Genomic DNA, 461373 nt, shown 5'->3' with positions numbered 1-461373 from the left:
TCGCCGTTCAGCCTGTTCTGCGGAATCGGCGTGCTCGTCACGTATGCGACGCTCGGCTGCGGCTGGCTCATCCTCAAGACGGATGGCGAATTGCAGCGCAAGTTGCGCGAGGTGATGCGGCCGCTCGTGAGCGTCCTGCTCGGGGCGATGATCATTGTGAGTCTCTGGACCGTGATCGGATTGGCGGCGGTTGCGCATCGCTGGTTCGGAAGCGGCAATCTCGGCTGGTTCCTGCCGGTGCCGATTCTGGTTATCGCCTGTGTGTGGGGCGTCTTCCGTTCGCTTCGGCTGAAGCACGAAGCGACCCCCTTCCTTCTCACACTCGCGCTGTGTTTTCTGGGCTACAGCGGCTTGCTGATCAGCATCTGGCCGAACATCGTTCCGCCGTCCCTGACGATCTGGCAGGCTTCGTCGAGTCACTCGAGCCAGCTGTTTACGCTGGTTGGCACGGTGATCGTGCTGCCGGTCATCCTCGTCTACAACTTCATGCAGTACCGCGTATTCCGGGGCAAGGTGCGGGAAGGGGACGCCGGCTACCACTGAAGGTGACGGCGCAGTTAGACCATTACAAGAGCACACCATGATTGTGAGGCCAGGGCAAAACTGGTTCCGGCTGCTGTTTGTCTGGAACGGTTCCGTGTTGCAGTCGATTATTCCCCAGCTGGTTTTCATGGCGGCTGTCAGCAGTCTCGCGGATCCAGGCGCAACGTCCGGTGCCGCCACGGGTGCGGATGATGGTGACGATGTTAAGAAAGTGCACGTCGGAAATCCTGGAAAGAGTGCATGTCGACTGCGGCGAAGTGACAAGTCGCATTGACGTGCTTCCCGACGAAGATGTGTCAGCACTTCTAAAACCGTCGTTGCAAGCTTGAACCCGCGCTCATTCTGCTTGCGTCAACGACACCGATGCTTCGCTCGTCAGCATCAGGAAGGTCAGCGTCTCGCGCAGATAGAGGCGCACCACCGCGTCGGTATGGCTCACATAACCGATCGACAGTTCTTCGCCAAGGTGTAACTCGAAGTCGCCGCCGCGCATGGATACCACACTGCCGCCCGCGAGCGCGGGCGCCCAGATGATGTCGCCATTCACGATCCGCTTGATGTGCTCGAGAACCGGATAACCCTGGTCGCGTGCCTCGCCGAGCGCCGTGTACGTATCGGCGCCGAGCAGCACGGAGTAGGGCCCGTCGACGCCGGCAAGCCGCAGCTGTTCGAGCGCGTTGCTAATCGTGTTCGGATAATCGGCGATGTCGGCCGGCAGCGCGAGCGGCGGATTCGACGAGCCTTCGCGAAGGCCGCCTATGCCTGCGGCCTCGTATCCATCGAAGATCGCGCGATCTTCGGCATAGGCGAGCTGTTTTGCTGCATCCTTCGCGGGCTGCCAGTCGGCATCCTTCGCGCCGCGCAAGACGCTGTCGATGGCTTCGCGTTGCAGTTCGAACGGCACGGTCAACTCGACGAGGCTCTTTACCTCGGACAGTTTTGCCACGACGCCTTGCTGCGGCGCGGTGATCGCAATCTGGTGCCCTGTGCCGACGCCGGACAGCTCAGTTCCGCCAGGACCCTTGACGTCAACTACACGACGGCCCGCGACGCTGCGCTTGAACGTGCGAGCCACTTCGTCTTCGATCTGCGACCAGGCGGCGCGGGAGATTGGGGCAAGCTCGCGATGCAGGTTATTCATGTTGAGAGATTCCCTTGAGAGAGCCAATATTCAGCGAGCCGTCGTGGCGCGGCTCGGCGGACGAAGACGGTTCGGCCTGCTGCTCGACAGCTGCGGCAGCCGCTTGCGGATCGCGATCTGCGAGCGCATCGAGCAAGGTGGCCGACGGGACGAAGAAGAGGCCGCCCGTGACCGCACGGCTGAAATCGAGCAGCCGGTCGTAGTTGCCCGGCGGCCGCCCGACGAACATGTTTTCCATCATCAGCTCGATAGGCTCGGGCGAACGGGCATAACCGATGAAGTAGGTGCCGAACTCGCCCATGCCGGGGCGGCCGAACGGCATGTTGTCGCGGAGGATTTTCACTTCCTCGCCGTTCTCGGTGATCGTTGTGAGCGAGCTGTGCGAACACGACGGCTTGACCGCTGCGTCGAGCTCGATGTCGGACAATTTCGTGCGACCGATAATGCGCTCCTGAGTCTCGACGGACAGCGCGTTCCAGCCGGTCATGTCGTGCAGGTACTTCTGCACGATCACATAACTGCCGGCCTCGAACTCCGGATCTTCGCTGCCGATGAGGGTGGAAGCGACGGCCTTGCGACCGGCCGGATTCTCGGTGCCGTCGACGAAGCCCACCATGCTGCGCAGATCGAAGTTGCGAAAACCGTGCACTTCGTCGACCACCGAGACCGCATCGCCGAGCCGTCCTGTCAGCTGCGTGGCGAGCTCGAAGCAGAGATCCATCTGGTCCGCGCGGATGTGCAGCAGGATATCCCCCGGCGTGCTCACGGCGCGGCGTACGCCTTCGCCGAATTCGCGAAACGGGTGCAGGCACGCCGGGCGCGGGGCGCCGAACAGCGTGTCCCACACCTCGGAGCCGAAGCCGACAACGCACGACAGGTTGGCGGACGGGACGCGCTTGCCGACCGAGCGCACCAGGGCGGCAACGTCCCCGCACCACGCGCGCACCTGTTCAGCGGGGTCCTGGCCAGCCGCGACGGTCGCGACAATGAAGATCGCGCTACGCGTGATGTCATTACAAACGGCTTGCGATTCTGGGATGCCTTTGGGCATCGGATTGAATAGGGATAAACCGTTAGTGATTTCGGGAATGGAGCGAATGTTTTCCGCCTTCGTGATCACCACCGTGATTACTTGCCTTAGGCGCGCGTCAATTTTTCGTCCGGATGACTGAAGCACATTTGCTGTTGCAGCCGCCGCAGGCACTCGTGAAGCGTTGCCTCGCCATCAAGAGATGCGCGGATATACGTGACATGGTTGATGTTCGACTATACGTCCGGAGATGTTATACCGCACGGGCATTTTATGGAAACAGTGCCTCTCTTTCGATACTTCATATCGGGCCTGGCAGCCTTTAATCCTCCTGTCATATCGTTACCATCCGTTTATCCAGCGGCGATAATCCGATTTCCCTCACTTCCCGATTTTTTCACACGACGTCGTACTCAGCGGCTGATCGCAGCCGGTAGACCAAAAGTCCTTCCGTTCAGGCCTCGCTATCGCAGCAACACAAGCGATGTCAGATAATTCGCATTACGAATGGAGGTTGAGTACTGTGAATCAGCTCGAAGCCATGCGCACCTACGTCAGGGTGCTTGAGCGTGGGGTCGCGCCGCTGATCGAATCGATCAATCGATATATCGGCCGCACGCAGTTGATGCAGTTGTCGCGCTGGCGATTTTTTTAACGACGCCGCGCATCAGTTGAAGACGCCGTGTCGCTGCCCCACACCTTACCGTCGATTAGCACTTGAGAACGCTCGTCGCCCGGCACTGCTACGCCGACGCGTGCGGCCGCCTCGCGATACAACTGCGTCTGATTGATTCGCGCCGCGATTTCCGCGTAATCCGCGCGTGCGTCGATCATGCCCCAGCGTTCGAACTGCGTGAGGAACCAGGCACCCTCGGCGGTGCGCGGGTAGTTCACCGCGCCGTTATCGAAGAACCGCACGGGCAGGCCGCGCGGCGCCGAGGCAGCGATTTCATTGCCGAACCGCGCCGCGATCAAGGCTTCGTCGATACCGATGAATTCGGGCCGCGCGAGCCAGCGTGCAATCTCCTCGCGATGCCCCGCGCCGTCAAGCCAGCGGCACGCTTCGAGCATCGTCCGTACGAGGGCTCGCGCGGTATTCGGATTCGCGCCGACAAAATCGCGCCGGCATGCCAGCACTTTCTCGGGATGATCGGGCCACACCTCGCTTGTATAAGCGACCGTTCTGCCGACGCCGTTCGCCTCAGCCATCGCATTCCACGGCTCGCCGACGCACAGGCCATCGAGTTCGTCTTCGGAGAGCGCGGCGACCATTTGCGGCGGCGGAATCACGACGCTTTCGATATCGCGCAGCGGATGCACGCCTTGCGACGCCAGCCAGTAGGACAGCCACATCGCGTGCGTGCCGGTGGGGAAGGTCTGCGCGAACACCGGCTTGCGGCCGAGCGTCGCCAACGCCTTGGGCAAGCTGCCGTGTTCGGCCAACGCGTCGGCGAGACGATTTGACAGCGTGATCGCCTGGCCGTTGCGATTGAGCACCATCAGCACGGCCATATCCGTTTGCGGACCACCGAGGCCGAGTTGTACGCCATAGACGAGACCGTAGAGCACATGCGCCGCATCGAGATCGCCCGACAGCAGTTTGTCGCGCACGGCGGCCCATGACGGCTGGCGGCACAACTCCAGCGTCAATCCATGGGCGTGGCCGAATTCGAGCAGCTTCGCGGCGACGAGCGGCGCGGCATCGGACAGTGCGACGAAACCGAGCCGCAGATGGGTTTTCTCGAGCGGCGCAGGCGTGGACGTTGGGGAGAAGGAGGCGGGAGAGTTCATAAGCGGCGCTTCATTTGAGCGATTCTGCCGACGCGATGACGGCACGCGCGACTTCGGCGAGTTTGACGCCCTGGTTCATTGCGCGCTTGCGCAGGGTGGCGTACGCGGCGTGTTCGGTGATCTTCTGTTGATCCATCAGCAGGCGCTTGGCGCGATCGATCAGCTTACGTTCGGTGAGTTCGTTCTCGACCTGCGCGAGGCGTTCGCGTAATTGTGACTCCTGCGCAAACCGTGCGAGCGCAACTTCGAGAATCGGCGCGAGCCGTTCCGTGGCAAGACCTTCGACGAGGTAGGCCGTGACGCCCGCACCGACCGCGTCGCGGATCAATTGCTGGTTCGCATCGTGACTGAACATCAACACCGGACGTGGCGCGGTGGCGTTCATGACCGCGAGCTGTTCGAGCGTGTCGCGCGACGGCGATTCCGTATCGATGATGATAACGTCCGGCCGTTCGCTCTGAACCACGCTATGCAGCGCTTGCGGCGTCGCCGTGCCGGCCAGCATCTCATAGCCAAGGCGTGCGAGGGCGTCGCGCAGATCGCCTATCGGCTTGTCGGTATCGGTGACGAGGAGAACGCGCAGCATAGGGTTGGGTTTGTCGACGGCTGACTACTGATTAAGCAACCTGTATGCCAGTCAGAGACAATTGCGATGAAGGTAACGCAATCATGGGCTTACAAACAGTGTAGCAACCGGGGCTGCACTCGCACGGGGCATGCGCGAGGCATGCCCCGAAGCGGCGCATGAGGTATGAACATTGTCTCAATGAGCGCAAAGCCGGGTCGCGGGGGCGTCACGCCACAGTTGCAGCGCGGCCTGCACTTCCTTGACAACGGGATCCCACTCAGCCAGTTCCCGCTGCCGGAACAGACGCATTGACGGATACCATGGGCTATCGGTTCTGTTGGTCAACCATCGCCACTCGGAATAGGCGGGCACGAGCACCCAGACAGGCAATCCCGCCGCACCAGCCAGATGAGCGACCGACGTGTCGACGGTAATCAGAAGATCGAGCGTCTGCAGTATCGCCAGGGTGTCCGTGAAATCGTTGACCGCGGGGCCCAGTGTGTGCAAGTCATATTCATGCGCCAGGCTTTCGCTTTCACGCTCGTGGTTGCCTTTTTGCACAGAATACCAGGTCACCCCGGCAAGCCCAAACAGGGGCTTTAGCGCATCGAGCCGGATCGACCGGTAACGGTCGAGAACGTGGTTCGGACTGCCTGCCCAAACGATGCCGACGCGTTTGCCATTGGCATGCCTTCTGCCCGATGAAATAGCTTCGATACGTGAGCGCCATTGGCGCGACTTGTCGGGCGTCGCCGTCAGATACGGCATGGCGACGGGGAGCATCGATATATCGAGTTTAATATGCTCCGGCATCCTTATCATGTAGCACCAGTAGTCGTAAGGTCCAGGCGGCACAGTGGTGAATGCGGTTTGCACGCCCGTCATGCTGGTCGCCAGTTCCGCTATCGGCTTGCTTACCAGCACGTCAACCGTTGCCTCTTGCCGATGCAACCATTCGGCGAATCGGATGAACTGTATTTCATCGCCGAGCCCCTGTTCACCAACGAGCAGGAACCGGCAGCCCACGACGGATTCCCCGTTCCACTCGCGGAAGATGGGCCGGACTGTTTCCTTTTGCCTGTCCGGCAGATCGTAGAACCATTTGTACCGCTTCCAGCCTTCTGCGAATTCACCCAGTCCAAGCAGCACGCTCGCAAGATGGAATTGCATGTGAGGGTTGTCCGGCAGAAGCTGTGCCGCCTCCATGCTGTGCGGCCGACTTTCGGCGATTTTTCCGCATATGCTGAGTGCGCGTGCCGCGTTGTGATGCAGGAGTGGATGGTGCGGATCGATGGCGAGACCTTGTCTCGCGACACTGAGCGCATCGTTGAAACGATCGTTTGTGTTCAGTACGAAGGCCAGCGCTTTCAGGGCGGCGGCATCGCCGGCAAAGCGGGTTCTTATCTGCGTGATCGTATTGCCAAGCTGATGCGTACGGCCGGCTTTTGCGAGTACGGCAATCAGGCCGAGTCCGTCGTTCAGGCTGGCCGGCTCGAGTGTCCATGCGCTGCGCCAGTAGTGTGCCGCGCTATCGAGTTGCCCGAGTTGCGCATGGATGCGAGCCAGGGCACGAATCGCGTGATGCAGCCTCGGATCGATTCCAATCGATGTCTCATAGTGGATCATCGCCTCCGTGAGGCGGCCGGTTTGACGCAGGCAGTCTCCGAGGTTTCTATGGAGACTGGCCGTACTGCCCGCCAGGCTGATTGCGCGGCGATAGAACGCTTCGGCCGGTTCGTGGTCGCCCATCAACGCCGCAAGCAGGCCCGCATGCTCCCATAATTCAGGGCGATCAGGGGCCGCTTGTCGTGCCTGCTCCATGTAGCCGCGAGCTCGTTCCATGTCGTCCGTATGAACGCAGGCGAGTCCCATGCGGTGCAGCGCGTGAGCGTCGCGTGGACGCACGCTTAGCACCTGCCGGTAAGCGACGATCGCGTCTGTCATCCGCCGCGCGGAAAAAAACGCGTCCGCGCGCGCGACGAGCGCGTCGACGTCTGTGTCGTCGTTGTTGAAACGGGGGATTCTGAACATCAACCGGGAGGTCCTGGTACAAGCTTATCGTGCGCGGGAAGCCACCCCTGCGAACCGCAGCAGGGGCGGAGGTGTTATTCCGTTGGGAGGGGCTTATTGCGTATAAGTTGCCAGAATGGAAGCGCCCCTGACCGTTGCGCCAGGGACGCTCACTATGCCGTAGTAAGTCCCGGACGCGGGCTTGGCGAGGGTGCAGATCGCGTTCGCACCTTTGGTCCAGGCGTTCCCGCAATCAGGATGGAGCACGGACGGCGTGCCGGCCCTGAGATACAGCGTTCCGGTTTCGCCGTTGGCGCCAGGTGACAGGCTGAAAGTGAGGCTTTTTACGCCGGCTGGAACGTCCAGTGCGAAATACCGCATATCTCCCGGGTTAGCCGAAAACGTCGCCGGAACATTGGGGCTGATATCCGTAATAGTCGGTGGTATGACCCGAAAAGGGCGTGTCAGGCGGCTAACGGCCCCAGTGTTATCCGTGACCGTGAGTGTGATTTCGTAAATGCCGGGATAGTCATAGTTCACGGTCGGATTGACTGATTGCGTACGCGTGAAATCAGGCGCGCCAGCGCCGAAATTCCAGGCCCACGACTTGATGGGCATACCCCTCGCAGTAGAGAGGTCGGTACACGACACCTGCATCACCGTCGTACTCTCAGAGCACTTGAAATCCGCCGCAGCCGGAATCTTTCCAGACCTGGCGGCAACGACAGTTGCGTTTGCATCCAGAATGCCCTGCCCGAGCGCACGATCTGGCTGACCGGTGGGAAAGGGCTGTGCATTCTGCGCGAGCAGGGTTCGCATTTCAGCGGCGCTCAGGGGCGTGGGAGCGACTGACTGGGCGAGCGCGATCACAGCGCTTACCATTGGTGTCGCCATCGATGTGCCGTTCATGAAGGCATACGCTTCGGCCCCCGGCGCAGTTGTTCCGCTGTTGTAGGTGGACCAGATCGAGTCGGCCGGCGCAGCGATATCGACCCCTGCGCCGAAGTTCGAACCGATCCACCTCGCGCCATAGCGATTGCTACCGCCGACATTGATGAGGTTGCGGCAATTAGCCGGCTCGAAATTCGTTGCGCTGGCCTGGTCATTGCCCGCTGCTGCTGCGACTATGGCGCCCTGACTGACTGCATAGTCGATTGCGTTCTGAAATGTCGTTTCGCAGAATCCGCTACCGCCGAGGCTCACGTTGATGATCCTGGCCGGGTGGGCGTTGGCGGGGACGCCCGGAACACTCCCGCCAGCGGACCATACGATGCCGTCGGCAATATCGGACGTATAGCCTTTGCCGCACCCGTTCAGCACCCGGACCGGGATCAGCTTTGCCGCAGAAGCAATGCCGGCTATACCCAGGCCGTTATTGGCCGGCGCGGCCATGATGCCCGCGACATGCGTGCCGTGCCACTGGACCGGGCACGTCTCTGTTGTGATTCCCGGATTGCTGCCATTGCCGCCCCGGTTATATGCGGTGAAATCGTACCCGGGCAGGATATTGGCATCCAGGTCGCTATGACTCGTTACGCCGTTGTCCACCACCGCGATCACGGCCCTGGAACCGTTAGCAATATCCCACGCACCTTCGGCGCGTATTCCCGGGTATGGGGTAGCGGGTTTCAGGTTCGAGGCCAAACTCCATTGCCTGAAATACTCCGGATCGTTCGGAACCATGGTTGTCGACATTTCCGTATCGGGTTCGACATATTCGACGTTAGGGTCCGATGCGATAGCGCGCATGAATGTCTTGGCCTCCTTCGCCGTCAGCTTGCGCTCCGTTGTCACCACGTCGGCGCCGATGCCCATGCGGCGCATGTGGTGCGCCTTCGACGGGAACGCGTTCGCCAGCCGGTTAAGTTTTGACTGCACCGCCGACGCTGCTCCGCGCTCGGCGGTGCCGGTTTTGTACTTGACAATAAAGCGGTCGCTGGACGCATCTGGCGACAGGCTGGTCATATTCATCTTCAGCGCCGTTTGCAGTGAAACGGCACTTGAACTGGCGGTGTTTGCCGCCGCCGCGAATGCCTCTGTAGCTTCCGAAGCCGTATCGCTGGCGCTGTTCGCACCACACGCCGCGAGTGCCAGCGCAAGCGAAATACAGGCTGCACCCGCTAACACGCAGCGCGCGCCTGCTGTTGACCACAGCGCGCCAATGTAGGCCGTTGTTCTGCGAGAGCCGTTTCGCACGCTCTCATCTTTCTTTTGTTTCACGGTTTTATTCCTGGTACGACGTACAGAAATGATTGCCCCTGTTTTTATGAAGTAGTCGTACTTCAGTCATCAGCGGTGCCACAACCATTGGCCGTCATTTGGCCAGCCGGCGCAGGCTAACTTTCATGACGAGTTAAGATTCCTAACTAATGAATGTCGGTGACGGCTGCGTGGTACGTGACCTTCTGCGGCTGTTAGTCAGCCAGTCAGGTTCTTATGTTTGGACGCAAGAAATAGCTTGAACAAGAGAATAAATAGCCTGATTAATATAAACAATCAGGGGTTTCTATTTTTCTGTCAGATAATTTACCAGCCGTGTAAGGTTATCGACGTGTGTGTACGCATGGCGACGAATCAAAGCCATTTCGCGTAACTGCGAGGCGAAAAGAAGAGGCTCACGACGATCATGGCGGCAACGCTGCCGGCCAGCATGATCTAGGTCCCGAACCCGCCGGACATGTGGATCATCGGAGCGTTTGGCGCGGGCGACCTGCATGCGGCGCCGGCGACAATGCGCGAGCATTTGTCGGAGCTGGAAGAGAGGGGGCGAACAGGTGCGCAAAAGCGCCGCCGGAGAGGATCTCGGTGCGGTGTTCGGGGTGTAGAAAAGGAGGGGCGCGCATGCGACGCCGCAACGCGCCGCTCAGGCTCGAGTCAACGAATCAAGCCGGAGGGGGCGCGCGAAAGGCTTCGCGAACAACTAAACAGCAACAATTGACCACGCCCGGACCGATCACGGAGCAACTCGATGAGCGGTCAGCGTGCCGCCAGCCTTAACGGCGACGGAATTGCGTATTGCGTGCGCCGCCGCCACCGGTGGCGCGCTCGTCTTTGTGACGGAAATTGATCCGGCCTTTGGTCAGATCGTAAACCGACAGTTCCAGCGTTACGCGGTCGCCCGCGAGAATACGGATGTGGTTCTTGCGCATGCGTCCGGACGCGTAAGCGCCAACCACGACGCCGTTGTCGAGCGTCACACGGTAACGGCTATCCGGAAGTACTTCGTCGACGATACCGTCAAGTTCAAGCAGTTCTTCTTTCGCCATGCATAACTCCTGGTCGATGGGATAAGTGGGCGTTGGCCGCACGGCTGAGCCGCCTGGCGCAACATCTGATACGGTTGACAGTTGGCTTTCAGGCCAACTGTGTTGCGGTCACAGCGGATTCGCTGATAGTACCGCTCAAAGATCGGCGACGGACTGGCCGTCTACACGGCCGTCGATCAATTGTTCGGCGTGGGCCATGCACGCAATGCGCGCCTTGCCCGTGCCGTCGAACGGAAACAGATACTGCAGACGGAACACACGCCCGTCGGCTGCCGGATTGGCGCCCACGCGGCAGATGCGCACCGACGCGTCGTAGCCTGCGTCCGGATTGCGGCCCGTCTGACCGTCCGCCGGGCGGCGCGGATAGACGAGCGGGTGAATTTCGTAACCCTTGTACGTCTTGACAGCTGAATTCATGAGGCACGTGTCCTGTATTACGTGGCCCCCGTGTCACGCGTGTTACGCGCGCCACAACAGGCCCGGCAGCGCAGCACCTTGGGGCGCGCCGCCATGGAAAAAGGTTGGCACAGGCCCAATGTCAAGGGCATGAGCGCGGCCGCGCAAAGTCGCGGATTCGATGGAGAAGAAACACGCTGATGTCGCGCAGACATCGGGCGCGTAAATGAACTACTCAGCTGCACAACTCGCGACGGCGAATGCAGGCGGCGCATTGCCGGAGTGACGGGATCGCCGACAGGCAGCGGTCGAACAGTCGGGGGTGGTGCGGAGACGCCGATTGATACTGTGCTTGGTACTGCCGCTTGCATTACAGATAGTGCGGACGCGCAATACAGCTATTCCAATATGATGCACTAAATGGGGCTAATTGGATAGCAAAAAGTTCCGCGCGCGGGCAAACCGCCCAGCCGGCGGGGTGTTGGGCAAGAAAAGGCTGCCGCGAACGGCGCGCCGGGGTATGGCCGGCACGCCGTGTATGAGGGAGCGCCACGCCGTCGCGGTCGCGGCCGCCGATTGGGGTCGTTACAATGGCGCGTTGCCCCGCCTGGCTGCCCGGCATCGTTTGCTTGCCCTGCCTGCCGGCGATGACCTTGGCGCCCCGATTGGCTCATTTGGGCGAAGGCAGCGCCGCATCCCTCGAACCCTGCGACTTCTCAATGCGCAAGACAACCGTCTCTCCCGTGAAAGACCTGCTGCTGGACCGCTACGCACCCATTGCAGACGGCATCGCGGCGCTGTTCTATCCGTGTGCCGAAGTCGTGATTCACGACCTGCGCGATCAGACCATCGCCTATCTCGTGAACAATCTGTCGAAGCTCGAAGTCGGCGGCCCCTCGGTGCTCGATGAAGTCCACTACGCGGCGCGCGGCCGGACGATCGGGCCGTACGAGAAGCTCAATTGGGACGGCCGTCGCATGCGCTGCGTGAGCAACATCCTGTTCGACGACGAGGGCAAGCCGGCCGGCATGCTGTGCGTCAACTTCAACATCGCCGTGTTCGAAGATGTGCGCTCCACGCTCGATCTGTTCATCAAGGGCGGCAATCTGACCGACGCGCCTGCCGAGGAACTGTTCCGCGACGACTGGCAGGACCGCATCAACACCTTTCTGCACACCTGGCTGCGCGAGCGGCAAATCGGCGTCAATGCGCTCACGCGCGAGCACAAGCGGGAAATTGTCGAGGCGCTGCATGCGCAGGGCGCGTTTCGCGGCCGCAGTTCCGCGAACTATGTGGCCGCTGTGCTGACGATGGGGCGCGCCACCGTCTACAAGATTCTTAAGCAGATGAAAGAGGGCGGCTGACCGTGCTCAAATCGCAGCGGGATGGCGCGGTGGTTTTCACGGCTTGGCTGACCGCGAGCGGCGTTCGATACCGGCGTAACGAGGCGCGCCGTGTCACCACTGCATTGCCGTATCGATCCGTGTTCCTCGTTTGATGAACAGGGTGACCGGTGTCTTCTCGCAAATTTCGGCAAGGCGGGTCCGCTGGCTATCGTCGAGGGGCCCATCGACGGATACGGTACGCCGAATGAATTGACCGCCGTCGCGCTCGACGTGCAATTCCGTGTCGACTTTGATCCGGCCGCCCGGCCATGCTTTCTTCTGCATATACATCCTGAGCGTGGCAGCGGTGCACGCCGCGAGACCCGAGAGCACGAATTCAAAGGGGGCGGGGCCGCTATCCTGCCCCCCTTCGCGCGGCCCTTCATCGCCGAGCAGGCTGTGCGTGCCCGCATCGACTTTGACAAGATAGTTGGGTGCATCTGCGTCCGAGATGGCGCTTGCGATCGCGAGAGTCATTATTGTCCTCACTGGTGTCACGAAGGCGTGACGTTGCTTGACCGGGGCCTAGGTGGCTGGATTGCGCGCCTGTTGCCTGTGCTCCTGATGGCGAGTGCCAAAGTGAATGACACGGGAGCGATCGCCCTGTGCGGCGCCACCGCGCCCCCGGCATCAACGCGGCTTGTTCGCGCTGCCTTCGGCCTGAGCCCGCAAGCGCTCTTCCTGAGCCCGCAGTTCGGGTGTCAATTCTGCGCCGAAATCGTCGGCTTCGAATAGCTGGCGAATTTCGATTTCGGAATCGCCTTCCATTGGATTGGGGCAGCGCTTGACCCATTCGATGGCTTCTTCCATCGACTTGACTTGCCACATCAAGGGGCTCATAGCTGCTGCTTGCCTCATTGAAAAATTGATGTTATTTTTTCATGAAATTAATGATTGAATTTTTCACGAAAAAACGCCGATGTTCCATCAGTCCGCCGAGCACGTCGCGAGCTACTACGCCCGCACCTATCCAGGCCCGATTCCACTGCGCCCGACTCTGGAAGAGCGTTTGGACACGGAGGTGTTAATCGTCGGCGCAGGTTTCAGCGGCTTGCACACGGCGCTGCGCCTTGCTCTCGCAGGCAAGCGCGTCACCTTGCTCGAGGCCAGCCGTGTGGCCTGGGCGGCGTCCGGGCGCAATGGGGGCCAGGCACTGCTCGGGTGGTCATGCGATATGCCGCCGCTGGAGGCTGCGCTGGGGCTGGAACGTGCCCGCCAACTGTGGGACAGCATGCGCTGGGCCGCAGGGGAGATCCGCGAGCTGCCAGAGCGGCATGGCTTTGATGCTGACTACCGCATCGGCAGTCTATGGGCGGCGGTGTTGCCGCGCCGCGTTGCCCTTCTGCGGGAAGCCCAGCGGGAGGCGGAGGAGAAGTGGGGCTACGGCCGGATGCGCTTCATTCCTCGCGCGGAGATGCCGGAGTGGATTGCGAGCGAGCGTTACCATGCGGCACTCTACGATCCCGAGGCGGGCCACCTGAATCCATTGAAGCTAGCCCAAGGCCTGGCAGCGGCGATCGAACAGGCAGGTGGACGCATCTTCGAGCAGAGCCACGTGCTGGACTACCGCGAAACGCCTGCCGGTTATGTCGTGCGCACCGACAAGGGGGAGGTGCGCGCGGACGCGCTGGTGCTCGCCTGCAATGCGTATATCGACCGCCTCGATCGAAAACTCTCCAGGCGAATGCTGCCGGTCGGAACGTATCAGGTGGCCACGTCGCCGCTGCGGCCGGACGTGGCGCGTTCGCTGCTGCCGCGCAACAGTTGCGTGATCGACAACCAGTTCGTTCCCGACTACTTCCGCTTAAGTCCTGATAACCGCCTGCTATTCGGCGGCGGCTGCACGTATGCGGGCGGCATCCCAAAGGATATTGCAGCGGCCACCCGGCCCTACCTGGAGCAGGCGTTCCCGCAGCTGCGCGGGGTCGACCTGGAGTTTGCCTGGGGCGGGCATATCGATATCAGCATGAAACGCACACCGGATATTGGCCGACAAGGGGAGCGCTACTGGCTGCAAGGCTTTTCGGGGCACGGCGTGCTCCCCACGCTCGCCGCTGCCCGGGCAGTCGCCGACGCCATCCTCGGTGACGACGAACTGCTGGGCCTGTATCAGTCCATCGACAATCCGCGTTTTCCCGGCGGAGCGCTGCTGGCGGCGCCGTTGGAGGTCATGGGCAAGACCTGGTATCGTCTGCGCGATAGAGTCTGAAAGAAGAGGCAGAAGATGAACAAGCAGGAAGAAATTGAAGGTCTCGCGATACTGATCCGGGACCTGCGCAAGCATAAGAAGGTGACCTTGGGCGCATTGGCGGAAAAGATCGGCCGCTCGGTGGGTTTCCTCTCCCAGATCGAGCGCGGCCTGTCGCGTCCGACCGTGGGCGACCTGACCGCCATCGGTGAGGCGCTCGGCGTACCCACCACCTATTTTTATAGCCTGAGCAAGCCGCGCGCGCTGCCTTGGGTGACCCGGCCGGATGAACGCCGCACGCTCTATTACGCCGAGGGCGTGACCGACGTGCTGGTGTCGCCGAACATGTCCGCGGGCTTTTCGATGCTGGAAAGCCATCTGGCCCCCGGCGCCAGCAGCGGTGATAGACCTTTGAACGACAGCGACGAGCAAGGTGGCTTCGTTCTCGAAGGCGAGTTGACTATCTGGCTGGAAGACGAGGTGCAGCCGGTGACCCTCGGCCCGAACGACGGCTTCCAGGTGCCGGCGCACGCCCGGTTCCGCTATGCCAATCTCTCCGACGAACCCACGCGGGTACTTTGGGTGTTCACCTAGAATTCAGGCCGAACCTGGACGTAGCGGGGGACGCTACGCTGATTTGAAATTCGGATGACTAATCAATAATTTTGTGAATGCTACATCCCGTTATGCTGTCGACGTGCGCGCCGCGGTCTACGGCAACTTTGAACCGAATCTGGATCATCACCTTTTGCGTGAGAAGGACAACACCATGACTTCCCCCGGCGCCGACCTGCTTAGCGAAGTGCGGGCCTTCCGCGCGGCCTATCCCGAGGTGCGTTACGTCGACCTCATTTGCCTGGATATCCCCGGGCACTTCTACGGCAAGCGATACCCCGTGGACATGCTCGAGAAGGTCGCAGCCGGCAGTCTCCTGAAGCTGCCGCAGAACTGCATCCTGCTGGGTGCGCAGGGCGGCTTGTACCCGATCGGCGACTATTGCTTCAACGACGGCGACCCGGATGCGGTGCGTCGCCTGATTGCCGGCACCCTCAAGCCTGTGCGATGGGAAAGTCAGCCGTTGGGGCAGATGCTGATCAGCTCGGACGGCACCGCGGCGCCCATCGAGTTCGAGCCGCGCGAGGTCCTGGCGCGCGTGCTGAAACGCTTTGAGCGGCGCGGTATCCGCCCGGTCGTAGCCTTCGAGCTGGAGTTTTACCTGTTCGACGCCAGGCTCGCGGACGGTCTGCCGCAGTTCCCGCGCGACCCGTTCTGCGACGACAGGGACGACCAGCCGAACATGCATATCGAGCGGCTGTCGCGGTTCTCCGGCGTGCTCAATCAGATGGTCGAAGCTACGCGCGAGCAGGGTGTGGACGCTACCGTGATCACCGCCGAACTCGGACCGGGGCAGTTCGAGATCAACTTTGGACACAACGACGATGGCCTGTGCGCGGCGGACTGGGCCGCCTTGTTCTGCCGCAGCACGCGCGGCGTGGCGATGAAGCACGGCTATCGCGCCAGCTTCATGAGCAAGCCCTATCTGCATGCGCCGGGCAGCGGCATGCATGTGCATGTGAGTCTCTACGACGAGGCGGGCCACAACCTGCTGGCCGTAGACGGCCAGCGCCCGCTGCGCCACGCGGTGGCCGGGTGCCTCGCACTGCTGCCGCATTGCATGCCGGTCTTCGCTGCCAATCACAACGCTTTTCGCCGCTATGGCTGGAAAGCGAATGCTGCCAGCCGTGGCAACTGGGGCTTCGAAGACCGCGACGCCTGCATTCGCATTCCCGAATCGGATGACCGTAACCTGCGCATCGAACACCGCCTGGCGGGTGCCGATGCGAACCCTTACCTTGTACTGGCTGCCATTCTCACAGGCATGGAACACGGGCTGGATGCTGGCCGCGAACCCATCGCGCCGCTCAACGAAGACCGCAGGAGCGGGATCGACTTTCCGCAAGACATGCTCGCGGCTGTTGCCGCGATGCAGAATCATCCGGTGGTGCGCGAGGGAATGGGTGAAGAGTTCGTGATGGTCTACTGCGAGAACAAACGCCAGGACCATCTGGATTTCATGAACGAGGTGAGCGCGCGGGAATACCGCTGGTTCCTCTAAACGCTGGCGTCTGCCACTGTTCGGGCAGCCACGCATCGCGGCTGTCGATGGCGGCCGCATTAGCCTGCATCCGTGATCGTTCGCGCGGCGGCGCGGGTTTAAAATGACGGTCGCAACACAACCACGTGCTCTGTTTCGGAGGACGTCGGCCCGTTTATAAAAATTCCGTTGATCCGGACAGGAGTAGTTGAATGGTGCGTTATCGACACTACAAAGGCGGCCTTTACGAGCTGGTTTGCGAGGCCACGCTGGAGTCCGATCCGACGGTCACAATGATCGTCTACAAAGCCAGCAATGGTACGATCTGGACGCGTCCGGCTTCGGTGTTTTTCGAGCTGGTCGAAATCGACGGCACCAAGGTGCCGCGCTTCGCGCCGATCAATTAGGCCGGCTCGTTCAAACGATCGCCAGCGCGATCGCACCCGAAGAACGCTTACTGCCAGGTCAATACAAACAGGAAATCTGAATGCGTCTATTGCTTGCCATCATTCTGCCGTGGTTTCAGTTCTTCACGATCGGCCGGCCGTTTGCCGGGATCATCTGCCTGATCTTGCAGGTCACGCTGATAGGCTGGATTCCGGCAGCGATCTGGTCGGTGTATGCGTTGAGCCAGTACAACACCGACAAAAAAATCGCCCGCGCGATGGGCAACGGCCGTTAAGGCCGAAGGCGATGCTGCCCGCTGGGCTGCTGTAATTCAACCGCATCCGGCGCTTCGATCACCACGTCGGTTTCCGCGATCGCCACGCACGGCAGAATGTAGCCCTCCGCTTTCTCTTCGCGACTCAAACCCGGCCATTCGATCGTGTAGCGCACGCGTCCCGCCGTCATTTTGCATAGGCACGTCCGGCACGTACCGTTGCGGCACGAGCGCGGCAGACGCAGATTCGCGAAGGCGGCGGCTTCGAGGATCGTGAGCGAATCGGGCGCTTCGAAACTTTGGCCAAGGGGTTCGACGCGAACGAGAAAAAGGCTTTGGGTGTCAGGCATGGATGAATGGATGCGACAAGGCTGAGCGAGAGGTCAAACACCGACTGTACACGGCAACCGGTTAGCAGGATGGTAACCGGAGCCCTGTGAAGGTAAGGCTTGTGTAATTTTTTGTTGGCGATGATAGCGTTCGATCTCCTTCCATGGAGTCAAGTCGCGCTGCTCTGGCGCAAGTACCGGTATACCGTGTTACGTGCCAGTCCCAACTCGCGTGCTGCCGCGGACACATTGCCGTTGTGCCTGGCGAGCGCCTGAGTGATCAGCGTGATTTGCCACTCGTCCATACGGGCGGGCGAGCTCGACGCATCGGCTGTGAAGGGGATATGGCCATAGGCGCGGGTCGCCTCGAGGGAGGGTGCGCTGGCGCTGACTTGCAACTCGCCGCTAGTCTTGTCATCACTCACGCAATCCTGCAGAAAATCCTCTGGCAAATCCTCGAGTTCGATCTGCTCCGCGCCTTCGGCCATGATGCTTGCGGTACGCAGCACGTTGGCCAGTTGCCGCAGATTACCGGGCCAGCGGCATTGCGCAAACCGCTCCAGCACCTCAGTGGAGACGCAGCGCGGCAAACGCTCGCCATCCGGCTGCAATGCCAGCATGCGCTCGACCAGCGCAGCCAGATCGCTACGCTCGCGCAGCGCCGGCAAGGTGACCGCGAGGCCGTTGATCCGGTAATACAGGTCTTCGCGGAAGCTGCCTTCTTCGATCATCGCGCGCAGATTGCGGTGGGTCGCACAGACGATGCGCAGATCGACCGGAATCGCCCGTGTGCCGCCGAGCGGCACGACGGTACGCTCCTGCAGCACGCGCATCAGGCGCACTTGCTGGGCGAGCGGCATGTCGCCGATTTCGTCGAGAAAAAGCGTACCGCCGTCGGCCTGCACGATCTTGCCGACGCTGCCGCGTTTTTTTGCGCCGGTGAACGCGCCGTCCTCGTAGCCGAACAATTCTGCCTCGATCAGCGTATCGGGCAACGATGCGCAATTCAGCGCGATGAAGGGCGCGGCCCGCCGCGGCGAATCGTGATGGATCGCGCGAGCGAGCCATTCCTTGCCGGTGCCGGTTTTGCCGAGTACGAGAATGGGAATATCGCGTCCGCGCAGCTTGGCGACTCTGCGCAGGATTGCAGACACTTGCGCGTCGCCTGTATCGAGCGTTTCGAGTGTGGCGAGCGGCGCGGGTGGCGCCCCTTCGCCGGGGCGAGCCGCAGCACGCGTGCCGCTGGAAGTGGCCGCACGCGCCGCGTCAGGCAGCGTTTTTGCCGAAGCCACATAGCGCGGCACCGCAAATTCGCCGCGTGCGATCACACGCACGCCGCTCGGCAACGTCAGCTCGATGCTTTCGCCTGGTGCTCGGGCGATCTGTTGCAGCAGCCGGGCGAATGCGATCCCGAATAATGCGTCGAAGGTTTGTCTTTGCAGGTCGGCGAGCGGCTGCCCGAATTGAAACAGCGCGCTGCGATTCGCGGAGAGGAACGTGCCGTCCGGCGCGAACGCGGCAAGCCCTTCGTATAGCGTGCCGATGAATTCCGCGCGCGCGTGAAAGTGGACACGAATGGCGTCGACGAATTGATTGGAGAACAGATGATTTTCGATCATCTGTGCCGACATCCGCACGAGCGCGAGCGTGTGTTTGTGGAAGCCGCGCGTGTCGCCGCTGACATCGAGCGCGCCGATGGTGCGCCCGAATGGATCCGCGATCGGCGCGCACGAACAGGTGAGGATCCGGTTCGCGTGCAGGAAATGCTCGCCGGCGTGCACGACGGTTGGCTGCCCGTCGACCAGCGCGGTGCCGATCGCGTTCGTGCCGCGATCCGCTTCGGCCCATGAGACGCCCGGACACAACGCGACGCGGTTGGCTTTTTCTACGAAGTCGCTGTCACCGAGACTGTGGAGAATCACGCCGTGATTGTCGGTGAGCAGCACCATGCTTTGCGTGTCGACGATCTGCGCGTGCAAGGTCTCCATCACCGGGAGTGCGTGGGTATAGAGCGACTGATTGCGATCGACAAGCTCACGCAGCGCGGGGCGGCACAGTGGATGAAAGTCCGGCGTTTCCGACGCACGCAGACCGACTTCGAGCGAGCGGGCATGAGCTTGCGCGATGACATCTGGCCGACCGAGGGTGGGCGGCGTGGCAGGACGTTGGATCAAAGCATGTCTCCGGTTATCGGCCCCGGCGGGTGCATTGCCCACCGTTGCGTTGCGCAGTGCAACATACGCGTCTGCTGCCGAACACCGATATTACAGGACGAATCAGGACCCAGGCGAAAGCCGCGCGGCAGGGAAAAACCGAGTCGCGCGGTGGAGAAGCGGTGCCTCAAATCACCCTGTCAGGCACCAGAATTGAGTAAATAAAAAGGAAAACTTGCGCAGCGCCTGAACTCGTCTACAGTGAATCAAATCACCTCCGCGGGGCGCGAAGTACGGCGCCCTCGAAAACGTGGGGTGACGGACCCGCGCCATCAGCATTCGACAAGGAGGAAAAGCGCTGCAGGTGCGACCAGACTCAACCAGCGTGCGCAGTACCAATCGACCCATGCGCAGCACCACCCCTTTAGGTGAACTCCCATGCAGATACTATTCCCGAACGAAACTCCTGAATATTCAGGTCGCGAACTTACCTTGGCGTTCCCGGCGATGGTTGATGGGCAAAGGGTGGAGTGCATGATCACGGCTGAGGCGCTGGAAGATCACTTCGGCGCCGCATCGCCGCGTCTGGAAGACATGGTCGGCGCATTCGACGCGCACCGGGCCCGGATCGAAGCCGCCACGAGGCGTCTGCTATCGGAAACGCGGGCGCAATGTCTGGTGCTGAGGAGCGGCTACGTGCGCTTCTATGAAGCGAACTGGCGCAACTGAACGGATCCGTACCGCGGCGCTTATTCGCTGCCGAGGTAGAAATACCGGAACAGAAAAATCGCCGCGATGATCCACACCACCAGGTTCACTTTGCGCGCCTGCCCGGTCAGCAGTTTCAGGCCGGCATACGAAATGAAACCGAACGCGACGCCATTGGCGATCGAGTAGGTGAACGGCATCAGCAGGGCGGTGAGCGCGGCCGGCACGACTTCGGTGGCGTCGTCCCACGGCAGGTCGAGCATTTCGCGCAGCATCAGGCACGACACGTACAGCAGGGCTGGCGCCGTCGCGTAGCCGGGCACTACGCCCGCCAGCGGCGCGAAAAACAGCGCCGCGAGGAACAGCACGGCGACGGTGATCGCCGTCACGCCCGTGCGGCCGCCGGCCTGCACGCCCGACGCGCTTTCGATATACGCCGTGGTCGACGAGGTGCCCAGCATCGAGCCGGCCAGAATCGCCGTGCTGTCGGCGAGCAGCGCGCGGTTCAGCCGAAACATCTTGCCTTCGACCAGCAGCCCTGCGCGATTGGCCACGCCCATCAGCGTGCCGGTCGCATCGAACAATTCGACGAGGAAGAACACCAGGATCACGTTCAGTACGCCGCTGGAGAGCGCGCCGCGAATGTCGAGCTGGAACAGCGTCGGGGTAATCGACGGCGGCGCGGAAACGATGCCGTGGAACTGATTGCCGCCGAAGAAAAAGCTCAGCACCGTCACGCCGACAATACCGATCAGGATCGCACCGCGCACCCGCAGATAGTCGAGCGTGACGATCGCGAAGAAGCCGATCACCGCGAGGACCACATGCGCGTTGTGCAGGTCGCCGAGCGTGACGAGCGTGGCCGGATTGCCGACCACCACGCCGGCCGACTTCAGCGAAATGATTGCGAGAAACAGGCCGATGCCGCCGGTGATGGCGATACGTATCGAATGCGGAATGCCGTTGACGATCACCTCGCGCACGCGAAACAGCGTGACGATCAGGAACAGGCAGCCGGAGATGAACACCGCGCCGAGCGCGGCTTGCCACGTGAAACCCATGCCCTTCACGACGGTGTACGCGAAGTACGCGTTCAGGCCCATGCCGGGCGCGAGCGCGATCGGATAGTTCGCGTAGAGGCCCATGATCAGCGAGGCGAGTGCGGCCACGATGCAGGTCGCGACGAACACCGCGTCCTTCGGCATGCCGGCGTCGCCGAGAATCGCCGGGTTGACGAAGATGATGTAGGCCATCGTCAGGAACGTGGTCAGCCCAGCGAGCACTTCGGTGCGCAGGTTGGTGCCTGCGGCGTCGAAGCCGAAGTATCGTTTTATGGAGTCCATGAGGCGGGTCTCTCGTTGTTCAAAATTGACGGCGGTAACCCGAATCGCGTGACTGCGGGCCTTGCCGAAGGGGCGAGATGATACCTTGCCAGCGCGCGGGGCGGAGCGGCAAGCGAATTCACGATGGTGCGGCGGGGGGCTTGCGGGGGGAGTGTACGGCATGCAAGACCAACGTCGCCTGCGACCCTTGCAGTCGCGGGCGGCCCGGCATGCCGCTTCAAGGCCTGGATGAGACTGCTTACTGCGGCATGCTCCCACCCATCTGCTGCGCCCGCCGTGCGGCGACGATGCGGCCAGCGCTTAGCGCGTTGTCCGGATAGTCGATCCAGTCGAGCGGATCGTAGCCGGCGGCGCGCCATTCGGCCAGATCGGCCTTCACCTGGGCACGCGTTAGCGGCGCCGATGGATCGTAAGGCCGCGCGGGCTGCGCAACCGCGGTGCTCATACTCACGGCGGCTAACAGTGCGCCGAGTCCAGCTAGAGAAGCGATTTTCATGATTAGCTCCTATGGAGAGGTTAAAAACGACCCCTAGATTTCAATTTTCATAGGCATTCCGAGTAAGTCGATTGAAGACAATGCGCCATTTCACCCTGTGATCCAGAACGGGCCACAGTGGACTGGCGCGCCTCCCCCCGGTTCAGGAGGCCGACGGCTTGCTGAAGCGGTCCAGCACCGCGCTCAGCAAATCGATCGGCAGCGGAAATACGATCGTCGAATTCTTGTCGGCGGCGATCGTCGTGAGGGTTTGCAGATAGCGCAGCTGCATGGCTTGCGGCTGCCGTGCGAGCGTCTGCGCCGCTTCCAGCAGATGCTGGGAGGCCTGCAATTCACCTTCCGCATGAATGACCTTGGCGCGCCGTTCGCGCTCGGCTTCGGCCTGACGGGCGATCGCGCGGATCATCGTTTCGTTGATGTCCACATGCTTGATCTCGACGATCGACACCTTGATGCCCCACGCGTCGGTCTGCGCATCGAGCACTTTCTGGATATCGGCGTTCAGCTGCTCGCGATCCGCCAGCAGTTCATCGAGCTCGTGCTTGCCGAGCACCGCGCGCAGCGTGGTTTGCGATAGCTGGCTGGTCGCCTCGAAATAGCGTGCCACCTGTATCACCGCTTTTTCCGGATCGACGACGCGGAAATACACCACGGCGTTGACCTTCACCGAAACGTTGTCGCGCGTAATCACATCTTGCGGCGGCACGTCGAACACGACGGTGCGCAAATCCATCCGCACCGCCTGCTGCACGATCGGAATGATCAGGACCAGCCCCGGCCCCTTGACCTTCCAGAAACGCCCGAGCATGAACACCACGCCGCGTTCGTATTCGCGAAAAATCCGTATCGATGAAGCAATCAGTACGGCCGCCAGCAGAATCAGAATGCTGCTGAAGCCGAATGTGAAACCGATCATGAGCGTTCTCCTTGTTGTTGTGTTTCCGCGGGCACCACGGTCAGCGTCAGTCCGCGCCGCGCGGTGACGCGCACCGCGTGACCGGCTGCGACCGGGGCCGTGCTGGACACCCGCCAGCGTTCACCGTGCACCTGAGCCCAGCCGGCCAGCGTGCCGCCCGCTGCTGCGTCTGCCGTTGCGTCCCCCGGCAGCAGGCCGCCGTCGAGCACGACGCCGAGACTGCCGATCAACCCTTCCGAACCCGTCACCACGGGCCGGCGCCGCGCGCGCAAGGCGAGCCTCGACACGCCGAACACAAAAGCGACGCTGAACACGGCCACGGCGGCAATCAGGGGCAGCGGAATGCCGTAGCCGGGCACGTCGGTATCGATCAGCATCAACGAGCCGATCACGAACGCGACCACACCGCCGAAGCCGAGCGAGCCGAAGGTCGGCAGAAACGCCTCGCCGATCAGGAATGCGATGCCGAGAAAGATCAGGCCGAGCCCGACGTAATTGACCGGCAGCATCTGCATCGCGAAGAGCCCCATCAGCAGACTGATGGCGCCGACCACGCCCGGCAGCACGAAGCCCGGATTGGCGAACTCGAAGAAGAGGCCGTACATGCCGATCATCAGCAGGACCAGCGCGACGTTCGGATCGGTGATGACCGCGAGGAACTGGCTGCGCCAGTCGGCTTCGAGCGTGACGACCGGCGCGTTGGCCGTGCTGAGCTTGACGTCGCCGCGGCTTGTACCGATCGTGCGCCCGTCCACCTGGCGCAGCAGGTCGGGAATGTCGCGCGCATTCAGATCGACCACGTGCTGCGCGAGCGCTTCGCTGGCCGACAGGCTGACAGCCTCGCGCACGGCGCGCTCGGCCCAGTCGGCGTTGCGTCCGCGCATTTGCGCGAGGCCGCGGATGTAGGCGGCGGCGTCGTGGACCTGCTTGCGCAGTTCGGTGGATTGGCTGTCGAGCGGAAGGGCGGCGCTGGCAGAGTTGGCAGCGCTTGCCGAATCGGCTGAGGCAGGTGCTCCGGGGCCGTTCTTTTGCGCGCCAGCACCGGCACCGGCACCGGCACCACCGCCACCGCCACCGCCACCGCCACCGCCACCGCCACCGCCACCGCCTGGCAGACCCGGCATACCGCCGCCGCCCGCGGGCGGCTCCGCACCGCCGATGCCCATCTGGATCGGCGTCGCCGCGCCGAGATTGGTGCCCGGGGCCATCGCCGCAATATGGCTGGCATAGACGATATAGGTGCCGGCGCTTGCCGCGCGCGCGCCGCTCGGGGCGATATAGGTGGCGACCGGCACCGGCGAGCCGAGAATCGCCTTGATGATCTGCCGCATCGACGTATCCAGTCCACCGGGCGTATCGAGTTGCAGGACGGCGAGCTGCGCGCGGTCGTCGGCGGCGCGCTGCAGGCTGCGCACGATGAAGTCAGCGCTGGCCGGATCGATCGCGCCGCTCACCGGGATCACGACAACGCTATTCGGCGCGACGGCGGCCTCGGCGACCCAAGCCCGCGGCGCGTTTTCGCACAATGCGAATCCCACGGCCAAAAGCATGCCGAACGCGGTCATGCCGCGCATCAACCGGCCCACGACTCCGCCACGAATAGGCGCAGGGTGCGGACCAGACTGCCGGAACGGGAGACGCGGAGACGTGCTCATCGCTGATGGCTGCCGCGCCATGCCGACAGGTATCGGCCGGCGCGGGCCGATACCCCAAAAAGGCTGGCCTGCTCCTTACAGCTTAGTCCGATTCAATGCGGTGCGTGAAATCCGCATGTGCCGGCCGGTAATCGCTCGGCCGCATGCCGGTCCACTTGCGAAACGCGCGATGAAACGCGCTCGGCTCGGCAAAACCCACGGCGGTAGCGATGTCGGCGATCGTGCGATCGGTGTCCTGCAGTTCGCCGATTGCGACGTCGCGCCGCAAGTCGTCCTTGATCGACTGATACGTATAGCCTTCCTGCTTCAGACGCCGCCGCATCGTCGCTTCAGCGACGTTGAGGCGCAGCGCCATCTGGTCGGCGGCGGGCCAGCCGGCCATCGGCAGCGCGCGCAGCATCTTGCGCACTCGCGCGGCGAGCGAGCCGGGATTGCGGTATTTGACGATGAAACTGCCGGGCGCATCGCGCAGGAACGGCTTCACCGACTTGGTGGTCTGGATCACCGGCAGCTCGAGAAACGCCGGCGACAGGTCGACGTACGACTCGGCCTGATCGAACGCCATGTCGTCGCAGAACATCAGGCGGTATTCATGCGCGGCAGGCGGCGCGGCGCAGCGAAAGCGCGCCTCGATGAGCGGAATGCGCCGCCCGACCAGCCAGCACAGCAGACCGTAGACGACGATAAAGTAGGTCGCGTAAGCGAACATGGCGGGCGGCTTCGCGCCTTCGCGTTCGATATACCGCAAGCGCACGCGCTGCGCATCCGTCTCGATCTGTGCGCCAAGATCGTCCAGCACGAGCCGCATGAAGCCGACCGCCCGCGCGAGCGCTTGTGCGCCGTTACCCGCGCTCAGCGCCATCTGGGTCATCGCAATGAAGCTGCCGCTTTTCATGCGGTGCGAATCCTGGCCGAAGAACTCGTCGTCGAGCGCGCGGGCGATGCCGGCCCACAGCGCGCCGTACTGCGCCGACGAGACCCGGCTTTTCGGCGACGCCAGCATCGTGGCTGCGATGCCGGCGGCTTCGGCGAGCGGCAGCGCCTCGAAACCGCGTGCCCGCGCCAACGCCAGGGCCTCTTCGACCAGCGTGACGGAAATCGTGCCTCTGTCGTTCCTGAGGTTCTTGAAGTTCTTCATGTTTTTCATGGCTGTCTGGCAAACGCGCTCAGGATTTTCCTTGTGGAGATCCGCTAAGCCTTTGAAAACGTAGCCTGAATCGGCTTTGCATGATACCGGTATGGCAAATGCGCTCAGTCAGAATGATCGGGCCGAGCATCGAACCTGTCCAGCAGCTTCCCTACACTTGGCCTCAACCGATCGCGGGACGCATCGCCCGTAGACACCACGGCGAGACCGGCCACCCCCCGCGACGAGCCGCAGATGACGAGGCCGCGCCTCGCCGCCGCGACTCGATGCACCTGACAGGATCGAGCCATGGACAGCTTCTACACCGACGAACAGCGAATGATCCGCGACGCCGCCCGCGACTTCGCCACTGAGCGCCTCGCACCGCATGCCGGGGAATGGGATCGCGACGCGAAGCTGCCGACGGAAGTCGTGACGCAAATGGGCGAGCTGGGTTTTCTCGGCATGATCGTGCCGTCCGAGTGGGGTGGCGCCTATACCGACTATGTGGCGTATGCGCTCGCCATCGAAGAGATCGCTGCGGGCTGCGCCGCCTGCGCCACGCTGATGAGCGTGCACAACTCGGTCGGCTGCGGGCCGATCCTGAACTTCGGCACGGACGCGCAAAAGGACCGCTATCTGCAAGACCTCGCCACGGGCCGCCGCATCGGCGCGTTTTGCCTGACCGAGCCGCAAGCCGGCTCCGAGGCGAACAATCTGCGCACCCGCGCCGTGCTGCGCGACGGCAAATGGATTCTGAACGGCAACAAGCAGTTCGTGACCAACGGGGCGCGCGCCAACATTGCAATCGTGTTTGCCGTCACCGATCCGGACCGGGGCAAGCGTGGCCTGTCAGCCTTCATCGTGCCGACCGATACGCCGGGCTTCAACGTCGGCAAACCCGAGCATAAGCTCGGTATTCGCGCATCGGATACCTGTCCCATCTCGCTCGACGATTGCGCAGTGCCCGAAGGCAACCTGCTCGGCGAACCGGGCGAAGGCCTGCGCATCGCGTTGTCGAATCTCGAGGGTGGCCGCATTGGTATTGCGGCGCAGGCGGTCGGCATCGCGCGAGCCGCATTCGATGCCGCCCGTCTCTACGCGAACGAACGCATCCAGTTTGGCAAGGCGTTGAAGGATCACCAGACCATCGCCAATATGCTCGCTGACATGGCGACCCGCCTGAACGCCGCGCGTCTGCTCGTGCATCACGCGGCGCGGTTGCGCACGGCGGGCAAGCCGTGTTTGTCCGAGGCATCGCAGGCCAAGCTGTTTGCGTCGGAACTCGCAGAGGAAATCTGCTCGAATGCGATCCAGATTCACGGCGGCTATGGCTATCTTGAGGACTACGCGGTGGAACGCCATTATCGCGACGCCCGCATCACGCAGATTTACGAAGGAACCAGTGAAGTGCAGCGGATGGTTATCGCACGCCATGTTTAGACGCAAGATAGGTGGCGTTTGAGTGCAAAATAGTCTGTCAGCAGGGCAAAAACCAGAGCGCATACCGCGCCACCAGCATGGGATCGGGGTAAGTGCTAAAGCGCTAACTCAGGTCGACAGCTTTGCATGGGATCGGAGTAAGCGCTAAAGCGCTAACTCCGATCGACAGCGATGCATGGGACCTGAGTAAGCGCTAAAGCGCTAACTCAGGTCGACACAGGAGACGACGATGACTGCAGCGAAGGGCTTTCTCGAAGCGCGCGACCTGTTATTGCGCCACCGAACCGACTACGAGCGCGCCTACGGCGAATTCGTGTGGCCGACGCCAGGCAAGTTCAACTGGGCGCTCGATTACTTCGATGTGATCGCCCGAGATAACGATAAGCCGGCGCTGTGGATCGTCGACGATCCGGCAAGCGACGGCCTGCGCCTCTCCTACGCGCAAATGTCGGAGCGCTCGTCGCGCATGGCGAACTTCCTGCGCGGCCTCGGCGTGGGGCGCGGCCACCGCTTGCTGCTAATGCTGCCGAACCGCGTCGAACTCTGGGACGTGATGCTCGCAGCCATGAAGCTCGGCGCGATCGTTCTGCCCGCCACCACCCAGCTTTCCGCCGACGACGTGCGCGATCGGGTGCAGATCGGCGGCGCGCAGTTCGTGGTGGTCGATAGCGCGGAACTGGCCAAGTTCGACGCGCTAGAGGTGCCGCTCACGCGCATCTCGGTCGGCACGCCGCGCGAAGGCTGGATCGATCTTGCTGCAGCCTATGACGCATCGCCGCAATTCACGCCGGAAGGCGTCACGCATGCCACCGATCCGCTGCTGCTGTACTTCACGTCAGGCACGACCTCGAAGCCGAAGCTGGTCGAGCACACGCACCTGAGTTACCCGATCGGCCATCTGTCGACCATGTACTGGATCGGCTTGCAACCGAACGACATCCATTGGAATATCAGCTCGCCGGGCTGGGCCAAGCACGCATGGAGCTGTTTCTACGCGCCGTGGAATGCGCAGGCCTGTGTGTTTGTTTTCAACTTTGCGCGCTTCGTGCCGAAAGAAACGCTCGACGTGCTGGTGCGTTTCAACGTCACCACGCTGTGCGCCCCACCGACCGTCTGGCGCATGCTGGTGCAGGAGCATCTCGCCGACTATCCGGTGAAGCTGCGCGAGATCGTCGGCGCGGGCGAGCCGTTGAATCCGGAGATCATCGAACGCGTCAAGCATGCCTGGGGTATCACGATTCGCGACGGTTTCGGCCAGACCGAAACGACCTGCCAGATCGGCAACTCGCCGGGGCAACCGGTGGTGCCGGGGTCGATGGGCCGTCCGTTGCCGGGCTACAAAGTCGAGCTCCTCGATGCCGACGATCAAGCCGTCACCGAAGGCGAAATCTCGCTGCCGTTGGCCGAACGTCCGCTCGGTTTGATGACGGGCTACGCGAACAATGCCAATGCCACCGCGCAAGCCATGCGCAACGGTTTCTACCATACCTCCGACGTCGCGCTACGCCGCGACGATGGCTACTACGTCTACGTCGGCCGCGCCGACGACGTGTTCAAATCGTCCGATTACCGGCTAAGCCCGTTCGAACTCGAAAGCGTGCTGATCGAACACGAAGCGATCGGCGAAGCAGCCGTGGTGCCGAGTGCCGACGCGCTGCGCCTGTCGGTGCCCAAAGCGTTCGTCACCGTGCGTCAGGGCTATGAAGCCGGTCCCGAACTTGCACGCGCGGTCTTCGCGTTCTCGCGCGAAAAACTCGCACCGTACAAGCGGATTCGCCGCCTGCAATTCAGTGAATTGCCGAAAACCATCTCCGGCAAGATCCGCCGCGTCGAATTGCGGCGCCGCGAAATGGAGCGCGAGGCCGAGCCGGCGCGCCTGCCGGACGAGTATTGGGAAGAGGATTTCCCGGATCTGCGTTGATTATTTTTATTCCCGGTCACTGCCCGGCCGATACACGGCCACTGCACAGGAGTTCCAGCATGAGCGCAATTGCTTCGAACCATCCCGCCACCGTCAAGCTGCTGATCAACGGCGAGTTCGTCGAATCCAAAACCACCGAATGGCGCGACATCGTCAACCCGGCGACGCAAGAGGTGCTCGCACGCGTACCGTTCGCCACCGCCGATGAAGTGAGCGAAGCGATCCGCTCGGCGCACGCCGCATTCAAGACGTGGAAGGACACACCGATCGGCGCGCGCATGCGCATCATGCTGAAGTTCCAGGCACTGATTCGCGAGCATTCGCCGCGCATCGCCAAGACCTTGAGCGCCGAGCAGGGCAAGACGATTCCCGACGCGGAAGGCGATATTTTCCGCGGACTCGAAGTGGTCGAACACGCCTGCTCGATCGGTACCTTGCAGCAGGGTGAATTCGCCGAGAACGTGGCGGGTGGCGTCGATACCTACACGCTGCGTCAGCCGATCGGCGTATGCGCCGGCATCACGCCATTCAATTTTCCCGCGATGATTCCGTTGTGGATGTTCCCGATGGCGATCGTCTGCGGCAATACGTTCGTGCTGAAGCCTTCCGAGCAGGATCCGTTGTCGACCATGCAACTGGTCGAACTGGCGCTCGAAGCCGGTGTGCCGAAGGGTGTGCTGAATGTCGTGCACGGCGGCAAGGACGTGGTCGATGCGCTCTGCACGCACGATCTGGTGAAAGCGATTTCCTTCGTCGGTTCGACGGCGGTCGGCACGCATGTTTATCGCCTCGGCAGCGAACACGGCAAGCGCGTGCAATCGATGATGGGTGCAAAGAATCATGCTGTGGTGCTGCCCGATGCGAATCGCGAGCAGACCTTGAATGCGCTGGCTGGCGCAGGTTTCGGCGCGGCGGGACAGCGTTGCATGGCGACTTCGGTGGTCGTGCTGGTCGGCGCGGCGCAGCAATGGCTGCCCGATCTGGTCGCGAAGGCGAAGACGCTGAAGGTCAACGCGGGCAATGAGCCGAATACGGACATTGGCCCGGTAGTCTCACGTGCCGCGAAGCAGCGCATTCTCGGCCTGATCGAAACGGGCGTGAAAGAGGGCGCCACGCTGGCGCTCGACGGCCGCGACGTGACGGTGCCGGGTTACGAGCAAGGCAATTTCATCGGCCCGACGGTGTTCACCGATGTCACCACCGAAATGGAGATCTACCGTCAGGAAATCTTCGGCCCGGTGCTGGTGGTGCTGAATGCCGCGACGCTCGATGACGCGATCGCGCTCGTCAACCGCAATCCGTTCGGCAACGGCGTGGGCCTCTTCACGCAAAGCGGCGCGGCGGCACGCAAATTCCAGAGCGAGATCGATATCGGCCAGGTCGGCATCAACATTCCGATTCCCGTGCCGGTGCCGTTTTTCAGCTTTACCGGCTCGCGCGGCTCGAAACTCGGCGACCTCGGGCCGTACGGCAAACAGGTCGTGCAGTTCTACACGCAGACCAAAACCGTCACCGCCCGCTGGTTCGACGACGACACCGTCAACGACGGCGTCAACACGACCATCAGCCTGCGCTGAGCCCTCGAGTCTATTGCTTTGCATGGGAAATGACATCATGAAAATAGGCTTTATCGGACTCGGCAACATGGGCGCGCCGATGGCGCTCAACCTGCTCAAGGCGGGCCACGCGGTCAACGTATTCGACCTCAGCGCGCAAGTTGTGCAAGCGCTGGTCGATGCAGGCGCCAAAGCGGCAGGTTCCCCGAAAGCGGCGGTGACCGACGTCGAATGTGTGATCACGATGCTGCCGGCAGCCGCACACGTGCGCAGCGTGCTGAGCGCGGATGACGGCGTATTCGCCGGCATCGCGAAAGGCGTGACGATCATCGATTCGAGCACCATCGATCCGGCAAGCGTGAAGGCGTTTGCTGAACTGGCCGTGCAACACGGCAACACCTTCGTCGACGCACCCGTCTCGGGCGGCACCGGCGGCGCGGCGGCGGGCACGCTGACCTTCATGGTCGGCGGCAGCGCGGATGCGTATGAGCAGGTCAAGCCGGTGTTGTCGGCGATGGGCAAGAACATCGTGCATTGCGGCGACACCGGCACCGGTCAGGTCGCCAAGATCTGCAATAACCTGGTGCTCGGCATCACGATGGCAGGCGTGGCCGAGGCAATGTCATTGGGCGAGGCGCTTGGCATCGACTCGAAAGTGCTGGGCGGCATCATCAATACCTCGACGGGCCGCTGCTGGAGTTCGGACACGTATAACCCGATGCCTGGCGTGATCGAGACCGCGCCGTCGACGCGCGGCTATACCGGTGGCTTTGGCACCGATCTGATGTTAAAGGACCTGGGCCTCGCCACCGACGCCGCGAAATTCGCGCGTCAACCGGTGTATCTCGGCGCGCTGGCGCAGCAGCTCTATCAAACGATGAGCACGAAGGGCGCGGGACGTCTGGACTTCTCGGCGGTGATCAAGCTCTATCGCAAGGACGGCAAGGACGGCAAGGACGGCAAGGACGGCAAGGACGGCAAGGACGGAGACGCGTCATGATCGAACGGAGGTAGTGGTGCATCCGGAATCTGTGTTCTCGCACATTTAACTCGTCCAACGTACGCTGTTCATTACGCGCATGCTGTGGACAGTCAGTCGTCGAGCGTTTCGTGTACCGCCTCGGCACCCTGTCTCCAGTAGCTGGCCGCGCGAATGCGCGACTTGTCGACGCCACGTTCCGTGCACAGGTGGTAGCGCACCGCACGCATCGTCGCGGATTCGCCGGCAGCCCACACGTAGCCTTCACCGTTTCCGGCAAGTAGATTTCGCGTACCGCTTGCAGCAAGGCCTCGCCGCGGTAGCCCGATTCGCTGCGATGACGCCAGATGATATGCAGTTCGGCCCGCGTCGCGAACTCGATCTGTGCGGACGGATCGGCCACTTCGATCACCGCCGCGACGCGTGTGCCGGCAGGCAACTCTTCAAGGCGGCGGGCAATGGCCGGCAACGCGGTATCGTCGCCGATCAGCAGATGCCAGTCGAAGCCGGTCGGTATCACCAGCGAGCCGCGCGGGCCGCCAATGCCGAGATACTGGCCCACTTTGGCTTGCGCCGCCCACGTTGCAGCCGGGCCGGCCTCGTGCATGGCGAACTCGATGTCCAGTTCGCGCGCGTCAGCGTCGAAGCGGCGCGGGGTGAAGTCTCGGGCGGTCGGCCGCGGCAGGCCGGCGGGAAACACGGGACCGTCAGAGCCGGCTTCCGGCAGCACGGGTTGGTCGGCGCCGGGTTCGGGGAAGAACACTTTGATGTGATCGTCGAACGAAGCGGAGACGAAGTCCTGCAGATCGTCACCCGTGAAGGTGACGCGAATCAGATGCGGGGTCAGCGCGTGCACCGCTTTGACCTGCAACAGACGGAACTTCAGCGGATGCCGCACGCGATGGACCGCCAGATCGGCCCGGTTGTCTTTTGTCAGCATAAGGGTGCCACTCCTGTTGGTTTGATCGGCGCGCGAAGGCGCACATGGGCACCTTCGAACGCAAGTGTCGAATGGCGCGATCTCAAGCGGTTGGTTCGCTGCTGCCTTCGTCGCTGCCGGGATTGCCTTCGCCTTCGATTTCATGTGCCGCGCGCATCAGGATCGCGGCGATGCGGCGCTGTTCGGCGGCCGGCGCGTTGTCGCGGCGCAGGAGCGCATGTTTCAGCGTGCGGCGCGCTTCGTTCAGTTCCGGCAGCCAGCCGCCTTCGCTGATGTCGGCCGGCTCCTCGCCGGCAAACGCGCGGCGCACGGAATCCATCTTGCGGGCGATATGCGCCAGTTTGGCGAGCATCAATTCGACGCGGTCGCGGTTGGCGGCCAGGTACTCGCGGCCCGCTTCCGATAGTTCGTAACGCTTACGGTTGCCTTGGAGCTGCACGGTCACGTAGCCGAGTTCTTCCAGATACGTGAGCGCCGGATAGACCATGCCGGGGCTCGGGCTATAGAAACCGTTTGAGCGCGTTTCGAGCGCCTTGATCAGCTCGTAGCCGTGGCTCGGCTGCGCGTCGATCATCGAGAGCAGCAGCAATTGCAGATCGTCGGAGCTGAATTTGCGGCCGCGCGGAAAACCGTCGCCGTCGCCCCCGAAGCCGCCGGGGCCGCCGCCACCGAAGTGCCCGCCACGGCCGCCGCCGCGATGCTCCTGATGGCGGCCGATCGCGTGCCAAAGTGCATGCAAAGACGGGCGGCCATGTCCTGCGAAGAAACCTTCGTCCGCGCCCCGCGAACGGGAGAAACGATGTTGATGTCGCATCTTGGGTGCTCGTATTGTGTCTTAAGATGTATCGTAAGATATATATCTAAAGATAGTTTGTCAAACTTATTTTTGCACTGTTCCAGTCACAAGGGACCGCATGGCCTGCGCCGCGCATCGAGATGATCGATGGCTTGAATTCAGGGTGGATCGATTTCAAAGACGGCGTGAACGAGCGGGTGGTCGGCGGCACCGCTTATCGGACGGTGTTGGCGGAGTGGGGCGAGCGTGCGGGCTGAGACGCAGCGCGGTGGAGACGAGGACATGGCACGCGGAAGCTTCCCGGGCGAACTGGAAAACGCCGCAGGACATCAAGGATCAGTGTGCGTTAGCGAGTTTCATTGTTCATCCCCTCAGGATCGGGTTGCCGTGATGAGGCGAGCGCAACACGGGACGAGACAGAGCAAGACAGCCAATAACCAGAACGCACCTTGCAGACCGACACCCTTGGCGACGAAACCCACGCCCGCCGGGCCGACAAGATTCCCCGCATAACCGGTAGTCGTGATGGCTGCCACAGCGAGTGCGGATGGCATGGCTTTTTGTGAACCCGCGCGGCGAAACAGTATGGGCACGATATTCGATGCGCCGAGGCCAATCAGCAGGAAGCCGGCCATCGCAATCGCGCTCATCGGCGCAGTCAGCAGAATCACAAAGCCGGCGGTCGCGAGCAGCCCGCCCCAGAACATCGTGGGCCGATCTCCGACGCGTGCCGTAATCGCGTCCCCTCCTAATCGTCCGGCAGTCATTGCAATGGAGAAAAGCATATAGCCCAGTCCACCCTGGGTGGCGACGACCAGTCCCTTGTCCGTGATGAGCAGCGCGCTCCAGTCAAGTAGCGCACCTTCGGTAAGAAATGTGATCGCGGCGAGACCGGCGAGCAGCAGCACAATGCCTCGTGGTGTGACGAACAGGGGGCCGTCATTCGTCTGGAGCGTCTTGAGCAGCCGCGGCTGTGCAATGGCGATTGCGGTGAGCATCAGTGCGGCACATATCGATGTGCTCGCGAGCGTCCCGATGCGCATCGAAAGCAAAAAGGTCATCAAAGTGGATCCGGCGAATCCACCGACACTGAATAGCGCATGAAACCCCGACATCAAAGGTCGGGCCGCCGCGCATTCAACTTCGACCGCGTGGACATTCATCGCGACATCGAGCGAACCGAGCGAGGCGCCAAAAGCGAACAAGGCGAGTCCCAGTGCGAACGGTGTGCTGACAATTGTCAGCAGCGGCAGGATCGCGGCTAGCCCGAGTCCTCCGGCGACAATGATCGGCTTGCTGCCGTATCGCGCGCTGAGTGCGCCTGTCACCGCCATCGCGACGACCGAACCCAGGCCAATGCAAAGTAGCAGCATGCCGAGCGCGCCGTCATCAACGCCAAGTCGTTGCTTGGCAAACGGCACGAGCGGCGCCCAGCATGCGACACCCAATCCCGCCACGAGAAAGGCAAGGCGGGTTGCGAGCCGGGTTGCCGGCTGGTCAGAAGACATCTCGCTTTACTCCAGGATGAATCGGGCGCGCGCTCACTGGCTCGCGGGAGGCTCGGCCTTCAAAACCGAACGGCCGGCTTTTGACAAGGCCGCATGCTCTGCGCGTGGCATGTCGTGTTCGACGATGAGGTAGTCGATCACCTTGATCATTGCCACCCGGTGAGGCGCGCGGGCGGTGAGCTTGTCTGTCGTTGCAAGCACGACACTTTGCGCGCTTGCATCGAGGACGGCGCGTTTGAATGCCGCGTCGGCGATACCGAATGCGCTGATGCCGCCCTTTGGCGATATTGCGCAGGTACCGATGAAGCATCGGTCGACATTCAATTGCGCGACGTTCTGAACAGCGTTCGCATCGACACATCCGCCCACTGCGGGGTCGACCGCCCCGCCGATCATGATGAGGTGCAGATCGGATCGCCGAAGCACGGCAGCAGCGATATCAATGGAATTGGTCGCCACGGTGAGTTCGTAGTCTTCGGGCAACAGCCCGACGAGTGCAAGATTGGTGCTGCCGCTATCAAGGAACAGGAGTTCGCCGCGCTGAATCAGGACCACGGCTGCGCGAGCCAATGCCGCCTTTCGCTCGCGCGCTTCGTCCATTCGGGCCGCCATTGGTGCCGACGCGGGCGTAATGGGCAGCGCGCCCCCGTAGACCCGGCGGCAGCGGCCTTCGGCCGCCAGCGCCCGGAGGTCGCGACGTATCGCGTCTTCGGAAACCTTGAATTCGACAGCGAGCGTAGCCGCCACTACCGGCTGGCCTTGCGCGAGCCGGTTCGCGATCTCGTCGCGTCGAGCGAGGGGGATTTCGTCATTCATGTTCGCACCTTATCATGCACAAACAAGAATGTAAACGTGCATAAACGTGCAAAGTGGGCGGCGATAAGCTACGCGCGATCTCTGTGTTACGGACGTGGAAATTTTCTAATCTTGATTCATGCCTGGTTCGGGTACCGGCGGCAGGCTGAAAAGGCCGACTCCAACCCTGGCTGTCTGCCCGGTGGACGCCGATTTTCGTGACCGGTTTAACTTGCAGTCGTGCTGGCGTGTCGATTCGCCGTCCCGTTCAATCACCTGCGCCCGCTCGCCATTCCGGGTGCAACCTCAAGGGGTTAAGCCAATGAAAGCCTATATCTTCTCCCTGCTCGCCGGCGTGCTGGTCGGTGTGATCTACAGCCTGATTCATGTGCGCTCGCCAGCACCGCCGCTCGTCGCGCTCGTAGGGCTGCTCGGCATTCTCGCGGGTGAACAGATCATTCCAGTAGGCAAACAGATGCTCTCCGGAAGCGGCTTTCACGCGGCATGGCAACAGTCGAAGTGCACTCAGCATATGTTTGGCTCGCTGCCAGGTCGCAATGCAGGCGATACGGCGCGTGTCACCGCGGCGAACTTACCGGAGAAGCGCTCATGAACAGCTCCACGACGACTGCTCCTGATCCGATTCTTCATCATGGCCGCTTCACGACGCTCGACAGAGGTAAGCCGCAAGCGAGCGCGGTTGCGATCCGGGGCGGTGTCTTCGCCGCGGTCTAGCCGCCGTCCGGCGGTCAATGTGTTTCGTCAGGTATCGTCGCCTGTCTGCATCTGGCGGTGGGCGTTTCTGGCGAGGCAGGCATTAATCGTCGTCCTCCTCATGCTGACGATGTTTCCAGCCTTTGTGCCAGCTATTGTCGTGCCATTGACGGCGGTCCCTGTAGTCGCCCTCATATCCGTGGCTGTAGGCGACGGGCGCTTGCGCGTACACGACGGGAGGCTCCTGATATACGACTGGGGGTCCCTCGTATACGACGGGAGCCGCTTCAAAGACGACGGTTGGCGGCGCTTCATACACGGGAACGTGCCGCGCCGAACGAAGGCGATCCCGCGTGGCGAAATCGCCCGCACGACCAGGCCGCCCCGTAGCAAACTGCGGTGCAGCGAAATCCCGGGAAGGCGCAGCGCCGTGATCGAACGGAGCAGAAGGTGCGTGCCGGGCGATCTCGGCATGGGAAACCGCAGTTCCGCGCGAAGAAGCCGACGATGATGGCGCGCCACGACCGGGCGAAGACGTCCGTCGCTTTGGCGGTGCCGATCGGGTGATGCCGAGTGCCTGCCGCACGTTCGTCATAAAGTGCGACGCCCAATTCCCGCGATTCTGGGGCGCGCCGTTGCCCGCTTTGTCCGGCCGCCCTGTAGCTGGCCGCGGTGCGGCAGAAGCCCGGGAAGGTGCCGCGCGGCGTTCGAACGAAGTGGAAACCGTAGGCGGGGCGAGTTCGGTACGGGCGATTGCGGTTGCGCGAGCAGGAGGTGCGGTTGATGGCGCGACCGGACCGGACGAAGACACTTGTTGCGTCGGCGATGCCGGTCCGGTTATCCCGGGCACCGGCTGTGTGCTCGCCTTCGATTCGAGGTAGGCGTTACGATCATGGTTGGGCCAGGCATCATACGTGACGGCACCCACGACTCCGAAGGCCAATGCGCTTGCCGACGCAACCCAAAGCTCGGGGCGTCCGAACCGCGTAGGCGGTGCACCCGCTACTGGATCAACCGCAAGATCGGCGCCCACAGCCAGGCTACCCGCGCCCAGATGCAGCAACCCCGGCTGTCCGGACACGGCGCCAGCCCTCGACTCATTTCGTCTGATCTTTCGATAGACTTTGCTCACGCTTGTGTGCAGCCAAGGGAACCGCCTGAAGAGAATGATGAGCGAAACGATCGCGCACATCAGCGTGTTGGCCAGATTCATCCAGAACATCCCATTCGGAATTCCCCGGCTCATTTCGAGGAGCATGAGTGCGAACGTGCCATTGCTGAGAGCCCAGCTTCCCCAACTGAGCAGACTGTGGCTGCGCACGTCTGCTTCCCTCGCGAGGAGTTTGCCGATGGTCGGAAGGTACGTCAGGATGCGCACCCCATTCCAGAACAGGAACATCGCGCTAAGTGCCCTGATGTAGAGTTCGTGAGACATCTCGACTCCCTTGCCATGCATGGCGGGCGGGCTCCGGTCACTACGATCATCCGCATCGGCTCGTCGCCAGCATGGAGTTAGGCATGAAATGCATGCCGACACCGCGTCCGGCCGCCCGTCCGGTGGTCCGATTTGTCGGCTGCGTGGGTGGCAACGTTTTCATAGCCCACTGGCTCATGATAGAAAACGTATCGCAACATCGCTGCTCTCCGTCTTCTATCGCCTATGGAAGTGCTGAACAAGCCGGTGAATCCGGGACGTCGCGGTGAGTGCGGCCCAGATACCTTCACGAGTTCATGCGCCGACAACGGACGGGCATCGTGATCGACAACGCGATTCGCGAGGCGGCCGGTGGGATCTCCGACTTCCTCAGACTGGAATCGGCGGGCAGACTGCTGCTCATGGCCACCGAAGTACTCGCGTTGGTCTGCAGCAACTCGCCGCTTCGACACGCGTACGATGATCTCCTGAAGATCCCAGTGGAGGTGCGCTTTGGATCGTTAGCCGTCGCGAAGCCGCTGCTGTACAGCGCGTCGTCGTAGTCGTAGCGCGCCACCCTCGTTCCGCTGAACGCGTCTGGGGTGTGCACACGATCGACGCGGATTAGCGCGCCTTTTACTGCCCAATTGAATCCCGCGTTGGGTGACGGGAAAAAATAGTCCAACGTGTCTCGGAATCCTGTGCCCACACCCACGGAAACCCAAGCGGTTTTCGCGTCAAAACAAGTGAAAATCCGGGCATCAACCAGCCACTTCCAGCCGCTCGCTCGAATGCCGAGATTGACGCTAAGCGTCAGGTTTAATCGGAATCCAGACCCTCACTGCAGGCCATCTGAACGCCTCAACCGGCGCTCGAAATTTCTCGCCGCACAGAAATCGCTTGGGCGGCAATTCTGGTTCTTGTCTTCCTTGCCGTCAGTGGTTTGTATTCAGGGACGACAACACCTCATTTGTGGTCGTGGTTTCACCGAGACGCGGGAAGATTTTCTCGACGCTGTGCTGATGCGAAACGGGGTCCAGGTCCGTCATGGCGTCCGTCACAAGAGCGACGTGGTATCCGTGTTCATGCGCATAACGGGCTGTCGATTCGACGCCGATGCTGGTTGCGATCCCGCACACGAATACCTGCGTGACGTTCAGATTCTTGAGATGCTCGTCAAGGCCCGTGCCGTGGAATGCTCCCCACCGCATCTTCGTAACTTTGTGATCGCGCGGGTGTTCCTTGAGTTCCGGGACGAGATCGGCCCAATCGGCGGGAGGATCGAAATGATGAGACTGGTCGGTTCGCCCAGGTGCGCCCCCTGCGACATTCACGAGCACGACCGGGAAACCGCGATCACGAAAGGCGTCAGCAAGTTGAGCTGCCTTGCTGGTAATTTCATTGGTCGGATGCGCGAGTGGGAGGCTGACGATTCCCTTTTGCAGATCGATCACGATAAGCGCCGGTTGCTTGTCCAACTGAGAAAGCGGCATGGGGAACTCCCTGGTTAAAGTCAAACGGTGAGATGGATCATTCCAACGATCCCTTGGGAAGGGTCCAGTCGAAAAATGTAAAGATCAGCAGGAAGGCGGAGACGCAGCCCATCACGATAGCCAATGCATGAATGCCGCTGTCACTCGGTTTGTGCCCGAAGACGATTCCGAGCAGGCTGGCAGCAAAAATGGCGCCGACATACGCAAAGGTTCGCTGTAATCCGGCTGCCGTTCCAATCTTTGCAGCGGGTGCCTGAACATAGATCGCTGTCTGCGTAGCTGTCGATGTCATGCCCATGGGTATGCCGAAGAACATCGCAGCCGCCGCCACGAACCAGATGGGGCTATCGCCGTGAATGAAGGTTAGGCAGGCACATCCGATAAGACCACCGACTGCACTAGTAACGAACGGCAACTTGAGACCCTTGGTTCGCGCGGCCAGCAGCGAACAAATGCCCGCGAGTATCGACATCGGCAATGTGATCAGGCCAGCCGCGCTCGCAGAATAATGAGCACTGCTTTCCAGCCATTGAGCGAAACCATACAGAACGCAGTAGGAAATCATGAGGAACAGCATGATTCGCAGATACGTGATGGTCAGCGGCAGGTTCTTTGCCAGCATGCGCACATCGACAAAGGGCTGGCTGCGTTTCAGGGAGTGAATGACGACGCCGATCCAGAATGCAGCGGATGCTGGTAGCGTCCACCACAGTGGATGGTCAAGATTCATCAAGAAGGTCATCAGCAATATCAACGCTACGCTGAATAGCGCGACACCCGGCAGATCGACCTCCTGAACAAGACGCGAGAAGCTTGCCGTGCGAGGATCGTCTTTGGGCACCCAGAGCGTCACCAGGCAGGCCGTCAGGAAAGCCAGCGGAACATTGATTGTGAAGATCGCATGCCAACCGAACGAGCCTGTCAGGAGACCACCCAGCAGCGGTCCGAAGGCGGTGGTCGCTATGCCAGCGAAAGACAACGCCCCCATCGCCACACGAGGTGGCGCCATCCCGTGGCGATCGCCCTGGGATCGGAAGATGCGCATGGCCGACGGATAGGCGCCCGAAGTTCCCACGCCAAGCAAAACGCGAGAGAGCACCAATACCGCTAGTGAAGGAGCGAGCGCACCGACGATACCCGCAATGGCGACCAGTGCGAGGGAGATCAGGTAAACGCGGCGCGGACCGAACAGGTCGGCTAGCCGTCCCATCGTCGGCTGCGCAATCGCGCTCGTCAGATAAAGTCCGGCGATCAACCATCCCTTCTGTGCCACGCTCGCACTGAACGCCACGGCGATGGGCGCAAGCGCAGTGGAGATCATCGTCGAGTTAACCGGATTGAGCGTCGATCCGAGCGCAAGCGGCGTCACGAAACGAAAGCCAAAATGCGATGATCGTTGTGTTTCGGGCAAGGGGGCGTCCATAGCCTACAGATCCCCGAGGTGCCGAATGATGTCCACCGCTTCGACGAGCGTTTTTTGCTCGGCAGGAGAAAGCTGCGAGATCGCGGCCAACAGCCAATCGCGTTTGGCCAGACTCACTTTCTTTCGCGCATCCCTCCCTTCGTCAGTCAAGGCATACAGAATCTGGCGGCCGTCTGTCGGATGCGGCTGACGCTCGACTAATCCTTCTGCTTCCATCGCTGCAAGCGTTCCGCCCATTGTTTGCGGCTTCACTGCTTCGGCGCGCGCGAGGTCTGCTGTCGTCATCGAGCCGACTTCCTCCAGCCGGGCCATGATTGCGACCTGGGACCACGTAAGTTCGCGTGTATTGGATACCGCTCGCAGCCGGCGAGTCAGTTGGCCCGTGACGGACAACAGTTCCGTAACGGCACTTTCGAGGGCTTTTTGGTTCGTGTCCATGAGGCACTAGCCTACATATTGGAAGAATAACTTGCAAGTTATTCTTCTATATTTTGCCTCTATGCCGGATGCTTTGGATGTGTTCCTTGCTTACTATGGGACGATTTCCGCGATTGAGTGGCCGCTTTCGAGCAAGCCGGAAGACCGCTTCGGGTGGGTGAATTACTTCGCCGTTGGACATTCGAGCGAGTGCTTCAGCTTCCTCAAAGACTGGGTAGAAAAGAAAATCAGGCGCCACATGGGACGCTCCCGGAATCGACGCGGCTTCGGCTGGAAGCGGTGGAGTAGGCGTTGGCTGTATGAGGAACTGAAGCTGTTCAACGGCTATCGTGTTCGTCGTGCTGCCGCACCGAAAGCGCGCCCAGCATGATAGGTCCCATAAATCTTGACATGAAGCAGACAGGAGAGCGTAGTGCCGGAAACCGGCCCGCTGCGTTCGACGTGGCGGGAGCTGGAAACGTGACCATGGTTGCCGGATTGCGGGCCATCGCGAAAGCGGTGGAATCACCACCGGCGCCTATCGGTGCGCGCGCCAGTTCTCGACCCTACCGATGAGCGGGGTGTGGAAACGGAGTTAGGGCGAGGTTACTCGGGCACCGCCAGACGAAAGGGGCGGCAACAGACAAACCGAACCTACTGCAACCGCGAGAGGGTAGCCCCACTGCCTCTCGACAGCAGGGCCCCCGAAGAACCGTGCATGCGACTTTCGCCGCACACGGCTCGCGCACAGCATGAAACGTCACACTGACGCCGGTCTTGTCAATCTGCACAAGCCCTTCGCACGCGTCACCTCGTCGATTCATCTCATTGCTGAGACGAGGGCGCTGAACCGCAAACAGCCGGTCTCTCTCAAGCTGCCCCACGGCGAATCTAAAAAGTGGACCTGCGACAGCTGCACCACACGGAAGTCTGCACCCTTTCAGGTCGAGGCAAATCTTGAACCTCTATGCAGCCCGTTACAGGCCGCCATTCGCTTTCTCCGCGTTCTCACACCCGCTTCGTCAACAGCGCTCCTCACGGTTTGCCTGCCTTGATGGCTGTGTTCCGGAATCAAGGCGATGAATCGGGCTTACCACGTTCCCAGTCTTGCCGATTCGATTGTTCCCGAATCTATCCGTTTAGCGCCCGCCTCTTCCTCGGTAGCGATGATGACGACGTGCACCCAATGTGGAAGGGAGCAACCTGCTACGCACCGTTTGGTCAGGGCCTGACAGCAGCTTTGGCCCATCAGTCGTGACGAGGTTTATCGGCAGTTCACTTAAGTTGCGCATGCGGAACTTGCCTCGTCCCTATACCGCGTCGCTGCTCGCAGTGTCGGTTCCTTGTCACCAAGGTGGACCGTCCGTCGGAAGGGTACTTTGTCCCCGGAGCTTCACACCCGACGGTCTCCCGTCGCGCATGTCCAGGTAGGCAACTGTTGGTCGTACAACAGGTCACGGCTTCAACCTCCAAACTTCGACTGCTGAATGTGACAAGGCAAAACAGAGCTTTACCATCTACAGCATGCCGCATAACGCGCGGCTGACGGCGACACGTGTCGCACCCACATCTCGACTCTACCAGAGGCGGTTCACAGCACAGGCAGCCAGCCTTCCCGTTCTTATGAATCGCGTTCTCCGGGCTTTGGCGTGATAAGCGCTACGCTCGCCATGAACAGGATTTTCATTTTGGGTCCCCTGTTTGCTGATGATCCAGGGTGTAGCCTCTGACCTGTTTCGGGGAGGCGGCCCCTGCGGCTGGGCGCAATCGCCCGACGATCACTGGATTGGCGGCACCACGCCCAGTTTCTCGGCCAGCATGCGCTCATACACGCCGAAGTGCAGGTCGACTTCCTCCTGACTTACTGTCGTCACGGTGATGTTCACCTGATCCGGCTGCAGGCCGAGTACCAGCGCAATCGCCGCTTCCAGTTGCGGCGCACAAACGCGGTCTTCGATAAGTGTCGTGCCCACGGCGATATCGTAGGTCTGTTCGTGCTGGAAGACGATCTCGACCAGCCGCGCGCGGGCGCTCATGTTGTTGTCGATCGTGAGGCGCACAACCTCCGTCACGCTACGCATCAACTCCGTCGGAAAGCCTCTGGCCGAGCGCAGCCGCACGCGGTGTCTGCCAAGCGTGAGCCAGTCCGAATCGAATTCCATGGTGTCCTCCGGTTCCGTTGCCATGCACCGCGATAATAGGATTTGGCAGGCGATTTTCAAGACCGGAATTTCACCACCGCCCCTTGAATTTTTCTCCGTAGGTCCTATCTTTTATTTCGCTCAGGCAGATGCGCCGGTCATGACCGGTGCACTGCGTGTTTCGATTTGTTTGCCAGCGGCCTGGCAGGCGGACTGGAGCGCGTAGGCCCGTTCGCCTCCTCGCTGCATCGAAGGAGGATACGATGAGTGATCTCTTTTCCGGAACCGACCTGTTCAGTGAGTTTGACCGTCTGCAGCGGCAGATGGACAACCTGTTTGGCGGCTTCCCGTCCAGCATCCGTTCGGGCCGCTTCGGGGCCTTTCCACAACTCAACATCGGTACCACCGAGGACTCGATCGAAATCGTCGCGTTCGCGCCCGGTCTGAAGCTGGCCGAGCTCGACGTGTCGATCGACAAGGGCCTGCTGACCATCAGCGGTGAGCGCAGGCCGGCCCAGACCGGGAACGATGACAAAACCCGCGACGACACCCGCACCTATGCACAGGAGCGCTTCACCGGCAGTTTCCGGCGCGTGATCGAGCTGCCGCAGAATGCTGACCCCGACAAGGTGCAGGCGCGCTACACCAACGGCTGTCTGTCGATCACCGTCGGCAAGCGCGAAGCGTCGAAGCCACGGGCCATTACCGTCCAGTAACGCCAGTTATTCGAGGAGCAAGCCATGAACGACAGGACACAGGTTGCTGAACGCGACCAGAAAGCAGTAGCGCGACGCGAGGGCGACCAGCCGGCACGACGGATGACGCTTACACCGGCCGTCGACGTGTTCGAGGACAGCCAGGGCATCACGCTGTGGGCTGACCTGCCAGGCGTCACGAAGGACAAACTCGACGTGAAGGTGCACGACGGCAATCTCTATATCGAGGCCGAAGCGGTCGTGCCAACGCCGGCCGGTCTGCGGCTGCAGCACGCCGAGATCCGGGAACCGCATTTCGCGCGCGCGTTCTCACTGAGCCCTGACTTCGACACATCGAAGATCGATGCGAACCTGCAGGACGGCGTGCTGAAACTGACGATTCCGCGTCGCGACGAAGCACGCCCGCGCCGGATCGAAGTGCAGACGAACTGAGCCCGGCAGAGCCGCAACGACGAGAGGAGAAAAACCGATGGCGGCCGCGAGGTCCGCCATCGTCCGTTCGTGGAGGTGTGGATACAGAACGTCACGGAAGAAGGGTGATGCGGATAAACGATCAGCATATGGGCCGTGCCGGTGCGTCAGTTCGCAAGCGGCCCGGCCCTCGCTGATGGTGGCTATATCGGCTTGGTCACGAGCAGGAGCGATGCCCGTCTGCTTGCCGACTGGCATCTGCCGCGTCACACCCGGGCGGTAGACGCAGCGCGACGTCCCGCCGCACGCCGTCAGTCTGACTGCAGACGGCGTGTCCACGGACGTCGGCAGAAAGGTGGCAGTGTGAACGCAATGATGCACATCCGGTTCTCCCGTCAGACCATCGAGGAGCATACCATCGAGGAGCATACGATGAACACCGACCTGAAAAAGTGGAACCCTTTCAAATTTCTCCGCGGTTCAGGACGCAAGCCCGAGGCGGACAGTGCGCAAAGCCCGCCCGACAGCGAACCGTCACGTGTTCCGTGGCCTGACATTCGCGACTTTTCCCCCGTGATTCGCGGCGTGCGATGGAGGATTTCTTTCATGATCCGTTCGCGGCGCGCGGCGCGCTCGAACGATGGTTTGGCGACTTCACTTCATCGCGTTTCCAGCCGCGCATCGACGTGGTTGACGAGGGAAAGATACTGCGCGTGACCGTCGAACTGCCCGGCATGGAGCGCCGAGCCAAACATCGGGATTCGCCATAGCCAGACACGAGGGAGGCGCGGTCGCTGGTGTCCATCGGATCGCGCGGTTTCGGAACCACCGGGAGGAGCGGCTGTGAAGAAAGAGCAACAGGTTGCACTTGTGACGAATGCGTCGGACTATGCCGGCCCGCCTGCCGTAGCAGCACTGCTGGATGCGGGATTTCGCGTGCTTGCCCACGATGATTCCTTCGTGGACGACATCGCGTGGGAGCACTTTTCGAACGCGAATGGCAGTGTCGAGCGGGTGAGCGGCAAAAATGTTGAGCTGCTGGTCGAAGCCGCATGGGCCGTCACGGGGCGGGTTGATGCCATTGTCAGTAACGACCACTTTCCCGCTATCCATCGGCCCACTGTGGATGCATCATTGGACGACCTGCGGCAGACGCTAGAAAAGCTGGTAGTCCGCCCTTTCGCTTTGGTAAAGGCGGCCATCCCGCGCATGAGACAGCAGGGCGGCGGAAACCTTGTATTAGTGACATCGTGCAGGACGAAACTGCCGATGCATGGAGGCGCCATCCCTGATGCTGCGAGGGATGCCGCGAATGCATTGGCTCGATCGTTTTCCGTCGAACTTGCGCCACTTAACATTGCCGTCAACGCGGTGGCACCGAACTTCCTGTATAGCGAGGCTTATTATCCACGCGCTGTCTTCGTAGACGAGCCGGAAGGCCGTGACTACGTCAGGACTTCGGTACCAGTGGGCCGGCTAGGCCGGCCGGAAGAGATCGGCGAACTGATCTGCTTTCTCGCATCGACACAGTCCCGGTTTCTGACTGGCGCTGTAATTGACTTTTCCGGCGGGTGGCCTGCTGCTGCGACGAGGCCCGGAACGACCGACGATTGAGTGCGGTTCGCGCAACGTGGCGCCGATCAATGACAGGCAGCGACCGGCCATGACCTGCCAGTCACCGCGCGGGAAAACTTGCCACTGGAACGTCTGCATTACTCCCGACTCCTGCCGGAGGAAATATTCGGCCTCAGTCACGCTAGCACACAGTCAATATCAACCGATGTCCTTCGTCCTGCGCGCTTAAAAAATCGACTGCCCGGTAAGCGTGGTCAACTGTTCCAATGCCCGGGCGCCGGCAAGGGAGTTTCCGTTTGCGTCGAGTCCAGGCGACCACACGCAGACCGCCATTTCCCCAGGCAACACCGCGACGATGCCGCCGCCGACGCCGCTCTTGGCTGGCAAGCCGACGCGAAAGACGAAGTCGCCCGCGGCGTCGTAGGTGCCGCAGGTCAGCATCAAGGCCGATAGACGCTTGGTCGAACTGCTGTCGAGGATGCGCTCCCCGGTTGACGGCACCACGCCGCCATTACTCAGAAATAGCGCCGCCTTCGCCAGCTCGACGCAACTCATCGAGATCGCGCATTGCCGGCAATACGCATCGACCACCGCGTGGACGGGCATTTCCATGTTGCCGAAGCTCGCCATGAAGTGCGCCATCGCCTGGTTGCGATCGGCGTGTTGCAGTTCTGACTGCGCGACCCGCGAATCGTAGTCGATCGTGACCTCGCCGGTCAGCCGCCGCATAAACTCCACCAGCGCGGTCTCGGCCCGCACGAAGCGGCGGCACAGCACGTCGGTGACGACCAGCGCCCCAGCATTGATAAACGGGTTGCGCGGCTTGCCATGCTCGCTTTCGAGTTGGACGAGCGAATTGAATGCGGTGCCCGACGGCTCTCGGCCGACGCGCTCCCACAATGCGTCACCGAGCAATTGGAATGCGAGCGTGCACGCGAATAGCTTCGAGATGCTCTGGATCGAGAAGCGCATTTGCGCGTCGCCGACCGAGAATACGCGGCCGTCGAGCATGACGACCGCCATGCCGAAGCGCTCGGCGGGCACCTTCGCGAGTTCGGGAATGTAATCGGCGACGCGGCCCGCGGTGCGCCACGGTTCGATGTCGCGATGAATCTGTTCGAGGATGGATGCGTAGTTCATTGGGCTCGGACCGTTGAAGCCGCGATTCTACTGGCAAGCCAGCAGACCGGACAGCACTTCGCCGACACGCCCGCACGCTATTGCCGCTGACGCAGCGCCGGGCAACACCGCAATCAGTGCGCGCCCGCCGCATCCGCTCCGCCGCCGCCCTTGGCCGGCTTCGTAATCCAGATCAGAGGAATGATCAGAACGAAAATGATCGCCGACACATAGAAGATGTCGTTCAGGCCCATCATCGCGGCTTGGGTGTTCACCGTAAAATCGAACAGTGCGTGCGCCGATTGCGGATTCAGCTGCAGCAGTGACTGGGTCGAATCGATCTGCTGGTTGAACACTGGGTTGTTCAGGCTAGCCTGCTCGGTGAGCCGTTCATGGTGCAGCACCGTGCGGTTATTCCATTCGTTGCCGGCGATCGACGTGCCCACCGCGCCGCAAAACACCCGCACGAAATTCGACAGACCAGCCGCCGCGGGAATTCTGTTGGGCGGCTGTCCGGACAGAATGATCGCCGTCAGCGGCACGAAGAACAGCGCCATCGGAATGCCTTGCAGCAGCGTGGGTAGCACGAGATGCCACGTGTCGATTTCGATCACGTAGTTCGAGCGCATATAAAACACGATCGCAAAGCCGATAAACGCGAGGGTCGCAATGATGCGTGCGTCCGAACGCGGCAGCACGCGGCCCATCACCGGCGCGAGCAGCACCGCAAAGACGCCGAGCGGCGCAGTAACGAGACCGGCGTCCACGGAGCGGTAGTTCAGATATTCCTGCATCCATTGCGGCAGCAGCACCAGGTTGCCGAAGAACACGCCGTACGCCACCGAAATCGCGATCGTGCCGCCGAGAAAATTGCGCTGCTGGAAGAGCCGCAAATCGACGATCGGATTCTCCTCGGTCAGCTCCCACACGAGGAAGAACGCGAAACCGATCAACGCGGTAACGCCGAGAATCACGATGACCGGCGACGAGAACCAGTCGAGGTCCTTACCCTTGTCGAGCATGATCTGCAGCGAAGCGACCCAGGTAACCAGCAGGCCTAGCCCGACCACGTCGATGGGGGGCTTGCGGGTGGCCGACTCGCGGGTGCGATAGATCATCCACGTGACGCCGGCCGCGAAAATGCCGACGGGGATGTTGATGTAGAAGATCCACGACCAACTGTAGCTATCCGTGATCCAGCCGCCGAGCGCAGGGCCCGCAATCGGGCCGACGGTGGCCGTCATGGCCCATAGCGAGAGCGCGGTCGACGATTTCTCCTTGGGATACGAGCCGAGCAGAATCGCTTGCGAGAGCGGAATCAGCGGGCCGGCCACCGCACCCTGGAACACCCGCGCGACCAGCAGGATCGGCAGCGTGGGCGCAACCCCGCATAACCACGAAGCCAGCACGAACATCAGAATCGCGCCGACGAACAGCTTGACCTGGCCGATGCGCTGCGTGAGCCAGCCGGTCAGCGGAATCGAGACGGCGTTGGCCGCGGCGAACACCGTGATGACCCACGTGCCTTCATCGACCGAGACCCCGAGGTTGCCCGAAATGGTTGGAATTGCAACGTTCGCGATTGACGTGTCGAGCACGTTCATGAAAGTGGCGAGCGCGACGGCGATCGTCGCCAGAACCAGTTTCCCGCCTTGTAACGGCGGCGGTGGTGCGGGCGGCGTGGCACCGGGAGCGGAAGAGGGCTGGCTCAAACGATTCTCCGGATTGCGATGCTACGGACGTTCCCTACGGTGGTTTATGCACTGCCCGGGCAATGAGCCGGGCGGTCGAGTGCTCGCAAAAGCATACCTGTATTCACGTTTTGGCGCCGTCGAGCCATGCAGGTCGGGCGGCGGAAACCAGTCCGGCAGCGTATGCTCCCGGCTGAGGCTGCATGGAGCTTCGCGAAGCGACGTGACGCCACGCAAGGCCACGCAGGCCACGCAGGCCACGCAAGGCCACGCAAGGCCACGCAAGGCCACGCAAGGCCACGCGGGGTATCGCGAGGCATCGCGACGGCTGCGCGAGCGAAGCTAAGTCAGGCGCCACGGAGGGCAGGGCGCTGCCGCGTGGTTGGCCGCGCGTGCGGAAACACGAACCGAGAGTAAAGAGAGGAGTGGAATATGGCTTGGGAGCAATTCGAACACGGCTGGCGGCGCGCGCCGGCAACAACGCCAGCCAAAGCATTGGTGGTGCTGATGCATGGCGTAGGCAGCAATGCGCGCGATCTGATGCCGCTCGCGGACATCTGGAGCGAGAGCTTGCCGGACGTGGCGTTCGCCTCGCTCGACGGCACTGAGGCCTTCGACGGCGGCTTCGGCGGGCGCCAGTGGTTCAGCCTGCGTGATGTCAACGAGGGCAATCGCGAGGCGCGTGTTGTTGCCGCCTATCCGGCGTTGCGACGCATGCTCGAGGCGGAACTGGCGTACCGGCAGCTTTCTTTCGATTGCCTTGCATTGGTCGGCTTCTCGCAAGGCTCGATCATGGCGATGCATCACGTGGCGACGAGCGCGGAAGGCGCTGCTGCCGTCGTCGCGTATTCGGGGCGGCTCGCGTCGGTGATCGTCGCGCGGAACGGTACACCGCTCACGCTAGTGCACGGCGAAGAAGACGGAGTGATCCCGGTGCAGGAACTGGAATACGCCGCGGATGCATTCAGCAACGCCGGCTATACGGTCGATGCCTACGCTTTGCCCGGCATCGGTCACACGATTAACGCGGACGGTGTCGAGCTCGGCAAGCAAGCCCTGGAGCGCGCGCTTGGGGCTTTGTCGCGCGGCTGACACGGCCCTGATTGAAAAGTGGCTCTAAAGATCCTGATCTGCTTGCCGTTAATCGCTCATAAGCATGAAAATCACCCTCGCCGCGCGGACCGCGCAACGCCCATCCGGGCGTGCCAAGCGGCTCGGGTGACCGGGGGCGCATTTTCCAGACTGCCCGGCAAGGGCGGATAACGATACATCAGAGCCTTCCTATGGCCAGACCGACGCCGCATTACCCGCTTTTCGATCGACTGTTCCGCCATTCCGTGGCGGTGGACCTCGGCACGGCCAATACCCTCATCTATACCGACAACGGCGGCATCGTGCTGAACGAGCCGTCCGTCGTGGCTTTCCAGAAAGAATCCGCCGCCGGGCAAAAACGCGTGGCGGCAGTGGGCACCGAAGCGCGCCAGCTGCTCGGCCGCGCGCCGGTCAACGTCGAAGCCGTGCGGCCGATGCGGCACGGCGTGATCGCCAATTTTCCAGCTGCCGAGCAGATGATCCGGCAATTCGTCGACATGGCCCGCCCGCGGCCGCTGTTCAGCCGGCGCGCCGCGTTCACCGTGTGCGTGCCGGCGGGCGCCACCCAGGTCGAGCGTCGCGCGATCAAGGAAGCCGCGGTGGCGGCCGGCGCGTGGAAGGTCAGTCTGATCGGCGAATCGCTGGCGTCGGCGGTCGGTGCGGGCCTGCCGGTATCTGAGGCGATCGGCTCAATGGTGGTCGACATCGGCGGCGGCGCGACCGAAGTCGGCGTGATCTCGCTCGGCGGCCTCGCCTATAGCGGCTCGATTCGCGTGGGCGGCGACAGTTTCGACATGGCGATCGTCAGTTACGTGCGCAACCTGTATGGCGTGCTGCTCGGCGAGCAAACCGCCGAACATGTCAAGAAGGGCATCGGTTCGGCCCTGCGCGACGTGCCGGTCGAGCATATGAACGCGACCGGGCGCAGCGTCGACGACGGCTTGCCGCGCACGGTTCAGTTGAGCAACCACGATATTGCCGATGCGATCGAGGGCCCGCTGCGTCAGGTGATCGGCGCCGTGAAGCGCGCGCTTGAAACGGCGCCGGCCGAACTGGTGACCGATATCGCGCACAGCGGCATCGTGCTGACCGGCGGCGGCGCGCTGCTCGGCAATCTGGGCCGCCGCCTGACCAATGAACTCGGCCTCGAGGTCCACGTCGCGGACGAACCGCTCACATGCGCCGTGCGTGGCGCGGGCGCGGCGGCTGCCGCCGGTTTGTTCGACGACGGCGTCTACGAATGATCTGATGCGGGACGTTTTCGCATCCCCGTCCTTTATCGCGCGGCGCTATCCGCGGTACGTGCGCACGGCATGAATCTCGCGCATCCGGCAGCGTTCAATCGCCAGGTCGACGAGTTCATTCGCTCACTGGACGGTTGAGTCACCCGCGTGGTTCAAGCCTTGCGATGCGCGGCTTTATCGAGCGCACGTTCCGCGGCTTCGCCGACGAGGCCGTGGTAATACAGATGCACGCCGATCGCGAGCGAGTCGTTGCGAATTTCGTGGAAGGTTTTCCATGCCTTCACGGGGTCTTTGAACAGCAGATAGTGCGCTTCCTGCGCGATCAGATCTGCGACTTCATGCAGGCCATGGCCGTGCAGGATATCCACGAGGGAATCGAGACTGCGATGGGTGCGCGCGTCGGTACGCGGGTAGAGCATATGCAGCACCGCGACGTCTTGAGTCTTCAGCGCCGCCGACAATGCTACGACGATGTCCTGATGATTCAGCGCGGTGACGATTTTATCTTCGTCGTGGACGTGATCCGGAAACAGCGTTTCGAGAGAGGCGTTCATCTGGTCCTTCCTGTTCTTCTGGCTGATAAAAAAAGGCCCGCCGCAGGACGGCGGGCCAAAGACAGCGATGTGTTCGCAGGGGAAGCAAAACACGCATTCAGTATCGCAGAGCGGCGCCGCTTGTGCAGCTTGAGTGCCGCAAAACATTGTTGCACCAAGCGTACCAACTTCCATTTGTCTGGCAATGCCGCTTCGCGAGCATGGTGCCCTTCCATGCGGCGTACTTCCTCGTGTTTCGGGAGATTTGGCCGATCTTTCAGGCAACGAATGTTGCGTCACTCGAGATGGATTGTTGCTGTCAATCGCCGCAATCAAAGCCCCTTCCGACCGTAGAATGCGAAGCGGAGCCTGAGCATGCCACGCGGTAATCCGACGATCGAGCATGCCGGCATGTGTGCGATGTGAAAGTAATAGGAACGTGTAAATGAACTCGAAGACACACGCAACGCTGAGCTTTTCCGACAGCGATCAGACGATTGATTTGCCCATTTATCAGGGCACGCTCGGGCCGGATGTCATCGACATTCGCAAGCTGTACGGCCAGACCGGCAAGTTCACGTACGACCCGGGTTTCATGTCCACTGCGGCATGCAATTCCGAAATCACGTATATCGACGGCGACAAAGGCGAGCTGCTGTACCGCGGTTATCCGATCGACAATCTGGCGCAAAACGCCGACTTCCTCGAAACGTGTTACCTGCTGCTGAAGGGCGAGCTGCCGAATGCGCAGCAGAAGGAAGAGTTTGTCACCACGGTTACGCAGCACACGATGGTGCACGAGCAGATGCATTTCTTTTTCCGCGGTTTCCGCCGTGACGCTCATCCGATGGCGATTCTGGTCGCGGCCGTCGGCGCGCTGTCGGCGTTCTATCACGACTCGCTCGACATCAACAATCAACAGCACCGCGACGTATCCGCGATTCGCATGATTGCGAAGCTGCCGACCCTGGTCGCGATGGCGTACAAGTACACCGTTGGCCAGCCGTTTGTTTATCCGCAGAACGACCTGTCGTACAGCGCGAATTTCATGCGGATGATGTTCGCCAATCCGGCGGAAGAGTACGAGGTCAATGACGTGCTGGTGCGCGCGCTGGACCGCATTCTGATTTTGCATGCAGATCACGAGCAGAATGCGTCGACGTCGACGGTGCGTCTGGCGGGTTCGTCGGGGGCCAATCCGTTCGCGTGTATCGCAGCGGGTATTGCTTGCTTGTGGGGTCCGGCTCACGGCGGCGCGAATGAAGCCGCACTGAACATGCTGGAAGAGATTGGCTCGGTGGACAATATTCCTGAGTTCATTGCGAAGGTGAAGGATAAGGACTCCGGCGTGAAGCTGATGGGTTTCGGTCACCGCGTGTACAAGAACTACGATCCGCGTGCCAAGCTGATGCGTGAGACCTGCCATGAAGTGCTGGAAGAGCTGGGGCTGCATGATGACCCGCTGTTCAAGCTCGCGATGGCGCTCGAGAAGATCGCGCTTGAGGATGAATACTTCGTTTCGCGCAAGCTGTATCCGAATGTCGATTTCTATTCGGGGATCGTGCAGCGGGCGCTGGGCATTCCGACGGCGATGTTCACGTGTATCTTCGCAATGGCGCGTACGGTCGGCTGGATTGCGCAGTGGAACGAAATGATCGCCGATCCGGAGCAGAAGATTGGGCGGCCGCGGCAGTTGTTTGTCGGGGAGACTCAGCGCGAGGCTCGGCCGCTTGCCAAGCGGTAAAGATTTTGGTTGTTTGCCTGCTCGGCGCTAGAGGTGGTTTTGTGCCTTGCAGGCAGGCCTTTTCTTGGGTTGGTTGCCTGCCCCGCACAGGGAAACAAAAAAACGCGCCTGCATGTCCCATGCCAAAACAAAAAATCGAAACTCGCATGTGATAAGTTCGTCTGACGCGAACAGACCCTCTACAATCGGAAACGATCAGCCGGCACCCAGCGGCAACCGAAAGCGAAAGTCAACGCGAAAGCAAACGCCATCGCGAAAGCGAACACGAACACGAACCCCATAGGAGCGACCCTGATGCAGCAGCCAGAAGCCCTTGGCGGCCTGTCCCACTCGGGCGGAATCGACCACCGCGAACCCGAGCCGGACGGCGCATTCATCCCGACGGAAAACCTCAACGTCGCAAGCGTCACCCAGCACGTGCTGAAGTCTGGCGACACCTTCATCGTCAACGACCCCCTCGGCGATATCACCGGCCACGACGACGGCCTGTTCGTCAACGACACCCGTGTCCTCTCGAGCCTGCGCCTCACCTTCGGCGGCCGCGCGCCCTCGTTGTTGTCGGGCAGCGTCAGCAGCGACAACACCTCGTTCACCGCGCATCTGACCAACCGCCCGCTGCCGCCGCTCGGCGGAGACAGTACACCGGAGGGCGTGATCCACGTCGAACGTGTGCGCGTGCTCTCGGGCACCGTGCTCAACGAAGCCATTGAACTCACCAACTACGGCACGAGCGACGCGGTCGTGCCGCTATCCATCTCCTTTGCCAGCGACTTCCGCGACATGTTCGAAGTGCGCGGCCTCAGGCGCGACAAACAGGGTCGAGTCGAGCCGGCGCGCGTCGAGAACCGCGAGGTGCTGCTCGGCTATATCGGTCTCGATGACGTGGCGCGCAATGTGCAGATCGCCTTCTCGCCGGAGCCGGACAAGCTCTTCGCCGATCGCGCGGACTACACCGTCAAGCTGCCGGCGCAAGCGTGCGTGTCGATCTATCTGTCTGTCTCGGTGCAAGTGGTCGCGCAAGCCAACAAGCCGGCCGCGGGCGTCGCACAACCCACGCATGCGGTGAGCGAAGCCCATCTGTCGCAAATCGACGCGGAGCGCCCGCGCGTCGGCCGCGCTGCCGTGCGCGCCGCACTAGTTGACGCCCACCTGGTGATGCGTGAACGGCGCCGCGTCACCGCGCGCGTGCGTTCGAGCAATCCGCTCTTTAATGCGTGGATCGACCGTTCGCTGGCCGACCTGGGTCTGCTGACTACCGATCTCGCCACGGGTCCGTATCCCTACGCCGGCATCCCATGGTTTTCAACGCCGTTCGGCCGCGATGCGATCATCACGTCGTTGCAGACGCTGTGGCTACAACCGAATCTGGCCGCGGGCGTGCTGCGCTTTCTCGCCGAACATCAGGCGCGCGAGAATTCACCGTTTCGTGACGCCGCGCCCGGCAAGATCATGCACGAAATGCGCAAGGGCGAAATGGCCGCCACCGGCGAAGTGCCATTCGCGCTGTACTACGGCGGCGTCGACAGCACGCCGCTCTTCATCGTGCTGGCTGGCGCCTATGCGGCACGCACGGGTGATCTCGCACTGGTCGACGAGTTGTGGCCGGCGTTGGAGCGCGCGGCGCAGTGGGTCGCGGGTGTCTGCGACAAGAACCGTTACGGTCTGCTGGACTATCAGCGCGAGTCCGATGGCGGTCTTGCCAATCAAGGCTGGAAGGACAGCCACGATTCGGTGTTCCACGCCGACGGCCGGTTTCCCGACGGCCCTATTGCACTCGTCGAAGTGCAGGCATATGCGAGTGCCGCCTTCGACACGATGGCTCACTTTGCCAAGCTGCGCGGACTGCACGATCAGGCAAAGCACTACAGCGAGCGCGCGAAGAAAATCCGTCAGTGTGTCGAAGAAAAGTACTGGATGGAAGAGTCCGGCTTCTACGGCATCGCGCTCGACGGTCACGGCGAACTGTGCCGCGTGATGGCGTCGAATGCGGGCCACTTGCTGGCCTTCGGTCTGCCCTCGCGCGAGCGTGGCGAAGCGGTGGTGCGCGCGCTCGACTCCACGCTGTTCCACACCGGCTGGGGTGTGCGGACGCTGGCTGCAAGCCAGGCGCGCTTCAATCCTATGGCGTACCACAACGGCTCGGTCTGGCCGCATGACAACGCCCTTTGTGCACGGGGCCTGTCACGCTACGGCGGCAAGGTGGCGGCCGTGCGGCTGTTGCAGGCACTATTCCAGGCGGCGGTCAATTTCGACATGCGTCTGCCCGAGCTGTTCTGCGGTTTCCCGCGGCGACGCGGCGAGCCGCCCACCGCCTATCCAGTCGCCTGTCTGCCGCAAGCCTGGGCGGCAGGCTCGCCGTTCATGATGCTCGAAGCCTGTCTGGGCATCACGATCGACGCGGAGCGGCGCGAAGTCGTCATCGCACACCCCATGCTGCCCGAGGGCATCGACTGGCTCGAAGTAGGCGACCTGAAGGTGGGCGATTCGTCGGTGTCGATCACGTTCCGGCGGATCGGCGACAAGGTGGTGGCGTCGGCCGAGCAGGGCGACGTGCGGGTGGTCGCGCTTCTGTAGACTAATTGGCCGATGCGCAAGTGTCGGCTTACTCGATGACCCTGGTGGACTCCAGTTGCAGCAACTTGAAGTGTGTAATCAACCAGGTCGCCTTTTACCTGACTACGCCTCGGTTTCGGTGGGTATGTCTGGAAGACGAATCCACGCTTCAAGATGCGACGGACCGGCAGCAATGGCACTCAGAAACATGCAGATCGAAAAATGAATCATCTGATCGATACGCACGGAATAACCGAATTGAGGTGCCCGGCCGGAGAGAATTAAAGTGGCAAGCCCGTGCTCCATGCTCCAGGCCGCGTGGGTCACTAGCGGCACGGAGCGCTTTTGCCAGCCGCTTTCCAGCGCCGCATCCTGAACCGATGATGCGAATAAGTTGAACGATTTCAGGCCTGCTTCGACGAGTTCCGGATAACACTCGCGAACGATGATGCGCGGCCCGACCATCAAGTCGAACAGTCCTTTGTGCTGCTGCGCGAATTCGACATAGGTCCGCATCATCCGGTATGCCTTCGCCATCGCAGGCTCGTCGCGTGCCTGGATCGTAGTTCTCAAGGCGGCAAGTTCCATGAATCCATCGGCTGCGATCGCGGCCAGCAGACCTTCCTTGCCGGCAAAATGCCGGGAGGGGGCGGCTTCTGATACGCCTACCGCACGGGCGAGATACCTCAAACTCAACTCGTGGACGCCAATTTCTTCCAATGCCGTACGACCCTCGGCAATCAGGGCATTGCGAAGATTCCCATGGTGGTACGGCGCAGGTGTCTCGCTTGAGGGTTTCGGACTCACGGTATTGGTCAAAGGTCGTCGAAGGCAGCCAATTATAGGCGTGCGAATTCCACGCGCGCAACGCATCGTCGGCCGTTCGGCCACGCCAACGAGAAAGCGGACCGTATCGTGACCTGAATGTGCGTGGTATGAGGTTGCTCGGGAATTCCCCGATTTCGCTTCAAGTTAACATCGTTATCATTCTCTCAGGTCGAATCGTTCTGGAGTGCTCTGACGACAACATCTAGCCCTTCTGACGGGCAGAGCGAGCTTCGTCGGCATCCCTGATCTGTTTCGCTTTCTGCGTCAACCAATATGCCTGGCCTTGTGCCGGGCACTCATCCCGGACGAGAAATGAGCACTGTCGTGTTTGAAAAGGACGGCGCGGTCGGCGTCGTCACCATGTCGAAGCCGCCCCATAACCTTATCGAGAACGTATTCCTGGAGGACCTGCTCGGCGCCTACACCAAGGCCGTCGACGAGGGTTGCCGCTCGATTCTGCTGCGCAGTGCAATGCGGCACTTCTGCGCAGGGGCGGATGTGGCGGGCTTTACTGGGGGGCAGCGCCGACGGGATCAGGCAGGGCTGGACGCTTTGCTTGATGCACTCGAAAACGTTCGGATTCCCACTGTTGCGGCTGTCCACGGTGCGGCGCTGGGCGGCGGTTTCGAATTGGCATTGACCTGCGACATGATTGTGGCAGCGGACACGGCCTTCTTCGGCATGGCGGAAGCGTCGTTGGGCCTGATCCCGCTGCTCGGTGGTGTGCAGCGTGTCGTGCAGCGCGTCGGCCCCGCACGTGCGAAGGAAATGGCGATGTTCGGCCGCCGCCACGGTCCGGCAGCACTGGAACGTTGGGGGGCGATCAATCTTGTTGTCGAGGAGTCTGAGCTGCTTGCGGTGGCGATGTCGTGGGCAAGACAACTCGCGGCGGGCCCCACGGTCGCGCTGCGCGCCATCAAGACCCTGGCCAACCTGTCGGCACGTCACGGAATTGCCGGCGCAGACGCCAGGCAGTCGGACATGAACGACATGATGTGGGCGAGCACTGATCAGAAGCGCGGTCTTACCGCCTTCATGAAGAGCGGACCCGGCTCGGCAGTATTTGAGGGGAATTGATCATGGGTGCTCCGCTTGAAGGACTGAAGGTCGTAGATTTCACACGAGTGCTCGCAGGCCCGCTTTGTACGAAGACGTTGCGTGACCTGGGCGCCGACGTGACCAAGATTGAGCCGCCCGGCGGCGATTCCGGACGGGGTGGTGTCCCGTTCATCGGCACCATGTCGGTCTACTATGCGCAGCAGAATGCAGGAAAGCGCAACCTGAGCCTCGATCTGAACTGGCCCGAGGCGCGTGCGATCGTGACCGATCTGTGCCGCGAGGCCGATATCATTGTCGAAAACTTCCGTCCTGGTACCCTCGCGCGGTTTGGCCTGGGATACGAGCAGGTTCGCGAGTTCAATCCCAGGGTCGTCTATGTATCGATGAGCGGCTACGGTCAAACGGGTCCGTGGCGCAACCGGCCCGCGTTCGCCCCGACAGTCCAGGCTGAGACTGGGCTCACCGACATTCTGCGCGAACACTACGGGTACGGCCCGGATGATTTCAAGAACGATGCGTGTAGTCACGCGGACGTTTACACCGGACTGCATGGCGCCATCGCCGTCCTCGCCGCGCTTCAGCATCGAAACCGCACGGGCGAGGGGCAACATGTCGACGTTTCAATGGCCGCGACCATGCTGGCGGTCAACGAGCGGGCGGGCGCGCAGCTTTCGAATATCGACACGAACGGCGAGCCGCCCGCATTGAGCGCGCCGGAGTCTCATATCTTCCGGCTGCCCGACGGCCGTCAGGTGACGATTGCCGCCAGCCCGATCTACTCGCCGATGTTTCTCCGCTATTGCGCGATGATGCGACGCACGGATCTTCTGCTCGACCCGCGTTTTGGCACCGCACTGCTACGTCGACAGAATCTCGATGCGCTGCTGACTGAAGTCCGGACGTGGATCATGACGTTCACCGATCTCGATGAACTGCAGGCCCAAGTGAGCGAGCAGGGTCTTGCGATCGGTGTGGTTCGCACGACCAGGGAAATTGCGGAGTCCGAATGGGCTGCGGATTGGGGGGCCATCGTGGAAGTCGACGATCGCTCCGGCGGGACGATGCGACTGCCTGGGGCGCCGTGGCGCTTTAGCACGGCCACCTTGCCGCCTCCGGGTATCCCGGCTTTTCAGGGGGAGCACAATGTTGAACTGCTCGCGGAGAGGAACGTTGACCCTGCGTTCATTCAGGAACTTCGGGAACGTAAGGTTCTGCTGAGCCGCCGCAGTATCCGCGAGGATTTCGATGCGCCTTGATCACACTCACGACGCCTCGGCGAAGAGCTGGCTCGAGGCCGCGAACGTGAATGACACCCCGTTTCCGCTGCAGAACCTTCCATTTGGTGTGTTCCGCCGTGCGGGGACGGTGGAGGGGTTTCGCGGCGGCGTTGCGCTTGGCGATCAGGTGATCGATCTCGGTGCATTGACCGATGCAGGTGCGTTTGACGGGCTCGCCGCTGAGGCGGCGCGAGCATGTGCGCAAGCAAGCCTGAATGCGTTTTTCGGCATGGGGCCAGTAGCATGGCGGGCGTTGAGACATGCGCTTTTCGCCTTGTTCAAGACGCGGGACGAAAGTCGGCGTGTCGGGCTCGAGGTCGACATACTCGAGAAGTGTCTGATTGCCCAGTGCGATGTCGAATATTGCTTGCCCGCGCAGATCGGCGACTACACCGATTTCTATACGTCGATTGATCACGCACGGAACATCGTCAAGCTGATCCGCCCGGACGGTGTGGTGTCGCCCAATTTCCATTGGATGCCAAGCGCCTACCACGGTCGAGTGTCGAGCATCGGTCTATCGGGTCAACGGGTTCGGAGGCCGTTTGGTCAGCGCCTGACGGCCGGCAGGCAGGAGCCCGAGGTCGGAGCGTGCGCCAAGCTTGACTACGAGCTGGAGCTAGGCATTTTCATCGGGACCGGGAACGAGCAGGGCACACGGATATCAGTGGAGTCGGCGGAAGAGCATGTGTTCGGACTTTGTCTGCTAAACGACTGGTCCGCCCGCGACATCCAGTCGTGGGAAGCGGCTCCGCTTGGTCCCTTTCTGGCAAAGAACTTCGCGACTACGCTTTCGCCATGGATTGTCACGATGGAAGCGCTCGCTCCATTTCGTGCGCAATGGACGCGCCCCGAGAGCGATCCGCAGCCGCTTCCCTACCTGTCCTCGCCCGAAACGCATGCGTCCGGTGCGATCGATATTCAGCTCGAGGTGGCGCTTGAGACAGGGGACACCCGGCGCAACGGTAGGGCACCGACGCGCCTTACGCACACGAGCTTTCGTCATCAATATTGGACCGTCGCGCAGATGGTGGCCCATCACACTGTTGGCGGATGCAATCTTCGCAGCGGTGATCTGCTAGGCAGCGGAACGATCTCGGGTCCGACCCGAGCCGAGGCCGGTGCGTTGATCGAGCTCACCGAAGGCGGCAGGTCGCCAATCGGGTTGCCGAATGGCGAAACCCGCTCATTCCTCGAAGACGGCGACGTAGTTGTGATGACTGGCTGGTGCGAGCGTCCAGGTTACGCGCGGATTGGCTTTGGAGAAAATCGCGGAGAAGTCGTGCCCGCGAAGTGGGCATGACAGAGTCAAGGCTCCGATCGAAAGATCGGAGCTACTGAAACTTTAGGGGAACCGGCACAAGAACTGGGAACCTGTAATTGGAGACAATCTGATGAGCGCGTTATTCGAAACAGAAGCATTAGAGGTAGACGCCGACTCGCGCCGGTTGTTGCGCAAGGCCTATTTGAATTCTGAATGGCGAATCATCCCCCTTCTGTTTGGCTTATGGATGCTCGCGTGGGTAGACAGGGCGAACGTGGCGTTTGCAAAGCTGCAAATGCTTTCGGACCTGCATTTTAGCGAGACGGCATATGGTCTTGGAGCAGGGCTGTTTTTCCTCGGATATGTCTTTTTATCTGTTCCGAGTGCGATCGTTCAGCAACGCATTGGTGCGAGACGACTCATATCGATGATTGCCATCGGCTGGGGCGCAGCCAGTATCGCCATGATGTTCGTCAAGTCTGCCGGAATGTTTTATGCCCTCCGCTTTCTGCTTGGCGTCTTCGAGGCAGGGTTCTACCCAGGCGTCATTCTATATTTCAACCAGTGGTTTCCAGCGAAGCGGCGCACGCGAAATTTCAGCATTTTCCATTCTGCGGCACTTTGCTCGACAGTCGCTGTGAGCTTGAGCGGCGGCTTCGTGCTCGAGCACATGAGCGGCATGTGGGGGTTGGCTGGATGGCGATGGATGTTTCTCTTGCAAGCCATTCCGACAGTTCTACTCGGCGGGGTGGCGCTCTTTGTCCTGCCAGATGGGCCCGCTACCGCGCGTTGGCTCTCGGACGCCGAGCGACGTCTTATTCTGGACGACTTCGCACAGGACCGGAATCATGCTTTACCGCCCGTAGAGGGCTCGTCCCCCCTGATGGCCAACCCCATGCTCTGGCTGCTCGCAGGAATCTATTTCTGCATTCTGGCTGCTAACACCGCCTTAGGCTTCTTCACGCCGACGATCCTGCGCGAAGCTGGCTTCGGAGGGTATAGCGCGATAGGCAACGCGCTGGCTGCGATATGTGTGCTTGGTGCAATCGGCAACATTGCGTTCTCTGCATTCGCGAGCCGTTATCGAGACGTTCGGTGGCATTGCGCAATCGCTGCGCTGGTCACGCTCACAAGTGTCGTGATGCTGGTTTTTGTCTGGCACAGCAGCCGGCCGGCCACCTTTGCCGCGCTGGTGTTCGGGGTAGCCGGGACAGGTGCTGGGGTCTCGCTTTTCTGGCAACTCCCAGCGCGGTTCATGCGCGAAAATACACTTTCATTTGGCGTGCCGCTCATCAGTTCTGTGGCCAACATTGCAGGATTTTTGACTCCCTGGATGACCGGGTATTTGCGCGATGCAACGGGCAGCTACGCCAGCGGCTTCATTGCCGCCGCAGGGGTTGAGGTGATTGCTGTCGTCGCACTCGTTATCGGAATTCCGCTTGTAGCTCGCAGACAGCAGTCTGTATGCGGAAGCTGTGCCAATGCGACCGAATGAGAATTCGAAATCGCGTGTAGAAGTCGATAAAGCGCATTCCGCATTCGACCGTCAAACGTCGCATATACATAAGGGATAGGGCTTTGCAAAAGGATGTCTCGCGGGCGGACCTTCCCGGCCGGGAAGCCATTGAACCTTAAGCCGGATAAGACGGCTATCCGTTGGTTCGTACGGCGTCGAGAATTTCCTGGGAGAGTGCGTCCGAGCGAACGGAGCGCGCCAGCAACATCGCGCCGGCCATTGTTGCCAGCATTGTGATGGCGGCTGCGCGCGACTCGCTGTCTTTTTCCTGTCCGGCGACCAATTCGACCAGCGCATTGATGCCCCGTGCGAACGCGTGCCTCGCGGTGGCGTCCAGACGCGAAACATCTGCGCCGAGTGCGGGAATGGCGCAGCCGATTTCCGGGCGATCGTAGTGCCACTGCGATAAATAGGCATCGAGCACGGCACGCTGACGCTGATCGGGCGTTGTTTCCGACACCACGGTTTCGAGCCGCTTCCTCATCTGGGCAAACGCTGCATCGATTGCCTCTACGATGAGGTCATCCTTCGATTCGAAGTGCGCGTAGAAGCCGCCGTGCGTGAGCTTTGCACCCTTCATGAGTTGCGCGACGCCGATGCCGTCGACCCCATGCTTGCGGAACGCCCTGGCAGCCGCTTTGATGATCTTGACTCGGGTTTCTTCCTTGTGCTCGGGTGGGTAACGCATCGTCGAACTCCTCTCATGCAAACGCTGAAGACTACGATCAATATATAAGATGACGACCGTCATTGCATAGTGTTTCCCCTGCGCTGAGGGTCATGAAGCCGGGGGACTGGGGGTAAACACCAGCCGAGATTTGTGCCATCCGATCTTGACCATGGCGATATGGCTCCCTAGGATGTTATCGGAGCATACATTGCTGGACTGGAGGAGGTTAGTTTGGAATTCAACGGATCACAAAACATCAGCGCGTCCCGCGCCACCGTATGGCAACGTCTTAACGACCCGCGGACCTTGCAGGAGTGCCTGCCGGGTTGCGAGCGCTATGAGCAGGCGGAGGACGGAAGTTACGACGCCGTTATCGCGGCGTCCGTCGGGCCAATCAAGGCCCGGTTCAAAGGCAGTGCGCGTTTCCTGGATCTCAGGGAAGACACCGGTTATCGAATCGAAGGCAACGGCAGTGGCGGGATCGCAGGGTTCGGCAAACTGATCGCCGATGTTCACCTGGAAGACATCGATGGCGGAACCGCTTTGCATTACACCGCCACGGCTCAACTTGGCGGCAAGCTCGCACAAATCGGCTCCCGCCTGGTGGGCGCTGTGGCCAACAAGTTCCTCGCGGACTTCTTCTCGCGGTTTGAAAAACTGGTGAGCGAGTGCGAGGATGCCGCCGCGCCGCAAAGTATGACGATCGTCATTTTATAAATGCAGGCGGGTCGAAGAACTTCGATCCGTCCGGCGAGACGTGCGGACAACGGGATAGGGTGATACCCATGCAGATACAGAATTGCGTCAATGGTGCGCCGCGCACCATCGATACTGAACCGAGACGACTTCTCGTTCATCTTTTGCGAGATACGCTGGGGTTGACGGGCGTGCATATCGGGTGCGACACCTCACAATGTGGTGCTTGTACGGTTCTGATCGATCAGAAGACTGCCAAGTCATGCACCGTGCTGGCCGTACAAACCGAGGGTTGTAGCGTGCAGACCATCGAAGGCATGGCGCACGACCCCATCACCACCGCGCTGAAGAGCGCCTTCAATGAGTGTCATGGGCTGCAGTGCGGATTCTGCACGCCCGGCATGTTGATAGCCGCGCGGGCGCTGCTGGTCAATACGTCAAGTCCTTCGGAGGAAGCGGTTCGCGAAGCGCTGCACGGCAATCTGTGCCGCTGCACCGGATATCAGAACATCGTGGACGCAGTTCTGCTTGCGGCAGCCCGCTTGAAGGAACAAGCGGCTCAACCGGTTGAGGAGGCGAGCCATGAGTGAAGGGCATGACAACGCCAGCACCCGTTATATTGGCAAGCCCGTCAGGCGCAGGGAAGATCAGCGCCTGATGAGCGGACAGGGCCGGTTTACCGACGACCACCAATTTCCCGGGATGACCTTTGCTGCTTTCATCAGGTCGCCTTTCGCCCATGCGCGGATCCGGAATATCGACACGGCAGCTGCTTTGGCAATGCCGGGTGTGGTGGGTGTGCTCACCCATGCCGACATCACCGGCAAGGTCGGGCATATCCGCCCAAACTGGGTCGTGGGTGATTCCAAAGTGCCGCCGCACCCGGTGCTGCCGGCCGAGCGCGTGCGCTACGCAGGAGAGGCCGTAGCCATGGTGGTGGCAGAGACACGGGAACTGGCGGCCGACGCCGCCGAGCTCGTGAACGTTGAGTATGACGAACTACCCGTGGTCGTGGACGCAGAAGCTGCGCTTCAGGAGGGGGCTCCGCTCCTTCATGACAATGTTCCCGGCAACCTGATCGGCATATTCAGGTTGAAGGGCGGCGACTACGAGGAAGTGGTGAAGGCGGCCGACCGGGTCGTGTCCATTCGCCTCGTCAACCAGCGCCTGATTCCGAGTCCGCTGGAACCCCGGGCGCTCTGTGCCAGCTACGATGCGTTGGACGAGCGGCTTACCTTCATTTTGCCAAGCCAGGTGCCGCACATGTCCCGGCGATGGCTCGCCGAGACGCTGGGCTGGGCCGAGCACCGGATCCGCGTCGTTGCGCCCGATATCGGCGGCGGCTTCGGTTGCAAGATGCACTTCTACGTTGAAGAGGTGCTGGTGGCCTTCGCCGCCCGGAATTTCGGCCGCCCTGTGAGCTGGACCGAAACCCGCAGCGAGAACCACTTAGCCACGACGCACGGGCGCGACCACGTGGAATACGTGGATGCCGCCGTCACGAATGCAGGCAAGGTGCTGGGAATCAAGGTCCGGTCGTATGCCAATCTGGGCGCATATCTTTCCAACATGGGAACGGGTATCCCGACCATCAATACGGCGAGCTATGTCACCGGCAACTATCAGATTGCGAATGTGGACGTGCAGGTCGACCTGGTGACGACCAACACCACGCCGGTCGATGCCTACCGCGGCGCCGGCCGGCCCGAGGCCGCGTATATCATCGAGCGGACAATGGATGCGGTGGCCAATGCGCTCGACATCGATCCAGTCTTGCTGCGCCGCCTGAACCTCGTACAGGCGCACCAGTTTCCCTACCAGCCGCATAACAATGCGCGCGGCAAATGGGACAGCGGCGACTATGAAGCCTGCCTGTCCCAGGCCATGGAGATGATCGATTACGACGGCTGGCGCGAACGACAGGCAGCCGAACGGCATAAAGGCAGGTATATCGGCATTGGCGTGATCTGTTATCTCGAACTCGTAGGCATGGGCAGTTCCCAATTGCTCCGCCGGGTGGGTTTCGACCGCGGCGGCTGGGAAAGCGCCCACCTCCGTGTCCATTCCGATGGCAAGGTGACCTTGTTCAGCGGGTCGATGCCGCAAGGTCATGGTCATGCCACCAGCTACGCTCAGATCGTCGGCGACGCACTGCAACTGCCGATGGACGACATCGACGTCGTGCAAGGCGACACCGATCGCGTTCTGGCCGGCCATGGCACGTTCAACTCGCGCTCCATGCCGGTGGGAGGCTCCGCGGCCTATGTTGCGGCGGGCAAGATTCTGGCCAAGGCCCGCAAGATTGCTGCGAGCATGCTGGAGGCCCAGGAAGAGAATGTGCAATATGCCAACGGGGTGTTTTCGACGGAGGCAGGCATCACGGCGTCCTTTGCCGAAGTTGCCAGGATGGCTTATGTAGCGAGCAAGCTTCCGCGCGACATGGAAGCCGGACTCGACGAACGGGTGTTCTATGAACCCACTTCGATGGGGGCGCCCAACGGATGTCACGCGGTCGTTGTGGAGGTGGATCCCGAGACGGGAGTAGTGAGCATTCTTGACTATGTTGCGGTTGACGATGTCGGCGTGATGATCAATCCGCTGTTGTGCCACGGTCAGATGCACGGCGGCATTGCTCAAGGCATTGGTCAGGCGCTCCACGAAGAAGCGAGATATGACGCAAGCGGGCAGCTGCTTTCAGGGTCCCTGCTCGATTACGGGTTCCCGCGGATCGAGCAGGTGCCGCGTATGCGCACATCTTTCCATGTATCCCCGTCACCGAGCAATCCTCTTGGCGTGAAGGGCATTGGTGAGGCCGGCTGCGTCGGAGCACCGCCTGCGGTCGTCTCCGCGGTCTGCGACGCCCTGAAGCCGTTCGGCATTACCCATATCGATATGCCGCTTACCCCGCCAAAAGTCTGGCGCGCCATTCAGAGCGCCAACAGGAGCCCCGCATGATCCCCTATGCTGTTGAGTATCTTAGAGCGACAAATGTGGCACACGCGCTTGCCATGCTCGCCAGTGACAGCGAAGCCAGGTTGCTGGCCGGAGGTCATTCGCTGATCCCGCTCATGAAGCTGCGTCTGGCCAGTGTCTCGCGGTTGATCGACATTGGCGGGTTGCCGGAATTGCACGGCATTGCAGTTCATCCCGATCACATTGCGATCGGCGCCGCGACCACGCATGCCGAACTAGGCAGTCATCCGCGGCTGGCGGAGTTCTTGCCGTTGATTCCGCAAGCAGCCGGCGTCATTGCGGATCCGACCGTGCGCAATCGCGGAACCATTGGCGGTTCGCTGGTCCACGCTGACCCGTCGGCTGACTGGCCGGCGGTCATGTTGGCGCTGGATGCGCGCATGGAGATCACCGGCGTTGCTGGTCCGCGAGTCATCCCGGCAGATGAATTCTTTGTTGGCTTCATGTCGTCGGCGGTACAGCAGGACGAGATGCTGACGCGTATTTTCATCCCATTGCCAGGGCCGGATCGCGTGGCCTACCGGAAATTTCGCCACCCCGCCTCGGGCTACGCCGTGGCCGCAGCCGCCGTCGCCCTGCGTTACGCGGGTAATCGGTGTACAGGCGGCATGATTGGGGTGACTGGGGTGGCTGAGACGGCATTCCGCGCACATACGGCTGAAGCCGGGCTCGCCAGCGGGTTCACTGGGTCGGCAGAGGAGATCGGCCGTCTCGTCGAGACGGCGTTCGCCGACGTGACGCCGCTCGAGGATGGTTTTGCTGATGGTGTCTACCGCCTGCAATTGGCCAGGGTCATGCTCAGCCGAGCCCTCGCTGACGCAGTCAGACACGCTTAGGAAAACAGCGTGATGAGCCCCCTGCGCGTTGCCATCATGATTGGGTTAGGAATACTTTCTACAACCGGACATAGCGAGCCGCTGCCAACCACAATGAACGCCGATATCCTGATTCAAGCGTCCGCCACACAAATAACAGTGACCCACGTGAGCCTGGAAGCCAAGGTCGATTTTGAGTCGTTCACACGGCACCTGGAGGCTTCGCTCGGTCGCTTCGATCCCACTTCCCTGAAGGCGCTGCTACAAACAGACCCGGCCTCGGCGGATGCTCGCCTCGCGCAGATGGAAGGGGATCAAGGATTGATGATCTTCTCGATGCAGAATCACGGGGTGCTGCTCAACCTGGCCGGAACCAGGCGGCACGCCATGCGCTACAACATCGGAAACCCTCGCGTTGCCTTGCGGATGACGCGCCATGATATCCGGGCGGGTCTTTATGCGCCGCTGTCCGTACTGGTCTACGAAGAAGCGCCTAGGGTGGTGCGAGTGGAATATGACCAACCCTCTACGCTGTTCGGCCAGTTCGGTGATGCGGATGTCACCGCAGTGGGGCGCGAGTTGGACATTAAACTCGCCAAGGTCGTCGAGCATGCTGCGCAACTGGCCGCACGGCCTTGACATGAAGATTGTCTCGACTGAAGGTCGCCCCCTCGGAACGCATCCGGGACATCACAGCGCGATGAGGGGCTGACGTGGACAGCGTGGACATGGAAGTCGTGAGGACCGCGACCCGCTGGTTGAGGGAAGGCCACCGCGCCTTGCTCGTTGCCGTCGTCAAGACCTGGGGCTCCTCGCCGCGCATGCCGGGCTCCCTGCTCGCGGTCCGTGAAGACGGCGTGGCAGTGGGCTCCGTTTCGGGGGGCTGTATCGAAGACGATTTGATTGCGCAGGTTCGCCGCGCAGGCATCGTTGAGCACTTGCCGCGCACGCTGCGTTATGGCATCAGTGCGGACGAAGCCCATCGTTTCGGACTGCCGTGCGGTGGGACCATCGAACTCGTACTCGAACCGCTCAGCGGTGCAAGTGGAATGGCGCAGCTGCTGGACGCACTGCAAGCGGGGCGCCTCGTCAAGCGTACGCTGGACATGGCAACGGGCGAGGTGCAGCTTGCGGCCGCTTTCGCGACCGATGCCCTGCGCTTCGACGGCGCTACCCTGCAAACGGTGCTAGGCCCACGCTATCGTTTGCTCGTGATTGGTGGTGGACAGCTCTCGCAGTATCTCACTCGAATGGCGATCGGCCTCGACTATCAGGTCACGGTTTGCGATCCACGAGAAGAGTACGCCGACGTATGGGATGTACCGGATGCAGTACTCGTGCGCGACATGCCCGATGACATCGTCATGGCGATGCGGCTCGACGAGCGGAGCGCCGTCGTGGCGCTCACGCATGATCCGAAGTTGGATGACCTCGCCTTGATGGAGGCACTGAGAACGCCGGCATTCTATATCGGTGCATTGGGTTCGCGGCGGAACAACGATGCGCGGCGTGCGCGTCTGCGCGAATTCGATCTGGACGACGAGCAGATCTCCCGAATGAAAGGCCCTGCTGGCCTCCACATCGGGAGCCGTACGCCGCCCGAAATCGCCATTTCCATTCTTGCCGAATTGACTGCCGCAAAAAACGGTGTTGGTGTTCCCTCGCAAATGCAAGTGCGATATGCGAAAGCAGGGCGGGACGGATCGATCAGCAGTTGCGCAATACAATGATCGCGCGCTTTTTGGGCACGGGTTGTACGCCGTAAACCGTTATCGGGACGATTCGAACGTTCAATTGTTCTTTTCCGGAGAATTCCCTGCACCATTGGTCAGGATTCGAGACAAGCGTAGACGTTGACCACCAGAGCGCCCGGCGAAGGTAACCCATTTAACATGATCATCGCCATGCATACTAATAGTGTCTTGCTCACGGTGGCGTTCGGGGTCTTGATCATTCGTTACATCACTGTCGCGGAGCACTGTAGAAGCCGTTATTAGCGTTCAATCGGGATTACTGCGGATGCCATTTAGTGTTATCAGTGTGTACATTTGCAGTGAATTCTAACGCCTTCATTCTTCCGGTCACTCGTGCGCAGGTCGAATTACCGTTCACGGAGGCCACTTGTCGCCCCGAGTAGCCGATCTGTCGCGCAGGATGTGGTCCCCGATCTGAAGCTCGCGGCCCGTAAATCAGGCGGTCAACTATGGAGTGTTCGTATGTCCAATACAACGTCGCGTGGCTGGCCCGCACATCTGCAAGGGCCGTTGACGATTCCTGCGACGAACCTGTTCCACAACGCCGAAGTATCGGCGGCGCGGTTCCCCGACAAGCCGTTCCTCGTTTTCTACGACACGCCAATAACGTTTGCCGAGTTTAAAGACGAAGCCGAATGCATTGCAGGCTATCTGCAGCATGAGTGCGGCGTTCAGGCCGGCGACCGCGTTCTTCTGTACATGCAGAACAGTCCGCAGTGGGTTCTCGCCTATTATGGAATCCTGCGCGCGAATGCAGTCGTGGTGCCGGTCAATGCAATGAATACCACGGAGGAGTTGCGCCACTACGTCGAAGACAGTGGCGCACGAACGATATTCGTCGCACAGGATTTGTACCGGAACATCGAACCGCTACTTTCGAATGAAGAAGGTGAAGGGTTGCGGCATGCAATCGTTGCAACCTACAGCGATTACCTGAGAATTCCGCCAAGCCTCTCACCGCCGGAATTCGTTACCGCTGCGCGCGAGATTAGCGGTCGCGGTGCAGTGGCCTGGGTAGATGCACTTGCGGCACGTTGCAAACCCGGGCCGCTGACTGCCGGTCCCGACGATCTTTGCGTGATGCCGTATACGTCCGGCACGACCGGCAAGCCGAAGGGGTGTATGCATACGCACCGTAGCGTCATGCATACTGCGGTTGCCAGTGTTCAATGGATAGATGCGGACCAGGATATGACGGTGATGACGATCTTGCCGTTCTTCCACGTGACCGGGATGCAGGGAGGTATGAACGGGCCGCTGTACTGCGGTGCGACGATTATTTTGATGTCCCGGTGGGATCGCGACGTCGCGGCACGCGCGATTGAACAATATCAAGTTACCGTATGGTCGGCAATTTCGACGATGATGGTCGACTTCCTGGCCAACCCGAAGCTGGGAGACTACGATCTATCGAGCCTTCAATCGCTGCGTGGCGGCGGTGCCGCAATGCCGGCCGCGCTAGTGAAGAAACTCAAGGACCTGGTCGGCATCGACTACGTAGAAGGATACGGCATGTCGGAGACCATCGCCGCGACCCACTTCAATCCGCAGCAGCGTCCCAAAGCTCAGTGCCTGGGTATTCCAATGTTCGACCTCGAGGCGCGGATTGTGGACCCTGAAACGCTGCTTGAAGTTGAACCGGGACTGACGGGTGAAATTATCGTGCATGGCCGGCAGGTCATGCAGGGCTATTGGCGTAACCCGGAAGCAACCCGCGAGGCGTTTATCGAAATCGATGGCAAGCGCTTCCTGCGAACCGGCGATCTGGCTCGCATCGACGAAGACGGCTACTACTTCATGACGGATCGCCTGAAGCGGATGATCAACGCGTCAGGCTACAAGGTTTGGCCGGCCGAGGTGGAAGCGTTGATGTATCAGCATGAGGCAATCAAGGAAGTATGCGTGATCGCCGCGCGCGATGCGCGCCGCGGCGAGACGGTCAAGGCGCTTGTCGTTCTGCATTCGAACCACGTTGGCAACGTGACAGCCGACGACATTTTCGCGTGGGCGCGTGAGCACATGGCGTCATACAAAGTGCCGCGCATCGTCGAGTTTGTGAGTGAGCTTCCCAAATCGGCGAGCGGCAAGATTCTTTGGCGCCAACTCCAGGAGGAGACCTGCGCCGCCGCGCAAGTGTAGAAGGTCGAGAGACCATTCGCTCGCGCAAACGCTGTCGACGTGAAGGTGCATTGCGGTTGGGACCTGAGCAGCGTCAGCTGTATGGCTGTAAAATCGCGTATATACGCATATTTAAGCAAGCGTACTTTTCCATATTGCATTCTCTGGCAACCATCAATCTCCCGCGGGAACTCGGGAGGCACGGAGCATTGATCGTGAACAAACTCTTTGATCTCACAGGCAAAGTCGCCGTCGTAACGGCATCCACCAGGGGTATGGGCTTGGCGATTGCGCGCGCGCTCGGCGCGTCCGGAGCGAAGCTCGTCATTTCGGGGCGCAGCCAGGAAAGCGCCGACGCCGCGGCCGCCCGTCTGCGCGACGAAGGCGGATTCGAAGTCGCGGCGTTCGCGTGCGATATTACGGATCCCGAGAGCGTGAAACGCTTTGCGGCCGATGCGCTTGCCGCCTTCGGCCACATTGACGCGCTTGTGCTCAATGCTGCTGGTGATCCGCCTGCCGGATCGTTGCTCGGTCAGAAGCCCGAGCAATTCGACAAGACTATGACCGAAGGGGTGCGCGGCAGCCTGGCGCTTGTCCTCGCACTCGCTCCGCAGATGGTCGAGCGCAAGTACGGTTCGATCGTCTTCATGTCGAGCCGCGCCGCGAAGCGCGGCACGGGCGTGCTCGGTTTGTACGGCATGGCGAAGGCCGCGATTGACCAGTTGGTGCGCAACCTGGCGCTCGAACTCGGGCCCTCGAATATCAACGTCAACTCGATCAACCCAGGGGCAGTGCGCACGGACTTCTCCCGCATGCTTTGGGAGAACCCCGAGCGCGAGAAGATGACGGTCTCGACAATCCCAATGGGGCGCATCGCCGAGCCCGAGGATGTGGCCGGTCTTGCTCTCTTGCTCGTTTCCGGGGCCGGGCACTATATCAATGGTCAGAATATCAGTGTGGACGGCGGCGGTACGGCGTAACGTGGCGTCAGAGAACCATACTTTTCGTCGCTGAGCCCAACCCATGTCTGCCGGTGGAAGAGGGGCCTGCCGGTGGAAGAGGGTTGTGGTGTCGGCGAAGAGCGAGCCATTGTTGAGATTGAATCCGGTTTCGACGTCAAACTGTGCCTTCAGTCCATCACCCAGGTCTTCGTTTCCCTTGATTCCGAACGGTGAGCCTGTAGAGCCCCCACTGCGCTCACTGGTGAATATGGCGGGATGCCAATGGGCTCGGATGATTCGTGTATCCCCGGTTGACGCGCGAGGAGATCGTTCACGCGTTGCCTCATTGGGGTAGTTTGGATGAGTCGGCGTCCCCCGGCGCCACGGGTTTCAACGAATCAGGCTTGACGTGGGGTGCCTCATCGAGTCTGTCGACCGGCCGCGGGAGTCCACCTTCCATTTCATTTTGCCGGCGGCGTTGAAATCCACGGCGGAGCGTGCGAGCGGCGCGGCCGGGCCAGCGTCACCGGCGTTCTCGGTCAGCGGTGCATTGCGCGTGAACGCAAGTGGAGATTGTTCGCAGATTTCCGCTACCCATTCGACAAAAACCCGCACCTTCGCGGCGAGATGACGGTTGTGAGGATAGACCGCTGCCAGAGGCATGGAGCGAACCTTCCACGGCGTCAGTATTTGTTTGAGTTCACCTGTCGCAACATGTGACTCAACCATGAACAGGGGAGGCTGGATAATGCCAGCTCCATTGACGCCGCATGTTACATAAGCGTCCCCGTCATTGACGGTCAGAGCGCCGTTCATCTTCAAGTCCGTGTTTTTACCATTCACGTCGAAATTCAGTCCTGCTACGCGTCCTGTGCGGCTCGAGAAGTAGTGCACCGCGACGTGTTGTTCAAGCTCTTCGAGTGAGCAGGGTTCACCGTAGCGCTCAAGGTAGGCTGGGCTTGCGGCTGTTATCGTGGCAAGAGAGCCGAGTTGTCGCGCGACCAGGCTGGAGTCGTCCAACTGGCCTATCCGGAGCGCGCAATCAACCCCCTCCTGGATCAGGTCCACCGGGCGGTCCCCGAAACCGAGCATGAGTTCGACCTGCGGATACCGTTGGCGGAACTCCTCAATGCGTGGCATCACGACCACCCTTCCCAGCGAACTCGGCATGTCGACTCTAAGTTTGCCCCGCGGCCCTTTGGCCGTATTGTTCAGGTTGTCCTCAGTCTCAGCGATGTCGGCAAGAATGCGTACGCAGCGCTCGTAATATTCAGCGCCTTCGGGAGTCAGGTTGATGCGACGCGTGGTCCGTTGCATCAGGCGCACCTGAAGATGAGCTTCGAGCTTCTTGATAAGGGTGGTAGCCGATGCGGGCGGGATGCCTAGAGCATCCGCCGCGCGAGCAAAGCCGTTCATCTCCACGACCTTGGTAAACAACTGCATAGCCACAAGCCTGTCCATATCCGCTTATCTCTAACAAACCAGATGCATTCCCCGGCCAAACGCGGCAAAAAATTTGGGGACGCATCTGATTCTTCAGCTGCCGCGAATTGTGTTCTAGATTATAACCATTTATCTGTTTCACATCTTCGACCACAATCCGTCCTGTCGAAACATCCGTGAAGGCCCCCGGCCTGAAAGGTATGAAAACAAATGTCGAACAGGTGATTGAAATTGGGAGCGTGGAGCTGGACGGCCACGCCCAGGCGATTCGCTTGCGCACCTATCGTCCACCGCTCAAGCGCGGTGCTTTACCCGTCATCTTCTTCTTTCACGGCGGTGGCTTTGTGAAGGGCGCGCCCGAGCAGGCCGACGCGATCTGCTCGCAGCTGGCGGCGAAAGTCGAGGCGCTGGTGGTATCCGTGGGCTACTCGCTGGCGCCGGAATTTCCATTCCCGACCGCGCTATGCGACGGATACCGTGCCGTGCAGTGGGTGGTGACCAACGCGCGCCCGCTTTGCGCAGACGTAAAGCGCATGGCTGTGGCCGGACACGACGCGGGCGGCAATCTGGCGGCGGGCCTGGCGGCCATGGTTCGGGACCAGGCCGTGTTCCGGTTTTCCGCCCAGGCGCTGCTTGCACCGCTGCTTGATCCGAGCATGACGCGCATCGCCGATCTGGGTAGCGATATAAATCCAGATATGCATGCAGAAGAGTGTGCGTCGGGCTACCGGGCCTATCTGCCGTTCGTGTCGAACCGGCTGCATCCGTACGCCGCGCCCATCGAGTCCCGCCGCCTGAAGGGGCTGCCTGCTGCCTTCATTGCCAGCGCGGAGAACGACCTGATGCACGTGGAAGCGGAGAAGTACGCGGCAGAGCTGATTGCCGCGGGCGTACCCACGACGGTTACGCGCTACGGGAAGGTCGCGCACAACGAACTGGCGTCGCGACAGGAGGTGCTCGCGGACGTTGCCACCTTCTTCAACAGGGTATTTGGCGCGACTTCAGAGCGATCCTGATCCTGATTCATATCACCAGAAAACGGGAGTTTGAAATGGTCTTCAAGCGTAAGCTGGTTATCTCCAGCGCAATTTCCCTGGCGGTCATCGCCGGCGTTGGCGCGATGTATCACACGTACGGTGGCACGCCGGTCACCGAGGCTGCCGCGGCTGCAGCGCCGCCCGCCGCGGACGTGGATGTGGCGACGGTGGTTTCGCGGTCCATCACCGACTATCAGGAGTACTCAGGCCGGATCGAGGCCATCAACGATGTACAGATCCGGCCCCTCGTTTCGGGAACGATCGTCGCGGTCCACTTCCAGGACGGCGCGATGGTCAGGAAGGGCGACCCGCTTTTTACCATCGACCCGCGCCCGTATCAGGCGGAGGTCGATCGGGCCGCCGCGCAACTCGCTTCGGCGGAGTCCCGCAGCGGATACGCCGCGAGTGACTGGGAGCGTGCCCAGCGGCTGCTGAGCGACAATGCGATCGCCAAACGCGACTATGACGAGGCGCAGAACGCAAACCGCGAAGCCATTGCCGCCGTGAAGGCGGCGAAAGCAGCCGTAGAGGCGGCCCAGATCAATCTGGGCTACACGGCGATTGCGGCGCCCGTGTCCGGGCGTGTCTCCCGTGCGTTGCTGACAGTCGGCAACGTGGTGTCCACAGGGGCCAACGCGCCCGTGCTGACGACCCTGGTGTCGATGTCCCCCATCTATGCGTCGTTTGACGTCGACGAGCGGACGTACCTGCGTTTTCTCAGTCACGACTCGAAGGTGACGGTTCCGACCTGGATTGGTCTGGCCAACGAGACGGGCTATTCCCGGCAGGGCGTGATCGATTCCGTGGACAACCGGCTTGACACCGGTTCCGGGACGATCCGGGTGCGCGCGCGCTTTGACAACGCGGACGGCGTGCTGGTGCCGGGGCTCTACGTTCGGGCTCGCGTGGGTGGCGGCGCGCCGCATCCGGCCGTGCTGGTCAGCGACGCGGCGATCCAGACCGATCAGGAAAAGAAGTTCGTGCTGCTGGTGGACAAGGAAGACAAGGTCCAGTACCGCGAAGTGAAGCTGGGTGACCAGCAGCGGGGCCTGCGCGTGATCACCGGCGGGCTGCAGCCGGGTGAGCGCATTGTTGTGAACGGCATGCAGCGAGTCCGTCCGGGCGACCCCGTCAAGCCGAACCTCGTGCAGATGTCGGGCGACGCCGCTGCCGCGACGGGCGCGTCCTGAGTACGCACGTTCCACCTTGCGCCTCGTACCTAGTCAGAGACTGCCATGAACCTCTCCAAATTTTTTATCGAACGTCCGATATTTGCGGCTGTCCTGTCAGCCGTGATTCTGCTGGCGGGTCTGATCTCGATGGTCAATCTGCCCATATCGGAATATCCGAGCGTCGTACCGCCGTCCGTCGTGGTGACGGCGCAATACCCGGGCGCCAACCCCAAGGTTATCGCCGACGCGGTTGCTTCGCCGCTTGAAGAACAGATCAACGGCGTCGAGAACATGCTGTACATGCAGTCGCAGGCCAATAGCGACGGCACGCTCACGCTGACCATCACGTTCAAGCTCGGGACGAACCCCGACCTTGCCCAGCAGCAGGTCGAGAACCGGGTGAACCAGGCGCTGCCCCGCCTGCCCGAAGACGTCCAGCGCCTTGGGGTGACGACAATCAAGTCGTCTCCGACGCTGACCATGGTCGTCCACCTTGTTTCGCCGAGCGAGAAATACAGCAGCACGTATCTGCGGAACTATGCGCTCATCAACGTGCGTGACCGTCTGGAGCGTATTCCGGGCGTCGGCCAGGTCACCCTGTGGGGTTCCGGCGACTACTCGATGCGCGTCTGGCTCGACCCGCAGAAGGTGGCCGAGCACAACATGACCGCAAACGAGGTGGTGGCGGCGATCCGGGACCAGAACCTCCAGGTTGCCGCCGGCCAGATTGGCGCGTCTCCGTCGACTCCGGATGTCCCGCTGCAGCTTAACGTGAATGCACAGGGCCGGCTGCAGACGGAAGATGAATTCCGCGATATCGTCCTGAAGACCTCACCCGATGGTGCCGTGACGCGGCTCAGGGACGTCGCGCGCGTCGAAATGGGCGCCTCCGAATACGCGCGCCGATCGCTATTGAGCAACAAGTCGGCCGTCGCGATGGCGATCTTCGAGCTGCCGGGCGCGAACTCCCTGGATATTTCGGCGCACGTTCGGGAGGAGATGAAGTCACTCCAGGCGGATATGCCCGAAGGCGTGAAGTATGAGATCGTCTATGACCCGACGCAGTTCGTGCGTGCGAGTATCCATGCCGTTATTCACACGCTGCTGGAAGCTGTCGCACTGGTCGTACTCGTGGTGATCGTCTTTCTGCAATCGTGGCGCGCCTCGATCATCCCGCTGATCGCGGTACCTGTTTCGATTGTCGGGACGTTCTCGCTGATGCTTGCATTTGGCTTTTCTGTGAACGCGCTGTCGCTCTTCGGGATGGTGCTGGCCATCGGCATCGTGGTCGACGACGCGATCGTGGTGGTCGAAAACGTCGAGCGCAATATCGCCACGGGCCTGTCTCCAAAGGAAGCGACCCACCAGGCCATGCAGGAGGTGAGCGGGCCGATTATCGCAATCGCCCTGACGCTGATTGCCGTTTTTGTGCCGCTCGCGTTCATGAGTGGTCTGACGGGCCAGTTCTACAAGCAGTTCGCGATGACCATTGCAATTTCGACGGTCATCTCCGCGTTCAACTCGCTGACACTTTCACCGGCTCTTTCCGCTCTTCTGCTCAAAGGACATCACGATCCGAAGGATTGGCTCTCCCGGGCCATGGACACGGTGCTGGGACCGTTCTTCAACGGCTTCAACAAGGTCTTTCATCGCGGCTCCGAGTCTTACAGCCGGGGGGTCTCCAGGATCGTCAACCGCAAGGCCGTGATCCTCGCCCTCTACGCCGTCCTGCTGGGGCTGACGGTTCTGATGGGCAAGGTGGTGCCCGGTGGGTTCGTCCCCGTTCAGGACAAGCAGTACCTGGTCGCGATCGTGCAGCTGCCCAATGGCGCGTCCCTCGACCGGACGGAAGCGATCGTGCGACAGGTTGGGGATATTGCCCTGAAGACACCCGGTGTCGAGGCAGCCGTGCAGTTCCCGGGGCTGTCGATCAATGGGTTCACCAACTCGTCGAGTTCGGCGGTCATCTTCTTTAGCGAAACGGCCTTCGAAGAGCGTAAAAGCAAGTCCATGACGGGTCTGAGCATTGCGGCGGAACTGAACAGGCGATTCTCCGGGATCAAGGGGGCGTTCGTCGCCGTCTTCCCGCCGCCGCCGGTTCTTGGCCTGGGCACGCTCGGTGGTTTCAAGCTTCAGATCGAAGACCAGCAGGCCGCAGGTTATACCGCGCTCGACAATTCGACCCAGGCTTTCCTCAAGGAGGCCGCGAAGGCGCCCGAGCTCGGTCCGTCGTTCTCCACGTACCAGATCAATGTGCCGCAGGTGAATGCCGATGTCGACCGCGTCAAGGCGAAGCAGCTGGGTGTATCGGTGACCGACATCTTCAACACGATGCAGATCTATCTCGGCTCGTTCTATGTCAATGACTTCAACCGTTTCGGCCGTGTCTATCAGGTGCGGGTGCAGGCGGATGCGCCATTCCGCTCCAATATGGACGACATTGGATTGCTGAAGACGCGTAACGACAAGGGGGAGATGGTGCCGCTGTCGACCCTTGTGAAAATCACGCCGACCTTCGGTCCTGATTCGGTCGTCCGGTACAACGGCTACACCGCAGCGGACATCAATGGCGGCCCCGCCCCGGGCTATTCCTCGGGGCAGGCACAGGCTGCGGTCGAGAGGATCGCCGCGAAGACGTTGCCACGCGGCATGAAGTTTGAGTGGACTGACCTGACCTATCAGCAGATTCTTGCCGGCCACGCCGCGCTCTGGGTGTTCCCGATCAGCGTACTGCTCGTCTACATGGTGCTGGCGGCGATGTATGAAAGCCTGACATTGCCTCTGGCCATTCTGATGATTGTGCCGATGAGTGTGCTGTCAGCGTTGCTCGGCGTCTGGCTGACTCACGGGGATAACAACATATTCACGCAGATTGGCCTCATGGTGCTGGTCGGGTTGTCCGCGAAGAACGCGATTCTCATTGTCGAGTTCGCCCGCGAGCTGGAGATGGAGGGACGCTCGATCGTGCAGGCGGCCATCGAGGCCAGCCGGCTGCGTTTGCGACCGATCCTGATGACGTCCTTCGCGTTCATCATGGGCGTGGTGCCGCTGGTCGTTTCAGGTGGCGCGGGTTCGGAGATGCGTCATGCCATCGGTATCGCCGTGTTCTTCGGGATGCTTGGGGTGACCCTGTTCGGGCTGCTGCTGACACCCATCTTCTATGTTGTTCTGCGAAAGCTCGCCCGGACAGAGCACATCGTGGACAAGCACGGACATCACCCGCACGTTCGCGGTGTCGATGCCTCGGTCGAAGCGTGAGGTCACCATGTCGACAATTACAGTGAAACGTGTTCTGCTGGGTTCGCTGACGCTCCTGAGCGCGGCACTTCTGGGCGCAGGCTGCTCGCTTGCGCCGCAGTACAAGGTCCCGGACGTGGCCAGCGCCACCGCGTTCAAGGAGGCGCCGCCCATAACGGCCACGGCCGGAACAGAAGGCGAGGCGGGTGCCTGGAAAATCGCGCAGCCGTCCGACCAGATTCCCCGAGGGAAGTGGTGGGTGATTTTTGACGACGCCACCCTTGACGACTTCGAGGAGCAGGCGCTGTCTGCCAACCAGAAACTGGCTGCCGCGGCGGCCCGGGTCAAGGAGGCCCGCGCCCTTCAGCAGGTCTCCCGGGCGGACCTGTTCCCGACTATCGGCGCCGGCTTCGGGCCCACCCGAGAAAAGGTCACGTCGGCCTCGCAGTTCCAGCCGGACGGTGGCGACGTGCCCGCCCAGACCCTGTGGCGTGCGCAGGCGACGGCGAGCTACGAGGCGGACCTTTTCGGTCGGGTGTCGGATGCGGTCAAGGCGAGTACTGCAGAAAGCGAGGCATCGCAGGCGCTCCTGCGCTCGGTGCAGCTTTCGCTTCAGGCGGACGTTGCCGCGAACTATTTCAAGGTCCGCGAGCTGGATGCGGAACTGCAGGTGTATGCGCAGAACGTTTCGCTTCGCGAGCAGCAGCTCAAGCTTGTGCAGTCGAAGTTCGCGAATGGCGATATTGCCGAACTCGACGTCGCGAGGGCGCGAGCCGAGCTGGCAACGGCGCGCTCCGATGAGATGACGGCGCAGCGACAGAGGGCCACCGCCGAGCATAGCCTTGCGGTTCTTCTGGGCAAGGCGCCCGCCGGGTTTTCGATGGCCTCGAACCCGTTGCAACCGGTGCAGATCCGGATTCCGCCGGGGTTGCCGTCTGCGCTGCTCGAGCGGCGGCCCGATATTGCCGCCGCTGAGCGTGCGACGGCTGCGGCAAATGCGCGAATTGGTGTCGCCAGGGCAGCCTACTTCCCGTCGCTGTCGATCACGGGTAATGCAGGGTTCGAGTCAGCGACGCTGGGAGACCTCTTCAAATGGTCCAGTCGGGCATTCCTGCTCGGCCCGCTTGCCGGTACTGCGTTGACGGTGCCCATGTTCGACGGGGGCCGCCGCAAGGGAAACCTGGCGAACGCCCGGGCGGTGTTCGATGAGGACGCGGCGAACTACCGTCAGCAGGTCCTTCAGGCGTTCCAGGAGGTCGAGGACAACCTGTCGGACCTGCGGATTCTTGAGCAGCAGACCCAGACCGAGAACGAGGCCGTGCATGCATCGCAGCGTGCCGCGGAGATTTCGCAAACCCAGTACAAGGACGGCGCCGTCAATTATCTCGACGTGATTGACGCCGAACGTACGGTACTTCAGTCGCAAACGACGGCGGTCCAGCTTTCCGGCGTTCAGGCGGCTGCTACCGTGAACCTGATTCGCGCGCTGGGCGGTGGATGGGGTGATGCGGTAACCGTCGGATCCGCCGGTCCGCAACCACAGACCAGGTAGGTTCCGGGTTGAGTGTGCGCGCGGTGTATCAGGCATGCATGGCGCACATGGCGTTTTTAATCAGGAGATGCGATGTCATCAGATCAGAAAGAAGCGGCAAATGTGGGCGTTTTCACGGCGATCGAACATGCGGAATATGGTCACCCCGCTTCGGTCCTGCGCCTTGTAGAGCGTCCGATGTCCGAGGTTGAACCCGGACCGCACGACGCACTGGTACGCGTCTCAAAGCGCCCAATCCATCCGGGAGACCTGCTGATGATTGCCGGCGACAAACGCGGCGGAAGGGCGGCCCCGATCCCGGCGGGCGCGCCCCGTACGCCGGGTTTTGAAGGCGTTGGCGTGATCGAAAAGCTGGGGAGCAATGCCGCGCATCAAGGGCAGTTTGCTGTTGGGCAACGAGTGATGTTCCTTTCCGGAACGGGGCGAACATGGGCAACATATTCAAAGGTTCCTGTCACTTCGCTGGTCGCGGTTCCGGACGAAGTGAGCGACGCCGTAGCGGCGCAAATTCTCATCAACACCATGACCGCCCAGGTCGTGCTTCGCGCCGGGCACAACGCGTTGCCGGTCCCCGAATTGCCCGTTACGGTAATCCAGACGGCGGCAGGCTCATCGGTGATGCGTATCGTGACGGCCCTGGGGCAGAAGATCGGCCTGACCATGATCCGGCTTGTCCGGACACGGGCGGGCGCCGAACTTCTTGAGGCGTCTTTGCCAGGCACGCCGGTGATCGCGACAGAGGCGAGCGGGTGGCAGGAACAGGTGCGCTCCGCGATGGGGTCCAGGCCGGTGCACGTCATCTTCGACGCGGTCGGCGGAGCGCTGGTCGATGACCTGACATCGCTTCTCTCGGATGGCGGAACGGTTGTCAACTTTGGCTGGCTGGGGACGGGCGCGCCGGATCTGTCCGGGTTTGCGCCGAGAGGCCTGGCGTTTAAAGGCGTGGTCTTTACCGAATGGATGAACTTCTCTTTGGCGGAGCAGAAGCAACATCGCGATATGGCCATGCAGCTCGCTAAAGAAGCGCCTCATGTTTTCGCAATTGCGGGCGAGTATCCTCTTGCTGATTTCAGAAAAGCAATCGAACATGCGAGTGGGCCCGGGAAGAATGGTGTGGTTCTTCTGACGAGCCAGGTCGGACTATAGCCCGATGCGATTGGCAGGCTGCCTGGCCTGCTAGAACTTATCGCATGAGCTTCAGGGATTGCGGTCATGAGTGTGACCGTCGTCGTCGACCCGTTTGCCTATTCCACGCGGCACGATACATCGTGAAAAATCGATGGAAACCAGCAGCGGGTTGTCGACCTTTTGACCCGAGTCGTCGTACGCGTACACACGACGTTCCGTTGGGACGATGATTCCTCCGATGTCACGGTAGTTCGACGCATAGTTTGCCCCACTCGCGCCGCCCATTACATCTACCGTATAGTCGTGCCGACGCAACAGACCGTCTTCCCCGAAGTAGGAAATCTGTTCGCGGCTATGGATGACAATCGATTCGGGGAAAGTGACCTTCAGCCTTCGCCAGACCTGGCCGTCTTCTTCCCATTCGGGCAGCTCCTCAGTCTTGAAACCTGGGAGAGTGTAGAGAAAAGGGATCGTGGCGCCGGAGATATCGAGCGTCGCGCAAACGCTCCGAAACTTGTTCCAGTTGTCGATCCCGCCATGGGCCAGAACGGCTTTCTCTAGTAACGTACTAATTGTTTCGTGATCCAAATGAATTAAGGTTTTGCGGCGCGTGTTGGCGCTCGTGCTGAAAGGTGTCGCTGAACGCGTCGGCACTCGAAAAGTTGCTGTGTCGACCCTGTACCAGGACGAAGGCGTTGCTGGCGATGATCATCCCGTACTCAAGGCCCACACTGGCAAGCATGCATACGTGGTCGAATGGCCACCCAGAGCCCAGCGAAACATGTCGATTACGCCGGATGTGGGGTTCGGCCGCGGACTGCTCTGAATAGTTTAGTCATTTTTGTTGGCCAGGTTGCCCAAAGTGTCGAGAGCGAGCGCGTCGAAGGGGGCGTTCTACGGCCATTATCGACTTCCTGCTGTGCGCCCATCGTGACGAGACTGCAGCCCTGCGTTACCTTGAAAATCGATCGCCCAGAAGGGCGTCCCCGAGAGGGTGACCATCGACAAGCGCGGCGCCAATTTCGCCGCGCTTGAAGCGATCAATGCTGATCGTGAAACGCCTATCGATGAAGTGCGCACGCGGAACTCATCCGTCCGCCGCTGATCAATTCTATGATCTAGAAATATAGGCAGCGCTTCGCATTTCGATCTCGTTCCTCACTCGATCCCTATCGCGACAGAACCTTCATGCCCCATCTTCGGCAGGCGAAGCCTTTGCAACGCTGCGGCCGTTACGTCGATACCTACTGGCCCATTTCATACCTCAGATCCTGCGCAGGTTGAGCGCGCGCAACGCTTGCAGGAGCGCAGGTATTACGCACCGGCCGTCCGGATATCGATGAGGGTTTTCCCATGGTCGCCAAGGGTAAGTCAATGTTCAGTAACGTTAACGGGGACTTTGGTCGTGCCGTGACATGGGTTCGCTCGTCTTGACACGTCCTGGAGGTTGGCATAAGGTTATAGACAAACGTTCGTTTATTAAAAGAGTGTGCGCGGAGCAGGCGAATAACTGCATTGGAAGGCGACTCTGCCAGCCGGCAAGTGTACTGGCGGCGCTGTTCGTATGACTGCACGGTACGTTGCTGCTGGGCCGACATGCTTATGTTGGCTGGTTGTCACCGTTACCGTGAGGTCATCAGCCCGACGCGATCTTGTTCGTTGAGCATTTTTTTGACACCTGCGGGCTATCACCGCCCGCCTCCTGGAGGAACTGATACACATCATGAGAGAAGCTGTCATCGTTTCTACGGCTCGCACGGGAATCGGCCGGGCCTACAAGGGATCGCTGAACATGACGAAATCACCGGCTATGGTCGGCCACGTGGTTTCGCATGCTGTCCAAAGAGCCGGAGTCGACCCGAGCGAGGTCGATGATGTGGTAATCGGTACGTCGATGGCCGCAGGTACCTCTGGCATGAACGTCGCGCGTTTGGGAGCGCTTGCAGCGGATCTGCCGTTGACCGTTGCGGGTCAGACTGTCGATCGACAGTGCGCCTCCGGCCTCATGGCGGTATCGATCGCCGCCAAGCAGATTATTGTCGACGGTATGGATGTCGTTGTTGCTGGCGGACAGGAGAGTATTTCGCTGGTACAGAACAAGTTCGTAGACTGGGTCGGCGCTGACGCCGACAGCGCGTTGGTCGAGCGTGTGCCTAACGCTTACATCCCGATGCTTCAGACAGCAGAGATCGTTTCAAGGAAATATGGCGTGTCTCGGGAGGCGCAGGACATCTACGCTGCGGAGTCGCAACGTCGTACTGCTGTGGCGCAACGTGAAGGGCGTTTCAGTAAGGAAATTGTCCCGATGAAGGTCACCATGGCAGTCGCCGACAAGGAAACTGGGACGATTGGCTATCGCGAGGTGACGTTGGATCGCGACGAAGGAAATCGTCCGGACACCACAGTAGACACGTTGGCACAGGTCAGACCTGCCATTCCTGACGGGGTCACGACTGGCGGAAACGCAAGCCAGTTATCCGACGGTGCATCAGCCAGCGTCTTGATGGACAGCAGGTTGGCGCAGCGGCGTGGCCTGCAACCGTTGGGTGTGTATCGCGGTATTGCAGTGGCGGGATGCGCACCGGAGGAAATGGGTGTCGGGCCCGTCTTTGCCGTGCCCAAACTGCTGGCGCGTCACGGACTGAAAATCGACGACATAGGTCTCTGGGAATTGAACGAAGCGTTTGCGTGTCAGGTGATCTATTGCCGGGACAGATTGGGTATCGATCCGGAGAAGCTGAACGTGAATGGTGGTGGCATTTCAATCGGCCATCCCTATGGCATGACCGGGGCGCGCCTGGTGGGTCACGCCCTGCTCGAGGGGAAGCGTCGCGGCGAAAAATATGTCGTTGTCACCATGTGCATCGGAGGCGGTATGGGTGCCGCCGGCCTGTTCGAAGTTGTTTGAAATTCAAGTCACGTTTGCATCAAAGGAAACCCTCATGAAGACACGTATCACCGAGCTGTTTGGCATTGCGCATCCGATTATCCAGGGCGGCATGCACTTTGTCGGCCTGGCAGAGCTGGCGTCAGCGGTCTCGAACGCAGGCGGTCTTGGGCTGATCACTGCGTTGACACAGAAGACCCCGGAGCTGCTTTCCAAAGAGATTGCGAAGTGTCGCGAGATGACAGACAAGCCCTTCGGCGTGAACGTCACATTCCTTCCTACATTCTCGTCGCCCCCCTATCCGGAATACATTGCTGCGATCGCGGAAGGGGGAGTGAGGATCGTCGAAACGGCGGGACGCAGTCCTGAACAATATATGCCGCTGTTCAAAGCCGCGGGCATCAAGGTGATCCACAAATGCACGTCTGTTCGCCATGCGCTCAAGGCGGAAAAGATCGGTTGCGACGCCGTCAGCGTGGACGGATTTGAATGCGGCGGACATCCGGGCGAGGACGACGTGCCCAATATGATCCTTCTCCCGCGCGCAGCAGACGAACTCAAGGTTCCGTTTGTGGCATCGGGAGGCATGGCAGACGCTCGCAGTCTCGTCGCCGCGCTCGCAATGGGAGCCGATGGGATGAACATGGGCACGCGCTTCGTTGCGACCAAAGAAGCGCCCGTGCACGAAAACGTCAAGAAGGCGATCGTGGCTGCGACGGAGCTGGATACGCGGCTGGTCATGCGCAGCCTGAGAAATACCGAGCGCGTCCTGAAGAATACCGGCGTCGATCGCCTGCTCGAAATCGAACGGGAGAGAGGCGGCGACCTGCAGATCGAGGACATCGTCGAACAGGTTTCCGGTGTCTATCCCAAGGTCATGCTCGATGGCGAAATGGATGCAGGCGCGTGGAGCTGCGGGATGGTGGCGGGTCTGATCGACGACATTCCTACTGTGAAAGAACTGATCGATCGCATCATGTCCGACGCCACGAGGCTGATCCATGGGCGGCTGGGACAACTGCTCGGCTGATCGAGGCGGCAATGGTCGGTTAGTACCCGGTCTGCGTGTTTCGCGCGCGGGCATTTTTCAAAACGTGGGGCACGCCGATGTCGAAATGACGACATCGGCGCTGTCGGTCGCCTATCCGCAGTCCGGGGAGGCTTGCCGCCGTTATCGCAGGTACAACGGGATTGATGAATATGGAGCTACTTTATCTGGAAGACCTCTCTGCCGGGATGCGCTTCGAATCCGGCTCCTTTGCCGTTGACGAAGAAGACATGAAGCGATTCGCTCAACAGTTCGATCCGCAGCCCTTCCACCTTGACGAGGAGGCCGGACGCTCGACGTTCTTCGGCGGACTCGTCGCCAGCGGCTGGTATACCGCTGCGATCACAATGCGACTCTGGACTTCGGGTGGTCTTCCGTTCGCCTGCGGCGTCATTGGCATGGGTGGCGAAATCGGTTGGCTGAAGCCGGTCAGGGCGGGGGATGTGCTGCGTGTCGTCAGCACGATCGTTGATGTGACGACGTCGAAGTCGAAGCAGGACCGAGGCATTGTCGCCGTATCCGCCGATACGCTGAATGAGGCGGGTGACGTGGTGTTCAATGCTCGTCCGAGATTTTTGGTGTTCGCTCGTCCGCGTTGAGCGCACGAGCTACGAACGAATTCGAATCACTATCCGAGGAAACAGGAGTTTTTTCGATGAATCAATTACTGGCATCCGTCCTTCGGGCGCATGGCGGGGTTGAGCGCTGGAATAGCTTTAGCAACGTTGCCGCGACGATTGTCAGCGGTGGTCAATTGCTCGATCGCAAAGCGCCACAAGCTCCTGAGCCACGCCGTGTGATGGTTTCCACGCACCGGCAAGCGAGTTCGATCACACCGTTTGGCACGGCAGACAGGCTTGCGCGCTTCACGCCGAACCGCGTGACCGTGGAGACGCTCGATGGCGACATGCTGAGCGAGCGGACGAATCCGCGCGAGCACTTTGCTGGGCACGATCTGGATACGGCGTGGGATCCATTGGACCGGGCGTATTTTGGCGGCTATACGCAGTGGATCTATCTCAACGCGCCGTTCATGTTTACGTTACCCGGGGTGACGGTCGAGGAAGGGGCTCCGCTTCGACATGGAGACGAGACGTGGCGTGCGCTGCGCGTGACCCTCCCGCCGGATATCGTCAGCCATAGCGCCGTCCAGACGTTCTACTTTGGCGATGACTTCCTGCTGCGCCGCCAGGACTACACGCTGGATATTGCTGGAGGTTGTAACGTTGCGCATTACACGTCCGATTTAGCGGAATCGAACGGCCTGCTGATTCCGAATCGAAGAAGGGCCTATCTCTGTGACGACAACTACAATGTCCTGGAAGATCGGCTCCTGATCTGGATCGACTATACGGACATTCAAATCAGCTAGGACTGTAGCAAGTCGGGAACCGGCCGTCGCCAGGAAGATGACGACGTCGGTTTGTCGATATGGAGGCGGCGAAGATGGCTGGCGAATGTATCTACGCCTTGGGTGGCGACGAGTGGAAATATCCGCCGACATCTCACCGCCGCCACTCAGCGCAGCGAATCCATCGCGAGGGCTTTGGCCAGAAATCGGCGGCTGGCCGCCAGGATCTCCTTTCGTGTGCGCTCGGTCTCGACGGCACGCGCGAGCACCAACGCCCCCACACACTGAGCGATGAGTGCCCACGCCGCGTCGGAATCGCCGGTGCGATTGCTCCAGCTCTTCTGGATGCGTTTGACTGCGTCCTCAACGGCCTCGCGCACATCGGGTGCTGCGCGGGCGATCTCCGGCCCGAGCGTGGGAAGGACGCAGCCTTCCTCGGGGTGCAATGCGTGAAAGGAGCTCAAGTAGTTTCGTAGGCACTTGGCTACATGATCGACAGGGGAGGTGCCGTCGCCAGCGAGCATCTCGGTGCTCTTTTCAACTTCCTCGGCAACCAGGGCCTCGAAGAGCGCATCCTTGGACGGGAAGTGGTTGTAGAAAGCACCGCCAGTGAGCCCGATCGATCCCATCAGCGCATCGACGCCCGTGGTTGCGAACCCGCCGCGCTTCGCAATGGCTTTGCTGCTGGCTATGAGTCTTTGGCGGGTTTCTGCCTTGTGGGTACTGGAGTAACGCATGTTGAGGCTCCGCTAAATTCCCTCGGTGACAATCCTTACAGGATAGCATAACCGTCGTTTACCAATCATTCAAGCCCGAGTTTCTCCGGGTCTGCCGACGTCGCGCTATATCGCCCCAATCCCTTCGATCTCTCGGTCGTTGTGTGAAAGCGATACTAGGGTAATCAATGACTAGGCATATTCGCGGTGTCGATTTATAAATGAACGTGCGTTAATTAAAGGAGATGAGCATGGCAGGTGAAACAACAAATAAGCGGCCGGCGGCACTGGTGATCGGCGCGGGCGATGCAACCGGAGGGACAATTGCCCGCAGGTTCGCGCGCGAGGGCATGGTTGCTTGCGTGGTGCGTCGGCAGGCCGAAAAACTCGAACCCTTGATCAAGCAGATCGAGGCGGAGGGGGGCACGGCGGTGGGGTTCGGGTCCGACGCTCGCAAGGAGGAAGACGTCATCGATGTCGTGTCGAGGATCGAGCAGGAGATTGGTCCGATTGAGGTGATGGTGTTCAACATCGGCGCGAACGTTCCCTGCAGCATTCTTGAGGAGACCGCACGCAAGTACTTCAAGATCTGGGAGATGGCCTGCTTCAGTGGATTCCTGTACGGGCGGGAAGTGGCCAAACGCATGGTCGCCCGACAGCGGGGAACGATTATCTTTACCGGGGCGACTGCGGCGATTCGCGGATCCGCCAATTTTGCAGCCTTTGCGGGAGCGAAGCACGCGCTGCGTGCCTTGGCTCAGAGCATGGCGCGTGAGCTCGGGCCAAAGAATATCCACGTCGCACACGTGGTTGTGGATGGTGCGATTGACACGGACTTCATCCGGGAGAATTTTCCGGAGCGGTACGCGACAAAAAGCGACGACGGCATTCTTAATCCGGAGCATATCGCGGATAACTATTGGCATCTCTACACCCAGTCGCGTGACGCCTGGACGCACGAGCTCGACCTGCGTCCGTGGCGAGAGACGTGGTGACACGTGGCGAGAAGCGCTGCTCAACCCTATCTGTTATCCAGGAACCGCATATGTCCAAACGCATTGACTTCTACTTCGATTTCGGTAGCCCTACCGCATACCTTGCCTGGACGCAATTGCCGAAGATCGCCTCCGAGTATGGCGCGGAGCTTGCATTGAAGCCCGTACTGCTAGGCGCAATCCATAAGGCTACCAACAACGCGTCGCCGGCTACGGTTCCGGCAAAAGCTGCATGGATGCAGCGAGATCTGGCGCAGTTCGCGGCGAGTTACGGCGTCCGTTTCGAGCATAACCCGTACTTTCCGATTAACACGCTTGTCTTGATGCGCGGCGCAACGGGTACACGGATGCGCGACGAGGGATTGTTCGATCGCTATGTGGACGTGATCTTCCGGGCGATGTGGGAAACGCCCCACAACCTTGGGGACATGGAGACGCTGAAAGCGGTGCTGCGAAACGGAGATCTCGATCCGGAGCTGATCTTCGAAATCGTCCAGGATCCGGCAGTCAAGGAAAAGCTCAAGGCAGACACCGATGCGGCGGTTGCCAGAGGGCTCTTTGGCGCACCGACTATGTTTGTTGGTGAACAGATGTTCTTCGGGCAGGACCGCCTCAATTTCGTGCGGGATGCGTTGCAGTTCGATTGATGCGACTGCTGCGGCCGCAGCGGCTGCGCTTGTGCCGGCGTGTTTCGCGAGCCGGATGGCGCGGCTTCCGGCTGAGCAGCGGTAGCCGCCAATCCGGGCTGCGCAGCAGTTCATTACAGAAAATGCTAACAGGAGACGGGAAACATGGAGCGGATTTGGCAGCCGCAGTATCAGGATGGAGTTCCTTTTGAGATCGACATTGACGGATACCATTCAATCGTCGACTTCCTCGATCGGGCAAGTGCGGAACGCCCCGACCAGACCGCATTCGTATGCGTCGGATCGTCACTTAGCTTCAGGGAACTGGATACATTGAGTCGTGCTTTTGCGAGCTACTTGCTGAATGTTGAGGGACTCAGTGCCGGGGACCGTGTCGCAATCATGCTGCCGAACCTTCTGCACTATCCCATCGTCGTGTTCGGCGCATTGCGGGCCGGTCTGACGCTTGTCAACCTTAACCCGAACTACACGACTCGAGAGATACTCTTCCACATGCAGGACAGCGGTGCGAGCCTGCTGGTGGTTTCCGAGAAGTCGATCGCCGCTGTGCCAACGGAGATCGACGGCAAAGCTCGCAAGATCGTCGTGGTCGCGGCTGGCGAAATGCAGTCATTCAGGGAACTGGCAAAGGGCGTCGAAGCTCCTGACATCGATACGAAGGCTAGCCCCGTGGCGGCGGGAGAACGCCGCTTCATCGATGCGCTCACGATTGGGCGGCGCACGCCGCTTTCGGTGCCGACAGTCACGCTGGATATGATGGCCTTTCTGCAGTACACGGGGGGGACGACCGGCAAGCAAAAAGCGGCTGTGCTCACTCACCGGAACTTTGTCGCGAATATTCAAATGATGTCCGACTGGTTCCGGGCGGGCTTCGGGAAGGCAGACGAGTGCCTGGTGACCATTCTGCCGATGTATCACATCATGGGACTATCCATGGGCTGCATTTTTTCGGTCGCCATGGTACGCAAGAATGTACTTATCCCGAATCCTCGCGATCTTGAGCATTTCGTCAGCGAGCTTCGGGATCACCGCTTCACTTTTCTGCTCGGCGTGAACACGTTGTTTAACGCACTTCTGGAGTATGAGCCGTTCCGAAATCAGGATCTCAGCTGCCTCCGGCAAACTACCGGAGCGGGTGCTCAGGTGGAACCGGAAGTCGCGAAAAGATGGCGCGAACTGACGGGTTGTCGCCTTCAGGGGGCGTATGGGCTGACGGAGGCATCGCCGGGCGTTTGCGCGATGCCGCTTCATTCGGCAGGGCACGAAGGCAGTGTTGGCTTGCCGTTTGCGTCGACTGACCTTGTACTGCTCGACGATGAAGGGAACGAAGTCCCTGCCGGCGTGGCGGGCGAAATTGCGGTCAAGGGACCGCAAGTGATGAGTCGCTACTGGAACCGGCCGGAAGAGACGCAGGCGGCGTTCACTCCGGATGGCTTTCTGCGCACCGGCGATATCGGCATGGTCGATCCGGACGGTTTCCTCACAATCATCGACCGCAAGAAGGACGTCGTATTGGTGTCGGGCTTCAACGTATATCCGAACGAGATCGAGTCGGTCGTGAGTTCGCATCAAGGGGTTCTTGAGTGCGCGTGCATTGGCGTACCAGATGAAAAGACCGGCGAAGCACTCAAAGTATTTGTCGTAGCCCGCGATCGCATGCTTACGGAAGACGCCCTTCAGCAGTTTTCTCGCGAATTCCTGACTGCGTACAAGGTGCCCCGGCAATTCGAATTCATCGACGCCCTGCCGAAGTCGCCGGTAGGAAAAGTGCTCCGTCGCGCGTTGCGCGCCTGAATTGACAACCTAATGGGAAAACTCAGACACGACAATGGGTAAATATAATCCGCCAATACGCGACATGCATTTTGTTCTGCATGAATTGCTGAACGTCGAAGCACGCTTTGCGCAGATGCCGCCGTACCAGGACCTGGATGCAGCCACAATCGACCAGGTGCTCATAGAGGCCGGCAAGTTTTGCAGCGAGATCCTGCAGCCGTTGAATCTGTCTGGCGACCGCGAGGGCTGTACGCGTGAAAGCGCCGGAGAAGTCAGGACACCGTCTGGATTCAAGGAAGCATATCGTCAGTACATGGAAGGCGGGTGGCCGGCGCTCACGTGCTCGGCTGATTTCGGTGGGCAGGCGTTGCCGCAGGCGGTGGGCAACGCGGTTACCGAAATGATGTGCGCTGCGAATCAGGCATGGAGCGCGTATCCGATACTGTCGCACGGTGCATACAACTGCCTGCACGAGCACGCGAGTGACGAACTGAAGCGCTCGTATCTACCGAAGCTCGTTTCCGGTGAATGGGCCGGGACGATGTGCCTGACTGAAGCGCACTGCGGATCGGATCTGGGATTGTTGAGAACACGGGCCGAACCGTCCGAAGACGGCTCTTACCGTATTACCGGCACAAAGATCTTTATCTCGGGCGGCGAGCATGATCTGACCGACAATATCTTGCATCTGGTGCTCGCACGAATGCCAGACGCCCCGCCAGGTTCGAAAGGAATCTCGCTGTTCCTTGTTCCCAAGTTCCTGCTTGATGATCCTGGCAAACCCACGGTGCGCAATTCAGTGCAGTGTGGGGCGATCGAAGAGAAGATGGGAATACACGGAAACTCGACCTGCGTGATGAATTTCGACGGCGCGCGCGGATGGCTTGTCGGGGAGAAAAACAAGGGCTTGAACGCGATGTTCGTGATGATGAACGCATCGCGTCTCGCGGTTACCGTGCAGACGGTCGGCCTGAGTGACTTTGTGTACCAGCAGTCAGCGGCGTATGCAAAGGAGCGGCTCCAGATGAGAAGCGGATCCGGGCCAAAATTTCCGCAATATTCTGCCGATCCCATCATCGTGCATCCCGACGTGCGGCGCATGTTGCTGACTCAAAGGGCTTACACCGAGGGCGGTCGTGCATTGACCGCATGGATCGCCGTTCTCGCTGACGAGGAGGCCTCGCACGGCGACCGTGCAAGGCGTGCCGATGCCGCAGCTCGCGTGGCGCTGCTCACACCGGTGGCTAAAGCGTTTCTGACCGACAACGCCTTTGAAAGCACAAATTTGGGCATGCAGGTGTTCGGTGGTCACGGTTATATCGTCGAGTCCGGCATCGAGCAGTACGTCCGCGATGCCCGCATCAGCCAGCTATACGAAGGGACGAATGGGATTCAGGCATTGGATCTCGTCAATCGGAAAGTCGTGAAAGACGGTGCCACGGCATTGAACCGTTTGTTCGACGAGATTGAGGGCTTCGCGCTGGCGTGTTCGGCCGACGTGGATATGGCCCAATTCTCACGCTCGCTGCTGGTGGCGCTTGCACAAGCGCGAAGCGTGACGGGCATCATTCTCGATGGTGCATCGGAAAATCCGGATTCGGTCGGCGCGGCCGCCGTTCACTATGCGCGCGTAATCGGCCACCTGTTGCTCGGCTATCTATGGGCGCAGATGGCACGGATCGCGCTGGCGCAGACCGGATCATCGGACCGCTTTTACTCGACAAAGTTGGCAACAGCCCGCTTTTACTTTACGAGACTTCTGCCGGAAATCAGCTACCAGATTGAAATTATCGGTACGGGGCCGGAATGTCTGATGGAAGTTGACGATGAATCGTTTTGATTGCCAAAGAGATTTCACGGGGGAATGATGTCGCGACCCCGCTGCACGAAGCGGGGTCATCTGCCGCAGCGCCGTTAGCCCTGCGCAATGCTGGCCTGCGGTGCGCGCGCCACAAAACCGAAGTTGCAAACGAATTCTGTCCAGCGATTGCAATCAATGTTGGCCCCGCGCAGCAGTGGGTGGACGGTAGCGTGTCGTCCATGCAAGCGCTCTGGCGATTACGCATGACGCCGGTGCGTTGTGGGTCACATGCGGGAGACGGACTGCATAAGCGAAGGCATCCAGTCTGCGTCGCGCTGTGCTCCGATTTATGCACGGTGGGTATTTTGATATTCCTGCGCCAGGAGCAGGCATAGTGCGCCAAGTGCCTCCAGGTGCGCAGCCTGTTCAGGACTATCTATTTCGCGCGACCCTAGGACATCATCCAACATCGGCGCGAGCAGTCTCAGTCGCGCGAAGGAAGAGTCATCCAACAGCATTTTTCGTCTCCGCTAAAGGGCCGGTGCTCGGTCAAGTGAGTACCGAGAGTCGTTTCTTATCCTGACTTATTTGCCGGGGTGGGCCGTTGGCACAAACTTTTATGCCCCGCCCACGCAGAAGCAAGATCCCATCGAAGCTGACCAGTTATTAGCTCCGGGTCTCACTCGGGCGGGAACACGCGCCAGGCACCGTCATCGTGCCGGAAGAAAAAGAGCGCAACCGGGCCGTCCGGTTGCCGTGCCTCAACGCATACATATCGGCTCCGCCTGGAGCCTGTGCGACCGAATCGGGTTACCCGAACGGGCGTCTCCGAAGTTGGCATCAGCCATTTTTCAACCAGCGAACGCAAGGATGTTTCTGCGGTATTCATCGCTCGTTCCCGTTGGTTCGGCCGCGCCCTGTCGCAATCGCCACGACGCAACTTCGGCCACAAGGGGCCGGCCACTTCGCGTGATTGATACTGCACACAATCGAACGAAGCAGCGGTGGCGACATGGGCGACTTTGCCTGCTAATTTCTAGTTCGGGACGCAGCCCCATGACGGCGTCCGGGGCATACTGGACGCCGCCGGACTCCGAAAGTCCACCCGCTGAAAAAAGCTGGCAGGGAGTGCTTGAAGAAGCAGGGGGCTTGCTTGAAGAACTTGACGTCGGTGGCCGACATCGAAAACGCTACTACTTCTCCACGGCGTCCACTGCTACAACGACCTGTCCGGTCCGCCTGGCCGAGGCGGAAGACGCAGCGCTAACATTGCTTTCGGCAATCGCTACTGCTTGCTTCGTCGCTTTTTTGGCCGTTTCGTATGTCACGCTGGAGGCCTCGTTAGTTGTCTTGATGAATGCCTTCAATGCCGACAAGGCGGTCTCGAATCCTGCCGGGGTGTCCTTCGAGAGACCGTCGAATAACGCTTGTGCATTGTGCTGGTGCTGCTTGAACTGAGCTTCAGCGATCGCGGCGATTTCGGCTTGGGTACCGGATATGATTTCGTAGACGTGTCGCCAGTACGACTGCGCTTTTTCTGTGGCGGGTTGTACCTCACGCGTCTGCAGCGCGTATAGCTCCTGTGGGTCTTTGGCCGAAAACGCCTTGGCGATGATGTCCTGATTTTTGGCAACGGTCGATTTGACCGCTTGCAGGTTCAGCTCAGCCAGCTTCTCAATGCCTTCGAAACCTTTGGTCAGGACACCAAAGGTTGCCTCAAGGGCGGCTTTATGCGCGGCTATCAGTTGTTCGGGCACAGGACTGCTCATTACTAACTCCTTAGGGATGAAGTGGCGAATGTCCGGGAGACCGACGAAGGGAATCACGGATGACGAGCCACAGGTTAGGAAGCGTTGGTGCGGTGCAGCAGAATCGATTCTAAGGTTGCGCACGCGGATGTCAATCGTTTATCGGCTGCTGACGATGCGCGGCGTGCGCCTGCGGCGCCGAATGCCTTGGTGGCATTGAAGCGCAAGGGCTATTTAGGGAGAAACCCTGGTGAGAGTGGGCCGTGTCTGGCATCCGGCCGAAACGTTTTGATTCGGCTTGTGCGGCGCCGCAAAAAAGCGGCGGCCAGGCTGCCGAAACCGTTTTGCCGCGCGACGGAATTCGAGGCGCCAAGTCGTTGCCGCTGGTGCACCAACTCGAGTTCGCCAGCTGGAACGCCACCGCCAACTCGCCGGTCGAACGCCCGCGCGCGTTGCAAGCTGCTCGCGCGTCGATACAGAAACTATGATGAACCGTCCTGCGCCGCGGTCACAGCTTGCAAACGAGACCGTTCCGTGCGCGAAGCGCCTTCGACCACGCCCTTTTGGCACAATCCATTCCGAGAAATCCGAGCAGGCTCTTTCAATCGTCCTGCGAGGTACTGACGGTTTCAAATCGGCCATACGTTCGAGCACAGTTGCCGGCGATAAAACGGAGGCACGGGGCTTAAGGCATTTCGTTATACAGAAGTGTCGTAACCGTCGCGCAAGATCTGAATGGTGATCACAGCATCCATGACTCGCTGCATGCCAATCCACAGCGTCTTCGCGCCCGGTTCGCCGTCGCTCTTGCGCCCGAGGAATCCTCCCAGTGACGCGATCATCCGTATCACCTGGCTGAGCGTCGGTGGTTTTTTCGGACGCGCCTTCTTACAGAGCACGTGAGCGCCGTGTATCTCGTCAGCCGCGAAGAACAACGACGCGTCCAGCTCCGGACAGGTTCTGCCGACACGCATGAGCCGTGCGATACGCCACGATACGACCATGTACAGCGCGAGCGCCTTCTCCACGCGCTCCATCTGTGAGAGTTGCAGCGCTTCAACCCGGCAGGCGTTCTTCAGGACGTTGAAGAACATTTCTATTTCCCACCTCGCGCGGTACCAGTCAACGAGTTCGATGAGCGCATGCGCATCGCCCGCTTCGCGGTTGGTCACAAGACGCCAGATGACGGGCTTCACACCCGCTGGCGCATCCACTTCATACGCCTCGAGGCAGGTGAGCGTGACACCGGCACGCCCGGGCAGCGTGATGCGCTGGCTACGCAGTTCCTGCCTCACTTCACGCGCCTTCTGGCCGCTGCGCCCGGGCAGCACGAAGCTGATGTGGCCGACCACCTCACTGGCGTGCACCGTCTCCCACAAATTCGCTTCGCCCTTCAGGGCGCGATTGTGCTGCGAGCGCATCAGCCAGTCCGCCGGTTCACCCAGTTCCTGCGCACGCTGCATGAGCGCGGCGATGTCGCCTTCACGATCGGCCACATACACCAGTCGCGTGTCAGGCAGGGCCCGTGCCTGTTCGGCCACGATCTCATAGCTTTCGACCCACCGCACACTTTCCCTGACACCGCCACGCCTGCCGTTTGCATCGCGTGGTTCGCGCGCCCACATCCATGCGTTCATCACACCCAGCGGCTCCCGATCCGGTGTCACCGCATAGGTCGCGTGAAGATACATGCCCACCTGTGCTTCATAACTGAGCGGGCCGGCCCCTTCAATGTCCTGACCGTTAAAGTTCAGCTCTGTCGTATCGGCAATGCAAAGCACCACCGGCAACTGCCCCATGCGCGTCGTGGTACGGTCCCAATGCGGCTGCATCATGTCGCGCCAGTCGATGCGCTCATTGCCCAGAAAACGATATGCCGCCATCGTCTCGGCCCAGCCTTCGCACGCGCCCGGAATGCTGGCCGTGGGCCGGCTGGCGAACCGCTTGACCAGCTCCTTCGCGCGCCGGTCTCGCCGTGGATCACCCAAATCCAGCGTCTCAAATTCCTCGTCCACCCATGCTCCCGCGTCGTCTCGAGTCTTCATGCCGAAAATCCGAGAGTAAACGCGAAATCCGCATTGTTAACAACCCCCTCCTGGCTGATTTGCTATCCAGCATCGATTCCAGGCACGTCGATTTGTGTATAAGGAAATGGGCTTAAGGTGGTGCAGCGATTTCCTACGAATTATTTTTCGTTTGACACCAATGTGCAGGCCGAGGAATAGTGAGGTGGTCAACGTACCTGCTGCGTCGTGCTCTTGCAGGGTTACGAGAGACACAACATGGCGTCACGAAGCTGTAATGACGAACGTGTAGCCTCATGCGATGCCACGAGTGAGTTGGCGCTGAATTGTATAAAAATATAAGCTGAGAGACATCAAACAAGATGAACCGGAGTACCGAAAATATCGACCACCTCGAACGTAGCGTCGGGGACAACCGCCTCAGGCACGCTCTCGCCGCACGCCTTGACAGAGCATTTAAACGGGCCGGCGTCAGCTCGGCCCAGGCCGCGAAGTGGTTAGGCGTGAGTGAAGACGACGTGCAGTATTGGCTGCGCGGAATCACGGTTCCGCCGCTAAACGCTTGTACGCGTCTCGCCGCTATCCTCAATCTCGATGTGCACTGGCTTTGCACGGGGCAACCCCAGGTCGCCTAGGCCGCCTTCTTGAGAATCGCGTCCCCCAGTGAGTCCAGATGCGGAAAGTTAACGCACGTTAAATGACGGAAGCTGCGTGAATAAAAATCGACCAGCGCGCCAGGGGAGCCGTCGCTTTGAGCGGCCATCGCGTTAGACCAACGGGGATGCCGTCGACGTGTTGCCCCAAGTGGGTTGGCACTTAATGGGCAACGCAGAGGACTGCTTGTGGAAATGCGTTGGCTATACCGAGGTAATGAACCCGAGAATGGGGTGGGAATGCGGCCACGCTTTTTTTTCACAGGACAAATCGCTCTCACCGTGAAAGAATGGTGCAACACAACGACCCCGGCCAATCAGTCGAATGAGATGGATCGATATTCGTGAGCGGGACTCGCTACGGCGGAAATATTTTGCGGCTTCACTTGCAAGAATTTAGTTCACTAACCGTTACGGAAATTGAGAGCAGAAGATGGCAAAGCGAATTGCGTACGTGACTGGCGGCATGGGTGGTATTGGAACGCTGATATGTCAGCGTCTCTATAAGGATGGACTCACGGTCGTGGCCGGATGCGGGCCCAACTCGTCGCGACGGGAACGATGGTTAGCCGAGCAGGCCGAGCTTGGATTCTCCTTCACTGCCTCGGAGGGTAATGTCGGGGACTGGGAATCGACAGAGGCCGCTTTCGCGAAGGTGAAGAAAGAGGTCGGTGAGATTGACGTGCTGGTGAACAATGCCGGCATCACGCGGGACGGCGTGTTTCGCAAGATGTCGCGGGAGAACTGGAACGCTGTCATTGATACGAACCTGACGAGCCTGTTCAACGTGACCAAACAGGTCATCGAGGGGATGGTTAGCAAGGAGTGGGGCCGAATCATCAACATCTCGTCGGTGAACGGACAGAAAGGGCAGTTCGGTCAAACCAACTACTCGACTGCCAAGGCGGGCATCCACGGTTTCACGATGTCGCTTGCTCAGGAAGTGGCGACAAAGGGCATCACGGTGAATACGGTTTCACCCGGGTACGTCGGAACCGATATGGTTCGTGCCGTACGTCCCGAAGTACTGGATGCAATCGTCCAGAGCATTCCTGTGCGTCGGCTAGGCGAGGCGTCGGAGATTGCCTCGATTGTCTCGTGGCTTGCGAGTGACGAAGCGGGCTTCGCTACTGGGGCGGATTTCTCGCTCAACGGTGGCCTGCACATGGGTTAAGAATCGGCCCGGGGCGAGAAGGGCACGGCCCTAAAGGTCATGGCTCTAGCGCCCACGACAAGGCGCTAGAGCATTTGAAAGAGAGACCCGGCCGATGACCTTTCACGAAGGCGCGACGCAGGGGACTTGCGAGATGCATAGGTTGTACCGATACCAAGACTTCACCATCGAGGTGAATGCGGAGTCCATCGACGGAAATCCCAGATGGAAAGGTTCTTTCCATACCGGTCGGATACGTCGCGGTCGTTCACATTTCATGCGGAAAGCTCCACAACAATTCAACGGTTGAGCGTCGGTCAATGCGATGGTCGACCAGTCGCTAGCGAGGCCGAAGCCTTGATGCGAGGCTAACTGTCTGGGACAACAATGTTTGCGGCAGGCCAGAAGTCGTTTGCAAGCCACCAACACGCTGGAAGTTCTGTTGGATGCGATGCACCGGGTGGTAACATTTGTTGTCATCCTTATCGGCCGCACACCCGGACCATCGCATGCCCGACAGTTTTGACCAACTCGCCGCCCTGATCCGGGCGCGCTTTTCCGAACTGAGTCCGCAGTTCCAGATGGGAGCCGGGTTCCTGCTCGATCATCCCGACGAAGTCGCGGTCTCGTCAATGCGCAAAGTGGCCGAGCGGGCGCAGGTGCAACCGGCCTCGCTGGTACGCCTGTCGCAGCAATTGGGTTTCCCTGGCTGGAACGAATTGCGCAACCTGTTCGTCGCGCGCGTGCGCACGCGGCCCGAGCCGCTCGCGAGCCGCGCCCGCTCTCTCGTCAAATCGAAAGACGCGCTGGCCCACGACCTGCTGGTCGCGCAACAACACAATCTCGAAGTCACTGCCGCGCATAACGGCCGCGTGATCGTGGAAACGGCGCGTCTGTTGCGGCGCGCGCCGCATGTGCATGTCGCGGGTTTTCGCTCCTGTTATGCAGTGGCGTTCGGCCTTGTCTACGGCTACCGGCTGTTCCGCCCGTCGGTGTCGCTGCTCAACGGCGAAGCCGGCACGCTCGAGATGCAGTTGCGCACGCTCGAGCGTGACAGCGCCACCATCGTCATCAGTTTCGCGCCGTATTCAGTCGAAGCGGCACGCGTGGCCGAAGCCGCGCTGGAAAAGGGCAGCAAGCTGATCGCGATCACGGACAGCGCGGTCTCGCCGATCGCGTTGAACGCCGATAAGGTGCTGATTTTTTCGCACGAAAGCCCGTCGTTCTTTCCTTCGCTGGTGGCTGCCACGGCGATCGCCGAATCGCTGGTCGCGCATCTGCTCGCGCTGGAAGGGGCGGGCGCCGTCGAACAGCTCGGCATTGCCGAGCAATCGCTGCATGACAAGGGCGCGTACGTGCCTTGATGTTCGCGCTCTGAGCGAGGCAGGCATCCGCGGCGGAGCATAGTCGCTCCGTTTGCTTCGTTCTCGTACCGTTTGACAACAAATGTTGTTTTGACGTATAAATGCGTACCGCTTGTTGAATAGGTGCGAGCCGTGGCGTCGAAGCAGGATTGGAGTCTCAGGTGAGCGGTGAGCCGTACGACATCGGCTACCGGCTGGGAATGACGATGGCGATCCCCTTTTGCACGAACGTTGCGCTCTGGTTGAGGTTCAATCTGCAGCCTCGCGCCTGAGCAGCCGTCGCCCATAGAAAGGAAAGGGAAAACCATGTCCACCGTATTCCATCGCTCGCCGAAGCAGTCACTGCCGGTGGCTGTCGCCGGCGACGGCATCGAAATCGTCGATTCCACCGGCAAGCGCTATATCGATGCCTCGGGTGGCGCGGCCGTCTCGTGCCTCGGCCATAGCAATCAGCGCGTGATCGACGCGATCAAGCGTCAGGCGCAGCAACTGCCGTATGCGCACACGTCGTTCTTCACCACCCAGGCCGCGGAAGAACTCGCTGACCGTCTGGTGGCGAGCGCGCCGCAAGGGCTCGAACATGTGTACTTCGTCTCGGGCGGCTCGGAAGCGATCGAGGCGGCGCTCAAACTGGCGCGGCAATATTTCGTCGAGAAGGGCGAGTTGCAGCGCCGTCATTTCATCGCGCGTCGCCAGAGCTATCACGGCAACACGCTGGGGGCGCTCGCGATCGGCGGCAATGCGTGGCGGCGCGAGCCGTTTCTGCCGATCCTGATCGAGGCGCATCACGTGAGCCCGTGTTACGCGTATCGCGAGCAGCGAGCGGACGAGACCGAAGAGCAGTTCGCGCAGCGTCTCGCAGATGAACTCGAACAGAAGATTCTTGAACTCGGCGCCGACACGGTGGCCGCATTCGTGGCGGAAACGGTGGTGGGCGCAACGGCCGGCGCCGTGCCGCCGGTGCGCGAGTATTTCCGCAAAATCCGCGCGGTGTGCGATCGCTACGGTGTATTGCTGATTCTCGACGAAATCATGTCGGGCATGGGCCGCACGGGCTACCTGTACGCGTGCGAGGAAGACGGCGTCGCGCCGGACCTGCTGACCATCGCCAAGGGGCTCGGCGCCGGCTATCAGCCGATCGGCGCGACGCTGGTGAGCGAGCGGATTTACCAGACGATCGTTGGCGGCTCGGGCTTCTTTCAGCACGGGCATACCTATATTGGCCATGCCACCGCCTGCGCCGCGGCGCTCGAAGTGCAACGCGTGATTGCCGACGACCATCTTCTGCCGAACGTGCAGGCGCGCGGCGAGCAGTTGCGCGGCCGGCTGCGCGAGCACTATGCGCAACATCCGCATATCGGCGACGTCCGCGGGCGAGGCCTCTTTGTCGGCGTCGAACTGGTGCAGGACCGCATCGCCAAAACGCCGTTCGACGCGAAGCTGAAACTGCACGCGGCGATCCGGCGCGAGGCGTTCGCGCGTGGCTTGATGGTGTATCCGATGGGCGGCACGGTCGACGGCAAGATCGGCGATCATGTGCTGCTGGCGCCGCCGTTTATCTGCACCGCACGCGACATCGACGAGATCGTCAATCGTCTGACGGATGCGATCGAAGGCGCGCTGACCGCCATCTGACACCCTTTCCATTTCTGCGAGATCTGCGATGAGCGAGCGTTTGCCTCACTTCGAACTGTCCGATGCCACGCCCGAACAGAAGGCCGTGCTCGACGAGATCCTGTCGGGTCCACGCGGCAATCTGAACGGACCGTTTCTGGGCTGGATTCATAGTCCGGAGCTGGCGCAGCAGGCGCAGCGGCTCGGCGCGTTCTGCCGCTATCGGACCGGCTTGCCGCTGCGTTTGTCGGAGCTGGCGATTCTGGTGACCGCGGCGCGCTGGCAGGCGCAGGCCGAGTGGCATATCCACTATCCGATCGCCCTGGACGCCGGCGTGGCCGAAGCGGATGCCGAAGCGATCCGTCAGGGTCATCGCCCGTCCTTCGCGGACGCCGATGACGCCTTGATCCACGACTTCGCGAGCGAACTGTACGACACCAAGCGCGTCTCGGATGCCACTTATGCGAAGGCGGTCGGGCGCTTCGGCCATCAGGTGGTGATCAACCTGGTCGGCCTGCTCGGCTACTACGCCCTCGTGGCGATGACGCTGAACGTGTTCGACATGCGCGCAGTGGGGCAGGAGAGCCTGCCGTTCGCCGAGTAGGGGCTTGTACCGCCGGGTTTCGCTCCGCGCGCATCATCGAACCGTACGCCGGCATCGTCACGACATTGGCACACGGAAGCGCCTATGATGAAGTTCGGTCCACGCCTGCGCCTCTCGCGCCGCGCGGCACGCCCCGAAGGGCATCTCCTTTGGGGCACTCGCGACCGATGCCGACACCACGAAATCCGGGCTGGGCCGTTGCGGGCGGCATCACGTAGGGTTGAGGAGCGGCGCGAAGCAGGGCACAAACAGGAGAGAGCGATGAAGCGCAAGGCATCAGCAGTCTGGCAAGGCGGCCTGCAAGACGGCAAGGGCTCGATTTCCACCGACAGCGGCGTCCTCAAGGATACTCAATACTCGTTTGCCACACGCTTCGCGGACGGCATCGGCACGAATCCGGAAGAACTGATTGCGGCCGCGCACGCGGGTTGTTTCTCGATGGCGCTGTCGGCGGAACTGAGCAAGGCCGGCATCACGCCTGAACGTATCGGCACTACGGCAACCGTCACGCTCGACAAGGACGGCGGCGGCTTTACGATCACCGCGGTACATCTCGACGTGGCGGTGAAAATCCCCGGCGGCGACAAAGCCGCGTTCGAGAAGGCCACCGCGGACGCCAAGGCGGGCTGCCCGGTGTCCAAGGTGCTGAACGCCACCATTACGATGGACGCGAAGCTCGAAACCTGAGCCCGAGGTTTGTGCACTGCAGACCCATGCGGAGCCGGCTGGCTGGGGTAACCAGGCCGCCGGTCGCCGCTTTCCGTTCATTTCCTTCGTTTGTCACTCATTAGCCGCCTATTAACCGCCTATTAGCCACGCATTTTCCAATTAACGAACCTGACGACGATCCGGCCGCGCGTGGGCGCGGCACGCCGGTCGCCGTCGCCCACGGGACCGTCAATGACAACGCAAACCGAAAAAGCACGGCAATTCCAGTCATATCACGCAGCGGGCGAGGCCTTCATCATCCCGAATCCGTGGGACATCGGCACCGCGCGGCTGCTCGCGCTGTCCGGCTTCAAGGCGCTCGCCACCAGCAGCGCAGGCTATGCGTTTTCGCGCGGCCTGCCGGATAACGCCATCGGCCGCGCGCAGATGATGGTGCACCTCGCCGAAATCGCGGGGGCGACCGATTTGCCGGTCAGCGCCGATCTGGAAAATGGTTTTGGCGACGCCCCGGAAGACTGCGCCGAAACGATCGTGCAGGCTGCGGCGGCGGGCGTGGTCGGTGGTTCGATCGAGGATGCGACCGGCCGCGCGGACGAACCGATTTATCCATTCGAAGCCGCCGTGGAGCGCGTGCGCGCGGCGGCCGTTGCGGCGCGCACGCTGCCGTTTCCGTTCACGCTGACGGCGCGCGCCGAGAACTATCTGGTGGGCCGGCCCGATCTCGACGATACGATCCGGCGCCTGCAGGCTTATCAGGAGGCTGGCGCGGATGTGCTTTACGCGCCAGGCCTGAAGACGCGCGAGGAGATTGCCGCCGTGGTCGGCGCGCTCGACCGGCCGGTCAATGTGCTGATGGGGTTGCAGGGCGTGCTGCTCGGGTTCGACGACTTGCGCTCGCTAGGTGTGCGGCGTGTCAGTGTAGGCGGCTCGCTGGCGCGTGCGGCGTTGGGCGCGTTTCTCCGCGCGGCGCATGAAATGCGCGATCACGGCACCTTCAACTACACGAAAGAGGCCGCCAGCGGCAATGAGATCAACCAGCTCTTCACGGCCGCCGCGCAGAAGTGGGGCAAACAACCGGGCGGGTGACGAACGATGGCGGGTTTGAAAATAGCGGGCGGGTAATCGTTTTCAGCGGCGCCCGCAGAAAACGATTGTGCACGTTAAAACAAAACCGGTTTTGAAGTGGGTGCATTTATCGATAAGTTTTCCGTTCACAGGTAATTCCGTTTGCGCGACAATTGGAATAAACCCGAATGGGGTTTCTCGGCGGCAGTTTAGATATGACAAATGGAGGCCGCATTTTCTACCTGCGGATCGGGTTTGCTGCCGTAAGTCCTACCATCGTGCGGTGCCGCACAGAAGGTTGCCTGGCGCTGTTCTACCGGGTTTTCCCGGTTTTACGGCACTCGCCGGCTTGGCAAAGCTATTCCAGTGCCGGTGAAAACGGTATCAATAAAAAGCACTTGCCGTTATTAATTTCGATTGTTAATCTTGGCAAACTTTTTAGAGTTTTCTTTCGGCAGGTTCTATGTTGCACAGCACGATGCGATGACTTAATTCCGCTCAACGGGTTCCGTAGGGGATTGAATATGCTGACCGCTACCATCGACGTATTCGAAACACCGCCAGCCGCACGCTTCAATGTCGGCGATGTTGTCACGCTGAAGGACGGCGGCCCGCGCATGACGGTGACGTATGCGGGACCGGTGGCGCTCAATCCTGGTGACTGGCTGATTTGCGAGTGGTTCGACGAACAGGGCGAACTGCGCCGCGAGATGTTCGCGCACGAGAGCGTGCGAGCCGAGCCGCGCTCGATTCCTGCTGGCTCGGTGGTGTGGGGCAAAATGGGCCGCCGCGCGGCCTGATTAATTCCTCCCGTTATTTTTCCCTTCGGTCACGCGCCGTAGCACGCCTCTGCACGCGCATCAGGAGCGCCGAGGAAAACGCCCGCATCCCCACGGTCTTTCGTGTCTCTACGATTTCACCTGCCACGTTCTTCGGCGGGTTCGGCTGCAACGCCCAGTAGAGCGCGAGCAGCCAGCCAAAGCCGGTCCAGCCGAGGCACGCATTGAAGAGCGCCAGTGTGAGCACGTCATGACGCTTGCGCCGGTCCGCGAGAATACTCGGCAGAAAATACAGCGCCAGCGCGAGCACCGCTGCGATGGCCTGAACCACAACGTTGCCCCCCATAGCCAGGCTCCCCAAGACGCGATGTATGCCGCGATTGTCGCGCGATTGTTGGCTTTGCGCAGCGTCGCTGGAAACGTTCGCTGTCAGCCTGCCTGTACGGCGAGGGGTTCAGCACATCGCGCATCAGGACTATCATGCACGTTTTGACTGAACAGAACCGCCACGGACCGCCACCATGATCTCCGACGACACGACACAGCAGACTCAGCGCATCAACCAGGACACACTACGCGAATTCGTAGACCGCAAATGGAACGACGAGATCGTGCCTGCGCTCACGGACTACATCGCGGTGCCGGCCAAGAGTCCGGCATTCGATCCCGATTGGGTCAAGCATGGCTACCTTGAACGCGTCATTACCGACGCGGCGCAATGGGCCGAGCAGCAACCCGTGCGCGGCCTGAAACTTGAAGTGGTCCGCTTGCCGGGCCGCACGCCGGTGATTTTCTTCGAAACGGCCGCGACCCGATCGGGCAGCGAAGAAACCATCGTGCTGTACGGCCACCTCGACAAGCAGCCTGAATTCGACGGCTGGCGCAACGACCTCGGCCCCTGGACGCCGAAGCTCGAAAACGACAAGCTATATGGCCGCGGCGGCGCCGACGACGGCTACGCAATCTACGCGAGCCTCACGGCACTGGCCGCGCTGGACGCGCAAGGCATCGAGCGTCCGCGCTGTGTCGGTCTGATCGAAACCTGCGAGGAATCGGGCAGCTACGATCTGCTGCCGTATGTCGACGCGTTGCGCGAACGGCTGGGCAAAGTCGGTCTCGTCGTGTGTCTCGACTCGGGGGCGGGCAACTACGATCAACTGTGGCTCACTACGTCGTTGCGCGGGCTGGTCGCCGGCGACCTCGAAGTCCAGGTGCTCGACGAAGGCATTCACTCGGGCGGTTACGGCGGCATCGCGCCGTCGAGCTTCCGCATCATGCGGCAACTGTTCGACCGTCTCGAAGACTCCGCCAACGGCACGCTGTTGCCGAAGGGGTTTCATGTCCAGATCCCCGCGGACCGGTTGCGCGAAGCGGAAGCAACCGCCCGGATTCTCGGCGACGATGTCTGGAAAAAGCTGCCGTGGGCCTGCGGGCAGGACGGCCGTCAGGTGCTGCCCACCACCACCGATCCGCAAGAAGCCTTGCTCAACTCGACGTGGCGTCCGTCGTTGTCGGTGACCGGTGCGGCCGGCTTGCCCGCGCTCGCCGACGCCGGCAACGTGCTGCGTCCGCGCACGGCGTTCAAGCTATCGCTGCGCCTGCCGCCGCTGATCGAAGCGGAAAAGGCCGTCGCCGAACTGAAGGCGCTGCTCGAATTCGACCCGCCTTACAACGCCAAAGTCACCTTCAAGCCGGATGCGGGCGCGGCGAGCGGCTGGAGTGCGCCCGATCTCGCCCCTTGGCTCGCCACCGCGCTTAACGATGCGTCGCGCGCGCATTACGGCGCGGACGTTGCGTATATGGGGCAGGGCGGCACGATTCCGTTGATGAACGTGCTGAAATCGGGCTTCCCGAAGTCGCAGTTCATGGTGTGCGGCGTGCTTGGGCCGAAGTCGAACGCACACGGACCGAACGAGTTCCTGCATGTGCCGTACGGCAAGAAGCTGACCGCGGCCGTTGCGCAGGTGATCGCCGCAGCGCCTTGACGAGCGTGTCGCCTTGACGTTTCCTGCAACAGCGTTGCGGGTGAGTTGCAGGTGAATCAGCGGGCGCTCTGGGGCGCCCGCGTTTGAATATGCAAATTGAATACACCTGAATACACCGTCTGTTAGCCCACAAATAAGAAAACAACCGTCGGCAAGCTCTATTTTCGATTGCATTGCCTAATCGAAGACCATTTCTTTTTCTTTCAAATCCGGCAAGAAATTCAAGCTTTGCTGGTTCGCTAATCGGTGGCGGCGACATGCTCATTTGCGGGCAAATTTCGCCGCTCTTCAGTGCGCAAGCGTTCGCGTCCGCAGCATCTCTCGACCCGCGGCATACCGTCCCGCGACGCGCCGTCTGGCAAGGCTTCGCGCGCGCGTTGCATTCATCTGTTGCTTATCCCGCTCCCATACGATTCCGGTCTGCTTTAGGCTCGCATTGCAATACCAGTGTTTAACCTTAAAAGGACCGATCAAAATGAATCTACATAATCACCACGCCTGCCGCCCGTTCCTCGAGGCCGGCAATTTGTCGCAAGTCTCCGCTTACTACGAAGAAGGCCGCAATATCATGTGGATGATGCTGCGGGCGCAGCCGCGGCCCTGTTTCAATCTGGATCTGGTGCATGACATTCTGGGTCTCGCGCAGGCAGCACGAGAGTCCGGCTTGCCGATCGACTTCTGGGTGACAGGCTCGTTGATTCCGAGCATGTTCAACGTCGGGGGCGACCTCGATTTTTTTGCTGACTCGATCCGCTCGGGCAAGCGTCAGGCGTTGATGGCGTATGCGCGAGCCTGCGTCGATTGCGTGCACGCGGCGGCACGCGGCTTCGATACGGGGGCGATTTCGATCGCGATGGTTGAGGGTACGGCGCTTGGAGGGGGCTTTGAGGCGGCACTGGCGCACCATTTCCTGCTGGCGCAAAACGATGCGCGCATGGGCTTTCCGGAGATCGCGTTCAATCTGTTCCCGGGCATGGGCGGCTATTCGCTGGTCGCGCGCAAGGCGGGCATGCGTCTGGCCGAGGAGTTGATCGGCATGGGCGAATCGCATACGGCCGAATGGCACTTCGGCAGGGGGCTGGTCGACCAGTTGTTCGAGCCAGGCGACGCCTATATGGCGACGCGTACTTTTATCGACACGCTCAGGCCGAAGATGAACGGCATCCGCGCGATGCTGCGGGCGCGTCAGCGCGTGCTGCAACTCTCGCGCGCCGAGCTGATGGAGATTACCGAGGACTGGGTGGACGCAGCGTTCACGATCGAGGAGAAGGACCTCGCCTTCATGGAGCGGCTGGTGATGCTGCAAAACCGCCGTACTTCGAACCTGCGCCAGACCGCCTCCAGCGCGGCCAATTTCGCCTGAACCAATCTGGGTCTTGACGGCGTCGAGCCGCAGCGGGCGGCCCCCAATCCCCCAATCCCCCAAGGGGACTTCCTTCGGGGTGGGGGACTTCCTTCGGGCCGCCCCCCAAGGGGATTTCTTTCGTCTTCGGGGGCGCGCGCAAGCTCAGGCAATCAGTCTGAGCTTCTGTCGATCCTGCAGCCAGCGTTCGAATTCCGCGGCCGGCATGGCCTGGCCATACAGGAAGCCCTGCACGTAGTCGACGCCCAGCCCCTTCATGAACATCTCTTCCGATTCGGTTTCGATCCCTTCGGCGACCACCTTGAAATTCAGTTCCTGGGCGACCACCACCATCGAGCGCACCAGCGCTTGCGCTTTGGTGTCGACGTTGATCGAGCGGACGAAACTGCGGTCGAGTTTGATGACGTCGAGCGGAATGCGGCCCAACTGCGAGAGCGACGAGTAGCCGGTGCCGAAGTCGTCCAGATGAACCTGAGCGCCGAGCTGGCGGAACTGCTTGATCAGATCGATCGCAGCCGCTTCGTCCTCGATCAGGCAGCTCTCCGTGAGCTCCAGGTCGATCAGGCAGGGATCGAGATTCGCGCGCTGCAGCGCTTCGCTGAAATGCCGCACCACGGCTGTATCGACCAGCTGCCGTGCCGACACGTTGATCGCGACGCGCAGGTCGTAGCCGTCCGCCTTCCATTTGGCGGCCTGTTTAGCCGCTGTTTCCATGACCCAGCGGCCGAGCACGCCGATTAGCCCGGATTCTTCCGCATAGCGGATGAACTCGGCCGGCATGATCTGCCCGCGCTCCGGCGAGTTCCAGCGTACCAGCGCCTCCACGCCCTGCACCGCGCCGGTGGCGAGCACGAGCTTGGGTTGATAGTGCAGCGTCAGCTGGCCCTCTTCGAGGCCGCGCCGCAGATTGGTGTCGAGCCACATGTACTCGGCGACCTTGCGGTCCATGTCGGGCGAGAACACGCGATAGGTGCGCTTGCCTTCATCTTTGGCAACGTACATCGCCGTGTCCGCGGAACGGATCAGCGATTCGAGGCCGTCGCCGTGTTCCGGATACCGCGCGATCCCGATCGAGCAGCCGGTGTAGACCTCGACGAGCCCCAGGCTGAACGGCGTGCGCAGGCGTTCGAGAATGCGCTGCGCGGTGGCTTCGAGATCGTGGGCGGTGCCTTTGGCGGCGAGCACGATGAACTCGTCGCCGCCGAGGCGCGCGAGCGCATCGCCTTCGTTCAGGCAGGTGCTGATGGCCGCCGACACGTCGCGGATCAGCCGGTCGCCGAAGACGTGGCCGTAGTGGTCGTTGACCTTCTTGAAGTTGTCGAGATCGAGGAACAGCACGCCGACCGATTCGCCTGGGTCGGCTTCTTCGATCGCGGTACTGATCTTGTCCTTGATCGCGTTGCGATTGGCGAGGCCGGTGAGCGAATCGGTGTTCGCCAGTTCAGTGAGCCGTTCCTGCGCGAGCCGCTCTTCGGTGATGTCGGTGCCCGAGCAGATCAGAAACTGTTCTTCGACGCCGCTGCCGCTGTGGACAAATTTGTTGCGGAACAGAAAGAGCCGTTCGCCGTGGAGGGTTTTCACGCGCCGCTCGACTTCGTACGAGACGCCGCGATTGAAGAAACCGGTGATGTTCTGGCTCGATGCCGCACCGGATTCGGTGGTCATGAACAGCGCCCACACATTGCGGCCGACGATGTCTTCTTCCTTGACGCCGGTGAGTTCCTCGGCGAGACGGTTGAAGCGTTGTATACGACCATGCCTGTCGACGATGACTACGACCGAATTGACTTCGGAGACGACCTGTTCGGCGAAAGAGAGACCGTGGACCAGGTCGCGCGCGACGGATTCCGTGTCGTCATAGGCCGAGGCGGTGCCGGCCCACGCATTGCTGGCAAGTTTTTTGCCGACGAGGTGCAGGCGCAGCGGTTCGCCGAACAGCCGCACGTCGAGGACGAGGTGCGAGGTGATGCCGGTGAGGCAACGGATTTGCGAGGCCTGCTGGGGATTCAGCGGAATGGCGACATTGGCCGGCACGTCGCCGGTGACAGGCGTGAGTTCCAATGCGTTGCTGTCGTTCGACAGACGCCAGCAAGGGCTGCTTGTGCCGAACTGGGCATAAAGCACCTGGTCGTGTTGGTCGTCGTTCATGAGATCCCCGGGCGATGTGTGCCGATAGGCCCCACCGTAAAGGCAGGTTGGCGGCAAACAGTCTTCATCATACTTAAAGACTGGCCTCATTGTAGCGAAGCGGCTGACGTTCGGGCCCATAAACATTAACGGTCACGATGGTCTTCGGCTTTAGGCGTTTGTTTCGGGCGCGCGCCGGCGCGGAGCGTCGAAAACGCCTCAAAATTGCCTCAGAACCGCCTGGTCAGCATGCTCCGGGCGCGCTCACGCTCCGCGGGAATCGCTTCCACGGGGGCGGCGAACCAGAAAGCCCCTGCTACAAGTGTCGCGACAACCACACCATCGCAATACAAAACCCGATTCCCCGCAACCGCAGGCACCCGTTCGCCGACCAGCAACGTGCCGGCAAGATTCAAAGGATCGGTCCCGGCGACACACACAAAAGCACTATCGTTCGCATGCCGGCGAACCTCCCGCAATAACGGAATTGCTTCCGGTAACGCAAATTGTTCCCCGGCGAGGCCGTTCACAAATCGCCCGCCGCGAACCATGCCGCGCGCTTCGAGCCGCTGAAACACGCGCAACAGATCTCGCCACGGCGGCAACCATTCGGCCTCGCGTTCGAGCAAACGCCAGAACACCACGCCATAACGGCGCAGCAAAGTCATCGCGACATGTTCGAGTACGTCGGGGGCGAACTGCTGACGGCGCGCCGGCGAGGTTTCCGCTGCGCCCGCAACGGGCCGCCGGTTGACCAAGGCCCAGCGCCCCGCGTCGTCCATTCCTCCGATCAATGCGCTCGGCCGGACACGCCGGCTGCTCGCGTTAGCACGATAAGCACTGCGTTTGGCGACGGGTTTCAACAACGCCCGCAAGCCGGCGAAACTGTCGGAATTCACGAGGCCGGCTGCAACCAGCTCGCCCAGCGCGTTCTCCAGTTCCATGCGCAATCCGCCTGCTTCGGTCCGCAATTCGTCGAAGAACATCGCGCCATGTTGCGATAACGTGTCATGGACGCTCTGCGCGCGAGCCGATAGCTCCGCTTGTCTCGACGGGTCGATCAGCGCGCTCCATACGCGCACCTGAGCGCGGGGCAACAGCACGATCGGCGTGCTGCGCACCGGTCCCGCAGCGCTGCGGGAGCGCTCGGTCAGACGGGTCCAGACGATCTTGCCGGTACGGCATAGTTCGTCTAGCGAAATGTTCGCGTACGCCTTTACGCGTGCCGGCAAAATGTCTTCTTCCCATGCGCCCGCCGCGGCCTGAAAACCCTCCAGCTGGTCGAGCACGGCGGCCAGTGCGTCGCGTCCCTCGCTGCGTGTGTCCGGCGTCAAATGCTGCCACTCGAATAGAAAGCGCATGAAGTCATGCCGCTCCACCGGCTCGATCTCGCGTCGCAAGCGTTTCACTGTGTAGCGGTGGATCCGCGCAAGCAAATGACGCTCGCACCATTCTTCTTCGGTGGCGCCCGGCGAGAAGCGGCCGCGCATCACGTAGCCTTCCGCTTCGAGACGCATCAACGTTTGTTCAATGGATGCCACGGGCAAGCTCAGTGCCTCTGCAATCGCGCGCACCGGCAGCGGGCCGAAGCCGGTCAGCCGGGCGCGCAGCACGTCGAGCAGGGCGTCGTCGGCGCTCCATGTGTCGGCGCAGCCCTTCGGCGCGGTGAGCGGTGGTTCAAACGGGGCGTCCGGATAGAGGGCCTGGAAACAGGTCAGGCGCTCGGCGGGCAGCCACAGCGCGTCGCCGGCAGAGATCCGCAGGCGGGTCGCGCGGCCTGATTCGGCGAGCGACGCGAGCCATGCCGGCCAACCTTCATCGTTGCGCGCTTCGGCATCGGTGATGCAGGCGAGGCCGGTCAGCGCTTCGTGCATCTCGTCGACGGTGCGCGCCTGCGGCCATGCTTCGTCGCGCACGCTGTCGATCGCATCGGCGTCGAGCGCGCCGAGGTCGTCGGCGCTCGACGGATCGGTCCAGCGGCGATTCAGCACGGCTTGCGTGCGGCGCTCTTCGATCGGTGCGTCGTCGAGATAGGCGTACGGCCTGGCGTTGAGGATTTCGGCGGCAAGCGGCGAGGGCGCCGGCAAATCGCGGGCGATCAGCTGCACGTCGCCCTGTTCGATGCGGCGCAGTAAAGCCACCCAGCTTGCGCTGTCCATCGCTTCGTGCAGGCAGTCGTCGACGGTTTGGTCCACTAACGGATGATGCGGCAGTTCGCGCTCGCCGACGATGTTCTCCAGACACGCAGCCTGCTCGGGAAACACGCTCGCCAGCAGATCTTCGCTACGCATGCGCTGCAATTGCGGCGGGGTCTTGCGCCCGCCGGTGTAACGCGGCAGGCCGAGCGCGACGGTCGCGTTCCAGCGCCAGCGCACGCCGAAGAGCGGCGCGTCGAGCAGCGCCTGGATCAGCAGATGCTCGGCGCTGTTCGAATGCAGGTAGTGCCACACTTCATCGAGTACGACCGAATGGCTGCCAGTCAGCGAGAGCACGATTGCGTCTTCGGTGGCGGCGGCTTGCAGTTCGAAGTTGAAGGTCCGGCAAAAACGCTTGCGCAACGCGAGGCCCCACGCGCGGTTCACGCGGCTGCCGAACGGCGCATGGATCACGAGTTGCGTGCCGCCCGATTCGTCGAAGAAGCGCTCCATCACGAGCGTGTTTTGCGTAGGCAGCACGCTGAGCACGGCGCGTGCGCGGGCGAGATAGTCGACGATCTGGCGGGCGGCGGCTTCGTCGAGATCGAGGGTGTCGATCAGCCAGTCGGTTGCGCGTTGGAGGCGCGCGGTCATGACGTCGGCATCGGCCTCCTTCCCATCGAGCAGGTGCCCAATCTGCTCACGCAAGCGCGCGACGCCGAACGACAGTTCATCGCTGCGCCCCGGCGCCTCGCCGAGCCAGAACGGAATATTCGGCGGTTGCCCCTGCGCGTCCTCGACCCGCACACGGCCGCTCTCGATCCGCAAAATCCGATATGACGCATTGCCGAGTTGAAACACATCGCCGGCCAGACTCTCGACGGCGAAATCTTCGTTGACGGTGCCGATATTGATCGCCTGCGGTTCAAGCACCACCGCATAGTCGGCGTTCTCGGGAATCGTGCCACCTGACGTCACGGCGACCAGTTTGCCACCGCGCCGGCCACGCAAGGTGCCGCTCACCACGTCGCGATGAATATAGGCGCCGCGCGGGCCGTTGCGGCTCGTATAGCCAACGGCCAGCATGCGCAGCACGGCGTCGTATTGCTCGCGTTCGAGGCCGGCGTAGGGGGCTGCGCGCCGCATCATCTCGAACAATGCGTCTTCGCCCCATTCGGCGCTCGATACTTCGGCCACGATCTGTTGGGCGAGCACGTCGAGCGGTGCGCGCGGAATCCGTAACGCGTCGAGTTCGCCACGCCGCACACAGTCGAGCAGCGCCGCGCATTCGATCAGATCGTCGCGCGAGGCCGGAAAAAGCCGGCCCTTGGGCATGCCGCCGACATGGTGGCCCGAGCGCCCTACGCGTTGCAAAAATGGCGCAATCGCGCGCGGCGAACCCATCTGGCAGACCAGATCGACGTCGCCGATATCGATGCCCAGTTCCAGCGAGGCGGTGGCGATCAGCACCCGCAACTCGCCGCGTTTCAGGCGCTGCTCGGCGTCGAAACGATGCTCTTTGGCGAGGCTGCCGTGATGCGCGGCGACCACGTCCTTGCCCAGACGCTCGGTCAGATGGCGCGCAGCGCGTTCGGCCATGCGGCGCGTGTTGACGAAGATCAGTGTGGTGCGATGCATCGCCACCAGTTCGGCGAGCCGGTCGTAGACGCGCTCCCACACTTCGTTGGACATGACCGCTTCGAGCGGCACGGGCGGAATCTCCAACGCGAGATCGCGCTCGCGGATGTGCCCCACGTCGACGATCGCGCAGTCTGCGGGAATACCGCTTTCGATGCTCGCGCCGCCCACCAGAAAGCGCGCTACAGCGCTGACCGGCTTTTGCGTCGCCGACAGGCCGATCCGCGGCAAGCGCCGCTGACACAGCGCGTCGAGCCGTTCGAGGCTGAGCGCCAGGTGACTGCCGCGCTTGCTGCCGGCGAGCGCATGTATTTCGTCGACGATCACCGTGCGCACCGTCGACAGCATGCGGCGGCCGGAATCCGAGCCGAGCAGGACGTACAGCGATTCCGGCGTGGTCACGAGAATATGCGGCGCGCGTTTTTTCAGCGCGTTGCGCTCCTGCTGCGTGGTGTCGCCGGTGCGCACTGCGGTGCGGATGCCGAGCGGCGGCAGGCCGCGCGCGTCGAGTTCCGCGGCGATGCCTTGCAACGGCACTTCCAGATTGAGGCGGATGTCGTTGGAGAGTGCTTTCAGTGGCGAGACGTAGACCACCAGGGTTTCGTCGGGCAGGACGCCGCCGTTGGCAAGGCCTTGGTGGACCAGTTCGTCGAGCGCGGACAGGAAGGCGGTGAGGGTTTTGCCCGAACCGGTGGGCGCGGCGACCAGGGTTGAGCGCCCACGGCGAATCTGCGGCCAGGCGGCAGCCTGGGCGTCGGTGGGGGCAGGGAAGGTCTTCAGGAACCAGCCGGCGACCGCCGGATGGAAGTCTTCCAGCGCGCTAGCCGGTAGAGGGTTAGAAGCGGGGTTAGGAATGGGGTTAGAAGCGTGATCCGAAGCGGCATCTGGACCCGCTTGCAATACCGGGTCAAAGCCCGAAGAATCAGAGCGCGCGCCTAAGGCGGTGGCGGATGTCGAGGCCGAATTCATGTTGGCACAGATGGGGGCGCGGCGTGGCATATCCAGAGGGCGGCAAGCGCCGGCCTGTTACGACGATCACCGATCAGTCTGGCAGGTTTTTACCGGCTTTGCCGACGCTTGCCGGAAACCCGTATGGCGCCTCGCTTGCAGAGGACCAAGGCGTTTTTTCGAGCGGAGTTTGCGGCCACAGTTGCCGTGCGAACCATAAGGGCTGAAAAAAACATGCGTTCGCCGGGTGGCCGCTCAGAACCCACGCCGGCTCCTGCCGAAACTTGCCAGGTGCAGTACTCTATATGGCTCACTCATCCACGAATCCATGACGGAGTCTCGACGATGCGATACAACCAGTTAGGCCGTACCGGTGTGTTTGTTTCGGAGCTATGCCTGGGCACGATGACCTTCGGCGGTGGCGAAGGCATATGGAAGCAGATCGGCGATCTGCAGCAGGGGGACGCGGAGCGGCTGGTCGGCCGGGCGCTCGACGCGGGCATCAATTTCATCGACACGGCCGACGTCTACGCGGAGGGCCTGTCCGAACAGATCACGGGCCAGGCGCTGAAGAACCTTAAAGTGCCGCGCGACAAAGTTGTGGTCGCAACCAAAGTATTCGGCCCGACGGCAGAATTCCCGAACGCACGCGGCGCCTCGCGCTATCACATTATCGACGGTGTCAAGGCTAGCCTGAAGCGCCTGCAACTCGATCACGTCGACCTGTATCAGATCCACGGTTTCGATCCGGCCACGCCGATCGAAGAAACCGTGCGCGCGCTCGATACGCTGGTTCAGCATGGCCATGTGCGCTATGTCGGCGTGTCGAACTGGGCCGCGTGGCAGATCGTGAAGGCGCTGGGCATTTCGGAACGCCTCGGCCTCGCGCGCTTTGAAACGCTACAGGCGTATTACACGCTGGCGGGCCGCGACCTCGAACGCGAACTCGTGCCGATGCTGCGCAGCGAAGGTCTTGGACTGATGGTGTGGAGTCCGCTCGCGGGCGGCTTGCTGAGCGGCAAATATGGGCGCGAACACCAGGGCGAAGCCGGTAGCCGTCGCACGACGTTCGATTTTCCGCCGGTCAATCGCGAGCGCGCTTATGACTGCATCGACGTGATGCGTGGTATCGCGGAGGTGAAGAAGGTGTCGGTGGCGCAGATCGCGCTCGCGTGGCTGCTGCATCAGCGCGTGGTCACCTCGGTGATCGTTGGGGCGAAGAAAATCGAGCAACTCGATGACAACATCGCCGCCACTGGCGTCACGTTGGCCGCCGACGAGCTTGCGAAGCTCGATCAGGTCAGCATGCTGCCGGCCGAGTACCCAGGCTGGATGCTGGAACGCCAGGGCGAGGCGCGCCGCAAGCAGCTCGAGGAGGCGCGTCATCCGCTATGACGCGTGTCGGAGGTTGCCTCGCCAGCGGGGCCTTGTCCCATGGCGAACCGACGCCCGGGACCAATAGCATGAAGGACTCGTATTCTAGCGAGGTCGACTGCGGGCATCGCTACTTTTCGCTGCGGCGCACCCTGTGATACCAGTTCATCAGAGGCGTAGCCGAGACGCCATGAATCACGACCGAAGCCGCGACGACCGCCAGCGCGAGCGGCGCCAGTGGCGCGACGTCGGACGCCGGGCCCTGTTCTAGTGCGTACGCCAGGTAGTAAAACGAACCGATACCACGGATGCCGAACCAGCTCATCAAACGCCGCTGCGTATGCGTCGCGTTAGACCCCAGCAGAGACAACTCCACCGACACCGGCCGGACGAAGGCGAACAGCGCAACCGTGAGCGCAACCGTCTGCCAGGTGAACAGCGGCGCTTGCAGCGTGGCGAGCACATTGCCGACCATCGCCATCACCGCGACCTCGGCGATGCGTTCGAGCTCGATTGTGAAGCCGAGTACCGACTCCGTCATATACGCGTGCGCTTTGCTCGGGTTCGCCGCAGTCGCTTCGACGTCTTCGGAATCGACCGTGCCGATCGCCTGGCGCGGTGAAGCGCCGCCGCTCGCACGATGTTCGACGCGGCGCATCGCGACGCCCGCGGCGAACACCGCCAGAAAGCCATACGTATGCACGAGTTGCGCGGCGCCGAATGAGAGCTCGATCAGCCCTAACGCAAAGAAACCCTCGAGACCGAGCGCCTGCGCATGACGCGTACGCAACCAGGCGACCGCATGCGTCGTGACCCAGCCGAGCAGGCCGCCGATTGCAAGCGCACCGACCACGCCCCATATCATGCCGCCGGCGAGCCTGAAGGTCAGCACGTCGCCGGCCTGAGCGGCGGGCGCCGCGCACAACGCGAGGCCGAGCATGACGAAGGGAAGTGCGATGCCGTCGTTCAGTCCGCCTTCGCCGGAGAGCGCGAAGCGCAGCAGGTCGTGATCGCCGGGATTGTGGACCTGGACCTCGTGAGCCAGCACCGGATCCGTTGGCGCCAGCATCGCCGCGAGCAGCAGGGATGGCCCCCAGCCAAGCTGCAATCCGTACACGCCGAACAGCGCGAGCAGCGCAATGGTCGCGAGCATGGCGAGGAAGCCGAGACGCAGCGGCACGGTCCACAGCTTCTCGAGTACGCCGAGGCGCAAACGCAGGCCGATGGCGAACAGCGAGACCAGCAGAGCGACTTCGGTGATGATTCGCAGCAGACGTGCATCGGCGACCATATCGAGGCGCAACAGGTCCATGCCTGGCGGCCCGAGCGCGTAGCCGATGGTGAGATAGAACATGGCGGCGCTAACAGGCAGCCGTCGCAGCGTCGTCGCCGCCACGCCCATAAAAACGAGCACGGCGCCGACGATGAGAAACCACAGTGTTTCGTGCATGAACATCCGTTGGGGCCGGCATGCGAACAACGCATGCGCGGCCGGTTGAGGGGCACGCGCCCGAATGCGTCACTTCAAGGCGTGCGTCCGAACGCTCACCGATGGTACGGATCGCGTCCCCAGTATGGCTCGCTGCCGTAGTACTGGTGTACCGACGTGGCCCATGTCTGGTCCGCCATGGCAGGCCAGTGGTCCTTATCGAACCCAGGTGCGTTTTTCACGTGCTCGGCCGTCATATCGAGGACGAAGCACTTCTGTTGCGTATCGAGCGTCAGGGCGCTCCACGGAATCGCCAGCAGCTTGTCGCCGATGCCAAGAAAGCCGCCGCTCGACAGCACCACATACGCAATGCGACCGGAGCGGACGTCAAGCATGATGTCCTTAACCTTGCCGATGTCCTCTCCATCGCTGCTGACCACCTTGTTGCCGTCGAGGGTGGCTGCCGCCATGACGTCGGGGCCGGGACCGTCGGCGGTCGCGCCGCCTTTGCCGACAATACGTGCACCCTGGGCCTGGCGCATGCCACCTTGGGTTTGTGTCTGGTTGACCATGATGTTCCTCCTTACCATTTCGATGTACGGATGACACTGAGCAACCGGCGTGCCTCCGGTTTGCAGCACCGCTCGCACAGCGCAGGTACTCGTTGATATCGGCCGAGTCGATGCTGCGCCGGTGTCGGCCCGCGAGCAAAGGCGATGCCCAGTGGCAGGCGTGGCGTGGTTTGTGGCGCACGAAACTCATGGGGTCTCGAACCGGTCGTCGGAGATAGGCACAGCTTTTGCTGATTCGACGTATCAAAGGGCAGGCCGCTCAATGTGCGCGGTCCCCGCACTAACGTGAGGGAGAAAACGCATGAGATTCCGCTATTCGCTACAAGTGATGACAGTTGCGCTGGGGCTTGGCGCAACCTCGATCGGCGCGGTGTACGCGCAAGCCAGTGACGCTCCCGCGAGCGATGCGCCGATGAGCGATACAAAGCTCTCGCCCGCAGACCAGCAGTTCGTGCAGGATGCCTCACAATCCGACGCCACGGAAATCGCGGCAAGCAAAATCGCACTCAAGAATTCGAGTGATCCACAGGTCAGGAAATTCGCGCAGCAAATGATTACTGACCATACGAAACTCTCGCACGGCATGGCCGCCCTCGCCGCGAAGAAGGGACTCGCCACGACGCCGTCCGCCGATTCCGCGCTGGTCGGCAAACTGCAGACGCTCAAGGGCCGCGAATTCGACCAGGCCTACGTGGAGCAGATCGGGGTGGAAGCGCACCAGCGGGCGGTCGACCTGTTCCAGCAGGAGAGCCAGAGCGGCACCGACTCGCAACTGAAGGCGGCGGCTACGCATGCGTTGCCGACCATCAAGCATCACCTCGCGATGGCGCAACAACTCGCCGGCGCAATGAAGGATTCGTCATGAACGCGATCCTGCCGCGGCCGGCCTATGAGGACTCCCTTATGCACATCACTTTTCCCGACGACAAGCCGGTCTTCGACGGAACGAATCTGACCGTGCGCTTCATGGCGCAGGTCGACGGCGAAGCGCTTGTTTGCGCGATCACCGCCGAAGCGCTGGAAGATCATTTCGGCGCCGATTCGGCGCTCGAATCCACCCTGATGGCCGCTTTCGAGAAGGGTCGCAATCGCATCCGTTCGGTTTGCGCGGAAGCACTCGACCAGAACGGTGGCAATGGCGTAGTGTTGCATAGTGGACTGTTCAGAGTGGAAGGCATGGAACCCGATCGCGGCGCCACCGCGTAGTCCGGACACGTGCCTACCGCCTGCGCGTGTTTTTTTACGCGACGCTGTGCGGCGGCACGGTCCGCAAAACGCGGTTCAACGATGCAAGGAGGCCTCATGTCACTCATCGTCGCAGCACGGTTTACGACTTTCCCAACCGCTGAAAATGCGGCGCAAAAGCTCTTCGACGCAGGTTTCGTCGAGGAAGACGTCACCCTGTTTTTTGTCAATCCGCGCGGCCAGCACGCGCGTTATCCGATCGGCGGCGATACCCATACCGATCCGGCAGCGAGGGCAGCGCCGAAAGGCGCAGGAATGGGCGTCACCATCGGCGCGGTAGGGGGGGCGGTGGTCGGCGTCGCGATATTTGCGGCGTTTGCGGCGCCGCTCCTCGTCTCGCTGATTGCGGCCGGCGTCGGCGCGTACATCGGCTCGTTGGTCGGGGCGATGGCGCACACTCGCGAAGGCGGCCATGTCGGCCACCATTTGCCATTTCATGAGGAAATGCGCGATTCCGGCGTACTGGTTGCCGTGCACGTGTGCCCGGACAATCAGTTCGACGCTGCCCGCGTCTTGCGCGAAGCAGGGGGGCTGGCGATCGAACGCGCGAGTGGGCGCTGGCAGCAGGGGCGCTGGGCCGACTTCGATCCGCGCAAAACGCCCGAGCCGCTCAACGAACCGCTCAGCGAATTCAGCGAGAAGCATGCCTGAGTGATGTGAACACTTTCATTTGAAGTCCAGCGCTGCACCCACGACGATCCCCCCAAAAGAGGAGCCGGCCGAAGCCGGCTCCCTTCTATCGGATCCCCCGCTCTTACTCCGCTGCGATCTTCAGATGGTTCCTCACGCTCGAGACGCCATCGACGCCTTTCACGACTTCTCCCGCCGCGGCCTTGTCATCGGCCGATGGCACCGAGCCCGTGAGCCACACCACGCCCTTGCGGGTCTTCACATGAATGTGAGTCGACTTGACGTTCTTCGCGCCAAGCAGCTCGGCCTTGACCTTGGTGGTGATGGTGCCGTCATCGACGTGCTGGCCGATGGATTCGGATGCCGCCGACGGGGCCGAAGCGCTCGTCTGCGCCGTCGCGTTCAGCGCGAATGCAACACATGCGATGCTGCCTGCGGTCTTCAGAAGTTGGATGGTCTTCATGGTTTCTCCTTAAGGTGTTGATGAAACATGGGGTCTTGTTGCCGATCCGCATCCGCGTGCAAAGGCCTACGTCCGTCCCACATGGTGCTTGTCCGCAAGGTATGTGCCCGGCACGCCGCACAGATGCTCGATGCCGGGCAAAGCCGTCACGGTAGCTGAGGAATAGCGGGGCGGGTACGGTCGGAGCGCCGTCCGGCGGGCCGCGAGGCCCACGGCCGGAAATTGCCGGGTTCTTGTAAAAATGGCGCTCGCCGATTGCGCAATCGGCGGGCCCGAAAAGGCAAAACTCAGGAAAAACAGTGTATTGGGCGAACTGGTATGACAGTTGCTCTATTGAGGAGGCCACGTACCATTTCTCAGCTATTAACGGGACCTCACTACAATGCCGTCAATCGAACTACGCACAAGGCAGTCGCTCGCTCTCACGCCGCGTCTGCAGCAATCGGTGCGGCTGTTGCAGTTGTCGTCGCTGGAGTTCCAGCAGGAGTTGCGCACCGCGCTCGACACCAATCCGTTCCTCGAGTACGACTCGACAGACACGGAAGACGTGGCGCTCGCCACCACAACGCCTGGCGATGATGCCGGCGCGGCGCCCGCCACGGACACACTCGCCGCGGCCGAACCTGACTCGTCGCCGGCTGAATCCAGCGGCAGCGACACGCCGGAGAACGCGGGGCAGGATGACATGCCTGGCGACTTTTCGGGTGACTACAGCAGCCGTGGTTCGATGCGCCAGAACGGCGACTCCGACAGTAGCGATCCAGCCGAATGGGCGCGTTCCCAACCAAGCTTGCGCGAGCAGCTGCACGACTCGCTGCGTCTGTATCGACTCGACGAGCGCGACCGCGCGGTGGCCCGCTTCATCATCGAGGCGCTCGACGACGATGGTTATCTGCGCCAGACGCTCCGCGAGCTTGCGGATAGCGTCGACCTTGAACCTGAATTGACCGAAGAAGAATTGCAGGTCGCGCTGCGCCTCGTGCAGTCGCTAGATCGTCCCGGTCTCGGCGCTCGTTCGCTATCCGAGTGTTTGTCTCTGCAGGTCAATGCGTTGCCCGCCGACACGCCGGGCCGCGATGTGGCGCGGCAAATCGTCGAGCATCATCTTGAACGCCTCGCGCGCCGCGAACAGGCTGAACTGCAAAAGCAGATCGGCTGCAGCGCCGAGGAGCTGCGGGTGGCCTGCGCGCTGGTGCGCAAGCTCGACCCGAAGCCAGGCAACAGCTACGGCCGCGCCGACGACAACTACGTGGTGCCGGACGTGATCGTGCGTCAGGTGCGCAACAAATGGGTGGTGACAATCAATCCGGCAGTGCAGCCGCGTGCTCGCATTCACCGCATGTATGCCGAGCTGTTCGCACAGTCGGCCGGTGCAAGCCGCTCGCCGCTCGCGCAGCAATTGCAGGAAGCGCGCTGGCTGATCCGCAATGCGCAGCAGCGCTTCGATACGATTCAACGCGTGGCCGAATGCATCGTCGCGCATCAGAGGGCCTTCTTCCAGTACGGTGAAATCGCGCTCAAACCGATGGTGCTGCGCGACGTGGCCGATGAACTCGGGCTGCACGAGTCCACCATCTCGCGCGCAACCGGCAACAAATATATGGCCACGCCGCGCGGCATTTTCGAGTTCAAGCACTTCTTCCCGCGTGAGCTCGGTACGGAAAGCGGCGGCACCTGTTCGGCGGCGGCCGTGCGCGCGCTGCTCAAGGAAATGATCGCCGCGGAGAACACGCGCGACCCTCTGTCGGATGTGACGCTCGCCAGGATGCTCGCGGAACAGGGGGTGCTGGTGGCACGGCGCACGGTGGCGAAATACCGCCATCTGATGAAGGTGCCGCCGGCCGAACTGCGGCGCCAGCTTTAAGCGTACTTCGCTCCCGTTAAAGCCGGGATTCATCGAAGGGTCACGCGAGACTGACTGCTCGCGTGACCCTTTTTCGTATCTGGACGTTGCGGGCGCGCCCCATCACATCGGCGGCTCAAGTCGAACCGGGGTGAGTCACATCCAGCAGGCTGCGTTGACGGCCATGCCGAACAAGGCGCAGATTGTCGTGTCACTGCTCGACGCGAGCCCATTCGGCGAGACGGCGAAGGGTTTCGTGCGGCTGGGTTTCGTGGTCGACGAAGCGAGCCTGATCGATGCGTGTGAACGGATTGCCGCGTTCTTCGGCGGATTGCCGCTGCGCAGTTAGAGCCAGTTTTCGATTGACGGCTTCGATGCCTGGCGTCAAGAATTGTTCGCCGAGTTCGTCTTAATCTGGACAGCCGGAACATCGGCGCCTATCGACTCGCAGCCGGAAACCCCATGGCCCTTCGCTTCTATCTCTCGTTGCGCCGCTCGCTGGTGGCAGGATCCATAGCGGCGGCTCTGGTGGCGATGGCGCTGGTCCTCGCCACCGTCGCCGCGTTCAGTCAGATGTGCGCGGCGGCCGAACTGGACGACTCATCCGCTGCACCGGCCAGCACGGAAACCGCCACGTCGCCGGCCAGCCCGGTGAGCGTGCCTGGCGCTCAGGCAGAGGCTGCCGGCCAGGCCGTCGATGCGAACGGCCAGCCCATCAAGGAGCCGCGCACCAATCCGGCGCGTGCCGTCCGTCCGCCACGGGTTGCCGCCGCCAGCCAGAACGAATCGCAAGATAACCCGCCGCACAGCGTCAAACCCGAGACCACGGCGATTCCCGTGCCGCCGGAAAGCGCCGCGGTGACCCAGCATTCGATCCGGCTCGACGGCCGCAAGCTTGACTACACGGCGACCGCCGGCAACCTGCTGCTGCGTGACAAAACCGGCCAGGCCAATGCGAGCGTTTTCTATGTCGCCTACACCGTCGCCGCGAAAAATCCTTCCACGCGCCCCGTCACGTTCCTCTTCAATGGCGGACCGGGTGTGGGCACCGTGTTCCTGATGATCGGCTCGATCGGGCCGAAGCGGGTGCGCACGGCGAGTCCCGCGAGCACGCCGCCCGCGCCGTATGTGCTGGACGACAACCCCGATAGCCTGCTCGACACCACCGATCTGGTCTTTATCGATGCCGTGGGCGCGGGCTTGTCGAGGGTCGTCGGGCGTGGCACGGGCAAGGACTTCTGGGGCGTCGATAAAGACCTCGACGCGTTTTCGCAATTCATCGATCGCTATCTGACGGTGAACCAGCGCTGGAATTCGCCGAAGTATCTGCTTGGCGAATCGTACGGCACCGCGCGCGCCGCGATGCTCGCGTATCAACTGGGGCAAAACAATATCGCGATCAATGGCGTGATCCTGATGTCGTCGGTGCTCAATTCCTCAGCGTTTTCGCCTGGGTCGGACTTCCAGAGCGAAAGCTACTTGCCGAGCTTCGCGGCCATCGCGTGGTATCACGACAAGATCGTTCCGAAGCCGGCCAATCTGCCCGCTTTTCTCGACGAGGCCCGCGCATTCGCACGTGGGCCGTATGCGCAAGCGCTCGCCCAGGGCGATGCGTTGCCTGACGCGCAGCGCGACGAGATTGCCGCGCGCGTCGCACAGTTCACCGGGCTCGACGTCGATTACGTGAAGCGAAGCCGCTTGCGTCTCTATCCGTCGCGCTTTCGCAGTCAATTGCTGCGCGATCAGTCGCGCAGCATCGGCCGTTTCGACGCACGTTTCGAAGGAATCGACTATGACGGCGTGACCGAGCGTCCCGATTTCGATGCATCGGTGAGCAGCGTATCGAGCGTATTCGACGCCGCGTTTCATCAGCATCTTGCGCAGGACCTGCACTTCACGCCAGCCGACACTTATCGTGTCTTCAACGACGATGCGTTGACGCAGTGGGACTGGAAACACACCGAGTGGTGGGGGGAACACGTGTCCGTGCCGTATGCGGCGGGCGATCTTGCCGAAGCGATGCGGCAGAATCCGCAACTGCGCGTCATGTCGCTGAACGGCTACTTCGACCTTGCCACGCCGTTCTATGCGACCGAGTACGCGCTCGCGCATCTGGGTGTCGATGCGCCGCTGCGCGCCAACGTGCGCATCACCTACTACCCGACCGGCCACATGATTTATCTCGACGATGCCGCGTTGCATGCACTCAAGCGGGATCTGACGAGCTTCTATGCGGCAGGCGCGGGTTAGCTTTCGTAAGCAGCGGCAAGTCGCTTGCGCTGATCCGTGAACGCTTCGGCGATGCGGCGTCGGTGGCGCCGGCGACGCTGGTGGTGCTGCTCGATCCGGCGCAATTGCTCGACGGCTTGCAGGACGTATACCGTCGCGACGACTTCCGCGATGCTCGCTGAGCGGCGCGGGTCACCGGCCCCTCGGCCACTGCGGCTATCGAAGGGGCGCTGATTCGCGGCGCGCAAGGGGTCGTTGACGGCGGTGTGGGTGGCCGAACCATACCTGGGCTCCGGGAAGCAATGCCTGCTCTCTTCCAAGTGCGTGCTATACTAACTCGGTGATCGATGTTGGTTTATGTTTTTTTATTAAAATCATTGGGTTATGAGGCATTCTAGGCGAACTTGATGAGCGGAGTTTGTTATGGTCCTCGAAGACCGGCTGAAGATAGCAATTGCCAAGCGGGCGTCCGACGTGTTCCTGCGGACCGAGCTCGCTCGCCTTGGCAGTGAAGCCCAGGTCGGACGGGCGCTTCGTAAGCTACTCGAGAGTGGGGTCATTGTTAAGCTCGGCGTCGGCGTATATGCAAAAGCCAAACGCAGCGTTTTGTCAGGCGCGCCGATTCCTGTCCAGCCAGTCGAAGTCCTGGCCGAGGAAGCTCTGACCAGGATGGGCGTCAAGGTCTACCCGAGCAGGCAAGTCGAGCTATACAACGCTGGCGAAACGACTCAATTGCCGGCCGGAACCGTGATCAATACCGGCAATCGCCGCATTGTGCGGAAATTGGGTTTCGGCAAGAAAACGGTTCAATATGAAAATAATCTCGGAAGAACAGAAAGAGCTTATTGATTCGATTACGGCGGAGGGGCTGGCCGGAAACCTCTCCGCCTTTATCCTCGAGAAAGATATCCATGTCACTGACGCCTTGCACGCGTTGGCGAAACTTCAGCATCAGCACATTCAACTCGTGTTTTGCGGCGGCACGAGCCTGTCCAAAGCGCATGGCTTGATCGAGCGGATGTCCGAGGACGTCGATCTTAAGGTGGTGCTGAGTGCGGATCACGGGCTTACGCAAAGCGGCATGAAGACCCATCTTGGCAAGCTGAAAAGCGCCGCAATCGATACGATGAAAGCGTTGGGCTTCCACATCATCGAAAGGGAAAAACTGGCTCTCAACGCGAACCGTTACTTCGCGTCCGGTTGGAGTTATAAAACGCGCTATACGGCTCACACCAGTTTGCGACCTCATTTAAGCCTTGAATTTACGGTGCGCACGCCGAGCTTTACCGTTGCGCAAAAGCCCATTGGGTATCTGATCGACCGTTTGGCAAGTCGAGCAGGGGCGCCGGTCCGCATGCCGTGCGTCGCTGTCGAAGAGACGCTCGCGGAAAAGGTTCTGTCATTTTTGCGCCGCCATGCGGAACACCGGGCGGGTGTGCGGGAAAAGTGGGATCAAGCATTGGTGCGCCACATTTACGACACCTACTGCATCGTCGGCTCGAACGCGGCATTCGTCGATCGAGCGGCGGCTCACTTCAAGGATTGCGTCGAATACGATCGCGGAGAGTTCCACCATCACACGGCGTTTGTCGAAGATCCGAAGCAATCCATGGCAGCGGCCCTGGCGGCTGCGGAAACAGAAGCGCAGACGAAACGTGAGTATGAGCAAGTGCTGCTGCCGCTCGTCTATGGGGCGACGAGGCCGACCTTCGGAGAGGCCTTCGCGGTATTCAAGTCGACGGCGTTGAAGCTTCTGGCGACACTTTGACAAACGCCGGGTCTCACGCCACTACCGACCAGGCGTTTGTCAGCTGTCCCTCCCTCGGATTTTGATATGATCACTGTATAAACATACAGGTTTCGTGAAAACCCCGTGGTGACAGATGCTTCGTCGGACATCCGCTCTGATGTCCCTTATTACCTGCTGAACTTCGAACGTGCGCTGGCCTGGCTCGCCGAGCGCTACGACGATCTGCTGGACGCGCACGAACATGGCTTCCTGCGCGATTTCGCCGCTTTGCCGCAGCCGTCGCGTGCGCTGCTGGTTCGCATGCTGATGCGCAAGGGCACGCTGTTCCGTGCCAGCCGTCTTTCTTATGACGAGATCGGTTGCCCCTTGCAGGCGGTTGCGCCTCTGGCCGAACTCGGCTGGGTCGACATCGAACCGGGCCTGACGCTCGACGATCTGTTCGCGCTCACCACCCGTCCCGAGTTGCTGCTGATCTTTGCGGACGTCATCGCGTTGATTCCCGGCGCGAAGGGCTTGCGCAAACCCGGTCTGCTGGAAACGCTGCGGCCGTTTTACGAACGTGAAGGTGAAGGTGACGGTGAAGGCAAGAGCGAAGGCGAGGACCGAAGCGCCACTGCACATCCGTTGTCCACATGGCACAGCCAGACCACCGACCGCGTCTTCCACGTCGCCATCGCGCCGCTTTGCGAGCGTCTGCGCCTGATGTTCTTCGGCAACCTGCAGCAGGACTGGTCGGAGTTCGTGCTGGCCGATCTCGGGGTGATCCAGTACGAGAAGGTTGCATTCGCTGCGTCGTCGCGCGCATTCCAGCAACGCGTGGACGTGGACGTATACCTTGCGCTGCATGCGTGCCGCGAAGCACTCGAATGGCTGCCCACGGGTGACGCTGACGCCGAAGCCGAAGCCGAAGCGATCGACGAACTCCTCGCCGCGATCGCAGCGATCGAAACCTCCAACCCCTGGCTCGAAACGCGTCGCGCGAAACTGCTGTTTCGTATCGGCCAGCATTGCGAGCGTCAACAGAACTGGCCCGCTGCACTTGCCGTCTATGAGCGTTGCGCGTGGCCCGGCGCGCGCCATCGGCGCTTGCGCGTGCTGGAGCGCAGCGAACGATTCGACGAAGCCTTCGCCCTCGCTTCGCAAGCCGCTGCCAGGCCTGAAAGCGAAGAGGAAATGCAGCGTGTCGCGCGCATGCTGCCGCGTTTGCAGCGCAAGCGCGGCGAGCGGGTGGCGCGTGTGCCTGCCGCACGGCCGGTCGAGCGCAGCACACTGGTGCTGCCGCGGCCTGAGGCGCCGCAGCCGGTCGAATACGTCGCCCGCGATCATCTAACTAGCGAGTCGGCGCCGGTTCATTACGTCGAAAACGCGCTGATCAACTCGCTGTTCGGCTTGCTGTGCTGGGAGCCGGTGTTCGCGGCGCTGCCTGGCGCGTTTTTCCATCCGTTCCAGCGCGGGCCGGCCGACCTGCATGCGCCGGATTTTCATGCGCGCCGCGCGCAGCAATTTGCCGCGTGTCTGGCGCAACTCGACAGCAGTGCCTATCGCGAGACGATTCTGCGGCATCTGCACAGCAAGGCGGGTCTGCAATCGCCGTTCGTATTCTGGGGCTTGCTGACGCCGGAACTGGTCGCGTTGGCGCTCGATTGCCTGCCCGCCGCACATCTGAAACTCTGGTTCGAGCGTCTGCTGCACGACATCCGCGGCAACCGCTCGGGCCTGCCGGACCTGATTCGCTTCTGGCCGGCCGAGCGCCGTTATGAGTTGATCGAAGTCAAGGGTCCCGGCGACCGCTTGCAGGACAACCAGATCCGCTGGCTCGCATACTGCGCGCAGCACGGCGTGCCGGTGCGCGTGCTCGACGTGCAATGGGCCGATGAAGACGTCGCCGTGTCCGACATGGCGGCGGAGATCACCACATGACTTACGTGGTCGCCGTGCGGGCGATGTGCGAATTCACCGCGAGGCGCGGCGATCTGGATCTGCGCTTCACGCCCGCGCCCACTTCGCTGGAAGGCATGGCCGGCCACGTGACGGTCGCCGGGCGGCGCGCGAGCGGCTACGAAACCGAGATCACGCTGACCGGCATGCACCGCGGTTTGACCGTGCGTGGCCGCGCCGACGGTTACGACCCGGCGTCGAACCGGCTGGAAGAGGTCAAGACCCATCGTGGCGCGCTCGAACGGATGCCGGCCAATCATCGCACGCTGCATTGGGCGCAGGCGCTGGTGTACGGCCATCTGCTGTGCCGCGCCCGCGGGCTCGCCGAATTGACGGTCGCGCTGGTCTACTTCGATATCGGCAGTCAGAAGGAAACGTCGCTGACTGAAACGCACACCGCGCGTGAGCTGGAGATTTTCTTCGTCGAGCAATGCGAGCGCTTTCTCGATTGGGCCGTGCAGGAAGCGGCCCATCGCGCCGCGCGCAATGCCGCGCTCGGCGCCTTGCAGTTTCCGCATGGCGAGTTCCGCAGCGGGCAGCGCGAACTGGCGGTGTCGGTGTATCGCGCGGCGCGCGACGGCAAGCCGTTGATGGCGCAGGCGCCGACCGGCATCGGCAAGACGCTGGCGACGATTTTTCCGCTGCTCAAGGCGTGTGCGGCGGACCAGATCGACCGTGTGTTCTTCCTCACTGCGAAGACGCCGGGCCGCGCGCTTGCCCTCGATGCGATCGAAACGCTCCATCGAAGCGCCGCGCCGCCGCTTGCCCGGTTGCCGCTCAGAACGCTGGAACTGGTCGCGCGCGACAAGGCCTGCGAGCATCCCGACAAGGCCTGCAACGGCGAGTCCTGTCCGCTTGCGCGCGGCTTCTACGACCGGCTCGATGCAGCTCGCAGCACGGCGTTGGCCGGGCCGCGGCTCGACCGGGCGTCGGTGCGCGAAGCGGCGCTCGAGCACGATGTCTGCCCGTACTATCTCGCACAGGAGCTGGCGCGCTGGTCCGACGTGGTGGTCGGCGATTACAACTACTACTTCGACAGCAGCGCGATGCTGTACGCGCTCACGCAGATCAATCAGTGGCGTGTCGGCGTGCTGGTCGACGAGGCGCACAACCTGCTCGAGCGGGCCCGGCGCATGTACAGCGCGTCGCTCGACCAGGCGGCGTTCCGGCTCGCCCGCAAAACCGCACCTGCGACGTTGAAGAAGCCGCTTGAACGGCTGCAGCGCGAGTGGAACGCCGTCAAGCGCGCGCAGACCGACACGTATCAGGTCTATGCCGACGTACCCGGAAAACTGCTTTCTGCCGCCCAGAATCTGATCGGCGCGGTGACGGATCAACTGGCCGACGCACCGCTTTCAATCGACGAAGCATCGCTGCGGTTTTTCTTCGACGCGATGCATTTCGTCGCGCTGGCGGAACAGTTCGGCGAGCATTCGATTTTCGACATTACGCTCACCACGGATCGCTACGCGCCGCGCGATAAAACGAGCGCCACGCTATGCGTGCGCAACGTGATCCCGGCACCGTTCCTCGCGGGGCGCTACGCTGCCGCGCGCACCACGGTGATGTTTTCCGGCACGCTCAATCCGCATCATTTCTATCGCGACACGCTCGGTCTGCCTGAGCAGACGAACTGGCTCGACGTCGAAGGGCCGTTCCGCGCCGAGCAGTTGCAGGTGCATGTGGCGGGCCATGTATCGACGCGCTGGCGTGACCGCGAACGTTCGCTCGTGCCGATCGTCGAGCTGATCGCGAAGCAGTACGCGGCGCAGCCGGGCAACTATCTCGGATTCCTGAGCAGTTTCGAGTATCTGCAGCGGGTGGTGGCGTTGATGCGCGAGCGTCATCCGGCGCTGCCGGTGTGGGCGCAGGAACCGGGCATGGACGAGGCGGCGCGCGACGCGTTCCTCGCGCGCTTTCGCACCATGGATCAGGGCGTGGGCTTCGCGGTGTTAGGCGGCGCGTTCTCTGAGGGCGTCGATCTGGTCGGCCAGCAGCTGATCGGCGCCTTCATCGCCACGCTCGGCCTGCCGCAGATGAACGACGTCAACGAGCAGATGCGCCGCACGATGGACGCGAAGTTCGGCAGCGGCTACGACTACACGTATCTGTATCCCGGCTTGCAGAAGGTCGTGCAGGCCGCGGGCCGGGTCATTCGCACGGAGCAGGATCAAGGTGTGGTGCATCTGATCGACGACCGCTACCGGCGGCCGGAAGTGCGCCGGTTGTTGCCGCGCTGGTGGCAGGTGGAGTAGGGCAATCAGCACGGCCTGTACTTCACTCATGCGGAGAAGTCGAACCAGGATTTGCTGGCGTTCCCGGGCCGCCGGCCGGCTTAGGGTCGACGGGCAGTTGATCTTCAACCGGCGCGTCGGCCTTCCCGGCAGCCGCCTTCAGCGAAGCGTCGGCAGGCGGCGTTGAAGGCGGTTCGTCCTTCGCTGGGGCCGTGGGGGCGTCATTCGCTGCGCCGTTCGATTCGATTTTGGCCGCTACGCTCTCTGGATCCCAGGTCAGCAAATGCCGTTGCGGGTTTGCGATTTCGATGCCGCGCGCGCTGAACTGGTCGAGAATGCGCCGGTTGAATTCGCGCTGCACCCCCCAGCGCGCGCTATCGCGGCATTGGATCTGGCCGGCCAGCGTCACCGCCGAGCCATCCACTCCATCCACGCCCCAGAAGCTGAAGTCGGACAGGATGCCGTCCTTGAACTTCTCATCCTCGCACAGCGCGGCGCCGATTTCCTTCAGCGTGTCGATCGCCAGATCGACATCCTCGCCGAACACGATATTCACCTTTACTGCGGCATTGCCGAGTCCGCGATTCGTGTTGTTCACCGTCGAGACCGAACTGAACGGCACCGTATAGAGCGACCCGTCGCCGCCGCGCAGGCGCACGGTGCGGATCGACAGATATTCCACCGTACCGGACACGCCCGCGAGCGTGACCCAGTCGCCGACCTGCATGGCGTTTTCCATCAACAGGAACATGCCGGTGATGAAATCCTGCACCAGCTTTTGCGAGCCGAAGCCGAGCGCCACGCCGAAGATACTCGCGCCCGCCAGCAGCGGCCCGATGTTCACGCCGAGTTCGCTCAGGCCGGTGAGCACCACCACCAGCGCGATCACGCAGAAGAGCACGCTGCGCAACATCGGCAGGAGGGTACGCAGACGCGCGGCGCGCACCAGGTCGCCGCTCGTGGTCCAGCGGTCCAGCCGCTGTTCGATCGCCACGTTGGCGGCTTCCCATACCACCAGCGCGATCGCGGCAGCGACGCCGATCGTGACCAGCGCCGAAGCCAGCCGATGGCCGATCGACCCGGCCTGGAACAGCTCGCCCACGTCGACGCCCCATACCTGCAGCAGCACGAGCGCGGTGACGATGCAGATGATCCACGAGACGACCCGCAGCAGCAGTGGGTAATAGCGGTAGGCATGCTGTTGCACGAGCGACTTTTCCGCGTCGCCCTGTACATTGAACAGCCGTGCCATGGCGCCGAAAATCACGATCGCGATGACCCGCGCGCCCACCAGGATCGCCAGCGTAATGCCGCCGAGATGCAGCAGGGTGCGATAGCCGTTCTGCACGTCGAGCGCCCAGATGAACCATAGTGCCATCACCACGAACACCGCGAACCATGCCCAGGCATCGGCGAGCGCATTGCCGAACATTGCCAGCGATTTGCTCGCGGCAAAGCGCTTGCGGATCAATTCGCCGACCGGCTTCGCGCAATGCAGGATCAGGATCGAGATCATGATGTGGCCGGCGAGCGCGACCACCTTCAGCAGCGCGAGATGCGCCGCGTCGTTCAGGCCGAGCGACTGCGCGATCTCCGCGATCGCCGACCCTGCGCCGACCACGGCGACGATCCGCACGATCCAGCGCTGCACGAAAACGGCCCACGCATCGCTCATGCGCAACAGACGCAGGCGCGGCGCGGAAGGCTGCAGGAAGAAGCCGCTGCCTATCACGATCAGGCGGCACAGCACGTAGATGTCGATCAGCGAAGCGAGCGCCCGGTCTTGCGGCGTGCCGTCGTCGGTGAAGATCGACATCAGCGCGCTCGCCGCGGCGACGAACACCGCCAGCGGCAACAGGCGCAGCACCACCGTCAGCAGCGCGCGCGGCAGACGCTGCAGGAGCGTCAAATGATGCACGGCCTTCTGCTTGCCTTTGGCTTCGGTGGCCTGGCTGGCGGCAGGCGTGGGCGTTGTTGTGGACGCGCCGGGCAGGTCGGCTTGCGGCGCAACGTCGTCATCGCCACGTTCGCGACGCGCGGCAAGCGCCGCATACGCGCGGCGCAATAAGCGGCGCGCGAGCCATTCGAGCCCGAGCGCGGGCAGCAACGCCGCCAGCAGCGACCATACGACATGACCCAGCACGCTAAGCGCTTGCGGGCTGGTCGATTGCCAATGCCACCAGGCACGCACCGACGTTACGTCGAGCAGCGCGGCGACCGAACCGCGCAAAGACTTGCCGAGATGCGCGGCCCAATGCGCGCCCTGACGCGCCAGCTGTGAGGCGAGCCCATTGGACTGGAACGTGGCTGGAACGAGCGCGGCGGCGCTGCTGGCCGCGGCGGGAGCAGAAGCCGCCGCAACCACCGCAACCGCCGAGGCAGGCTGGGCGCTGAGTGCGCCCGCTGCGGCGATTGCCCGGAGCGTGTCGCTGACTTGCGCGCGGCGGACGGGGTCATTGAGGACGCCAAGAGCCTGGCGGGCCTGTTCGGGGGTCAGGGTGAGCGCGGCGCCGGATGCCGCGGCGGCGGGTTGCGCCACGGCGGCAAAGACCGGCGAGGCGCTCAGGATGAGAAAAACGAGAAACCAGGCGTGAAGTATTTTGCGCATAGGGTGTAAAGCGGGGTACCAGATACTGACGGTGGTGCCGGGATACGTGGATCGGTTCGGCGGCGTGACCCTGAACCGACACCGGTTGGACCGTACAAGTTCCATCCGTAGCCGCTTTCGGTGGCCGCGCGCGGGTTCGGCCAGCCGGTTCGAATTGTAATGTCCAAAAGCAAAAAGCCTGCCTGTTAGACGGTGCCCCTGTCGACGCCTATTCCGTCGCGTCCACCGCGCCCGTCGCCGCCACCCCAAGCGTGCCTTCGACCACCTCGGTGAAGGTGCGCTCCTCGCGCAGAATGAAGCGTTTCGTCTGCGCGAGCTGGAAATTTTCCCGCGCTTCGGCGTCGCCGCGCAGCCGTGCCCGATAGGCTTCATAGGCGGCGAGGCTGTCGAACGCAATCAAGCCCCACGCGACGTCGTTGGTCCCTTCGTGGGGCAGAAAGTAGCCGATCAGATGACCGCCGCAGCGGGGAATGATGCGGCCCCAGTTGCGAGCGTAATCGTTGAAGGCATCGCGTTGGAATGGGTCGATCTGATAACGGATAAAGCAGGTAATCGTCATGGGGAAGCTCCCGATTGGGCCGTGGTGGTCTGAGGTGCCTGAATAACAGTATGGCGGCCGGTTGTTCGCGACGTTTCACTGTTTTCCGAACTGTGGGTGAGACAGGGCGACCCGCTTTACGGCTCGCGGTGCGAGCGGATCGTCAAAGCCGCCAGCGCCGCGCCGGCCAGCGCACAAAGGGCCGACACCAGCGTCACCGCCCGCAGCGCCGCACCCAATGCCTCCGCTTGGGCCCGGGTCACTTCGGCACGCGAAGCGCCTGGCGCGGCGCCGGATGGCGGGGCGGCTGCATCCATGCCGGCTTGGGCCAGGTGCGCCGCCTGACGTGCCGCTTGAGGGATATCCAACGTATCGAGCCGCGCGTCGAGCGCCGCGTCGTGCGACCACACGAACACGATCCCGAGCACCGCAATCGCCAGCAGACTCGCCACCCTGGCGACGGCGTTATTGATGCCCGAGGCGACGCCCGTGCGCGCGGCGGATACGGATGTCATCACGGTCGTCGTCAACGGTGCGACGGTAATCGTCATTCCTAGCCCGAGCACGGCAAGCGCAGGAAAGAAGCCGCGCCAATATTCACCGCGTACCCAGGGTAGCGCGAGCATCGCAAAACCGATCGCCGCGACCACCGGCCCGATGCCCAGCAGGGCCCGCGCGCCGTAACGGCTTGTCAGGCCGCCGGTAAAACGCGACAACAGGCCGATCGTGACCGGCACCGGAAGCAGCGCGGCGCCTGCCTCGGTCGCGCTGTAGCCGTACGCGCGGATCAGCGTGAACGGCAGGAAGAAGAGTGCACCGCCCAGCCCAAAGTAGAGCAGCAGCGTAACGAGGTTCGCGCCGACGAAGTCGCGCGAACGGAACACGTCGAGCGGCATCATCGGATTGCGGGTCTTTGCTTCGAGCGCGACGAAGCCGGTCAGCACGAGCAGGCCGCCGAGGATCAATGCCAGCACCCCGCGGTCGCCGAAGCCGCGTGCCGCGGCGAGGGTCAGGCCGTAAGTCAACGCGGCGAGCCCTGTGGCCGCGGTGACGGCGCCGGGCCAGTCGAGGCTGGGCAGCGTATGCGCCTTGAGCGCAGGGTGCGGGCCGGAGAGATCGTCTTCCTGCCGGCTATCCGGCACGGCGATGACCGCCAATGCGATGGTTGCGCACGCAATCGGTACGTTCAGAAAGAAAATCAACCGCCACGAAAACGCATCGACGAGCCAGCCGCCTGCCACCGGCCCGAGCGCCGACGTGATCGCGCCGACGCCGGCCCAGGTGCCGATCGCCTGGCCACGCTCCTTGTCGTTGAACACCGCGCCGATGATGGCGAGACTGCTCGGCACCAGCAGCGCCGCGCCGATGCCTTGCACGGCGCGCGCGGCAATCAGGGCGCCGGCGCTGGGCGCTACGCCGCAGCCGATCGAAGCCAGCGTGAACAAGGCGATTCCCGCAATAAACACGGTGCGCCGGCCGAGCTTGTCGCCGAGCGAGCCGCCCACCAGCACCAGCGCACCGAGAAACAGCAGATACGCATTGACCACCCACTGGATCGCCGCGACGCTCGCGCCCAGTTCGGTCTGGATCGACGGCAGCGCGACGTTGACCACGGAGCCGTCGATGAAAGCCATGCTCGAGCCGAGGATGGTCGCGGCAAGCGCGAGCTTTTTGCGCCGGCACGGGTGATCGAAGCTAAGCGGCTGAGCGCGGATGGCGAGCGCGTCGCACGGGCTCGCCTGGGCGGGGAGGACGGAGGAGGGGCGGCGCACAGGCGCCGGCGTGTGCTGATCGGCCAAGTCCCCTCCTGGATGGATGAGCGGCTTTCAGCATAGCAACGCTACGGGTGATCCGATAGGCGCTTGCGACATCCGGCGCGCTGGACCGCAGCAACCGGCGCGGCAATCCTGGCGGCAGTCTGCCCGCTCAGGCGGCCTGTGAGATCAAGCCAGCGACGGCGCCTGCCGCTCCGATTCCTCGTCAGCATCCGTGCCGCCATTGGCATTCGACGCATGCCCGGTCGCCGGTTCCTGATGCAGCCGGTTCGCATGCATCAGGCGATATAGCGTAGCGCGTGAAACGCCGAGTTCGGCCGCGGCCTCGGACAATTTATAGCCGTGCCGCTGCAACGCATGCTCGATGGCGTCCTTTTCGGCCTTGCTGCGGATCTCCGCCAGCGTCACGGCCGGTCCGTTATCGGCTTCCGGCAAGCCGAGGTCGCTCGCCGTGATAAAGCGCCCCTCGCTCATCACCACGGCACGGCGCACGCAGTTGATCAGCTCGCGCACATTACCGGGCCACGAATAATTCGACATGGCGACGATCGCGTCGCTCGACAGTCCGCGCAGTTTGCGCGCGCCGTCTTGTCGGTACATGCTGAGCGCATAGTTGGCGAGCAGCTTGATGTCGCCGCCGCGCTCGCGCAATGGCGGCTCGATGAGCCGCAGCACACACAGGCGGTGATACAGGTCGGAGCGGAAGCGGCCATCTTCGACGGCTTTGTCCAGATCGACGTGGGTCGCTGAAATCACCCGTACGTCGACGTTGATCGGCCCATTGCCGCCCAACCGTTCAATGGTGCCTTCCTGCAGGAAGCGCAGCAGCACCGCCTGGCACTCGTGCGGCATGTCGCCGATCTCATCCAGAAACAGGGTGCCCTCGTGAGCGCTTTCGATCCGGCCGATCTTACGTTGCAACGCGCCCGTAAAGGCGCCGCGCTCGTGGCCGAACAATTCGGCTTGCAGCAGGCTCGGCGGAATCGCCGCGCAATTGATCGCGACGAACGCCCGGCCGGCGCGCGGCGAGCGCTCGTGAATCGCACGGGCGGTCAGCTCCTTGCCGGTGCCCGATTCGCCGGCGACGAACACCGGCGCTTCGGTCACGCCGCATTTGTCGATGCGCCGGTACAACTGCTGCATTGCCTCGCATTGCCCAACCATGCCGTGCCGGCCGAGCGAGGGCTCCGGTGCGGCTGGCGCGTGCCGCAGGCTCGACAGCCCGTGCGCGTGGCCGAGCGCGAATACCAGCCGCTCGTTCAGCCAGGGCCGGGTAACGAAATCGAAGCAATAATCGAGGATGAAGCGGCTGACCAGTTCGTTTCCCGACTGGCCCGGCGCGATCTGCGCGACCCAATTGGTTTCGACACGCCGCATGCAGGAGGCCAGCGCGGACAAATGCTGGGACGTGCAGTCACCAGGCAATTCGACGAGGCCGACCTTGATATTGCCGCGCTCGATCATGCGCTCGGCGATCGCCGTGCTTTTGGCGTGCACCGCTTGCCAGCCCGATGCGGCCAGGAAGCTGGCGAGATCCTGATCGGGCGAGTTCGATACGTACAGAACCGTGCGTTCGGCGTCGACAGGCGTGCAAGTCGTATTCATGTAACCCCCGGATCGTTGCTGCTCTCGGAACTGCTTTTCGACGAATTGGACAGACCGGCAATGACAAATTCACGGTGGCGGCAATGGCGGGGGCATGGAGCGGCGATGTGCGCCGCGATGCGTTACACATCGGATGGCTGGCAGAATAACGTTCAACGCTGAGACTGCCTGGCTATTTCACCCCCGGATCACAACAGCCGTTCTTTTTCCTCGGTGGCCTGACACAGGCGCTCTACGCGGCGCATGGCTTAACGATAAGCGAAAGCGCTTTCGAGCGCCATACAAACAAATCTGGATTCAGAAACGTTTTTCTCGCTGCGGCGCGTCAGCTTGCCGTTCAAAAATAGCGGGTCAATCCCAAATATGCGAGCAATACCACACAGCGTTGCAAACTGTATGGCGGCAATCGTGCCACGCATACCGCACCGTCGAATCACTGTGTCTCAAGCTTGCGACACATTGGGCAACGGCTGCGAGCGCTGCTTCGTGACCCGAAGCATCGGCACATTTGACCGGGCCACGTTGCAAAGCGCGGCCGGACGGGGTCCGATCACGCGCGCGACCCATCGTGCAAACGGGTAGATTCCTCCGCAATGCATAAAGGCTAAACCCACTGCGTATCGAATCCGAATCAAGCGTGACGTGAGGCAGCGTGCGGCGAGGTGCGTCGCAGCAAAAATCACCGTGCAGTAAGCGATTGAAGGTGCCTGGCACAGCCATTGCATAAGGAACCTCACAAACGAATGCGTTGCCGCCTGGTTCCTGAGGCACGGGGAAGCAGCAGCCGGAACCCGGCGGCAAACACGGTCTTCGTAAGCGCGGCCGGGGAAGCCAAGGTGTCTTACGAGGGTGCGGCGGGGCCACTGAAAAATGGATGTCAAAAAAACGGGGTGAATGACCGATACGAAGTATCGGTCATTCGTCACCGGACGACGTGAAGCACTGACCTCGCCACTTTTTCCGTCAAATTGGACGGACTCGAAGTTCACGGTCGAAGTGAATGGCCGAAATGGATAGCAATGACGACAGGCACCGCGCTCGAGCAATTCGCGAGCGTGCGACGCACAGAACAGGGACGGGGCAGCGTACGGTAAGGACTGGCCGGCGCGAAGAAGCGGGGAGAAATGGCCTGAGTCTCCACAGAGGGGCGCGTGCTACGAGGTGGACCGGGCGCCGTGCCCGCGCATTAGCGCGGGCACGGCTGACCTGGATACGGCGTTGAAATGGATACGGCCTTGAAATGGCACATCATTCGGGGGTTGTCATGAAAGCGATCAGCAAGCCGGCCGCATTGCGGCTGGACCACCACACCATGGCGCTCGGCGCCGGTCCCTCATATCGGCGTCTCTTTGCGCCGCAGCGACCATTATTCGCTGCGCCGTCGGCCGATCTGCTCAACCTGGTGATTGCCGAGGCGATGAAACGTAAGGCTCAGGCCGAGATTCAGCGCGACGTGCTGCGCGAGGCGATCTATGAGATCCCGGTTTTGCGCGAACGAGGCCACGATCGGGCTGCGGACATTTACCCGTCCGATCCCGACCACTACGTCTGAATGTCGACTGTGATTGACGCGGCCTTACCTACGGGAAGGCTTCAGTCCGGCGGAGACCCGACATGATTGACATCTTCCTGATTTCGTCCAGTGCCAAGCGCGCGCCGCATATCGTCGCGCGCCTCGAAGAAAGCGGCGTGGTGTTTCGCCTGCGCACTGCTTACGGCACGGCGCGGCAACTGCACCTGCACGCCCGCGCAATCAGGAGCGCCGATCTGCTGATCGTCGACGACGTCGATCTGAGTGCGCGCGAACTGGGCGGCGTCGAGGAGGCGCTGGCCTGCTCGCCTGCCTTGCATTGCATGCTGGTCACGCCGGCGCCATCCGCCGCCTTACTGACCGCGGCGATGCGCGTCGGCGTGCGGCATGTGCTTTCATGGCCGCTGGATGCGTGCGAGATCGCCACCGCGCTCGCGCATATCGCCGCAAAAAAAGGCGCGGGCGGGCGACATGCCGGGCGGGTCGTCTCGCTGGCATCGTGCAAGGGCGGCAGCGGCACGACGCTGATCGCCGTGAATCTCGCCTGGTCGCTGGCCGTGCTGCGCGACAGGCGCGTGCTGCTGATCGATCTCAGCCAGCAATTCGCCGACGCCAGCCTGCTCATGGTCCACAAGCCGCCGCCGGCGACGCTCGCCGATCTGTGCTCGCGGATCGACGACCTCGACGCCGCGTTGCTGGACGCCTGCGTGATGCACGTCCACGCGAACCTCGACGTGCTGGCGGGGGCCGGCGACCCGCTCAAGGCAGCCGAACTGCGGCCCGAGCAACTGAAGCAAATTCTCACGCTGGTGCGCGAGCGGTACGACGCGGTGCTGATCGACATCGGCCAGAGCCTCAATCCGCTGACGATCCACGCACTCGATCACAGCGATGCAATCTGCATGGTGGTGCGGCAAAACCTGCTTTACCTTCACGGCGGCCGCCGGATGCTCGATATTTTCAAGGAACTGGGTTATCCGCCCAGCAAGGTGCGGGTCGTGGTGAATCAATACGACAAGAACGCGTGCATCAACCTGCCGACGCTCGAACAGACCCTCGGTGCGAAGGTCGCGCACCAGCTGCCGCGTGACGAAACGCGGGTCAACGAGGCGCTCAACCGCGGCGTGCCGCTCATCACTTCCGCACACGACAGCGCGCTGGCGCGAGGCATCTGCCTGCTCGCCGATATGTTGTGGCCGGCCGTCGCCGAGCCCCGCAAAGGGATGCTCGGCCGCCTGTTTGCTACGCAGCCGAACGTGCCGCCGCAACTGAAGCCGGGGCACTGATCCAATCCGACCGCCGAGACTCGCGCCAGAATTGAATCCGGGCGCGCGTGGCATGATATGGACATCCGGCTGGTGTGGCTGCTACGCTGCGACACTGACGGACCAGAAGTCTTCATGCAGCGGGCTTGAAAAATAATTCGCATATCGAAATGAGTATGCCATGACAAAGACCACACCCTCGCGGGAATTCGATAGTGAAGACTGCCTCCCGGATGCCGCGATCGGCGAACTGGCGGGCGCGGCGCCTGGCGTCGATGGTGGCGATGGCCTGTTGCCGGCTGGCGGCATGCGCGAGGCGTCGATCGAAATCCTCGCACGCGTCGCCGCGGCGCTCATGTTGAGCATCTTTACTTATGCGGCCGTCAAGCAATGGCTCGCCGCGCCAACACGCGTCACCTTGTTGCTGCTCGTGGTAAGCGCGTTCGTGACCTTGGGCCTGTCGCTCTTTGCGCGGGTGCCCATCAAACGTGACTGGACGGCTTTTGCTTTCATCTGCTCGGTGGGTGGGACCTTCTATTTTCTCGCCGTGCGGCTTTCGCCCGGGGTCCAGCTCATTCCGGAGCTGGCCGGCGCATCGTTGCAACTGCTGGGGATTGTCTGGCAACTGTTCGCGAAGGTGTCGCTGCGCAGGTCCTTTGGTATTTTGCCCGCCAATCGCGGGGTCGTTTCTCGCGGGGCTTACCGGTTCGTGCGCCACCCTATGTACTTGGGGTATTTCCTGGCGGACATCGGCTTTTTGCTGGCGAACTTCGGGATTCAGAACGTGATTGTCTACGGATGCCAGTTTGCGTTGCAGGTTGGGCGCATTGCGCGGGAGGAGCGGCTCCTGTCCGATGACGAGCTGTATCGGGCTTACAGGGCCAAGGTGCGGTTCCGGGTGATTCCGGGCGTGTTTTGAGAGTGTATGGTGTAGGTTTGGCTATGGCGTAAGCGGCAATCAGCCGCAACATGCAGCACGACCGCCAGCCGGCCCGATTACCCTTGAGAGAGCCTGACGAGCGCAGCAGCATCCATGCAAAACGATATAAACCCGTTCAACGACATGGCGTCGATCCGGTCCAATCCGATCCTCAACACGGATTCGTACAAGGCGTCGCACTATCTGCAATATCCGCCCGAAGCGTCGGCGATGTTTTCATACATCGAGTCGCGCGGCGGACGCTATGACCGCACGCTGTTCTTCGGTCTGCAGATGCTGATCAAGGAGTATCTGTGCCGCCCGATTACCGCCGAGATGATCGGTCAGGCGAAGGCGTTTTTCACGGCGCATGGCGAGCCGTTCAACGAAGCCGGCTGGCGTTACATCGTCGAACACTATAACGGCTATCTGCCGGTGCGGATTCGCGCGGTGCCGGAAGGCTCGGTCGTGCCCACGCACAACGTTCTGGTCACGGTCGAATGCGACGATCCACAGGTATTCTGGCTGGCCTCGTATCTGGAAACGATGCTAATGCGCGTGTGGTACCCGATTACGGTCGCGACGCAAAGCTGGCATCTGCGCAAAACGATCCGCGCCTATCTGGAGAAGAGTAGCGACGACCTCACGCAATTGCCGTTCAAGCTGCACGATTTCGGTGCGCGCGGCGTGTCGAGTGCGGAGTCGGCGGCGATCGGCGGCTCGGCGCATCTCGTCAATTTCATGGGCTCGGATACGGTGCTTGGCGTAGTTGCCGCGAACCACTACTACAACGAACCGATGGCGGCGTTTTCGGTACCGGCTGCGGAGCACAGCACGATCACGTCATGGGGGCGCGAGCGTGAAACCGACGCGTTCCGCAACATGATCGCGAAGTTCGGCAAGCCGGGAGCGATCGTTTCGGTGGTGTCCGATTCCTACGACCTGTTCGCCGCGCTCGAGGTATGGGGCACGGAGTTGAAGCAGGCGGTGCTCGATTCTGGCGGCACGCTGGTGATCCGGCCCGATTCTGGCGATCCGTTGACGATTGTCCTGCAGACCATGCGGGCGCTCGAGGCGTCGTTCGGTTCAACGGTGAACGGCAAGGGGCGGCGCGTGCTCAATAACGTCCGCGTGATTCAGGGCGACGGCGTGAATCCGGATTCTATCGAGGCGATTCTTGCGGGCATGGACGAAGCCGGCTTTGCAGCGGACAACATCGTCTTCGGCATGGGCGGCGCGTTGCTGCAGCAGATCAACCGCGATACGCAGCGGTTCGCCATGAAGTGTTCGGCGATCCGGCTTGGGGATGAATGGCACGACGTATACAAGGATCCGGTCACCGACACCGGCAAGCGGTCGATGAAAGGGCGGCTTACGTTGCTGGTGAACCGTCACACGGGCGAGTATCGGACGGCGACGCTGCCGGTGGTGGGGGACAGCCGTACCGTTGAAGGGGATTGGGAAGAAGTACTCGTGACCGTTTTCGATTCTGGAAAATTGCTCGTGGATGTGGCGTTTTCTGAAGTCAGGAAGCGGGCGCACGCGAGCGAGGGTTAGCCCGGTGTTGGGCTCTGGCCGCGTTGGCGGCTATACCGTCATGCCGCTGCCAGAGCCAGACCGAATGTGTCAGTTCGCATTCCAGACCGACACGCCCGAACCATCAATATCCATCCGGCAAGGGCTTCCTTCCCGCAGCCGGGTATCTTCGTTCGCGATCTCGAACCGCACCCCCGCGATATTCAGTCGGACATATCGCTCACCGCGCCGTAACTCGACCGCGTCGACCACGCCGGCATAAGCGCCATCGGGCGAAACAACCACGGCGTGCGAAGAGATGCGCCACATCACCCGTTGCCCGGCGGAAATCGCAGAACCGCTGTCGCCTGTCGTTATCACCAAGCCATTGCCAATTTCAACGCGCCCAGGTGCCCTCATCAAACCTTCGCCGACGTTGTGCAAGCCGAGCAGCTCGGCGACCCGCATTGAAGCCGGCCGTTCGAACACCACGTCGATGGAACCCGCCTGCAGCATGCGCCCTTGTTCGACGACCAGCACCTCGTCGGCAAGCAGCGCCGCTTCGTCGGGATCGTGCGTGACGATGATCGTCACCGCCGCAATTTCGCGCTGCAACGCCCGCAGCGACTGCTGCAGACGGCGCCGCCGCGGCGTATCGAGCGCGGCGAACGGCTCGTCGAACAGCAACAATTCGCTATGACGCGTGAGCGCCCGCGCCAGCGCCACACGTTGCCGCTGACCGAACGACAATTGATGCGGCAAGCGTGCGACCAGTTGCGCGAGGCCGAGATGATCGAGCCAGTAACGCGCGCTGGCTGCGTCGGCGTCGACGGGAAATGCGAGTTGCTGCGCGACCGTCATATGCGGAAACAAACCGTAGTCTTGCGGCATGTAGCCGATCTGGCGACGCTCGGGCGGCAATGGGCTCAAGTCGGCTGCACCGAGCCGAACGAAACAGGATGCGTTGGATTCGAGCCCTGCAATCAGACGCAATGCCAGGGATTTGCCGGAACCCGACGGCCCGATGATCGCAAGCCGTCGCGTCGCAGGCGCCCACGCAATGTCGAGCTCGAACGCGCCCAAGCGGCGCTGCAAATGAAAGGCGAGACGGCGATCGGACGTCTCGCCCCGGCTCGCCGTTAGATCCGTGCCGGGTTCCAGCGCGTCGTCGCCGTTTTCGGTTTGTTCGAGCGCGGCTTTCTGCCGAAGGCTATAAATCGATAGCGCCGCGCAGGCAATCGCAATCGCAAGCGTCGGCAGAAGCAGGGGCATCATCGCCGGCAGGCCCTGGCCGCCGAATACGACGTACGTGTAAACCGGCAGCGAGTACGGGTGATAGGCCACCATCACCGTCGCGCCAAATTCACCGAAGGCTCGCAACCACGCGAGCGCGAGCCCCGCGCGAATCGCCGGCCACGCGACCGGCAACATGACGCGGAAAAAACGGCCGCTCGCATGATGGCCGAGCGTCGCGGCCACGTCGTCGAGCACGGGGTCCACGGCGGCGAACGCCGATTTTGCGGCGATGATCAGGAAGGGCGCAGCCACGAAGATTTCCGCGAGCACGATGCCGGCAAACGAATCCGTCAGCGCCCCATTGGTGAAGCGGCCGACCCAGCTATACGGGCCGAGCAGAAACAGGAGCAGCACGCCGCTCGTGAGCGGTGGCAAGGCAAGCGGCAACTGCACGACGAAGCCGAGCAGCGCCATCTTGCGCGAGTTCGAGCGCGCCAGAAAATAGCCGAGCGGCACGCCGCCAAGCAGAATCACGAACGAGGCGACACTGGCGCTCGCCGCCGATACGCCGACCGCTGACCACACTGCGGCCCAGTCGACATTCGGCCAATCGGCCGCGCCGAGTTGCGGCACACTCGCGATAAACGGGGCGCACAGATAGATGGCAAGCAGCCCCGCCAGCCACAGCAGCGGTCGCGCGGCGGATCGGTTCACCGCCTGTTTCACCACCTTATTGCGCGGCGTCGATCACGGCTTGCACCGACGGCGGCATCGCTTGCACGTTGCCGGTCACGGCGGGTTTGATCACATCGACGCCGTGTTGCTCGAGCAGCGCGCGCCCTTGCGCGCTCAGCAGGAAGTCGACGAAGCTGCTCGCGCCCGCATGGTTCGGTGCGTCGCTGAGAATCGTCAGCGTGTAGCTTGCTTTGGCCTGCAATTCGGGCGCCGGACGGATCGCCGGAATTTTCAGGTCGGATGTTTCGGTCGAGTAGAAGAAGCCGGCATCGAGCTGGCCGGATTGCAGGCGGCCCACCAGCGTTTCCTCAGGCAAAACCTGTGCGGGATTTTCAGCTGCGCCCAGCGTCTTTTCGACGAGGTCCGGCTGATGGTAGAGCTCCGCGGCCTTCGTCATCATTTCGACGGTGAATGCCCCTTTGGGATCGAGCTTCGGGTCGGTCCGGCCGATGCGGATGCCGGGTTCCTGCAACACCTGATCCCAGCGCTTGCTCCTGAAGTCCGCGGCGAACTTGCTTTGCGGGTTATAGCCGATCATCAACGGCGATTCGGCGAAGTTCACGTACCACGCGACGTGGTCGCCGTTAGCCTCGCCCATCAGGCTGGCATTCACCTTCGGACTCGCGCTGATGAACACGTCGCCGCGGCGCAGCTTGCCCTTGATCTCGTTAGCGATCTTGTTCGAGCCCGCCGCATAGCCGCGGAAATGCTGGCCGGTGGCCTTTTCGAAAGCAGGTCCCACGCTGCGCTCCATCAGATTGACGAGCGAACCGGCGTACAGCACGTTGACCGTATCGTCCTGCGCGAAGGCGGGCACGGCCGTCACCGCGCCGGCGACAACCACGAAAGATGCAAGCAGCTTGCGAATCATGCGATTAAACCCGATGCGTTATTTAGAGCGCTATATTACGACGTCAGCGCATGGCGTTGTGAAAAGTGGCCGATATGCTTGGCGATATATTGCGTATCGATGCGTTTTTGCGCCGGCGCGGCCATCGCCGCGTAATATACACGCCGACATAACGAGTGAACAAGCCGCTCAGGCGTCGATGCTGGAGATAACCGCGTATGGATAATGCGAATGCGATTGCCGCGCCCGGCACCGAACCGCTGCGTGCGTCGCTCGACGCGCAGGTTGCCGAGCGCACGGCAAAGTGGCTGGCCGCGGCCACGAGCGCTGCGTCGCCCGATACTCAACTGTTCGCGAGACTGATTGCCGCGCGCGACGTGCGCGACGAACTTGCGCTGCCTGGATTGCCGCAGCAGGCGTGGCGCGCACTGCTGGCGCGGCACTTTGTGCACGCGGCCGCGCTTGAGCCCGTGCCTGCGCCTTCGACTGCATTGCCGCCTGTTGACACCAGTGAACACGCGGCATTCGTCGACACGCTACGGGCACTGCTGCTCACGCATTCCAGCACCGCCGTCGACGCGAACGACGCGCTGTGCCTCGCCTCGATCATCGCCCACGCGTGCTTGCGGCCAGATCACCTCTGGCGCGACCTCGGCCTTGCGGGCCGTGAAGAAGTCACATGGATGCTGACGCGTTATTTCCCCACGCTCGTCGGGCTGAATGTCGACAATCTGCGCTGGAAGAAATTCCTCGCCCAGCAGCGCGCGCTTTCGTTAGGGCTTCAGCCCGGCCCGGCTCCCGGTTGTCCGGGCTGCGAAGACTACGGGCATTGCTTCCCCGGCCACCACTGAAGGCCATTCGGCCAGGGTGGCAGCGCGAGACGGTTCGTGTATGCTTTTGCGCATGCCTGATACCGCGAAAACCAAACCAAGACGCGCGACAAAGTCCTTGAAATCGCGCCCCGAAGTGCGCTTCAGAATGCGTATCCGCAGCGGCGACGCCGTCGCGCTCGGGCCTGGCAAAGTCGAACTGCTCGAAGCCGTGCGCGAATACGGCTCGATCTCGGCCGCGGCGCGCAGCCTCGGCATGTCGTACCGTCGTGCATGGCTGCTGATCGACGAACTGAACCGCTCGCTCAAAGCGCCCGCCACCCACTCGGAGCAAGGCGGTCAAAGCGGCGGTGGCTGTACGCTGACGCCGGTGGGCGAAAACATCATTCGTCTTTACCGCGATGTCGAAGTCGAGGCGCAACGAAGCTGCGCGAAACAGATCGCCGAGTTGACCAGGTTGATTCGTTCCTGAGCGGCTGGGGCCGACGGCGCCTCGGTTCAGCGTTCGGCGTTCACGCCTCGCGGTTCGGGGCCGACACCCTGCCGCTCAGCCGTGGCGCAAGCAAAATGCCGAGGGCGGCGGATTGCCCAACTGCGCCAGTTGCCCGGCGCGCAGGCGCTCCACCAATTCGACAAAGCTCGCCACGCTGGCTGTGCGCAGCGGGTAGTAGTCGATCTGATGGCGCTCACACACCTTTTTGAGCGTATTCATCGAATCGTGAGCGACGCAGTCGACCGGAAACACGACGATATCCGCACCCGGCAACGCAGCGGCGAGCAGACCTTTGCGATCTTCCACGCCGCCGTCGTGCACCACGAAATCACCGCCGGCGGCGCCCACCAGCCGCTTGAGCGCGGCATTCGAGCCGGGACGGCCGCCCACATACACAATCCGTTTGCCGCGCACGCTGTCGAGGCTGGCTTGCTGCGTCCCCGCGCCATGGCTGTGGGCAGCATCCACCGTCGCGCGTTCCAGCGCATCGCATTCGCTTTGCACCAGTTCGAGAAGCGCCAACGCCTGATCGCGGCTTTTGCGTAACGCGAGCGCCGCGTCTTGTTCCTGCAGCGCACGCTGTTCAGCGGCCTCACGGCGGCTCGTATGCAGCGCCATCCGCTGGTTGGTGTCGGCCAGCTTGTCGCGCAGCCTTGATATCTCGGCTTCGAGATCGGCGGGATCCGTCGGCGGCTGGCGCGTGGCCAAGGCGGTGAGTTGCGCGATCTGCTGGTTGAGCGCGGCGATCGATGCGTCGCGCTGCATGCTGAGTTGCTGCAAGCGGCTTTGCTGCCGCTCGGCTTTCTCCTTCAACTCGGCGTTTTCCGTTTCGAGCGCAACCAGCCTGCGGATATCCGCGCGATTCGCCGCGCCAACCAGATGCGACAGCATGTGCAATTCGCCGAACGCTCTCCGGCGCACGTACAAGGTCGCATACGGATGCGTCATCAAAGCCCAGTAAGCAGGCGGGATGTCGCCGCTCTTCAGCGCTTCGTCCCAGAGCTTCAGCAGTTCGACGTCGTCGGCGGCTTTGTCGAAGCGGCGGATTGCCGCCGCATAGTGCTCGTCAAGCAGCTTGTGCAGAGCTTTGGCGCCCGCGCCGCCATCGATCGCGAGTTCGACGGCCGAGTGATGAATCTCCAGATCGCTCGCGTCCCGGCTATTGAGGCCGGTGAATTTAGGCACCAGTTTGCGCAGTTCGTGCGTGCTGAGACAGGTGCCGATGATCGAACAATGCAGTTGGCCATCGAGCTCGGCGAGGCGCGCGCGCCGTCTGGCGGTCGGGAGCGATACCTTGGCGGGCGTGCAGCACGGATCGGCCGGGCCCAAGCCGGCGCCGGCGAGTTCGTCGCTGGACAGCTTGAGACGCGGGGGCTTGGCAAGACGAAACGGGGGCGTGTGCATGAGGACCTCGAATCCGGTTCTGGCGTCAGGCGGGCTGAACGTGCGTGCCGGACGCGCGCGCCATGCGGGCGCCGCTGGCGATATAGTTGCACGTATATAACGATGGACAAACGAAAACCGCACCGCTGCTGGCTCCTGCTTGCTTGTTTCGCTTCGTCGTGCGCGGGTGACGGGCGAGCCATCGCGCGCCACGAAGCATATCGTGATATTCGACAGGATATAACGAAAAGGCGGCGTGAGGGTAGCGAAAGCGGTTTTACCTGGCTTGCGCGAACTCGAGAAACGCCTGCACGGCCAGCGCCCGTTCGAACTTTCGATAGGCAATGGCGACGATATTTTGCCGTCCGCCCAGGTGTCGCCCCCCGATAGCTGCTTAGTCGTCCGCCCAGGTGTCGCCCCTCGATAGCTGCTTAGTCGTCCGCCCAGGCGTCACCCCCCCCGATAGCGGGCTAGTCGTCCAGCCCGGCGCACTCTACCGAGCCTTGCTATGAACCGGCCAGTTGATGCAGTATTTCGTGACGTGGACAAGCGGGGGAGTTCTATGCCAGTAGTGGATGCATCGTGGGAAGCATGGCTGAGCAGCAATGCAGCGCGTGGTTGCAGCATCGACTCGATGATCGACGCGATGGTGCAAGCCGGTTTCGCCACGGAAGCCGCGCGCGCGGAAGTGCACAAGGCGTTCGGCAAGAATCCGGCGGACGCAGGGGGCTCGCCACCGGCAGCGGCTGAGGCCGCGCTGGTAAAAGCCGGGCCGCAAACCTACCAGTACGATGCGTCGCCTGTTGCGCGCGGCAATGTGATCCGTGCGCACGATCGCGACGTCCGCGTGTTGATGCGCTGCGAGCGGCCGCAAGTGATTGTGTTCGCGGATGTGCTGTCACCTGACGAATGCGACGCGATGATCGAACGCTCGCGTCATCGGCTGAAGCGCTCGACCACGGTCAATCCCGACACCGGCAAGGAAGACGTAATCCTCAACCGCACCAGCGAAGGCATCTGGTACCAGCGCGGGGAAGACGCGTTCATCGAACAGATGGACCGCCGCATATCGAGTCTGATGAACTGGCCGGTTGAAAACGGCGAAGGGCTGCAGATTCTGCATTACGGCACGAGCGGCGAATATCGCCCGCACTTCGATTATTTCCCGCCCGATCAGGGCGGCAGCGCGGTGCATACCGCCCAAGGCGGCCAGCGCGTGGCGACCCTGGTGATCTATCTGAACGACGTGCCCGACGGCGGCGAAACGATTTTCCCGGAAGCGGGCATCTCAGTCGCGGCAGTAAAGGGTGGCGCGGTCTATTTCCGCTATATGAACGGCCAGCGGCAACTCGATCCGCTGACCTTGCACGGCGGCGCACCGGTGCTCGGCGGCGACAAATGGATCATGACGAAGTGGATGCGCGAGCGGGCCTACGGCTGAGGCGCGCGCTATTCGGCCGCACGACGTGCGGCGGCTTTGCCCGCCGGGCCGTTAACCGTGCCGCAACGGCTGCCGGCGATCAGGCACATCTCGTCCGCCCAGGGACGGCCGAGTAGTAAATTTCGTAGGTCGCGCCGCGTCGAATCCGACGCTGAATGCGTTTCAGCCAAGACCCATTTCCGAATCGTCGCGTGAAATACGACGGGATGGCCACCTATCATCCTTTGCTTTCCTCAGCATCGCCCGATTGGCCGCGCGTCCGGTCTGCGCGCGCTGAACGAGCGAACTCTGAATGTGGGATGAGACGTATGCCTGTCGTAAACGATGCCGTGAAAACCTGGTTGAACAGTCATGTCGAGCGCGGCTTTAGCCCTGCGGTGTTGGTGGATGCCATGGTGGGCGCCGGCTTCGAGTCGGAACTTGCGCGAGCCACGGTGAACGCTTCGTTCGAGGCTACCGGAGCGGCTCGCGTGGCTCCTGTTGCTGTTGCCGCCGCCGCGCGATGCGGTGTCGAGGCGGCCACAGGCGAATACCGCTACGATCCGGCGCCGGTCGCGGCGGGCAATCTGATTCGTGCCTACGATCGCGACGTCAAGGTGCTGATGCGCTGCGAGCGGCCGCAGATCGTCGCGTTCGCCGATGTGATGTCGGACGAAGAATGCGACGAGATGATCGAACGGTCGCGCCCCTTGCTCAAGCGGTCCACTACCGTCAATCCTGAGAACGGCTCGAATGACGTGATTCCGAATCGCACCAGCGAAGGCGCCTGGTATCACCGAGGTGCGGACCCATTCCTCGAACGGCTCGAACAGCGCTTTGCCAGCTTGATGAACTGGCCGGTCGAGAATGGTGAAGGGTTGCAGGTGCTGAGGTATGGGGTCGGCGCCGAGTATCGGTCACATTTCGATTATTTTCCGCCTGCGCAGACGGGCAGTGCCGTGCATATGGCGCGCGGCGGGCAGCGGGTTGCGACGCTGGTTTTGTACCTCAACGACGTGGCTGCGGGAGGGGAGACTTTTTTCCCCGATGCTGGCGTGTCGATTGCCCCGAGGCGGGGTGGCGCTGTCTATTTTCGCTACATGAACGGGGCGCGGCAGCTCGATCCTTTGAGCTTGCATGGGGGCGCACCGGTTCTGGCAGGCGAGAAGTGGATCATGACCAAGTGGGTCAGGGAAGGGGTTTTTGCTTAGTGCCCCCGGCGCGTTTCGCTCAAGCCGTCTTGTAGACGTCCGGATTGTGCAGTTCCATATAGCGCTCCGGCGCCGTCAGTTCCTTGAAACCGTGCGGTTTGTAGACGTGGTGAGCGTCTGTCGTCACCAGCACGATTCTGCGCAAGCCGGTCAGCGAGGGGCTGGCGAATACGTGCTTCATCAACGCTGACGCGTATCCTTTGCCACGGTGCGCCGGCAGCACGAAGACATCGCACAGGTAGGCGAATGTCGCCTGGTCGGTTACCAGGCGAGCAAAAGCGATCTGCCTGCCTTCGATATACGCGCCGAAACATAGCGACCCCTCTATCGCCCGGTCGAACGTCTCGCGTGGCATGCCCTTCGCCCATGCCGTCTCCTGCGAGAGGAACGCGTAGATCATCTCGATGTCGAGGTCGGCCTTGTTGCCCGAAATCGTCAGCTCGTTTTCTTGCACCGCGTGTCTCCGCCTGTGCTGGTTAAGCAATCAAAGGATGCGGCGCCGGTTGGGCGCTGCTGCTTCAATTCCCGCTTCAATTCCCGCTTCAAACCCTGCCACCCGGCCCGCGTTGCGCTCAGCTCTTCGCCGGGTCCTCGACGCTGCGCGAACCGCCGCCGATACTCTGTCCGGCATCGCGTGCGAGCGCCAGGTAGCCGGTCACGGACACCAGCGTCAGCACCCCGGCGAACAGAAACGCCAGGCGGAAATCGTCCAGGGTGAATACATGGCCGGTCGTCTCGCCGTTGAAGAGCGCTGCCGCACGCAGCGAGACGGCACCGAAGGCAATGCCCAAACCGATCGTCATCTGGGCCGCGGCGCTCCATAGCGTGCTCGCTGCGCTCATCTGCGGTTGGGCGACGTCGGCGTAGGCGAGGGTGGCGAGCGTCGAGAATTGCATCGAGCGCGCTACGCCGTAAATGAACACGACGAACAACACCAGCATGAGCGGCACGTTCGGTGTCAACATCCCGCAGGCAATGATGAAAACACCGGCCACCGTCACATCGACAATCGACACCATCCGGAAACCGTAGCGTTGCAAGATGCGTGTGGTGAGTGCCTTCATGCCGAGGTTGCCGAGCGCGCTCGCGAGCAACAACAGGCCCGATTTGAACGCCGACAACCCAAAACCGACCTGGAACAGCAGCGGCATCAGATACGGAACCGCGCCGATACCGATGCGGGTGAACGAACCGGTCACCACTGTCACGGAAAAAGTCGGGATTTTCAGCGTGGATACATCGATCAGCGGATACGGATGACGCTTCGCATGCTGGAACGCCACCACGCCCATCAGCAATCCGCCGGCGATGATCGCGCCAGCCACCCAGGGATTCTCGCCGGGTTGGCTAGCCAGTTCCGCACCATAGAGAATCGCCGTCAGCGTCGTGGCGCTCAGCAGGAGGCCAACGACGTCGAGCGGTTTGCGTTCGGTGCCGCGCAGGTTCGGCACCAGCGCGAGCGCAACGGCCATTGCTGCCAGACCGAAGGGCACGTTCAGCAGAAAGATCCAGCGCCACGACGCATACGTGGTGATGAAGCCGCCCACCGGCGGTCCGACCACCGGCGCAGCAATGGCCGGCCATGTGATGGTCGAGATCGCCTGCATCATGCGGCTCTTCTCCGTGTTGCGGACCACGATCAACCGGCCCACCGGCACCATCATCGCGCCGCCCATGCCTTGCAGCAGCCGCGCGGCCGTAAATTCAGTCACGTTCTGCGACAGGCCGCACAACACCGAAGCCACCGTGAACACGCCGATCGCGCTGAAGAACACCGTGCGCGAGCCGCAGCGGTCGGCGACCCAGCCGCTCGCCGGGATGAAAATCGCCAGCGCCAGCATATAGGCCGTCATGCCGAGGCTCAGGCTGTTCGGCCCGACGCCGAACGAGTGCGCCATCTGTGGCAGCGCGGTCGCGATCACCGTGGTGTCGAGGTACTCCATGAAGAACGTGGCCGCGACGATATACGGCAGCCAGCCGATGTGCGAGTTGCGTGCGCCGCCGCCGGTCATTGCGCCTTCCTCATCGCACCGCGCGCGGATTCGATGACGCCGCCACCGTGCCGGCGCGTACCGCGAGATGGTTCTGACTTCATATTCTTGCGACTACCTTTCGGAAACGTGTTTCCGGCATGCGTGTATAGAAGACGATCAATGAAATCGCGGCCCATACGCTGACGTACCTGGAACAATAGGGTCATGGCCGCTAGCCTTGAATCGTAACGCAACAAACCCGCTTGTACCGCCGAGGATCGCAATGGTCAGTGCGTAAGGCAAGCCGACGACACGGCGGTGTTGACGGTATCAACGCCGTGTTCGCGGCTCGTTTCGGTTGCAAAAGGCCTCTGGTCTCCCGCTTTCAGGTCGTGATGGACTTGCGCACCGTCTCGCGCTGTCCATGTGGCTCAGTCCTTCGCCGCGTATTCCCGATCGAGTTTGTCATACAGCGGTTTGTTCACAAGGCGCTGGCGTTCGCTGAACGGCGCGACTAGCGTCGCGTCTTCATCGAGGCGGCCATTGCTCTTCAACGTACCGAGCGCGCGCTGCATGCCGAGCACCGCGCCTTGCAGTGCCGCGTTCGCATACAGGACGATCCCGTAGCCAAGTTTGGCGAGCGCTTCGCGCGATTGCACCGGCGTCTTGCCGCCGATCACGATGTTGATCAGTTGCGGCTTGTCGAACAGCGACGGCAAACGCTCGATGTCGGCAAGCGATTCGGTCGCTTCGATAAACAGAATGTCCGCGCCGGCCTCGATGAAGCGATGGCCGCGTTCGATCGCGTCTTCGATGCCGTGGACCGCGGCCGAATCGGTGCGCGCCATGATCTGCAGATTGCCGTCTTCGCGCGCATCGACTGCCGCGCGGATCTTGCCGACCATCTCGCTTGTGCTGACCACTTCCTTGCCGGCGAAGTGGCCGCATTTCTTAGGCATGATCTGGTCTTCGAACTGGATCACGTCGGCACCGCTGCGCTCGAGCACGCGCACGGTCTGGCGCACGTTCAGCGCGTTGCCGAAGCCGGTGTCGGCGTCGACGATCAGCGGCAGCGCGACCGCGTCGCGAATCCGCGCGCAATGCTCGGCGACTTCGGCAAGGCCGATGAAGCCGAGATCGGGCAGGCCGAGCGACATGTTGGTGACGCCCGCGCCCGTGATGTAGATCGCTTCGAAGCCGGCGTCTTCGATCACGCGCGCACTCATTGCGTTGAAGGCGCCCGGCACGAGCAGGCCCTGGCGTTGGTTGACTTTGGCGCGGAAGTTGGCGCGGCGGGTAGCGGAAGTGGTCATGACTGTATATCTCCAGATAGGGAAGCGAGTAATAGAACGCTGACTCGAATTTGCAGGAAGCATGCCATTCGCGGGCTCTCAGGATTTGTGCCGAGCAATCAGCAGGTTAGGCGAAAAGAGAACGGTGACGCGGTTCATGGCAGAATACTGGAACGTTCCATGAAACGTTTCATGAAACGTTCCAGTCACGAGCGGAGCGTTGCGGTGCCCACTTTCACGTCGTCCCTTGCCAATCCCCATCCCGGCCGCCCAGGCGTTGCCTTGGTCAGTATCAGCCGCTTGCAATCGCTTTGCGAGACAGTCGCGCCGCGTTACACCGGGCGAGCCCGGTTCTTTTCGGTCCGGGAAGGTTACGGTGCCGCCGTCACGGCCCTGCAGGCCTATGTGGACGCGGGTTCGGTCGATGTCGTGCTGGCAGCCGGATCGAACGGCGCCTACCTGCGCGACAACCTGAGCGTGCCGGTGGTGATGGTCAAGGTGAACGGCTTCGACGTGCTGAGCGCAATCACCCGCGCCACGACGACCTGGCCTGGCGCGCAGATCGGTCTTGTCCTGCACGAAACCATCTCGCACGAACTCGCGGACCTGAGCGCGTGGCTGAACGTCGGCCTGAAACAGCGCGCCTACCGCTCGGTCGACGAAGTGCGGCTCGCGGTCACCGGCCTCGCAGCAGAGGGCTGCAGCGTCATCATCGGTCCCGGCATGGCCTGCGATTTTGCCCAGCAAGCCGGTCTGGAGAGCGTCTTCCTGTACTCGCTGGGCGCGGTCGAAGAAGCGTTCGAACGCTCGGTCGAACTGGCGCGCGTGAGCCGCCAGAAGGAATCGAAGCGGGTACGCCTGAACACGATCGTCGCCCATCTGCGCGACGGCGTGGCCGCCTTCGACGACGCCGGTCGGCTCGAAGCAGTCAATCCGGCGATGCTCGATCTGCTCGGACTCGACCGCGAACAGGACGTCCCGGCGCAATTGACGCGCGCCATTGGCCCGTTGCTGCGCGAGACGCTCGGGCACGACATGCCGGTCGAGGAGCGTATCGAGCAGATCGGCGGCCGCGCGCTGATCGTCAACTGTGTGCCGATCGTCGAGCAGGGCTTGCGTTCCGGCTCGGTGGTCACGGTGCAGGACGCGCTGGTCGCGCAGCGGATCGACCGCTCGCTGCGTACCAGCCAGCGGCCGAAGCATCTGGTCGCGCGGCACCATCTGGACGACCTGGTCGGCAGCTCGGCGGCACTCGAGCGGGTGCGGAGGCTTGTGCGCGCGGGCGCGGCTCACGATGCCACCGTGCTGTTGAGCGGGGAAAGCGGCACCGGCAAGGAACTGGTCGCGCAGGGCATCCACAATGCCAGCCGGCGGCGCGGCAATCCGTTTGTCGCCTTCAATTGCGCGGCGCTCCCTGAAGGGCTGATCGAAAGCGAACTGTTCGGTCATGAGGAAGGCGCGTTCACCGGCGCGCGCCGGGGCGGCAAGCCGGGCCTCTTCGAAATCGCCCATACCGGCACGATTTTTCTCGACGAAATCGGCGAGATGCCGGCAGCGCTGCAAAGCCGGCTGCTGCGGGTGTTGCAGGAGCGTGAGGTCATGAAGCTCGGCTCCGGGCGCGCGACCCCCGTCGACGTGCGGGTGATTGCCGCCACGCATCGCGATCTGCACGCGCTGGTCGAGCAGAGCGTGTTTCGCGCAGATCTGTATTTTCGGCTGAATCTGCTCCAGATAGAATTGCCGGCGCTGCGCGAAAGACGCGGCGACATCGCGCAACTGGCGCGGCATTTGTTGAACCGCAGCGCGCTCCAATACGGGCTGTCGGGTGCCGCGCTCGAGCGGGTGCTGGCGTTCCTCACGCCTTTGTTCGAGCACTATGCGTGGCCAGGCAATGTGCGGGAGCTGGAAAATCTGCTGGCGCGCGCCGCGATTTATCTGAGCGATTCGGCCGCCGAGGGCTGGCAGGACCTGCAGACGGTGTTTCCGGAATTCGGGCGGATGCGGCAGACGGCCGCGGACGTGCATGACGCCATGGCTCACGCCCACGCCGCCGGCGACGCCTCAGGCCGTCGCTCACCCACCCGCGAGGATGTCATACGCGCTCTCGAACAGGCCGGCGGCAATCGCGCTGCGGCAAGCCGGGCGTTGGGAATCGGCCGCACAACCCTTTGGCGGCTCATGAGGGACTGACCCGAGGATTGGTGCGGTGCAATAGCCACCGGTAGCCGTTATAATAGCGACAAACTATTGTCATAATTAAAACACACCACTTTACCTATTAAGTAACGTCTGACATACTGACTCCACTTTCCAACCACTCCGAAAGAGGACTCAGTAAATGCCGATCATCAACAGTCAAGTCAAACCGTTCAAGGCACAGGCTTATCACAATGGCGATTTCCAGACCGTCACTGAAGAGAGCCTGAAGGGCAAGTGGTCGGTTTTCGTTTTCTACCCGGCTGACTTCACGTTTGTCTGCCCGACCGAACTGGGTGACCTGGCCGATCGTTACGCCGAATTCAAGAAGCTCGGCGTCGAAATCTACAGCGTGTCGACCGATACGCACTTCACGCACAAGGCATGGCACGACACGTCGGACACGATCCAGAAGATCAAGTACCCGATGCTCGCTGACCCGACGCTGGCAATCTCGCGCAACTTCGACGTGCTGATCGAAGAAGAAGGTCTGGCACTGCGCGGCACGTTCGTGATCAACCCGGAAGGCGAGATCAAGCTGGCCGAAATTCACGACAACGGCATTGGCCGTGACGCTGGCGAACTGTTGCGCAAGGTTCAAGCTGCGCAATACATCGCGGCTCACCCGGGTGAAGTTTGCCCCGCCAAGTGGACGCCGGGCGCTGAAACGCTGACCCCGTCGCTCGACCTGATCGGCAAGATCTAAGGTCTAAAAGCCTCTCGCAATAAGCGCCTCACGGCGCACCGCCGTGCGAACCGCTTCTTACAGCGGTTCGCGCGTCCCTGGGCTGCGCGCCTTCTATCCGGATGCGTGCGGCGCCCGGGGTCCAACACCCCACGTCACGGAATCGAATAGCCATGCTGGACGCCAATCTCAAGACTCAGTTGAAATCCTACCTCGAAAAGGTTAGCAGGCCTATCGAGATCGTCGCCTCGCTCGACGACAGCGCGAAATCGCAAGAGCTGCTGGCATTGCTGAACGATATCGGGACATTGTCGGAACGCGTCGCCGTGATCGAACGTCGCGGCGACAGCGAGCGCAAGCCGTCGTTTTCGATCGGCGAGCCGGGTAAGGAAACGGGCATCCGTTTCGCCGGCATTCCGATGGGGCATGAATTCACGTCGCTCGTCCTCGCGCTTTTGCAGGTCGGCGGCCATCCGGTCAAGCTCGACGATGCGGTGATCGAACAGATCCGCAGCCTGGACGGCGACTATCAATTCGAAACGTATTTTTCGCTGTCGTGTCAGAACTGCCCGGAAGTCGTGCAGGCACTGAACGTGATGGCGCTGATCAACCCGCGCATCCGCCACGTGGCGATCGACGGCGCGCTGTTCCAGAACGAAGTCGAAGCGCGCCAGATCATGGCGGTACCGACCATGTTCATGAACGGCGAAGTGTTCGGCCAGGGCCGCAGCGGTGTTAAGGAAATCCTCGCGAAGCTCGACACCAATGCCGGTGCGCGAGCGGCCAGGGAACTGGAAAAGAAGCCGGTGTTCGATACGCTGATCGTCGGCGGCGGTCCTGCGGGCGCGGCGGCTGCGATTTACTCGGCGCGTAAGGGTATCGCGACGGGTGTCGTGGCGGAGCGCTTCGGCGGCCAGGTGCTCGATACGCTGGCGATCGAGAACTTCGTCTCCGTGACGGAAACGGAGGGGCCGAAGTTCGCCACGGCGCTTGAACAGCACGTGAAGTGCTACGAAGTCGACATCATGGACGTGCAGCGCGCTGAAGCGCTGATCCCGGGCCGCATCAACGAGGTGCGTCTGGCGAACGGCGCGGTGCTGAAGGCGAAGACCATCATTCTGGCGACCGGTGCCCGCTGGCGCGAAATCAATGTGCCGGGCGAGCGCGAGTACCGTAACCACGGCGTGGCGTACTGCCCGCATTGCGATGGTCCGCTGTTCAAGGGCAAGCGCGTTGCGGTGATCGGCGGCGGCAACTCGGGCGTCGAAGCGGCGATCGATCTCGCGGGTATCGTGCGTGAAGTCACGCTGTTCGAATTCGGCGCACAACTGCGTGCCGACGAAGTGCTGCAACGCAAGCTGCGCAGCCTCGCCAATGTGACGATCGTCACGCAGGCGCAGACCACGGAAATCACCGGCGACGGCAAGAAGGTCAATGGTCTGGTCTACAAGGACTTGCGTTCGGGCGAAACGAAGAACATCGAACTCGAAGGCGTGTTCGTGCAGATCGGTCTCGTGCCGAACACCGAATGGCTGAAGGGCACGGTCGAATTGTCGAAGCACGGCGAGATCGTCGTCGATGCACGCGGCGCGACTTCGGTGCCGGGTGTGTTCGCCGCCGGCGACGTGACCACGGTTCCGTTCAAGCAGATCGTGATTGCAGTGGGCGAGGGCGCGAAGGCATCGCTCTCCGCCTTCGATCATCTGATTCGCAGCAGTGATGCAGAGGAAGTGGTGAGCGAAGCGGAAGCCGAAGCGACAGTTTGATGTGCTGCTTATGTGAGTAATGGGCGGCGGCCTTCGGGCCGCCGTTTTTGTTTATGGCGGGACCGGACCCGCGTCAATGCGGGCTTGATCATTCGGTGATTTCCGCTGAACGCGGAGCCCATGCCCCGAAGTGCACTGCAGCAAATTGGCAAACACCCGTTTCATTCACCCGCTCGACGCCCACCCCCGCTGCCGCACCCACGGCCCCTTTGTTTGGAGCCTCCCACCTGGGCCAATTCCTTGGCTATCCCGCCCGTCTGGCCATATAAATCTGGGAGCCGGGCAAGGTCCCGCCGGCATGCGTACTGGCCAGCAAGCGCCAGGCTTGCCGATACCAGGCGACATAAAACAAGGAGGGAGACAATGGCAACATCGCAAGCGGCCCCCGCTCGGTGGGTCGACGGCAAGCGCTATCTGTGGCTGCTCGGTGCGCTGACTATCACCTTGCCGCTGCACGCCGCCAATCTGGCGTTGCAGACCGGCTGGCATATTTTCTGGTGGTTCGGGCCGATTTTCGTGTTCGGCATTATTCCAGTGCTCGATTATCTGATCGGTGACGATCCGAGCAATCCACCCGAGGAAGTCGTCCCCAAGCTCGAACGGGAGCGCTATTACCGCCGGGTGGTCTATCTCGCCACCTTCATCGAGTACGTGTCGTTCTTCGGCGCGGTGTGGATCGTCTGCACGCACACCCTGACGTGGTACGACTATCTCGGCTTTGCGCTATCGCTGGGCGCGGCGACCGGCGTGTCGATCAACACCGCGCACGAGCTCGGCCACAAGACCGATGGCTTCGAGCGATGGCTCGCCAAGATTACGCTGGCGCCGGTCGCCTACGGTCATTTCTTCGTCGAACACAATCGTGGACACCATGTGCGCGTGGCTACGCCGCCCGATCCGGCGAGCGCGCGCTACGGCGAGTCGTTCTGGCGTTTTCTGCCACGCACGGTGTTCGGCAGCATCGCGTCGGCGTGGCGCCTCGAGAAACATCGGCTCGAACGCCTCGGCAAGTCGCCCTGGACATGGCGCAATGAAGTCCTGCACGCGTGGGCCATGACGGCGGTGCTGTGGGGCGCGATGATCGTGCTGTTCGGCAAAACGGCGATTCCGTTTCTGCTGATTCAGGCGGCGTACGGCGCTTCGCTGCTCGAAGTGGTCAATTATCTGGAGCACTACGGGCTCGGCCGTCAGCAACTCGCGAGCGGCCGTTATGAGCGTTGCCAGCCGCAGCACTCGTGGAATAGCAATCGCATCGTGACGAATCTGTTTCTGTACCAGTTGCAGCGTCACGCCGATCATCATGCGAATCCGACGCGTTCTTATCAGGCGCTGCGTCATTTCGACGGCGCGCCGCAATTGCCGTCCGGTTACGCGACGATGATCATGCTCGCGTATGTGCCGCCACTGTGGTTTCGCGTGATGAACCCGCGTGTGGTCGCGCATTATCAAGGCAATATGGCGCAGTCGAATATCCGGCCGGCGATTCGTGAGCGCGTGTTGGCGCAGTTTGCCGGCTAGCGTGCATTGCTTCATGCAAAGAAAAATCCGCCTGGACAACCGGGCGGATTTTTTGTGGAACTTATCGAATACCCACGGTGCAGCGCTTAACGCCGGTCGAGCGAATACTTGCCGGGCCCGGTCACGCACAACAGGAACAAGCCACCCATGATGCTGAGGTTCTTGTAGAAGTTGATCATGTTTTCGTACTGCATCGCACCCGTCATGTTCCAGTAGTGGTGGCCGATGATCGCAGTGGCCAGCGTATAGATTCCAAGCAGCAGCGCAAGCGGCCGCGTATAGAAGCCCACCACCAGCGCAATGCCCACCACGAACTCCATCACCACGGCGATGATCGCCGACAACTCCGGAATTGGCGCGCCGCTCGACGTCATATAAGCGACGGTGCCGGAAAAACCGGTCAGCTTCGACCAGCCGAACATCACGAACAGCACCATCAACAGGATGCGGGCGACGAGAATGCCTGCGTCTTTCTGGTTTTCAAATAGCGTATAGCGCATGATTTTTCTCAAAAGGTAAGGAAGGGTGCGGCTCGCTGCAAACCATGCCGCGAGCCACGCTTAAAGCCGGCCAGATCTATCGGCAGGATGGAGCCGCTTAAGCCCACAACTCCGACACTTCGATGTTACGCAGATCGAACACCAACACCTCCGCGTCGTGACCTTGCGTGAAGGTCAGGGCTTCTTCGCCGCGGACCCGGGCGCCGTCGCCTTCGCCAAGCTCGACGCCGTTCACCGTGACGCTGCCGCGCGCCACCTGAATATAAGCATAGCGATCGCTGGCCAGTTCGAGACGTGCAGTTTCGTCGCCATCGAAGAGACCGGCATAAACCCGCGCATCCTGTTGCAGCTCCAACGAGCCGTCCGCACCGTCCGGTGACAACACGAGGCGCAACACGCCGCGCTTCTCGTCCACACCAAAGTGACGTTGCTGATAGCGCGGCGCGGTGCCGTTCCGCGCCGGTGCAATCCAGATTTGCATGAAGTGCACGGGCTCGCTCTTCGAATGGTTGTATTCGCTATGCGCGACGCCGGTGCCAGCGCTCATCAGCTGAATGTCGCCAGGCACGATCACCGAGCCGGTCCCCATCGTGTCCTTATGCTCCAGGGCGCCTTCCAGCACGTACGAAAAGATCTCCATGTCGCGGTGCGGGTGCTTGCCGAAACCTTGGGCTGGTGCGACACGGTCGTCGTTGATCACGAGCAGGTCGGAAAAACCGTTCTGCTTCTGATCGTGATAGCTCGCGAAAGAAAACGTATGACGCGAACTGAGCCAGCCGTGCTCCGCACGGCCGCGTTGATTGGCGTGTCTGATATCGAGCATCGTATTTCTCCTTGGTTCTGTTTTGCGATCCGGCCAGAAGTTTGTCCGCGATCCATGAACGACAGTGTAGGTCAATCAGGGTGGCTATAATCGGATTAGAACAAGAAACACTGTCTCGTTTGGGTGGACAATATAATGCAACTCGATGACATGCGGATCTTCGTCGCCACGGTCGACGCCCATAACTTCACCGCGGCGGCAAAGCGGCTAGCGCTGTCGAAGCAGTTCGTCAGCCGGCGCGTAATGGCGCTGGAAGAGGCGCTCGGCGTGCAACTGCTGATCCGCAATACCCGCAAGCTGGCGGTGACCGAACTGGGCCAGGAGTTCTATGAGCGTGCGCGGCGCATTCTCGGCGAGGTGGAAGACGCCGAACAGGCCATGTCGCTGCGCCGCGCCGGGCCGCGTGGGTTGTTGCGGGTCAGCGCGCCGATGTCGTTCGGGATGATGCATCTGTCGCCATTGGTGGCGAGCTTCCTGCGCGAGCATGGCGATGTGCGCTTCGATATGGAGCTGAGCGATCGCACCGTCGACGTGGTGGGCGAGGGCTTCGATATGGCGATCCGGATCGGCACGTTGCCGGATTCCACGCTGATCGCGCAGAAGCTTGTCGATGTCAGGATGGTGGTGTGTTGTAGTCCGGGGTATGTGCGGCGGCGTGGGGCGCCGCTTCATCCCGCCGATCTGGCGCGGCATTCTTGCCTGTTGTATGGGCATGGCGGGGTGGTGAGTTGGGATTTTGTGGTTGATGGAGTTTCGAAGGGGGTTGAAGTGCATGGGCCGCTGCGGGCTAATAATGGGGAGCTGATTCGCGATGCGGCGGTCGCTGGGCTGGGGATTGTTCGGCTTCCTGAGTTTATTGTTGATGATGCGATTGGCAGCGGCCTGCTCGTGATGGTGTTGGAAGAGTTTCTGCCTACGGCGGCTACTGTCTATGCTGTCTATCCGCAGCATCGGCAGAGCTCGGTCACGATTCGGGCTTTTGTGGCGTTTTTAAGGGAGAGGTTGAGGGTTTGATCGCAGCACTAGGGCCGGTAACGCTGCAGCAATAAGAAAGGCGCGAAACTTCTCGCACCTTTCTTTATAGCGGCGGCGCTGGAAACTTTAGCCGTGCCGCGAGCGGGTCAGCTATCGCCTTTTCCCGCGGGGCTTAAACTCCAACTCTGGCGGCGCGATGTCGGGATGTTCTTCGTAGAGTGGTTCTAGGCCCAAAACGTATAGATGGTCAAGCAACCAGCCCATCGCCAGGCGGAACTCTTTGAACTCATCGTCTGGGCAACGATCGCGCACAAGAACAATGGCGTCGTTTATTGCACCGCTCATCTTTAGCAGTCGATTGCTTACCTCTACGGCTATCTCTCGATTCTTAATCATGGCGTTCCTCTAACATCCGTTGTCGGCAATACATTTGTTCTTACAACGGAAAAACGGAATTCCAGTGCCACCAAGCGTTGGAAGTGTTGTATCGCTGCAGTGCTCGATACACTTCTGGTACACCTTGGCGCACCTTCTTGACATGGCACATTTGACGAAGCCGGAATCGGAGTCGCCGTTGGCTTGGAACAGTTGAGCATACAGCACCGCGCGTTTCGATTGTCCGTTCTGGTCAGGCATCAGGATAGGGAACGGAACCTGTTCCTGCGCCGCTATTTGCAGTTCGGGTACGTCACCCGTGACCGGCTGTCCCGACTGAGTGACGGTTAAGCCACGGTAAAACAGTTTCCACGCCAACTTGGCTTTTGTGAAAACATAGCACTCAGAGCATACCGGCGTGATCGCTGTCGAACCGCCTGCCTTCAATGCTTTAAGCGAGCCAGAGAGATTAGCCGGTGGCCCGATCGGGTCGGCGCCCGACTCATAGCTGCTAATCCACCGATCGATTTCATCACTGGTTATCGCTTCAGCACTACTCCCATTTCTAGCCACCGTGCCAGTGCGACTCGCAACGCGACCATCCGGCGTGTAAGCGTAGTTCACGGTGAGGAAACGGTGCAAGCCACCGGTCGATGGTCGAGCCTGTTCGTCGTACGTAAACTTGCTAACACGACCACGCTTGTCATAAGTGAGTCGAGCTTCCCGATAGTTGCCGGTCAGCGACGTAGGGCGGTTAGCCGCGTCACGACTCTGCGTCCCGAACAGCCAACCCGAAACAACGTCCTGAGCGGTGTTTATGTTGCCGGTAGAGTCAGAAAAATAATGCCAGTCTTCGGTCTTGACACCATTCACATAGACAGTTGCTTGCGCCAGGCGGTTATTGGCATCGTAGCGCGCGCCAACAGTCAACTTGTTGCCTGTGCCAGTAGCGTCGAAGCCGCTTGCGCCAGTTGTGTCGGACGTGTCGAACTCGCTATATCCAGTGACGTTGCCACCTGCGTCATACGCGAACGCACGCATCTTGCCTGGGGTTGCAACAAGTGACGGATGCAGGCTCGTCGCATCGGCATATCGCACTGACGTTATCACCATGCCACTAGCGCTACTCACAGCCGCACGCGCCGGCCGACCCACCGAGTCATATGAATAGACAGCGACGCCGTCGGGTGCTGTTTTCTGTAACAGGTTGCCGTTCGCGTCCAGGTTTCGGCTCTCGTTGCCATCGGTAGTACTGCCGCCAGTCAAGCGCAACATTCCAGCGACAGACGCGTAGTTCATGGTGCCTGATTCGTTACTCCAGGACATCGTGGTCGAGCTGTTGTCATAGGAAAACTGAACATTCTGCGTCGTATCCGGGTGACTTGCGGCGGTCGCACGACCCCGTACGTCATATGTCCACGTTGCGATCCGTGAGCCGCTTTCGTCAATTACGCCGGTGAGTGAATTCTTGAAGCGCGAGTCGTCATAGACATACCGTCGCACATAGCCATCGGGCCATGTGACCGACACGAGGTTGCTGCTCCCGTCATAACCGTATTGCGTAAGACCGCCGCTTGGGTCTGTCATGCGGTAAATACGGCCTGACGTGTCGTACTCAAGCTTGATCGACAGTAACTCATACTTCGGAACCGCACCTGCCGCGCGCTGGTTGATGGCCGTGAGCCTCCCCGCGCCGTCATAGGTGAGCGTTCGGGTGAAACCGGTATGCGTTGTTTCGGACAGCAGGACGCCCTGTGCTGAATACGACTCGGCGGTATCGGTCGTTAGGTCGGTAAGCGTCCATCCGGAGCCGTTTTGACTGATTGCAAGCCCACTAAAGCTGGACGTCCTCCACTGTCCACCGGTCAATAGGAACGTGAGCGGTTGGCTGTTTGCGCGATAGGCGATGACCTTGGGTGAACTACCGCTCGCCCCGGCGACGTTTAATCGCCGCTGCCAGTTATTTACCCATCCTGACCCCATGGAAGTCGCCGAGTTAAGAAACGGTGAAGACAGGTAGCTTCGTGTGAACGTTAGCGGTATCCCGTCGCCGCTACGGAAGTCGTTTTCGGAGAGCGTCACCTGGCCATTGGCCGGATAGATAGGATCGGCAACTGGGCAGGAGTCTTCAGGCAGGACAGGATCAGGCCCCTTGCAGTACCGGGCGATCATTTCCTGCGCATTTGCAGTGCAGAAATACGTCCCCATGCCGGTTGATGTCTGGCTCGCAGCAATCAACGGGCAGTCTTTATCGCCAGGAATGGCCCCTGCTCTCGCATACAGCGGAAAACAGATGTCGTCGCCGCTGTCGGCTCTCGCGCCGAACGCCACCAGTAGCAGCATGAATGCGGCCAGTAGACGGGCGAGGTTGCCTGCTAGCCCGCAAGACGGCTTGTCTATTCTCATACATCTCCCTTTTGTAATGCGTCGTTAGAAATGCGTAATAAGGCGACACTGCATCGGGGAGCTGGGAGTCAAAATAGGGCAATTCTGAAAAGCGCCGTCGCGCGACACATCTTTACAGACAGGCTGAAACTGACAGCTTCAAAGCAGGGCCGGCGCTAATCTGTGCGCCAACAACGCTCGTATCGCAGGCATTCAGTGGACGTCACCATCAGCGATTCACAGATCGAAGCGGGGCGACGGACGAACTCGATGCACTGCGCGGCATCATTGAACTGTGCGAACTTGAGATAGACGCAGGCGATGGTGAAGCGGCCAGAAACCCTACAAAAAAGCCCGCTGTGGGGCGGGCGCAGGAATGAGCCATTTGCGGGGTCAGTTCACACTGCTGGCGGCTTTTCCTTCAGGCAAAGAAACCGGTCCACCTTCGTCATTTCAGCCTTTCCAGTTTGTACATACGGAACGTTTGACCACTGCCGCTGTGATGCACCGCAAACCATAGGCTCACGTCATACTCGCGTGCCGGTTCACGGTGAATCACGGTGGTGATGGCACGCAAGCATGAGCGGCGCACAAATTCATTCGAGTCGGGCTTCAGCATGAACTCACCGCGCTCAAGCTGCGTAACCTGCTACGTGAGGGAACCGGCGACAAGCTCACCCGCACCCGTGCTGCCCCCGAACCGAGAGGACGGCCCCGGCGAATCTTATATTGCTCGTAGCTCATTCACTTGCTCCGGTTTGCTCACTGAAGTTCGACATGAATTGGCGCTCGGGTTCCTCGACGCGAGCAATAAGCAGTCGCGCTAGTCAAATGGTAGGGAATAGCGCTAGAAATGAGCTTGCAAAGAAATTCCGTCCGGCATAATTTTGGAAATATTCAGTAGAAGTTCACCTAACAAAAAGGCCGACCCTGAATCGATGAGCGCAACAAAAGCTCGTGATACACCGGCCACTGCCGCCACTGCCGCCACTGCCGCCACTGCCGCCACTGCCGCGAAAACCGACCAGCTTCACGCGCTCGATCGCATCGATCGGGCGATCCTGCGTCAGTTGCAGACCGACGCGTCGATTTCGAACGTCGCGCTCGCGGCCAAAGTCAAATTGAGCGCGCCGGCGTGTCTGCGGCGCGTCGAGCGGCTAAAGGAATCGGGACTGATTCGCGGTGTCGTCGCGTTGATCGACCCGAAGGCGGCCGGGGCGGGAATGCTGGTCATCATTGGCGTGGTGCTGGATCGGTCCACGCCGGAGTCGTTTGCCGAGTTCGAGAAAGCCGCGCAGAAGGTAGCGGGGTGCATGGAATGTCATGTGGTGATCGGCGAGTTCGACTATTTCATGACGATCCGTACGCGCGATAGCGACAGCTTCAATCGTCTGCACGCGGAACAGTTGCTCTACCTGCCGGGCGTGCGGCAAATCCGCTCGTTCATGGTGCTCAAGGAAATCCTGTCGACCACGAAATTTCCGCTGTAACCGCCGCCATGACCTAAAAAGACGCGCATGCTGTCATAAATCCCCTTGCTGGCCGACTAAGTGTCAGGACCACTCGCGGGCGGCGCCATCAGCGCCTGAACGGGTGAACGGTACGGACTTTCCGGGACGATCATCATGGCTTGCAGCAGACGGAGTTTCTTCAGGTTAATCGGCGCGGCGTCGCTCGCCGGCAGCACTGCGGCATGGCGCACTGCACGCGCGGCGGGTATGAGTGCCGCGGGCGCCGCGGCGGCCTACGAGGTCGTGCACAGCGACGCCGAATGGCACAAGCTCCTGACGGACGCGCAGTACCGCGTGCTGCGCGAAGCGGGCACGGAGCGGCCATTCAGCAGCCCGCTAAACGACGAGCACCGCGCCGGCACATTCGCGTGCGCCGGTTGCGCACTGCCGCTGTTTTCGTCAACGACGAAATTCGATAGCGGCACCGGCTGGCCGAGTTTCTGGCAGCCGCTGGATCACGCGGTCATCACGCATACCGACAAGTCGTTCGGCATGACGCGCGACGAAGTGCTGTGCCGGCGCTGCGGCAGCCATCTGGGTCACGTATTCGACGACGGCCCCAAACCGACCGGCCTGCGCTATTGCATGAACGGCCTCGCTTTAACATTCACGCCCGCCTCGCGCGGCACGAGCTGATCGAATCAGGACGAACATCATGAAAATCGAGAAACGCATCATCGGCAAACCGTCCCGCTCACGCGGAGCGGCCATCGCACTGTCGGTCGGGCTCGGCGCGCTGGCGCTGCTGCTGGCGCAGCGCGTGGCATTCTCGTCGGAAGCCGGGGTTGTGATTGCGCCCCCCGCACTCGACGAGCCGATCTCCGCCACGACCTCGCACGAAGAAACCGCCGTGTTCGCGGGCGGCTGCTTCTGGGGCGTGCAGGGCGTGTTCCAGCACGTGCGGGGCGTCACAAAGGCGGTGTCGGGTTATTCAGGCGGTCAGCGCGACACCGCGCAGTACGAAACCGTTAGTGGCGGCGACACCGGCCATGCGGAATCCGTGCAGGTCACGTTCGACCCCACCAAGGTCACCTACGGGCAGTTGTTGCAGGTCTACTTCTCGGTGATTCAGGATCCGACCGAGTTGAACCGCCAGGGGCCGGACAGCGGCACGCAATACCGTTCGGCAGTGTTCCCGCTGAACGACACGCAGCGGCATATCGCGCAAAGTTACATCGCGCAACTCGATAAGGCACACGCCTTCCCGGCGGCGATCGTCACGAAAACCGAGCCGTTCAAGGGTTTCTATCCTGCCGAGTCCTACCATCAGAACTACCTGACGTTGCATCCGAACTCCGCGTATATCGCAATCAACGACATGCCGAAGGTCGCCAACCTGAAGCGCCTGTTTCCGAATCTCTATCGCGACAAGCCTGTGCTGGTCGAAGCGGGGCAATAAAGCGGCAATCTCCCTGTTCCGGCGTCGCATCGCGCGGCGCCGGACGTTTTTTTGTGGCTGTATTCTGCCTGTCACCACCGCCACGGCGCGCTTGCCTGCGTCCGTCGGTCTGTCCTTGCGTTGTTCCGATCCGAGCCGGCTCTCCGGCGACCTGGCCCGCATTTTGCAAAGGAGCGTGCGTCGGCAAATCTTTCGCACGTCTCTGTTCGTACCAATGCCCAATTTATGGGGCGGCATCGGGTTCGGATAATGCATTTTGTCGGGCAATGCGTGTCGTCTGCTGAAAGAATTACATGCCGCGCGTAGCATTGCGCCGGTCGCCCGGAGGTTTGCAAACCATTGCGGACCTCGGGTGAGAACCCAACCCCCTTCGCGATACGCGAGAACGGAGGCATCTGGTGTTGATCAGCCGTAGAAAGCGGATCGGCAAGATTCGCCATAAACAAACAAGCATCGCGGCAACATCTCTGGTCGCCGTGACCCTCGGCGGTATCGGCGTCTTGCCGGCTTCGGCCCTGGCCCAAACCCCTTCGCCGCTGGGCGAATGGCAGTACTCCGTGGGCATTCCGCTGCAGAAGATGTGGCAGCCGGAGATTCCGGAATGGCAGGTGCGCATCGGCGCGGCGGCGTCGTTCCAGCCGCGTTATGAGGGCTCCGACCGGTATCACGTGATGGCCGGTCCGAGCATCGACGTGCGCTATAAGGACCTGTTCTACTTTTCCAGCGGCGAAGGCCTTGGGGTCAACTTCGCGCAAGGGCAGAACTGGCGCGCGAGTCTCGGGGCCGTCTACGATCTCGGGCGTCGCGGCCATGACGATCCGGAGGAGCTGAACGGTCTCGGCAACATCAATCAGGCGCCAGGCGTCAAACTCTCTGGGGAATATGTCGTGTCGAAAGATTTCCCGCTCGTGCTGCGCGCCGACGTCCGGCGCTATTTCGGCGGCTCGAACGGCTGGATCGGCGATCTCGGCGCTTATCTGCCGATGCCGGGCAGCACGAAAAAATTCTTCTGGTTCGCGGGGCCGAACGTGACACTCGCGGACTCTAAGTACATGAACAGCTGGTACGGTGTGAATCAGAATCAGGCGGCGCACTCGCAATACTCGGAGTATCACGCGAGCGCCGGATTCAAGTCGGTGGGCTTCGGCATTAGTGCGGTGTGGCTGTTCGATAAGCACTGGTTTGCCACCGCCGACGGCGCATTTGAAGAACTGGTCGGCAGCGCGGGCAATAGTCCGATTACGCACAGCAGGGCCACCGGTGTGGCCGATATCTCAATCAACTATCGCTTCTGATGCGGCGTTTCTGTGTTTGAGTCTGGGGAGAACGTGCTGCGGTGACGTTGGGACGCAGGTGCGCCCGCGCATCGGCCTGCGTCTCACGATCCCAGCGCTTCAGCCACGGCATGATGAATTCCGCAAAACCGTCCGCAGGCGGTGACAGCGCACGTTCGGTCGAGCGATACACGCAAACCTCGCGGATCGTCTCGGGATCGACGATGCGTTTCATCACCAGCCCGAAGGTTCGCGCGAGCGGCGAAGCCGCTCCGCCGCCGCGCCGATACTGTGCAAATCGACGATGGCGAGAAACGCTTCGAACTGACGGATGGTGACGCGCGTGAGTGGCATCAGGCGATTCTAAAGAAAAACTTACTAATCGTGAAAAAACGATTGATTGCAGGCAGCTAGCCATTGGTCGACACTTGTCCTGGTCGACGCGAAGCGGGTAACGCGCTTAGACTTCCGTCTCGCCCACGCGGCTACGATCAGGCTGCAACGGCCCACATCCAGGGTATACGCAGGCCGCAGTCCAGCCACACGCGGGGCCCCACTCAAGGAATTGCCATGTTCGACCACATTCCCGCCTATCCGGGCGACCCGATCCTGAGCCTGAACGAGGATTTTCAACTCGATCCGCGGCCCAACAAGGTCAACCTGAGCATCGGCATCTATTTCGACGACGCCGGCAAGCTGCCGGTGATGGACGCCGTGCGGCGTGCCGAAACCGCGCTGCTCGGCGCGATCGGCCCGCGCTCCTACCTGCCGATGGCCGGTCTGCCGCTCTACCGCGACGCAGCACAGGCGCTGGTGTTCGGTGCCGACAGCGAAACGCGTGCAGCGGGCCGCATCGCGACCTTGCAGACCATCGGCGGCTCAGGCGCACTGAAAGTCGGCGCGGATTTTCTGAAGCGCTATTTCCCAGCCTCGCAGATATGGATCAGCGATCCGAGTTGGGAAAACCATCGCGTGGTGTTCGAAGGCGCGGGCCTCACGGTCAACACCTATCCCTATTACGACGAAAAGACCGGTGGCCTGCGTTTCGCCGACATGATCGATACGATCGGCCGTTTGCCGGAACGGAGCATCGTGCTGCTGCACGCGTGCTGCCACAATCCGACCGGCGTCGACCTGAGCCCGGCGCAATGGGCGGAACTGGTGCCGGTATTGCAGCGCCGCAAACTGATTGCGTTTGTCGACATGGCGTATCAAGGTTTCGGCGCGGGCCTCGAGGAGGACGCCGCCTGCGTGCGCCTGCTCGCCGATGCGGGTGTGCCGCTGATCGCCGCCAATTCGTTCTCGAAGAACTTCTCGCTGTACGGCGAGCGCTGCGGCGCGTTGAGCGTGGTGTGCAAGAGCAAGGAAGAGGCGGCGCGCGTGCTCGGTCAATTGATGTCGACGGTGCGCGCCAATTACAGCAATCCGCCGACGCATGGCGCACGTCTCGTCGCCAATGTGCTGTCGGACGCTTCCTTACGTGCTTCGTGGGAAGCCGAGCTTGCCACCATGCGCGAACGGATTCTCGCCATGCGCGGCACGATTCACGAAGGCCTTGCCGGCCGCGTCGATGAAGTGATGCGCGCGCGTTACGTCGCGCAGCGCGGCATGTTCACGTACACGGGCTTGAGCGAAGCTCAGGTCGAGCGTTTGCGCAGCGAATACGCGGTGTATGTGCTGCGTTCGGGACGCATGTGTGTCGCAGGCTTGAATGCGCGCAATGCCGGCTATGTGGCGTCGTCGATCGCGGCGGTGGTGGCGGGCGCATAACGGCTTCGCATAGCGGCTGTTACTCGCAACGGCCGAACGTAGCCAACGACAGCGAACGTTCGCGAGCGATAACAACGGAGACCTTGATGACGACTCTTGAAATGCAGCCGGCGAGCCCGCCGAAGGCCGCCGCGATGCATCCGGACGAATGGCGGGCGCGCGTGCAACTGGCAGCGTGCTATCGCATCTTCGATATGCTCGGCTGGACCGAGATGATCTACAACCACATCACGTTGCGCGTGCCGGCGAGCGTGAGCGGCGGCGAGCGCCACTTCCTGATCAATCCATTTGGCCTGCACTACAGCGAAGTGACGGCGAGCAATCTCGTGAAGATCGACACACAAGGACGCGTGCTCGACAACTCGCCGTATCCGGTGAATCCCGCGGGTTTCGTCGTGCATGCGGCAATTCACGAAGGCTTGCCCGATGCGCACTGCGTGATGCACACACACACCACGGCCGGCGTCGCGGTGGCATGCCTCGAAAACGGCTTGGAGCAAACCAACTTCTATAGCGCACAGTTGCATGACCGCATCGCGTATCACGACTTCGAGGGCATCACGGTGCATGCGGAAGAAGGACCGCGTCTGCTCGAACATATCGGCGACAAACAGGCGGTGATCTTGCGCAACCATGGCCTGCTCGCATGGGGCCGCACGTTGCCGCAGACTTTCGCTATTCTGTGGACGCTCAACCGCGCATGCGAAATCCAGATGGCCACGTTCTCGATGGGCCGCGCGCGGCCTGTGCCGGAAGACGTGGCGATCCGCTGCTCGCGCGACTCGTTGCAGTTCGATCCGCGTCACGGTGGGGGGCAGGATGTGTTCGACGCGTTGGTGCGGCGCGTGGATCGCATCGACGCGAGCTATAAGGATTAATGCGAGGACTAGCGCGAAATATGAGGTGCGGATTGATCCCAGGATTAAAGCAAGGATTGAAGCGATGAAAGTAGCAATCTACGGTGCAGGCGCGATCGGCGGCTGGATGGGGGTGAAGCTCGCGCAGGCCGGCCACGACGTGAGCGTGGTGGCGCGCGGCGCAACGCTCAGTGCCTTGCAGCAGCATGGCTTGCGTCTGATCGAAGGCGGCGTGACGCACACCTTGAAGGTGAAAGCGAGCGAACAGCCGGCGGATCTCGGCGTTCAGGATATCGTCGTGGTGGCGGTCAAAGGTCCGGCAATGGCGTCGGTGGCCGCGCACATCGCGCCGCTGCTGAACCCGCAGACGACCGTGCTGACAGCGATGAACGGCGTGCCATGGTGGTTCTGCGACGGACTCGGCCGCGATTTCGCCGGCAAGCGGCTGAAGTCGATCGATCCTTACGGCGCGATCGCCGCTGCGATTCCGACCGAACAGACGGTGGGCTGCGTGGTGCATGCCAGCTGTCTGATCGAATCGCCTGGCGTCATCAGGCATCATCAGGGCAACGGGCTGATCGTCGGCGAGGCGTCGGGGCAACCGAGCGCACGCGTCAAAACGCTCACCGCCATGCTGGCCGCAGCAGGCTTCAATGCGTCGATGTCGGAGCAGATTCAGCGCGACGTCTGGTACAAGCTGTGGGGCAACATGACGATGAATCCGGTCAGCGCCATCACCGGCGCGACCACCGACCGGATTCTCAGCGACGAACTGGTGTGCAACTTCGTCACGAGCATCATGTTGGAAGCAAAGGAGATCGGCGCGCGCTTCGGTATCCCGATCGAGCAGGCGCCGGCGGATCGCCACGAGGTCACGCTCAAACTCGGCGCGATGAAAACCTCGATGCTGCAGGACGTGCAGGCGGGCAAGGCGGTCGAACTCGATGCGCTGGTGGCCGCGGTGCGTGAACTGGGGCAGCTTACCGATGTGCCGACGCCGTATACGGACGCGTTGCTTGGGCTTGCGCGCTTGCATGCGAGCACGTTGGGGTTGTATCCGCGGCAGTGTACGCTCTGAATCGGTTGGGAATTGGGGGCTCGGAACGCGTGTCGGTGGACCTTGCTAGTCCGCCCCAGCCGCATGCGAAGTCTGCCGCGTGTGCTGCACGCTCGCCACCACCTGGCATTCCTCGATCATCGCGCGGAACGTCGGCGCCGCATGTGAAGCGCCGGTCGCGCCCATCTCCGGGCCGCCTTCGGGCGCGCCCCCAACGCCAACTACCAGCGCCGCCCTTGGCCGCCATTCCCGCGTGCGCCGCAGCATGTTGCGCAGATACGGCGGCGATTCCGGCGCGTCGAGCGAGATGATGCAGATGATCGGCGCGTCCTTGAAGCTCGGTTCGTCGGCTCGCGCGCTGCGATAACCCGAGTGCGTGGCCATCATCGGCGCGAGCCCGTGACGCCCGAGCAATTGCACGGCGATCGCGACGGTGACCTCGTCGAATGCGCCGCGTCCAGGCACGCACAGCACCGACGTCCTTTCGCTTTCATGGCGCAGCTGCGGGCGTGCCGAAATGTGGCCGTCGGGCCGCTCCGAAAGATCAGCCGTCGCCGAAGCCGATATCGCCTCGGCGGCGTCGGCTGGTTCCGTGCGCGACAGGCGATCCGGCAGTCCGTCGGCGATTTCCAGGTTTTCGACGATATCGACCAGCGCGTCATTGATTCGCGCCAGTTGCTCAGGCATCAACACCCCGCGCATCGCATCGTTGCGCGCGAGCTTGAGGCCCTCGAGCGCGACATTGTCGTAGTAATCGATCAGCGACATCTCGCGCAGCAGGCGCTCGGCCTGCACGATGGCTTCATGCGGATCGTCCGCCAGAATCCGCTGATAGAAGTTCTGCGCCGGCGTCAGCGCGGGCTGGTCGCCCAGCAGCACCGTGAGGAAGTTCAGACGATCGGCGTAGCGGCCCAGCGTAACGACGCACAGCGTGAGCGGCGTGGACAGCACGAGGCCGATCGGCCCCCATAGCCAGCTCCAGAAAATCGCCGCCACCACCACCGCCAGCGGCGACAACCCGGAGCGATGACCGTACAGCAGCGGCTCGGCGATTTGCCCGGCGGCCACGTCGACCACGATAAACAGGATCAGCGTGTAGACCGCCATGGTCCATTGAGGCTGAATGGCGGCGGCGAGAAACACGGCAAGAATCGCGGCGATCCAGATGCCGATGTACGGCACGAAGCGCAGCAACGCAGCAATCACGCCGAACAGCAGCGCCCCCGGCACACCGATAATCGCGAGGCCAATGGCGATGATCGCGCCCGCGCTGAGGTTCACGCCCAGTTGCGCGACGAAATAGCGGCTCAGCCGGCCGGCGGCGTCGTTGATTGCGGTGGTCGTGCGGTGCAGATCGCGCGACCCGAACAGACTGATCAAACGGTCGCGCAGGTCTTCGCGTTGCAACAGGATGAAGATCGTCACGACCAGCACGATGAAGGTCGTCTCGATCGGCGCGATCGCGGGTGACAGCGCGCGTTGAGCGAGTTGCATCGGCGTGGGCGACGGCTCGTGCACTTCGACCGGTGTCGGCACCGGGGGCGCATTGCGCGCCGCGCGTCCGGTGAGCCGCGGCGGGCTCGGTTTGCTCGGCGCGACGCGTTGCAGCGTGGCGGCGGCGCGGCTCATCAGCGAATCGGCCCGGCCGACGGTTTTCTCCTGCACGGTCTCGATCTTTTGCTCGATCGCCGCCTGATACTGCGGCAGATCGCCCGCCAGTTGCACCAGTTGCGCTCCGATCAGCCCGCCGACGGCCAGCAAGGTCGCGAGGGCGAACAGCACGGCGATAAAGATCGACGGCAGCTGGCCCATGTGCAAGCGCCGCAACGCCTGCACCAGCGGCGCGAGCAGAAAGCTGAGCAGCACGGAGAGCGTGATCGGGATCAACACCTCGCGGCCGAAATACAGCGCGCACACCACCACCACACCGGTGATGACCGAGGCCAGACCATGCAGACTGGGCGTGCCCGGCGGGTATACGCGGTTCGGCCGCCCAGGCGGCGGTAACGATATTTTCATGAGCAAACTTCTCGATGTTGTGGCGCTGTCGCTTGTATGGAGGGCGTGCGCGAATGGGACGGCCGCGGTCAAGCAAGCGCTCAAGCAATTCATATGCCCGGATTGTAGGCGCTTTGGCGTGCGGCGGCCGTATCCCTTAGCCCATGTGCAAACGCAACAGCTCGAACAGCTGCGAACTCGCATAGAGCAGCAAGCCGATAAAGCCGCCAACAATCGTTCCATTGATGCGGATGTACTGCAAATCTTTGCCGATGTTCAGCTCGATTTGCCGTGACATGTCTCGCGCGTCCCAGTTCTTCACTGTATCGCTGATGTGGCGCGTGAGGAACTGGGCGAAATCCGGCGCCATGGCGCGCGCCGCTTCTTCCAGGTGGTCGTTCAGCGACTGACGCAACGCGGGGTCGTGCGCCAGTTCGTGGCCTACCCATTGGCCCATCGCCATCACTCTCGCGTGCAGGGCCGAATCGCTGCTTTGCAGATCGCGCTTGAGCCATGCGCGCAACTCGCCCCACATGTCCTTCACATACGTGCTCAGCGCTTCGCCTTCCACCAGATAACGCTTCAGTTCTTCGCCCTTCTGCAGGAACGCCGGGTCGCTCTTGAGTTTGACGATCAGCTTCTGCGCGGCGTCGTCGAATTTCTGGCGCAACTGATGGGTGGGGTTCTCGCTGATCTGCTCGAGCATCCGGTTCACCGCATTGGCGATCGCTTCGGCGCCCTTTTCACCGAGCCATGCCGACGGCAGGATCATCTCCATCTTCGGATATTCGCTCTTCACCCACTCGACGATGCGTTCAGCGATAAACTCGCGCGCCTGCGGTTCGCGCAGGAGCGCCACGACCTGTTCGATGCCGGCGTCGAGTAGTTCCTGGTGACGGCCGTCTTTGGTGAGCGTGTCGAGTATCGCACCCATGGATTGCGACAGATCGACTTTGGCGAGCACGTCGCGCAACGCGTCCTTGATGAAGACCTGGATGCGCACGTCGTCGGTCAGTTCGAGAATGCCGCTCGTCAGTTTGACCACGTAGTCGCCCAGACGCGCGGTATTGGCCGGCTTCGTCAGCCAGCCGGTGATGCTTTGCGCCGGGTCGTGTTTCTGGATCAGCCCGACCAGCGACGGCACGTCCAGGAACTTGTCCTGCACGAACACCGCGAGGTTGTCGGCAATCTTGTGCTTGTTCTTCGGAATGATCGCGGTGTGCGCGGAGACGATCGGGATCGGTACCCGGCGAAACAGCGCGACCACGGCGAACCAGTCGGCGAGCGCGCCGACCATGGCCGCTTCGGCCACTGACTTGATGCCGTCCACCCAGAGGCCGCGCGGCATGAAAGCGGTCACGAGGAAAACGCAGGCGGCGGCCGCGAGCAATAGCAGCGGCGTGCGCTTGGCCTTCTTCAATTCGGTCTCTTTGTTCATCGGCAGCGGGGCAGCGGGGTTCAATTCGATTGAAATGTTGCGTTGCGGTTGACGCGATCGTCCAGAAACGCGAGTGTAGCGCCGCTGTTCAGGCAGTGTGGCACCGGTTTGGGACATTCTTTGACCCGCCGGCGCGGTAACATCTGCGGTTAGACTGCGAGGCGATGCTTGGGCGAGTGGCGTGAGCGCGTGCTGAATGAGCGCCGATTTGAGCGCCGAATGAGTGTTGAGTGACGATGCAATTGAACGGAATGGAGGCACAGTGATCAGGTTTCTGCACACCGCGGACTGGCAGATAGGCACGCAATTCGGCCAGTTCGAGCCGGACGAAGCCGCGCACCTCGCGGAAGCGCGCTTCGAAACCGTGCGCCGGATCGCCGAAGAAGCGGCGGCGCGCAAGGTCGACGCCGTGCTGGTCGCAGGCGACGTATTCGATCTGCAGACCGTATCGGACACGGTGATCCGCCGTTTGTTCGGCGCGCTGCAGGCGTTTTCCGGGCCGTGGATCATGCTGCCAGGCAATCACGATGCCGCGCTGGTCGAGAGCGTGTGGACCCGTGCGCAGCGCCTGAACTGTATTGCGCCGAACGTGCGGGTAGTGCTCGAACCCGGCGTGATGACGCTCGACGCCTGCCAGTGCGCGTTGCTCTGCGCACCGCTCACGCAACGTATCACCTACGACGACACGACTGGCTTCTTCGACACAACGGAAACGCCGCACGGCTATCACCGCATCGGGCTCGCGCATGGCAGCGTGAGCGGGATTCTGCAGGAGGGTATCGATTCGTCGAACCCGATCGCCCCCACGCGTGCCGCGAGCGCGCGTCTGGACTATCTGGCGCTCGGCGACTGGCACGGCCATTTGCGCGTCGACGAGCGCACCTGGTATGCCGGCACGCACGAGCAGGACCGGTTCCGCGCCAACGATCCGGGCTTCATGCTCGACGTCACGCTGACCGAGCCTGGCGCCGTGCCGGCAGTAGAAGCGGTGCGCGTGGGTAAATATCAATGGCATCGCTGGGAAGAGACGATCTCGGTGCCGACCGATGTGGATTCGCTCAAGACGCGCCTGAGTGCGTTGGGCAGTCACGACGTGCTGCGGGTGACCGTAGGTGGCACGACCGCACTGGCCGAGGCCGAAGCGATTCACGTCGCGGTGGAAGAGACCCGCGCGCGGGTCCGTGCGCTACGTGTCGATCTGAGTGGCCTGCAGGTGCTGCCCACCGCCGCCGACCTTGCCGAACTCGGCGCGCAAAGCGGCTACCTCGCGAAAGTGGTGGCGCGTCTGCGAAGCTTGCAGGAGGATCCGCAGTCCGACCCGCAACAGGTCAAGCGAGCGGCGGACGCGTTACTGCTTCTGGCGCGTTTTCAGCGTGAACTGCCGCGCGAAGCGAGGTCGGTATGAAGCTGGAAAGTATCGCGATTCAGGAGTTCAAGCAGTTCACCGGCCGGCTCGTTATCGACGATCTGCAGCCCGGTCTCAATCTGTTCACCGGCCCGAACGAGGCCGGCAAGAGCACCATCGCCGAAGCCGTGCGAGCGGTGTTCCTCGAACGCTATAAGGCTTCGCATCTGAAAGATCTGCTGCCGTGGGGCAAGGCGAGCGGGCAGCCGTCGGTTGAAGTGACCTTCGCGATGGACGGCACGGCGTGCAGGCTGTCGAAGCAGTTCGTCACCCGGCAGCGCTGCGAGCTGAAGATCGGCCAGGCGGTGTACGGCGAAGATGAAGCCGAAGACAAACTCGCCGCGTTGCTGGGTTTTTCGCGTGCCGCGCGTGGGCCGCTCAAGGCGGAAAACGCCGGCGTTCCCGGTTTGTTGTGGGTGCAGCAAGGCGGCACGCAGGAGGTGCGGGATTCCACGGGGCATGCGGCGCAATATCTGCGCGATGCGCTTTCGCAACTCTCGGGCAGCAGCGAATCCGCAGGCGAGGACGCGCTGATCGCCGCCGTGCAGCGCGAGCTTCGGCAACTGCTCACGGCGCGTACGCAGAAGTCCACCGGGCCGCTGGCCGAGGCCGAACAGGCATTGGTGGCGCTGATCGTCGAGCGCGACGAGCTGGAGCAGCAGCGCCAGCAATTCGACGAGAACATCGTGCGGCTTGCCGCGCAGCAGGAAGCCTTCGACGATGCGCAACGCAAGCGCCCCTGGGAGCTTCATGAGCAGAAAGCCGTGCAGGCGCAACAGCGCGCCGATGCCGCGGCGGAACTCGAACGCAGTCTTCAGGCGCTCTCGCAGTCGCTGCAATTGAGCGAGGCGGAACTGGCGCTTTCCTTGCAACAGGAACAGGCTGCGACGGAACTGGAAGCGGCCGTGGCACGCGAGCGGCAGCAACTTGATGCCGCTCGCGCCAACGTGTCGGCGGTTCAGAACGAACACGCGCAGGCTCAGGCCAGCGTGGCGCGATTCGAACAGGCACACGCCGATGCCAGCCGCGCCCACGAACTGGCCAACGCCGCGGTGACCGCGGGCGATTTGCGCAGTCAGATAGCGCTGCACCGCACCGAGAGCGAGCGGCTTGAAGCGGCGATCGCGGCCGCTGGCGACGCAAACGAAGCCGTGCTGGAGGCGACGCGTGCGGCGGCGGCGCACGAAATCGACGGGGCGCAACTGAAACGGCTCCAATCGCTCGACGCGGAGTTGACCGTGTTGCGCGCGCGTACTGAAGCGGCGATGACGCGCATCGAATACCGGTTGAATGGCACGATCACCGTCGGCGATGCGAAGGTAAGCGGCGAGGGTGTGCTGCGGCTCGACGAGGAGAAGCTGATCGGTCTCGGCGAGCTCGGCGAACTGCGCGTGATTCCGGGCGTCTCCGATCTGTCGGCGCAGTTGTCTGAACTGGCGTCGCTAGAAGCCCGACATGCACAGTTGCTGCAGGCGTTGGGCGTGGCGTCGCTGGCCGAGGCCGAGGCCAGGCACGAGCAGTGGAAGGCGCTGGTCGCGCAGCAGAAAAGCCAGGCGAAGATTCTCGAGGTGCATGCGCCGCAGGGTATCGACGCGCTGCGTGCCGCGTTGGCTTCGGCTGCCGCCCGGCTGCAGACTTCGAATGAGCGGCTGGCTCTATTGCCCGACGTGTCTGCTGCGCCACCGCTCGACGAGGCACGCCGCAATGCCGACATCGCGCGTGATGCGTTGGAAGTCGCCAGAAAAGTGCTGGCGCAGGCGGCGGAAAGCAAATCCACCGCGACAGCTACGACTGAATCGCTCGCCGGTCAGTTGCAGCGAAAAGAAGCCCAACTGAGCGACGAAGCGTTTTGCCGCAACCGTGCGCAATGGCAGACGAAAATCGTCGAACAGCGTGTGCAGGTTGAGGCGCTCAAAAAGCAGCTGGAAGGAAGGGAGCGCGAACTGGAAGCGGCGCGTCTCGACGATCCGGCGGCTGAAGCGAAACGCTATCGTGCGTCGGCGGAGCTTGCGCGCAACGAGCAGCACGAGCGGCAACTGCGGATTGCGCAATTGCGCAGTCAACTGGAGACGGTGGGCGCGTCTGGGCTCGGGGAACGCCTCGCCGCAGTGAATGCCTCAGTGGAGCAAGCCACGCGCCGCAAGGACGAACTCGGCTTGCGGGCGAGCGCGTTGAGTCTGCTCGACGAGGTGCTCGTCGATGAACGCGATGCGGCGGTGGCGCAGCTGCGTGCGCCGTTGACCGAACGGCTCGGGCACTACCTCAAGCGGATTTTCCCGCAGTCGACGATTGCACTCGGCGACGACCTGAGTCCCGCAACGCTGGATCGTTATGGTCGCGCGGATACGCTCGATGCGTTGAGCTTCGGCACGCGGGAGCAACTTGGTATCCTGACGCGGCTGGCGTATGCGGATCTTTTGAAGGCATCGGGGCGTCCGACCTTGCTGATGCTCGACGACGCCGCGGTGCATACCGACGCGGCGCGGCGCGATGCGATCAAGCGCGCGCTGATCGATGCGGCTACGCGGCACCAGATTCTGGTGTTCACGTGCCATCCGGAGCTTTGGGACGATCTGGGTGTCAGGCAGCGGGCGATTGAGGATTTGAAGGTCGCGGCTTAAGTGGCTTGCGACGCTTTGATGCCGGGTGCAATCACTTTACGATTCTTGAGGATCTTGCGCGGGCCGCTGGGGTGCAAATGGAGGCGGTGGCGAGGGGGATGGGGCGAAACTAACGCACTGTGTTCACTCATACCACCGCGGCGTATAAACCCACTCGCCACCGTCGACGCCGTTAGCGAACGCCCGCGTCGTCGACGACCCCACGATCACCATCGTGCGCATATCGACATCGGAAGAGCGCAGTTCGCCGAGCGTGATCGTGCGCAATGTACTGCCCGGTCTGCCGATATCGCGGCCAAGCACGACTTTGGTCGCCGCCGCGCGATATTCCCGCACGATGTCCAGCGCTTTATCTAACTGCCACGGCCGTGCGCGAGAGATCGGGTTGTAGAAAGCCATCACCAGATCCGCTTCGGCCGCATGCCTGAGGCGCTTCTCGATGATGGTCCACGGTTTCAGATTGTCGGATAACGACAGCATGCAGAAGTCATGACCCAACGGCGCGCCGGCTTGCGCTGCGGTCGCCATGGCAGCGGACACCCCCGGCACGATGGCGAGTTGGACCGCGCGCCAGTCGGCAGTTGTCGAACCTCCTTCTTCGAGCGCCTCAAGCACCGCAGCCGCCATTGCAAACACACCAGGATCGCCTGACGACACCATCACCACAGACCGCCCTGTGCTAGCGAGTTCGAACGCATGACGCGCCCGCTGCATCTCCTCGCGATTGTCCGTGCCGTGTACGCGTTGATCGGCGCGCAAGGGGCCGGCCATTTTCACGTAGGTGTCGTAGCCGAGAATATCGGTGGCTTCGTTCAGCGCTGTTCGCGCGGCAGGCACCATCAGATCGGCGCTGCCGGGGCCGAGGCCGATCACCGTCAAACGGCCACGTGAGCGGCCAATCGTGTCCGGGTCGATTGCCAACGCTGCCAACGCGAGCGCAACCCCTGCGTCTGCGTCGTCATGCAACGTTTGATAAGGGACGCGCAGCGCGGCATGCAGCAAATTGCCCGGCGGCTCGCCGTCTTCCGGGCGCGGCTGGGCAAAACGCAGCGGCACGTTCAGGCTCGCCGCGGCATCGGCGAGCGCCGGGTCCGCCATGTGTTCGGAAGAGGCCAGCAAGGCCGAGAGCGAGAGCGCCGCAAGACCATGCGCGTCCAACGCCTCGCGCACCAGCGCGGCGATTCGCGCGCCTGAATCCGTCCACGCATCTGAACGGGAGTTTGCGCCGAGGTCGGCGTTCATAACAGAGCGTGCACCAGCACCAGCACCAGCACCGGCGCCAGCACCCGTACCCGTACCCGTCACCGCCGCCACCACACTCCGCGGATGAATCACCAACTCATCATCCCGTCCATCCCACACACGCGGCGTCACGCGAATCGCGAGACGTGCCGATTCTGCGCGTGGCAGTTGCGCATCATCGAGCCACGGCGCTTCACCCTCGATGCGAGTGCTTTCACCCGCCAGCAGATCCGACACGAAGCGCTTGCCTTGCGCTATATCCGCGAGCGCATAGCCCTCAGGCGGATTGAGCACACACGTGCCGAATCGCAGTTCGCCACTCGTCGTAATCGCCGGCGACACGGCCAACTCAGTAGCAATCTCGCGTGCCATGACGTTGACGCCGGCAAGACCGCCGAGCAACGGCACGACCGCACTGCCATCTTCTGCAACGGCCAGCACCGGCGGCTCGACGCCTTTGTTCGACAACAACGGCGCAACGCAGCGAATCACGATCCCGGCCGCACACAGTGCAATGATCGGCGTGCCGCGTGCATACAGCTCGCAAAGATGCGCGCCGAGTTCCGTGTACGAGACATCAGCCTCGACTCGCCCCTGCAAGGCATGCACCTGGCAACCTGCATACAGCATCTGAATCCGCCGCGCCGTCGCCAGCGCGCCCACGCCGAGAATCACAATCGCGGGTGGCGTCAACCTTGCCATTTTTCCCCCGGCACCACGAGCAGCGAAAAATACGGCGAGGCCATCGGATCGACTTCGTCAAGCGGCACGATGCGCTGATTGCCCATGGTCGCGCGTTCGACATAAAGCGCACGATGCGCGAGCCCCAGTTCGCCGAGCACGCGCCGCACCTTATCGAAATTGCGGCCGAGTTTCATGATGACTGCGGCGTCCGCATCGGCGAGACGCCGGCGCAATTCGTCTTCGGGCAAGACGCCGGAGAGCACCGACAAGCTCTGATTGCGATACACCAGCGGCGAACCGAGTACCGCCGTGCCGCCGAGCATCGAGCACACACCGGGCACGACTTCGGCCTCGAAACGCGCCGCGAGGCGGTCGTGCAAATACATATACGAGCCGTAGAAAAACGGATCGCCTTCACAAATCACCGCGACGTCGCGGCCCGCGTCGAGATGGTCGGCGACGATTTCCGCAGCGGTGTCGTAGAAGTCGGCGATGATCGCTTCATACGAAAGCGGCGGTTCGAGTGCTTCGGTGGTCACGGGATAAACGAGCGGCAGATGCTGTTGAGCGTCGTGCAGATGCGCCTCGATGATGCTGAAGGCATTGCCCTTTTTCCCCTTTGCGACGAAATACGCGACCACCGGTGCCGCTCTCAGCAAACGCAGCGCTTTCAGCGTGATGAGTTCCGGGTCGCCGGGGCCGACGCCGAGTCCGAATAAACGTCCTTGCGCGGTCATTTACTCCACCTCCGTCGCCAGCGCATTCACAGCGGCGGCAGCCATCGCGCTGCCGCCGCGTCGACCGTGAACCACGACGTAGGGCACGCCGCGGCTGTTTTCGGCAAGCATGGCTTTCGATTCGGCCGCGCCGACGAAACCGACCGGAAAACCGAGAATCAGCGCGGGCCTCGGCGCACCGGCATCGAGCATGTCGAGCAGATGAAAGAGGGCGGTCGGTGCGTTGCCGATCACGACGACGCTGCCGGCCAGATGCGGCCGCCACAATTCGAGCGCGGCGGCCGAGCGCGTATTGCCGAGTTCGCGCGCGAGCGCGGGCACGTTTTGATGCATGAGCGTGCAGATTACTTCGTTGTTCGCTGGCAGCCGTGCGCGCGTGATGCCTTGCGCCACCATGCCGGCGTCGCACAAAATCGGCGCGCCCTGCGCGAGCGCCACACGGCCCGCCGCACCTGCGCCTTCGGAAAACTGAAGATCGTCAATGACGTCGACCATGCCGCAGGCGTGGATCACGCGCACTGCGAGTTTCTCGAGGTCGGCAGGAACGCGCGAGAGATCGGCCTCCGCACGTATCGTCGCGAAGGATTGGCGATAGATCTCCTGACCGTCGCGAATGTAATCAAGCATCTATAGGGCTCCGGGCCGCGTGTGCCAATGGGTCGAGCATGTCGGCGGCCTGTTCGATCGTGAGTTGGTGCGCGACGCACGAGCCGAAACCCGGCTGGCCGTCGCGTCGATAAAGGTCGTAGATGCCGGGCGCCGCGGCCAGCAGTGTGTACGGCGCGCGATGCGCGGCGGCGCATGAGCGCGGACAGCCGCTCAGATGGACGTCGACACCTTTGGGCAAGCGATCCGCTAAAAGCAGCGCGTCGGCTTTGGTATCGGCGAGGCTTTTTGCGCAACCTGTGGAACCGGCGCAGGCGATCAAGTGCGCAATAGGCTGCGCGGGGTCGCAGGCGAGGCCCAGCGCGTTCATTTCAGCGAGCACGGCGGGCGCGGCATTGGCAGCGATATCGGGCAGTAACACGCTTTGCCAGGGCGTCATGCGCAGCGTGCCGTTGCCGCGCTGTTGTGAGAGCGTGGCAAGGCCGCGCAAGGTGGCGGCGTCGAGGCGTCCGAGCGGCGGTTGGCCGCCTACGTGCAGCATTCCCACGACTCGCTGAGCGTGCGCACCGAGCCGCAGCGCGGCATCGGCAGGCGTGGCGCGTCGCCAGTTTGCGAGCGACGTGTCGCGTGACAGTGGGAAATCGACGTACTTTTGAGCGTGCTGCAATACGGCGTCGACGGAATGCGCGGCAAGCAGATGACGCATGCGCGTGGCGTCGGTGGTGGCCAGATCGAGGAACGTATTCAGCAGCGCGCGGACAAGACCCGCGACTTGCGCGGGCAGCACGGCGCCGAGGGCGCCCGCGCTATCCGTGCGAGGGCGCTCTGTGGCGTCACGCGAGTCGGCGTATTCGGCATGCTGGAACGCATCGGTACCCGCATCAGCGTCAGCGTCAGCTTCAGCGTCAACATCCGCGTTCGCCACAGCAGGCGGACAACCCGTCAAACCAAACACGAATCGCACCCCGTCTTCAACTTGCGTCGCTGCCAGCCAGATATCATGCGGATGATCGAGCCTCGCAAGGCGCTCGCCACCATCGAGCAGAAGCGCGAATTTGGGTGATAGCGCCGCGAAACGCGCTTCGGTTTGCAGCAATGCAAGCAGTTCGACGCAGAGCGGCCTCGTATCGAACAGCGCAAATGGATCGCGGCCAGCAGTCGGGCTCAGCATCACATTGCGCACATCGTCCGCAGCGGCCGCCCGAATCGGCCCTAGCCCCGCGTCGACCAGCGCCGCGCTCAACGCCGCTTCATGACCGCTGCGCACGCCGCGCACTTGCAGATTCGCGCGATTGGTCAGCTCGACGACACCGGCCGCATGCTGCGTGCTCGCCTCGGCAATCGCCAAGGCCTGCCCGGCGCTCAGCTCCCCGCCGGGCAATTTGATCCGGCAGATTCCACCATCGCGCGCGGCGACGATGCGCAGCAGCCCTGGACACGCCGAGGGCCGCAGCGCGAGGGCCGCGTCGGGCAAAGCAGTGGAGGAGGGCGGAGCTTGATTCAAGACGGACACCGGGTTTAGCGTCGCGCGACGGCCCGAGCGCCGCCCGGTCGGGCATTGCTGCGGCATCGGTACACCCCGCCCGATGTAGGCTGGCACGAACAGTCTGGCCGGCAGGTCTCCTGGCTGGCAGGTCATGGTCCGCCGCGGCCTTCCCGGTCTAACCAGTGGCACGGAGCGCAGGCGGACTCGCTGCATACAGTTGCGGGGGCAGCCACAGCGACACTGTGTTCCCTCTTCGGCCCCGAAGGGCACCGGCGGCTGTATTATGCCTTTTTTCGAACAGCACAACGAGGCTGGACGCTTTGATCGGCGTGGCACAGCGCATTATTTGAAGATACAGAACGAGGATGGATGCATGCCGGCGTGGCTGACCGTGGTGGGCATAGGCGATGACGGCTTCGCCGGCTTGGGGAGGCCCGCGCGGCGTGCTTTGCTGGAGGCGTCGGTGGTTTATGGCGGCGAACGTCATCTGGCGATGCTGCCCGCGCGCCTCGCCGCGCGCCGGGCGGCATGGCCGAGGCCGTTCGATCTCGCGCCTTTGCTGGCGGAGCGTACCGGGTCCGTGTGCGTGCTGGCGAGCGGGGACCCGATGCTGTTCGGCGTCGGCGCGACGCTGGCGCGGCAGTTGCCGGCAGGTGAGTTGCGGGTGCTGCCTGCGCCGTCGTCGTTGTCGCTGGCGGCCGCGCGGCTTGGCTGGCCGTTGCAGGATGTCGCCACGGTTTCGCTGGTGGGAAGGCCGTTGCCGACGCTGAACGCTCATCTGCACGACGGCGCGCGCGTCTTCGTGCTGAGCGCCGACGGGCGCACGCCCGCCGCGCTGGCCGAACTGCTGCATGCGCGCGGTTTCGGCGCGACCCGGATGACCGTGCTGGAGCACTTGGGCGGCGCTCGGGAGCGGTGTATGGATGGCCGCGCGGATCAGTGGTCCGCGGGTGACGTGGCGGCGCTGAACCTGATTGCGCTCGAATGCCGGGCAACGGAGGGCGCCCCGCGTTTGCCGTTGACCGCCGGCTTGCCCGACGACGCCTTTCGCCACGACGGTCAGTTGACCAAACGCGACGTCCGCGCGATCACGCTGGCGCGGCTCGCGCCGACGCCCGGCGAATTGCTCTGGGATGTGGGCGCGGGCAGCGGATCGATCGGCATCGAATGGATGCGCGCGCACCCGACTTGCCGCGCGATCGCGATCGAAGGGCACGCGGAGCGGCAGCGCTTCATCGAACACAATCGCGATGCATTGGGCGTGCCGGGTCTGCAGTTGGTGGCTGGCCGCGCGCCCGATGCGCTGGCAGGATTGGCTGTGCCGGATGCGGTGTTCATCGGCGGCGGCGTGACGGCGCCGGGCGTGCTCGATGCCTGCTGGGCGCGTCTGCGTGACGGCGGGAGGCTGGTCGCCAATGCGGTCACTTTGCAAGGCGAGGCGACGCTCGCGGCGTGGCGGGAGCAGCATGGCGGCACGCTGACCCGGATCGCGCTTGCCGAGGCCCAGCCGCTTGGCGGCTTCGATACCTGGCGCCAGGCGCTGCCGATTACACTGCTGGATGTCACCAAGCCGGCTGACGGCGCCAGCGGCACGTCCAGTGCGAGCAACACGAACGGCGCGCACGCCACAAGCAGCACGAATGGCACGAATGGCGCCAGTGACATCAATGCCGCTAATGGCACCTCAGCCGCCTCACCGCAACCCTAATGCGCGAAGAAACGCCCGAACAACCCGCGCCGCTGCGTAGCGGCTACACGACCGGCAGCTGCGCCACCGCGACGTCGCTCGCGGCCGCGCGTCTGCTGCTCGCGGGTATCGTCAGCGAGGTCGCGGAGATCGTATTGCCGAAGGGCCAGCACGTGCCGCTGCCGCTGGTGTTCTGCCGCCTGTGCGCCGACGGCGCCGAAGCGGGCACGGTGAAAGACGCAGGCGACGACCCCGACGTGACGCACGGCGCGATCGTATTCGCCCGCGTGCGCCTGCGTGCCGAACCAGGGGTGATATTCCGCGCGGGACCCGGCGTTGGCACCGTGACGCGCGCCGGCCTCACGCTGGCGGTCGGCGAACCGGCGATCAATCCGGTACCGCGCAAGATGATGACCGAGCATCTGATCGAGCTCGCGGCCGAACATGGATACACCGGCGGCTTCGAAGTGACGATCGGCGTCGAAGGCGGCGAAGCACTCGCGCTGAAAACGATGAACCCGCGCCTCGGCATTCTCGGCGGCTTGTCGATTCTCGGCACCACCGGCATCGTGCGGCCGTTCTCGTGCTCGGCCTATATCGCGTCGATTCATCAGGGCATCGACGTCGCGCGTGCCAACGGTTACATGCATCTCGCAGCCTGCACCGGCAACGCAAGCGAAGACGCAATGCGCGCGCACTACGGTCTGCCGGACATCGCGCTGATCGAAATGGGCGACTTCGTCGGCGCGGTGCTCAAGCATATGAAGCGCGCCCCGGTCGAGCGCCTGAGCGTGTGCGGCGGCTTCGGCAAACTTAGCAAGCTGGCAGCCGGGCACCTCGATCTGCATAGCCGCAATTCGAGCATCGATCTGGAACGGCTCGCAAACTGGGCCGCCGAACATGGCGCGGACGACGCGTTGCAGGCGGCGATCCTCGCAGCCAATACGAGTCAGCAGGCCGTCGCGTTGGCGCACGCGCAGCACGTGCCGCTTGGCGATATCGTCTGCCGTCACGCCCTTGCTGTCGCGCGCGATATCGTGCCGCCGCAGGTTGCGGTCGAAATGTTCGCGATCGACCGCCAGGGCAATCTGATCGGAACCGCGCAATGATGCGAGTCCTGCTGCTCGGCGGCACCGGCGACGCTTTGCGGATCGCAAGGCAACTTGGCCCGGAGCACATGTACAGTCTCGCGGGCCTCGGCAAGGTGCCGGGCGATCTCTCGTGTGGGGTACGCGTAGGCGGCTTTGGCGGCAGCGAAGGCATGGCGCGCTATATCGAAGACGAACGCATTGGCCTCGTGATCGACGCAACGCATCCGTACGCCGCGCAGATCAGCGCCAATGCCGCGAAAGCGAGCAGCGCCGCGCGCGTACCGTGCTGGGCGCTGCGCCGCGAGGGCTGGCAGCCGCAAGCCGGCGACGACTGGCGCATGATCGGCGATTGGGCCGAACTCGCGGCCGCGCTCGCTTCGTTCAGGCGGCCGCTGTTCACGCTTGGACGCGAACCGCTCGCGCATCTCGACGAAATCCCGCCGCAGCAGTTCTGGACGATACGCTGCCTCGACGCACACGAAGCCAATCCACGTGCGCGGATTCTGGCGGCACGCGGCCCGTTTACGCTCGAGGGCGAACGAGCGCTGTTCAGCGCGGAAGCATTCGATGTCGTCGTCAGCAAAAACAGCGGCGGTAGCGCCACTGAAGCGAAACTTGAAGTCGCGCGCGAACGCGGCGTGCCGGTCGTGATGCTGCGGCGCCCTGAATTGCCCGCGGTCGATCGCGAGTTTGCAAACGTGGCCGATTTGCTGGAAGCATTGCAAGTCTTAGGTTAAATGTCGTATGTATGACATGCGGCCGAACGAATCATGGAGTGTTGAATGACGGTGTTTTTTATCGGCGCGGGTCCCGGCGATCCGGAACTGATCACAGTGAAAGGGCAGCGGCTCGTGCGCGGCTGTCCGGTGATCCTGTACGCCGGCTCGCTGGTGCCGGCCGCTGTGTTAGAGGGGCATAGCGCGGAGCAGGTCGTGAATACCGCCGAGCTCGACCTCGATCAGATCGTCGCGTTACTCAAGGCCGCACACGACAAAGGCCAGGATGTGGCGCGCGTGCATTCCGGCGACCCGTCCCTGTATGGCGCGATCGGCGAGCAGATCCGCAGACTGCGCGAACTCGACATTCCCTACGAAATCGTGCCCGGCGTGACGGCGACCGCGGCATGCGCGGCGACGCTCGGCTGCGAACTCACGCTGCCCAATATTTCGCAGACGCTGATCCTCACGCGCTTTGCCAGCAAAACGACCATGCCGGAAGGCGAACAACTCGCCGACCTCGCGAGACATCGCGCGACGATGGCGATTCACCTCGGCGTACGCCATCTCGCGCGCATCGTCGATGAATTGCGGCCGCATTACGGCGGCGCTTGTCCCGTCGCGGTGATCTATCGCGCGAGCTGGCCGGACGAAGAAAAAATCACCGGGACGCTCGACGATATCGTCGGCAAAGTGCAGTCCACCCATATTGAGCGGACTGCGCTGATCCTGGTGGGACAGGTGCTCGCGGCCGTTGGCTTTGCGGAGTCGACGTTGTACGCGAAAGGCGGCTGACCCGCACACCCGAAGTGATCTGCGAGCCTTTGCTTGAAGAGGCGGTGGTCGCTAGTAGCGAAGTTCAATCCTCAAGCGGCGACAACGCTTCAAGCTGCGCCTTCTTCGCCATCCCGATGTTGATCGCCGGCACGAAGCTCAGCAGCGCGACCACAAAAATCGCAATCACGAAGATCGAGATGAAGGTCAGGTGCAGCGACTGATGCAACACCACGCGGATCATGTCGCTGTCGGCGAGACTCGCCACCTGATTTTGCAACAGCGCCTTTAGCTGGTCCGAGGTGACCACGGCGACGTCCTTCGAGTGACTGAGCCCGAAGTTGAGTACCGCGCCGAACAGCGTCGCGCCGAGCGTGCTGCCGAGATTGCGCGAAAAGAGATTCGATGCGGTGGCGCTGCCGCGCTCGTCCATCTTGACGATCTCCTGGATCAGCACCAGCGAACTGACGCTCGACGTGCCCATGCCGAAGCCGATGATGAGCGAGCCAAACGCCGCGATGAGCGGCGAGCCGCCTGGCTGCAGGAACAGCAGCAGCACCGCGCCAAGCGGGATGAACGCGCTGCCGCCGATCAGAATGCGCCGCAAGCCGAGGCGGTGAAATGATTTTGCCGCGAGCGTCGCGCCCGCCGGCCAGCCCACCATCATCATCGTGAGTGCAAGACCGGCGACCACCGGCGAGCGGTGCAGCACGCCCTGAACATACATCGGCAGGAAGGTGGTGGCGCCCATCAGGATCATGCCGGACAGCACGGTTGCGGCATTGCACGCGGCAATCGGCCGGCGGCTCCAGAGCGCGAACGAGATCATCGGCTCAGCCGCGCGGCGCTCCTGGAACACGAACACCAGCAGGCACAGCATGAACGCGCCACCCGCAAGCGATGCCTTGGCGATCTCGTCGTCGCCCGCATAGGTCAGCGCCATCATCAGTGCCGCGATCGCCGCCATGAACAGGGCCGCGCCCGCGAAGTCGATCGACGGACGCGCATGCCGCTCCGATTCGCGCAGGAACGCCATGAAGCCCGCGGCCGAGGCAAGGCCGATCGGCACGTTCATCCAGAAGATCCACGCCCACGACAGGTTGTGAATGATGAAGCCACCCACCATCGGCCCGACCACCGCTGAAATGGCCCACACGCTGGCCAGATAACCCTGCACCTTGCCGCGTTCGCGCGCCGGATAGAGATCGGCGACGATGGTCAGCGTGACCGGCTGGATCGCGCCCGCGCCGACACCCTGAATCAGGCGGAACACGATCATGGCGGGCATCGACCAGGCGAAGCCGGCCAGCACCGAGCCGAGCAGAAAGACCGCGATGCCGGCGAGTACGACCGGCTTGCGCCCATAGAGGTCGGCGAGCTTGCCGAACACCACGGTCATCGCGGTTTGCGTCAGCAGGAACGACGAAAAGACCCAGCTATACAGATGCAGATCGCCGAGTTGCGCGACGATCTGCGGCATGGCGGTGGAAACGATGGTGGCTTCTATGGCGACCATCGCCATAGAAGCCATGACTGCGGCAATGACTAAAGGACGCGACGATTGCGGGCTGCGGGACATGGGGCAGTAGTATTAGGATGTTGGAAGCGTCTGACGGCGTGGCAGATGACACGCGCGCCGCGACGCAAAAGCGCGGCCGCTCCAGGGCGGCCGATGTCGAGTATGCACCTTGCGGAGAATGTGCGCTGAACGCGGGCAGCCATGGCCGGCCTGAAGCGGCTTGGCACAAGCTTTGCGCGTTCAGCGTCGCTTTCGCCAAATGGAGGGTCATTATGAGGATCGAATTCACCGGACGCCGTGAAGTGGTGGCAGCGGCGCGCGTCGCCTTCGAAGCCAATGTCGATGGGGCTGACGTCTGGTGCAGCGTGTCGCTGGACGCGCTGAACGACCATTTCGGCAACGAGGGTCCATCGGCGCACAATCTGGTCGGGACCTTCGAGGCAAATCGCGCGCGGATTGAAAATGCGACGCGGCGGGTCCTCGAAAAAAATGGGGGAAAGTCCGTCGAGCTCGAAAGCGGGGATTTCAACTGAGGCCGGAGCGGCTCAAATCGTGACCTATGAGGGCGGTCCGGCATACGGGCGCCGGGCCCGCTCCGATAGCTTTTCGCCAGCAAACCGCCTACGCTTCAAAACACCCGAACACACGCGATCTTTACGCAAGTGTTAGCGAAGCGCGACGGATTCGTCTGATTTGACGTCCTCGCGCGCGTGGAGAACGTCATGAAACCAAACCGCCAGGTCCTTGCCGCCATCGTGATCGCGTTCGCAGCATTGTGCGCGCCGGTGCGAAGCGCTTTTGCTCAGGCAGCAACCAGCGTGGTGGGATCGTGGTCGCTGGTCTCGCTGACGGTGGCGAAGAGCGGCAGCGAAATCGATTTGCTCGGTCCGCATCCTGAAGGGCAGCTCATCTTCGGCAATGACGGCCGCTACGTGCTGCTCGTGCTGAGTTCGGACCTGCCGAAATTCACGTCGGGGGACCGGCAGCAAGGCACGGCGGAAGAGAACGCGAAGATCGCCCGCGGCAACGTCGCGCATTTCGGCACGTATGCCGTGGACCCGGTGGCCCAGGTTATCGTTTTCCACATTCAGAAGAGCACTTTTCCAAACTGGGACGCAGAGGTTCAGCGCCGCCCATTTACGCTCGACGGCGACCGGCTGACGTACATCACGCCGGGCGCGTTCGGCTATGGATCGTCGAAAGTCGTGTGGCAACGCATGAAATAGCGCGCCTCGCCGGCCAGCCGGTTTGTTGTTCGCGCGCGTTTCTGATCGCGATGTCGCAATTCATGTAGCCATTCCATGTAGCCATTCGCGCAGCAAGCGCAGCTTGTGCGACATTCGTCTGGCCGCGCGCTGTCGATCTGTGGCAGTGCGCGGCCGGGCAATTTCTCCAGATTCAACAACAATCCCTTCGATGAGCGCCCGTTATTCTCAGCGGAATCGGCGTCTATATTAGGTCCTGCGGTCACGGAGAGCAGGATTCGACGGACCGCATACCATCAATTATCGGAGGTTGTTTTTACCATGAAGTCCATGATCAAGGCCGTCGTTATCGTTGCTTCGCTGGCTGCTTCTGCCACCGTTTTTGCGCAATCGAATTCCCGTATCACGCGTGAGCAGGTGCGTGCCGAACTGGTTCAGCTCCAGCAAACGGGTTATCACGTCGGTGACGGCGACGAGGCGCATTATCCTGACGCGATTCAGGCAGCGGAAGCACGCATCGCCACACAAAACAGCAACGCGAGCGGCTACGGCGGCAGCGCTGCGGGGGCGTCGCAAAGCGGCCGTCCCGCGGTCTCCTCAGCCGACTGGAACGCAATGTATAGCCGTTAATATACGTTAGCTTCGCCGACGACGCGGCGAGGGGTGATCGACCCGGTCGTGTTGCGCTTGTGCGTGCAGTGGTGTGACGGCGCGCATTAGCGCAACGCGTTCAGGTGTGAGCCGCGGAGCCGGCGAGAGGTGGAAGGGACTCTTCCAGAGTCGCATGTATATCCGCTTCGTTTGAGCAGGTACAGTATTGATGCACGCACGGTTTCCGGTGTGCGAGCGAGAGAGTTGGCCCCGGCTGGTAACAGCCGGGGTTTTTTTATTCAGAGCGGGTACGTGCCGGCGTACAGTTTGTGCTTCAGGATCGACTTTGGGGACCCTCGAGCCCGACGAGGGATGAGACGGCGCTGCGACTGCGGTATAGTCGCGCGAACCGATCGCAGACACGCCTTGGACCTCTGCCACAGGCTCGGCAGGCTGAGGCTTCGACTATCCGGAGAACGCCGTGCAAGAAATCATAAAAGGATTCATCCGCTTTCAACGCGAAGTCTTCCCGCAGCAGAGCGCATTGTTCAAGCGTTTATCGATTGCGCAAAGCCCGAGCACGCTGTTCGTGACCTGCTCGGACAGCCGTGTTGTTCCCGAGTTACTGACACAGGTGGAACCCGGCTCGCTGTTCGTGATTCGCAATGCGGGCAACATCGTGCCGTCTTACGGCCCGGAGCCGGGCGGAGTATCGGCCACCGTCGAATACGCGGTGGCCGTACTGGGTGTGCGCGATATCGTGATTTGCGGCCACTCCAATTGCGGAGCGATGACGGCGATCTGCTCGTGCAAGAACCTCGACCATCTGCCGGCAGTGGCGAGTTGGCTTCGTCACGCCGACGCGGCAAAAGCGATCAACGCGTCACGAACTTACGCATCGGATGCGGAGCGTCTCGACGCCCTCGTCAAAGATAACGTGATGGCTCAACTCGCGAATATTCGCACTCATCCGTCGGTGGCCGTGGGGCTGGCGAACAAAACGCTGCGACTGCATGGCTGGATTTTCAACATCGAAAGTGGCGCGATGCTCGCACTCGATGGGCGCACGGAGCAATTTTTGCCCCTGGTGGACAACCCCGAAATTTATGTTGTCTGACGCGGCGTTTTGATGTGACGGGCGCGGCCGTTCGTCGAGTCGTGCCGGTCGCGCATCGTTGCCAGTCGAGCGACGCGTTGCAGTGGAGCCTGGCTGCATGCCGCAAAAGGCGCGTAGCACGACTGGAAAACATCTTCTGCGTTCCGGATAGCCGCCTATACTGCCAGAGCGCTGCTCGCGAAACTCGGCGTGACTTGAGAGACCAGTGAAATGAATATGGAGCGTGAAGGTGCGATGAGATGAGCCTGACATGGGCGTGACGTGACGAACCAGGAGAGCCGCAATGACAACCAGGATTCAGGTGGTGTTCTACAGCATGTACGGTCACATTTATCGAATGGCCGAGGCTGTCGCGGAGGGCGCGCGCGAGGTGGCCGATACGGACGTCTCGGTGTATCAGGTGGCGGAACTGGTGCCCGACGAGGTACTGGAGAAGAGCGGCGCCAAAGCGCCGCGTGCGACGTTTGCGCACGTGCCGGTAGCAACGGTCGAGCAATTGGTCAACGCGGACGCCATTATCTTCGGCACACCCACACGCTTTGGCAACATGTGCGCGCAGATGCGTAACTTCCTCGATCAGACCGGCGGTTTGTGGATGAGCGGCGGACTGATCGGCAAGGTCGGCAGCGTATTCTCCAGCACCGCAAGCCAGCATGGCGGGCAGGAGACCACGATCACGAGCTTTCACACCACGCTGCTGCATCAGGGCATGGTGATCGTCGGTGTGCCGTATTCCGAGGCGCGTTTGCTCAACATGGACGAAATCTCGGGCGGCACGCCGTATGGCGCGACCACCCTTACCAAGGCCGACGGCTCGCGTCTGCCAAGCGAGAACGAACTGGCCATTGCACGTTTCCAGGGGCGGCACGTCGCTCAGATTGCCGCGAAACTCGCGGCAAAATAATCTGGCTTGCCATAGCTCGCCGTTCCGGTCGGCGGCCGACCGGAACGGCTTCTTTGCCGCCTTGTCCCATTCGCGGGTTTGGCCGCTCAATGCTCGCGCCACTTGCTGCCAGCGCTAAGGAGCATCCAGCCGCTTTTCAATGGGTTGGATCTTTTTCGAGGGAACCCCCATGTCTACCGAATCCGCGCACGTCGATAGTTACCTGTTCGAGCCGGTCAAGCTCGGGCCGCTGCAGTTGCCCAATCGCATCGTGATGGCGCCGCTCACGCGCAGTCGCGCGAAGGAGGCCGATGTGCCGGGCGAACTGGCCGTCGAGTATTACGCGCAACGTGCGACGGCCGGTCTCATCATTGCCGAGGCGACGCAGATTTCGCCGCAAGGCAAGGGCTATGTGTTCACGCCCGGTATTTACGACGCGGCTCAAGTAGAGGCGTGGAAACGCATTACCGATGCCGTGCATGCGAAGGGCGGCCATATCTACCTGCAGTTGTGGCATGTGGGCCGCATTTCTCATCCGTCGTTGCAGCCGGGCAATGCGTTGCCCGTGGCGCCTTCGGCGATCAAACCCGAAGGCCAGGCTTATACCGACGACGGCTTCGTGCCGCTCGTCACGCCGCGCGCACTTGAAACCTCGGAAATGGCGGGCATTGTCGAGCAATATCGTGTGGCCGCGCAAAACGCAAAGGCCGCCGGTTTCGACGGTGTGGAAATCCACGCGGCAAACGGCTACCTGCTCGACCAGTTCCTGCGCGACAAGACCAATCAACGAACCGATCAATATGGCGGCTCGATCGAAAATCGCGCGCGCCTGTTGCTGGAAGTGGCCGATGCAGTGACGGACGTCTGGAGCGGCGAGCGCGTCGGCGTGCGTATTTCGCCGCTCAGCAGCTTCGGCGATATCGACGACAGCAATCCCGAACCCCTTTTCACCTATGTGGTGAAGCAGCTCAATGCCTTCAGGCTGGTCTACCTGCACGTGATCGAAGGCGACACGGGCGGCACGCGTGAAGTCGCGGGCGGCTTCGATCTGCAGGTGTTGCGCCAGGCATTCGATGGATTGTTCATGGCGAACAATGGCTACGACATGGCACTCGCGCAGAAGACGCTCAAGGCGAAACGGGCGGATCTGATCGCGTTCGGCCGGCCGTTCATTTCCAATCCCGATCTGGTCGAGCGACTCAGGGTCGGCGCGTCACTGAACGAACCGGATCAGAACACGATGTATGGCGGCGGCGCGGAAGGCTACATCGATTATCCAACGATGGATGACGAAGCGAAGCGCTGAGTGGGTCCAGGCTTCGGCATCCAGCGCTCGCGGTCGCTGTGGTGGCATCGATTGATTTGACGCGAACCCTCCGATTGCGCCGGATGAACTGACATGCAGATCGAGCCGTTTCTGAACGCAATGCGTCTCGGAGCAGGTCCCGCGGTGCAAGACCGCGTTGCCCATCAGATCGTGCCGAACAGCGCCCGAGGACGATCCTTCAGCGTGCCCGTCAACAGCCGTAACGCACTCACGAGTTGATCGCGGCTCGTCGCGCACGCGAGGTTGATGCGTACGCCGTGCTCGATCTCCGACCTATCTACCGCAAATGCCGACGACGGCATCACCACCACGCCACGCGCTTTCGCATTTGCCGCAAAGTCGTCGGCACGCCACGGCGGCGGCAGCTTGAGCCACACGAACATGCATGCCGGATCGGTCTGCAGCAATTCCTGCGGCAACAACTCGCGAGCCAAGTCCTGTCGCGCGCGAATTTCGGCAAGCTGCGCGTCCATGATGTGGCGCGCGGTGCCGTCCTCGATCCAGATCGAAGCGATCAGCATCGACATCGGCGCGGGCATCCATGCGGTAGTGCGCACCGCCTCCGCACAAAGCGCGGAACTGTCCGGCGGACTCAGCAGGTAGCCGAGCCGCAGGCCGGGCGCAAGAATCTTCGAGGTCGCCGCGAGGTGGAACGTCAGTTCCGGGCACAGGCTCGCAATGGTCGGCAGCCGCTGCGAAACGAGCGGCCCATACACGTCGTCTTCGATGATCGCCACGCCATGCCGGCGTGCAATGTCGACGAGCGCCATGCGGCGCTCGAGACTCATCGTCGTCACGGTCGGGTTCTGCAGATTCGGTACCGTGAAGATGGCCTTCACCGGCATGCGCCGGCAGGCACGCTCCACCTCGTCGGTCAGCAGGCCGTCGCGATCGCTCGGAATGCCGACGATCTCGAACTGGAATACCGGAGCCAGTGCTTTCAGTCCGTAGTAGGTGAGTTGATCGGCGAGGATCACGCCGTCCGTGCCGATCAGACTGTTCAGCACCGCATACAAGCCGTGCTGCGCACCGCTTGTGACAACCACGTGATCGGGCGTCGGCGTGAAGCCCGGCGCTGCCATCCAGCGGGCGCCGGCAGCGCGCGCCCAGGCGGGACCTTGCGGCGGCTGGTATTCCTGCAATTGCGGGTAGCGCGGATCGCGCGGCAATTCCGCCAGCGTGCGTGCGAGGCAGTTCAGGAATTCGCCGGTGGCCGGCCGGTTGACGGTCAGGTCGATCGCCGCGTTGCTGGCCGCCTGGGCCGGTTCGACGCTCGGCATGGCGCCGCCGGTGACGAGCGACCCGCGCCGTTTGCTGCCGATCACCAGCCCGCGCAACTGCAATTCCTTGTATGCGCGGGACACCGTCGACACATTGATGCCCAGTTCCGTGGCCAGTTGCCGCTGCGGTGGCAGGCGGCTGCCCGGCGGATAGACGCCGCTGCGAATCTCGTTCTCGATCGAGCTGGACACCTCGGCATACGTGGAGCGCTTCGTCTGCGCCGGCGCCCCGTTGGCCCCACGCGCTGTGTCTTTGCCAGAAGCCATAAGAACAGATGTCTCCATACAAAATCGACTTTGTCCGCGATTGTGCGGAGTTTTGCCGATTCTATACCAGACAAGCATCTGCGCGACGCTTAAAAGCGATGCGCCAGAACGGCCGGCTTCCGGTGTGCCAATGTCCGCAAGGATTGCGCCACAGACCATCCAGGGAAAATGCCAGGGCCACACAATGAGAGTTTTAATTGCACACAAAAAAATATTGTGTGATTCTGATTGTGTTGGTTTGTCTGGTGGCGTGCGTGCCGAAGCCTGGCACGCACGCCAAAGAGCGGCATGTCGCGATGAGCGTGTTCTACGGCATCGGCGGCGCGATAGAAGGACGTAAGTGATGTCGGAGATTGCCATCATCGGTGCGGGATTCATCGGCCTCGCGAGCGCTGCGGCGCTGATGCGCGACGGCCATCGAGTCACGCTGTTCGATCCGGCCGGTGTGGGGCAGGGCGCGTCCTTCGGCAACGCGGGGACCTTTGCGCACTATGCTTGCATTCCGGTCAACAACCCCTCCGTGTTCCGCGATTTGCCGCGCTTTCTGTTATCGAACGACAGTCCTTTCAGGTTGCGTTGGGGGTACCTGCCGCACCTCGCGCCATGGCTTGGGCGTTTCATGATGAGCTCGCTGCCGCGGCGCTACGAAGCGAGCGCCGGCGCACTCGCCGCGTTGCTCGATTGCGCGCGTGACGGTTATGCGCCGCTGCTTGCAGATGCGGAGTTGGCGCGTTTCGTCCGGCCGCGTGAATGTCTTTATCTCTATTCGAATACTGCTTCGTTCGATGCCGCGCGTCCTGCACTCGATCTGCGTCAAAAGCTCGGCGTCGCCTTCAATGTGCTTAACGGCGGCGATATCCGTGCGCTCGAACCGTCGCTGGCGCCGATATTCGAGCGGGGCGTGCTGTTCAGCAACAGCTGGCACTTCAGCGATCCGCAAGGCTTTCTGCAGACGCTTTATCAGCAGCTTGCCGCACAAGGATTGCAACTGGAGCGCTCGACTGTCGACGCTCTGCAGCCGGCCGCGGATGGCGCGACCTTGAGCGTCGACGGCGCGACGCGCCGCTTCGGTCACGCGGTGATCGCGACCGGCGCGCACTCCGCCCAGTTCGCCAAACAATGCGGCGACCCGGTCCCGCTCGATACGGAGCGGGGTTATCACGTCCGCTTCCCGGGCGCGCAGCAACTGGTTTCGCGGCCGGTCGGCTGGGCCGAGCGCGGCTTCTACATGACGCCGATGAGCGATGGACTGCGCGTCGCGGGCACGGTCGAACTGGCGGGTTTCGGCGCCACGCGCAACCGCTCGCTGATCGATCTGCTGACGTTTTCTTCGAAACGCGCCTTGCCCGCGCTCGAGACGCCGGATAGCAGCTGGCTCGGGTTTCGTCCGACGTTGCCGGACGGCGTGCCGGTACTCGGACGCTCGCGCGCGAGCGAGCGGGTGATCTACGCATTCGGCCACCAGCATCTTGGCTTGACGCTAGCCGGGGTGAGCGGACGCATCGTTGCCGATCTGATCGCGCAGCGTGCGCCGCCGCTCGACCTCGCGCCTTACTCGGCAACGCGCTTTTGACTTTCGTCGAGGTTTTGACCGCACAGGTTTGCTCGCTTCACAACACGTACCGCAGGACGGATTCGACGCGTCGCGCATCGGATCGGCCAACCTACACATCGCGCGACGTTACATCTCGCAAGGAGCGCATCATGAATCGCCGCTATTGGCTGTTGAGTGCCACAGTTTGCGCACTCGTCACGTATATACCGTCTTCGTGGGCGGCCGATCCTGAAGTCGTCAAGATCGGTTTTGTCGGGCCGTTGACGGGCCCGGTTGCACGAGTCGGCAAGGACCTGCAGTACGGCGCGCAATTAGCGCTCGATGAAGAGAATGCGAGGCATCCGGTGATCGGCGGAAAGCCGGTCAAGTTCGAGCTCGACGTGCAGGACGATCAGGCGGACCCCCGCGTGGCGATTCAGGTCGCGCAGAAACTGGTCGACGACGGCGTAGTCGGCGTGATCGGTCACTACAACTCGGGGTGCAGCATTCCGGCGTCGACGGTCTATCACCAGGCGAACGTTGCGATGATTACGCCGGGCTCGACCAATCCGCAACTCACCAAGCAAGGCTACAAGAACGTGTTCCGCACCATGGGGCATGACGGCATCGGCGGTGTCGTAGCCGGGCATTTCGTCGTGGAGCAGATGAAGGCGAAGCGCATCGGCATCATCGACGACCGTACCGCATTCGGGCAAGGGCTTGCGGACGCGTTCGAAAAAGGCGCAAAGGAAGCAAACGGCAACATAGTCGATCGCGAGTTCACGAATGACAAAGCGGTGGATTTTCGCGCCATCCTGACGACGCTCAAGAGCAAGAACGTCGACCTGATTTTCTTCGGCGGTCTGGACGAACAGGGCGCAATGCTGGTCAAACAGATGCGCTCGCTCGGCATGCAAGCGCAACTTTTCGGCGCGGGCGCGCTGAAGAGCAATGCTTTCCTGCAGATCGCCGGCACCGCGGGTGACGGTACCCAGGATCTCGAACCCGGTCCGGCGCTCGACAAGCTGCCTGCCGCGCAGGCGTTCGGCAAGCGCTATAAGGCGCGCTTCAATCAGGATGTCGAGCTGTACGCGCCGTTTGCATACGACGCCGCGCTCGCGATGATCAAGGCGATTCACGGAGCCGACTCGCTCGATCGCGCGAAAATTGTCGACGCGTTGTCGAAAGTGAAGGTCACTGGCGTGACCGGCAATATCACCTTTGACCCGTATGGCGATTTGATCAAGCCGCCGTACACGCTGTTTCAGGTCCAGCAAGGACAATGGAAGAGCATCAAGACCGTGGGCGGCAGCGGCGTCTAACCGTGCGCGAGAAGGCGCCAGTGGGACGAACGGATTGATTTCAGCGGAAATTTAGGCTTGCAGATCGCAATATGCCTTCGTTGATCTGAAAAAAGGCGAACGGTATAAGCCGGACTATCTGGCGATCAATCCGAATGGCAACGCGCCGTGTCTTGCCGATGGCGAGAACAGGATCTGGGAAACCGACGCCATCATCTGTCTTCTCGCCAGATATTTCCCAACGGGGAAAAATTGTTCTATGTTGTATAGCACTACGCCCGTTCACGACAGGTTCCACGGCGCAATCAAAGAAGGGAAGGAGAAGTCCGAAAAGATGGCACAACTGATGTGCGGGGTGGCGCACGCTTGAAACGCCGGTAAGCCGCGAGGAATCAAATATGGATGACATCCGTTCCAGTTCCATCAGTCGCCGCGAGCTACTGGCGATGATCGGCAGGACAACCAGTGCTGCTGTCATGTATCAGGCGATGAGCAGTCTCGGTTATGCCGCCGAGTCCGACTTTCAGGGCCCGGTCAGCCTTGAAGGCGCGCCAAAGGGTACCTCGGTCCTTATTCTTGGCGCGGGCCTGGCAGGCATGACAGCGGCCCTTGAGTTACGCAAAGCCGGTTACAAGGTCCAGGTGCTCGAATACCGGGAGCGTGCCGGTGGCCGTTCGTGGTCGTTGCGGGGCGGCGATACCTACACGGAGCTTGGTGGCTTTACGCAGCATTGCGACTTTGAAAAAGGCTTGTACATCAACCCGGGGCCATGGCGAATTCCGTACCATCACCGCGGGCTGCTTCACTATTGCAAGCTGCTTGGCGTCAAGCTTGAAGCTTTCGTCGAAATGAATGCCAACGCGTATCTCCACAACAGCAAGGCCTTCGGCGGCAAGCCGCAGCGATTCCGCCACGTCATGTCCGATTTCAATGGCTATGTTTCCGAGCTGCTCGCGAAGGCGACCGACCAGAACAAGCTCGACCAGGCTGTGGCAAAGGACGAGCGGGATATCCTGCTTGAGGCGTTGAGGAGTTGGGGAGCGCTTGATGACAAATACGCCTATACGCCCGCGACCGCCAGTGCGATGCGCGGCTACGACAAGGACCCCGGCGGCGGCCCCGGTGGCGCGCCGACCCCGTCCACACCCATCTCGCGGGCCGACATCCTGAATTCCGGGCTCTGGCATCACCTGAGCTTTCCGTTGACCTACGAATATGCGCAGACGCTCTTCCAGCCAGTCGGGGGCATGGACATGATTGCGCAAGGCTTCGCTCGCGAGGTAGCGTCACTGATCCAGTTCAACGCCAAGGTCACGGAAATTGCGCAGAGCGATTCGGGCGTCACTGTCACGTACGTGGATGCACGGCACGGCGGCGAGGCCCGTCGGGCCAAAGCCGACTGGTGCGTATGTACGGTTCCGCTGTCAATTCTGAGCCAGATCAGGAACAACTTTTCGAGCACCCTGCAAGCTGCAATCAACGCGGTTCCGTATGCGCCGGCAATCAAGGCAGGGTTGCAGTTCAAACGTCGCTTCTGGGAGGAAGACGATGCAATCTACGGAGGTATCAGCTTCACGGATTTGCCGATCGGCCAGATCTCATATCCGAGTACCGACTATCAGAAGCCAGGCAAGGGCGTGATACTCGGCGCGTACATGTTCGGCGTCAGTGCTGTCGAGTTCACCTCGCTTTCACCGTCCGAGCGGCTGCAGCGCGTGCTCGAATATGGCGCGCAGTTGCACCCGCAAATGAGCAGGGAATTCGACAATGGCATTTCGGTGGCCTGGCACCGCGTTCCATGGACGCTTGGCTGCTATGGGATGTGGAAAGAGGATACGCGCCAGCAGTACTACAAGGATCTTTGTGCGATCGACGGCCACACGGTCCTGGCGGGCGAACACTGTTCGTACGTGAATGCCTGGCAGGAGGGCGCGATCCTGTCGTCGCTGAGCGCGATAGAACGGCTGCACCAACGCGTGGTCGCCGGCCGCTGAGATGAACATTCGCCCGTTCATGATCTGAGGAGGGATTTGAGCCATGAGACGAATCCACCAAACGTTCGCGGCCGTACTGCTGACGCTACTCGCCAGCGATGCCGCACTCGCTGACTCGGCTGGCGTGGTCGGCGCCAATTCGTTTCCTCAGCGCGATGGCCAGCAGCTCTACACGTCGATCTGCCAGGGCTGTCACATGTCGAACGCGAAGGGCGCAACGGGTGCCGGCACTTACCCACCGCTGGCAAACAATCCACGACTGGCCAGCGCGCCTTACCCGATTTCCATGGTGCTTTATGGGCAAAAAGGCATGCCCGGATTTGGTGGCTTTCTGGACGATGCGCAGGTCGCCGCGGTGGTCAATTACGTTCAGACGCACTTCGGAAATAATTACGATGGGAAAGTCACTGCCGGTGACGTGAAAGCACTGCGGCAGCCCAATTATCAGTATTTCACGCTCGACTGAGTGACGGCCCAGCGTCATACGACGCAGTCACTGCGCCCGACGATCAGCGAAATCACGATCCGCTCGCAGTTCGGCTCGAACCCATACAGCGACGCCGCGAGGCGCGTCGCAACCGCGTGCCGCACACGCGCTGGTATTCCTCGCGGCCAATCCTGCCGTCGAGGATGACCGCCATGCCCGAGGCACGGGCCATGTCGATGATGTCCATGTTGGCCACTCCTTTCAGGTTCTCTCACCTGCGTGACTGCCGCCGTGGTGCGGCTATTCCCGCATTTGCCCAGGTGCGAAACATATAAGCCCGAGCGGCTGAACTCGCTGACCAGCGCTAATTTCTTTTTTCCTGGAATAAAACCGGCGGCGCGGCAGTCTTCCCGATGAACCGACTCGTGTGGCCCGCCGGATGATCCCGCGGTTTGCCTGCGAATCCTTATCGTGAGGTCAACATGTCGTCACATCATTCATCCGATCCAGCATTCAACCCCGCATTTAGCCCGTCACGCCGCGGCGCGCTGAAATGTCTCGCTTTCGGCGGCGTAGGCACGGTGTTCGTTCTTGCCGGCGGCATTCTCACGCCGGTGGAACTGGCCCTCGCGGCCGACGCGAAATCATCCGCGACGTCCACGGGCGTGCCGCTTTTCCTGCAGATCAGCGATTCCCATATCGGCTTCAATAAAGAAGCCAACCCGGACGTCGCGGGCACGCTCAAGCAGACGATCGACTACGTCAATGCCATGCCGGTCAAGCCCGCGCTGACCATCCACACGGGCGATATCACGCATCTTTCCAAGCCGGCGGAGTTCGATCTCGGGGCGCAGTTGATGTCGGGTCTGAATATCACTGAGCTCCACACCGTGCCGGGCGAGCACGACGTGACGGACGGCCCGGGAACCGAATACTTCAGCCGCTTCGGCAAAGCTTCGGACAATAAAGGCTATTACAGCTTCGACCACAACGGCGTGCACTTCGTCGCGCTCGTCAACGTGATGCATTTCAAGCCTAACGGCCTGGGCGGTCTCGGCGACGATCAACTCGCCTGGCTCGAGAATGACCTGAAGGGCCGCTCGTCCAGCACGCCGATCGTCGTCTTTGCCCACATGCCGATGTGGACGATCTACGAGCCATGGGGGTGGGGCACGGGCGATGCCGGCCAGGCCATGAGTTATCTGAAGCGCTTTGGCTCGGTGACCGTGCTGAATGGCCATATTCACCAGATCGTGTCGAAGGTCGAAGGCAATATCACGTTCCATACCGCCCGCTCCACAGCGTATCCGCAACCGACCGCCGGCAATGGTCCCGGCCCGGGCCCACTCACGGTAGCGAGCGATCAGCTCCCGAAGATGCTCGGCGTGACCAGCATCAAGATCGTGCGGCATCCGCTCAAGGCAACACTTGCCGATACGACACTCGTTTGATTTCAGGCCTATTTTTCTTTTGCAGGAGATCAGTTATGCAAAGTAATTATTTTTGCCGCGCGTTCTTTGTGCTGCTCGGGAGTTCGGCGCTCATCGCGGCATCAGGTGGACTTTCCGTTGCGCGAGCAGAGACACCCAACGCCGTGGTCATCAAGAACTTCATGTTTTCTCCGATGGCGCTCACAGTCAAAGCCGGTTCGACAGTGACGTGGAAAAATCTCGATGGCGAGCCGCACACAGTCGTGAACGACGCGGGCATGTTTCGCTCCGCCGCGCTCGATCAGAACGACACGTACCAGTTCAAGTTCGACAAGCCGGGCGTGTACAAGGTGTTTTGCGGCATCCATCCGAATATGAAAGAAACGATCACCGTGCAATAGGTGCCGGTTCCGGTGTGGGGCGCGATGCGCCCCACCGGGCATGCATGACGTTTTGAGCGGTGCTCACCAGTTGGCACGTTCCCTATTGGCGTGTTTTTTGCGTGACAGAGAGCCGCGGCACATGCCCACATCGCCGCTTCCAATCCAGCGTGGAAGCGGCCTGCCAGCGTTCGCGGCGCAGCCCGGGAAGATGCGCGGCGTTGAATCTTTTACCTGTTTTATAGATGCTCGGCGGACTCGCAAAGTTGGCGTTTAAAGCGCAGCATTGCCGTATTGTCGTTACCCGGCGAGCGGGATAAATTCTTCCAACGACTCCAGATCGATCGCCGCTGAATTGTACGAACAAAGTCTGTCGACATGTCAGACGTTAGGATTCCGGAGAGTATTGCGATGTTCAACAATGCCGACTTGCCAAAATCTTCTGAAGATAGTCCGGATACTGAGTTCGACGCTGACGCTGAGCCGTCGGCTGCGGCACCGCCCGTGCGATTTGGACGTCTTGTACTCTGTGTCGCGACGGCAAGCGCGCTGGCTTTTGGCGTGGTGGGTACGGTCGTGTACGGCATCTGGTTCAACCACGACCAGCAAGCGTATGCCGAGGCCATGGCGGGCGCGCGGCAGGCGCTTGGCACGGCTGCGTCAGCGGCGGTAGGAGAGGCGTTGGCGAATCCGATTGCACCGCCACGGCCCGCAACTTTGGTGGCAGCGCCACGATCGGAGACGGCAGCGGCAGCGGCAGCGACAGCGGCAGCGCCACGATCGGCGACGACAGCGACAGCGGCGGAGCGGACCGCGGGCGGTGTGCAAGTAGCCGCAGTTACACCGGCGGTAACGGGAACGCAGGCAACAGCGGGTACACCGGCAACAGCACAAACGCAGGCCGCAGCGGCAGCATCGGGCGAAGAAGAAAAAGGCGGAAAACTGACCTCCTGGGCTGGCCCGGTCACGCGACTCCCGGCGTCTGCGGCTAGCCAGAATACCGTGGCCGACGCAAGCCCCGGCGTGGCCGCGTCTTCCGATCCTCCTGCTCACCGCGCGGCGCCCCCGTCCAATCCTGCTGCGCAGCAGCGGGCGTCGGGCCGCTCCGGCAGAGATGCGCGTCTCGCGCAGCAGGACCGTCGATCTTCTTCGGCGGCAAATGCCGGGCACAAGGGCAGTCTGTTCGCCCGGATGAGTTCGTTCTTTCGTCGCGTGAGCTATCGTCAGCATGGCACCGGAAGCCAGCAAGACATCTATTCCCATTCCTGAGCGGACTCGTAACCAGCGCGACGCTCGTGCGCGCGCCCTCGCGATCCGCTTCGGGCTTGGCCCGGCAGCGATCGCTGCCGCCGCGCTGGTTTGTCTTCTGATTGGCCTTCTGTATCTTGCACTCCAGATCCGGACGATCTTTTCCGATCAGTTGAAGCAGGAGTATGCGGGGCTCGTTCTCGAAGCGGTCGAACGGGCGGAAAGCGCCCGGAGTCTGGTCGGCGTCTGGCAGCAGCTGCCCGACGCCACGCAAGCCCGAGCCGCCGGGTATCGGCAGGCGCGAACCGAACTCGCCCATCGCCTTGCGTCACTTGCGGCGCTGGTGAATGCGAGTCCGTCGGCAGCGCCGCGTTTGCCGCCATCCTCGCTTACGCCCGACGCCGATCTGCGCGACACGGATGCCGTGCTCAGTAACGTGTCGGCCTGGTGGCGAGCGCAGCGCGATGCCGACAGCGCCGATGTGCGCGTGCGGATTACCCATGTCGCGCGCACGCTGATCGCGTCGGCGGCGCTGCTGTTCTGCATGCTGATCACCGCGCTGGGAATGTATGCCAAACGGAATCGCCTGCTGGCAGGCCAGTCGCATGAATTCGAATGGGCGGCGCTGCACGACGCGATGACCGGCTTGCCGAACCGGCGCAAGCTGTTTGCCACGCTCGAAGAAGCGGCGACGAAATCGCCCGCGCTCGCGGCGCCTTGCAAAATTGCGGTGCTGTATGTCGATCTGGATGGATTCAAGCAGGTCAATGACTCGCTCGGCCACCGCGTCGGTGATGAATTTCTGATCGCGGTTTCGAAACGCTTTCGGGAGTCGGTGCGCAAAGTCGACGTCGTCGCCCGGATTGGCGGTGACGAATTCGCCGTCCTGGTCAGTGAATTTTCGACGAATGCGGAGCTGGGTGAAATCGCCCGGAGGCTCATCGCCTGCGTGGTTCAAACGGACAAGGTGATGGGGGTCGGACAGGTTCGTGCCAGCATCGGCATCGCCAGTTTTCCTGACCCCGTCGACGATTACCAGCGCCTCGTGGCCGCGGCCGACGAGGCGATGTACCGGGTAAAGCGCAGCGGCAAGAACAGTTACGCATTCGCCGACGAGGCGAACCGACCGATGCCTTTATGAAGTTTGGCTCTCCTGGCTCTCTTGGCTCCCCTGGCTCCCCTGGCTCCCTTGGCTGGGCTGGCTCTCTTGCGTCTGTGATTTCACCTTCGCCCTGCGGTGCGAGGCCTGCGTCCGGCCGCCACGTTCACGCGCCGACGTGTTTCGTGTTAAAAAATCGAGGTTTGCCGATTGGGAGTGGAATACGTCGGCACAACCGAAGTCGTTCCGAATTCATCCGCAGCGGAAGGGTTTATGTCCAGATATTCGTTGATGCGCGCCGTGGGGCGCGTAAGCCGGCCTGAGTGGATCCTTGCTGCACTGATGGCGTCGCTGGCAGCCTGTGCGCCGCTGGCACCGGCTGCCAATCAAGCCGCGGATCAAACCTCGCGTCAGGGTTCGCAGCAGGCTCCTGCTTTGGGCACAGCGCGCCCAGCCGATGGGCCGCTGCCCGTTCCTCCGAACCTCATTGCATTGACGCAACCGGCAGGCCAGCAGCGCTTGATGGCCACCACTCGTAAGCAGTCGTACTGGCCGCTCTCGCAGTACTTCGAAACGCAGCGCAACCAGGCCTACTGTTCAGTCGCGACTTCGGTAATGGCGCTCAATGCACTGGGCATCCGCCGTCCCGAGTCGACCCTGTACCCGGACTTTCCCTATTTCTCGCAAGAGGATTTCTTTCGCAGCGTCGATCCGCAAGTGGCCAATGCCGCGCAGGTGTCCAAAGAAGGCATGACGCTCGCCCAGCTCAGCGCGGCCCTGCGCGCATTTCCTGTCGAGGTGAGGACATTCCATGCCAGCGATCTGACGCTCGATCAGTTTCGCGATCTGGTTCGTGACACGACGGGCCACAGCGACCGCTTTGCGCTTTTGAACTTCAGGCGGATGGAGATAGGCGAAGCAGGTGGCGGCCATTGGTCGCCACTTGCCGCATACGACGCCGAAAGCGATAGCGCGCTGCTTCTCGATGTGGCGCGCTACAAGTATCCAGCGGTGTGGGTGCCGGTCACGCAACTGTACGCAGGCGCCCTGGCGGTCGATAACGTGAGTGGACTTTCACGCGGCATGTTGATCGTCGGCACGCGAGCGAACTAATGGCCTTTCCTGATGTGCGCGCCGCAGCGCATGACCTGGCGGAGCGTGATTTGCAAACCACGCTCCGCCACGCCGGTGACAACGATACGAAGAAAACCTCAATGCACCGGTGCGTGCGTCTGCTCGACCGGCCGCGGCTGCGTCGCAGCGCTCACCGCAGCAAAAACAATGATGTTCACGGCCAATGCCAGGAAGCCGATATTGACGTCCTTTAGCGCGTCGGGCAAAAACGGCATCAACTGCCCAACACTCAGATGCAGGGTGGTCGTCAGGGTCACCACGGCAACGCCGGTCAGAATCCCGCAGAACGCGCCGTACTTGGTCGCCCGGCTATGCGGCAGCAAACTGCAGATCACCGCAGGAAACAGCTGGGTCACAAAGCTGTAGCCCATCAACAGCAACGCCACGATCGTCTCGCCGCCGTGCAGCGTAAAACCGACGGCCACCAGCGCCACCACCGGCACCAGGAAGCGCGCGAGGTTGGCCACCGTCGCATCCGACGCCTTGCGGCTCACCATGCCGCGATACACGTCGTTGGCAAGCAGCGTCGACGCCGACGTCAGGATCATCGATCCCGGCACCAGCGCCGTCAGAATCCCCGCCGCGCCGATCACGCCGACGAACCACGGGTCGAAAGTCTGCAACGACAGGCGGAACAGCGACAGGTCGATGTCGCCACCCTTCAGGCCCGGCACCTTTAGCGTCGCCGCAAAGCCCACGAAGAACACGAACAGCAGAATGAGCTGATACAGCGGCAGCACCATCGCGTTACGCCGGAAAATGCGCTCGTCCTTCGCCGTGAAAATCGAACCGAATGTGTGCGGCCACATGAAGAAGCCCAGCGCGGTCAGGAGCACAGTCGACTGGAACCAGGTCACGCTCGAACCCTTGGCCGGGAAGGTCAGGAAACCCGGGCGCGCGGCATCGATGGCGTGGAACATCGCGCCCAGGCCACCGTAGTAGTGCAACGGCAAATAGATGCCGAGGAACAGCACGATCGCCAGAATCAGCGTATCTTTCACCACCGAATTCCACGCGGAGCCGCGCACGCCGGAGATGGTCACGTAAGACGTCACCACCGCGGCGCCGATCCAGATGGCGGCCGTCGAGGAAATCACGCCATACGAGGCAGTCGCCACAATGATGCCAAGGCCCTTGAGCTGCAGCACGAGGTACGGAATCAGCGCGGCCACGCCGACCAGCGCGACGAGCGTGCCGAGCGCCGGGCTGTCGTATTTGCGTGCGAAGAAGTGCGGCTGCGAGACGAGGTGGTGATTTTTCGCATAACGCCAGATGGGCGGCAGCATCCAGTATGAGAGGATGTACGCGAGCGTGCCGTAGGCAAGAATGTAGTAGACCGGCGCGCCCTTGCCGTACGCAAAGCCGCTGCCGCCGAGGAAGGTGAAGGTCGTGTAGATCTCGCCCGCCATGAGCAGAAACACGAACGCGGTGCCGAAACTGCGGCCGCCCACGGTCCACTGTTCAAGACTCATGTCGTGGCCGCGCCGCGCGCGCACGCCCAGGTACAGCGCAAACAGCGTAATGGCCGCAATGATGACGAGTGCGCTCATGATCGGACCTCCTCGCCTTCCACGGCGAGCTGACGGTTGCTCGGGTCCAGACGATAGACGATCGCCATGATGATCGAACTCAGCACCACCCACATGACGATCCAGGCCAGCACGAACGGCATGCCGAGCACCAGCGGCTCGACACGATTCACTAACGGGACACCGAGCAGAATGCCGACGAACGGCAGCGCGGCGAGTACACGAAGCAACATGGGGCAACTCCTCGAACCGGTAAGTACGTCTCGTTGAAAGTGCGGCTTCGCTGAAGACTGTATGCCTGATGCTTTGAGTACGTAAAGGAAGTCAAAAAAATGTAGGCTTTCCGAAAGTTGCGCGCGCATCTTTCGGCGCTCCTCTGCTGCGGTGCAACGCCGCGACCGGCTTGCATCGCCCCCTTTTTTTACCAATTTGCGTGCCGCGCCGCGATATCATCTGACCCACGCAACGCGAGCATCAATCTGGGCAGCGGCGAAGGCGTCCAGCACATCAACTCAGCGCGGCGCTCCGGCGGCCAGTCAGTCAATCAGCCCGCCCGAGCCGCTGCCCGAAACGGATCGCATATGGTCGAAAGTCTGATCTCGGATATCCTGTTTGGCTTCACCGGGCTGATCAGCATCATCAACCCAATCGGCATGGCGTTCGTCTTTCTCGACCGGACTGCATCGCTCACCACGGAAGACCGTACGGCGCTTGCCAAGAAAATCGCCTTCAACGTCATGTGCGTGATGCTCGTCGCATTCTTTGTCGGCACCCCGATCCTTCATTTCTTCGGCATTTCCATCGAGGCGTTGCGGATCGGCGGGGGCCTCGCGGTCGCCGTTGGCGGCTGGCAGATGCTCAATGCGCCCGACACGCAACCGGCCGAGCAGCCGGCAGTCAAGCGTGTGGATTCGGATAACGCCATGTCGAAGGCGTTCTTCCCCCTCACCATGCCACTCACCACCGGGCCGGGTTCGATCGCCACTGCGATCGCGTTGACCGCGAACCGCACGCATAAGCTCTCGGCATTCGTGCTGTCGAGCATCGCGTCGGTAGTGATCTCGATCCTGGTGGCGGCCACCGTGTATCTGATCTACAGCCGGGCCGTGGTTTTCGCCAAGTATCTCGGCGTGGACGGCACCAAGGTCGCGATGCGGGTCTCGTCGTTCCTGCTGCTGTGCATCGGCGTGCAGATTATCCTGACCGGTTTTTCGGAGTTCCTGATTCCGATCGCACAGATGCAACCCGTGGTCAAATAGCGAACGGCGGCGCGCTGGTCTATTCGAGGTCGCTACCGCAGCGTCCAGCCCGCATGGAGCGACCGCAATCTGCGCGAGGCCGCGCGCGCCATCCGCGCGCCGCTGTTTGTCGCGCACGTGACCAGTATCCGTTCGAACCCAAATTGGTGTAGAGCGAGGCGAATGGCGTGCGCTATCTGAAGATTCCGTTGAATGCGTGTTGATGTGCTAGCGCGTCAGCAGCATCGAACTCAACACCGAAAACACCGTCGACGGCAATTCCGCAAGACGGCTCACCACCACATTGTGCGGATAGAAATCCTCCACCGCATCGGTCAGCACGCCGATCCCTACCAGTTCGATGCCACGTTTCAGGATCGCCGCGACGCGTTCGCGCAGATCGTGGCGCAGCACCTGCGGGTCGCCGTCGCCGGTTGACGGATAGCCGTCTGAGAACACGATCAGGATGCGCCGTTCGGCCTGATGATCCGCGAGCCGCGTCGCGGCCCAGGCCAACGCCTCGCCGTCCGGATTCTCGTGACCGCAATCGATCCTGGCGATGCCGCTCAGATCCGTCGCACCAAAGCGTTTGTAGACTTTCAGATCGAGCCGCTCCATGAAGCGGTTATAGCGCCGCAAATCCGTCCCGGCCGCCAGTTGCCGTTCATACAGTTGCTTCATCGGCGCGGATTCGAGTGAGCAATAGCCGAGCACTTCGCAGTCGAACGACAACTGCGTCAGCGCATCGCACAGCGCGGTCGCGCATAGGCGCGCGAGTTCGATCTTGCGTCCGGCCATCGAACCGCTGCGATCGATCAGCAAGGTTACGGCGACGTCGCGCCCTTTGGCCGCCCGCTGCGTGCGAAACGGCGTACGGTAACCGGGCGAAGTGGCGAGCTTCGCCAGCGCGGTGCGGTCGATTTCGCCGCGCTCCTGCTCGCGGCGCCAACGGGTGCGTTCGTCGGCGCTCAGCGCGCGTTCGAGTTTTTCCTTGAGCGGCGCGGTATCCGCGCGGGCCTGCGCGCGAAGCTCGCGCCATGTCGCGCTGTCGCCCTGACCGGTGAGGTCGGCGATTTCGTCGAATTCGGTGGCGAGCGGAATCGATAGTCGTGCGCGAGTCGAGTCTGACGCCGTATTGGCGTCACCTTCGGAACGTGCCGATGGCGCCTGCGCATCGGCTAGCGATTGCCCCATGCCCACCGCATTCTCCGCTTGCGCGCCGGCGCTTTTGTCGGACGGCGGTGAGGCCGCGTTGTCCTGGTCGGGGCGTGCCGTGTCGTCATCATTGAACGGCGCGGACGAAGCCGCGGCGGTTTCCGTGTCGAGGTCTTCAATCGGATCCGCGGTGAACACCATGCTGTTGACTTCGCCCGCCGACAAAGCCCGCACGCGCGCCACCAGGGCCTGTGCTGCCGCAATGCTATGCGCGGTCGAACGGCTGCGCCGCGCTTCGTCCAACAGATCCTGCGCGGCGTGCAACGCGGCCAGCAGCGAATGGCTCGCTTCGGTCCGGGTCGGCTGTTCGTCCCACAACGCGCGCTCCGCCAGCCAGACCAGCCGGTCGCGCCAATGCAGCTTCGGCCAGCGCTGCCGCGCGTGTTCGGCGGCATGCACACGCAGTTTGCCGATGAACCAGCGCGCGCCCGGATACTCGTCGAGTAGTTGTGCGCAGACGCGGCGGTCCTCGATCACCTGCGCGAGATTCGCCGCCACGCCGGCAGGCAGCGCGTCCATTTGCGCGAGCGACGAGTGCTTGGCGCGCGCCACCAGCAGATCCAGATAGCCGATCAGCACGTCGCGCTCGACGCCGCCGCTCAACTCATAGTCGGGAATCACGATGCGGCCGGGTTCGACGCGCGGCCCATCCGGACTGAAGGCGACCGTCACGCCGTACTGCCCGGTCAGCACGCGCGCCACTTTGCCGAGCGTCGATTCGAACGCGAAGCCTCGCGTGTCGCGCGTTGGGTGCATGGCGCTCATGGTGCTGGTTTAATGTGCTCGTTCATTGTGCTCGCTCATTGTGCTCACTCATTGTGCTCACTCATTGTGCTCACTCATTGCGCTCGCTCATTGTGCTCACTTACCGTCAGGCGGCCGGCGCAATGTGATGGCGAACGATGCCGCGAATCAACGCCGCATCTTCCGGACTGACCTTCGCGTAAATCGCAGGACCGGCGGCGCGTTCGGGGTCGCCGGTGCGCAGCATCAGCTCGGCCCAGTCGAGCAGGCGCCGCGTGGAGAATGCGCTCGACAGGTCTTCGCGGGCGAACGCCGCGCGGCAGTCGGCGGCAATCGCGGCGAGCGTGATGGCGAGCGCGCGTGTCATATGCGGGGCGAGGGTGCGCATCAGCACGTCGGCTTCTTCGGCGGGCGTCAGATAGTCCAGCATGTAGACCCGCCAGCGATCGAGAAACGCCTCGTTCATCAGATTCGCGCCCTGATACAGATGACGGAACTGGCTCATCGCACCGACCGCATTCGCGGTAGCGAACAGCCGGAACGCGGGATGCGGCGCGACGATCTCATTGCCTTTTTCTTTCAGCACGAGGCGGCCGTGCGGTTCGAGCACGGCAGTGAGGGCGGCCAGGATTGACGGTTCGGCGAAATCGATTTCGTCGACGATCAGCCAGAAGCCTTCGCGCATCGCCGTGGGCAGCACGCCGTCCACCCAGATCGTCTCGCCGCCCTTGACCGTCCAGAAGCCGACAAAATCGCCGACGGTGGTTTGCCCATTCATGTTCGAGCGCAACACCCCGTGATGCGAGCGCGCGGCGACCTGTTCGATCAGGCTGGTCTTGCCCGCGCCGGTGTGACCGATCAGCATGACGCGCCGGTTCTCCCCGATATCTTCGACAATGTCGTTAAAGCGCTCGGAGAACAGATAGGCCGGATTGACGCGCGGCACGAGCGGATTGTCGACGCCGCAAGGCACGTCGACATGACCGATGCGCACGGTTTCGCCCGAGCCCTCTACCTGCGGATGGCGCTTCGCCGCCGAGGCCCGCGCCGCAACGCGCTGCAACTCCGGCATGAAGGCCACCCGTTCTACGGTGCCCGCTCCGTCCGGGACATCGGGCGTATCGATCGCAAAGCCCTCGCGGCGCCACTTCTTGAGCTTCGCACGCAGGTTTTCTGCGTCGACCACCAGATCGATATCGACCGATCCGGTGCCGTTGCCTTCATCGACCCCATGCTCGAGCCGATAGTTTTCCGGCCGGTCCGCCACACTGACGCGCCACCATTCCGCGCCGGTTTCGGTCGCGCGCTGGTAAAGGCCAAGGTTTTCGTCTTCGCTCAGTTCAGGCGCTTTCATGGCAAGTGGCAAGTGGTGAATCGTGAATGGTCAAATAACGAACAATGTGCTTCGATTTGGCTAAGGCCAAATGACCGACTATCTTATCGTGAGTAGCTTTCGATCTTCCCGACAGGGGTTTCTTTTGGGGCGCGGTGTGACGCGGCGAGTAGTTTTGAGTCTTAGGCAGTCGGCTTTGCCCATTATCTCGACAGAAGAAACTGACGGCAAAAACAATGAGACTACATACAAAATTAATGGCTGCTCTCGCGGTGGCAAGTCCTCTGGCATATGGTCAAACCAGCGTGACGTTATATGGCCGTCTCGACGGCGGCGTGGAATATCTGAATCACATCGACAATGGCGCAGGCGGCAGTTCAAGCCGTTGGAGTGCTGAAGGCGGCGATTGGGGCACCAGCATGCTGGGCCTGAAAGGCAATGAAGATCTGGGCGGCGGGCTGAATGCGATCTTCAATCTGGAAACCGGTCTGCAAGTCATGAACGGCACCACCGGTGGCGGACGGTTGTGGTCACGGCGTGCGTTCGTCGGTTTGAAGAGCGGCCAGTGGGGCACGCTGCAAGCCGGGCGCAATCTGTTCATCGATAGCGACGGGGTGTGGGAGTTCGACCCGTTCGTGCAGGAGGCATTTTCGTCGGCATCGCTCGTGCGCGGACGCAACTGGCAACAGACCAGCAACAACGTCGAGTATCACAGCCCGGTGTTGTGGGGCTTCGACGTGCAGGCGCAATACGCCTTCGGCAATCAGGCAGGCGCGTTCAACAGCGGCGCGCCGGGCGAGTTCGGCCGCTCCGACGGCATCATGCTGACGTACCACTCGCCGCTCTTCGACGTGCGTGGCATCTACGATGAACTGCGCGACAGCAACGGCCGCCTGAGCAATGTCTTCCAGAGCTCGCGCGAATATTTCGTCGGTGCGAATGTGCATTTCGACGCGGTGAAGATCCAGGGCGCGTATACGCATTACGCGGCGCCGGATTCGCCGGCGGGCGTGGCCGACAGTGCCGATCACTACTGGCTCGGCGCCACGTACAACGTCCAGCCACGCTGGGCCGTGACGGCGGGCGGCTTCTACATCAAGGTCGGCGACGGCGGCGGCGATGCCGCGCACGACCCGTCCGGCCACGCGATGATGTACGTGCTCGGCACCACCTATAACCTCTCGAAGCGCACCTTCGTGTACAGCACGGTGGGCTACGTGCGCAACGGCAGCAACTCGAATTTCTCGCTTGAAGCGTCGCCACGCGATGCTGCCAATAACACGAGTCCCCTCGCGGGCGAGTCGCAAACCGGCGCGTATGTCGGGATGCTGCATCAGTTTTAACGCAGCTTCAACGCAGCTTTAACGGCACGTCCGGCGGCAACTTCGGCAAGACAGCAGGCTGTTCACGAATGCGCCCAGGCTAGGCGCGCCATGAAAAACGGTGCGCACCTTGCAGTGCGCACCGTCGTCAGGTCAGTGCGAAGCCCGGCGGCAAACCGGGCAGCACGCATCAGAAGATGTTGCGCAGGCCGACTGCAACGCCGGTCTGGTTGTTGCGGCCAGGGAAGTCCGCGGTCGCCGCGCCAGTTCCGCGGATGAAATCGACCGTGCCATACACTTCGGTGCGCTTGGACAGCGAGTACTCGGCGAGCAGCACGGCCGAGTAGCGGACGCCGCGGCCGAGCGTGGTGTCGTTGGCGTCCAGCGCATTGCGGGCATGATCGTAGTAGCCCGCTGCGGTCAGCAACAGCGGAGCCGTCACCTGCCAGGTGGTACCGACGTAGAAGCCATCGTCAATGCGGTTGGTATTCGTAACAGGCGCCGCAAAATTGGCCGCCGGCGAGTTCGCGGCCGCCATGTAGAGGTCGACGATACCGGTGTTGTCCTGCGCATGCAGCCAGCCTGCATAGGCCTTGATCGTGCTGAACGCATAGACAGCGCCGACGTTGATGACCTTGAACTTGTTGTTATGCGCATCGCTGTTCTGCTGGTAGCCGGCATCGAACGACAGGCCACCGTACGTATAGGACGCGGTCAAGCCGTACATATTGTTCGCGCCGGTGCTGCCGGCCACGCCGCCAAAGCTGTACATGCCCTCGACGTTCAGGCCGCCGAACTGGCCGTTGTACTTGACGGAGTTATTCTGGCGCAAGCCGTAGCCGAGTGCGCCGGGCAGCCAGCCATCCTGATCGTAGTTGCCGACGGTCAGCGGGTCGTAGACGTTACCGAGCTGGTCGAACAGCGGCGTATTCTGGCGGCCCATGGTGACGGTGCCGTACTGGTTGCTCGACAGCCCAACATAGGCCATCCGATTGAACAGGGTGCCCGAGCTCGCGAGCTGGCCGTTCCAGAGGTTGAAGCCGTTTTCAAGCCGGAACACCGCGGACAGGCCGCCGCCCAGGTCCTCGCTCCCTTTCAGGCCCCAGCGACTGCCGGTGATCGGGCCGACGCCCATCGACACCTGACTGTCGTTGTTCGCATTCGCGTTGGTGAGGTAGCGCACGCTCGTGTCGACAATGCCGTACAGCGTGACCGAGTTTTGCGCGAAAGCGGATTGAGCCGCGAGAGCAATCAATGCTCCGCCGATGGCGCTGATGGTTTTCTTCATCGAGGTTTTCCCCTTGTATATTTGATATTTGATAGGCAAGCCGCCCGTGTTGGCCGTGGCCACGGGTCATGAGCTATGTCCTTGCGGGGGGCGATGATATTTCCGCAAAAATAATTCATGTATTGATTTAATTTGTCTGTCGCCGGTTTGCAACATTCGGTGCGCGCCGGTATCGGCGGGCGAACCTGCTGGGGTCACACCACATAGGCTTCGAACAGAAATCGATGGCGGTTTGGTATTTCCCCTGATTGGAGCGGACCGGTCTGGCGTGCTTGCCCCGATGGGGGAGCCCATGCGCTGAAGCAGTTAAACCGATGCATGGCAAATGGCGCGGAATCGCCATCAAGACTGCAAGCCGCTTGAAAGGGCGGTCGCCGATCCACGGCACACCATGGCACCGGACGTAAAGCGCCGTGCAGTTTTGCGCGCATCGGCGCATTATCGATGAGCCTTGCGGTCCTCATGCGTTCTTTCCACGTTCTTCCACGCGAACACGGTTCGCCGGCCACGCCGATACAGCGCGTCGCCGCGAAGTTCCCAACCGCCGAACAAGGAGTGTCCCATGCAAAACGATCCTGCCCTCGATCAGCTGTGCATCAACACGATTCGCACGCTATCGATGGACGCTGTGCAAAAGGCCAATTCCGGTCACCCCGGCACGCCGATGGCACTGGCGCCGGTCGCCTATCATCTGTGGCAAAACCATCTTCGCTATGATCCGGACGAGCCGCTGTGGCCGAACCGCGACCGCTTCGTGCTCTCGGTGGGGCATGCGTCGATGCTGCTGTACTCGCTGCTGCATCTGGCGAATGTAAAGGCCGTGGACGACGACGGTAAGCCGACCGGTTCGCCCGCCGTCTCGCTCGACGACATCGAACATTTCCGCCAGCTCGGCAGCAACACGCCGGGCCACCCCGAATACCGTCTGACCACCGGCGTGGAAACGACCACCGGGCCGCTCGGCCAGGGGCTGGGCAATAGCGTCGGCATGGCGATGGCGTCGCGCTGGTACGAAAGCCACTTCAACAAGCCGGACGCGCCGCTGTTCGATTACCGCGTCTACGCGCTATGCGGCGACGGCGACATGATGGAGGGCATCTCGCACGAAGCGGCGTCGCTCGCAGGGCATCTGAAGCTGTCGAATCTGATCTGGATCTACGACAGTAACCGCGTGACGATTGAAGGCCACACCGATCTCGCGTATAGCGACGAGGTGGAAAGCCGCTTTCGCGGTTACAACTGGCACACCTTGCATGTGAGCGACGCGAACGACGCCGCGGCGCTGGAAGCTGCGTTGGTCGAAGCGAAAAGCATCACGGACAGGCCGACGCTGATCGTGGTCCACAGCATTATCGGCTGGGGGGCGCCGCACAAGCAGGATACTTCTGCCGCGCACGGCGAAGCGCTCGGTGTCGAGGAAGTCGCGCTTACCAAGAAGTTCTATGGCTGGCCCGAGGACAAGTTCTTCTATGTCCCGGACGACGTGCACGAACGCTTCGCGCAGGGCATCGGTGCGCGCGGCAAGACGGCGCGCGAGGCATGGCAGGCGAAGTACGACGCGTACAACGCGAAATACCCGGAACTGTCGCGCGAATTCGCGCAGATGGCAGCGCATGCGTTGCCCGCGGGCTGGGACAGCGACATCCCCACGTTCGATGCGGACCCGAAGGGCATCGCCTCGCGCGACTCGTCGGGCAAGGTGCTCAATGCGATTGCCGCGCGCGTGCCCTGGATGATCGGCGGCGCGGCCGATCTCGCGCCGTCCACCAAGACCAATCTGAAGTTCGAAGGCGCGGGCAGCTTCGAACACGACAACTATGGCGGCTGCAACCTTCACTTCGGGATTCGCGAGCACGGCATGGGTGCAGCGGTGAATGGCCTCGCGTTGTCGAATTTGCGGCCGTTCGGTTCGACCTTCCTGATTTTCAGCGACTACATGAAGCCGCCGATTCGCCTTTCCGCGATCATGGAAGTGCCGGCCATCTATGTGTTCACGCACGATTCGATTGGCGTCGGGGAGGATGGGCCGACCCATCAGCCGATCGAGCAACTGGCCTCGCTGCGCGGCGTGCCGGGGCTGACCGTGCTGCGCCCCGGCGACGCCAACGAAGTCGCCGAGGCCTGGCGCGTGGCGATGTCGCAGGCGCGGCGGCCGTCGTGCATTGTCGTGTCGCGTCAGGCGTTGCCGACCCTGGACCGCACGCGCTATGCGTCGGCCAAGGGCGTGCAGAAGGGCGCTTATGTGCTCGCCGATGCGCCTGACGGGCAGAAGCCCGAGGTGATCCTGCTCGCCACGGGCAGCGAACTGTCGCTGTGCGTCGAGGCCTACGAGAAGCTCAGGAGCGAAGGGATCGCGGCGCGGGTGGTGTCGATGCCGTCGTGGGATATCTTCGAACGCCAGGACGAGGCATATCGGGACGCCGTGCTGCCACCCGAAGTGGACGCGCGAGTCGCGGTCGAACAGGCGGCGTCGCTTGGTTGGGACCGCTATGTCGGGAAGCTCGGCGCGCAGGTGGTGATGCATACGTTCGGCGCGTCCGCGCCCTTCGCCGACCTGAAGAAGAAGTTCGGCTTCACGGTCGAGCACGTGTATGACGCGGCGAAGCAGCAGATTGCGCGCGTGAAGGGCACGTGATCATCGAGCATGGGCTGAAGTCTTCGGCCATTGCCGGTTCAATACCCGCTGCAATTCTCGCGGATCGACTGGCCATGTTGAACGAGTCCATCAACGATTTCGCGGGATAACCCGTAAGCAGGAATCCTTAACGCGGTGCCGCCTTTTTCCGACAGATGTCGCGTTTGCATTCAACTGACGTTTGCGTGTTTTCCCGAACTCGCAGTGACTATATCCGTCCGTATACAGCGGCTGATGATGTCGGGGTGAACACGAAGTCCTGCGCAATGCACGCGCCAGGGGCGGCATGCACGGTGGAAGTGCGTTTTATCCATATTTCGACGCAATATCTCGTGCTTGCACACGATGTATCGGGGAGAGTCAAGACGGCATAAATCAGGAAGCGGCGCGACGCTCAGTGAGCTATGGTGGTGGGGTAGCGCGTGTGTGGCGGCGAATCGTGCGCGGCGTGGCGAAAACCGAAGCGAATGCCTGGCGAGCGATAAGCGCTCGCCGCGCGGTGGGAGCGAATCTTGCACGCAGATGCCTCGGTGCGCCAGAACGGCACCCGGAAGAAGCCAGGGAGAAAATGGTGACGTTCGACAACAGAATGGACGAGAACGACGACGTCGTGGTCTGGCGGCCTATTCAGTATGCGATGGCATCAAACCGGCGCGTGCTCGTGGTCGACGATTACCAGGAAGCGGCCGAAGCTTTGCAGATGCTCCTGAATGCTGACGGTTTCGAGTGCCGCGCGCTGCTGGACCCGTTCGCCGTTTGCGGCATGGCCTGCGAGTGGCAGCCGTTCGCCGTTCTGCTCGACATCAAGATGCCCGGCCTCGATGGCCTCGAACTGGCTCGTCGCCTGCGGGCCGACCCATTGACTTCGCACATGCTGCTGGTGGCCTGTACGGCTTTTGCTTCGCGCGAAGACCGGGCGCGTGCCAAGGCAGCGGGTTTCGACGCGCATTGTGCCAAACCCCTGACGCCGGAGCGCCTCTTGCGCGTGCTCGAGTCGGCCGCCGCGCTGCATGCGATCGCACCGCCGTAAAAATGGCGTGACGGTTGAAAATCGGTTGAAAATCTTGAGGCGTTGAGATTGCCTGAGGGGGCCTTGTGCTGAACGCAACGCCTGGGTCCGGAATTTGCTGAACCGGCAAGCTTGCACATTTCAAACACGTGTGCCGGCATCCTCGGCTTCCACAGGAATCCCAATGTCATCCCAGTCCAGCTACTCGACGCGCATCGCGGAAGGCACGCCTTTCCCGCTTGGTGCGACGTGGAACGGAAACGGTGTCAATTTCGCGCTGTTCTCAGCGCATGCAACGAAGGTCGAACTCTGTCTGTTCGATGACACCGGCGCGACGGAAATCGAACGCATCGAACTGCCGGAGTACACCGACGAGGTCTGGCACGTGTTCGTGCCGAATCTGAAACCGGGAGCGGTGTACGGCTATCGGGTTCACGGTCCCTATGAACCGGAACAAGGACATCGCTTCAATCCGAACAAACTCCTGCTCGATCCCTACGCCAAGGCGCATATCGGCGAGCTCAAGTGGGCGCCGGAAATCTTTGGGTATACGCTCGATTCGGAAGAAGGCGACCTGTCATTCGACGAACGCGACAGCGCGCCCTTCGTGCCGAAGTGCGAGGTGGTCGACGCCAACTTTTCGTGGCGTCATCCGGAACGCAACGCGCTGCCCTGGGAGCGCGCGATCTTCTATGAGACCCATGTGCGCGGTTTTACCCAACGTCATCCTGAAGTGCCGGAGAATTTGCGCGGCACCTTCGCAGGTCTCGGCCAGCCCGTCGTGGTCGACTACATCAAAGGCCTCGGCGTCACATCAGTCCAATTGTTGCCGGTTCAGACCTTCGTCAACGACAGCTATCTGCTCGACAAAGGTCTCACCAACTACTGGGGCTACAACACGATCGGGTTCTTCGCGGCCGATCCGCGCTTCTTCGCGTCTTCGACCAACCCGGTTGGCGAATTCAAGGACATGGTGGACCGCTTTCATAGCGCCAACCTCGAAGTCATTCTCGACGTGGTCTACAACCACACCGCCGAAGGCAACGAGCGCGGTCCGACGATTTCCTTCAAAGGCATCGACAATGCATCCTACTATCGGCTGATGCCCGATGAGCCGCGCTATTACATCAACGATACCGGCACCGGCAACACGCTCAATCTGTCCCATCCACGCGTGCTGCAGATGGTGACCGACAGCCTGCGCTACTGGGTAACGGAAATGAAAGTCGACGGTTTCCGTTTCGACCTCGCCACGATTCTTGGCCGCGAGCCGCACGGGTTCGACGAAGGCGGCGGGTTCCTCGACAGCTGCCGGCAGGATCCGGTGCTTTCGAGCGTGCGGCTGGTTGCCGAGCCGTGGGACTGCGGACCCGGCGGCTATCAGGTGGGCGGCTTTCCGCCAGGCTGGGCGGAATGGAACGACCGCTTCCGCGACACGGTGCGCGAATACTGGAAGGGCGACGAAGGCAAGGTCGCCGATCTCGCGACACGTTTGACCGGTTCGGGCGACAGGTTCAATCGTCGTGGGCGGCGTCCGTGGGCGAGCGTCAATTTCATCTGCGCGCATGACGGCTTCACGCTCAACGATCTGGTGTCGTACAACGACAAGCATAACGAGGCCAACGGCGAAGACAACAAGGACGGTCATTCGGACAACAAATCATGGAACATGGGCGTCGAAGGCCCAAGCGACGATGCGGATATCCGTGAGCAACGCGAGCGCCAGAAACGCAATCTGCTAGCCACGCTGCTGCTCTCGCAAGGCACGCCGATGATGCTCGCGGGCGACGAATTCGGCCGCACGCAGAAGGGCAATAACAATGCATATTGCCAGGACAACGAGATCAGCTGGGTCGATTGGGACGGCATCGACGACGATGGACGCGCGCTGACCGAGTTCGTCAAGAATCTGACCACGTTGCGCCATCGTCTGCCGGTACTGCGCCGCGGACGCTTTCTGACTGGCGAATACAACGAGGCGCTCGACGTGACCGACGCGCGCTGGCTTTCGCCAGACGGCACCGATCTTTCGCAGGAACAGTGGGACGATCCGTCGATGCGCTGCTTCGGGTTTGTGATTGACGGGCGCGCTCAGGCGAGCGGCATTCGACGCCCCGCCTCCGATGCGACGTTGCTGCTGGTGCTGAATGCCCATCACGACGTGGTCAATTTCACGCTGCCCGACATTCCCGAGGGCGACCAGTGGACTTGTCTGCTGGATACGAACATGCCGGTGCGCGCCGGGCTGCCTCAATTCAGCGCCGGCGACGCGTATCAGGTAACCGGCCGTTCATTGCTGCTGTTCGCACTTGACGCGCCGAGCCATGCGACGCGGCGCGTGTTTGATCGCCTGGAAGAACAACTGACCACTGATGAATGCGAACGCCCCGCGTGAACGTGACCTGACGAGTATTGGGAGCAGGCACGCGATGAGATCGAGAAGGAAGCGCCGCCGATAGAAAGCAGGCCGGTGGCCGAAGCACCGAAGAAGTGACAATGCGCCGGCGCGCTAGGGAGAACGGCAGAAGTGCGGTAAATTCCGGGAAAGGAAATAGCGCACGACCAAAGTGGGGCGCGTTGTGCATCGCCGCCCCGACCTGTCCTCATCTTTCATGGAGATCGTGACCGTGCAACGTGCGGAGCGTGTCGCAGTCGATTTCCCCATGCCGTCGCGTAATTTCGCGGCAACGCGACGCGTGCTTCTGATCGTGCTCGCCGTTTCGATTGTGTTTCCTCTGGCCTGCCTCGCGGGTTATGGATACTTTGATTACCAGCGCCGGATTGCCGATGCGAACGACATGATCGACCGGCTCGCGCGCGTGACCGAAGAACAGGCTGTCAAGGTGCTGGACCTCAACCAGCAGATGGCCTCGCGCATTGTCGACCTGCTCGGTAATGACGACGACGCGCAGATCCGCGCGCAGGAAGCCGGATTGCACGACCGTTTGCGGCAAATCGGCGGCGACTTTCCGCAGGTCGCGTCGATCTACCTGCTTGGCGTGAACGGCGATTTGCTGGCGTCGAGCCGCACTTATCCGGCGCCCGTCATGTCGACGCGTCAACGCGAAGACTTCATTGCCGCGAAAGCGATGCGGCCGCAGCCGTATTTCTCCCAGCCCATGTTCGGGTCGCTGTCGCAGACCAATGTGTTCAACACCGCGACCGGCCGCTCAGGCGAGAACGGGCAGTTTCTCGGCGTGGTGTCCGTGGCGCTGCGCACCGAGTATTTTTTGCGCTTCTACCGTGAGCTGACGAATGGCGATACGTCGCTTTCGTTAGGGCTGTACCGCCAGGACGGCAGTCTGCTAGTGCGTTATCCGACGTGGCCGGCCGGCGCCAGGCCCACCCGGCATAGCGCGTTCGTCGCGGCATTGCGCGACCAGCAGCTATTCGGTCACATCCGTCTAACTTCCACGGTCGACGGCGTTGAACGGCTACTGGCGTTTCGCCGGGTCGGCGATTATCCGCTCTATGTCGTGAGCGCGTATGAGACTGCTTCGATCGGCGGCGCGTGGCGCCAGCACTTCATGGCGATCGCGGCGATCGCCGCGGTGCCTTGTGTGGCGATCTGGCTGCTGGTGTTTTTCTCGTTGCGCCGGCTCGCCGGCGAGCGCCGCGCGTGGGAGCGCTGGCAAGGCGAAGTGGCCATGCGTCTTTCCGCGGAGGCGTCGAGCCGGCAATTGCAGCGCATGGGCGCGCTCGGCAATCTCGTCGCCAATGTCGCGCACGACTTCAACAATCTGCTGATGGTGGTGTCGGCTAACACCGAACTGGCGCGTTTGAAGCGCTATAACAAGCTGGAAAAAGAGGTGCAAGCCATTGAGCGCGCCACCGCCTCAGCGGAATCGCTGACGCGGCAGCTCCTGAGCGTGGCGAAGAAGCAGCCACTCAAGCAGGAACGGCTCAACCTCGCCACCTGGCTGCCGAGCGCGGCGCCGCTGATCGACGCGGCGCTCGGCGACAACATCGAAATGGCCTTCAACATGGTCGACAACGTCTGGCAGGTGCTGGCCGACCCGACCGACCTTGAATTCGCGATCATGAATCTGGCGGTCAACGCGCGCGACGCGATGCCGCACGGCGGCCGCTTCGTGATCCGTTGCCAGAATAACCGTCTGGTGGGCAGCGACACCTTGCTGCCCGACGGCGAATATGTGCTGATTGCCTGCTCCGACGACGGCGAGGGCATGCCCGAAGCCGTCACCCGTCGCGCGTTCGAGCCGCTGTTTACCACCAAGCTGCGCGGCTCGGGCACCGGCCTCGGCCTCGCCCAGGTCCTCGCCATGTGCGAACAGGCTGGCGGCACGGCCAAAATCGACAGCGTGCTCGGCCGCGGCACGACGGTCAGACTTTATTTGCCGCGTTATCGGGAGCGGCAGAAAGCGTTGACGCCGGACGTGGACACGGCGCAACAGCCGGCGCCGGCTTCAAAGGGCAACGTTCTGCTGGTGGAAGACAACGAAGACGTGGCGGCGGGCGTTGCCGCCGTGCTGGAAACCTTCGGCTGCGAAGTGCGGCACGAGCCAACCGCCGACCAGGCGTTCGACGTGTTGGCCGGCGGCGCGAAGTTCGAACTCGTGCTGTCCGACATTCAGATGCCGGGCAAGCTCAACGGCATCGACTTCGCGGAGAAAGTACGCAGCGCGTGGCCTGCGCAGAAGATCGCGCTGATGACCGGCTACGCCGACGAACTCGAACGGGCGCGCCGGCTCGGCGTAGCGATACTCGCCAAACCCTTCAATATCGACGAGCTGCACGCCCTGGTGGCATGCGAACCGTAAAGCCACCTCGGCGAGCCGGATTCGCGGCAGGCGCTGCTCACCCTGGGACTCGCCCTTTTCCTGCGCTGCACCGTCGTTGGACGAAACGCCTGGCGAGGCCGTCGTTGCCGCTCGCTACGGGTGTCCATGAGGTGTGCTCCCGTTGGTCCGGTTTGCGGACGAAGTCTTGCTAGAGCGAAGCAAAAGCCTTGGCTATGTCCGTGGCATCGGTCGGACGCACGATGCGTGCGACTTCGGCGCCGTCGCGCATGAGGACCAGCGTGGGCCAGAGTTTGACCTTGAAGGAGCGCCCGAGCGGGCGGCCTGGGCCGTCTTCGACCTTGAGATGCCGGATGCCGGCATGGGGTTCGAGGGCTTTAGCAATCGAGGCTTGCGCGCCCTGGCAGTAGCCGCACCAGTTGGTGCCGAATTCTATGACCGTGGCGCCCGGCAGGGTGTCGACTTCGGCTCGGGAGGGGGCGTGGGAGGAATAGGGTGTCTGGGTCGTCATGGGTGTTCCGGTGCTTTTTTACCTTCGCGGACAGCGGTGTCCGCTTGCGCGGGGGCGCCTGCTGCGCGTGGATTGGATAAAGAGTAGCAGCAATGGGCGGAATCGTCCGTGAGGGGAGCAGGGCGTGCGTCGTCGCGCAAATTTCGCACAAGCCCATCGTCTTGCCAGCGTGACCTGTTAAACGTCATGATTCGCTCCAGCGGCATCATCGGGTTCAGGAAAGAATATGGCAGAAAGGATCTACCTTCAGCGTCCCGGCACGGACGAAACCGTCGCGGTTGCTACGGGCTTCAGCTGGGGCGCGTTGCTGTTGGGCTTCGTCTGGGCCATGTCGAAGAGAATGTGGTTTGCCACGTTCATCATGCTGGCGGTCAATACGCTGCTGTTTTTCACGGGCCTATGGGGTGAAACGGTCGGCACGATCGGACTGGTGCTGTCCGTGCTGTTCGGCATTGCCTGTGGTGTCTATGGCAACCAGTGGCACCGTTGGACGCTCGAACAGCGCGGATATGTCGTCGTGCCGCCGGCGGGCGAGGGCAAGTAGCTTGAAAACCGCCCGTTTTTTCGACCTGCTGCGCATCCCTGGCTTCAAGCCGCTGGCCGCCGCCACCCTCATGCTCGGTGTGGCGATGTCGTTCACCGCGCCCTATCTGTCGCTGTTCGGCGTCGAGCGCGCCGGCATGACGCCGCTCAAGCTCGGCATCTTCATGACGCTGATTGCCGCCAGCGGGGTGCTCGCCAGCGCCGTCGCCGGCCGCTGGAGCGATGCCAGCGGACGGCACCGGCCGTTGCTGCTGGCGGCGCTGGTGGCCGCCGCATTGGGCTACCTATGCTTATGCGTGGTGCGTGACTACCGGCTGTTGCTGGCGGTCGGCATTGTCTTTATCGGCGCGGCCGGCTCGGCCATTTCGATGGTGTTCTCGTTCAGCCGCGCGGCGCTGCCGGTGCAGGACCTCGCGGAGCGCGCGTTCGCGAGCGCCACCTTGCGGACCATCCTGTCGGCGGCGTGGGTGTTCGGTCCGTCGGTGGGCGCACTGGTGCTTGCCGCCGCCGGCTTTTATGGGCTTTTCCTGTTCGCCGCGGCAAGTTTCGCGGCCTGCGCGGCGATCGTCTGGCGCATGCGGGAGCCGCAAGGCCATCTGGGCGATCACACGGTGGAGGACACGGCATCGGAACCATTGGCCTCGATCACCGTGCCGCCACTGACCGCGCCCGGCGAAGATGCACACGAGGACCTGCCGGGCGTCGCCTCGCCGAACGACATCCGTCGTGCCGTGGCCGCGCTCACCTTGCTAGGTCTCGCCGCGAACGCCACCATGATCGTGCTGCCGCTCTACATTGTGCACGGCCTGAACGGCACGCATCTCGACGTGTCGGTGATGCTCGGCCTTGGTGCCTTGACGGAAATTCCGATGATGCTCGCGCTCGGCGCGAAGTCGTCGACGCTGCACAAGCCCAACTGGCTGGCCGCCTGCGCGGCGGTTCACGCCGTGTATTTCGTCGCGATGTCGCTGGCGGGGAACGTCCACGTGCTGATCCCGATGCAGATCCTTAACGCATTCGTCGTCGCGGTGACCTCATGCCTCGGCATGACCTACGTGCAGGATCTGATGCCGCACTCGCCGGGCCGCGCGACCGCGCTGTTCTTCAATGCCGCGCGGGTCGGCTCGATTCTCTCCGGCATTTTGTCGGGTTTGCTGGTGCAGGCGTTCAGCTATCGCGGCACGTTCCTGTTCTGCGGTTTGCTGGCGCTTTGCGCGCTGGTGCTGTTCGCCGTGCCGGGTTACCGCTATCCGCAGATGTGGCGTGCGGTGCGGCGTTTTGCGCGCACGCAATACGGGAAGCTTCAGGTGCGGCAGCGATAGGGCTCGCGGTTCGCACGCGGCTCGCACGCGGCTCGCACGCGGTTCGCACCAACGCACGTCCGGAACTTCAGGCTGTGCAAAACCGCTGCAAAGAAGCGTATCGTCGTTCAATGCCGGCGAGGATGGCCGATTCACTGCGCGGACGATCCTAGGCTGCTACCGTGTGTTCGTCGAATCACGTAAACGCACCTACAGTCAGAAGAGCCACTTGCCGCAGATGAAACGCGCAGCATGGCGCCAGTACGCCGAACCAGATCGAAGTGCGCAACGAGACACTTTCCGGAGCGAGATATGCAACTAGGCATGATTGGATTGGGACGCATGGGCGCGGACATGGTGCGTCGCCTGACGAAGGGCGGTCAGCAATGCATCGCTTACGACGTGCAAGCGGCCGCGGTGGACAAGCTGAAGCAGGAGGGCATAGCAGGTGCAGCGTCGCTCGAAGACCTGGTCGCGCAACTGCAAAAACCGCGCGCGGTGTGGCTGATGGTGCCCGCCGCGGTAGTCGACAAGACGCTCGGGAACCTCGTGCCCTTGCTGGAGCCCGGCGACATCGTGATCGACGGCGGCAACTCCTATTACCACGACGACATTCGCCGCAGCGCCGACCTGGCCAGCCGTCAGCTTCACTATGTGGACGTCGGCACGAGCGGCGGCGTCGCAGGCCGTGAGCGCGGCTACTGCCTGATGATCGGCGGCGAGACTGAGGTCGTGAAGCGGCTCGAACCGATTTTCTCGACGCTCGCGCCGGGTGCGGGCGCGGCGCCTGCCACGCCAGGCCGCCCAGCCGGCGCCAGCACGGCCGATCAGGGCTTCCTGCATTGCGGTCCGCAGGGGGCGGGACACTTTGTGAAGATGGTCCACAACGGCATCGAATACGGAATGATGGCCGCGTATGCCGAAGGCCTGAACATCCTGCGCCACGCCGACGCCGGCAAACACGCGCGCGAAGCCGATGCCGAAACATCGCCGCTGCGCCGTCCCGAGCTTTACCAGTACGAATTGAATCTCGCCGAGGTCACCGAGGTATGGCGGCGCGGCAGCGTGATCGGTTCGTGGCTGCTGGACCTGATAGCGGGATCGCTCGTCAGCGACGCCGATCTGCAAAGCTACGCAGGACGCGTATCGGACTCGGGCGAAGGGCGCTGGACCGTGGCGGCGGCGATCGACGAAGGCGTGCCCACGCCGGTGCTGAGCGCGGCGCTGTTCGCGCGTTTCAGCTCGCGGGGCGACGCGGATTTTGCGAACCGGGTGTTATCGGCGATGCGGCACGACTTTGGCGGTCACGTCGAGAAAGCGGCCACGCCGGCCGCTGGGCACACGAGCTAATTCATGGGAGCCGGAATGGAAGCCGCTAATGCTACGCCTCACGACGTCGTGTTTCTGTTCGATTGCGATAACACGTTGCTGGACAACGATCATGTGCTGGCGGATTTACGTGCGCACATGATCCGGGAGTTCGGCGAGAAGAACAGCGCGCGGTACTGGGAAATATTTGAAGACTTGCGCGCGGAGCTTGGTTACGCCGATTACCTTGGAGCGTTGCAGCGCTATCGGCTGGAGCAGCCTCGGGACACGCGCCTGTTGCTGATGTCGTCGTTTCTGATCGAGTATCCATTTGCGAACCGGCTGTATCCGGGGGCATTGGATGCGATCAAAAACGTGTCGAAGCATGGGCCCGCGGTGATTTTGTCCGATGGCGATGTGGTGTTCCAGCCGCGCAAGATCGCCCGCTCGGGCTTATGGGACGAGGTCGAGGGACGGGTTTTGATCTACATCCATAAGGAGCAGATGCTCGATCAGGTGATGGAGTGTTATCCGGCCCGGCAGTACGTGATGGTGGATGACAAGTTGCGGATTTTGACGGCCATGAAGAAGGCCTGGGGGGAGAGGCTGACTACGGTTTTTCCTCGCCAGGGGCATTACGCCTTCGATCCCAAAGAGATATCCAGCAATCCGCCTGCGGATGTGACGATTGAGAGGATTGGGGAACTGGCTGATATCGACGTCAATCTGCTTCTGAGCGGCGGGACGGCAGGGGGCGCTTAGGCCCCCAATCAGATGCGGTCCGCCGTCGCGCATTTAGCATATCGAGGGTAACCGCATCGACTTAATGCTCGCTTAAAGTCTGGCGCAAGACCGGCAGCCTCGGGCACTTCAGCGGGCCGACGGCTCAACAGATCAATAGTCCAACAACGTACAGACACGGCGCCCAATTGAGCGCATGATCCTTGCTTGGCGCGCGTCGTAAACAGGTTTGCTCAAAATCAGCCGCGCGCTCAATCGGACGCCCGCTTTCACGTCGCAGGCAATCAAGCGCTGTGCGGCCGGCGGGCCAAGGAAAAATCATGACATCCGCAATCTGGGGCATCGTGGCCGGCATGGTGCTGATGTTCGGCGCCTCGATGTACCTGCGTCAGTTGCGTCTCCTGCACCGCCCGGACCGCCGCTGGACCGGCAAGAAACGTTGATTTGTCCCACATCCTCGAAAAGGGAGGCTCCATGTCACTATTACCTTCTCAGCGGCGCTCGCCGTCGCCGTTGCGCCAATCCGATTCCCCAGGCGCCGTGCGCGACCGGCGCGCCGAACTCGGCCGCGCCGATGAAGCGCGCGCCGAACAACGCGAACGCGACGACGCGCGCAACGATCCCAATGCCAGCAAATGGCGCTACCAGCCGCCACAACGGGACCAGAAAGAGCCGGTTTGAGACCCTTCAACTGAAAACCCGCGAACGAGCAGTCGCACAATCGAACAATCGAGCGGGCGCTAGCCACCGTTCGGGCCGGCAATCGAATCGGCCGCTCCACACTCCACGCCACGACAATCTGCGCGCGCCTGGCTATCACGCGAAAGGCTATATCAACACGCTTGGTTTTATCGTCGTGTGGTCTGAAATGCCTGTTACGCCGAACAGGCGGGAGACGTCTTCGAGTGCTGCGGTTCTTTGTTGCTCGCGGTGAAGTTCGCCTAGCAGGCTGATGCGGCCGTGTAAGACTTTGACATGCAGGACGTTTGGGGGAAGGGCTGCATCCCAGGCTAGGCGCCTGATCGCTTCTGCGGCGATCTGTCCATCGGTGAGGTGCGTGCTTGCGTTGCTGCGCGCGGCGGAGCGGGAGCTAGCCATGGAGATTCCCTCGAGAGGGGACAGCGATTGGACAACACTAGCAGATGTCAAGGCCAACGCCACAAAAGCACAGACCAACAAGCGCCGCGCAGGCAAAAACAAGACCTATTGAATAGACCCAGCCACGACCTGCGCCGTAGCCGCCGACAACGTCCACCCCAAATGCCCATGCCCGGTGTTATAAAAGACGCCGCGCCGTTTCCCGCGCCCCACCTTCGGCAACATACTCGGCAGCATAGGCCGTAACCCAGCCCATGGAATCACCTTCGAAGTCGACACCTCAGGAAAATACCGTCGAGTCCAGTCGACCAAAGGCGCGATCCGATCCGACCGAATATCCCGATTGAACCCATTGATCTCCGCCGTGCCGGCGACCCGAAACCGATCCACGCCGAGCCGGCTAGTCACGATCTTCGCGCTATCGTCGAGCAGACTCACCCACGGCGCGCGCTGCTGGCTCACTTCATCGTCGAGGCAAACGGTGATCGAATAGCCCTTCACCGGGTAGACATTCACGTGATCGCCCAGCATTGCCGCAAAATCGCGGCTCTTTACACCGGCACACACCACGATCTGCTCAAAAGCAAACTGCTGCGGCTCACCGGCCAGATTCACGCTCAGCGAAAACCGCCCCTCAGCCGGCTGTTCGATAGCCGTAATTTCCGCATCGTAATGAAACTCCACGCCATGCCGCGCGCACGCCTCTGCAAGCCCACGTGTGAACTTGTGAATATCGCCAGTCGAATCCGAAGGCGTAAAAAAACCGCCAAAAAAATCACCCTGCAGCGTAGGCTCGATCGCATGCAACTCGCTCGACGTCACCGGATTCCGGTCCAGGCCGCCTTCGCGCAGCAATTCATTCACCTTGCTCGCGGCATCGAATTCCTTGCGCGTCTTATAGATGTGCAAAATGCCGCGCCGCTCCAGATCGAAGTCGATCCCCTCGCGCTCGGCGATCGAAAACAGATGCTCACGCGCTGCAATCGCGAGCCGCACCGTTTCGACGGTGTTCGCGCGATAGCGCGGAATCTGCCGTAAAAATTCGCCCATCCACGAATACTTGTGCCACGTGGGCATCGGATTGAGCAGCAGCGGGGCGTCGCGCGTGAGCATCCAGCGCAACCCCTTCAGCACGGTGGCCGCACTGTTCCAGACTTCCGCATTGCTGGCGGACAGTTGGCCACCGTTGGCGAACGAGGTCTCCATCGCCGCATAGCGATGACGTTCGAACACGGTGACGTGGTGGCCGCGCTGCGCCAGGGCGTGAGCAGTCGTGACGCCGGTAATGCCGGCGCCGATAATGGCGATTCTTGACATGACATGATCCAGAGTAGTTGAGCATCACCGGTGTCGATTTCGTATCGAAACCGGCGTCGATGCCCCATCTGTTCATGTACCTGAGAGTTTCTTCCCGTGAGCATACGCGCGCGACGTAAGCGGTATGCGGGGAATCCCCTTCGGTGGGCGCGCACGGCGCCGCTCTCCAGATGTTCCAGCTGCGCGGTCCTTTTGCCTGAGAGTTTCCGGGGCGGTTGCTCCGTCGGCGTCGTCACAAACCTCTGACGATCTCTCCCGCGCTGCGATGCAGAACGGCTCGACGATACCGGGCAAAAGTCTTCGCCGCAAGTGTTTCCTGCAATGCAGCGCCCCATCGGCCCGGTACCGCGCCATATGGAACGGCAGTTCCGGCCACAAACGCGATGACCGCCGTTCAACTGCCGGCGTGGGTTTTTCAGGTCCGGATAGAGGGCTTGAAGCGGCGACATCGGCTATATTGGGTGGCGTTGCCCGACTTCAATTCACAGAGGAGACCGCCGTGCCCGCTGTCACAACCCTGCTCGCCTTCGCCCTGGTCTCGTTCGGCATGGTGCTCACGCCCGGCCCGAACATGATCTATCTGATCTCGAGATCGCTCTGCCAGGGGCGGCGCGCCGGACTCGTGTCGCTCGGCGGCGTCGCGCTCGGCTATGTGTTCTACATGTTTTGCGCGGCGTTCGGTATCACGGCGCTGCTGTTGACGGTGCCTTACGCGTACGACGCGTTGCGATTCGGCGGCGCGCTTTACCTGCTGTATCTGGCGTGGCAGGCGGTCAAGCCGGGCGGCCGCTCGCCGTTCCAGGTGCGCGACCTGCCGCACGACAGCCGCCGCAAGCTGTTCACGATGGGCCTCGTGACAAACCTCGCGAATCCAAAGATCGCCGTGATGTATCTGTCGCTGCTGCCGCAATTCATTTCACCGGAGCACGGCAGCGTGCTCACGCAGTCGATCGCGCTAGGCTGCGTGCAGATTGTTATCGCCGTCACGATCAATGCGCTGATTGCGAGCACGGCGGGTTCGATTGCCGGGTTTCTCGCTGGGCGGCCAGTGTGGCTGCTGGTGCAACGCTGGCTGATGGGCACCGTGCTCGCCGGTCTGGCCGTGCGGATCGCGCTGGACGCGCGCCGTTAAACCACATATCGAAGACTCGCCTGAGCCTGAGCAGCGGGCGCCCTGGCCACATCATGCTCATAGCGTCTTTTACATGAGTGTGGATATTCATCAACGAAACAGACATGCGCTTCGAGGAATGCGGACGCGTTCGGGACACACTCGGCCATTGCGGAGATTCGTACACCGCGAGCGGCCGGGGCGTTTATCATAGTGCCCACAAACTAAAACCTGCCGCCCGGCTGTGCCACGGTAATGCACACCCTCCACGAGACCAGGCGGCGCATGCGGCGACATCCTCCATGAACTCCACTCCCGACGCTGTTTCCCGTCCCTCAATCCGCGCTTTGACCTTGCTTGAAGGGCGCGTGCTTGGCGTGTTAGTCGAAAAGCAACACACCGTGCCGGACAGTTATCCGCTTTCGCTGAACGCGCTGACCTTGGGCTGCAATCAGAAGACCGGCCGCACACCCGTGATGAATGCGACCGAAGCCGAGGTGCTGACCGCCATCGACGGCTTGAAGCGCCTGAGCCTGGTGATGGAGGGCAGCAGCAGCCGCGTGCCGCGCTTCGAGCACAACATGAATCGGGTATTGGGCTTGCCAAGTCAGTCGGCGGCCTTGCTGACCACATTGCTGCTGCGCGGTCCGCAGACGGCGGCCGAGTTGCGCTTGAACAGCGCGCGCCTGCATGGATTTGCCGACATCTCGTCGGTCGAGGCGTTTCTCGACGAGTTGGCTGCCAACGACCCGCCGCGGGTAGCGAAGCTGGCCCGCACGCCGGGCGAGCGCGAAAATCGCTGGGCGCATCTGCTATGCGGCGAAGTCAGCGCGAGTGATCTGGCACAGCCGGGCGGGGAAGATGAGCTCGTGCCCTTGTCGGCGTTCGAGGCGGTAAAAGCCGAACAGAAGCGGCTTGCCGATGAGGTGAGCCGGCTTCAGGTGGTGGTGCGGCGCATGGCTGCCGAGTTGGGAATTGAAGTTGAAGAGCTTGGCACAGGGGATTGAAGCTTGATTGGCTTTCCGCGCGCCGCGAGCGTGCGAAAAGCCAGAAACTAGAACTTGTAGTTCACCGAAGCGAGTGTGTTGAGCTCGAATCTTTTTTCGGTAATCGGGCTATTCGCCGCGTCGTGCTCCAGTCGCCCGAAGGTAGCGGAAACCGACCCATTCCAGTGTTTGGAAAAGTCGTAAGTCACCATGGCGTTCATATGGACGTCCCGCACCCCGGCACTGGTGCTATACGTGGGCAGTCCTGACGCGGCGCTCTGCTGCCCGGACACGCCGAAGAACGTCCGCGTATAGGTCGCGTTCGCCCAGGTAAAGCCTGGGCCCACCGAGAACAACCAGCCGCCAACCGGCGCGGAAGCCACGAAATCCGTGCTGACCGTCGTCCCCTGGTGATTCCCGGCGATATCCTGGTACAACGCCACCGAACCGGTAAACGCCCACCACGTGTAGTCAGCGAAAAGCTTCAGTTTCGGACCGCCATTCACGTTGCCAAGTCCATGCAGGCGCGGATCGTCGGACTCCTTGCGAGTCTGGAAGTCGAAACTCAGCGCCGCGCCCACGTGATAGGCAGGACCATGCAGTACGTTGACGCCGAGCACGTCAGGGCCCTGGGAGAAAATCCGGTCGTCATAGGAGATGTCCAGCGCAGGGAACGGGAATACGCTCAACTGTCGCGATCCCGGGTACTTGGGCGTGATCACCACGCCAGGCCCCACGCCGATTTTCCATTTGCTGTCGGTGGCCGCGCCCGTGCTCGCGTCAGTGGTCGCGTTCGGACTTGCATCCTCCGCGTAGGCTGCGCGCGCTGTGCAAAGGCCGAGTGCAGCAGCGGCGAGCAGCAGTGACATGCGTGCGGATTTGCCGAACCGGACGGCGGTATGCAGCGGCGCGCGCGCGGCCTGGCCGTTTCTCTGCGTCGAATGCGTGGTAGGCGCCGTCATGCGCGCGCCTTGCCAAGCGCCGCAAGTTGCCTAAGGCGCCGCGCCAGCGCCTTCGAGACGACCTGTTGCTTGCCGCTATCGTCGCCGCTATGGGCAACTTCGCTCTCGCGCAGAAATAGCGCGGTTTCGCGCGCGACGATTTCGCGCTCGTTATCTGACGTAATCATGTGATACGAATCATCCAGCCAGATTGTGCGTAAAAAGGCAGCGCCGATATTCGCGGCGACAAACCGGGCATTGCGGGGACTCGAGGTCTCATCGTCGATCGCGTGGACAATCAGGCAATCGGTCTTGATGTCGCGCACCTGCGTGCGCACGCTCGCGGCGAGGCGGCTTGCCTGGCGCAATGCCGGCAATGAAATCGTCGACGGACCGACCTCGCTGAAGTCGCTGCGCTGCATGGCGCGGGCGATCTTCGCTCGGAGCGCTTCGTTGCGCAAGCCGAACGGTGCTTCCTCGCGGTAGCGCCAGCGTTTGCGCATCGGCGTGAAGTACGCCCAGTTGAGCAGGAAACGATACCAGGGGATCGCCCAGCCGTCGTAAGAGAGCGTCAGCGACAACAGCACGAGCGATTGCGCCGCTGGACGGCGATGCGCCAGCGCCAGCGCCAACGCCGCACCGATCGACAACCCGCAGATCGAGACGCGTGCAAAGCGCGCGGCCAACGCGTCGTACTCGCGCACGGCGGCCTCGAGCCAGACCTCCATTGCCGCTTCTTGGGAGCCTGCGCTGTAGCCGGGCAGAACCGGCGCGCAGGTGGTGAAGCCCTCGGCGTTCAGATAGCGCGCGAGAAAACGTAATTCGAGCGGCGAGCTTGACAGGCCGTGCAGCATCAGCACGGCATGATCGTCGCCGGGTAAGAAGAGACTCGTCGGCTGGCTCATGGATCAGGCCCCGATCCGCAGCACGAGGAACTCGCCGGCATGGGTGGTGAACCGTTCGCACACGCACTCGGTCAGCTTCAACGCGCCATCGCCGATCTTGAGGCGCACGCGATGGCTGCCGGGCCACAGCGCCTTGCTGAGCCGCTGGATGTCTTCGTGATCGACGTCGGCAAAGCGCGGGCCCGGCGCGATTTCGTTGGGCAGACGGGGCAGCACACCTTGCCGCTTGAGGTCGTCCGCCGGTTGCAGCGCGTTGCGCTCGAGCGCCTGAATGAAAATGAAGGTCCTGTGATGATGCGACAGATGGCGCAGCAGCCGGTGCGTTTCGTCGACGGCGCGGCGTGCGAGCAGGCGTTCGTTGTCGTGACGCAGCAGCATTTCATAGCGCGATTGCGCAACCGATGCGATCAGTTCCGCACGAAACTGCGCGCGGCGCAGGCGTTCGATCAATATGATGACGAGCAGCGTCACCAACGGATACGAGACCAGCAGGACCAGGTCGGCGCGATCGAATACGGCGATGGTTGCGTAGGGCGGGACGAACAGATAGTCGGCGATACCCAAGCCGAGCAACATAACCCCGAGCGCCGGCGCCAGGCCGCAAAAATACTCGACCAGTGCCGCCGCAATACAGAACGCGGTGCCCGGCATGATTGGTCCGAGTAAGGGATGGAGCAACATGCGCACACCGCTGGCGATCGCCAATGCGGCGGCGGCGGTGAACCAGGCGCGTGGTCCCCGTGGTGCCCAACGACGGGCGTTTTGAACTTCCATAATCTTTTTCTAGGGAGCGATTGCGCTTCCCGATTGAGTGTGGCGATGCACTTTAAAACGCAGGTCGGACAATACCATAGTCGGGCAAAAGCGAAGGCCCGGGAAGGCAAAATGCCGGAAGGCCCGCCGAGGATATCGTGTTTTGAATGCCCGATAGAAAAACATGCCGGCCAATAGGGGTATTTTGACGGGCGAGATTATGCAGACCCTGTGCTTAAGCGATGCTTAAATGGCGGAAAAAGGCCTCCATGGGCCTTATGCATCGCGACTTCGCCGCGGTTCGTCGGACAGGGTTCGCTGGGCCGGTTTACCCTCGGCTGACTCAACCCCCGGGCGCGCCAAGCGCGAATGCGGGGCGCGGGAGCCCCGAATTGGGGAGCGCTGCACCACCGCGCCTTGATCGAAGGGCGGCACCGCGGCTCGGTCTGGCCACCGGAAAATCGTCGCCAAGCCAAACCTGATAAGGCGGGCGGCGTGTTCTGGCACGCTTGGGGTGCACTTGGCACAACTCCTGCTCATTTGAGTCAAAACTTGTATTCAAGATTGAACTCAAGGAAGAACCCGTGCCTATTTCCTCGCCCCTGAAGGTCCGTAGTCTCCTCGCGGCTTATGCCGCCAAACGTCTTACGCCGATGGAGGTCGTGACGTCGGCACTTGCTCGCATCGCCGAAATCGACCGGCCGGAAGTCTGGATCTTGCATGTGCCCACAGCAGACGTGCAGGCCCGCGCCCACGCGCTCGAAGCGCTATACGAAGAGCAGGGCGACGCCGTGTTCGAGCGGATGCCGCTGTTCGGCGTGCCGTTCGCGGTCAAAGACAATATCGACGTCGCCGGTTTGCCGACCACCGCCGCATGCGAGCCTTTCAGCTATACGCCGGACACTTCGGCATTCGCTGTGCAGCGCCTCATCGACGCCGGTGCGATCCTGATCGGCAAGACCAATCTCGACCAGTTCGCGACAGGCCTCGTCGGCACGCGTTCGCCTTACGGCGCGGTGCGGCACACCGAGTTTCCGCAGCGCGTGTCGGGCGGCTCGAGTTCCGGCTCGGCGGTCGCGGTGGCCGCGGGTTGCGTGGCCTTTTCGCTCGGCACCGACACGGCCGGTTCGGGGCGTGTCCCGGCTGGGTTCAACGGGCTTGTCGGCCTGAAGCCGTCGCTCGGACTCGTTAGCAAGCGCGGTGTCGTGCCGGCGTGCCGTACCCTCGACACGATCTCGGTGTTCGCGCACGACGTCGACGATGCGTGGCGCGTGTTCAATGAAATTGCGTGCTTCGATCCGCTCGACGGCTACTCGCGCAAAGTACCGAGTCTCGGTCTCTTGCACGACGCCCCGCGGATCGGCGTACCGGATCGGCTCGAGTTCTTCGGCGACACTGCGGCGACTCAGGCATTCTTCGCTGCACTCGATACCCTCGCTACGCACCTGCACCTCGATCCCACGCCGATCGATTTCCAGCCGCTCAAGCAGGTTTCCGCGCTGCTCTACGACGGCCCCTGGGTGGCCGAACGGCGCGCCGCGCTCGGCGCATTCTTCGAGTCGCATCACGAAGCGGTCGATCCGGTCGTCGCCACGGTGATCGGCAAAGCGGACCGCTATAGCGCCGCCGACGCATTCAACGGCCAGTACGCACTCGCCGACCTGAAGCGCCACGCCGAACAGCTTTTCGAGGCGATCGACATCCTGATCGTTCCGACCACGCCGACGCATCCGCTGATCGCCGACGTGCAAGCCAATCCTGTCGAGTTGAACAGCCAGCTTGGCTACTACACGAACTTCGTCAACCTGCTCGATCTGTGCGCGCTGGCCGTGCCATGCCAGCGTCGCCACGACGGCTTGCCGGCCGGCGTCACGCTGATCGCGCCGAGCGGCGCGGACCGGCGTCTCGCCGAGTTGGGCGCACGGATTCAGGCGCTGTTCGCGAGTGCCCCCGAGGCCCGCAGCGGGAGCGAGAGCGAGATGGCGGCCGTGGCCGAACCGGCAAACAGAACTGGGACCGCGGCCACGGTGAACACGATCGAACCGCTGCCGTTTCAGGAGCCGACTGTCACGCTCGCCGTGGTCGGCGCGCATCTGCGTGGCCAGCCGCTGAACTGGCAACTTCAGGAAGCCGGCGCGCGTTTCGTCGTGGCGACCCAAACCACCCCCGCTTATATGCTTTACGCGCTTGCCGGCACGCAGCCGCCAAAACCAGGGCTGGTGCGCGTAGCCAGCCAGCACGGCGCGCCCATCGCCGTGGAAGTCTGGGAAGTGCCGCTGCGCACCTTCGGCAAGTTCGTCGCCGACGTACCCGCGCCGCTTGGCATCGGCACCGTGCAACTGGCTAACGGCGTCAATGTGAAAGGCTTCATCTGCGAACCGTCGGCGGTAAGCGACGGCAGCGGCGCAACCGACATCACTTCTTTTGGCGGGTGGCGCGCTTATCTCGACAGTCTGAATGCCGACTGAAGGCAAACGGAAGGCAAACTGAAGGCAAACGTTCATTCACCCTCGACCAGGATCTGGACACCATGATGCAAGGTATGCCTGCCGTGCCGGCCGCGGCCAATCCGCTCGCCGAGCAGGTGTACCAGCAACTGAAGAACGATATCTTCAGCTTCCGCCTGTTTCCCGGCGACCGCTTTTCGGAGAACGGCATCGCGCAACACTACGGCGTGTCGCGCACGCCGATGCGCGACGGCCTGTTTCGCCTGCAACGCGAGGGCTATCTGGAAGTCGGCTTCCGGCGCGGCTGGAAAGTGGCGCCGATCAATTTCGACCAGATCGATCAGCTCTACGATCTGCGCATCGTGCTGGAAGTGGCGGCCGTCGAGCGTGTGGGGGCGGGCGGCGACGCCGCGCATGCGGCCGTCGAAGCGCTGCAGGCGGTATGGTGTGTCGAGTCCGAAATGCGCGAGAGCGATCCGGTGAAGATGTTCGGCATGGACGAGAATTTCCATCGTCAACTGGTCGCCGCGACCGGCAACGCGGAGATGCTGCGCGTGCATAACGAAGTGACCGAGCGCATTCGCATCGTGCGGCGGCTGGACTTTCTGAAACCGCACCGCACGAGCGCCACCTACGACGAACATTCGACCATGCTGAACCTGATCGAACGCAAGCGGGTGACGGAAGCGATCATCCTGCTGCGCGCGCATATCACGCAGAGCAAGCTGGAAGTGCGCAAGATCACCCTGTCGATGCTGGCAGCGGCACGCGATAGCAAGTTGCCGTTCGTGTCGTGAGGGGCCACCCTCACTCGTAAGAAAAAGCCCCGCCGAACTTATCCATCCGCTCCAGCGCCATGCCCGAGCCGCGCACCACACAGGTCAACGGCGCTTCGGCGACGAACACCGGCAAGCCGGTTTCTTCCGCAAGCAGGCGGTCCAGGTCGCGCAGCAACGCGCCGCCGCCCGCGAGCATGATGCCGCGCTCGGCGATGTCGGCGCCCAGTTCCGGCGGTGTCTGTTCCAGCGCGATCTTCACCGCCGAGACGATCTGATTCAGCGGATCGGTGAGCGCTTCGAGAATCTCGTTGCTGGACACGGTGAAGCTGCGCGGAATGCCTTCCGACATATTGCGGCCCTTGACCTCCATCTCCTTGACTTCGGAGCCCGGAAACGCGGAACCGATTTCCTTCTTGATCGCCTCGGCGGTCTGTTCGCCGATCAGCATCCCGTAGTTGCGGCGGATGTAGTTGACGATCGCATCGTCGAACTTGTCGCCGCCCACGCGCACCGAACCCTTGTAGACGATGCCGCCGAGCGAGATCACACCCACTTCGGTCGTGCCGCCGCCAATATCGACCACCATCGAGCCGGTCGCCTCGGAGACGGGCAAGCCGGCGCCGGTGGCCGCGGCCATCGGCTCTTCGATCAGATAGACCTGAGAGGCGCCCGCGCTATGCGCGGCTTCCTTGATCGCGCGGCGCTCGACCTGGGTCGAGCCGCACGGCACGCAGATGATGATACGCGGCGACGGCGCGAACATGCGCGACTCGTGCGCCATCTGGATGAAGCGCTTGATCATCTGCTGGGTAATGTTGAAGTCGGCGATCACGCCGTCCTTCATCGGGCGGATCGCCTCGATATTGCCCGGCACCTTGCCGAGCATCTGTTTCGCTTCCTTGCCGACGGCCAGAATGATCTTCTTGCCGTTCGGGCCGCCTTCCTGGCGAATCGAGACTACCGAGGGTTCATCCAGCACGATGCCCTTGCTACGCATGTAGATCAGGGTGTTCGACGTGCCGAGGTCGATTGCCAGGTCGTTGGAAAAATAGCCGCGCAGAAAACCAAACATGCAAATTCCTGTCTCGCTGATGCCGGGCGCGAGAACGCGCCGCATTGGGAATGCCGCCCGGAGGCGGCAGGCGACCGGGAGGTGGTCGGGAGAGAGGGAAGAATAACAGCTTCGGGCGGGGGCTACTTTGGCGCCGCAACGAATCGCATGAGTTGAGCGGCAGCGCCTGCTGCCGCCCATATTGCCATGTCTGGCCGGAGCGCCCGGCTACGGCCGCAGAAGGCCGGGTCAGGCCATCGCGAGGTCCTTACGGCGCATTGGTCAGCGCCGGGTCGAGATAGGCGCTCACGTTCTGCGATTGCTTGTAGACCGCGTTGCGCACGTTGAACTTGTCCGCGTTCACGCTCGAACCGTACACAGAGTCCAGCCCGTCACCCTTGACGAAGGCCTTCCTCGCCGCCGCTGCGTCGAGCAGATGTGTGCCTTTGAGCAACGGCAGATACTGGGCCGGCGTCAGGCCGACGCGCGCGGACATGATCTTCACGGCATCCGGTTGCGTCTTCGGATCGTTGATATAGGCCACGCAGCGATACCAGACCTTGATCACCTTGGCCCAGTCGGCCTTGCGCGACTGCAGACTGACCGGATTGACCGTGATTGCGTCATAGATCAGCCCCGGCGCGTCGGCCGAGGTGAAGATCGGACGTGAGCCCGGCACGCGCTTGAGTGCTTCGCCCGCGTTCGGCTGCCATGCGCCTACCGCGGCAACGTCGTTGGAGGATGCCAGCACCTGCGGCAACTCGTTCGTCTTCGCGTTGACGAGCGTGATGTCCGATTCCTTGAGCGCATGTTTCTCCAGCGCCGTGTCCAGCAACAAGTGATCGACCAGGCCCATTTCGACACCGACTTTTTTGCCCTTGAGTCCATCCACCGTGCGAATGGGCGGCTTGGCCACGATCATGTCGTTGCCGCTCGAGTAATCGGTCAGGAGGACCATCACGTTCTTGGCGCCGCTTGCGCCGGTGACCAGCGCATCGCCGTTGGTTGCGCCGACCGCGTCGAGCTTGCCGGCGGAGAACGCATCGAGCGATGCCGAGTAGTCGAACCACTGAAAATTGACATCCACGCCGGCCTCCTTGAACCAGCCTTTGTCGATGGCAATCTGGAAGGCGACGAAGCCAGGCCAGTCGCTATAGCCGATCGCGAGGGGCGCGGCCGCTTGCGCGGGTGCGGCGGCGAAACCGGTGAAACCAATGGCAAGCGCGGCGGCAGCGCCGGCGATCGCGCCACGCACGCGGCGCGGCGAGGGAAGACGGTTAAGTGAAGTGAGGGACCTACGGGCGGATGCGAAGCGTTTCATCTTTTTCTCCAGGAGACCGGTCAATTGCGATTGTTGAGTTGGATCGCGCGGCGACTGCGCGATAAAACAACATGACCGGTTCCCGCGAGAATCCGAACGGTGCGGACACTGCGCGAAAACTGCGGGAGACAAATGCCGGCCACGGAGAGGCGCGATAGGCATCGCTATCGCCAATCTCCCGGGCTTTTGTCCCGCCGTGTAGTGCAGCCGCCGCGCGCTCCCGGATCGAGCCCGAGTCGAACGAACTGCCGCACCGGGCTGCTCTCGGACCAGACATTCTTGCGAACCGGAACCCTAGCATCCCTAAGATGCGACGCTGCCGCACCTCTCGGCAACCAATCTAGCGAGAAATATGCCAGCTGGAGCGCGCGATATCGCGAGACGCTGTTACGCGGCTCCTTCAACGCAAATAGGGCGCCGAGGATTCAATCCAGCGCGGCAAACCGCTGATGCACGTAGGCGAGAAACTGCTCGAGGCGCGCCTCGATCGATGCCGCGAGACTGACTCGCTTGATGCGGCGATCCGCTTCGGAACTCGTCTCCAGCAGCCAGCCGACGTCGATCAGGTCCTGCACATAGCGAACCGCGGTGCGGCGGCTCACGCCAGGCATGAACTCGTAGAGCGCTGTTTTGGCGAAGTCGTTTTCCGGCTCGACCCACATCCGGCAAAACAGATCGCTGTAGTTGAGGTCGTTCAGTCCGAGGTCGCCGAAATGCGAGGACCACTGCCAGTCCATGTCGAGAATGGCTCGCGCGACCGCTTGCCCCTTGTGACGTGCAAGTTTCTTCTTCATCGATTCACCACGAGGAGGAGGGCTGCACAGTTTAAGTGCTAATCGCGCCGGAAATCGGGCGCACCTGAATCATGCACGGTGAAGCCAGGATATTTTATTGGCGAAGAAATTTCGTGTGTATTATTGCATGCAATTTTGCATGTAATTGGAGAGGCGATGAATTTCGAACTGTTCAAGACGTTCTGGGGATTCGACGGCGGCCCGCATGATGCCGCGCCGCTGGTGCGCGCCGCGGGCTTCGACGGCATCGAGGCGCCGGTTCCGACGGGCGGCGCCGAGCGTGACGCGTTTGCGCAGGCCATTGCCGACGAACGTCTTGCGTTCATCGCGGAGATCACGACGGCGGGCAGTTATGTGCCGGAGCGGTCCGCCACGCCGGCGGATCACCTGCGCGACTTCGAGGAAAAGATCGTGTGGGGCAAGCCGCTCAAGCCACGCTTCTTCAACGTGATGGCGGGCTGCGACGCGTGGCCGGCGGCCACACAAGTGGATTTCTTCGCGCGCGCGGTGGACCTCGCCGCGAAGCACGAGGTGATCTGCAGCTTCGAGACGCATCGTGGCCGCTCGTTCTACAACCCATGGATTACCCGCGATGTCGCGCGTGCGGTGCCGGAACTCAAGCTGACCTGCGACTTCAGCCATTGGGTGTCGGTGTGCGAGCGTCTGCTCGACGGCGAATGGGACACGATCTTCGAGCTTGCGCCTCATGCGCATCATCTGCACGGGCGTGTCGGCTATCCACAAGGTCCGCAGGTTCCGCATCCCGCTGCGCCCGAGTACGCAGACTGCCTCGCCTCGCACCAGCGGATCTGGGAGGTGCTGTGGCGCGCACAGATCGATCGGGGTTACACCACCACGACGATGACGCCGGAGTTCGGCCCCGACGGCTATCTGCACACCTTGCCGTTCACGAATGCGCCGGTGGCCGATCTGTGGGAGATCAACACGTGGATGGGGCGCGAAGAGCGGCGCCATTTCGCGACGTTTCTTGCCGGACGCGGGGCGCATGACGGTCTGTAAACCGAACTGCAGACGCATTTGCCGGCTCGCTGGCCCATCGAACCGCAGCACGCATTGGGAACCCTCATGAACCACACTCACACCCGTTTCGACCGCCTGCCCGTCGTCGACGTCAGCGGCCTCTTTAGCGATGACCCGCACCTGCGTCTTGCAACCGCGCGCGAACTCGACCTCGCAGCGCGTGACGTGGGCTTTTTCTACGTCACCGGCCATCAGGTCTCGCGCGCACAGCAAGCTGCGCTAATAGAACAGGCAAAGCAGTTCTTCGCCACCCCCGACGACTGGAAGATGCGCTATTACATCGGCAACTCGACCGCGCATCGCGGCTATGTGCCTGAAGGCGAAGAGGTTTTCGCGGGCGGCAAGCGCGACAGGAAGGAAGGGTTCGACACGGGCCGCGAACTGCCGCCCGACGACCCCGACGTAGCGGCCGGCACGCCAATGCTTGGGCCGAATAGGTGGCCTGAGCAGCCGGGTTTTCGTGAAGCGGTCGGCGGCTATTACGACGCGGCGTTCGCGCTCGGCCGTGCGTTGTTCCGCGGCTTCTCGCTAGCACTCGGCTTGCCGGAAACGTATTTCGACAGGTACTTGCAGAAACCGCCGAGCCAGCTGCGCCTGCTTCACTATCCCTTCGACCCGTCCGCGGAAGACCGGCCGGGCATCGGCGCGCATACCGACTACGAGTGCTTCACGATCCTGCTGCCGACAGCCCCCGGCCTCGAAGTGATGAACGGCGAGGGTGAGTGGATCGACGCGCCGCCGGTCGACAACGCGTTCGTCGTGAACATCGGCGACATGCTGGAGGTGTGGACGGGCGGCACATACGTGGCGACGTCACATCGCGTGCGCAAGGTGAGGGAAGAGCGCTACGCGTTTCCACTTTTCTTCGCCTGCGACTACCACACCGTGGTCGCGCCACTGCCGCAGTTCGCGACACCCGAGGCGGTGGCGAAATACCCGCCGGTAGCGGCGGGCGACCATCTGTTCGCACAGACGGCGCAGAGTTTTACCTATCTGAAGCAGCGTTTGGAGCGCGGTGAACTGGCGCTGCCGGAAGGGTCGAAGGGTTTGGCGAGCTTTGGGCAACAGGCCCGCTATGCGCGAGAGCTTCGCGACCTTGGCGCCGCCTCGTCTACGAGCGGCGCCGTTGTTTCTGCAATTCGATGAAACGTGCCGACATCAGCGTATAGAGCGCGCGGCGAAGCGTGGCAAGCGTGAGCATGGTCGGATGAGGGCGGTGATGAGTGTGACGCCCTGACTCGCACACACCGTGCCATCGTGCAGAGCCCCTACGCCGCGTGAGACACGTGAGCGCGCGGCCCAATCATGGTGCTTCGCGCATTCAACTGGTGCCGATTCGGCTTCAGTCATGGTGCGCGCGCCATCAACCCGACCCACCGCCGGCCGCCGCATGGTGCCGCCGATAGCATTCAATCCTTTGCCACCCTGTGCTTTCGGCTTCAGCAGCGTAACGCTGGCACGCAATTCGCTTAGCTACGCAGCGAGAGGTGCGAAGTAATTTGCATCATCTTCAGGATCGCTAGGGTTCCGGTCGTAGCGCTTTAAGGGCTTTTAGATGGCTTTAAAGCCCGCGCACGATGTCTGGTCCGAGAGCAATCCGGTCTTGCCGTTCACCTTCTTTCAAGGCGCCGGCGAGGCTCCACGGAGGGATAAAAGCCCGGGAGGTCGCGATGTCGGTCAATCGCCCTCTCATGCTTTTCCCCAACCGATACCAGGAGCCTCCATGTCGACGCAAACCCCAGTCGATCTCGCACCGATCCCGCATGCGTTATGGGAAACCGTGATTCCTGCCGGCACCCACTGGTCCGGCGTGTTGCGCCGTGGCATGGCGCTGCGCGTCGTCGACCCCGAGGGCGGCGCCAATCTGGCCGCCGTGTTCTACCGGCACGACGAATCGCTCGAACGCTACAACATGGCCGATACGCTGAAGGCGCAGCACACCGCGCATCTGACGCGCGGCCACGTGCTCTACTCGGACATGGGCCGCGTGCTCGCCTCGATCACGGCCGACACGCTCGGCTGGCACGATCCGCTGGGCGGCCTCGGCGATGCCGAACTGTTCGCGGATAAGTACGGCGTGGCCCGTTATCAGCAACACCGCAATGCGATGATCCGCAACGGCCGCGACAGCCTGCTGCTCGAACTGGCCAAGCACGGTCTGGGCACGCGCGATCTCGTCGCCAATATCAACTTTTTCAGCAAGCTCGCCGTTGGCGAGGATGGCTCGCTCGAGTTCGTGACAGGCCATTCGAAAGCCGGCGCGGCGTTCGATCTGCGTTTCGAAATGGACACGCTCGCCGCGTTTTCGAGCGCGCCGCACCCGTTGGACCCTTCCTCCGAATACGAACCGAGGCCCGTCAAGCTGATCGCGTACCGCGCGTATGCCGCCGATGCCTCCGTACCGGCCGACGATCCCTGCCGTTGCGCCTGTCCCGAGAATGAGCGCGGCTTCGTCAACACCGATCGTCTGTTCGTTTAAGGAGACCCGCGATGCCCATCATTGAAAGCAAGCTCGATATCCGTCACGCGGTCTACGACCTCACGCTGCCGTCCGGCGAACCGTGGCTGCATGAGGTCAAGCGTGGCCAGCTGTTCCGCATTCTCGATCTGGAAGGCAATCAGGCCGTCGACACGCTGTTCTACAACAGCGCCGATCCGCTCGAACGCTACAGCGCGCAGGATACGATCCGCGCGCAACGCAACCTTTATCTCTCCGCCGGCAGCGTGCTGATGTCGAACCTCGGCAAGCCGATGCTCACCATGATCGCGGACACGTGCGGGCGGCATGACACCCTCGGCGGCGCCTGCGCGGCCGAGAGCAATACGGTCCGCTATGCGCTCGACAAACGCCATATGCACAGCTGCCGCGACAGCTTCCTGCACGCGCTGACGCATTGCACGTGCGGCGTGGGTGCGCAGCTCACCAAACGCGACATCGTCAGCAATATCAACTTCTTCATGAACGTACCGGTGACGCCGCTCGGCAAACTCACCTTCGAAGATGGCATCTCGGCGCCGGGCAAATACGTCGAGATGCGCGCCGAGATGGACGTGACAGTACTGATCTCGAACTGTCCGCAGCTGAACAATCCCTGCAACGGCTGCAACCCGACGCCCGTGCGCCTGACCATCTGGGACGCCCAATGAAATTCGACAAAGTCCTGATTGCCAATCGCGGCGAAATCGCCTGCCGTGTGATTCGCACGCTCAAGCGCCTCGGCATTGCATCGGTGGCCGTCTATTCGGAAGCCGATCGCCACGCCATGCATGTGATGCTCGCCGATGAAGCGGTCTGCATCGGCCCGGCGCTGGCAGCCGCCAGCTATCTGAATAGCGCGGCGATTCTCGAGGCGGCGCGCGCGACCGGCGCGCATGCCGTGCATCCCGGCTACGGTTTTCTCTCGGAAAACGCCGCCTTCGCGCAGGCATGCGAAGACGCCGGCATCCGTTTCATCGGGCCGCGCCCCGCGCAGATGCTTGAATTCGGCCTGAAGCACACGGCACGCGAGCTCGCGAAAGCGAACGACGTGGCCTTGCTGGCGGGCACTGGCTTGCTGCCCGATGTTTCAACCGCATTGAGCGAGGCCGAGTCGATCGGCTACCCAGTGATGCTGAAAAGCACCGCGGGCGGCGGCGGCATCGGCATGTCGCTGTGCCGCGATGCGGCGCAACTGGAGAGCGTGTTCGCATCGGTCGCGCGGCTCGGCGAGGCCAACTTCGCGAACGCGGGGGTCTATATCGAGAAGTTTGTCGAGAACGCGCGCCACATTGAAGTGCAGATTTTCGGCGACGGCCGCGGCAGTGTGATCGCGCTCGGCGAACGCGACTGCTCGGTGCAGCGGCGCAATCAGAAGGTGATCGAGGAGACCCCTGCGCCGGGTCTGACGCAAGCGGAACGCACGGCACTGCATGCGAGCGCCGTGCGCCTCGCGCAGGCCGTCAAGTACGACTCCGCCGGCACGGTGGAGTTCGTCTTCGACGCCGACACGCGGCGCTTCTATTTCCTCGAAGTGAACACGCGCTTGCAGGTCGAGCATTGCGTCACGGAGGAGGTGACAGGGGTCGACCTGGTCGAGTGGATGATCCGTCAGGCAGCGGGCGAGCTTGCGCCGCTCGACACGCTTGTGCCGACGCCCAGCGGCGCGAGCATCCAGGTCAGGTTGTACGCTGAAGATCCGCACAAGCAGTTTCAGCCGAGCGCGGGTGTGCTGACGCATGTCGCTTTCGCAGCCGACGCGCGGGTCGACACATGGGTCGATGCAGGCACCGAGGTCAGCGCGTTCTACGATCCGCTGCTCGCAAAGATCATCGTCAAAGGCGCAACCCGCGATGCCGCGCTCGACGCCATGCGCGCCGCGCTGGAGCACACGCAGCTCTACGGCATCGAGACGAACCTCGACTATCTGCGCGCGATCGCCGGCTCGGCGACCTTCGCGCGCGGCGAGCAGACCACTGCCTTCCTCGCGCGCTTCATGTTCGCGCCGCACACCGTCGACGTGCTCGACGGCGGCGTGCAGACCACCGTGCAGCAAACGCCGGGACGGGTCGGCTACTGGGACATCGGCGTGCCGCCGTCCGGCCCAATGGACGATCTGTCGTTCCGGCTCGCCAACGAACTGCTCGGCAATCCGGCTGACGCGGCGGGACTCGAATGCGCGATGGTCGGCGCGACGCTGCGCTTTAACACCGCGACGCTGTTCGTGCTGGGTGGCGCGCCGCTCGCCGCCACACTCGACGGAGAAGCGGTCGCGCTGTGGCAGGTAATGCGCGCACCGGCCGGTTCCGTGCTCAAGCTCGGCGGCGTGACCGGCGCCGGTATGCGTGCCTGTCTCGCGCTCAAGGGCGGCTTGCAGGTGCCGGACTATCTCGGCAGCAAGGCGACCTTTACGCTGGGGCAGTTCGGCGGCCACGCGGGGCGCGCCTTGCGCAAGGGCGACGTGCTGCATCTCGCCGCCGACGCAGGCCGCGGCGAAGCAGGCGCGCAACTCGATCCCGCGCGTGTGCCGGTGCTGAAGCACGACTGGACCCTCGGCGTGCTCGACGGTCCGCACGGTGCGCCGGACTTCTTCACGCCGGATGACATCGCGATGCTGTACGGCACGCGCTGGACAGTCCACTACAACTCCAGCCGCACCGGCGTCCGGCTGATCGGCCCGAAGCCGCAATGGGCGCGCACGGATGGCGGCGAAGCAGGGCTGCATCCGTCGAATATTCACGACAATGCGTATGCGGTCGGCGCGGTCGATTTCACTGGCGACATGCCGGTGATTCTCGGCCCCGACGGTCCAAGCCTCGGCGGTTTCGTCTGTCCGGTGACGGTAGTGAGCGACGAGTTGTGGAAGCTGGGGCAACTGCGGCCGGGGGATACGGTGCGGTTCGAGCCGGCGCACGCGCAACAGCCGCAGACGGCATCTGCTGTGTCTGCTGTGTCTGCTGTGTCTGCTGAATCAGTTGAATCAGTTGAATCAGTTGGATCGGCGGTAAGCGCGAACCTCAGCGCGCATGATTGCATTCTCTACAGCGATCCATCCGCAGGCGAAGGCACAGGCGTGGTCTACCGCCGCTCGGGCGACCAGAACGTGCTGGTCGAATACGGCCCGCTCATGCTGGACCTGAACCTGCGCTTTCGCGTGCATGCACTGATGAACTGGCTCGATGCACACCGCCTGCCCGGCATCGTCGATCTCACGCCGGGCATCCGCTCGCTGCAGGTGCATTTCGACCCGCGCACGCTGTCGCACGACACCTTGCTCGCGCATCTGCAGCAGGCCGAGCGCGAACTGCCCGCCGTCGACGACATGCGCGTGCCGAACCGCATCGTGCACCTGCCGCTGTCATGGGACGACCCGTCGACGCGGATCGCGATCGAACGCTACATGCAATCGGTGCGGCCCGATGCGCCGTGGTGCCCGAGCAATATCGAGTTCATCCGTCGCATCAACGGCCTCTCCAGCATCGACGACGTGAAGCGCATCGTGTTCGACGCGCGTTATCTGGTGATGGGTCTCGGCGACGTCTATCTCGGCGCGCCGGTGGCGACGCCACTCGACCCGCGTCACCGGCTCGTCACGACCAAATACAACCCCGCGCGCACCTGGACGCCGGAGAACGCGGTGGGAATCGGCGGCGCCTACCTCTGCGTGTATGGCATGGAAGGGCCGGGCGGCTATCAGTTTGTCGGCCGCACCGTGCAGATGTGGAACCGCTATCGCACCACGCGCGAGTTCGAAGCCGGCAAGCCTTGGCTGTTGCGGTTTTTCGACGAGATCCGCTTCTACGAAGTCAGCGAGGCCGAGCTGGCCGAACTGCGCGCCGACTTCATCGCGGGCCGCGCGAGTCTGAAGATCGAGGAATCGGTGTTCGACCTCGGCGCGTACAACCGCTTCCTGAAAGACGAAGCCGAATCGATCTCCGCCTTCAAGCGCTCGCAACAGGCGGCGTTCGACGAAGAGCGCGAACGCTGGAATGCCGCGGGGCATGCGGAGTATGTCGGCGAGCCGGGCAGCGACACGGGTTCGGCGATTGGCAACGGGGCGGATGACGCGCTGGCGGCGGGTCAGCAGAGCATCGTCGCCGACGTCTCGGGCAGCGTCTGGAAGCTGCTCGTCAGCGAAGGCGAGCGCGTGAGCGAAGGGCAGGTGGTGGCGATCGTCGAATCGATGAAGATGGAAGTGTCGGTTGCCGTCACGGAAGACGGCGTGATCGAAACGATCGATTGTGCCGCCGGCGCGGCGGTGGTCGCGGGCCAGCGGTTGATGGTGTTGCGAGTGCCAGATGCAGGCGTTGCGGCCGACGCCACAGAGGAGGTTACGTGCAAATGAAACAAGCCGACGAACGGTTCCAATCGATGCCGATTGCGGCGCAGCAGCCGCGCTGCGCGTCAGACGGGCCGGGTTCCGGCGCCGAACACTGCCTCGGAGAATCCCATGACCGTCATTAACAGGAGCGACTGGTTCGCGGTGCGCCGCGAACTCTCCGCACGCGGCAAGTGGCTGTTGGGCTTCGGCTCGTTTCTGTTGCCGCTTCTCGTGTGGTGCATCGTCAGCTACGTGCCGTTTGTCTGGCATCCGCAAGTGCTGATCGAGAGCCCGGGCAGCGTCGACTATTTCCAGCCCGGCATGCGTGTCGACAAGGGCGTGTTCGCCGACGAGCTGAGCCATGCGCAAGCGGGCCACACCGCCTTGCCGACAGGCGAGCCGGTCAACCCGGTGTACCTGCCCGCGCCCCACGAAGTGCTGCGCGCGTTCTACACCGCGTTCACCACGCCCCCGGCGTCGCGCGACGGCGTATGGCTGCATCAAAGCCTGGGGCACAGCATCCAGGTGATCTTCTGGGGCTTTTTGCTGTCGTCGGTGATCGGCGTGCCGATCGGCATCGTGTGCGGGACCTACAGCGCGATCGCGCGGCTGCAGGAGCCATTTTTCGAGTTCTTCCGCTACTTGCCGGCGCCCGCGTTCGGCGCGCTGATGGTGGCGATCCTCGGCATCTATGACGGTCCGAAGATCGCGATCATCGTGATCGGCACGCTGTTCCAGCAGGTGCTGATCGTGGCGAACACCACGCGCAAGCTGGAGTACGGCCTGTTCGAAGCGGCCATGACGCTCGGCACGAAGAAACTCAAGCTGCTCACGCATGTGGTGATTCCCGGCATCCTGCCCGACCTGTACCGCGACCAGCGCATCCTGCTTGGCTGGGCGTGGACCTATCTGATCGTGGCGGAACTGGTCGGCACCAGTTCCGGCATTACCTGGTACATCACGCAGCAGGCGCGCTATGAGCATTTCGACAACGTCTATGCGGCGATCATGATGATCGGGATCATCGGACTCGGCACCGACCTCGTGCTGGCCTATGCCGGCCGCAAGCTGTTTCCGTGGGACCGCACGCTCAAAGCGTAGCGGAACCGTTCGCGCCCCCGGCCTGCCGGCCTACACCGCACGGCGCGGCACCACACTGCACCGCATTCAAGGGATTCAATCATGTTAAATCCGCAACCGATTCCGTCGTACCTAATTCAGTCCGAAGCGGTGCGCGAGCGTTTCGACCGTCTGAAGTCGCGCGAGGTGATCCTCGAAGTTCGCGATCTCGACAAACGTTTCGAGAGCGCACAGGGCGAGTGCACCGCGCTGAACGGCATCAGCTTCAAAACGCACCGGCGCGAGTTTGTCTGCGTGATCGGACCGTCGGGCTGCGGCAAGTCGACCTTGATCCGCATTCTCGCGGGCCTCGAACGGCAGACGAGCGGCAGCGTGCTGCTCGACGGCAAGCCGGTGGAGGGGCCGGGCGCCGATCGCGGCATGGTGTTTCAGGGCTACACGCTGTTTCCGTGGCTGACGGTCAAGAAAAACGTCATGTTCGGCCTGAAGATGAACGGCCACAGCAGCATGCACGCCGAGCGCGAAGCGCTGCAATGGCTCGATCTGGTCGGCCTGACGAAGTTCGCCAATGCGTATCCGCATCAATTGTCCGGCGGCATGAAGCAGCGCGTGGCGATTGCTCGCGCGCTCGCGAACCGGCCGCGCATTCTGCTGATGGACGAGCCGTTCGGCGCGCTCGATGCGCAGACCCGGGCGAAGATGCAGACGCATTTGCTCGATATCTGGCGCAATATCGACGTGACCGTATTGTTTATCACGCACGATCTGGACGAAGCGATTTTTCTTGCCGACCGCATCCTGGTGCTGAAGGCAAATCCCGGCGAGGTGCAGGAATTGATCGAAGTGCCGGTGTCGCGTCCACGCGATTATTCGCAGGTCACGTCGCCGGAATTTCTTGCCACCAAGGCGCGGCTCGAAGCGCTGATTCATCCGCCCACGGCCGCTGCCGACGAGGATGACGATGCCATCAAGCCGCATATGATCCGGATGACGGACGTGGCGGATAACGTCGAGTAGGAACGGCCGCCGAGCGCCAACGCTTATGCCTGGCCTTTCCGCGGGCGCGCACGGCCGGCCACCGTCCGCCGCCGACATTACCGGATCGTAATCATCTCGCGCGCTGCTTGCCGGTATCATTTGACGGTCAAGCACAGCGGAGCACTCCCATGCGCATCCTGGTGATCGAGGACGAGCTCAAAACAGCGGCTTATCTGAAGAAAGGCCTGGAAGAGTCCGGCTACGCGGTCGATGTCGCGAACGACGGCCCACAAGGGTTGATCCTCGCGCAGGAAGAAGAATACGACGTGATCGTGCTCGACGTGATGCTGCCCGGCATGGACGGCTGGACCATCGTCAAGACCTTGCGCAACACGCGCACCACGCCGGTGTTGTTCCTCACCGCGCGCGACGACGTCGACGACCGCGTGCGCGGCCTCGAACTCGGCGCGGACGATTACCTCGTCAAGCCGTTCGCCTTCGTCGAATTGCTGGCCAGGGTGCGCACGCTGGCGCGCCGTGGGCCGCCGCGCGAAAGCGAACTGATCAAGGTGGGCGATCTGGAAATGGACGTCAATCGCCGGCGCGTGAAACGCGGCGGCACGCGTATCGATCTCACGCCGCGCGAGTTTTCGCTGCTGCAATTGCTTGCGCGCCGCCAGGGCGAAGTACTGAGCCGTACGCAGATTGCGTCCTATGTGTGGGACATGAATTTCGACAGCGATACGAATGTCGTCGAAGTCGCGATCCGCCGGCTGCGCACCAAGATCGACGATAACTTTCCCGTCAAGCTGATTCACACAGTGCGCGGCGTCGGCTACGTGCTTGAAGTGAAGGACGCCGCTTGATGCGCGGCCGCTCGCTCGCCGCAACGCTTGCGCTAGCCTTCGGTGTCACCACGCTCGCGGTTTTCGTGCTCGTCGGGAGTTTTCTGTACCTTGCGCTGGCGAAGCAGATCAAGGCGCAGGACGATCTCGACATCGTGCTCGCCGCGCGCCATGCGCGGCGGCTCGCCCAGGAGCTCGATACGTCGAAAGCGATTCGCGAGCACAGTGACCGGCTGACCAGCATCGTGCTGGGCAATGAAGCGATGTCGATGGAGATGTTCGGTCCCGATGGGCGCATGGCGATCGAGCACAACGCCGGAGAGACGATCCCGGCACCGGGCGGCACTGCTTCTACGGTCTCAAACGCGCCGAATGCTTCCATTGCACTTGATGGGGCAAGCGAAACGAACGAAGCAGGCGACGCAGGCGATCTCCATGATCCCGGCGAAACCGCTGAAGCTGGCGGCGTCGAGACGATCGCCGCGTTGCCGCCGCTCACGCGGATTGCCGCTTCGGCACGCATTACCGACGCGGATATCGGCGCCTGGACCGGCCGCAATGGCGCACCGATCCGCGGCATTCTCGCGGACGCGCGGCTGCGCGACGGCGACACGGCGACCGTGCTGATCGCGCGCAACATGAGCGACCGCTGGCGGCTGCTCGACCGCTATAGCGACAAGCTTGAGATCGCAGGCGCGGCCGGCGTAATTCTGGCGATGCTGCTGAGTTATCTGCTGATTCGCGCCGCCCTGCGGCCGTTGCGCGATATCGCGGCGAGTGCGGGCCGCGTCACGGTCAATCGCCTGAATACGCGGATCACGGTGGCGCGTGTGCCGAGCGAACTCGAAGCACTGGTGAACGCGCTGAATGCCATGCTGGAACGCGTCGATCACGGCTTTCAGCACCTGTCGCGTTTCACCGCCGACCTCGCGCACGATATGCGCACGCCGCTTAGCAACATGCGCGGCGCCGCCGAAGTCGCGCTCGCCCGGCCACGCTCCGCCGACGAGTATGAATCCTTGCTCGCATCGAATCTGGAAGAATGCGATCGCCTGTCGCGAATGATCGAAAACGTGCTGTTTCTTGCGCGCGCCGAACATCCGCAGTTCGTCAAGCACATGCGCGAGTTCGACGCGGGGCAGGAACTGACGCGGATTGCCGAATACTTCGAAGGTATCGCGGACGATGCGAATGTCAGGGTGCAGGTCACCGGTGCGGCGATGCTGACAGCGGATCTCGAACTGTTTCGCCGCGCCGTCAGCAATCTGCTCGCCAACGCGATCCGCTATACGCCGCAGGGCGGCGAGATCGCGCTCGATGTTCGCGCATCGGCCGATGCGGTGTGCGTCACCGTGTCGAACGAGGGGCAGCCGATCGCTGCCGAGCATCTCGAACGGATCTTCGACCGCTTCTATAGGGTCGATCCGTCGCGCAGTGCCTTGCCTTCGTCAGGCTTGTCGCAAGGGTCCACCGGTTCGACCGGGCTCGGGCTTGCCATTGTCCGCACGATCATGGAGTTGCATGGCGGCACGGCGCATGCGGAGAGCGACGCGCAGAGCACGCGTTTCGTTCTTACGTTCCGGCGGGTATAGGGGCTGGCTGCCCATGCCACGTCCCACCCAACGCCTTCAACAGCAACACGCTCGACTCCAACTGCCGCGCGACAATCTGATCTGCGGTGCGCTGGTTCGTCAGCGCAATGGTCTGCGCGGTCACCACGTCGAGATAGCTCACCGCGCCTGCATTGAAGCGGTTTGTCGTCAGCCGCAACGACAGATCAGCGGCCGTGGTCGCGCGCTGCTGGCTGGCGGCTTCGTCGGCGAGCGAATGCAAGGCGGACAGATTGTCCTCGACCTGCTGGAACGCCACCAGCACCGATTGCCGGTAATCCGCCACCGCGCCGTCATACTGCGCCGTCGCGCCATGCAGGCTGGCCGTGCGCTTGCCGCCGTCGAACAGCGTGCCGACCAGTTGCGGGCCGAGCGACCAGAATAAACTCGGCGCGCTTAGCCAAGGCGCGAAGAAGGTGCTTTCCAGCCCCGCGCTCGCCGACAGCACCAGATCGGGGAAGAAGGCCGCGTGCGCCACGCCGATCTGTGCATTCGCCGCCGCCACGCGCCGTTCGGCGGCGGCGATGTCGGGGCGTCGTTCGAGCAGTTGCGACGGCACGCCAACGGGAATCGCCGGCGGCGTCGCAGCCGAGCCGTTCGGCGGCAGCGTGAAGGTTGAGGCCGGCTCGCCGATCAGCGTGGCAATCGCATGCTGCGTCTGCGCGCGCGTCACGTCGATGTCGGTGTCCTGCGTGCGCGTCGCTTCGAGTTGGGTGGTGGCTTGGGCGACCGCGGAGGCATCGATCGCGCCGTCTTTCAATTGCTGCTGCAGCAGCTTCAAGGCGGCGGCGTAGGCGCTCACGCTGTCGTCGAGCAGCTTTTTCTGCGTGTCGAGCGAACGCAGGGCGAAATAATCGACGGCGAGATCGGCGCTCATCGACAGGCGCACGGCTTCCAGATCCGCTTCACTTGCAGCGGCGTCGGCTCGCGCGCCGGTCACGCTGTCGCGCACCCGGCCGAACAGATCCGGCTCCCAGCTCGCGGAAACGCCAGCCGAATAATCCGGCACGGTCTTGCCCGCGAGCGATTTGCCTTCGACGTTCTGCGACGTCCGCGAGCGGTCCTGTGCAACACCGGCGGTGATGGTCGGGAAAAAGCCGGCGCGCTGATAATCCACCATCGAGCGCGCTTGCTGGACCTGCGCAACCGCCTTGCGCACGGTCTGGTTGGAGACGTCGACACGCGCTTCGAGTTGATTCAGCACCGGATCGTTGAAGATCGTCCACCAGGGGCCACGCGATGCCGTGTCGGCAGGTGCGGCCTGGGCCCAGCCGGGCGCCACGCCTGCGTACTGCGCGGGCATCTCGACGGTGGGGCGTCGGTACGGCGGCAAAGTCGAGCAGGCGCTCAGCAGTGCACCGATCAGCGTGACCGCAATCGAACGGCGCGGCAACGGACGTGAAAGAAACATGGGAGACATTCGGCTCATCCTCTCGATGACTGGCGCTCAGCTATGCATGGCCGGCGCGATCTGCACGAGCTGGCCGGTACTCAGCGAATCGCCGGGGTTATCGATCACGCGGTCGGTCGCCGCGAGGCCCGTGGTGATCTCCACATGCGTGCCGAAATCGCGGCCGATGTGCACCGTCTTGAGCGCAGCACGGCCGTTGCCGTCGACCACGGCGACCGTCACGCCATCCGGACGGAAGAGCAGGGCGCTGACCGGCAAATCGAGCGCCGGCGTGGTCGACTGCAACTGCAGATGCACCTGCACATAGGCGCCCGGCATCAGCGCGCCATCCTTGTTATCGACGTCGACCTCGACGCGCAGCGTGCGGCTCGACGGATCGATCGAGCCGGTCGTACGCGCCACCTTGGCGGCGATCTGCCGCCCGGGATATTGCTGCGCGGTCAGATACCCGCCAGTGTCGGGTGTCACGTAGGGCGCGTCGTTCTGCGGCACGTCGACGAATACGCGCAGCACGTTGGTCTGCTGGATATGGAACAGCTCGCCCGACATACCCGCCGTCCCAGGTGTACCGCCCGCCGTCACCAGCGCGCCGACATCGACGTTGCGCGCGGTGATCGTGCCGTCGAACGGTGCAGTGATCTTCTCGTACGACACCAGTTCGGCCAGGTGCGCGACGTTGGCCTGCGCCGACGCCAGCATCGCGCGGCACGCTTCCATATCGCTGACTTTCGTATCCGCGTCCTGCTGCGCGACCGATTGGGTTTTCAGCATCTCCTGCCAGCGTTGCGCGGTGGTCTTCGCGAAGTCGAAGTTGGCCTGCGCGGTGGCTTCGTCGGCACGGGCCTGGCGCAGTTGCGCGTCGAGATCGGGTGCGTCGATTGTGGCGAGTGTCTGGCCGCTTTTCACCTGGGCGCCGATGTCGGTGTTCCAGTGCGCCAGATAGCCGCTCGTGCGCGCATAAATCGATGCTTCGGCGAACGGTGTTACCGCGCCAGGCAGCAGCAGCTCGTGGACGGCCGGCGCGGGGCGCGGCGTAACGACGGAAACGCTGAGCACGCTTTGTGCTTGCGTCTGTTGCGTCAACGCGGCGCTTGCGTGCAGACGCGGCACGATGCCGACGATCAGCAACGCCGCAGCGAGGCCAGCCAATGCGAATGGCCACACGCGGCGGCGCGGCTTCGAGCTTGGGGCCATGTCGGCGGAGCGGATTGTTCCAGCGTAATTGGCGTGCTGGTCTTCTTTCTCGCTCGCGGGCCAAGCCGACGGAGCGGCATGTGCAGTCTCAGCGACATGTGCGGTCTTAGCAGCATGCGCAGTCTTAGCAGCATGCGCAGTCTCAGCAGCATGCGCGGTCTCAGCAGCGCGGGCCGCTTCGTCGGTCTTGGCAGCCTCAGCGGCTCGATCAGCCTCGACGGCCGATTCAGACCTATCGCCGAGGTCGGGCGGAAGTGATGGATTATTCATGAACAGGTTCTCGTCGGAGTCAAAGTGTGCGGGCGGGAACGCGGGATTCCTGGCTGTCAGTACGCGCCGCGCGGCGTTTGTCGAGCCACGCATGCACCATCCCGTAGACGACCGGAACGAACAGCAAGGTGGACACCGTGCCGAGTGCGAGGCCGCCGATCACCGCGCGGCCGAGCGGCGCGTTCTGTTCGCCGCCATCGCCGAGGCCGAGCGCCATCGGCAGCATGCCGATCAGCATCGCGAGCGCGGTCATCAGCACCGGACGGAAGCGGCTGAAGCCCGCCTCGAGCGCGGCCTGCAGCGGCGGCTTGCCGCCGTGGTGGAATTCACGCGCGGTGTTGATCACGAGAATACTGTTGGCCGTGGCAATGCCGATGCACAGAATGGTGCCGGTCAGCGCCGGCACGCTCAGGCTCGTGCCGGTGCTGAACAACATCCACGCAATCCCCGCGAGCGAGCCCGGCAAACCGCTGATGATGATGAACGGATCGAGCCACGACTGAAAATTGACGACCATCAGCAGATAGACGAGGGCGATCGCGAACACGAGGCCGCTTGCGAGGCCGCCGAACGAGTCGTGCATTGCCTGCACCTGGCCGCGCACCACGATCGACGCGCCCGGCGGCAATTGCGGCCGGATCTGATCGACGAGACGGTTCACGTCGGCCGCCACACCGCCGAGGTCGCGCCCTTGCGCCGACGCGAAAATATCGAGCACGGGCTGCACGTTGTAGTGCGAGACGACGGCTTGCTGCGTGGCGCGTGTCAGCGTGCTCATTGCGCCAAGCAGGTTTTGCGGAGCGGGGCCGTTGCCGTTTGCCACAGCGGACGCCGTCATCCCGCCCGTACCTGCGCCACCGCTCTGCGCAACCGGAATATTGGCCAGAGCCTGCAACGAGTTGATGTCGTACTGCGGCATCATCGTCATCAGCGGATAGCTGACGCCGTTGTGCGGATCGAGCCAGAAATTCGGCGTGGTCTGGGAGCTGCCTGAGAGCGCGATCAGCAGGTTCTGCGATACATCCTTTTGCAACAGGCCGGCCTGAATCGCCCGCGTACGGTCGACATTCACGTTGATCGCGGGTTCGTCGCCCGGTTGCTGGATGCGCGCATCGACGAGGCCGCGCACGCCGCGCAGTTGTGCGAGCAAGCGGTTCGCCACGACGCGATTGGCGTCGAGCTTGTTGCCGACGATCTGAATATCGATCGGCGCGGGCAGGCCGAAGTTGAGAATCTGGCTGACGATGTCGGCGGGCAGGAAGGCAAACGTGACGCCGGGGAAATCTTTCGAGAGCGTGTTGCGCAGCGTCGCCACATAGGCGGCGGTGGGCTTGTGTCCGGCTGCGAGCGTGATCATCACGTCGGCGTCTTCGGGGCCGATCGGGTCGGACGAATCGTAGGTCAGGTTGATGCCGCTCACCGGCACGCCGATGTTGTCGAGCATGGCCGCGAGTTCCTGCTTCGGGATCACGCTGCGCAGCCGGGCTTCGACTTCATCGGTGAGGCGCGCGGTGTCTTCGATACGCGTGCCGGTCGACGCACGCAGATGCAGGCGGATCTCGCCGGTATCGACAGCGGGGAAGAAATCGCGGCCGGCGAATGGCACCAGTGCGAGCGAACCGATACACAACAACAGGAAGATTGCGATGAAGCGGCGCGGTCTCGCGATCGCCGAGCCGAGCACGCCGCGATAGCCTTCGCGCAACCTCTCGAAGCGATGTTCGAAAGCGGCCTGGAAGCGGATCAGGCGCGCAATCGGGCCGTTGCCCGTGACTGGCGCGTTGCTGCGCGCGCGCATCAGATACATCGCGAGGGTCGGCACCAGCGTGCGCGAGAAGAAATACGACGCGATCATCGCGAACACCACTGCTTCGGCAAGCGGCACGAACAGATAGCGGGCAACGCCGGAGAGCAGAAACATCGGCACGAACACGATGCAGATCGACAGTGTCGAGACAAACGTCGGCACGGCAATTTCGCCCGAGCCGTTCAGAATCGCGTCGTGCAGCGGCTCGCCGTTTTCCAGATGATGCGTGATGTTTTCGATCGCGACGGTGGCATCGTCGACGAGAATCCCCACCGCGAGCGCGAGCCCGCCGAGCGTCATGATGTTGATGGTCTGGCCGAGTGCGGAAAGCGCGATCAGCGAGGTGAGCACCGCGAGCGGAATCGACACCGCAATGATCAGCGTGGCGCGCCAGCTGCCGAGAAACAGCAGAATCATCAACGCGGTCAGGGCCGCTGCGATTACCGCCTCGCGCGCCACGCCCACCACCGCCGACTTCACGAACACGGATTGATCGGACAGCGCGGCGATATGCAACGCACTCGGCAAACCGGCCGCGATATGCGGCAGCATCGCCTTGACCTGCTGGATGATGGTCAAGGTGGACGTGCTGCCGGATTTCTCGATGGTGAGGAGCGCGGCGCGTTTGCCGTCGCTGCGCACGATGTTGGTCTGCGGCGCATAGCCGTCGCGCACATGGGCGACGTCGCGCACATACACCACGCCGCCGGCTACCGTCCTGATCGGCAGGTTGTTCAGCGCGGCCACCGTGTCGGTGCTGCCGTTCATCTGCACGTTGTATTCCTTCGTGCCGATTTTGGCGGTGCCGCCCGGCAGAATCAGGTTCTGCGCGTTGACGGCGTTGACCACGTCGAGCGGGGCAAGGCCCTTGGCCTGCAGCGCGCGCGGATCGATATCGACCATGATCTGCCGCACCTTGCCGCCGAACGGCAGCGGCACCGACGCGCCTTGCACCGTCGCCAGCTGGGTGCGGATCTGGCTGTTACCGAGGTCGTAGAGCTGCTGCTCGGACAGCGTGTCGCTGGAGAGCCCGAGTTGCAGGATCGGCACCGTCGACGCGTTGTACGTGATGATGTTCGGCGGCAGCGTGCCAGGCGGCAGCACGCGCAGGATCGACGCGGAATTGGAGGCCGCCTCGGCGATCGCGCGATTGATGTCCGCGCCCGGGTGGAAAAAGATCTTCACTACCGAGACGCCGTTCAGCGATTGTGACTCGATATGCTCGATATCGTCGACGTCGGAGGTGAGCGCGCGTTCGTAGTTCGACGTGATTCGGTTGGCCATGTCCTGGGCGGAAAAGCCGTTATACGTCCAGACGATGCTGACCACCGGGATGTCGATGTTCGGAAAGATATCGACGGGCGTGCGCAGTATCGCAAGCGGGCCGACGATAAAGATCAACACCGCGAGAACCACGAATGTATATGGGCGGCGCAGCGCGAGCTTGACGATCCACATGACGGTTTCCTGAAAAGAGGCGGATGGAGGCGCGCGGCTTGTTTCACTGCCTGGCGGCGGGTGGCGCGGGCTTCTTTGTGAGTCAGGAGTGTGGGGGTTTGGCGCTTACCGGCGGTGGTCGGGTAGATTACCGTTCTGTTATCTTCGGTTTGGGTTTTAGGTTTGGGTTTTTGAATTTGCGTTTAAGCGCGGTGCGTAGATAACAAAACGGTAATCCGAAGGTCAGTGCTCCGACAGCTGAAATGACAAGAATAGGAAGCGTGGTTCAAGCCACTCCTTTCTTCCACATCTTCGGAGAGACATCATGAAACTGCTTACCGCGATCGCTGTTGCTGCTCTCAGCCTGCCGTTCGGCGCGAATGCTTTCGCCCAGTCCAGCTCGTCAGGGTTGACGCGGGCCGAGGTCATGGCTCAGTTGCGGCAGGCCCAGGCTCAAGGGCTCGTGCCGGCGCCTAAAAATGACTATCCGCCTAGTGCGGCCACCGTGGCGCGGAATCGGGAGATCTATGCTATTCAGCATGGGATGGATGGCGCTGACGCTATGAAGACGGCTGGGGCGCCTGCTGCCGATACTGCGGCGGCTTCTAATTGACGCTATGTCTGTTTGCCTGCGGCGTGAGTGACAAGGCCGTCATACTTCCGGCGGCGCTGCGCGCGCCGCCCTGCATCAACTTGCCTTACGAACCCAGTTGCTTCCCTGCGCCACAGCCTTCGGTGTGGTTGACGAGCTCGCGGACCATCTGAGCCATTTGTTCAGGGTGGGTGACCGGCACCCAATGCCGCGCGCTCAGTTCACGGCGCCAGTACTCCAGGTATCTGGCGTCTGCGCGCAGGTGGTGTGGAACATCGCCACAGGAACATATGCTTAAGAAGGATTCAGGAAAACCCAAGGACGGGCGTAGCGTTCCCGAATAGACTTTGCCAATCGACGCGTTCCGCTGTTGGAGCGATTCCCGTGGCGCCGCCCGGACCACGCATCAAGGAAACGGCATGAAAACGCAGAGCTCTGTTGTCACGGCAATCGTAGGTGGGGCCTTGGCATTGGCGGCGTCACCTGACGTGCAAGCGCAGAGCGCCGTGACGTTGCAGGGCGTCATCGACGGCGGCGTGACGTACGTGAACAATCTGCATGGCGGGGCGACCGCGCTGTTCGATAGCGGGATTTTGTCGCCGGACACGTTGAGTCTGAAGGGGAGTGAAGATCTTGGCGGCGGCAACAAGGCGCTGTTCGAACTCACTTCACAATTCGATCTGGGCAGTGGCGCAACGATTCCGGGCGCCGGACAAATCTTCAATCGCACAGCGTTCGTCGGACTAGCGAATGACCGGATGGGTTCGCTTACCTTCGGCAATCAGTATGATTTCATGTTCGAGACGCTGTCGCTTGGCCGGTATGACGGCGCACTCCTGTTCGGCGGTCTCTATGATTTCCGCCAGGGTCCGTTCTCTGCATTGGGTGTGCCGAACAATCCGACCGGTTCGTTCGATTTCGACCGGATGGCGGGCGCCACGCGAGTGCCCAATGCGGTCAAGTACCACAGTCCGGAAATCGCCGGCCTGACGTTCGGGGCGCTGTATGGATTCGGCGGCGTACCGGGCTCGTTTTCTTCGGACTCGACAATGAGTTTCGGCCTGAACTACACCAATGGGCCGTTGGGTTTGGGCGCCGCCTATGTGGATGTGAAGTATCCGCAATTGAATAACGGCAGCGAGGGGATCCGGAATTTCGGTTTCGGGGCGCACTACCAGTTTGCCCGCGTTCTTGCGATGCTGTTGTACACGAACACGGAAAACACGGCGAGCGGCGCGAGGATCGACGTGTACAAGGCGGGCACCTTCTGGAACATTGCCGGGCCGTGGGCTTTCGGGCTTGACTACGAGTACATGAAAGGCAATGCAGTTCTGCTGAACGACAAGGCCCAGCAGATCACAACTGCAATACAGTACAACTTCTCCAGACGGACCACGGCGTACGTCGAAGCGATCTATCAGCGAGCAAGCGGTGACGGCTCGGTCACACAGGCGTGGATAAACGGTCTGAACCAGCCGGACGATGCGGCGAGCAACCGCTCCCAAACCTTGGCACGGGTCGGATTGCAAATGAAGTTTTGACGCCGTCGTAGTTCGTCAATGTGATCGCGATGCAGCGGTCTCTGCCAGCTTCGCCTCGCTACGCGAACAGGCGGCGTCAACATTGCGGATGCTCAGACCAGACTGGCGGCGCTCAGGGTCTCGTCGTCGGACTCGGCTGTCTGCGACCGGCTGGGATAGTCTGTGTAGCCGCGCTCGTCGCCGCCGAACAGCGTATTGCCGTCAAAGCTGGCGAGCGGCAGGTCATTGGCAAGCTGGTGCGGGAAGTCGGGATTGGCCACGAATGGGCGGCCGAAGGCAACCAGGTCCGCATAGCCATTCGAGATGACCCACTCAGCGCGCGCCTTGTCGTAGTTGCCCGCGACGATGATCGGGCGCGTGAAGCGGGTGCGGATTGCCTGGCGGAATTCCTCGGTGAATTGCGGAGCGTCGTCCCAATCGGCCTCGACCAGATGAAGGTAGGCAATGCCGCGCGCCTCAAGAAACTCGCTCGCTTCCAGGATGGTAGGCAAGACGTCGGGGCAGGCCATGCCGCGCGCGGTCAGGAACGGTGCAAGCCGGATCGCGGTGCGCCCGGCGCCGACCTCGTCGGCCACCGCATTGACGACTTCCTTCAGGAAGCGCAACCGATTCTCGCGCGAACCACCGTATTCATCTGTCCGCACGTTGGACGTTGTACGCAGGAACTGATCGACAAGGTAGCCATTGGCACCATGAATCTCGACACCGTCAAAGCCCGCCTTCATCGCATTACGGGCAGCTTCCCGGAAGCTTTCGACAATACCCTTGACTTCGACCGTGGTCAGCGCACGCGGCGTTGGACAGTCCACCATGGCACCCACGCCAGTGGTCGGGTCGACCTTCCAGATCTGACCGTCGAACGGTACCGCAGAGGGGGCAACGGGCAACGCACCATCATGAAAGTCCGGATGCGACATGCGGCCCACGTGCCAGAGTTGCAGGAAGATCCGGCCACCGGCGGCGTGAACCGCGTCGGTCGTAAGGCGCCATCCAGCGATCTGCTCGGCGCTGTAGATACCCGGCGTGAACGAATACCCCTTGCCTTGCGGCGAGATCTGCGTGGCCTCAGTCACGATCAGCGCAGCCGACGCGCGCTGCGCGTAGTAGCGCGCATTCATTGCGTTGGGCACGTCACCCGGCTGGGTGCTCCGTGCCCGCGTCATCGGCGCCATGGCGACGCGGTGGGGGAGTTCATGGCCGGCGACGGCCACAGGCGTAAAGAGCGACGTAGAGTTGGACACGGTGAATCTCCGAGATAGTTAGCGAAGTCGAGGAACGTTGCCTGATCGCACGCGATTCCTTCAAATGCTCCAGCTTCATGACCCACGGGACAGGGCCGCTGATCTGTGCACATTCTGCTAATCTCGCCGCCATTTGATAATTGGCGTGGGTTTTGAAGCACCTTCAAATAAAACGGAAATATCGTGGGCGACCCTGGATCCCAGCCCCCTGCTGATGGTCCGGAACGGTGGGCGGTGGACTTCGCGTCGTTGAAAGTATTGTGTCGCTTAATTCACTTTTTATATGACAGCTCGGCGGCCACAGAAATAAAAAGCAGTCCTTCTCCATTCCCTGCCGCCTCTGCATCGGCAATGCCTCGCGCTCAAGGCAGCGCAGCGCATCAAGACCCAACTGACAGGTCGTCATCCTTCACATATAATTGTCAGACCATTTACACATACCTTTCCGACACAGCAAATAAACAACACTCCATAACAAATATCTGTGCCTCAGTAAAATGACAAGCTACGCTCCCATTCACGGTTTTATTGTTAGAGCCCGGGAATAATCTTCCCGGTCCGCTCACCAATTACTGTGGATTACTAATGAAAAAAATACTCATTTCCAGCGCCATTGGCGCACTTTTCGCTGCTGCGGCGTCGTCGGCGTTCGCACAAAGCTCGGTCACGCTGTACGGCATCGTCGATGAAGCCATCCGGTATCAGACGAATGCTGGCCCGGGTGGCAAGGACCAGGTCGCCATGACGTCCGGCCCGGAAACCCACAGCCGCTGGGGCTTGAGGGGCAGTGAGGATCTGGGGGACGGCTGGTCCGCAATCTTCCGCCTCGAAAACGGCTTCGAAGCCTTCAATGGGCAACTACACGTCCCCGGCACACTGTTCAGTCGACAAGCTTTCGTGGGGCTGTCGAACAAAACGTGGGGCTCGCTGACTTTCGGTAGGCAATATGCGCCGGCCTACGACACCTTGGGCGATATCTTCGACCCGCTGACCGTTGGCAACTATTGGCAAAACAGCTGGATGTATAACGGCATCGGGCCTTACCTCGAAGTCAACAACTCGGTCAAGTACAAGGGCAGCTTCGATGGCCTGGCGGTCGATGCCCTTTACGGCTTAAGCAACCAGTCGGGCGCGCTCGGTCTCGGCGCCACCTATGCCGCCGAACTGACGTACACGTACGGCCCTGCCATGCTCAACGCAGGCTTCCAGCAGGTCTCCGTGCCGACATCTGCGACCGGCTCTTCGGTCGGCACCAGTGTCGGCAGCGCAATCAATGGCGCCAAGACCAACTTCCTGCACGTCAGCGGCGCGTATCAGGTCACTCATGACGTCCGCCTGCTGGCCGGCTGGCTGCGGGGGCAGGACCGGACTGGTTTGACCGACAGCTACATGCAGCAATCTGGCGCGCCGACACTGAAGGGTGGCAGCCCCAACCGTATCGACAACACTTATTACGTCGGTGCGAACTGGCAAGCCATCGCTCCGCTGCTGTTCACGTTCGCCTACTACTACGGACAGACGCGCAATGCTGAACTGCTCGACGGCTCGCTCGGCCGGGGGGTGAACCAATCGGCTACCGTTCTCGCCGAATACTCGTTCACGAAGCGCACGGAAGTCTACGCGATCACGGACTTCGCGCGCGGCACAGGCGCCTTCTCCGCCGACTACCCGGGCGGGGTCAACGGCGAGGGCGTTCCGACCAACACCACTGGCCGGACCAATCAAGTGGGCGTGGCAATCGGACTTCGCACGATGTTCTAAAGACGCGTTCATACCCTCCGACGTGGACCTCGCGTCGGAGGTGCACGGGCCATCATTTGCGCATGTTGTTTGGCTCTTCGAGCCTTTCCCCAGTCCTCACTGCCAATCAGGGTTAACCCAAATCTGGCAACAATCCCCTCCAGACACCGGGCTTAATCTTAAGCGTGCATCTACCTAGACTGTCGTTACTGATTACGAACAGGGCTGTTCGTAGAAGGTCAAGACAAAGTCTGGAGGTAGTAACCATGAAATCCCTGATTCAAGCCGTTGTTGTTGCCGCTGCGCTCGCTGCTCCCGTTGCCGTGTTCGCCCAATCAAATCAACCTGTCACCCGTGCACAGGTACGCGCTGAACTGGTCCAGCTCGAAAAGGCTGGCTACAGTCCGTCCCGTGGCGAAGATCCCAACTATCCGGCCGACATTCAGGCTGCCGAAGCCAAGGTTGCGGCACAGAACAGTGCCGTAGGTGGTGTAGCAGACGGTTCGTCGCAGTCGGGTCGTGCTACTGACACTGCGGTGTCTACGTATTCGCCCCGGATCTACACTGCTCACTAAACTAAGCCAGGCAGACGGGCGTGTAAGGCCCGAAGGCGCCGGTCAGCCGGCAAGCAGTGCTTTGTCGCGTGCAATGACTTCTGGCAAGTAGGTGCGCAGGAAGTCGACCCACGTCCGTGTCTTCGCATCGAGGAACCTGCGCGAAGGGTAGAGCGCGTAAATATTCATGTTCTGCAACGTGTGATGGGGCAGCACGCGAACCAATGTGCCGTCGCGCAGACCGTGGACGGCGGCATACAACGGCAGCATGCCGATACCCATTCCTTCACGAATGGCGACCATAAGCGATTCGGCGATATTCACCTGCAAGGGGCCGCGAACCAGAATCAATTCGCTGCCACCGGGGCCTTCGAGCAACCACTCGTGCGGCGGAAAAGCAGGCGTGTTCAATGTCAGGCATTCATGTCGCGCCAGATCGCCCGGTTTCTCGGGGGTGCCCCGCGAACGCACGTAGTGCGGTGAAGCGCACAGGATGTTGTACGTCGAGCCGAGCAGGTGAGAAACCATCTCCGAGTCAGAAAGCGAAGGAGCCGTGATGACGGCTACATCGCTGCATCCTCCAAACAGATCAGGCGCGCTCTGCGACATGGTGAGTTCGATCGACACCTCCGGGTGCTGGGCACGGTATCTTGTGATCGCCGGCAGTACATACTGCTGCCCAATGCTCGCGAAACTGAACATTCGCAACGTGCCGACAGGGCGGTCGTGAGCGCCGCTTGCCTCCTCCTCTGCCTTGTCGAGATCGGCGAGGATTTGCTGGCAGGACTGCAGATAACGCTCGCCAGCGGGCGTGAGGGCTAGACGGCGCGTCGAACGGTTCAGCAGGCGGATTCGCAGGCGGGCTTCGAGTTCTGATACCGCGCGAGACATGGCGCCGGTCGTCGAGTCGAGTGATTGAGCCGCGGCGGTGAAACTGCCCGCATCGACGACCTTGGCGAACACCCGCATATTTTGTAGCGTGTCCATAACACCTTCACGTTTGAAAAGAGCGATCTTCGTACCAATCAGCCAAACCGGTCGGGTTGCGGGCACAACCTGGCAGCGCGCCGCAAGCCGAAGCAATGCCATGAAAAGCTGCATTATGGTGGCTCTCGTTATTGCGTGACCGTTCCGATTCGGAAGCAGTGACGATGTCGGCTGGAATTCCGGATTGACCCGCAACCATGCCCGTACCGCCTTCACGGTAGAGCGCCAAAGCGGCACACTGCGCTGCTTGCGTCCTTTACCGCGCAAATGAATGCAGGCAAAACTGTCATCAAGGACCACATCCGCGACTTAGCGACAATCCTTTTCAATACGTTGTTACTCAGCAGTGTTCGGGGAATTCCGTCTCACGCGCAAAAAGCAGTATGCGAGCACATTTCACCAAATGCAAAGAGAGCTTTGCCCATGTGCCGCAACAGATCGTTTCGACATCGCAAGGCGCCAAGCTTGCGCGGTTAGGGGGGTAGGCTTCGGTCGAGCGATCCAGATCGGGAAATCGGTTAGCGTGCTACTACCGGCCGCCTTGGATTGAGATGCTGCGTCGGCGGCACCGGCGAATGCGAATGTCGCGTCCGCCAGCGACGACATCAGAAGCCCAAGAAGAGGAAGTGTCGATGCCGTCGCGCATGGACCGTGCGGGGTGATCGGATCTCGGGGCCGAGCTGTGCATCCGGATCAATGACCCTCGCGCGCAGCGCCATGTCATAGAACGCGCCAACCATCGGTAAGGCGCTGTGCGCGCCCTCGCCCCAATAGTCGTTGCCGAGCGTCACACGTGCATCGTCGAAACCTACCCATGCGCCTGCAACCAGTTGCGAATGCATCAGGATGAACCAGCTATCCGTGTTGTCCTGCGTCGTGCCCGTCTTGCCGGCCACGTCGGCGCGAATCCCGAAGCGCGTCCGGATGCCTGCGCCGGTGCCCCGGTTAACGACGTCGCGCATCACGTCGACGAGCGTTTGCGCGGCGCCAGCGGGCAGTGCCTGTTCCGGCGATGCGCTCGCGAATTCGGCGAGCACCTTGCCGTCGTGATCCTCGATGCGCGTGACCATGCGCGGTTCGAGATAGGCGCCGCGGTTCGCGATCGTGCCGTACGCCGAGACCATTTCCTTGAGCGTGACGGGACTCGTGCCGAGCGCGAGCGACGGCACCGCTTCGAGCGGACTCTCGCGCACGCCCATCGCACGCGCGAGCTGTGCGACCTTCTCGGGGCCTTCCCTTTGCATGAGCTGAGCGGTGACACGGTTGCGCGAATACACAAGCGCGTCGCGCAGCGTCATCGGTCGGCCGGTTGGTGGTTCCGCGTCGGTAGGCCGCCAGCTCGCATGCCCGGTCAGCGGAATGGCGACGTTCCGGTCGACGATCGTATCATTCGGGTGCGCGCCGTCCGCAAAAGCCGCGCCGTAGACGAACGGCTTGAACGTCGAACCCGGCTGGCGCCGCGCCTGCTGCACGTGATCGAACGGCTCGTCACGGAAGTCGCGGCTGCCGACCCATGCCTTGATATCTCCGTTGCGCGGATCGATCGCGACAAACCCCGCCTGGATCTGCGTCTTGCTCCGGCAGAGCGCGCGGACGAACGTGGGGTTCGTGCCGAGCTTCCTGAGCGCTGCCGGATCCGATTGACCAGCATCGCGTGCGGCGCGGTAATCGGGCGTCTGCCGGATGAATGCCTGGAACAGGTCGTTGCCCGGCCAGCAGCCCGTGCGTTCGTTCCACGCGTCGTTCGCGATCGATTGCAACTGGTTCGTCTGCCAGTCCATCGCCTGCGTCGCCATCGCCTGCAGGCGGGAATCGATGGTCGTGCGCACGACCAGCCCGTCGGCATAGATGTTATAGCCATTGCGATCGGCCCATGCGATCAGCCATTTGCGCAATTGCGCCGAGAAATGAGGCGCGGCGCCCGGTGGCGCGCTCTGCAACTCGAAATCGACGTTAAGCGGTTGTCGCGTCAACCAGCTGTAGGCGTCGCCCTTGAGCTTCCCGTACTTGTTCATCTGCCCGAGCACTGTGTTTCGCCGTTGCAACGCGCGCTCGGGATTGAGCACCGGGTTGTAGGTGCTGTTGGCCTTTAGCATGCCGATGAGCGTCGCGCTTTCGAGGATGTCGAGTTGCTCGGCCGATTTGCCGAAGTAGGTGCGTGCGGCCATTTCCACGCCGTAGGCGTTGTACAGGAACGGCACCGTGTTCAGGTACGTCTCGAGGATCTGATCCTTGCTGTACACGGCTTCGATCTTGAACGCCGTGATCGCTTCTTTAAGCTTGCGCGTGAGGGTCGGCGCGCGGCCGATTTCGTCGGGATACAGGTTGCGGGCAAGCTGCTGCGTGATCGTCGAGCCTCCTTGCCGGTCGCCGGAGAACGTATGCAGCGCGGCCGACGCCGTGCGCTTCCAGTCGATGCCGTGATGCTCGTAGAAGCGGCGGTCTTCGGTCGCTATCAATGCATCCACCATGTACGGCGAGATCTGTTTGAGCGACACCCACTCGCGATTGACTGGCTTGAATTCATCGAGCAGTTTGCCGTCGGCCGACACGATCACCGCTGGCCGATCGATGCGGGCTTTGCGGATGTCGCCGATACCCGGCGTAAACGGCACGAGCGCAAGCACGTACAGCAGGAAGAACGCCGGCAACGCGGCGAGTGTCAGCGCGATGCCCCGTCGCGTTGGGTGGCGAAGGCGACGCAGCGCGCTGCTGAAAACGAGTATGGCTATCGTGCTGCCGGCGGCGGCCAGCGGTTGGATGCGGGCGAGCCACCGTGCGTAACGTTCACGAAACAACGATAAATATCGGCGATTCACAGTGGCGGGGCGCTGGCGGAAAAGCCGGGATCGTAGCAAAACGGAACGGCGCTTCCGTCGTCAAAACAGGGTTACGGCGCACGGCATTAACAGATGATTACATTTGTTTCGTGTGAACAACGTTCGCTGCCTATCGCCCGGTTTTGCGGTGGCCCTTTTCCCGCGATCAGGGCGCGGAAATATGGTCGAACGCGATTGCATCAGGCGCGAAGACGGAGGCACACCTCATATGCATCACTTGCTGAGAATGTCGATCCGGGGATCAGCAGGCTGAGCGCCTTCTTCATGACCAGGGTGAGTCTCCGAGGCAAGGCCGGCATCAGGTCGATGCAGGACGTTGACTTCACGCGATCATTCACTGGCGGTCATGAGTCAGGCAGGGCCAATGGCCGCAAAAAGGCCGAACTTCAGCCGTCTGGACTACCAGTCAATGCGGTGCTTTTCATCGGTTTCACGATGACGACGATCGTCGTCCACGTGAAGATACTGACTGGTGGTCGTGAACGACGCATGCCCGAGATTGTCACACCCGAGCCGCTGGGTCATGTGCTGCAGGTCGCGCAGTTGATTCAGGCCGATCGCGATAACCGCCGCGCGTCAGGTTCGCCATCACGAACCAATCAGGGGCAGGCGCCGAAACTGAAGGAACGCAAGGCTGGCACAAAGAAGCAGCGGGAGATCACTGTTGATGAGCTGAACACCGCGATTGGCAGAACCACGGCCAGCCTCCAGGACTCTGTACTCAAAACCACGTCAAAGAGATAACAAAGGCACAAACCGCGACATTTCTACTTTGCTACCCCTGCGACACTTCAGAATGGCCTCGACACTTACTGTCAAAGCCAGATTGAAATGTCCGGGTTGGGACTTTTTAGAAATGTCCGGTTTTGAAGTTCAGAAATATCTACTTTTAAGGGCTTTAAAGCACCGAGCCAACCCGAGTTCTGGCAGTTCTCAGGATCGCCTCATTCAGCTCTTCACGCGTCAGTTCCCGCTGCTTGCGGGTGCCCACCTTGCGCTCCTTCGGTCGCGGCGCTTCGCCCTGGTTGGTCCGCGATGGCGAGCCCGACGCCCGCCGGTCATCACGCTGCGCCTGGATCACCTGCGCCATCTGCAACGTGTGCCCCAGCCGCTTGTTGTCAACCACCGCCGCCTGGTCAATCTCGGAGAGCCGGTCGTAGCGGACACAGGGCAGGGCAGCACCATTCACCCGGATCTCGATGCGCCCGTCCGGATACTCGAACACGTCCAGATAGTTGTGAATCAGGCTGCGGTTCGCCACCGTGTCTTCAAGCAGATAGATCACCCGGTCGTACTGCACGGTCAGCACCTTCGACACGCGCCGCGGCACGCGACATGTCAGGATCAGGTCAAGATCGTCATCCGTCCGCAGCGGCCGGTGCGCGTCGAACGTGCTCCTGGGCGCCTTGCCGAACCGGCCGTTAAAGTCGGCGATGAAGTGGGGCGCATAAGCGTTGGCCGCCTCCTTCGTGCTGATGCCACGCAGCCGCAACTCCTTCACGAGCCGGTCCTGCAACGTGAGATTGGCGCGCTCAACGCGCCCGTTGGCCTGACTGCTGTTGGCACAGAACGTATCCACATTCAGCTCGTACAGCGCCCGGCCAAACTGCGTCACGCCCTTGCCAAGCGTCACCGAATGGCTGTTGCAGTGAAACACGCTGGCCTTGTCGCTATACAGCGCGACCGGCTTGCCATGCTGTTCCAGGTAGCGCCGCATCGCCTCAAAGTAACTGAAGGTCGACTCGGTCGCCGTGAAGTGCAGCGCCATCAGCCGGCTGGTCGCATCGTCGATGAACACCAGCAGCGTGCAGGCCGGCGCGCGTTCCTCGAACCAGCGATGATCGCTGCCGTCGATCTGGATCAGCTCGCCCAGGCATGCGCGGCGGTTTCTCGGCTGGTGAAGTTTCGGCGGCCGCTGTTTGCGTGGAATCCATAGCCCGGCGTCGCGCATCCAGCGCCGCACGGTTTCCTTCGCCAGCACCACGCCATGACATTCAGCCAGCTTCTCGCACGCCAGCGTCGGCCCAAAATCGGCGTAACGCTCACGCACCAGCGCCATCGCCCGCGCACGGACATCCACCGGCAGTTCGCGGTTACTCGGTTGCCCACGCCGTGCCGAGACGAGCCCAGCCGGTCCTGCAGCCTCGTAGCGCCGCACCAGCCGGCTGACCTGACGCTCACACAGTTGCAGCCGTTCGGCCGCCAGCACGACCGTCAGCCGCCGCTGGACGACCGCCTCAATGATCTTCACACGCTCGAGCTCGTGCATGCTGATCGTGATGAATCCACGTCCGTTCATGGTCGGGCTCCGGGCTGGCTGTGATGCCGCAGCATGCGCCACAGCCGCCGGCCCGGAGCCGGGAACCGGACATTTCTAATGAGCCAGAACCGGACATTTCTATAAAGCTACTACAACCAGTCCGGTTGATTCTTGGCACCTATGGCGTGGTGTTGCGTTGGTTTTGGTTTTTCATATTTTGTTATATTTCAACGGGTAAGGCGACCGACTTATCCACAGGATATCCACTTTTTCAGGGGTTTCGTGTTGCGTGACCGGAGCACGGGCATTTGTTGCGTCAATGCTCATCCGAGAACGCAACAGGGTGAGGCGCGGCGACGTGATGCCGCCAGAGTCAGTGTTGCGTTCCCGCCGGTCCCTTGCTTCCGATCTAGGGCCGGCTTTTCGGTTTCACACCCAGTTCCCACAGTATGTCGATGTTCCTGAGATACGTAGCGACGTTCTCGGCCGAGCTGTGGATGATCGAATGTTCGTGGCCGTCAGCGCTGTCGACTTTCGCCGACCATGGGTCTTCCAGACTCTGGCAGATGTCGTTGATATCGTCGTGATACTGCTCCAGGGTTTCCGGGTCCCAGCTCCGCACAACATCAGGGGCCAGCAGCACCGAGAGCGTACCTTTCCGCTCGCCGATATACCGTACCGGCGCGAGCAAGCCACTGATGTAAAGCACCATAATCGCGTCGATCACGCGATCGTCATGATCCTCATCCCAGATGATGGCGAAGTCGAGGAACGCGCAACGTTCGAGCCGGTTCATGAACTCGTTGTGCCAGACCGGTGCCCGCAGAACAGAGTAATGGGTTCCCCGGCCGAGATTGCCCACGGGGCGCGTTTCATCGTGCAGGGTCTGGAAGAAGGGGCAGTAGGACATGTAACACTCCTTTCGGGAGAGAAGCGGCTTCCGCCGCGAAGCTCGGCCATTTCGTAGCCGAGGCATCATCGATACCGTAACAACGGAGGGCCTCGCTATTCGTCCTCGAAGTCGACGTAGGCGACGTCGATCTCCCGAATTTCCACGAGCCTTGATGCTCCTATCGTGACCAGCTCGGGGTCGAACAGAACGATGTTCGAGCCGCCAGGCGCCATGGCACTTGGGTACCGAATGCCATCATATAGGCCACTTTTCCGGATGCGCTCGACCAGTTTCTGGCAGGGGAGGTACTCGTGCTCGTCGTCTGTACGACGCAATGGTCGCGACAGTTCCTCCCCAAACGCTCGAAGCAGGTGCTCCAGTTCCAACTCGTATCGAGGAACATCATCGGCAAACGGGTTCGATGGGCGCACGGGTTTGTTCAGATCGACCAATCGAAGGCTTCGGACAGCGTGGACCTCGGCAACCGAAACCAGTAGGCCGCGCGCGGGCCGAACCTCGGCAATCGCTGTCGGTTCTTGATCGGCGACGTAGAGCACAACTTGACGTAACCGGTTTGCTCGCCCTGGCTTCGCTTTGCCTGCCGGCGGGGCACCGATGCCAACGCCAGCGTGGGGTTCAATAGTCCCGCCAATTTGCGTAAAGCCGAGGCGCGCTCGATACAGGATGGCTCCAGGGAGGACGTCGGCTTCTTGTCGGCCCAGTTCTTCGTCGAACAGCATCGGCATACGAGGTTTTCTACGTGGGTGCTCTTTGACCGCCGCACAGTACTCGTTCCATTCATCGAGCATGGTGGGACCAGTCCACGATCGACGATACAGCTCGTGCGCCCGAACTGGCGACTCGCCGCTGTCGTCGTCCCAGCCCGTTGCCAGAATGTCTTCGAGCAGGCCCGCTGCTCCATCAGAGCAATACAGGCCATCCTCGAACACTTCGTAATCCCACTGGATGGCATAGATGAGCATCTCGCCGCTCGCGTCATCGCTGGGAGCATACAACTGCATCAGATTCCTGAACGGCTCGTAGAGAACGTCGATATCGATAACCTTTACGCCGCTGGCCCCGCAGTAGTCGCAAGCGCCAATGCCGTTGCTTCGATCGCGGGCATATTCGCGCACCCATTCATGCGCGAAGCATTCCGGGCAACACTTTTTCGCCATCACAATGTCGCATCCTCACCTGTAGCGACTTGCATTTGAAACGGGCGTGCTTGCGTTCCATTGTCGCCTGCTCACATTATCTGCAACCTGCACAGGAGGGCGTTGGCGTTGGCCCGAAACGGCTAGATTTCGCCACGTCAGCCACGGAATTGCCTTCACTTACAGGATGTCTGCCCTGCATAGGTAACACACGTTGGACCATCATTGTCCTGTTGCCGTGCCCGCTGCGTCTGCTGACCGGAGTTCCAGGCCCGCATGCTGCTGTCAAAGAGCGTTTCATGAGGCTGCTCTTGCTGCTGCCGCTGCTCCTGCAATAGTTGTCGCGCCATCTCGTTCCCTTGCTGCTGTTGCAAGAGGGCCTGATCGTGCATCTCATTACGCTGCGTAGCGTACGCGTCGCCCGGTACGTACTGTGCGTGAGCGGTTGATGCGGCAGCTAGTGCCAGCATGGTCAATGCAATGTACTTGTTCACGATCGTCACCTCGCGCCCGCGTAGACAAAGGGGCTCAACTAGCATAGCAGACGGGACTTACGAGGCCACATGCGCAGACAGACAGCCGAGTGCATCGAGGAAAGAGGGGTGCCCTCAAGAACGGCTGAATGCAGGCATGGATGCAGATAATCCGAGCACGCGCATTCCGTCAGTTGCAGTTATTTCGAGCAGGAAACCGCGTCGATTGCAAGTACGGCCGGTTTCAAATGCAAGTCGCTACATCTAGTGCCTGCTATATGGCCCCTCGCTCAACGCCGCTTTCTTCTGCCGTCTGTGGAAGCCGGCTTTGCCCGCATTTCGGACGTCATCGAGGACACTGTCGCGGCAGGAACCGCGCCAAGCTTGTCGAGTCTATCGCGTGCCTCGCGATACTGCTCATAGAATTTCGCCCACTTGCTGAAGCCACCGAGTTCGCCGACGGCACGCAGCATGGCGAGGTGGGAGGCGGTAAGCAACTGCACGGTGGCCTCGAGCTCTGCAATCCGGATATCCTTGTCGGCGAGCGAGGTCGCGGTGTCGGAGCCGGAACGCTTTGCGACGCGGCCGCGCCAGCGCCGGTATTCCGACTGGCGCTGCTGATACTCGGCAAGCAACCTGCTGCGCAATTCGCTGCGGGTAATCGACGATGCCGCCTTGATGGACGGATGCAGCCGGGCAACGGCGCGCGCCGTGATGTCTCCGTCGTCGGCCAGCAACGTCTCGAGAATCTCGCGCATCTGCTCGTCACCAGCCAATGCCGTTTCAATGGGCTCAGTCATCAAGTACTCCACGTGGTCGGGGCAGTGAGAGGTCGACGCCATCGGGGAAGGGGTGTTCGCCCGGCGGAGTCGCGAGCAGCTTCTGTACGCCAGCCAGCCGTTTTTCCGCATGCTCTAGCTGGTTTTTCCAGCCGATACTCGTCGAAGGACGAGCTCTGATCGTCTCCAGTGCCTGCTTGAACGTGCCCTCGAGCCGGATCAGATTCTGCCGATGTTCCGGCAGGTCAGTCGCCGAGAGATGCCGGCAGTCAGCGAAACACTCGAGATGCTTGGGGCAGGGGTCGACTGTGAACGAGTTCAGGCAGTGCCCGTACGGGGTCGCATGGAATCCGTCCGCCTCGGCGCGCAGGTATTCGTACGCAGCCGCGTCGCCCTCGGTGGCCTGGATACGCAGGAAGGCACCGACGATCGGCCCGCTGGCCCTGCCGTCCTTGATGAGCCTGGCTACGGTGCTGGCTTTCTCGCCGAGCATGATCTCAATGTCCTGCGGAATCTCGATCTGTTCGAGATCCTCAGCCAGGCTGCGATGATCGTACTCGTAGCTCTGGGTGACACTGCGCCGGTTGAAGCGCTTCGAGATGATCGTATCCGCAACACCTAGGCGGAACAGTTCGGTGTTTTGTAGATGACGCAGCATGTGCGACTCGATCTTCAAGGCCCGGTCTTCATCGGTCTGGCCATATTTTTCGAACAACGATGGCAGGTTCTTCGCGTCGCCGAGCGCCTGTCCGATGAACGTAGGGTCCGGGCGGTTGACCGCCATGTAGCGCGCCACGTCGCACAGGCCATCGTTGCGCTCTTCGGCGAGCGAGCGCTTCGGCTGGAGGAACAGGAACTCCCACGGTTGAACGGACCCAACTGCCAGCGGCAGGGGAGTGAGGTCGGATACCTTCGTCGGCGTCGTGAGCCGGATGTGTTCCTCGAGCTCGCCGACGTGCAGATGCGTCGCATGCCATTCCATCCGATCGAGGAGTTTGACCGGCGAGCCGTCGCCATGGCGGAAGCACAGACTGGTCTCGCCCTCAAGCATCGCTGTTTTCAGGCGATTCCCGAACTGATAGACGGCCATGTCGAGAGTCAGGTCGCCACTGCGCCGCCGTTCATGCTGGTATTCGTGCAGTTCAGCAAGGACCGCGGGATCGAAGCCATCCCGATAGCGTTCGATGAACGGTTCCCGTTCAATTTTCAACCAGAACGGGTTGCCCATGAGGCGTGTATAGATTTCAATGACGGGCACGACGCTGTCGAGCGAATACCATGGCAGCAGCCGGCCCGTTTCGCATTGCAGCTTCAACGTCGCACGCAGTGGCTCCGTGATCCGGGCCACGTGGTCGAGTGTCTCTGTCAACAGCGTCCGGAACATCTCGGGCACGGGCTGGGTCTCTTCACGCAGCACGCGGCTGTCGGTCTCATCCTCCTGCTGCTTTTCCGCGAAGTGGCGCAGCATCAGGGACGTCGAGATGCCGCCGGATTCGCCGGCTGGCCGTCCCTTCGAATCCATGTACGTTCGCTCCCGCTTCCAGTCAACCGGCAACAGTGCGACTTCACCTGCACGCATGCCGGTCACGATCAAGGAGCGCATCGCGGCGAACCGCAGATCGTCCATGAACGTTCTCGGCTTTTCAGTCATCACGATGCGGGTCAGCTCCCAGAACGCCCGACGCTCCGGCAGACGCTCGCCACGCTTGCGGGCCTCGAGATCCTCGCGAAGCTCTTCCTGCGACCAGGTATGTTTCGCCTTGATCGCACTTTTCATTTTCATGCGCGGAACAGAGAGGGACGAGTACAGTGGACCGGCGTCGCAGATGTGCTGGGCATCGAGCACTGTCTTGATGATGCCGACCACCAGGTCTCCCAGCTTTCCTGTGGCCTGGATTGCTTTTCCGACACGGATCGCCAGACGCAGATCGTCGACGGTCAGTTGCCAGGGGTCCTTTTCCACGCACGTTGCAACCACCCGTAGCGGCCGCGCGATGTTTTGCATCACGTGTCCGGTAGTGTTCCGCTTGAACAGCAACTGTTCGGCAACGGCCGCCTTGATCAGATCCTGCCACGCTGACGATAGCGGGCGTCGGGGCAGCGGCGTCAGGCCCCGCTCTGCGCGCTCCGTGTTTACGATCGCCAGTGCCTTCGCATCAGGTCCCAGGTCTCGCAGGTAATAGGTCGGCGGCGGTACGTCGCCGGCAACGACGGTGAGGTTCCATCCGACGCCGTCGCATGCGGCGCCTGTTTCGTCGAGAGGCATGCGCCATGACAGGCCTTTCTCATGGGCCAGCGTTTTGCCCAGATCGATGAACGCGGAGTAGTGTGGATTCATCGGTTGTCGGCTTCCAGTTCCTCGATGACTGTCTGTATCTCGGCGATCGTGCGCTGCAGTTGCAGATAGGCAGGCGACCTGGTGTCGCCGCGGGAACTCTGGTCGAAGAAGATCACCACTTCGCGCATCTCGGCCAGCACGCGCTCATGCATCGTCTTGTCGTGCAGGGGCATGAACTTCCTGCATCCGTAGCACGACGTGACCGGGTTGTAGGGGCAAGCGGGCTGACCAGATTTGCAGCCGCCGATACCGGCGATCGGAATTCCGTGAGGCACGCCGGCAATCTGTTGCTCCCCTTTGAGTTGGGTGAGCTCTTCCGGGGAGATGAACCGGTCGTGCGCAATCTTCGCCACACGCCGGTATATGTCCGACGCACCGAGCGCCCGGTTCACCCGCTCCGCGTGGGTGGCCGATGTCGCGTAGTAAACCAGCCCGGTCTGCACATGCGAATGGCCCATGAATTCAGCGAGCTCCTCATGACTGGCACCGGCGTCAACGAGTCGCTGCGCCGCGGTATGACGAAGGTCCATAGCGCAAGCATCGTCGCCGATCAGGATTTCCACGCGGCGGGCAATGCGAGATCCGGCTTCATGATTGGATTTGACGCCGAAGACGCGATCATTGGCATCGCGCCCCTGAGAGTCTGCATACGCAACCAGCGCGATGAACAATATCCCCCATTCCTGTTTCACACGACGGACCATCGGTCTCTTTCGAAGCTTCCCCTGTTGCTTGACCATGAGAAACGTGAGATGCACGGTCGGCTCGCCACTGTGTTCCAGATCCCATATCCGTACGTCACGCATCGTCAGCATCGCGATCTGAATCGGACGCATGGCAAACTGGTAGGAACAGAGCACCATCGCCGCATCGCAAAGTGCCTCGTATGGAAGACTTGACCAGCCGCTTGTCCTAATGAGATTCGACGTTTCATCCAGATAGCGCACAATCGCGGCTTCCTCGTCAACGGACAGAAACACATCGCCTGATCGCACACGGGCATACTTGTCTGTTGCGGGGCCGGGCAGGCAAGCGCTGACATAGGCCAGATATGACTCGGACCAGCCATACAGGCGATGCCGGCATAGCAAACGCAGCACGGCCTTGACGAAACGATAGGCGTGAACGACTAACTGGCGGCCGCGCAGCGTCATCCATATCGTTGATATGCGGGTTGGTCCGGCTTCGACGATGCGTTCGACATCATGAACATCAAGATGCATTGCTGCGTTCAGAACATTGAAGCAGGTCGAGATATGCAGGTCTTCACCCAGCAGGAAGACCAGCAGATGCTTCTGGAGGGTGCCGTACGAAGAAGGGTACCGACTAAGATCAAGCCGGAACAGTCGACCATTGATGTGAAGCCCGAGGATATCGGCCTGGCGGACTTCGGGCACGGAGCGCAGCGTGTCGTCGAAGTCGTCGTAGTAGCGCACGACCGGCGGCAGTTCTGGCAACGACGACACCATGCTTTCAAGCACCGATGGCTCGATTCCCAGGTGAGTCTGGGACGACGGAGCTTTTTGCATGTTCAACGGCCCTGTGGAAGCGCGCGCAACACAGCCACACGATCATCGAATTCGTCGTTCCATACGCTCGCGAGCCGGTTTTCAAAGACGGCCCTGGCATAGCGCGAAGGCATGTCTGATTCTTTTGACCAGCCGAAGAACGTGCGCATCTTCTGTAGTGCTTCGTCCATCGCGTCGCCTCGCTCCAGTAACTGGTGAAGCCTCAGCACAGCGCAGGTGTGCCGGAGGTCGTGACAGGTAACCGATTTTTTCCCGGTGCGATCGTGCAGTTCCTGCAGCACCTCGGCTGGCAATGCCTTCGATATCAACGTAAAGATCTTGGTCAATGACTCTGTGGACAGAGGACCGCCAGTCTGGGCATTAAGCATGAACGAATGGGAAGGTCGCCCCCGGTAATTGTCGCAATAGGCCTGCACGAGGCGCGCCGTCGCATCGCTTACCGGTATCTGCCTGATCGAATGAAGCGTCTTGATGCTCGGTTTCGAGTAGCGGCTATCGCCGTCTGCTTCTTCATACCCATTCTGTCGGACGTTCAGCCAGTACCGTGTCCGATCAAGCTTGCGGTCATGGCTGCTTTTGATGGCATCCGCGGTCAGCAGCAAGAGTTCGCCCCGGCGCAGTCCCTGATGGAGCATCAGCACGAATGCAATGAAGACCCGCCAGCGCGTCTGGGAACGTCGGAACGGATTGGCATCCGACTCCGGATCCAGTATCTGATAGAGGCTTTCGACCACACAGGCAGGCAGCGATCGAACCATCTCACTTCGGCCGCCTTGCCGTATGTGAAGCTGGCTGTAAAGCGTCGACAGGCGATGGATCCGCGCTTCGATCTGCTGCATTTTCGCGTCGGCAGATTTCGAAAGCCATGTGACCACCGATGTTACGAAGGTCAGTCCGGTCTGCCACCGATCCTCGTTGCTGCTGGTCGCCGCAGGCTGGTTGCGCAGGCTGACAAACCACGATTCGAGAATGTCCGCGAGCTGGGCGTCGTCGAGACTGGACAGCGCATCATCGAGCGCATTCGCCCGGAATGACCGATCAGCGTGTTCATACAGGCTCTCGATGTACCGCAGCCGCATCGTCTGCGTAGACGTCGCCCATTGTGACGCAGCGACGACCAGCCAGACTGAGGCCCAGTATCGAGGAGCGTGATTGCTGTCAGCCAGCAAGACGCCTCGAAGCGAAAGCGGCACGGCCTCGGCGCTGATCTGAACGAACATAAAAACCCTGCAACCAGAACACAACACCGAAACCTACCATAAGTACATGTAGCCGTTGCGGTATCTAAGGCTTGAACGCTGTCCAACATGCAACACCCTAAAACATACCAACAGTGTTGATAATTTATATTATGTCAACTCGCACGCTTCCGGCAGGAGGCAGTATTCTCGCCTGGCCGCCTCGCTGCGTAAGCGCAGTGAGTGTACGGAAACACTACCCGAGGACATGAAAACCGGTGAATACCGACCTCAGCTAGCCATTACGCTGACCTACCGCCGAGCGACGAGGCAAAAATCAACTTGCGTTCGGCGCGTGTCATTGTCTTTGATCTCGACATCTTATAAGTTGAAGTGCTCATGATCCTTCTGGCTGTCTCCCGTTTGAGCTGGCCAGAATGGCGTTACCCGATACTCAGCAGATAGTCGCGATCCTCATCGCTCATGGCATTGAGCCATTCTCCTTCGCCCCCGGGTTCGGGAAGCACCTTTCCGTACTCAACCATCTGCGCTGGAGGAAGTTCAGAAATATATGCCCAAACGAACCGCGACTCTACGTTTGCCCCCTCCTGTACAACTCGCACAATATCGTTGAACAACTGCTGTTTCTGATCGGCCGTACGACCTGCACGGATGTAACCGTGCACGAATATCTGATCTGATCTGAGCGGCTTCCCACCGATGAAATGATTACCAGCGGGGACGTCGTCGAATATCACCTGAGCAAAGAATCCTTGTGCTCCGGTCGCGGTGCTGTGTGATTGCGTGATTCCAAAGGCGATCTGCTGCTTGGCCGCTGCGTCGAGACGCCCTGCTGCTGCGGAAACCAGATAGGTAGGCATTTCAAGCTCCTTTCGTCGTTTAACATTTGGATGCGTATCCATCTAAATGTACAGAGAAAATCCCACTAACGGCTGCCAGTGCGAATTTGACGTGTAAGTTCGCTATGCTTTTCTCGCCGCTGTCGGGCTCGTGTCCTCAGCGGACTGCAAACTCGGGACGCACATCGCCTGCGCGCGGAAGCCTCATGATCTCCCGTGCTTCGGTGGGCGTGGCCGGCTCAAGGCCCATTTCACGCACCGGGCGCACGATCCGCTCGGTCTGGTGCTGCATCTCTGGCTGACGGGTCGACCCGGGTGCGCCGGGATCACCTTCGGTATGGGTAGTGGAAGACCTTTCGGACAAAAAGCGTGCCGAGGACCAGATCCGGCGCGCAAACCAACGTCTCGAACTTAGCGTCGCGCGGCGAACGTTGAACCTCCGCATGAGCAACGAAGCGCTGCGAGCCGACATTGACCGCCGCCGGGCCGCGCAAACTCTATCTGCGGAAAGCCGCGAGAAGTATCACGCACTCTTTCGGCATTTGCCGCTGGGGCTGCTTGTATGCGATGCAAGCGGCGACATCACCGAGGCCAACCGTACGTTTCAGCAATATCTCGGCGCCAACACCCGAGCCGCGCTCGAACAGGGACTCTCGGATCCGACGCGTGTTATCAAGGCAGACGCGGACACCGTACCTTGATCTCCGACCTGCTGCGGGGTCATTTACCCGGAACCAGCAGGCGCGTCGCCCGCTTCGATATCGGCCTCATCGCTCGCAACGGCGAGCGGCGCGACCTGGCGGTCGTAGACGCTCCGATGTCGGGTCGTGGCTTCGGTGTCACCTTCGCCTTTTCCGATGTGACTGAGCAACGCCGCGCCCGCGAGCGGGAACACGCACAACAAGCCGCTCTTACGCATGCATCGCGACTTTCACTCATGGGCCAGATGACATCTGCCTCGGCCCACGAGTTAGGACAGCCTCTTAGCGCGTGCCAGTGCTACCTCAGCGGCTTGCTCCATCGGATTGCCGGCGAATTGCCTGACCAGCCTGAACTCGCCGCCGCACTGGACAAGTGCTATAGCGCACATGGATCAGGCAGGCCAGATTTTCCGCAATCGTATCGCACGGATCGCGCGGGAGCGGTATGCCACGCGTCTGCGGACTCACTCGCTCAAGGAGTAGTTGGCCCGTCTCTCCGCTCGCGAGCGCGAGGTCCTGGACGGCTTGCTGGACGGCCGGACCAGCAAGGAAATCGCGCGTGTATTGAACATCAGCCCAAAGACGGTGGATGTCCAACGCACGAATGTGATGCGGCAGATGTTGGTTAGCAGCGGCGCCGAACTCGTTCGTTTGCTTGGGGCATTGCGCCGCGAATGACGCATTGATCGCTCGCACGCTGGCAGGAAGACCGGGTTAATACACCTGAGCTGCTCCGGTCGAACCTGACCCGCTCTGCGGGACGCTCGCGACACCCACCCGCTGTCCATTTGATCTGATCTATCGCACTTTATGACAAGTTCGCAGATTCGAGCAAAACTCCGCAGTTTCGGTCAATACAGATAAAGAGGCCTAGGCATAAGATTTCACCATGCCCCGCTTCAGTGTGTCCGACGCCGAGGTCCATAGGCGTGCCTTCGCCAGCCGCGCATTCCGAGTGACATGTATGGGAGGTCAAATTGCAATGCGATCCGTGGACTCAAACACTCGACCTCCTTCACCGTCTGAACAAGCCAACGGGCGATTTCGCGACAATGGATTTCGATCGTGCCATTCGAGGCAAACCGCATGAGGGTGGTATCCGCCCCGGGCAGTTCAAGGTGTACGTAACAGGTCGACCAAGTACCAGCACAGTGACGATCAGTTGGTGCGCCGCAGGTTGCGTCTACTATGGCGACCAGAGATGGCATCACGCGATTGCGAACCGCTCTGGCGTGTGCGCAATGAGCGGAGAGACTATCCGTAAAGGGGACCCTGTCTATAAGCCGTCATGCAAGCGGGCAACACCGATCAATATGGACGCCATGATCCTGGCAGTCCACATTGATCGCCTGGCGATCGATCTATAGGCAGAAGTGTCCAGAGTGGAAATCGCCAAACCCCACTTTCTCGAGCCCATCGACACAAGCCGCGTTGGAAACTTATCTGAAATCTCGCCTGCTACAGCGCTCGACCCGACAACTCAACCTGACACCCGAGGGCGCGCCGTTCTACGAACGTTGCTCAATCGACTCCGCACTGGAACCGTTCGCGCGTCGACACGAGATTGCGTGGGACACGAGACTGCCCATCGCGTCAAACATTCAGCCCGCTTCTACCTGGCTCGACCAAGGTTCGGCGATACTTTCGTGCCCCGGTCCTGGTCCGGACCAGGAAATCACGCGCATGCGCGTTTGTCCAAAATGAATGAAGCGAATGCAGGAGAAACGCTTGATGAGCGGACGCGAGATTATTGTCATCGGCTCTTACGCCCACATCATGGCTGCAAGGATCGTGATAGCTCGTGGTTAGCAACGCTCAGCAGCGTGCTTGCGATTACACCGATCACCTGTATATAACGAGTAGAAAGGCTCGTTTCGAATGCACTCCGGGCGTCTTACCTTCATACTTGACGAGGTCTAACATGTTGCCAACACGCGCGTGCGAATCGGATGCAGAGACGACCGTCCCTGTGCTGCATCGCCGCGCCCTAAGTTGTCCTTCGATGGAGGTATCACGCTTTTCTTACGATGGTGGTGCATTCGGCTTAACACCAATCATGCCTCGCGACGACGCCTATTTCATGAGTGTGAAATTGAGGCCGATGTCGTCCGGCCGCATGTGGCTTGGCGATCGCGTTGTCACGAATCTGCAGATGCCGCTTCGCGTACATGCAGTGTGTTTTGCGCATCTGAGCGATGAACCACACTCCGAGCTGTTTGAGCCATTTGACCTCGTTCGATTCCGCCTTCCACGCTTCGCCCTGAAGCAGTTCATCGACGATGTGGGCGCCCCGCAGATCGAAGCGTTGCGATGCCCCACGCCGGGGACGGTGGATCCGATCGTCGGGCATCTTGCAGCCTGCCTTCTTCCGGCGCTCGAACAACCGGAAGGGGCATGCCCGCTGTTTATCGACGCAATCACGCGTGCCCTTAGCGCGCATCTGCTCCAGACTTACGGCAACGTCAAATTTAGTCCCCCTCCGACTCGCCGGGGGGGACTCGCGCTGTGGCAAGAGAAGCGGGTAAGGGAGCTGATCGATACGCATCTTGATGGATCTCTGACGGTACCGATGTTAGCCAACGAATGTAGCATGTCGGTGGGACACTTCGGCCACGCGTTCAAACAGCAGACTGGACAGTCTCCGTATCAGTTTCTGATCGCTCAGCGCCTGCTCCGCGCGAAGGCATTGATGCTTACAACTCAACTTTCCCTCGCGGAGATTGCGCTAGCCTCTGGTTTTGCCGCTCAGGCGCACTTCAATAGGCGTTTCCTCGCGGCTAACGGCTTATCCCCCGGGGCGTGGCGCCGCGCAGCCCGATAGCAACGCCAGCGCTTTCCTGCGCCGTTATAGGCACGCATGCCGGGACATCCTTTTCCCTATGCCGAATGTCGTCAGCTGCTGCATATCCGCGGCTTTTTGCCGATGACAGCCACGCGGCCGTCGCAGTCAGCCGAATTGCCCTCCGGGTTGTTCTTATTTGCGTACCAATGGAATCTGCAGGTTAGTGGGTCGGTTCTCTTCGCTATCGAAGCCCCGTCCGTCCACATTGCGCGCGCCCCAAAACAGCATGTTGTCGGCGAGGTACACCAAGTCGTATTCCATGAAGTTTTTACCCTCAGCGAGGCCAAAGGGTGCGAAGGCCTTGCCGAACACACTCTGCGTTTTGCCCACCTCCCACGTGGCATAACCGTTTGATGCAACTTTGTTCAGTACGTCAGAAAAGCCCTGCACAAGCGGAGTCACTTCATAGGCATCGTCGGCCACAAAGTCTACTTTCTGCGCGCCGAGGGCAATCGGATGTTCACCACGCCATTGCATGTGGCCTTTGATCAGGATGCGCGTGAGCGGCACCTTGCCGTAGGGATCGGCGAAGTTGACGATCGTGAGCACGAAGCCGTCGCCCGGCAGATAACTGAAATCGCGCTGCAAATAGAAGGGTTTAAGGGTGCCGTCTGGGTTCTTTGCCGCACTCGGCCTGATTTCGGGCGCGATGCTAGCCCATTCGCCGACCAGAGCCTGCTTGATCTGTTCTACGTTCATTGGGAAACCCCTTCATTTGGATTGCTGGTAAGTGAATATCGCCTTTCTAATGTATCAGCATGGATGTCGAATTCCATTGCCACGTTGGCAGCCCTACTACGTGAAGCGCTCGGAATTGCGACCGACACAAACAATACGCCAGGTTGGCGGAAAACGCAGCATGCACCGATGAATCAGTCCATCCCACGCAGGATTCAACGGTATCTCGAAGATTGGAAGCTAACGCAAAATGTTCCCTGTCAGAATCTATATTGTTCCTCCCGCCGACAATTTCATCGACCAGATAGGGGAGCATTGCATTGCGGTTGCGAATCCCGGGCGATCAAGCAAGTGTGCCTGGAAATGAGCAGATCATGCTGGTTCTTCGCGTTGCTTTCGAGCGAGTAATCACCGATCGACACGACCGCTACGCTGCGGCGATCTCATGAATTATGGATGCCTAAATAATAATTTTAATGCGAACCCGAATCGATTCCACGCGAGCGGTGCTCCCGGCCTCCAGCGTTTCTGGTTTGCAACCCTCAAGCATCTCGTCGGCCATGAGCCGACGAGATCACCTTATTGGGCGAGCATGCCTCCGTCGATCGGAAGCGTATGGCCCGTGACCATCGCCGCCGCATCGCTCGCCAGGAACAGAACTGGCCCGACTACATCGTCGGGGTCACCGAGTCTGCCAAGCGGCGTCAACTTCTCAAACTTATCTACAAGCGTCGGCTGTGCGACCATCGCCTCAGTAAAACGAGTTCGGACAATACCGGGTGCGATCGCGTTGACACGTATACCAAATGGAGCCCACTCTACTGCCCAGGATCGGGTCATATTTACGACGGCTCCCTTCGTCGCCGCATAGGCAATGTTGGGATACCAGCCACCAGAAATCCCAAGCACAGATGCGGTATTGACGATGCTGCCGCGTTTGGCCGCGATCATATGACGTGCGACCGACTGCGCACAAAGAAACATTCCGGTCATATTCACCGAGACAACGAAATTCCAGTCGTCCAAGGGCATATCGACGGTCGGTTGCCGCTTGTTGACGCCTGCATTGTTGAACAGTACGTCAATGCGACCATACTCCCGAGCAACCTGATCCACAGCATCCGAAATGGATCGCTCGTCGCTAACGTCGGCCACGATAGCTACAGACTGGGGGCCGATTGCCGAGGCAGCGGCGCGGGCATTTTCTTCATCAGCGTCCAATATCGCAACGAATGCACCAGAATCGACCAATGCATCCGCCACCTCACGCCCGATGCCCGATCCGCCGCCAGTAACAATCGCCACCTGGCCGTCCAGTCTGAAGCGTGATGCACCGGCCCGACCAGACGACACTCCGTTTGCCTTGCTTTCTACCGTCATGAATAGCCACCTTACGAAGTTCAAGTTCCGACGCATCAGCAGACGCCGGCAGCCGATCCTCCAATGGCGCGATGGCCTTGGTGCGCAGGTCACGCCTCCTGCACTCAGCCATTACGCATCGAATCATGCTGTTAAAAGTGGATTTCCCCGCCCTCTTGCATATATCGAGCACGGGACCGGCTCGTACAGACATTGTGCTGGACATAACGACGACGCTGCCGCATTTCGTCGCTCGCATTCCGGCAGCACGTCGCATCTATCACTGACTATGAACGGAGAAAGGTAAGCCCGTGCTCAACAAAAAGCTCTGGATACTGAAACAGAAAACCATGCCCAGAGTCGGGGTAAAGAATTAACTGGGCGTTGGGGAGTTTCTGCGACATAAGGAACGAATTCGGTGTCGGAACCATGATGTCATTGCTGCCGTTAGCGACCAAAACCGGAATCTTGATTTCGCCAAGTCGCGGCAACGGAGCGTTTACTCCCTGCGCCATGCCCATCAGCGCGGTCGCCTGCGCCTTTACACCCTCCTGAGACAGAGCAGGCTCCTTCGGGCCGGGACGCAGTTGCAGACGCTGCCAATAGCGCTTGCCGGCTTCCTGGCTCGCCTCAGATTTCGTAAAAAAGAGATGCATAAACTCGTCGAGGCCAAGTACCTCACGCCCCGCAACCTGACGCACTTCCGCTGCCATCGGCACTACGCCCTCGCCGCCGCCAGGGCCTGTGCCGGCCAAAATGAGATGCTCTACGAGCGACGGATAAGTCAAGGCTACTGTTTGCGCGATGTAACCGCCCATTGAGAAACCCAGAAGATCGACCTTATCAAAATGCATGGCAGCGATAAAGTCAACCGCATTCTCAGCCATTTGCTGGACGGACGTTGCCACATCACCGGAAGACAACCCTACCCCGGTGTTGTCGAATAACACGACACGCCGCTCCTTCGCGAACCCGTTCACCACCGCCGGATCCCATTCATCGATAGTGCCTCGAAATCGGTGAACAAATACAAGTGGCACACCGTCTTGAGGCCCGATGATTCGATAGGCATATTTCGCATTTTTCCCGTCAACAAACTGGGTGACGGCATTCTCATGTGAGCGATTTGGCTGCATTGGATTCTCCTTGATTTAATGAACACTATCGTCATGCATGTAACTATTTTTATGCAAGTGACTATTTCATCATAGCGGCAAATTGCGCCCCAAGCATTGGTGAAAACCCTTCGAGCGGGCAATGACGTAGTAACAACGGGAAACGAAATTTGTGTTCGATTCACAAGTTTCGACATGGCTGGCAAAGCGCGGGATTCATTGCAAGGGGGGGGGGGTGATTGCAGTCCTAACTTTTCTCGCCATGCCGGCCATGTCCACTGGATTGCGGTCTTCCCAAGGCAATGCTGGTTCCGTTGGGTCGGGAATTCGGATGGGGCATCAAGGAGGTGTTGCCAGCCCTCGCCCTTTAATTTTTCGTGTACGTCCTGATGGGACCGTTCGCCGCTGTTTTGACAAAGCGGTTCGGTCTCTGAACGGTGATATTTGTCGGCGCCAGACTGTTGGTTGGGACACTGGCGGCGAGTACTGCAAACGGCCAGCTAGCGCTTTTACCGGTGGGCGGGTGACTCATAGAACATTGGGGATGGCGGTGGACCGTTGCACCGATATAACCCCACGCTTTACTGCGTACTGCGGCGGTCTCTCCGGACGAATGCCGGGCCGCCGAGAAAGACTCAGGCTCTACGCCTCGCCTTTTTCGCGCGCAGTTTCTCGGGCGCCATTTCTTCGGCGAACTCAAGTACCCTTTTCATATCGGGACTAGCGGCGGGCCCTGGCACAAAGATGTACTCAGGCCATGTAATGTTCTTACCCGTCTTCTTGTCTACCACGGCCAAATCGGCCTTCTTTCCAGTCTCCCTGTCGACCAGGACGGAAACCGCACCCTCTGGGGCCAGTTGGGTGGTACCGAAATGAGACATCGATAAGATGACCGGCTCGAACGCGTGACCTTTGGCGGTGAGAATGTACTCCAGCCGATAGGGTGCTTCCGAGTAGACACGCTTCTCAAGGAAACCGTGCTCGACCAGAGTGGCCAGGCGCGCGCTCAGAATGTTTGGCGAAATGCCAAGGTTCTTCTGGAATTGCTCGAATCGCGTCATCCCGTACATCGCGTCGCGCAGGATCAGGATGCTCCACCACTCGCCAACCCGCTCAAGGGTTCGCGCGATGGGGCATTGCATCGAATCGTAGCTTTTGCGCTTCATATCTATACTTTACCATCCATCGGAGATTCCGAAAATAGGTGCGACTTGGTGATGCGACCACCTTGAGCTTGTCCCCGAAAAACGGATTCCTTGCTGCATGGGTAAGCTCAAGCCAGGAAAAGAGACGATGACAGGCAAGGCAAAGCGGGCGCAGTACACGCTCGAATTCGAACTGGAAGCGGCGCGGCCGGTGGGGATTCGCTGAAGGTTGCCCGCCAGCATGGCCCGCATTTCGCGACACAGCGTGCGGCGATGAATGAAATCATCGACTGGCTTGGCTTCTATAATTCGCGCTGGCTACACTCACAACGCTCGACTACGTCCGCCCCACGAAATTCGAGCAAAACCGGTTCGCGGCTCAGCAGGGCGAAGCCGCATACCCCCTCAGCCATGGGATTCGAGACAGGGGCAAGGTCATCCGGGCTAGTCGGAGACAGCACTGGGAGACAGAGGCGCAGCGGACGCTCTGGCTGCGCTCGTGGACATCCTCGCGAGCCCCAAGGCAAGCAGCGCCGCAGCCGCAACAACCGCCGGCCCTCCCAGTGAACTCAGGATGCTGGTCATATGCCAGCCCCAACCCAACATCATTCCGCCGGCAAGTGCGCTGGCAACCCCGCCGAACTTGCCGATCCCTTGCATCCAGCTGATTCCCGTTGCCGCTGCCTCGGTTGGATAGATTCTCGCGGACAAGGCATTGAGGCCTGTCGCCGAGCCGTTAATGAAGAATCCAACTGAGAACGAAAGGATACACATCACGCCGAAGCCGCCAGGGATGTCACTCATGATCCAGAGCATGGCTGCGCCGGCGAGGCAGGTCACAACCAATACGAACGCCGGTTTCGCTTTGTCCATCGCGTAGCCGATAAGGACCGATCCTACGGGACCTGCCATGGTGAACACCGAGGTCAGAACGGCGGCGTTTGACAGGCTGAAGCCCGCCTCTCTCGCCATCACCGGCATCCAGTTGAAGAGGCAATAGACGATGAAGATCACCATGAAGTATGCCATCCACAAGGTCAGCGTCGCGAAGAGATACTGACGAGACAAGATGGTCTTGATTGATCTCTTGCCCGCCCCCGGATCCTCCGGCGCCATGAATACGGTGCCCGGTCGAAACGTGGTTCCAGGTCGCACCCTTGCCATAAGTTTTCCGATCGAATCCGTCTTGATGTGCTTCGTCGCCAGGAAAACCACCGACTCAGGAAGCGCAAAGAGCATGATCGCCCCCAAAAGAAACGGCACTAGTCCTGCGCCCCCAAGCGCAAGTCGCCACCCGGCGGTAGGAATCAACCAGGCCGCAAGGAAGCCGGTTGCAGTTGCACCGACCGTATAACCCGAAAAAACTATCGTCACGATGAGGGCACGGCGCCGCGCAGGCGCGTACTCAGCGACGAGGGTCACCGCATTCGGAAGCGCGGCCCCGAGTCCAAGGCCGGCCACCATTCGTAGGCTAAAAAGTGTGGTTAGATTGTTCGAAACAGCAGCGAGAGCGGTCATCGCACCGAAGAGCATCACGCTAATAGCGAGAACGCTTTTGCGCCCGAACCGGTCTGCGATCGGCCCTGCAACTAGCGACCCCGCCGCCAAGCCTAAAAAGACGGAACTGAACACAGGCGCGATGTCCTGCTTGTGGATGCCCCAGGTCCTGATAATTTGCGGGGCCGCGAAGGCCATGACCGACACGTCGATACCGTCGCAAGCGATCACCAAAAACATAAGGATCGCTATTAAAATCTGATAGCCACCAATTTTTGTTTCGTCGATAAACGCGCGCACATCAACCACCGGGGAAGCATCCAAAGTTGTCTCCTGTTTGTTTTCGGGTCCGAGGCGTCTATGGACTTGCTTTCAGCACTTGCCTAAAGGATCGTCCTGCCTCCGTCAACCAGGATCGCCTGACCCGTGATGTACTCACCTGCCGGCGAAGCAAGCAGGATCGCGAGTCCAGCGAGGTCTAACGGCTCGGCGATACGATTTAGTGGTGCCCTCGCGGCGATCCGGGACTCCGTCTGGGGGTCGTTCCAGAGCGCCTTGGAAAAGCCCGTTCGCACCATGGCGGGCGCGATCGCGTTCGCCCGGATGTTGTGTGCACCCCATTCGGCTGCAATGCTGCGGATGAAGCTCGTCAGGGCCGCCTTACCTGCCCCATACGCGCCAAGCACCGGGTTCGCTCGCAACGACGAAATGCTCGACATCAAAATGATGCTCCCGTATTTCCGTTCAGCCATCGAAGGCAGGAACTTCCTGACCAGAACCACATTGTTTCGAACCTCGGAGAACAAACGGTCAATATCGTCCGTCGTGACGTCTGCCGTGGATCCCTGCGGCGCTGGCCCGGCAGCCTGCAGCGACAGAATGTCGACTTTTCCAAATGCCGAGGTGGCGCTTTCGAAGAATCCTTCCGCGTCCGACAGCTTCGTGATGTCGCACGTCACGCCCTTGACGTCAAAGCCCTCCGCCTTAAGGCGATCGACCGCACCCAGCGTGTCATCCTTATCGTTGCTCGACACCACAATCTTTGCACCCGATTGCGCCAGTCCTCGCGCAATCTCGAGGCCTATGCCCGAGGTGGAACCCGTGATTGCAGCGACCTTTCCGGTTAGATCAAAACCTTTAAATGCCATGGTGGCCTCCTTAATTGCGCGAGCTGGAACTTGAGCGCGTGGGTTACGTCCAGCTCGAGTTGTTAATGAGAAATTCTTGCCGGAAACCCGGATGTATGTCATTCGTTCCGTTGGTTTCCGGATAATGCGTCTTTGCCGGTTCATGCATGACTCTTGCCGGCATCTCAGATGCTTCGAAAAAATTAAGCAGGCTGATTGATCAGTAACTACTATAATGCTAGTAACTATCTAAACGATAGCATTTGGTCCAGCTAGGTTAAACGGGGGGAAACCCTTGCACGGCGGTCCAGGAATCCAAGTGCGAGAAGCGTCGTGAACTGTCACCCGTCATGAGCTTGCCCCCGAAAAACGAATCCCTTGCAGAGGGTGTAAACGGTACTTTCACATTGTTGATGGTCGAGAGAGTGAATACGTTTAACATCAGTATTCCTGATTGATTAGGAGAGGCGATCCAGCATTGAGTTGCCGATCACGGTTTCCCACGCATCAAAAGCCTGCGTGCGCTCCCGCAGCCTAAGATGAAGCTCCGAAGTTCATTTCAAGCCGAGACGCGGTTTCGCCCAGCGCGCCATCCTCTGGACGGCGGCATCGGCCTCGGGTGCGACGCCGGCCATGATCTGGAATACGTGCTGTATGTCCTGATACTCGTCGATTTTGACCTCGACGTCGGCTTGGCGCGCGCGTTGTGCAATGCGGCGGCTGTCATCCAGTAGTGTCTCGGCTTCGCCCACCGTGATGTAGATCGGCGGGAAGCCTGCGTAGTCAGTGTAGAGCGGATTGGCCAGCGGGTGCTTGGGGTCACCCTTCTCGCCAATGAACAGCGAGCCCAGTGCGTTGGTGATGTCGCGGGTCAAAATGGCATCGCGGTGCGCATTGGTGTCGTACGTTTTTGCGGAGGTATCCCAGCCAGCCCACGGCGAGATCGGCATTGTAGCTGCCGGCAGGGGAAGGCCGCGCTCGCGTGCGTTGGCTAGGCGGTCAGCGCCAAGGCGCCTCCCGCCGAGTCACCCACGAACGCGATGCGTTCGGACTTCACGCCCTCCTTGTCGAGCAGCCATTGGTAGGCCGTTGTCATGTCGTTCACCTGGGCGGGGTGCGGATTTTCCGGTGACCGGCGATAGTCCACGATCAGAGCGCGACAGCCGACGGCCTTGGCGATATGCCCGAACATCTTGCGATGCGTGTACATTGAGCCCGCCACGTAGTCTCCACCATGCGAACAGAGCAGCGCGCGGTCCAAGGAGCCTCCCTTCGGAATCGCCCACATAGCCGGCACGCCGCCCGCCTCGATCTCGATGTAGTCGACGCCGCCCGGCTCGGCCGTCACATCCCCCCAATGGGAAAACAGGTCCCTCATTTCGTCCAGCGACATGTTGGAATTGGCCCGCATCGCCTGGGACCAACTCTTGTACAGGTTAGCCAGAGATTCTGATTTGGCGCTTGCCATCGCGTGTCTCCTCCATTCATTTTTGGTTGAGGTGTCGGGCCCGTCGCGCGCCACTCACTTCCAGTTCGTTATTTCAAGCCACTTCCTGGCGCCCGGTTCCGATGGAATCGGAACCGGGCGCCAGACGCTTGGACTAGCGCGTTTTTCTTGACCCGAAGCGGTGCTCACTTCGCTCAAAAGCCCCTGTGTGGCCAAATCAGAGCGCCAAGTATCCGCCGTCGACGCTGACGTGAGTACCGGTCACATGGCGCGAGATGTCAGCCGCCAGATAGACCATGGCGCCAGCAATATCTCGTGGCAAACCCCATGTCCCATTTGGAATGGTTGCAAGGAAGGCCGCCTCTGATTGTTCCGCCGTTTCGAACAGGCCGAGCTTGGCGAAATCGTCCAAGAAGCTACTGGCCATCTCCGTCCGCGTCAGCCCGGGTAAAATAGCATTGCAGCGAATTCCGAATTTGAGCTGTGCGCATTCCACTGCGACGGCTCTCGTCATACTCAGGACCCCACCCTTCGACGCACAATACGATGCGCTTGCGATCGCGCCGGTCATCGCGAGAGCGGATGCCAGATTTATGATCGAGCCGCCACGCCCAACCACTCCGCCCGGCCGCATGGCGCGAACGGCATGCTGACAGCCAAGAAAGGTGCCAACGAGATTCGTGTTCAGAACTGTGTGCAGATCCTCGAGCGGATGGTCGCAAAGAAAGTGCAATTTTTGACTGCCGGCATTATTGACAAGAATATCGAGTCCATTAAATTCCTCTCGGGCCTTCTCGACGGCATTCTGCCAAGCTTGATCACTCGTCACGTCAAGCTTGAAAAACTCGGCCCTCGCTCCGGCGGAGCGGAGTTCCTCTGCGATTGCGCTGCCCTTTTCCGCGGAAAAGTCTGTCACGAGCACTGCTGCGCCAGCGGAAGCAAGTGCACGACATGCTTCAGAGCCAATACCACCCGCCGCGCCTGTCACCAAAGCGACCTTACCGTCGAGTTGAAAGAGCTTCTTATAGTCAGTCATCGTCATCTCCATTTTTTTGAACAGTAATCTTGTTCTTTCCGTAGCCGGCTCCGGCAACGACGCTACAACATGATGCTGCAGTTCTGGAGCCGGGCAGTTCGTCGCGCCGCGACTTGGTTGCCAGCCGCGTACGGCTTACATACTGATCTGCATGCCAAGCGCCACTCCAACGAACTTCGGAGTTTGCAAGGCCATTGATGTCCTCCAACGCCGCGATGTGCGAACGCCAACTCAGGGCATGCCGGCTCGGCGGCCCTCTCGCAGGCGAACATGCCGCGAGTGTCAACTCAGCACGAAACCTTCATAACCGCGCTCAGCCGACTCGTTGCATTTCTGCAGGAACATCGGCACGCCGCCCGGATAGGCGAGCATCTGGCGCTTCTTGCCTGGTATGTTTGCCCCCAAGTACCACGAGTCCGCCCTTGGAAAGAGCGTGCCGCTCACCAGTTCATCGACGTGCGTTGCCCACGCATCGTCAGCGGCTGGTGTCGACTCGATCCTGGAGACTCCCCTGCGACGCATGTCATCGAGACATTTGGCGATCCATTCGCCCTGCAATTCAGCGCATGTAGGCCCGTTGCAGAACGTGGCGGGACTGTGCGGTCCGTAGATGAACAACAGGTTCGGAAAGCCGGACGTGGCGGTGCCGAGGTGGGCGGTGACGCCGTCGGCCCACTTTTCCTTAAGGGTCTCCCCTCGAACCCCCTTGATGTCCATGCTTGTCAGCCCGCCGGTCACGGCGTCGAACCCTGTCGCCAATACGATGACGTCCAGTTCATGTTCTCCGTCGCTTGTCTTGATCCCACTCGGCGTAACGCTGATGATTGGCGATTGTTTTAGATCTACAAGCTCCACATTGTCCTGGTTGAAGACGTCGTAGTAAGTCTGTTCCAGCGACGGTCGCTTAGCTCCGAATGGATGAGGCGGATTCGTAGGAGCCAGCTTCTCGGCCACGACGGGATCGACAATCCTCGCCCGAACTTTGTCGCGCCAGAACTGATACGCAGTGAGGTTCGCCTCCTCGCTCAACAGCACATCCTGAAACGTCGCCAGCGCGGGAGCAAATCCGCCCTTTTCCCACAATTTCTCATAAATTGCGTGGCGCTCCTCAGGCGACATATCGAGCGCGGACTGCTCAAGAAAATTAAAGTCGAAGCCGGCAAATGTCTTGCTGCGCATTTCAAGCCGGCTGGCGTACAGTGCCTTCTCTTTCTGTTTTGCCTCCGGATCGAGCTGCCGTTGCCGCATCGGCAGTGCAAAATTCGGCGTCCGCTGAAACACGGTGAGCTTGGATACAACGCTGGCCGCCTCTTGAACGACCTGAACGCCACTCGCGCCGGTGCCGACTACACCAACTCGCTTTCCAGCCATATCGATTCCATGCTGTGGCCAGCGGGCCGTGTGATGGCAAGGGCCGGCGAAGCTTTGCAAGCCTTCAATAGCAGGCACGGAAGGCTTGGCGGCGAACCCAGCGCAGACCACAACGAAGCGCGCTCTGACGACAACGTTCTCGTTTGCGCGAACAATCCACTGGCGGGCTTTTTCGTCGAACTCGGCGCTGCGCACGCGAGTGTTGAACCTTATGTCACGACTTAGACCGAGCTTCTTATCGACGTGCTGGAAGTATCCTCGCACCTGCTCCCGTGACGGATATAGCTCGTCGTAGCTCCAGTCGCTCCACAAATCCTCGCGTGAGAACTGATAGATCGCGCCTTGGCTGTCTACCCTTGCTCCGGGATAACAATTCCAATACCAGACACCGCCGATCTCAGCCCCGGCCTCAAAAATCTTGACGTTGAACCCAAGTGATCGAAGTCGATCGAGCTGGTATAGACCGGCAAATCCCGCTCCTACTACAAGTACGTCAAGTTCTTCAACCTTCTCACTTCGCGATTGCTGCCCTGCGTCGCTCTTGGTCATCTACGTTTCCTCTCGTTAGCTTGTTTCGGCTCGCCAGCGATGGCCGCTGTTGCCACGCCTCATTTCGCAAGCACCGTGCCAATTCATCACGAGAGAAAAAACACAACGAATCAACTATTTAAGCTAGCCATGCAGTCTCTAAGCTAGCCACGCAGTCTCAATTTGCGACTCCCGTCTCATTAAGTCTCAATCTGCGGCTGACGCCACCTCAGAAAACGGTACGGTTCGAAAGCAGAGAATTGTAGTGGTCTAATTTCCTCAGACAGGTCGATAGGAGGACAATGCTGAATCGACGAGGAAAGACGATAGATGACAAGAAGGCGCCGACAATTTGACGCCAGCTTCAAGCTGGAAGTGGTACGGATGGTACGCGAGCAGGGGTTATCGGTCAGCGAAGTTAGCCGGTCGATGGATCTGGTTGAGACGGCTGTGCGGCGCTGGGTGGCGCAGTACGACGCAGAGCGCACGGGTGGTCCTGGCGAGGGTAAGCCGTTGACGACGGAACAGCAGCGCATCCGGCAACTCGAAGCGGAGAACCGGCAATTGCGGGAGGACAACGCGCTGTTAAAAAAAGCGTCGGCCTTCTTTGCACGGGAACTGAAGTGAGCTACCGGGTGGTAACGCACTTGCAACAGGAGGCCATATCGGTCAGTAATGCCTGTCGGGTTTTGCAGGTGAGCCGGTCTGGCTACTATGCGCACCGGCGTGCCAGAGCGAGCGTAAAGAGCCTGCAGGAACAGACTCACGTCAAGGCAGCATTCGCCGCCAGCGGCGCGAGCTACGGCAGCCGGCGTGTGATGCATGCGCTACGGGAGCAGGGGTTGCGTATTGGGCGCTACCGGGTACGTACGCTGATGCGCGAAGCCGGCCTGCGCACGAGCTGGAAACGCAAGTTCGTCTCGACTACCGACAGCAGGCATACGTTACCTGTGGCGGAGAATGTGCTCGACCGCCAGTTTGACGTGGCCGAGCCCAATCGCGCGTGGGTTTCGGACATCACGTATATCCGCACGGCGCAGGGCTGGCTGTATCTGGCGGTCGTACTGGACCTGTACTCACGCAAGGTGGTTGGCTGGTCCATGGCACCCACCATGCCGGCGAGCCTGGTCGTGTCGGCACTGGCCATGGCGCTACAGCAGCGTCGGCCAGCGCCGGGACTGGTCCTACATTCGGACCGGGGCAGCCAGGGCGGATTCAACCGGTCGTCGCAACACTAGATTATTGAACAGATTTTAGGTATTCGTCCAAGGCCTCCGCAGGCGTCTTCCAGCCGAGTGTTTTCCGGGGCCTGGTATTCAATGTGTTAGCAACGGCCTGGATCTCGCGAGCACTCCACCGGGACAGGTCTGTGCCCTTTGGAAAGTATTGTCGTAGAAGGCCATTGGTGTTTTCGTTCGTACCACGCTGCCATGGGCTGTGCGGGTCAGCGAAGAACACCTTCACGCCGGACTCGATCGTGAAGCGGGCGTGATCGGACAGCTCCTTGCCACGATCCCAAGTCAATGATCGCCACAACTGAGCTGGCAAGTCCGCCACGGTCTTCTTGAGTGCGTTGGCCATCGTCACAGCTCCATAGCCGGCGAGCGCAGGCCCGTTTTTCGTGCGTGGAATTAGCCCATAGCCTTTCTCGCGAGGTAAGTGCACAAGCATCGTAAAGCGGCTTGATCTTTCCACCAACGTCCCGATGGCTGATCGGTTTAAGCCGATAATCAAATCACCCTCCCAATGGCCTGGCACAGCACGATCTTGCACCTCTGCAGGCCGGCTGGAAATCATCACCTCCTCGCTGACGTGCGCCCACGCCCTGGCGCGCGCTCTCGCCCGGGGAACGCGCAAGGCGCGCCCGGTGCGAAGGCAACCCACCAGCTCGCGCTTGAGCGCGCCGCGCCCTTGAATATAGAGTGCTTGATAAATGGCTTCGTGAGAGATGCGCATAGACTCATCATCCGGGAAATCAGCCTGCAACCGATTAGCAATTTGTTCAGGTGACCAGCCGTTGACCCACTTTCGGTCACCGCGATGTGGCTTATTTCGCCCCTTGAACGGTGCCTGTCTGGGCCCGGCAATTTCACGACCATTGGCGTCACGTACTTTGCCCTCCAGGTGGTCCTGAACGTATTGGCGCAGACGTGCATTAGTTGCCAGCTTCGCTGGTTTTGGTCGTTTGGCGAACCGTTCCGCCTTCCACTGCGCGACCGAAGCACGATACTCGAGACACCCATTACGTGTCGCCGCGTTGCGCGTGAGCTCTCGCGAAACGGTTGATGGACTGCGTCCAATATGTCGGGCGATCTCGCGCACCCCGAGGCCTTGGACCGAAAGCAATGCTATCTCTTCTCGCTCAGCGAACGACAGATATCGACCAGCGACAGGCTTCGACATGAATAGTGGCATGCCGCCACGATAGCGGAACCAGCGCGAGCCTACCGCTTGAGATACGCCTATCGCCTCCGCTGCTTTCTCGCTTGTAATGCCGGTCGCGATCTGCTGCCAGAACCGACGCTCGATCTCATGTCCCAGTGATGGCGCACCCGGCGAGTACATCGCCTCTCGCCCTGTCAGCCGATACACCTGCTTTGCACTTCGTGCCATGCAACACCTCCTCGATCAAAGGTGTTGCGACGACCGGTTGAATCCGCCCAGTACGCGAGCGATGAATACCAGACCTTGCTCAGGCAGCATCACGTAGTTTGCAGCATGAGCCGCAAAGGAAATTGTTGGGACAATTCGGTGATGGAGCGGTTCTTCCTGAACCTGAAAATGGAGCGCGTGTGGCAGCGTCAGTACGCCAATCACGACGAGGCACGACGCGACATCAACCAGTACATCGTCGGTTTCTACAACACCGTACGCTTGCATTCGACTTTGGGCTATCTGTCGCCCGCTGCCTACGAGGCGAAACCGACAGTGAAAGAACCTATCGGCCTGTCCGAAATAACTTGACCACTACAAATTTGGCATGATCCCGGCGAGTCGAACCGAGTGCACATACCGTGAAGGCGAGCAAGCTAACCCGGACGCAAATCGCGTTTTACGCTCAAGCAAGCCGACTTGGCCGCGAAGGTCAATGAATTGTGCCGCAAGCCTAACGTCAGCAACGCCATGTACTACCTGCGGAGGCGGCAAATGATCGGGCGTGCAAGTCTCGGAGCTGGAGCGCGTACGCGAACATGAGATGGTGGTCACCATCAACGGCAAGAAGCACTGGCTGTGGCGCGCGGTGGACCAGTACGGTGCGGTACTCGGCGTACTGGGGCAGAGTCGCCGCGACAGGCATGCGGCCAGGCGGCTCATACGCAGGCTGCTCAAGAAGCGTGGCCGCGCTCCCCGTGTGTTGATCACCGACAAGCTCAGGAGCTACGCCGCGGCAAACAGGGACCTTTGGCTGAACGTGGAGCACCGGCGGCACAAAGGACTGAACAACCGGGCGGAGCTCAACGTCTTCACTCGCTCGACCACCAACAACGTGACAGTACCGTGTATAGCGTTATAGCTTATGAGCGGCACGATAGGATTTGAGGCGTCGATAAATGGTGGCACGGGAAATCCCAATAGCCTTCGCAGCATCAGTTGCGCTGCCGCCGGTCGCTGCGACTGCGTCGAGAATGAGTTTTCGTTCGTTTTCCCTCACGTTGCTCAACATATGTCCGTTTGATTCCGGTCGACGCGTCGTTGCGCGAGGACCGAGCCTGCCCTGCAAAACACGAGCGTCGAGAAGCTCGTCGTCTGACAGGGCAATAATTCGCGCGAGAACGTTGCGAAGTTCTCGTATATTTCCCGGCCAGTCATGCGCGCTTAAAATTTCCAGAAGGTCGGTACCCACTTCGGGCGGAGTTTCCGCGGCGGGCGTGAGGGTTCGTAAAATGCTGCGGACGATGCTTGGGATGTCGCCGGAGCGTTCACGGAGCGGGGGCAGATGAAAGCAGATTCCATCGAGCCGATAGAACAAGTCCGAGCGGAATTGCCCTTCGGCTACGTCATACTCCAGCGGCCGATTTGTTGCCGCGATCACGCGTACATTGATGCGACGCTGGATTGATTCGCCGAGACGAGATGTAGCGCCTTCCTCCAAAACTCGAAGAAGATAAGGTTGCAAATCGATCGGCATGTCACCGATTTCATCGAGAAAAATGGTGCCGCCATTCGCTTCCTCGAAACGGCCTTTCGCACCGCCGCGTCGAGCACCCGTGAACGCACCCTCCGCATGCCCAAACAACTCGCCAGCGATAAGCTCCCTTGGCAAGGCGGCGCAGTTTACCGCCACAAACGGCCCTGCGGAAACGGAACTGGCCTCGTGGATCGCCTTAGCCAAGACGTCCTTACCAGTGCCTGTCTCTCCCTGTAGTAAAACCGGTAAGCGCTTTGATGCTATCTGTTCGGCTTGAACAAGGATTGCAAGCAGGGACGGTGAAGCTTCCGCCAGCTGTCGAAGCCCGGAAGATAAAGTCTTGATCGCAGGAGGCGCACTCGCCCGGCGCGGTCCACCGTACGGGATGCGAACTATTCCCCCGAACAAAACGCCGTTCATTTCAACGGGCGACAGATATTCTGGCCTTATCCAATTGGGCAATCGCTCGAAATTCCACCGCTCGATGCTATCTCGATCAAGTCCGGGAATTTGCTCTTCCTCACGGAGGGCGAAACCGTCGATCTTTGCACCCGGCGTTGACTTTACGATCCGCCCACGTCGGTCGAAAGCTACAATTTCGTCGGAGCGGTGTCTCTGTTCGAAAAAGCCCTCAATGAGACGGGTGCGGCCGAACAGTTCTTGGTGCACCAAATGCGATTGAATGCGCTCTACCAGCGTAGTCACGCAGGCGCAAGTAAGCATTGGCGGCGTTGTCGCGGAATTGGTAATGTCGACCACTCCGATCACGCTTTGGTCTACCGGATCGCGGATGACAGTTGCCGAACAATTCCACGCCTTACCGGTTTGACAGAAATGTTCCCCGCCAAGAATAGTTACAGGGCCACCCAGTGCCAACGCAGTCCCGACCGCGTTTGTGCCACCATAGTGCTCGCTTAAATTCGCTCCGGCAAAAATTCCACTGGAGAAGGCAAGCACTTCCGCAAGGTCGCGGTCACCCGCCACGCTGAAGATCGTTCCGCTCAGATCTCCGACCACCGCTACCGAGCGTGTCTCCGCAAGACAGGAGGCAATGTCATCAAGGCCGGCTCGTACCGAAGCGTTCAACCATCCGCCTTGTTGCACATATATTTTATTGGCGTTGGCCGATGCGGTCCGCTGCGCGGGGTCGACTCCGAATGCTTGACAGCGCTGCCAAGACTTCAGGACAACCTCGCGTATTGCGCCGTCGTCGATCGGGCGATCAGAGATGAAGCGCTCCCATGTGCGTTCCACGCTTCGCGCGTAGTCCGTCGAACCAAGCTGATCCAGGGCGACGATAGTCACGCCAATTTCCCCATTCGACCTGCATTTACGCGGGCGTCTCCCGCCAGGAAGGCCGAGGCGGTCAACTTTGGTCATCAATATATCATCAACGATATCCGTCCACCATCGGCCTAACTGCCGAATATACCTTGGAAAGATAATGTCACATTGTTGATGGTCGAGCGATCGAAGTCGTTTAACATCAGCATTCCTGATTTATATGAAAAGGCGATCCTGAATTGGGTTGCCAGTCACGGTTTCCCGCGCTTCAAAAGCCTGCGTGCGCACCTGCCGCCTGTCTTGCGCGTTCGCGTTGTAGCGGCAGTGCATACACGGAACCGGCCGCCTGCCATTAAAATTCCCGCGATGCCTGATCAATGCCCACGGGGTATTCTGGAACGCTTTCGCATCTCAAGACTGAAGAATCCGGGATCCTCCCAGGCACCCCAATGGTTCCCTTTTTCGGCCTCGTTCCAATAATAGAGGTTTGGCCAAAGCGCTTCTGCCCAGGCCTTTGGCGCGGCCACAACGCTGTCTTTCCTGTACCTTGTGGCCGCCATCGGAAGTTCAACCTTCCCCGCGCTAAACGCAAATGGCTGCGACCCGTGGGTCATCTCCCAATACATCCGTGACGAAGAAGCCGCGCTGTTAGTGAACCAGTAGATCGAGATGGCGTCGAGCATTTGCGTTGTTGTGAATGCGTCCTCCGGCTCGCCCTGATTGTCAGACCATGCTCGGTATTTCTCGTATAGCCACATCGCCTGGCCGGCGGCTGAATCCGCCAGACTATATCCCAGTGTCTGCGGTCGAGTGGACTGTTGTTTGAAATATCCGCTCTCTTCCTCCCAGAATAGCGCGAGGCGGTCGTAGGCGATCTTTTCTTCGGGAGTAGGATTCGCGGGCACTTTCTCGGGCACCACCAAGAGGAAGCTGACGTGGGCGGCCAGCAAGCCCTCCGGCCGGATCTGCGCTAGCGCCATCGTGACTGCCGCGCCTTACCTTGAAAGGCACCACTTCGGACCTGACATCCGACAACTCTACAGACGTTCGACCAGACAAATTAACGGGCGCGTCGAACGGCGAACGCGCTTTCGATTCTATGCCCATTGCTGTCTCCTCATCTTCATTACCGATTGGGCCACCGTATTTTTATGGCGGCTTCCGATTTTTTCGATCGCTGCTAAAACGCGCAAAGCTCACCCTATGAAAACGCCTCGCTGCCGTCTCCGACCCACACCTTCGAAAATCCTGGCTGATCGGCGTGAACGATCTTGTCGCCATCCTCCTTCAGTGTTTCTTGCAGCGTCCGTGTCGGAGGGTGAAGCGGCGTCTGGAAAAGTCCGAGTTTCAATATAGTCTCCTGTGAGTAAACGACGTTCTGTATGAGGTTCAAGCCGACAGCTTGGTCGACCATTCTCTTGACTGGCACCAGCACCATCATTCGCCTCTCCATAACACTCAGACAACCGCGTTCAAACAAGTCGCAGCCGGTGAGATTTGAAGCGCGCCGGAGCGACCTCTTCTTTCTTGTGCTCCGGCAAACGGATCCTAGAATTCGTGTCTGATACCGACGTTGACACCCACCGTCGTTCCCTGCGGCGGACTCAGCGACGCGGCCGCGTTTGCCGCAAGCGTGGTGTTCATTGCGCCCTTGTTGTCGACAACGCCGACCTGGGCGTACAGGGCTGTGCGTTTCGACAGCAGATATTGAGCCCCTGCTCCATAGAGCATAGACTTGTTGGCCGTCACGTTCCTGTCACGCGACGCACACACAGAAGCATCCAGTGTCAGTACGCTGTTCACGTCCCATTGCGCACCGGCTGTATAGACATTGACGTTCGCCAACCCCGCATCCGAAGACGGATTCCGATACGTCGTGAAGACAAGCTTCACCGTCACGGGACCGAGCCTGTACCCTGCGCCGATGTTCTCGCCACGGAATGTCGTCAGGCCGCTCGTCGCATCCTTAGCTTCGAAATACGATGCGGTCGCGCTGATCGGGCCATTGTTGTAGTTCAGGGCCGCGCTGATGTGCCGTCCCGCGGCGAAACTTCCCGCTACGTTGCCGAATGCGTACTCGACCGAACCACTAAGTCCCGCGACGGTCGGAGACGTGTACACCAGCGCGTTACTGTCGAAGATTCCGGTGATCAGAAAGTTGTTGAGATACGGAATCAGCGAATCTGCAAAAAGCGGCAGGCCACGCGGATCAGCCGAATACACCGAAAGAAAGAATGGCGAAAACTGCAGACCTGCGTTGATCTGCCCGAATGGACCGCTCATGCCGACATAAGCGTTACGCCCGAACAAACCGCCGTTTGAGTTGCCGATGCTTCCACTGGTCGTCGACATGCCGCCTTCGAGCTTGAAATGTACCTTGTAGCCAGAGCCCAGGTCCTCGGCGCCCGTGACGCCCCAGACCGATGGCGACCAACCGCCGTCGAGAGCCGAGATAGCACTGCCACCGCCGTTTGGTGTGCGCGACTGCCACATCAAGCCGGAATCGACAATACCGTAAAGGGTGAAGCTCGATTGTGCGTGCGCCATCGCACCCGTCAGACATAACGCGCTGCATATCGCGCCTTTGCAAACCGCGTCTTTCCGAATCATTGCTGTCTCCAAACCTGATAGTTTTACGTCAGCACGCTCATCAAGCCGGTCCGCATATCCGTATTCCGATTCCTCCGGTACCGGCTTATCGCGAACTGCGAAAAATCATTTCATCCTGCGACCCCGCACTTTCGTCCCGTAGATGTTCGTTATTCACCAGACCGTTGTTAATTTATTTGCATAACTAAATATATGATGCGGTTAAATTCGGTTCGTCAACTCCTTCCTTCTTTCTTCATGGCACTGCGATACTCAGGCGCGGCTCGCTCCGACGTCGTCGTTTTCCGTTATGAAGTACCTCAACCAGAGCATGAAAGTTCCGAGCCGGTAGCGCCCCGACAACATTTGCGAAACGTGACCTCGCTTATCCACATCCGTACCAGCCGACTCTTCGGACACGAAGATGCCTCCTAGTGTGCCCAGGCTCCTGCAAATCGCACATCACCATTTCAACCTCAAGGCTCAGCGCGCCGCGCCCCTACGGGATATTCAGGGCCGGCCCGTTAGTGGCGACGTTGCTCCTGATCCTGCCAAAGTGGCGAGGGACGGTGTCGCGTCCGTCAACGGAAGCACTGGAACGCTTTGCGGACCTCTCCTACGATTATTTCCGGTTGCTCCCAAGCCGAGAAATGACCGCCTTTTTCCGATATTCCCCAGTGAACAAGGTTAGGCCAGCTCGCCTCAGCCCAATGCCTCGGTGCTTCGTACATATCCTTCGGGAAGATCGTCGCAGACATTGGCAACTCGATCCGGCCAAAGGCCAAGTTCGTCCCTGTAGTTCCGCGGGCATTCTCCCAGTAATAGCGCGCCGAAGAACCGCCAGAATTCGTAAGCCAATAGATCGAAATATTGTCGAGCATCTCGTCAAGGGTGAACAACTCTTCAATAGTGCCGTTGTTGTCCGTCCACTCGTTGAATTTCTCGTATATCCATATTGCCTGCCCGGCTGGAGAGTCCGCCAAGGCGTAACCCAGTGTTTGCGGCCGCGTTGCCTGCTGGTGATGATATCCAGCCGCATCCGTCTTAAAGCGTTCGACTGCATCGAACGCCTTCGCTTCCTCCGGTGTCAGGTCGGTGGGCATCGTCGCAGGGAAGACAAGCGGCCAGCAAACATGTCCCGCGAGGAGGCCTTTGGGTCGTTGCGATGCCATGAAGTGCGTTACAGTCGACCCCCAATCGCCGCCCTGCGCAACGTAACGGGAATAGCCCAGCCGCTGCATCAAGACGGCCCAGGCTTTGGCGGTATGCTCGGCATTCCATCCCGCCTCGCGAGGTTTTCCTGAAAAACCATGTCCCGGTAGGGAGGGGATAACCAGATGAAAGGCGTCAGATGCGCTTCCGCCGAATTTTGTTGGATTTGTAAGAGGCTCGATGACCTTTAGAAACTCAATTGTCGACCCCGGCCATCCATGGGTCATGATCATCGGTAACGCTTCCGCATGCGGCGATCTGATGTGGTGAAAATGAATGTCCAGCCCATCGATCTCAGTGAGAAATTGAGGGAAGAAATTGAGCCTGGCTTCGATCCTGCGCCAATCGTAGTGGTCCCGCCAGTAGTCGATCAAAGCTTTCGCTTTTGCGAGCGGTACACCCTGTGTCCAGTCATGGACTGGCTCCTCCTCCGGCCAGCGCACGTCTCGAAGCCGCTGCTTCAAACTGTCGAGCTCAGACTGCGGTATTTCAATCCTGAACTCGCGGATTACCTCACGCTGTTGGGCGGTATTCTCAATAGTCATTTAATTTGATTACCTTTTTGCGTGTTAAGCGGGAAGAGCAATATCCTTTCAGACGACAGGAGTCGGGATCTGCTTACCAACCAGTTTCCGCGCCTTTAGCTTCTCCCAGAATTCCACAGGTATAGCTGCGGTGAGGGCTGCGACATTCTGCTGAATTTCCGCTGGGCTCTTTGCGCCGACCAGGACGGTGGCGACCGCAGGGTGAGCCGCGACGAATTGCACGGCGGCTGTAGGTAGGGCCACGCTAAACTCGTCGCAGACCTCCTCGACCGCTTTGACCTTGTCGATGATCGACTGAGGCGCGTCGGCATAATCGAACAGTTTGTTGGAGCCTTTCGAGCCCCCCGCGAGAATTCCCGAGTTGAAAACCCCAGCCGCAATCACGTCAATACCGCGGCGCTCGCATTCGGGGAAGAAATGTGACGACGCTTCGTCGTTGATCAGTGTGTACCGGCCCGCGATGAGACAGCAATCGAGAGGGAACTCGTTCGCCATATCGAGGACCGCAGCCGTTTCGTTCACACCGATGCTCACGGCCTTCACGGCACCACTTTCACGCAACTCGCGTAGGGCCTTGAATCCGCCGTCCTGCAGTTGGGTCCAATATCTGTCATTGTCATCACCGTGAGATAAGCGGCCAATGTCATGGACGTGGATGATGTCGATGTCATCGATCCCGAAGCGCTGCTGACTGTCTTCGAAAGATCGCATGATCCCATCATAGCTGTAGTCAAACTCGTCTACGAAAGGCAGTCCGTCGATCCATTCGATGCCGAAAATCACCTTGTCGGTTTTCCGGGCCCGTCTCCTCGTCTTAAGGACCCGTCCAACCTTCGTGCTTATGACGACGTCAGGGCGCAGTTCCTTTGCGCGTAGGAAATGCCCTAGAAAATGTTCTGTTCGCCCGTTCCCGTAGCCAGGTGCGGTGTCGAAATAGAGCACTCCTTGATCCAGCGCTGCCTGAATCGTTCCTTCGAAATCGTCGTAGGTCGTGCGGGCGCCGAGACCGCTCAATGGGACAGTTCCCAGCGCCATTCGGCTAACCAGAAGGTTTGAATTACCCAGCTTGCGCTTCGCCAACTGCTTCATTTCTGAAACTCCTTCACGTTGTCGGTATGGATTGCCTTCCCCCGCGTGTCGAACAATGAAGCAGCTACCGCCGATGCTTCAAATGTGAGAAAGCGCCTTCTTGAAATATGCACAGTTCTCTCCTCCTATTTCTTTTTCTTCTCCACTTGCGCCTCGTCTTTGCGATTGCGATTGCGGCGCAGAATACCCATGACAATATTCAGAAAAGTAGACTTTTCGGCTCCGTTCCCGCCACAGTGTGGGTGGATCTGCATGCCTCCAAGCAAAGCGCGCCGGCCTTCAATACGACGACCCCGTCGAATGGTTTGTTGACGTGGGCGGCTTCAGGGAGAGTGGATTTTGCGGCGCTCATTGCGGCGCTCATGTTTGCTCGATCGCTTCCACGGTCAGCAGCGTGCGTTCGCCGTCATGACGCCTCCGACGATGTCCACCCGCCGGGCTATCGGAGCGTGGACATCGTGACGTCATTTCATTTTCGCGAGCGCCGGCGCCACGTCGTGCGACAGTCGGCGCATGGTTTCCCATTCGCGATGACGGTTACGGCCACTGGCGTCCATTGATGCCAAAAGAAGCGTGCCGAACGGGCCGACCTTCTCGCGAAACGCTGCGAGTTTTTCCGTCACGGTTTTGGACGAACCGTAAATGACCTGGTTTTTTGTCAGGTTCGCGACGGTCAGGGTCTCGTCGGAATCATCCGGGTTTTCCTTCAGGATGACGGTGTAGTTCGCGCGCCGCATGACTTCGATCAGATAGCCAAAGTAGTAATAGTTTCCGCCTTTTGGATCCATCACCCACTCCAACGCCTGCTCGTCGGTTTCCGCCACAACCACGTTGCGGGCGACGCGCCAGTCGTCGCCGGAAGCCTTGCGACCGGCCGACTCACATCCCTCCACGTATTTCTTCCAGTGGCTGCCAACGATGTACTCAGCGCAGAAATTCGCGCTAACGCCGATCCAGCCTTTTTCGCCGGCCGTCTTCATGCTGCTTGAGAAAGGCGACATTGCTGACATAGCGATCGGTGGATGGGGTTCCTGAAGCGGCTTCGGCATGAAGCCGATACCCATCGCCGGAACGACATTTTCATTGAGCTTGATATGCCAGTGCTTTCCCTTGATGTCATAGGGCGGGTCCTGGGCCCAAATCTTCTGAATGATTTCTATGGATTCCATCAGCCGCTCGCCCCGCATCGCGGCGTCGGTATTGGCGAAAAGTTCGTGATCGCTCGCGAGACCGGATGGTCCGATTCCGAAAATAAACCGGCCATCGCTAAGATGGTCAAACTGAGCGGCTTCTGCCGCCACTATCGCCGGATGGTGGTTGGGAAGAGAGACGACTCCTGTCGCGAACTTGATCTGGCGTGTACGGTTGAGGAGTGATGCCATATACATCATCGGCGCGCTGATCGGCTCCGTCGTCGCTGAAAAATGCTCTCCAACCCAGACCTCCGTAAAACCGAGTTCATCCGCATAAATGACCTTGTCGCCATTTTCCTTGAGCGTCTCCTGAAGCAAGCGACCTGGCGGGTGCAACGGCATTTGGAACATTCCGAGCTTCATTTAAGCTTCCTCTACCTAAGTAATTTTTGGTTGGGTCTTTGCGGCATCAAGCACCGCGAAAAATACCTTTACGATTGAAGGGCGAGCGCTGCGCCGTTGAACCAGACGAGAGGATCGGAAAGCGATCCGGCGATCACCGACGTTACTCGGCCGACGTACAGAGAGTGGGTCCCGTAAAGCACACTCTTCTCGCAGACGCAGATGACGGAACCGTGCGCTGACGCTAGATATAGCAGTCCGTCTGGTGTCCGTTGCCATTCGTCGGCCAAGAAGCGTTGATTCCGCATGTCCGAGCTGGAAAACGCTTTGACGATGTGCTGTTGGGATAGTGGCAGGATGTTTACGCAGAAGCGCTGGCTTCGTTCTAAAACAGGGAATAGGCTCGCGCTCTGATTGACGGCAACGAGCATGGAGGGTGGATCCATGGAGACGGGGATGACCGCGGTGGCGGCCATGCCACTTGGGTGTCCTAGCTCGTCAACGGAGGTGACGATCGTGACGCTCGAGGCGAATCCCCTCATTACTTCGCGAAACGATTGCACAACTGAAGAATTTTGACGTATGGCCGATCCGCCCGACTTCGGTTCCGCGGCCGCATTGTCATTTGCAAGAGTCAAGGCATATTCTCCATTTACCAAAACCTTTGAAATCGGGTGGTCGACCGCCGCATCCGGCGGCGGGAGAGGTGTCACCGCAGAAATTCGAGGGCGTGATTCACGAAGAGTTGCGGGTACTGAAACAAAAAACCGTGCCCTGAATCGGGGTAGATAATCAGTTGCGCGCGCTTGATTTTCTGAGCCATGGTGAAGGAGTTGATCGTCGGAACCATGATGTCGTTGTGCCCGTTGGCGACCAAAACCGGCTGCCTAATCTCCGCAAGCCTTGGCAAAGCCGCGTCAATGCCCTGCGCCCAGCCCGCAAGCGCCGCCGCTTGCGCCTGTACGCCTTCGGCCGAAACCGGAGGCTCGATCGGTTCTTTTCGGGTCTTCAAACGCTCCCAGTAAGCGCGCCCCGCTTTCTGGCTTTCTTCTGAAGGCGAGAAGAAGAGGAACAGATACTCCTCCAGGCCAAGCACGGGACGTCCTGCGACTGGCCGAACCTCTGGGCCCGCGAGAATGATGCCGTCTCCACCGCCAGGATAGGTACCTGCGAGAATCAACCGCCTGATCAGGTGCGGCCAGCCGAGGATCACGGCTTGGCCGATATGTCCGCCCATGGAAAAGCCGAGGAGATCGACTTCCTTCAAGCCAAGCGCGCCGATAAACCTCACCACGTGGGCGGCCATCGCTCCAATACTGGCAGGGATCGTTCCCGTTGAATTCCCAACACCAGCGTTGTCGAAGAGGATCACCTCGCGTTCCCTGGCGAAACCGTTGACGACCGCAGGATCCCAATCGTCCATCGTTCCCCGAAAGCGGTGACAAAAGACCAACGGTATGCCACCCTTCGGACCGAGCCTGCGGTACGCGTAGCGCACCCCGTCTGCATCGACATAGTGCGTCTCGGCCGTCTCCTGACCTATAGCTGAAACCATAATCGTCCTCCTTAAAGACCCCAATTCCGACACAGCTACAATTTCAGTAGCTATGTCCCGTAGCCACTGACTTCGGAAAAATCCCACAAGAGCGATTCCGATATCATCTTCCTCTGGCTACCATAATAGTAGTTAGATGAGAATTGTCAATGGGTGGTTCAAGGGATTTTTAGTGGTTTAGGACGCCGTAATAAAAACAGCAACCGGATGTGGTCCATGAACGCCTGCACGCCCACTTCTGGTACCTCATCGAACAGATCGGTGAGATCGACAAGGAGACCGGCGCTACTGGCCTTCACGTATCCGCACACAGCAAAGACGCCTCGCGTGTTCGTGATTTTCCGTCTACCCGTTGCGCTCTTTCACAAACTCGAAGAACTCCTCTGCCGGAAGCGACGGACTCACGAGAAACCCCTGGATCGAGTCGCACCCGGCCTCGTGGAGTACCTTTCTTTGCTCTTCAGTTTCAACACCCTCCGCGAGCGCACGAAACCCGAGCGATTTGCTCAATGCGACGACCGTTCCCACAAGCGGCCGCGCCCGCCCATCCGGATCAATATCCAGGTCGAGCACGAATGAGCGGTCGATCTTGATTGTGTTAACGGGGAGCCGCAATACGTACGCAAGGCTAGAGTAGCCGGTCCTGAAATCGTCCAGAACGATGTTCACGCCCATTCGCTTGATTTCACGCAGCATCAGCTCCGACATATCGAAGTCGGCGATCAGCATGCTTTCGGTCACTTCCACTTCCACCCGCGACGGCAGCACACCGTGCGCAACGATGCGCGCGCGAGCATCGCCGGGAATTCCGGATCAGCGAGCTGGCGTGGTGACACATTGATCGACACGGAAAACTCGTCACCGAAGTGCATCTGCCAGCGGGCACGGTCGGCCAGGACCCGGTCGGCGACCCACGTACCCAGTGCGAGTATCAGCGAGGACTCTTCGGCGATGCCGATGAACTCGTGTGGCGACACCAGACCGAGCGTAGGATGGCGCCACCTGATCAACGCTTCAGCACCCGTGACCGTCCCGATCGCAAAGGAAGTCTTCGGTTGGTACGCATATCGCCCGTCACGATGAGCAGCACGACAGTGGCCTCGGAAAGACCCGGTGGGTCGTCGTACTGACCTTTGCATGGCTACACGACTTCAGGCGCCTGCGAATCCGGTCCGAACGACTCGCCGCCATACACGAGGCGTTCATGAAAATCGCCGCCTGCTTTGTCTGTTGGCGACAGCTTCAAAACTCATCGTGCGAGCGCTTCTAAACACTGTTTGTTGCGGATAATTGCAGACTACGGCAATTGGATATTATTTTCGTCACTCGTTAGTCGCCGCATCCTTCGCCCCTCATTCCGCGACCATTGGAAGGGGCCGCCGCCAGTTGAGCCTTCATCTTCTTGCTCGCTACCGGACCCGGTGCCATGTAGTATTTCGGAGACGTTATAGGCTCACCGGTTCGCTCATCGACAACCTTTACGTTCACCGACTGTCCGGTTTCTCGATTGACGACCACGGTTGCCAATCCTTCGGGCGCAAACTGGCTATTTCCGAAGGCAACGAACGATGCGATGACAGACTGGAATGCCCAGCCGCGATCGGTAAGGTGATATTCAGCCCGGGCGGGGTGTTCGCCATATCTATGACGCTCCAGGAATCCGTCTTCCACCAAGCTTGAGAGCCGCTTGCTGAGAATGGTCGGGGATATACCAAGATTACTCTGGAAATCGTCGAACTTTCTGAGCCCGTTCATGGCATCCCGAAGGATCAGGATAGTCCACCACTCGCCAACCCGCTCGAGCGAGCGTGCAATCGGACACTGCATCTTGTCAAAGCTTTTGCGTTTCATTGTCGCTTTCCATCCGAACAGTTGGACAATTTTGAGCCGGGAAGATTATCAAGCGAGAAAGGCGTGGCTTGCAATGTGCTTCCCTATCTCGAGTGATGCCGTCGCCGCCGGTGACGGGGCATTGCAGACGTGAATGCTTCGGGATCCCGGCACGATATGAAAATCGTCTACCAGCGTCCCGTCGTTTTTCAAGGCTTGGGCGCGGATACCGGCGGGCACCTCTACCAAATCGTCCGCCGTGATGCTGGGTACGAGCTCCTGGAGACTACGGACGAACGCTGCCTTGCTCAGCGAACGCATCATTTCGGCAACACCCTCCCTCCAGTATCGGGCTGAGAGCTTCCAAAATCCCGGGAAAGTAATGACCTCGGAGAAGTCGCGGAGGCTGAAATCGGTCTTGCGATAACCTTCGCGGGCCAAGGCGAGCACCGCGTTCGGCCCAGCTTCAATGCCGCCTCCTATCATGCGCGTGAAGTGAACGCCGAGAAATGGAAACGCGGGATTGGGAACCGGATATACGAGATTTCGGACAAGGTGGCGGGCTCCAGGCTTCAGTTCGTAGTATTCGCCTCGGAATGGAATGATCTTCAGATCAGCCTCAACTCTGTCAAGTCTTGTGATCCGGTCACTATGGAGGCCGGCGCAGTTGATTAGCATCTTCGCTGAAAAGCCGCCAATGTCACTATCGATTTCGACGAAATCTGTCTTCTGCGAAATCCCTTTGACCCTCGCACCGAACTCGATACGGCTGCCGTGCGCCAGGACAAGACGTGCGAGAGTCTCACAAACCTGTGTGTAGTCGATTATCCCTGCGGAGGGAACACGAATGGCGGCCACTCCACTTACGCAAGGCTCGACACTTCGTAATTCGTCGCCATCGAGCATTTGGACATCGAGACCGTTCTGTTTGCCTCGGTTCAGCAAGGTTCGGAGCGACTCAAGTTCGGACTGTTTTGTCGCGACAATAACCTTTCCGCAGATCTCGTGCGCGATCCCATGCTCGCCCGCAAAAGCCCGCATTGACGCGCTTCCTTCTCGAGCGAACCGAGCCTTAAAGCTTCCAGGCTTGTAGTAAACCCCCGAATGGATGACCCCGCTATTATGGCCAGTTTGATGCGCAGCTAAGCGACGTTCCTTCTCGAGAAGCAGAATGCGCGACTTGGGCTGATTTCTCGTGAGCGCATAAGCGGTCGCCAAGCCGACAATGCCGCCGCCAACGATCACATAGTCGAACTTGCCCATACAATCCTCCTCGTTCGCCGCTCCGAGCAGTGTGGCCGCTATAACGTTTTTCCCGTTCACCCGTCGCAGCGTCGCTTTGTGAGGCCGGCTGTTAAATATTTATAGCAGCCACTGCCAGATAAAATTCCGCGCAGTCGTTTCCGACAACACTCTTATCCAGCTACAATAATAGTATCGATATAAGAATGTTGTCAATTGGCGACTTCCATCAAGCTCAGCGCGCCTATGAGGGTCGCCACATGGGCAACCATCGCTCCAATACTGGCAGGGATCCTCCCCGTTGAATTCCCAACACGGGCATTGTCGAAGAGGATCAGTTCGCGTTCCCTGGGGCAGCCGCGTCTCTGTCGTTACTTTCCCAGTAAGGAAGCGCCTATCGATCGTGTATATAACGAGGTCTATCGATGGGACCTATTGTGCCCAAAGCACGCCACGGCGCCCGCCGATCAAGCACCCCGCCATGAAACCGAGCACGCGTTCATAGAAGCGCCCCGATCGCTCAAGACCGAGTGTGCGGATTGAATAGTGGGCAAGTTTGGCTATCGGCACGGTGCGTTCCTTGCATTTGTCAAACCATTAATGAACAGTCGATAACTTGTAAATTGACGGATCACGCACGGGAAGCCTCTTCACGGAGGTGTTTACCCTGACGAAAGGATCTGTAAATTGCCGCAGACATCTGGAGTTCGCTTGTACGCCAGATAAGCTCGACTATTTAGACAGGGCGAACAGAGTCTTTGCGATCGTTCCATTTATCCGTCTTACCTAGTCCTTTAGGATGTACGCATTGATTGCACGGGACAGAGAACGAAGAGACGTTAAAATTATGACCGTTCGGCTTCACGGTGTTTCATCTTACGCATCTGCAGCCCTCGGCGACGTCTTTCTGTTTCAGGCAGATGATGGGTCGGTCGTGTCACAACCGACATCAAACGCCGCTCTCATGGATGGTGTTTATACGCCTGAAATGGGGAAATCATCGTCATCGACCTGGGCGATCGCAGCGGTGAAGGCACCCTGCTTCAGGCAAGCCGCGCCCCTAAGTAATGTGCCGTCAGAGGTTAGAAGATATTCCTCCACCCTGACGGTTTTTCGGTTCATGAAGTTATCAGTGGAGACTGTGATGCGCGCAATTCAACTTTCGAAGTACGGTGACATCGCCAACGGCATGGGGGTCGTCGAACTCCCCGAACCGGCCGCGCCTGGCAACGGTGAGGTGCTAATTGCGATGGAATATGTGCCTGTCAACCAGAATGACCTCCTGGTGCTGGCAGGACAGTTTCCCGTGCATCCCGAGTTGCCTAGCGTTGTGGGCAACGAAGGAGTCGGTACCGTGCTCCAGGTGGGCCCCGACGTTGAGAACGTCAAGGTCGGTGACCGCGTCGTACCGCCCCTTTATAGCCTGACGTGGCGAGAAAAGATGATCGTCCCGGCTGACGGTCTGTTCGCCCTTCCTCCCGAAGCAGACGTCCAACAACTTGCGATGCTGCGCATCAATCCCGCCTCCGCAGCGTTGCTTTTGAGCGAGTACGCCGAGCTTCAACCGGGTGACTGGGTAGCGCAGAACGCCGCGAATTCCGCTGTTGGCCGCTCGGTCATCGCAATCGCCAAGTCGCGCGGACTGCGTACGGTCAATCTTGTTCGCCGGGCCGAGCTGGTGGACGAACTCAAGGCATATGGCGCGGACGTAGTCGTTCTTGACGATGAGAACGCCTCAGAGGCTGTTCGGCAGGCGACCGGTAACGCAACGATAAAGCTTGCATTGTGCGGAATCAGTGGCGCGGCGACCGCCCGTCTCGGCAGGCTGCTCGCGCCGAAAGGTAAGCTGGTCAGCTATGCGGTCATGAGCGGCGACATCAACGTTACCTTCAACGTGCTCGACTTCATCTTCGGGGATATATCCCTGCACGGCTTCTATGAAGACCGTCGCGAGTACGAGCCCAAAATGCCAGAGATCCTCTCGGAGTCGGCCAGACTTATTGCTGAAGGAAAGTTGCACGTTCCAGTCGCGGCCGTCTATCCGATGGCGCAATTCAAGGAAGCAATCGCGCACGTTCAACGTGGTGGCAAAGTTCTTCTAAAGATCAAGGAAGACTGACTCTTGAATCTCTTCTGAAAAAATCACGGCACGAGTTCCGGTTGCCATGCCCCCACAACCGCACAGAACCCGGCGCACCCGACTCGGGCACCGGGTTCCTGCCATAAGTACTCGACGGCCAAAGGCCGCTCATGCCGTGGGTGAAGGATGCGAGAGCCCGGAAGCGAGGTGTCGGCCAAGCGACTCATTTGCGCCCACGTCCCCCAGCCCTTCTGGCTACGACACCCCAGAGCGCATCGCCAAAGGTCAGTTATAAGGTGAGTTGCGCTCTACGTGGTAAGTCAAGACCTCACGTTGCTTCAATCGCTATTCCTGCCTCACCAGCAAAACGCAGCAAGATATCCTCAACGCCTGCATTTGCAATTTTCCCGTATCGCCCTTCTATTTCCAGTCCCGCAGCACGAATGCCGGATGCCGCGAGCCGCACTCTGTCTTCTCCACTGGGAGTCATTTCAACAAGAATCCGACGTTGGTTGGAGGGGTCTGCAGTCGACTGGAGCAGCCCGGCAGTCGACAATGGCTTCAAAGCTCTTAGCAAAGCTGAACGCTCGATGACAAGTGCATCGCCGAGGTCACGCAGCGTGATGGGGCCGCTCTTCAAAACAGTGGCCAAGATGCAATATTGGCCAACGGTCAGCGAAGCGCATATCAAATGGCGATTATAAAGTCGTGATATGGCGCGCGCTGCCCGGTTGAACAGGAGGCAGTACCCATCGGGTGTCAATTCGTGATTCATGTAGGTGAGTTCCATGCGCCCAACACTTTGCTTTATTGTCATCAAATGGCAAGTGTTTGTCGGTCATTGAACCCACGCCCCCCAAACAGGGTGATCGGCGCAGGAATTCAGCGGATTCAATGACTTTTGTTCCGTTGAGGATTACAATGCAGCTCCTGGAGCATCGAGCCAAGACAATGGGACATTCTCAAGCTGACAAGATCGCCACGCATCAGCGTATTGTCGACGTCGCCGCCAAACGTTTCCGCGAGCACGGAATCGAGGGCATCAGCATAGCTGACCTGATGAAGGAAGCTGGCTTGACCGTTGGTGGTTTTTATAAGCATTTTTCCTCCAGGGAAGAGCTGGTCGCTGAGGCTTTCGAGCATGCGCTGCATGACATCGGCCCATGGGAAGCATCGATTGCGACAGCCCCGCGCCAAGCGATGCGGACCTATATTTCAGAAACACACCGCGATACTGTCGCAACCGGCTGCCCGATTTCGGCGCTGGCCAACGACATGAGCCGCAGCACCAGCGAGAGCCGCGATATCTACACAACCCGCGTCAGGCGCATTCTTGAGCAGATATCTAAGGCACTCCCTGCGGAAGACAATGCGAGCAAGCGTTCGGAAGCCGCGCTTATACTCAGTGCATGTGTCGGCTCAATTACGCTCTCCCGTGCTGTCTCCGACCCAAAACTCTCAAAGCAGATATTGGATGGTACTTTGACGAAGGTCCTCGAGCTGCTTTCGACGAAGCGCAATCGGAAATAGAAGGGATTCCTTGACAGGGTTTTCGGCCGCCCGCCGTCGAAGACACCAATGCTAGAAAACGGCCGAAGTTCAACCTCGCGAGCGAATCGCGAACCAGCTGAACTCAGCCGCTCTTCTCGAGTCAGCCTAAGTCAATGACCGCATAGACTGCCTGGCCGGGTGTTCATTTGACGAACTGTTTCGTCTGGACATCGTCGCCGGAAACGAATGAAGCGCGTCGCCGTGCGGCAACGGTTGGACCCCCTGAGAAGTTCTCCACCTCTGCATGGTTCAACGCCTTGATTGCGCGTGCACCGCGCGCTCTGCGACAGAGCCGCTCGGTGGCTGACCTTTCATTTCGGCAATGGCAAGCTCCGACACTCATGCGATAAGTTCTAGCAGGCCAGGCAACCTGCCAATCGCATCGGACTATAGTCCGACCTGGCTCGTCAGAAGAACCACACCATTCTTCCCGGGCCCACTCGCATGTTCGATTGCTTTTCTGAAATCAGCAAGAGGATACTCGCCCGCAATCGCGAAAACATGAGGCGCTTCTTTAGCGAGCTGCATGGCCATGTCGCGATGTTGCTTCTGCTCCGCCAAAGAGAAGTTCATCCATTCGGTAAAGACCACGCCCTTGAATGCCAACCCTCTCGGCGCAAACCCGGACAGATCCGGCGCGCCCGTCCCCAGCCAGCCAAAGTTGACAACCGTTCCGCCATCCGAAAGAAGCGATGTCAGGTCATCGACCAGCGCTGCGCCGACCGCGTCGAAAATGACGTGCACCGGCCTGGACCCCATCGCGGAGCGCACCTGTTCCTGCCACCCGCTCGCCTCTGTCGCGATCACCGGCGCGCCTGGCAAAGACGCCTCAAGAAGTTCGGCGCCCGCCCGTGTCCGGACAAGCCGGATCATGGTCAGGCCGATCTTCTGCCCCAGGGCCGTCACGATACGCATCACCGATGAGCCTGCCGCCGTCTGGATTACCGTAACGGGCAATTCGGGGACCGGCAACGCGTTGTGCCCGGCGCGAAGCACGACCTGGGCGGTCATGGTGTTGATGAGAATTTGCGCCGCTACGGCGTCGCTCACTTCGTCCGGAACCGCGACCAGCGAAGTGACAGGAACCTTTGAATATGTTGCCCATGTTCGCCCCATTCCGGAAAGGAACATCACTCGTTGCCCAACAGCAAACTGCCCTTGATGCGCGGCATTGCTCCCCAGCTTTTCGATCACGCCAACGCCTTCAAAACCCGGCGTACGGGGCGCGCCCGCCGGGATCGGGGCCGCCCTTCCGCCGCGTTTGTCGCCGGCAATCATCAGCAGGTCTCCCGGATGGATTGGGCGCTTTGAGACGCGTACCAGTGCGTCGTGCGGCCCGGGTTCAACCTCGGACATCGGACGCTCTACAAGGCGCAGGACCGAAGCGGGGTGACCATATTCCGCATGTTCGATCGCCGTGAAAACACCCACATTTGCAGCTTCTTTCTGATCTGATGACATCGCATCTCCTGATTAAAAACGCCATGTGCGCCATGCATGTCTGATACACCGCGCGCACACTCAACCCGGAACCTACCTGGTCTGTGGTTGCGGACCGGCGGATCCGACGGTTACCGCATCACCCCATCCACCGCCCAGCGCGCGAATCAGGTTCACGGTAGCAGCCGCCTGAACGCCGGAAAGCTGGACCGCCGTCGTTTGCGACTGAAGTACCGTACGTTCGGCGTCAATCACGTCGAGATAATTGACGGCGCCGTCCTTGTACTGGGTTTGCGAAATCTCTGCGGCACGCTGTGATGCATGCACGGCCTCGTTCTCGGTCTGGGTCTGCTGCTCAAGAATCCGCAGGTCCGACAGGTTGTCCTCGACCTCCTGGAACGCCTGAAGGACCTGCTGACGGTAGTTCGCCGCGTCCTCATCGAACACCGCCCGGGCGTTCGCCAGGTTTCCCTTGCGGCGGCCCCCGTCGAACATGGGCACCGTCAACGCAGTGCCGGCAAGCGGGCCGAGCAGGAATGCCCGACTGGACCATTTGAAGAGGTCGCCCAGCGTCGCTGACTCGAACCCTGCATTACCCGTGATCGACAGCGACGGGAAGTAGGCTGCCTTGGCGACACCAATTCGCGCATTTGCCGCAGCCGTCGCACGCTCAGCGGCGGCAATATCCGGCCGTCGCTCGAGCAGCGCAGACGGCAACCCCGGCGGAATCCGGATCAGCACCGGTTTCAACGGGTTCGAGGCCATCGAAAACCCGGCGGGCGCCTTGCCGAGAAGAACCGCAAGGCTATGCTCGGCGGTGGCCCTCTGTCGCTGCGCCGTCATCTCATCGGAGCGCGCCGTTGCCAGCTCGGCTCGCGCCCTCGCGACGTCGAGTTCGGCAATATCGCCATTCGCGAACTTCGACTGCACAAGCTTGAGCTGCTGCTCGCGAAGCGAAACGTTCTGCGCATACACCTGCAGTTCCGCATCCAGCTCGCGGACCTTGAAATAGTTCGCGGCAACGTCCGCCTGAAGCGAAAGCTGCACCGAGCGCAGGAGCGCCTGCGATGCCTCGCTTTCTGCAGCACTCGCCTTGACCGCATCCGACACCCGGCCGAAAAGGTCCGCCTCGTAGCTCGCCGTCGCCTGCGCACGCCACAGGGTCTGGGCAGGCACGTCGCCACCGTCCGGCCGGAACTGCGAGGCCGACGTGACCTTTTCTCGGGTGGGCCCGAAGCCGGCGCCTACAGTCGGGAAAAGGTCCGCCCGGGAGACCTGCTGAAGGGCGCGGGCCTCCTTGACCCGGGCCGCCGCGGCAGCCAGTTTCTGGTTGGCAGACAGCGCCTGCTCCTCGAGGTCGTTAAGGGTGGCGTCGTCAAAAATCACCCACCACTTCCCTCGGGGAATCTGGTCGGACGGCTGCGCGATTTTCCAGGTACCCGCCTCGCCTTCTGTTCCGGCGGTGGCCGTTATGGGCGGCGCCTCCTTGAACGCGGTGGCGCTGGCCACGTCCGGGACCTTGTACTGCGGCGCGAGCGAGCAGCCTGCGCTCAGAAGTGCCGCGCTCAGGAGCGTCAGCGAACCCAGCAGAACACGTTTCACTGTAATTGTCGACATGGTGACCTCACGTTTCGACCGAGGCATCGACACCGCGAACGTGCGGGTGATGTCCGTGCTTGTCCACGATGTGCTCTGTCCGGGCGAGCTTTCGCAGAACGACATAGAAGATGGGCGTCAGCAGCAGCCCGAACAGGGTCACCCCAAGCATCCCGAAGAACACGGCGATACCGATGGCATGACGCATCTCCGAACCCGCGCCACCCGAAACAACCAGCGGCACCACGCCCATGATGAACGCGAAGGACGTCATCAGGATCGGTCGCAAACGCAGCCGGCTGGCCTCGATGGCAGCCTGCACGATCGAGCGCCCCTCCATCTCCAGCTCGCGGGCGAACTCGACAATGAGAATCGCGTTCTTCGCGGACAACCCGACCAGCACCATGAGGCCAATCTGCGTGAATATGTTGTTATCCCCGTGAGTCAGCCAGACGCCGAGCAACGCTGACAGCACGCTCATCGGCACAATCATCAGAATGGCCAGAGGCAATGTCAGGCTTTCATACATCGCCGCCAGCACCATGTAGACGAGCAGTACGCTGATCGGGAACACCCAGAGCGCGGCGTGGCCGGCAAGAATCTGCTGATAGGTCAGGTCAGTCCACTCGAACTTCATTCCGCGTGGCAACGTCTTCGCGGCGATCCTCTCGACCGCAGCCTGTGCCTGCCCCGATGAATAGCCCGGTGCGGGGCCGCCATTAATATCAGCTGCGGTGTAGCCGTTGTACCGGACGACCGAATCAGGACCGAAGGTCGGCGTGATTTTCACAAGGGTCGACAGCGGCACCATCTCACCCTTGTCGTTACGCGTCTTCAGCAATCCAATGTCGTCCATATTGGAGCGGAATGGCGCATCCGCCTGCACCCGCACCTGATAGACACGGCCGAAACGGTTGAAGTCATTGACATAGAACGAGCCGAGATAGATCTGCATCGTGTTGAAGATGTCGGTCACCGATACGCCCAGCTGCTTCGCCTTGACGCGGTCAACATCGGCATTCACCTGCGGCACGTTGATCTGGTACGTGGAGAACGACGGACCGAGCTCGGGCGCCTTCGCGGCCTCCTTGAGGAAAGCCTGGGTCGAATTGTCGAGCGCGGTATAACCTGCGGCCTGCTGGTCTTCGATCTGAAGCTTGAAACCACCCAGCGTGCCCAGGCCAAGAACCGGCGGCGGCGGGAAGACGGCGACGAACGCCCCTTTGATCCCGGAGAATCGCCTGTTCAGTTCCGCCGCAATGCTCAGACCCGTCATGGACTTGCTTTTACGCTCTTCGAAGGCCGTTTCGCTAAAGAAGATGACCGCCGAACTCGACGAGTTGGTGAACCCATTGATCGACAGCCCCGGGAACTGCACGGCTGCCTCGACACCGGGTGTCTTCAGGGCAATGTCCCCAACCTGTCGCACGATCGCTTCCGTCCGGTCGAGGGACGCGCCATTGGGCAGCTGCACGATAGCGACCAGGTACTGCTTGTCCTGAACGGGGACGAACCCACCGGGCACCACCTTGCCCATCAGAACCGTCAGCCCCAGCAGGACGGCGTAGAGGGCGAGGATCACGGCCTTGCGGTTGACGATCCTGGAGACCCCCCGGCTGTAAGACTCGGAGCCGCGATGAAAGACCTTGTTGAAGCCGTTGAAGAACGGTCCCAGCACCGTGTCCATGGCCCGGGAGAGCCAATCCTTCGGATCGTGATGCCCTTTGAGCAGAAGAGCGGAAAGAGCCGGTGAAAGCGTCAGCGAGTTGAACGCGGAGATGACCGTCGAAATTGCAATGGTCATCGCGAACTGCTTGTAGAACTGGCCCGTCAGACCACTCATGAACGCGAGCGGCACAAAAACGGCAATCAGCGTCAGGGCGATTGCGATAATCGGCCCGCTCACCTCCTGCATGGCCTGGTGGGTCGCTTCCTTTGGAGACAGGCCCGTGGCGATATTGCGCTCGACGTTTTCGACCACCACGATCGCGTCGTCGACCACGATGCCGATGGCCAGCACCATCCCGAAGAGCGACAGCGCGTTCACAGAAAAGCCAAATGCAAGCATCAGCGAGAACGTCCCGACAATCGAAACAGGTACCGCGATCAGCGGGATGATCGAGGCGCGCCACGATTGCAGAAAGACGATCACCACGAGTACGACCAGTGCGACAGCTTCCAGCAGCGTGTGAATAACGGCATGGATACTCGCACGCACGAACTGCGTCGGGTCATAGACGATCTCATACTTCACGCCTTCGGGCATATCCGCCTGGAGTGACTTCATCTCCTCCCGAACGTGCGCCGAAATATCCAGGGAGTTCGCGCCCGGCAGCTCGAAGATCGCCATCGCGACGGCCGACTTGTTGCTCAATAGCGATCGGCGCGCATATTCGGAGGCGCCCATTTCGACGCGCGCGACGTCCCTGAGCCGCGTCACGGCACCATCGGGTGAGGTCTTCAGGACGATATCGCGGAATTCATCTTCCGTCTGCAGCCGGCCCTGTGCATTCACGTTAAGCTGCAGCGGGACATCCGGAGTCGACGGAGACGCGCCAATCTGGCCGGCGGCAACCTGGAGGTTCTGGTCCCGGATCGCCGCCACCACCTCGTTTGCGGTCATGTTGTGCTCGGCCACCTTCTGCGGGTCGAGCCAGACGCGCATCGAGTAGTCGCCGGAACCCCACAGGGTGACCTGGCCGACGCCCGGAATACGCTCCAGACGGTCACGCACGTTGATGAGCGCATAGTTCCGCAGATACGTGCTGTTGTATTTCTCGCTCGGCGAAACAAGGTGGACGACCATGGTCAGCGTCGGAGACGACTTGATTGTCGTCACCCCAAGGCGCTGGACGTCTTCGGGCAGGCGGGGCAGCGCCTGGTTCACCCGGTTCTCGACCTGCTGCTGGGCAAGGTCGGGGTTCGTCCCGAGCTTGAACGTGATGGTCAGCGTGAGCGTGCCGTCGCTATTGGCCTGCGACTGCATGTACAGCATGTTCTCGACGCCGTTGATCTGTTCTTCAAGCGGCGAAGCAACCGTGTCGGCGATAACCTTGGGGTTGGCGCCAGGGTATTGCGCCGTCACCACGACGGATGGCGGTACGACGCTCGGATATTCCGATATGGGCAGATTGACCATCGAGATCAGACCCGCCAGCAGAATCACGGCTGACAGGACAGCCGCAAATATCGGACGTTCGATAAAAAATTTGGAGAGGTTCATGGCAGTCTCTGACTAGGTACGAGGCGCAAGGTGAAACGTGCGTACTCAGGACGCGCCCGTCGCGGCAGCGGCGTCGCCCGACATCTGCACGAGGTTCGGCTTGACGGGGTCGCCCGGACGGACTCGCTGCATGCCGTTCACAACAATGCGGTCACCCGGCTGCAGCCCGCCAGTGATCACGCGCAGGCCCCGCTGCTGGTCACCCAGCTTCACTTCGCGGTACTGGACCTTGTCTTCCTTGTCCACCAGCAGCACGAACTTCTTTTCCTGATCGGTCTGGATCGCCGCGTCGCTGACCAGCACGGCCGGATGCGGCGCGCCGCCCCCCACGCGAGCCCGAACGTAGAGCCCCGGCACCAGCACGCCGTCCGCGTTGTCAAAGCGCGCGCGCACCCGGATCGTCCCGGAACCGGTGTCAAGCCGGTTGTCCACGGAATCGATCACGCCCTGCCGGGAATAGCCCGTCTCGTTGGCCAGACCAATCCAGGTCGGAACCGTCACCTTCGAGTCGTGACTGAGAAAACGCAGGTACGTCCGCTCGTCGACGTCAAACGACGCATAGATGGGGGACATCGACACCAGGGTCGTCAGCACGGGCGCGTTGGCCCCTGTGGACACCACGTTGCCGACTGTCAGCAACGCACGGGAAACACGCCCGGACACGGGCGCCGCAATCGCCGTGTAGCCCAGATTGATCTGGGCCGCCTCTACGGCTGCTTTCGCCGCCTTCACCGCGGCAATGGCTTCGCGGTTTGCGTTCTGCGCCTCGTCATAGTCGCGTTTGGCGATCGCATTGTCGCTCAGCAGCCGCTGGGCACGCTCCCAGTCACTCGCGGCGTATCCGCTGCGGGACTCCGCCGAAGCGAGTTGCGCGGCGGCCCGATCGACCTCCGCCTGATACGGGCGCGGGTCGATGGTAAAAAGCGGGTCGCCCTTCCTGACCATCACGCCGTCCTGGAAGTGGACCGCAACGATCGTTCCCGAAACGAGGGGCCGGATCTGTACATCGTTGATGGCCTCGATCCGGCCTGAGTACTCCTGATAGTCGGTGATGGACCGCGAAACCACAGTCGCCACATCAACGTCCGCTGCGGGCGGCGCTGCCGCGGCAGCAGCCTCGGTGACCGGCGCGCCACCGTACGTGTGATACATCGCGCCAACGCCGGCGATGACCGCCAGGGAAATTGCGCTGGAGATAACCAGCTTACGCTTGAAGACCATTTCAAACTCCCGTTTTCTGGTGATATGAATCAGGATCAGGATCGCTCTGAAGTCGCGCCAAATACCCTGGTGAAGAAGGTGGCAACGTCAGCGAGCACCTCCTGTCGTGACGCCAGTTCGTTGTGCGCGACCTTTCCGTAGCGCGTAACCGTCGTGGGTACGCCCGCGGCAATCAGTTCTGCCGCGTACTTCTCGGCTTCCACGTGCATCAGGTCGTTCTCCGCGCTGGCAATGAAGGCAGCAGGCAGCCCCTTCAGGCGGCGAGACTCGATGGGCGCGGCGTACGGATGCAGCCGGTTCGACACGAACGGCAGATAGGCCCGGTAGCCCGACGCACACTCTTCTGCATGCATATCTGGATTTATATCGCTACCCAGATCGGCGATGCGCGTCATGCTCGGATCGAGCAGCGGTGCAAGCAGCGCCTGGGCGGAAAACCGGAACACGGCCTGGTCCCGAACCATGGCCGCCAGGCCCGCCGCCAGATTGCCGCCCGCGTCGTGTCCGGCCACAGCCATGCGCTTTACGTCTGCGGAAAGCGGACGCGCGTTGGTCACCACCCACTCCACGGCGCGGTATCCGTCGCATAGCGCGGTCGGGAATGGAAATTCCGGCGCCAGCGAGTAGCCCACGGATACCACCAGCGCCTCGACTTTCGCAGCCAGCTGCGAGCAGATCGCGTCGGCCTGCTCGGGCGCGCCCTTCACAAAGCCACCGCCGTGAAAGAAGAAGATGACGGGTAAAGCACCGCGCTTGACCGGAGGACGATAGGTGCGCAAGCGAATCGCCTGTGCGTGGCCGTCCAGCTCCACGCTCCCAATTTCAATCACCTGTTCGACATTTGTTTTCATACCTTTCAGGCCGGGGGCCTTCACGGATGTTTCGACAGGACGGATTGTGGTCGAAGATGTGAAACAGATAAATGGTTATAATCTAGAACACAATTCGCGGCAGCTGAACAAACCGGGCGGCAAAGCGCAAACTATCCGGCGCACGCCAGGCAAGTTCGTTGTATCCATCTGGATTGAGGATTGCTCGAATCGCTGGGTGGCCCATTCGACAAATATCTGAACTATGGCGAAAGGCGATCGGCACTTTCGCTAGCCATCGCGAGCGAAGGTTGGAGTTCTTCATCGCGACGGGTAAGGGGCAATCATTTGTGACAGGACGCCGGCCAGCTCATGGCGCGCAGTTTTCCCACCACATGTCATGAACGCGGGCTACGGGTTCGCTATGACGTCGCAAAGCACGATTGCCTCAAAAATCTTGCGGTCCCACAAACGGGATAGGCTTAACCGATCGAAGGGGCACAAATCTGCAGAAGCAGGTTGTCTTTGCTGGGTAAACGGTTGTCCCCGTTGAGGGGTGCGGCGTGAACGATGCCACCACCTGGCCAATACAGCCAACGGTCCTCGAGGCAAACTCAGAGTCGACATGCCGAGCTCACCCGAGCGAGTGGTCGTGATGCCGCGCATAGAGGAGTTCCGCGAACGGTACCCTGACGTCGAACTTATGCTTGGCTTTGGGGACTGCCCTGTGGACCTGATTCAGGAGGGAGTTAACTGCGCGCTCCGTGTGGGCCAGTTGGCGGACTCCAGCCTGGTCGCGCGACGGCTGGGCGCCCTCACCACGATAACCGCCGCACGTCCAGCCTACCTTCAGGCCCCACGTGCGGCCACTGCTGCGCCGAACGATCTCTCCCTCCCGATCGGGCGCCGGCGGTCCCGTAGAGGAGGATCCTGCGAGTCCGCCGCGCCCTCAATCCTTCGACGGCAGAAGCAGATATTTCTCGCCGGTCGCCTTGCGCTGGAAGCCGCGGATAACCTCGGGATCGAGCGCCTCGGCCATCGTGACTTCACGGGTATAGTGGCTGGCGAAGGTCGTCGTGATCTCGTTCGCGACGCGCTGACGCAGCTTCTGGTCTTCCTCGTACCCGATCCGCCGCAGATGATAAGACAGGAGCCAGCCACCGATGCCCCAGGCCATGCCAACACCGGGCGGAGTCGTGGTCGGCGAGAGATCAAGCCGGCCGTAAATGTAGACCTGCTTGTGGACCGGCGAGCCATACGGGCCATCGAGCGGCGTCTTGCCGACCTGAACGGCCTCCATCGCTGCAAGGATTTGGCCGGCGAGCGGGCCACCGCCGACTGCATCGAACGCCAGCGTGGCGCCGGTCGCGCTTATCGCCGCGAATAACTGTTCGCGGAATTCGGGCGCGGTCGAATCCACGATGTATTTCGCTCCGATCCCCTTGAGGATTTTCACCTGCTCGTCGCTGCGCACGATGTTCACCAGGTCGACGCCGTCGGCGATGCAGACCTTGTTGAGCATCTGGCCGAGATTCGAAGCGGCCGCAGTATGAACGAGCGCCTTGTGCCCCTCAAGCCGCATGGTCGAAAGCATACCCAGCGCGGCCAGCGGATTGACGAACGCGGCGGCCGCCTGCTTCGGCGTGACGCCTTCCGGGAACACGAGCGCGTCGCGCGCGCGCACCTTGCGATAGCGCGTGAACATCGCTCCGTCGAAGGCGCCAACGACCTTGCCGATCAGGTGCTTCGCGTTCTCGCCGGCATCGACCACCACGCCAGCGCCCTCGTTGCCCATCGCCAGCGACTTGCCCTCGCGCCCGGCGGCGAGCATGGCGAGCCGCGGCAGGACCTTGGCCGTCGTGACGGGCCGTCCCTCCGACGTACTGGCGCTGAGCGTCGACAGGTCGGCAGGACCGAGCAGCGTCCCGAGGTCCGACGGGTTGATCGGCGCCGCGTCCACCCGCATCACCACCTCATCGGGTCCCGGCGCGGGGACCAATACGTCCTCCAGCGAGAGCCGCACTTCACCTTCCGACGTTATCAGCGACCGCAATTCCAGCGTGGTCGTACTCATCATTTTCTCTTTCTCCTAACCGTTTTCACCAAGCTCGACCGATCCGCAGCTCACAACTCGCCGACGCTGCGCCCGACATTGAGTTCGAAATCGCTGGCAGTGTTCAGTCCGCGCTCGCGCGACTTGATCATCCGTGCGATTGCCGACGGCCATTGCAGGGTCCCGCCGAACGCCAACTGGGTCGACTGGAGCTGCACCGGATCAGGCAGGCCAGTCTTGTTGAGGATCGACTTGGCGGTGCTCAGTGCCTGGGAATCGAACGACAGGATGCGCCGCACGAAATTGGCGACGAAGCCGTCAAGTTCCGCATCCGGGAGCGCACGATTGACCCAGCCATAGAGTTCGGCCGTCGCCGCGTCGAAATCGTCGGAACCCAGTACGATCTCTAGCGCTCGAGCGCGTCCGACGGCCAGCGGCAGGCGCTCAAGCGCGCCGCCGCCCGGGATGAGGCCGAAACCGACCTCCGGCTGACCGAAGATAGCCCTTTCACGACTGGCAAACCGCATGTCGCAGGCAAGCGCGAACTCGGCGCCGCCCCCACGCGCGCGGCCGCGGACGATCGCGATGCTGATGACGTTGCTCTGTGCGAGCCGGACCGCGGCGTCGATCCAGCGCGGCTTGCCGAAGCGGCTGGTCGACTCCCCGACGCCATAGTGCGCGATGAAATAGTCGGGATTGGCGCTCTCGAAGGTCACCACCTTGAGCGTCGGCTCAGCCTCCATCGCTCCGACCAGGTCGAAAAGCTCGTCGTACATCTGATCGTCGATCGTGTTGATCGGCGGATGATCGAAGCTCACGCGCCAGTGACCCGGTGTCTTCTTGTCTATGACAAGCCTGTTTTGCACGCTACTCATGTTGTTCTCCTATTTCGAGTGTCGCCCGTAACCCGTCCTTCAATTCAGCGTAGCGCCGAGAGACATACCGCGGCCTCCGCCTCATGCTTTCGCGCCCGATCCGAATCCGCGCCCCTTGGCAGCCATTGACTTCCGTCGAGACAATCGGTTCAATAATGAGACTAATTGACTTTACGCGCCTCCGCAAGCGCTTTCTTGCGAAGGCGTCCGATACCGGCCGATCGCGCTGGACGGTCGGGAATTCGGCCGTTAAGATATTTGGTTGGAAATTCGGTCAGCATGAGAATTGGGAATGGAACGCAAGAACCGCGGCGACCCGGACTGCCCGATGGCGAGATCGGTCAACATCATCGGCGAATGGGGTAGTCTGATGATCATTCGTGAGGCGTTCGTCGGCGTGACTCGCTTCGACGACTTCCAGAAACGGCTGGGCATGTCGCGCAACCTGCTAACCGCCCGCCTCAAGACGCTAGTGGCGGGAGGCGTGCTCGAGCGCCGGCCAGTGAGCAGCAACGGCCGGCGGCTCGAATATGTCCTGACGCCGATGGGCGAAGACCTGCTGACAACCATCGTCGCGCTCAGACAATGGGGGGATCGCTGGCTGTTCGCGCCCGCCCCCCATCCCAACGACATGGTCGATATCACCGACGGCTCGCTCCTCGAGGATCTGAAGATCCGGTCGATCAACGGGCGTGCCGTCCCGCGCAAGGATATCCGGCTGCGCCCGACGCAGCAGAAATAGCGCGGCGGTACTCAGTCCCGAACCGCGCGCACCTGGCATGCGCCGGGTTCATGCATCGCGCTCTAAAAAAGACCTGGCTCGCGCGACGCCGAGTGTCCCCAGGTCAGCCGGACCCGGGCATGATCACAACGCCAGATTGCACTTCGTTCTTCAGTTGTTCTGACGGCTTTGCCACATTGCCGGAGCCATCGCGTAAGAAGACGCGATGAAGAAAACGAAATCGCTTTATCAGTGTCACCGCTTCCCGGCGGCCGCTATCAGTTGTGCGGCGGGCGGCCACGCTGGCCGCCCGAAGACGCTACGAATCGCGTCGGCTCCCGCCATCAACTGGCGTTCAGATCGTCTCGATCGCGAGCGCGATGCCCTGGCCACCGCCAATACACAAGGTGACGATGCCGCGCTTCAGGTTATCGCGACGCATCGAGTGGATGAGACGTGTGGTCAGCACGGCGCCCGTTGCGCCGATCGCGTGGCCGTGCGCAATCGCTCCGCCTTCGACGTTGACGATATCCTCCGCGAGTCCGAGCGTCTGGATGACCGCAAGTGGGACGGCCGCGAACGCTTCGTTGATTTCCACGCGATCGACGTCGGACAGCTTCCACCCGGCACGCTGCAGTGCGATCTCGACAGCCGGGACCGGACCCAGACCGAACATTCCGGGTTTCACTGCCGCCACGCCGTAAGCGACCAGACGGGCGGCCGGCGCGATGCCGTGCGCATCGGCGAACTCGCGCGACGCGACCAGCATCGCGGCTGCGCCGCTGTTAAGTCCCGGCGCATTCCCGGCTGTAATCGTGCCATCCGGGCGGAACGCCGGCCGAAGCTTCGCGAGCGCTTCGACAGTGCTGTCCGGCCGCGGCTGCTCGTCTTGCGAGAAAACCGCAGCGCCCTTCTTGCCTTTGATCTCGACACCGACCAGTTCCCCGTCGAACAGGCCTCGAGCCTGAGCCGCCGTGAAACGCTGCTGCGATCGCGCCGCCCAGCTGTCCTGCTGTTCGCGCGTCATGCGCATCTCGGCGACGAGATCTTCGGTATGCCAACCCGAATGTTCGTCGGAGAACGCATCCACGAGGCCATCGCGCAACATGCTGTCATACACTTGCGCATGCCCCATCCGCTGACCCCAACGAGCGTTCGGCAGCAAGTAAGGCGCACGCTCCATGCTTTCCATCCCGCCGGCAATCGATGCGTCGGCAAATCCGAGCCAGATCTCCTGCGCCGCATTCACGATCGCCTGCGCGCCCGAACCGCACACGCGATTGACAGTCAGCGCGGGGACCTCGACCGGCAGACCGGCGCCGATCGCAGCCTGGCGAGCGGGGTTCATCTTGTTTCCGGCCTGAATCACGTTGCCCATCACGACCGAGTTGATCTTCGACGCGTCCGCGCCGCTACGGCGCAGCGTCTCGCGCACCGCGACAGCGCCAAGGTCCACCGCCGGCACATCTTTCAGCGACCCGCCGAATGCGCCGATTGGCGTACGGACCGGATTGCAGATGACGACTTCACGTGCTTCCATGATTGCTCCTTTAACAGAAAACGAAATCCGTTCAACAATTCGCCGCATCGACTCGCTGAACTCTTGATACGCAGGGTTCTAAATTCCGGTCATGCCGTTGTCATGTCGAACAATTCCGCTCGCAACGCTTTGGCCCGATCGCTTCCGAACTTCGATTCGAACTCCGCTTGAGCAGCCAACCATGCCGGGCGTGCTCGCGAGAGCGTCCTGGTTCCACTCCTTGTCAACCTGAACACATGCGCGCGCGCATCATGCGCAGACGCTTCAGTGTCGACCAGCCCATCTCGCTGCAAAGGTTTAAGCGCTCTGAGAAGCGACGTACGCTCCATCACTATGGCCTCGGTCAGCTCAACCATGGTCATGCGGGGGTGTCGGGCCAGGTGCGCCATGATCGTGAATTGAGCTGGCGTGACCCCGGCCTGGCTCAGGTGGCGGTCATACACCTGCGTGACATAGCGTGCCGCCTGTCGCAGCGCAAAGCAGTTGCACTCGGAATGAGAGACGTTTTTATCCATGCTGCAAACTTTATATGGTGTGTACGGACACATACAAGAGGATTTTTACGGGTGGTACGCGCCACACATATATGTCCAGGCGCATCATTTTCGATGCCCCTTCCGGTGGCATGGATGTCGTCGCATCATGCTTGCCGTCGCGGCCGAAGCTATATACTGGCACACGCCACGAAATTCTATTGCTGAGGTATACCTTGTACCTTGCTCGACAGAGCACTTCGCGCAGCGTCGTTTCCACTGAGGTCTGATTAATGAAGATACTGGTACTGGGTGCAGGTGCGATCGGCGCGTACTACGGGGCGCGTCTCATCCAAGCCCGGGCGGACAGCCTCACGCTGACGTACGATGCATCAAACGAACCCAAGCGCGTTGGCGGCTTCGATTCGCACGCGTCCGCCGCCCGGACGCGAGTCACCCCACGTTATCGCCGGCGAGACGTGCACGAGCGCCTCATAGACACTCGTCGAGTCATTCGCCGGACACCATTGCTACCCAGGAGGCCCCTATGCCACTCGTCCGAATCAACACATCCAGCAACACCCCAGCGGAAAATGTTCAAGCCATCAGCGACGTCGTCTACGACGCGATGATCGCGGTTGCCAACGTGCCGCTTGACGACAGATTTCAGATCATCAGCCGGCACTCGAATGATGAGTTGGTCTACCCGGAGAACGGCTACCTCGGAATCCGCTACACCCCCGACATCACGTTCATCCAGGTGACCTGGAACGCCGGGCGCAGTGTTGAAGTCAAGAAGGCGTTTTACAAAGCGGTCGCCGACGGAATCAGCGAAAAAACCGGCATTCGCAAGGAGGATGTATGGATCAGCCTGATCGACGTTCCTCGCGAAAACTGGTCGTTTGGAAACGGGGAGATGCAATACGCTCCCGGCGAATAACGACTCGGCGCGAGAGTAATCAGTCTGCCACACCGTTACAGCTGAGGAACTGATCGAGTCGCGCTGCAGCCGTACCCCACACGATGCCGGTGCAGCGCCCAGATGCTCGAGCGGCCCGCCTTGGGTGCCTCGCCAGATTTTGCACGCTCTCCAAAGTCTGGCGAGGCTTAAATCGACTGCGAACTCAGAACATGTGACGGATGCCCGCCATCACACCAACCTGACCTTGACCCGGCGCCGGCGTGGTGCCTCCGCCGCCCGAGCTCGCGGAGTACCTCGCGTGGCTGCTGTTGGCGAGATACGCGCCCTGCAGATAAACCGCCGTTTGCTTTGAAAGGAAGTAAGTCCCGCGCAGAACACCAAGCGTCGCGCGTGCGTCCTGACCGCTTACGATTACGCGGTACGCTCCGCCGTCAAGCGCGAAATCCGGAACAATCTGGTAGCTGGCACTAACGTAAAAGAGATTTGAGTGAACATTCGGGCCAGCCGACGAATCCGTATTAACCCAACGTCCAATCCAGCCGCCGGCCAACTTCACGCCGTAGAGACGCACATAGCTGTTAACTTGCGCGCGGTCGTCCTTATCACCGTTAGAGGTGAGCGGCAGCGGTTTGACGCCATCGAAGAAGTTCGCGGCAGCGCCCGTACCACCGCGCTGCTCCTCATACGACGCTGCACCGCCGTACCAGGGGCCGTCGTACTTCAGCATCGCAGACCACGAGCGGCATTCCGTCATCTCACCCGGCACCTGACCAGCGCAAGTACCCTGTCCCGGCGAATTGCCAGTTCCGGTCGAATCGCGACCAAATGAATACGACGCGCCCACGGTGAGGCCACCGAACTTGCCGCGGTATGCAATCGAGTTGTCGCTTCGCGCATTAGGGATGTATGAGTCCAACGAGCCCATGCCGTAGATGTTCGGCCCGATAACGTCGGCGTCGAGAACCGCCAGGTAAGTCATCGTGTACTGTCGGCCAAATGACAGTGTTCCGTATGGGCCATCAATGCCTACCCAGCTCTGACGGCCGAACAGTCGACCGCCCTGTCCCATCGAGCCGGTCCCGACGTTGAATCCGTTCTCCAGAACGAAGAGCGCCTTGTAGCCTCCACCAAGATCTTCTGTGCCGCGGATACCCCAGCGTGACGGAATTTCGCCGGTGATCGATGGCATGCGAACAATACCATCGCCAGCCGCATTCGCGTGCGAGACGTATTCAACGCCGGTATCGATGATGCCGTAAAGGGTGACACTACTCTGCGCAAATGAAGATGCACTGACTGCGCAAAGCGCACCGCCGAGGAGATACTTCGCTTTCATCGTTGCCTCCAAATCCATTTTTTAATCAATTTATATTTTTCTACCGATCGTTCTGTGGTTATATTTATCTATATAGTTAGTATTCCTAGTTTATATAAATATTATTCGGCTTCGTAAATTGCGGCACCGATTTGCCTACCAATTCACAGCTGTCACGAACGAGTCGTTAAAGAAATTGTTCTCCACCAAACCACATTCAGTACGAAATACGTGGCGAGCAGCGTCAATCATCAACGGGTTGCCACACGCATACACCTCGAATCCCGACAAGTCCGGATGATCCTTCTGGACGGCTTCATGTACGAAGCCGGTCCGCCCCCGCCACTGGTCATCAGGATCCGAAAGCACAGGCACGAACTTGAGGTTCGCTGCAGAGTTCGCCCACGCCATCGCCTCCTCCATGGCATACAGGTCCTCCTCGCGGCGGCCACCCCAGTAAAATGTCGCCCCACGTTTCGCGAGACTGCCGCCATGAGCGCGCATCATCGAGGCAATAGGCGCGTATCCGGTACCCGAGGCAAGGAAAATCAACGGCGCCTCCGAGTCACGCAACGTGAACGATCCGAAGGGTCCTTCGATACGCAAAAGATCGCGTGCCTTGAGATTCTGGTAGACATGCTGCGAGAAGCGACCAGCAGGCATGGCACGAATGTGCCACTCGACCCGACCGTCGTCCGCTGGCACATTGGCCATCGAATAGCTACGGCGCGCCCCGTCTCGCAACACGACGTCGACATATTGGCCAGGGTTGAACTTAAAATCACTGCCCGCCGGAGTCTGAACACGGACGACCGCCACATCCCCGCTAACGCGATCGACCGATGTCACGCGGGCGCCCATCTTGACAATGCGGCGGCCAGGGACGCTTGCGACCTCGGGAGCATCGAGGACGACGTCTGATGTGGGTATCGCCAGACAGGTCAGGCAATGGCCGGGCTTCAAACCGTCCGGAGTTACACCCGCGGCATATCGGACGTCACCTGAAACGACGCGGGTCTCGCACGCGCGGCACTCGCCGCGACGGCAACTGTGCTTCGGGAAGAATCCGGCAGCTAATGCAGTATCGAGCACGGTCGAGTCACTCTCCGACGGCAACGCCACATTCGACGGTTCAAATTTCACTACAAACGTCGTCATCATCTCTTCCCGAATTACAAAGCCGCCTTTGCTGCCACTAGTGCTTGACGCTCAGCTGTCAAATCGAGAGCCACGTCAACGATCATGTCTTCCTGCCCGCCAACCATCCGCCGTCTGCCGAGTTCAACGAGGATGTCCACGGTCTTAAGGCCGTACTTCTTCGCCGCCACTTCCGAGTGACGCAGGAAGCTCGAATAGACGCCAGCGTAGCCGAGAGCAAGTGTTTCCCGGTCAACGCGGACCGGACGGTCCTGCAATGGGCGAACAATATCGTCGGCAGCGTCCATCAGCGTGTAGAGGTCAGTTCCGTGATTCCACCCCATACGCTCCGCCGCGGCGATGAACACCTCGAGCGGCGCGTTGCCGGCGCCAGCGCCCATGCCCGCGAGCGAGGCATCTATTCGGTCACAGCCTTCTTCCACCGCTACGATGGAATTGGCAACGCCCAGCGAAAGGTTGTGGTGCGCGTGCATGCCGGTCTGAGTTTCGGGTTTGAGAACCTGTTTTACGGCACGGAATCGATCGCGTACGTCGTTCATCGTCAATGCCCCACCGGAATCGACCACGTAAATGCAGGTCGCGCCGTAGCATTCCATTTTCTTTGCTTCGACTGCGAGATTTTCCGGCGTGGTCATATGGCTCATCATCAGAAAGCCGACTGTATCCATGCCTAGTTCGCGCGCGTATTCGATGTGCTGCTTCGAGATGTCGGCTTCAGTGCAATGCGTTGCGACGCGAACGATGCGAGCGCCTGCCTGATAGGCTGCCTTCAGGTCGTGAATCGTGCCGATACCGGGTAGCAACAGCGTCGCGATCTTCGAATGCTTGACTACGTCCGCGACAGCCTCGATCCACTCCAGGTCGCTGAACGCGCCAAAGCCGTAGTTGAAACTTGACCCTTGAAGGCCATCGCCGTGCGCGACTTCGATGCTGTCGACTTTCGCCTTATCCAACGCTTGCGCAATATCCTGCACATTCTGGATCGAATACTGATGGCGAATCGCGTGGCTACCGTCGCGCAGCGTCACATCCGAGATATAAAGTTTCTTGTTCATGGTCGTTGCTCCTTAAACGCCTTGTACGCTCAGAAGCGTCTGCGCCATCCTCTCGGCGGTCGCGAGTGCGGCTGAAGTCATGATGTCGAGATTGCCTGCGTACGCGGGCAGATAATGCGCGGCGCCTTCCACTTCGAGGAACACCGAAGTCTTGAGGCCCGCGAATCTGCCAAGGCCCGGAATGTTGAGCGGTGCATTGGCGGGAATCTCGTCGAACTGCACCTTCTGCTTGAGTCGATAGCCTGGTACGTAGGCATGCACCTTCGCGACCGTTTCTTCGATTGATTGCTCGACCTTTTCTCTATCCGCAAAGTCGGACAGGGTGTAGACCGTGTCGCGCATCATCATCGGAGGCTCGGCCGGATTGAGCACGATGATTGCCTTACCCTTCGCCGCCCCGCCGACCGCCTCGATTGCTTTGGAGGTGGTCTCGGTGAATTCGTCGATGTTCGCGCGCGTGCCAGGCCCCGCCGATTTACTGCTGATGGACGCGACGATTTCCGCGTAGTGCACCTTTACGATGCGCGATACGGCCGCTACGACAGGAATCGTCGCCTGGCCACCGCACGTCACCATGTTGACATTAGGCGCGTCGATGTGCGTGTCGAGGTTGACTACCGGTACGCAATATGGGCCGATTGCGGCCGGCGTGAGGTCAATCACGCGAATCGACGGTTTCAATCCGCGCAGGAGTGCATCGTTTTTGACGTGTGCGCCCGCGGAGGTCGCATCAAACACGAAATCGATGTCGTCGAAGACAGGCAGACGTGTCAGGCCTTCGACACCATCGTGCGTCGTTGCTATGCCCAGGCGAGCGGCCCGCGCGAGGCCATCCGAGTTGGGGTCGATGCCAACCATCGCGGCCATTTCTATATGCTGACTATGGCGCATGATCTTGATCATCAAGTCGGTGCCGATGTTGCCCGAGCCAATGATGGCTGCTTTAAGTTTCATATAACTCTCCTGGTCCGGATTGCACTAGCGCACGCGGATAACAGCATGATGATTGGAGTAAAGGCGTTCGACTTCCGCTGCTCGCAGTGTTAGCACTGCACGCTGGTTGACGTAGCCTTTATCGGTGATTTCACCCAGCTCGAGAGACGGCGGTGTGGAGAGCAGCACTGCACGCATAGGTCTCTGTGATGACCCAAGGCCCGCACCGAAATCACACAATGCCCGGGTAAGAAGTTGTCGCACCTCTTCGCACGCCGCGAGTTCTTCGCCGTTCATTTTCGAGGCGTGGTCGCATGCCAGCGCACGCAGAGCTCCGGATGGAAAAAGCAGCAAGCCAACTTCGTCGCGGTCGTGTCCGGTCACTACAGCGTCCATAACGTACGGATTCAGTGCTGAAACAACGCGAACGCGAAGTGTGCCGACGGAAACCCATGTGCCGGTGGTCAGCTTGAAATCTTCCGCGATGCGGCCGTCAAAAATCACGCCGCAGTTGGGGTCGTCCGGATCGGCAAGACGGCCGGCGTCGCCAATGCAGTAAAACCGTTCCTCGTCGAATGCGGCTTCAGTACGCTCAGGATCGTCCCTGTAAGTGGAAAACACAGATGGTCCGCGAACCCGCATCTCAAGCTTGTCCTGACACGGCACGAACTTGAGCTCGACACCCGGAACGGGAACGCCGATGTTGCGCGAATCCACAGTCGAAAAGTGCGCGCTCGTAATGACCGGCGAGGTCTCGGTCGCACCCCACTCGGTCGTCAGGAACACTGGGTCGTCTCGCACGGCCAAAGAGAGGGCGCGAACCCGGTCCGCTGTCTTCTGCGGAAGCGCAGCAGCAGCGAAAAAAAGCATGTCGAGCCGCTCGAAGAGCGCCGAGGCAGCCTCGGGGTCTCTCTCCAGCAAAGGTAACAGCGCGTCGAATCCTCGCGGCACGTTGAAGAACAAGGTCGGGCGAACGTCCTTCAGGTTCTGCACAGTGCGCTCGATCATCCCCGGCACTGGCCGGCCATCGTCGATATAAAGCGAACCGCCGTTCCGCAGAATCAGGTTGAAATTGTGGTTGGCGCCAAACGTGTGACTCCACGGTAACCAGTCGAGCACGACAGGTTGCGCCTGGTCGACAAAGCGCCAGCACTGCGCAATCATTTGCTGGTTCGCGCACAGCATGTCGTGTGTGGTGACGACAACCTTCGGCTTCCCAGTCGAACCCGATGTCAGCAATAAGCGAGCGGGAGTTTGAGGGGTGACTCGAAGGAACGCCCGCTCCACAGCATCCGTCGGCGCTCCCGATTCCAGATCGGAGAACGAGATAGCGCCCGACCGAACGTTACGCGTGTAGACCACATGGCAGCGACCGACATAGCTCTCGATTGCGCGACCATAGACCTCGCCGTCCTCCGCGTAAATCACTGCCGGCGTGAGCTGGTCGAGCATGGCGTGCAGCTTTGTGTGATCCGAGGCCGCGCGTGAATACGCTGACGATACGATTGCGATCGGTATGCCAACATGCATCGCTGCCAACGACAGCAGCGCAAGATTGACACTGTTGTCCGACAAAGCGACAACAGCCGTACCCGCAGGCACCTTGAGGTTGAGTAATGCCTGCCCCAGTCGGCGCACCTTGTCGAAGGCAGTCGCATAACTGACCTCGCGCCAGGTATTCCGTGAATTGTCGAGGTCACGCTCGGCAATGAACGTGGCACTGGGGGTCTTCCGGGCCCATTCAATCAGCCATTCTCCGACCCGGCGATGATAGGGTTGGAGAAGGTCAGCCGACCGCAGCACGAAGCTGCCATCGTCCCGGTCCTCGCGAATAATATGTGGAATCGCCAATGCGCCAGGGCGCGCGAGCGGTGATTGCTGGTAAACGCCGGTCAACATGCTGTCTCCATTGCGGCATCAACGCGCCGATGAATGGGCGCGCTAGCAACTGCGCCATTCTTGTTGTTCATTTCGTCTCTCCTCCATCCACTGCGTCTATCGGATGACTAACCGAGGCTGCAGGAAACCGATCCAAGGCCATCAATCTGAACGTCGATCTGGGCGCCACTGGATACCGCAACCATCGGACCGAGCGCACCTGAAAGCACCACGTCGCCTGCGCGTAACGGCTGATTGCGTATCGCGAGCGTTTTGGCGAGCCACCACGCCGCATAGAGCGGATTGCCCAGGCATGCGGCACCGGAACCTTGGGATGCCAGGTCTCCATTCACGATGCAACGCATCTGACATGCGACGAGATCAACGTCGGAAATGCGATGCGGCGTGTCTCCGAGCACATAGACGCCACAAGATGCATTATCTGCAATCGTGTCGACGAGCGTTATCTTCCAGTCGTTGATAACGCTGTCGACAATTTCGATTGCGGGCAAGACGTACTCCACACCTTGCAGAAAGCGTCCCCAACTGATGACCTCGTCATCGAGATCGCGCCCGAACACAAAAGCAATCTCCGCTTCCGCCTTGGGTTGAATAAGGCGACCGGCCGGCACCACAGCGCCGGTCAGATATTCCATGTCATCGAAGAGCACTCCGAAGTCCGGTTGATCAACGCCCAGTTGTTGCTGAACCGCCTTCGAGGTCAAGCCGATTTTCTTACCGATAACCCTGCTGCCGGCCGCCACAGCCGCCCGTGTATTGATCTCCGCGACCGCATACGCTGCGTCAATGCCTTCAATGCCGAACGTTTCGGAAATGCGCGGAATGGTTGTGCGCGCCTGTCTCGCCTGGCGCAGCACTGTAGCAGCCTGTTCGATGCGCTCTTCGGTCATTGCATCGCTCCTTCGTTGCAGTTCACCGCCACGACTGCCGATTTCCAGCCTTGGACCTGCCGTGAAAGCCGCTCGATCGCTTCACGTTCAGCAGCGAGACACTCCGCGTACTCTTGCGCAAGACGATCCACGATCTTCGAGAGCGGCTCAACCGCCGTCACCGCACCCACGCCGTGACCAGCCGACCATACGTCCTTCCACGCCTTCGGCGCCGTGCTGATGTCGCCGGAGAAGTCGATCTTCTTCGCTTCGCTGACCTCCACCGCGGCAAGCCCTGCCCGCTCCAGTGTGGGACGCAGCCAGTTCGCCAGCACCCCCGAGACTGCCTTCGAAGCGACCAGGTCCTCCATGTTGCTATCCACCAGCATGTCCCGGTAAGCGGGCTGCGCCATGCTTTCCTCGGCCGCGATGAAGCGGGTGCCGAGAACCGCGAAATCGGCGCCAATCTGCTGCGCGGCACGCGTGTGAGCACCGGTCGAGACAGCGCCCGCGAGCCCGAGCGGGCCGCTCCAGAACCTGCGCACTTCGTCGACAAAGGAGAACGGGTGGTAGGTGCCCGTGTGGCCGCCGGCGCCAGAACACACGAGAATGAGGCCATCCACACCAGCCTCGACTGCCTTGCGAGCCATCGCCGGGGTGGCCACGTCGGCCATCACAAATCCGCCGTAGCCATGAACGTGATCGAGAACACGACGGGGGCTGCCCAGCGCCGTGGTGACAATTTTCGGCTGATAGCGAAGCACCAGTTCGAGCTCGGCGTCAAAGCGGTCGTAGCTGCTGTGAACGATCATGTTAAGTGCCCACGGCGCAGTGCCGCCGAGAGCTGCACCGGCCGCGATCGCGCTCAGTGCATCGTCGAGCGCGCTAATATTGCGCGCGTTCGGCGCCGCATACGTGCCAACGATACCCGCTCGCGACGCCTCGATGACGAGTTCCGGACTCGAGACGAGGAACATCGGAGCCGCCATAACCGGAAGGCGAGTTTGCGCGAACAATTCGCGAAGTTGGGGAGCTGTAGACTTTTCTAGCATGATGTTCCGATAAGCGGTTTGCGTTACGGTGCTTTCCTGCGCGCGGGGCGCCCACGAATTTCCCAGCCACCATCACTTTGGAGAATCGCCGCGGTCGTCGCTGGCGAGTTGGTTCGGGACGCTAGAAGCACATAGTGACCGGTGTGGTCTTCGGGTTGCGCGATGAAGCCGAGCGGCACGGCATCCGCCACCGCATCCGCGAAACCGGGAATATCCGACAGTCGATCATTCTCCCGCCCCAGCGATTGCGGTCCCTTGAGTGGTGTAACGGTCCCACCCGGAGCAACTCCATTCACGCGAACATCCGGCGCAAGTTCATAGGCCAATTGCTTGATGAGACCCACGCACGCGTGCTTGGACGCGACGTACACAGGACCGCCGCCTCCCGCGTAGAAGCTCGCATTCGAGAGCGTGAAAATCATGCTCCCGCGGCTTTCCCGCAGCGCAGGGGCGGCAGCATGGGCGGCGAGCATATAACCCAGCACATTGACGCCGAAGACCTCTTCGAAGGTTGCCTTCAGCGTGGGACCGTCGAACTTGCGCAGCGCCGCGAAGTGGTCCCACACGCCTGCATTGCCAACCAGCGTGTCGAGCTTTCCGAACTTGCGCAAGGTCGCATCCACAGCCTCGGCGTTGGCCTCCGGAGAGCGCACGTCGCCGACGGTCACCACGATCTTGCCGCCGAACTCTTCGTACATGGAGTCGGCCTGCGCGGCGTTGCGAATCAGAACACCCACGCCCTGCGCACCTTCGGCCAGGAAGCGGCGAACCACTGCGAGTCCGATGCCGGAATTTGCGCCCGTTACAAGCGCGACATCATCGTTTAGCCAGCCCATGGTCAGAAGAATGTGTTGATGTTTTTCGACATCAGCAGAGACTGCGTGATGATGACTTTTCGACGCGCGATACGCAGTGCACCGTCGACTTCACGAAGAAGATCCTCGCGACGGCCCAGCAGCAAATCGTTGTCCGCTTCACCCCGGCTTCGATAATTCACGAACACCGAATGAACGACGTACTCTCCATCCTTCTCCGCGCGACACGCTTCAACATTGCTGATGACGTGGACATGCCGCGTCGGCGGATCTTCTGCCCACGCCGACGGCTGCATGAAACGAGCCACGCGGCGTTCGAGGTCGAGATGGCAATCGTCGAAATACGCCCCACGTCCGGGCGCGTATGAGCCCAGCCGGTCTGCCCTTCTGCGATTCTCGATCGCTGGCATCCAGTAGTGAATGTCGGGCGTCATGAGCGCGAGCCATTCTTCCCACCGCTCGCTGTCGAGCAGACGGGCCTCGCGGAACAGAAACTGTTCGATTCGATGTGCGAGTTCGCGCTCGACCAGTCTCTCATCGTCGGAGACGAATTCAGCTTTGACATTTGCGTTCATGCGCTTACCTTGCTGTCCTCGTGTTGAAACGCGCTCTCGGGCAACCCAGCCTTATCGCGCTTCGGCACTTCGTCCCACGAGCGGGCGCCCATCAGGTCTGCCCAACGCTGGTAGAAAGCGCGATGGTTCGCCTCGTTCACCTGGTTGCGGAAGACGTTGCCCGGCAGTTCCGTATCCGTAAGACGCGAGCCAAGACCGAGGCCCATGTACAGTTCCTGCTGACGGGTGACGAAACCCGCGTTGGTGCGCGTCGAGAACTCGAAATTTTCTCCATCGTCCATTTCAAACACACCTGACGGCGAGAACGTCATCATCGTGCCCTTGATCCAGCGGTCCTTGATTTCCTGCGGAGCGCTGCGATTCACGATGGTCCACGTATGCAGTTCGATCTTTCCTGGACCGCGTGGGTGCCAGACACGGAATGTGTTCTGGCCCGGCAGAAACGAGAGATTCGGAAATACGCTGACCGAGGAAATTGAGCCGATCATCTTCGAGCGGAACTCGCCTAACCGCTGCGCCACCGTAGGCTGAATGCCGTACAGATACTTGCGGATTTCCTTATCGCCCAAAGTCGCCGCATTGCCGACGACATCAAGGTTGAACTCCCATCCGTGGCCGTTGAAATTTACGTGATAAGAGTCGGGGTCGCGGTACACGTCGGAGACGGGGCCGCCGAGCATCGCACGAGCAGCGGAATCGTGAGTCCAGAGCGCGTGGTAGATGTCACCGATAAAATTCTCGACCGGCACCTTCCAGTTGCAATTGATGACGGACTTCACACAGCCGCCGACGAACTCCGTGCCCTGCCCGTCCATATCGAGCAACACGTCGAGATAGAAGCGGAAATCACCCAACCACTCGTCGAGCGGCGGCGCATCCGCGTCCATGTTGCCGAACACGAGTCCCTTATACGATGCCACCTGTGCGACAGGATGGAGTCCATGTTCGCTAGCCTTCATGCCACTTGCGTCGAAGAGCTCCTGACCTGCCATGCCGCGCAATTCACCGTCAATGCCGAAACTCCAGCCGTGGTAATTACAGACGAAACTCCGCGCATTTCCCGCGTCCGTGAAATTCAGCTTGTTACCGCGGTGCGGGCAGGTATTCAGGAACGCCTTGATCGACCCATCTTTCTGGCGAACGACAATGACATTATCTTCCGCCATATACGTGGTGAGATAATCGCCCGCCTTCGGCAATTGCGATTCGTGGGCGAGAAAGAGCCAGCTCCGGGCAAAGATCTTTTCGAGTTCCTGCTCGTAAATCTGGTGATCCCAGTAGACTCGGCGCGAAAGGCTGCCTTTCTCGAGGTCGATCAACCGGTCGAGGTAGGAAAGCGGCTCGCTTGCCGCGTCGCGCTTGAGTCGCGGGCAAGCACCCGTGCAATCATGTGACATCTGCGCCTCCTTCAGACCGATGAAACCGCGTCTTCCGACTCGGCATCCAGATCGGCGAATACTTCGTCGCCTTCCTCGATGACCCGATACGTACGCAGGTCGACAGTGCATGGAAATGCAACGGCCTGGCCTGTCGGAATATGGAACTGTCCGTCGTGGACCGGGCACGCAATCAGGTCGCCGTCGACAATCTCCCCTGCCGAAAGCGACGCGGTTGCGTGGGTGCAAGTGTCGCTGGTCGCATAGAAACGACCTTCCAGGTTGTAGACGGCTAGTGGACAACCGCTGCCTTCGACCTTACGCATCTCGCCAGGCGCGAGTTCTTCGCGCTTGAGCAGAAAGACCTTGTTCATAAAACACACTCCGTTATTGCAGATGCAGCTGGACGAAGCCGAGCCCGGTGACCCATTCTGGAACAGGTGCGTAGTCGATGACCTCGCCACGCGCCCCCGCGAGCGCACCCATCGCGCACGCCCAATTGCGAATTTCCATACCGCCGTTTCCGCCGTTCTTGAGGATGTACTCATCACTCAAGCGCGCGATCGCGTCCACGTCACAGCTAGTCGCGTAGTCGAGAATCTCGCGATCGAAAGCTTCGTTGACGCGGCCCATATCCGCCGTGCCGACCCAGTGGCTGATACCACCGCTGCCGATTACGGCAACCCGTTCGTCGTCCGGCCAAGCGTCAACGGCTTCCCGGATCGCGCGACCGAGCGAAACAGCCCGGGTCAAGCGAATGTATGGGTCGACACCCGCGGCGAGATAAACCGGAATGGTTCCCACTCGCGCACCCGCCTCTCGAAGTGGCTGAACAATCAGTTGATTCGGGATGCTCACAGAGTGGTCAACCGTCAATGCTCGAGCAACTGCCCAGTCGTAGCCATTCGCCAAACCGTGTTCCGCGATGTGTTGCGCCAGGGGCGCGCTATCCGGTATCACTCCCCGCTTCAAGCCAGGGAGAGCATCCAGTGGTCCATCGACGTCGCCAGTACCAATGAGAAAGCTCGGCAGACAGTTCGTCCCGAAGAGCATGTAATGGTCGGCGCCGACGATCACCACACTGGTCGGCCGCAACTCCGCGAGCCGTTCTGCGCAGGTGTCGAATGCCTTCCACATGCGGTCACGGACCTCCTGCTTAGGAGCGTCCGGCGCGACGAACATCACCGGGTCATGTGGCACGAGAAAGCCACCTACTACTTTTGCCATGTCGGCTTTCTCCCTCTCTATTGTTTGAGTGCCGCTACGTGCACGGCCTCACCATCGCTCACGGGACGAAGACGCGCCATGTACGCACGCATATCGCGGTTGGGCGATAGCTCCTGCCAGAAGCCCATTGTCAGCATAGGATTCACGCCCGCCGTCTGGAGCGCGAGGACGTTGAAGTCGAGGACCATCTGGCGCTCGTCGTCGCTGAGCGCGAAGCGCCGGAGAAAACCCTCGGCGTCTTCACGAAAGCGCTGTTTGGCGGCACGATCGACGCTCAATTGATGGAGCACACGCTCGAGTACGTTGCGGCTCATGGCAGTTATTCACAGAAGGCTGTCACGAGGCGCAGGAAATCCGCACGACGCTCGGTTTGCACCCAATGACCGCACTGTCCAAACAGATGCAGATCGGCGCGAGGAATCGCACGGGCGAGCAACTGCCCGCAAGCTGGCGGGACGACGCGGTCTTCACGACCATGCAGCACCAGCGTAGGCGCTTGAATCTTTGCGACGACGTGCTCGGGGAATCCCTTGACCATCGTCGGGCCTTCGGCATTCGGTTTCGGAATCAGCTTGCGCAACGCGTCCTGCGCCCCCGGGCGCGCGCTCGCCTCGTAACGCGACTTGACCATCTCCGGCGTGATAATCGACTGGTCGAACGGGAACAGCCGCATGGTTTGCTCCATGTTTTCAAGCGACGGCTCGTATTGCCACGCTGAGCGAAGACCGGGCGTTTGTTCGAACTCCCCTGCGGGTGTGCCGAGGAGCACGATGCGCTCGACCCGCGACGGATCGAAAACGGCGAGGCCCAGCGAGAGCGCGCCGCCGAACGAATTGCCGACGAATGACGCCTTCTCGATACCAAGCGCATCCATGATGCCCACAAGATGCCGCACCCACAGCTTGATGTCGTACTGGGTGCCTTCCTTGAACTCTGTGAAGCCGAAGCCGGCAATGTCCGGCACGATCACGCGGAATTTTTCCGCCAGATCGGGCATGACACCTTTCCAGTTCGTCCAGCCCGACACGCCGGGACCCGAACCGTGCAACAAGAACAGCGGCTTACCGCGCCCCTCGTCGAAGTAATTCGTCCGATGCTCGGCCGCAACCAGCTCTTTACCCACGCCTTCCAGATTTGCCATCATTTCCTCCATACCCATACGTATGCGTATGTTAGAAGCGACGTTAAATAACGTCAATGATTTGAAGCCTGGGGTTAACGCGGCAGGCGGCGACTACGCACGACGGAACGCACGACGGAAATTCGTCGGAGTGCGTACCGGCCCGCAAATTGAATGGCGGTAAAATGCGTGTTTTCCGGAGCCAATATGGCAGAGACAAAAGCTACTCAGAGCGGTCGCGGGCAGTTCGGCCCGGACGATTGGATTCACGCGGCGCAGCGGGTTTTGCAAAGCCGCAGCATCGACGCCGTCCGCGTGGAAGTGCTCGCCAAAGAGATGGGCGTCACCAAAGGCAGCTTCTACTGGCATTTCAAGGACCGCGACGACTTGATACGGCGTATGTTGACCGCCTGGCGGGACGCAGCGACCGAACAGATCATCTTCCGCTTCGAAAGCCGCGGACTGTCTGCTCGCGAACTGATTCGCGACCTCCTGACACTCCCGTTTCGCGGCGCGTCGGCCAAGGAAGCGGCGGCGACAGAATTGGCAATTCGGGCGTGGGCACGTCGGGACGACGCCGCGAGAAGCGTGCTGGATGAAGTCGACGCCAAGCGCCTGACCTACATCACCCAATGCTTTCGGGCTCTCGGATTTAGCGCGACTGAAGCGAAGTCTCGAGCGTTTGCGCTCTACAGCTACGAGCTTTCAGAATCGCTGCTTTCACAGCAGGGCACTGCGAAGCAGAAAGACGACCGGCGTGCTTTTATGGAAAAACTGCTGCTGACTCCGCTGAATGGAGCAGAGACGCCGTGACGATGTCCCGTCGCCGTCCTCGCGCCGCCTGGACGGCGCAGGGGGCGAGTGGACCGGCGAACCGCCGTTCGTGTCAAGCGCGCTCTACTACCACTTCGCTTATCTGAAGTGTTGGCGCCAAGTCGGTGTAGTTGGCTACGTCATCCATGATCTCTTTCGCATGCGGCCCGAACGCAGCCTGAAAGGACTCAACCGAGTCGCAGAAAAAGTGGCACATGGCAATGTATGTTGGTGGTTGGCCGGGTGCACCGCCTGCAAGCCCTTTATCAACGGTGTAGTACAAACACGCTTCGCCCATGCGCTTCTTGAGCAATGGCATATGCTTGTCGCGGTAGTACTGGTGGTCGAAGCGGGCGCCAGGCGTGTTCGCATACATGACACTAACCTTGATCATCATGGGTCTCCAAGTGGCAGAAAGTGTGCCCCCAAAACGTTGGGGTCCAACACATGAACGATTTGCAACTGTCGTACAGCATACATCATCGTCGACAACGGCCACGGGTTGCCGGGAGACCATGCCTCGCGCGCGCCAGAAGCGATCGGGCCTCACCAACCAGTCACCTCCGGTAGTCAGCTCCGTGATCATGCCGAGGTAGCCAGCAAGGTCTTCAGGTGCAGGTCGATCTGAGCCAGACATTCCGCGTCGGTTCCAAAAAGGGCCAAGTGTCCGTCGACGCTCGCAATCGGCCGGAACTCGCTCCCTGGGATGAGCTTCTGCTCGGCCTCGCAATCCGCTGGCGAGAAGAACATGTCATGGCTGATCGGCATCACGAAGGTCCTCGCCTTGATGCGGCCAAGCGCGACTGCAAGGTCGCCGCCTGTGTGCCGGCTCACGTCTCCATGCTGCCACTTCCAGGCCATGGCGAGCAGGTCGTTCGGGTCCATCGGTGCAAAGTAGCCGGTCATGAAGTTGTCGACGAAGGCTTGCATCGAATCGAAGCCGAGAGCCCTGTGGCGGCCGGCGCGGAAGAACTCCGTGCTCCAACCCATCACCGTCCACATCTTCGCGTGCCGCTTCAAGCCGGCCGCCACCTCGGCAGCCGTAGCGTAGTCGCCGCCCTTGAATCCCTGATCGGTGATGATTGCCTCGACCAGCGTTTCAACGAAGAGGGCGTTGTGCTCGGTGAGCTTCGCAGTTCCTGCGATAGGCGCCGCGCGAAGCACCATCTCCGGGTAGCGCACGGCCCACTCGTAGGTTTGCTGCGCCCCCATCGAACCGCCGACAACCAGCGCCAGCCGCGTGATGCCGAATTTCCCGGTCAGCAGCTGATGCTGCGCGCGCACGTCGTCGCCGATGCGCACCTTCGGGAAACCCGGGCCGGCCTGGTCCCAGCTCGTGTTGTGCGGCGAGGTCGACAGCCCGTTGCCGATCTGGTTGACGACGACGATGAAGTATTTCGTCGGGTCCAGCGCCCGGCCGGGTCCGATGTAGCCCTGCTCAATGATCTTGCTGGTGCCTGAGTACCAGGTCGGGACAAGGATAGCGTTGTCCTTTGCTGCGTTGAGCGTGCCGTGCATGGCGACCGCAAGTCGGCAGTTGGGGATCGAACCGCCCTCTTCGAGCTCAAGCGTGCCGATGTCGATCAGCTCGTAAGGGCCGTGCCCTTCCGGGCCGTAATAGGTGTTGGTGATCATGACGATGCCTTGAAGTGCCGGATGGATAGGTGGTCGAACCTGCAAGATGCAGTCTGCGTGACGGGCGAATGAAGTCAGCTATTCACACCCATGCGCGCGCCACACCCGGCTTCACGCCGCTCTGCAAGCCCGACCAGGCAGAGGTGCGGTTCGATCAGCTCATCGCAAAGCCGGGGTAGCCACTGGCCGCCAGTTCGTCGCATTGGCGGTGGTAATTGCCAACGCCGCCGATGTAGGACAGGAGGCGTCGTGGTTTGCCCTCCACGTTGGAGCCCATGTACCAGGAGTAGGTCTTGACCACTAGAGTGGCAGCGGCCGTCTCGTCATGGTGGGCGACCCATTGGTCCTCGAACGCCTGCGTGGCTTCGACGACCCGCTTGCCGTGCTTGCGCGCGTAGTCGATGCAGTCGGTGATCCAGTCCACCTGCTGCTGCAGGCATGTAGTCATGTTGCACAGCGCCGCCGAGGGCGCCAGCGGTGCACCGGTGGTAAACAGGTTGGGGTAGCCGTGAACCTGCAGCCCCATCGCCGTGCGAATCTCCTGCTGCCACTGCGCCCTGAGCGAGCGGCCACCACGCCCGCGCAGATCGATGCGGCTCAACGCGCCGGAGCCGGCGTCGAAGCCCACGGCCAGGATGATCACGTCCACCTCGTGGACCTTGCCGTCGGCCGTCCTGATGCCTTCGGGCACCACGCACTCGATGGGCGACTGGCGGCAGTCGACCGCCTCGACGTTGTCCTGGAGGTAGACCTCGAGGTACTTGTTCTCCAGCGGAACGCGGTGCGTGCCGAAGCCGTAGTCGGTGGGGATCAGCAGCTTGCACAACGCCGGGTCGTGATGCAGCCGCTCGCGCATCTTGCCGCGCACGAACTCCGACACGTCGTGGCTGACGGCCTCGTCAAAGAACATCTCGGCGAAGGTGGCCAGCCACATTGCCAGCGAGCCCTCCTCCCAGAACTTCTCCAGCACGGCGAGGCGCTGCTCGGGGGTCTTCCCGGCCCAAGGCCCGCTCTCAAAGTCATAGTGAAAACCAGCAAAGGTTCCGCGCACCCGCTTCTTCAACTCGTGAAACTGCGCACCCCACTGGTCCCACTCGGCCTGGCTGTACTTGGGGTTCTTCATCGGAACCACGTACTGCGGCGTGCGCACGAAGATCTTCATCGAGCCGACTTCTGGGGCAATCGTCTGGATCACCTGGATACCGGTCGCACCGGTGCCCACCACCGCCACGCGCTTGCCCTTGAGGTCTACCGGCTCCTTGGGCCAGAGACCGGTGTGGAAAATCTGCCCGTTGAAGCTGGACTGGCCGGGAAAGCGGTCCGTGAGCGGTGCGGACAGCATGCCGCAGCAGGCGACGAGGTACTGCGCGTCGATCTGCTCGCCCTTGTCGGTGGTGATGATCCAGCGCTGGGTGTCTTCATTGTAGTGGGCCGATGCGATGCGCGTGTTGAACTGGATATCCTTCTTCAGGTCGAGCCGGTCGGCCACGAAGTTGAGCCACTGCTCGGTTTCGGGCTGGGCCGGAAAACGCTCGCTGGGCTTCCACGACTTGTAGAGTTCTTCCGAGAACCAGTATTGGTAAACCTCGACCTGCGAGTCGAAGCGGGCACCCGGGTAGCGGTTCCAGTACCAGGTGCCTCCGACACCCGACGCGGCGTCGTAGGCCCGGACGGTAAGCCCCATCTCGCGCAGACGGTGCAGCTGGTAGAGGCCGGCCACACCGGCACCGATAACGACGGCGTCGAGCCGGGTTACCCCATCGGCACGGTCTGGGTTGGACAGATTCGAAGAATGCGTGGGAGCGTTCATGGTGTTTGTCTCCTTGTTCCGGTCACTGCAACGACCGTGATGCAAGGATACGAACCGTGTCCGCGCAAATCTTGAACGGGTGGGTGAAAGTCTTGAACGAAAACGTGAGGCGGCTGGCGCGCACCGGCGGCGTTCAGGCGGTGCCCTGGCGGCGCAATGCTGCGGGCGTCACACCCAACCTGCAGTTCATGACGCGTGTCATGTGCGCCTGGTCGGCAAAGCCACAGGCCGACGCAATCGCCTTGACCGGCATGGCGCCCTGCGACAGCAGGCGCCTGGCTCGTAATACGCGCAGCTCCATGATGTAAGCGTGGGGTGCCTTGCCAAACGACTGGCGAAAGCGCCGGCCCAGCGTCCAGGTTCCCATTCCACTCATGCCAGCCAGATCCTCCAGCGTGATGCCCTCGTGAAGACGTGTTTCGATGTACTCGACGAGTCGGCGACAGAGAGCCTGCGGCAGCCCACCTTGATGGGCCGGTTCACGGTACGACACGCAAGCGTAGTTGCGCAGCAGATGAACAGCAAGCTGCGTGCTAAGAGCCTCGACGTAAAGCGCGCCACCAACCGCACAACTGCCAGCCTCCTGGGCAATAGTGTCGATAATACTTGAGACGACCGCGTCCTTCGTTTGCAGGAGATCGTGGAGCCGTACGTCCGCAATTGGACGCTCAAGCACATCGGCCGCGACCTTGGACACAAGCGAGTCGGAGAGGTAGGCGTGCGCGACTTCGATCTCGCCCGTCCAGTGCCAGTGCGACTCCTGGGAGCGGGTGAGCAAGGATATGTCACCGGGGTGGCAGTGGGTTCGGGTCCAACGCCCCTCAAAGCGGCGCTCCATGCGTGTGCTGCCGCGCTTGTAGGACACGATCATGAAGTCCACCATCCCCGGTACCGGCACATCAAGCGGCTCGTAGCGGTAGGCGCGTAGACCCACGCCGTTCCATCCGAGACCCTCGCTGGATCGCAGCAGTTCTCCGGGCACCCACTTAGGGAGTTCGCTGGGAGTGATGAACTGCCTCATATTTGACTCTCCGCTCGACGGGCGCCGCGATAGAGCGGCGAGTTTCTCTGATCCGGCGGATTGTCTCGCGCCGGAGCGCGCTTTCTATGATTAGAACCGCTGACGAATACCGACCCGAGCCATAACCTGCTTGCTGCTCGACGAAGGACCCGCGGCGTCCGGATTCGCGGCAAACTCCAGCCCGGTGCCCGCTACGTCGGAAGCACTCGCAACCTTGACGTAGCTGCCCTGAACATACACGTCGGTCCGCTTCGACAGGTTGTAGTCGGCTATCAGACCAAACTGATGGTACTTCGGCTTGGCGCTATTACCCGCCGTGCCATCGTATGAAGCCTGGGTATAGGTGTACATGCCGCCCACGAAAAACGACGGCGTAAACTGATACTTGGCGTTCACCTCGAAGTTGTTAAACTTGAGCGACGATGCTGCACCGAGTGTCGGGCTCGGGGTCAGGTTAGCGTACTCAGTCGCCGTTGGTTGCGACAGCTGCGTATGGGTGTACACGAAGGTGAGTGTTGCAGAGGCAATCGTGTAGTTGATGCCCACTCCGAATACGCGCTGACGAGCCGCAGTCCAACTGCCATCGGTGCCGCTCGAACCGAGATTCGCAACGGCCCCGGCGGAGCCATTATTAGGGCTATCGACGTTCAGGTATGCAGCGGCAACGTTCAGAGGGCCATTGATATATTGTGCGCCTACGCTCTGCGCACGGTTGACCGCGAAATTGGTTGAGTTGCTGAAGGCATATGCTCCGCCGAACGTGAAGCCCGCATAGTCGACGCTGGTGTACTTGACCGCATTGTTGATACGAAACGAGTTGTCCGTGTTGTCATTGTCATAGGGGTGCGAGAACATTGCGCCGCCCCAGTTACCGTTGGCGGTCAGCGGAGCCAAATAGTCAACAAGGGAATCGTATTGGCGGCCGAGCGTAAGCGTACCGATCGTTGTGCTAGCCACACCGACGTAAGCCTGACGGCCAAACTCTTGCCCTTCCTGCGCAAACTTGCCGTTGTTCACATTCAAACCGCTTTCCAACCGGAAGATCGCCGATAGACCGCCACCCAGGTCTTCCGCGCCCTTCATGCCCCAGCGCGAACCTTGCGCGTCGCCGCTTGACAGGGCGTAGAGGCTGTGCCCCCCAACGTTATTTGTATAGTCCAGCCCTTCGTCGATGAGGCCATACAACGTGACGCTGCTTTGCGCATGCGCAGCGCCAGCAAACGCGCTCAAAACACCCAATGCAATAAGCGATTTTTTCATCGAAGTTCACTTTAGATTACTCATAAGTCAGGAATTTAGCAGACATATGGTCTATGCTTGAGCGAGGGCAACTGACAGGATCGCTCATGAAACGAGACGGCCGGAGCCTGGCTCACAACACGCTAGAAGAGATGCGCATCCTGGCAGTTCGACGCATGGCTGAGGGGGAGCAGCCGGACGATGTTGCAGCCTCGTTTGGAATGCATCGATCCTGGGCATACAAGATCCGGGCTCAGGCACGTGGTCGCGGCCGCGGCCTGCGTGTGCTGCTCTCGACCAAAGGCACAGGGCGCCCTCGAAAGCTTACGCACGCACAGGAACGGCAGGTGCTGCGCTGGATCAATGGCAAGAACCCGATGCAGTATGGATTTGACTTCGGCCTGTGGACGCGCAATCTGGTACGCGAACTGGTGCAGCGGGAGTTCGATGTCACGTTGAGCCTGGCGTCGATCGGCGCGATGCTCGCGCGCTTGAACCTGACGCCACAAAAGCCGTTGCAGCGCGCTTACCAGCGAGATCCGGAGGCGATCGAGCGCTGGCAGCACGACACGTATCCGGCCATTGTCAGGCAAGCTCGCGAGGAAAATGCCGACATCTTCTTCTGGGACGAATCCGGCTTTAGGGCCGATTCCGTGCATGGCAGGACCTGGGCGCAACGCGGCGAAACGCCAGTCGTCGACCGACCGGGTCAGAGGCAAAGTATGAGCGCGGCATCTGCTGTCAACTCGAAGGGGGCCTTCTGGTTTGCAACGTACGAAGGTGGACTCAGCGGTGAGTTGTTCGTGACGTTGCTCAGGAAGTTGATGTTCAACCGCCGCAAGGCGGTTCATCTGGTCGTCGACGGATTGCCTGCCCATAGGAAAGCCATCGTCAAGGAATATGTCGACAGCACGCAAGGAAAACTGACTTTGCACTTCCTGCCGGGTTACGCACCAGACCTCAATCCGGATGAGCTGGTGTGGAGTCACGTCAAGCGCACAGGCGTTGCGCGACGCCCGTTGCGAAAAGGCGAAAAGCTGGGTCCGCGAATCCACGAGCAGCTTGCTCAAATTGGACGAGACCCAACTCTCGTGCGCTCCTTCTTCAGGCACCCATCTGTCCGCTATGTTTCTGACTTATGAGTAAGTAGTTGAAATGTCTCTTCCAGATACGTCGTACTACTACATAATTTGAGCTTAATGAGAATTGATGCGCACACCTGTTCTGAAGGTCGGCGTGCCGGTTCGCCGCCTACGGTCGAACTGCTCCCGGCAGACCATGGCCAGCGTTCACCCGATTGACCCGAGAGAATCCTTCAGGTGGAACGGCTCCGCCTCCGCCGCAAGCTGGGGCCACGGCACCACGTGTTCCGTCCCACTCATCCAACGTACGAGATTCGCTGACCATTTAAATAACCTGAATAGGTCCGCTTTCTCCTAGTAGAAATTTCTAACAAAATCCAAAATTTTCCGATAGATTTTCCGCATGACAGAACAGACCAGGAAAAACGAGGCCGTGCCAAAAATCAGGACCACAGCCACCGCAGCCGGCCGCGGCGTGATCTCCTCGCGAATGTCCTCCAGCATCAGGAGAGGCAGCGTCTTCATCGAAGATGAATTCAGGAACAGAGCCACGTCTACGTCATTAAAGCCAATCAGAAAGGCAAAAACGAATCCGCTGAGGATGGCCGCTCCAAGTAGTGGGACTATTACAGTCCGCAACACGACAGGTGCCGTCGCGCCGAGTGAGGTCGCCGCGCGTGACAGCGATGGATCGAGCCGGGTGAGAGCAGCCCCGATGACGAAAATCGGATAGGGCAAGCCCATGACCGCGTAAGCGCTGATGAAAGCCAGCGGAGAACCGATGAGTCCCAGCCTTGCTGCCAGATAGAACATCGCTACCGCCATCACGATCGGCGATATCACAAGCGGAACCGCACCGTTGACAAACACGGCGAGGCGAAGCTTCGCCGAGAGTCGGGCGCCGCCAAGTACGGCCAGCCCTCCTGCAACAGTGGCCAGAGCGGCTGATGTCAGTCCGATGAACAAGGACTGTAGCGTGGAATCAACCCACTGAGCGGAGCTCAGGTAGCTGGTGAACCACTTCGCCGACAGACCAGGCGGAGGAAAGGAAACAAAGGGCGCCGAACTGAAGGCCAATGGGAACAGGATGAGCAGCGGGACGATCAGCAGCATGAACGTGAAGCTCGCGATGGAAATGGCGATTGGCCATCTAAACCTCGCTAGCCTGCGCACGACACGTTCGATCGAATGGGCAACAGCCCCGTAGAAACGCTGCATCCCCGATTTCAATCCGGACGACGGGCTTGCCGACTGCTGCGCCGACGTCGAACTCAACGCCAGGAGCAACGGCGACATGCACGCAGAGGTAAGCCCTCCTACCAGCACGAGTAGCACAACAGCATGGGCGGCGGCACCCGATTGGTCTGCGAGACTGTTCACACGGACCTCGATCGCCTGACTGAGGAAATACGTCCCCGGCGGCCCAAGCAAGGCTGGCGTTTCGTAGAAACCGAGAGAGGTCATGAATACAAGCGCACAACCCGCAATCACGCCTGGCGCGGCTAAAGGTAGAAAGACTGTGAGGAAGGCCGTAACCGGGTCGCTGCCAAGACTCTGAGCCGAGCGCCTCAGGTCCGGGGGAACACGACGCATCACGCTGTAGGCCGGCAGGATAAAAAGCGGGAGCTCGACCTGCACCATCGCGACAATCATACCCAGATGGGTATAGGCAAGCCGTACCGGCTGGTCGATCAGGTGCAAACTCAACAGTGCCCCGTTCACCAGGCCGTTGTTTCCAAGCACGACCACCCATGAGTAGCTTCGTATCAGCGCGCTAACGAAAAACGGTCCAGTGACTGCGAGCACCGTAAGTGTGAGCAGCCAAGGCCGGTTGATTCGCGCCATACAATACGACGTTGGCACACCAAGGCATAAGCACCCAAGCGTCACCCAAACGCTATTGACGACCGTGGAGAAAAAGATATGCCTGAAGGCGCCGCCCAACAGCTCTTCGTAAGCGCGCAGCGACCAGCCTGCAGAAGAGTGCACGCTATCGAGCAATGTCCCGGCGACGGGAATCCACAGAAACACTGTCACCAATAATGCGGCCGGAAGCAGCAGCATATAGGGGCGTCCCGCCGGAAACAGGCGGGACAAGGTTTTCTCTAACGCCGGGTGTTGCATCGTTGACTGGTGATTCACGAACTCTTCTCCTGTTGACCGGCCATGTAACGATCAGCTTTGCAACCACTTTTCCCAAAGCTGCGTCGCGAGCGTTTCATTGCTGACGCCAGGTGACGCCTCGGCTGCCCACCACTCGTAATTTGTGGCCAGTTGCAAGTCCCGAACGGCTGGCGCCGAAGGCATCTGACTAATCCGCTCGGGCGTCATGTGGGCAAACGCGCGGCTGTTCGTCGGCCCATAGTTAATCAAAGTGGCGAACTCAGCCTGGCGATCTGCCCGAGTCGCGAAAGCAATAAATTTCATGGCGTTTGCCGCGTTGGCGGAGCCCTTCGGGACAACCCAGTGATCCCAACTGAGAATGCCATCCCTCCAGCTAAATGCGATCTTTGCACCCTTAGCCTGCATGTCGCTAACGCGCCCGTTGTAGGCGCTGGCGATGGTGGCGTTACCGTCCACCAGCATCTGCACAGGTTCGGCCATACCTGACCAGAATCTGGCCATGTCCGGTTTGATCCGGTCCAAACTCTTGAACGCACGTTTCCAGTCGATCGGATAGATTTTGTCGTGAGTCACGCCATCCGCCATTAATGCAATCTCAAAGGTACCCCCGCCGGGGAAAGCGCCTCCGTCGGCGAGCGTGCGCTGGCCGACGAACAACTTCGAATCCCAGAAGTCCTTCCATGTGGCGGGCGCGCGAGACTTCGCAACACTGTCTGCGTAGGCGAGAACGATCGATCCGAATAAGGACGGAACGCCATACGGGTGGGCCGGCACCGGTTTTAGCGCCGCCAGGTCCTGCGGATCGAATGCCTTAAAGTCTATCGGCAGAAGCAGATTGCTGCGGCTGAATTCCGGCAGCTTCGCTCCCGTCAGGTCGACTACGTCGGCAACGGGAGAACCCGCGAGCACGCTCGCTTTCAGCTTGCCCGGAAGCGCATAGGGCACGAGGTCTACACGAATACCCGTTTCCTTTTCGAACGGTTCGAAATATGCCTTGCGCTGCGCGGCGCCCCACGCTCCACCTCCGTCGGTGATGGTCACCGAGCCGGCGGCGGCCCATGACGACATGGGTAGCACAGCGCTGGCCAATGCTGCGGCACCACCCTTCAGGATATCTCTACGCGTAAGACCTTGATGCTTTGAACTGGATTTCATGTCGCCCCCCTATTTATGTAGCACTTCGAACAAAAATGCATCTTCCGGCCGCCAGCCAACTCGAACCGGCTCACCGACTGAGCGCCCACTGGCACCCGGCTCACGGGCGACTAGCGTGCTTCCGCCTTGCAAAGTCAGATGCACAATCGTGCTTTCTCCGACGTACAATACGGCCGCCACGCGGGCGTCGATGCTCCAGCCCATTGGGTGCGCGCCCGACGCTGTAATCTTCACCAGAGCGGGATTGATTGCCATCTCGGCTTTGGCGCCCGGTGAGCTCGGCGTGCGGTCATGCCACTGCCCCGGCAAACGTGCTCCGTTTTCGTCTTCGAGATACCATCCGTCGGCCGCCGATCCACCTGCGCGACCATTAAGTACGCTTGCCCCTGTTAGAAACCGCGCAACGAACGCCGACGCGGGCCTTGCGTAGATACTGACCGCGTCCCCGACCTGCTCGAACCGCCCCTCATTGAGTACACCGATCTGATCCGCTAGCGCTAATGCTTCCCGCTGATCATGAGTGATGTAGATGATCGTCGCGCCGAGCGATTGCTGGAGCTGCTTGATTTCCACTTGCAGGTCATCGCGCAGGGATTTGTCCAGTGCGGCCATAGGCTCGTCCATCAGCAGCACGTCCGGCTCCGCAACGAGGGCTCGCGCCAGCGCCACCCGCTGCTGTTGCCCGCCGGAAAGCTGGGTGATGCGCATATCGGCATATCCGCCCAACCGAACCAGTTCAAGCATCCGGTTGACCCGGGCGTGGATGGCACGGCTCCGGATACCCTGGCGTCGAAGCGGATAGGCGAGGTTTTCCGCCACGTTGAGGTGCGGAAACAGGGCATAACTCTGGAAAACGACCCCGACCTGCCGCGCGTAAGCGGGAACGCCAACCACGCTACGCCCGCGAATTCGGATATCGCCACTATCCGGTCGCTCAAAACCGGCGATCAGGTTCAGCAAGGTACTTTTGCCGGATCCGCTTGGGCCCAGCAAAGCGAAGAACGATCCGGAATCCAGTTTCAGGCTGATTTCGTCGAGGACCGTTTTATTGGAGAAATGCTTGGAGACACGATCCAGCAGAATCTCGGAGCCGAGCACAATTCGTTGCCCGCCCGCGTCGGGCTGCGAGGCCTGTGTCGGCTTTGCAGCGTCAATGTCGGTACTCGAACGTCGAGTGCGACTGATGAGCCCGAGAATCCCGGCTCGACGAGATCCGTTTGTCGCCGGACATGCGCTGCGCTCATCGGTATCGCTGAGCGGCAAATCTTTACTGATCGAGTTCATAGGTCAATGACTGTAAGGAACCAGAGGAGCAAGCCGATAAGAACCATGTGACAGATCCTCGATTAAGGTAGTCGCGCGCGGATTCCACCCAAGTTCGCTCCGGGCGCGCTCGGACGAAACGTGCTGATCGAGGGACATTAATGCCATCAACTCTCCCAGTCGTGCACAGGCTTCCTGCTCTGTCCACGATCCGACCGGTATCTTTGGCCCGAACGACTGAGCGATCGTTTCGGCAATAACCTTCATGCTGACTACATCTCTCGAGCCCGCGTTAAATGCGCCGTAAGCATCTTCAGCAAGCAAGGCGCGAACATAGAGGTCGGCAAGATCGTCCACGTCGACTGTCGACCAGCGGTTAGTCCCATTCCCGATCGTACGGGCGGTTCGGTCCTCGATTGCCTGATTGATCAAGGTGACAAGGAAACCGCCCGAGCGCCCGTAGACCAATGGCGGACGCACGACTACGCCCCTGACATCGCGCTCCCTCAGGCCAATTACGAACCGGTCGTGTTGCAGACGAAATGTGCGTAACGGATGAGGGTGCTCGACAGGCTCATGCTCATCGCGCGGCTCGTCGCCGGTGTGTCCATATACCGGCGTCGCGCTGGTTGCGATAAACGGCTTACCGGTTCCTTCCAGCGCCTGCCCGATAGCCGTGATCGCGGCCCAATCGAGCTTCTGCATATGAAAATCGTGTTGAGCCGCCATGTGCATAGCCGCATCGGTCTGGCGGACTGCCTTCCCGATCGCGTCTGCATCGTCGAGCGTACCTTGCGCCCACGCCAAACCAGGACGTGTGGGCATAGCCGACCGGCTAGAGGGTCGCGCTAAAGCAAGGACATCAATGCCGCTATCCAGCAACTTTTCCAGAACTACCCGGCCCATGTAACCGGTAGCACCTGTCAGGAATACTCTCATCAGATGGTCCCCAAATTAGCGAAACGTCGTACGAAAATGGCAGACCAATTCAATGCGACACGGCGCGGAACACGGGAGAATCAGGCAAACGCAGGCGTTGCATCGCACATGCGTCAATCTCGTCGATAGTCGATGCACGGTTCAATGCGTCAAAGTAAATGAGGACTGACCCAACACCCGCGGCTCCCTGCATGTAGCCTGTTTGCGTGGTAAGTAATTCCGGTAACGTGCGATGCTCGGCCTGCGTCCACCGCAGGCCATCATCGTCATCGATTCCGCGCTCAAGGATGTTGTCGACCAGGCGCTGGGCGAAAGCCAGATAAGACGGTGCATCGCTGCGGCAAAGCCCCCTCGCCAGTACATACAGATCCAGAAAAAATTCGGCGACGCCCGCGGAGCCACAGCATATGCCGACATTGTTCCAAAGCCCGTCTGTCGCGGCATCGGGAATCCCTGTGCCGACAACTGCTTCCGCGAGTTGGAATAGCCGTTCCAGCCAGACGGCATCGCCCTGCGTTTGCCACAAACGATAGTAGAAGCGACCGGTTCCAACTGGGCCGTGGCACCAGCCAAGATAAAAGAGGTCCGGCGTGCAATTCAGCGAATGGCAGATAAGACCGTCATGGCGAGCAACGCTATGGAGGTAAGCTGCCCCAGCGAGCGCGGCGTCGAGGAACGCTTTGTCGCCTGTCTCCTGATACAGCGTGAGGAGGAAGTAGCCAGTCCCCGCCGCGCCGTGCGCAAAGTTGGGGTGCACAAGTCGCTCCCTTTCCTCCCATTCCCAGCGCAACCCACCGCCATCCGGAATCGCGAGTTCCAGCAAGCGACGCCCACTGGCTATGGCGAGTTCTCTCGTTACGGGAAAATCCATGCATCTGGACAAGGCCAGAAGGGTGATCCCAATGCCTGCGCTTCCGGTAGTAATGTCCCGAACGTCGCTCCACGCGACTCCAGCACCACTCTCCTGCGCCGCATCAACAATCAGTTTTGCGACTCTTCTTGCGCCCTCACCATAGCGGGCATGTCCAGGTATTGCCTGTAGTTGCGACAGGAGCACACCAACTCCGCCAATCCCGAAATACAATCCGGGCTGATCGTCGACCCTGAGGTTGCTGTACGAACTTTCGTGCCGCCGTTGCGTATCCAGTTTGGCTGGAAGATTCGCAACAAGATAATCGGCCGCTTGTCTGGCAAGTGCGAGATACGCGTCAACTTTCGTCTGCTGGTACAGGCCTAAGTAAAATAAGGCAACGCCTGCCCCCCCGTAGTAAACGTTGAGCTGCTCTTCGGGCGGAAGAGTGCCATGGGCCGGCCAGTTGATGCCCGTTGTATGGATGCGTTTCTGCGTTTCGAGCCAACGATGAACCTTAAGCGCAGCATCGAATGCCGACGTGTTTGTGGACATGGTCATTTCGTTCCGAATCATCAAGTTTCAGATGGGCCACCTACCCTGCCCTTATGCCTCAACTGCATTGCCTGGACCGGCGTCCTACACACAACAAGATCTGCGCGCGGTCCCAAACGCTGTTCCTCCCGGTCTCCTTGAAGAATGACACCCAATCAGCGCAGACAGAACAGCGCACAAGTGTGCATATGCTCACACAAAAGCATTCCCTTTGCATAGTGACCATTTCGCTGCTTACCCTGAATGACTTCCCGGTCGTTTGCCGTTCCCCACCGGCTTCCGCGATCAGAAACTTCGCGTCCAAGTGCCCGGTGTCCAGTTCAGTCCAGTTCCGTGACCCCGCGCACGCCTATCTAACAACGCCAAACCTCAATAACCTTGAGCCTGAACGCGAACGACTCGCTACCAAATCCTCGCGTCGCTTCAATTGTCTGGCTAGAGGGTAGCCACCGCTTCCGTCAAGTCCCGACGATCGGCCGTCTTGATAGGTGAATCGCTTCGCACAATCGATCTTCCCGCACAAAGCCCGTCGATCTCAGTCTCGCAAGCCGCCACACCTCGCTCATTCATGCTTTGAATTCTAGCTCTGGTGTTCGGGAAAAAATTTCTGAAGAAAAAACCGAACGTAAGTTATTTCGAAAGTCGCTTCCATCGTTAAGCTAAGTTGTAGAATTTTCTTCCACACACCATAAATCTAAGCGAACGTTTTCGCAGGACCGTTTCTTGAGTGCGCCGATCGAATCAGCGCAATGGCCCACAGGCATTTCCTCAATTGCTGTCGCGCGTCGGCGTTCAGTGGGTCTTGTGCGTAGATGACGTCGATGGGGGCATGCTTACGCTCCCTGCTTCAGTTGGGCGATGGACCAATGAGCGAAACAAGGATGCAATCGCAGGGTCGCATGTAGCTCCTCGCTTTTCGACCCTGTTTCGCGTGATGATCGAGCCATTTCCTATGGTCGGCCGGTGACGGCCACCTGACCGCCCGGATGAGCCGATGAATAAAAGGTAGCAGGAAGGAGAATTTAGTCGTTGCCGGCGAGCGCAAAATGAATTGCATCACCGTGCAACCGCGCGGATTCGCCGGGGGGCACCATTGCAAACGATGATAGGTCCTGCGGTTTTTAAATCCGCACGCTCTGGACTCCAACGATGCCGGTATGCCTCGGATCGAGGCCAAAGCGACTGACTATCCAGCTTGGACCGAGGCCATCGGCAAGCGGGCGGCGCAGGTTTGCGATCCGCGGGTTCAAGGGAAGGCGAAGAAAATAACGCCTAGTTGGCGACAGCGTCTCCCGAACGAGTCGAAGCACCGGATACGTGCGCCAGTCCATTCCGCGAATCTGGCGTCGATTCCACTGCCCGGGATCGAACCGCATCGGATACCTCGGTCGACTTGTCATCGGCGTCGGTGTAGTTCGGCGGCGCAGTTCCGCTACCCAGCAAATAGCGACGTCGTTGCGTGTAAGCATCACGGACAAACGTGTACTTATCCAACGCTGCCTGTGAAAGCACATCTGTCGCGCCGAGAAGGTCAGCTCGAGTACTGATGAAGTTCACGCCGAATAGGGGCACGCTGACGTCAGCCTGCAGGTAGCTCGTGGGCGTGGTGAAATACGAGAATATCCAGCCGGTCGAGTCGCGAAGGGAGCTTGGACCAAACAGTGGCAGTACGAGATAGGGACCAGAAGGCACGCCGTAATGCCCCAACGTCAGGCCAAAATCCTGATTGTGCTTTGGCAGACCGGCAGGGGTTGCCCAGTCGAGCAGACCGCCAATCCCGAAGGTCGAGTTGAACGCAAAGCGCATCAGATCTTCGGTGGCGTCGGTAACCTTCAGTTGCAGTGCATCGTTCGAGAAGTTTCCGATATCACCGATGTTCGAGAAGAAATTCCTTATCGCTGTGCGAACAGGGCTCGGTGTTATCTTCGTATAGCCCACGGCCACTGGGCGTGCGACGTACGTGTCCACGCGATCGTTGAACGAGAATACCGCTCGATTCATTGGCTCCAAGGGGTCGCCTGGCGTCCGATCGAAGCTGGACGCGCAACCGCATAAGCCGATGATGCTCGTCAACACAATACCGAGTTCCAGGGTTCGGACCTTCCATCTTGCTTGCATCGCTTCCTTTCCTTCCTATCTCTCGAGTCGCCCCGACGTCCGCACAAAAGTCCGATCGTAACGGCCATCCTCAGATGTTGCCGACCGCTGATGCAACACCAGGGCGGTGCGAGGTTTCGCCTGTTGCCGCACGGGAAAGTGCGCAAGTCAGCGGGTGTTCGGCGGTTCGCTAGCGGAACTGAAATCGCCCTGCTCACAGGGTCACTCGCGCACCGAGTTTAGCTAGCAAGGACGTTCTGAGAAAGATGCCACCGTAATAAACAGTGTTGTTCTGCGACGAACAAAACGATGTACGTGGGAGCCCGCATGAAATACGTGCAGTGACGTCATCAACGTCGAACCGGCGAGTGTCGCCTGCGCCTGCGCCTGCGCCTTCAGCACAAAATCTCAAATCAATTTCACCTGAACACAACTATGAACCACGCATAGTCGTGGTCCCGTTTCCACCGATGCATTGTTTCAATGTTGACTAGAATTTCTTACGAATGAAGTTGTTTTCATGTGCGAAGTCTGTCGCTATTCTTCAGTCATCGATCACAATTTGATCGCTAAATTAGCGCTGTATCGATGGGCACAACCATGAAACACATTCTTTCCGCGCGGATCGCATCCGTCACGTCATTTGACACGACCTCGGCCGCAACTCGAGCCGCGTTATGGGTACAACACCCCAGTCGGGCGTCGTACTGCAACTGGTCCACTGGTTAGTAGCCCGATCGAGCCGGAGCGGCCGCGTGGTCGCCCCCCTTTCGAGGAAGCCACCTGTGCCGGTGGTGGTCGTATGTAACGAACTGCGATTTGCAATTCTCACAGTCGTCGCCAATACCGTTACCTGTTCCAGGCATTAGCCGGAACGGGTCAATGCAACACTGCTATGAAAAAACGCCTTCTCAATACACTAGCCACGCTCTACGCACTGAGTATGGCGCTCCATTCGATCCAGTCGTACGCGCACCCGCTCGATCCGCAGTTCACATGTAATTCGAACGCGCACACATTCATAACCGGGCTCATCAACGACGACGATATCACCCCGGAGCCAACGCATATTGAAGCAAACTCAGTCAACGCATTCCGACCGGAGCGAGGCAGCGACCTGACGGCATTCGGCTTTCCCGTCCACGCCGTCGTCGGGTATGAACACAACGATGCCATGTTCAGACAGGGCGGCGGTGACACCCTGGCAGGGTCGCTATATGGTGTGGTAGTAGCCGGCCCCACGGATCAGGTGGAAGCACGCGTGCGTGAGGCGGGCAGCGACGCTATCGTTCGGGAGGTCGTCCCGCTCGTCGCCACCGCCATTGTCTGCAACGAGCACTGACCCCTTGTCGCACCCGAAGCCACGCAATCAGGGTTTCATGTGGCCGGATGCGACAAACCGTTCATGCCACGACAAGGCCTCGCCAAGCAGATGAGGAGTGTGCTTGCCCGGACTCGCACGAAGAGCCCGCTCAAAGTAATCCTGCAAGAGCGGACGATAGTCTGGGTGTGCACAATTATTGATAACAGCACGCGCCCGTTGCTTGGGCGACAAACCGCGCAAGTCAGCCAGTCCCTGCTCCGTGACAACAACGGCTACATCATGCTCGGTGTGATCAACATGACTGACCATCGGCACGATGCAGGAGATTGCGCCATTCTTGGCTGTGCTCGGTGTAACGAAGCATGAGAGAAAACCATTCCGAGCGAAATCTCCCGAGCCGCCGATACCGTTGATAATCGAACTGCCAGCCACATGCGTCGAGTTGACGTTGCCGTAGATATCCGCTTCGACCATGCCATTGATTGCAATACAGCCTAAGCGGCGAACCAGCTCGGCGTGGTTTGAAATCTCCTGCGGACGCAGCACGATGCGGCTGCGATAGTGCTCGATATTGCGGCCAAATTCCTCGACACCTTCCGGGCTCAGCGACAAAGCAGTCGCCGACGCGCGGCGGATGGTATCGGTTCTGATCAGATCGAGCATGCCGTCCTGAATCACTTCCGTAAACGCGGTCAGCCCTTCGAATCCACCGTCACGCAAGCCGCTCAACACGGCATTCGCGATGTTCCCTACCCCGGACTGCAAAGGCAGGAGCTGCTCCCCGAGCCGCCCCATGGCGATTTCGTGACGGAAGAACTCTACCAGGTGATTGGCAATTTGAATGCTGCTCTCATCCGGCGGGGAAAATCGGCCCAGGCGATCCGGACCATGCGTTTCCACCACGGCGACTACCTTGGCGGGATCGACGCGCAAGTAGGGCTCGCCAATACGGTCATCCGGACCGGTCAGCGGAATCGGCTTGCGCTCCGGCGGTAGCGCTGTACCGTAATAGATGTCGTGCATGCCATCCAGACCCGCAGGTTGAGCCGAATTCACCTCGATGATCACTTTGTCGGCCAGGTCAAGCCACGTCTTGTTGTTGCCTACCGATGTGGATGGAACAAGCCGACCGTCCGGCAATATCGCGGAAACCTCGACGACTGCCATGTCCAGCTTCCCCAGGAACCCGAACCAGGTGTACTGCGCGACCTGTCCGAGGTGGATGTCCATGTACTCAATCTCGCCGCGATTGATCCGCGTACGCAGGTCCGGATCGGACTGATAGGGCAATCGAAAGTCGATTCCTCCCACTTTAGCCAGTGCCCCGTCGAGTTCGGGTGCGGTGGAGGCGCCCGTCAGTAACTTTAGTGCAAAACTTTCGCCACGGGCATGTGCACTTTCGATCTGTGCGGCCAACGCCAAGGGGACCGCCTTGGGGTATCCCGACCCCGTAAAACCACTCATCCCGACAGTCATACCGGGCAGAATTTGCGCCGCCGCCTGATCGGCAGACATCACCTTGGACGCGAGGTATGAATTATGGATACGATTTTCCATTGCGATTCCCAAGTCTATGTAGATTCCAGGTTTTCCCGGTCGTGCACAATCCGCGGACGAATCGTGCCTCGACATGCTCGGGTTACGCCTTGCATTCTACGGCGCATGGGTTAGTTGATTCCGCCGATTTGCCGCAACAAGCAATATCGACGATAACAACATTCGTTGCGCAACGAGTGACGTCAGGATCGGGACGCGGAAGCGTTACTCCGCACCTGAACCAGCACCTTGCCGAAGTTGCGGCCGTCGATCATGTTCAGGAGCGCTTGTGGAGCATTCTCCAGTCCCACGGTAACGTCCTCCAGATGTTTGATCTTTCCCTCGCGCAAGAAGGTGCCGACCTCGCGAAGAAACGAATCGAAGTACTGTTCTGTGAACTCGTAGTTGATATAGCCGCGAATCTGGAGACTGCGGGTCAGCACCGCACGCATTGTCGCGGCAAGATAATCTGCCGAGGTATCGTGTTGCAGGGTGCCCGACTGCTGCACCATCAGCCCGCAAACGGGTACTCTCGCATACTGGTTTAGCAATGGCAGCACAGCATTCCAGACGGCGCCGCCGATGTTCTCGAAATAGACATCGATGCCGTTCGGGCAGGCAGCCTCGAGTTCCTGAGCGAAGTTGGGCGAGCGATGATCGATCGCGGCGTCAAAGCCGAGTACGTCGATCAGATATGCACATTTCTTCGGGCCACCCGCGATACCGACGGCGCGCAGACCTGCCAGCTTCGCTAACTGCCCAACCAGCGACCCCACTGGACCAGTCGCCGCGCCCACCACTAGCGTTTCGCCCGCTTTGGGCTTACCAATCACTTCGAGCCCGGACCAGGCCGTAAAGCCCGGCATCCCCAGTACGCCCAGGTAGGCGGATGCCTCGATGCCGTCGACATCCAGTTTCTTCAGACCCGCAGCATCCATCGCTACGTGCGAACGCCAGCCCGTCTGCGCGAGCACGACGTCCCCCGGAACGAATTCCGCAGAGTGTGATTCGAGAACGGTTGCCACACTTTCACCGGGCATCGGTTCGCCGATTCCAGCAGGCTTCGCGTACGATCTGGCGTCGTTCATGCGTCCACGCATGTACGGGTCGAGCGACAGCGTATCTACGCGCAGTAGCACCTGCCCCGCCCCGGGCACCGGCAGCGGAGTGGTTTCGACGCGGAAATTTTCAAGGCTCGCGCGAGCCGTTGCGGGGCGCGAGGCCAATACCACCTGGGTTGCTTGCTGCGATTCCATTGTGTTCTCCGGAATAGTGATGCCATGCTTCAGATGCACGCCAGATAGCGTGCCGCAGAAGCATTCTGCATCGAACGGTTGTTTGTTGCAGTCAAGCCGTGCCGAATTCAAGCCGGGTCGTTCGCAGCGACCCGCCAGCCGCCGCCGAGCGCCCGGTAGAGCGCCACCGCAGCCAGGGCACGCGCACGTCGCGCCTGATTCAGCGAATCGTCGTCCACCAGATAGCTCTGCTGCGCATCCAGCACATCCAGAAAACTCGTCGTACCGCCTTTGTACAGTTCGGTTGAAAGACGCAGTGCCTTGCCTGACGAGTCCAGCGCCGTCGACAGGTGCTCCACCTCGCTCGCCGAACTCACCAGATCGCTGCGCGTGTCTTCAATCTCCTTCAACGCATTGAGGATGGTCTGATTCAGATTCAGTTCGGACTCGCGCATGTGGCTTTGGCTCTTCGCGATGTCCGCATTAATACGGCCGGCGTTGAAGATGGGACTTGTCACCCCCAGCGCCGCACTGAACAGGTTGTCGGTCAAAGTCGGCATGCCGAGATACGAGGCAGCCAACAATCCGTCCGTCAGGTTCAGTGAAAACTTCGGATACCACTCCGCTTTCGCCTCCCCCACTTCGGCCGCGCGCTGTTCGACGCCTGCGTAAGCGTTCAGTACGTCCGGGCGCCGCAGGAGCGCTTGTGAAGGCAACGTGTTGGGTGCGGACGCACTCGGCACCGGAATTGCGCCAGTGCCGAACACCGGTGCGTTCAAGCTCTCGGGCGTCTGTCCAGAGTAGACGGCGATCAGGCTCAACTGATGCTGAATCGTCGACTGCACGCCCGGAATCCGCGCTTGCAGATCGCTCAGCTGATTCTGCGCTCGCGCGACGTCGAGATTGGTCGACAAGCCAAATTGCAAACGTTCTTGCGTCAATCGAAGTGCACGCTCGCGGATATGCACGTTGTCCTGCAAGATCCGCTGTTCGGTTTGGGCCCAGCGCAGGTCGATGTATGCATCGGCAGTATTTGCAGCCAGCGCGAGGCGCAACTGATTCAGCGACTCTTGCGTTCCGGTGAGCTGGGCCTGCGACGCGAGCAATGCGAGACGTTCACCGCCGAAGACATCCGGGTTCCAACTGGCTGTCAATCCAACACCGGCCTGACGCACATAACCGAGCGGAGGCGGCGCATTCTGACGTCGATCGCTCGCGGTGGCACCAGCGTTCAATTCGGGAAGCAGCGCCGCGCGGCTGATTGTGGTTTGCGCTTCGGCCTGTTTGACCCGCTCGACGGCGGCCTTGATGTCGAGGTTCTGGTTAAGCACTGAAGCGACCAGGTCGTGCATCACCGGGTCCCCGAACTGTTGCCACCACGCGTCCGCATCCGCCGGGTCCTGAGGCACGTCGACGCTGTACGCTGCCGGCGCAATCTTCGCGACATCGTCGGGCAGCTTCGAGTGAGAGGCAGGCTGAACCGCGCAAGCGCCCAGCGCAAGACTCGCTGCGATTGCGATAAAAGTCGATTTCATGTTTTTCTAACTTAATGGGCGTCCGGCGGCGGCACCGCGCCGTCGATAGGACGGGCAAACACCGCGCATGCAATCGCCAATACAAAGCAGCTTGCAACCGCAAAATACGCGTCGGAGAAGGTCATGGTCAGCGCTTCGCGCATGATGAGATTGTTCAGGTACGCGAGCCCCGCCTGCGGCGCGGCAAGCACGTCCCCGGCTACCGCACCTAGCTGCGCGGACGCGCCCGAGATGAGCGAATCGATCACCGGACGCCCTTGGGTGACATGCTCGCTCAATCGCAAATAATGCAGATTCAGGCGATCGTTCAACATGGTGTTACACACGGCCACGCCAATAGCGCCGCCTAGATTTCGCATCAGGTTGAACAGCCCACTTGCCGAACGCAAGCGTGCTGGAGGCAACGAACCCAATGCCAGCGTAACGATGGGCGGAATGCAGAACTGCTGGCCGAATCCGCGCAGAATCTGGGGAAGCAGTAGTTGCTGCCAACCCCAGTCGCTCGTCAATGGAACGTAGAGGTAACATCCGAGGCCGAACACCACGAGGCCGAACAGATTCAGCCAGCGCATATCCACCCGGGAAGCGAGTTTCGAGTAGAGCACCAGCGCTATCAACTGCGCGCACCCGACAGAAAGCAGTGCAATGCCGATCTGAAGCGAATCTAAACCCCGCACCCGCGACAGAAAAACCGGCGTAAGAAAGACCGTGCAGAAGATCCCAATCCCGGTGATGAAGGACAACACGCAGCCGATCCAGAAGTTGCGCATCTTTAGCGCACGCAGATCCACAATCGGCTCACGGGCGGTGAGCGCATGAACGAGGAACAGAAAGCCGCAGATCCCCATGATCCAGGTGCAAGTGAGAATCGTGGTATCGCCCAGCCAGTTCTTGCGTGGACCTTCCTCGAGCACGTATTCGAGGCACCCGAGGAAACCTGACATCAACAGGATGCCGAGGTAATCCCCTTTCCTGATCAGACTTAGATCGACTTTATCGATACGAACGTACTTCGGCACCAGCACCGTCACAAACAAGCCAGGCACCAGGTTCAGATAGAACAGCCAGTGCCATGACAATGCATCGGTGATATAGCCGCCAATCACTGGGCCGATGGCCGGCGCAAGCGACGCGAGCGCGCCGATGGTCGTCGAGGCAATGACGCGCTGCTTGCCCGGAAACAGTACGAACGCCGTGGTGAACACGGTCGGAATCATCGCCGCACCAGCTGCGCCTTGCATCGCGCGGAAAATGATTTCCGTATTCATGTCCCAGGCGAGACCGCACAGCATGCTGGTGATCGTGAAGCCGAGCGCCGAAGCCGCAAACAGCCAACGCGTCGAAAATACCCGGGTGAGCCAGCCGGACATCGGGATCACGATAATCTCGGCGATCAGATACGCGGTCTGGATCCACGACAGTTCATCCTGACTCGCCGACAGGCCGCCGCCTATATCCTTAAGCGACGACGCCACGATCTGGATGTCGAGCGTTGCCATGAAAAAACCAAGGCACATCAGGCCGAAAGCGAACACCTTTGCCGAGGTCGGCATGCCCGCGGGGTCTGGAATTCCTTGTGAGGTCATGATGAAGTCTCGCTCTGTCGCTCACTCGCCGCTCTGACGGGCGCTGTCCAGATGGACATCAACCGTCGCCGACAGACCGGGCCGCAGGTAATCTTCCGAACCCTTGGGTACATCAAGAAGAATTCGCACAGGCACGCGCTGCACAATCTTCGTGAAGTTTCCGGTCGCGTTTTCCGGAGGAAGCACACTGAACGTCGCTCCGGTTGCCGGTGCGAGGCTCTGCACGACGCCGTGGATCGTGCCGGCGTGCGCATCGAGCGTCACGTCAGCCGAGTCGCCACTGTGCATTTTCTTCAACTGGTCTTCCTTGAAGTTTGCATCAACCCACAGGCCACTCGAGGGCACTACCGTCAGCATCGACGTACCTGCCGTCGCGAGCAGCCCGACCCGCGCCGTGCGGTTGCCGACGTAGCCGTCGACGGGGGAGCGGATCGTCGTGTAGCCAACATTGAGCGCCGCGTAGCGCCGTTCGGCCTCGGCTTTGGCGACACGCGCATTGGCGTCGGCGATCTGCGCATCGAGCACGTCCAGTTGCTGCTTTGCCGCCTGAAGGGCCGCATCGCTACCGTCCACCGCTGCCTTCGCCTTCGAGAAAGAGGCATCCGCCTGCTCGACAATCTGGTTCGAAACCGCCTCGTCCTTGACCAACTGGCGGTAACGCACCTTGTCGGCGGCACTGCGCGTCAGTTCAGCGTGGGCAGAGGCGAGCCCGGCCGACTGCTGGTTGATGATCGCGACCTGCAGTTGGCGTTTCGCCTTCAACTCATTGACGGCTGCCTGAGCACTGCCCACTTCCGCGTTCGCCTGCTCGAGCCGTGCGTCGTAATCGCGTGAATCGAGACGGATCAGCACCTGGTTTGCCGTGACGTGCTGATTGTCCTGAACCAGCACTTGATCCACAAAGCCGGTCACCTTCGGCGCGATCACCGTGACGTTACCGCCTACGTATGCGTCGTCAGTGTTCTGAACATAACGCGCGATAAAGAACCAATAGAGACCAGAGGCGCAAAGGACCGCCACTACGCCGAGGACCGAGAGCAACATCCAGGGCACTCGTTTGGTTGACGAAGCGGTGTTCACTCCGCCAGCGGGAGAGGTGGGGATAGGTGTCGTGCTCATTATATATGTGTGTATGCACTCAAAGGTTGCAAGAAATGGCCGCCAAGGTGGCAGCGCTTCGGTTAAAGCGGCAAGTGCTAACAGACAGGTTGACTTCGGGTCGGGCGAGCCAGGGCTCGCCACAACGCCTTCGTCCAATCAAATGGTGAGCGCAATGCGCAGCGGTGCTGCACTTGCTCCGTAAAGCACGGGATGAACTGAAGCGGATCTTGTTGTCGCGTGCATGGTAAGTGTGCGCAAGCACTTGCTCAACACCGTTTTTGGAATCGAACTGTTGCAACCGTGACAATGATCGTCGGCCGGGACACCGGTTATCGTTGCACCGTTGAACGGGCAACCGGCGCGCACGCACGGCCCGACGTCTTCGAGGATCAGCGTGATCTTTGCCGTGTCCGGCCGAGCGGTCTTCAAGCGCGTGTCACGCGAAGAAGTTCACGCCTCAAAGAGGCTGAGCGCCGATACCCGAACTTGCGTTCGAACTCGTCCTGAGCCGCCGTCCAATGCGTCGTGGCCTCGTGCAGCTTCAGGTGGCCGCCACTGGTCAGAACCAGTTGGAGACGCTGCTTCACCTGCCCGTCCTGCTCATTAGCGACAAATCCATTGCGCAGCAACGGCCGAAGTATGCGTACGAGCGTGGTGCGGTCCATCACCATCGCCTGCGCCAACTCCATCATCGTTAAACTCGAGCTACATTTAAGCGCGCAAAGGATGCTGAACTGCGTCGGCGTGATACCTGCTTCGCACAGATGCCGCTCGTACAACTGCGAAATGTATCGCGCGGCCTGACGAACGGCGAAACAGTAGTCGCTTTCGGGGGATTCAATGTGCATAGGCACATGCTAGTGGGCGGGATGACGGCAATCAATGCTCGACGGTGCATCAGTTTGTATCGGGGCAGAGAACAATCGGAGGTGGCCGGTTACGGCGAGGCGACAGATTAAACGCCCACCCGTCAATTGTCGGAGTTTTGGACTAGCCGGGTCATTTCTTGTGAACTCGGCAAATCTCGCAAGCAATTTCTTTCAAAAGCCTTGCGTAAGCTTGACGATGAAGCGCTGAAACAGGACGCGCGGCAACCGGGCGAAGCGAAGCATCACGCCCTGGAACTGGCGCGCGCCGGCCGCGCGCCTATCACCTCGTCGAAGAACGCGGCAGCATGCTCGACGAACGCCCTCACCTTGGCCGGCAGCAAGGTTCGCGAGTTATAAGCGAGTCGAATCTCAATCTCTCCGTCGATGATTTCGAAATCTTCAAGGATCGACACGAGCTTGCCTGAAGCCAGTTCCTCCTGGGCCAGCGCAGCGGGCAGCACGCCGACGCCCCAATTCTCCAGGACCATTTCCCGGTTGAACACCGGGTTGTTCGAAACGATATCGAACTTCAGCGGGACGGTCATATCCTCATCACCCAGACGAAAGGTCAACGACGGCTTACGAAGTGTGGGCGACATCGCGACGAACGTGTGATCAGCCAGCTCAGACGGATGCTCAGGCACGGCGTGTTTCTCCAGATATGCTGGCGTCGCGACGATCGAGAGCGGCATGCGCTCCAGAAGTCGCGTCACAACCGTGTCGGTACTCAACATGAAGGGGACGACAATCCCCAGGTCATAGCCGTCCGCCACCAGGTCGACAGGGCGCTCGGTAAGGGTCACGTCCAGACTCACTTTGGGATACTTCTGCTTAAAGGTCGAGATGAGCGGCACGAGCCGACTCACGGTCGCCGTTGTATGAGCGACAAGCCGAAGCACGCCGGTCGGCTCACGCGCCTGGTTCGACGCTTCGGCTTCCAGTACTTCGAGATCGTCGAGAATCCGGCAGCAGCCGTCATAGAAATGTTCCGCGGCTTCCGTTAGCGAAACCTGCCGCGTCGTGCGATGAAGCAGACGACTGCCGAGACGCTGCTCAAGCCCGGATATGGCGCGCGACACGGCCGGAGTGGTTATGCCCAGCATGTCTGCCGCACGGGTAAAACTTTTCGCTTCGACGACCGAGCGGAAAACGCGCAAGCTATCAAGATAATCCATAGGGCACCTTCGGTGGGCACATCTGTGAATGGACCGCCTGTTGCGCCCAGATCTGTGTGCGCAGCCACTCGTAGCCGCAGCCGTCGAGCGAAAGCCAGCCAGATCTCCTTGACGAATGGCGCGCAGCCATGACGAAGCCTTGGCATCATTATCAAACAGCATTCGCTTACGTGTACCGGGATTGTCGCAGAGTTGCGCATTTTTGCGCTTATTGCCCTGACCCATGTGTTCAATCGAGCGGCTGCGCTCCTCGCAGCCCTAAACGGGTGCCATCAGCAATTCCGCTCTGACACGCCGACCATGCGGCTTGCCAGATCTGGAAGGGTCATCGCAAGACGTCGCGACCTCGTCCGGGCGCACCCGTTGAACGTCTGATCTCATCCGAATTTTTGACAAATTGCGCAGATTCGAGCAAAAAACCGCAGTTTTGGTCAATACAGCGAAAGGGGCCTCGGCATAAGATTTTTCTACCTTCCTTCCGTCTCTCCGGCTGGAAAACATCGCATCCTTCTTGCCCAAACCCCTTGATACATGCAGGCTGATTCGAGCGAGCAGGAAGATCCTGATGAACGAATGAACTGCGACACGACCTCGCCGCGAGATACGAAGGGGCATGACTATGGATCGGCTACAAGCAATGCTAGTGTTCACAAGGGTTGTCGACAGCGGGAGCTTTTCGCGCGCTGCAGACACGCTCGATCTCGCACGAGCATCGGTCACCGTCATTGTTCAGAATCTCGAAACCTATCTGAAAGTTCGCCTGCTACAGCGTTCGACTCGACAGCTTAGCCTGACACCCGAGGGCGCGCAGTTCTACGAACGTTGCGTGAGAATACTCGCGGATATTGACGAGATGGAGGGTAGCCTGTCGATCCTTGGGAAAATGCCACAAGGCAAGCTTCGCATCGATACCCCGGGATCCATCGGAAAGACACTCCTCATTCCAGCTTTGGATGACTTCAGAGCCCGCTACCCGGATATCGAGCTCACCATCGGTTTCGGCGATAAACCTGTCGATCTTATTCAGGAAGCAGTCGACTGCGCGATCAAGCTCGGATCACTCATAGATTCAAATCTGGTGGCGCGACGCATCGGCACGCTGCAGCGCGTGACAGCGGCAGCACCAACATACCTGGAATACCATGGCGCTCCACATTCCATCGACGATCTGTGCGCGCATATCGGTGTGAGATATCTTTGCCCCGGAGCAACTCGCACATCTGACCTACAGTTTCAATTGAACGAAAGGATGATCGAACTCAATCTGCGAGGAAGCGTAGCGGTCAACGACATAGAAGCCTATCTCGCGTGCGGCTTAAAGGGGCTGGGCATCGTTCAGGTGCCTCGCTTCATGGCCATCCCTTACCTTCGCTCCGGGGAACTGGTAGAAATTCTGCCGGGTTGCGAGCCAAAGGCAATCCCCGTTTCCGCCGTCTATCCGCAGAACCGGCATCTCTCAGGTTCCGTACGCGCATTCGTCGACTGGATTTCCGAACTGTTCGAACGCGCGTCACTCTTCGCGACAGAGGTGCGGAACGAGGTGCCGCTATGTTCAGACGTGCCGGTCCGCGCCACGCGCGGGGGCGCTTTTGCACGTGCGGTGTCCGCTACCACAGAGGCTTCCAGTGATTCGGCCGCTGCCCGTGCACTCTAGATACCCACTCGGCGAAAACTCCGCTCCCGTGCACTCAAAGGTAACCTGATGCATCGTTGATTGTTAAACCCGGAGCACAACTGAATTCACCTGTGCCTACTTGCATTACGACGCCGACGGTCTACACTACCCGTCAATGTTGCAGCAACTAGCCGATATGGATATCCGAAATAGCAATTCGTCGATGCGAATCTGGCTATCAAGAACCGGGTCTGAGCGGTCATCCACAGCGCCGACGTGAGTCTGCAGTTGGGATTGCACCGGCACCTCAAGGATTACGCAGTCCGCCCGGAAAGTATGTCTCCTCCCGTGTCCCCTGATACGGTTGCCCGCTACGGCGGGCTTCTTTTTTTACGCCCCAAGCCCGGCATAAACCTATGTCGATCTCCGCTCTCGGATAGCCCTGGAGGTCTTCGAGGCAGTAGCGCCCGGCGTATCACTCTCAATGGGAAAGCACGTAAGAATCGATCAGGTACGCAATCGATTCGGCGCCTGGAACCATGCAAGCGTCAACATCACAAGCCACGAACACACGGGATGAATGAAGTGAATACATAGGATGCGCGTTGAAGTGCATCGTGCCGAGCCGCGTCGATCGATGTCATAAGTCTCTTGAAGCACGGCCATCCACGACTGCGGGCCATGCTCGGCAGCAAATGCTAAAGGCAGATCACAACGATCCAGAAACTGAATGGACAGCCGTAATAACACGGCAGGTACGGACCAGCGTTCTGCGCCCCGATCCGGGACTAACGCGTCAGTTCCTGCGCCTCCCGTGCGAGCCGCGACTATTCCCTGGACAGTAGCGTACTGTTGCAAGCTTGCGATTTCACCAATATCACTATAAAACAAACAGAACCGCGTGTTCCGGATGCGCTCCGGGCGTCTTACCTTCATACGTGACGAGGTCCAACCATGTTGCCGACACCCGAACGCGAATCTGATGCGGCCCCCGTCATCCCAGTCCTGCATCGCCGGTCCCTGAATAGTTCTTCGATGTCCGTATCGCGCTTCTTATATGACGGCCGTGCGTTCGGCTTGACGCCAGTCATGCCTCGCGACGACGCCTATTTCGTGGGCGTGAAATTGAGGCCGATGTCATCCGGCCGCATGTGGCTTGGCGATCGCGTTGTCACGAATCTGCAGGTGCCCCAGCGCCTGCATTCGATGTGTTTTGCCCACCTGAGCGATGAACCCCACTCCGAGCTGTTTGAGCCGTTCGACATCGTTCGGTTCTTCCTTCCGCGCTTCGTCCTGAAGCAGTTCATCGACGATGTCGGCGCCCGCCAGATTGAGGCGTTACGATGCCCCACACCAGGGACGGTGGATCCGATCGTCGGGCATCTTGCAACCTGCCTTCTTCCGGCGCTCGAACAGCCGGAAAGGGCATGCTCGCTGTTTATCGACTCGATCACGCGTGCCCTGACCGCGCATCTGCTCCGCACTTACGGCAACGTCAAATTTAGCGCCGCTCCGACTCGCCGAGGGGGACTCGCGCTGTGGCAAGAGAAGCGGGTCAGGGAGCTGATCGATACGCATCTTGATGGATCTCTGACAGTACCGATATTAGCCAACGAATGTGGCATGTCCGTGGGACACTTCGGCCACGCGTTCAAACAGCAGACTGGACAGTCTCCGTATCAGTTTCTGATCGCTCATCGTCTGCTCCGCGCGAAGGACTTGATGCTAACCACCCAACTTTCGCTTGCGGAGATTGCGCTAGCATGTGGCTTCGCCAGCCAGGCGCACTTCAATAGGCGTTTCCTCATGGCTAACGGCATGTCCCCCGGGATCTGGCGTCGCGTAACCCGGTAGCAACGGCAGCGCTAGCCAGCGCGGCTTATATCCGCCCCACGGCTTCACCATGACATCCAACGGCTCCACGGCGCGAGGCACAACCATTGTGCTGCCGCAGAACGCCCCCTTGAGAATGCCGCGGATCGACGCTACGCAACTTGAGTTAAGTTGCCCGGGATTCCCGGTGTGATACCTGACCTGTCCATTATTAGCGACGAGCAAAAAATGCGTTTACTTGCACTAAACCTCCAGCAAACTGGCGAGGCGGTTTACCTATGACTCTTCACCGGCCCGAACCACACCGAACGGACGTGGAAGTGGATATTATCGACATGCTCCCGGTGTAATATTGTCAGTGCTCCAAACAACTTTTCCAGACCATGTCACTTTCGCCAAACTTTCCTCAGCAAGGCCGCATGTTGCAAGGTGGAAATCGAGGGGCTGCTGCCGGCTGGCAATGGGCATTGATATGTGACCGGGAACCGCGATGAATACTCCCTCGCCTTGGGTGAGCGTCGGCACGTGTTCAGCAGCCAGAGTCATTGCTGTGACCGCGCTGGCGCTCGCGGGTTGTGTGAACTACTTCGGCATCAAGAGCGATAAGCAGATGTCGGCGCCGACGCAGTACACCTCCAGCCAGAGCCTGCCTAACGAAGACGGTCAATGGCCGTCACCGGATTGGGCATGCCAGTTCGGCGACCCGCAGCTGCCCCAGTTGATCGATGAAGCGCTGCAAGGCAATCCGTCGATCGCCCAGGCCGAGGCACGTATCGCAAAGGCGTCCTCCTATATCGAGTCTTCAAAATCGACGCTCTACCCCAAGGCAAACGGTAGCTATGCCTGGAACCGTGAACTGTTCTCCGGAAACACGATCTTCCCGCCTCCGTATGGGGGGACATGGTACAGCGAGAACCGCCTCGCCGCCGAACAGACGGTGACGAACCTCAGGATGAATCGCCACGCCACGCAGATCGGACTTATCAAGGCGCTTGGCGGCGGATTCGACGCGAAACGCGGCGGTCTCGTCGTGCCGACGGATGTGCCGGCTTCTTCGGCATCCGAGGCGCAGGCAGCCAACTGACGCGACGCACGGAGCCGGAAGAACCGGCAGGACAAACGGCGCAGATTGCACGGACACGGAGCATGTCTATGAGCACCCCACAGCAACATCCCGCCAGCGCAAAGCGGGAGGGCAACCGCAAGCGCAAGCTCATGATGACGCTCGTGGTCATCGTAATCCTGGTCGCGGCGATAGCCTACGGCGTCTATTACTTCCTCGTCGCGCGCTTCCATGAGGACACAGATGACGCCTACGTCAACGGCAATATTGTGCAGATCACACCGCAAGTGACGGGCACGGTCATCGCGGTCAACGCCGACGACACCCAGACAGTGAAGCAAGGCGACGCGGTCGTCGTGCTCGACCCAGCCGACGCCCGCATCGCGCTTCAGCAAGACGAAGCCACCCTGGCGCAAACGGTGCGCAGAGTACACGGCCTGTATGTCGACGACGACCAATATCGCGCGCAGGTCGCGCAACGGCAATCAGATCTGTCAAAAGCGCGGGATGATCTGCGGCGACGGCTGGCCACCGGAATGGCTGGTGCCGTCTCGCAAGAGGAAATTTCGCACGCACGCGATGCGGTGAAGTCGGCACAGGCTGCGCTAGACGCCGCCCAACAGCGGCTCGCGTCGAATCGCGCGCTGACCGCTAACACGACGATCGATAACCATCCCGACGTACTCGCGGCTGCCGCGAAGGTTCGCGATGCGTATTTGGCCGCGGCCCGCAACACACTGCCTGCCCCCGTGACGGGCTACGTCGCCAGGCGAACAGTACAGGTCGGTCAACGCGTATCGCCGGGCACCCCACTGATCTCGGTCGTGCCGCTTCAGCAGATCTGGGTCGACGCAAATTTCAAGGAGGGGCAACTCAAGCATATGCGGGTGGGTCAGCCGGTCGAACTGACCGCCGACAAGTACGGTTCGTCGGTCATGTACCACGGAAAGGTGGTCGGCTTCTCCGCCGGTACAGGTTCCGCGTTTTCATTACTGCCCGCCCAGAACGCAACCGGCAACTGGATCAAGGTCGTGCAGCGGCTGCCGGTAAGGATCGAGCTCGATCCAAAGGAACTCGAAAAACATCCGCTGGCCATCGGCCTATCGACGGTGGTAGACGTCAATATCAAGAATGAAAGCGGTAGCCCGCTCAGCAACATCGAGAACACTGTCTATCAAACCGACGTATTTGCGAAGTACGGCGATGAAGCCGATACGAAGATCGCTCGCATCATCGCCGCAAACAGGTAGGGGATCAGTGACGCAGGCAATGCAAGCAGACGGGTGTCTTTCACAACGATGCGCCGCTTTCAACCGGGATGACCTATGACAACTCAATCAACGCCCCACCCTCCGTTGACGGGAGGCAAACTCTTTCTCGGCTCGCTCAGCGTGGGTCTCGCGGGATTCATGACCGTGCTGGACTCGTCGATCGCGAACGTCGCCATTCCGACAATTTCGGGCAACCTGGGCGTATCCATTGACGAGGGCACCTGGGTTATCACCGTGTTCGCCGCGGCGAACTCCGTGTCGATTCCGCTGACCGGGTGGTTGACACAGCGCGTCGGCCAGGTGAAGCTTTTCGTCGGATCTATTCTGTTGTTCGTGCTGTCGTCGTGGCTGTGCGGGATCGCCTGGTCGTTGCCCGTGCTACTGTTCGCACGCGTGCTGCAAGGCGCGGTAGCGGGGCCCCTGATTCCCATGTCGCAAGCACTATTGCTTAGTTCCTGGCCTAAAGACAAGTCTTCGTTTGCGCTGTCAATCTTCTCCATGATCGCGGTAACAGGTCCGATTGTCGGACCCGCGCTCGGCGGCTGGGTCACAGACAGCTATAGCTGGTCGTGGATCTTTTACATCAACATCCCGGTCGGGATATTCGCCGCAGCCACAGTCTGGAGCCTCTATCGCGAGCGCGACACGCCGACCAGGAAACTGCCCGTCGATACAGTCGGCTTGCTGCTACTGATCACCTGGGTGGCGTCGCTGCAGGTGATGCTCGACAAGGGCAAGGATCTCGACTGGTTTACGTCGACGACGATCGTCGTGTTGACCGTCGTCGCGCTGACCAGCTTCGCGTTCTTTATCGTGTGGGAACTCACGGAGAAGAATCCGATCGTCGACCTCACATTGTTTCGGCAAAGAAACTTTCTCGGCGGGACGATTTCGATCGCGATCGCCTACGCGATCTTTTTCGGCACGCTCGTGTTGCTGCCGCAGTGGATGCAAACCTACCTCGGCTACCGCGCACTCGACTCGGGTCTCGCCACCGCGCCGATCGGTGTTTTCGCATTGATTGGGGCGCCGATCATGGGAAAGATCCTGCCGCGTACCGACGCACGCATTCTTGGTACGTTCGCGTTCATCGGTTTCGCGGGCGTCTACTACATGAGATCGTTCTTCATCACCGGCATTGACATAGGACACATCATCCTGCCGACGTTGCTCCAGGGTATTCCGATGGCCCTGTTCTTCGCTCCGTTGACGGTAATCATACTGTCTGGACAACCGCCTGAAAAAGTACCCGCGGCGGCCGGTCTTTCGACTTTCGCACGGGTGTTTGGCGGTGGCGTTGGCACATCGCTGGCGAATGTCGCATGGAACAACCGCACGATCCTCCATCACGAGATATTGACGCAGCAGACCAGTCCCACCAACCCGCTGTTTAACCAGCAACTGGATGCCTACCACTCCTTCCTGGGGCTCGATTCGGGATCTTCATATGCGCTGTTCAATAGCGTTGTCGACAAAGAGGCCGCAATGATGGGCCTGAACGATGTCTTCTATGCGTCGGCCATCATCATGATCGTCATCATTCCGCTGATCTGGCTCACGAAGCCAAGCGGCGGTGGCGGGGCCGGTGCGGCCGCCGCAAGCGCCGCACATTGACGCGCGCCCTCCCGCACATTCGCGGGCGGGTCACATGCAATCGGGCTGGCGCGCTCAAGCCGAGCGCGTCTTTGACGCATAACCCAGGAAGATTGGGACGTATTGATGACGGCTGGTCGCATACGGTATCGCAGCGGTGGAACCGGCTGAAATTCCCACTTGACAGTCTATCTATTAATAGATAAATTTACGTCCATGATGACCACACCGACCGTACGCGAGCAAGTTGTCCACCACGCTATCACGCTGATGATGCTGCGCGGTTACAACGGCTTTAGCTATCGGGATCTGTCTGAACTAGTGGGCGTGAAGACTTCGAGCATCCACTACTACTTTCCATCGAAAGACGACCTGGTGCTCGAGGCAGTGAGCGAGTACAGCAATCAGGTGTTCAACGACATTCATGCGATCGACGCATCATTGCCGGCCGACGCAAAGCTGGCCAAGTACACGAAGAAGTTTGGCAGGATTCTTGGCGGCGGCGATCAAATCTGTCTATGCGGGATGCTCGCCGCCGACATTGGGTCACTACCGGACAACATTCGACATGCGGTACAGGCCTTCTTCAAGGCCAACGAGAACTGGCTGGCCAAGGTGCTCGCACAAGGAGCGAAAGAGGGAACGCTAGCGGTCAACGGCAAGCCGGAGAGTGCCGCTCGGACGCTATTCGCCGCGTATCAGGGCTGTGTGCTGGCGAGTCGTTTGTTTCAAACCAAAGCGCGCCTGGAAGACGTCGAAACCGCGTGGAAAATCATGAAGTAACGCAGCACCGAAGGCCGGTTGCCTCCATGCTCATTTATCCGCAAATCTATCTACTGGTAGATTTGCGACGAAACAGAAACTGAACCCCATTGTGCGGGGAATTACGCACGATATTTTATCTAGTAATAGATAGAAACCAATAACTGTCCTTTGAGGAATCACATCATGTCTATCGAAAATGTTCTCTACCGTGCCCATGCTCAAGTCACTGGAGGCCGCGACGGCCGTGCGCTCGTGCCCGAAAGCAAGCTCGACCTCAAGTTGACCACTCCGCGTGAGCTCGGGGGCGCAGGCGGCGAAGGCACCAACCCTGAACAACTCTTCGCCGCTGGCTACAGCGCGTGTTTCCTGGGTGCAATGAAGTTTGTCGCGGCACAGGACAAGATCGCAATCCCGGCTGACGTTTCGATTAACGGTAGCGTAGGCTTCGGCGCTATTCCGAACGGCTTTGGTATCGAGGTTGAACTGAAGATTTCGCTGCCCGGCATGGCACGCGAAGCCGCTCAGGCGCTTGTCGACAAGGCCCACGCTGTCTGCCCGTATTCGAACGCGACGCGCGGCAACATCGACGTTACGCTCACGCTCGCCTAAGGAAGCGCGGCCAACGCCAAAAGAATTTCCGCGACGAAAAATCGCCCGGCTCGATGACGGGTTCGGTGCGGCGGTTTCGCAAACGGTCGAAGCACCGCCGTTCGAACAAAAATCCCATCTCTGCAAGGGGTCAAAGCGCTAACCGGATATCCATGGGCGCGTTGACCTCGAGATGGTTGATTGAAACTCTGTGCAGAACAAATGTCATGAAGAAGCTTTACATGATTGCTGCGATCGCAGCTACGCTGATGTATGGGACTCTCCAGGTTGCCTCGGCGCAATCCGAATCACCGGAGACGGGCGTCAAGAACGTGGTTGTGGTGCACGGCGCATTCGCCGATGGCTCCGGCTGGGAGGCCGTTTCCAAGATCCTCAAGAAGGACGGTTACACGGTGTCGGTAGTACAGGAGCCAGAGACGTCGTTAGCCGACGACGTCAAGTTTACGCAGCGGATCATCGATAGCCAGCCAGGGCCTGTGGTTCTCGTCGGCCACAGTTACGGCGGTACCGTCATCACCGAAGCTGGCAACGATCCGAAGGTCTCTGCGCTGGTGTACATCGCCGCGTTCGCGCCCGACGCTGGCGAGAACACGGCACAGCTCGAGCAATCCGTGCCGCCGGCTATCAAAGGGATCAAGCGCACTGACGACGGCTACTTTTTCATAGACCCGGCAGTGTTTGCGGCTGACTTCGCTGCGGACGTTCCAGCGGCTAAGGCTAAATTCATGGCTGATTCGCAGGTTTTGATCTCCGCCAATTCGTTCACGTCCAACGTCACGTCTCCAGCCTGGAAGTCGAAACCCAGTTGGTACATGGTAGCGGCCGCCGATCGAGCGATCAATCCGGACCTGGAGCGCAAGATGGCGAAGCGCATGAACGCCAGGACGATCGAGGTCAATTCGAGCCACGTGGCCTACATCTCTCATGCGAAGGAAACGGCCAAGCTGATCGAGCAAGCTGCCGCCTCCGTCCCGGCCAATCAATGACGCGACGCGAGGGCGAGAAACTTGTTGACCAGATCGACGACAACTCGCCTGCGGCTTCGCAAAGCTCAACGTGAAGAACGTTGTTGCCCAGTTGGTTGATCACCTCCTCCACGGCCCGCTATTTGTGGCGCTTGCCAACCAGCGTCTAGCCGTCGCACGGCCTCGTTCGTGCGACGGCTTTTTCGTCATTTGTGGTGGCTTCTCCGGATGCCGTCATTTATATCTACCATCTATCTGGTTGGCACAGCGGTCCGGCCGGCGATGCGTTGCGCGCGTGGAATTCGCACGCCTATAATTGGCTGCCTTCGACGACCTTTGACCAATACCGTGAGTCCGAAACCCTCAAGCGAGACACCTGCGCCGTACCACCATGGGAATCTTCGCAATGCCCTGATCGCCGAGGGCCGTACGGCATTGGAAGAAATTGGCGTCCACGAGTTGAGTTTGAGGTATCTCGCCCGTGCGGTAGGCGTATCAGAAGCCGCCCCCTCCCGGCATTTTGCCGGCAAGGAAGGTCTGCTGGCCGCGATCGCAGCCGATGGATTCATGGAACTTGCCGCCTTGAGAACTACGATCCAGGCACGCGACGAGCCTGCGATGGCGAAGGCATACCGGATGATGCGGACCTATGTCGAATTCGCGCAGCAGCACAAAGGACTGTTCGACTTGATGGTCGGGCCGCGCATCATCGTTCGCAAATGTTATCCGGAACTCGTCGAAGCAGGCCTGAAATCGTTCAACTTGTTCGCATCATCGGTTCAGGATGCAGCGCTGGAAAGCGGCTGGCAAAAGCGCGCCCTTCCGCTAGTGACCCACGCGGCCTGGAGCATGGAGCACGGGCTTGCCACTTTAATTCTCTCCGGCCGGGCACCTCAACTCGGGTATTCAGTTCGTATCGATCAGATGATTCATTTTTCGATCTCCATGTTTCTGAGTGCCATTGCTGCCGGTCCGTCGCATCTTGAAGCGTGGATCCGTCTTCCAGCCACACCCACCAAAACCGAAGCGTAGGCGGGTCGATTCGCCGGCCTGGCGTTCGTGCTGGCAATCGTCATTCATTCTTGCGCATTTGCGAGGCGGCGTGGGTCTCTTGCGCCGATCACGCATACCTCCTGGATTGCTTCGTGCCGATACATCAGCACTTTCATCTCGGCCGGCCAGACCTCGTAGCCTGACGCGTTGAAACAGGATTCACCGCTTGCATATTAACGCCTCAGCAGCCACTATGTACACAGTGATAACACCTAGTGACGCCGGGCAATTGACGATTCCACAATCCAGTCTGAGATCCCTTGAACAGAAGTCCCGGAGACATACATGGAACTCGGTGAGTCAGCCGCCTACGTCAGGCGCGAGGTGCAGGCGAGAGTCCTCATTGCAACAATAACCAACCCGCCGGTCAACGCCCTCGGCGCCGATGTCCGGCGCGAACTCGTCGCTGCGATAGAAGCAGCGGAGGCCGACGAAACGGTCGAAGCCGTCCTTCTCGTCGGCGCCGGCAAAAACTTCATTGCTGGCGCTGATATCCGCGAATTCGGGAAAGCACCTCGACAACCATCGCTGCCCGAAGTCTGCGAGCGAATTGAACAGTGCCAAAAGCCGGTCATCGCGGCAATCCACGGCGTTGCGCTTGGCGGCGGGTTGGAAATCGCCCTGGCAGCGCATTATCGTCTGGCCGTCGCGGGTGCCCGGATGGGCCTCCCGGAAGTACATCTCGGCCTGCTGCCCGGCGCGGGCGGCACACAGCGCGCCCCACGCCTGATTGGCGTACCCGCGGCTCTAGATATGATGCTGAGTGGCCGGCAGATCGACACCGAGGAAGCGCTCGCGATTGGCCTCATCGACCGGATCGCAACGGGCGGCGATGCATATACGCACGGACTTGCGTATGCCCAGGAGCTGCTCTCCTCGCGAGCGCCTGTGCGACGCACGCGCAACGCAGATCGGCATTTGACCGACCGCGACGCGAGCCGCGCGGCCATAGCCGCAGCGCGCGCCGACACGGCAAAGAAGACGCGCGGCCTCTTCTCGCCGCTAAAGATTGTCGAAACCGTCGAGGCCACGCTCGAGCAATCCTTTGAACAAGGACTACTGACGGAAAGGAACCTGTTCGCTCAATGCATGGCCAGTCCGCAGCGGGCAGGCTTGATTCACGCGTTCTTTGCCGAACGGGAAGTCCTCAAGGCTCCCGAGACGCGTGATGCAAAACCACGGCCGTTTGCCCACATTGGGGTAGTGGGCGGCGGCACGATGGGCGCAGGGATCGCGGTCGCTGCGCTCGACGCAGGTCTGCTGGTCACGATGATCGAGCGCGACGACGCTTCGCTGGCAAGTGGTCGCGCCAATATCGCGAAAGTCTACGACGGTCTGATCGCAAGAGGCCGCATGTCCGAACAGGACAAGGAGAATCTGCTTGCGCGCTGGACCGGCGGCACGACTTATGACGCGCTAGCCACTGTAGATATTGTGATCGAGGCTGTCTTCGAAGATATGGCAGTCAAGCGGGCAGTGTTCTCCGAACTGGATCGCGTATGCAAACCCGGCGCAGTCCTCGCGACCAACACGTCCTACCTCGACGTCAACGAGCTCGCGGCCAGCGTTTCGCGTCCGGGCGATGTGATCGGTCTTCACTTCTTTTCTCCCGCCAACATCATGAAGCTGCTGGAGGTGGTCGTACCGAAACAGGTCAGCGCCGATGTCGTCGCGACCGCCTTCGCACTTGCCAGCAAGCTGCGCAAGGTCCCGGTGCGTGCAGGCGTATGCGACGGTTTCATCGGCAACCGGATACTCGCCAGGTACCGTACTGCCGCTGACTACATGATGGAAGACGGTGCGTCGCCCTATCAGATCGACAAAGCCATTCGGGAGTTCGGGTATCCGATGGGACCTTTCGAGGTCTCTGATCTGGCAGGTGGCGACATTGGCTGGGCCACGCGCAAGCGCCGCGCCGCAACGCGCGCCCCCGACGAACGCTACGTCCAGATCGCTGATCGCCTTTGCGAGCGCGGCCGGTTTGGGCAAAAAACGGGGCGAGGCTTTTATCTATATCCGAACGGTTCTCGAACCGGTAGCGTCGACCCGGAAGTCGAGGCGATTGTCGAAGCCGAGCGTCAACGCGCCGGCATTTCCCCGCGCACTTTCACAAACGACGAGATCATTCGGCGCTATATGGCAGCGATGATCAATGAGGGGGCGAACGTCGTACACGAGCAAATTGCTCTGCGCCCTCTGGACGTCGACATAATATTTCTTTCCGGATACGGGTTCCCGCGGCATCGCGGCGGCCCCATGAAGTACGCGGACTCAGTCGGACTCAAAACCGTGGTCGACGATATCCGTGAATTCGCAAAGGAAGATCCGGTTTTCTGGAAACCTTCGCCGTTGCTCGCTCAGCTCGTTGAAAGCGGTGCGGACTTCAGCAGCCTCAATCAATACGCTTGACCTCAATACAGGACCGAAAATGCGACAAGCTGTCATCGTTTCTACCGCGCGCACACCATTGGCCAAATCGCATCGCGGCGAATTCAACATTACGCCCGGCCCCACGCTTGCCTCATTCGCCGTGCGGGCTGCCGTCGAACGTTCCGGCATCGATCCCGCCATCATCGACGATCTGATTCTTGGCTGCGGCTATCCCGAAGGCATTACCGGGGGCAACATCGCCCGTCAAACCGTGATTCGCGCCGAACTGCCAATTTCCATCCCGGGTGCGACGATCAATCGCTTTTGCGCGTCAGGGCTCCAGGCAATCGCCGTTGCCGCTGGCCGCATCGTCGTTGACGGTGCGCAAGCTGTCATCGCGGGTGGCGTCGAAAGTATTTCTGGAATCCGGGCACGAACCGGCACGAATGATCTCGATCCCTGGATCGTTGAACACAAGCCGGACCTGTATCTCCCGATGATCGACACGGGAGACATCGTTGCCGCGCGTTACGGCATCACTCGCGAGGCACAGGACGAATTCTCGTTTGAAAGCCAGCGCAAGACCGCAGTGGCACAGCAAGCAGGGAGGTTTACCGACGAGATCGTACCGGTGACTACCACGATGGCCGTCAAGAATAAGGAAACGGGCGAAATCAGCCATCGTTCCACGACCATTACCGCCGACAACTGCAATCGTCCTGGAACCACCATGGACGCGCTTGCAAAACTCGAACCTGTCAAAGGTCTTGATAAGTTCGTCACGGCAGGCAACTCGTCACAGCTTTCGGATGGCTCATCAGCGTGCGTGATGATGGAGGCAAAGGACGCAGAGCGCGCCAACCTCACACCGCTAGGCGCATTTCGCGGATTGGCCGTGGCTGCCTGCGAACCGGACGAAATGGGCATCGGCCCGGTGTTGGCCGTGCCGAAACTGCTGAAGCAGCACGGTCTTAAGGTTGATGACATTGACCTCTGGGAACTCAACGAAGCATTTGCGTCGCAAGCGCTCTACTGCCAGCGGCAACTCGGAATTCCATCTGAACGCCTGAACGTGAGCGGAGGAGCAATCTCCATTGGCCATCCTTTCGGCATGACAGGCGCACGCATGGCCGGGCATGTCCTCATCGAAGGTCGCCGTCGTGGCGCCAAATACGCGGTCGTCACAATGTGTATCGCTGGCGGCATGGGCGCAGCAGGCCTCTTTGAAATCTACTGAGGCGGTGGCAAGTCATGGATCTTGATCCTTAGTCCCGACGAGGAGGAGGACAAGGACTCGCGCGATGCTGTGCGAAACAGGGGATAGTGACCCGACCGGAAGCTTCAGTCTGACGGCATCCCCTGCCCACGTTCACGCGGCACGTGGGCGAAGCGCCGGTGGCCTTCCACCAGGTTCGTCCACCTTGGCGCCATTCTTGTCGGCATGGAGCCCGGGTGTTCCATCACCCCAGGTCTTTCGTCCCAGCTGCCTGGGATGCATCCTTGATTGCATGCTCCACCACCAGGAAAAGCTTTTTATCGAGGTCGCGTGCTGTTTCGTCGATTTCTGCATTGTCGCAAACATCGAGTAGAGACGATGGCTTGTCATACTCGATGCGAACGCGATTCTCCTCATCTTCATAAGCAATGAGCGTTAAAGGAACATACTGGCCGGCACGTACGTCGTGCTTAGTCATCTGGATCGCTACCAGAGGGTTTCCCAATATGAACCGGATGGCCTTCTTGCTTTTCCCGACCATGTTGAGCGCGCGACCGTGGTCAAGAGTAAAAAAGATCATTAACCCTTGATCCCCCTCCATGCCTTGAATCGCGGCCGCCGCTTCGCGAGGCTGCCCCATCAGGGCGGCAATTGCTGCCTGATCGAATCGCCCGAGTCTTTCCCGAAAGCTTTTGACAAAGCCTTCAAAATTTACGTCGGTATCGATCGTGACGCGAACTATTTGCCTTTGGGTTTCAGATGTCTTCATTTTGACCTCCTTCGAGATTGCATTGGGTTAATACACAACTAGAAATTCACCTATCGGAGCATCAGCTCCCCATCGCATCCAGCGGGCAAAGGAACCCGCGGCGACGCGCATTCGACCCTAAGCAGGCGGCGTCGCCTTCTCCCTGCCCTGAACCTGGCCGCGACGCCCTGTGTCCGGAATCGCTCCTTATGCATCGGGCCATGGCTCATGGACTGATTAGTGCGCAGCGGCTGCCGCGTCGCTCGCCCCGGCCGTCTTTCGCGGCTTTGTAATCCAGATCAGGGGAATGATCACGATCATGATCAGCGCCGAACCATAGAAGACGTCGTTCAGGCCCATCATTGCCGCCTGCGCCTGGACCGTCTGATCGAACAGCGCGTACGACGCTCCCCGCCCCAATCCCAGCAGCGAGTGATATGCGCCGATCTGCTGCGTGAACATGGGATTGGTCGGACTGGACTGCTGGGTGAGAATTTCATGGTGAAGGATGGTCCGGTTATTCCACACGACGTTTGCCAGCGACGTGCCGATTCCCCCAAAAAACATCCGGAAGAAGGTCGACAGACCCGCTGCCGCAGGCACTTTCTCCGGCGGCTGGCCCGAAAGGATAATGGTCGTCAGCGGTGCGAAGAAAAGCGCCATCGGGATGCCCTGCAGCAGCGTCGGCAGGATGATGTAGCCTTCGCTCAGGTCCGTGTAGAAAAACGAGCGCATGTAATACACGATCGCAAAGCCAATGAAGGCGCAGGTGCCGAGAATCCGCGCGTCGGTGCGCGGCAGGATCTTGCCCATGATCGGAGCACCGATGACAGCAAAGATGCCGAGCGGCGCCGTTGCGAGACCCGCGTCCACGGCCCGGTAACCGAGATACTCCTGCATCCATTGAGGCAACAGCACCAGCGTACCGAAGAAGATACCGTAGGCCACGGCGATCGACACCGTCCCGCCGAGGAAGTTGCGCTGCTTGAATAGCGTCAGATCGACGATGGGACTCTTGTCCGTCAACTCCCAGATGACGAAGAGCACCAGGCCCACGGCGGCAACGATTGCCAGGATGATGATCGTATTCGACGAGAACCAGTCAAGGTCCTTACCCTTGTCCAGCATGACCTGAAGCGACGCCACCCAGGTGATCAGGAGTCCCAGGCCCACTTTGTCGACTGGCAGTTTCTTCTTTGGGGTATCGCGATCCCGGTAAAGCACCCAGACCATGCTCGCCGAAAGCAGCCCGACTGGAATATTGATGTAGAAGATCCACGACCAGCTGTAGCTGTCCGTCACCCATCCCCCCAGGGCCGGCCCAACGATCGGGCCCGTGACGACGATCATCGAGAATAGCGCCAGCGCCAGCGCCGACTTGGCCTTTGGCCATGAGCTGAGCAGGAGCGCCTGCGACATCGGAATCAGCGGACCGGCTACGGCGCCCTGCAGCACGCGCGCGAGCAGCAGGATCGGCAGCGAAGGCGCGATCCCGCAAAGCCAGGACGCCACGACGAACAGCAGGATCGAGCCGATAAACAGCCGGACCTGGCCCAGGCGTTGCGTCAGCCAGCCGGTCAGCGGAATCGCGACCGAGTTGGCGGCGGCAAACACCGTAATGACCCACGTGCCCTCGTCGCCCGATACGCCGAGATTACCTGAGATCGTTGGAATCGCGACGTTGGCAATCGACGAGTCAAGCACCGTCATAAAACCTGCGAGTCCCACACATAAGGACCCCAGGGCTAATTTTGTCCCCGTCAGAGGGGGGTGATTCGGTTGGCTGGTAGACATGGCAATCCATATGTCGAATGACTATCGCTGCATCGCGACGAGCGGGTCGGCGCGATGCAGCACGACGCACCGCTTATTCGTTCGCGGCTATGATTTTTGCGATCGCGGCGTCAGCTTCATCGCCATACCGGGCAAATACGCTGGTCTTGTACGTCGAGCTGGATTCGGTTCCGAGCTGCGGGCCATCGGAATTCCTGACATTGACGTCGACGTTCATGGACAGGCCAACGCGCAGTGGATTCTTTTCGAGTTCACCGGCCGGTATTTCGATGCGCACCGGCAAGCGCTGGACGACCTTGATCCAGTTGCCGGTCGCGTTCTGTGCCGGCAGGAGCGCCAGCGCCGAACCCGTACCCGGCGTGAATCCAACCACCTTGCCGTGATAGACCGTCGAGGAGCCGTAGACGTCAGCCGTCAGATCGACCGGCTGACCGACACGGATATGACGCAGCTGCCACTCCTTAAAGTTCGCGTCCACCCACACCTGATTCAGCGGCACCACGGACATCAGCGGGGTGCCCGGCGACACGCGCTGGCCCACCTGGACCGAGCGCTGCGCGACGTAGCCCGTGACCGGCGCCGGCAGCGTTGTGCGCGAATAGGCAAGATAGGCGTCGCGAACTTTGGCCGCGCCTGCGAGTACGTCCGGATGCTGATCTACCGTTGTGTTCGCGGTAAGCGCGCGATTGACGCCTAGCTGCTGCACCGCGGCATCCAGCGCTGCCCTGGTCGATTTGACGGCATCACGTGCGTGCGAGATTTCCTCTTCGGAGACGGCCCCCGACATGCCGGTCGAGAGACGGCGCTTCAGATCGTCCTGCGCTTTTGAGAAGTCAGACTGGCGCATGGCGATCTCCGCACGATACTGATCGTCGTCGACATAGAGGCCGTGGACCCGACGCACCGTCTGTCCCAGGTCGGCCTCGGCGTGCTGCAACGCGATTCGCGTGTCGGCCGGATCGAGCATGACGACCGGATCGCCGGCCTTGACGATTTGCGTGTTGTCGGCATTGACGGCGATCACGGTCCCCGTGACCTGCGGCGTAATTTGCACGACGTTGCCATTGACGTACGCGTCATCGGTGTCAACGTGATAGCGCGCGACCAGTTCGTAGTAGGCGCCATATGCGACGCCGGCCGCAGCAAGGGCCGTGACGAGCGTTGCAATCAGGAGCTTGCGCTTGCCGCTCTTTTTCTGTTGCCCGTGGCTCTCGGAAGATTGGGGTTGGTTCATGACTACACTCCAGCAAAATTGAGTTCGCGTAGCCAGCCGGCGACGCGCGGGTTTTGAAATAGGGGGAAACTAGTGGGACGTCTTATCGGCTGCGTGCGATGCGCCAGGGGCGCTTGCCGACGCGGCGAGATCCGTACTCGCCGATTCGAAGCCGCCGCCCAGCGCCTTGATCAGCGCCACCTGCGAGTTCCGGCGGTCCATCGTCAGATTGGCGACGGCCTCCTCGGCGGCGAGGCGGTTGTCGTCCGCGTTCAGCACCTGCAGCTGCTGGGTCAGACCCGACCCGTAGCGCACCACTGCGAGCCGGTACGCCTGGCTCTGCGCATCAAATGCCTGCTGCGCATCCACGAGTTGCTTATCGGTCGAACGGATGAGCGTGACCTGCGACGCAACGTCTGACAAAGCGTTGATCAGTGTCTTGTTGTAGTAGGCGACGTCATAGTCGAAATCGGCGTAACGGCCCTTGAGCTGCGAGCGCAGTGCGCCAGCATCGAAGATCGGAAGATGGATCGCCGGGCCGGCCGAAATCTGCCGGCTCGATGCAGTCAGGAATCGCCCCCACCCGAAGGCGTCGAGGCCCACTGCCGCGGAAAGATTGACGTCAGGGTAGAACTCGGCCTTCGCTTCCTTGATCCCGTGCGTCGCGGCATCGACCTGCCAAAACGCCGCGACGATGTCCGGGCGGCGCGAGACGAGATCGGCGGGAAGACTGTCGGGCAGAACGACCGCGTCGCCCGTACCGAGCGTGGGCACCGCGATCGCCAATCCGCGATCCGGACCCGCACCGAGCAGGGCGCCGAGCTGATATCGCACGACTGTAATCCGGCCATCAAGATTGCTTACGGTCGTGCGTGTCGTCGCAATATCACCCGTCGCCGTCTGCTTTTCCACGTTCGTATCGAGACCCGCGACAACCCGTCCATTGGTGATGCGCCCGATCTCTTCGCGGTTTCTGAGTTCCTGCGCAGCGATGTCGCGCAGCCTGTACAGGCGCGCCAGCTCGTTGTAGGTACTGGCAACCGAAGCCGCCAACGTGATCCGCACCTCCTCCATTTCCGCCTGCGCCACCTTTTCGTCAGACGTCGCCTGGCGCAGCCGCTCGTGGTTCTTCCCCCACAGGTCGAGGTCCCATGATGCGCCCTCCATCACCGTGTTCTCGCTATTCCACGCGCCGCCGATGGAAGGCGGATAGACCGTGTTTTCCGTATTGAGCTCCCGCGTCCAGGAGTAGCTGGCGTTGACCGTCGGATACAGCTTCGAGTTGGCATTGCCCACATACGACGCCGCCTTGTCGATCCGTGCGCGCGCTTCGTCGATGTCAGGATTGCCCTTCAACGCTTCGTCGATCAGCCTGGGCAACTGGGGATCGCCGAATTGTTCAGACCAGTCGAGAGAGGGCCACTTTCCGCCCTCCGCAGGCAGACTTTCGCTCGCCTCATATTTGGACGGCGCCTCGATATGGTGATCACTCTTGATCCCGGCGAAGTTGACGCAGCCGCCCAACGTGAGCAAGGCAGCCGATGCGATTAGAAGCACAGACCTTTTGGGTCGCAGAACTGAGGGGTGGACAATCATGGTAGTTTCCATTTTTCGAGCTGTGATATCCGTGGTACGTGCATATGCACGCTTAATCCGGTGTACCCGCACAGAATAGGTATCCTTCGGGTTAGCATCAACGACTCTGCGGGTACAAGATTGTTGCAATCCACGAATCCGTCCGACCTGCATGCACTGCCCGGATTGCAACGTGTGTTTGCCGTGACTATCTGAACGGTTGCCGTTCAGATACGTATTCGTTCTTCATTGAAGGCACGGGAACAGACTACGACCGCCCCCCCGCCGAGGGAATACGGGCGGCCGGAACGCACGGTCAGTCAGGGACAACGCCGGCTCTGCTTTTAACAGCCAGTGATACCAGCGGATTTACTTCAGACGTTCCAGGGCAGTGCCCCATCAGGTAAGCCAGGCGTTACGCGGATCAGGCAGCAATCCGCTAACGGCAATTGAACCGTCCGTGGACGGGCACATAGGACCGGGCTGATACCCTTCGCTCGCAAGCGGCCTTCTGTCCGCTGGCAAGCGACCTTCTGCCGGGCCTGAGCGTTCGCCCGCGACTCAACGACGAGTCAACCCGTCTTCGCTGTCCAGATGAGAGACGTCGCTCGTGATGCGAAAGAGCTCGCCTCTCAGGTGAGCTGCCGCCTGCGAGCCGTAGCTGCGTTCGAAGCTGGCCTGGGCGATCTGCCAGTGAACGGACGCTACCTCGAGCCTCTCGCGCCCACGCGCGCTGATCGTGACCCGCAGTCGCCGCTTCCCCTGGACTTCCGGTGCGTCGTAGACCAGCTGATCGCGCAGCAAAGGCTTAAGGGCACGCACGAGCGTCGTTCTGTCCATGACCATCGCCTCGGCCAGCTGGATCATCGTCAGGCAGGGCTCGCGACTCAGAATGCAGAGAATGCTGAACTGGGTGGGCGTCAGGCCAGCATCGGAAAGGTGACGCTCGTAGAGCCTGGAGATATGCCGGGCTGCCTGTCGGACAGCGAAGCAATCGTCTGATTCGAGTGGAAGGATCTTCATGCTGGGAGCATAGCTGTCGCCTCCCCCGCAATCCATGCCTGCAATCGCATCAATTTTTTCTCGGCGGTGTGAATAATCCGGCATCACCTGCCAGAAGTCGATTCATGGTGAGCGTTCCCTGCTCTCCAGAACTGCAGAAAATTGTTGCCGTCACGGCAACAGTCACGGCAACGCGGTGACGGGACAAACCACCGTGCCGGAAGGAATGTTTGACTCTTGGCTGATCGCGGGCTGATGGAACGGCTAATGGCGCCATGGAAAGCGAAAACAAGAAATCGGCGGCTCGTCGCTACTCGACCGGGGCACTTACACTCCAGGTCAACTTGACGTGCGCTCGGAGTCATGTGACACGTCCATGTCCCAGTTACCCTCATGTCGTCGAGCGAATATTGCAGCTCTCCGAGTGGTCAACGGTCCTGGCTCGCTGCTCGTTCCATTGGGGCTCATCGTGTGCTCGTCATTCCAGGGCAACGCCGTGGCAACGTCCAACTACATCCCAATACACTTTTTCGAAGACAACTCGTACTTGCTGGAACCTAACCACCTTCAGGCTTAGTTCGTGTCGTGCTCGACGAGAAAAATCGACATCGCCTCACGTAATGTCCGCGCTTTCTCACGCAAGCTTGCCGACGCTGAAGCGACGCCTCTCACGTGCTGGACATCGCGCTCCAGTATCGCGTCCATCTTGCCCATGCCCTGACTGAACCGATCGACATCGTGGCTTTGGGCATCGCTTGACGCGCTGATATGCGCGATCAACCCGGCGACGTCTTCCACGTGGCCAACAACGTGCCGCATGGCCGCACCAGCGCGTGTCGCTAGCGTCGAACCGCGCTCGACGCGCTGCAACGAATCGCCGATCAGGCCTTTGATTTCGCGTGCGGCGCTCGCGCTCCGATGAGCGAGTGTACGGACCTCCTCGGCCACCACCGAGAAACCTCGTCCGTGACTACCCGCGCGGGCCGCCTCGACCGACGCGTTGAGCGCTAGAAGGTTAGTCTGAAACGCGATGCTCTCGATCATCGCGATCATGTCGCCCATCAGATGGACGGCCTCATCGATCTCATTCATCTTGTCGACGACTTCGCTGACGACTTGCTCGCTTTGCTTCGCCGCGGTTGAGGTCTGCCGCGCGAGGCTGTTTGCCGATGCTGCATGTTCCGCGTTTTCCCTGATCCGTTGCGCAATCTGCTCCATCGCAGTGTTGGTCGCGTTGAGCGTTTCGGCTTGTGTAGTGAACTCCTGCGACAAGGTGTGGTTTTCTTCAGCGATGTTGTCCGATGAAGCCGCCATCTGGTCGATCGTCATGGTGATTTCCCGCATCGCATCGTGGATGGCGTTGAGTGTGTCCTTGAAGGTGCGGCTGCTGGTCCCCTCGAGCTTCATGGGCGGAAGGCGCAGGTCGAATTGACCCGCTTGCCGTGAAAGGTTTTCGCCAAGAACGGCAAGTTCACGGCCCGTTTGTGCATCGGCTTTCATATGCCGCGAGATGAAGATCAGCAATCCGGCCTGGACGACTACGTAGGCCGCATGTGACAGCACGGTCGACCACGCGGGCTCGGTGAAACAATAGACATCCAATCCGGCAAGCTGGAGATAGTTGAACGTGAAGTGGTGCAACGCGATGACGCAGGCAGCACAGATGATCGGTCGCCAGTCTCGATAGGCGAGGAGGAATGACATCAGCACAAAGACGCCAAAGTGCAATTCAGTCAGACCGCGCTCCTGATGAATCTGCAATGCAGCGAATGTCATCAGGCTCGCAGCCAGGAAGAGGCGCGTCACCAGCGCGCCTGCGCGCCAGTAAGCCAGCATTGACGCGACAGCGGCGGCAGGCATACCGACCCAAAGTACGGCGTGCAAGTTGTAGTCGCGTATCGCCAGCAGGCAAGAGATCGCAAACAAGCCCCATACGACAGCAATCATGAGCCTGTCGGCTTTCACATAGACCGCGTGCAGCAACTCGTCTGGCTGTTTCATACGGGTCCCTCAGTTATCCGTTCTTGTTGGTCTGATGCAGGTGCGCGGTCTCTACAACTCTGGGTCGGCGTCTCATACGGCCCGCAGCTGGCGATGACAACTGCCGGCGATCTCTCCGAATACATTGGGAACAATGGCGCGAGCGCGCCCGATCGCCGACGTGTGCCTTGTCCGCGAAGCGTGCATATGCATAACGGCACGCGTGAACTGTTCTTTAGCCAGGCCCGGCATGATTCCCGCCCCCGTCACCCAGGATCCGTGGCGGTGTCACCGGGTCTGATGGCTGGCTGGTGATCGCTAATGGGCGCCCAGCCGGAATATCTTGAGGCCGTGCGAACCGTGAATGCCGCGGAGGATTCAACCGGTCAATGCACTTTTGTGCGGAATGGAACACTTCCGAGAGGAGACCTTGTGTCGTTCTTACGAGATCCGAGAGTGGTCAGCATGCCTGCGCTTAGTTCGCGATCTTGTCGCCGAGTCGGTTTCGTACGGCCTTCAAGATTTCGCCGGACATGCGTGGGTTGGCGGTTGCCGCCACGCGAGAAAGAACCAGCCCCCCCGACCATCGTGGCCACATCAGCCATCGCTTCCGAACATTCGAAGTCACCAGTCGAGTCCGGCCGTCCACGTCAAGGTTGTGTCCCACTTTCATAGAATGAAGTCGCGTGATCGATGAAAGCGCGCACCTTCGCCGGCATCAACGTTTTCGTCACGTATGCGAGACGGATCTCGATTCCGCCTTCGGCGAGCTCGAATTCATCCAGTACACGCACGAGCCTACCCGAGGCAAGTTCGTCGTGAACGAGCACCGCTGGCAGGACGCCAAGGCCAAAACCCTCAAGCACCATCTCGGAATTGAACGCCGGGTTGTTGGATGCAACGTCGAACTTCATCGGCACGGTCATTTCGTTGCCGTCCACCTTGAAGGTGAGTGTCGGCTTCCGGAACGATGGAGACATCGTCACGAACGTATGCTCCTCCAGATCCGCAGGCGTGGTCGGCGTCCGATGGGTTTCGAGGTACGCCGGCGACGCCACAACGATTTGCGGCACCCACTCCAGCAATCTCGTCACCGTCGTGTCACTTGTGAGCATATAGGGAACGACAATACCAAGGTCATACCCGTCTGCAACGAGATCGATCGGCCGCTCCACCAACGTGACCTCAAGACTCACTTTCGGATAGCGCCGCTTGAAGCTCGCCAGAAGGGGGACGAGGCGATACACGGTCGCTGTCGTATGTGCGACCAGGCGCAACACGCCTGTCGGCTCACGTGTCTCCTTGAGCGTTTCAGCTTCGAGCGCTTCGAGGTCGTCCAATATCTTGGTACATCGTTCATAGAAACGCTCGGCAGTTTCGGTCAACGAAATCTGGCGTGTGGTCCTATGGAACAATCTGCTGCCCAATCTTTGTTCGAGTGAAGAGATCGCCCGAGACACAACGGGTGTCGTCACGCCCAGTGTGTCGGCAGCTCGCGTGAAGCTTCCCGCCTCCACAACGGAACGAAACAGACGCAAGGTTTCCACATAGTCCATAGCAATTCCATCGCAGATGCAAGAATTTAGAAAACTAAAACAAGCCTTCCTTTAGACGAATCGCCGTCGCACAGGTTGACCCTCGATGTCCGGACAACCCGAATCGGGACATACCCGCAAGATCACCGCCGCCCCGGTCCCGGCCGCAAGTCAGCACGCCAATCACTATATACGCACGATGCCAGATTCGCATCGGTCGCCGCGCAATCTTCATTTTCGCCCGGTCAGCTTCATTCGAAGCCAGCATCTTCAGACTGGAAACGCGTTGTTGCCCGAATCAGCCTGCCGAGCGAATTGACGTATACGCACAACAGCGCTCGCGGTAGATTTTTTCTCTAATGCTAAAAAATGCGCGTAGGTCAGCATTGTATTTTCGATTCCGTAGTGAATACGTCATCCAGCACGCAACGAAGTCTTGCAATCAGCGAAATAAATGCATTCACGATCCGTGTGACAATTGCGACCGTCTAAGCAAGGATAGGTATGAATACGCTTCAAGCCATGCGCATATTTGTCCGCGTCGTCGAGGCCGGCAGTTTTACCGGCGCTGCGCAGCAGCTCCACACGACAACGGGATATGCGTCGCGCGCAGTCTCCGATCTCGAAGCTCATCTGCAGGCGCGCCTGCTCAATCGCACGACCCGCCGCATCGCGCTAACCCAGGCAGGCGAGCGCTACCTGCAAAGCTGCGAGCAGATTCTGGCGTATATCGATCAGGCGGAAGCCGAGGCGAGTGATGCAGAGGCTCATCCGTCCGGCAAGCTGAAAGTTCACGCGATGACCAGCTTCGCCCAACACTACGTCGTGCCGGCTGTGCGTCGCTACCAGCAACGTTATCCGGCAGTGCAAGTCGAGTTGACGCTCGCGCAGCGTGTGCCGGATCTGCTCGGCGAAGGCTATGACGTTGCGCTCGTGCTCGCACAGGATCTACCTGACTCCGGACTGGTATCGCAACGCTTGGGCGGCGTATTCAGCATTGCCTGTGCATCGCCGGCGTACCTGAAACGCAACGGCGTGCCGCTGGTGCCCGCCGATCTCGGACGGCATACCTGCCTGCAAACGGTAACGCCGGTGTTTCCGGCTGATAAATGGATCTTCGACGGGCCGAACGGCCAAGAGACGTTCTCACACGAGGCCGCAAGCTTCCGGGTCAATGTCGCCGACGCCGCGGCGGCGGCAGTGAGTGAGGGGATGGGTATTGGCCTGATTCCGGTCTACTCGGCGATCGATGGCCTGCGCAGCGGGAAGTTGGTGTGGATCATGCCGGAGTACACGTCGCAGGAAATGAATCTGTACGCGCTGTATCCCTCGCACCAGTATCTCGATCCGAAGGTCCGCACCTGGGTCGAGTTATTGCGCGACGAACTGCCGGTTACGCTCGCGGCCGATCAGGCTGAATTGCCCCGGTTTGCGCGTACCGCGCCGTCTAACCGCCCGCTTGTGCCATCGTGGGTGCCGGAGGGTGTGATAGCGGGCGTGCCGCACGAGCCACTGTCGACTTGTTGAGGGGATGCCAGGAGAAAAGATGCGTGCGCGGCGGCGTTATTCGGTCCAGTCCCAGGCGTAGCCCACAAGCAAAACCATACCCACAACCGCCGCCACCGCTAGCATCGCCGTAACGAGGTCGATAAACACGATATCCATTGCGATATTTAGCATGGCATGACCCAGCACCTCTAGAAGACCTTCCAAACAAACACCCTTGAAAATCTGGACAACCACCGTCGGTTGATTCTGCAAGTATCACCCGCCATGACTCGTTGCGCCTGCGGCTTCGCAGATGGCGCCGCCGCATGGTGGAGCAAAGGACGACCCCGGCATGATATGCGCGCATCGGGTTCGTTCTCAAGCAAACGAGGTGCAAGAGATTGTTGTCGTAGACGTAAGGGTTGCCCTGAGGCTTCGCACTGCGTGCCTGCATGACCCGACCGACATGCCCTGATATACGTGCGATCGTACCGGTCAGCCGCCTCGGTTTTCAGTTCGACATCAGCCGTATGCTGACTGTCGCCGCGGCAGCGCCCTTCGCCCGGGTCTGCGCGTGAACAGTGCTCCCAATCCTCCTGGCAACGCGCCCAAAGCGATACGCCTGGCGTCCCTCCGGCTCTGGTTTCACTTCACCATCAGCTTCAATTACATAGCATTACTATGTTTTTATAAATAAGTATTGGAACAACTTTTCATGCTGTTATCACGATCTTCTACGTAGGGGGATCATGGTTCCGATGACACGTTGCGTGCACGCCTACGATGACGAGTCGCGCGCATGCTGAAGGACAAGGCATCGTCATGCTTAACGATGCCTTCCTCTAACGTTAGCCGCCTCGGCATACGAGTGCAGCGGCTGAGACATGTCCGATCGGGCGCTAGAGGACAGCTAGCCGTCGAGGAATCGCAAGACTTTCTTTAGTTCGAGCGTTTCGCGTTCCCCAAAGATTTCGTTTAGCGGCCGGCGCGACGCTCCTATGAGTCCGTGACGGAATGCATTCTCGACGACGGCCCGCCCCCCGCGTCCATCGCCGGACGACAATGGCGCATTCGCGGCAACGTCCGAACCCTCCGGCGCCATGACGTAAAGCTGCAATCCGTTTTCAGCCACTGCCTTCGCGATTACATCATTAATATAAATGTCACGGAAGCCGTAGCCAATGGTCATAAGTCGATGGTTAGGCTGAGATGCATAGTGCGCGAATTGCCGGTGATACCAGTCGAGAATGGGAGGAAGACCAAGCGCGCGAGCGTTCTCGCCCCCTGTGATAAGCAGCGAGCCGCCTACGCTGTCAACCCAATTCCAAGACCCGTGTAGCTTGAAACACGGCTGTCGATTCGCAGTGACGCGAAATTCGTTTTCACTCGCAGGAACCCACTGGTCCGTCCAAGGGATTCCGCACGGACCAGAGCCCCCGTTCGATGACAATCGCATCCCTGGTAGCTCGACCCCATCCCACCGCTGGAGATACTGATATTCCAGAAGGAGATCCTGGTTCAGGGTAAAGATTGCATCGAACCGGCTCAGGAATTTGCGCACTGACCTGTTCCCGAGACCGAGATCAAAATTTTCAAGGCGGGATATGCAATGGTCCATCGTCCTGGACATCGCTCGAATTGCCGTCTCGAGGCTTCGCAAATCGGCGGAGTGTCTTTCGGGATCGAGCCTCGCCCTACCCTGCAGCTCCGCCAAGGCAGATTCATATCCGCCGACTTCGTTGAAGCGCCAAAGCAACTCCTTGATAGCTGGTGACGATCTAACCTCGGGACATCCGAGCAAATATTCGAAAACCTCCGACCCAAGCCAGCCACCCCAATTACGCGTGAACCCTGCGCCGAGCAATACCGAACAAGCCATCTCCCCTCCGAAAGAAATAGAAACCGCTTCTTACTATCCTGGACGGGTTCGCCAGTTCCCTCTGGCAAGCCTGAACCCATTGTATAAGTTTCCGCATCCGCGCACATCGCGTGCACCGTGCCCCACCCTACGCCCCGTTCTTGCGCCAATGAGATCGCGCTGAGTTCGGGTTGTCGTGCGCTGGACAGCGTCTCACGCTCATGCATTGCTGACGGAAAATTCGCATACGGAAGAAAGAATCTCGCCGGGCAGTTCGGGATCGGGCTTCTCTACGGTGCGAGAAAAGGCGACACCGCCAATCACAATCGTGACGGTTACATTTTCTGACTTCATCGCAAAACCGTCTCCATTCGCGACCGTCATGAACAGCCATGCAATTTTCATTTCACACGAATTCTTATAGTACTCCATTCAATTTCCGATAACACGGTGTTGTTTCCTGCCGATGACAGTTCAACAAAAATCTGGCGTACAATCATCATTCAGATTTATGCCTACGGGACGACATCGCTATCATGGGACATTCTCAGTCAGATAAGTTACGGACCCACGAGCGTATCCTCGAAGTAGCCGCCAAACGGTTTCGCGAACGGGGAATCCAAGGCGTCAGCATCTCCGAAATAATGGAGGAAGTCGGCATCACAGTTGGCGGTTTCTACAACCATTTCTCGTCCATGGGCGAAAGCAACATCGCCCGGCGCGCCAGTAAGGCAACTGCAATTCTCGCTGCACTTGTGGGTGCATCACTGCTTGCACGAGGAACGTCCGACGGGAGTCTGGCAGAGAAGCTGTTGAACGCTGTCTCGGCCGAGCTTCGCTTCGCCTACCTCTCAGAGGTCGTTCCGTCACAGTGACCGTGTGATCGACTGGCCGCCCCGATCGATGAACAATCGACACTGGATACGCTCAATTATTCTCATAATCTGATTTGAAAGCGATTAATAACTGCCCTTTCGCACATCGTTACGCCAGGACTAAGCAGCAGTGCTAGCAACGCCACCGTCATAGGCGGTTGCATGGTCCGGCATTTCGTCGGACGAAACACTATTGGTGAGAGTGTTGGCCTGACGAAAACTTGGGTTAATCAGGCAGATTGTCGTTTGGCGTGTCAGACGGTTCGAAGTGTATGAACATAGCGCGCGAAGCGCTCGCTTGCACCAGGCACTCAGCCGCCAGATCATTCACCGGCAAGCGCTGTTCCATCGAGCAACTGGCTGGCGAAAGCGTGCACATTGCTCAAACTCACACCGATGCCCACGAACCAATCACCGTTAATCTGATTGTTCCAAGCAAGCAAATAGAGTATTTTTGATAGCTCGGTTTATTCGCCCCGCGGGACCTATAGGGTGCCGATATTTAGATTTAAAACAATGGGCAAACCGTCGAAGAAACGGCAATTAGATGAGCTGGATATTGACGATCGCAGAAATATCAACCGCGTCCCCGCTTGATTTCCCGGGGGTATGTCGCTAAGCGTGAGGCAAGGGAATATGGACAAGCTCCTGGCTATGAAGGTCTTCACCAAGGTCGTGGAGATGAACAGTTTCTCCCGTGCGGCAGATGCATTGCAACTCCCACATGCGTCGGCAACCACCATCATCAAGAACCTGGAGGCTTACCTGCAAGTGCGCCTGATGCAACGGACCACTCGCCGGCTTAACCTCACTCCCGAGGGCGCGGAGTACTACGAAGGCTGCGTGCGTATCCTCGCTGATGTTGACGAGACAGAGCACAGTCTTGCCAACGCAGGCAAAGGCCCCCGCGGAAAACTGAGAATCGACATGCCGAGCTCACTCGGTCGTATCGTGGTGATGCCCCGCATTGAAGAGTTCAGACACCGGTACCCTCACGTCGATCTCATGATCGGGTTTGGTGACCGTCCCGTGGATCTGATTCAGGAAGGCGTGGACTGCGCTATCCGGGTGGGCAAGCTGGAAGATTCCAGCCTTGTTGCGAGGCGGCTGGGCGCGCTCTCCACGGTAACTGCTGCGAGCCCGTCTTATCTCGCGCGGTATGGCGAGCCACATTCGCTGGAAGAACTGCAGCAACACATCGCAGTACAGTACTTCTCGAGTCGTACTGGCCGCACTACCGAACTGAACTTCGAAGTGCATGGCAAAAGCGCCGAGATCAAGATGGGCGGTGGCCTCTCTGTCAATGACGCCGATGCCTACGTAATGTGCGGACTCCACGGAGCAGGCATAATCCAGCCACCTCTCTTCATGATCGTGTCGCACCTGGCCTCCGGCGAGCTTACGGAAATCCTGAAACCGTGGAAGTCCCGCTCCATGTCGTTATCCGCCGTATACCCACACAACCGGCACCTTGCCCCCAAAGTTCGAGTCTTCGTCGAGTGGATAGCGGAAATCTTCGATCAATCCGCGCTTGCGTCCACGGAAAAAAAGTCGTTGACGGCGTCGATGACAACGGCCCCGCGCTGACGTCGCTACTGCCGCTCGCCCACCTCGCTTCGAGAAATGAGGCCAACATGACGCACGGCTTGTGAAGGGAGGTCGGCTGGCGCAATGTCCGGTGTCGAACTGATCATGCAGCGGTTGGTACGCGAAAATGTCGCTCGCGCCCGGATAGCACCGTAAAACGGCCGTACTTCGGTCCGCAGCGTGCAAACCGCCGCCGGTATCCGACGCCATGCATATCGCCTCGGCGTACGGGACGAGATAAGGGCACGATTCCGCTCCCAGCTTTGCACGACGCGTCAACGCGTCATGCGCTGAGAGTCAATCGTGGGTGCCCATTGGGTTGTAAGTTTAAAACGTCCCCGACTCCACAGAATGGGTGCACGCGGTCAATCTATCCGCGACGCCTGTCCAGGCAGCATGGCAACTAGCCTCGAATACACCCCGGTTCCTTTTTTTGACAACAACTACGCGTGGGTGATTTCGGACGGCGCGCACGCGATTGTCGTCGACCCCGGTGCGGCGGAGCCCGTCGAGCGGTTCTGCGGGTCTCGAGGCTTGACCGTCACGGCCGTGCTACTGACTCATCATCACGACGACCACGTCGGAGGCGTTCGGGCTTTGCTGCGTTCGTGCGGAAAGCCTGACACGCCGATTTATGGGCCCGCGCGGGAGCGTATCGAATGCGTCACATGTTGTGTGGGCGAAGGCTTCGAGGTTGAAGTCACGGAACCGTCGTTCCGCGCAACAGTAATCGCGACACCCGGGCATACACATGGGCATATCGTCTTTTTCCAGCCAGGAGTCAATGACAATCCCGGGCACCTGTTCGCCGGCGATACCCTGTTCGCCAGTGGATGCGGCCGGCTGCTCGAAGGCTCGGCGGAAGAGATGCTCGAGTCTTTGGACGAACTGGCGACTTTGCCTCCGTCCACGCTTCTGCATTGCGCCCATGAATACACGCTCTCCAACCTCGAATTCGCGCGACTATGTGAGCCCGGCAATGAGAGCATCAGGCTCTGGCAGGAAAAGGCAGCAGCGCTGCGTCTGGCGGGACGGCCGACGCTACCGACAACCATCGGACACGAACTGATCGTCAACCCGTTCCTTCGCGTACATCAGGATGAAATCCATGATGTACTCAACGAACGCTTCGGTGTTCCTGTGCCGCACAGACTGGCGGCTTTCATACTGCTGCGCGCCTGGAAGGACCTGTTCCAAGGCGAGTATCGGGCGCTTGCGAAACGATGGGCGCCTGACCTTCTGAATTAAGGCAGCAACATACACCTGGATGCAAAGCTGGTTTCTGGGAAAATCCTACCGACAGCTGGGCTTGATGCGAGGTAGATTAGACGGATGCCCGAGCGCAAGCAATCGCCTGCTGGGGGACGCATCGAAAGCAAAACCGGTGTTGGCTCGCTACTTGCCGTACACCTGCTCACGCTGTCTGGCAAGAATAGTAAAGATCCACGGCGTTACGCCGTAAACAACATCATGGAACTCTACTCAGACATCTTGCCCTGGCAACGTGCTGAGTGCCTGACCCAGCGCGTCACTTCCAATGTTGACGACGCCTCATCCCCTATTCAATCTCACTTCTTCTATTGGCATGTTCAAAAACACCAGTATCCGTGTCCGCCTCGCGATGGCAATGGGTCTTCTCAGTGCGTTGCTGATCCTCGTCGGCATCATGGGCATCGTCGGCGTAGCGATGAGCAATAGCGATGTGCAAGAGCTTTATTCAAACCGGCTCGCGTCCTCGCAGGTGCTCAATCGAGCGAGTGTTTCGCTGGCAAGAGCGCGTCTCTGGCTTTTTCGCATAGCACTCGATCCCGCCGGTCCCGGCGTACCGCAGCAAGCACAAGCTGCTCGCGATCTGGTTGTTGTGTCGAAGAAAGCATGGGAACAGTATCGCGCGCTCCCGCTCTCCGGACCTGACGAAACCAGCCGTGCGGCCGACGTGAACTCGAAATTTGAAAAGCTCCTCTCGGGCGGCCTGGAGCCAATGCTCAATGCTATTTCAGCGCACGATTCAGCGAAGCTCATTGACGTTGCCTTGCACACGCCGGCGTCGATGTTCATCGATGTCACTGACGGCATGGATGCGCTGACCGCCATGCAAGTCTCCGCTGCCAAAGCGACGTTTGATGCCGCGCAAGCGCGCTTTCACTGGTTCGTAGGTGTAGGCGTTGCGGGAATTCTGATAACGCTGGGCGCGGCGATGATGGCGTGGTGGACGCTGCAACGCGCGATAGGCGAGCCACTTGCGATAACACTGGACCATTTCAACGCGATTGCCAGTGGCGACCTGACTACTCGGGTCGAGGTACACACGAACGACGAGATGGGACGCTTGATGGCGGGCCTCCAGACAATGCAACGCAAGCTGGTACAAACGATCGGTGTCGTGCGAGACGGATCGCGATCGATTGACATCGCCGCGCAGGAAATTTCTGCCGGCAACCTGGATCTGTCGCAACGAACTGAAGAGCAGGCCGCGTCTTTGGAAGAGACCGCCTCGTCAATGGAAGAGCTGACCTCGACGGTTCGTCAGAACGCCGACAACGCGAAGCAGGCCAGTCAGGTGGTTCGCAGCACGGAGTTGCTCACTGAGCAGGGCAACCTTGCGGCACAGGAAGTAGTTCAGACGATGCGGAGCTTGTCCGATTCGTCCGGCAAGATCGCCGATATCACCAGTGTCATCGAAGGGATTGCGTTTCAGACCAATATCCTTTCGCTGAACGCGGCCGTGGAGGCGGCACGCGCGGGCGAGCAGGGGCGCGGGTTCGCGGTTGTCGCCAGCGAAGTTCGTTCGTTGGCGCAACGCAGCGCAACGGCGTCGAGAGAGATCAAGGAGCTGATTACCGATTCGCTGACCCGAGTCGAGACGGGCGCGCGGCAGGCTGATCGTTCAACCGGCACGATGGCGGACATCCTGGCTTCGGTGCGGAAAGTCAGTGACTTGATGGGTGAGATTGCCGCCGCGTCTGAAGAACAGTCGAAGGGCATCGAACAGGTCAATAGCGCAGTGGTCCAGATGGACCAGGTGACGCAGCAGAATGCGGCGCTAGTTGAGCAGGCGTCCGCGGCGGCGCTGTCGTTGAAAGAGCAGGCGGGGCAACTGGACAGTGCTGTTTCGGTCTTTCGTGTGCATGCATCGTGACATTCCGGGGCCGGCGCGGCATGACGTTGGGGCCATGCATCGTTGACAGCGCGCGGACTCGAACTCGCTCAAGCGTTTCCTCGTGCGACTGCGAAAGATACGCGGCTTCCTCCTGGATGGCAATTTGCGCGGGTTGTCGCGCAAGGTCCTCGCAGACCTCCCTGCGCTCTTGCCGTTCTTCGATTGATCAGCCTACTGCACCGTCACATTCGTCTCGCCCTCTGCCCACGGATCGAAGCCGCTGCCCAGCACGTCATGCAAGGACTTACGCAAGTCCTCCGCCCGCTTCATTCCATAACGCCCTTCGAACTGCTTCTGGACCGATCGCCATATCGGAAGCGCCTTGCGATAGCGCGCCAATCCTGTCTTCGTAAGAACGGCATTCTTCATCCGCCGGTCTTCGCCAGGCACCATATCGATCAACCCGTCCCGCTCCAGCGGCTTCAGGTTTGCGGACAATGTCGTACGATCCATTGCCATGGCCGCCGCCAGTTCGCCAATTGCGAGAGGACCCTCCCTGACAAGTTTGTGCAAAATCGAGAACTGCGTCACGCGGATACCAGCTGGACCCAGCGCCTGGTCATACACCGCCGTCAGGTACCGAGAGGCTCGGCGCGCAGCAAGGCAATTGCAGCGACCGTCGATGTCGTCTAGCGTATTTTTTCGCATCAGAAGCTCCGTATATGCTGAAATGTTCCTCAAAGAGTGCTTCCATCCGCCGCGCCCCTCTCTTCGACGGCCGACACTCTAATGACCCAGGAATTCCGATGAACCTGATTCAAAAAGCACTTACCTTCGACGACGTCCTGCTGATCCTGGGATTCTCCGATCTGTTGCCGCGCGATGCTGTCCTTCAGGCGCGGCTCACCCGCAATATCTCCCTGAACATACCGTTCGTATCCGCAGCGATGGACACCGTCACCGAAGCACGCCTGGCCATCGCGATGGCGCAGCAGGGTGGGATCGGCATCGTTCACAAGAATCTCTCGCCTGCCGAACAGGCACATGAGGTCACCAAGGTGAAGCGCTTCGAGTCGGGGGTAGTACGCGATCCGATAACGGTTTCATCCGAGATGAAAGTGCGAGATGTCATTGCCCTTTCCCGACAGCATGGAATCTCTGGCTTTCCGGTAGTCGAAGGGAAAAGGCTGCTCGGCATCGTCACCAATCGTGACATGCGCTTCGAGACGCGTCTCGACGTGACCGTGAGCGTCATCATGACACCGCGCGAGCATCTTGTAACCGTGCCGGAAGGCACTCCGCTTGCGGAAGCACAGGCGCTCATGCATTTTCATCGTCTTGAACGCGTTCTGGTAGTCAATGACGCGTTCGAACTGTGTGGGTTGATGACCGTCAAAGACATCACCAAGCAAAGTGAGCATCCTGCCGCGTGCAAAGACGATCAGGGCAAGCTTCGCGTAGGCGCAGCGGTGGGAGTTGGCGATGATACCGACGAGCGCGTGTCGCGCCTGGTTCAGGCCGACGTCGACCTGATCATCGTCGACACCGCGCATGGTCACAGCAGAGGCGTCCTCGAACGCGTGCGATGGATCAAGCAGAATTTCCCACGCATCGAACTTGTCGGCGGCAATGTGGCAACGGCGAGTGCTGCGAGAGCCCTTGTCGAGCATGGCGTCGACGCGGTCAAGGTAGGTATCGGCCCAGGGTCTATCTGCACAACGCGGATTGTCGCGGGCGTCGGCGTGCCGCAAATTACTGCGATCGTGAACGTCTCCGAAGCGCTAAAAGGTTCCGGGGTACCGCTGATCTCGGACGGCGGCGTGCGCTTCTCGGGCGATGTCAGCAAGGCCCTTGCGGCGGGCGCGAACACTGTGATGATGGGAAGCGTGTTTGCGGGCACCGAAGAGGCGCCAGGTGACGTATTCCTTTATCACGGTCGCCAATATAAGTCCTATCGCGGCATGGGATCGGTCGGAGCGATGAAGGACGGAGCCGCCGATCGCTACTTCCAGGACAATTCCGCCAGCATCGACAAGCTCGTGCCGGAAGGCATCGAGGGTCGCGTTGCGTACAAAGGTCCCGTCGGCCCGATTCTGTTTCAACTGATCGGCGGCCTGCGTGCGAGCATGGGGTACTGCGGCTGCCACACGATAGAAGAACTACACGAGAAGGCCGAGTTTGTGGAAATCACGGGGGCGGGTCTCCAGGAGTCGCACGTTCACGACGTGCAGATCACCAAGGAAGCCCCCAACTATCACCTGGGTTGATCGTCGCTTACCATCGCCGGCCACTTGCCCACCTCGGCACGCTCTGATCGAGATGCCCCAGACGTGGAACCACGCAAGCAGGGTCCTCGCTCAAAACAGGCTGCGTCAGGCCGGGACGGCTTCTCTTCAATATCGCTTTTACCAACGTAGGAAACCAAGTGAGTAACTTTCTTAAGCAAGTCATAACCGCACATGGTGGCCTTGAACGGTGGAACAAGTTCAACAAGGTGTCCGCGACCATTGTCTCCGGCGGGGCGAAGACTTCCTGCTGCGTCGCCACGACTACACCGTCGACATCTCTGGCGGATTCTCCGCTGCACAATACGTCTCCGATTACGTGGAGGTCGAAGGACTGTATTTCCCCACCATGCGCCGGGCTTATTTACGCGGGCCTGACATGAACCCTGTCCTCGACGTGCTGCTTGTGTCGATCGACCTCAGTAACTTTCGGTTTGACTAACCACTCTCGAGGCCCGACGCGACGTTCGCTACAGTGAATGCGTCGCCGACCTACACTGGGCGCCGCGAATATAGCCAACCTGAAGGTAGGCCGAGTGGCTTCGTCAGCGTTGCCCCGGCCGGCCGGCGTGTCTGATTTCATAGATTACGCTTATAATCTATACACCTTAACTGCTTCAAGAAGGAGCAAACGGGATGTCCAAGAAACCAACGGTGCTCATTACGGGCGCTTCCGCCGGTATCGGCGCCATGTATGCAGATCGATTTGCGAAGCGCGGCCATGACCTTGTGCTGGTTGCACGAAACGATGCTCGCATGAAAGAGCTCGCGGCAAAGCTCAAAGCCGAAAGCGGCGTCAATGTCGAAATCATCAAGGCTGATCTGGCAAACGTCTCGGAACTCAGGCAGGTAGAGGATCGACTGCGCGATGATGCGCGTATTGGCGTGTTGATCAATAATGCCGGGACAGCCATTCCGGGCACTTTCGTCGAACAAACGCCTGACGCCATCGCCTCGCTTGTCGATCTGAACACGACTGCCGTGGCACGCCTCGCCGCAGCAGTCGCGCCGCGCTTTTCACAGGCCGGTGCCGGTGCTATCGTCAATATCGCCTCCGTGGTTGCCCTCGCTCCCGAACTGGGGATGAGCGTTTATGGCGCGACCAAGGCGTTCGTTCTCTACCTGTCCCTAGCCATGGATCTCGAACTGAAACCCAAAGGCGTTTACGTCCAGGCGGTACTGCCAGCGGCCACGCGCACGGATATCTGGACTCATGTTGGAAGGGATGTCGATACTATTTCTGGAGTAATGAACGTGGACGAACTCGTCGATGCGGCTCTGGTTGGTTTCGATCGCCGCGAAACCGTCACGATTCCACCACTCCCCGACGATGCCCAGTGGGATGCGTATGAAGCGGCGCGGCAGGCCATGCTGCCGAATTTCGCGCAGACGCATGCAGCCGCTCGATATCGCGGCTGACCATAGACTAACGCAAGCAACGCGCGTGACTACCGGCTCCCTCGCACAGCCGCCGCAATCGCGTCTTCGACGCTAAAACAAGGACTGCACATGTCGTCATCCTCACTGTTTTCCTCACTGCGGATGGGTCGTCACGCCCTCGCCCACCGCGTCGTCATGGCCCCGTTGACCAGGATGCGCGCCACCCGTCCCGGGAACGTGCCCTATGAGCTGAATGCCACATACTACGGGCAGCGCGCATCGAGCGGCGGTTTGATCATTGCGGAAGCATCTCAAGTGACACCGTTCGGTCAAGGCGTCCCTGCCAGCCCAGGGATTCATTCCGCGAAGCAAATTGCGGGTTGGCGACTGGTCACCGACGCCGTCCATCAAAAGGGCGGATTGATCTTCCTCCAGCTTTGGCACGTGGGCCGCATCTCACACTCGTCGCTGCAACCGAACGGCGAGTTGCCGGTCGCGCCGTCCGCCATCCGGCCGGCAGGACAGGCCATGACCGCCGACTTCGGAAGCGCGCCATTCGAAACGCCGCGCGCACTTGCGACCGATGAAATCCCGGCGCTCGTCGAATCCTTCGCGCAGGCTGCCCGCAATGCACAGGCCGCCGGTTTCGACGGTGTCGAACTACATGGGGCCAACGGCTACCTTCTTGAGCAGTTCCTTCAATCACGAAGCAATCAACGCACCGACGCGTATGGCGGGACGATCGAAAATCGCGCAAGGTTATTGCTGGAAGTAACCCAGGCCGCGGCCGACGTGTTTGGCGCGGACCGGGTGGGCGTGCGCTTGTCCCCGTATGGAAGAGCCGGCGACAGCGGTGAAGCCGAACCGCTGCCGCTCTATACCTACACGATCCGCGAACTCGCCAGGTACGGGCTCGCCTATTTGCACCTGATCGAACCTCGCTCAAGCGGTGCCGGACGTGCAGACGTCGATCATCAGGACGTGCCTTCCGCAGCGGCGCTCTTTCGCCCGATCTGGCCGGGCGTCCTGATCGCGGCCGGCAACTTCACGCCGCAGACGGCCGAACAGGCCATCGACGCCGGACATGCGGATGCCATCGCATTCGGCCGCGCCTTTATCGCCAATCCGGATTTGCCTCGGCGACTGAAAGCGGGCGCGCCACTGAGTCCGTACAACCGAGCCACTTTTTACGGCGGCGATGCGAAAGGCTACACCGACTATCCATCACTCGACAATTCCATGGTTTGACCTGCTGACGCGCCATTTACCGGCGCCTTGATACGCAGACCTTTGGACAGCGTGCACGCGGTTCGAGAAGGCCACATTGGCCAAGCCCGTCGATTTCTGATGCACGCTTCGGAACTGCGGCTTGCGGTCAAGGCAAATTCGCGTCGCTACATCGAACGGCCTGACCGTATGAGCATTCGGCAGCTCATCGTACTCGCAGTCGTATTGATGCGTGATTCGGAAAGAGGCGCTGCGGCAGTGCCTGGATGCTAAAAATTTCACTCGTGCGGCAGACATGATGGACGTCGCGCCGCCAATTTAGATTGGCATACAGCATGCCGAGCTGCTGCTACCTGCAAAGGTTCGCGCATTTATCGACCATGCGTCGGAATTCTCCGCGGGTCAACTTGCAAGATAGGGTGAAGGACCCACCGCACTGCGCAGTGACGTTCATCACTTCTGTCGTTGCCCTGCATGTTTTGCGAAGGAGCTCGTAGGAAGACCTCTTCGGTAGGCTGAGAGCCGCTTTGCCAAAACGCGGTAGAAAAATGCCGTGACAACAATTCGCCTCCGGATGTGAAGTACTGCGAATTGCCCCGCAAGGAAAATAAAAGGCGGCAGCGCCAAAGGGAAATAGGTACTGAACTGATGCATGTCGAACCTCTCGTTCAAACGGAGGACCTATCGTACGCGTCGACCGCCAGCTTTTCGATGCCATAACCCGTATCAGTCTTTTATCGCAGCGGTAACGACCTTCGACGTAGGTCAATGCAAGAGCGCGATAATTGCCGCCTCCGTAACAATGCCAAAAATCGTGCCAAGCAGAATCGTGGGATAGCGCTTGACGGAACAATTCTTCAGACTTGGCTAGCGGTTGGGTGGTGCCAGTGGGGTGAGCACAAAAAACGCTGAAACTCCAGTGTGTCACCGCGCCACCATCAAGCAAGGATCATGCCTTCGTCAATTCGCCACTGCACGGGCAGGCAACTCGGCTTGCACTGACGTGCAATCGTCGCCCCATTCACTGCGATATCTTTGTTTCACCCACAAACCTTGCCGAACGGAACAGTGGCCCGGCACACACACGTTAGGAGACGACGATGGAAATCAAGCCGAAGGTTCAGGAAGAAGCAGTTCAAATCAATGACATTCCGTGGAAGGCTTTCCCCGACGCGCTTTCGAAAGGAGGCATCCGTTGGAAGATGTTGCACGCCTCGCCGGAAATGGGCGCATGGACCGCGATCTTCGAATGCCCCGCGGGCTCGTCGTTCAATGCGCATTTCCACGTCGGGCCGGGGGAATATCTGTTGATGAAGGGCCGAATGGATGTCCGAGGTGGAAGCGAACACGGGGGCGACACGGTTGTTGCTCCGGCTTACGGCTACGAGTCTGCCAACGCGCGACACGACAAAACCTACTTCCCCGTCGACAGCGAGTTCTACATGACCTTTCTGGGGCCACTCTCGTTCATCAATGAGGATGGCACACCCATCGTAGTCGTTACATGGGACGAAGCCCAGCGCGCGTACGCCGGATAAGCCAGCGACACCTTTTCCATGCACCGGCAGTGTCCCGCATTGCCGGCCCGCCATTCGATTTCATGGACGCTCACCATGTCAGATTCTTCTCAACACACGGAAGGGACGACCAAGCAGGTTCTCGACCATCATCTCAGTGCGTTTGCACAGGGTATCGATGAGATACTTAAGGACTACGACGATAGCTCTACGATAATCACGCCCGACAAGACTTTTCGTGGCCGTGGCGAAATAACAGGTTTCTTCAAAGCGTTCCTTGACGGCGCCGCCCCCGAATTCTGGGCGGCATTCAAAATCACGAGCCTCAGTACGGCAGGCGAGATCGCCTATCTCGCGTGGGAGGCAAAGCCTTGGGTTACCCTCGCGACGGATACGCTGTTCGTCAAGAACGGGAAGATCTCGGTTCAGACGTTCACATCGCTCTCGGCGTGAACGGCAACGACGAGACAAGCTGTCGCGTCTCCCTTCAATGGGCTTCGTGCGCCGCGGCCACATCTCCGCGTCGCGCATTACATATCTGGGAAACAAAGTGGCCAAAATAATTCATTCGATGGTGCGGGTTCACGACCTTGAACGTTCCTTGCGGTTCTACAAGGACGCTCTCGGGCTGTCAACAAGTCACCGCCTGGATTTCCAGGATTTCTCGCTCGTTTATCTTCGCAACGAAGAAAATGACTTCGAGATTGAACTTACGTGGAACAAGGGCCGTGAACCGGCGTATACACATGGTGACGGCTACGGGCACATCGCCGTGGCCGTAGCAGATCTGGAAAGTGAGCACACGCGGATGAGCGGACTCGGCATCAATCCAACACCCGTTAAGGAGTTCAAGCGCGGTGAGGAGAGGCTAGCACGGTTCTTCTTTATTCAGGACCCTGACGGCTACAAAATTGAGGTCCTGGAACGCTCGGGACACTACGTCTAAAACGCCCCTTGACGCCCAACGCGAGTGTTATTGCCGTCTGCTCTACGATAGGCGTCCAGCGATCGCGTGGTCTAACCGGCCGCTTCGACACGTCGACGCGCCTAAGAGCGAAACTCCGTTATCCTGCGTACATCGCCCGGTGAGGAGCCGTATTTCTCCTTAAAAGCGCGGCAAAAATGGCTCGTCGAGTTGAAGCCCCAGCGAAATGCGATTTCCGATATTTGCTGCCGGTTATATGCCGGATCTGTTAGCGCCTCTTTGCAGGCGTGCAAACGTCTATCCAAAATCCATCCGGAAACGGTCATGTCGCCGCGATGAAAAAGCATATGAAGGTAACGCAGCGAAATTCGATTTGCCTCCGCGATGCGGGTCGGGCTAAGGTCGTCTTCATGCAGGTGCTGCAGGATGTAGTCCTGCACGCGCCTCAGCATGGCTGCACTCACGTCGAATAAGGCTGATGGCTGCTGCCCCGAGAGCGCAATGCCGAGTAGCTCGAGCGTCGACCTGCTGACCGAACCTTGAACGCGCTCATCAAGGGCCGCGATTTCATTCGAAAGAGCCAGGAGGTGGACGGCCAGCAGTGAACCCACACCGGTGCGGCTTTCGATTTTCCCACCGGCAGGAGGTTGCTTCCGCTCCGGCAGGCGCTCCCGCATCACCGACCATGGAATCATGAGCGTCACTTTGTGCAGACGCTCAAGCACTTCAAATTCCACCGCCCGGTCCGTTGTCCAGACGACAACATCACCGGCTGCGACTTCAACCCCAGCGCCGCCAATCTTGAAGCGCTCCCGCCCTTCCGTCGTGAGCTGCACGCCAACGTAGAGCTCGTCGTCGTGCCGCACCTGGCCCCAGGTGCGCTCGCCTGTGCAGGGGTCGCACACAGTCTCGACAATGCTGGCTCCAGCGAAGTCGTGATGTTTGACGTGAGCGTAAAACGTAGCGGGAAGGCGATGCGGCACTTGCCACTCGCGGTAGTTCGTGCTGAGCACAGACTGCCAGGCGTCGGTGCGGTCGCCGGGCGCAACGTCACTGCTTGACCATTCCTTTGATTGATTGCGCACGTCGTGCCTCCTTTGCCCCGGTGCCACAGTCCGGCCTGGTGCTGCACTTTCATGCTGAATGCCGTTTAACAGCTTATGATCGAATCTCGGGTGCGGCCAGTGGGACGTACCCTAGCCGGGGCGTCGGCAGGAGAAAGAGTCGACGTGGACAGGCATCGGCCGCCGTTTTGGGGCCAAATGCCCAGTTGTGCGGGCGCGAAAAATCGCGCCATCAGCTATGAGCGATCAAGCCCCGCGCAAGCGGTGGACCCAACCCACTCGAATGCATGCGGGACTTCGACCTGAATCAATCGCGGAATTATTCCTGAACGACGTGTGGTACGTCGATGCGCGGACGCGTGGCCAATGCCTGCTCCATTGCTTCAATTCGGCTACTGTCGAGACCTAAAGTTCGCGCAGTGAATACTGTGGTCCAGGTTTTTCCGTCGATGCTCCACGTTCCACTCGGAATTTCCTCCACGATGCAGAACACCCGTGGGCCGCTGCCATCGGTGCCTGTGCCGTCGGCTTCCAGAATCGCTTCTGTCAGCTCTGCGGACAGGCGGTTGATGCGCTCCTGATCCATGAAACCGACCATCACCCTGACATTGATCCGGTAGATGTTTTGACTGGCGGGATGACCCGCGACGGTCACATGGTGCTTCGGCCGCTCGTCAAGATAGACCCAGGCAACGGATGCAGCCGCCTCACTCAATTCAATTCCTTCCCAGCGAAGCGCCGTGGCCCACAGGTTGTTGGTCAATTTCTGTTGCGCGTCGGTATTCAGTGAGCCTTGTGCGTAGATAACGTCGATTAGTGGCATGCTTAAACTCCTGATTTCGTTTGAAAGATGGGCCGACGAAGGGGCGAAGGACTCCATCGCAGGTTTAGTGGAGCCCCTCGTTCTTCGGCTCGACTCCGGGTGTTCCTGGAGTCTTTCCCTAAATAGCAGTCCCCGAAGGCTGCTCGTCTGACCAGATGAACCGATTGATCAAGGGTATCAGGAAAGGAAACGCGTCGTTGCCCGCAAGCGCAAAATGAATTGCATCACAGTGCAACGGCCGGGTTCCATGCCTGGTCACGCGCTCGGTAAAACGCGTATATACTCGTATTTTTAGCGATGTCCGGGTTTGAGTAAGGCACCGTTAATGGCAACGCGTACCAGACTCGTTATAGATATCGAGGACGGCTGCAACTGTCTGACAGCCAGGCAGACGGCACGCTATCTCAGCGCTGCCTATCCAGGACCTAAGATAGATCGCAACCGAGCAACACGTCTCTAATGGAGTAACGAACATGCATGACCTTTTCGATCTGCGCGGCCGCGTGGCCGTCGTAACCGGTGCAACCCGGGGTATGGGACTGTCGATCGCGCGCGCACTCGGCAAAGCCGGCGCCAAATTGGTGATTTCCGGACGCGACCCGGGGACCGCCGATTCGGTCGCAGCGAAACTGCGCGAGTCGGACGGCATCGACGTCAAGGCGTTCGCCTGTGACATCACCGATCCCGCAAGTGTTGGCCAGTTCGCTACGCGGGCGCTCGAGGCATTCGGCCGCGTTGACACGCTGGTGCTGAACGCCGCAGGTGTCTCGCCGGCCGGATCGATCCTCGGCCATACTCCAGAGCAATTCGATCAGGTTATGGCCGATAACGTGCGAGGTAGCTTCGCGCTCGTCACCGCGCTGGCGCCTCAGATGATCGCCCGCAAAGATGGGTCGATCATCTTCATGTCGAGCCGGGCGGCCAAGCGTGGATCCGGACTTCTCGGCCTGTATGCCATGTCGAAGGCATCGATTGACCAACTCGTGCGTAATCTTGCGCTCGAACTCGGGCCGTCGAACATTAACGTCAATTCGATCAATCCGGGCGCAGTACGCACCGATTTTTCACGCGTGCTCTGGGAAGATGCCGAACGTGAAAAGAAGACTGTCTCGACCATCCCGATGGGGCGCATCGGCGAGCCAGAGGACGTCGCGGGTCTCGCGTTGCTGCTGGCCTCGCCAGCAGGTCACTATATCCATGGCCAGAACATCAGCGTGGACGGAGGCGGGACGGCCTGAGCGGTGGCTACGCAGGCGAGACGCTCGCCAGCCTGAACATCGAAACAGAGGCTTTCAGATCGTTCGCCTGCGACTCGAGCGAGCTGGCGGCAGCCGCCGCCTGCTCGACCAACGCCGCGTTCTGTTGCGTGACCTCGTCCATCTGCGTGACGGCCTGGTTGACCTGGCCGATGCCCTTGCTCTGCTCCTGCGAGGCAGCAGTGATCTCATTCATGATGTCTGTCACGCGCCTGATCTCGTGGGTGATCTCGCTCATCTTCGCACCGGCTTCCCGTACATGGCCGGAGCCGGCCTGCACCCGCTCCACGGAATCGTGAATCAGCTCCTTGATTTCTTTGGACGCCGCCGAGGAACGCTGCGCCAGCGAACGCACTTCCGAAGCCACCACCGCGAAACCCCGTCCCTGCTCGCCCGCCCGCGCCGCTTCCACAGCCGCATTCAACGCAAGGATGTTGGTCTGGAAGGCGATGCCCTCGATGATGCCTACAATATTGGCGATCCTGCCCGAGCTGGCGTTGATGCCCTCCATGGTCTCTACGACGCGCGACACCATGACGCCGCCCTGCTCCGCAACCTGGGCGGCCTGCGCAGCGAGCTGGTTGGCCTGACGGGCATTGTCGGCATTCTGGATGACTGTCGAGGTCAACTGCTCCATGCTGGAGGCCGTTTCCTCGAGCGAGGCAGCCTGCTCTTCAGTACGCTGCGACAGGTCCTGGTTGCCCGCCGCAATCTGTTGAGTGGCGGTGGCAATCGAGTCGGCCGAAATCTTGATCGTGCCGATCGTGTGCGTGAGCTGCTCCTGCATGCGCTTCATCGAAAACAGCAGGCTCGATCGATCGTCCGGTGCCGTCTTCACCGCAACAGTCAGATCGTTATCCGCAATCTGATTGGCAATTTCGGAGGCGTAAGAAGGCTCGCCGCCCAGTGAGCGGAGGATGCCGCGGTTGAGCAGCACCACGACAGCCGACAGGGCACCGGCCAGTATCACCAGAATCCCGAGGCTCTGATATAGAGACGAACGGAAGGCCGTATCGATATCGTCGACGTAGACCCCTGTCGAGAGAATCCAGTCCCACGGTTGATAGGTCATGTTGTAGACGATTTTCGGAGCGGCTTCGGTCGCCCCCGGTCTCGGAAACGCATACGCGGTAAAGCCTTTGCCGTCACGCTTGATGACAGCCGCCATGTCCCTGAAGAAGAAGACGCCGTTCGGATCCTTGTAGTTGCTCACGTCCTTGCCATTCAGGTCCGGCCGCGCCGCATGCAGCAGCACCGTCAGCTGCGAATTAATGATCGTGAAATAGCCGTTGCCGGCGTACCGCATGTTCCGGATGCTGTCCAATGCCCGCTTTTTAGCTTCCGCTTCGGACAAGGAGCCATCGGCCACCCGGTCGCCAAAGGTTTTGACGACGCTCAGGGCGAGTTCCGATGCGTGGATCAAGTCGCCCTTACGTTCGTCCAGCCGAATTTCTCTCGTCTGGTAAGCGTTGTAGATCGATATTCCGGCTAGACACAGCAGACTCAGGATGAGCGGCAGCCAGAGCTTGTGGGCAAAAGGCAACTTCATACGCAGCGAACCTCGCATTAAAAGTGTGACAACAGGCAGAATTGCCGACCTGACAGACATCGAGAAACCTCCGATACAGGAGGTAACGACAACCACGGCGATATCTTGATGGTTGCTCCCGAAAATGAAAGCGTCGGGCAATGGTCGATGTGATAAGCATTGCTTATTTTCTATTAAGGCGGACCTTGGCGGATCCGCGTCCTGCTTCATCGATCAAATCGCTAGCCTACGGGCCTGGAGCCGTGCAGACTCCCTCAATGCCACAGAACTCGACCCTCACCGCCGGGTTCGCCTGGTCTTGCCGGCGCCATGCAAGCCCTGGATATGCATCATGACCTCTTCGAGGCTCGACGCGCCTGCTGCAACCGCGCTGAGGAACATGCTGATTGAAAACTCCACCACCTGATCGATTGAAAGAGGTTTATCGGATTGAGGCATGCGATCTGACAGGATCAGCGTCGCGAGTCCGTGCTCCACGCTCCAGGCAGCATGGGTGACGAGCGCCAGCGATCGCTCTTCCCATTGCTTTTCCAACGCGAATTGCTCGACAGACGAAGCGAACAGCCGGAACGACTTCATGGTCTCCGTGCTGAGCTCCGGGTAAGAATCGCGCGCGACGATCCGGGGACCGACCATCAATTCGAATAACCCCTTATAGCGCTGGGCAAACTCGACATAGACCCTCATCATCCGATATGCCTTTGAAAGCGCCGTCTCGTCGGATTCCGCTATCGCGACGCGCAACGCCGCGAGATCGCGAAAGCCATCTGCCGCAATGGCAGCCAGCAGGCCTTCCTTGCCGGCGAAATGGTGAGAAGGCGCAGCCTCCGACACACCTGCTTTACGTGCCAGGTAGCGCAGACTGAGTTCGTGGACGCCTATCTCCTCCAAAGCGCGACGCCCCTCTGCAATCAGTGCATTACGTAGATTTCCGTGGTGATAGGGCACGGTCACGTCAGAAGATGCTTTTGTATTCACGATGGCACCATGGAAGTGTTCAGACTATTAAAAGTACAAATCTGGCCTCGCAACACGCCTCGCACGTCGCTTGCCGGTATCCCGGCGCACATGCTAATCGCACTCCGCCCTTTCCCAGCATCGGGAATACCCTCATTTCAATGGATCTTATCAGTGTTAGGATACAGCCATGGATTCACTTGATCCGAGGCACGAACCGCTTTGGCGCAGTGTAGGCGCACGACGCATAGTCCGAGCGTTGAAAACCACGAGCAGGCCCGGCTTGACGCGATTTCCAGGTAGATAGATACCTTATATTTTGTAATCCTATTTTTTTCAATCTTCATAAACAATTTGTCCGGCAACCCATCGGACCAACTTGCAGGGTAAGACATGAGCATCGTTCTCTTTGAAAAAGACGGCGCCGTCGGCGTCGTCACCATGGCAAAGCCGCCCCACAACCTGCTCGACGACATCTTTATTCAGGAACTGCTTGCCGCGTACAGCAGCGCCGTCGAGGAAGGGTGCCGAGCGATTCTCCTGCGTAGCGGCATGCGCCACTTCTGCGCCGGCGCGGACGTGACAGCTTCCGCTGCAGGCGGTCGACGCCGCGATCAGGCTAACCTCGAGGCGCTGCTTGATGCCCTCGAGAATGTTCGCATCCCTGTTGTAGCGGCCGTGCATGGCGGCGCGCTGGGTGGCGGCTTCGAACTGGCACTGACCTGCGACATGATCGTGGCGGCCGACACGGCTTTCTTCGGCATGGCTGAAGCGTCTCTGGGTCTGTTGCCGCTGCTCGGTGGCGTCCAGCGAGTCGTGCAGCGCGTGGGCGTGGCACGCGCCAAAGAAATGGCGATGTTCGGCCGGCGCCACGATCCCGCAGCGCTCGAGCGATGGGGTGTCGTCAATCTCGTCACGGCTGAGTCCGAATTGCCAAGCGTATCGATGTCGTGGGCCCGCCAGCTCGCGGCCGGCCCCACTGTCGCCCTGGGCTGCATCAAGAAGCTGGCGAATCTTTCAGCGCGCCGTGGCATCGAAGGTGCCGATGCACAGCAGACCGAGGTGAACAACACGATGTGGGCAAGCGCCGACCAGAAGCGCGGCTTGCAGGCCTTCGCGAAGACCGGTCCGGGCTCCGCCGTATTCGAGGGGAACTGATCATGAACTCACCACTCGAAGGGCTGAAAGTCATCGACTTTACACGCGTGCTCGCGGGCCCGCTGTGCACCAAAACACTGCGCGATCTCGGCGCCGACGTAACCAAGATCGAGCCGCCCGGTGGCGACTCGGGTCGCGGCGGCGTGCCTCACATCGACGGGATGTCGGTCTACTATGCGCAGCAGAATGCGGGTAAGCGCAATCTCAGCATCGACCTGAACTGGCCTGAAGCACGCGATATCGTGATCGACATGTGCCGCGACGCAGACGTCATCGTTGAGAATTTCCGCCCCGGCACGCTCAACCGCTTCGGTCTTGGCTATGAGCAGGTTCGCGAGTTTAATCCGGGCGTCGTCTACGTTTCGATCAGCGGCTACGGCCAGACCGGGCCATGGCGCAACCGACCGGCGTTTGCCCCGACGGTTCAGGCGGAAACCGGTCTGACCGACATTCTGCAGCAGCACTACGGCGACTCGCTGAGCGAGCTCAAGAACGATGCCTGCAGCCATGCGGACGTCTACACCGGCCTACATGCCGCAGTTGCGGTGCTCGCCGCGATCCAGCATCGCAACCGCACCGGGGAGGGGCAGCACGTCGACGTCGCGATGGCCGCAACCATGCTCGCGGTCAACGAACGCGCTGGCGCGCAGCTGTCCGGGATCGATACGCAGGGCGAACCGCCGGCGCTAAGCGCACCTGAATCCCATATCTTCAAGCTGTCGGACGGACGTCAGTTGACCATCGCTGCGAGTCCCATCTACTCGCCGATGTTCGTCCGCTTCTGCTCGATGATGCGTCGAACCGATCTGCTGCTAGACCCGCGCTTTGCGACGGCGCCGCTGCGCCGCCAGAACCTCGGCGCCCTGCTTGCCGAAGTCCGCGCGTGGATTCTCACCTTCACGGACCTGGAGGAACTCCAGGCGCAGGTGAGCGAACAAGGCCTTGCTGTCGGTGTGGTCCGCAGTACGAATGATCTCGCGGAATCTGAATGGGCGCGGGACTGGGGTGCGATCGTCCACGTGGACGACCGCTCGGGAGGCACGATGCGCATGCCGGGTGCGCCATGGCGCTTCAGTGGCGCAACCTTGCCGCCGCCTGGCGTCCCTGCTTTCCAGGGTGAACACAATATCGAGTTGCTCGCCGAACGCCGCGTCGATCCCGCTTTGATCGAGGAACTGCGTCAACGCCGCGTGCTGCTCAGCCGCCGGAGCCTGCGGGGTGAATTCGATGAACCTTGACCGCACGCACGACGCGACTGTCAAGAGTTGGCTGGCCTCCGCCAATCAGCCTCACTGCGACTTTCCGCTGCAGAATCTCCCCTACGCGATCTTTCGCCGCAAGGGAGATACGGAGGCGTTTCGCGCGGGCATCGCGTTGGGGGACCAGGTCATCGACCTGGCCGCCCTCCTTCGCGAACGCTGCCTCGACGGCCTCGCCATGCAGGCGGCCATCGCCTGCACGCAGCCTTCGCTCAACGAGTTTTTCGCCATGGGCCCGGACGCGTGGCGAGCCTTGAGGCACGCCGTCTTCGCGCTTTTCGAAGCGCCAGCGGGAAACGGGGCGGCGACGCCTGATAGCGACGTGCTGCGCCGCTGTCTCGTTCCGCAGGCTCTGGCCGAATACAGCGTGCCAGCCCAAATCGGCGACTACACCGATTTCTATACGTCGATCGACCATGCCCGCAACATCGTCAAGCTGCTGCGTCCGGACTCGGCACTGTCGCCAAACTTCCAATGGATGCCCGTCGCCTATCACGGGCGTGTCTCGAGCATTGGAATATCTGGTCAGCAAGTACGGCGGCCGCTCGGACAACGCCTTGCTGCGGGGAGCAGCGTGCCTGAGGTATCTGCGAGTGCGCGGTTGGACTACGAGCTCGAACTGGGAATCTTTATCGGCGTCGGCAACCGGCAGGGCGAGCCGATTCCGGTGACCGATGCCGAACAGCATGTGTTTGGCCTTTGCCTGCTGAACGACTGGTCCGCGCGTGACATACAGATGTGGGAATCGACGCCATTGGGGCCGTTTCTCGCGAAAAATTTCGCCACTACGATCTCTCCGTGGATTGTCACCATGGATGCTCTCGCGCCGTTCCGTCATGCATGGGAACGGCCTGCCGAAGAGCCTCAGCCGTTGGCCTATCTCGACGCGCCCACCAATCGAAGCGAAGGTGGCCTCGACATCCAGCTCGAAGTATGGCTGGAATCCGAGCGGCAACGTGCAAGTGACGCTCCGGCTACACGGCTGTCGCGCACGAGCTTCCGTCACCAGTACTGGACCGTTGCGCAAATGGTCGCGCATCACACGGTTGGCGGCTGCAACCTGCGTAGCGGCGATCTGCTCGGTAGCGGCACGATCTCGGGCCCAACGGCCGCTGAAGCTGGCGCGTTGATCGAGCTCACTGCCGCGGGAAAGGCACCCGTCGCCCTGGGTAATGGCGAAGCACGCGGCTTTCTGGAGGACGGCGATGAGGTTGTCATGAAGGGCTGGTGTGAGCGGCCCGGATATGCTCGCATCGGCTTCGGAGAGAACCGTGGAGAAGTACTGCCCGCGCGAGCGGTTTCGTAGAGGCTGTTGCTGCACCATCGCGGGAAAGCGGGCGATACCGCCCGCCCTCGCACTGAAACTGTCATGACACTGGCCAAACAGATCCGGGCATGTCATCAAGGAGACACTTCATGAACTCGCTCTACGACGCCGATACGAACGCCTTGAGCGACGCATCCGAAATCACTCTACGGCGCGCGTATTCGGCTTCGGAATGGAGAATCGTTCCGATTCTCTTCCTGCTATGGCTGCTCGCGTGGGTCGATCGCGCCAATGTCGCATTTGCCAAGTTGCAAATGCTGTCTGATCTGCGCTTCAGCGAAACCGTGTACGGCTTCGGTGCGGGACTGTTCTTCCTCGGTTACGTGGTGTTCGGCATACCCAGCACGATGTTTCAGCAACGGCTCGGCGCAAGACGAACCATTTCCGTGATTGCGATCGGTTGGGGACTCACCAGCATCGCAATGATGTTCGTCCGTAGCGCACCTCTCTTCTATCTTCTGCGGTTCCTTCTGGGCGCGTTCGAGGCGGGCTTCTATCCAGGCGTCATCCTGTATCTGAACCTGTGGTTTCCAACCAAACGGAGAACCCGCAACTTCAGCATTTTCCACTCGGCCGCCATCTGTTCGACCATAGTCGTCGGTCTGACCGGCGGCTTCGTGCTGCAACATATGAGCGGCATGTTGTCCCTGTCGGGATGGCGATGGATGTTTCTGGTGCAGGCGCTCCCCACACTGCTGTTGGGCTGCCTCGTACTATTTGTCCTCTCCGACGGACCGGCGACGGCTTCCTGGCTGTCCCCTGAAGAACGGCTGCTCATCGCGGCCGACCTCGCTCGCGACCGGAAACGCTCTTCTGTGGAGGAGAACCACAAGCGGCCGCTGCTTGCCAATCCCGTCGTCTGGATGCTGCTCGCCATCTATTTCTGCATCATCACCGCCAATACGGCACTGAGCTTCTTCATTCCGACCATCCTGCGGGATGCGGGATTCGGTGGCTACACGGCGATCGGCAACGCTATCGCGGCAATCTGTATTCTTGGTGCTGTCGGCAACATCGCATTCTGTACATACGCGAGCCGTCATGGCGACGTCCGCTATCACTGCTCTATTGCCTCTGCAGTGAGCGTTGCAAGCCTGATTCTGCTGGTACTCGTCTGGCACAGCAGCCGCACCGCCACCTTTGTGACACTCGCGTTCGCTCTCGCAGGCACAGGTGCGGGCATCTCCCTGTTCTGGCAGATTCCCATGCGGTACCTGAAGGCCAATACGGCAGCGGTCGGGGTCGCCTTCATCAGTTCGGTTGCGAACCTCGCAGGTTTTCTGACACCCTGGCTCACCGGATACGTACGGGAAGCGACCGGCACCTATACAAGTGGCTTTGTCACCGCTGCGTGCGTGCAAGGATTGGCGGCGATCATGCTTGTTGTGGCCCTGCCAATTGCTTCTCGTAGAAATCAACAGGCCCTTTCCAATGACGGATGACGCCGCCGACCGCGATGGCACTACCCGGTAGCGAACCGAATGTCGCGCAGAACTTTGCGCGCCAGCCCGGCGCCACCTTTTAATTCCAGAAGTCGGCTTCCGTGCCAGGGCACTTTACGCTAGCTACGCGACGCCGCCACGTCATATAAATAGCATTACTAACCGGTAAAATTTCGACCAATTATGGGCGCTCTCAATCATATCCGTGTACTGGATCTCACCCGCGTGCTCGCCGGCCCCTGGTGCGCACAGACGCTCGCCGACTTCGGCGCGGACGTCATCAAGATCGAACGCCCGGAGGTAGGCGACGACACGCGTCACTGGGGCCCTCCATACCTGAAAACGCCGGACGGCGCAGATACGCGCGAGGCTGCCTACTATCTCGCCGCGAACCGCAACAAGCGCTCGGTAACGGTAGATATCGCCACGCCCGAAGGGCAGCGCATCATCCGCGAACTGGCCGCGCAAAGCGACGTGGTGCTGGAAAACTACAAGGTCGGCCAGTTGAAGAAATATGGCCTCGACTACGCGTCGCTCAAGGAAGTCAAGCACGACATCATCTATTGCTCGGTGACCGGCTTTGGCCAGACTGGACCCTATGCGCAGCGCGCGGGCTATGACTTCATCATCCAGGGAATCGGCGGCTTCATGAGCATCACTGGGGAGCGCGACGGCTTGCCAGGCGGTGGACCGCAAAAGGCAGGGGTAGCGATTACCGATCTGATGACCGGTATGTACTCAACCGTCGCCGTGCTGACAGCGCTCGCGCATCGCGACCGCACCGGCGAAGGTCAGTACATCGACATGGCACTCCTCGACGTGCAGGTTGCCATGCTCGCGAACGTTAACTCGAACTTTCTCGCCAGTGGCCAGCCGCCGGTGCGGTGGGGTAATGCGCATCCCAACATCGTGCCCTACCAGACCTTCCAGACCAGCGATGGCTGGATCATCGTCGCGGTCGGCAACGACGGGCAATTCCGCAAATTCGTCGAGGCCGGCAGCCGGCCGGAGCTCGCTGACGACGAGCGCTTCGCCACCAATCCGGCACGCGTGCGCAATCGCGACACGTTGGTGCCGATTCTGGCGGAGATGGTCCGCGTGCGTGGAAAGCATGAATGGATCACCGCGCTCGAAGCCGCTGGCGTCCCATGCGGTCCAATCAACGATCTCGGCGAAGTATTCGAGAACGATCAGGTGGTGGCGCGCGGACTGCAAGTCAACCTGCCCCATCCCTCTGGCGGCACAGTGAAGGTGGTGCGCAACCCGATCAATATGAGCGCGACGCCGCCTCAGGCACTCACCCACCCGCCCCAGCTCGGCGAGCATACAACGGACGTTCTGCGCGCCGTTCTGGGCTATGACGATGAACGAATCGCGGCGTTACGCCAGGACTCCGTGATCTGAAGGGCCATTTAGCCGCCGCCTCGATTTGTACGCGGTGTCAGGCGGGGCATTGCCGGCACCGCAGGTTTTTGAAGTGAACTGTTTCGCCGCCGAGGTCGTCACGAGACCAACGGCACATTGCTGTATCGATATTTAACTATAACGCTTCACAGGGGACATGCATGAAATTGAGGAAGGCGATTTTTCTTGCGACCAGCGGACTGGCTAGTGCGTCAGCCTGCGCACAAAGCAGCGTGACGCTCTACGGTCTGGTTGATGCAGGTATCAGTTATGTTAACAACGTGGCCAGTAAGCCAGGAGCCATCGGCGCCCGCAAGATACAGGAAACATCCGGCATCAGTGCTCCGTCCCGATGGGGATTTCGAGGGGTCGAGGATCTGGGCGGAGGCAATTCCGCGGTCTTCGTGCTCGAGAACGGCTTCAGCGTCTCGAGCGGGACCCAGTTGCAAGGCGCTCGTTTGTTCGGCCGCCAGGCATTTGTTGGACTGGCCAACGGTAATCTGGGGACGGCGACCTTCGGTCGGCAGTACGACTCGGTCGTCGATTTCGTCGGACCCTTTGTCTCATCCCGACAATGGGCGACACAATATGGCGCTCACGTCGGTGACATCGACAACCTCTACACCACGTTCCGCATCAACAATTCGGTTAAGTACACCAGTCCGACCTATCGCGGGCTTGCCATCGGCGGGTTGTACGCTTTCAGCAATCAGGCTGCGGGTTCAACGGGCACCGGTTTCTCCAACAATAGCGCGTGGAGCGTTGGGACGAGCTATGCCGCAGGTGCTTTAACGCTGGGGGCTGGCCACCTGCACCTCTCAAGCCCTTCGGCCGGAAGTACGGGGGGCACCAATACGGCTGGCGCCATCGTCGGCGACTACTCGAGCGCCACCGACATCTTCTACACGCGCCCGGTCAAGACGCAGGACGTCACCGGAGCAGGCGTGGCGTACCAATGGGATGCGGCGACGTTTGGGTTCGCGTACACCCTGGCCAAGTTGCGATACGTTGACCACTCGAACTTTTCTCTCTCGAACTATGAAGTCAATGCGAAATATCAGATCTCTCCAGCGTTTCTCGCCGGTATTGCATTCATCTACAGCGACGGAAAGGTGGGTGGAGCCCCGAGCATCGCGAACATCACGGATGGGACTCATCCTCGGTGGGCGCAGATAAATGCAGGAGCCCAGTACTCGCTTAGCAAGAGTACATCGACATACGTAGCCGCCGTCTATCAGAAAGCTCTGGGCGACGCCCTGACGGCATCGATCGACAACGTGGGCGGTCCAACAGGCTCCAATTCGCGATACCAGCTAGCCGTTACCGCCGGTTTGCGCGTCAGATTCTAGTTCAGCTTTCACGATATCAAAGATATCGCGATTCGAATGCAGTGCTTCGCCAACGCGACATCGCCCGCAGAATCGACTGCGGGCGATGTCGCTAGCCATATACCTATCCGGAGTAAATATGAGTACCCAACAAGACACCCAGTTGCTAGGCCGCGGCTTCTACTGGCAGGAGATTCAGGCCGGTCAACGCTTTCGCACCTATCGCCGCACCGTGACCGAGACCGATCTTGTCAATTTCATCTCGGTGACTGGCATGCTCGAGGCCATTTTTATCGACGCAGACTACGAGCACGGCGCCATCCGTGGCCGTGCGGTCCCCGCCGCGCTGACGAGCGGCCTGATTGAAGGGCTGCTATTCCAGACGATGATCCAAGGCACCGGTCTGGCACTGCTGGAGTTGACGCTTAAGGCTCACGGCCCGGTTCTCGTCAACGATTCGATCTACGGGATTGTGGAGGTCGAGGAAGTGAAACCTACATCCAAAAACAATCGTGCAGTCGTGACGAGCCGCATCGACGTGTTGAATCAGCGTGACGAGCGCGTTCTTTCGTACACCGCGAAGCGGTTGCTGGCCGGTCGCCCCGCTTAAGGTTCGGAAGCACGGCACCGCCGTGCGCTGCTCGCGAACGCATCCGGGCCTTCAAGTCGTATACCGTGATCGATCAGCTTTCCGAAGCAATTTTCCCCGGAGACGGGCCCCAGGCAAGGCATCGCTCCGGTGCTCAAAAACCGAACAGGCGTTGTGTTTGGCGCCGATAGAAAGGAACAGCCATGAAAATCGAATCCGTCGGAGTCGTCGGCGCTGGCGCCATGGGCAATGGCATTGCCCAGATTGCCGCAGTCGCTGGTTTCAGGACCGTCCTGATCGACGTCACCGACACGGCGCTCACCAAGGGCCTTGCGACGTTGAGCGTCAGCCTCTCTCGGCTGGTCGAGAAAGGGAAGCTCTCCGCATCAGTGCGCGAGGCGGCGCTCGCACGTATCGAGACTTCGATGGATTATCGACAGCTCGCAAATGTCGATATCGTCATCGAAGCGGCTAGCGAAAACACTGATCTAAAGGTCCGCATTCTCCGGCAAATCGAATCCGAGGTGCGACCTGACACGATCATCGCAACGAACACTTCATCGATCTCGATAACAACCTTGGGCGAAACGCTCAAGCGCCCCGAGCGCTTCATTGGCATGCATTTCTTCAACCCGGTGGCCCTGATGCCGCTGGTCGAAGTCATTCGAGGCTTGCAGACCAGCCCCGAGACAGCGGAGACTGTTCGAGAACTGACACAGTATCTCGGCAAGGCGCCGATTGCCGTGAAGGACTCGCCCGGGTTCGTAGTCAACCGCATTCTCATCCCGATGATCAACGAAGCTTTCTTCGTTTTAGCGGAAGATGTTGCAACAGCAGCGGAAATCGACGCCGGGATGCGACTGGGTGCGAATCAACCCCTTGGCCCGCTAGCCCTGGCAGACCTGATCGGCCTCGATGTCTGTCTATCCGTGATGGACGTGTTCCTGAACGACTTCGGGGATTCCAAGTATCGTGCCTGCCCACTCTTGCGGGAAATGGTGGCAGCGGGGAAGCTTGGTAGAAAGACGGGGCACGGTGTGTATGACTATGGCCAGCCGTAGAACGTAAGTGCGTGTGGTTTTCAATCGTGAAATTCGGTGTGACTGTCGCAATCGACCAGTGCGGCGCAATCGATACTTAGGGAGACGTTGACGCCTCGGCTTCCGGACGGTCCGCAGCACCGTCCGTAGCGCGGTGAACGTTCGCGCAACGGCTCGCATCATCAAGACCAGACGGCATTGATGTCAGCAAACGTAGTTGCCTGAGTTGGGCGGTGGATATTGAACGCGCGGCTTCCTCGTTCGCCTTCAACCAGAGAGGAATTGCCTGAGCAAGAATCGAAGTGCCGTGGGGCGTGAGCATAATCCTTCGACCGCGACAATCAGCTCGCCTCGGTGCACTCGCAATCAACGCTCTACGCGTCAGGATGCTCAGTTGTAAGCGATCAGCGAAGCACGTCCCTCCCGCAGACTTGACCTAGACGTTTTTTTCGTGCTCCCGCTTGCCCAGCTTCCAGGGTAGCAGCGCCTCGTAGTCGTCGGCGCTCTTTGCGTAGGGCAGCGCCTTGAACAGATCAGTCAGGTAGCGGTAGATGTCGACGCGATTGGCCTTGCACGACTCAACGAGCGAATAGAGGTTGGCACTCGCTTTCGCCCCGCCCACCGTGTCCGCGAAGAGCCAGGAGCGGCGGCCTACCGTGAAGGGTCGGATTGAATTTTCGCAAGGGTTATTGTCGATGGGCCACGCTTCGTTCTCGACATAGCGGTTCAGCTTGGGCCACTGCCCGGCCAGGTAATTCAACGCCTTGCCCAGCAAGCCCTTGGGTGCAGTCGTCTCGAGGTGATGATCCAGTAACGCTTTGATTTGCGCGAGCACCGCGCGGCTATAGCGTCGGCGCAGCCGCGCCCGCCGATGCGGTTTTTCGCTGGCACGCGACTCCGCCGCGTACAGCTTGCCAATCAGATGGATGAACTGCGTCGCGGGTTGATGACGGCCACGCGCCTCTTTGGGCAAGACCGCCTCGGCTTCTACGAAGTAGCGGCGGCAATGGGCCCAGCATCCTAAATGCACGAGTTCGTTCGCGCTGGCGATCGCGTTATACGGCTCATAGCCATCGGTCATCAGCACGGCGCCACGGCGCATGCCGACCCACAGGTCCGCTCCCAGCTGTTTGCTGCGCCCGGGCGCATAACTGAACAGCCGCACCGGCGGCCCGCTGCCGTTCATTTGCGCCCACATGTAACTCTTCGTCTGCGGGGCCCGTCCGGGCTCCTTGAGAACCTGCACCGTGGTCTCGTCGCCAAACACGATCTCGCTGTCCAGCAGATGATCACGCATCAGGTTGATGACGGGCTGCACCGCTTCGCCCAGGCGCACCACGCTGGCTGCCAGCGTATTGCGCGAGATATCGCCGCCGAAGCGCCGCAGCAGTGCAGCGATTCGATACAGCGGCAAGCCGTCCACGAACTTCGAGATGACGAACCACGCCAGCGCCGCTTCAGTGAACAACCCCTTCGGGATGATGCGCGAGCGCGCCGGCGTGGCCTTCATGCCTTGATCACAGCTCGGGCACGCATACTTCACGCGCTCATGACGGATCACCCGCACCTGCTGCGGAATGATGTCGAGCTGCTCGCTGACCTCGACGCCGATCTCCACCCGCACGCTGCCGTCGTGCGGGCAGATGCGCTCCTCTTCAGAGAGTTCGTAGCGGATCACCTCGCGCGGCAAGGCCGGATCGAGCGGCTTGCGTCCGGACTTCTTGCGCCGGTGGCCGGCCACCGGCGTGCTGTCGACTTCGTCTTCCTGAGCCGGGAGCGTCGCCGCCGTCGGCGCCAGCGCTTCCGCCTCGTTCAGGAACAGATCACGCTGATCCGCGCTGCGTGCCTCGCTCTTCGCCCCGAACAGCCGGCGCTCGAACGCCTTGAGCTGCTCCTTCAGAAGATCGCGCTCGACCTTCGTTACCCGCAGTTCGCCACGCAACGCGTCGCGTTCAGCAAGCACCGCATCGCGCTCGGCGATGAGCGCGGCGAGTTCCTCGGCGGTGATCGAAGCGGGTTGAACAGAAGCGCGTGTCATGGCGTAACCATAGCGAATCCCGAGGCGCCGTGGGTTTACGTAAATTTGTAACGTCGCCGTCCTCTGTCGCGTCTGAGCTACACCCCAGCGAACGCCATCAGCTGACACGGGCATAGTGCCGCGCCGGATGCTTGCGTATCGCCGCCAGGTCGATGCCCTCAAGAAGCCAATGAAGTTGCTCTACCGTCAGCTCAAGTACGGCCGCTTCGCGTGGCCATATAAAACGGTCAGCCTCGAGGCGCTTCAACATGAGCCAGAAGCCGTTGCGCTCCCACATGAGTAACTTGATGCGATCGGCCCGCCGGTTGCGAAACACATAGACGGCCCGGGCGAACGGATCGAGTCCCAGCGCCTGCTCAACCAGGGCCGACAGACCCGTGATGCTCTTGCGGAAATCCACGGCGTCGCGATGGACGTACACCTTCAGGTCAGCGTCGAGCCGGAACATCGCAGCGCCCCAGCGTTTCGATCATCACCGACACCAGCGTCGCGTCCTGTCCGGCACACTCGAGCCTGAGCGTGATGCCGTTGGGCAACTCCGCCATCAGTCTCGATGGCGCCGGCGTGTATGGCAATGCACGGTCAGGCTCTGGGCGCGTCGGCGCGAGCGTGACATGCTCAGGCTTCGTGTGGACGCTCTCGATTCGGTCCACCGCGACGACCGGCACAAACGCCGGCATCGCGCTTCCTGTCACGGTCGTCGCAACGTGCCCGCCTTGCTCCTGCTGATGCTGGCTGATCCATTTGCGCAGCAGGTTCGCATTCAACTTGTGCTCCAGCGCCATCCTTGCAACCGATACGCCAGGCTGCAAGCACGCCTGTACCAGTTCACGCTTGGCCTGTGGATCGAAGCGCCGGCGGCGCCCGCCTCGCTCAAAGCCTGCTACCAGGCGCTCGTTCAGATCGCTGCTGTCTGCTGCCATAGTGTCCACCTCCGATTTAAGTGGACACTATCGTCGCCTCTCCGGGCGCGTGGCGATAGGGCGTCAATGAACGATCGCTTACGCTCAGTTGCGACGACACATGTGCGGTCTCGCTTTGCATCTCCTGAGCCAGTTCCGAGGCGTTCGGAGCGTCGTCCCGGTACAGCAGACTAAGTAGACAAAACTGTGCCGCGCTTATATCAAGTGGCCGCAGCGCATCGTTCAGTTTTGACGCCAACTGTCTCATTCCCCGCTGAGCCATAAGATGATCAAGACTCGATTGACGCGCGCTCAAGAGAAGCTTCTCACTTGTCTCATCGACTTTCTTCATCCATGTACTCCCGGGTTTCGCGGAATCGACTGATGAATCGTTCGGGGGACCAGTCGAGCGCTGCGCCAGCACGTTTCAACCGTTTTTCCTTTTGTGATGATGACACTCTCATTTTTGAAGCGAAAACTCATCAGTCTGACCATGCGACGTCGACGTCCGCAACGCTTGTGTTAGTCGATGGAAGAAGCTCGATGAAATTCCGAAGCGCCGCCGGTTGATGACGCCGATTGGGATCCAACGCTCTGGCCGGACTTCGCCTGGGCGCTGACGAACGCGTCGGACATGCTGCCTATCAGTGTTGGACTGCCAAGGAGCGCGGCCACGAAGGCAATCAGAACTCCCAGTGCTGCCGTAGTATCTTCCAGATATGCGGAGCGCTATCTTGCATCAAACGGTAGTGCTTCAGTTTAGTCAGAAACGGGCACGCGAAAAAGCTCGACGCGTTTAATAGAGAACTTATCAATTACGAACAATCGCCCTGCACGCTTCGCAGTATTCTCGGTGGCAGACCGGGCGCTGAACGACCGTTTAGCCTCGAAAGTGAGTCGCTTCCTCACAAACTTCAGGCGGCAAGGTACTTCTCCCGCAAGCACAACCAGAATCTGTCCGGGATTTCCGTGACAGTAGGCCAGATTGGAATTCTCGCTGTTTTGCGCGGAAAGGCCGGAATGCGGCTCGCAGAACTCGACGTGCCGTGGTGCTGCCTAACGGTGTTTCACCATTTCGCCATCGCGCAACCGGTAGCGCGTGCCGCAGTACGGGCAACGCGTCTCGCCATGGGTGACATTGAGGAACACACGGGGATGGGCACTCCAGCGCGGCATCTGCGGGTTTGGACAGTAAGCGGGTAGATCTTTAGCGCCGAGTTCAAGCAGCGGCATTTCCTTGAGTGAGGTCATTGGTCGGTATGTGATGTCGGTTTAAATTTCCGCGATCTGCGATGCATACGACGTCGTAGCGTTATCTAGAGCCGCAGCGTGTGCGTGATAGCATGCAGGCAAACCTTCAGTAGCGGATCCGGCACCAGTCCGAACACCAGCACGGCAACACCGTTGAAGGCAAGCAATCCGCGGTTGAGTCCGCCCGCCTTAATCGGGCTCGCATCTAGCGGCTCGTCGAAGTACATCAGCTTGACGATACGCAGGTAGTAGAACGCACCGAACAGCGACGTGATCACGGCCAACGCGGTCAGCCAGGTCAACCCGGCATTCATGGTTGCCTGCAGCACGGCGAGCTTCGCATAGAAGCCGACTGCCGGCGGAATGCCCGCGAGCGAGAACATCATGATCATCATCACGAATGCGAACACCGGGCTGCGCTGATTCAGCCCCTTGAAGTCGTCGATCGTCTCGGCTTCGAAGTCGCGGCGCGCCAGCAGCATCACCACGCCGAACGAACCGAGCGTCGTCACCAGATAGACGATGCTGTAGAACATAGCCGAGCCGTACGCGCTAGCAGCCGAACCCGTCTTGCCGTCGACCACGCCGGCCAGCAGGCCGAGCAGCACGAAGCCCATGTTCGAGATCGCCGAGTACGCCAGCATCCGCTTGATGTTGCGCTGGATGATACCGGTGATGTTGCCGACAATCAGCGACAGCGCCGCAAGAATTACCAGCATTTCCTGCCAGTCGACCGCCAGCGGCAGCAGACCCATCACGAGGAAGCGCAAGCCCCATGCGAAGGCGGCAACCTTCGGGCCACCGCCCGTCAGCAGCGTCATGGCTGTCGGCGCACCCTGGTACACGTCCGGCACCCACATGTGGAACGGCACTGCGCCCATCTTGAACGCCACACCGGCCACGATGAAGATCACGCCGAACAGCAGCACCACGTCGTTGATGCGGCCTGAAGCGACGGCCTTGAACACCTCATTGATGTCCAGCGAACCGGTTGCGCCGTACAGCATCGAAATGCCATAGAGCAGGAAACCGGAGGCCAGTGCACCGAGCACGTAGTACTTCATCGCCGCCTCGTTCGATTGGGCGGCGTCGCGACGCAGTGCGATCACGGCATACAGCGACAGTGACATCAGTTCCAGACCGAGGTACAGCGTCAGGAAGTTGTTACCCGAGATCATCACGAACTGGCCAAGCAGCGAGAACATCCCCAGCAGGAAGAAGTCGCCGCGGAACAGATCGCGGTCTTCGAGGTACTTGCGCGAGTAAATGATCGACGCTGCGTAGCCGAGCGACACAACGGCCTTCATCACGTTGGCGAACGAATCCACCACGTACATGTGCCCGAAGTAGTGATACACCTGTGGATCGAAGGCGTTCACGGCGAACCAGACGCCAGCGACCACCGTCGACAGCAATGCGATGTAATACGTGGTTCGTCGGCCGGACTGGCCGACGAACGTGTCGTTGATCCACGCAACGATGACGGCGAACATCACCAGCGCATCGGGCAACAGAGCACTCATAGGGGCGCTTTGCATGATCTTTAAATTCCTCCGCTCTGCGTTAATGTGGCAACGGCAGTTTCGACTGCGCAACGTGGGAATGGAGGTTTACCGCGAAATACCTGCAATAAGCCGGGGACGATCTTCGTATCTGCGTGCATTAGTGTCCCTCGCCTTATTTGCCGCCGAGCGTTACAAACAGGGTCAGGAGCCCCAGCATGCCGATAATCATGGCAAACGCGTAGTGGTAGATGTAGCCGGACTGGAGGAAGCGGATCACGCTGGCAAACCAGCCGATAAAGCGTGCGCTGCCGTTGACGATGCCGTCGATGACCACGACGTCGCCTTCCTTCCAGAGACCACGGCCAATCGCCACGGCACCCCGCGCGAACACCACTTCGTTGATCTTGTCCATGTAGTACTTGTTGTCGAGCAGCGTGTAGATCGGACCAAACGCGCGCTTGATGACAGCCGGCAGATCAGGACGAACCAGGTACAGGAACCACGCGACCAGCACGCCCGCGAGCGCCAGCCACACCGGCAGGCCTGAGACCGAATGCAGACCCATCGACGCCCAGCCCTGGAATTCTTCCGCCATCTCATGCAGCGCCGGATGGTTTTCGCCGACGAAGATCACCTTGTCGAACGCCACGCCGTGCTGGAAGAAGTCGCCGAACAGCATCGGCGCGACAGCGATCGCACCGATCACCACCGACGGAATCGCCAGCAGCACCAGCGGCACCCACACCACCCATGGCGTTTCATGCGGCTCGTGCGCGTGGTCGTCGTGACCATGACCGTGCGCGTCATGGCCGTGACCATCATGCGCATGCGCAGCCGCCTCGATGCCCATCGGCGATTCCGGATGCTTCGGATCGCGGAAGCGCTCCTTGCCGTGGAACACCATGAAGTACATACGGAACGAATACAGCGCAGTAACGAACACGCTCGCCACCACCGCGAAGTACGCAAAACCCGAACCCGGCAGATGTGAGAATTTCACTGCGTCGATGATCGAGTCTTTCGAGTAGAAGCCCGAGAAGAACGGCGTGCCGATCAGCGCCAGCGAACCGACCAGCGACGTGATCCACGTGATCGGCATGTACTTGCGCAGGCCGCCCATGTTGCGCATGTCCTGATCGTGGTGCATGCCGATGATCACGGAACCCGCGCCGAGGAACAGCAGCGCCTTGAAGAACGCGTGCGTCATCAGGTGGAAGATGGCCACCGAGTAAGCCGATGCGCCGAGTGCGACCGTCATGTAACCGAGCTGCGACAGCGTCGAGTACGCCACCACGCGCTTGATGTCGTTCTGGACGATCCCGAGGAAGCCCATGAACAGCGCCGTGATCGCGCCGATCACCATCACGAACGACAGCGCCGTATCCGACAGTTCGAACAGCGGCGACATGCGCGCGACCATGAAGATACCGGCCGTCACCATGGTTGCCGCGTGAATCAGTGCGGAGATCGGGGTCGGGCCTTCCATCGAATCCGGCAGCCAGACGTGCAGCGGAAACTGCGCCGACTTACCCATCGCGCCGATGAACAGGCAAATGCAGGCGGCCGTCAGCAGGCCCCAGTCCGTGCCCGGGAAGCTCAATGCCGCGAGTTCGGTGCGCTTCGCGAACACGTCGCCGTAGTTCATCGAACCGGCGAAAGCGAACAGCAGGCCGATGCCGAGCAGGAACCCGAAGTCGCCGATGCGGTTCACGATGAACGCCTTCATGTTCGCGTAGATCGCGCTCTCACGGGTGAAGTAGAAGCCGATCAGCAGGTACGACACCAGGCCCACCGCTTCCCAGCCGAAGAACAGCTGCAGGAAGTTGTTGCTCATCACGAGCATCAGCATCGAGAACGTGAACAGCGCGATGTACGAGAAGAAGCGCTGGTAGCCGTCGTCGTCGGCCATGTAGCCGATCGTGTAGATGTGCACCATCAGCGACACGAAGGTCACCACGCACATCATCAGCGCCGTCAGCGAGTCGACCAGGAAGCCGATCTCGAACTTCGTCCTGCCGATCTGCATCCAGTCATAGATGGTCGCGTTGAAGCTCGCGCCGTCCATCACCTGGAGGAAGACCATGACCGAGAGGATGAAGGAGACCGCGACGCCGAGGATCGTCACCGTGTGCGCACCGGCGCGCCCTACCGCTTTCCCGAACAGCCCCGCAATCAGGGAGCCGGCCAGCGGTGCCAGCGGGATCGCCAGCAGCAGGTTTTCATTGAGTGTCGTTGACATAACCGCTTTACCTGAAATTAACCTTTGAGCTGATCGAGGTCCTCGACATTGATCGTGTCGAGGCTACGGAACAGGGTCACCAGAATTGCGAGTCCGATCGCCGCTTCCGCTGCTGCAACCGTCAGTACGAAGAAGACGAAGATCTGGCCATGCACGTCGCCGAGGTAATGCGAGAACGCGACGAAATTGGTGTTCACCGCCAGCAGCATCAGTTCGATCGCCATCAGGATGATGATGACGTTGCGGCGGTTCAGGAAAATACCGACGACGCTGATCGCAAACAGGATCGCGCCGAGGACAAGGTAATGAGCAAGGGTCAACATGGTTTCTCTCTCCTGTGCGCTCAGCTGTTCCTGGCGGGTGCCGGGTCGGCCGCGGCTGCCGCTGCGGCGGCTTCTTCCGCCGCGACAGTTGCCGCGGTCTTTTCCGAGGCCATCTTCACGATGCGCACGCGGTCCTGGGCACGCACCTTGACCTGCTCGCTGACGTTCTGGCGCTTGCTGTCTTTCTTGTGACTCGTGGTCAGCGCAATCGCCGCGATGATCGCCACCAGCAGCACGAGGCCGGCGACTTCGAACGCGAAGATGTAGTCGGTGTAGATGACCTTGCCGATGATGCGGGTGTTCGACCAGCCGGCCATCCCGTTCGCGGCAGCCGTGGTGTCGCGCAGCGCCGTGGCGGTCGCACCGTAGCCGTGCCACAGGATCAGCGCGGTCTCGATCACGATGATCGCGCCCACCAGCGTGGCCATGGGCACGAAGCGCTTGAAGTCTTTGCGCAGCACGTCGATGTTGATGTCCAGCATCATCACGACGAACAGGAACAGCACCATCACCGCGCCGACGTACACCAGCACCAGCAGGATCGCGAGGAACTCGGCCTGCAGCAGCATCCAGATCGCGGCCGCGTTGAAGAACGCCAGCACCAGAAACAGTGCGGACGACACCGGGTTGCGCGAGGTGATCACCTTCAGCCCTGAAACCACCAGGAGCAGTGCGAAGATGTAGAACAGTACGGTCGTGAATTCCATGATTACCGGTTCATCGTTAGGCCATCGTCAGGCATTGTTCTTTGGCACCTGCGTCTGGAAAAACACCCACACAGGTGCGCCGTGCCGCGGCGGTCAGGCCGCGGCGCTTGGCCCGACAACAGGCCGTGTTACTGCTGCATTTACTGCTGCATTTACTGCTGCATTTACCGCTTCAGCAGAAGCGCTTCAACGATACGGTGCATCGGCTGCCTTGTTCGCCGCGATCTCCGCTTCGTAGCGATCGCCCACGGCCAGCAGCATGTCCTTCGTGAAGTACAGGTCGCCGCGCTTTTCGCCGTGATATTCGAGAATGTGCGTCTCGACGATCGAATCGACCGGGCAACTCTCTTCGCAGAAACCGCAGAAGATGCACTTGGTCAGGTCGATGTCGTAACGCGTCGTGCGGCGGGTGTTGTCCGCACGCGTTTCCGATTCGATCGTGATGGCGAGCGCCGGGCACACCGCTTCGCACAGCTTGCAGGCGATGCAGCGCTCTTCGCCGTTTTCATACCGGCGCAGCGCGTGCAGGCCGCGGAAACGCGGCGAAATCGGGGTCTTCTCTTCCGGAAACTGCACCGTGATCTTGCGCTGGAACGCATAACGTCCGGTCAGCGCGAGGCCTTTGAGCAGCTCCGTCAGGAAGAAGGTCTTGAAAAAGTTTTGGATTGCGGTCATGGGTTCATCCGCCCTTTATTTCCAGATATTCAACGGCGACATGATCCAGAAGCCGACCACGATGAGCCACACCACGCAAACCGGAATAAAAATCTTCCAGCCCAGACGCATGATCTGGTCATAGCGATAGCGCGGGAACGTGGCACGCGCCCAGATGAATACCGACAGCAGCAGGAAAACCTTGGCGACGAGCCATACGATGCCCGGGACAAACGACAGGAAGCCGAACGGTGCGCTCCAGCCGCCGAGGAACAGTGTTGCAGCCAATGCCGAGATCACGATCATGTTGATGTACTCGGCGAGGAAGAACAGCGCGAACGCCATCCCCGAGTAATCGATCATGTGGCCCGCGACGATTTCCGACTCCCCTTCCACCACGTCGAACGGGTGACGGTTCGTTTCGGCGATGCCCGAGATGAAGTACACGACGAACATCGGCAGGAGCGGCAGCCAGTTCCACGACAGGAAATTCAAGCCGTAGCCGGCGAAGATGCCGCGCTCCTGCGACGTCACGATGTCCGACAGATTCAGGCTGCCCGAGGTCATCAGCACGACGACGAGGGCGAAGCCCATCGAGATTTCGTACGAGACCATCTGAGCGGCCGCGCGCATGGCGCCGAGAAACGCGTACTTCGAGTTCGACGCCCAGCCCGCCAGGATCACGCCGTACACACCGACTGACGAAATCGCCATCGCGTACAGGAGACCCGCGTTGATGTCGCCGAGCACCGCGCCCGCCTGGAACGGAATCACCGCCCACACCGCGAAGGCCGGCACCACCACCATGATCGGCGCGATCATGTAGATCCAGCGGCTCGCCTGGGCCGGCTGGATCACTTCTTTCAGCAACAGCTTCAGCACGTCGGCGATCGGCTGCAGCAAGCCTGCGGGGCCCACGCGGTTCGGGCCGAGACGCACGTGCATCCAGCCGATCAGCTTGCGCTCCCACAGAATCAGGTACGCCACGCACAGCAGGATCACGACGGCCACCACCAGGATGCGCACCAGTGCCCACACCGTGGGCCATGCCACACCGAGAAGCTGGGTGCCGCCCGAGTTGATCGTATCGAACAAGCTCATTTACGCCTTCTCCACCAGCAGTTCACCGAACAGGCTGCCCAGCGCTGCACCGGCAGGCGTAGCCGCCGATACGCGGACGACCGTCTCCGCAAGATTCGCGTCGCGCACGGCCGGCAACTGCACCGATTGCTCGCCCTGGCGCACGCGCACGGCGTCGCCTTCCTTCAAACCCAGTTTGTCGAACAGCGCAGCGGGCAGACCGGCCGAATTCGCGGCACGTGCCGCTGCCGTCAGATGCAGCGACTCGGCGCGGCGCACCAGCGCGTCGGCGTGGTAAATCGGCACGTCGGCGATACGTTCGAACTTGCCTTCCGCTGCCTTCGCTGCCTTGCCGCGTGCAACCGTGACGCCCGTCCTGTTCGACAGACGCGACCTGATCCCGCCATCGCCGAGGGCTGCCGTGCGCACTTCTTCCGACGTGTCGAATTCGAAGCCCGGCACGCCCAGCAGGCTGCCGAGGACGCGCAGAACCTTCCATGCCGGACGCGTGTCGCCGAGCGGGCGCACGACGCCGTTGAACGTCTGCACCGTCCCTTCGGCATTGACGAACGTGCCGGCCGTTTCCGTGAACGGGGCGATCGGCAGCAGCACGTCGGCGTAGTCGGCTCCGATCTGGAACGGCGACATCACGACGACCATTTCAGCCTGCTTCAGCGCGGCCAAAGCCTGCGCCGGATTGGCCGTGTCGAACTCGGGTTCGACGTTCAGCAGTACATAACCCTTGCGCGGTTGCCTGAACACTTCGCGAGCGTTCAAACCGCCCTCGCCCGGCAATGCGTTCACCAGATGCGCGCCGACCGTGTTGGCGGCTTCTGTCAGGAAACCCAGCGTTGCACCGGTCGCGTCCGCAATCCATTGCGCCGCCGCGTGAATCGCGGCGAAGTCCGGATGACGGACCGCACCGTTGCCGAGCAGCACCACGCGGTGTGCGCCGGTGGCGAGCGACTTCGCGACCTGTTTGTCGGTGTCCGTCGGCTGGGTGCCGGCGAAGGCTTCCGGCAGTGCCGCGCCGTTTGCTTCCGCGACCGCGCCGGCGATACCCGCCAGTGCGTCGAGCCATGCCGACGGTGCGGCAACCACGCGGCGCGCCTGCGGAATCAGCGCATCGTCGTTGGTGGCCTGCACGAGCGTGAGCTTCGTACCGCTCCGGGCAGCCTGACGCAGACGCGCGGCGAACAGCGGATGATCGCGGCGCAGATCCGAACCGATCACCAATGCGGCGTCGAGGTTCGACAGATCGGCGATCGAGGTGCCGAGCCACGGCGCACCGTTGACGGGTGCGGAGAAATCCGACTGACGCAGACGGAAGTCGACGTTAGGCGTGCCGACCGCCTGCGCCAGCTGCTTCAGCAGGAACAGTTCTTCGACCGTGCTGTGGGCGCTGCCGAGCGCGGCCAGCGCATTCGCGCCGTGCTCGCCCCTGATGCCCTTCAGACCCTTGACCACGTATTCGAGCGCGGTTTGCCAGTCGGTCTCGACCCACTTGCCGCCTTGCTTGAGCATCGGCTGCGTGAGGCGTTCCGGGCTATTCAGGGCTTCGTACGAGAAGCGGTCCTTGTCCGAAATCCAGCATTCGTTGATGGATTCGTTTTCGAACGGCAGAACCCGCATCACGCGGTTGTTCTTGACTTGCACCACCAGGTTCGCGCCGACGGAATCGTGCGGACTCACCGACTTGCGGCGCGACAGTTCCCACGTGCGGGCGCTGTAGCGGAACGGCTTGCTGGTCAGCGCGCCGACCGGGCACAGATCGATCATGTTGCCCGACAGTTCGGAGTCGACCGTCTTGCCGACGAACGACGTGATTTCCGAATGCTCGCCGCGGCCCAGCATGCCGAGCTCCATCACGCCGGCCACTTCCTGGCCAAAGCGGACGCAACGCGTGCAGTGAATGCAACGCGACATTTCTTCCATCGAGATCAGCGGGCCGACGTTCTTGTGGAACACCACGCGCTTTTCTTCGCTATAGCGCGACGACGACTTGCCGTAGCCCACCGCCAGATCCTGCAGCTGGCACTCGCCGCCCTGGTCGCAGATCGGGCAATCCAGCGGGTGGTTGATCAGCAGGAATTCCATCACGGCTTGCTGGCCCTTCACCGCCTTCTCGGACTTGGTGCGCACGATCATGCCGGCCGACACCGGCGTGGCGCATGCGGGCACCGCCTTCGGCATCTTCTCGACATCGACCAGACACATCCGGCAGTTGGCCGCAATCGACAGCTTCTTGTGATAGCAGAAGTGAGGAATGTACGTGTCGACCTTATGCGCAGCCTGGATCACCATGCTGCCTTCAGGCACTTCTACTTTCTTGCCGTCTATTTCAAGTTCAACCATGATGGTCAATCTTCCTTAACCTGTTACCGCTCAATCGTTCGCCTGTTCAGCGCCCGTTTCAGGCGATGAATCCCGCGGATGACGTGTTCTGGTGCGCTATCTGGTGTACTTATCCGGGCACTCAGGCAGCCACTGTTTCCGCCGCCGCTGCCGCGCCGGCGTGACCGCCGACGATGCAACGCTTGTGGGCGACGTGGTATTCGAATTCGTCCCAGTAGTGCTTGAGCATGCCGCGAACCGGCATGGCCGCTGCATCGCCGAGCGCGCAAATCGTGCGGCCCATGATGTTCTCGGCGACCGAGTTCAGCAGATCCAGATCTTCCGGACGGCCTTGCCCGTGTTCGATACGATGCACGACGCGATACAGCCAGCCGGTGCCTTCGCGGCACGGCGAGCACTGACCGCATGACTCTTCGTAATAGAAATACGACAGCCGCAATAGCGAACGCACCATGCAACGCGTTTCGTCCATCACGATGACCGCGCCCGAGCCGAGCATCGAGCCCGCCTTGGCGATCGAGTCGTAGTCCATGTCCATCTGCATCATCATGTCGCCCGGGATCACCGGCGCCGACGAACCGCCGGGAATCACAGCCTTGATCTTCCTGCCGCCGCGCATGCCGCCGGCCAGTTCCATCAGCGTCGCGAACGGCGTACCGAGCGGAATTTCATAGTTGCCCGGACGCTCGACGTCGCCTGCGATCGAGAAAATCTTCGTGCCGCCGTTGTTCGGCTTGCCGATTTCGAGGTAATTCTGCGGACCGATCGCGAGCAGGAACGGCACCGCCGCGAACGTCTCGGTGTTGTTGATCGTGGTCGGCTTGCCGTACACGCCGAAGCTCGCCGGGAACGGCGGCTTGAAGCGCGGCTGGCCTTTCTTGCCCTCGAGCGATTCGAGCAGCGCGGTCTCTTCGCCGCAGACGTAGGCGCCGTAGCCATGGTGCGCATGCAGTTCGAACGAGAAGCCCGAACCCATGATGTTGTCGCCGAGGAACCCGGCGCGGCGCGCTTCGTCCAGCGCCTGTTCAAAGCGCTTGTAGACTTCCCAGATTTCGCCGTGGATATAGTTGTAGCCGACCGTGATGCCCATCGCGTACGCGCCGATGGCCATGCCTTCAATCAGCGCATGCGGATTGAAACGCAGGATGTCGCGATCCTTGAAGGTGCCCGGTTCGCCTTCGTCCGAATTGCAGACGAGGTACTTCTGCCCCGGGAACTGGCGCGGCATGAAGCTCCACTTCAGACCGGTCGGGAAACCCGCACCGCCACGGCCGCGCAGACCCGATGCCTTGACGTCGGCGATCACCTGCTCGGGCGGAATCTTTTCTTCCAGAATGCGGCGCAGCTGGGCGTAACCGCCGCGCGCCACATAGTCTTCGAGATGCCAGTTGTCGCCGTTCAGGCCGGCGAGAATCAGCGGTTTGATGTGACGATCGTGTAAAGACGTCATTTCGAAAGCTCCTCGAGCAGCTGGTCGATCTTCGCGCGGCTCATGAAGCTGCACATGCGATGGTTGTTCACCAGCATCACCGGCGCATCGCCGCACGCGCCCATGCACTCACCTTCTTTCAGGGTGAACCTGCCGTCCGCCGTGGTTTCGCCGAAGTCGATGCCGAGCTTCTGCTTCAGATAGTCAGCAGCACTGTCGGCGCCGCCATCCGGGCCGAGCTGGCACGGCAAGTTCGTGCAGAGCGTGATCTTGTACTTGCCGACCGGCGAGGTCTCGTACATCGTGTAGAAGGTCGCCACCTCCTGCACGGCGACCGCCGGCATGCCGAGATAGTCCGCGACGAACTGCATGAGTTCGGGCGACAGCCAGCCATGCTCTTCCTGAGCAGTGGCCAGCGCCGACATCACGGCGGACTGTTTCTGATCGGCGGGATACTTCGCGATCGCACGATCGATTTCTTTCAGGCCTTCAGCTGAGATCATTTTCAGACACGACTCTTTCAATTCCTACCGAACGAAAACCTGTCGCGCGTTGCATGGTGCGACAGACCCGGCGTTCCTTTGACTGACGCGCGCTGCGGTGCAATCCGCAGACGCGCGCTGATGAATACGTCCTAGCGATCCACTTCGCCGAACACGATGTCCTGCGTGCCGATGATCGTCACAGCGTCGGCGATCATGTGACCGCGCGCCATTTCATCGAGCGTGGACAGATGCGCATAGCCCGGCGCGCGAATCTTCAGGCGATACGGCTTGTTCGCGCCGTCCGAGATCAGGTAGATACCGAACTCGCCCTTCGGATGTTCGACCGCGGCGTAGGCCTCGCCTTCCGGCACATGGAAACCTTCCGAGAAGAGCTTGAAGTGGTGAATCAGCTCTTCCATGTTCGACTTCATGCCAACCCGCGACGGCGGCGCAACCTTGTGATTGTCGATCATCACCGGCCCCGGATTCCTGCGCAGCCACTCAATGCACTGTTTCACAATCCGCGTGGACTGGCGCATTTCTTCGACGCGAACCAGATACCGGTCATAACAGTCGCCATTCACGCCAACCGGAATGTCGAAATCGAGCTTGTCGTAGACTTCGTACGGCTGTTTCTTGCGCAGATCCCACTCGATACCCGAGCCGCGCAGCATCGCGCCGGTCATGCCGAGGTTCAGCGCCCGCTCCGGGCTGACCACGCCGATACCGACCAGACGTTGCTTCCAGATCCGGTTGTCGGTGAGCAGCGTTTCGTATTCGTCGACGCACTTCGGGAAACGCGTGAAGAAATCGTCGATGAAATCGAGCAGCGAACCTTGACGGTTCTCGTTCATCCTCGACAGCGCCTTCGCATTGCGGATCTTCGACGCCTTGTATTGCGGCATTGCGTCAGGCAGATCGCGGTACACGCCACCCGGACGGTAGTAAGCCGCGTGCATCCGTGCGCCGGACACCGCTTCGTACACGTCCATCAGGTCTTCGCGTTCGCGGAACGCGTACAGGAAGACCGCCATCGCGCCGACGTCGAGTGCGTGCGCGCCAATCCACATCAGGTGGTTCAGCACCCGCGTGACTTCGTCGAACATCACGCGGATGTACTGCGCGCGAACCGGCACCTCGATGCCGAGCAGCTTTTCGATCGCCATCACGTAGCCGTGCTCGTTGACCATCATCGACACGTAGTCGAGGCGGTCCATATACGGCACGGACTGGATGAAGGTTTTGGTTTCCGCGAGCTTTTCGGTCGCGCGATGCAGCAGGCCGATGTGCGGATCGGCGCGCTGGATGACTTCGCCGTCGAGTTCGAGCACGAGGCGCAGCACACCGTGCGCGGCCGGATGCTGAGGACCGAAGTTGAGCGTGTAGTTCTTGATCTCTGCCATGGCGTTCCCTTAGTGTTTCAGACCGCCATAGCGATCCTCGCGGATCACGCGCGGCGTGATTTCCCGCGGCTCGATCGTCACGGGCTGATAGACGACGCGCTTCTCTTCCGGGTCGTAACGCATTTCGACGTAGCCGGAGACAGGGAAATCTTTACGGAACGGGTGACCAATGAAACCGTAGTCGGTCAGGATGCGGCGCAGGTCCGGGTGACCCTCGAAGATGATGCCGTACAGGTCGAATGCTTCGCGCTCGTACCAGTTGGCCGAACTCCAGATATCGACGACCGACGCGACGATCGGCACTTCGTCGTCCGGCGCGAACACGCGCAGACGCACACGCCAGTTGTTCTGCACCGACAACAAATGCAGAACGGCCGCGAAACGCGGGCCATCGTATGCGCCATCGGCGTAGGTCTGATAGTCGACGCCGCACAGATCGACCAGCTGCTCGAAACCGAGCGAGCGGTCGTCGCGCAGACGCGTTGCCACATTGATGTAGTCGCTCGCCTTCACGACGATCGTCAACTCACCGATTGCCTCGGTGGTGCTCAGCAGGAGGCCGCCAAAGGCCGCCTCGAGGTTCGCTTTCAGGGTCTCGAGTTTGCTTGCCATATTGTGGGGGAGGCGTTGGCCTTATTGACGGGCGATGGTGTTGGTGCGACGGATCTTGGCCTGCAGCTGGATCACGCCGTACACCAGCGCTTCCGCCGTAGGCGGGCAACCCGGCACGTAGACGTCGACTGGCACGATCCGGTCGCAGCCGCGCACTACCGAATAGGAATAGTGGTAGTAGCCGCCACCGTTCGCGCACGAGCCCATCGAAATCACCCAGCGCGGCTCGGCCATCTGGTCATAGACCTTGCGCAGCGCCGGCGCCATCTTGTTGCACAGCGTGCCAGCGACGATCATCACGTCCGACTGGCGCGGACTCGGACGAAACACCACGCCGAAACGGTCGAGGTCATAACGGGCAGCGCCCGCATGCATCATCTCGACCGCGCAGCACGCGAGACCGAACGTCATCGGCCACAACGAGCCGGTGCGCGTCCAGTTGATCAGTTTGTCTGCCGTAGTAGTGACAAACCCTTCCTTCAAGACCCCTTCGATACTCATTTGCTTTCCACTCCAGACGGGGCGGCAAGCCTTGGCCACCCACGCAAACCGGCGATTAATCCATCATTCCCAGTCGAGGCCGCCCTTCTTCCAGATATAGGCAAAGCCCAGCAGGAATTCGAGCACGAAAATCATCATCGCCATGAAGCCGGGCCAGCCGATGTCGCGCAGGGCCACACCCCACGGGAACAGGAACGCGGTCTCAAGGTCGAAAATGATGAAGAGAATGGCGACGAGGTAGTAACGCACATCGAACTTCATCCGCGCATCTTCGAATGGTTCGAAGCCGCACTCGTACGGTGCGTTTTTCTCGGCATCGGGCTGGTTGGGACCGAGTATCTTGCCAATGCTGACCAGTGCTACGCCTAAACCGGTACCCACAATGAGGAACAACAAGACGGGGTAATAGACTGCGAGGTTCAAGACTATCCTCAATGGGTTGGTTTACGGCTCCGGTCAAAACCGGCCTTCTGACTCAATCACAACGCTACGCGGATGCGTCGCCAACGACATGCCGCCGCGGCACAAATAATGGCGACGTATCGCCCCATTCACCGCCGCATCATTGCGCTAACAGGACCGTTTCATCGACAGTTGAGTCCAAGTATGACGATAGAAACCACAGCAACTACTTTCAGTTTAAAGGCTGCGGCACGCAGAATAAATGCCTATTTTCGGAACTCTTTGTTGTCGTCCAGTAAGCCGTGCGGAACGCTTGGGAACGCCTTTGGCATCCGGTGGTGCACCTTTGCGCGCCCCATCGCATCCAGCGGGCAAAGGAACCCGCGGCGACGCGCATTCGACCCTAAGCAGGCGGCGTCGCCTTCTCCCTGCCCTGAACCTGGCCGCGACGCCCTGTGTCCGGAATCGCTCCTTATGCATCGGGCCATGGCTCATGGACTGATTAGTGCGCAGCGGCTGCCGCGTCGCTCGCCCCGGCCGTCTTTCGCGGCTTTGTAATCCAGATCAGGGGAATGATCACGATCATGACCAGCGCCGAACCATAGAAGACGTCGTTCAGGCCCATCATTGCCGCCTGCGCCTGGACCGTCTGATCGAACAGCGCGTACGACGCTCCCCGCCCCAATCCCAGCAGCGAGTGATATGCGCCGATCTGCTGCGTGAACATGGGATTGGTCGGACTGGACTGCTGGGTGAGAATTTCATGGTGAAGGATGGTCCGGTTATTCCACACGACGTTTGCCAGCGACGTGCCGATTCCCCCAAAAAACATCCGGAAGAAGGTCGACAGACCCGCTGCCGCAGGCACTTTCTCCGGCGGCTGGCCCGAAAGGATAATGGTCGTCAGCGGTGCGAAGAAAAGCGCCATCGGGATGCCCTGCAGCAGCGTCGGCAGGATGATGTAGCCTTCGCTCAGGTCCGTGTAGAAAAACGAGCGCATGTAATACACGATCGCAAAGCCAATGAAGGCGCAGGTGCCGAGAATCCGCGCGTCGGTGCGCGGCAGGATCTTGCCCATGATCGGAGCACCGATGACAGCAAAGATGCCGAGCGGCGCCGTTGCGAGACCCGCGTCCACGGCCCGGTAACCGAGATACTCCTGCATCCATTGAGGCAACAGCACCAGCGTACCGAAGAAGATGCCGTAGGCCACGGCGATCGACACCGTCCCGCCGAGGAAGTTGCGCTGCTTGAACAGCGTCAGATCGACGATGGGACTCTTGTCCGTCAACTCCCAGATGACGAAGAGCACCAGGCCCACGGCGGCAACGATTGCCAGGATGATGATCGTATTCGACGAGAACCAGTCAAGGTCCTTACCCTTGTCCAGCATGACCTGAAGCGACGCCACCCAGGTGATCAGGAGTCCCAGGCCCACTTTGTCGACTGGCAGTTTCTTCTTTGGGGTATCGCGATCCCGGTAAAGCACCCAGACCATGCTCGCCGAAAGCAGCCCGACTGGAATATTGATGTAGAAGATCCACGACCAGCTGTAGCTGTCCGTCACCCATCCCCCCAGGGCCGGCCCAACGATCGGGCCCGTGACGACGATCATCGAGAATAGCGCCAGCGCCAGCGCCGACTTGGCCTTTGGCCATGAGCTGAGCAGGAGCGCCTGCGACATCGGAATCAGCGGACCGGCTACGGCGCCCTGCAGCACGCGCGCGAGCAGCAGGATCGGCAGCGAAGGCGCGATCCCGCAAAGCCAGGACGCCACGACGAACAGCAGGATCGAGCCGATAAACAGCCGGACCTGGCCCAGGCGTTGCGTCAGCCAGCCGGTCAGCGGAATCGCGACCGAGTTGGCGGCGGCAAACACCGTAATGACCCACGTGCCCTCGTCGCCCGATACGCCGAGATTACCTGAGATCGTTGGAATCGCGACGTTGGCAATCGACGAGTCAAGCACCGTCATAAAACCTGCGAGTCCCACACATAAGGACCCCAGGGCTAATTTTGTCCCCGTCAGAGGGGGGTGATTCGGTTGGCTGGTAGACATGGCAATCCATATGTCGAATGACTATCGCTGCATCGCGACGAGCGGGTCGGCGCGATGCAGCACGACGCACCGCTTATTCGTTCGCGGCTATGATTTTTGCGATCGCGGCGTCAGCTTCATCGCCATACCGGGCAAATACGCTGGTCTTGTACGTCGAGCTGGATTCGGTTCCGAGCTGCGGGCCATCGGAATTCCTGACATTGACGTCGACGTTCATGGACAGGCCAACGCGCAGTGGATTCTTTTCGAGTTCACCGGCCGGTATTTCGATGCGCACCGGCAAGCGCTGGACGACCTTGATCCAGTTGCCGGTCGCGTTCTGTGCCGGCAGGAGCGCCAGCGCCGAACCCGTACCCGGCGTGAATCCAACCACCTTGCCGTGATAGACCGTCGAGGAGCCGTAGACGTCAGCCGTCAGATCGACCGGCTGACCGACACGGATATGACGCAGCTGCCACTCCTTAAAGTTCGCGTCCACCCACACCTGATTCAGCGGCACCACGGACATCAGCGGGGTGCCCGGCGACACGCGCTGGCCCACCTGGACCGAGCGCTGCGCGACGTAGCCCGTGACCGGCGCCGGCAGCGTTGTGCGCGAATAGGCAAGATAGGCGTCGCGAACTTTGGCCGCGCCTGCGAGTACGTCCGGATGCTGATCTACCGTTGTGTTCGCGGTAAGCGCGCGATTGACGCCTAGCTGCTGCACCGCGGCATCCAGCGCTGCCCTGGTCGATTTGACGGCATCACGTGCGTGCGAGATTTCCTCTTCGGAGACGGCCCCCGACATGCCGGTCGAGAGACGGCGCTTCAGATCGTCCTGCGCTTTTGAGAAGTCAGACTGGCGCATGGCGATCTCCGCACGATACTGATCGTCGTCGACATAGAGGCCGTGGACCCGACGCACCGTCTGTCCCAGGTCGGCCTCGGCGTGCTGCAACGCGATTCGCGTGTCGGCCGGATCGAGCATGACGACCGGATCGCCGGCCTTGACGATTTGCGTGTTGTCGGCATTGACGGCGATCACGGTCCCCGTGACCTGCGGCGTAATTTGCACGACGTTGCCATTGACGTACGCGTCATCGGTGTCAACGTGATAGCGCGCGACCAGTTCGTAGTAGGCGCCATATGCGACGCCGGCCGCAGCAAGGGCCGTGACGAGCGTTGCAATCAGGAGCTTGCGCTTGCCGCTCTTTTTCTGTTGCCCGTGGCTCTCGGAAGATTGGGGTTGGTTCATGACTACACTCCAGCAAAATTGAGTTCGCGTAGCCAGCCGGCGACGCGCGGGTTTTGAAATAGGGGGAAACTAGTGGGACGTCTTATCGGCTGCGTGCGATGCGCCAGGGGCGCTTGCCGACGCGGCGAGATCCGTACTCGCCGATTCGAAGCCGCCGCCCAGCGCCTTGATCAGCGCCACCTGCGAGTTCCGGCGGTCCATCGTCAGATTGGCGACGGCCTCCTCGGCGGCGAGGCGGTTGTCGTCCGCGTTCAGCACCTGCAGCTGCTGGGTCAGACCCGACCCGTAGCGCACCACTGCGAGCCGGTACGCCTGGCTCTGCGCATCAAATGCCTGCTGCGCATCCACGAGTTGCTTATCGGTCGAACGGATGAGCGTGACCTGCGACGCAACGTCTGACAAAGCGTTGATCAGTGTCTTGTTGTAGTAGGCGACGTCATAGTCGAAATCGGCGTAACGGCCCTTGAGCTGCGAGCGCAGTGCGCCAGCATCGAAGATCGGAAGATGGATCGCCGGGCCGGCCGAAATCTGCCGGCTCGATGCAGTCAGGAATCGCCCCCACCCGAAGGCGTCGAGGCCCACTGCCGCGGAAAGATTGACGTCAGGGTAGAACTCGGCCTTCGCTTCCTTGATCCCGTGCGTTGCGGCATCGACCTGCCAAAACGCCGCGACGATGTCCGGGCGGCGCGAGACGAGATCGGCGGGAAGACTGTCGGGCAGAACGACCGCGTCACCCGACCCGAGCGTGGGCACCGCGATCGCCAATCCGCGATCCGGACCCGCACCGAGCAGGGCGCCGAGCTGATATCGCACGACTGTAATCCGGCCATCAAGATTGCTTACGGTCGAGCGTGTCGTCGCAATATCACCCGTCGCCGTCTGCTTTTCCACGTTCGTATCGAGACCCGCGACAACCCGTCCATTGGTGATGCGCCCGATCTCTTCGCGGTTTTTGAGTTCCTGCGCAGCGATGTCGCGCAGCCTGTACAGGCGCGCCAGCTCGTTGTAGGTACTGGCAACCGAAGCCGCCAACGTGATCCGCACCTCCTCCATTTCCGCCTGCGCCACCTTTTCGTCAGACGTCGCCTGGCGCAGCCGCTCGTGGTTCTTCCCCCACAGGTCGAGGTCCCATGATGCGCCCTCCATCACCGTGTTCTCGCTATTCCACGCGCCGCCGATGGAAGGCGGATAGACCGTGTTTTCCGTATTGAGCTCCCGCGTCCAGGAGTAGCTGGCGTTGACCGTCGGATACAGCTTCGAGTTGGCATTGCCCACATACGACGCCGCCTTGTCGATCCGTGCGCGCGCTTCGTCGATGTCAGGATTGCCCTTCAACGCTTCGTCGATCAGCCTGGGCAACTGGGGATCGCCGAATTGTTCAGACCAGTCGAGAGAGGGCCACTTTCCGCCCTCCGCAGGCAGACTTTCGCTCGCCTCATATTTGGACGGCGCCTCGATATGGTGATCACTCTTGATCCCGGCGAAGTTGACGCAGCCGCCCAACGTGAGCAAGGCAGCCGATGCGATTAGAAGCACAGACCTTTTGGGTCGCAGAACTGAGGGGTGGACAATCATGGTAGTTTCCATTTTTCGAGCTGTGATATCCGTGGTACGTGCATATGCACGCTTAATCCGGTGTACCCGCACAGAATAGGTATCCTTCGGGTTAGCATCAACGACTCTGCGGGTACAAGATTGTTGCAATCCACGAATCCGTCCGACCTGCATGCACTGCCCGGATTGCAACGTGTGTTTGCCGTGACTATCTGAACGGTTGCCGTTCAGATACGTATTCGTTCTTCATTGAAGGCACGGGAACAGACTACGACCGCCCCCCCGCCGAGGGAATACGGGCGGCCGGAACGCACGGTCAGTCAGGGACAACGCCGGCTCTGCTTTTAACAGCCAGTGATACCAGCGGATTTACTTCAGACGTTCCAGGGCAGTGCCCCATCAGGTAAGCCAGGCGTTACGCGGATCAGGCAGCAATCCGCTAACGGCAATTGAACCGTCCGTGGACGGGCACATAGGACCGGGCTGATACCCTTCGCTCGCAAGCGGCCTTCTGTCCGCTGGCAAGCGACCTTCTGCCGGGCCTGAGCGTTCGCCCGCGACTCAACGACGAGTCAACCCGTCTTCGCTGTCCAGATGAGAGACGTCGCTCGTGATGCGAAAGAGCTCGCCTCTCAGGTGAGCTGCCGCCTGCGAGCCGTAGCTGCGTTCGAAGCTGGCCTGGGCGATCTGCCAGTGAACGGACGCTACCTCGAGCCTCTCGCGCCCACGCGCGCTGATCGTGACCCGCAGTCGCCGCTTCCCCTGGACTTCCGGTGCGTCGTAGACCAGCTGATCGCGCAGCAAAGGCTTAAGGGCACGCACGAGCGTCGTTCTGTCCATGACCATCGCCTCGGCCAGCTGGATCATCGTCAGGCAGGGCTCGCGACTCAGAATGCAGAGAATGCTGAACTGGGTGGGCGTCAGGCCAGCATCGGAAAGGTGACGCTCGTAGAGCCTGGAGATATGCCGGGCTGCCTGTCGGACAGCGAAGCAATCGTCTGATTCGAGTGGAAGGATCTTCATGCTGGGAGCATAGCTGTCGCCTCCCCCGCAATCCATGCCTGCAATCGCATCAATTTTTTCTCGGCGGTGTGAATAATCCGGCATCACCTGCCAGAAGTCGATTCATGGTGAGCGTTCCCTGCTCTCCAGAACTGCAGAAAATTGTTGCCGTCACGGCAACAGTCACGGCAACGCGGTGACGGGATGAAACGAGATCCAAAACGCCTCGCATTTCCGTCCAGCTTCGCCCGGTCATTGAAACGCTGGGCGCGCCAGCGATGCACCGCCTCCGCTCGATAATCACGCCCTCGAGTTAGCCAGCACATCTGCGTATCGGTCGAACTGGGGCAGCACGAGCGCGGTGCCGGAAAGCGCGTTTGGCTCCAGGCCGATCGCGGGGCGGTGGATCGACTATCAGATTGGCAAACAGATTGATGTCGAAGCAAACATTGATCGAGAGTATGCCCGTCTGCTACTCTGCCGCATGCCTGCACATCTGCTGGAGAACGATCACCGTTTTGCTGTCCAGGCAGCACGGCGCATCACGCAGATCTAAGAGCGCCATCCGCTGAACGATTACCTAACACAAAATCAGTTCGATATCCTTTGTTCGTTGCGGGTTCCGTCTGATTTGACAATGGCCGAACTAGCTCACGCCATGCCACCCAATCTGACTAGCTTGCGCGGACGCTCACCCCACTTCTCCGTGACGGGCGCATTGTCAACGCACGTTAGTCCCTTCAAGCGAGAACTCGCAGCTTGAGGTTGACGCGTTTCGGCATCAACCAACTCAGTGAAGTGCCGCTCAGCAAGAGTTCGAAAACAGGTTTGGAGCGTTGTAAACTACTTCGCTGCGCCGGAATCTATATCGGGTTATAAATGATGTCTCAAAAGGTTAGCGACAATTCGAACACGTTGGACCTGACAACGCTTGATCGAACCAGCATTTCGGCACAAGGACCTGCAACAGACAATAACCTTGCATACCTGCTCTACCGGGTCCACACCCGCCTGACGAACATGTTGACAAAAGGAACGCAATCGGAACTCGGCGTTACCGGAATGCAAGCACGCATCCTGCACCTCCTGGAAAGCGGTCGGTGTGATAGCTCCTCGGGCCTCGCGCAAGAATGCGGCATCGATCAGAGTGCCGTGACAAGACTTATCGACCGCCTGAAAGCGCACGGACTCGTTCACCGGGTTCGAAGCGCAACGGACCGCCGGATCGTTCAAATTGAGTTGACCGAACACGGACGAGCACTGGCCGCTCGCGTACCACCAATCGCTCGCGCGGTCATCGAGCGTGTACAAGCTGGATTGACGCCAGCAGAGGTTGGGTTTCTGGTCAGCTTGCTGCGTCACGTCAACCGCAACTGCGACTAATCCGAATCCCTCATGCCTTAGTGCAAACGTGGCGCAGTGCCGTCCACTTTCGAGTGCGGACGCCACAGCCGAAAAGCTTGGCCTTAACCGCTGTTCGGGTGGCCGACATCGTGTGTCAGTTTGTCGAAGAATACGCTCGCATGATCAATGAAAGCGCGCACCTTCGAGGACAACACAGCGCGGGAACCGTATGCAAGCCTGATTTCGACCCAGCCATCCTTGATTTCAAAGTCGTCGAGCAAGCGAACCAGCCGCCCTTCTTCCACCGCGCTCTCGATCAGTGAAACGGGCAACGCGCCGATACCGTAACCTAGCGACACGAGTTCCTGGTTAAAAAGCGGGCTATTCGATACGACGTCCAGCTTGATGGGAATTGCCACGTCCCCTCGTTCTGTACGAAAAGTCAAAGTTGGCTTACGCAGGGCCGGCGGCATGGCGACAAAGGTATGGCCGGAGAGATCTTCCGGCTTTTCCGGCCGCCGGTGGTGGGCAAGGTATTCTTTCGTTGTGACAAGAACCAAAGGTATACGCTCTAAAACCCTCGTCGCGGCCCGATCCGTACTCAACATAAAGGGCAATACAATGCCCAGGTCGAAGCCGTCGCCAACAAGATCGACTGGGCGCTCGGTGAGCGTCACGTCAAGGCTGACTCCCGGATACTGACGTTTAAAATCCGCCATCAGCGGACCAAGCCGATTAATGGTCGCGGTCGTGTGTGCGACCACACGCAATAAGCCGGTCGGAACGGGAGCCTCTCCACAAATTTGAGCCTCGAGCGTGGCAAGGTCGTCGAGAATGCGACAGCAGCGATCATAAACCCGCTCTGCAGATTCCATCAGTGAAAATTGCCGCGTCGTGCGGTTAAACAACCGCGTTCCGAGCCGCCGCTCCAACGTCGAGATTCCACGGGAAACGGCAGGCGGCGTAAGACCTAGCATGTCGCCAGCGCGCCGGAAGCTTTTAGCCTCAAACACTGCGCGAAAGATGCGCAAGCTTTCGATATAGTCCATAGTAATTCCTACCGTTTGCACCTTGAATGATTGATCACTCGCTGAAGCAGCTGCGTAATCTGATCATCTGCTTGATCGCCGGCACGACCTGCAGCTCGAACAATCGGCTCCGACTGTCCAACCTCACGATCGCGACGTGTCGACTCGAATGTTCCTGAACGATGATTCCCTGCCCGAGATGCGAGTCGCCGGACCGTCACTGTGCCGGCGCCCACGCCCGAGGCCGCATCATTCAGTCAAGGTGATGCGCTCGATAAGTAATTCAAACTTCTGATCCAGTGCCAACGCCGCGGCTTTCAACTGCGGATTGTCGCCAATCACGATAAGAGATGAAGGTCGAACGTACGTGACAATGGTGCCTTCGCCGCTTGCTGATTCCGTCACGAGAACTTCAACTGGTGCAAATAGCCCTGCGGTGAGGTCATGACGCAGCATGGTGATTGCGATGAGTGGGTTCCCGAGAATCCAGCGCACGGTGCGACGATTGATTCCAAATTTCGTGATCCAGCCTCCGTGATCGATCTCGCTAAAGAGCATGAAACCGCTTTCACCCACGAAACGGCGTTCGACCTCGCTCACATAGGCAGCCTCAGAGATATCCTCCGACGCGAGCTCGACTAGTTCCGGTATCGATGATCTTCCGCACAGTCTGGTCAGACGATTGACGACATCGTCGAACGCCGAAGGAGTCCTGACCTCCACTCGCACGCCGCTGAATTTTGTTTCGGTAACTGTAACGTTGCTGTTCATCAAACTCTCCTGTTCTTTCGTCCTGACGGACGGTAAAGCCCAAAGCTGGCAAGGGCTTCTCGCGATCACCCCGCCGCACCAGATACGAGTATATCCACTCAATTGCGCCGCCGTAGCACCTGCAGGAGACAAGAAACTATTGAGCAAACGGACTTAATTCAGCAATCCGGCTCGTAGGAGCCATTGAACCGCTCCGCGGTCTTTCGGAGACGCCAACGATCGAGAGAATGGCGCCGTGGAAAGCGCAAACAAGAAATCGGGCTGTGGTGCAAATAGCGATCAGCGAATGCTTGGAGTGTCGGGCTGAGCGATCGCTGGAATCGTCTCGCAACACCTGCGGGACGGTCCTGGCGGGTTGACGAGACGTACTTGAAGCTCGGAGGCAAATGGGTTTATCTATATCGGTCGGCGCATCGGGCCGGCCAGACGATAGACTTCATGCTCACGGAAAAGCGCGATGTGGCTGCGGCAAAGAGCCTTTTTCAGCAAGGGGCTCAGCAATCAGTCGCTCTGCACCGTAGAGCTGTGACTCGTAGGGTTCGGACGATAGGCGGTTTGAATTCAACTTCCCCCTCGAAAAGTCACTTTTTCCCTAGAGGGTGTTAGGCACTTTTGTTAAGGGCTGCAAAGTGAACAAGCATAAGCACGGAGAATACGACGAAATGCAAACCAGCCAAGGTTTCGGGCAATCGTTCGTAGTCTCTGGCCAGTCGGCGGAACCGGTTGAGCCAGCCGAAGCTGCGCTCGACCACCCATCGGCGCGGCAGCAGCACGAAGCCCTTCTTCGCCTCCGGCAGCTTGATTACCTGAAGCTCGATCCCTTCGTCGAGTGCCGCCTGCGCAGGCTCTTCGCCGGTATATCCCTGATCGGCGAACGCCACCTTGACCGTCTGGCCCGTGGCCTGCTGAACCTGACGCGCCAGTTCTCCGACCTGCGCGCGTTCCTGTTCGTTGGCCGGCGTAACATGCACAGCAAGCAACTGCCCCAAAGTATCAACCGCCATGTGGACCTTACTGCCGCGTTTGCGTTTGTAGCCGTCGTAACCGGCGCGAGGCCCACTCTCGCATGTCGACTGCAGGGTCCGCCCGTCGAGAATGACCGCGCTGGGTTGACCACGGCGCTCCTGTGCGATCCGGATGATCGAACGCAGGTCATTCACCATCGCCTCGAAACAGCCTGCCTGAATCCAGCGTTGCGTCTGCTGGTAGACCAGTTCCCACGGTGGAAAATCATTGGGCAACAAACGCCACGGCGCACCCGCACGTACGATCCAGCGCAGCGCGTTGAACATCTCGCGCAGTTCGTAGCGGCGCTGCGGCGCGTCTTTGTTCATCAAGGTCAGGTACGGAGCGGCGAAATACCACTCTTCATCCGACACATCCGTTGGGTATGGCCTGCGTTTTTTCATTCCGCCAGGATACCAGGTCTAACTCAAAGTTCCTAACACCCTCTAGATTGTGATTATGCTCCAGAATTTCGGGAATGACTGGTACTCGAACGTGCAGATATTGTTCTGGATTTTTGAATAGTTTTTTCGCACGTGCCATGGCAAACCAACAGGCAATCGAATACAGACAGCGTTCACGGATGGGGGCACCCAGCAGTTTTCCTTAACTCCCACCTCACAACGCGGGCAAAGCGGGCAAAGCGGGCAAAGCGGGCAAAGCGGGCAAAGCGGCCAAGATATCGGCGCCACCCGACCCCGTAAATCTGCACCTGAATGCCGAGCTCAGTGTTTTCGCGGACTGAATGGCAAAGGTGTTCGTGTCGCCAAATGGCCGGAAGCGCGCCCCGTGACATCGAAGCGCGCTCCCCGATTCCGATCTGCTGCAACGGATCCTCAGGAGTCCGAGCGCTTATGGAGCTACGACCCAGTCGCGGCCAGCAATCGGACCACCGGCTTGCTGCATGCGACCGCCCGAAACCAGACCACCAAGATCTACCGACGCATACCCAAACTCTTCGACGAGTCCGATGACCGCCGTCTTCGCGTCCCTGTCGTCACCGGAGACGAAGATGACGCGCTTTCCGTCATGAAACTTGGGGCCCTTGTCGTAATACTCCATGCGGATCGCGTTGAATGCCTTGACCACACGAGCCCCCGGCGCGTGTGCTGCAACGATCTCGCTAGCGCCCGTGCCTCCTAAATCCGCCAAGATGAGCTCAGGCTCGACTTGCGAGAACGGATTGGTGGTATCCACCAGAATGCGGCCGCCCCAATCAGGCAGGCCTTCCAGAGCCGACGGGACTTGAAGCCATGGAACAGCGAGCATGACCAACTCGAGCTGGGCCACCTCCTGGACTGCATCTGCCGAAGCCTTTGGACCGAGTTCGGCCACGATATCGCGCAAACCCTGCGGCCCACGACGTGCGCTCAGGACAACCTCGTGTCCCGCTTGAATGGCGCTCCTGGCGAGGGACTGCGCTACAGCACCGGCTCCAATAAAACCAATCTTCATCTCGACACCTCTGCGGCAATTTAAATTGACGAAGCCATGCTCGCCCAGGAGCAAGGCACTTGAGAGAACAGCCTGGTCAGTTGAATGAGCACTGCTGGAGCGGCGTGCGTGGGAACTCGAACGCCTTGGCCAACTCCGCATTGCCCGACATCACGGGTTCGAATTGCCGTTTGGACAACGATACCCCCTTGCTGCCCAGCGCTTGAGAAGCGATGGAACGGACATCCGTCCTGGCTCTCCCAAGAAGCGGCAAGTTAGCGCCGCTCCACCTCGAACGTGGAAGCCTGCCGCGTCCCGCAAAGGCGAACTGCCGACACCATAGCGCGCCAACCAGACACCCGTTCGCAAGCGCACCGCAAAGCTCATCCTTCCAACCAGTGTTTCTGCTCAATACTGGAGCGATCACTCCTTTATGGCACAATAGGCTCGCCTCTACCGCATGTCAACGATTTATGGAGCTATGGCTACAATAAATGATACGCAACCCCGGCGCAATCGCGGCAGGCCTTCGACCTTTGATCGCGCGGAAGCTCTGAACCGGGCCATGAAGCTCTTCTGGGAGCAGGGGTACGAAGGAACCTCCTTCGACCAGTTGATCCGGACCATGGGGATCAGCCCTTCGAGCTTCTATAACTCGTTCGGCAGCAAGGAGCAGCTCTACAAGGAAGCAACTGACGCATACCTGAACATGTCGGAAGCCTGGTTCGCTGGCAGACTGTTCGGCACGGCCGACACGCGAGAAGCATTCAAGGCGCTTCTCGACGCCACCGCCGTGGAATACTCGCGGCAGAGCCACCCGTCGGGCTGCATGATCTCTCTGGCTGGCACGCATCTGCCCCCAGACCTCAATTCTGTTCGTGAGATGATGGTCAAGCATCGCGCGGACGCTGAAGATATGATCGCGCAGCGGTTGCGCAATGGCGTCAAAGACGGCGATCTACCGTCTGACACCGATGTGCCCGCCCTCGCTGCCTTCTACAGCGCGGTGACCCGAGGAATGGCCGTCCAGGCACGAGACGGAGCTGGCCCGCAAAAGCTGAAAGCGATCGCAGACGTCGCCATGCAAGCATGGCCAGTTCAAAGCCGTAAGGCAAGATCTGCAAGGCCTCGGAGAGCTCGCGTCATCTGACAGCCCACTTCGCGTGGAGTAGTCCAACATCGAAATGAGCCTCCGCGTTTAGAAGGTACGATGATTGCACTTTCTCCGCCATTAAGTCACCTGTAACGAGCATTCGCAAACGCATCAGCGGAAATTATGAATGAGCCCGAGTGGACCGATTTTCGATTCTTCCTTGAAGTCGCGCGGACCGGAAAAGTCTCATCAGCAGGAGAAAGGCCAGGAGTTGAGCATTCAACCGTGTCGCGTCGGATCAACCGGCTGGAGCAGTCTCTTGGTTCAGTGTTGTTTGATCGGCGACGCAACGGCTTTTATCTCACCGACGCCGGGAAGGCGTTGGTCCCTCACGCGGAACGCATGGAGAATGCCTTGCTGGGTGCGCTCGAGGAACATATGAGCCAGTCCACCGTGGTGTACGGAACCGTCAGGGTTGGAACGCCGGAGGCTTTTGGCATTCATGTCCTGGCCCCCAGCATCGTTGAACTTAACGCTCAACAACCTGACCTCCATGTGGAACTCATGGCCCAGCCACAGTTTCCCAGTTTAGTTACGCGAGAGGTTCAGAACGCGACGTATCCGAGTGGTTTGGGATTTCATCCGAGACGTTGTCACAAAGTATCCCCAATTACTGCGCGGATAGGCCCTACGACGACAGTCTATGGGACCAACTCGACGAAGCAACACGCGAAGCGATGATCGACCGGCTCAGCCTGTGTCACCGCCAGCCACTGGCAACACCGTGCCCGCGGTATGGCTTGCCCGAAAGCGCTTGTCTGACGCACTCACACCGGGCTCAAACCCAACAGCTCACGCGCTTGCGCAGCAGTCGCGACAGGACGCCCGTACTCGGCACAAAGCGCGGCAACGCGTGCAACCAGTTGCGCGTTGCTGGCCGCGAGGGTGTCCTTGTCCCAGCGGACGTTGTCTTCAAGACCGGTGCGGCAGTGTCCGCCCATCTGCAGGGTCCAGTGGTTGACTTCGAGTTGGTGGCGGCCGATACCGGCGGCGGTCCAGGTCGCGTCGGGCAGGAGTTCGCTGAGCTGTTTCACTTCGAACTCGAGAATTTCGCGGCGCGCAGGCAGCGCATTCTTGACGCCCATCACGAACTGAACATGCACCGGCGCCTTGAGCAGACCTTGCTCGACGAGATCGACCGTGCTGTACAGCATGGCCAGATCGAAGATTTCGATTTCCGGCTTCACGTCGTGGTCGAGCATGGAAGCCGCGAGCGAGCGCACGAAGTCAGGGGGATTCTCGTACACCGTGGTGGGGAAATTCACCGATCCCGTGGCGAGCGACGCCATGTCCGGGCGCAAGTCGAGCATCGCGCCGCGCTGCTCGAAGGAGCGCCCGCGGCCGCCTGTCGAAAACTGCACGATCATTCCAGGGCAATGCTGGCGGATACCGTCCTGGAGTTCGGCGAAGCGAGTGCGATCAGAACTCGAATTTTCCTGCTCGTCGCGGACATGCAGATGAACGAGCGTTGCGCCTGCCTCGTAGGCTTCGTGTGTGCTCTCGATCTGCTCGGAGATCGAGATCGGCACGGCAGGATTGTCCTTCTTGCGCGGCACGGAGCCAGTGATCGCTACGGTGATGATGCAGGGTGAGCTCATGTTGGTTCTCCGTCGACGGACGATTGGATCGGTTGTGCACGAGGGGCCGCCTCGTACGGCGTTCATTCACGTAAAGCCATGACCTTTCGGGCCCTGCCTTCTTGGACCCCGGAGGCATCTGTGCGAGGGTGGTTCGAGGAATTCATGGCTCAGCCTGTGTCACCACCGGCTACTGGAAGCACCGTGCCGGTGATATAGCTTGCCTCGTCTGAAGCGAGGAACAGGATCGGCGCGACCTGTTCGTCAATGCTGCCGTAACGCTTGAAAAAGGTTGATTCAGTGACCTGCTTCACTGCATCGCCCATCCAGGCTTTTTCCTGCTCGCTGTCGCCGGCAGTATTGCGAGGGATCCGTCTCGGAGGCGCGTCGGTCCCGCCCGGCGCGGCGGCGACCACACGGATGTTGTGCTCAGCATACTCCATCGCCAGTGACTGCGTTATCGCGTTGACACCGCCCTTGGCCGCCGAATACGGCACGCGGCGGATACCGCGCGTGGCATTCGAGGAGACGTTGACGATGGTGCCACCGCCGCGCTTGAGCAGGTACGGCAGCACAGCATGGCAGGCATACAGCGTGGGCATGAGTGAGCGGCGAATTTCCGCGTCAATCTGCTCAGGTTCGAACTCGGCGAACGGGCGCATGCGAATCGCGCCACCGACGCCATTGATGAGTATGTCGATGCCGCCGAACTTGCGCGCGGCAAAGGCCATTGCCGACGCAGCGCCTTCGTACGTCTCAAGGTCGGCGACAAACCCGGCTGTGTCCGCGCCAC

392 protein-coding genes, 23 pseudogenes and 4 riboswitches (2 of these 419 only partly in view) are annotated in these 461373 nt (G+C 60.8%); of the genes and pseudogenes, 204 read left to right on the top strand and 211 right to left on the bottom strand.

What is annotated here, in order from left to right:
* Nucleotides 1-543 carry the 3' portion of a cytochrome d ubiquinol oxidase subunit II gene (cydB, locus tag AYM40_RS27995; protein ID WP_063499365.1) on the top strand. 465 nt of this gene lie to the left of the window's left edge, so only the last 543 of its 1008 coding nucleotides appear in the window; its start codon lies off the left edge, out of view; it ends in the stop codon at nucleotides 541-543.
* 37 nt (nucleotides 544-580) lie between these two features.
* Nucleotides 581-694: pseudogene (locus AYM40_RS40715) on the top strand (bestrophin family ion channel); the annotation flags it as partial.
* A 186-nt stretch (nucleotides 695-880) separates the two neighbouring features.
* Here AYM40_RS40715 and AYM40_RS27990 read toward each other — a convergent pair.
* Nucleotides 881-1684: a family 1 encapsulin nanocompartment shell protein gene (locus tag AYM40_RS27990; RefSeq protein ID WP_063499364.1), complete on the bottom strand. Its 804-nt coding sequence runs from the start codon at nucleotides 1682-1684 to the stop codon at nucleotides 881-883.
* Nucleotides 1677-2735: a Dyp-type peroxidase gene (locus AYM40_RS27985; RefSeq protein ID WP_063500750.1), complete on the bottom strand. Its 1059-nt coding sequence runs from the start codon at nucleotides 2733-2735 to the stop codon at nucleotides 1677-1679. The genes AYM40_RS27990 and AYM40_RS27985 overlap by 8 nt, the downstream gene beginning before the upstream one ends.
* Before the next feature lie 553 nt (nucleotides 2736-3288).
* Between AYM40_RS27985 and AYM40_RS43855 the strand changes: the two are divergent.
* Nucleotides 3289-3439: pseudogene (locus AYM40_RS43855) on the top strand (sensor histidine kinase); the annotation flags it as partial.
* Here the strand turns inward: AYM40_RS43855 and AYM40_RS27980 are convergent.
* The 6 genes from AYM40_RS27980 to AYM40_RS27955 form a co-directional block, all read right to left on the bottom strand.
* Nucleotides 3366-4505 carry a CmpA/NrtA family ABC transporter substrate-binding protein gene (locus tag AYM40_RS27980; protein ID WP_063499363.1) on the bottom strand — a complete coding sequence of 380 codons (1140 nt, stop codon included), beginning with the start codon at nucleotides 4503-4505 and terminating at the stop codon, nucleotides 3366-3368. The pseudogene AYM40_RS43855 and the gene AYM40_RS27980 overlap by 74 nt on opposite strands.
* A gap of 10 nt (nucleotides 4506-4515) precedes the next feature.
* On the bottom strand, nucleotides 4516-5091 hold the full coding sequence (locus AYM40_RS27975) for an ANTAR domain-containing response regulator (protein ID WP_063499362.1): 576 nt from the start codon (nucleotides 5089-5091) through the stop codon (nucleotides 4516-4518).
* Nucleotides 5092-5268: 177 nt separating this feature from the next.
* Nucleotides 5269-7104: a tetratricopeptide repeat protein gene (locus AYM40_RS27970; RefSeq protein ID WP_063499361.1), complete on the bottom strand. Its 1836-nt coding sequence runs from the start codon at nucleotides 7102-7104 to the stop codon at nucleotides 5269-5271.
* Nucleotides 7105-7197: 93 nt separating this feature from the next.
* On the bottom strand, nucleotides 7198-9303 hold the full coding sequence (locus tag AYM40_RS27965; RefSeq protein WP_063499360.1) for a S8 family serine peptidase: 2106 nt from the start codon (nucleotides 9301-9303) through the stop codon (nucleotides 7198-7200).
* Nucleotides 9304-10076: 773 nt separating this feature from the next.
* Entirely contained in the window at nucleotides 10077-10349 is a 273-nt protein-coding gene (gene infA / locus AYM40_RS27960; RefSeq protein ID WP_012427521.1) for a translation initiation factor IF-1, read from the bottom strand.
* 135 nt (nucleotides 10350-10484) lie between these two features.
* Entirely contained in the window at nucleotides 10485-10766 is a 282-nt protein-coding gene (locus AYM40_RS27955) for a hypothetical protein (protein WP_063499359.1), read from the bottom strand.
* Nucleotides 10767-11464: 698 nt separating this feature from the next.
* Between AYM40_RS27955 and AYM40_RS27950 the strand changes: the two genes are divergently transcribed.
* A complete protein-coding gene (locus AYM40_RS27950; protein WP_063499358.1) occupies nucleotides 11465-12109 on the top strand; it encodes a helix-turn-helix transcriptional regulator in 645 nt (214 codons plus the stop codon).
* A gap of 93 nt (nucleotides 12110-12202) precedes the next feature.
* Here the strand turns inward: AYM40_RS27950 and AYM40_RS27945 are convergent, their stop codons facing one another.
* Both AYM40_RS27945 and AYM40_RS27940 read right to left on the bottom strand, forming a co-directional pair.
* Nucleotides 12203-12607 (bottom strand): OsmC family protein, encoded by a 405-nt coding sequence (locus tag AYM40_RS27945; protein ID WP_063499357.1) that lies wholly within the window; start codon nucleotides 12605-12607, stop codon nucleotides 12203-12205.
* A 153-nt stretch (nucleotides 12608-12760) separates the two neighbouring features.
* Nucleotides 12761-12958 (bottom strand): annotated as a pseudogene (locus AYM40_RS27940) (YciI family protein); the annotation flags it as partial.
* Nucleotides 12959-13049: 91 nt separating this feature from the next.
* On the opposite strand from AYM40_RS27940, the gene AYM40_RS27935 reads away from it, so the two are divergent.
* From AYM40_RS27935 to AYM40_RS27915, 5 genes are all read left to right on the top strand, one after another.
* Entirely contained in the window at nucleotides 13050-14339 is a 1290-nt protein-coding gene (locus AYM40_RS27935) for an NAD(P)/FAD-dependent oxidoreductase (RefSeq protein WP_063499356.1), read from the top strand.
* Between the two features lie 15 nt (nucleotides 14340-14354).
* Nucleotides 14355-14912, top strand: coding sequence for a helix-turn-helix domain-containing protein (locus AYM40_RS27930; protein WP_063499355.1), 558 nt, complete (start codon nucleotides 14355-14357; stop codon nucleotides 14910-14912).
* Nucleotides 14913-15087: 175 nt separating this feature from the next.
* Entirely contained in the window at nucleotides 15088-16434 is a 1347-nt protein-coding gene (locus AYM40_RS27925; protein WP_063500749.1) for a glutamine synthetase family protein, read from the top strand.
* 191 nt (nucleotides 16435-16625) lie between these two features.
* Nucleotides 16626-16820: a DUF1653 domain-containing protein gene (locus AYM40_RS27920; RefSeq protein ID WP_063499354.1), complete on the top strand. Its 195-nt coding sequence runs from the start codon at nucleotides 16626-16628 to the stop codon at nucleotides 16818-16820.
* An 80-nt stretch (nucleotides 16821-16900) separates the two neighbouring features.
* Complete coding sequence (locus AYM40_RS27915; protein ID WP_063499353.1) at nucleotides 16901-17095, top strand: YqaE/Pmp3 family membrane protein; 195 nt, start codon at nucleotides 16901-16903, stop codon at nucleotides 17093-17095.
* Here AYM40_RS27915 and AYM40_RS27910 read toward each other — a convergent pair.
* Nucleotides 17092-17424, bottom strand: coding sequence for a 2Fe-2S iron-sulfur cluster-binding protein (locus tag AYM40_RS27910; RefSeq protein ID WP_063499352.1), 333 nt, complete (start codon nucleotides 17422-17424; stop codon nucleotides 17092-17094). The two genes, AYM40_RS27915 and AYM40_RS27910, sit on opposite strands and share 4 nt — an antisense overlap.
* Nucleotides 17425-17573: 149 nt before the next feature.
* A complete protein-coding gene (locus AYM40_RS27905) occupies nucleotides 17574-19577 on the bottom strand; it encodes a sigma-54-dependent Fis family transcriptional regulator (protein ID WP_063499351.1) in 2004 nt (667 codons plus the stop codon).
* A gap of 417 nt (nucleotides 19578-19994) precedes the next feature.
* Between AYM40_RS27905 and AYM40_RS27900 the strand changes: the two genes are divergently transcribed.
* A complete protein-coding gene (locus AYM40_RS27900; protein ID WP_028194698.1) occupies nucleotides 19995-20285 on the top strand; it encodes a DUF1488 domain-containing protein in 291 nt (96 codons plus the stop codon).
* A 20-nt stretch (nucleotides 20286-20305) separates the two neighbouring features.
* On the opposite strand, the gene AYM40_RS27895 is transcribed toward AYM40_RS27900, so the two are convergent.
* The 5 genes from AYM40_RS27895 to AYM40_RS27875 all read right to left on the bottom strand — a co-directional run bounded on the left by AYM40_RS27895 (nucleotide 20306) and on the right by AYM40_RS27875 (nucleotide 25812).
* Nucleotides 20306-21607: an NCS2 family permease gene (locus tag AYM40_RS27895; protein WP_063499350.1), complete on the bottom strand. Its 1302-nt coding sequence runs from the start codon at nucleotides 21605-21607 to the stop codon at nucleotides 20306-20308.
* A 238-nt stretch (nucleotides 21608-21845) separates the two neighbouring features.
* Entirely contained in the window at nucleotides 21846-22103 is a 258-nt protein-coding gene (locus AYM40_RS27890; protein WP_063499349.1) for a DUF4148 domain-containing protein, read from the bottom strand.
* Nucleotides 22104-22245: 142 nt separating this feature from the next.
* The gene (locus AYM40_RS27885) at nucleotides 22246-23019 is read right to left on the bottom strand and encodes a slipin family protein (protein WP_063499348.1); all 774 of its coding nucleotides are present in this window, start codon (nucleotides 23017-23019) and stop codon (nucleotides 22246-22248) included.
* Complete coding sequence (locus AYM40_RS27880) at nucleotides 23016-24674, bottom strand: NfeD family protein (RefSeq protein WP_063499347.1); 1659 nt, start codon at nucleotides 24672-24674, stop codon at nucleotides 23016-23018. Before AYM40_RS27880 ends, AYM40_RS27885 begins: the two co-directional genes overlap by 4 nt.
* An 82-nt stretch (nucleotides 24675-24756) precedes the next feature.
* Nucleotides 24757-25812, bottom strand: a complete 1056-nt coding sequence (locus tag AYM40_RS27875; RefSeq protein WP_063500748.1) for an AraC family transcriptional regulator — start codon at nucleotides 25810-25812, stop codon at nucleotides 24757-24759.
* A gap of 297 nt (nucleotides 25813-26109) precedes the next feature.
* Between AYM40_RS27875 and AYM40_RS27870 the strand changes: the two genes are divergently transcribed.
* The 4 genes from AYM40_RS27870 (at nucleotide 26110) to mmsB (ending at nucleotide 31720) form a co-directional block, all read left to right on the top strand.
* Nucleotides 26110-27243: an acyl-CoA dehydrogenase gene (locus AYM40_RS27870; protein WP_063499346.1), complete on the top strand. Its 1134-nt coding sequence runs from the start codon at nucleotides 26110-26112 to the stop codon at nucleotides 27241-27243.
* Nucleotides 27244-27472: 229 nt separating this feature from the next.
* On the top strand, nucleotides 27473-29164 hold the full coding sequence (locus tag AYM40_RS27865) for an AMP-binding protein (protein ID WP_063499345.1): 1692 nt from the start codon (nucleotides 27473-27475) through the stop codon (nucleotides 29162-29164).
* A 59-nt stretch (nucleotides 29165-29223) separates the two neighbouring features.
* Nucleotides 29224-30741: a CoA-acylating methylmalonate-semialdehyde dehydrogenase gene (locus AYM40_RS27860; protein WP_063499344.1), complete on the top strand. Its 1518-nt coding sequence runs from the start codon at nucleotides 29224-29226 to the stop codon at nucleotides 30739-30741.
* A 37-nt stretch (nucleotides 30742-30778) separates the two neighbouring features.
* A complete protein-coding gene (gene mmsB / locus AYM40_RS27855) occupies nucleotides 30779-31720 on the top strand; it encodes a 3-hydroxyisobutyrate dehydrogenase (RefSeq protein WP_063500747.1) in 942 nt (313 codons plus the stop codon).
* Nucleotides 31721-31812: 92 nt separating this feature from the next.
* Here the strand turns inward: mmsB and AYM40_RS27850 are convergent.
* From AYM40_RS27850 to AYM40_RS27835, 4 genes and pseudogenes are all read right to left on the bottom strand, one after another.
* Nucleotides 31813-32639: pseudogene (locus tag AYM40_RS27850) on the bottom strand (siderophore-interacting protein).
* An 82-nt stretch (nucleotides 32640-32721) separates the two neighbouring features.
* The gene (locus AYM40_RS27845) at nucleotides 32722-33453 is read right to left on the bottom strand and encodes a PadR family transcriptional regulator (protein WP_063499343.1); all 732 of its coding nucleotides are present in this window, start codon (nucleotides 33451-33453) and stop codon (nucleotides 32722-32724) included.
* Nucleotides 33454-33806: 353 nt separating this feature from the next.
* The gene (locus tag AYM40_RS27840; RefSeq protein WP_063499342.1) at nucleotides 33807-34943 is read right to left on the bottom strand and encodes an MFS transporter; all 1137 of its coding nucleotides are present in this window, start codon (nucleotides 34941-34943) and stop codon (nucleotides 33807-33809) included.
* Between the two features lie 33 nt (nucleotides 34944-34976).
* On the bottom strand, nucleotides 34977-35759 hold the full coding sequence (locus AYM40_RS27835; RefSeq protein WP_063499341.1) for a DeoR/GlpR family DNA-binding transcription regulator: 783 nt from the start codon (nucleotides 35757-35759) through the stop codon (nucleotides 34977-34979).
* Between the two features lie 301 nt (nucleotides 35760-36060).
* On the opposite strand from AYM40_RS27835, the gene AYM40_RS27830 reads away from it, so the two are divergent.
* Both AYM40_RS27830 and AYM40_RS43300 read left to right on the top strand, forming a co-directional pair.
* On the top strand, nucleotides 36061-36351 hold the full coding sequence (locus AYM40_RS27830; protein ID WP_063499340.1) for a XapX domain-containing protein: 291 nt from the start codon (nucleotides 36061-36063) through the stop codon (nucleotides 36349-36351).
* The gene (locus AYM40_RS43300) at nucleotides 36348-36473 is read left to right on the top strand and encodes a hypothetical protein (RefSeq protein ID WP_256390507.1); all 126 of its coding nucleotides are present in this window, start codon (nucleotides 36348-36350) and stop codon (nucleotides 36471-36473) included. The genes AYM40_RS27830 and AYM40_RS43300 overlap by 4 nt, the downstream gene beginning before the upstream one ends.
* 82 nt (nucleotides 36474-36555) lie before the next feature.
* Here AYM40_RS43300 and AYM40_RS27825 read toward each other — a convergent pair whose 3' ends face one another.
* Nucleotides 36556-37887: a hypothetical protein gene (locus AYM40_RS27825; RefSeq protein ID WP_148662317.1), complete on the bottom strand. Its 1332-nt coding sequence runs from the start codon at nucleotides 37885-37887 to the stop codon at nucleotides 36556-36558.
* A gap of 296 nt (nucleotides 37888-38183) precedes the next feature.
* Here AYM40_RS27825 and AYM40_RS27820 point away from each other — a divergent pair, with 296 nt between their 5' ends.
* A complete protein-coding gene (locus tag AYM40_RS27820; protein ID WP_063499338.1) occupies nucleotides 38184-38429 on the top strand; it encodes a Na+/H+ antiporter NhaA in 246 nt (81 codons plus the stop codon).
* 372 nt (nucleotides 38430-38801) lie between these two features.
* On the opposite strand, the gene AYM40_RS27815 is transcribed toward AYM40_RS27820, so the two are convergent.
* The 3 genes from AYM40_RS27815 to AYM40_RS27805 are packed head-to-tail and all read right to left on the bottom strand — an operon-like array spanning nucleotide 38802 to nucleotide 41220.
* On the bottom strand, nucleotides 38802-39359 hold the full coding sequence (locus AYM40_RS27815) for an isochorismatase family protein (protein WP_063499337.1): 558 nt from the start codon (nucleotides 39357-39359) through the stop codon (nucleotides 38802-38804).
* Between the two features lie 37 nt (nucleotides 39360-39396).
* Nucleotides 39397-40782, bottom strand: coding sequence for an MFS transporter (locus tag AYM40_RS27810; RefSeq protein ID WP_063499336.1), 1386 nt, complete (start codon nucleotides 40780-40782; stop codon nucleotides 39397-39399).
* 3 nt (nucleotides 40783-40785) lie between these two features.
* On the bottom strand, nucleotides 40786-41220 hold the full coding sequence (locus tag AYM40_RS27805; RefSeq protein WP_063499335.1) for a MarR family winged helix-turn-helix transcriptional regulator: 435 nt from the start codon (nucleotides 41218-41220) through the stop codon (nucleotides 40786-40788).
* A gap of 31 nt (nucleotides 41221-41251) precedes the next feature.
* On the opposite strand from AYM40_RS27805, the gene AYM40_RS42770 reads away from it, so the two are divergent.
* Complete coding sequence (locus AYM40_RS42770) at nucleotides 41252-41590, top strand: group II intron maturase-specific domain-containing protein (protein ID WP_236721106.1); 339 nt, start codon at nucleotides 41252-41254, stop codon at nucleotides 41588-41590.
* Nucleotides 41591-42977: 1387 nt separating this feature from the next.
* Here the strand turns inward: AYM40_RS42770 and AYM40_RS27795 are convergent.
* Nucleotides 42978-43361: a hypothetical protein gene (locus tag AYM40_RS27795; protein WP_063499333.1), complete on the bottom strand. Its 384-nt coding sequence runs from the start codon at nucleotides 43359-43361 to the stop codon at nucleotides 42978-42980.
* Between the two features lie 242 nt (nucleotides 43362-43603).
* Between AYM40_RS27795 and AYM40_RS27785 the strand changes: the two genes are divergently transcribed.
* The 4 genes and pseudogenes from AYM40_RS27785 to AYM40_RS27770 all read left to right on the top strand — a co-directional run bounded on the left by AYM40_RS27785 (nucleotide 43604) and on the right by AYM40_RS27770 (nucleotide 46081).
* Nucleotides 43604-44056, top strand: coding sequence for an Hsp20/alpha crystallin family protein (locus AYM40_RS27785; protein WP_063499331.1), 453 nt, complete (start codon nucleotides 43604-43606; stop codon nucleotides 44054-44056).
* Nucleotides 44057-44080: 24 nt separating this feature from the next.
* A complete protein-coding gene (locus tag AYM40_RS27780) occupies nucleotides 44081-44488 on the top strand; it encodes an Hsp20/alpha crystallin family protein (RefSeq protein ID WP_063499330.1) in 408 nt (135 codons plus the stop codon).
* A gap of 411 nt (nucleotides 44489-44899) precedes the next feature.
* Nucleotides 44900-45210, top strand: a pseudogene (locus AYM40_RS27775) (Hsp20/alpha crystallin family protein); the annotation flags it as partial.
* 100 nt (nucleotides 45211-45310) lie between these two features.
* Entirely contained in the window at nucleotides 45311-46081 is a 771-nt protein-coding gene (locus AYM40_RS27770; RefSeq protein WP_063499329.1) for an SDR family oxidoreductase, read from the top strand.
* A 186-nt stretch (nucleotides 46082-46267) separates the two neighbouring features.
* On the opposite strand, the gene AYM40_RS27765 is transcribed toward AYM40_RS27770, so the two are convergent.
* Together AYM40_RS27765 and AYM40_RS27760 are read right to left on the bottom strand one after the other, a co-directional pair.
* Nucleotides 46268-47182 (bottom strand): glutaminase, encoded by a 915-nt coding sequence (locus AYM40_RS27765; RefSeq protein WP_063499328.1) that lies wholly within the window; start codon nucleotides 47180-47182, stop codon nucleotides 46268-46270.
* Between the two features lie 113 nt (nucleotides 47183-47295).
* Complete coding sequence (locus AYM40_RS27760) at nucleotides 47296-48873, bottom strand: DHA2 family efflux MFS transporter permease subunit (RefSeq protein WP_063499327.1); 1578 nt, start codon at nucleotides 48871-48873, stop codon at nucleotides 47296-47298.
* Nucleotides 48874-49284: 411 nt separating this feature from the next.
* Between AYM40_RS27760 and AYM40_RS27755 the strand changes: the two genes are divergently transcribed.
* Both AYM40_RS27755 and AYM40_RS27750 read left to right on the top strand, forming a co-directional pair.
* On the top strand, nucleotides 49285-49944 hold the full coding sequence (locus AYM40_RS27755) for an alpha/beta hydrolase (protein ID WP_063499326.1): 660 nt from the start codon (nucleotides 49285-49287) through the stop codon (nucleotides 49942-49944).
* Between the two features lie 191 nt (nucleotides 49945-50135).
* On the top strand, nucleotides 50136-51188 hold the full coding sequence (locus AYM40_RS27750; RefSeq protein ID WP_063499325.1) for a rod shape-determining protein: 1053 nt from the start codon (nucleotides 50136-50138) through the stop codon (nucleotides 51186-51188).
* A gap of 152 nt (nucleotides 51189-51340) precedes the next feature.
* On the opposite strand, the gene AYM40_RS27745 is transcribed toward AYM40_RS27750, so the two are convergent.
* The gene (locus tag AYM40_RS27745; protein ID WP_063499324.1) at nucleotides 51341-51742 is read right to left on the bottom strand and encodes a hypothetical protein; all 402 of its coding nucleotides are present in this window, start codon (nucleotides 51740-51742) and stop codon (nucleotides 51341-51343) included.
* A gap of 424 nt (nucleotides 51743-52166) precedes the next feature.
* On the opposite strand from AYM40_RS27745, the gene gltA reads away from it, so the two are divergent.
* Both gltA and AYM40_RS27735 read left to right on the top strand, forming a co-directional pair.
* On the top strand, nucleotides 52167-53465 hold the full coding sequence (gene gltA / locus AYM40_RS27740; protein WP_063499323.1) for a citrate synthase: 1299 nt from the start codon (nucleotides 52167-52169) through the stop codon (nucleotides 53463-53465).
* 294 nt (nucleotides 53466-53759) lie between these two features.
* Nucleotides 53760-56039: an amylo-alpha-1,6-glucosidase gene (locus AYM40_RS27735; RefSeq protein WP_063499322.1), complete on the top strand. Its 2280-nt coding sequence runs from the start codon at nucleotides 53760-53762 to the stop codon at nucleotides 56037-56039.
* 102 nt (nucleotides 56040-56141) lie between these two features.
* Here AYM40_RS27735 and AYM40_RS27730 read toward each other — a convergent pair whose 3' ends face one another.
* Complete coding sequence (locus AYM40_RS27730; protein WP_236721105.1) at nucleotides 56142-56825, bottom strand: TetR/AcrR family transcriptional regulator; 684 nt, start codon at nucleotides 56823-56825, stop codon at nucleotides 56142-56144.
* A 333-nt stretch (nucleotides 56826-57158) separates the two neighbouring features.
* On the opposite strand from AYM40_RS27730, the gene AYM40_RS27725 reads away from it, so the two are divergent.
* The 4 genes from AYM40_RS27725 to AYM40_RS27710 all read left to right on the top strand — a co-directional run bounded on the left by AYM40_RS27725 (nucleotide 57159) and on the right by AYM40_RS27710 (nucleotide 61941).
* On the top strand, nucleotides 57159-57923 hold the full coding sequence (locus AYM40_RS27725) for an enoyl-CoA hydratase/isomerase family protein (protein ID WP_063499320.1): 765 nt from the start codon (nucleotides 57159-57161) through the stop codon (nucleotides 57921-57923).
* Nucleotides 57924-57925: 2 nt separating this feature from the next.
* Complete coding sequence (locus AYM40_RS27720) at nucleotides 57926-59161, top strand: CaiB/BaiF CoA transferase family protein (protein WP_063499319.1); 1236 nt, start codon at nucleotides 57926-57928, stop codon at nucleotides 59159-59161.
* On the top strand, nucleotides 59151-60485 hold the full coding sequence (gene fahA, locus AYM40_RS27715; protein WP_063499318.1) for a fumarylacetoacetase: 1335 nt from the start codon (nucleotides 59151-59153) through the stop codon (nucleotides 60483-60485). Before AYM40_RS27720 ends, fahA (AYM40_RS27715) begins: the two co-directional genes overlap by 11 nt.
* 91 nt (nucleotides 60486-60576) lie before the next feature.
* A complete protein-coding gene (locus tag AYM40_RS27710; RefSeq protein WP_063499317.1) occupies nucleotides 60577-61941 on the top strand; it encodes an MFS transporter in 1365 nt (454 codons plus the stop codon).
* Nucleotides 61942-62095: 154 nt separating this feature from the next.
* On the opposite strand, the gene AYM40_RS27705 is transcribed toward AYM40_RS27710, so the two are convergent.
* A complete protein-coding gene (locus AYM40_RS27705; RefSeq protein ID WP_063499316.1) occupies nucleotides 62096-62650 on the bottom strand; it encodes a TetR/AcrR family transcriptional regulator in 555 nt (184 codons plus the stop codon).
* 213 nt (nucleotides 62651-62863) lie between these two features.
* Between AYM40_RS27705 and AYM40_RS27700 the strand changes: the two genes are divergently transcribed.
* From AYM40_RS27700 to AYM40_RS27665, 8 genes are all read left to right on the top strand, one after another.
* Nucleotides 62864-63349 (top strand): SRPBCC family protein, encoded by a 486-nt coding sequence (locus tag AYM40_RS27700; protein ID WP_063499315.1) that lies wholly within the window; start codon nucleotides 62864-62866, stop codon nucleotides 63347-63349.
* A 62-nt stretch (nucleotides 63350-63411) separates the two neighbouring features.
* The gene (locus AYM40_RS27695) at nucleotides 63412-63918 is read left to right on the top strand and encodes a (2Fe-2S)-binding protein (RefSeq protein ID WP_420488522.1); all 507 of its coding nucleotides are present in this window, start codon (nucleotides 63412-63414) and stop codon (nucleotides 63916-63918) included.
* Nucleotides 63911-66283, top strand: coding sequence for a xanthine dehydrogenase family protein molybdopterin-binding subunit (locus tag AYM40_RS27690; RefSeq protein ID WP_063499313.1), 2373 nt, complete (start codon nucleotides 63911-63913; stop codon nucleotides 66281-66283). Before AYM40_RS27695 ends, AYM40_RS27690 begins: the two co-directional genes overlap by 8 nt.
* The gene (locus tag AYM40_RS27685) at nucleotides 66280-67137 is read left to right on the top strand and encodes an FAD binding domain-containing protein (RefSeq protein ID WP_063499312.1); all 858 of its coding nucleotides are present in this window, start codon (nucleotides 66280-66282) and stop codon (nucleotides 67135-67137) included. The genes AYM40_RS27690 and AYM40_RS27685 overlap by 4 nt, the downstream gene beginning before the upstream one ends.
* A 12-nt stretch (nucleotides 67138-67149) precedes the next feature.
* A complete protein-coding gene (locus AYM40_RS27680; RefSeq protein ID WP_082855343.1) occupies nucleotides 67150-67755 on the top strand; it encodes a DUF302 domain-containing protein in 606 nt (201 codons plus the stop codon).
* Nucleotides 67756-67829: 74 nt separating this feature from the next.
* Complete coding sequence (locus AYM40_RS27675) at nucleotides 67830-68846, top strand: XdhC family protein (protein WP_063499311.1); 1017 nt, start codon at nucleotides 67830-67832, stop codon at nucleotides 68844-68846.
* A gap of 486 nt (nucleotides 68847-69332) precedes the next feature.
* Entirely contained in the window at nucleotides 69333-71009 is a 1677-nt protein-coding gene (locus AYM40_RS27670) for a long-chain fatty acid--CoA ligase (RefSeq protein ID WP_063499310.1), read from the top strand.
* Between the two features lie 194 nt (nucleotides 71010-71203).
* The gene (locus AYM40_RS27665; protein WP_082855504.1) at nucleotides 71204-71968 is read left to right on the top strand and encodes an SDR family NAD(P)-dependent oxidoreductase; all 765 of its coding nucleotides are present in this window, start codon (nucleotides 71204-71206) and stop codon (nucleotides 71966-71968) included.
* Between the two features lie 5 nt (nucleotides 71969-71973).
* Here AYM40_RS27665 and AYM40_RS42765 read toward each other — a convergent pair.
* Nucleotides 71974-72190 (bottom strand): annotated as a pseudogene (locus tag AYM40_RS42765) (porin); the annotation flags it as partial.
* Between the two features lie 129 nt (nucleotides 72191-72319).
* Nucleotides 72320-73372: a LysR family transcriptional regulator gene (locus AYM40_RS27660; protein WP_236721104.1), complete on the bottom strand. Its 1053-nt coding sequence runs from the start codon at nucleotides 73370-73372 to the stop codon at nucleotides 72320-72322.
* A gap of 200 nt (nucleotides 73373-73572) precedes the next feature.
* On the opposite strand from AYM40_RS27660, the gene AYM40_RS27655 reads away from it, so the two are divergent.
* The 5 genes from AYM40_RS27655 (at nucleotide 73573) to AYM40_RS27635 (ending at nucleotide 81516) form a co-directional block, all read left to right on the top strand.
* The gene (locus AYM40_RS27655; protein ID WP_063499309.1) at nucleotides 73573-74388 is read left to right on the top strand and encodes an alpha/beta hydrolase; all 816 of its coding nucleotides are present in this window, start codon (nucleotides 73573-73575) and stop codon (nucleotides 74386-74388) included.
* Between the two features lie 35 nt (nucleotides 74389-74423).
* The gene (locus tag AYM40_RS27650) at nucleotides 74424-75599 is read left to right on the top strand and encodes an efflux RND transporter periplasmic adaptor subunit (RefSeq protein ID WP_063499308.1); all 1176 of its coding nucleotides are present in this window, start codon (nucleotides 74424-74426) and stop codon (nucleotides 75597-75599) included.
* A gap of 45 nt (nucleotides 75600-75644) precedes the next feature.
* Nucleotides 75645-78839, top strand: a complete 3195-nt coding sequence (locus AYM40_RS27645) for an efflux RND transporter permease subunit (protein WP_063499307.1) — start codon at nucleotides 75645-75647, stop codon at nucleotides 78837-78839.
* Nucleotides 78840-78846: 7 nt separating this feature from the next.
* A complete protein-coding gene (locus AYM40_RS27640; RefSeq protein WP_063500744.1) occupies nucleotides 78847-80370 on the top strand; it encodes an efflux transporter outer membrane subunit in 1524 nt (507 codons plus the stop codon).
* Nucleotides 80371-80442: 72 nt separating this feature from the next.
* Nucleotides 80443-81516 carry a zinc-binding dehydrogenase gene (locus AYM40_RS27635; RefSeq protein ID WP_082855341.1) on the top strand — a complete coding sequence of 358 codons (1074 nt, stop codon included), beginning with the start codon at nucleotides 80443-80445 and terminating at the stop codon, nucleotides 81514-81516.
* 51 nt (nucleotides 81517-81567) lie between these two features.
* On the opposite strand, the gene AYM40_RS27630 is transcribed toward AYM40_RS27635, so the two are convergent.
* Nucleotides 81568-82152, bottom strand: coding sequence for a hypothetical protein (locus AYM40_RS27630; protein WP_181448467.1), 585 nt, complete (start codon nucleotides 82150-82152; stop codon nucleotides 81568-81570).
* A gap of 13 nt (nucleotides 82153-82165) precedes the next feature.
* Here AYM40_RS27630 and AYM40_RS41555 point away from each other — a divergent pair, with 13 nt between their 5' ends.
* From AYM40_RS41555 to AYM40_RS27605, 6 genes and pseudogenes are all read left to right on the top strand, one after another.
* The gene (locus AYM40_RS41555) at nucleotides 82166-82324 is read left to right on the top strand and encodes a hypothetical protein (RefSeq protein ID WP_158515338.1); all 159 of its coding nucleotides are present in this window, start codon (nucleotides 82166-82168) and stop codon (nucleotides 82322-82324) included.
* Nucleotides 82325-82403: 79 nt separating this feature from the next.
* Nucleotides 82404-82628 (top strand): annotated as a pseudogene (locus AYM40_RS40695) (IS6 family transposase); the annotation flags it as partial.
* 593 nt (nucleotides 82629-83221) lie between these two features.
* The gene (locus tag AYM40_RS27620; RefSeq protein ID WP_063499304.1) at nucleotides 83222-84406 is read left to right on the top strand and encodes an acetyl-CoA C-acyltransferase; all 1185 of its coding nucleotides are present in this window, start codon (nucleotides 83222-83224) and stop codon (nucleotides 84404-84406) included.
* 34 nt (nucleotides 84407-84440) lie between these two features.
* A complete protein-coding gene (locus AYM40_RS27615) occupies nucleotides 84441-85415 on the top strand; it encodes an NAD(P)H-dependent flavin oxidoreductase (RefSeq protein WP_063499303.1) in 975 nt (324 codons plus the stop codon).
* Nucleotides 85416-85585: 170 nt separating this feature from the next.
* Complete coding sequence (locus AYM40_RS27610) at nucleotides 85586-86032, top strand: MaoC family dehydratase (protein WP_063499302.1); 447 nt, start codon at nucleotides 85586-85588, stop codon at nucleotides 86030-86032.
* Nucleotides 86033-86088: 56 nt separating this feature from the next.
* Nucleotides 86089-86805 (top strand): hypothetical protein, encoded by a 717-nt coding sequence (locus AYM40_RS27605; protein ID WP_063499301.1) that lies wholly within the window; start codon nucleotides 86089-86091, stop codon nucleotides 86803-86805.
* A gap of 146 nt (nucleotides 86806-86951) precedes the next feature.
* Here the strand turns inward: AYM40_RS27605 and AYM40_RS27600 are convergent, their stop codons facing one another.
* Nucleotides 86952-87521 (bottom strand): TetR/AcrR family transcriptional regulator, encoded by a 570-nt coding sequence (locus AYM40_RS27600; RefSeq protein WP_063499300.1) that lies wholly within the window; start codon nucleotides 87519-87521, stop codon nucleotides 86952-86954.
* Between the two features lie 230 nt (nucleotides 87522-87751).
* Here AYM40_RS27600 and AYM40_RS27595 point away from each other — a divergent pair, with 230 nt between their 5' ends.
* From AYM40_RS27595 to AYM40_RS27580, 4 genes are all read left to right on the top strand, one after another.
* Nucleotides 87752-88495 carry an SDR family oxidoreductase gene (locus AYM40_RS27595; RefSeq protein WP_063499299.1) on the top strand — a complete coding sequence of 248 codons (744 nt, stop codon included), beginning with the start codon at nucleotides 87752-87754 and terminating at the stop codon, nucleotides 88493-88495.
* A gap of 50 nt (nucleotides 88496-88545) precedes the next feature.
* A complete protein-coding gene (locus tag AYM40_RS27590) occupies nucleotides 88546-89142 on the top strand; it encodes a 2-hydroxychromene-2-carboxylate isomerase (RefSeq protein WP_063499298.1) in 597 nt (198 codons plus the stop codon).
* A gap of 144 nt (nucleotides 89143-89286) precedes the next feature.
* A complete protein-coding gene (locus tag AYM40_RS27585; protein WP_063499297.1) occupies nucleotides 89287-90936 on the top strand; it encodes an AMP-binding protein in 1650 nt (549 codons plus the stop codon).
* A 34-nt stretch (nucleotides 90937-90970) separates the two neighbouring features.
* Entirely contained in the window at nucleotides 90971-92758 is a 1788-nt protein-coding gene (locus AYM40_RS27580; protein ID WP_063499296.1) for an acyl-CoA dehydrogenase C-terminal domain-containing protein, read from the top strand.
* A gap of 1154 nt (nucleotides 92759-93912) precedes the next feature.
* Here the strand turns inward: AYM40_RS27580 and phaP are convergent.
* Both phaP and AYM40_RS27565 read right to left on the bottom strand, forming a co-directional pair.
* Nucleotides 93913-94488 carry a TIGR01841 family phasin gene (gene phaP, locus AYM40_RS27575; protein ID WP_063499295.1) on the bottom strand — a complete coding sequence of 192 codons (576 nt, stop codon included), beginning with the start codon at nucleotides 94486-94488 and terminating at the stop codon, nucleotides 93913-93915.
* Between the two features lie 677 nt (nucleotides 94489-95165).
* A complete protein-coding gene (locus AYM40_RS27565; protein WP_063496178.1) occupies nucleotides 95166-96512 on the bottom strand; it encodes an IS4 family transposase in 1347 nt (448 codons plus the stop codon).
* Between the two features lie 341 nt (nucleotides 96513-96853).
* Between AYM40_RS27565 and AYM40_RS27560 the strand changes: the two genes are divergently transcribed.
* From AYM40_RS27560 to AYM40_RS27525, 8 genes are all read left to right on the top strand, one after another.
* On the top strand, nucleotides 96854-97126 hold the full coding sequence (locus tag AYM40_RS27560) for a helix-turn-helix domain-containing protein (RefSeq protein ID WP_063499293.1): 273 nt from the start codon (nucleotides 96854-96856) through the stop codon (nucleotides 97124-97126).
* 451 nt (nucleotides 97127-97577) lie between these two features.
* Complete coding sequence (locus AYM40_RS27555; RefSeq protein WP_063499292.1) at nucleotides 97578-98318, top strand: 3-ketoacyl-ACP reductase; 741 nt, start codon at nucleotides 97578-97580, stop codon at nucleotides 98316-98318.
* 488 nt (nucleotides 98319-98806) lie between these two features.
* A complete protein-coding gene (locus AYM40_RS27550; RefSeq protein ID WP_063499291.1) occupies nucleotides 98807-99661 on the top strand; it encodes a MurR/RpiR family transcriptional regulator in 855 nt (284 codons plus the stop codon).
* Between the two features lie 306 nt (nucleotides 99662-99967).
* Entirely contained in the window at nucleotides 99968-101296 is a 1329-nt protein-coding gene (locus tag AYM40_RS27545) for an aspartate aminotransferase family protein (protein ID WP_063499290.1), read from the top strand.
* 28 nt (nucleotides 101297-101324) lie between these two features.
* A complete protein-coding gene (locus AYM40_RS27540; RefSeq protein ID WP_063499289.1) occupies nucleotides 101325-101879 on the top strand; it encodes a carboxymuconolactone decarboxylase family protein in 555 nt (184 codons plus the stop codon).
* A gap of 261 nt (nucleotides 101880-102140) precedes the next feature.
* Entirely contained in the window at nucleotides 102141-102566 is a 426-nt protein-coding gene (locus AYM40_RS27535) for an OsmC family protein (protein WP_063499288.1), read from the top strand.
* Between the two features lie 213 nt (nucleotides 102567-102779).
* Nucleotides 102780-103634, top strand: a complete 855-nt coding sequence (locus AYM40_RS27530) for an isocitrate lyase/PEP mutase family protein (RefSeq protein WP_063499287.1) — start codon at nucleotides 102780-102782, stop codon at nucleotides 103632-103634.
* Between the two features lie 503 nt (nucleotides 103635-104137).
* Nucleotides 104138-104413, top strand: coding sequence for a YodC family protein (locus AYM40_RS27525; protein WP_063499286.1), 276 nt, complete (start codon nucleotides 104138-104140; stop codon nucleotides 104411-104413).
* Between the two features lie 13 nt (nucleotides 104414-104426).
* Here the strand turns inward: AYM40_RS27525 and AYM40_RS27520 are convergent, their stop codons facing one another.
* Nucleotides 104427-104738: a superinfection immunity protein gene (locus AYM40_RS27520; RefSeq protein ID WP_063499285.1), complete on the bottom strand. Its 312-nt coding sequence runs from the start codon at nucleotides 104736-104738 to the stop codon at nucleotides 104427-104429.
* A gap of 175 nt (nucleotides 104739-104913) precedes the next feature.
* Here AYM40_RS27520 and AYM40_RS27515 point away from each other — a divergent pair, with 175 nt between their 5' ends.
* Together AYM40_RS27515 and AYM40_RS27510 are read left to right on the top strand one after the other, a co-directional pair.
* Nucleotides 104914-106377, top strand: coding sequence for a M20 family metallopeptidase (locus tag AYM40_RS27515; RefSeq protein WP_063499284.1), 1464 nt, complete (start codon nucleotides 104914-104916; stop codon nucleotides 106375-106377).
* A gap of 475 nt (nucleotides 106378-106852) precedes the next feature.
* On the top strand, nucleotides 106853-107740 hold the full coding sequence (locus AYM40_RS27510) for a crotonase/enoyl-CoA hydratase family protein (protein WP_063499283.1): 888 nt from the start codon (nucleotides 106853-106855) through the stop codon (nucleotides 107738-107740).
* A 144-nt stretch (nucleotides 107741-107884) separates the two neighbouring features.
* On the opposite strand, the gene pdeR is transcribed toward AYM40_RS27510, so the two are convergent.
* Both pdeR and AYM40_RS27500 read right to left on the bottom strand, forming a co-directional pair.
* Entirely contained in the window at nucleotides 107885-109888 is a 2004-nt protein-coding gene (pdeR, locus tag AYM40_RS27505) for a cyclic di-GMP phosphodiesterase (RefSeq protein WP_063499282.1), read from the bottom strand.
* Nucleotides 109889-110097: 209 nt separating this feature from the next.
* Nucleotides 110098-114609, bottom strand: coding sequence for a DEAD/DEAH box helicase (locus AYM40_RS27500; RefSeq protein ID WP_082855339.1), 4512 nt, complete (start codon nucleotides 114607-114609; stop codon nucleotides 110098-110100).
* Between the two features lie 324 nt (nucleotides 114610-114933).
* On the opposite strand from AYM40_RS27500, the gene AYM40_RS27495 reads away from it, so the two are divergent.
* Nucleotides 114934-115983, top strand: a complete 1050-nt coding sequence (locus AYM40_RS27495; protein WP_063499281.1) for an aldo/keto reductase — start codon at nucleotides 114934-114936, stop codon at nucleotides 115981-115983.
* Nucleotides 115984-116092: 109 nt separating this feature from the next.
* Here the strand turns inward: AYM40_RS27495 and AYM40_RS27490 are convergent, their stop codons facing one another.
* Nucleotides 116093-117412 (bottom strand): cation:proton antiporter, encoded by a 1320-nt coding sequence (locus tag AYM40_RS27490; protein WP_063500741.1) that lies wholly within the window; start codon nucleotides 117410-117412, stop codon nucleotides 116093-116095.
* Nucleotides 117413-117507: 95 nt separating this feature from the next.
* Nucleotides 117508-117963, bottom strand: a complete 456-nt coding sequence (locus tag AYM40_RS27485) for a PRC-barrel domain-containing protein (RefSeq protein WP_063499280.1) — start codon at nucleotides 117961-117963, stop codon at nucleotides 117508-117510.
* 301 nt (nucleotides 117964-118264) lie between these two features.
* Between AYM40_RS27485 and AYM40_RS27480 the strand changes: the two genes are divergently transcribed.
* From AYM40_RS27480 to AYM40_RS27470, 3 genes are all read left to right on the top strand, one after another.
* On the top strand, nucleotides 118265-118828 hold the full coding sequence (locus tag AYM40_RS27480) for a DUF4142 domain-containing protein (protein WP_063499279.1): 564 nt from the start codon (nucleotides 118265-118267) through the stop codon (nucleotides 118826-118828).
* A complete protein-coding gene (locus AYM40_RS27475) occupies nucleotides 118825-119169 on the top strand; it encodes a DUF1488 domain-containing protein (RefSeq protein WP_063499278.1) in 345 nt (114 codons plus the stop codon). The genes AYM40_RS27480 and AYM40_RS27475 overlap by 4 nt, the downstream gene beginning before the upstream one ends.
* A gap of 96 nt (nucleotides 119170-119265) precedes the next feature.
* The gene (locus AYM40_RS27470; protein ID WP_063499277.1) at nucleotides 119266-119859 is read left to right on the top strand and encodes a hypothetical protein; all 594 of its coding nucleotides are present in this window, start codon (nucleotides 119266-119268) and stop codon (nucleotides 119857-119859) included.
* A gap of 103 nt (nucleotides 119860-119962) precedes the next feature.
* Here the strand turns inward: AYM40_RS27470 and AYM40_RS27465 are convergent, their stop codons facing one another.
* Complete coding sequence (locus AYM40_RS27465) at nucleotides 119963-120301, bottom strand: BON domain-containing protein (RefSeq protein ID WP_063499276.1); 339 nt, start codon at nucleotides 120299-120301, stop codon at nucleotides 119963-119965.
* Nucleotides 120302-120683: 382 nt separating this feature from the next.
* Between AYM40_RS27465 and AYM40_RS27460 the strand changes: the two genes are divergently transcribed.
* The 8 genes and pseudogenes from AYM40_RS27460 (at nucleotide 120684) to AYM40_RS27425 (ending at nucleotide 130316) form a co-directional block, all read left to right on the top strand.
* The gene (locus AYM40_RS27460; protein ID WP_063499275.1) at nucleotides 120684-122165 is read left to right on the top strand and encodes an RNA polymerase factor sigma-54; all 1482 of its coding nucleotides are present in this window, start codon (nucleotides 120684-120686) and stop codon (nucleotides 122163-122165) included.
* 187 nt (nucleotides 122166-122352) lie between these two features.
* Nucleotides 122353-122493 (top strand): annotated as a pseudogene (locus tag AYM40_RS27455) (arginine--pyruvate aminotransferase AruH); the annotation flags it as partial.
* Between the two features lie 113 nt (nucleotides 122494-122606).
* A complete protein-coding gene (locus AYM40_RS27450) occupies nucleotides 122607-124394 on the top strand; it encodes a S10 family serine carboxypeptidase-like protein (RefSeq protein WP_063499273.1) in 1788 nt (595 codons plus the stop codon).
* 74 nt (nucleotides 124395-124468) lie between these two features.
* Nucleotides 124469-124717: pseudogene (locus AYM40_RS39105) on the top strand (hypothetical protein); the annotation flags it as partial.
* Nucleotides 124718-124796: 79 nt separating this feature from the next.
* A complete protein-coding gene (locus tag AYM40_RS27440) occupies nucleotides 124797-125222 on the top strand; it encodes a type IV toxin-antitoxin system AbiEi family antitoxin domain-containing protein (RefSeq protein WP_063499271.1) in 426 nt (141 codons plus the stop codon).
* Nucleotides 125146-126141 (top strand): nucleotidyl transferase AbiEii/AbiGii toxin family protein, encoded by a 996-nt coding sequence (locus tag AYM40_RS27435; protein WP_236721103.1) that lies wholly within the window; start codon nucleotides 125146-125148, stop codon nucleotides 126139-126141. Before AYM40_RS27440 ends, AYM40_RS27435 begins: the two co-directional genes overlap by 77 nt.
* Before the next feature lie 105 nt (nucleotides 126142-126246).
* Nucleotides 126247-128043 (top strand): VRR-NUC domain-containing protein, encoded by a 1797-nt coding sequence (locus AYM40_RS27430; protein ID WP_063499269.1) that lies wholly within the window; start codon nucleotides 126247-126249, stop codon nucleotides 128041-128043.
* Nucleotides 128040-130316 (top strand): ATP-dependent DNA helicase, encoded by a 2277-nt coding sequence (locus AYM40_RS27425; RefSeq protein WP_063499268.1) that lies wholly within the window; start codon nucleotides 128040-128042, stop codon nucleotides 130314-130316. Before AYM40_RS27430 ends, AYM40_RS27425 begins: the two co-directional genes overlap by 4 nt.
* Before the next feature lie 22 nt (nucleotides 130317-130338).
* Here the strand turns inward: AYM40_RS27425 and AYM40_RS27420 are convergent, their stop codons facing one another.
* From AYM40_RS27420 to AYM40_RS41550, 5 genes are all read right to left on the bottom strand, one after another.
* Entirely contained in the window at nucleotides 130339-132903 is a 2565-nt protein-coding gene (locus AYM40_RS27420) for a mechanosensitive ion channel family protein (RefSeq protein ID WP_063499267.1), read from the bottom strand.
* Between the two features lie 208 nt (nucleotides 132904-133111).
* Nucleotides 133112-133462, bottom strand: coding sequence for an NIPSNAP family protein (locus AYM40_RS27415; protein ID WP_063499266.1), 351 nt, complete (start codon nucleotides 133460-133462; stop codon nucleotides 133112-133114).
* Between the two features lie 116 nt (nucleotides 133463-133578).
* Nucleotides 133579-135240 carry an MFS transporter gene (locus AYM40_RS27410; protein WP_063499265.1) on the bottom strand — a complete coding sequence of 554 codons (1662 nt, stop codon included), beginning with the start codon at nucleotides 135238-135240 and terminating at the stop codon, nucleotides 133579-133581.
* A gap of 144 nt (nucleotides 135241-135384) precedes the next feature.
* Nucleotides 135385-136821, bottom strand: coding sequence for a sigma-54-dependent transcriptional regulator (locus AYM40_RS27405; RefSeq protein ID WP_063499264.1), 1437 nt, complete (start codon nucleotides 136819-136821; stop codon nucleotides 135385-135387).
* A 248-nt stretch (nucleotides 136822-137069) separates the two neighbouring features.
* Complete coding sequence (locus tag AYM40_RS41550; protein WP_158515337.1) at nucleotides 137070-137240, bottom strand: hypothetical protein; 171 nt, start codon at nucleotides 137238-137240, stop codon at nucleotides 137070-137072.
* Nucleotides 137241-138085: 845 nt separating this feature from the next.
* Between AYM40_RS41550 and AYM40_RS27400 the strand changes: the two genes are divergently transcribed.
* From AYM40_RS27400 to AYM40_RS27385, 4 genes are all read left to right on the top strand, one after another.
* Nucleotides 138086-138373, top strand: a complete 288-nt coding sequence (locus AYM40_RS27400; RefSeq protein WP_063500740.1) for a hypothetical protein — start codon at nucleotides 138086-138088, stop codon at nucleotides 138371-138373.
* A 62-nt stretch (nucleotides 138374-138435) separates the two neighbouring features.
* Nucleotides 138436-139638 (top strand): AAA family ATPase, encoded by a 1203-nt coding sequence (locus tag AYM40_RS27395; protein ID WP_063499263.1) that lies wholly within the window; start codon nucleotides 138436-138438, stop codon nucleotides 139636-139638.
* Nucleotides 139639-139924: 286 nt separating this feature from the next.
* Nucleotides 139925-140536, top strand: a complete 612-nt coding sequence (locus AYM40_RS27390; protein ID WP_082855503.1) for a methyltransferase family protein — start codon at nucleotides 139925-139927, stop codon at nucleotides 140534-140536.
* Between the two features lie 114 nt (nucleotides 140537-140650).
* Complete coding sequence (locus tag AYM40_RS27385) at nucleotides 140651-142093, top strand: nicotinate phosphoribosyltransferase (RefSeq protein ID WP_063499262.1); 1443 nt, start codon at nucleotides 140651-140653, stop codon at nucleotides 142091-142093.
* Between the two features lie 69 nt (nucleotides 142094-142162).
* Here AYM40_RS27385 and AYM40_RS27380 read toward each other — a convergent pair whose 3' ends face one another.
* Both AYM40_RS27380 and AYM40_RS27375 read right to left on the bottom strand, forming a co-directional pair.
* Nucleotides 142163-144001, bottom strand: coding sequence for an ATP-binding cassette domain-containing protein (locus AYM40_RS27380; protein WP_063500738.1), 1839 nt, complete (start codon nucleotides 143999-144001; stop codon nucleotides 142163-142165).
* Nucleotides 144002-144017: 16 nt separating this feature from the next.
* Nucleotides 144018-144893, bottom strand: coding sequence for an extracellular solute-binding protein (locus tag AYM40_RS27375; protein WP_063499261.1), 876 nt, complete (start codon nucleotides 144891-144893; stop codon nucleotides 144018-144020).
* Nucleotides 144894-145090: 197 nt separating this feature from the next.
* Between AYM40_RS27375 and AYM40_RS27370 the strand changes: the two genes are divergently transcribed.
* Together AYM40_RS27370 and AYM40_RS27365 are read left to right on the top strand one after the other, a co-directional pair.
* Complete coding sequence (locus tag AYM40_RS27370) at nucleotides 145091-145723, top strand: nitrogen fixation protein NifQ (protein ID WP_063499260.1); 633 nt, start codon at nucleotides 145091-145093, stop codon at nucleotides 145721-145723.
* A gap of 127 nt (nucleotides 145724-145850) precedes the next feature.
* The gene (locus AYM40_RS27365) at nucleotides 145851-146174 is read left to right on the top strand and encodes a winged helix-turn-helix domain-containing protein (protein ID WP_063500737.1); all 324 of its coding nucleotides are present in this window, start codon (nucleotides 145851-145853) and stop codon (nucleotides 146172-146174) included.
* A 75-nt stretch (nucleotides 146175-146249) separates the two neighbouring features.
* Here the strand turns inward: AYM40_RS27365 and AYM40_RS27360 are convergent, their stop codons facing one another.
* Complete coding sequence (locus AYM40_RS27360) at nucleotides 146250-147599, bottom strand: DUF2325 domain-containing protein (RefSeq protein WP_063499259.1); 1350 nt, start codon at nucleotides 147597-147599, stop codon at nucleotides 146250-146252.
* Nucleotides 147600-148140: 541 nt separating this feature from the next.
* Between AYM40_RS27360 and AYM40_RS27355 the strand changes: the two genes are divergently transcribed.
* Both AYM40_RS27355 and AYM40_RS27345 read left to right on the top strand, forming a co-directional pair.
* Complete coding sequence (locus AYM40_RS27355) at nucleotides 148141-149019, top strand: 2OG-Fe(II) oxygenase (RefSeq protein ID WP_063499258.1); 879 nt, start codon at nucleotides 148141-148143, stop codon at nucleotides 149017-149019.
* A gap of 308 nt (nucleotides 149020-149327) precedes the next feature.
* Nucleotides 149328-150209: a 2OG-Fe(II) oxygenase gene (locus tag AYM40_RS27345; RefSeq protein ID WP_063499256.1), complete on the top strand. Its 882-nt coding sequence runs from the start codon at nucleotides 149328-149330 to the stop codon at nucleotides 150207-150209.
* A gap of 19 nt (nucleotides 150210-150228) precedes the next feature.
* Here AYM40_RS27345 and AYM40_RS27340 read toward each other — a convergent pair whose 3' ends face one another.
* From AYM40_RS27340 to AYM40_RS27325, 3 genes are all read right to left on the bottom strand, one after another.
* Nucleotides 150229-150663, bottom strand: coding sequence for a GNAT family N-acetyltransferase (locus AYM40_RS27340; RefSeq protein ID WP_063499255.1), 435 nt, complete (start codon nucleotides 150661-150663; stop codon nucleotides 150229-150231).
* A gap of 118 nt (nucleotides 150664-150781) precedes the next feature.
* On the bottom strand, nucleotides 150782-152221 hold the full coding sequence (locus AYM40_RS27335) for an MFS transporter (protein ID WP_063499254.1): 1440 nt from the start codon (nucleotides 152219-152221) through the stop codon (nucleotides 150782-150784).
* A gap of 392 nt (nucleotides 152222-152613) precedes the next feature.
* On the bottom strand, nucleotides 152614-153495 hold the full coding sequence (locus tag AYM40_RS27325) for an isocitrate lyase/PEP mutase family protein (RefSeq protein WP_063499252.1): 882 nt from the start codon (nucleotides 153493-153495) through the stop codon (nucleotides 152614-152616).
* 171 nt (nucleotides 153496-153666) lie between these two features.
* Here AYM40_RS27325 and prpR point away from each other — a divergent pair, with 171 nt between their 5' ends.
* The 4 genes from prpR to AYM40_RS27305 all read left to right on the top strand — a co-directional run bounded on the left by prpR (nucleotide 153667) and on the right by AYM40_RS27305 (nucleotide 159639).
* Entirely contained in the window at nucleotides 153667-155664 is a 1998-nt protein-coding gene (gene prpR / locus AYM40_RS27320) for a propionate catabolism operon regulatory protein PrpR (protein ID WP_148662313.1), read from the top strand.
* Nucleotides 155665-155812: 148 nt separating this feature from the next.
* Nucleotides 155813-156376: an alkyl hydroperoxide reductase subunit C gene (gene ahpC, locus AYM40_RS27315; RefSeq protein ID WP_063499251.1), complete on the top strand. Its 564-nt coding sequence runs from the start codon at nucleotides 155813-155815 to the stop codon at nucleotides 156374-156376.
* A gap of 152 nt (nucleotides 156377-156528) precedes the next feature.
* Nucleotides 156529-158121 (top strand): alkyl hydroperoxide reductase subunit F, encoded by a 1593-nt coding sequence (gene ahpF / locus AYM40_RS27310; protein WP_063499250.1) that lies wholly within the window; start codon nucleotides 156529-156531, stop codon nucleotides 158119-158121.
* Between the two features lie 363 nt (nucleotides 158122-158484).
* Nucleotides 158485-159639: an alkane 1-monooxygenase gene (locus tag AYM40_RS27305; protein WP_063499249.1), complete on the top strand. Its 1155-nt coding sequence runs from the start codon at nucleotides 158485-158487 to the stop codon at nucleotides 159637-159639.
* Between the two features lie 86 nt (nucleotides 159640-159725).
* Here the strand turns inward: AYM40_RS27305 and AYM40_RS27300 are convergent, their stop codons facing one another.
* The gene (locus AYM40_RS27300) at nucleotides 159726-160139 is read right to left on the bottom strand and encodes a DoxX family protein (RefSeq protein WP_063499248.1); all 414 of its coding nucleotides are present in this window, start codon (nucleotides 160137-160139) and stop codon (nucleotides 159726-159728) included.
* A gap of 97 nt (nucleotides 160140-160236) precedes the next feature.
* Entirely contained in the window at nucleotides 160237-160962 is a 726-nt protein-coding gene (locus AYM40_RS27295; RefSeq protein WP_063499247.1) for a pirin family protein, read from the bottom strand.
* A 135-nt stretch (nucleotides 160963-161097) separates the two neighbouring features.
* Between AYM40_RS27295 and AYM40_RS27290 the strand changes: the two genes are divergently transcribed.
* A complete protein-coding gene (locus AYM40_RS27290; RefSeq protein ID WP_063499246.1) occupies nucleotides 161098-161976 on the top strand; it encodes a LysR family transcriptional regulator in 879 nt (292 codons plus the stop codon).
* A gap of 366 nt (nucleotides 161977-162342) precedes the next feature.
* Here the strand turns inward: AYM40_RS27290 and AYM40_RS27280 are convergent, their stop codons facing one another.
* Nucleotides 162343-164718 carry a DUF6531 domain-containing protein gene (locus AYM40_RS27280; protein ID WP_063499244.1) on the bottom strand — a complete coding sequence of 792 codons (2376 nt, stop codon included), beginning with the start codon at nucleotides 164716-164718 and terminating at the stop codon, nucleotides 162343-162345.
* Between the two features lie 427 nt (nucleotides 164719-165145).
* Entirely contained in the window at nucleotides 165146-165316 is a 171-nt protein-coding gene (locus tag AYM40_RS41545; RefSeq protein ID WP_158515336.1) for a hypothetical protein, read from the bottom strand.
* Nucleotides 165317-165635: 319 nt separating this feature from the next.
* Between AYM40_RS41545 and AYM40_RS27275 the strand changes: the two genes are divergently transcribed.
* The 4 genes from AYM40_RS27275 to AYM40_RS27260 all read left to right on the top strand — a co-directional run bounded on the left by AYM40_RS27275 (nucleotide 165636) and on the right by AYM40_RS27260 (nucleotide 168902).
* Complete coding sequence (locus tag AYM40_RS27275; protein ID WP_063499243.1) at nucleotides 165636-166187, top strand: Lrp/AsnC family transcriptional regulator; 552 nt, start codon at nucleotides 165636-165638, stop codon at nucleotides 166185-166187.
* Nucleotides 166188-166322: 135 nt separating this feature from the next.
* Complete coding sequence (msrB, locus tag AYM40_RS27270; protein ID WP_063499242.1) at nucleotides 166323-166844, top strand: peptide-methionine (R)-S-oxide reductase MsrB; 522 nt, start codon at nucleotides 166323-166325, stop codon at nucleotides 166842-166844.
* Nucleotides 166845-166863: 19 nt separating this feature from the next.
* Nucleotides 166864-167607, top strand: a complete 744-nt coding sequence (gene msrA, locus AYM40_RS27265; RefSeq protein WP_063499241.1) for a peptide-methionine (S)-S-oxide reductase MsrA — start codon at nucleotides 166864-166866, stop codon at nucleotides 167605-167607.
* Nucleotides 167608-168005: 398 nt separating this feature from the next.
* Entirely contained in the window at nucleotides 168006-168902 is an 897-nt protein-coding gene (locus AYM40_RS27260; protein WP_063499240.1) for a MipA/OmpV family protein, read from the top strand.
* Between the two features lie 64 nt (nucleotides 168903-168966).
* Here AYM40_RS27260 and AYM40_RS27255 read toward each other — a convergent pair.
* Together AYM40_RS27255 and AYM40_RS41765 are read right to left on the bottom strand one after the other, a co-directional pair.
* Nucleotides 168967-169146 (bottom strand): annotated as a pseudogene (locus AYM40_RS27255) (LysR family transcriptional regulator); the annotation flags it as partial.
* Entirely contained in the window at nucleotides 169116-169235 is a 120-nt protein-coding gene (locus AYM40_RS41765; RefSeq protein ID WP_162493831.1) for a helix-turn-helix domain-containing protein, read from the bottom strand. The pseudogene AYM40_RS27255 and the gene AYM40_RS41765, both read right to left, overlap by 31 nt.
* 216 nt (nucleotides 169236-169451) lie before the next feature.
* Here AYM40_RS41765 and AYM40_RS27250 point away from each other — a divergent pair, with 216 nt between their 5' ends.
* The 3 genes from AYM40_RS27250 (at nucleotide 169452) to AYM40_RS27240 (ending at nucleotide 172586) form a co-directional block, all read left to right on the top strand.
* Nucleotides 169452-170651: an amino acid aminotransferase gene (locus AYM40_RS27250; protein ID WP_063499238.1), complete on the top strand. Its 1200-nt coding sequence runs from the start codon at nucleotides 169452-169454 to the stop codon at nucleotides 170649-170651.
* Nucleotides 170652-170737: 86 nt separating this feature from the next.
* On the top strand, nucleotides 170738-171529 hold the full coding sequence (locus AYM40_RS27245; protein ID WP_063499237.1) for a class II aldolase/adducin family protein: 792 nt from the start codon (nucleotides 170738-170740) through the stop codon (nucleotides 171527-171529).
* Nucleotides 171530-171593: 64 nt separating this feature from the next.
* On the top strand, nucleotides 171594-172586 hold the full coding sequence (locus AYM40_RS27240) for a 2-dehydropantoate 2-reductase (protein ID WP_063499236.1): 993 nt from the start codon (nucleotides 171594-171596) through the stop codon (nucleotides 172584-172586).
* A 45-nt stretch (nucleotides 172587-172631) separates the two neighbouring features.
* Here the strand turns inward: AYM40_RS27240 and AYM40_RS27235 are convergent, their stop codons facing one another.
* Both AYM40_RS27235 and AYM40_RS27230 read right to left on the bottom strand, forming a co-directional pair.
* Nucleotides 172632-174584, bottom strand: coding sequence for an AI-2E family transporter (locus AYM40_RS27235; RefSeq protein WP_063499235.1), 1953 nt, complete (start codon nucleotides 174582-174584; stop codon nucleotides 172632-172634).
* A gap of 136 nt (nucleotides 174585-174720) precedes the next feature.
* Nucleotides 174721-176001 (bottom strand): DUF445 domain-containing protein, encoded by a 1281-nt coding sequence (locus AYM40_RS27230; RefSeq protein WP_063499234.1) that lies wholly within the window; start codon nucleotides 175999-176001, stop codon nucleotides 174721-174723.
* Nucleotides 176002-176263: 262 nt separating this feature from the next.
* On the opposite strand from AYM40_RS27230, the gene AYM40_RS27225 reads away from it, so the two are divergent.
* Together AYM40_RS27225 and AYM40_RS27220 are read left to right on the top strand one after the other, a co-directional pair.
* Complete coding sequence (locus AYM40_RS27225; protein ID WP_063499233.1) at nucleotides 176264-177406, top strand: metallophosphoesterase family protein; 1143 nt, start codon at nucleotides 176264-176266, stop codon at nucleotides 177404-177406.
* Nucleotides 177403-180027, top strand: a complete 2625-nt coding sequence (locus AYM40_RS27220) for an AAA family ATPase (RefSeq protein WP_063499232.1) — start codon at nucleotides 177403-177405, stop codon at nucleotides 180025-180027. Before AYM40_RS27225 ends, AYM40_RS27220 begins: the two co-directional genes overlap by 4 nt.
* Before the next feature lie 123 nt (nucleotides 180028-180150).
* On the opposite strand, the gene cobJ is transcribed toward AYM40_RS27220, so the two are convergent.
* From cobJ to AYM40_RS27200, 4 genes are read right to left on the bottom strand one after another with little or no spacing between them, the layout of a single operon-like run.
* On the bottom strand, nucleotides 180151-181971 hold the full coding sequence (gene cobJ / locus AYM40_RS27215; RefSeq protein WP_063499231.1) for a precorrin-3B C(17)-methyltransferase: 1821 nt from the start codon (nucleotides 181969-181971) through the stop codon (nucleotides 180151-180153).
* Nucleotides 181959-182690 (bottom strand): precorrin-2 C(20)-methyltransferase, encoded by a 732-nt coding sequence (locus tag AYM40_RS27210; RefSeq protein ID WP_063499230.1) that lies wholly within the window; start codon nucleotides 182688-182690, stop codon nucleotides 181959-181961. The genes cobJ and AYM40_RS27210 overlap by 13 nt, the downstream gene beginning before the upstream one ends.
* Nucleotides 182691-183317: a precorrin-8X methylmutase gene (locus AYM40_RS27205; RefSeq protein ID WP_063499229.1), complete on the bottom strand. Its 627-nt coding sequence runs from the start codon at nucleotides 183315-183317 to the stop codon at nucleotides 182691-182693.
* Entirely contained in the window at nucleotides 183310-184809 is a 1500-nt protein-coding gene (locus AYM40_RS27200) for an oxidoreductase (RefSeq protein WP_335341238.1), read from the bottom strand. Before AYM40_RS27200 ends, AYM40_RS27205 begins: the two co-directional genes overlap by 8 nt.
* An 82-nt stretch (nucleotides 184810-184891) precedes the next feature.
* A riboswitch (cobalamin riboswitch) is annotated at nucleotides 184892-185071 on the bottom strand.
* Between the two features lie 84 nt (nucleotides 185072-185155).
* Here AYM40_RS27200 and AYM40_RS27195 point away from each other — a divergent pair.
* From AYM40_RS27195 to cobM, 4 genes are read left to right on the top strand one after another with little or no spacing between them, the layout of a single operon-like run.
* The gene (locus AYM40_RS27195) at nucleotides 185156-186490 is read left to right on the top strand and encodes a bifunctional cobalt-precorrin-7 (C(5))-methyltransferase/cobalt-precorrin-6B (C(15))-methyltransferase (protein ID WP_063500735.1); all 1335 of its coding nucleotides are present in this window, start codon (nucleotides 185156-185158) and stop codon (nucleotides 186488-186490) included.
* Nucleotides 186490-187578, top strand: coding sequence for a cobalt-precorrin-5B (C(1))-methyltransferase (locus AYM40_RS27190; protein ID WP_063499227.1), 1089 nt, complete (start codon nucleotides 186490-186492; stop codon nucleotides 187576-187578). Before AYM40_RS27195 ends, AYM40_RS27190 begins: the two co-directional genes overlap by 1 nt.
* Entirely contained in the window at nucleotides 187575-188297 is a 723-nt protein-coding gene (locus tag AYM40_RS27185) for a cobalt-precorrin-6A reductase (RefSeq protein WP_063499226.1), read from the top strand. The genes AYM40_RS27190 and AYM40_RS27185 overlap by 4 nt, the downstream gene beginning before the upstream one ends.
* A gap of 45 nt (nucleotides 188298-188342) precedes the next feature.
* On the top strand, nucleotides 188343-189071 hold the full coding sequence (cobM, locus tag AYM40_RS27180) for a precorrin-4 C(11)-methyltransferase (RefSeq protein WP_063499225.1): 729 nt from the start codon (nucleotides 188343-188345) through the stop codon (nucleotides 189069-189071).
* 64 nt (nucleotides 189072-189135) lie between these two features.
* Here cobM and AYM40_RS27175 read toward each other — a convergent pair whose 3' ends face one another.
* The gene (locus tag AYM40_RS27175) at nucleotides 189136-190629 is read right to left on the bottom strand and encodes an MDR family MFS transporter (RefSeq protein WP_063499224.1); all 1494 of its coding nucleotides are present in this window, start codon (nucleotides 190627-190629) and stop codon (nucleotides 189136-189138) included.
* Nucleotides 190630-190841: 212 nt separating this feature from the next.
* Between AYM40_RS27175 and AYM40_RS27170 the strand changes: the two genes are divergently transcribed.
* The 6 genes from AYM40_RS27170 (at nucleotide 190842) to AYM40_RS27145 (ending at nucleotide 195671) form a co-directional block, all read left to right on the top strand.
* Nucleotides 190842-191102: a DUF1488 domain-containing protein gene (locus tag AYM40_RS27170; RefSeq protein WP_063500734.1), complete on the top strand. Its 261-nt coding sequence runs from the start codon at nucleotides 190842-190844 to the stop codon at nucleotides 191100-191102.
* A 189-nt stretch (nucleotides 191103-191291) separates the two neighbouring features.
* Nucleotides 191292-191795, top strand: a complete 504-nt coding sequence (locus tag AYM40_RS27165) for a lipocalin-like domain-containing protein (RefSeq protein ID WP_063499223.1) — start codon at nucleotides 191292-191294, stop codon at nucleotides 191793-191795.
* Nucleotides 191796-192095: 300 nt separating this feature from the next.
* On the top strand, nucleotides 192096-192404 hold the full coding sequence (locus AYM40_RS27160) for a DUF4148 domain-containing protein (RefSeq protein ID WP_063499222.1): 309 nt from the start codon (nucleotides 192096-192098) through the stop codon (nucleotides 192402-192404).
* A gap of 442 nt (nucleotides 192405-192846) precedes the next feature.
* Nucleotides 192847-193482, top strand: coding sequence for a carbonic anhydrase (locus tag AYM40_RS27155; RefSeq protein WP_063499221.1), 636 nt, complete (start codon nucleotides 192847-192849; stop codon nucleotides 193480-193482).
* Between the two features lie 283 nt (nucleotides 193483-193765).
* A complete protein-coding gene (gene wrbA, locus AYM40_RS27150; RefSeq protein WP_063499220.1) occupies nucleotides 193766-194386 on the top strand; it encodes an NAD(P)H:quinone oxidoreductase in 621 nt (206 codons plus the stop codon).
* Nucleotides 194387-194555: 169 nt separating this feature from the next.
* Nucleotides 194556-195671, top strand: coding sequence for an alkene reductase (locus AYM40_RS27145; RefSeq protein WP_063500733.1), 1116 nt, complete (start codon nucleotides 194556-194558; stop codon nucleotides 195669-195671).
* 164 nt (nucleotides 195672-195835) lie between these two features.
* On the opposite strand, the gene AYM40_RS27140 is transcribed toward AYM40_RS27145, so the two are convergent.
* On the bottom strand, nucleotides 195836-197239 hold the full coding sequence (locus AYM40_RS27140) for a PLP-dependent aminotransferase family protein (protein WP_063499219.1): 1404 nt from the start codon (nucleotides 197237-197239) through the stop codon (nucleotides 195836-195838).
* A gap of 197 nt (nucleotides 197240-197436) precedes the next feature.
* Here AYM40_RS27140 and AYM40_RS41540 point away from each other — a divergent pair, with 197 nt between their 5' ends.
* The 6 genes from AYM40_RS41540 (at nucleotide 197437) to AYM40_RS27120 (ending at nucleotide 202534) form a co-directional block, all read left to right on the top strand.
* A complete protein-coding gene (locus AYM40_RS41540; RefSeq protein WP_158515335.1) occupies nucleotides 197437-197583 on the top strand; it encodes a hypothetical protein in 147 nt (48 codons plus the stop codon).
* Complete coding sequence (locus AYM40_RS27135; protein WP_063499218.1) at nucleotides 197583-198812, top strand: NAD(P)/FAD-dependent oxidoreductase; 1230 nt, start codon at nucleotides 197583-197585, stop codon at nucleotides 198810-198812. Before AYM40_RS41540 ends, AYM40_RS27135 begins: the two co-directional genes overlap by 1 nt.
* Nucleotides 198813-198943: 131 nt before the next feature.
* Nucleotides 198944-200095, top strand: coding sequence for a branched-chain amino acid ABC transporter substrate-binding protein (locus AYM40_RS27130; RefSeq protein WP_063499217.1), 1152 nt, complete (start codon nucleotides 198944-198946; stop codon nucleotides 200093-200095).
* Between the two features lie 85 nt (nucleotides 200096-200180).
* Complete coding sequence (locus AYM40_RS39100) at nucleotides 200181-200444, top strand: glutathione S-transferase N-terminal domain-containing protein (protein ID WP_082855502.1); 264 nt, start codon at nucleotides 200181-200183, stop codon at nucleotides 200442-200444.
* Nucleotides 200445-200472: 28 nt separating this feature from the next.
* Nucleotides 200473-202068, top strand: a complete 1596-nt coding sequence (locus tag AYM40_RS27125) for a flavin monoamine oxidase family protein (protein WP_063499216.1) — start codon at nucleotides 200473-200475, stop codon at nucleotides 202066-202068.
* Nucleotides 202069-202111: 43 nt separating this feature from the next.
* Nucleotides 202112-202534 (top strand): c-type cytochrome, encoded by a 423-nt coding sequence (locus tag AYM40_RS27120; protein ID WP_063499215.1) that lies wholly within the window; start codon nucleotides 202112-202114, stop codon nucleotides 202532-202534.
* 52 nt (nucleotides 202535-202586) lie between these two features.
* On the opposite strand, the gene AYM40_RS41535 is transcribed toward AYM40_RS27120, so the two are convergent.
* Nucleotides 202587-202742, bottom strand: a complete 156-nt coding sequence (locus tag AYM40_RS41535) for a hypothetical protein (protein ID WP_158515334.1) — start codon at nucleotides 202740-202742, stop codon at nucleotides 202587-202589.
* Between the two features lie 235 nt (nucleotides 202743-202977).
* Between AYM40_RS41535 and AYM40_RS27115 the strand changes: the two genes are divergently transcribed.
* The 5 genes from AYM40_RS27115 to AYM40_RS27095 all read left to right on the top strand — a co-directional run bounded on the left by AYM40_RS27115 (nucleotide 202978) and on the right by AYM40_RS27095 (nucleotide 207765).
* Nucleotides 202978-203946: a metallophosphoesterase family protein gene (locus tag AYM40_RS27115; protein ID WP_063499214.1), complete on the top strand. Its 969-nt coding sequence runs from the start codon at nucleotides 202978-202980 to the stop codon at nucleotides 203944-203946.
* A 35-nt stretch (nucleotides 203947-203981) separates the two neighbouring features.
* Complete coding sequence (locus tag AYM40_RS27110; RefSeq protein WP_063499213.1) at nucleotides 203982-204326, top strand: cupredoxin domain-containing protein; 345 nt, start codon at nucleotides 203982-203984, stop codon at nucleotides 204324-204326.
* Nucleotides 204327-204716: 390 nt separating this feature from the next.
* The gene (locus AYM40_RS41530; protein ID WP_063499212.1) at nucleotides 204717-205574 is read left to right on the top strand and encodes a hypothetical protein; all 858 of its coding nucleotides are present in this window, start codon (nucleotides 204717-204719) and stop codon (nucleotides 205572-205574) included.
* Nucleotides 205534-206694 carry a GGDEF domain-containing protein gene (locus tag AYM40_RS27100; RefSeq protein ID WP_063499211.1) on the top strand — a complete coding sequence of 387 codons (1161 nt, stop codon included), beginning with the start codon at nucleotides 205534-205536 and terminating at the stop codon, nucleotides 206692-206694. Before AYM40_RS41530 ends, AYM40_RS27100 begins: the two co-directional genes overlap by 41 nt.
* 231 nt (nucleotides 206695-206925) lie before the next feature.
* Nucleotides 206926-207765, top strand: a complete 840-nt coding sequence (locus AYM40_RS27095; RefSeq protein ID WP_063500732.1) for a phytochelatin synthase family protein — start codon at nucleotides 206926-206928, stop codon at nucleotides 207763-207765.
* A 98-nt stretch (nucleotides 207766-207863) separates the two neighbouring features.
* Here AYM40_RS27095 and AYM40_RS27090 read toward each other — a convergent pair whose 3' ends face one another.
* Nucleotides 207864-209336, bottom strand: a complete 1473-nt coding sequence (locus AYM40_RS27090) for a sodium:solute symporter family protein (protein WP_063499210.1) — start codon at nucleotides 209334-209336, stop codon at nucleotides 207864-207866.
* Complete coding sequence (locus AYM40_RS27085; protein ID WP_063499209.1) at nucleotides 209333-209548, bottom strand: DUF3311 domain-containing protein; 216 nt, start codon at nucleotides 209546-209548, stop codon at nucleotides 209333-209335. Before AYM40_RS27085 ends, AYM40_RS27090 begins: the two co-directional genes overlap by 4 nt.
* Nucleotides 209549-209896: 348 nt before the next feature.
* On the opposite strand from AYM40_RS27085, the gene AYM40_RS27080 reads away from it, so the two are divergent.
* Both AYM40_RS27080 and AYM40_RS42755 read left to right on the top strand, forming a co-directional pair.
* A complete protein-coding gene (locus tag AYM40_RS27080) occupies nucleotides 209897-210574 on the top strand; it encodes a MarC family protein (RefSeq protein WP_063500731.1) in 678 nt (225 codons plus the stop codon).
* A gap of 30 nt (nucleotides 210575-210604) precedes the next feature.
* Nucleotides 210605-210715, top strand: a pseudogene (locus AYM40_RS42755) (class II glutamine amidotransferase); the annotation flags it as partial.
* Nucleotides 210716-210781: 66 nt separating this feature from the next.
* On the opposite strand, the gene AYM40_RS27075 reads toward AYM40_RS42755, so the two are convergent.
* Both AYM40_RS27075 and AYM40_RS27070 read right to left on the bottom strand, forming a co-directional pair.
* A complete protein-coding gene (locus AYM40_RS27075) occupies nucleotides 210782-212533 on the bottom strand; it encodes a cobaltochelatase CobT-related protein (RefSeq protein ID WP_063499208.1) in 1752 nt (583 codons plus the stop codon).
* Between the two features lie 106 nt (nucleotides 212534-212639).
* Nucleotides 212640-213866: an AAA family ATPase gene (locus AYM40_RS27070; protein WP_063499207.1), complete on the bottom strand. Its 1227-nt coding sequence runs from the start codon at nucleotides 213864-213866 to the stop codon at nucleotides 212640-212642.
* 236 nt (nucleotides 213867-214102) lie between these two features.
* Between AYM40_RS27070 and AYM40_RS27065 the strand changes: the two genes are divergently transcribed.
* A complete protein-coding gene (locus AYM40_RS27065) occupies nucleotides 214103-215188 on the top strand; it encodes a porin (RefSeq protein WP_063499206.1) in 1086 nt (361 codons plus the stop codon).
* Nucleotides 215189-215357: 169 nt separating this feature from the next.
* Here the strand turns inward: AYM40_RS27065 and AYM40_RS27060 are convergent, their stop codons facing one another.
* Complete coding sequence (locus tag AYM40_RS27060) at nucleotides 215358-216455, bottom strand: porin (RefSeq protein WP_063500730.1); 1098 nt, start codon at nucleotides 216453-216455, stop codon at nucleotides 215358-215360.
* A gap of 562 nt (nucleotides 216456-217017) precedes the next feature.
* On the opposite strand from AYM40_RS27060, the gene tkt reads away from it, so the two are divergent.
* The 4 genes from tkt to AYM40_RS27040 all read left to right on the top strand — a co-directional run bounded on the left by tkt (nucleotide 217018) and on the right by AYM40_RS27040 (nucleotide 224880).
* A complete protein-coding gene (gene tkt / locus AYM40_RS27055) occupies nucleotides 217018-219090 on the top strand; it encodes a transketolase (RefSeq protein WP_063499205.1) in 2073 nt (690 codons plus the stop codon).
* Between the two features lie 571 nt (nucleotides 219091-219661).
* Nucleotides 219662-220120 (top strand): response regulator, encoded by a 459-nt coding sequence (locus tag AYM40_RS27050; protein WP_420488521.1) that lies wholly within the window; start codon nucleotides 219662-219664, stop codon nucleotides 220118-220120.
* 163 nt (nucleotides 220121-220283) lie between these two features.
* Complete coding sequence (gene glgX, locus AYM40_RS27045) at nucleotides 220284-222494, top strand: glycogen debranching protein GlgX (protein WP_063499203.1); 2211 nt, start codon at nucleotides 220284-220286, stop codon at nucleotides 222492-222494.
* Between the two features lie 232 nt (nucleotides 222495-222726).
* The gene (locus AYM40_RS27040) at nucleotides 222727-224880 is read left to right on the top strand and encodes a hybrid sensor histidine kinase/response regulator (protein WP_181448472.1); all 2154 of its coding nucleotides are present in this window, start codon (nucleotides 222727-222729) and stop codon (nucleotides 224878-224880) included.
* 169 nt (nucleotides 224881-225049) lie between these two features.
* Here AYM40_RS27040 and AYM40_RS27035 read toward each other — a convergent pair whose 3' ends face one another.
* The gene (locus AYM40_RS27035) at nucleotides 225050-225370 is read right to left on the bottom strand and encodes a thioredoxin family protein (protein WP_063499201.1); all 321 of its coding nucleotides are present in this window, start codon (nucleotides 225368-225370) and stop codon (nucleotides 225050-225052) included.
* Nucleotides 225371-225596: 226 nt separating this feature from the next.
* On the opposite strand from AYM40_RS27035, the gene AYM40_RS27030 reads away from it, so the two are divergent.
* The 6 genes from AYM40_RS27030 (at nucleotide 225597) to AYM40_RS40680 (ending at nucleotide 229944) form a co-directional block, all read left to right on the top strand.
* Nucleotides 225597-225914, top strand: a complete 318-nt coding sequence (locus tag AYM40_RS27030) for a DUF2628 domain-containing protein (protein ID WP_063499200.1) — start codon at nucleotides 225597-225599, stop codon at nucleotides 225912-225914.
* Nucleotides 225880-227235, top strand: coding sequence for a sugar efflux transporter (locus tag AYM40_RS27025; protein ID WP_063499199.1), 1356 nt, complete (start codon nucleotides 225880-225882; stop codon nucleotides 227233-227235). Before AYM40_RS27030 ends, AYM40_RS27025 begins: the two co-directional genes overlap by 35 nt.
* A 291-nt stretch (nucleotides 227236-227526) precedes the next feature.
* The gene (gnd, locus tag AYM40_RS27020) at nucleotides 227527-228564 is read left to right on the top strand and encodes a phosphogluconate dehydrogenase (NAD(+)-dependent, decarboxylating) (protein WP_063499198.1); all 1038 of its coding nucleotides are present in this window, start codon (nucleotides 227527-227529) and stop codon (nucleotides 228562-228564) included.
* A 15-nt stretch (nucleotides 228565-228579) separates the two neighbouring features.
* Nucleotides 228580-229284 carry an HAD family hydrolase gene (locus AYM40_RS27015; RefSeq protein WP_063500729.1) on the top strand — a complete coding sequence of 235 codons (705 nt, stop codon included), beginning with the start codon at nucleotides 228580-228582 and terminating at the stop codon, nucleotides 229282-229284.
* Nucleotides 229285-229583: 299 nt separating this feature from the next.
* Complete coding sequence (locus AYM40_RS43295) at nucleotides 229584-229706, top strand: hypothetical protein (RefSeq protein ID WP_256390498.1); 123 nt, start codon at nucleotides 229584-229586, stop codon at nucleotides 229704-229706.
* 31 nt (nucleotides 229707-229737) lie between these two features.
* Nucleotides 229738-229944: a hypothetical protein gene (locus AYM40_RS40680; protein WP_148662310.1), complete on the top strand. Its 207-nt coding sequence runs from the start codon at nucleotides 229738-229740 to the stop codon at nucleotides 229942-229944.
* 147 nt (nucleotides 229945-230091) lie between these two features.
* Here the strand turns inward: AYM40_RS40680 and AYM40_RS27010 are convergent, their stop codons facing one another.
* Together AYM40_RS27010 and AYM40_RS27005 are read right to left on the bottom strand one after the other, a co-directional pair.
* Nucleotides 230092-230361: a BON domain-containing protein gene (locus AYM40_RS27010; RefSeq protein ID WP_063499197.1), complete on the bottom strand. Its 270-nt coding sequence runs from the start codon at nucleotides 230359-230361 to the stop codon at nucleotides 230092-230094.
* A gap of 105 nt (nucleotides 230362-230466) precedes the next feature.
* Nucleotides 230467-231678 (bottom strand): D-amino acid dehydrogenase, encoded by a 1212-nt coding sequence (locus AYM40_RS27005; protein WP_063499196.1) that lies wholly within the window; start codon nucleotides 231676-231678, stop codon nucleotides 230467-230469.
* A gap of 174 nt (nucleotides 231679-231852) precedes the next feature.
* Nucleotides 231853-231946, bottom strand: a riboswitch (glycine riboswitch).
* A gap of 231 nt (nucleotides 231947-232177) precedes the next feature.
* On the opposite strand from AYM40_RS27005, the gene AYM40_RS27000 reads away from it, so the two are divergent.
* Nucleotides 232178-232810, top strand: a complete 633-nt coding sequence (locus AYM40_RS27000; RefSeq protein ID WP_063499195.1) for a LysE family translocator — start codon at nucleotides 232178-232180, stop codon at nucleotides 232808-232810.
* Nucleotides 232811-233091: 281 nt separating this feature from the next.
* Entirely contained in the window at nucleotides 233092-233796 is a 705-nt protein-coding gene (locus AYM40_RS26995) for a YceH family protein (protein WP_063499194.1), read from the top strand.
* A 47-nt stretch (nucleotides 233797-233843) separates the two neighbouring features.
* Here AYM40_RS26995 and AYM40_RS26990 read toward each other — a convergent pair whose 3' ends face one another.
* The 3 genes from AYM40_RS26990 to AYM40_RS26980 all read right to left on the bottom strand — a co-directional run bounded on the left by AYM40_RS26990 (nucleotide 233844) and on the right by AYM40_RS26980 (nucleotide 236395).
* Nucleotides 233844-234644 (bottom strand): MipA/OmpV family protein, encoded by an 801-nt coding sequence (locus AYM40_RS26990; protein WP_063500728.1) that lies wholly within the window; start codon nucleotides 234642-234644, stop codon nucleotides 233844-233846.
* An 89-nt stretch (nucleotides 234645-234733) separates the two neighbouring features.
* Nucleotides 234734-235621, bottom strand: a complete 888-nt coding sequence (locus tag AYM40_RS26985; RefSeq protein ID WP_063499193.1) for an alpha/beta hydrolase — start codon at nucleotides 235619-235621, stop codon at nucleotides 234734-234736.
* A gap of 3 nt (nucleotides 235622-235624) precedes the next feature.
* Nucleotides 235625-236395: a DUF4118 domain-containing protein gene (locus AYM40_RS26980; protein WP_063499192.1), complete on the bottom strand. Its 771-nt coding sequence runs from the start codon at nucleotides 236393-236395 to the stop codon at nucleotides 235625-235627.
* A gap of 563 nt (nucleotides 236396-236958) precedes the next feature.
* Here AYM40_RS26980 and atzF point away from each other — a divergent pair.
* Nucleotides 236959-238842 (top strand): allophanate hydrolase, encoded by a 1884-nt coding sequence (gene atzF / locus AYM40_RS26975; protein WP_181448466.1) that lies wholly within the window; start codon nucleotides 236959-236961, stop codon nucleotides 238840-238842.
* Nucleotides 238843-238904: 62 nt separating this feature from the next.
* Nucleotides 238905-239618: a GntR family transcriptional regulator gene (locus tag AYM40_RS26970; RefSeq protein ID WP_082855338.1), complete on the top strand. Its 714-nt coding sequence runs from the start codon at nucleotides 238905-238907 to the stop codon at nucleotides 239616-239618.
* Nucleotides 239619-239628: 10 nt separating this feature from the next.
* Here AYM40_RS26970 and AYM40_RS26965 read toward each other — a convergent pair whose 3' ends face one another.
* From AYM40_RS26965 to AYM40_RS26955, 3 genes are all read right to left on the bottom strand, one after another.
* On the bottom strand, nucleotides 239629-240672 hold the full coding sequence (locus AYM40_RS26965; RefSeq protein WP_063499191.1) for a rod shape-determining protein: 1044 nt from the start codon (nucleotides 240670-240672) through the stop codon (nucleotides 239629-239631).
* 247 nt (nucleotides 240673-240919) lie between these two features.
* Entirely contained in the window at nucleotides 240920-241972 is a 1053-nt protein-coding gene (locus tag AYM40_RS26960; protein WP_063499190.1) for an ABC transporter substrate-binding protein, read from the bottom strand.
* 173 nt (nucleotides 241973-242145) lie between these two features.
* Nucleotides 242146-242281: riboswitch (guanidine-I (ykkC/yxkD leader) on the bottom strand.
* Nucleotides 242282-242397: 116 nt separating this feature from the next.
* The gene (locus AYM40_RS26955) at nucleotides 242398-242766 is read right to left on the bottom strand and encodes a hypothetical protein (RefSeq protein ID WP_063499189.1); all 369 of its coding nucleotides are present in this window, start codon (nucleotides 242764-242766) and stop codon (nucleotides 242398-242400) included.
* 156 nt (nucleotides 242767-242922) lie between these two features.
* Here AYM40_RS26955 and AYM40_RS26950 point away from each other — a divergent pair, with 156 nt between their 5' ends.
* The 9 genes from AYM40_RS26950 (at nucleotide 242923) to AYM40_RS26910 (ending at nucleotide 255099) form a co-directional block, all read left to right on the top strand.
* Complete coding sequence (locus tag AYM40_RS26950) at nucleotides 242923-243786, top strand: sugar phosphate isomerase/epimerase family protein (RefSeq protein WP_063499188.1); 864 nt, start codon at nucleotides 242923-242925, stop codon at nucleotides 243784-243786.
* A gap of 66 nt (nucleotides 243787-243852) precedes the next feature.
* Nucleotides 243853-244953: an isopenicillin N synthase family dioxygenase gene (locus AYM40_RS26945; RefSeq protein WP_082855337.1), complete on the top strand. Its 1101-nt coding sequence runs from the start codon at nucleotides 243853-243855 to the stop codon at nucleotides 244951-244953.
* A 362-nt stretch (nucleotides 244954-245315) separates the two neighbouring features.
* Nucleotides 245316-245473, top strand: a riboswitch (guanidine-I (ykkC/yxkD leader).
* Nucleotides 245474-245530: 57 nt separating this feature from the next.
* Nucleotides 245531-246286 (top strand): urea amidolyase associated protein UAAP1, encoded by a 756-nt coding sequence (locus AYM40_RS26940; protein WP_063499187.1) that lies wholly within the window; start codon nucleotides 245531-245533, stop codon nucleotides 246284-246286.
* A gap of 11 nt (nucleotides 246287-246297) precedes the next feature.
* Nucleotides 246298-246954: an urea amidolyase associated protein UAAP2 gene (locus tag AYM40_RS26935; RefSeq protein WP_063499186.1), complete on the top strand. Its 657-nt coding sequence runs from the start codon at nucleotides 246298-246300 to the stop codon at nucleotides 246952-246954.
* On the top strand, nucleotides 246951-250628 hold the full coding sequence (uca, locus tag AYM40_RS26930) for an urea carboxylase (RefSeq protein ID WP_063499185.1): 3678 nt from the start codon (nucleotides 246951-246953) through the stop codon (nucleotides 250626-250628). Before AYM40_RS26935 ends, uca begins: the two co-directional genes overlap by 4 nt.
* Before the next feature lie 105 nt (nucleotides 250629-250733).
* A complete protein-coding gene (locus AYM40_RS26925) occupies nucleotides 250734-251705 on the top strand; it encodes an ABC transporter permease (RefSeq protein ID WP_063499184.1) in 972 nt (323 codons plus the stop codon).
* Between the two features lie 81 nt (nucleotides 251706-251786).
* Complete coding sequence (locus AYM40_RS26920) at nucleotides 251787-252701, top strand: ABC transporter ATP-binding protein (RefSeq protein ID WP_063499183.1); 915 nt, start codon at nucleotides 251787-251789, stop codon at nucleotides 252699-252701.
* Nucleotides 252702-252850: 149 nt separating this feature from the next.
* The gene (locus tag AYM40_RS26915) at nucleotides 252851-253528 is read left to right on the top strand and encodes a heavy metal response regulator transcription factor (RefSeq protein WP_063499182.1); all 678 of its coding nucleotides are present in this window, start codon (nucleotides 252851-252853) and stop codon (nucleotides 253526-253528) included.
* On the top strand, nucleotides 253528-255099 hold the full coding sequence (locus AYM40_RS26910) for a heavy metal sensor histidine kinase (protein WP_063499181.1): 1572 nt from the start codon (nucleotides 253528-253530) through the stop codon (nucleotides 255097-255099). The genes AYM40_RS26915 and AYM40_RS26910 overlap by 1 nt, the downstream gene beginning before the upstream one ends.
* Here the strand turns inward: AYM40_RS26910 and AYM40_RS26905 are convergent.
* Genes AYM40_RS26905 through AYM40_RS26895 form a run of 3 tightly spaced genes read right to left on the bottom strand, consistent with a single transcriptional unit; the run spans nucleotide 255080 to nucleotide 261257 of the window.
* Entirely contained in the window at nucleotides 255080-256528 is a 1449-nt protein-coding gene (locus AYM40_RS26905; protein ID WP_063499180.1) for an efflux transporter outer membrane subunit, read from the bottom strand. The two genes, AYM40_RS26910 and AYM40_RS26905, sit on opposite strands and share 20 nt — an antisense overlap.
* A gap of 36 nt (nucleotides 256529-256564) precedes the next feature.
* Complete coding sequence (locus tag AYM40_RS26900) at nucleotides 256565-257992, bottom strand: efflux RND transporter periplasmic adaptor subunit (RefSeq protein WP_063500725.1); 1428 nt, start codon at nucleotides 257990-257992, stop codon at nucleotides 256565-256567.
* 19 nt (nucleotides 257993-258011) lie between these two features.
* The gene (locus tag AYM40_RS26895) at nucleotides 258012-261257 is read right to left on the bottom strand and encodes an efflux RND transporter permease subunit (RefSeq protein WP_063499179.1); all 3246 of its coding nucleotides are present in this window, start codon (nucleotides 261255-261257) and stop codon (nucleotides 258012-258014) included.
* Nucleotides 261258-261561: 304 nt separating this feature from the next.
* Between AYM40_RS26895 and AYM40_RS26890 the strand changes: the two genes are divergently transcribed.
* Entirely contained in the window at nucleotides 261562-261849 is a 288-nt protein-coding gene (locus AYM40_RS26890) for a DUF4148 domain-containing protein (protein WP_063499178.1), read from the top strand.
* A 398-nt stretch (nucleotides 261850-262247) separates the two neighbouring features.
* On the top strand, nucleotides 262248-263369 hold the full coding sequence (locus tag AYM40_RS26885) for a porin (protein ID WP_063499177.1): 1122 nt from the start codon (nucleotides 262248-262250) through the stop codon (nucleotides 263367-263369).
* Between the two features lie 92 nt (nucleotides 263370-263461).
* Here AYM40_RS26885 and AYM40_RS26880 read toward each other — a convergent pair whose 3' ends face one another.
* Nucleotides 263462-264610, bottom strand: coding sequence for an alkene reductase (locus AYM40_RS26880; RefSeq protein ID WP_063499176.1), 1149 nt, complete (start codon nucleotides 264608-264610; stop codon nucleotides 263462-263464).
* 585 nt (nucleotides 264611-265195) lie between these two features.
* Between AYM40_RS26880 and AYM40_RS26875 the strand changes: the two genes are divergently transcribed.
* Both AYM40_RS26875 and AYM40_RS26870 read left to right on the top strand, forming a co-directional pair.
* The gene (locus AYM40_RS26875; RefSeq protein ID WP_063499175.1) at nucleotides 265196-266371 is read left to right on the top strand and encodes a porin; all 1176 of its coding nucleotides are present in this window, start codon (nucleotides 265196-265198) and stop codon (nucleotides 266369-266371) included.
* Between the two features lie 245 nt (nucleotides 266372-266616).
* Nucleotides 266617-266925, top strand: a complete 309-nt coding sequence (locus tag AYM40_RS26870) for a DUF4148 domain-containing protein (RefSeq protein WP_063499174.1) — start codon at nucleotides 266617-266619, stop codon at nucleotides 266923-266925.
* A 42-nt stretch (nucleotides 266926-266967) separates the two neighbouring features.
* Here AYM40_RS26870 and AYM40_RS26865 read toward each other — a convergent pair whose 3' ends face one another.
* From AYM40_RS26865 to AYM40_RS26860, 3 genes are all read right to left on the bottom strand, one after another.
* The gene (locus AYM40_RS26865; protein ID WP_063500724.1) at nucleotides 266968-267891 is read right to left on the bottom strand and encodes a LysR family transcriptional regulator; all 924 of its coding nucleotides are present in this window, start codon (nucleotides 267889-267891) and stop codon (nucleotides 266968-266970) included.
* A gap of 7 nt (nucleotides 267892-267898) precedes the next feature.
* Nucleotides 267899-268120 carry a hypothetical protein gene (locus tag AYM40_RS41525; RefSeq protein ID WP_158515333.1) on the bottom strand — a complete coding sequence of 74 codons (222 nt, stop codon included), beginning with the start codon at nucleotides 268118-268120 and terminating at the stop codon, nucleotides 267899-267901.
* Between the two features lie 376 nt (nucleotides 268121-268496).
* Nucleotides 268497-270689 (bottom strand): penicillin-binding protein 1A, encoded by a 2193-nt coding sequence (locus AYM40_RS26860; RefSeq protein WP_420488513.1) that lies wholly within the window; start codon nucleotides 270687-270689, stop codon nucleotides 268497-268499.
* A gap of 348 nt (nucleotides 270690-271037) precedes the next feature.
* Here AYM40_RS26860 and AYM40_RS41990 point away from each other — a divergent pair, with 348 nt between their 5' ends.
* Complete coding sequence (locus AYM40_RS41990; RefSeq protein ID WP_063499172.1) at nucleotides 271038-271475, top strand: hypothetical protein; 438 nt, start codon at nucleotides 271038-271040, stop codon at nucleotides 271473-271475.
* 154 nt (nucleotides 271476-271629) lie between these two features.
* Here AYM40_RS41990 and AYM40_RS26850 read toward each other — a convergent pair whose 3' ends face one another.
* From AYM40_RS26850 to AYM40_RS42750, 10 genes and pseudogenes are all read right to left on the bottom strand, one after another.
* A complete protein-coding gene (locus AYM40_RS26850; protein WP_063499171.1) occupies nucleotides 271630-273030 on the bottom strand; it encodes an ISNCY family transposase in 1401 nt (466 codons plus the stop codon).
* 370 nt (nucleotides 273031-273400) lie between these two features.
* Nucleotides 273401-273901 (bottom strand): hypothetical protein, encoded by a 501-nt coding sequence (locus AYM40_RS26845; RefSeq protein WP_063496035.1) that lies wholly within the window; start codon nucleotides 273899-273901, stop codon nucleotides 273401-273403.
* A 95-nt stretch (nucleotides 273902-273996) separates the two neighbouring features.
* Entirely contained in the window at nucleotides 273997-275061 is a 1065-nt protein-coding gene (locus tag AYM40_RS26840) for an RES domain-containing protein (protein ID WP_063496036.1), read from the bottom strand.
* 155 nt (nucleotides 275062-275216) lie between these two features.
* The gene (locus AYM40_RS26835) at nucleotides 275217-275534 is read right to left on the bottom strand and encodes a hypothetical protein (protein ID WP_148662148.1); all 318 of its coding nucleotides are present in this window, start codon (nucleotides 275532-275534) and stop codon (nucleotides 275217-275219) included.
* A gap of 269 nt (nucleotides 275535-275803) precedes the next feature.
* Complete coding sequence (locus AYM40_RS26830; RefSeq protein ID WP_063496038.1) at nucleotides 275804-276313, bottom strand: hypothetical protein; 510 nt, start codon at nucleotides 276311-276313, stop codon at nucleotides 275804-275806.
* Nucleotides 276306-278558, bottom strand: a complete 2253-nt coding sequence (locus tag AYM40_RS26825; protein WP_236720930.1) for a hypothetical protein — start codon at nucleotides 278556-278558, stop codon at nucleotides 276306-276308. The genes AYM40_RS26830 and AYM40_RS26825 overlap by 8 nt, the downstream gene beginning before the upstream one ends.
* Before the next feature lie 68 nt (nucleotides 278559-278626).
* Nucleotides 278627-280159 (bottom strand): tyrosine-type recombinase/integrase, encoded by a 1533-nt coding sequence (locus AYM40_RS26820; protein ID WP_063496040.1) that lies wholly within the window; start codon nucleotides 280157-280159, stop codon nucleotides 278627-278629.
* Between the two features lie 2 nt (nucleotides 280160-280161).
* A complete protein-coding gene (locus AYM40_RS26815) occupies nucleotides 280162-280998 on the bottom strand; it encodes a tyrosine-type recombinase/integrase (protein ID WP_236720931.1) in 837 nt (278 codons plus the stop codon).
* 782 nt (nucleotides 280999-281780) lie between these two features.
* Complete coding sequence (locus AYM40_RS26810; protein WP_063499170.1) at nucleotides 281781-282218, bottom strand: tautomerase family protein; 438 nt, start codon at nucleotides 282216-282218, stop codon at nucleotides 281781-281783.
* A gap of 136 nt (nucleotides 282219-282354) precedes the next feature.
* Nucleotides 282355-282477: pseudogene (locus tag AYM40_RS42750) on the bottom strand (3-keto-5-aminohexanoate cleavage protein); the annotation flags it as partial.
* A 163-nt stretch (nucleotides 282478-282640) separates the two neighbouring features.
* On the opposite strand from AYM40_RS42750, the gene AYM40_RS26805 reads away from it, so the two are divergent.
* The gene (locus AYM40_RS26805; RefSeq protein ID WP_148662308.1) at nucleotides 282641-282898 is read left to right on the top strand and encodes a PAS domain-containing protein; all 258 of its coding nucleotides are present in this window, start codon (nucleotides 282641-282643) and stop codon (nucleotides 282896-282898) included.
* 23 nt (nucleotides 282899-282921) lie between these two features.
* Here AYM40_RS26805 and AYM40_RS26800 read toward each other — a convergent pair whose 3' ends face one another.
* Complete coding sequence (locus AYM40_RS26800) at nucleotides 282922-283116, bottom strand: hypothetical protein (protein WP_063499168.1); 195 nt, start codon at nucleotides 283114-283116, stop codon at nucleotides 282922-282924.
* A gap of 265 nt (nucleotides 283117-283381) precedes the next feature.
* Between AYM40_RS26800 and AYM40_RS26795 the strand changes: the two genes are divergently transcribed.
* The 3 genes from AYM40_RS26795 (at nucleotide 283382) to AYM40_RS26790 (ending at nucleotide 285719) form a co-directional block, all read left to right on the top strand.
* Nucleotides 283382-283576 (top strand): LuxR C-terminal-related transcriptional regulator, encoded by a 195-nt coding sequence (locus AYM40_RS26795; protein WP_063499167.1) that lies wholly within the window; start codon nucleotides 283382-283384, stop codon nucleotides 283574-283576.
* Between the two features lie 374 nt (nucleotides 283577-283950).
* Nucleotides 283951-284265 (top strand): DUF3331 domain-containing protein, encoded by a 315-nt coding sequence (locus tag AYM40_RS39075; RefSeq protein ID WP_082855501.1) that lies wholly within the window; start codon nucleotides 283951-283953, stop codon nucleotides 284263-284265.
* 635 nt (nucleotides 284266-284900) lie between these two features.
* Complete coding sequence (locus AYM40_RS26790; protein WP_158515332.1) at nucleotides 284901-285719, top strand: helix-turn-helix domain-containing protein; 819 nt, start codon at nucleotides 284901-284903, stop codon at nucleotides 285717-285719.
* A 153-nt stretch (nucleotides 285720-285872) separates the two neighbouring features.
* Here AYM40_RS26790 and AYM40_RS26785 read toward each other — a convergent pair whose 3' ends face one another.
* The 4 genes from AYM40_RS26785 to AYM40_RS26770 form a co-directional block, all read right to left on the bottom strand.
* Complete coding sequence (locus tag AYM40_RS26785) at nucleotides 285873-286439, bottom strand: hypothetical protein (RefSeq protein WP_063499165.1); 567 nt, start codon at nucleotides 286437-286439, stop codon at nucleotides 285873-285875.
* 558 nt (nucleotides 286440-286997) lie between these two features.
* Nucleotides 286998-287798, bottom strand: coding sequence for an SDR family NAD(P)-dependent oxidoreductase (locus AYM40_RS26780; RefSeq protein ID WP_063500723.1), 801 nt, complete (start codon nucleotides 287796-287798; stop codon nucleotides 286998-287000).
* Nucleotides 287799-288064: 266 nt separating this feature from the next.
* Nucleotides 288065-288913 (bottom strand): alpha/beta fold hydrolase, encoded by an 849-nt coding sequence (locus AYM40_RS26775; protein ID WP_063499164.1) that lies wholly within the window; start codon nucleotides 288911-288913, stop codon nucleotides 288065-288067.
* Nucleotides 288914-289527: 614 nt separating this feature from the next.
* Nucleotides 289528-290058: a winged helix-turn-helix transcriptional regulator gene (locus AYM40_RS26770; RefSeq protein ID WP_063499163.1), complete on the bottom strand. Its 531-nt coding sequence runs from the start codon at nucleotides 290056-290058 to the stop codon at nucleotides 289528-289530.
* 198 nt (nucleotides 290059-290256) lie between these two features.
* Between AYM40_RS26770 and AYM40_RS40665 the strand changes: the two are divergent.
* Nucleotides 290257-290435 (top strand): annotated as a pseudogene (locus AYM40_RS40665) (IS3 family transposase); the annotation flags it as partial.
* 46 nt (nucleotides 290436-290481) lie between these two features.
* Here AYM40_RS40665 and AYM40_RS26765 read toward each other — a convergent pair.
* The 6 genes and pseudogenes from AYM40_RS26765 to AYM40_RS26745 form a co-directional block, all read right to left on the bottom strand.
* Nucleotides 290482-291858: an MFS transporter gene (locus tag AYM40_RS26765; protein WP_063499162.1), complete on the bottom strand. Its 1377-nt coding sequence runs from the start codon at nucleotides 291856-291858 to the stop codon at nucleotides 290482-290484.
* A gap of 59 nt (nucleotides 291859-291917) precedes the next feature.
* Nucleotides 291918-292826, bottom strand: a complete 909-nt coding sequence (locus tag AYM40_RS26760) for an SDR family NAD(P)-dependent oxidoreductase (protein WP_236721101.1) — start codon at nucleotides 292824-292826, stop codon at nucleotides 291918-291920.
* Between the two features lie 389 nt (nucleotides 292827-293215).
* Nucleotides 293216-293641 (bottom strand): annotated as a pseudogene (locus AYM40_RS43190) (alpha/beta hydrolase fold domain-containing protein); the annotation flags it as partial.
* Nucleotides 293642-293652: 11 nt separating this feature from the next.
* The gene (locus AYM40_RS43185) at nucleotides 293653-294129 is read right to left on the bottom strand and encodes an alpha/beta hydrolase fold domain-containing protein (RefSeq protein ID WP_082855330.1); all 477 of its coding nucleotides are present in this window, start codon (nucleotides 294127-294129) and stop codon (nucleotides 293653-293655) included.
* A gap of 196 nt (nucleotides 294130-294325) precedes the next feature.
* Nucleotides 294326-295144 carry an SDR family NAD(P)-dependent oxidoreductase gene (locus AYM40_RS26750; protein ID WP_063500722.1) on the bottom strand — a complete coding sequence of 273 codons (819 nt, stop codon included), beginning with the start codon at nucleotides 295142-295144 and terminating at the stop codon, nucleotides 294326-294328.
* 282 nt (nucleotides 295145-295426) lie between these two features.
* On the bottom strand, nucleotides 295427-297064 hold the full coding sequence (locus AYM40_RS26745) for a flavin-containing monooxygenase (RefSeq protein ID WP_063499160.1): 1638 nt from the start codon (nucleotides 297062-297064) through the stop codon (nucleotides 295427-295429).
* 309 nt (nucleotides 297065-297373) lie between these two features.
* Between AYM40_RS26745 and AYM40_RS26735 the strand changes: the two are divergent.
* Nucleotides 297374-298251: pseudogene (locus tag AYM40_RS26735) on the top strand (IS3 family transposase); the annotation flags it as partial.
* Between the two features lie 31 nt (nucleotides 298252-298282).
* On the opposite strand, the gene AYM40_RS26730 reads toward AYM40_RS26735, so the two are convergent.
* On the bottom strand, nucleotides 298283-299656 hold the full coding sequence (locus AYM40_RS26730; RefSeq protein WP_063499158.1) for an IS30 family transposase: 1374 nt from the start codon (nucleotides 299654-299656) through the stop codon (nucleotides 298283-298285).
* A 45-nt stretch (nucleotides 299657-299701) separates the two neighbouring features.
* Between AYM40_RS26730 and AYM40_RS26725 the strand changes: the two are divergent.
* Nucleotides 299702-300007: pseudogene (locus AYM40_RS26725) on the top strand (integrase core domain-containing protein); the annotation flags it as partial.
* A gap of 229 nt (nucleotides 300008-300236) precedes the next feature.
* Nucleotides 300237-300497, top strand: a pseudogene (locus AYM40_RS26720) (DDE-type integrase/transposase/recombinase); the annotation flags it as partial.
* 54 nt (nucleotides 300498-300551) lie between these two features.
* Here AYM40_RS26720 and AYM40_RS26715 read toward each other — a convergent pair.
* The 10 genes and pseudogenes from AYM40_RS26715 to AYM40_RS42740 form a co-directional block, all read right to left on the bottom strand.
* On the bottom strand, nucleotides 300552-302477 hold the full coding sequence (locus AYM40_RS26715; RefSeq protein ID WP_158515331.1) for a sigma-54-dependent Fis family transcriptional regulator: 1926 nt from the start codon (nucleotides 302475-302477) through the stop codon (nucleotides 300552-300554).
* Nucleotides 302478-302830: 353 nt separating this feature from the next.
* A complete protein-coding gene (locus tag AYM40_RS26710) occupies nucleotides 302831-303436 on the bottom strand; it encodes a hypothetical protein (protein WP_063499157.1) in 606 nt (201 codons plus the stop codon).
* A 221-nt stretch (nucleotides 303437-303657) separates the two neighbouring features.
* Nucleotides 303658-303897, bottom strand: coding sequence for a hypothetical protein (locus AYM40_RS26705; RefSeq protein ID WP_063499156.1), 240 nt, complete (start codon nucleotides 303895-303897; stop codon nucleotides 303658-303660).
* A gap of 107 nt (nucleotides 303898-304004) precedes the next feature.
* On the bottom strand, nucleotides 304005-305066 hold the full coding sequence (locus tag AYM40_RS26700) for a porin (protein ID WP_063499155.1): 1062 nt from the start codon (nucleotides 305064-305066) through the stop codon (nucleotides 304005-304007).
* A 560-nt stretch (nucleotides 305067-305626) separates the two neighbouring features.
* Nucleotides 305627-306802, bottom strand: coding sequence for an epoxide hydrolase family protein (locus tag AYM40_RS26695; protein ID WP_063499154.1), 1176 nt, complete (start codon nucleotides 306800-306802; stop codon nucleotides 305627-305629).
* Nucleotides 306803-306850: 48 nt separating this feature from the next.
* The gene (locus AYM40_RS26690; RefSeq protein WP_063499153.1) at nucleotides 306851-307891 is read right to left on the bottom strand and encodes an aldo/keto reductase; all 1041 of its coding nucleotides are present in this window, start codon (nucleotides 307889-307891) and stop codon (nucleotides 306851-306853) included.
* A gap of 464 nt (nucleotides 307892-308355) precedes the next feature.
* Complete coding sequence (locus AYM40_RS26685) at nucleotides 308356-309447, bottom strand: LLM class flavin-dependent oxidoreductase (RefSeq protein WP_063499152.1); 1092 nt, start codon at nucleotides 309445-309447, stop codon at nucleotides 308356-308358.
* 68 nt (nucleotides 309448-309515) lie between these two features.
* Nucleotides 309516-310064 carry a flavin reductase family protein gene (locus AYM40_RS26680; RefSeq protein ID WP_148662306.1) on the bottom strand — a complete coding sequence of 183 codons (549 nt, stop codon included), beginning with the start codon at nucleotides 310062-310064 and terminating at the stop codon, nucleotides 309516-309518.
* Between the two features lie 71 nt (nucleotides 310065-310135).
* Nucleotides 310136-310981: an alpha/beta fold hydrolase gene (locus AYM40_RS26675; protein ID WP_063499151.1), complete on the bottom strand. Its 846-nt coding sequence runs from the start codon at nucleotides 310979-310981 to the stop codon at nucleotides 310136-310138.
* Between the two features lie 345 nt (nucleotides 310982-311326).
* A pseudogene (locus tag AYM40_RS42740) lies at nucleotides 311327-312120 on the bottom strand (EAL domain-containing protein).
* On the opposite strand from AYM40_RS42740, the pseudogene AYM40_RS42735 reads away from it, so the two are divergent.
* Nucleotides 312039-312251, top strand: a pseudogene (locus AYM40_RS42735) (transposase); the annotation flags it as partial. The pseudogenes AYM40_RS42740 and AYM40_RS42735 overlap by 82 nt on opposite strands.
* A 59-nt stretch (nucleotides 312252-312310) precedes the next feature.
* On the opposite strand, the gene AYM40_RS26660 reads toward AYM40_RS42735, so the two are convergent.
* From AYM40_RS26660 to AYM40_RS41520, 4 genes and pseudogenes are all read right to left on the bottom strand, one after another.
* The gene (locus AYM40_RS26660) at nucleotides 312311-312832 is read right to left on the bottom strand and encodes a winged helix-turn-helix transcriptional regulator (protein WP_063499148.1); all 522 of its coding nucleotides are present in this window, start codon (nucleotides 312830-312832) and stop codon (nucleotides 312311-312313) included.
* 48 nt (nucleotides 312833-312880) lie between these two features.
* Nucleotides 312881-314074 (bottom strand): L-2-hydroxyglutarate oxidase, encoded by a 1194-nt coding sequence (gene lhgO, locus AYM40_RS26655; protein ID WP_063499147.1) that lies wholly within the window; start codon nucleotides 314072-314074, stop codon nucleotides 312881-312883.
* 453 nt (nucleotides 314075-314527) lie between these two features.
* A pseudogene (locus AYM40_RS42730) lies at nucleotides 314528-314623 on the bottom strand (VOC family protein); the annotation flags it as partial.
* 405 nt (nucleotides 314624-315028) lie between these two features.
* The gene (locus AYM40_RS41520; protein ID WP_158515329.1) at nucleotides 315029-315175 is read right to left on the bottom strand and encodes a hypothetical protein; all 147 of its coding nucleotides are present in this window, start codon (nucleotides 315173-315175) and stop codon (nucleotides 315029-315031) included.
* A 22-nt stretch (nucleotides 315176-315197) separates the two neighbouring features.
* Here AYM40_RS41520 and AYM40_RS26650 point away from each other — a divergent pair, with 22 nt between their 5' ends.
* On the top strand, nucleotides 315198-316172 hold the full coding sequence (locus tag AYM40_RS26650) for a zinc-dependent alcohol dehydrogenase family protein (RefSeq protein WP_063499146.1): 975 nt from the start codon (nucleotides 315198-315200) through the stop codon (nucleotides 316170-316172).
* Between the two features lie 289 nt (nucleotides 316173-316461).
* Here AYM40_RS26650 and AYM40_RS26645 read toward each other — a convergent pair whose 3' ends face one another.
* A complete protein-coding gene (locus AYM40_RS26645) occupies nucleotides 316462-316923 on the bottom strand; it encodes a MarR family winged helix-turn-helix transcriptional regulator (protein WP_158515328.1) in 462 nt (153 codons plus the stop codon).
* A gap of 161 nt (nucleotides 316924-317084) precedes the next feature.
* Here AYM40_RS26645 and AYM40_RS26640 point away from each other — a divergent pair, with 161 nt between their 5' ends.
* Nucleotides 317085-317663, top strand: a complete 579-nt coding sequence (locus AYM40_RS26640) for a TetR/AcrR family transcriptional regulator (RefSeq protein WP_063500719.1) — start codon at nucleotides 317085-317087, stop codon at nucleotides 317661-317663.
* 408 nt (nucleotides 317664-318071) lie between these two features.
* Here the strand turns inward: AYM40_RS26640 and AYM40_RS26635 are convergent, their stop codons facing one another.
* The 5 genes from AYM40_RS26635 to AYM40_RS26615 all read right to left on the bottom strand — a co-directional run bounded on the left by AYM40_RS26635 (nucleotide 318072) and on the right by AYM40_RS26615 (nucleotide 326015).
* On the bottom strand, nucleotides 318072-319040 hold the full coding sequence (locus tag AYM40_RS26635) for an alcohol dehydrogenase catalytic domain-containing protein (RefSeq protein WP_256390500.1): 969 nt from the start codon (nucleotides 319038-319040) through the stop codon (nucleotides 318072-318074).
* A gap of 177 nt (nucleotides 319041-319217) precedes the next feature.
* A complete protein-coding gene (locus AYM40_RS26630; RefSeq protein WP_063499144.1) occupies nucleotides 319218-320741 on the bottom strand; it encodes an efflux transporter outer membrane subunit in 1524 nt (507 codons plus the stop codon).
* A 7-nt stretch (nucleotides 320742-320748) separates the two neighbouring features.
* Complete coding sequence (locus AYM40_RS26625) at nucleotides 320749-323943, bottom strand: efflux RND transporter permease subunit (protein WP_063499143.1); 3195 nt, start codon at nucleotides 323941-323943, stop codon at nucleotides 320749-320751.
* A gap of 45 nt (nucleotides 323944-323988) precedes the next feature.
* Nucleotides 323989-325164, bottom strand: a complete 1176-nt coding sequence (locus AYM40_RS26620; protein ID WP_063499142.1) for an efflux RND transporter periplasmic adaptor subunit — start codon at nucleotides 325162-325164, stop codon at nucleotides 323989-323991.
* Between the two features lie 35 nt (nucleotides 325165-325199).
* The gene (locus tag AYM40_RS26615; protein WP_063499141.1) at nucleotides 325200-326015 is read right to left on the bottom strand and encodes an alpha/beta hydrolase; all 816 of its coding nucleotides are present in this window, start codon (nucleotides 326013-326015) and stop codon (nucleotides 325200-325202) included.
* 514 nt (nucleotides 326016-326529) lie between these two features.
* Here AYM40_RS26615 and AYM40_RS39060 point away from each other — a divergent pair.
* Nucleotides 326530-326850, top strand: a pseudogene (locus AYM40_RS39060) (LysR substrate-binding domain-containing protein); the annotation flags it as partial.
* 72 nt (nucleotides 326851-326922) lie between these two features.
* On the opposite strand, the gene AYM40_RS26610 reads toward AYM40_RS39060, so the two are convergent.
* Together AYM40_RS26610 and AYM40_RS26605 are read right to left on the bottom strand one after the other, a co-directional pair.
* Nucleotides 326923-328050 (bottom strand): zinc-binding dehydrogenase, encoded by a 1128-nt coding sequence (locus tag AYM40_RS26610; RefSeq protein WP_236721099.1) that lies wholly within the window; start codon nucleotides 328048-328050, stop codon nucleotides 326923-326925.
* 47 nt (nucleotides 328051-328097) lie between these two features.
* Entirely contained in the window at nucleotides 328098-328844 is a 747-nt protein-coding gene (locus AYM40_RS26605; RefSeq protein ID WP_201788180.1) for an enoyl-CoA hydratase/isomerase family protein, read from the bottom strand.
* A 349-nt stretch (nucleotides 328845-329193) separates the two neighbouring features.
* On the opposite strand from AYM40_RS26605, the gene AYM40_RS26600 reads away from it, so the two are divergent.
* Nucleotides 329194-329643: a winged helix-turn-helix transcriptional regulator gene (locus AYM40_RS26600; RefSeq protein ID WP_063499139.1), complete on the top strand. Its 450-nt coding sequence runs from the start codon at nucleotides 329194-329196 to the stop codon at nucleotides 329641-329643.
* Between the two features lie 334 nt (nucleotides 329644-329977).
* Here the strand turns inward: AYM40_RS26600 and AYM40_RS26595 are convergent, their stop codons facing one another.
* Together AYM40_RS26595 and AYM40_RS26590 are read right to left on the bottom strand one after the other, a co-directional pair.
* Nucleotides 329978-331162: a thiolase family protein gene (locus AYM40_RS26595; protein ID WP_063499138.1), complete on the bottom strand. Its 1185-nt coding sequence runs from the start codon at nucleotides 331160-331162 to the stop codon at nucleotides 329978-329980.
* Nucleotides 331163-331251: 89 nt separating this feature from the next.
* On the bottom strand, nucleotides 331252-331677 hold the full coding sequence (locus tag AYM40_RS26590) for a MarR family winged helix-turn-helix transcriptional regulator (RefSeq protein WP_063499137.1): 426 nt from the start codon (nucleotides 331675-331677) through the stop codon (nucleotides 331252-331254).
* Nucleotides 331678-331928: 251 nt separating this feature from the next.
* Between AYM40_RS26590 and AYM40_RS42725 the strand changes: the two genes are divergently transcribed.
* Complete coding sequence (locus tag AYM40_RS42725) at nucleotides 331929-332267, top strand: ketopantoate reductase family protein (protein ID WP_236721098.1); 339 nt, start codon at nucleotides 331929-331931, stop codon at nucleotides 332265-332267.
* On the top strand, nucleotides 332183-332575 hold the full coding sequence (locus tag AYM40_RS26585; protein WP_063499136.1) for a tautomerase family protein: 393 nt from the start codon (nucleotides 332183-332185) through the stop codon (nucleotides 332573-332575). Before AYM40_RS42725 ends, AYM40_RS26585 begins: the two co-directional genes overlap by 85 nt.
* 184 nt (nucleotides 332576-332759) lie before the next feature.
* On the opposite strand, the gene AYM40_RS26580 is transcribed toward AYM40_RS26585, so the two are convergent.
* From AYM40_RS26580 to AYM40_RS26515, 14 genes are all read right to left on the bottom strand, one after another.
* Nucleotides 332760-333893 carry a porin gene (locus AYM40_RS26580; RefSeq protein WP_236721097.1) on the bottom strand — a complete coding sequence of 378 codons (1134 nt, stop codon included), beginning with the start codon at nucleotides 333891-333893 and terminating at the stop codon, nucleotides 332760-332762.
* A gap of 135 nt (nucleotides 333894-334028) precedes the next feature.
* On the bottom strand, nucleotides 334029-335033 hold the full coding sequence (locus AYM40_RS26575; RefSeq protein ID WP_082855321.1) for an FAD-binding oxidoreductase: 1005 nt from the start codon (nucleotides 335031-335033) through the stop codon (nucleotides 334029-334031).
* Nucleotides 335034-335044: 11 nt separating this feature from the next.
* A complete protein-coding gene (gene dmpG / locus AYM40_RS26570; protein WP_063499134.1) occupies nucleotides 335045-336085 on the bottom strand; it encodes a 4-hydroxy-2-oxovalerate aldolase in 1041 nt (346 codons plus the stop codon).
* Between the two features lie 12 nt (nucleotides 336086-336097).
* Entirely contained in the window at nucleotides 336098-337039 is a 942-nt protein-coding gene (locus AYM40_RS26565; protein ID WP_063499133.1) for an acetaldehyde dehydrogenase (acetylating), read from the bottom strand.
* 24 nt (nucleotides 337040-337063) lie between these two features.
* Nucleotides 337064-338917, bottom strand: coding sequence for a feruloyl-CoA synthase (locus AYM40_RS26560; RefSeq protein ID WP_063499132.1), 1854 nt, complete (start codon nucleotides 338915-338917; stop codon nucleotides 337064-337066).
* 107 nt (nucleotides 338918-339024) lie between these two features.
* Nucleotides 339025-339807 carry a 2-keto-4-pentenoate hydratase gene (locus tag AYM40_RS26555; protein ID WP_063499131.1) on the bottom strand — a complete coding sequence of 261 codons (783 nt, stop codon included), beginning with the start codon at nucleotides 339805-339807 and terminating at the stop codon, nucleotides 339025-339027.
* The gene (locus AYM40_RS26550; protein WP_063499130.1) at nucleotides 339804-340838 is read right to left on the bottom strand and encodes an NAD(P)H-dependent flavin oxidoreductase; all 1035 of its coding nucleotides are present in this window, start codon (nucleotides 340836-340838) and stop codon (nucleotides 339804-339806) included. The genes AYM40_RS26555 and AYM40_RS26550 overlap by 4 nt, the downstream gene beginning before the upstream one ends.
* A gap of 23 nt (nucleotides 340839-340861) precedes the next feature.
* The gene (hcaB, locus tag AYM40_RS26545) at nucleotides 340862-341674 is read right to left on the bottom strand and encodes a 3-(cis-5,6-dihydroxycyclohexa-1,3-dien-1-yl)propanoate dehydrogenase (protein WP_063499129.1); all 813 of its coding nucleotides are present in this window, start codon (nucleotides 341672-341674) and stop codon (nucleotides 340862-340864) included.
* Nucleotides 341675-341676: 2 nt separating this feature from the next.
* Complete coding sequence (locus AYM40_RS26540; protein WP_082855320.1) at nucleotides 341677-342228, bottom strand: 3-phenylpropionate/cinnamic acid dioxygenase subunit beta; 552 nt, start codon at nucleotides 342226-342228, stop codon at nucleotides 341677-341679.
* On the bottom strand, nucleotides 342225-343625 hold the full coding sequence (locus AYM40_RS26535) for a Rieske 2Fe-2S domain-containing protein (RefSeq protein WP_063499128.1): 1401 nt from the start codon (nucleotides 343623-343625) through the stop codon (nucleotides 342225-342227). The genes AYM40_RS26540 and AYM40_RS26535 overlap by 4 nt, the downstream gene beginning before the upstream one ends.
* An 11-nt stretch (nucleotides 343626-343636) precedes the next feature.
* Nucleotides 343637-343978 carry a non-heme iron oxygenase ferredoxin subunit gene (locus tag AYM40_RS26530; RefSeq protein ID WP_063499127.1) on the bottom strand — a complete coding sequence of 114 codons (342 nt, stop codon included), beginning with the start codon at nucleotides 343976-343978 and terminating at the stop codon, nucleotides 343637-343639.
* Nucleotides 343979-343991: 13 nt separating this feature from the next.
* Nucleotides 343992-344831 carry a protocatechuate 3,4-dioxygenase gene (locus AYM40_RS26525; protein WP_063499126.1) on the bottom strand — a complete coding sequence of 280 codons (840 nt, stop codon included), beginning with the start codon at nucleotides 344829-344831 and terminating at the stop codon, nucleotides 343992-343994.
* A 17-nt stretch (nucleotides 344832-344848) separates the two neighbouring features.
* Entirely contained in the window at nucleotides 344849-345145 is a 297-nt protein-coding gene (locus AYM40_RS26520) for an extradiol ring-cleavage dioxygenase (protein ID WP_063499125.1), read from the bottom strand.
* A 5-nt stretch (nucleotides 345146-345150) separates the two neighbouring features.
* Nucleotides 345151-345975: an alpha/beta fold hydrolase gene (locus AYM40_RS26515; protein WP_181448465.1), complete on the bottom strand. Its 825-nt coding sequence runs from the start codon at nucleotides 345973-345975 to the stop codon at nucleotides 345151-345153.
* Between the two features lie 183 nt (nucleotides 345976-346158).
* On the opposite strand from AYM40_RS26515, the gene AYM40_RS26510 reads away from it, so the two are divergent.
* Entirely contained in the window at nucleotides 346159-346764 is a 606-nt protein-coding gene (locus AYM40_RS26510) for a TetR/AcrR family transcriptional regulator (RefSeq protein ID WP_082855319.1), read from the top strand.
* Nucleotides 346765-346837: 73 nt separating this feature from the next.
* Here the strand turns inward: AYM40_RS26510 and AYM40_RS26505 are convergent, their stop codons facing one another.
* The 5 genes from AYM40_RS26505 to AYM40_RS26485 form a co-directional block, all read right to left on the bottom strand.
* Nucleotides 346838-347158 carry an EthD family reductase gene (locus tag AYM40_RS26505; RefSeq protein ID WP_063500713.1) on the bottom strand — a complete coding sequence of 107 codons (321 nt, stop codon included), beginning with the start codon at nucleotides 347156-347158 and terminating at the stop codon, nucleotides 346838-346840.
* 188 nt (nucleotides 347159-347346) lie between these two features.
* A complete protein-coding gene (locus AYM40_RS26500; protein ID WP_063499123.1) occupies nucleotides 347347-348399 on the bottom strand; it encodes an alpha/beta fold hydrolase in 1053 nt (350 codons plus the stop codon).
* Nucleotides 348400-348553: 154 nt separating this feature from the next.
* Nucleotides 348554-350209, bottom strand: a complete 1656-nt coding sequence (locus tag AYM40_RS26495; RefSeq protein ID WP_082855318.1) for a flavin-containing monooxygenase — start codon at nucleotides 350207-350209, stop codon at nucleotides 348554-348556.
* A gap of 133 nt (nucleotides 350210-350342) precedes the next feature.
* A complete protein-coding gene (locus AYM40_RS26490) occupies nucleotides 350343-351230 on the bottom strand; it encodes an AraC family transcriptional regulator (protein WP_063499122.1) in 888 nt (295 codons plus the stop codon).
* 90 nt (nucleotides 351231-351320) lie between these two features.
* A complete protein-coding gene (locus tag AYM40_RS26485; RefSeq protein ID WP_063499121.1) occupies nucleotides 351321-352490 on the bottom strand; it encodes a porin in 1170 nt (389 codons plus the stop codon).
* An 86-nt stretch (nucleotides 352491-352576) separates the two neighbouring features.
* Between AYM40_RS26485 and AYM40_RS26480 the strand changes: the two genes are divergently transcribed.
* Entirely contained in the window at nucleotides 352577-353611 is a 1035-nt protein-coding gene (locus AYM40_RS26480; protein WP_181448464.1) for an IS630 family transposase, read from the top strand.
* A 294-nt stretch (nucleotides 353612-353905) separates the two neighbouring features.
* On the opposite strand, the gene AYM40_RS26475 is transcribed toward AYM40_RS26480, so the two are convergent.
* The 6 genes from AYM40_RS26475 to AYM40_RS26450 all read right to left on the bottom strand — a co-directional run bounded on the left by AYM40_RS26475 (nucleotide 353906) and on the right by AYM40_RS26450 (nucleotide 362513).
* Nucleotides 353906-355693, bottom strand: coding sequence for an ABC transporter permease (locus tag AYM40_RS26475; protein WP_148662305.1), 1788 nt, complete (start codon nucleotides 355691-355693; stop codon nucleotides 353906-353908).
* 33 nt (nucleotides 355694-355726) lie between these two features.
* On the bottom strand, nucleotides 355727-356830 hold the full coding sequence (locus AYM40_RS26470) for an ABC transporter substrate-binding protein (protein ID WP_082855317.1): 1104 nt from the start codon (nucleotides 356828-356830) through the stop codon (nucleotides 355727-355729).
* A 9-nt stretch (nucleotides 356831-356839) separates the two neighbouring features.
* Nucleotides 356840-358114, bottom strand: a complete 1275-nt coding sequence (locus AYM40_RS26465) for an ABC transporter ATP-binding protein (RefSeq protein WP_082855316.1) — start codon at nucleotides 358112-358114, stop codon at nucleotides 356840-356842.
* Nucleotides 358115-358117: 3 nt separating this feature from the next.
* Nucleotides 358118-359032, bottom strand: a complete 915-nt coding sequence (locus AYM40_RS26460) for an NAD-dependent epimerase/dehydratase family protein (RefSeq protein ID WP_082855315.1) — start codon at nucleotides 359030-359032, stop codon at nucleotides 358118-358120.
* Nucleotides 359033-359081: 49 nt separating this feature from the next.
* Nucleotides 359082-360437 (bottom strand): lanthionine synthetase LanC family protein, encoded by a 1356-nt coding sequence (locus AYM40_RS26455; protein ID WP_063499116.1) that lies wholly within the window; start codon nucleotides 360435-360437, stop codon nucleotides 359082-359084.
* 1272 nt (nucleotides 360438-361709) lie between these two features.
* Nucleotides 361710-362513, bottom strand: coding sequence for a VacJ family lipoprotein (locus AYM40_RS26450; RefSeq protein WP_420488520.1), 804 nt, complete (start codon nucleotides 362511-362513; stop codon nucleotides 361710-361712).
* Between the two features lie 916 nt (nucleotides 362514-363429).
* Between AYM40_RS26450 and AYM40_RS26445 the strand changes: the two genes are divergently transcribed.
* The gene (locus AYM40_RS26445) at nucleotides 363430-363876 is read left to right on the top strand and encodes a hypothetical protein (protein ID WP_063499114.1); all 447 of its coding nucleotides are present in this window, start codon (nucleotides 363430-363432) and stop codon (nucleotides 363874-363876) included.
* A gap of 27 nt (nucleotides 363877-363903) precedes the next feature.
* Here AYM40_RS26445 and AYM40_RS26440 read toward each other — a convergent pair whose 3' ends face one another.
* From AYM40_RS26440 to AYM40_RS26410, 7 genes are all read right to left on the bottom strand, one after another.
* Nucleotides 363904-365415 carry an acetyl-CoA hydrolase/transferase family protein gene (locus tag AYM40_RS26440; protein WP_063499113.1) on the bottom strand — a complete coding sequence of 504 codons (1512 nt, stop codon included), beginning with the start codon at nucleotides 365413-365415 and terminating at the stop codon, nucleotides 363904-363906.
* A gap of 182 nt (nucleotides 365416-365597) precedes the next feature.
* Nucleotides 365598-366650 carry an NADP-dependent oxidoreductase gene (locus tag AYM40_RS26435; RefSeq protein WP_063500710.1) on the bottom strand — a complete coding sequence of 351 codons (1053 nt, stop codon included), beginning with the start codon at nucleotides 366648-366650 and terminating at the stop codon, nucleotides 365598-365600.
* A 107-nt stretch (nucleotides 366651-366757) separates the two neighbouring features.
* A complete protein-coding gene (locus tag AYM40_RS26430) occupies nucleotides 366758-368164 on the bottom strand; it encodes an efflux transporter outer membrane subunit (protein ID WP_063499112.1) in 1407 nt (468 codons plus the stop codon).
* An 11-nt stretch (nucleotides 368165-368175) separates the two neighbouring features.
* Entirely contained in the window at nucleotides 368176-369750 is a 1575-nt protein-coding gene (locus AYM40_RS26425; RefSeq protein ID WP_063499111.1) for a DHA2 family efflux MFS transporter permease subunit, read from the bottom strand.
* Nucleotides 369751-369771: 21 nt separating this feature from the next.
* Nucleotides 369772-370869, bottom strand: a complete 1098-nt coding sequence (locus AYM40_RS26420; protein WP_082855313.1) for an HlyD family secretion protein — start codon at nucleotides 370867-370869, stop codon at nucleotides 369772-369774.
* A gap of 407 nt (nucleotides 370870-371276) precedes the next feature.
* On the bottom strand, nucleotides 371277-371699 hold the full coding sequence (locus AYM40_RS26415) for a MarR family winged helix-turn-helix transcriptional regulator (protein WP_063499109.1): 423 nt from the start codon (nucleotides 371697-371699) through the stop codon (nucleotides 371277-371279).
* A gap of 263 nt (nucleotides 371700-371962) precedes the next feature.
* A complete protein-coding gene (locus AYM40_RS26410; protein ID WP_063499108.1) occupies nucleotides 371963-372895 on the bottom strand; it encodes a LysR family transcriptional regulator in 933 nt (310 codons plus the stop codon).
* 619 nt (nucleotides 372896-373514) lie between these two features.
* On the opposite strand from AYM40_RS26410, the gene AYM40_RS26405 reads away from it, so the two are divergent.
* The 11 genes and pseudogenes from AYM40_RS26405 to AYM40_RS26355 all read left to right on the top strand — a co-directional run bounded on the left by AYM40_RS26405 (nucleotide 373515) and on the right by AYM40_RS26355 (nucleotide 387269).
* Nucleotides 373515-374549 carry a LysR family transcriptional regulator gene (locus AYM40_RS26405; RefSeq protein ID WP_082855500.1) on the top strand — a complete coding sequence of 345 codons (1035 nt, stop codon included), beginning with the start codon at nucleotides 373515-373517 and terminating at the stop codon, nucleotides 374547-374549.
* A 915-nt stretch (nucleotides 374550-375464) separates the two neighbouring features.
* On the top strand, nucleotides 375465-376364 hold the full coding sequence (locus tag AYM40_RS26400) for a helix-turn-helix domain-containing protein (protein WP_082855312.1): 900 nt from the start codon (nucleotides 375465-375467) through the stop codon (nucleotides 376362-376364).
* A 469-nt stretch (nucleotides 376365-376833) separates the two neighbouring features.
* On the top strand, nucleotides 376834-377427 hold the full coding sequence (locus AYM40_RS26395) for a TolC family protein (protein WP_148662304.1): 594 nt from the start codon (nucleotides 376834-376836) through the stop codon (nucleotides 377425-377427).
* Nucleotides 377428-377495: 68 nt separating this feature from the next.
* Nucleotides 377496-378650 (top strand): annotated as a pseudogene (locus AYM40_RS26390) (efflux RND transporter periplasmic adaptor subunit); the annotation flags it as partial.
* 81 nt (nucleotides 378651-378731) lie between these two features.
* Complete coding sequence (locus tag AYM40_RS26385) at nucleotides 378732-380291, top strand: DHA2 family efflux MFS transporter permease subunit (RefSeq protein WP_063499103.1); 1560 nt, start codon at nucleotides 378732-378734, stop codon at nucleotides 380289-380291.
* 195 nt (nucleotides 380292-380486) lie between these two features.
* Nucleotides 380487-381053 (top strand): TetR/AcrR family transcriptional regulator, encoded by a 567-nt coding sequence (locus AYM40_RS26380; protein WP_063499102.1) that lies wholly within the window; start codon nucleotides 380487-380489, stop codon nucleotides 381051-381053.
* A gap of 165 nt (nucleotides 381054-381218) precedes the next feature.
* Entirely contained in the window at nucleotides 381219-381644 is a 426-nt protein-coding gene (locus AYM40_RS26375; protein WP_063499101.1) for an organic hydroperoxide resistance protein, read from the top strand.
* 221 nt (nucleotides 381645-381865) lie between these two features.
* Nucleotides 381866-382630, top strand: coding sequence for an alpha/beta hydrolase (locus AYM40_RS26370; RefSeq protein WP_148662303.1), 765 nt, complete (start codon nucleotides 381866-381868; stop codon nucleotides 382628-382630).
* A 327-nt stretch (nucleotides 382631-382957) separates the two neighbouring features.
* Nucleotides 382958-383641, top strand: coding sequence for a TetR/AcrR family transcriptional regulator (locus AYM40_RS26365; RefSeq protein ID WP_236721094.1), 684 nt, complete (start codon nucleotides 382958-382960; stop codon nucleotides 383639-383641).
* 306 nt (nucleotides 383642-383947) lie between these two features.
* A complete protein-coding gene (locus tag AYM40_RS26360) occupies nucleotides 383948-386071 on the top strand; it encodes a 3-hydroxyacyl-CoA dehydrogenase NAD-binding domain-containing protein (RefSeq protein WP_063499098.1) in 2124 nt (707 codons plus the stop codon).
* A gap of 19 nt (nucleotides 386072-386090) precedes the next feature.
* Nucleotides 386091-387269 carry an acetyl-CoA C-acyltransferase gene (locus AYM40_RS26355; protein WP_063499097.1) on the top strand — a complete coding sequence of 393 codons (1179 nt, stop codon included), beginning with the start codon at nucleotides 386091-386093 and terminating at the stop codon, nucleotides 387267-387269.
* Between the two features lie 223 nt (nucleotides 387270-387492).
* Here AYM40_RS26355 and AYM40_RS26350 read toward each other — a convergent pair whose 3' ends face one another.
* The 7 genes from AYM40_RS26350 to AYM40_RS26320 all read right to left on the bottom strand — a co-directional run bounded on the left by AYM40_RS26350 (nucleotide 387493) and on the right by AYM40_RS26320 (nucleotide 397116).
* On the bottom strand, nucleotides 387493-388017 hold the full coding sequence (locus tag AYM40_RS26350; RefSeq protein ID WP_063499096.1) for a DUF302 domain-containing protein: 525 nt from the start codon (nucleotides 388015-388017) through the stop codon (nucleotides 387493-387495).
* Nucleotides 388018-388233: 216 nt separating this feature from the next.
* Complete coding sequence (locus tag AYM40_RS26345) at nucleotides 388234-389790, bottom strand: DHA2 family efflux MFS transporter permease subunit (protein WP_063499095.1); 1557 nt, start codon at nucleotides 389788-389790, stop codon at nucleotides 388234-388236.
* Between the two features lie 73 nt (nucleotides 389791-389863).
* Nucleotides 389864-391024, bottom strand: coding sequence for an HlyD family efflux transporter periplasmic adaptor subunit (locus AYM40_RS26340; RefSeq protein WP_063499057.1), 1161 nt, complete (start codon nucleotides 391022-391024; stop codon nucleotides 389864-389866).
* Nucleotides 391025-391093: 69 nt separating this feature from the next.
* Nucleotides 391094-392599 (bottom strand): efflux transporter outer membrane subunit, encoded by a 1506-nt coding sequence (locus tag AYM40_RS26335; protein ID WP_420488512.1) that lies wholly within the window; start codon nucleotides 392597-392599, stop codon nucleotides 391094-391096.
* A gap of 540 nt (nucleotides 392600-393139) precedes the next feature.
* Complete coding sequence (locus AYM40_RS26330; protein ID WP_063500708.1) at nucleotides 393140-393601, bottom strand: MarR family winged helix-turn-helix transcriptional regulator; 462 nt, start codon at nucleotides 393599-393601, stop codon at nucleotides 393140-393142.
* A gap of 552 nt (nucleotides 393602-394153) precedes the next feature.
* The gene (locus AYM40_RS26325; protein WP_063499093.1) at nucleotides 394154-395581 is read right to left on the bottom strand and encodes a methyl-accepting chemotaxis protein; all 1428 of its coding nucleotides are present in this window, start codon (nucleotides 395579-395581) and stop codon (nucleotides 394154-394156) included.
* A 629-nt stretch (nucleotides 395582-396210) separates the two neighbouring features.
* A complete protein-coding gene (locus AYM40_RS26320) occupies nucleotides 396211-397116 on the bottom strand; it encodes a LysR family transcriptional regulator (RefSeq protein WP_063499092.1) in 906 nt (301 codons plus the stop codon).
* 483 nt (nucleotides 397117-397599) lie between these two features.
* On the opposite strand from AYM40_RS26320, the gene AYM40_RS26315 reads away from it, so the two are divergent.
* A complete protein-coding gene (locus AYM40_RS26315; RefSeq protein ID WP_082855310.1) occupies nucleotides 397600-398622 on the top strand; it encodes a LysR family transcriptional regulator in 1023 nt (340 codons plus the stop codon).
* Nucleotides 398623-398658: 36 nt separating this feature from the next.
* Here the strand turns inward: AYM40_RS26315 and AYM40_RS26310 are convergent, their stop codons facing one another.
* The 3 genes from AYM40_RS26310 to AYM40_RS26300 all read right to left on the bottom strand — a co-directional run bounded on the left by AYM40_RS26310 (nucleotide 398659) and on the right by AYM40_RS26300 (nucleotide 400873).
* On the bottom strand, nucleotides 398659-398856 hold the full coding sequence (locus AYM40_RS26310; protein ID WP_063499091.1) for a hypothetical protein: 198 nt from the start codon (nucleotides 398854-398856) through the stop codon (nucleotides 398659-398661).
* A 637-nt stretch (nucleotides 398857-399493) separates the two neighbouring features.
* Nucleotides 399494-400462, bottom strand: coding sequence for an SIR2 family protein (locus tag AYM40_RS26305; RefSeq protein ID WP_063499090.1), 969 nt, complete (start codon nucleotides 400460-400462; stop codon nucleotides 399494-399496).
* Nucleotides 400463-400660: 198 nt separating this feature from the next.
* Nucleotides 400661-400873 (bottom strand): hypothetical protein, encoded by a 213-nt coding sequence (locus AYM40_RS26300; protein WP_063499089.1) that lies wholly within the window; start codon nucleotides 400871-400873, stop codon nucleotides 400661-400663.
* A 104-nt stretch (nucleotides 400874-400977) separates the two neighbouring features.
* Here AYM40_RS26300 and AYM40_RS26295 point away from each other — a divergent pair, with 104 nt between their 5' ends.
* The 4 genes from AYM40_RS26295 (at nucleotide 400978) to AYM40_RS26280 (ending at nucleotide 406042) form a co-directional block, all read left to right on the top strand.
* Nucleotides 400978-401316 (top strand): TetR/AcrR family transcriptional regulator, encoded by a 339-nt coding sequence (locus AYM40_RS26295; protein ID WP_063499088.1) that lies wholly within the window; start codon nucleotides 400978-400980, stop codon nucleotides 401314-401316.
* A 636-nt stretch (nucleotides 401317-401952) separates the two neighbouring features.
* On the top strand, nucleotides 401953-402903 hold the full coding sequence (locus AYM40_RS26290; RefSeq protein WP_063499087.1) for a LysR family transcriptional regulator: 951 nt from the start codon (nucleotides 401953-401955) through the stop codon (nucleotides 402901-402903).
* A 396-nt stretch (nucleotides 402904-403299) separates the two neighbouring features.
* On the top strand, nucleotides 403300-404151 hold the full coding sequence (gene gloB / locus AYM40_RS26285) for a hydroxyacylglutathione hydrolase (protein WP_063499086.1): 852 nt from the start codon (nucleotides 403300-403302) through the stop codon (nucleotides 404149-404151).
* A 289-nt stretch (nucleotides 404152-404440) separates the two neighbouring features.
* Nucleotides 404441-406042 carry a methyl-accepting chemotaxis protein gene (locus AYM40_RS26280; protein ID WP_269465782.1) on the top strand — a complete coding sequence of 534 codons (1602 nt, stop codon included), beginning with the start codon at nucleotides 404441-404443 and terminating at the stop codon, nucleotides 406040-406042.
* A gap of 192 nt (nucleotides 406043-406234) precedes the next feature.
* Here the strand turns inward: AYM40_RS26280 and AYM40_RS26275 are convergent, their stop codons facing one another.
* Nucleotides 406235-406594, bottom strand: coding sequence for a MarR family winged helix-turn-helix transcriptional regulator (locus AYM40_RS26275; protein ID WP_236721092.1), 360 nt, complete (start codon nucleotides 406592-406594; stop codon nucleotides 406235-406237).
* 215 nt (nucleotides 406595-406809) lie between these two features.
* Between AYM40_RS26275 and guaB the strand changes: the two genes are divergently transcribed.
* The 7 genes from guaB (at nucleotide 406810) to AYM40_RS26240 (ending at nucleotide 413358) form a co-directional block, all read left to right on the top strand.
* Entirely contained in the window at nucleotides 406810-408270 is a 1461-nt protein-coding gene (gene guaB, locus AYM40_RS26270) for an IMP dehydrogenase (protein ID WP_063499083.1), read from the top strand.
* 208 nt (nucleotides 408271-408478) lie between these two features.
* A complete protein-coding gene (locus tag AYM40_RS26265; RefSeq protein WP_063499082.1) occupies nucleotides 408479-408730 on the top strand; it encodes a hypothetical protein in 252 nt (83 codons plus the stop codon).
* A 194-nt stretch (nucleotides 408731-408924) separates the two neighbouring features.
* Nucleotides 408925-409707: an SDR family NAD(P)-dependent oxidoreductase gene (locus AYM40_RS26260; RefSeq protein ID WP_063499081.1), complete on the top strand. Its 783-nt coding sequence runs from the start codon at nucleotides 408925-408927 to the stop codon at nucleotides 409705-409707.
* A 90-nt stretch (nucleotides 409708-409797) separates the two neighbouring features.
* Nucleotides 409798-410916, top strand: coding sequence for an alkene reductase (locus AYM40_RS26255; RefSeq protein ID WP_063499080.1), 1119 nt, complete (start codon nucleotides 409798-409800; stop codon nucleotides 410914-410916).
* A gap of 1079 nt (nucleotides 410917-411995) precedes the next feature.
* Nucleotides 411996-412433, top strand: a complete 438-nt coding sequence (locus tag AYM40_RS26250) for a cupin domain-containing protein (RefSeq protein WP_063499079.1) — start codon at nucleotides 411996-411998, stop codon at nucleotides 412431-412433.
* Nucleotides 412434-412508: 75 nt separating this feature from the next.
* Entirely contained in the window at nucleotides 412509-412865 is a 357-nt protein-coding gene (locus AYM40_RS26245; RefSeq protein WP_063499078.1) for a nuclear transport factor 2 family protein, read from the top strand.
* A gap of 97 nt (nucleotides 412866-412962) precedes the next feature.
* Complete coding sequence (locus AYM40_RS26240; protein WP_063500709.1) at nucleotides 412963-413358, top strand: VOC family protein; 396 nt, start codon at nucleotides 412963-412965, stop codon at nucleotides 413356-413358.
* A 101-nt stretch (nucleotides 413359-413459) separates the two neighbouring features.
* Here the strand turns inward: AYM40_RS26240 and AYM40_RS26235 are convergent, their stop codons facing one another.
* Both AYM40_RS26235 and AYM40_RS26230 read right to left on the bottom strand, forming a co-directional pair.
* Entirely contained in the window at nucleotides 413460-414422 is a 963-nt protein-coding gene (locus AYM40_RS26235; RefSeq protein ID WP_063499077.1) for a helix-turn-helix domain-containing protein, read from the bottom strand.
* A 298-nt stretch (nucleotides 414423-414720) separates the two neighbouring features.
* The gene (locus AYM40_RS26230; RefSeq protein ID WP_063499076.1) at nucleotides 414721-415224 is read right to left on the bottom strand and encodes a tautomerase family protein; all 504 of its coding nucleotides are present in this window, start codon (nucleotides 415222-415224) and stop codon (nucleotides 414721-414723) included.
* A 473-nt stretch (nucleotides 415225-415697) separates the two neighbouring features.
* Here AYM40_RS26230 and AYM40_RS26225 point away from each other — a divergent pair, with 473 nt between their 5' ends.
* Entirely contained in the window at nucleotides 415698-416462 is a 765-nt protein-coding gene (locus AYM40_RS26225; RefSeq protein ID WP_063499075.1) for an SDR family NAD(P)-dependent oxidoreductase, read from the top strand.
* A gap of 7 nt (nucleotides 416463-416469) precedes the next feature.
* On the opposite strand, the gene AYM40_RS26220 is transcribed toward AYM40_RS26225, so the two are convergent.
* Nucleotides 416470-418029 carry a methyl-accepting chemotaxis protein gene (locus tag AYM40_RS26220; protein ID WP_063499074.1) on the bottom strand — a complete coding sequence of 520 codons (1560 nt, stop codon included), beginning with the start codon at nucleotides 418027-418029 and terminating at the stop codon, nucleotides 416470-416472.
* Between the two features lie 276 nt (nucleotides 418030-418305).
* Nucleotides 418306-419007 (bottom strand): TetR/AcrR family transcriptional regulator, encoded by a 702-nt coding sequence (locus AYM40_RS26215; protein WP_082855309.1) that lies wholly within the window; start codon nucleotides 419005-419007, stop codon nucleotides 418306-418308.
* Nucleotides 419008-419379: 372 nt separating this feature from the next.
* Here AYM40_RS26215 and AYM40_RS26210 point away from each other — a divergent pair, with 372 nt between their 5' ends.
* From AYM40_RS26210 to AYM40_RS26175, 8 genes are all read left to right on the top strand, one after another.
* Nucleotides 419380-420144: an enoyl-CoA hydratase/isomerase family protein gene (locus AYM40_RS26210; protein WP_063499072.1), complete on the top strand. Its 765-nt coding sequence runs from the start codon at nucleotides 419380-419382 to the stop codon at nucleotides 420142-420144.
* A gap of 2 nt (nucleotides 420145-420146) precedes the next feature.
* On the top strand, nucleotides 420147-421382 hold the full coding sequence (locus AYM40_RS26205; protein ID WP_063499071.1) for a CaiB/BaiF CoA transferase family protein: 1236 nt from the start codon (nucleotides 420147-420149) through the stop codon (nucleotides 421380-421382).
* On the top strand, nucleotides 421372-422709 hold the full coding sequence (fahA, locus tag AYM40_RS26200; protein ID WP_063499070.1) for a fumarylacetoacetase: 1338 nt from the start codon (nucleotides 421372-421374) through the stop codon (nucleotides 422707-422709). Before AYM40_RS26205 ends, fahA (AYM40_RS26200) begins: the two co-directional genes overlap by 11 nt.
* A 110-nt stretch (nucleotides 422710-422819) precedes the next feature.
* A complete protein-coding gene (locus tag AYM40_RS26195; RefSeq protein WP_082855308.1) occupies nucleotides 422820-424172 on the top strand; it encodes an MFS transporter in 1353 nt (450 codons plus the stop codon).
* Nucleotides 424173-424355: 183 nt separating this feature from the next.
* Entirely contained in the window at nucleotides 424356-425576 is a 1221-nt protein-coding gene (locus AYM40_RS26190) for a CaiB/BaiF CoA transferase family protein (RefSeq protein WP_063499068.1), read from the top strand.
* A 161-nt stretch (nucleotides 425577-425737) separates the two neighbouring features.
* Nucleotides 425738-426925 carry a porin gene (locus AYM40_RS26185; protein WP_063499067.1) on the top strand — a complete coding sequence of 396 codons (1188 nt, stop codon included), beginning with the start codon at nucleotides 425738-425740 and terminating at the stop codon, nucleotides 426923-426925.
* A gap of 118 nt (nucleotides 426926-427043) precedes the next feature.
* Nucleotides 427044-427514 (top strand): MaoC family dehydratase, encoded by a 471-nt coding sequence (locus AYM40_RS26180; protein ID WP_063499066.1) that lies wholly within the window; start codon nucleotides 427044-427046, stop codon nucleotides 427512-427514.
* Between the two features lie 182 nt (nucleotides 427515-427696).
* Complete coding sequence (locus AYM40_RS26175) at nucleotides 427697-428554, top strand: 3-hydroxybutyryl-CoA dehydrogenase (protein WP_063499065.1); 858 nt, start codon at nucleotides 427697-427699, stop codon at nucleotides 428552-428554.
* Between the two features lie 415 nt (nucleotides 428555-428969).
* Here AYM40_RS26175 and tnpC read toward each other — a convergent pair whose 3' ends face one another.
* The 22 genes from tnpC to AYM40_RS26070 form a co-directional block, all read right to left on the bottom strand.
* The gene (gene tnpC / locus AYM40_RS26170; RefSeq protein WP_063496044.1) at nucleotides 428970-430571 is read right to left on the bottom strand and encodes an IS66 family transposase; all 1602 of its coding nucleotides are present in this window, start codon (nucleotides 430569-430571) and stop codon (nucleotides 428970-428972) included.
* A 97-nt stretch (nucleotides 430572-430668) separates the two neighbouring features.
* Nucleotides 430669-431019 carry an IS66 family insertion sequence element accessory protein TnpB gene (tnpB, locus tag AYM40_RS26165; protein ID WP_063496045.1) on the bottom strand — a complete coding sequence of 117 codons (351 nt, stop codon included), beginning with the start codon at nucleotides 431017-431019 and terminating at the stop codon, nucleotides 430669-430671.
* Nucleotides 431000-431494: an IS66-like element accessory protein TnpA gene (gene tnpA, locus AYM40_RS26160; protein ID WP_063496046.1), complete on the bottom strand. Its 495-nt coding sequence runs from the start codon at nucleotides 431492-431494 to the stop codon at nucleotides 431000-431002. Before tnpA ends, tnpB begins: the two co-directional genes overlap by 20 nt.
* A 16-nt stretch (nucleotides 431495-431510) precedes the next feature.
* Entirely contained in the window at nucleotides 431511-431825 is a 315-nt protein-coding gene (locus AYM40_RS26155) for a hypothetical protein (RefSeq protein WP_063499064.1), read from the bottom strand.
* Nucleotides 431826-432529: 704 nt separating this feature from the next.
* The gene (locus AYM40_RS39055) at nucleotides 432530-432724 is read right to left on the bottom strand and encodes a zinc-finger domain-containing protein (protein WP_082855307.1); all 195 of its coding nucleotides are present in this window, start codon (nucleotides 432722-432724) and stop codon (nucleotides 432530-432532) included.
* A gap of 65 nt (nucleotides 432725-432789) precedes the next feature.
* A complete protein-coding gene (nuoN, locus tag AYM40_RS26150) occupies nucleotides 432790-434262 on the bottom strand; it encodes an NADH-quinone oxidoreductase subunit NuoN (protein WP_063499063.1) in 1473 nt (490 codons plus the stop codon).
* A gap of 139 nt (nucleotides 434263-434401) precedes the next feature.
* Nucleotides 434402-436468, bottom strand: coding sequence for an NADH-quinone oxidoreductase subunit L (gene nuoL / locus AYM40_RS26145; protein ID WP_063499062.1), 2067 nt, complete (start codon nucleotides 436466-436468; stop codon nucleotides 434402-434404).
* 17 nt (nucleotides 436469-436485) lie between these two features.
* Nucleotides 436486-436791 carry an NADH-quinone oxidoreductase subunit NuoK gene (nuoK, locus tag AYM40_RS26140; protein ID WP_013339863.1) on the bottom strand — a complete coding sequence of 102 codons (306 nt, stop codon included), beginning with the start codon at nucleotides 436789-436791 and terminating at the stop codon, nucleotides 436486-436488.
* A 20-nt stretch (nucleotides 436792-436811) separates the two neighbouring features.
* Nucleotides 436812-437498, bottom strand: a complete 687-nt coding sequence (locus AYM40_RS26135) for an NADH-quinone oxidoreductase subunit J (protein WP_063495299.1) — start codon at nucleotides 437496-437498, stop codon at nucleotides 436812-436814.
* 186 nt (nucleotides 437499-437684) lie between these two features.
* Nucleotides 437685-438173 carry an NADH-quinone oxidoreductase subunit NuoI gene (nuoI, locus tag AYM40_RS26130; RefSeq protein WP_063495298.1) on the bottom strand — a complete coding sequence of 163 codons (489 nt, stop codon included), beginning with the start codon at nucleotides 438171-438173 and terminating at the stop codon, nucleotides 437685-437687.
* Between the two features lie 15 nt (nucleotides 438174-438188).
* Nucleotides 438189-439253: an NADH-quinone oxidoreductase subunit NuoH gene (nuoH, locus tag AYM40_RS26125; protein WP_063495297.1), complete on the bottom strand. Its 1065-nt coding sequence runs from the start codon at nucleotides 439251-439253 to the stop codon at nucleotides 438189-438191.
* Nucleotides 439254-441587, bottom strand: coding sequence for an NADH-quinone oxidoreductase subunit NuoG (gene nuoG, locus AYM40_RS26120; RefSeq protein ID WP_063499061.1), 2334 nt, complete (start codon nucleotides 441585-441587; stop codon nucleotides 439254-439256). It abuts the gene before it with no gap.
* Nucleotides 441588-441708: 121 nt separating this feature from the next.
* The gene (gene nuoF, locus AYM40_RS26115; RefSeq protein WP_063499060.1) at nucleotides 441709-443037 is read right to left on the bottom strand and encodes an NADH-quinone oxidoreductase subunit NuoF; all 1329 of its coding nucleotides are present in this window, start codon (nucleotides 443035-443037) and stop codon (nucleotides 441709-441711) included.
* Nucleotides 443034-443519, bottom strand: a complete 486-nt coding sequence (gene nuoE, locus AYM40_RS26110; protein WP_063495294.1) for an NADH-quinone oxidoreductase subunit NuoE — start codon at nucleotides 443517-443519, stop codon at nucleotides 443034-443036. The genes nuoF and nuoE overlap by 4 nt, the downstream gene beginning before the upstream one ends.
* Nucleotides 443520-443650: 131 nt before the next feature.
* Nucleotides 443651-444904 carry an NADH-quinone oxidoreductase subunit D gene (locus tag AYM40_RS26105; RefSeq protein WP_063495293.1) on the bottom strand — a complete coding sequence of 418 codons (1254 nt, stop codon included), beginning with the start codon at nucleotides 444902-444904 and terminating at the stop codon, nucleotides 443651-443653.
* 9 nt (nucleotides 444905-444913) lie between these two features.
* A complete protein-coding gene (locus tag AYM40_RS26100) occupies nucleotides 444914-445516 on the bottom strand; it encodes an NADH-quinone oxidoreductase subunit C (protein WP_063495292.1) in 603 nt (200 codons plus the stop codon).
* 21 nt (nucleotides 445517-445537) lie between these two features.
* Nucleotides 445538-446017, bottom strand: a complete 480-nt coding sequence (locus tag AYM40_RS26095) for a NuoB/complex I 20 kDa subunit family protein (RefSeq protein ID WP_006052903.1) — start codon at nucleotides 446015-446017, stop codon at nucleotides 445538-445540.
* Between the two features lie 63 nt (nucleotides 446018-446080).
* Nucleotides 446081-446440 carry an NADH-quinone oxidoreductase subunit A gene (locus AYM40_RS26090; RefSeq protein ID WP_063499059.1) on the bottom strand — a complete coding sequence of 120 codons (360 nt, stop codon included), beginning with the start codon at nucleotides 446438-446440 and terminating at the stop codon, nucleotides 446081-446083.
* 481 nt (nucleotides 446441-446921) lie between these two features.
* Nucleotides 446922-448478 carry a DHA2 family efflux MFS transporter permease subunit gene (locus AYM40_RS26085; RefSeq protein ID WP_063499058.1) on the bottom strand — a complete coding sequence of 519 codons (1557 nt, stop codon included), beginning with the start codon at nucleotides 448476-448478 and terminating at the stop codon, nucleotides 446922-446924.
* Between the two features lie 73 nt (nucleotides 448479-448551).
* Nucleotides 448552-449712, bottom strand: a complete 1161-nt coding sequence (locus AYM40_RS26080; RefSeq protein WP_063499057.1) for an HlyD family efflux transporter periplasmic adaptor subunit — start codon at nucleotides 449710-449712, stop codon at nucleotides 448552-448554.
* A gap of 69 nt (nucleotides 449713-449781) precedes the next feature.
* Nucleotides 449782-451287, bottom strand: coding sequence for an efflux transporter outer membrane subunit (locus AYM40_RS26075; RefSeq protein WP_420488511.1), 1506 nt, complete (start codon nucleotides 451285-451287; stop codon nucleotides 449782-449784).
* 540 nt (nucleotides 451288-451827) lie between these two features.
* A complete protein-coding gene (locus tag AYM40_RS26070) occupies nucleotides 451828-452289 on the bottom strand; it encodes a MarR family winged helix-turn-helix transcriptional regulator (protein WP_063500708.1) in 462 nt (153 codons plus the stop codon).
* Nucleotides 452290-452629: 340 nt separating this feature from the next.
* Between AYM40_RS26070 and AYM40_RS26065 the strand changes: the two genes are divergently transcribed.
* Together AYM40_RS26065 and AYM40_RS26060 are read left to right on the top strand one after the other, a co-directional pair.
* Entirely contained in the window at nucleotides 452630-452824 is a 195-nt protein-coding gene (locus AYM40_RS26065; protein ID WP_063499055.1) for a hypothetical protein, read from the top strand.
* 464 nt (nucleotides 452825-453288) lie between these two features.
* The gene (locus AYM40_RS26060) at nucleotides 453289-453651 is read left to right on the top strand and encodes a MarR family winged helix-turn-helix transcriptional regulator (protein WP_420488519.1); all 363 of its coding nucleotides are present in this window, start codon (nucleotides 453289-453291) and stop codon (nucleotides 453649-453651) included.
* A gap of 83 nt (nucleotides 453652-453734) precedes the next feature.
* Here AYM40_RS26060 and AYM40_RS26055 read toward each other — a convergent pair whose 3' ends face one another.
* Nucleotides 453735-454661, bottom strand: coding sequence for a LysR family transcriptional regulator (locus AYM40_RS26055; protein ID WP_063499054.1), 927 nt, complete (start codon nucleotides 454659-454661; stop codon nucleotides 453735-453737).
* 228 nt (nucleotides 454662-454889) lie between these two features.
* On the bottom strand, nucleotides 454890-455411 hold the full coding sequence (locus AYM40_RS26050) for a DUF302 domain-containing protein (protein WP_063499053.1): 522 nt from the start codon (nucleotides 455409-455411) through the stop codon (nucleotides 454890-454892).
* 339 nt (nucleotides 455412-455750) lie between these two features.
* Here AYM40_RS26050 and AYM40_RS39050 point away from each other — a divergent pair.
* Nucleotides 455751-455900: pseudogene (locus AYM40_RS39050) on the top strand (DDE-type integrase/transposase/recombinase); the annotation flags it as partial.
* Nucleotides 455901-456013: 113 nt separating this feature from the next.
* Here the strand turns inward: AYM40_RS39050 and AYM40_RS26045 are convergent.
* Together AYM40_RS26045 and AYM40_RS26040 are read right to left on the bottom strand one after the other, a co-directional pair.
* Nucleotides 456014-456820, bottom strand: coding sequence for an IS5 family transposase (locus tag AYM40_RS26045; RefSeq protein ID WP_063498916.1), 807 nt, complete (start codon nucleotides 456818-456820; stop codon nucleotides 456014-456016).
* A 448-nt stretch (nucleotides 456821-457268) separates the two neighbouring features.
* The gene (locus AYM40_RS26040; RefSeq protein ID WP_063499052.1) at nucleotides 457269-457871 is read right to left on the bottom strand and encodes an NADPH-dependent F420 reductase; all 603 of its coding nucleotides are present in this window, start codon (nucleotides 457869-457871) and stop codon (nucleotides 457269-457271) included.
* 544 nt (nucleotides 457872-458415) lie between these two features.
* On the opposite strand from AYM40_RS26040, the gene AYM40_RS26035 reads away from it, so the two are divergent.
* On the top strand, nucleotides 458416-459000 hold the full coding sequence (locus AYM40_RS26035) for a TetR/AcrR family transcriptional regulator (protein WP_063500706.1): 585 nt from the start codon (nucleotides 458416-458418) through the stop codon (nucleotides 458998-459000).
* 126 nt (nucleotides 459001-459126) lie between these two features.
* On the top strand, nucleotides 459127-459684 hold the full coding sequence (locus AYM40_RS39045) for a LysR family transcriptional regulator (protein WP_082855306.1): 558 nt from the start codon (nucleotides 459127-459129) through the stop codon (nucleotides 459682-459684).
* Nucleotides 459685-459770: 86 nt separating this feature from the next.
* On the opposite strand, the gene AYM40_RS26025 is transcribed toward AYM40_RS39045, so the two are convergent.
* Complete coding sequence (locus AYM40_RS26025; RefSeq protein WP_063499050.1) at nucleotides 459771-460601, bottom strand: 3-keto-5-aminohexanoate cleavage protein; 831 nt, start codon at nucleotides 460599-460601, stop codon at nucleotides 459771-459773.
* 149 nt (nucleotides 460602-460750) lie between these two features.
* Nucleotides 460751-461373 carry the 3' portion of a benzoate diol dehydrogenase BenD gene (gene benD, locus AYM40_RS26020; protein ID WP_063499049.1) on the bottom strand. 154 nt of this gene lie beyond the right edge of the window, so the window shows 623 of its 777 coding nt (coding positions 155-777); its start codon lies off the right edge, out of view; its stop codon occupies nucleotides 460751-460753.

Origin of the sequence: Paraburkholderia phytofirmans OLGA172, from assembly GCF_001634365.1 — a bacterium.
Lineage (GTDB): Bacteria > Pseudomonadota > Gammaproteobacteria > Burkholderiales > Burkholderiaceae > Paraburkholderia.
Note: the sequence above shows the minus strand (reverse complement) of the source record. Positions and strands in the feature narration are given on the sequence as shown.

What these genes read in the sequence shown, in the direction of transcription:
- AYM40_RS27990 (WP_063499364.1), bottom strand. Translation starts at nt 1,684, where the DNA reads ATGAATAACCTGCATCGCGAGCTTGCCCCAATCTCCCGCGCCGCCTGG.
- AYM40_RS27985 (WP_063500750.1), bottom strand. Translation starts at nt 2,735, where the DNA reads ATGCCCAAAGGCATCCCAGAATCGCAAGCCGTTTGTAATGACATCACG.
- AYM40_RS27980 (WP_063499363.1), bottom strand. Translation starts at nt 4,505, where the DNA reads ATGAACTCTCCCGCCTCCTTCTCCCCAACGTCCACGCCTGCGCCGCTC.
- AYM40_RS27975 (WP_063499362.1), bottom strand. Translation starts at nt 5,091, where the DNA reads ATGCTGCGCGTTCTCCTCGTCACCGATACCGACAAGCCGATAGGCGAT.
- AYM40_RS27970 (WP_063499361.1), bottom strand. Translation starts at nt 7,104, where the DNA reads ATGTTCAGAATCCCCCGTTTCAACAACGACGACACAGACGTCGACGCG.
- infA (WP_012427521.1), bottom strand. Translation starts at nt 10,349, where the DNA reads ATGGCGAAAGAAGAACTGCTTGAACTTGACGGTATCGTCGACGAAGTA.
- AYM40_RS27955 (WP_063499359.1), bottom strand. Translation starts at nt 10,766, where the DNA reads ATGAATTCAGCTGTCAAGACGTACAAGGGTTACGAAATTCACCCGCTC.
- AYM40_RS27950 (WP_063499358.1), top strand. Translation starts at nt 11,465, where the DNA reads ATGCGCAAGACAACCGTCTCTCCCGTGAAAGACCTGCTGCTGGACCGC.
- AYM40_RS27945 (WP_063499357.1), bottom strand. Translation starts at nt 12,607, where the DNA reads ATGACTCTCGCGATCGCAAGCGCCATCTCGGACGCAGATGCACCCAAC.
- AYM40_RS27935 (WP_063499356.1), top strand. Translation starts at nt 13,050, where the DNA reads ATGTTCCATCAGTCCGCCGAGCACGTCGCGAGCTACTACGCCCGCACC.
- AYM40_RS27930 (WP_063499355.1), top strand. Translation starts at nt 14,355, where the DNA reads ATGAACAAGCAGGAAGAAATTGAAGGTCTCGCGATACTGATCCGGGAC.
- AYM40_RS27925 (WP_063500749.1), top strand. Translation starts at nt 15,088, where the DNA reads ATGACTTCCCCCGGCGCCGACCTGCTTAGCGAAGTGCGGGCCTTCCGC.
- AYM40_RS27920 (WP_063499354.1), top strand. Translation starts at nt 16,626, where the DNA reads ATGGTGCGTTATCGACACTACAAAGGCGGCCTTTACGAGCTGGTTTGC.
- AYM40_RS27915 (WP_063499353.1), top strand. Translation starts at nt 16,901, where the DNA reads ATGCGTCTATTGCTTGCCATCATTCTGCCGTGGTTTCAGTTCTTCACG.
- AYM40_RS27910 (WP_063499352.1), bottom strand. Translation starts at nt 17,424, where the DNA reads ATGCCTGACACCCAAAGCCTTTTTCTCGTTCGCGTCGAACCCCTTGGC.
- AYM40_RS27900 (WP_028194698.1), top strand. Translation starts at nt 19,995, where the DNA reads ATGCAGATACTATTCCCGAACGAAACTCCTGAATATTCAGGTCGCGAA.
- AYM40_RS27895 (WP_063499350.1), bottom strand. Translation starts at nt 21,607, where the DNA reads ATGGACTCCATAAAACGATACTTCGGCTTCGACGCCGCAGGCACCAAC.
- AYM40_RS27890 (WP_063499349.1), bottom strand. Translation starts at nt 22,103, where the DNA reads ATGAAAATCGCTTCTCTAGCTGGACTCGGCGCACTGTTAGCCGCCGTG.
- AYM40_RS27885 (WP_063499348.1), bottom strand. Translation starts at nt 23,019, where the DNA reads ATGATCGGTTTCACATTCGGCTTCAGCAGCATTCTGATTCTGCTGGCG.
- AYM40_RS27880 (WP_063499347.1), bottom strand. Translation starts at nt 24,674, where the DNA reads ATGAGCACGTCTCCGCGTCTCCCGTTCCGGCAGTCTGGTCCGCACCCT.
- AYM40_RS27875 (WP_063500748.1), bottom strand. Translation starts at nt 25,812, where the DNA reads ATGAAGAACTTCAAGAACCTCAGGAACGACAGAGGCACGATTTCCGTC.
- AYM40_RS27870 (WP_063499346.1), top strand. Translation starts at nt 26,110, where the DNA reads ATGGACAGCTTCTACACCGACGAACAGCGAATGATCCGCGACGCCGCC.
- AYM40_RS27865 (WP_063499345.1), top strand. Translation starts at nt 27,473, where the DNA reads ATGACTGCAGCGAAGGGCTTTCTCGAAGCGCGCGACCTGTTATTGCGC.
- AYM40_RS27860 (WP_063499344.1), top strand. Translation starts at nt 29,224, where the DNA reads ATGAGCGCAATTGCTTCGAACCATCCCGCCACCGTCAAGCTGCTGATC.
- mmsB (WP_063500747.1), top strand. Translation starts at nt 30,779, where the DNA reads ATGAAAATAGGCTTTATCGGACTCGGCAACATGGGCGCGCCGATGGCG.
- AYM40_RS27845 (WP_063499343.1), bottom strand. Translation starts at nt 33,453, where the DNA reads ATGCGACATCAACATCGTTTCTCCCGTTCGCGGGGCGCGGACGAAGGT.
- AYM40_RS27840 (WP_063499342.1), bottom strand. Translation starts at nt 34,943, where the DNA reads ATGTCTTCTGACCAGCCGGCAACCCGGCTCGCAACCCGCCTTGCCTTT.
- AYM40_RS27835 (WP_063499341.1), bottom strand. Translation starts at nt 35,759, where the DNA reads ATGAATGACGAAATCCCCCTCGCTCGACGCGACGAGATCGCGAACCGG.
- AYM40_RS27830 (WP_063499340.1), top strand. Translation starts at nt 36,061, where the DNA reads ATGAAAGCCTATATCTTCTCCCTGCTCGCCGGCGTGCTGGTCGGTGTG.
- AYM40_RS43300 (WP_256390507.1), top strand. Translation starts at nt 36,348, where the DNA reads ATGAACAGCTCCACGACGACTGCTCCTGATCCGATTCTTCATCATGGC.
- AYM40_RS27825 (WP_148662317.1), bottom strand. Translation starts at nt 37,887, where the DNA reads ATGTCTCACGAACTCTACATCAGGGCACTTAGCGCGATGTTCCTGTTC.
- AYM40_RS27820 (WP_063499338.1), top strand. Translation starts at nt 38,184, where the DNA reads ATGCGCCGACAACGGACGGGCATCGTGATCGACAACGCGATTCGCGAG.
- AYM40_RS27815 (WP_063499337.1), bottom strand. Translation starts at nt 39,359, where the DNA reads ATGCCGCTTTCTCAGTTGGACAAGCAACCGGCGCTTATCGTGATCGAT.
- AYM40_RS27810 (WP_063499336.1), bottom strand. Translation starts at nt 40,782, where the DNA reads ATGGACGCCCCCTTGCCCGAAACACAACGATCATCGCATTTTGGCTTT.
- AYM40_RS27805 (WP_063499335.1), bottom strand. Translation starts at nt 41,220, where the DNA reads ATGGACACGAACCAAAAAGCCCTCGAAAGTGCCGTTACGGAACTGTTG.
- AYM40_RS27795 (WP_063499333.1), bottom strand. Translation starts at nt 43,361, where the DNA reads ATGGAATTCGATTCGGACTGGCTCACGCTTGGCAGACACCGCGTGCGG.
- AYM40_RS27785 (WP_063499331.1), top strand. Translation starts at nt 43,604, where the DNA reads ATGAGTGATCTCTTTTCCGGAACCGACCTGTTCAGTGAGTTTGACCGT.
- AYM40_RS27780 (WP_063499330.1), top strand. Translation starts at nt 44,081, where the DNA reads ATGAACGACAGGACACAGGTTGCTGAACGCGACCAGAAAGCAGTAGCG.
- AYM40_RS27765 (WP_063499328.1), bottom strand. Translation starts at nt 47,182, where the DNA reads ATGAACTACGCATCCATCCTCGAACAGATTCATCGCGACATCGAACCG.
- AYM40_RS27755 (WP_063499326.1), top strand. Translation starts at nt 49,285, where the DNA reads ATGGCTTGGGAGCAATTCGAACACGGCTGGCGGCGCGCGCCGGCAACA.
- AYM40_RS27750 (WP_063499325.1), top strand. Translation starts at nt 50,136, where the DNA reads ATGGCCAGACCGACGCCGCATTACCCGCTTTTCGATCGACTGTTCCGC.
- AYM40_RS27745 (WP_063499324.1), bottom strand. Translation starts at nt 51,742, where the DNA reads ATGAACGCCTCTCTCGAAACGCTGTTTCCGGATCACGTCCACGACGAA.
- gltA (WP_063499323.1), top strand. Translation starts at nt 52,167, where the DNA reads ATGAACTCGAAGACACACGCAACGCTGAGCTTTTCCGACAGCGATCAG.
- AYM40_RS27735 (WP_063499322.1), top strand. Translation starts at nt 53,760, where the DNA reads ATGCAGCAGCCAGAAGCCCTTGGCGGCCTGTCCCACTCGGGCGGAATC.
- AYM40_RS27725 (WP_063499320.1), top strand. Translation starts at nt 57,159, where the DNA reads ATGAGCACTGTCGTGTTTGAAAAGGACGGCGCGGTCGGCGTCGTCACC.
- AYM40_RS27720 (WP_063499319.1), top strand. Translation starts at nt 57,926, where the DNA reads ATGGGTGCTCCGCTTGAAGGACTGAAGGTCGTAGATTTCACACGAGTG.
- fahA (WP_063499318.1), top strand. Translation starts at nt 59,151, where the DNA reads ATGCGCCTTGATCACACTCACGACGCCTCGGCGAAGAGCTGGCTCGAG.
- AYM40_RS27710 (WP_063499317.1), top strand. Translation starts at nt 60,577, where the DNA reads ATGAGCGCGTTATTCGAAACAGAAGCATTAGAGGTAGACGCCGACTCG.
- AYM40_RS27705 (WP_063499316.1), bottom strand. Translation starts at nt 62,650, where the DNA reads ATGCGTTACCCACCCGAGCACAAGGAAGAAACCCGAGTCAAGATCATC.
- AYM40_RS27690 (WP_063499313.1), top strand. Translation starts at nt 63,911, where the DNA reads ATGAGTGAAGGGCATGACAACGCCAGCACCCGTTATATTGGCAAGCCC.
- AYM40_RS27685 (WP_063499312.1), top strand. Translation starts at nt 66,280, where the DNA reads ATGATCCCCTATGCTGTTGAGTATCTTAGAGCGACAAATGTGGCACAC.
- AYM40_RS27680 (WP_082855343.1), top strand. Translation starts at nt 67,150, where the DNA reads ATGAGCCCCCTGCGCGTTGCCATCATGATTGGGTTAGGAATACTTTCT.
- AYM40_RS27670 (WP_063499310.1), top strand. Translation starts at nt 69,333, where the DNA reads ATGTCCAATACAACGTCGCGTGGCTGGCCCGCACATCTGCAAGGGCCG.
- AYM40_RS27660 (WP_236721104.1), bottom strand. Translation starts at nt 73,372, where the DNA reads ATGCAGTTGTTTACCAAGGTCGTGGAGATGAACGGCTTTGCTCGCGCG.
- AYM40_RS27655 (WP_063499309.1), top strand. Translation starts at nt 73,573, where the DNA reads ATGAAAACAAATGTCGAACAGGTGATTGAAATTGGGAGCGTGGAGCTG.
- AYM40_RS27650 (WP_063499308.1), top strand. Translation starts at nt 74,424, where the DNA reads ATGGTCTTCAAGCGTAAGCTGGTTATCTCCAGCGCAATTTCCCTGGCG.
- AYM40_RS27645 (WP_063499307.1), top strand. Translation starts at nt 75,645, where the DNA reads ATGAACCTCTCCAAATTTTTTATCGAACGTCCGATATTTGCGGCTGTC.
- AYM40_RS27640 (WP_063500744.1), top strand. Translation starts at nt 78,847, where the DNA reads ATGTCGACAATTACAGTGAAACGTGTTCTGCTGGGTTCGCTGACGCTC.
- AYM40_RS27635 (WP_082855341.1), top strand. Translation starts at nt 80,443, where the DNA reads ATGTCATCAGATCAGAAAGAAGCGGCAAATGTGGGCGTTTTCACGGCG.
- AYM40_RS27620 (WP_063499304.1), top strand. Translation starts at nt 83,222, where the DNA reads ATGAGAGAAGCTGTCATCGTTTCTACGGCTCGCACGGGAATCGGCCGG.
- AYM40_RS27615 (WP_063499303.1), top strand. Translation starts at nt 84,441, where the DNA reads ATGAAGACACGTATCACCGAGCTGTTTGGCATTGCGCATCCGATTATC.
- AYM40_RS27610 (WP_063499302.1), top strand. Translation starts at nt 85,586, where the DNA reads ATGGAGCTACTTTATCTGGAAGACCTCTCTGCCGGGATGCGCTTCGAA.
- AYM40_RS27605 (WP_063499301.1), top strand. Translation starts at nt 86,089, where the DNA reads ATGAATCAATTACTGGCATCCGTCCTTCGGGCGCATGGCGGGGTTGAG.
- AYM40_RS27600 (WP_063499300.1), bottom strand. Translation starts at nt 87,521, where the DNA reads ATGCGTTACTCCAGTACCCACAAGGCAGAAACCCGCCAAAGACTCATA.
- AYM40_RS27595 (WP_063499299.1), top strand. Translation starts at nt 87,752, where the DNA reads ATGGCAGGTGAAACAACAAATAAGCGGCCGGCGGCACTGGTGATCGGC.
- AYM40_RS27590 (WP_063499298.1), top strand. Translation starts at nt 88,546, where the DNA reads ATGTCCAAACGCATTGACTTCTACTTCGATTTCGGTAGCCCTACCGCA.
- AYM40_RS27585 (WP_063499297.1), top strand. Translation starts at nt 89,287, where the DNA reads ATGGAGCGGATTTGGCAGCCGCAGTATCAGGATGGAGTTCCTTTTGAG.
- AYM40_RS27580 (WP_063499296.1), top strand. Translation starts at nt 90,971, where the DNA reads ATGGGTAAATATAATCCGCCAATACGCGACATGCATTTTGTTCTGCAT.
- phaP (WP_063499295.1), bottom strand. Translation starts at nt 94,488, where the DNA reads ATGAGCAGTCCTGTGCCCGAACAACTGATAGCCGCGCATAAAGCCGCC.
- AYM40_RS27565 (WP_063496178.1), bottom strand. Translation starts at nt 96,512, where the DNA reads ATGAAGACTCGAGACGACGCGGGAGCATGGGTGGACGAGGAATTTGAG.
- AYM40_RS27560 (WP_063499293.1), top strand. Translation starts at nt 96,854, where the DNA reads ATGAACCGGAGTACCGAAAATATCGACCACCTCGAACGTAGCGTCGGG.
- AYM40_RS27555 (WP_063499292.1), top strand. Translation starts at nt 97,578, where the DNA reads ATGGCAAAGCGAATTGCGTACGTGACTGGCGGCATGGGTGGTATTGGA.
- AYM40_RS27550 (WP_063499291.1), top strand. Translation starts at nt 98,807, where the DNA reads ATGCCCGACAGTTTTGACCAACTCGCCGCCCTGATCCGGGCGCGCTTT.
- AYM40_RS27545 (WP_063499290.1), top strand. Translation starts at nt 99,968, where the DNA reads ATGTCCACCGTATTCCATCGCTCGCCGAAGCAGTCACTGCCGGTGGCT.
- AYM40_RS27540 (WP_063499289.1), top strand. Translation starts at nt 101,325, where the DNA reads ATGAGCGAGCGTTTGCCTCACTTCGAACTGTCCGATGCCACGCCCGAA.
- AYM40_RS27535 (WP_063499288.1), top strand. Translation starts at nt 102,141, where the DNA reads ATGAAGCGCAAGGCATCAGCAGTCTGGCAAGGCGGCCTGCAAGACGGC.
- AYM40_RS27530 (WP_063499287.1), top strand. Translation starts at nt 102,780, where the DNA reads ATGACAACGCAAACCGAAAAAGCACGGCAATTCCAGTCATATCACGCA.
- AYM40_RS27525 (WP_063499286.1), top strand. Translation starts at nt 104,138, where the DNA reads ATGCTGACCGCTACCATCGACGTATTCGAAACACCGCCAGCCGCACGC.
- AYM40_RS27520 (WP_063499285.1), bottom strand. Translation starts at nt 104,738, where the DNA reads ATGGGGGGCAACGTTGTGGTTCAGGCCATCGCAGCGGTGCTCGCGCTG.
- AYM40_RS27515 (WP_063499284.1), top strand. Translation starts at nt 104,914, where the DNA reads ATGATCTCCGACGACACGACACAGCAGACTCAGCGCATCAACCAGGAC.
- AYM40_RS27510 (WP_063499283.1), top strand. Translation starts at nt 106,853, where the DNA reads ATGAATCTACATAATCACCACGCCTGCCGCCCGTTCCTCGAGGCCGGC.
- pdeR (WP_063499282.1), bottom strand. Translation starts at nt 109,888, where the DNA reads ATGAACGACGACCAACACGACCAGGTGCTTTATGCCCAGTTCGGCACA.
- AYM40_RS27500 (WP_082855339.1), bottom strand. Translation starts at nt 114,609, where the DNA reads ATGAATTCGGCCTCGACATCCGCCACCGCCTTAGGCGCGCGCTCTGAT.
- AYM40_RS27495 (WP_063499281.1), top strand. Translation starts at nt 114,934, where the DNA reads ATGCGATACAACCAGTTAGGCCGTACCGGTGTGTTTGTTTCGGAGCTA.
- AYM40_RS27490 (WP_063500741.1), bottom strand. Translation starts at nt 117,412, where the DNA reads ATGCACGAAACACTGTGGTTTCTCATCGTCGGCGCCGTGCTCGTTTTT.
- AYM40_RS27485 (WP_063499280.1), bottom strand. Translation starts at nt 117,963, where the DNA reads ATGGTCAACCAGACACAAACCCAAGGTGGCATGCGCCAGGCCCAGGGT.
- AYM40_RS27480 (WP_063499279.1), top strand. Translation starts at nt 118,265, where the DNA reads ATGAGATTCCGCTATTCGCTACAAGTGATGACAGTTGCGCTGGGGCTT.
- AYM40_RS27475 (WP_063499278.1), top strand. Translation starts at nt 118,825, where the DNA reads ATGAACGCGATCCTGCCGCGGCCGGCCTATGAGGACTCCCTTATGCAC.
- AYM40_RS27470 (WP_063499277.1), top strand. Translation starts at nt 119,266, where the DNA reads ATGTCACTCATCGTCGCAGCACGGTTTACGACTTTCCCAACCGCTGAA.
- AYM40_RS27465 (WP_063499276.1), bottom strand. Translation starts at nt 120,301, where the DNA reads ATGAAGACCATCCAACTTCTGAAGACCGCAGGCAGCATCGCATGTGTT.
- AYM40_RS27460 (WP_063499275.1), top strand. Translation starts at nt 120,684, where the DNA reads ATGCCGTCAATCGAACTACGCACAAGGCAGTCGCTCGCTCTCACGCCG.
- AYM40_RS27450 (WP_063499273.1), top strand. Translation starts at nt 122,607, where the DNA reads ATGGCCCTTCGCTTCTATCTCTCGTTGCGCCGCTCGCTGGTGGCAGGA.
- AYM40_RS27440 (WP_063499271.1), top strand. Translation starts at nt 124,797, where the DNA reads ATGGTCCTCGAAGACCGGCTGAAGATAGCAATTGCCAAGCGGGCGTCC.
- AYM40_RS27425 (WP_063499268.1), top strand. Translation starts at nt 128,040, where the DNA reads ATGACTTACGTGGTCGCCGTGCGGGCGATGTGCGAATTCACCGCGAGG.
- AYM40_RS27420 (WP_063499267.1), bottom strand. Translation starts at nt 132,903, where the DNA reads ATGCGCAAAATACTTCACGCCTGGTTTCTCGTTTTTCTCATCCTGAGC.
- AYM40_RS27415 (WP_063499266.1), bottom strand. Translation starts at nt 133,462, where the DNA reads ATGACGATTACCTGCTTTATCCGTTATCAGATCGACCCATTCCAACGC.
- AYM40_RS27405 (WP_063499264.1), bottom strand. Translation starts at nt 136,821, where the DNA reads ATGAATACGACTTGCACGCCTGTCGACGCCGAACGCACGGTTCTGTAC.
- AYM40_RS41550 (WP_158515337.1), bottom strand. Translation starts at nt 137,240, where the DNA reads ATGCGTGGCACGATTGCCGCCATACAGTTTGCAACGCTGTGTGGTATT.
- AYM40_RS27400 (WP_063500740.1), top strand. Translation starts at nt 138,086, where the DNA reads ATGAAAGCGATCAGCAAGCCGGCCGCATTGCGGCTGGACCACCACACC.
- AYM40_RS27395 (WP_063499263.1), top strand. Translation starts at nt 138,436, where the DNA reads ATGATTGACATCTTCCTGATTTCGTCCAGTGCCAAGCGCGCGCCGCAT.
- AYM40_RS27390 (WP_082855503.1), top strand. Translation starts at nt 139,925, where the DNA reads ATGCGCGAGGCGTCGATCGAAATCCTCGCACGCGTCGCCGCGGCGCTC.
- AYM40_RS27385 (WP_063499262.1), top strand. Translation starts at nt 140,651, where the DNA reads ATGCAAAACGATATAAACCCGTTCAACGACATGGCGTCGATCCGGTCC.
- AYM40_RS27375 (WP_063499261.1), bottom strand. Translation starts at nt 144,893, where the DNA reads ATGATTCGCAAGCTGCTTGCATCTTTCGTGGTTGTCGCCGGCGCGGTG.
- AYM40_RS27370 (WP_063499260.1), top strand. Translation starts at nt 145,091, where the DNA reads ATGGATAATGCGAATGCGATTGCCGCGCCCGGCACCGAACCGCTGCGT.
- AYM40_RS27365 (WP_063500737.1), top strand. Translation starts at nt 145,851, where the DNA reads ATGCGTATCCGCAGCGGCGACGCCGTCGCGCTCGGGCCTGGCAAAGTC.
- AYM40_RS27360 (WP_063499259.1), bottom strand. Translation starts at nt 147,599, where the DNA reads ATGCACACGCCCCCGTTTCGTCTTGCCAAGCCCCCGCGTCTCAAGCTG.
- AYM40_RS27355 (WP_063499258.1), top strand. Translation starts at nt 148,141, where the DNA reads ATGCCAGTAGTGGATGCATCGTGGGAAGCATGGCTGAGCAGCAATGCA.
- AYM40_RS27345 (WP_063499256.1), top strand. Translation starts at nt 149,328, where the DNA reads ATGCCTGTCGTAAACGATGCCGTGAAAACCTGGTTGAACAGTCATGTC.
- AYM40_RS27335 (WP_063499254.1), bottom strand. Translation starts at nt 152,221, where the DNA reads ATGACCGGCGGCGGCGCACGCAACTCGCACATCGGCTGGCTGCCGTAT.
- AYM40_RS27325 (WP_063499252.1), bottom strand. Translation starts at nt 153,495, where the DNA reads ATGACCACTTCCGCTACCCGCCGCGCCAACTTCCGCGCCAAAGTCAAC.
- prpR (WP_148662313.1), top strand. Translation starts at nt 153,667, where the DNA reads ATGAAACGTTCCAGTCACGAGCGGAGCGTTGCGGTGCCCACTTTCACG.
- ahpC (WP_063499251.1), top strand. Translation starts at nt 155,813, where the DNA reads ATGCCGATCATCAACAGTCAAGTCAAACCGTTCAAGGCACAGGCTTAT.
- ahpF (WP_063499250.1), top strand. Translation starts at nt 156,529, where the DNA reads ATGCTGGACGCCAATCTCAAGACTCAGTTGAAATCCTACCTCGAAAAG.
- AYM40_RS27305 (WP_063499249.1), top strand. Translation starts at nt 158,485, where the DNA reads ATGGCAACATCGCAAGCGGCCCCCGCTCGGTGGGTCGACGGCAAGCGC.
- AYM40_RS27300 (WP_063499248.1), bottom strand. Translation starts at nt 160,139, where the DNA reads ATGCGCTATACGCTATTTGAAAACCAGAAAGACGCAGGCATTCTCGTC.
- AYM40_RS27295 (WP_063499247.1), bottom strand. Translation starts at nt 160,962, where the DNA reads ATGCTCGATATCAGACACGCCAATCAACGCGGCCGTGCGGAGCACGGC.
- AYM40_RS27290 (WP_063499246.1), top strand. Translation starts at nt 161,098, where the DNA reads ATGCAACTCGATGACATGCGGATCTTCGTCGCCACGGTCGACGCCCAT.
- AYM40_RS27280 (WP_063499244.1), bottom strand. Translation starts at nt 164,718, where the DNA reads ATGAGAATAGACAAGCCGTCTTGCGGGCTAGCAGGCAACCTCGCCCGT.
- AYM40_RS41545 (WP_158515336.1), bottom strand. Translation starts at nt 165,316, where the DNA reads ATGCTGAAGCCCGACTCGAATGAATTTGTGCGCCGCTCATGCTTGCGT.
- AYM40_RS27275 (WP_063499243.1), top strand. Translation starts at nt 165,636, where the DNA reads ATGAGCGCAACAAAAGCTCGTGATACACCGGCCACTGCCGCCACTGCC.
- msrB (WP_063499242.1), top strand. Translation starts at nt 166,323, where the DNA reads ATGGCTTGCAGCAGACGGAGTTTCTTCAGGTTAATCGGCGCGGCGTCG.
- msrA (WP_063499241.1), top strand. Translation starts at nt 166,864, where the DNA reads ATGAAAATCGAGAAACGCATCATCGGCAAACCGTCCCGCTCACGCGGA.
- AYM40_RS41765 (WP_162493831.1), bottom strand. Translation starts at nt 169,235, where the DNA reads ATGCCACTCACGCGCGTCACCATCCGTCAGTTCGAAGCGTTTCTCGCC.
- AYM40_RS27250 (WP_063499238.1), top strand. Translation starts at nt 169,452, where the DNA reads ATGTTCGACCACATTCCCGCCTATCCGGGCGACCCGATCCTGAGCCTG.
- AYM40_RS27245 (WP_063499237.1), top strand. Translation starts at nt 170,738, where the DNA reads ATGACGACTCTTGAAATGCAGCCGGCGAGCCCGCCGAAGGCCGCCGCG.
- AYM40_RS27240 (WP_063499236.1), top strand. Translation starts at nt 171,594, where the DNA reads ATGAAAGTAGCAATCTACGGTGCAGGCGCGATCGGCGGCTGGATGGGG.
- AYM40_RS27235 (WP_063499235.1), bottom strand. Translation starts at nt 174,584, where the DNA reads ATGAAAATATCGTTACCGCCGCCTGGGCGGCCGAACCGCGTATACCCG.
- AYM40_RS27230 (WP_063499234.1), bottom strand. Translation starts at nt 176,001, where the DNA reads ATGAACAAAGAGACCGAATTGAAGAAGGCCAAGCGCACGCCGCTGCTA.
- AYM40_RS27220 (WP_063499232.1), top strand. Translation starts at nt 177,403, where the DNA reads ATGAAGCTGGAAAGTATCGCGATTCAGGAGTTCAAGCAGTTCACCGGC.
- cobJ (WP_063499231.1), bottom strand. Translation starts at nt 181,971, where the DNA reads ATGGCAAGGTTGACGCCACCCGCGATTGTGATTCTCGGCGTGGGCGCG.
- AYM40_RS27210 (WP_063499230.1), bottom strand. Translation starts at nt 182,690, where the DNA reads ATGACCGCGCAAGGACGTTTATTCGGACTCGGCGTCGGCCCCGGCGAC.
- AYM40_RS27205 (WP_063499229.1), bottom strand. Translation starts at nt 183,317, where the DNA reads ATGCTTGATTACATTCGCGACGGTCAGGAGATCTATCGCCAATCCTTC.
- AYM40_RS27195 (WP_063500735.1), top strand. Translation starts at nt 185,156, where the DNA reads ATGCCGGCGTGGCTGACCGTGGTGGGCATAGGCGATGACGGCTTCGCC.
- AYM40_RS27190 (WP_063499227.1), top strand. Translation starts at nt 186,490, where the DNA reads ATGCGCGAAGAAACGCCCGAACAACCCGCGCCGCTGCGTAGCGGCTAC.
- AYM40_RS27185 (WP_063499226.1), top strand. Translation starts at nt 187,575, where the DNA reads ATGATGCGAGTCCTGCTGCTCGGCGGCACCGGCGACGCTTTGCGGATC.
- cobM (WP_063499225.1), top strand. Translation starts at nt 188,343, where the DNA reads ATGACGGTGTTTTTTATCGGCGCGGGTCCCGGCGATCCGGAACTGATC.
- AYM40_RS27175 (WP_063499224.1), bottom strand. Translation starts at nt 190,629, where the DNA reads ATGTCCCGCAGCCCGCAATCGTCGCGTCCTTTAGTCATTGCCGCAGTC.
- AYM40_RS27170 (WP_063500734.1), top strand. Translation starts at nt 190,842, where the DNA reads ATGAGGATCGAATTCACCGGACGCCGTGAAGTGGTGGCAGCGGCGCGC.
- AYM40_RS27165 (WP_063499223.1), top strand. Translation starts at nt 191,292, where the DNA reads ATGAAACCAAACCGCCAGGTCCTTGCCGCCATCGTGATCGCGTTCGCA.
- AYM40_RS27160 (WP_063499222.1), top strand. Translation starts at nt 192,096, where the DNA reads ATGAAGTCCATGATCAAGGCCGTCGTTATCGTTGCTTCGCTGGCTGCT.
- wrbA (WP_063499220.1), top strand. Translation starts at nt 193,766, where the DNA reads ATGACAACCAGGATTCAGGTGGTGTTCTACAGCATGTACGGTCACATT.
- AYM40_RS27145 (WP_063500733.1), top strand. Translation starts at nt 194,556, where the DNA reads ATGTCTACCGAATCCGCGCACGTCGATAGTTACCTGTTCGAGCCGGTC.
- AYM40_RS27140 (WP_063499219.1), bottom strand. Translation starts at nt 197,239, where the DNA reads ATGGCTTCTGGCAAAGACACAGCGCGTGGGGCCAACGGGGCGCCGGCG.
- AYM40_RS27135 (WP_063499218.1), top strand. Translation starts at nt 197,583, where the DNA reads ATGTCGGAGATTGCCATCATCGGTGCGGGATTCATCGGCCTCGCGAGC.
- AYM40_RS27130 (WP_063499217.1), top strand. Translation starts at nt 198,944, where the DNA reads ATGAATCGCCGCTATTGGCTGTTGAGTGCCACAGTTTGCGCACTCGTC.
- AYM40_RS27125 (WP_063499216.1), top strand. Translation starts at nt 200,473, where the DNA reads ATGGATGACATCCGTTCCAGTTCCATCAGTCGCCGCGAGCTACTGGCG.
- AYM40_RS27120 (WP_063499215.1), top strand. Translation starts at nt 202,112, where the DNA reads ATGAGACGAATCCACCAAACGTTCGCGGCCGTACTGCTGACGCTACTC.
- AYM40_RS41535 (WP_158515334.1), bottom strand. Translation starts at nt 202,742, where the DNA reads ATGGACATCATCGACATGGCCCGTGCCTCGGGCATGGCGGTCATCCTC.
- AYM40_RS27115 (WP_063499214.1), top strand. Translation starts at nt 202,978, where the DNA reads ATGTCGTCACATCATTCATCCGATCCAGCATTCAACCCCGCATTTAGC.
- AYM40_RS27110 (WP_063499213.1), top strand. Translation starts at nt 203,982, where the DNA reads ATGCAAAGTAATTATTTTTGCCGCGCGTTCTTTGTGCTGCTCGGGAGT.
- AYM40_RS41530 (WP_063499212.1), top strand. Translation starts at nt 204,717, where the DNA reads ATGTTCAACAATGCCGACTTGCCAAAATCTTCTGAAGATAGTCCGGAT.
- AYM40_RS27100 (WP_063499211.1), top strand. Translation starts at nt 205,534, where the DNA reads ATGGCACCGGAAGCCAGCAAGACATCTATTCCCATTCCTGAGCGGACT.
- AYM40_RS27095 (WP_063500732.1), top strand. Translation starts at nt 206,926, where the DNA reads ATGTCCAGATATTCGTTGATGCGCGCCGTGGGGCGCGTAAGCCGGCCT.
- AYM40_RS27090 (WP_063499210.1), bottom strand. Translation starts at nt 209,336, where the DNA reads ATGAGCGCACTCGTCATCATTGCGGCCATTACGCTGTTTGCGCTGTAC.
- AYM40_RS27085 (WP_063499209.1), bottom strand. Translation starts at nt 209,548, where the DNA reads ATGTTGCTTCGTGTACTCGCCGCGCTGCCGTTCGTCGGCATTCTGCTC.
- AYM40_RS27080 (WP_063500731.1), top strand. Translation starts at nt 209,897, where the DNA reads ATGGTCGAAAGTCTGATCTCGGATATCCTGTTTGGCTTCACCGGGCTG.
- AYM40_RS27075 (WP_063499208.1), bottom strand. Translation starts at nt 212,533, where the DNA reads ATGAGCGCCATGCACCCAACGCGCGACACGCGAGGCTTCGCGTTCGAA.
- AYM40_RS27070 (WP_063499207.1), bottom strand. Translation starts at nt 213,866, where the DNA reads ATGAAAGCGCCTGAACTGAGCGAAGACGAAAACCTTGGCCTTTACCAG.
- AYM40_RS27065 (WP_063499206.1), top strand. Translation starts at nt 214,103, where the DNA reads ATGGCTGCTCTCGCGGTGGCAAGTCCTCTGGCATATGGTCAAACCAGC.
- AYM40_RS27060 (WP_063500730.1), bottom strand. Translation starts at nt 216,455, where the DNA reads ATGAAGAAAACCATCAGCGCCATCGGCGGAGCATTGATTGCTCTCGCG.
- tkt (WP_063499205.1), top strand. Translation starts at nt 217,018, where the DNA reads ATGCAAAACGATCCTGCCCTCGATCAGCTGTGCATCAACACGATTCGC.
- glgX (WP_063499203.1), top strand. Translation starts at nt 220,284, where the DNA reads ATGTCATCCCAGTCCAGCTACTCGACGCGCATCGCGGAAGGCACGCCT.
- AYM40_RS27035 (WP_063499201.1), bottom strand. Translation starts at nt 225,370, where the DNA reads ATGACGACCCAGACACCCTATTCCTCCCACGCCCCCTCCCGAGCCGAA.
- AYM40_RS27030 (WP_063499200.1), top strand. Translation starts at nt 225,597, where the DNA reads ATGGCAGAAAGGATCTACCTTCAGCGTCCCGGCACGGACGAAACCGTC.
- AYM40_RS27025 (WP_063499199.1), top strand. Translation starts at nt 225,880, where the DNA reads ATGTCGTCGTGCCGCCGGCGGGCGAGGGCAAGTAGCTTGAAAACCGCC.
- gnd (WP_063499198.1), top strand. Translation starts at nt 227,527, where the DNA reads ATGCAACTAGGCATGATTGGATTGGGACGCATGGGCGCGGACATGGTG.
- AYM40_RS27015 (WP_063500729.1), top strand. Translation starts at nt 228,580, where the DNA reads ATGGAAGCCGCTAATGCTACGCCTCACGACGTCGTGTTTCTGTTCGAT.
- AYM40_RS43295 (WP_256390498.1), top strand. Translation starts at nt 229,584, where the DNA reads ATGACATCCGCAATCTGGGGCATCGTGGCCGGCATGGTGCTGATGTTC.
- AYM40_RS40680 (WP_148662310.1), top strand. Translation starts at nt 229,738, where the DNA reads ATGTCACTATTACCTTCTCAGCGGCGCTCGCCGTCGCCGTTGCGCCAA.
- AYM40_RS27010 (WP_063499197.1), bottom strand. Translation starts at nt 230,361, where the DNA reads ATGGCTAGCTCCCGCTCCGCCGCGCGCAGCAACGCAAGCACGCACCTC.
- AYM40_RS27005 (WP_063499196.1), bottom strand. Translation starts at nt 231,678, where the DNA reads ATGTCAAGAATCGCCATTATCGGCGCCGGCATTACCGGCGTCACGACT.
- AYM40_RS26995 (WP_063499194.1), top strand. Translation starts at nt 233,092, where the DNA reads ATGAACTCCACTCCCGACGCTGTTTCCCGTCCCTCAATCCGCGCTTTG.
- AYM40_RS26990 (WP_063500728.1), bottom strand. Translation starts at nt 234,644, where the DNA reads ATGTCACTGCTGCTCGCCGCTGCTGCACTCGGCCTTTGCACAGCGCGC.
- AYM40_RS26985 (WP_063499193.1), bottom strand. Translation starts at nt 235,621, where the DNA reads ATGAGCCAGCCGACGAGTCTCTTCTTACCCGGCGACGATCATGCCGTG.
- AYM40_RS26980 (WP_063499192.1), bottom strand. Translation starts at nt 236,395, where the DNA reads ATGGAAGTTCAAAACGCCCGTCGTTGGGCACCACGGGGACCACGCGCC.
- AYM40_RS26970 (WP_082855338.1), top strand. Translation starts at nt 238,905, where the DNA reads ATGATGCAAGGTATGCCTGCCGTGCCGGCCGCGGCCAATCCGCTCGCC.
- AYM40_RS26965 (WP_063499191.1), bottom strand. Translation starts at nt 240,672, where the DNA reads ATGTTTGGTTTTCTGCGCGGCTATTTTTCCAACGACCTGGCAATCGAC.
- AYM40_RS26960 (WP_063499190.1), bottom strand. Translation starts at nt 241,972, where the DNA reads ATGAAACGCTTCGCATCCGCCCGTAGGTCCCTCACTTCACTTAACCGT.
- AYM40_RS26955 (WP_063499189.1), bottom strand. Translation starts at nt 242,766, where the DNA reads ATGAAGAAGAAACTTGCACGTCACAAGGGGCAAGCGGTCGCGCGAGCC.
- AYM40_RS26950 (WP_063499188.1), top strand. Translation starts at nt 242,923, where the DNA reads ATGAATTTCGAACTGTTCAAGACGTTCTGGGGATTCGACGGCGGCCCG.
- AYM40_RS26945 (WP_082855337.1), top strand. Translation starts at nt 243,853, where the DNA reads ATGAACCACACTCACACCCGTTTCGACCGCCTGCCCGTCGTCGACGTC.
- AYM40_RS26940 (WP_063499187.1), top strand. Translation starts at nt 245,531, where the DNA reads ATGTCGACGCAAACCCCAGTCGATCTCGCACCGATCCCGCATGCGTTA.
- AYM40_RS26935 (WP_063499186.1), top strand. Translation starts at nt 246,298, where the DNA reads ATGCCCATCATTGAAAGCAAGCTCGATATCCGTCACGCGGTCTACGAC.
- uca (WP_063499185.1), top strand. Translation starts at nt 246,951, where the DNA reads ATGAAATTCGACAAAGTCCTGATTGCCAATCGCGGCGAAATCGCCTGC.
- AYM40_RS26925 (WP_063499184.1), top strand. Translation starts at nt 250,734, where the DNA reads ATGACCGTCATTAACAGGAGCGACTGGTTCGCGGTGCGCCGCGAACTC.
- AYM40_RS26920 (WP_063499183.1), top strand. Translation starts at nt 251,787, where the DNA reads ATGTTAAATCCGCAACCGATTCCGTCGTACCTAATTCAGTCCGAAGCG.
- AYM40_RS26915 (WP_063499182.1), top strand. Translation starts at nt 252,851, where the DNA reads ATGCGCATCCTGGTGATCGAGGACGAGCTCAAAACAGCGGCTTATCTG.
- AYM40_RS26910 (WP_063499181.1), top strand. Translation starts at nt 253,528, where the DNA reads ATGCGCGGCCGCTCGCTCGCCGCAACGCTTGCGCTAGCCTTCGGTGTC.
- AYM40_RS26905 (WP_063499180.1), bottom strand. Translation starts at nt 256,528, where the DNA reads ATGTTTCTTTCACGTCCGTTGCCGCGCCGTTCGATTGCGGTCACGCTG.
- AYM40_RS26900 (WP_063500725.1), bottom strand. Translation starts at nt 257,992, where the DNA reads ATGAATAATCCATCACTTCCGCCCGACCTCGGCGATAGGTCTGAATCG.
- AYM40_RS26895 (WP_063499179.1), bottom strand. Translation starts at nt 261,257, where the DNA reads ATGTGGATCGTCAAGCTCGCGCTGCGCCGCCCATATACATTCGTGGTT.
- AYM40_RS26890 (WP_063499178.1), top strand. Translation starts at nt 261,562, where the DNA reads ATGAAACTGCTTACCGCGATCGCTGTTGCTGCTCTCAGCCTGCCGTTC.
- AYM40_RS26885 (WP_063499177.1), top strand. Translation starts at nt 262,248, where the DNA reads ATGAAAACGCAGAGCTCTGTTGTCACGGCAATCGTAGGTGGGGCCTTG.
- AYM40_RS26875 (WP_063499175.1), top strand. Translation starts at nt 265,196, where the DNA reads ATGAAAAAAATACTCATTTCCAGCGCCATTGGCGCACTTTTCGCTGCT.
- AYM40_RS26870 (WP_063499174.1), top strand. Translation starts at nt 266,617, where the DNA reads ATGAAATCCCTGATTCAAGCCGTTGTTGTTGCCGCTGCGCTCGCTGCT.
- AYM40_RS26865 (WP_063500724.1), bottom strand. Translation starts at nt 267,891, where the DNA reads ATGGACACGCTACAAAATATGCGGGTGTTCGCCAAGGTCGTCGATGCG.
- AYM40_RS41990 (WP_063499172.1), top strand. Translation starts at nt 271,038, where the DNA reads ATGCAGGACGTTGACTTCACGCGATCATTCACTGGCGGTCATGAGTCA.
- AYM40_RS26850 (WP_063499171.1), bottom strand. Translation starts at nt 273,030, where the DNA reads ATGAACGGACGTGGATTCATCACGATCAGCATGCACGAGCTCGAGCGT.
- AYM40_RS26845 (WP_063496035.1), bottom strand. Translation starts at nt 273,901, where the DNA reads ATGTCCTACTGCCCCTTCTTCCAGACCCTGCACGATGAAACGCGCCCC.
- AYM40_RS26840 (WP_063496036.1), bottom strand. Translation starts at nt 275,061, where the DNA reads ATGGCGAAAAAGTGTTGCCCGGAATGCTTCGCGCATGAATGGGTGCGC.
- AYM40_RS26830 (WP_063496038.1), bottom strand. Translation starts at nt 276,313, where the DNA reads ATGACTGAGCCCATTGAAACGGCATTGGCTGGTGACGAGCAGATGCGC.
- AYM40_RS26825 (WP_236720930.1), bottom strand. Translation starts at nt 278,558, where the DNA reads ATGCCTCTCGACGAAACAGGCGCCGCATGCGACGGCGTCGGATGGAAC.
- AYM40_RS26820 (WP_063496040.1), bottom strand. Translation starts at nt 280,159, where the DNA reads ATGCAAAAAGCTCCGTCGTCCCAGACTCACCTGGGAATCGAGCCATCG.
- AYM40_RS26815 (WP_236720931.1), bottom strand. Translation starts at nt 280,998, where the DNA reads ATGCAGCAGATCGAAGCGCGGATCCATCGCCTGTCGACGCTTTACAGC.
- AYM40_RS26810 (WP_063499170.1), bottom strand. Translation starts at nt 282,218, where the DNA reads ATGCCTACCTATCTGGTTTCCGCAGCAGCAGGGCGTCTCGACGCAGCG.
- AYM40_RS26805 (WP_148662308.1), top strand. Translation starts at nt 282,641, where the DNA reads ATGAGCAACGAAGCGCTGCGAGCCGACATTGACCGCCGCCGGGCCGCG.
- AYM40_RS26800 (WP_063499168.1), bottom strand. Translation starts at nt 283,116, where the DNA reads ATGCGTAAGAGCGGCTTGTTGTGCGTGTTCCCGCTCGCGGGCGCGGCG.
- AYM40_RS39075 (WP_082855501.1), top strand. Translation starts at nt 283,951, where the DNA reads ATGGATTTCGATCGTGCCATTCGAGGCAAACCGCATGAGGGTGGTATC.
- AYM40_RS26790 (WP_158515332.1), top strand. Translation starts at nt 284,901, where the DNA reads ATGGAGGTATCACGCTTTTCTTACGATGGTGGTGCATTCGGCTTAACA.
- AYM40_RS26785 (WP_063499165.1), bottom strand. Translation starts at nt 286,439, where the DNA reads ATGAACGTAGAACAGATCAAGCAGGCTCTGGTCGGCGAATGGGCTAGC.
- AYM40_RS26780 (WP_063500723.1), bottom strand. Translation starts at nt 287,798, where the DNA reads ATGACGGTAGAAAGCAAGGCAAACGGAGTGTCGTCTGGTCGGGCCGGT.
- AYM40_RS26775 (WP_063499164.1), bottom strand. Translation starts at nt 288,913, where the DNA reads ATGCAGCCAAATCGCTCACATGAGAATGCCGTCACCCAGTTTGTTGAC.
- AYM40_RS26770 (WP_063499163.1), bottom strand. Translation starts at nt 290,058, where the DNA reads ATGAAGCGCAAAAGCTACGATTCGATGCAATGCCCCATCGCGCGAACC.
- AYM40_RS26760 (WP_236721101.1), bottom strand. Translation starts at nt 292,826, where the DNA reads ATGAACCGGCAAAGACGCATTATCCGGAAACCAACGGAACGAATGACA.
- AYM40_RS43185 (WP_082855330.1), bottom strand. Translation starts at nt 294,129, where the DNA reads ATGGCAAGCGCCAAATCAGAATCTCTGGCTAACCTGTACAAGAGTTGG.
- AYM40_RS26750 (WP_063500722.1), bottom strand. Translation starts at nt 295,144, where the DNA reads ATGACTGACTATAAGAAGCTCTTTCAACTCGACGGTAAGGTCGCTTTG.
- AYM40_RS26745 (WP_063499160.1), bottom strand. Translation starts at nt 297,064, where the DNA reads ATGACCAAGAGCGACGCAGGGCAGCAATCGCGAAGTGAGAAGGTTGAA.
- AYM40_RS26730 (WP_063499158.1), bottom strand. Translation starts at nt 299,656, where the DNA reads ATGGCACGAAGTGCAAAGCAGGTGTATCGGCTGACAGGGCGAGAGGCG.
- AYM40_RS26710 (WP_063499157.1), bottom strand. Translation starts at nt 303,436, where the DNA reads ATGGCGCTAGCGCAGATCCGGCCGGAGGGCTTGCTGGCCGCCCACGTC.
- AYM40_RS26705 (WP_063499156.1), bottom strand. Translation starts at nt 303,897, where the DNA reads ATGATGGTGCTGGTGCCAGTCAAGAGAATGGTCGACCAAGCTGTCGGC.
- AYM40_RS26700 (WP_063499155.1), bottom strand. Translation starts at nt 305,066, where the DNA reads ATGATTCGGAAAGACGCGGTTTGCAAAGGCGCGATATGCAGCGCGTTA.
- AYM40_RS26695 (WP_063499154.1), bottom strand. Translation starts at nt 306,802, where the DNA reads ATGACTATTGAGAATACCGCCCAACAGCGTGAGGTAATCCGCGAGTTC.
- AYM40_RS26690 (WP_063499153.1), bottom strand. Translation starts at nt 307,891, where the DNA reads ATGAAGCAGTTGGCGAAGCGCAAGCTGGGTAATTCAAACCTTCTGGTT.
- AYM40_RS26685 (WP_063499152.1), bottom strand. Translation starts at nt 309,447, where the DNA reads ATGAAGCTCGGAATGTTCCAAATGCCGTTGCACCCGCCAGGTCGCTTG.
- AYM40_RS26675 (WP_063499151.1), bottom strand. Translation starts at nt 310,981, where the DNA reads ATGGTTTCAGCTATAGGTCAGGAGACGGCCGAGACGCACTATGTCGAT.
- AYM40_RS26660 (WP_063499148.1), bottom strand. Translation starts at nt 312,832, where the DNA reads ATGAAACGCAAAAGCTTTGACAAGATGCAGTGTCCGATTGCACGCTCG.
- lhgO (WP_063499147.1), bottom strand. Translation starts at nt 314,074, where the DNA reads ATGGGCAAGTTCGACTATGTGATCGTTGGCGGCGGCATTGTCGGCTTG.
- AYM40_RS41520 (WP_158515329.1), bottom strand. Translation starts at nt 315,175, where the DNA reads ATGAACCGAAAAACCGTCAGGGTGGAGGAATATCTTCTAACCTCTGAC.
- AYM40_RS26650 (WP_063499146.1), top strand. Translation starts at nt 315,198, where the DNA reads ATGCGCGCAATTCAACTTTCGAAGTACGGTGACATCGCCAACGGCATG.
- AYM40_RS26645 (WP_158515328.1), bottom strand. Translation starts at nt 316,923, where the DNA reads ATGGAACTCACCTACATGAATCACGAATTGACACCCGATGGGTACTGC.
- AYM40_RS26640 (WP_063500719.1), top strand. Translation starts at nt 317,085, where the DNA reads ATGGGACATTCTCAAGCTGACAAGATCGCCACGCATCAGCGTATTGTC.
- AYM40_RS26635 (WP_256390500.1), bottom strand. Translation starts at nt 319,040, where the DNA reads ATGTCCGAGGTTGAACCCGGGCCGCACGACGCACTGGTACGCGTCTCA.
- AYM40_RS26630 (WP_063499144.1), bottom strand. Translation starts at nt 320,741, where the DNA reads ATGTCGACAATTACAGTGAAACGTGTTCTGCTGGGTTCGCTGACGCTC.
- AYM40_RS26625 (WP_063499143.1), bottom strand. Translation starts at nt 323,943, where the DNA reads ATGAACCTCTCCAAATTTTTTATCGAACGTCCGATATTTGCGGCTGTC.
- AYM40_RS26620 (WP_063499142.1), bottom strand. Translation starts at nt 325,164, where the DNA reads ATGGTCTTCAAGCGTAAGCTGGTTATCTCCAGCGCAATTTCCCTGGCG.
- AYM40_RS26615 (WP_063499141.1), bottom strand. Translation starts at nt 326,015, where the DNA reads ATGAAAACAAATGTCGAACAGGTGATTGAAATTGGGAGCGTGGAGCTG.
- AYM40_RS26610 (WP_236721099.1), bottom strand. Translation starts at nt 328,050, where the DNA reads ATGATGAGTACGACCACGCTGGAATTGCGGTCGCTGATAACGTCGGAA.
- AYM40_RS26600 (WP_063499139.1), top strand. Translation starts at nt 329,194, where the DNA reads ATGGAACGCAAGAACCGCGGCGACCCGGACTGCCCGATGGCGAGATCG.
- AYM40_RS26595 (WP_063499138.1), bottom strand. Translation starts at nt 331,162, where the DNA reads ATGGAAGCACGTGAAGTCGTCATCTGCAATCCGGTCCGTACGCCAATC.
- AYM40_RS26590 (WP_063499137.1), bottom strand. Translation starts at nt 331,677, where the DNA reads ATGGATAAAAACGTCTCTCATTCCGAGTGCAACTGCTTTGCGCTGCGA.
- AYM40_RS42725 (WP_236721098.1), top strand. Translation starts at nt 331,929, where the DNA reads ATGAAGATACTGGTACTGGGTGCAGGTGCGATCGGCGCGTACTACGGG.
- AYM40_RS26585 (WP_063499136.1), top strand. Translation starts at nt 332,183, where the DNA reads ATGCCACTCGTCCGAATCAACACATCCAGCAACACCCCAGCGGAAAAT.
- AYM40_RS26580 (WP_236721097.1), bottom strand. Translation starts at nt 333,893, where the DNA reads ATGAAAGCGAAGTATCTCCTCGGCGGTGCGCTTTGCGCAGTCAGTGCA.
- AYM40_RS26575 (WP_082855321.1), bottom strand. Translation starts at nt 335,033, where the DNA reads ATGATGACGACGTTTGTAGTGAAATTTGAACCGTCGAATGTGGCGTTG.
- dmpG (WP_063499134.1), bottom strand. Translation starts at nt 336,085, where the DNA reads ATGAACAAGAAACTTTATATCTCGGATGTGACGCTGCGCGACGGTAGC.
- AYM40_RS26565 (WP_063499133.1), bottom strand. Translation starts at nt 337,039, where the DNA reads ATGAAACTTAAAGCAGCCATCATTGGCTCGGGCAACATCGGCACCGAC.
- AYM40_RS26560 (WP_063499132.1), bottom strand. Translation starts at nt 338,917, where the DNA reads ATGTTGACCGGCGTTTACCAGCAATCACCGCTCGCGCGCCCTGGCGCA.
- AYM40_RS26555 (WP_063499131.1), bottom strand. Translation starts at nt 339,807, where the DNA reads ATGACCGAAGAGCGCATCGAACAGGCTGCTACAGTGCTGCGCCAGGCG.
- AYM40_RS26550 (WP_063499130.1), bottom strand. Translation starts at nt 340,838, where the DNA reads ATGCTAGAAAAGTCTACAGCTCCCCAACTTCGCGAATTGTTCGCGCAA.
- hcaB (WP_063499129.1), bottom strand. Translation starts at nt 341,674, where the DNA reads ATGGGCTGGCTAAACGATGATGTCGCGCTTGTAACGGGCGCAAATTCC.
- AYM40_RS26540 (WP_082855320.1), bottom strand. Translation starts at nt 342,228, where the DNA reads ATGAACGCAAATGTCAAAGCTGAATTCGTCTCCGACGATGAGAGACTG.
- AYM40_RS26535 (WP_063499128.1), bottom strand. Translation starts at nt 343,625, where the DNA reads ATGTCACATGATTGCACGGGTGCTTGCCCGCGACTCAAGCGCGACGCG.
- AYM40_RS26530 (WP_063499127.1), bottom strand. Translation starts at nt 343,978, where the DNA reads ATGAACAAGGTCTTTCTGCTCAAGCGCGAAGAACTCGCGCCTGGCGAG.
- AYM40_RS26525 (WP_063499126.1), bottom strand. Translation starts at nt 344,831, where the DNA reads ATGGCAAAAGTAGTAGGTGGCTTTCTCGTGCCACATGACCCGGTGATG.
- AYM40_RS26520 (WP_063499125.1), bottom strand. Translation starts at nt 345,145, where the DNA reads ATGAGCCGCAACGTACTCGAGCGTGTGCTCCATCAATTGAGCGTCGAT.
- AYM40_RS26515 (WP_181448465.1), bottom strand. Translation starts at nt 345,975, where the DNA reads ATGATGGCAAATCTGGAAGGCGTGGGTAAAGAGCTGGTTGCGGCCGAG.
- AYM40_RS26510 (WP_082855319.1), top strand. Translation starts at nt 346,159, where the DNA reads ATGGCAGAGACAAAAGCTACTCAGAGCGGTCGCGGGCAGTTCGGCCCG.
- AYM40_RS26505 (WP_063500713.1), bottom strand. Translation starts at nt 347,158, where the DNA reads ATGATCAAGGTTAGTGTCATGTATGCGAACACGCCTGGCGCCCGCTTC.
- AYM40_RS26500 (WP_063499123.1), bottom strand. Translation starts at nt 348,399, where the DNA reads ATGATCACCAACACCTATTACGGCCCGGAAGGGCACGGCCCTTACGAG.
- AYM40_RS26495 (WP_082855318.1), bottom strand. Translation starts at nt 350,209, where the DNA reads ATGAACGCTCCCACGCATTCTTCGAATCTGTCCAACCCAGACCGTGCC.
- AYM40_RS26490 (WP_063499122.1), bottom strand. Translation starts at nt 351,230, where the DNA reads ATGAGGCAGTTCATCACTCCCAGCGAACTCCCTAAGTGGGTGCCCGGA.
- AYM40_RS26485 (WP_063499121.1), bottom strand. Translation starts at nt 352,490, where the DNA reads ATGAAAAAATCGCTTATTGCATTGGGTGTTTTGAGCGCGTTTGCTGGC.
- AYM40_RS26480 (WP_181448464.1), top strand. Translation starts at nt 352,577, where the DNA reads ATGAAACGAGACGGCCGGAGCCTGGCTCACAACACGCTAGAAGAGATG.
- AYM40_RS26470 (WP_082855317.1), bottom strand. Translation starts at nt 356,830, where the DNA reads ATGAAATCCAGTTCAAAGCATCAAGGTCTTACGCGTAGAGATATCCTG.
- AYM40_RS26465 (WP_082855316.1), bottom strand. Translation starts at nt 358,114, where the DNA reads ATGAACTCGATCAGTAAAGATTTGCCGCTCAGCGATACCGATGAGCGC.
- AYM40_RS26460 (WP_082855315.1), bottom strand. Translation starts at nt 359,032, where the DNA reads ATGAGAGTATTCCTGACAGGTGCTACCGGTTACATGGGCCGGGTAGTT.
- AYM40_RS26455 (WP_063499116.1), bottom strand. Translation starts at nt 360,437, where the DNA reads ATGTCCACAAACACGTCGGCATTCGATGCTGCGCTTAAGGTTCATCGT.
- AYM40_RS26445 (WP_063499114.1), top strand. Translation starts at nt 363,430, where the DNA reads ATGAAAAAACGCCTTCTCAATACACTAGCCACGCTCTACGCACTGAGT.
- AYM40_RS26440 (WP_063499113.1), bottom strand. Translation starts at nt 365,415, where the DNA reads ATGGAAAATCGTATCCATAATTCATACCTCGCGTCCAAGGTGATGTCT.
- AYM40_RS26435 (WP_063500710.1), bottom strand. Translation starts at nt 366,650, where the DNA reads ATGGAATCGCAGCAAGCAACCCAGGTGGTATTGGCCTCGCGCCCCGCA.
- AYM40_RS26430 (WP_063499112.1), bottom strand. Translation starts at nt 368,164, where the DNA reads ATGAAATCGACTTTTATCGCAATCGCAGCGAGTCTTGCGCTGGGCGCT.
- AYM40_RS26425 (WP_063499111.1), bottom strand. Translation starts at nt 369,750, where the DNA reads ATGACCTCACAAGGAATTCCAGACCCCGCGGGCATGCCGACCTCGGCA.
- AYM40_RS26420 (WP_082855313.1), bottom strand. Translation starts at nt 370,869, where the DNA reads ATGAGCACGACACCTATCCCCACCTCTCCCGCTGGCGGAGTGAACACC.
- AYM40_RS26415 (WP_063499109.1), bottom strand. Translation starts at nt 371,699, where the DNA reads ATGCACATTGAATCCCCCGAAAGCGACTACTGTTTCGCCGTTCGTCAG.
- AYM40_RS26410 (WP_063499108.1), bottom strand. Translation starts at nt 372,895, where the DNA reads ATGGATTATCTTGATAGCTTGCGCGTTTTCCGCTCGGTCGTCGAAGCG.
- AYM40_RS26405 (WP_082855500.1), top strand. Translation starts at nt 373,515, where the DNA reads ATGGATCGGCTACAAGCAATGCTAGTGTTCACAAGGGTTGTCGACAGC.
- AYM40_RS26400 (WP_082855312.1), top strand. Translation starts at nt 375,465, where the DNA reads ATGTTGCCGACACCCGAACGCGAATCTGATGCGGCCCCCGTCATCCCA.
- AYM40_RS26395 (WP_148662304.1), top strand. Translation starts at nt 376,834, where the DNA reads ATGAATACTCCCTCGCCTTGGGTGAGCGTCGGCACGTGTTCAGCAGCC.
- AYM40_RS26385 (WP_063499103.1), top strand. Translation starts at nt 378,732, where the DNA reads ATGACAACTCAATCAACGCCCCACCCTCCGTTGACGGGAGGCAAACTC.
- AYM40_RS26380 (WP_063499102.1), top strand. Translation starts at nt 380,487, where the DNA reads ATGATGACCACACCGACCGTACGCGAGCAAGTTGTCCACCACGCTATC.
- AYM40_RS26375 (WP_063499101.1), top strand. Translation starts at nt 381,219, where the DNA reads ATGTCTATCGAAAATGTTCTCTACCGTGCCCATGCTCAAGTCACTGGA.
- AYM40_RS26370 (WP_148662303.1), top strand. Translation starts at nt 381,866, where the DNA reads ATGATTGCTGCGATCGCAGCTACGCTGATGTATGGGACTCTCCAGGTT.
- AYM40_RS26360 (WP_063499098.1), top strand. Translation starts at nt 383,948, where the DNA reads ATGGAACTCGGTGAGTCAGCCGCCTACGTCAGGCGCGAGGTGCAGGCG.
- AYM40_RS26355 (WP_063499097.1), top strand. Translation starts at nt 386,091, where the DNA reads ATGCGACAAGCTGTCATCGTTTCTACCGCGCGCACACCATTGGCCAAA.
- AYM40_RS26350 (WP_063499096.1), bottom strand. Translation starts at nt 388,017, where the DNA reads ATGAAGACATCTGAAACCCAAAGGCAAATAGTTCGCGTCACGATCGAT.
- AYM40_RS26345 (WP_063499095.1), bottom strand. Translation starts at nt 389,790, where the DNA reads ATGTCTACCAGCCAACCGAATCACCCCCCTCTGACGGGGACAAAATTA.
- AYM40_RS26340 (WP_063499057.1), bottom strand. Translation starts at nt 391,024, where the DNA reads ATGAACCAACCCCAATCTTCCGAGAGCCACGGGCAACAGAAAAAGAGC.
- AYM40_RS26335 (WP_420488512.1), bottom strand. Translation starts at nt 392,599, where the DNA reads ATGATTGTCCACCCCTCAGTTCTGCGACCCAAAAGGTCTGTGCTTCTA.
- AYM40_RS26330 (WP_063500708.1), bottom strand. Translation starts at nt 393,601, where the DNA reads ATGAAGATCCTTCCACTCGAATCAGACGATTGCTTCGCTGTCCGACAG.
- AYM40_RS26325 (WP_063499093.1), bottom strand. Translation starts at nt 395,581, where the DNA reads ATGAAACAGCCAGACGAGTTGCTGCACGCGGTCTATGTGAAAGCCGAC.
- AYM40_RS26320 (WP_063499092.1), bottom strand. Translation starts at nt 397,116, where the DNA reads ATGGACTATGTGGAAACCTTGCGTCTGTTTCGTTCCGTTGTGGAGGCG.
- AYM40_RS26315 (WP_082855310.1), top strand. Translation starts at nt 397,600, where the DNA reads ATGAATACGCTTCAAGCCATGCGCATATTTGTCCGCGTCGTCGAGGCC.
- AYM40_RS26305 (WP_063499090.1), bottom strand. Translation starts at nt 400,462, where the DNA reads ATGGCTTGTTCGGTATTGCTCGGCGCAGGGTTCACGCGTAATTGGGGT.
- AYM40_RS26300 (WP_063499089.1), bottom strand. Translation starts at nt 400,873, where the DNA reads ATGGAGTACTATAAGAATTCGTGTGAAATGAAAATTGCATGGCTGTTC.
- AYM40_RS26295 (WP_063499088.1), top strand. Translation starts at nt 400,978, where the DNA reads ATGGGACATTCTCAGTCAGATAAGTTACGGACCCACGAGCGTATCCTC.
- AYM40_RS26290 (WP_063499087.1), top strand. Translation starts at nt 401,953, where the DNA reads ATGGACAAGCTCCTGGCTATGAAGGTCTTCACCAAGGTCGTGGAGATG.
- gloB (WP_063499086.1), top strand. Translation starts at nt 403,300, where the DNA reads ATGGCAACTAGCCTCGAATACACCCCGGTTCCTTTTTTTGACAACAAC.
- AYM40_RS26280 (WP_269465782.1), top strand. Translation starts at nt 404,441, where the DNA reads ATGTTGACGACGCCTCATCCCCTATTCAATCTCACTTCTTCTATTGGC.
- guaB (WP_063499083.1), top strand. Translation starts at nt 406,810, where the DNA reads ATGAACCTGATTCAAAAAGCACTTACCTTCGACGACGTCCTGCTGATC.
- AYM40_RS26260 (WP_063499081.1), top strand. Translation starts at nt 408,925, where the DNA reads ATGTCCAAGAAACCAACGGTGCTCATTACGGGCGCTTCCGCCGGTATC.
- AYM40_RS26255 (WP_063499080.1), top strand. Translation starts at nt 409,798, where the DNA reads ATGTCGTCATCCTCACTGTTTTCCTCACTGCGGATGGGTCGTCACGCC.
- AYM40_RS26250 (WP_063499079.1), top strand. Translation starts at nt 411,996, where the DNA reads ATGGAAATCAAGCCGAAGGTTCAGGAAGAAGCAGTTCAAATCAATGAC.
- AYM40_RS26245 (WP_063499078.1), top strand. Translation starts at nt 412,509, where the DNA reads ATGTCAGATTCTTCTCAACACACGGAAGGGACGACCAAGCAGGTTCTC.
- AYM40_RS26230 (WP_063499076.1), bottom strand. Translation starts at nt 415,224, where the DNA reads ATGCCACTAATCGACGTTATCTACGCACAAGGCTCACTGAATACCGAC.
- AYM40_RS26225 (WP_063499075.1), top strand. Translation starts at nt 415,698, where the DNA reads ATGCATGACCTTTTCGATCTGCGCGGCCGCGTGGCCGTCGTAACCGGT.
- AYM40_RS26220 (WP_063499074.1), bottom strand. Translation starts at nt 418,029, where the DNA reads ATGAAGTTGCCTTTTGCCCACAAGCTCTGGCTGCCGCTCATCCTGAGT.
- AYM40_RS26210 (WP_063499072.1), top strand. Translation starts at nt 419,380, where the DNA reads ATGAGCATCGTTCTCTTTGAAAAAGACGGCGCCGTCGGCGTCGTCACC.
- AYM40_RS26205 (WP_063499071.1), top strand. Translation starts at nt 420,147, where the DNA reads ATGAACTCACCACTCGAAGGGCTGAAAGTCATCGACTTTACACGCGTG.
- fahA (WP_063499070.1), top strand. Translation starts at nt 421,372, where the DNA reads ATGAACCTTGACCGCACGCACGACGCGACTGTCAAGAGTTGGCTGGCC.
- AYM40_RS26195 (WP_082855308.1), top strand. Translation starts at nt 422,820, where the DNA reads ATGAACTCGCTCTACGACGCCGATACGAACGCCTTGAGCGACGCATCC.
- AYM40_RS26190 (WP_063499068.1), top strand. Translation starts at nt 424,356, where the DNA reads ATGGGCGCTCTCAATCATATCCGTGTACTGGATCTCACCCGCGTGCTC.
- AYM40_RS26185 (WP_063499067.1), top strand. Translation starts at nt 425,738, where the DNA reads ATGAAATTGAGGAAGGCGATTTTTCTTGCGACCAGCGGACTGGCTAGT.
- AYM40_RS26180 (WP_063499066.1), top strand. Translation starts at nt 427,044, where the DNA reads ATGAGTACCCAACAAGACACCCAGTTGCTAGGCCGCGGCTTCTACTGG.
- AYM40_RS26175 (WP_063499065.1), top strand. Translation starts at nt 427,697, where the DNA reads ATGAAAATCGAATCCGTCGGAGTCGTCGGCGCTGGCGCCATGGGCAAT.
- tnpC (WP_063496044.1), bottom strand. Translation starts at nt 430,571, where the DNA reads ATGACACGCGCTTCTGTTCAACCCGCTTCGATCACCGCCGAGGAACTC.
- tnpB (WP_063496045.1), bottom strand. Translation starts at nt 431,019, where the DNA reads ATGTTCCGGCTCGACGCTGACCTGAAGGTGTACGTCCATCGCGACGCC.
- tnpA (WP_063496046.1), bottom strand. Translation starts at nt 431,494, where the DNA reads ATGGCAGCAGACAGCAGCGATCTGAACGAGCGCCTGGTAGCAGGCTTT.
- AYM40_RS26155 (WP_063499064.1), bottom strand. Translation starts at nt 431,825, where the DNA reads ATGAAGAAAGTCGATGAGACAAGTGAGAAGCTTCTCTTGAGCGCGCGT.
- AYM40_RS39055 (WP_082855307.1), bottom strand. Translation starts at nt 432,724, where the DNA reads ATGACCTCACTCAAGGAAATGCCGCTGCTTGAACTCGGCGCTAAAGAT.
- nuoN (WP_063499063.1), bottom strand. Translation starts at nt 434,262, where the DNA reads ATGCAAAGCGCCCCTATGAGTGCTCTGTTGCCCGATGCGCTGGTGATG.
- nuoL (WP_063499062.1), bottom strand. Translation starts at nt 436,468, where the DNA reads ATGTCAACGACACTCAATGAAAACCTGCTGCTGGCGATCCCGCTGGCA.
- nuoK (WP_013339863.1), bottom strand. Translation starts at nt 436,791, where the DNA reads ATGTTGACCCTTGCTCATTACCTTGTCCTCGGCGCGATCCTGTTTGCG.
- AYM40_RS26135 (WP_063495299.1), bottom strand. Translation starts at nt 437,498, where the DNA reads ATGGAATTCACGACCGTACTGTTCTACATCTTCGCACTGCTCCTGGTG.
- nuoI (WP_063495298.1), bottom strand. Translation starts at nt 438,173, where the DNA reads ATGACCGCAATCCAAAACTTTTTCAAGACCTTCTTCCTGACGGAGCTG.
- nuoH (WP_063495297.1), bottom strand. Translation starts at nt 439,253, where the DNA reads ATGAGCTTGTTCGATACGATCAACTCGGGCGGCACCCAGCTTCTCGGT.
- nuoG (WP_063499061.1), bottom strand. Translation starts at nt 441,587, where the DNA reads ATGGTTGAACTTGAAATAGACGGCAAGAAAGTAGAAGTGCCTGAAGGC.
- nuoF (WP_063499060.1), bottom strand. Translation starts at nt 443,037, where the DNA reads ATGACGTCTTTACACGATCGTCACATCAAACCGCTGATTCTCGCCGGC.
- nuoE (WP_063495294.1), bottom strand. Translation starts at nt 443,519, where the DNA reads ATGATCTCAGCTGAAGGCCTGAAAGAAATCGATCGTGCGATCGCGAAG.
- AYM40_RS26105 (WP_063495293.1), bottom strand. Translation starts at nt 444,904, where the DNA reads ATGGCAGAGATCAAGAACTACACGCTCAACTTCGGTCCTCAGCATCCG.
- AYM40_RS26100 (WP_063495292.1), bottom strand. Translation starts at nt 445,516, where the DNA reads ATGGCAAGCAAACTCGAGACCCTGAAAGCGAACCTCGAGGCGGCCTTT.
- AYM40_RS26095 (WP_006052903.1), bottom strand. Translation starts at nt 446,017, where the DNA reads ATGAGTATCGAAGGGGTCTTGAAGGAAGGGTTTGTCACTACTACGGCA.
- AYM40_RS26085 (WP_063499058.1), bottom strand. Translation starts at nt 448,478, where the DNA reads ATGTCTACCAGCCAACCGAATCACCCCCCTCTGACGGGGACAAAATTA.
- AYM40_RS26080 (WP_063499057.1), bottom strand. Translation starts at nt 449,712, where the DNA reads ATGAACCAACCCCAATCTTCCGAGAGCCACGGGCAACAGAAAAAGAGC.
- AYM40_RS26075 (WP_420488511.1), bottom strand. Translation starts at nt 451,287, where the DNA reads ATGATTGTCCACCCCTCAGTTCTGCGACCCAAAAGGTCTGTGCTTCTA.
- AYM40_RS26070 (WP_063500708.1), bottom strand. Translation starts at nt 452,289, where the DNA reads ATGAAGATCCTTCCACTCGAATCAGACGATTGCTTCGCTGTCCGACAG.
- AYM40_RS26060 (WP_420488519.1), top strand. Translation starts at nt 453,289, where the DNA reads ATGTTGACAAAAGGAACGCAATCGGAACTCGGCGTTACCGGAATGCAA.
- AYM40_RS26055 (WP_063499054.1), bottom strand. Translation starts at nt 454,661, where the DNA reads ATGGACTATATCGAAAGCTTGCGCATCTTTCGCGCAGTGTTTGAGGCT.
- AYM40_RS26050 (WP_063499053.1), bottom strand. Translation starts at nt 455,411, where the DNA reads ATGAACAGCAACGTTACAGTTACCGAAACAAAATTCAGCGGCGTGCGA.
- AYM40_RS26045 (WP_063498916.1), bottom strand. Translation starts at nt 456,820, where the DNA reads ATGAAAAAACGCAGGCCATACCCAACGGATGTGTCGGATGAAGAGTGG.
- AYM40_RS26040 (WP_063499052.1), bottom strand. Translation starts at nt 457,871, where the DNA reads ATGAAGATTGGTTTTATTGGAGCCGGTGCTGTAGCGCAGTCCCTCGCC.
- AYM40_RS26035 (WP_063500706.1), top strand. Translation starts at nt 458,416, where the DNA reads ATGAAGCTCTTCTGGGAGCAGGGGTACGAAGGAACCTCCTTCGACCAG.
- AYM40_RS39045 (WP_082855306.1), top strand. Translation starts at nt 459,127, where the DNA reads ATGAATGAGCCCGAGTGGACCGATTTTCGATTCTTCCTTGAAGTCGCG.
- AYM40_RS26025 (WP_063499050.1), bottom strand. Translation starts at nt 460,601, where the DNA reads ATGAGCTCACCCTGCATCATCACCGTAGCGATCACTGGCTCCGTGCCG.